This window comes from Gordonia sesuvii (genome assembly GCF_036350415.1).
Taxonomy (GTDB): Bacteria; Actinomycetota; Actinomycetes; order Mycobacteriales; family Mycobacteriaceae; genus Gordonia; species Gordonia sesuvii.
This window is the reverse complement of the sequence record NZ_JAZDUF010000002.1, coordinates 288358-749730: the sequence shown is the minus strand read 5'-3', so window position 1 is coordinate 749730 and position 461373 is coordinate 288358. Positions and strand designations below refer to the sequence as shown.

394 protein-coding genes, 5 tRNA genes and 1 riboswitch (2 of these 400 cut by a window edge) are annotated in these 461373 nt (G+C 67.9%); of the genes, 272 read left to right on the top strand and 127 right to left on the bottom strand.

The features are described from left to right. The 15 genes from ffh to VZC37_RS10100 form a co-directional block, all read left to right on the top strand. Positions 1-1509, top strand: partial view of a signal recognition particle protein gene (gene ffh, locus VZC37_RS10170; RefSeq protein WP_330432336.1) — the 3' portion only. The gene continues 69 nt to the left of window position 1, outside the view; only the last 1509 of its 1578 coding nucleotides appear in the window; its start codon lies off the left edge, out of view; the stop codon is at positions 1507-1509. Positions 1510-1517: 8 nt separating this feature from the next. Continuing rightward, positions 1518-2606, top strand: coding sequence for an amidohydrolase family protein (locus tag VZC37_RS10165; protein ID WP_330432335.1), 1089 nt, complete (start codon positions 1518-1520; stop codon positions 2604-2606). A 433-nt stretch (positions 2607-3039) separates the two neighbouring features. Beyond that, positions 3040-3537 carry a 30S ribosomal protein S16 gene (gene rpsP, locus VZC37_RS10160; protein WP_330432334.1) on the top strand — a complete coding sequence of 166 codons (498 nt, stop codon included), beginning with the start codon at positions 3040-3042 and terminating at the stop codon, positions 3535-3537. Then, complete coding sequence (locus tag VZC37_RS10155; RefSeq protein WP_330432333.1) at positions 3534-3776, top strand: RNA-binding protein; 243 nt, start codon at positions 3534-3536, stop codon at positions 3774-3776. The genes rpsP and VZC37_RS10155 overlap by 4 nt, the downstream gene beginning before the upstream one ends. 16 nt (positions 3777-3792) lie before the next feature. Continuing rightward, entirely contained in the window at positions 3793-4311 is a 519-nt protein-coding gene (rimM, locus tag VZC37_RS10150) for a ribosome maturation factor RimM (RefSeq protein WP_330432332.1), read from the top strand. A 2-nt stretch (positions 4312-4313) separates the two neighbouring features. Then, entirely contained in the window at positions 4314-5018 is a 705-nt protein-coding gene (gene trmD, locus VZC37_RS10145; RefSeq protein WP_330432331.1) for a tRNA (guanosine(37)-N1)-methyltransferase TrmD, read from the top strand. Between the two features lie 88 nt (positions 5019-5106). After that, complete coding sequence (locus VZC37_RS10140; RefSeq protein WP_330432330.1) at positions 5107-5445, top strand: YbaB/EbfC family nucleoid-associated protein; 339 nt, start codon at positions 5107-5109, stop codon at positions 5443-5445. Between the two features lie 20 nt (positions 5446-5465). Further along, positions 5466-5825 carry a hypothetical protein gene (locus VZC37_RS10135; RefSeq protein ID WP_330432329.1) on the top strand — a complete coding sequence of 120 codons (360 nt, stop codon included), beginning with the start codon at positions 5466-5468 and terminating at the stop codon, positions 5823-5825. Continuing rightward, positions 5822-6886 carry a hypothetical protein gene (locus VZC37_RS10130; protein ID WP_330432328.1) on the top strand — a complete coding sequence of 355 codons (1065 nt, stop codon included), beginning with the start codon at positions 5822-5824 and terminating at the stop codon, positions 6884-6886. Before VZC37_RS10135 ends, VZC37_RS10130 begins: the two co-directional genes overlap by 4 nt. Further along, positions 6883-7326, top strand: a complete 444-nt coding sequence (locus tag VZC37_RS10125; RefSeq protein WP_330432327.1) for a hypothetical protein — start codon at positions 6883-6885, stop codon at positions 7324-7326. The genes VZC37_RS10130 and VZC37_RS10125 overlap by 4 nt, the downstream gene beginning before the upstream one ends. A gap of 23 nt (positions 7327-7349) precedes the next feature. Then, positions 7350-8339: a hypothetical protein gene (locus VZC37_RS10120; RefSeq protein ID WP_330432326.1), complete on the top strand. Its 990-nt coding sequence runs from the start codon at positions 7350-7352 to the stop codon at positions 8337-8339. A gap of 80 nt (positions 8340-8419) precedes the next feature. Then, positions 8420-8761 carry a 50S ribosomal protein L19 gene (rplS, locus tag VZC37_RS10115; protein ID WP_330432325.1) on the top strand — a complete coding sequence of 114 codons (342 nt, stop codon included), beginning with the start codon at positions 8420-8422 and terminating at the stop codon, positions 8759-8761. Positions 8762-8779: 18 nt separating this feature from the next. Beyond that, positions 8780-9664: a signal peptidase I gene (gene lepB / locus VZC37_RS10110; RefSeq protein ID WP_330432324.1), complete on the top strand. Its 885-nt coding sequence runs from the start codon at positions 8780-8782 to the stop codon at positions 9662-9664. A 32-nt stretch (positions 9665-9696) separates the two neighbouring features. Further along, positions 9697-10389, top strand: coding sequence for a ribonuclease HII (locus VZC37_RS10105; RefSeq protein ID WP_330432323.1), 693 nt, complete (start codon positions 9697-9699; stop codon positions 10387-10389). Then, positions 10379-10690: a DUF2469 domain-containing protein gene (locus VZC37_RS10100; RefSeq protein ID WP_330432322.1), complete on the top strand. Its 312-nt coding sequence runs from the start codon at positions 10379-10381 to the stop codon at positions 10688-10690. Before VZC37_RS10105 ends, VZC37_RS10100 begins: the two co-directional genes overlap by 11 nt. 48 nt (positions 10691-10738) lie before the next feature. Here the strand turns inward: VZC37_RS10100 and VZC37_RS10095 are convergent, their stop codons facing one another. The 3 genes from VZC37_RS10095 to VZC37_RS24690 form a co-directional block, all read right to left on the bottom strand. Next, positions 10739-11443, bottom strand: a complete 705-nt coding sequence (locus tag VZC37_RS10095) for a DUF3558 family protein (RefSeq protein ID WP_330432321.1) — start codon at positions 11441-11443, stop codon at positions 10739-10741. Positions 11444-11646: 203 nt separating this feature from the next. After that, a complete protein-coding gene (locus VZC37_RS24695) occupies positions 11647-12117 on the bottom strand; it encodes a DUF3558 family protein (RefSeq protein WP_431309371.1) in 471 nt (156 codons plus the stop codon). A 120-nt stretch (positions 12118-12237) separates the two neighbouring features. Continuing rightward, positions 12238-12855 carry a DUF3558 family protein gene (locus tag VZC37_RS24690; protein WP_431309370.1) on the bottom strand — a complete coding sequence of 206 codons (618 nt, stop codon included), beginning with the start codon at positions 12853-12855 and terminating at the stop codon, positions 12238-12240. Positions 12856-13449: 594 nt separating this feature from the next. On the opposite strand from VZC37_RS24690, the gene VZC37_RS10090 reads away from it, so the two are divergent. The 4 genes from VZC37_RS10090 to dprA all read left to right on the top strand — a co-directional run bounded on the left by VZC37_RS10090 (position 13450) and on the right by dprA (position 17917). Further along, positions 13450-14712: a hypothetical protein gene (locus VZC37_RS10090; protein ID WP_330432320.1), complete on the top strand. Its 1263-nt coding sequence runs from the start codon at positions 13450-13452 to the stop codon at positions 14710-14712. 108 nt (positions 14713-14820) lie between these two features. After that, a complete protein-coding gene (locus VZC37_RS10085; protein WP_330432319.1) occupies positions 14821-15255 on the top strand; it encodes a YraN family protein in 435 nt (144 codons plus the stop codon). Positions 15256-15269: 14 nt separating this feature from the next. Next, positions 15270-16784, top strand: coding sequence for a YifB family Mg chelatase-like AAA ATPase (locus tag VZC37_RS10080; RefSeq protein WP_330432515.1), 1515 nt, complete (start codon positions 15270-15272; stop codon positions 16782-16784). After that, complete coding sequence (gene dprA, locus VZC37_RS10075) at positions 16784-17917, top strand: DNA-processing protein DprA (protein WP_330432318.1); 1134 nt, start codon at positions 16784-16786, stop codon at positions 17915-17917. Before VZC37_RS10080 ends, dprA begins: the two co-directional genes overlap by 1 nt. A gap of 28 nt (positions 17918-17945) precedes the next feature. Here the strand turns inward: dprA and VZC37_RS10070 are convergent, their stop codons facing one another. Continuing rightward, complete coding sequence (locus tag VZC37_RS10070; protein WP_330432317.1) at positions 17946-18509, bottom strand: TetR/AcrR family transcriptional regulator; 564 nt, start codon at positions 18507-18509, stop codon at positions 17946-17948. Positions 18510-18653: 144 nt separating this feature from the next. On the opposite strand from VZC37_RS10070, the gene VZC37_RS10065 reads away from it, so the two are divergent. Next, positions 18654-19517 (top strand): siderophore-interacting protein, encoded by an 864-nt coding sequence (locus VZC37_RS10065; RefSeq protein ID WP_330432316.1) that lies wholly within the window; start codon positions 18654-18656, stop codon positions 19515-19517. Between the two features lie 133 nt (positions 19518-19650). Continuing rightward, positions 19651-20565, top strand: a complete 915-nt coding sequence (locus VZC37_RS10060; protein WP_330432315.1) for a tyrosine recombinase XerC — start codon at positions 19651-19653, stop codon at positions 20563-20565. Here VZC37_RS10060 and VZC37_RS10055 read toward each other — a convergent pair. Continuing rightward, positions 20513-21124 (bottom strand): peptidoglycan DD-metalloendopeptidase family protein, encoded by a 612-nt coding sequence (locus tag VZC37_RS10055; RefSeq protein ID WP_330432314.1) that lies wholly within the window; start codon positions 21122-21124, stop codon positions 20513-20515. The genes VZC37_RS10060 and VZC37_RS10055 overlap by 53 nt on opposite strands. Positions 21125-21455: 331 nt before the next feature. On the opposite strand from VZC37_RS10055, the gene rpsB reads away from it, so the two are divergent. The 5 genes from rpsB to VZC37_RS10030 all read left to right on the top strand — a co-directional run bounded on the left by rpsB (position 21456) and on the right by VZC37_RS10030 (position 25612). Beyond that, positions 21456-22274 (top strand): 30S ribosomal protein S2, encoded by an 819-nt coding sequence (gene rpsB, locus VZC37_RS10050; protein WP_330432313.1) that lies wholly within the window; start codon positions 21456-21458, stop codon positions 22272-22274. A gap of 94 nt (positions 22275-22368) precedes the next feature. Beyond that, positions 22369-23193 carry a translation elongation factor Ts gene (gene tsf / locus VZC37_RS10045; protein WP_330432312.1) on the top strand — a complete coding sequence of 275 codons (825 nt, stop codon included), beginning with the start codon at positions 22369-22371 and terminating at the stop codon, positions 23191-23193. Positions 23194-23353: 160 nt separating this feature from the next. Further along, positions 23354-24094: a UMP kinase gene (gene pyrH, locus VZC37_RS10040; RefSeq protein WP_330432311.1), complete on the top strand. Its 741-nt coding sequence runs from the start codon at positions 23354-23356 to the stop codon at positions 24092-24094. A 55-nt stretch (positions 24095-24149) separates the two neighbouring features. Further along, positions 24150-24707, top strand: coding sequence for a ribosome recycling factor (frr, locus tag VZC37_RS10035; protein WP_330432310.1), 558 nt, complete (start codon positions 24150-24152; stop codon positions 24705-24707). Between the two features lie 35 nt (positions 24708-24742). Continuing rightward, positions 24743-25612 carry a phosphatidate cytidylyltransferase gene (locus VZC37_RS10030; RefSeq protein ID WP_330432309.1) on the top strand — a complete coding sequence of 290 codons (870 nt, stop codon included), beginning with the start codon at positions 24743-24745 and terminating at the stop codon, positions 25610-25612. A 6-nt stretch (positions 25613-25618) separates the two neighbouring features. Here VZC37_RS10030 and VZC37_RS10025 read toward each other — a convergent pair whose 3' ends face one another. After that, positions 25619-26014 (bottom strand): LapA family protein, encoded by a 396-nt coding sequence (locus VZC37_RS10025; RefSeq protein WP_330432308.1) that lies wholly within the window; start codon positions 26012-26014, stop codon positions 25619-25621. A 30-nt stretch (positions 26015-26044) separates the two neighbouring features. Here VZC37_RS10025 and rlmN point away from each other — a divergent pair, with 30 nt between their 5' ends. Next, complete coding sequence (gene rlmN / locus VZC37_RS10020) at positions 26045-27151, top strand: dual-specificity RNA methyltransferase RlmN (RefSeq protein WP_330432307.1); 1107 nt, start codon at positions 26045-26047, stop codon at positions 27149-27151. Between the two features lies 1 nt (position 27152). Here the strand turns inward: rlmN and VZC37_RS10015 are convergent, their stop codons facing one another. After that, positions 27153-27416, bottom strand: coding sequence for a DUF2631 domain-containing protein (locus tag VZC37_RS10015; RefSeq protein WP_330432306.1), 264 nt, complete (start codon positions 27414-27416; stop codon positions 27153-27155). Between the two features lie 237 nt (positions 27417-27653). On the opposite strand from VZC37_RS10015, the gene puuE reads away from it, so the two are divergent. The 6 genes from puuE to VZC37_RS09985 all read left to right on the top strand — a co-directional run bounded on the left by puuE (position 27654) and on the right by VZC37_RS09985 (position 35204). After that, positions 27654-28610 (top strand): allantoinase PuuE, encoded by a 957-nt coding sequence (gene puuE, locus VZC37_RS10010; protein WP_330432305.1) that lies wholly within the window; start codon positions 27654-27656, stop codon positions 28608-28610. A gap of 119 nt (positions 28611-28729) precedes the next feature. After that, positions 28730-29905, top strand: coding sequence for a 1-deoxy-D-xylulose-5-phosphate reductoisomerase (dxr, locus tag VZC37_RS10005; RefSeq protein ID WP_330432304.1), 1176 nt, complete (start codon positions 28730-28732; stop codon positions 29903-29905). Next, positions 29902-31128 carry a M50 family metallopeptidase gene (locus VZC37_RS10000; RefSeq protein ID WP_330432303.1) on the top strand — a complete coding sequence of 409 codons (1227 nt, stop codon included), beginning with the start codon at positions 29902-29904 and terminating at the stop codon, positions 31126-31128. The genes dxr and VZC37_RS10000 overlap by 4 nt, the downstream gene beginning before the upstream one ends. A gap of 50 nt (positions 31129-31178) precedes the next feature. Further along, positions 31179-32363 (top strand): flavodoxin-dependent (E)-4-hydroxy-3-methylbut-2-enyl-diphosphate synthase, encoded by a 1185-nt coding sequence (ispG, locus tag VZC37_RS09995; RefSeq protein WP_330432302.1) that lies wholly within the window; start codon positions 31179-31181, stop codon positions 32361-32363. A 78-nt stretch (positions 32364-32441) separates the two neighbouring features. After that, positions 32442-33278 (top strand): GNAT family N-acetyltransferase, encoded by an 837-nt coding sequence (locus tag VZC37_RS09990; RefSeq protein WP_330432301.1) that lies wholly within the window; start codon positions 32442-32444, stop codon positions 33276-33278. Between the two features lie 90 nt (positions 33279-33368). Then, positions 33369-35204, top strand: coding sequence for a penicillin-binding transpeptidase domain-containing protein (locus VZC37_RS09985; protein WP_330432300.1), 1836 nt, complete (start codon positions 33369-33371; stop codon positions 35202-35204). Positions 35205-35439: 235 nt separating this feature from the next. Here VZC37_RS09985 and VZC37_RS09980 read toward each other — a convergent pair whose 3' ends face one another. The 3 genes from VZC37_RS09980 to VZC37_RS09970 are packed head-to-tail and all read right to left on the bottom strand — an operon-like array spanning position 35440 to position 38293. Next, complete coding sequence (locus VZC37_RS09980; RefSeq protein WP_330432299.1) at positions 35440-36228, bottom strand: heme ABC transporter ATP-binding protein; 789 nt, start codon at positions 36226-36228, stop codon at positions 35440-35442. Beyond that, positions 36225-37313, bottom strand: coding sequence for a FecCD family ABC transporter permease (locus tag VZC37_RS09975; RefSeq protein ID WP_330432298.1), 1089 nt, complete (start codon positions 37311-37313; stop codon positions 36225-36227). The genes VZC37_RS09980 and VZC37_RS09975 overlap by 4 nt, the downstream gene beginning before the upstream one ends. Continuing rightward, complete coding sequence (locus VZC37_RS09970) at positions 37310-38293, bottom strand: heme/hemin ABC transporter substrate-binding protein (protein ID WP_330432514.1); 984 nt, start codon at positions 38291-38293, stop codon at positions 37310-37312. Before VZC37_RS09970 ends, VZC37_RS09975 begins: the two co-directional genes overlap by 4 nt. Before the next feature lie 375 nt (positions 38294-38668). On the opposite strand from VZC37_RS09970, the gene map reads away from it, so the two are divergent. From map to VZC37_RS09930, 8 genes are all read left to right on the top strand, one after another. After that, positions 38669-39532 carry a type I methionyl aminopeptidase gene (gene map / locus VZC37_RS09965; RefSeq protein ID WP_330432297.1) on the top strand — a complete coding sequence of 288 codons (864 nt, stop codon included), beginning with the start codon at positions 38669-38671 and terminating at the stop codon, positions 39530-39532. A gap of 25 nt (positions 39533-39557) precedes the next feature. Then, positions 39558-41087, top strand: coding sequence for a cobyric acid synthase (locus VZC37_RS09960; protein ID WP_330432296.1), 1530 nt, complete (start codon positions 39558-39560; stop codon positions 41085-41087). A gap of 58 nt (positions 41088-41145) precedes the next feature. Beyond that, positions 41146-41970: an alpha/beta fold hydrolase gene (locus VZC37_RS09955; protein WP_330432295.1), complete on the top strand. Its 825-nt coding sequence runs from the start codon at positions 41146-41148 to the stop codon at positions 41968-41970. A 132-nt stretch (positions 41971-42102) separates the two neighbouring features. Then, positions 42103-43098, top strand: coding sequence for a DUF6777 domain-containing protein (locus VZC37_RS09950; protein WP_330432294.1), 996 nt, complete (start codon positions 42103-42105; stop codon positions 43096-43098). 35 nt (positions 43099-43133) lie between these two features. After that, a complete protein-coding gene (locus tag VZC37_RS09945) occupies positions 43134-44441 on the top strand; it encodes a trypsin-like peptidase domain-containing protein (RefSeq protein ID WP_330432293.1) in 1308 nt (435 codons plus the stop codon). A gap of 46 nt (positions 44442-44487) precedes the next feature. Further along, positions 44488-45114 carry a response regulator transcription factor gene (locus tag VZC37_RS09940; protein ID WP_330432292.1) on the top strand — a complete coding sequence of 209 codons (627 nt, stop codon included), beginning with the start codon at positions 44488-44490 and terminating at the stop codon, positions 45112-45114. Between the two features lies 1 nt (position 45115). Next, a complete protein-coding gene (locus tag VZC37_RS09935; protein WP_330432291.1) occupies positions 45116-45748 on the top strand; it encodes a Pvc16 family protein in 633 nt (210 codons plus the stop codon). Next, complete coding sequence (locus tag VZC37_RS09930; protein ID WP_330432290.1) at positions 45745-47778, top strand: ATP-binding protein; 2034 nt, start codon at positions 45745-45747, stop codon at positions 47776-47778. Before VZC37_RS09935 ends, VZC37_RS09930 begins: the two co-directional genes overlap by 4 nt. Here VZC37_RS09930 and VZC37_RS09925 read toward each other — a convergent pair. Beyond that, positions 47749-49482, bottom strand: a complete 1734-nt coding sequence (locus VZC37_RS09925) for a hypothetical protein (RefSeq protein ID WP_330432289.1) — start codon at positions 49480-49482, stop codon at positions 47749-47751. The genes VZC37_RS09930 and VZC37_RS09925 overlap by 30 nt on opposite strands. A 448-nt stretch (positions 49483-49930) precedes the next feature. Between VZC37_RS09925 and VZC37_RS09920 the strand changes: the two genes are divergently transcribed. From VZC37_RS09920 to VZC37_RS09865, 12 genes are all read left to right on the top strand, one after another. Beyond that, complete coding sequence (locus VZC37_RS09920; protein WP_330432288.1) at positions 49931-51463, top strand: phage tail sheath family protein; 1533 nt, start codon at positions 49931-49933, stop codon at positions 51461-51463. 25 nt (positions 51464-51488) lie between these two features. Further along, positions 51489-51941 carry a phage tail protein gene (locus VZC37_RS09915; RefSeq protein ID WP_330432287.1) on the top strand — a complete coding sequence of 151 codons (453 nt, stop codon included), beginning with the start codon at positions 51489-51491 and terminating at the stop codon, positions 51939-51941. Further along, positions 51934-52389, top strand: a complete 456-nt coding sequence (locus VZC37_RS09910; RefSeq protein WP_330432286.1) for a hypothetical protein — start codon at positions 51934-51936, stop codon at positions 52387-52389. The genes VZC37_RS09915 and VZC37_RS09910 overlap by 8 nt, the downstream gene beginning before the upstream one ends. Further along, positions 52329-52535 (top strand): DUF6760 family protein, encoded by a 207-nt coding sequence (locus VZC37_RS09905; RefSeq protein WP_330432513.1) that lies wholly within the window; start codon positions 52329-52331, stop codon positions 52533-52535. The genes VZC37_RS09910 and VZC37_RS09905 overlap by 61 nt, the downstream gene beginning before the upstream one ends. Positions 52536-53877: 1342 nt before the next feature. After that, complete coding sequence (locus VZC37_RS09900) at positions 53878-54507, top strand: hypothetical protein (protein WP_330432285.1); 630 nt, start codon at positions 53878-53880, stop codon at positions 54505-54507. 30 nt (positions 54508-54537) lie between these two features. Then, positions 54538-54978, top strand: a complete 441-nt coding sequence (locus tag VZC37_RS09895) for a phage tail protein (RefSeq protein WP_330432284.1) — start codon at positions 54538-54540, stop codon at positions 54976-54978. After that, positions 54975-55757 (top strand): CIS tube protein, encoded by a 783-nt coding sequence (locus tag VZC37_RS09890; RefSeq protein WP_330432283.1) that lies wholly within the window; start codon positions 54975-54977, stop codon positions 55755-55757. The genes VZC37_RS09895 and VZC37_RS09890 overlap by 4 nt, the downstream gene beginning before the upstream one ends. Next, the gene (locus VZC37_RS09885) at positions 55754-57463 is read left to right on the top strand and encodes a VgrG-related protein (protein WP_330432282.1); all 1710 of its coding nucleotides are present in this window, start codon (positions 55754-55756) and stop codon (positions 57461-57463) included. The genes VZC37_RS09890 and VZC37_RS09885 overlap by 4 nt, the downstream gene beginning before the upstream one ends. 9 nt (positions 57464-57472) lie before the next feature. Further along, positions 57473-57751, top strand: a complete 279-nt coding sequence (locus VZC37_RS09880; protein ID WP_330432281.1) for a PAAR domain-containing protein — start codon at positions 57473-57475, stop codon at positions 57749-57751. Positions 57752-57769: 18 nt separating this feature from the next. Next, positions 57770-58234: a GPW/gp25 family protein gene (locus tag VZC37_RS09875; protein ID WP_330432280.1), complete on the top strand. Its 465-nt coding sequence runs from the start codon at positions 57770-57772 to the stop codon at positions 58232-58234. Continuing rightward, positions 58234-60168, top strand: a complete 1935-nt coding sequence (locus VZC37_RS09870) for a putative baseplate assembly protein (protein WP_330432279.1) — start codon at positions 58234-58236, stop codon at positions 60166-60168. The genes VZC37_RS09875 and VZC37_RS09870 overlap by 1 nt, the downstream gene beginning before the upstream one ends. A 22-nt stretch (positions 60169-60190) precedes the next feature. Next, positions 60191-60748, top strand: coding sequence for a phage tail protein (locus tag VZC37_RS09865; RefSeq protein ID WP_330432278.1), 558 nt, complete (start codon positions 60191-60193; stop codon positions 60746-60748). Positions 60749-60757: 9 nt separating this feature from the next. Here the strand turns inward: VZC37_RS09865 and VZC37_RS09860 are convergent, their stop codons facing one another. The 4 genes from VZC37_RS09860 to VZC37_RS09845 are packed head-to-tail and all read right to left on the bottom strand — an operon-like array spanning position 60758 to position 64591. Further along, a complete protein-coding gene (locus VZC37_RS09860; RefSeq protein ID WP_330432277.1) occupies positions 60758-61471 on the bottom strand; it encodes an FAD-binding oxidoreductase in 714 nt (237 codons plus the stop codon). Further along, a complete protein-coding gene (locus VZC37_RS09855) occupies positions 61468-62064 on the bottom strand; it encodes a sulfite oxidase-like oxidoreductase (RefSeq protein ID WP_330432276.1) in 597 nt (198 codons plus the stop codon). Before VZC37_RS09855 ends, VZC37_RS09860 begins: the two co-directional genes overlap by 4 nt. 38 nt (positions 62065-62102) lie before the next feature. Beyond that, positions 62103-63497, bottom strand: coding sequence for a mycothione reductase (gene mtr, locus VZC37_RS09850; RefSeq protein WP_330432275.1), 1395 nt, complete (start codon positions 63495-63497; stop codon positions 62103-62105). Next, complete coding sequence (locus VZC37_RS09845) at positions 63494-64591, bottom strand: alpha/beta hydrolase (RefSeq protein ID WP_330432274.1); 1098 nt, start codon at positions 64589-64591, stop codon at positions 63494-63496. The genes mtr and VZC37_RS09845 overlap by 4 nt, the downstream gene beginning before the upstream one ends. Positions 64592-64787: 196 nt before the next feature. Between VZC37_RS09845 and mqo the strand changes: the two genes are divergently transcribed. From mqo to VZC37_RS09815, 6 genes are all read left to right on the top strand, one after another. Next, positions 64788-66317, top strand: coding sequence for a malate dehydrogenase (quinone) (gene mqo, locus VZC37_RS09840; protein WP_330432273.1), 1530 nt, complete (start codon positions 64788-64790; stop codon positions 66315-66317). Positions 66318-66362: 45 nt separating this feature from the next. Further along, positions 66363-66863, top strand: a complete 501-nt coding sequence (locus VZC37_RS09835; RefSeq protein WP_330432272.1) for a GNAT family N-acetyltransferase — start codon at positions 66363-66365, stop codon at positions 66861-66863. Then, positions 66860-68896 (top strand): VWA domain-containing protein, encoded by a 2037-nt coding sequence (locus VZC37_RS09830; protein WP_330432271.1) that lies wholly within the window; start codon positions 66860-66862, stop codon positions 68894-68896. The genes VZC37_RS09835 and VZC37_RS09830 overlap by 4 nt, the downstream gene beginning before the upstream one ends. Positions 68897-69018: 122 nt before the next feature. Beyond that, complete coding sequence (gene cobO, locus VZC37_RS09825) at positions 69019-69636, top strand: cob(I)yrinic acid a,c-diamide adenosyltransferase (RefSeq protein ID WP_330432270.1); 618 nt, start codon at positions 69019-69021, stop codon at positions 69634-69636. A 16-nt stretch (positions 69637-69652) separates the two neighbouring features. After that, positions 69653-71089 (top strand): cobyrinic acid a,c-diamide synthase CobB, encoded by a 1437-nt coding sequence (locus VZC37_RS09820; RefSeq protein WP_330432269.1) that lies wholly within the window; start codon positions 69653-69655, stop codon positions 71087-71089. Further along, positions 71086-72711 carry a GAF domain-containing sensor histidine kinase gene (locus VZC37_RS09815; protein ID WP_330432268.1) on the top strand — a complete coding sequence of 542 codons (1626 nt, stop codon included), beginning with the start codon at positions 71086-71088 and terminating at the stop codon, positions 72709-72711. The genes VZC37_RS09820 and VZC37_RS09815 overlap by 4 nt, the downstream gene beginning before the upstream one ends. A gap of 12 nt (positions 72712-72723) precedes the next feature. Here the strand turns inward: VZC37_RS09815 and VZC37_RS09810 are convergent, their stop codons facing one another. After that, a complete protein-coding gene (locus VZC37_RS09810; RefSeq protein WP_330432267.1) occupies positions 72724-73410 on the bottom strand; it encodes a response regulator transcription factor in 687 nt (228 codons plus the stop codon). 149 nt (positions 73411-73559) lie between these two features. Here VZC37_RS09810 and VZC37_RS09805 point away from each other — a divergent pair, with 149 nt between their 5' ends. The 4 genes from VZC37_RS09805 (at position 73560) to VZC37_RS09790 (ending at position 77757) form a co-directional block, all read left to right on the top strand. Continuing rightward, positions 73560-74594: an acyl-ACP desaturase gene (locus VZC37_RS09805; protein ID WP_330432266.1), complete on the top strand. Its 1035-nt coding sequence runs from the start codon at positions 73560-73562 to the stop codon at positions 74592-74594. Beyond that, positions 74591-74848 (top strand): hypothetical protein, encoded by a 258-nt coding sequence (locus VZC37_RS09800; RefSeq protein ID WP_330432265.1) that lies wholly within the window; start codon positions 74591-74593, stop codon positions 74846-74848. Before VZC37_RS09805 ends, VZC37_RS09800 begins: the two co-directional genes overlap by 4 nt. Positions 74849-74891: 43 nt before the next feature. After that, positions 74892-76181, top strand: a complete 1290-nt coding sequence (gene cobA, locus VZC37_RS09795; protein WP_330432264.1) for a uroporphyrinogen-III C-methyltransferase — start codon at positions 74892-74894, stop codon at positions 76179-76181. 61 nt (positions 76182-76242) lie between these two features. After that, positions 76243-77757, top strand: coding sequence for a DHA2 family efflux MFS transporter permease subunit (locus VZC37_RS09790; RefSeq protein ID WP_330432263.1), 1515 nt, complete (start codon positions 76243-76245; stop codon positions 77755-77757). 26 nt (positions 77758-77783) lie between these two features. Here the strand turns inward: VZC37_RS09790 and VZC37_RS09785 are convergent, their stop codons facing one another. Continuing rightward, positions 77784-80525, bottom strand: a complete 2742-nt coding sequence (locus tag VZC37_RS09785) for an ATP-binding protein (RefSeq protein WP_330432262.1) — start codon at positions 80523-80525, stop codon at positions 77784-77786. Positions 80526-80645: 120 nt separating this feature from the next. On the opposite strand from VZC37_RS09785, the gene VZC37_RS09780 reads away from it, so the two are divergent. After that, positions 80646-81737 (top strand): class I SAM-dependent methyltransferase, encoded by a 1092-nt coding sequence (locus tag VZC37_RS09780; RefSeq protein ID WP_330432261.1) that lies wholly within the window; start codon positions 80646-80648, stop codon positions 81735-81737. 71 nt (positions 81738-81808) lie between these two features. Then, the gene (locus VZC37_RS09775) at positions 81809-84007 is read left to right on the top strand and encodes an alpha/beta hydrolase (protein WP_330432260.1); all 2199 of its coding nucleotides are present in this window, start codon (positions 81809-81811) and stop codon (positions 84005-84007) included. A 246-nt stretch (positions 84008-84253) separates the two neighbouring features. Here VZC37_RS09775 and yaaA read toward each other — a convergent pair whose 3' ends face one another. Then, the gene (gene yaaA / locus VZC37_RS09770; protein ID WP_330432259.1) at positions 84254-84994 is read right to left on the bottom strand and encodes a peroxide stress protein YaaA; all 741 of its coding nucleotides are present in this window, start codon (positions 84992-84994) and stop codon (positions 84254-84256) included. A 60-nt stretch (positions 84995-85054) separates the two neighbouring features. Here yaaA and VZC37_RS09765 point away from each other — a divergent pair, with 60 nt between their 5' ends. Beyond that, on the top strand, positions 85055-86785 hold the full coding sequence (locus tag VZC37_RS09765) for a proline--tRNA ligase (RefSeq protein ID WP_330432258.1): 1731 nt from the start codon (positions 85055-85057) through the stop codon (positions 86783-86785). A 98-nt stretch (positions 86786-86883) separates the two neighbouring features. Then, positions 86884-87183 carry a CD225/dispanin family protein gene (locus VZC37_RS09760; protein WP_330432257.1) on the top strand — a complete coding sequence of 100 codons (300 nt, stop codon included), beginning with the start codon at positions 86884-86886 and terminating at the stop codon, positions 87181-87183. A gap of 18 nt (positions 87184-87201) precedes the next feature. On the opposite strand, the gene VZC37_RS09755 is transcribed toward VZC37_RS09760, so the two are convergent. Further along, a complete protein-coding gene (locus VZC37_RS09755) occupies positions 87202-87636 on the bottom strand; it encodes a ferritin-like domain-containing protein (protein ID WP_330432256.1) in 435 nt (144 codons plus the stop codon). Next, complete coding sequence (locus tag VZC37_RS09750) at positions 87633-88169, bottom strand: hypothetical protein (RefSeq protein WP_330432255.1); 537 nt, start codon at positions 88167-88169, stop codon at positions 87633-87635. The genes VZC37_RS09755 and VZC37_RS09750 overlap by 4 nt, the downstream gene beginning before the upstream one ends. A gap of 166 nt (positions 88170-88335) precedes the next feature. Between VZC37_RS09750 and rimP the strand changes: the two genes are divergently transcribed. The 11 genes from rimP (at position 88336) to truB (ending at position 99678) form a co-directional block, all read left to right on the top strand. Beyond that, complete coding sequence (gene rimP / locus VZC37_RS09745; RefSeq protein WP_330432254.1) at positions 88336-88881, top strand: ribosome maturation factor RimP; 546 nt, start codon at positions 88336-88338, stop codon at positions 88879-88881. A 97-nt stretch (positions 88882-88978) separates the two neighbouring features. After that, complete coding sequence (gene nusA, locus VZC37_RS09740) at positions 88979-90016, top strand: transcription termination factor NusA (protein WP_330432253.1); 1038 nt, start codon at positions 88979-88981, stop codon at positions 90014-90016. A gap of 121 nt (positions 90017-90137) precedes the next feature. Next, on the top strand, positions 90138-90419 hold the full coding sequence (locus VZC37_RS09735; protein WP_330432252.1) for a YlxR family protein: 282 nt from the start codon (positions 90138-90140) through the stop codon (positions 90417-90419). Between the two features lie 102 nt (positions 90420-90521). Then, on the top strand, positions 90522-93296 hold the full coding sequence (gene infB, locus VZC37_RS09730) for a translation initiation factor IF-2 (protein ID WP_330432251.1): 2775 nt from the start codon (positions 90522-90524) through the stop codon (positions 93294-93296). 91 nt (positions 93297-93387) lie between these two features. Beyond that, positions 93388-93849 (top strand): 30S ribosome-binding factor RbfA, encoded by a 462-nt coding sequence (gene rbfA / locus VZC37_RS09725; RefSeq protein ID WP_330432250.1) that lies wholly within the window; start codon positions 93388-93390, stop codon positions 93847-93849. Next, positions 93846-94802 carry a DHH family phosphoesterase gene (locus tag VZC37_RS09720; RefSeq protein ID WP_330432249.1) on the top strand — a complete coding sequence of 319 codons (957 nt, stop codon included), beginning with the start codon at positions 93846-93848 and terminating at the stop codon, positions 94800-94802. Before rbfA ends, VZC37_RS09720 begins: the two co-directional genes overlap by 4 nt. 23 nt (positions 94803-94825) lie before the next feature. Continuing rightward, positions 94826-96160, top strand: a complete 1335-nt coding sequence (locus tag VZC37_RS09715) for an MATE family efflux transporter (protein WP_330432248.1) — start codon at positions 94826-94828, stop codon at positions 96158-96160. A 44-nt stretch (positions 96161-96204) separates the two neighbouring features. Continuing rightward, positions 96205-96966, top strand: a complete 762-nt coding sequence (locus tag VZC37_RS09710) for an esterase/lipase family protein (protein WP_330432247.1) — start codon at positions 96205-96207, stop codon at positions 96964-96966. Positions 96967-97112: 146 nt separating this feature from the next. Beyond that, positions 97113-98093 (top strand): metallophosphoesterase family protein, encoded by a 981-nt coding sequence (locus tag VZC37_RS09705; RefSeq protein ID WP_330432246.1) that lies wholly within the window; start codon positions 97113-97115, stop codon positions 98091-98093. Beyond that, on the top strand, positions 98090-98746 hold the full coding sequence (locus VZC37_RS09700) for a 4'-phosphopantetheinyl transferase family protein (protein ID WP_330432245.1): 657 nt from the start codon (positions 98090-98092) through the stop codon (positions 98744-98746). Before VZC37_RS09705 ends, VZC37_RS09700 begins: the two co-directional genes overlap by 4 nt. A gap of 2 nt (positions 98747-98748) precedes the next feature. Then, positions 98749-99678 carry a tRNA pseudouridine(55) synthase TruB gene (gene truB, locus VZC37_RS09695; protein WP_330432244.1) on the top strand — a complete coding sequence of 310 codons (930 nt, stop codon included), beginning with the start codon at positions 98749-98751 and terminating at the stop codon, positions 99676-99678. A gap of 30 nt (positions 99679-99708) precedes the next feature. Here truB and VZC37_RS09690 read toward each other — a convergent pair whose 3' ends face one another. Then, positions 99709-100461: a metal-dependent transcriptional regulator gene (locus VZC37_RS09690; protein WP_431309369.1), complete on the bottom strand. Its 753-nt coding sequence runs from the start codon at positions 100459-100461 to the stop codon at positions 99709-99711. Positions 100462-100621: 160 nt separating this feature from the next. Between VZC37_RS09690 and VZC37_RS09685 the strand changes: the two genes are divergently transcribed. From VZC37_RS09685 to VZC37_RS09670, 4 genes are all read left to right on the top strand, one after another. After that, the gene (locus tag VZC37_RS09685; protein ID WP_330432242.1) at positions 100622-101587 is read left to right on the top strand and encodes a bifunctional riboflavin kinase/FAD synthetase; all 966 of its coding nucleotides are present in this window, start codon (positions 100622-100624) and stop codon (positions 101585-101587) included. 167 nt (positions 101588-101754) lie between these two features. Next, on the top strand, positions 101755-102024 hold the full coding sequence (gene rpsO / locus VZC37_RS09680; protein WP_330432241.1) for a 30S ribosomal protein S15: 270 nt from the start codon (positions 101755-101757) through the stop codon (positions 102022-102024). Positions 102025-102418: 394 nt separating this feature from the next. Further along, positions 102419-104716 (top strand): polyribonucleotide nucleotidyltransferase, encoded by a 2298-nt coding sequence (locus VZC37_RS09675; RefSeq protein WP_330432240.1) that lies wholly within the window; start codon positions 102419-102421, stop codon positions 104714-104716. Between the two features lie 106 nt (positions 104717-104822). Beyond that, positions 104823-106319, top strand: coding sequence for a putative nucleotidyltransferase substrate binding domain-containing protein (locus VZC37_RS09670; RefSeq protein ID WP_330432239.1), 1497 nt, complete (start codon positions 104823-104825; stop codon positions 106317-106319). 277 nt (positions 106320-106596) lie between these two features. Here the strand turns inward: VZC37_RS09670 and ald are convergent, their stop codons facing one another. Then, on the bottom strand, positions 106597-107703 hold the full coding sequence (gene ald, locus VZC37_RS09665) for an alanine dehydrogenase (RefSeq protein ID WP_330432238.1): 1107 nt from the start codon (positions 107701-107703) through the stop codon (positions 106597-106599). Between the two features lie 136 nt (positions 107704-107839). Here ald and VZC37_RS09660 point away from each other — a divergent pair, with 136 nt between their 5' ends. The 5 genes from VZC37_RS09660 to VZC37_RS09640 all read left to right on the top strand — a co-directional run bounded on the left by VZC37_RS09660 (position 107840) and on the right by VZC37_RS09640 (position 111868). Beyond that, complete coding sequence (locus VZC37_RS09660; RefSeq protein WP_330432237.1) at positions 107840-108328, top strand: Lrp/AsnC family transcriptional regulator; 489 nt, start codon at positions 107840-107842, stop codon at positions 108326-108328. 85 nt (positions 108329-108413) lie between these two features. After that, on the top strand, positions 108414-109166 hold the full coding sequence (gene dapB / locus VZC37_RS09655; RefSeq protein WP_330432236.1) for a 4-hydroxy-tetrahydrodipicolinate reductase: 753 nt from the start codon (positions 108414-108416) through the stop codon (positions 109164-109166). A gap of 18 nt (positions 109167-109184) precedes the next feature. Further along, a complete protein-coding gene (locus VZC37_RS09650; RefSeq protein WP_330432235.1) occupies positions 109185-109664 on the top strand; it encodes a tetratricopeptide repeat protein in 480 nt (159 codons plus the stop codon). Further along, positions 109661-110116 carry a flavodoxin family protein gene (locus VZC37_RS09645; protein WP_330432234.1) on the top strand — a complete coding sequence of 152 codons (456 nt, stop codon included), beginning with the start codon at positions 109661-109663 and terminating at the stop codon, positions 110114-110116. Before VZC37_RS09650 ends, VZC37_RS09645 begins: the two co-directional genes overlap by 4 nt. A 153-nt stretch (positions 110117-110269) precedes the next feature. Then, positions 110270-111868, top strand: a complete 1599-nt coding sequence (locus VZC37_RS09640) for an NCS1 family nucleobase:cation symporter-1 (protein ID WP_330432233.1) — start codon at positions 110270-110272, stop codon at positions 111866-111868. Positions 111869-111968: 100 nt separating this feature from the next. On the opposite strand, the gene VZC37_RS09635 is transcribed toward VZC37_RS09640, so the two are convergent. Then, the gene (locus tag VZC37_RS09635; RefSeq protein WP_330432232.1) at positions 111969-112382 is read right to left on the bottom strand and encodes a hypothetical protein; all 414 of its coding nucleotides are present in this window, start codon (positions 112380-112382) and stop codon (positions 111969-111971) included. Positions 112383-112662: 280 nt separating this feature from the next. On the opposite strand from VZC37_RS09635, the gene VZC37_RS09630 reads away from it, so the two are divergent. Genes VZC37_RS09630 through VZC37_RS09620 form a run of 3 tightly spaced genes read left to right on the top strand, consistent with a single transcriptional unit; the run spans position 112663 to position 115228 of the window. Continuing rightward, positions 112663-113496 carry a thymidylate synthase gene (locus tag VZC37_RS09630; RefSeq protein ID WP_330432231.1) on the top strand — a complete coding sequence of 278 codons (834 nt, stop codon included), beginning with the start codon at positions 112663-112665 and terminating at the stop codon, positions 113494-113496. Continuing rightward, on the top strand, positions 113496-114005 hold the full coding sequence (locus VZC37_RS09625) for a dihydrofolate reductase (protein ID WP_330432230.1): 510 nt from the start codon (positions 113496-113498) through the stop codon (positions 114003-114005). Before VZC37_RS09630 ends, VZC37_RS09625 begins: the two co-directional genes overlap by 1 nt. Then, positions 114002-115228 carry a winged helix-turn-helix domain-containing protein gene (locus tag VZC37_RS09620; RefSeq protein WP_330432229.1) on the top strand — a complete coding sequence of 409 codons (1227 nt, stop codon included), beginning with the start codon at positions 114002-114004 and terminating at the stop codon, positions 115226-115228. Before VZC37_RS09625 ends, VZC37_RS09620 begins: the two co-directional genes overlap by 4 nt. Before the next feature lie 3 nt (positions 115229-115231). On the opposite strand, the gene VZC37_RS09615 is transcribed toward VZC37_RS09620, so the two are convergent. Further along, a complete protein-coding gene (locus VZC37_RS09615; RefSeq protein WP_330432228.1) occupies positions 115232-116245 on the bottom strand; it encodes an NADP-dependent oxidoreductase in 1014 nt (337 codons plus the stop codon). A 193-nt stretch (positions 116246-116438) separates the two neighbouring features. Between VZC37_RS09615 and VZC37_RS09610 the strand changes: the two genes are divergently transcribed. Continuing rightward, positions 116439-117203, top strand: coding sequence for an HAD-IIB family hydrolase (locus tag VZC37_RS09610; RefSeq protein ID WP_330432227.1), 765 nt, complete (start codon positions 116439-116441; stop codon positions 117201-117203). A gap of 43 nt (positions 117204-117246) precedes the next feature. On the opposite strand, the gene VZC37_RS09605 is transcribed toward VZC37_RS09610, so the two are convergent. Beyond that, positions 117247-118995: an alkaline phosphatase D family protein gene (locus VZC37_RS09605; protein WP_431309386.1), complete on the bottom strand. Its 1749-nt coding sequence runs from the start codon at positions 118993-118995 to the stop codon at positions 117247-117249. Between the two features lie 311 nt (positions 118996-119306). On the opposite strand from VZC37_RS09605, the gene thyX reads away from it, so the two are divergent. The 6 genes from thyX (at position 119307) to VZC37_RS09575 (ending at position 128051) form a co-directional block, all read left to right on the top strand. Continuing rightward, on the top strand, positions 119307-120059 hold the full coding sequence (thyX, locus tag VZC37_RS09600) for an FAD-dependent thymidylate synthase (protein ID WP_330432225.1): 753 nt from the start codon (positions 119307-119309) through the stop codon (positions 120057-120059). Positions 120060-120348: 289 nt separating this feature from the next. Continuing rightward, positions 120349-121320 (top strand): SMP-30/gluconolactonase/LRE family protein, encoded by a 972-nt coding sequence (locus VZC37_RS09595; protein WP_330432224.1) that lies wholly within the window; start codon positions 120349-120351, stop codon positions 121318-121320. A 124-nt stretch (positions 121321-121444) separates the two neighbouring features. After that, a complete protein-coding gene (dapA, locus tag VZC37_RS09590) occupies positions 121445-122353 on the top strand; it encodes a 4-hydroxy-tetrahydrodipicolinate synthase (protein ID WP_330432223.1) in 909 nt (302 codons plus the stop codon). Beyond that, positions 122350-124338, top strand: a complete 1989-nt coding sequence (locus tag VZC37_RS09585) for a ribonuclease J (RefSeq protein WP_330432222.1) — start codon at positions 122350-122352, stop codon at positions 124336-124338. Before dapA ends, VZC37_RS09585 begins: the two co-directional genes overlap by 4 nt. A 67-nt stretch (positions 124339-124405) precedes the next feature. Further along, positions 124406-125038, top strand: a complete 633-nt coding sequence (locus VZC37_RS09580) for a TIGR03085 family metal-binding protein (protein WP_330432221.1) — start codon at positions 124406-124408, stop codon at positions 125036-125038. 91 nt (positions 125039-125129) lie between these two features. Next, positions 125130-128051, top strand: coding sequence for an FtsK/SpoIIIE family DNA translocase (locus VZC37_RS09575; protein WP_330432220.1), 2922 nt, complete (start codon positions 125130-125132; stop codon positions 128049-128051). Positions 128052-128200: 149 nt separating this feature from the next. Here VZC37_RS09575 and VZC37_RS09570 read toward each other — a convergent pair whose 3' ends face one another. Then, the gene (locus VZC37_RS09570; protein WP_330432219.1) at positions 128201-128623 is read right to left on the bottom strand and encodes an MmcQ/YjbR family DNA-binding protein; all 423 of its coding nucleotides are present in this window, start codon (positions 128621-128623) and stop codon (positions 128201-128203) included. A 79-nt stretch (positions 128624-128702) separates the two neighbouring features. Further along, positions 128703-128831, bottom strand: a complete 129-nt coding sequence (locus tag VZC37_RS09565) for a hypothetical protein (protein ID WP_330432218.1) — start codon at positions 128829-128831, stop codon at positions 128703-128705. A 38-nt stretch (positions 128832-128869) separates the two neighbouring features. Between VZC37_RS09565 and VZC37_RS09560 the strand changes: the two genes are divergently transcribed. Further along, complete coding sequence (locus VZC37_RS09560; protein WP_330432217.1) at positions 128870-130009, top strand: TerC family protein; 1140 nt, start codon at positions 128870-128872, stop codon at positions 130007-130009. A gap of 32 nt (positions 130010-130041) precedes the next feature. Here VZC37_RS09560 and VZC37_RS09555 read toward each other — a convergent pair whose 3' ends face one another. Together VZC37_RS09555 and VZC37_RS09550 are read right to left on the bottom strand one after the other, a co-directional pair. Beyond that, complete coding sequence (locus VZC37_RS09555; protein WP_330432216.1) at positions 130042-130326, bottom strand: YciI family protein; 285 nt, start codon at positions 130324-130326, stop codon at positions 130042-130044. Positions 130327-130362: 36 nt separating this feature from the next. After that, positions 130363-130959 carry an amino-acid N-acetyltransferase gene (locus tag VZC37_RS09550; protein WP_330432215.1) on the bottom strand — a complete coding sequence of 199 codons (597 nt, stop codon included), beginning with the start codon at positions 130957-130959 and terminating at the stop codon, positions 130363-130365. Positions 130960-131083: 124 nt separating this feature from the next. Here VZC37_RS09550 and pgsA (VZC37_RS09545) point away from each other — a divergent pair, with 124 nt between their 5' ends. The 7 genes from pgsA (VZC37_RS09545) (at position 131084) to VZC37_RS09515 (ending at position 136476) form a co-directional block, all read left to right on the top strand. Then, on the top strand, positions 131084-131773 hold the full coding sequence (gene pgsA, locus VZC37_RS09545; protein WP_330432214.1) for a CDP-diacylglycerol--glycerol-3-phosphate 3-phosphatidyltransferase: 690 nt from the start codon (positions 131084-131086) through the stop codon (positions 131771-131773). A gap of 169 nt (positions 131774-131942) precedes the next feature. After that, on the top strand, positions 131943-132299 hold the full coding sequence (locus VZC37_RS09540; RefSeq protein ID WP_330432213.1) for a helix-turn-helix domain-containing protein: 357 nt from the start codon (positions 131943-131945) through the stop codon (positions 132297-132299). Between the two features lie 102 nt (positions 132300-132401). Further along, positions 132402-133223 (top strand): PspA/IM30 family protein, encoded by an 822-nt coding sequence (locus VZC37_RS09535; protein WP_330432212.1) that lies wholly within the window; start codon positions 132402-132404, stop codon positions 133221-133223. A gap of 61 nt (positions 133224-133284) precedes the next feature. Beyond that, a complete protein-coding gene (locus VZC37_RS09530; RefSeq protein WP_330432211.1) occupies positions 133285-134457 on the top strand; it encodes a glycosyltransferase in 1173 nt (390 codons plus the stop codon). Between the two features lie 9 nt (positions 134458-134466). Continuing rightward, positions 134467-134661: a DUF3046 domain-containing protein gene (locus tag VZC37_RS09525; protein WP_330432210.1), complete on the top strand. Its 195-nt coding sequence runs from the start codon at positions 134467-134469 to the stop codon at positions 134659-134661. Between the two features lie 244 nt (positions 134662-134905). Beyond that, positions 134906-135949: a recombinase RecA gene (recA, locus tag VZC37_RS09520; RefSeq protein WP_160902538.1), complete on the top strand. Its 1044-nt coding sequence runs from the start codon at positions 134906-134908 to the stop codon at positions 135947-135949. An 8-nt stretch (positions 135950-135957) separates the two neighbouring features. Then, on the top strand, positions 135958-136476 hold the full coding sequence (locus VZC37_RS09515) for a regulatory protein RecX (RefSeq protein ID WP_330432209.1): 519 nt from the start codon (positions 135958-135960) through the stop codon (positions 136474-136476). A 44-nt stretch (positions 136477-136520) separates the two neighbouring features. On the opposite strand, the gene VZC37_RS09510 is transcribed toward VZC37_RS09515, so the two are convergent. Further along, the gene (locus VZC37_RS09510) at positions 136521-137510 is read right to left on the bottom strand and encodes a transporter substrate-binding domain-containing protein (protein ID WP_330432208.1); all 990 of its coding nucleotides are present in this window, start codon (positions 137508-137510) and stop codon (positions 136521-136523) included. A 132-nt stretch (positions 137511-137642) separates the two neighbouring features. Between VZC37_RS09510 and miaB the strand changes: the two genes are divergently transcribed. From miaB to VZC37_RS09495, 3 genes are read left to right on the top strand one after another with little or no spacing between them, the layout of a single operon-like run. After that, positions 137643-139214 carry a tRNA (N6-isopentenyl adenosine(37)-C2)-methylthiotransferase MiaB gene (miaB, locus tag VZC37_RS09505; RefSeq protein WP_431309368.1) on the top strand — a complete coding sequence of 524 codons (1572 nt, stop codon included), beginning with the start codon at positions 137643-137645 and terminating at the stop codon, positions 139212-139214. After that, a complete protein-coding gene (locus tag VZC37_RS09500; protein WP_330432207.1) occupies positions 139214-139837 on the top strand; it encodes an Rv2732c family membrane protein in 624 nt (207 codons plus the stop codon). Before miaB ends, VZC37_RS09500 begins: the two co-directional genes overlap by 1 nt. Further along, positions 139834-140262 carry an acyl-CoA thioesterase gene (locus VZC37_RS09495; protein WP_330432206.1) on the top strand — a complete coding sequence of 143 codons (429 nt, stop codon included), beginning with the start codon at positions 139834-139836 and terminating at the stop codon, positions 140260-140262. Before VZC37_RS09500 ends, VZC37_RS09495 begins: the two co-directional genes overlap by 4 nt. 54 nt (positions 140263-140316) lie before the next feature. Here VZC37_RS09495 and VZC37_RS09490 read toward each other — a convergent pair whose 3' ends face one another. Continuing rightward, positions 140317-141690: a DUF349 domain-containing protein gene (locus tag VZC37_RS09490; RefSeq protein WP_330432205.1), complete on the bottom strand. Its 1374-nt coding sequence runs from the start codon at positions 141688-141690 to the stop codon at positions 140317-140319. A 192-nt stretch (positions 141691-141882) separates the two neighbouring features. Between VZC37_RS09490 and VZC37_RS09485 the strand changes: the two genes are divergently transcribed. The 4 genes from VZC37_RS09485 (at position 141883) to hflX (ending at position 146068) form a co-directional block, all read left to right on the top strand. Continuing rightward, on the top strand, positions 141883-142614 hold the full coding sequence (locus tag VZC37_RS09485) for a class III extradiol ring-cleavage dioxygenase family protein (protein ID WP_330432204.1): 732 nt from the start codon (positions 141883-141885) through the stop codon (positions 142612-142614). Then, the gene (miaA, locus tag VZC37_RS09480; RefSeq protein WP_330432203.1) at positions 142611-143522 is read left to right on the top strand and encodes a tRNA (adenosine(37)-N6)-dimethylallyltransferase MiaA; all 912 of its coding nucleotides are present in this window, start codon (positions 142611-142613) and stop codon (positions 143520-143522) included. Before VZC37_RS09485 ends, miaA begins: the two co-directional genes overlap by 4 nt. A 97-nt stretch (positions 143523-143619) precedes the next feature. Then, complete coding sequence (gene dapF, locus VZC37_RS09475; RefSeq protein WP_330432511.1) at positions 143620-144507, top strand: diaminopimelate epimerase; 888 nt, start codon at positions 143620-143622, stop codon at positions 144505-144507. 76 nt (positions 144508-144583) lie between these two features. Next, on the top strand, positions 144584-146068 hold the full coding sequence (hflX, locus tag VZC37_RS09470; RefSeq protein ID WP_330432202.1) for a GTPase HflX: 1485 nt from the start codon (positions 144584-144586) through the stop codon (positions 146066-146068). 224 nt (positions 146069-146292) lie between these two features. Here hflX and VZC37_RS09465 read toward each other — a convergent pair whose 3' ends face one another. The 4 genes from VZC37_RS09465 to VZC37_RS09450 are packed head-to-tail and all read right to left on the bottom strand — an operon-like array spanning position 146293 to position 150604. Beyond that, positions 146293-146553, bottom strand: a complete 261-nt coding sequence (locus VZC37_RS09465; protein ID WP_330432201.1) for an HPr family phosphocarrier protein — start codon at positions 146551-146553, stop codon at positions 146293-146295. Between the two features lie 52 nt (positions 146554-146605). Next, a complete protein-coding gene (locus VZC37_RS09460) occupies positions 146606-148696 on the bottom strand; it encodes a PTS fructose transporter subunit IIABC (protein ID WP_330432200.1) in 2091 nt (696 codons plus the stop codon). 53 nt (positions 148697-148749) lie between these two features. Further along, positions 148750-149775 (bottom strand): 1-phosphofructokinase family hexose kinase, encoded by a 1026-nt coding sequence (locus VZC37_RS09455; RefSeq protein ID WP_330432199.1) that lies wholly within the window; start codon positions 149773-149775, stop codon positions 148750-148752. A 58-nt stretch (positions 149776-149833) separates the two neighbouring features. After that, a complete protein-coding gene (locus tag VZC37_RS09450; RefSeq protein WP_330432198.1) occupies positions 149834-150604 on the bottom strand; it encodes a DeoR/GlpR family DNA-binding transcription regulator in 771 nt (256 codons plus the stop codon). A gap of 171 nt (positions 150605-150775) precedes the next feature. Here VZC37_RS09450 and ptsP point away from each other — a divergent pair, with 171 nt between their 5' ends. Further along, positions 150776-152446 carry a phosphoenolpyruvate--protein phosphotransferase gene (gene ptsP / locus VZC37_RS09445; protein WP_330432197.1) on the top strand — a complete coding sequence of 557 codons (1671 nt, stop codon included), beginning with the start codon at positions 150776-150778 and terminating at the stop codon, positions 152444-152446. Positions 152447-152461: 15 nt separating this feature from the next. Here ptsP and lexA read toward each other — a convergent pair whose 3' ends face one another. Continuing rightward, positions 152462-153229, bottom strand: a complete 768-nt coding sequence (lexA, locus tag VZC37_RS09440; protein ID WP_330432196.1) for a transcriptional repressor LexA — start codon at positions 153227-153229, stop codon at positions 152462-152464. Between the two features lie 287 nt (positions 153230-153516). Here lexA and VZC37_RS09435 point away from each other — a divergent pair, with 287 nt between their 5' ends. Further along, positions 153517-154158, top strand: coding sequence for a LysM peptidoglycan-binding domain-containing protein (locus VZC37_RS09435; RefSeq protein WP_330432195.1), 642 nt, complete (start codon positions 153517-153519; stop codon positions 154156-154158). 103 nt (positions 154159-154261) lie between these two features. After that, a complete protein-coding gene (gene nrdR / locus VZC37_RS09430; protein WP_330432510.1) occupies positions 154262-154744 on the top strand; it encodes a transcriptional regulator NrdR in 483 nt (160 codons plus the stop codon). Positions 154745-154765: 21 nt separating this feature from the next. Here the strand turns inward: nrdR and hrpA are convergent, their stop codons facing one another. Further along, positions 154766-158674, bottom strand: coding sequence for an ATP-dependent RNA helicase HrpA (hrpA, locus tag VZC37_RS09425; protein WP_330432194.1), 3909 nt, complete (start codon positions 158672-158674; stop codon positions 154766-154768). Between the two features lie 109 nt (positions 158675-158783). Between hrpA and VZC37_RS09420 the strand changes: the two genes are divergently transcribed. After that, the gene (locus tag VZC37_RS09420) at positions 158784-160013 is read left to right on the top strand and encodes an aminotransferase family protein (RefSeq protein WP_330432193.1); all 1230 of its coding nucleotides are present in this window, start codon (positions 158784-158786) and stop codon (positions 160011-160013) included. A 36-nt stretch (positions 160014-160049) separates the two neighbouring features. On the opposite strand, the gene VZC37_RS09415 is transcribed toward VZC37_RS09420, so the two are convergent. Next, complete coding sequence (locus VZC37_RS09415; RefSeq protein WP_330432509.1) at positions 160050-162158, bottom strand: DEAD/DEAH box helicase; 2109 nt, start codon at positions 162156-162158, stop codon at positions 160050-160052. 41 nt (positions 162159-162199) lie between these two features. Next, on the bottom strand, positions 162200-163177 hold the full coding sequence (locus VZC37_RS09410; protein ID WP_330432192.1) for a proteasome assembly chaperone family protein: 978 nt from the start codon (positions 163175-163177) through the stop codon (positions 162200-162202). Between the two features lie 312 nt (positions 163178-163489). Between VZC37_RS09410 and VZC37_RS09405 the strand changes: the two genes are divergently transcribed. Both VZC37_RS09405 and VZC37_RS09400 read left to right on the top strand, forming a co-directional pair. Then, complete coding sequence (locus VZC37_RS09405; RefSeq protein WP_330432191.1) at positions 163490-164167, top strand: hypothetical protein; 678 nt, start codon at positions 163490-163492, stop codon at positions 164165-164167. A gap of 108 nt (positions 164168-164275) precedes the next feature. Next, positions 164276-165379 (top strand): DUF4192 domain-containing protein, encoded by a 1104-nt coding sequence (locus VZC37_RS09400; RefSeq protein ID WP_330432190.1) that lies wholly within the window; start codon positions 164276-164278, stop codon positions 165377-165379. Between the two features lie 17 nt (positions 165380-165396). Here the strand turns inward: VZC37_RS09400 and VZC37_RS09395 are convergent, their stop codons facing one another. Then, complete coding sequence (locus VZC37_RS09395; RefSeq protein ID WP_330432508.1) at positions 165397-166080, bottom strand: iron-dependent transcriptional repressor DtxR; 684 nt, start codon at positions 166078-166080, stop codon at positions 165397-165399. 207 nt (positions 166081-166287) lie between these two features. On the opposite strand from VZC37_RS09395, the gene VZC37_RS09390 reads away from it, so the two are divergent. Beyond that, positions 166288-167553 carry an acetoin utilization protein AcuC gene (locus tag VZC37_RS09390; RefSeq protein ID WP_330432189.1) on the top strand — a complete coding sequence of 422 codons (1266 nt, stop codon included), beginning with the start codon at positions 166288-166290 and terminating at the stop codon, positions 167551-167553. Beyond that, complete coding sequence (locus VZC37_RS09385) at positions 167546-170413, top strand: bifunctional acetate--CoA ligase family protein/GNAT family N-acetyltransferase (RefSeq protein ID WP_431309367.1); 2868 nt, start codon at positions 167546-167548, stop codon at positions 170411-170413. Before VZC37_RS09390 ends, VZC37_RS09385 begins: the two co-directional genes overlap by 8 nt. 45 nt (positions 170414-170458) lie before the next feature. Here VZC37_RS09385 and VZC37_RS09380 read toward each other — a convergent pair whose 3' ends face one another. Continuing rightward, on the bottom strand, positions 170459-171478 hold the full coding sequence (locus VZC37_RS09380) for a sigma-70 family RNA polymerase sigma factor (protein WP_330432188.1): 1020 nt from the start codon (positions 171476-171478) through the stop codon (positions 170459-170461). Positions 171479-171635: 157 nt separating this feature from the next. After that, the gene (locus tag VZC37_RS09375) at positions 171636-172058 is read right to left on the bottom strand and encodes a DUF3099 domain-containing protein (RefSeq protein ID WP_330432187.1); all 423 of its coding nucleotides are present in this window, start codon (positions 172056-172058) and stop codon (positions 171636-171638) included. Between the two features lie 132 nt (positions 172059-172190). Here VZC37_RS09375 and VZC37_RS09370 point away from each other — a divergent pair, with 132 nt between their 5' ends. Then, the gene (locus VZC37_RS09370; RefSeq protein WP_330432186.1) at positions 172191-172460 is read left to right on the top strand and encodes a DUF3039 domain-containing protein; all 270 of its coding nucleotides are present in this window, start codon (positions 172191-172193) and stop codon (positions 172458-172460) included. A 36-nt stretch (positions 172461-172496) separates the two neighbouring features. Here the strand turns inward: VZC37_RS09370 and VZC37_RS09365 are convergent, their stop codons facing one another. Next, positions 172497-173933 carry a YihY/virulence factor BrkB family protein gene (locus VZC37_RS09365; protein WP_431309366.1) on the bottom strand — a complete coding sequence of 479 codons (1437 nt, stop codon included), beginning with the start codon at positions 173931-173933 and terminating at the stop codon, positions 172497-172499. Positions 173934-174216: 283 nt separating this feature from the next. On the opposite strand from VZC37_RS09365, the gene VZC37_RS09360 reads away from it, so the two are divergent. Further along, complete coding sequence (locus VZC37_RS09360; RefSeq protein WP_330432185.1) at positions 174217-175959, top strand: DEAD/DEAH box helicase; 1743 nt, start codon at positions 174217-174219, stop codon at positions 175957-175959. 241 nt (positions 175960-176200) lie between these two features. On the opposite strand, the gene VZC37_RS09355 is transcribed toward VZC37_RS09360, so the two are convergent. Further along, on the bottom strand, positions 176201-176404 hold the full coding sequence (locus tag VZC37_RS09355; protein ID WP_160902505.1) for a DUF7455 domain-containing protein: 204 nt from the start codon (positions 176402-176404) through the stop codon (positions 176201-176203). Between the two features lie 239 nt (positions 176405-176643). Further along, positions 176644-177612 carry a sulfite exporter TauE/SafE family protein gene (locus tag VZC37_RS09350; protein WP_330432184.1) on the bottom strand — a complete coding sequence of 323 codons (969 nt, stop codon included), beginning with the start codon at positions 177610-177612 and terminating at the stop codon, positions 176644-176646. A 294-nt stretch (positions 177613-177906) separates the two neighbouring features. Here VZC37_RS09350 and VZC37_RS09345 point away from each other — a divergent pair, with 294 nt between their 5' ends. Then, positions 177907-178272, top strand: a complete 366-nt coding sequence (locus tag VZC37_RS09345) for a DUF952 domain-containing protein (protein ID WP_330432183.1) — start codon at positions 177907-177909, stop codon at positions 178270-178272. Between the two features lie 193 nt (positions 178273-178465). Here VZC37_RS09345 and VZC37_RS09340 read toward each other — a convergent pair whose 3' ends face one another. Both VZC37_RS09340 and ppgK read right to left on the bottom strand, forming a co-directional pair. Further along, on the bottom strand, positions 178466-179908 hold the full coding sequence (locus VZC37_RS09340; RefSeq protein ID WP_330432182.1) for an RNA polymerase sigma factor: 1443 nt from the start codon (positions 179906-179908) through the stop codon (positions 178466-178468). A gap of 203 nt (positions 179909-180111) precedes the next feature. Next, entirely contained in the window at positions 180112-180891 is a 780-nt protein-coding gene (gene ppgK, locus VZC37_RS09335) for a polyphosphate--glucose phosphotransferase (protein WP_330432181.1), read from the bottom strand. Between the two features lie 168 nt (positions 180892-181059). On the opposite strand from ppgK, the gene VZC37_RS09330 reads away from it, so the two are divergent. Then, entirely contained in the window at positions 181060-181962 is a 903-nt protein-coding gene (locus VZC37_RS09330) for an inositol monophosphatase family protein (RefSeq protein ID WP_330432180.1), read from the top strand. A gap of 57 nt (positions 181963-182019) precedes the next feature. Here VZC37_RS09330 and cei read toward each other — a convergent pair whose 3' ends face one another. Then, positions 182020-182721 carry an envelope integrity protein Cei gene (gene cei / locus VZC37_RS09325; protein WP_330432179.1) on the bottom strand — a complete coding sequence of 234 codons (702 nt, stop codon included), beginning with the start codon at positions 182719-182721 and terminating at the stop codon, positions 182020-182022. Positions 182722-183131: 410 nt separating this feature from the next. Here cei and VZC37_RS09320 point away from each other — a divergent pair, with 410 nt between their 5' ends. Next, positions 183132-183431, top strand: a complete 300-nt coding sequence (locus tag VZC37_RS09320) for a DUF4193 domain-containing protein (RefSeq protein ID WP_330432178.1) — start codon at positions 183132-183134, stop codon at positions 183429-183431. Positions 183432-183569: 138 nt separating this feature from the next. On the opposite strand, the gene VZC37_RS09315 is transcribed toward VZC37_RS09320, so the two are convergent. Then, positions 183570-184157 carry a DUF3093 domain-containing protein gene (locus VZC37_RS09315; RefSeq protein ID WP_330432177.1) on the bottom strand — a complete coding sequence of 196 codons (588 nt, stop codon included), beginning with the start codon at positions 184155-184157 and terminating at the stop codon, positions 183570-183572. 58 nt (positions 184158-184215) lie between these two features. Between VZC37_RS09315 and dut the strand changes: the two genes are divergently transcribed. Both dut and VZC37_RS09305 read left to right on the top strand, forming a co-directional pair. Continuing rightward, positions 184216-184752 carry a dUTP diphosphatase gene (gene dut, locus VZC37_RS09310; protein WP_330432176.1) on the top strand — a complete coding sequence of 179 codons (537 nt, stop codon included), beginning with the start codon at positions 184216-184218 and terminating at the stop codon, positions 184750-184752. 73 nt (positions 184753-184825) lie between these two features. Continuing rightward, a complete protein-coding gene (locus VZC37_RS09305) occupies positions 184826-185584 on the top strand; it encodes a DUF3710 domain-containing protein (RefSeq protein WP_330432175.1) in 759 nt (252 codons plus the stop codon). Between the two features lie 13 nt (positions 185585-185597). Here the strand turns inward: VZC37_RS09305 and VZC37_RS09300 are convergent, their stop codons facing one another. Then, positions 185598-186278 carry an alpha/beta hydrolase gene (locus tag VZC37_RS09300; RefSeq protein WP_330432174.1) on the bottom strand — a complete coding sequence of 227 codons (681 nt, stop codon included), beginning with the start codon at positions 186276-186278 and terminating at the stop codon, positions 185598-185600. 162 nt (positions 186279-186440) lie between these two features. Between VZC37_RS09300 and VZC37_RS09295 the strand changes: the two genes are divergently transcribed. Both VZC37_RS09295 and VZC37_RS09290 read left to right on the top strand, forming a co-directional pair. Beyond that, entirely contained in the window at positions 186441-186818 is a 378-nt protein-coding gene (locus VZC37_RS09295) for an OB-fold nucleic acid binding domain-containing protein (protein ID WP_330432173.1), read from the top strand. Beyond that, complete coding sequence (locus VZC37_RS09290; protein WP_330432172.1) at positions 186815-187564, top strand: DUF3159 domain-containing protein; 750 nt, start codon at positions 186815-186817, stop codon at positions 187562-187564. The genes VZC37_RS09295 and VZC37_RS09290 overlap by 4 nt, the downstream gene beginning before the upstream one ends. A gap of 65 nt (positions 187565-187629) precedes the next feature. Here the strand turns inward: VZC37_RS09290 and VZC37_RS09285 are convergent, their stop codons facing one another. Together VZC37_RS09285 and VZC37_RS09280 are read right to left on the bottom strand one after the other, a co-directional pair. Next, positions 187630-188292, bottom strand: a complete 663-nt coding sequence (locus tag VZC37_RS09285; RefSeq protein ID WP_330432171.1) for a potassium channel family protein — start codon at positions 188290-188292, stop codon at positions 187630-187632. A 19-nt stretch (positions 188293-188311) separates the two neighbouring features. Further along, positions 188312-188977 carry a potassium channel family protein gene (locus VZC37_RS09280; RefSeq protein WP_330432170.1) on the bottom strand — a complete coding sequence of 222 codons (666 nt, stop codon included), beginning with the start codon at positions 188975-188977 and terminating at the stop codon, positions 188312-188314. Positions 188978-189238: 261 nt separating this feature from the next. Here VZC37_RS09280 and VZC37_RS09275 point away from each other — a divergent pair, with 261 nt between their 5' ends. From VZC37_RS09275 to dxs, 3 genes are all read left to right on the top strand, one after another. Beyond that, positions 189239-191251, top strand: a complete 2013-nt coding sequence (locus tag VZC37_RS09275; RefSeq protein WP_330432169.1) for an APC family permease — start codon at positions 189239-189241, stop codon at positions 191249-191251. Beyond that, entirely contained in the window at positions 191248-192585 is a 1338-nt protein-coding gene (locus VZC37_RS09270) for a class I SAM-dependent RNA methyltransferase (protein WP_330432168.1), read from the top strand. The genes VZC37_RS09275 and VZC37_RS09270 overlap by 4 nt, the downstream gene beginning before the upstream one ends. Before the next feature lie 176 nt (positions 192586-192761). Then, positions 192762-194726 carry a 1-deoxy-D-xylulose-5-phosphate synthase gene (dxs, locus tag VZC37_RS09265; protein WP_330432167.1) on the top strand — a complete coding sequence of 655 codons (1965 nt, stop codon included), beginning with the start codon at positions 192762-192764 and terminating at the stop codon, positions 194724-194726. A gap of 23 nt (positions 194727-194749) precedes the next feature. Here the strand turns inward: dxs and VZC37_RS09260 are convergent, their stop codons facing one another. Both VZC37_RS09260 and VZC37_RS09255 read right to left on the bottom strand, forming a co-directional pair. Beyond that, entirely contained in the window at positions 194750-196024 is a 1275-nt protein-coding gene (locus VZC37_RS09260; protein WP_330432166.1) for an HRDC domain-containing protein, read from the bottom strand. Between the two features lie 18 nt (positions 196025-196042). Further along, positions 196043-196663: a DUF3000 domain-containing protein gene (locus VZC37_RS09255; RefSeq protein WP_330432165.1), complete on the bottom strand. Its 621-nt coding sequence runs from the start codon at positions 196661-196663 to the stop codon at positions 196043-196045. Positions 196664-196731: 68 nt separating this feature from the next. Between VZC37_RS09255 and hemE the strand changes: the two genes are divergently transcribed. The 3 genes from hemE to hemQ are packed head-to-tail and all read left to right on the top strand — an operon-like array spanning position 196732 to position 199943. Continuing rightward, positions 196732-197799, top strand: a complete 1068-nt coding sequence (gene hemE, locus VZC37_RS09250) for a uroporphyrinogen decarboxylase (protein WP_330432164.1) — start codon at positions 196732-196734, stop codon at positions 197797-197799. Then, positions 197799-199196: a protoporphyrinogen oxidase gene (hemG, locus tag VZC37_RS09245; RefSeq protein ID WP_330432163.1), complete on the top strand. Its 1398-nt coding sequence runs from the start codon at positions 197799-197801 to the stop codon at positions 199194-199196. The genes hemE and hemG overlap by 1 nt, the downstream gene beginning before the upstream one ends. Positions 199197-199247: 51 nt before the next feature. Beyond that, positions 199248-199943 carry a hydrogen peroxide-dependent heme synthase gene (hemQ, locus tag VZC37_RS09240; protein WP_330432162.1) on the top strand — a complete coding sequence of 232 codons (696 nt, stop codon included), beginning with the start codon at positions 199248-199250 and terminating at the stop codon, positions 199941-199943. Between the two features lie 775 nt (positions 199944-200718). Here the strand turns inward: hemQ and msrB are convergent. From msrB to VZC37_RS09220, 4 genes are all read right to left on the bottom strand, one after another. Next, positions 200719-201162: a peptide-methionine (R)-S-oxide reductase MsrB gene (msrB, locus tag VZC37_RS09235; RefSeq protein ID WP_330432161.1), complete on the bottom strand. Its 444-nt coding sequence runs from the start codon at positions 201160-201162 to the stop codon at positions 200719-200721. Continuing rightward, positions 201159-202445, bottom strand: a complete 1287-nt coding sequence (locus VZC37_RS09230) for a glycosyltransferase family 87 protein (protein ID WP_330432160.1) — start codon at positions 202443-202445, stop codon at positions 201159-201161. Before VZC37_RS09230 ends, msrB begins: the two co-directional genes overlap by 4 nt. A gap of 71 nt (positions 202446-202516) precedes the next feature. Beyond that, the gene (locus tag VZC37_RS09225) at positions 202517-204118 is read right to left on the bottom strand and encodes an alpha/beta hydrolase (protein WP_330432159.1); all 1602 of its coding nucleotides are present in this window, start codon (positions 204116-204118) and stop codon (positions 202517-202519) included. Between the two features lie 71 nt (positions 204119-204189). After that, on the bottom strand, positions 204190-204981 hold the full coding sequence (locus VZC37_RS09220; protein ID WP_330432158.1) for a pyrimidine reductase family protein: 792 nt from the start codon (positions 204979-204981) through the stop codon (positions 204190-204192). Between the two features lie 37 nt (positions 204982-205018). Between VZC37_RS09220 and zapE the strand changes: the two genes are divergently transcribed. Then, a complete protein-coding gene (zapE, locus tag VZC37_RS09215; protein WP_330432157.1) occupies positions 205019-206032 on the top strand; it encodes a cell division protein ZapE in 1014 nt (337 codons plus the stop codon). 4 nt (positions 206033-206036) lie between these two features. On the opposite strand, the gene VZC37_RS09210 is transcribed toward zapE, so the two are convergent. From VZC37_RS09210 to VZC37_RS09200, 3 genes are read right to left on the bottom strand one after another with little or no spacing between them, the layout of a single operon-like run. Continuing rightward, complete coding sequence (locus VZC37_RS09210; protein ID WP_330432156.1) at positions 206037-206597, bottom strand: GNAT family N-acetyltransferase; 561 nt, start codon at positions 206595-206597, stop codon at positions 206037-206039. Between the two features lie 43 nt (positions 206598-206640). Continuing rightward, on the bottom strand, positions 206641-207279 hold the full coding sequence (locus VZC37_RS09205) for a carboxymuconolactone decarboxylase family protein (protein ID WP_330432155.1): 639 nt from the start codon (positions 207277-207279) through the stop codon (positions 206641-206643). 46 nt (positions 207280-207325) lie between these two features. After that, the gene (locus tag VZC37_RS09200) at positions 207326-207892 is read right to left on the bottom strand and encodes a VOC family protein (protein WP_330432154.1); all 567 of its coding nucleotides are present in this window, start codon (positions 207890-207892) and stop codon (positions 207326-207328) included. Positions 207893-207929: 37 nt separating this feature from the next. Between VZC37_RS09200 and VZC37_RS09195 the strand changes: the two genes are divergently transcribed. Further along, entirely contained in the window at positions 207930-208592 is a 663-nt protein-coding gene (locus tag VZC37_RS09195) for a TetR/AcrR family transcriptional regulator (protein WP_330432505.1), read from the top strand. A 5-nt stretch (positions 208593-208597) separates the two neighbouring features. On the opposite strand, the gene VZC37_RS09190 is transcribed toward VZC37_RS09195, so the two are convergent. The 5 genes from VZC37_RS09190 to VZC37_RS09170 all read right to left on the bottom strand — a co-directional run bounded on the left by VZC37_RS09190 (position 208598) and on the right by VZC37_RS09170 (position 210316). Next, positions 208598-209503, bottom strand: coding sequence for a cyclase family protein (locus VZC37_RS09190; protein ID WP_330432504.1), 906 nt, complete (start codon positions 209501-209503; stop codon positions 208598-208600). Positions 209504-209679: 176 nt separating this feature from the next. Further along, complete coding sequence (locus VZC37_RS09185) at positions 209680-209937, bottom strand: hypothetical protein (RefSeq protein ID WP_330432153.1); 258 nt, start codon at positions 209935-209937, stop codon at positions 209680-209682. A 119-nt stretch (positions 209938-210056) separates the two neighbouring features. After that, a tRNA-Val gene (locus tag VZC37_RS09180) sits at positions 210057-210131 on the bottom strand. Between the two features lie 16 nt (positions 210132-210147). Next, positions 210148-210221 (bottom strand) — tRNA-Cys (locus tag VZC37_RS09175). Between the two features lie 22 nt (positions 210222-210243). After that, positions 210244-210316 (bottom strand) — tRNA-Gly (locus tag VZC37_RS09170). 232 nt (positions 210317-210548) lie between these two features. Between VZC37_RS09170 and VZC37_RS09165 the strand changes: the two genes are divergently transcribed. Then, positions 210549-210623: transfer RNA gene (locus tag VZC37_RS09165), tRNA-Val, on the top strand. A 19-nt stretch (positions 210624-210642) separates the two neighbouring features. Here the strand turns inward: VZC37_RS09165 and VZC37_RS09160 are convergent. Then, positions 210643-212184, bottom strand: coding sequence for an adenylate/guanylate cyclase domain-containing protein (locus tag VZC37_RS09160; RefSeq protein WP_330432152.1), 1542 nt, complete (start codon positions 212182-212184; stop codon positions 210643-210645). A gap of 161 nt (positions 212185-212345) precedes the next feature. On the opposite strand from VZC37_RS09160, the gene VZC37_RS09155 reads away from it, so the two are divergent. Next, entirely contained in the window at positions 212346-213770 is a 1425-nt protein-coding gene (locus VZC37_RS09155) for a carboxylesterase/lipase family protein (protein WP_330432151.1), read from the top strand. A gap of 50 nt (positions 213771-213820) precedes the next feature. Here the strand turns inward: VZC37_RS09155 and VZC37_RS09150 are convergent, their stop codons facing one another. Beyond that, positions 213821-215107 carry a glycosyltransferase gene (locus VZC37_RS09150; protein WP_330432150.1) on the bottom strand — a complete coding sequence of 429 codons (1287 nt, stop codon included), beginning with the start codon at positions 215105-215107 and terminating at the stop codon, positions 213821-213823. Further along, entirely contained in the window at positions 215104-215694 is a 591-nt protein-coding gene (locus VZC37_RS09145) for a TetR/AcrR family transcriptional regulator (RefSeq protein ID WP_330432149.1), read from the bottom strand. The genes VZC37_RS09150 and VZC37_RS09145 overlap by 4 nt, the downstream gene beginning before the upstream one ends. 217 nt (positions 215695-215911) lie before the next feature. Between VZC37_RS09145 and VZC37_RS09140 the strand changes: the two genes are divergently transcribed. Next, entirely contained in the window at positions 215912-217255 is a 1344-nt protein-coding gene (locus VZC37_RS09140; protein ID WP_330432148.1) for a glycosyltransferase 87 family protein, read from the top strand. 42 nt (positions 217256-217297) lie between these two features. Next, a complete protein-coding gene (locus tag VZC37_RS09135) occupies positions 217298-217714 on the top strand; it encodes a TIGR02611 family protein (protein ID WP_330432147.1) in 417 nt (138 codons plus the stop codon). A gap of 15 nt (positions 217715-217729) precedes the next feature. On the opposite strand, the gene VZC37_RS09130 is transcribed toward VZC37_RS09135, so the two are convergent. Further along, a complete protein-coding gene (locus VZC37_RS09130) occupies positions 217730-219829 on the bottom strand; it encodes an FUSC family protein (RefSeq protein ID WP_330432146.1) in 2100 nt (699 codons plus the stop codon). 409 nt (positions 219830-220238) lie between these two features. On the opposite strand from VZC37_RS09130, the gene thrS reads away from it, so the two are divergent. The 12 genes from thrS (at position 220239) to VZC37_RS09070 (ending at position 231253) form a co-directional block, all read left to right on the top strand. Then, positions 220239-222317: a threonine--tRNA ligase gene (thrS, locus tag VZC37_RS09125; RefSeq protein WP_330432145.1), complete on the top strand. Its 2079-nt coding sequence runs from the start codon at positions 220239-220241 to the stop codon at positions 222315-222317. Continuing rightward, positions 222310-222876, top strand: coding sequence for an ATP adenylyltransferase (locus tag VZC37_RS09120; RefSeq protein ID WP_330432144.1), 567 nt, complete (start codon positions 222310-222312; stop codon positions 222874-222876). The genes thrS and VZC37_RS09120 overlap by 8 nt, the downstream gene beginning before the upstream one ends. A 34-nt stretch (positions 222877-222910) precedes the next feature. Next, on the top strand, positions 222911-223639 hold the full coding sequence (gene pgsA / locus VZC37_RS09115) for a phosphatidylinositol phosphate synthase (protein ID WP_330432143.1): 729 nt from the start codon (positions 222911-222913) through the stop codon (positions 223637-223639). A 28-nt stretch (positions 223640-223667) separates the two neighbouring features. Continuing rightward, positions 223668-224618: a phosphatidylinositol mannoside acyltransferase gene (locus tag VZC37_RS09110; protein WP_330432142.1), complete on the top strand. Its 951-nt coding sequence runs from the start codon at positions 223668-223670 to the stop codon at positions 224616-224618. Then, entirely contained in the window at positions 224615-225739 is a 1125-nt protein-coding gene (locus VZC37_RS09105; RefSeq protein ID WP_330432141.1) for a glycosyltransferase family 4 protein, read from the top strand. Before VZC37_RS09110 ends, VZC37_RS09105 begins: the two co-directional genes overlap by 4 nt. Before the next feature lie 46 nt (positions 225740-225785). After that, complete coding sequence (locus VZC37_RS09100; RefSeq protein WP_330432140.1) at positions 225786-226322, top strand: LemA family protein; 537 nt, start codon at positions 225786-225788, stop codon at positions 226320-226322. Positions 226323-226403: 81 nt separating this feature from the next. Continuing rightward, a complete protein-coding gene (gene pdxS, locus VZC37_RS09095) occupies positions 226404-227357 on the top strand; it encodes a pyridoxal 5'-phosphate synthase lyase subunit PdxS (RefSeq protein WP_330432139.1) in 954 nt (317 codons plus the stop codon). Between the two features lie 26 nt (positions 227358-227383). Then, positions 227384-228226 (top strand): PP2C family protein-serine/threonine phosphatase, encoded by an 843-nt coding sequence (locus VZC37_RS09090; RefSeq protein ID WP_330432138.1) that lies wholly within the window; start codon positions 227384-227386, stop codon positions 228224-228226. A gap of 82 nt (positions 228227-228308) precedes the next feature. Beyond that, positions 228309-228866 (top strand): helix-turn-helix transcriptional regulator, encoded by a 558-nt coding sequence (locus tag VZC37_RS09085; protein WP_330432137.1) that lies wholly within the window; start codon positions 228309-228311, stop codon positions 228864-228866. 54 nt (positions 228867-228920) lie between these two features. After that, positions 228921-229778 (top strand): acyl-CoA thioesterase, encoded by an 858-nt coding sequence (locus VZC37_RS09080; RefSeq protein WP_330432136.1) that lies wholly within the window; start codon positions 228921-228923, stop codon positions 229776-229778. Next, a complete protein-coding gene (gene pdxT / locus VZC37_RS09075) occupies positions 229775-230404 on the top strand; it encodes a pyridoxal 5'-phosphate synthase glutaminase subunit PdxT (RefSeq protein WP_330432135.1) in 630 nt (209 codons plus the stop codon). The genes VZC37_RS09080 and pdxT overlap by 4 nt, the downstream gene beginning before the upstream one ends. 96 nt (positions 230405-230500) lie before the next feature. Then, on the top strand, positions 230501-231253 hold the full coding sequence (locus VZC37_RS09070; protein WP_330432134.1) for a YebC/PmpR family DNA-binding transcriptional regulator: 753 nt from the start codon (positions 230501-230503) through the stop codon (positions 231251-231253). Between the two features lie 27 nt (positions 231254-231280). On the opposite strand, the gene VZC37_RS09065 is transcribed toward VZC37_RS09070, so the two are convergent. Beyond that, positions 231281-231901, bottom strand: a complete 621-nt coding sequence (locus VZC37_RS09065; protein WP_330432133.1) for a nucleoside/nucleotide kinase family protein — start codon at positions 231899-231901, stop codon at positions 231281-231283. 130 nt (positions 231902-232031) lie between these two features. Between VZC37_RS09065 and ruvC the strand changes: the two genes are divergently transcribed. The 9 genes from ruvC to VZC37_RS09020 all read left to right on the top strand — a co-directional run bounded on the left by ruvC (position 232032) and on the right by VZC37_RS09020 (position 242823). Then, positions 232032-232622, top strand: a complete 591-nt coding sequence (gene ruvC, locus VZC37_RS09060; protein ID WP_330432132.1) for a crossover junction endodeoxyribonuclease RuvC — start codon at positions 232032-232034, stop codon at positions 232620-232622. After that, positions 232619-233221 (top strand): Holliday junction branch migration protein RuvA, encoded by a 603-nt coding sequence (gene ruvA, locus VZC37_RS09055; RefSeq protein ID WP_330432131.1) that lies wholly within the window; start codon positions 232619-232621, stop codon positions 233219-233221. Before ruvC ends, ruvA begins: the two co-directional genes overlap by 4 nt. After that, complete coding sequence (gene ruvB / locus VZC37_RS09050; protein WP_330432130.1) at positions 233218-234309, top strand: Holliday junction branch migration DNA helicase RuvB; 1092 nt, start codon at positions 233218-233220, stop codon at positions 234307-234309. Before ruvA ends, ruvB begins: the two co-directional genes overlap by 4 nt. Positions 234310-234464: 155 nt before the next feature. Then, the gene (yajC, locus tag VZC37_RS09045) at positions 234465-234878 is read left to right on the top strand and encodes a preprotein translocase subunit YajC (RefSeq protein ID WP_330432129.1); all 414 of its coding nucleotides are present in this window, start codon (positions 234465-234467) and stop codon (positions 234876-234878) included. A gap of 169 nt (positions 234879-235047) precedes the next feature. Beyond that, a complete protein-coding gene (gene secD / locus VZC37_RS09040; protein ID WP_330432128.1) occupies positions 235048-236679 on the top strand; it encodes a protein translocase subunit SecD in 1632 nt (543 codons plus the stop codon). After that, positions 236676-237911 (top strand): protein translocase subunit SecF, encoded by a 1236-nt coding sequence (gene secF, locus VZC37_RS09035; protein WP_330432127.1) that lies wholly within the window; start codon positions 236676-236678, stop codon positions 237909-237911. The genes secD and secF overlap by 4 nt, the downstream gene beginning before the upstream one ends. A 64-nt stretch (positions 237912-237975) precedes the next feature. After that, a complete protein-coding gene (locus VZC37_RS09030) occupies positions 237976-239637 on the top strand; it encodes an ABC transporter substrate-binding protein (protein WP_330432503.1) in 1662 nt (553 codons plus the stop codon). Beyond that, entirely contained in the window at positions 239627-240220 is a 594-nt protein-coding gene (locus VZC37_RS09025) for an adenine phosphoribosyltransferase (protein ID WP_330432126.1), read from the top strand. The genes VZC37_RS09030 and VZC37_RS09025 overlap by 11 nt, the downstream gene beginning before the upstream one ends. A gap of 116 nt (positions 240221-240336) precedes the next feature. Then, complete coding sequence (locus VZC37_RS09020) at positions 240337-242823, top strand: RelA/SpoT family protein (protein ID WP_330432125.1); 2487 nt, start codon at positions 240337-240339, stop codon at positions 242821-242823. 147 nt (positions 242824-242970) lie between these two features. Here VZC37_RS09020 and VZC37_RS09015 read toward each other — a convergent pair whose 3' ends face one another. Then, positions 242971-243906: a peptidylprolyl isomerase gene (locus VZC37_RS09015; RefSeq protein ID WP_330432124.1), complete on the bottom strand. Its 936-nt coding sequence runs from the start codon at positions 243904-243906 to the stop codon at positions 242971-242973. Positions 243907-244110: 204 nt separating this feature from the next. On the opposite strand from VZC37_RS09015, the gene VZC37_RS09010 reads away from it, so the two are divergent. From VZC37_RS09010 to VZC37_RS09000, 3 genes are all read left to right on the top strand, one after another. Then, entirely contained in the window at positions 244111-244851 is a 741-nt protein-coding gene (locus tag VZC37_RS09010) for an MBL fold metallo-hydrolase (RefSeq protein WP_330432123.1), read from the top strand. Continuing rightward, positions 244848-246113 (top strand): histidine--tRNA ligase, encoded by a 1266-nt coding sequence (gene hisS, locus VZC37_RS09005; protein ID WP_330432122.1) that lies wholly within the window; start codon positions 244848-244850, stop codon positions 246111-246113. The genes VZC37_RS09010 and hisS overlap by 4 nt, the downstream gene beginning before the upstream one ends. A 1273-nt stretch (positions 246114-247386) precedes the next feature. Further along, a complete protein-coding gene (locus VZC37_RS09000; RefSeq protein WP_330432121.1) occupies positions 247387-249345 on the top strand; it encodes an HNH endonuclease signature motif containing protein in 1959 nt (652 codons plus the stop codon). Positions 249346-249351: 6 nt separating this feature from the next. Here VZC37_RS09000 and VZC37_RS08995 read toward each other — a convergent pair whose 3' ends face one another. After that, a complete protein-coding gene (locus tag VZC37_RS08995) occupies positions 249352-251028 on the bottom strand; it encodes a DUF885 domain-containing protein (protein WP_330432120.1) in 1677 nt (558 codons plus the stop codon). Further along, positions 251025-251891: a KPN_02809 family neutral zinc metallopeptidase gene (gene ypfJ, locus VZC37_RS08990; RefSeq protein WP_330432119.1), complete on the bottom strand. Its 867-nt coding sequence runs from the start codon at positions 251889-251891 to the stop codon at positions 251025-251027. Before ypfJ ends, VZC37_RS08995 begins: the two co-directional genes overlap by 4 nt. A gap of 158 nt (positions 251892-252049) precedes the next feature. On the opposite strand from ypfJ, the gene aspS reads away from it, so the two are divergent. The 14 genes from aspS to aroB all read left to right on the top strand — a co-directional run bounded on the left by aspS (position 252050) and on the right by aroB (position 273290). Continuing rightward, positions 252050-253867: an aspartate--tRNA ligase gene (gene aspS, locus VZC37_RS08985; protein ID WP_330432118.1), complete on the top strand. Its 1818-nt coding sequence runs from the start codon at positions 252050-252052 to the stop codon at positions 253865-253867. Between the two features lie 86 nt (positions 253868-253953). Beyond that, positions 253954-257424, top strand: a complete 3471-nt coding sequence (locus VZC37_RS08980) for a transglutaminase family protein (protein WP_330432117.1) — start codon at positions 253954-253956, stop codon at positions 257422-257424. Further along, a complete protein-coding gene (locus VZC37_RS08975; protein WP_431309365.1) occupies positions 257421-260186 on the top strand; it encodes a circularly permuted type 2 ATP-grasp protein in 2766 nt (921 codons plus the stop codon). The genes VZC37_RS08980 and VZC37_RS08975 overlap by 4 nt, the downstream gene beginning before the upstream one ends. 32 nt (positions 260187-260218) lie before the next feature. Beyond that, the gene (locus VZC37_RS08970) at positions 260219-261139 is read left to right on the top strand and encodes a transglutaminase family protein (protein WP_330432501.1); all 921 of its coding nucleotides are present in this window, start codon (positions 260219-260221) and stop codon (positions 261137-261139) included. A gap of 193 nt (positions 261140-261332) precedes the next feature. After that, positions 261333-262493: a hypothetical protein gene (locus tag VZC37_RS08965; RefSeq protein ID WP_330432116.1), complete on the top strand. Its 1161-nt coding sequence runs from the start codon at positions 261333-261335 to the stop codon at positions 262491-262493. A gap of 7 nt (positions 262494-262500) precedes the next feature. Further along, entirely contained in the window at positions 262501-263997 is a 1497-nt protein-coding gene (locus tag VZC37_RS08960) for a replication-associated recombination protein A (protein WP_330432115.1), read from the top strand. An 89-nt stretch (positions 263998-264086) separates the two neighbouring features. Then, positions 264087-266759 carry an alanine--tRNA ligase gene (gene alaS / locus VZC37_RS08955; protein WP_330432114.1) on the top strand — a complete coding sequence of 891 codons (2673 nt, stop codon included), beginning with the start codon at positions 264087-264089 and terminating at the stop codon, positions 266757-266759. Then, the gene (ruvX, locus tag VZC37_RS08950) at positions 266756-267187 is read left to right on the top strand and encodes a Holliday junction resolvase RuvX (RefSeq protein WP_330432113.1); all 432 of its coding nucleotides are present in this window, start codon (positions 266756-266758) and stop codon (positions 267185-267187) included. The genes alaS and ruvX overlap by 4 nt, the downstream gene beginning before the upstream one ends. 100 nt (positions 267188-267287) lie before the next feature. Next, positions 267288-268997: an endolytic transglycosylase MltG gene (gene mltG / locus VZC37_RS08945; protein ID WP_330432112.1), complete on the top strand. Its 1710-nt coding sequence runs from the start codon at positions 267288-267290 to the stop codon at positions 268995-268997. A 4-nt stretch (positions 268998-269001) separates the two neighbouring features. Then, positions 269002-269829: a shikimate dehydrogenase gene (locus VZC37_RS08940; RefSeq protein ID WP_330432111.1), complete on the top strand. Its 828-nt coding sequence runs from the start codon at positions 269002-269004 to the stop codon at positions 269827-269829. Positions 269830-269934: 105 nt separating this feature from the next. After that, the gene (locus VZC37_RS08935) at positions 269935-270318 is read left to right on the top strand and encodes a prepilin peptidase (protein ID WP_330432110.1); all 384 of its coding nucleotides are present in this window, start codon (positions 269935-269937) and stop codon (positions 270316-270318) included. A gap of 77 nt (positions 270319-270395) precedes the next feature. After that, positions 270396-271604: a chorismate synthase gene (gene aroC / locus VZC37_RS08930; RefSeq protein ID WP_330432109.1), complete on the top strand. Its 1209-nt coding sequence runs from the start codon at positions 270396-270398 to the stop codon at positions 271602-271604. Then, entirely contained in the window at positions 271601-272155 is a 555-nt protein-coding gene (locus tag VZC37_RS08925) for a shikimate kinase (protein WP_330432108.1), read from the top strand. The genes aroC and VZC37_RS08925 overlap by 4 nt, the downstream gene beginning before the upstream one ends. A gap of 28 nt (positions 272156-272183) precedes the next feature. Next, positions 272184-273290 (top strand): 3-dehydroquinate synthase, encoded by a 1107-nt coding sequence (gene aroB / locus VZC37_RS08920; protein ID WP_330432107.1) that lies wholly within the window; start codon positions 272184-272186, stop codon positions 273288-273290. Positions 273291-273505: 215 nt separating this feature from the next. Here aroB and VZC37_RS08915 read toward each other — a convergent pair whose 3' ends face one another. Continuing rightward, positions 273506-273997 carry a B-4DMT family transporter gene (locus VZC37_RS08915; protein WP_330432106.1) on the bottom strand — a complete coding sequence of 164 codons (492 nt, stop codon included), beginning with the start codon at positions 273995-273997 and terminating at the stop codon, positions 273506-273508. 109 nt (positions 273998-274106) lie between these two features. Here VZC37_RS08915 and VZC37_RS08910 point away from each other — a divergent pair, with 109 nt between their 5' ends. From VZC37_RS08910 to pyrF, 10 genes are all read left to right on the top strand, one after another. Beyond that, on the top strand, positions 274107-275243 hold the full coding sequence (locus VZC37_RS08910) for an aminopeptidase P family protein (protein WP_330432105.1): 1137 nt from the start codon (positions 274107-274109) through the stop codon (positions 275241-275243). A 48-nt stretch (positions 275244-275291) separates the two neighbouring features. Then, the gene (gene efp, locus VZC37_RS08905; RefSeq protein WP_330432104.1) at positions 275292-275855 is read left to right on the top strand and encodes an elongation factor P; all 564 of its coding nucleotides are present in this window, start codon (positions 275292-275294) and stop codon (positions 275853-275855) included. An 11-nt stretch (positions 275856-275866) separates the two neighbouring features. Continuing rightward, complete coding sequence (gene nusB / locus VZC37_RS08900) at positions 275867-276334, top strand: transcription antitermination factor NusB (RefSeq protein WP_330432103.1); 468 nt, start codon at positions 275867-275869, stop codon at positions 276332-276334. Positions 276335-276494: 160 nt separating this feature from the next. Further along, positions 276495-277115 carry a bifunctional pyr operon transcriptional regulator/uracil phosphoribosyltransferase PyrR gene (gene pyrR, locus VZC37_RS08895; RefSeq protein WP_330432102.1) on the top strand — a complete coding sequence of 207 codons (621 nt, stop codon included), beginning with the start codon at positions 276495-276497 and terminating at the stop codon, positions 277113-277115. Then, positions 277115-278059, top strand: coding sequence for an aspartate carbamoyltransferase catalytic subunit (locus VZC37_RS08890; protein ID WP_330432101.1), 945 nt, complete (start codon positions 277115-277117; stop codon positions 278057-278059). Before pyrR ends, VZC37_RS08890 begins: the two co-directional genes overlap by 1 nt. A gap of 31 nt (positions 278060-278090) precedes the next feature. Continuing rightward, the gene (locus VZC37_RS08885) at positions 278091-279401 is read left to right on the top strand and encodes a dihydroorotase (protein ID WP_330432100.1); all 1311 of its coding nucleotides are present in this window, start codon (positions 278091-278093) and stop codon (positions 279399-279401) included. A gap of 5 nt (positions 279402-279406) precedes the next feature. Beyond that, on the top strand, positions 279407-279946 hold the full coding sequence (locus tag VZC37_RS08880; RefSeq protein WP_431309385.1) for a PH-like domain-containing protein: 540 nt from the start codon (positions 279407-279409) through the stop codon (positions 279944-279946). Next, positions 279943-281112, top strand: a complete 1170-nt coding sequence (gene carA / locus VZC37_RS08875; RefSeq protein WP_330432098.1) for a glutamine-hydrolyzing carbamoyl-phosphate synthase small subunit — start codon at positions 279943-279945, stop codon at positions 281110-281112. Before VZC37_RS08880 ends, carA begins: the two co-directional genes overlap by 4 nt. Then, positions 281112-284444, top strand: a complete 3333-nt coding sequence (gene carB, locus VZC37_RS08870) for a carbamoyl-phosphate synthase large subunit (protein ID WP_330432097.1) — start codon at positions 281112-281114, stop codon at positions 284442-284444. The genes carA and carB overlap by 1 nt, the downstream gene beginning before the upstream one ends. Next, a complete protein-coding gene (gene pyrF / locus VZC37_RS08865) occupies positions 284444-285277 on the top strand; it encodes an orotidine-5'-phosphate decarboxylase (protein WP_330432096.1) in 834 nt (277 codons plus the stop codon). Before carB ends, pyrF begins: the two co-directional genes overlap by 1 nt. On the opposite strand, the gene VZC37_RS08860 is transcribed toward pyrF, so the two are convergent. The 4 genes from VZC37_RS08860 to VZC37_RS08845 form a co-directional block, all read right to left on the bottom strand. Beyond that, positions 285241-286800 carry an MFS transporter gene (locus tag VZC37_RS08860; protein WP_330432095.1) on the bottom strand — a complete coding sequence of 520 codons (1560 nt, stop codon included), beginning with the start codon at positions 286798-286800 and terminating at the stop codon, positions 285241-285243. The two genes, pyrF and VZC37_RS08860, sit on opposite strands and share 37 nt — an antisense overlap. Before the next feature lie 152 nt (positions 286801-286952). Further along, positions 286953-287465, bottom strand: a complete 513-nt coding sequence (locus VZC37_RS08855) for a hypothetical protein (RefSeq protein WP_330432094.1) — start codon at positions 287463-287465, stop codon at positions 286953-286955. Positions 287466-287508: 43 nt separating this feature from the next. Next, positions 287509-288717: a DUF6973 domain-containing protein gene (locus VZC37_RS08850; protein ID WP_330432093.1), complete on the bottom strand. Its 1209-nt coding sequence runs from the start codon at positions 288715-288717 to the stop codon at positions 287509-287511. Continuing rightward, complete coding sequence (locus VZC37_RS08845; RefSeq protein WP_330432092.1) at positions 288717-289013, bottom strand: hypothetical protein; 297 nt, start codon at positions 289011-289013, stop codon at positions 288717-288719. Before VZC37_RS08845 ends, VZC37_RS08850 begins: the two co-directional genes overlap by 1 nt. Before the next feature lie 593 nt (positions 289014-289606). Between VZC37_RS08845 and mihF the strand changes: the two genes are divergently transcribed. The 8 genes from mihF (at position 289607) to VZC37_RS08805 (ending at position 298119) form a co-directional block, all read left to right on the top strand. Continuing rightward, the gene (gene mihF, locus VZC37_RS08840) at positions 289607-289921 is read left to right on the top strand and encodes an integration host factor, actinobacterial type (protein ID WP_160902413.1); all 315 of its coding nucleotides are present in this window, start codon (positions 289607-289609) and stop codon (positions 289919-289921) included. Positions 289922-289966: 45 nt separating this feature from the next. Further along, positions 289967-290623 (top strand): guanylate kinase, encoded by a 657-nt coding sequence (gmk, locus tag VZC37_RS08835; protein WP_330432091.1) that lies wholly within the window; start codon positions 289967-289969, stop codon positions 290621-290623. Between the two features lie 65 nt (positions 290624-290688). Continuing rightward, positions 290689-290988 carry a DNA-directed RNA polymerase subunit omega gene (gene rpoZ, locus VZC37_RS08830; RefSeq protein WP_330432090.1) on the top strand — a complete coding sequence of 100 codons (300 nt, stop codon included), beginning with the start codon at positions 290689-290691 and terminating at the stop codon, positions 290986-290988. Between the two features lie 18 nt (positions 290989-291006). Next, the gene (coaBC, locus tag VZC37_RS08825; protein WP_330432089.1) at positions 291007-292281 is read left to right on the top strand and encodes a bifunctional phosphopantothenoylcysteine decarboxylase/phosphopantothenate--cysteine ligase CoaBC; all 1275 of its coding nucleotides are present in this window, start codon (positions 291007-291009) and stop codon (positions 292279-292281) included. 222 nt (positions 292282-292503) lie between these two features. Continuing rightward, entirely contained in the window at positions 292504-293715 is a 1212-nt protein-coding gene (gene metK, locus VZC37_RS08820) for a methionine adenosyltransferase (RefSeq protein WP_330432088.1), read from the top strand. A gap of 85 nt (positions 293716-293800) precedes the next feature. Beyond that, a complete protein-coding gene (locus tag VZC37_RS08815) occupies positions 293801-295741 on the top strand; it encodes a primosomal protein N' (protein WP_330432087.1) in 1941 nt (646 codons plus the stop codon). Positions 295742-295778: 37 nt separating this feature from the next. Next, complete coding sequence (gene fmt / locus VZC37_RS08810) at positions 295779-296720, top strand: methionyl-tRNA formyltransferase (RefSeq protein WP_330432086.1); 942 nt, start codon at positions 295779-295781, stop codon at positions 296718-296720. 28 nt (positions 296721-296748) lie between these two features. Further along, positions 296749-298119, top strand: coding sequence for an RsmB/NOP family class I SAM-dependent RNA methyltransferase (locus tag VZC37_RS08805; RefSeq protein WP_330432085.1), 1371 nt, complete (start codon positions 296749-296751; stop codon positions 298117-298119). A gap of 62 nt (positions 298120-298181) precedes the next feature. On the opposite strand, the gene VZC37_RS08800 is transcribed toward VZC37_RS08805, so the two are convergent. Then, positions 298182-299666 (bottom strand): MFS transporter, encoded by a 1485-nt coding sequence (locus tag VZC37_RS08800; RefSeq protein WP_330432084.1) that lies wholly within the window; start codon positions 299664-299666, stop codon positions 298182-298184. A gap of 249 nt (positions 299667-299915) precedes the next feature. On the opposite strand from VZC37_RS08800, the gene VZC37_RS08795 reads away from it, so the two are divergent. The 17 genes from VZC37_RS08795 to VZC37_RS08715 all read left to right on the top strand — a co-directional run bounded on the left by VZC37_RS08795 (position 299916) and on the right by VZC37_RS08715 (position 318331). Then, complete coding sequence (locus tag VZC37_RS08795) at positions 299916-300485, top strand: TetR/AcrR family transcriptional regulator (protein ID WP_330432083.1); 570 nt, start codon at positions 299916-299918, stop codon at positions 300483-300485. 71 nt (positions 300486-300556) lie between these two features. Further along, positions 300557-301255 carry a ribulose-phosphate 3-epimerase gene (gene rpe, locus VZC37_RS08790; RefSeq protein ID WP_330432082.1) on the top strand — a complete coding sequence of 233 codons (699 nt, stop codon included), beginning with the start codon at positions 300557-300559 and terminating at the stop codon, positions 301253-301255. 62 nt (positions 301256-301317) lie between these two features. Further along, the gene (gene ribD / locus VZC37_RS08785; protein WP_330432500.1) at positions 301318-302307 is read left to right on the top strand and encodes a bifunctional diaminohydroxyphosphoribosylaminopyrimidine deaminase/5-amino-6-(5-phosphoribosylamino)uracil reductase RibD; all 990 of its coding nucleotides are present in this window, start codon (positions 301318-301320) and stop codon (positions 302305-302307) included. A 101-nt stretch (positions 302308-302408) separates the two neighbouring features. Then, a riboswitch (FMN riboswitch) is annotated at positions 302409-302563 on the top strand. A 65-nt stretch (positions 302564-302628) separates the two neighbouring features. Further along, positions 302629-303300 (top strand): riboflavin synthase, encoded by a 672-nt coding sequence (locus VZC37_RS08780; RefSeq protein ID WP_330432081.1) that lies wholly within the window; start codon positions 302629-302631, stop codon positions 303298-303300. 35 nt (positions 303301-303335) lie between these two features. After that, a complete protein-coding gene (locus VZC37_RS08775) occupies positions 303336-304634 on the top strand; it encodes a bifunctional 3,4-dihydroxy-2-butanone-4-phosphate synthase/GTP cyclohydrolase II (protein ID WP_330432080.1) in 1299 nt (432 codons plus the stop codon). Continuing rightward, a complete protein-coding gene (gene ribH / locus VZC37_RS08770) occupies positions 304631-305119 on the top strand; it encodes a 6,7-dimethyl-8-ribityllumazine synthase (protein ID WP_330432079.1) in 489 nt (162 codons plus the stop codon). Before VZC37_RS08775 ends, ribH begins: the two co-directional genes overlap by 4 nt. Positions 305120-305166: 47 nt before the next feature. Next, entirely contained in the window at positions 305167-305622 is a 456-nt protein-coding gene (locus tag VZC37_RS08765; RefSeq protein WP_330432498.1) for a PH domain-containing protein, read from the top strand. Positions 305623-305643: 21 nt separating this feature from the next. Further along, positions 305644-307686 carry an excinuclease ABC subunit UvrC gene (uvrC, locus tag VZC37_RS08760; protein WP_330432078.1) on the top strand — a complete coding sequence of 681 codons (2043 nt, stop codon included), beginning with the start codon at positions 305644-305646 and terminating at the stop codon, positions 307684-307686. Between the two features lie 80 nt (positions 307687-307766). Next, positions 307767-308618 (top strand): RNase adapter RapZ, encoded by an 852-nt coding sequence (rapZ, locus tag VZC37_RS08755; protein ID WP_431309384.1) that lies wholly within the window; start codon positions 307767-307769, stop codon positions 308616-308618. Between the two features lie 29 nt (positions 308619-308647). Then, the gene (locus tag VZC37_RS08750; RefSeq protein WP_330432495.1) at positions 308648-309664 is read left to right on the top strand and encodes a gluconeogenesis factor YvcK family protein; all 1017 of its coding nucleotides are present in this window, start codon (positions 308648-308650) and stop codon (positions 309662-309664) included. Positions 309665-309898: 234 nt separating this feature from the next. Continuing rightward, entirely contained in the window at positions 309899-310876 is a 978-nt protein-coding gene (gene whiA, locus VZC37_RS08745) for a DNA-binding protein WhiA (protein ID WP_330432494.1), read from the top strand. A 158-nt stretch (positions 310877-311034) separates the two neighbouring features. Further along, positions 311035-312054 (top strand): type I glyceraldehyde-3-phosphate dehydrogenase, encoded by a 1020-nt coding sequence (gap, locus tag VZC37_RS08740; RefSeq protein ID WP_330432077.1) that lies wholly within the window; start codon positions 311035-311037, stop codon positions 312052-312054. A 31-nt stretch (positions 312055-312085) separates the two neighbouring features. Continuing rightward, complete coding sequence (locus VZC37_RS08735) at positions 312086-313297, top strand: phosphoglycerate kinase (protein ID WP_330432076.1); 1212 nt, start codon at positions 312086-312088, stop codon at positions 313295-313297. Continuing rightward, positions 313297-314085, top strand: coding sequence for a triose-phosphate isomerase (gene tpiA / locus VZC37_RS08730; RefSeq protein WP_330432075.1), 789 nt, complete (start codon positions 313297-313299; stop codon positions 314083-314085). The genes VZC37_RS08735 and tpiA overlap by 1 nt, the downstream gene beginning before the upstream one ends. A gap of 207 nt (positions 314086-314292) precedes the next feature. After that, a complete protein-coding gene (secG, locus tag VZC37_RS08725; RefSeq protein WP_330432074.1) occupies positions 314293-314526 on the top strand; it encodes a preprotein translocase subunit SecG in 234 nt (77 codons plus the stop codon). Positions 314527-314654: 128 nt separating this feature from the next. Further along, on the top strand, positions 314655-317504 hold the full coding sequence (ppc, locus tag VZC37_RS08720; RefSeq protein WP_330432073.1) for a phosphoenolpyruvate carboxylase: 2850 nt from the start codon (positions 314655-314657) through the stop codon (positions 317502-317504). 92 nt (positions 317505-317596) lie between these two features. Continuing rightward, complete coding sequence (locus VZC37_RS08715; RefSeq protein ID WP_330432072.1) at positions 317597-318331, top strand: NAD(P)H-dependent oxidoreductase; 735 nt, start codon at positions 317597-317599, stop codon at positions 318329-318331. A 1-nt stretch (position 318332) separates the two neighbouring features. On the opposite strand, the gene pgl is transcribed toward VZC37_RS08715, so the two are convergent. Genes pgl through tkt form a run of 5 tightly spaced genes read right to left on the bottom strand, consistent with a single transcriptional unit; the run spans position 318333 to position 324797 of the window. Beyond that, positions 318333-319067 (bottom strand): 6-phosphogluconolactonase, encoded by a 735-nt coding sequence (gene pgl / locus VZC37_RS08710; RefSeq protein WP_330432071.1) that lies wholly within the window; start codon positions 319065-319067, stop codon positions 318333-318335. Beyond that, entirely contained in the window at positions 319067-319987 is a 921-nt protein-coding gene (locus VZC37_RS08705) for a glucose-6-phosphate dehydrogenase assembly protein OpcA (RefSeq protein WP_330432070.1), read from the bottom strand. Before VZC37_RS08705 ends, pgl begins: the two co-directional genes overlap by 1 nt. 46 nt (positions 319988-320033) lie before the next feature. Continuing rightward, positions 320034-321572, bottom strand: coding sequence for a glucose-6-phosphate dehydrogenase (gene zwf, locus VZC37_RS08700; RefSeq protein WP_330432069.1), 1539 nt, complete (start codon positions 321570-321572; stop codon positions 320034-320036). 5 nt (positions 321573-321577) lie between these two features. Beyond that, a complete protein-coding gene (gene tal, locus VZC37_RS08695; protein ID WP_330432068.1) occupies positions 321578-322696 on the bottom strand; it encodes a transaldolase in 1119 nt (372 codons plus the stop codon). Between the two features lie 4 nt (positions 322697-322700). Continuing rightward, the gene (gene tkt, locus VZC37_RS08690) at positions 322701-324797 is read right to left on the bottom strand and encodes a transketolase (RefSeq protein ID WP_330432067.1); all 2097 of its coding nucleotides are present in this window, start codon (positions 324795-324797) and stop codon (positions 322701-322703) included. 496 nt (positions 324798-325293) lie between these two features. Between tkt and VZC37_RS08685 the strand changes: the two genes are divergently transcribed. Then, positions 325294-326220, top strand: coding sequence for a heme o synthase (locus tag VZC37_RS08685; protein WP_431309383.1), 927 nt, complete (start codon positions 325294-325296; stop codon positions 326218-326220). A 100-nt stretch (positions 326221-326320) separates the two neighbouring features. On the opposite strand, the gene VZC37_RS08680 is transcribed toward VZC37_RS08685, so the two are convergent. Further along, on the bottom strand, positions 326321-327289 hold the full coding sequence (locus tag VZC37_RS08680) for a quinone oxidoreductase family protein (protein ID WP_330432066.1): 969 nt from the start codon (positions 327287-327289) through the stop codon (positions 326321-326323). Positions 327290-327400: 111 nt separating this feature from the next. Between VZC37_RS08680 and VZC37_RS08675 the strand changes: the two genes are divergently transcribed. Further along, the gene (locus VZC37_RS08675) at positions 327401-327778 is read left to right on the top strand and encodes a hypothetical protein (protein ID WP_330432065.1); all 378 of its coding nucleotides are present in this window, start codon (positions 327401-327403) and stop codon (positions 327776-327778) included. A gap of 24 nt (positions 327779-327802) precedes the next feature. Here VZC37_RS08675 and VZC37_RS08670 read toward each other — a convergent pair whose 3' ends face one another. From VZC37_RS08670 to mptB, 4 genes are all read right to left on the bottom strand, one after another. Next, positions 327803-328843 (bottom strand): COX15/CtaA family protein, encoded by a 1041-nt coding sequence (locus VZC37_RS08670; RefSeq protein WP_330432064.1) that lies wholly within the window; start codon positions 328841-328843, stop codon positions 327803-327805. Beyond that, positions 328840-329634, bottom strand: a complete 795-nt coding sequence (locus tag VZC37_RS08665) for an ABC transporter permease (RefSeq protein WP_330432063.1) — start codon at positions 329632-329634, stop codon at positions 328840-328842. The genes VZC37_RS08670 and VZC37_RS08665 overlap by 4 nt, the downstream gene beginning before the upstream one ends. Then, positions 329631-330569, bottom strand: coding sequence for an ABC transporter ATP-binding protein (locus VZC37_RS08660; RefSeq protein ID WP_330432062.1), 939 nt, complete (start codon positions 330567-330569; stop codon positions 329631-329633). Before VZC37_RS08660 ends, VZC37_RS08665 begins: the two co-directional genes overlap by 4 nt. 144 nt (positions 330570-330713) lie before the next feature. Then, entirely contained in the window at positions 330714-332504 is a 1791-nt protein-coding gene (mptB, locus tag VZC37_RS08655; RefSeq protein WP_330432492.1) for a polyprenol phosphomannose-dependent alpha 1,6 mannosyltransferase MptB, read from the bottom strand. Between the two features lie 186 nt (positions 332505-332690). Here mptB and VZC37_RS08650 point away from each other — a divergent pair, with 186 nt between their 5' ends. The 7 genes from VZC37_RS08650 to VZC37_RS08620 all read left to right on the top strand — a co-directional run bounded on the left by VZC37_RS08650 (position 332691) and on the right by VZC37_RS08620 (position 339220). After that, positions 332691-333506 (top strand): helix-turn-helix transcriptional regulator, encoded by an 816-nt coding sequence (locus VZC37_RS08650; protein WP_330432061.1) that lies wholly within the window; start codon positions 332691-332693, stop codon positions 333504-333506. Continuing rightward, positions 333503-334966: a Fe-S cluster assembly protein SufB gene (sufB, locus tag VZC37_RS08645; protein ID WP_330432060.1), complete on the top strand. Its 1464-nt coding sequence runs from the start codon at positions 333503-333505 to the stop codon at positions 334964-334966. Before VZC37_RS08650 ends, sufB begins: the two co-directional genes overlap by 4 nt. Then, the gene (gene sufD / locus VZC37_RS08640; protein WP_330432059.1) at positions 334966-336168 is read left to right on the top strand and encodes a Fe-S cluster assembly protein SufD; all 1203 of its coding nucleotides are present in this window, start codon (positions 334966-334968) and stop codon (positions 336166-336168) included. Before sufB ends, sufD begins: the two co-directional genes overlap by 1 nt. A gap of 167 nt (positions 336169-336335) precedes the next feature. Further along, a complete protein-coding gene (gene sufC, locus VZC37_RS08635; RefSeq protein ID WP_330432058.1) occupies positions 336336-337109 on the top strand; it encodes a Fe-S cluster assembly ATPase SufC in 774 nt (257 codons plus the stop codon). A gap of 22 nt (positions 337110-337131) precedes the next feature. Then, entirely contained in the window at positions 337132-338412 is a 1281-nt protein-coding gene (locus tag VZC37_RS08630) for a cysteine desulfurase (protein WP_330432057.1), read from the top strand. After that, positions 338412-338867, top strand: coding sequence for a Fe-S cluster assembly sulfur transfer protein SufU (sufU, locus tag VZC37_RS08625; protein ID WP_330432056.1), 456 nt, complete (start codon positions 338412-338414; stop codon positions 338865-338867). The genes VZC37_RS08630 and sufU overlap by 1 nt, the downstream gene beginning before the upstream one ends. Next, positions 338864-339220, top strand: coding sequence for a metal-sulfur cluster assembly factor (locus VZC37_RS08620; protein ID WP_330432055.1), 357 nt, complete (start codon positions 338864-338866; stop codon positions 339218-339220). Before sufU ends, VZC37_RS08620 begins: the two co-directional genes overlap by 4 nt. Before the next feature lie 83 nt (positions 339221-339303). On the opposite strand, the gene VZC37_RS08615 is transcribed toward VZC37_RS08620, so the two are convergent. Further along, the gene (locus VZC37_RS08615; RefSeq protein ID WP_330432054.1) at positions 339304-343113 is read right to left on the bottom strand and encodes a hypothetical protein; all 3810 of its coding nucleotides are present in this window, start codon (positions 343111-343113) and stop codon (positions 339304-339306) included. A gap of 1 nt (position 343114) precedes the next feature. Then, positions 343115-343750 (bottom strand): eCIS core domain-containing protein, encoded by a 636-nt coding sequence (locus VZC37_RS08610; RefSeq protein ID WP_330432053.1) that lies wholly within the window; start codon positions 343748-343750, stop codon positions 343115-343117. A 293-nt stretch (positions 343751-344043) separates the two neighbouring features. On the opposite strand from VZC37_RS08610, the gene VZC37_RS08605 reads away from it, so the two are divergent. The 4 genes from VZC37_RS08605 to VZC37_RS08590 all read left to right on the top strand — a co-directional run bounded on the left by VZC37_RS08605 (position 344044) and on the right by VZC37_RS08590 (position 346808). Next, positions 344044-344403: a DnaJ family domain-containing protein gene (locus VZC37_RS08605; protein WP_330432491.1), complete on the top strand. Its 360-nt coding sequence runs from the start codon at positions 344044-344046 to the stop codon at positions 344401-344403. Between the two features lie 111 nt (positions 344404-344514). After that, positions 344515-345567 (top strand): glycosyltransferase family 2 protein, encoded by a 1053-nt coding sequence (locus tag VZC37_RS08600; protein ID WP_488803382.1) that lies wholly within the window; start codon positions 344515-344517, stop codon positions 345565-345567. 79 nt (positions 345568-345646) lie between these two features. Beyond that, positions 345647-345808: a hypothetical protein gene (locus VZC37_RS08595; protein WP_330432051.1), complete on the top strand. Its 162-nt coding sequence runs from the start codon at positions 345647-345649 to the stop codon at positions 345806-345808. A 115-nt stretch (positions 345809-345923) separates the two neighbouring features. Further along, the gene (locus VZC37_RS08590) at positions 345924-346808 is read left to right on the top strand and encodes a glycosyltransferase family 2 protein (RefSeq protein ID WP_330432050.1); all 885 of its coding nucleotides are present in this window, start codon (positions 345924-345926) and stop codon (positions 346806-346808) included. A gap of 17 nt (positions 346809-346825) precedes the next feature. Here VZC37_RS08590 and VZC37_RS08585 read toward each other — a convergent pair whose 3' ends face one another. The 3 genes from VZC37_RS08585 to VZC37_RS08575 are packed head-to-tail and all read right to left on the bottom strand — an operon-like array spanning position 346826 to position 351485. After that, on the bottom strand, positions 346826-348106 hold the full coding sequence (locus VZC37_RS08585; RefSeq protein WP_330432049.1) for a lipopolysaccharide biosynthesis protein: 1281 nt from the start codon (positions 348104-348106) through the stop codon (positions 346826-346828). Continuing rightward, on the bottom strand, positions 348100-348987 hold the full coding sequence (locus VZC37_RS08580) for a beta-1,6-N-acetylglucosaminyltransferase (RefSeq protein WP_330432048.1): 888 nt from the start codon (positions 348985-348987) through the stop codon (positions 348100-348102). Before VZC37_RS08580 ends, VZC37_RS08585 begins: the two co-directional genes overlap by 7 nt. Next, positions 348984-351485, bottom strand: a complete 2502-nt coding sequence (locus VZC37_RS08575; protein ID WP_330432047.1) for an AMP-binding protein — start codon at positions 351483-351485, stop codon at positions 348984-348986. The genes VZC37_RS08580 and VZC37_RS08575 overlap by 4 nt, the downstream gene beginning before the upstream one ends. 209 nt (positions 351486-351694) lie before the next feature. Between VZC37_RS08575 and VZC37_RS08570 the strand changes: the two genes are divergently transcribed. Both VZC37_RS08570 and VZC37_RS08565 read left to right on the top strand, forming a co-directional pair. After that, the gene (locus tag VZC37_RS08570; protein ID WP_431309364.1) at positions 351695-352564 is read left to right on the top strand and encodes a glycosyltransferase family 2 protein; all 870 of its coding nucleotides are present in this window, start codon (positions 351695-351697) and stop codon (positions 352562-352564) included. Beyond that, positions 352561-353838 carry a lipopolysaccharide biosynthesis protein gene (locus VZC37_RS08565; protein WP_330432045.1) on the top strand — a complete coding sequence of 426 codons (1278 nt, stop codon included), beginning with the start codon at positions 352561-352563 and terminating at the stop codon, positions 353836-353838. Before VZC37_RS08570 ends, VZC37_RS08565 begins: the two co-directional genes overlap by 4 nt. 1 nt (position 353839) lies before the next feature. Here the strand turns inward: VZC37_RS08565 and VZC37_RS08560 are convergent, their stop codons facing one another. The 6 genes from VZC37_RS08560 to VZC37_RS08535 all read right to left on the bottom strand — a co-directional run bounded on the left by VZC37_RS08560 (position 353840) and on the right by VZC37_RS08535 (position 361294). Next, positions 353840-354676: a glycoside hydrolase family 16 protein gene (locus tag VZC37_RS08560; protein WP_330432044.1), complete on the bottom strand. Its 837-nt coding sequence runs from the start codon at positions 354674-354676 to the stop codon at positions 353840-353842. A gap of 77 nt (positions 354677-354753) precedes the next feature. Further along, a complete protein-coding gene (locus VZC37_RS08555) occupies positions 354754-354942 on the bottom strand; it encodes a hypothetical protein (protein ID WP_330432043.1) in 189 nt (62 codons plus the stop codon). Between the two features lies 1 nt (position 354943). After that, positions 354944-357190, bottom strand: a complete 2247-nt coding sequence (locus tag VZC37_RS08550) for a hypothetical protein (protein WP_330432042.1) — start codon at positions 357188-357190, stop codon at positions 354944-354946. Further along, positions 357187-359256, bottom strand: coding sequence for a glycosyltransferase family 2 protein (locus VZC37_RS08545; RefSeq protein WP_330432041.1), 2070 nt, complete (start codon positions 359254-359256; stop codon positions 357187-357189). Before VZC37_RS08545 ends, VZC37_RS08550 begins: the two co-directional genes overlap by 4 nt. A gap of 67 nt (positions 359257-359323) precedes the next feature. Continuing rightward, positions 359324-360463: a lycopene cyclase family protein gene (locus VZC37_RS08540; RefSeq protein WP_330432040.1), complete on the bottom strand. Its 1140-nt coding sequence runs from the start codon at positions 360461-360463 to the stop codon at positions 359324-359326. 30 nt (positions 360464-360493) lie between these two features. Beyond that, the gene (locus tag VZC37_RS08535) at positions 360494-361294 is read right to left on the bottom strand and encodes an SDR family oxidoreductase (RefSeq protein WP_330432039.1); all 801 of its coding nucleotides are present in this window, start codon (positions 361292-361294) and stop codon (positions 360494-360496) included. 83 nt (positions 361295-361377) lie between these two features. On the opposite strand from VZC37_RS08535, the gene VZC37_RS08530 reads away from it, so the two are divergent. Beyond that, a complete protein-coding gene (locus VZC37_RS08530) occupies positions 361378-363006 on the top strand; it encodes an ABC-F family ATP-binding cassette domain-containing protein (protein WP_330432038.1) in 1629 nt (542 codons plus the stop codon). Here VZC37_RS08530 and VZC37_RS08525 read toward each other — a convergent pair whose 3' ends face one another. From VZC37_RS08525 to VZC37_RS08505, 5 genes are all read right to left on the bottom strand, one after another. After that, positions 363007-364554, bottom strand: a complete 1548-nt coding sequence (locus VZC37_RS08525) for an acyl-CoA synthetase (protein WP_330432037.1) — start codon at positions 364552-364554, stop codon at positions 363007-363009. A gap of 113 nt (positions 364555-364667) precedes the next feature. After that, on the bottom strand, positions 364668-366281 hold the full coding sequence (locus VZC37_RS08520) for a GMC oxidoreductase (protein ID WP_330432036.1): 1614 nt from the start codon (positions 366279-366281) through the stop codon (positions 364668-364670). Between the two features lie 100 nt (positions 366282-366381). Then, entirely contained in the window at positions 366382-367995 is a 1614-nt protein-coding gene (locus tag VZC37_RS08515; RefSeq protein ID WP_330432035.1) for a GMC oxidoreductase, read from the bottom strand. Positions 367996-368058: 63 nt separating this feature from the next. Then, complete coding sequence (locus VZC37_RS08510; protein WP_330432034.1) at positions 368059-368625, bottom strand: TetR/AcrR family transcriptional regulator; 567 nt, start codon at positions 368623-368625, stop codon at positions 368059-368061. Between the two features lie 34 nt (positions 368626-368659). Next, complete coding sequence (locus VZC37_RS08505; RefSeq protein WP_330432033.1) at positions 368660-371476, bottom strand: aconitate hydratase; 2817 nt, start codon at positions 371474-371476, stop codon at positions 368660-368662. A gap of 402 nt (positions 371477-371878) precedes the next feature. Here VZC37_RS08505 and VZC37_RS08500 point away from each other — a divergent pair, with 402 nt between their 5' ends. The 8 genes from VZC37_RS08500 (at position 371879) to VZC37_RS08465 (ending at position 380421) form a co-directional block, all read left to right on the top strand. After that, a complete protein-coding gene (locus VZC37_RS08500) occupies positions 371879-372505 on the top strand; it encodes an Rv1476 family membrane protein (protein WP_330432032.1) in 627 nt (208 codons plus the stop codon). Between the two features lie 364 nt (positions 372506-372869). Then, entirely contained in the window at positions 372870-374378 is a 1509-nt protein-coding gene (locus tag VZC37_RS08495; RefSeq protein WP_330432031.1) for an NlpC/P60 family protein, read from the top strand. A 171-nt stretch (positions 374379-374549) separates the two neighbouring features. Next, entirely contained in the window at positions 374550-375746 is a 1197-nt protein-coding gene (locus tag VZC37_RS08490) for an AAA family ATPase (protein ID WP_431309363.1), read from the top strand. Continuing rightward, on the top strand, positions 375733-376671 hold the full coding sequence (locus VZC37_RS08485; RefSeq protein ID WP_330432029.1) for a DUF58 domain-containing protein: 939 nt from the start codon (positions 375733-375735) through the stop codon (positions 376669-376671). The genes VZC37_RS08490 and VZC37_RS08485 overlap by 14 nt, the downstream gene beginning before the upstream one ends. Before the next feature lie 7 nt (positions 376672-376678). Next, entirely contained in the window at positions 376679-377653 is a 975-nt protein-coding gene (locus VZC37_RS08480; RefSeq protein ID WP_330432028.1) for a VWA domain-containing protein, read from the top strand. Positions 377654-377718: 65 nt separating this feature from the next. Then, a complete protein-coding gene (gene fabG1, locus VZC37_RS08475) occupies positions 377719-378450 on the top strand; it encodes a 3-oxoacyl-ACP reductase FabG1 (RefSeq protein WP_330432027.1) in 732 nt (243 codons plus the stop codon). Positions 378451-378499: 49 nt separating this feature from the next. After that, positions 378500-379333, top strand: coding sequence for an NADH-dependent enoyl-ACP reductase InhA (inhA, locus tag VZC37_RS08470; RefSeq protein ID WP_330432026.1), 834 nt, complete (start codon positions 378500-378502; stop codon positions 379331-379333). After that, positions 379333-380421, top strand: coding sequence for a ferrochelatase (locus VZC37_RS08465; protein ID WP_330432025.1), 1089 nt, complete (start codon positions 379333-379335; stop codon positions 380419-380421). The genes inhA and VZC37_RS08465 overlap by 1 nt, the downstream gene beginning before the upstream one ends. A gap of 33 nt (positions 380422-380454) precedes the next feature. On the opposite strand, the gene VZC37_RS08460 is transcribed toward VZC37_RS08465, so the two are convergent. Beyond that, on the bottom strand, positions 380455-381258 hold the full coding sequence (locus tag VZC37_RS08460; protein WP_330432024.1) for a hypothetical protein: 804 nt from the start codon (positions 381256-381258) through the stop codon (positions 380455-380457). A 91-nt stretch (positions 381259-381349) separates the two neighbouring features. On the opposite strand from VZC37_RS08460, the gene VZC37_RS08455 reads away from it, so the two are divergent. Genes VZC37_RS08455 through VZC37_RS08445 form a run of 3 tightly spaced genes read left to right on the top strand, consistent with a single transcriptional unit; the run spans position 381350 to position 383870 of the window. After that, entirely contained in the window at positions 381350-382180 is an 831-nt protein-coding gene (locus VZC37_RS08455; RefSeq protein ID WP_330432023.1) for a DUF3097 domain-containing protein, read from the top strand. Positions 382181-382230: 50 nt separating this feature from the next. Then, complete coding sequence (locus VZC37_RS08450; RefSeq protein ID WP_330432022.1) at positions 382231-382659, top strand: NfeD family protein; 429 nt, start codon at positions 382231-382233, stop codon at positions 382657-382659. A gap of 8 nt (positions 382660-382667) precedes the next feature. Next, complete coding sequence (locus VZC37_RS08445; protein WP_330432490.1) at positions 382668-383870, top strand: SPFH domain-containing protein; 1203 nt, start codon at positions 382668-382670, stop codon at positions 383868-383870. Positions 383871-383986: 116 nt separating this feature from the next. Here the strand turns inward: VZC37_RS08445 and VZC37_RS08440 are convergent, their stop codons facing one another. Continuing rightward, the gene (locus VZC37_RS08440; protein WP_431309362.1) at positions 383987-384715 is read right to left on the bottom strand and encodes a TVP38/TMEM64 family protein; all 729 of its coding nucleotides are present in this window, start codon (positions 384713-384715) and stop codon (positions 383987-383989) included. Positions 384716-384841: 126 nt separating this feature from the next. On the opposite strand from VZC37_RS08440, the gene VZC37_RS08435 reads away from it, so the two are divergent. The 5 genes from VZC37_RS08435 (at position 384842) to VZC37_RS08415 (ending at position 392796) form a co-directional block, all read left to right on the top strand. Next, on the top strand, positions 384842-386758 hold the full coding sequence (locus tag VZC37_RS08435; protein ID WP_330432020.1) for a methylmalonyl-CoA mutase family protein: 1917 nt from the start codon (positions 384842-384844) through the stop codon (positions 386756-386758). After that, positions 386755-389034, top strand: coding sequence for a methylmalonyl-CoA mutase (gene scpA / locus VZC37_RS08430; protein WP_330432019.1), 2280 nt, complete (start codon positions 386755-386757; stop codon positions 389032-389034). The genes VZC37_RS08435 and scpA overlap by 4 nt, the downstream gene beginning before the upstream one ends. After that, the gene (gene meaB, locus VZC37_RS08425) at positions 389031-390074 is read left to right on the top strand and encodes a methylmalonyl Co-A mutase-associated GTPase MeaB (RefSeq protein WP_431309361.1); all 1044 of its coding nucleotides are present in this window, start codon (positions 389031-389033) and stop codon (positions 390072-390074) included. The genes scpA and meaB overlap by 4 nt, the downstream gene beginning before the upstream one ends. A gap of 200 nt (positions 390075-390274) precedes the next feature. Continuing rightward, positions 390275-391639 carry a hypothetical protein gene (locus VZC37_RS08420; protein WP_330432018.1) on the top strand — a complete coding sequence of 455 codons (1365 nt, stop codon included), beginning with the start codon at positions 390275-390277 and terminating at the stop codon, positions 391637-391639. 20 nt (positions 391640-391659) lie between these two features. Further along, positions 391660-392796, top strand: a complete 1137-nt coding sequence (locus tag VZC37_RS08415; RefSeq protein ID WP_330432017.1) for a lipase family protein — start codon at positions 391660-391662, stop codon at positions 392794-392796. A gap of 10 nt (positions 392797-392806) precedes the next feature. Here VZC37_RS08415 and VZC37_RS08410 read toward each other — a convergent pair whose 3' ends face one another. From VZC37_RS08410 to VZC37_RS08395, 4 genes are all read right to left on the bottom strand, one after another. Next, positions 392807-393637 (bottom strand): DUF5995 family protein, encoded by an 831-nt coding sequence (locus tag VZC37_RS08410; RefSeq protein WP_330432016.1) that lies wholly within the window; start codon positions 393635-393637, stop codon positions 392807-392809. 262 nt (positions 393638-393899) lie between these two features. Next, positions 393900-394880, bottom strand: a complete 981-nt coding sequence (locus VZC37_RS08405) for an iron-siderophore ABC transporter substrate-binding protein (RefSeq protein WP_330432015.1) — start codon at positions 394878-394880, stop codon at positions 393900-393902. A 48-nt stretch (positions 394881-394928) separates the two neighbouring features. Then, positions 394929-395648: an SDR family oxidoreductase gene (locus tag VZC37_RS08400; RefSeq protein ID WP_330432014.1), complete on the bottom strand. Its 720-nt coding sequence runs from the start codon at positions 395646-395648 to the stop codon at positions 394929-394931. Then, a complete protein-coding gene (locus VZC37_RS08395) occupies positions 395648-396325 on the bottom strand; it encodes an isochorismatase family protein (RefSeq protein ID WP_330432013.1) in 678 nt (225 codons plus the stop codon). The genes VZC37_RS08400 and VZC37_RS08395 overlap by 1 nt, the downstream gene beginning before the upstream one ends. Before the next feature lie 24 nt (positions 396326-396349). On the opposite strand from VZC37_RS08395, the gene VZC37_RS08390 reads away from it, so the two are divergent. After that, positions 396350-397927, top strand: coding sequence for a (2,3-dihydroxybenzoyl)adenylate synthase (locus VZC37_RS08390; protein ID WP_330432012.1), 1578 nt, complete (start codon positions 396350-396352; stop codon positions 397925-397927). Positions 397928-398008: 81 nt separating this feature from the next. On the opposite strand, the gene entS is transcribed toward VZC37_RS08390, so the two are convergent. Genes entS through VZC37_RS08370 form a run of 4 tightly spaced genes read right to left on the bottom strand, consistent with a single transcriptional unit; the run spans position 398009 to position 423142 of the window. Then, on the bottom strand, positions 398009-399301 hold the full coding sequence (gene entS, locus VZC37_RS08385) for an enterobactin transporter EntS (RefSeq protein ID WP_330432011.1): 1293 nt from the start codon (positions 399299-399301) through the stop codon (positions 398009-398011). Further along, positions 399298-412521: an amino acid adenylation domain-containing protein gene (locus VZC37_RS08380; protein ID WP_330432010.1), complete on the bottom strand. Its 13224-nt coding sequence runs from the start codon at positions 412519-412521 to the stop codon at positions 399298-399300. The genes entS and VZC37_RS08380 overlap by 4 nt, the downstream gene beginning before the upstream one ends. After that, on the bottom strand, positions 412518-420080 hold the full coding sequence (locus VZC37_RS08375; protein WP_330432009.1) for an amino acid adenylation domain-containing protein: 7563 nt from the start codon (positions 420078-420080) through the stop codon (positions 412518-412520). The genes VZC37_RS08380 and VZC37_RS08375 overlap by 4 nt, the downstream gene beginning before the upstream one ends. Positions 420081-420085: 5 nt before the next feature. Beyond that, positions 420086-423142: an amino acid adenylation domain-containing protein gene (locus tag VZC37_RS08370; RefSeq protein ID WP_330432008.1), complete on the bottom strand. Its 3057-nt coding sequence runs from the start codon at positions 423140-423142 to the stop codon at positions 420086-420088. Positions 423143-423401: 259 nt separating this feature from the next. On the opposite strand from VZC37_RS08370, the gene VZC37_RS08365 reads away from it, so the two are divergent. Genes VZC37_RS08365 through VZC37_RS08355 form a run of 3 tightly spaced genes read left to right on the top strand, consistent with a single transcriptional unit; the run spans position 423402 to position 426488 of the window. Further along, the gene (locus tag VZC37_RS08365) at positions 423402-423680 is read left to right on the top strand and encodes a phosphopantetheine-binding protein (RefSeq protein ID WP_330432007.1); all 279 of its coding nucleotides are present in this window, start codon (positions 423402-423404) and stop codon (positions 423678-423680) included. Beyond that, entirely contained in the window at positions 423677-425185 is a 1509-nt protein-coding gene (locus VZC37_RS08360; protein ID WP_330432006.1) for a tryptophan 7-halogenase, read from the top strand. Before VZC37_RS08365 ends, VZC37_RS08360 begins: the two co-directional genes overlap by 4 nt. Positions 425186-425231: 46 nt before the next feature. After that, complete coding sequence (locus VZC37_RS08355; RefSeq protein WP_330432005.1) at positions 425232-426488, top strand: cation:proton antiporter; 1257 nt, start codon at positions 425232-425234, stop codon at positions 426486-426488. Positions 426489-426656: 168 nt separating this feature from the next. Here VZC37_RS08355 and VZC37_RS08350 read toward each other — a convergent pair whose 3' ends face one another. Continuing rightward, positions 426657-427817: an isochorismate synthase gene (locus tag VZC37_RS08350; protein WP_330432004.1), complete on the bottom strand. Its 1161-nt coding sequence runs from the start codon at positions 427815-427817 to the stop codon at positions 426657-426659. A gap of 205 nt (positions 427818-428022) precedes the next feature. On the opposite strand from VZC37_RS08350, the gene VZC37_RS08345 reads away from it, so the two are divergent. Then, the gene (locus VZC37_RS08345; RefSeq protein ID WP_330432487.1) at positions 428023-429339 is read left to right on the top strand and encodes a lysine N(6)-hydroxylase/L-ornithine N(5)-oxygenase family protein; all 1317 of its coding nucleotides are present in this window, start codon (positions 428023-428025) and stop codon (positions 429337-429339) included. Beyond that, positions 429336-430211, top strand: a complete 876-nt coding sequence (locus VZC37_RS08340; protein WP_330432003.1) for a siderophore-interacting protein — start codon at positions 429336-429338, stop codon at positions 430209-430211. The genes VZC37_RS08345 and VZC37_RS08340 overlap by 4 nt, the downstream gene beginning before the upstream one ends. 195 nt (positions 430212-430406) lie before the next feature. On the opposite strand, the gene VZC37_RS08335 is transcribed toward VZC37_RS08340, so the two are convergent. Next, positions 430407-431429: a nucleoside hydrolase gene (locus tag VZC37_RS08335; protein WP_330432001.1), complete on the bottom strand. Its 1023-nt coding sequence runs from the start codon at positions 431427-431429 to the stop codon at positions 430407-430409. 157 nt (positions 431430-431586) lie between these two features. On the opposite strand from VZC37_RS08335, the gene VZC37_RS08330 reads away from it, so the two are divergent. Next, entirely contained in the window at positions 431587-432543 is a 957-nt protein-coding gene (locus tag VZC37_RS08330) for a mechanosensitive ion channel family protein (RefSeq protein WP_330432000.1), read from the top strand. Between the two features lie 113 nt (positions 432544-432656). On the opposite strand, the gene VZC37_RS08325 is transcribed toward VZC37_RS08330, so the two are convergent. Continuing rightward, positions 432657-432742 (bottom strand) — tRNA-Leu (locus VZC37_RS08325). A 68-nt stretch (positions 432743-432810) separates the two neighbouring features. On the opposite strand from VZC37_RS08325, the gene VZC37_RS08320 reads away from it, so the two are divergent. Beyond that, a complete protein-coding gene (locus VZC37_RS08320) occupies positions 432811-434157 on the top strand; it encodes a M20/M25/M40 family metallo-hydrolase (RefSeq protein WP_330431998.1) in 1347 nt (448 codons plus the stop codon). 63 nt (positions 434158-434220) lie between these two features. Continuing rightward, positions 434221-434763, top strand: a complete 543-nt coding sequence (locus VZC37_RS08315) for a YbhB/YbcL family Raf kinase inhibitor-like protein (RefSeq protein WP_330431997.1) — start codon at positions 434221-434223, stop codon at positions 434761-434763. A 45-nt stretch (positions 434764-434808) separates the two neighbouring features. On the opposite strand, the gene VZC37_RS08310 is transcribed toward VZC37_RS08315, so the two are convergent. From VZC37_RS08310 to VZC37_RS08300, 3 genes are read right to left on the bottom strand one after another with little or no spacing between them, the layout of a single operon-like run. Further along, positions 434809-435906, bottom strand: coding sequence for a quinone-dependent dihydroorotate dehydrogenase (locus VZC37_RS08310; protein WP_330431996.1), 1098 nt, complete (start codon positions 435904-435906; stop codon positions 434809-434811). Continuing rightward, positions 435900-436211: a DUF5703 family protein gene (locus VZC37_RS08305; protein ID WP_330431995.1), complete on the bottom strand. Its 312-nt coding sequence runs from the start codon at positions 436209-436211 to the stop codon at positions 435900-435902. Before VZC37_RS08305 ends, VZC37_RS08310 begins: the two co-directional genes overlap by 7 nt. A 2-nt stretch (positions 436212-436213) precedes the next feature. Then, positions 436214-437305, bottom strand: a complete 1092-nt coding sequence (locus VZC37_RS08300; protein WP_330431994.1) for a YncE family protein — start codon at positions 437303-437305, stop codon at positions 436214-436216. A gap of 138 nt (positions 437306-437443) precedes the next feature. On the opposite strand from VZC37_RS08300, the gene VZC37_RS08295 reads away from it, so the two are divergent. The 6 genes from VZC37_RS08295 to VZC37_RS08270 are packed head-to-tail and all read left to right on the top strand — an operon-like array spanning position 437444 to position 442359. Continuing rightward, positions 437444-438286 carry an undecaprenyl-diphosphate phosphatase gene (locus VZC37_RS08295; protein ID WP_330431993.1) on the top strand — a complete coding sequence of 281 codons (843 nt, stop codon included), beginning with the start codon at positions 437444-437446 and terminating at the stop codon, positions 438284-438286. A gap of 45 nt (positions 438287-438331) precedes the next feature. Next, a complete protein-coding gene (locus VZC37_RS08290) occupies positions 438332-439120 on the top strand; it encodes an MSMEG_4193 family putative phosphomutase (RefSeq protein WP_330431992.1) in 789 nt (262 codons plus the stop codon). A 25-nt stretch (positions 439121-439145) separates the two neighbouring features. Then, entirely contained in the window at positions 439146-439829 is a 684-nt protein-coding gene (locus VZC37_RS08285; protein ID WP_330431991.1) for a DUF3090 domain-containing protein, read from the top strand. A 1-nt stretch (position 439830) separates the two neighbouring features. Next, entirely contained in the window at positions 439831-440745 is a 915-nt protein-coding gene (locus VZC37_RS08280; RefSeq protein WP_330431990.1) for an SCO1664 family protein, read from the top strand. A gap of 51 nt (positions 440746-440796) precedes the next feature. Beyond that, a complete protein-coding gene (mshC, locus tag VZC37_RS08275) occupies positions 440797-442038 on the top strand; it encodes a cysteine--1-D-myo-inosityl 2-amino-2-deoxy-alpha-D-glucopyranoside ligase (protein WP_330431989.1) in 1242 nt (413 codons plus the stop codon). A gap of 12 nt (positions 442039-442050) precedes the next feature. After that, a complete protein-coding gene (locus tag VZC37_RS08270; protein ID WP_330431988.1) occupies positions 442051-442359 on the top strand; it encodes a hypothetical protein in 309 nt (102 codons plus the stop codon). Between the two features lie 179 nt (positions 442360-442538). On the opposite strand, the gene VZC37_RS08265 is transcribed toward VZC37_RS08270, so the two are convergent. Then, entirely contained in the window at positions 442539-443435 is an 897-nt protein-coding gene (locus VZC37_RS08265) for a PAC2 family protein (RefSeq protein ID WP_330431987.1), read from the bottom strand. Between the two features lie 51 nt (positions 443436-443486). On the opposite strand from VZC37_RS08265, the gene metH reads away from it, so the two are divergent. From metH to VZC37_RS08245, 4 genes are all read left to right on the top strand, one after another. Then, positions 443487-447098 carry a methionine synthase gene (gene metH, locus VZC37_RS08260; protein WP_330431986.1) on the top strand — a complete coding sequence of 1204 codons (3612 nt, stop codon included), beginning with the start codon at positions 443487-443489 and terminating at the stop codon, positions 447096-447098. Between the two features lie 658 nt (positions 447099-447756). After that, the gene (locus VZC37_RS08255; protein ID WP_330431985.1) at positions 447757-449607 is read left to right on the top strand and encodes an HNH endonuclease signature motif containing protein; all 1851 of its coding nucleotides are present in this window, start codon (positions 447757-447759) and stop codon (positions 449605-449607) included. Between the two features lie 45 nt (positions 449608-449652). Next, the gene (locus VZC37_RS08250; RefSeq protein ID WP_330431984.1) at positions 449653-450123 is read left to right on the top strand and encodes a MarR family winged helix-turn-helix transcriptional regulator; all 471 of its coding nucleotides are present in this window, start codon (positions 449653-449655) and stop codon (positions 450121-450123) included. After that, on the top strand, positions 450120-451577 hold the full coding sequence (locus tag VZC37_RS08245; protein WP_330431983.1) for an MFS transporter: 1458 nt from the start codon (positions 450120-450122) through the stop codon (positions 451575-451577). Before VZC37_RS08250 ends, VZC37_RS08245 begins: the two co-directional genes overlap by 4 nt. A 22-nt stretch (positions 451578-451599) precedes the next feature. On the opposite strand, the gene VZC37_RS08240 is transcribed toward VZC37_RS08245, so the two are convergent. After that, entirely contained in the window at positions 451600-452436 is an 837-nt protein-coding gene (locus tag VZC37_RS08240; RefSeq protein WP_330431982.1) for an alpha/beta fold hydrolase, read from the bottom strand. An 87-nt stretch (positions 452437-452523) separates the two neighbouring features. On the opposite strand from VZC37_RS08240, the gene VZC37_RS08235 reads away from it, so the two are divergent. The 5 genes from VZC37_RS08235 (at position 452524) to hisG (ending at position 455699) form a co-directional block, all read left to right on the top strand. Further along, a complete protein-coding gene (locus tag VZC37_RS08235) occupies positions 452524-453330 on the top strand; it encodes a helix-turn-helix domain-containing protein (protein ID WP_330431981.1) in 807 nt (268 codons plus the stop codon). 23 nt (positions 453331-453353) lie between these two features. Further along, positions 453354-453704 carry a hypothetical protein gene (locus tag VZC37_RS08230; protein WP_330431980.1) on the top strand — a complete coding sequence of 117 codons (351 nt, stop codon included), beginning with the start codon at positions 453354-453356 and terminating at the stop codon, positions 453702-453704. Between the two features lie 103 nt (positions 453705-453807). Continuing rightward, positions 453808-454512: an HAD family hydrolase gene (locus tag VZC37_RS08225; RefSeq protein ID WP_431309382.1), complete on the top strand. Its 705-nt coding sequence runs from the start codon at positions 453808-453810 to the stop codon at positions 454510-454512. Positions 454513-454518: 6 nt separating this feature from the next. Next, positions 454519-454782: a phosphoribosyl-ATP diphosphatase gene (locus tag VZC37_RS08220; protein WP_330431979.1), complete on the top strand. Its 264-nt coding sequence runs from the start codon at positions 454519-454521 to the stop codon at positions 454780-454782. A gap of 71 nt (positions 454783-454853) precedes the next feature. Beyond that, complete coding sequence (gene hisG, locus VZC37_RS08215; protein ID WP_330431978.1) at positions 454854-455699, top strand: ATP phosphoribosyltransferase; 846 nt, start codon at positions 454854-454856, stop codon at positions 455697-455699. A gap of 25 nt (positions 455700-455724) precedes the next feature. On the opposite strand, the gene VZC37_RS08210 is transcribed toward hisG, so the two are convergent. After that, positions 455725-456561, bottom strand: a complete 837-nt coding sequence (locus VZC37_RS08210; protein ID WP_330431977.1) for a thioesterase family protein — start codon at positions 456559-456561, stop codon at positions 455725-455727. Between the two features lie 53 nt (positions 456562-456614). Further along, positions 456615-457526 (bottom strand): RecB family exonuclease, encoded by a 912-nt coding sequence (locus VZC37_RS08205; RefSeq protein WP_431309360.1) that lies wholly within the window; start codon positions 457524-457526, stop codon positions 456615-456617. A gap of 109 nt (positions 457527-457635) precedes the next feature. On the opposite strand from VZC37_RS08205, the gene VZC37_RS08200 reads away from it, so the two are divergent. After that, a complete protein-coding gene (locus VZC37_RS08200) occupies positions 457636-458481 on the top strand; it encodes a tRNA (adenine-N1)-methyltransferase (protein ID WP_330431976.1) in 846 nt (281 codons plus the stop codon). 207 nt (positions 458482-458688) lie between these two features. After that, positions 458689-460521 carry a proteasome ATPase gene (gene arc, locus VZC37_RS08195; protein WP_330431975.1) on the top strand — a complete coding sequence of 611 codons (1833 nt, stop codon included), beginning with the start codon at positions 458689-458691 and terminating at the stop codon, positions 460519-460521. 246 nt (positions 460522-460767) lie between these two features. Here arc and glgP read toward each other — a convergent pair whose 3' ends face one another. After that, positions 460768-461373, bottom strand: the 3' end of a protein-coding gene (gene glgP / locus VZC37_RS08190; protein WP_330431974.1) for an alpha-glucan family phosphorylase. 2055 nt of this gene lie beyond the right edge of the window; the window shows 606 of its 2661 coding nt (coding positions 2056-2661); its start codon lies beyond the right edge, outside the window — the gene reads right to left on this strand; its stop codon occupies positions 460768-460770.

Genomic DNA, 461373 nt, shown 5'->3' with positions numbered 1-461373 from the left:
GATGCCGACATCGACCGCACCTGCCGGGAGATCCGGCTGGCTTTGCTGGAGGCCGATGTCTCTCTGCCGGTGGTGCGTGGCTTCATCGCCAAGGTGAAGGAGCGCGCCAAGGGCGCAGAGGTCTCCGGGGCACTCAACCCTGCCCAGCAGGTCGTCAAGATCGTCAACGAGGAACTCGTCGGCATCCTCGGTGGGGAGACCCGGCGGATCGCCTACGCCAAGAAGCCGCCGACGGTCATCATGCTGGCCGGCCTCCAGGGTGCCGGTAAGACGACCCTGGCCGGAAAGCTCGGCAACTGGTTGAAGAAGCAGGGGCATCAGCCGCTACTCGTCGCCTGCGACCTGCAACGTCCCGGCGCGGTGTCCCAGCTGCAGATCGTCGGTGAGCGCGCCGGGGTGAAGGTGTTCGCGCCCGACCCGGGGACCAGCATCGGCCAGACCGGAGAGCTGGGCACGGTCAGCAAGGGCGATCCCGTCGCGGTCGCCCGCGAGGGCCTCGCGGAGGCAACCGCCCAGCACTACGACGTCGTCGTGATCGACACCGCCGGCCGCCTCGGCATCGACGAGGAACTGATGCGTCAGGCCTCCGACATCCGGCAGGCCACCGAGCCCGACGAGGTGCTGTTCGTCGTCGACGCGATGATCGGTCAGGACGCCGTCACCACCGCCGAGGCGTTCCAGTCCGGCGTCGGATTCACCGGTGTGGTGCTGACCAAGCTCGACGGCGACGCCCGCGGTGGCGCCGCGCTGTCGGTCCGTGAGGTCACCGGCCGCCCGATCATGTTCGCGTCGTCGGGCGAGAAGCTCGACGACTTCGACGTGTTCCATCCCGACCGGATGGCCAGTCGCATCCTCGGCATGGGCGACGTCCTGTCGCTGATCGAGCAGGCCGAGCAGCATTGGGATGCGGAGCAGGCCGAGGCCGCGGCCGCCAAGATCACCCAGGGCGAGCTCACCCTCGAGGACTTCCTGGATCAGATGCTGATGATCCGCAAGATGGGTCCGATCGGCAACATCCTCGGCATGCTGCCCGGCGCCGGTCAGATGAAGGACGCCATCTCCCAGGTCGACGACAAACAACTCGACCGCGTGCAGGCGATCATCCGCGGCATGACCCCCGCGGAGCGGGACAACCCGAAGATCATCAACGCCTCCCGCCGCCTGCGAATCGCCAACGGCTCGGGCGTCACCGTCAGCGAGGTCAACCAGCTCGTCGACCGGTTCTTCGAGGCACGCAAGATGATGGCGCAGATGTCCGGCCGGATGGGCATGGGTGGCGGCGGCCGCAAGAACAACCGCAAGAAGGGCAAGGGACGCAAGGGCAAGGGCGGCAAGAACCGTGGACCCACCCCGCCGAAGGTGCGGGGCGGATTCCCGGGCATGGCCGGGATGCCCGGTATGCCGGGAGGGTTCCCGGACCTGTCGAACATGCCCGCCGGTCTCGACGAACTGCCACCCGGCCTCGAGGGCATCGACGTCTCACAGTTCCAGAACCTGAAGAAGAAGTAGGGAGGCCCGTGCCGGCACCGAGCGAGGAACCACGCCACTACCGGGGCATCGACCCGTTCACCGACGAACAGATCGACCTGTGGGTCGTCGACGGAGTCATCACTCGTGAGCCGGTGGCCGCCGCCCGGACCGCGGTCGACGGTGGCTGGATCATCCCGGGGATGGTCGACGCGCACAATCACGTCGGCATCGCACCGGGCCTCGGCGTGACCATCGAGCAGGCCCGCGGGTACGCGCACCAAGACGTGCGTGCGGGCACCCTGCTCATCCGTGAGGTCGGCTCGCCGCTGGACACCCACCCGCTCGACGGCGACCGCAGCTGTCCGCGTTTCATCCGCTCCGGGAAGCACATCGCGCGGCCCAAACGGTATCTGCGCGACTACGGCGTCGACCTCGAGAATCCCGACGACCTGGCCGCCGAGGTCACCCGGCAGGCCCGCGACGGCGACGGGTGGGTCAAGCTCGTCGGCGACTGGATCGACCGCGAGGTCGGCGACCTCGCCCCGCTGTGGACGCGAGCCCAACTCGACGCGGCGGTCGATGCGGCGCACGCCGAGGGGGCGCGGATCACCGCGCACGTGTTCGGGGCCGACGCCCTGCCGGATCTCATCGCCGCCGGCGTCGATTGCATCGAACACGGCACCGGACTCACCACCGACCTGATGGACGCGATGGTGGAGCGTTCGATCGCGTTGGTGCCCACACTCATCCAGGTGGAGAACTTCCCCGGCATCGCCGACGGGGCCGACCGCTTCCCGACTTACCAGGCCAATATGCGCAAGCTGTACGACAACGCCGCAGCCGTGTTCGCGGCCGCGCGGGAGGCCGGCGTGCCGACGTTCGCGGGCACCGATGCGGGTGGCTTCGTCGAGCACGGGCGGATCGTCGACGAGGTCGAGGCGATGGCCGCCGTCGGATTCGGCGCCCGCGACGCCCTGTACGCCGCCACGGTGGCGCCGCGGGAATGGCTCGGGGCCGGACTGCTCGGCGACGGGGACCGCGCGGACTTCCTGGTACTCGACGACGATCCGCGCGTGGATCTGACCACGCTGCGGCGGCCGCGCGAGATCGTTTGCTCGGGGCTAACGGTCGCGTAGTCGCCGGTTCGGCAAAATCCCAGGTCACCGATACATGTGTGACCGATTCGTGTGAGGTAACCCACGTTTATCTGGCTGTATCGCTAACTTACTGGCTGGTAATGTAACCGCTGCGTAGCAGGGTTCGCGACGTCTGAGCCCACGTCCACGCCATGTCGACGCCGGTCAGGGGAGGGCCGCCGACCGCGCGAGGACGTCGGAGTGTTCATTGGTCGAGTACGCGACATGTGGTTACCTTCAGCGGGGTGGGTAACCACATGTCGGACCCGTCCTCGCGGATTTCCGCTCACGGCGCCTCATCTGGCAGAATGGCATGCCGGTTCGTCGGACCCGGTTACGTACCGACCGACGGTCACACCGGAACAGATCGCAAAACCGGGTCCGCCCTCCTGGCGGGCTGCTGAATTGCGCAGTGACCACTGAAAGAGAAGACATGTCTGTCAAGATCAAGCTCACGCGGCTCGGCAAGATCCGCAACCCCCAGTACCGCATCGTCGTCGCCGACTCTCGGACCCGCCGCAACGGCCGGGCGATCGAGACCATCGGCAAGTACCACCCGAAGGAAGAGCCGAGCCTCATCGAGGTCGACTCCGAGCGCGCACAGTACTGGCTGGGTGTCGGCGCACAGCCGACCGAGCCGGTCGCGGCCATCCTGAAGGTCACCGGCGACTGGCAGAAGTTCAAGGGCCTGCCGGGTGCCGAGGGCACCCTGAAGACCCCCGCCGAGAAGCCGTCCAAGCTGGACCTGTTCAACGCCGCGTTGGCAGCCGCGGACAGCGAGCCCGTCGCCGAGGCCACCACCCCGAAGAAGAAGGCCGCCAAGAAGGCCGACGACGCTTCCGCGGAGACCCGTCCCGCCGAGGCTCCGGCTGACCAGGCCCCGGCCGAACAGGTGCCGGCAGCCGGCGGAGACGCCAAGGCGGACGCGTGAGCGCAGTGGTCGCCGACGCGGTCGAGCATCTCGTCCGCGGCATCGTCGCCAACCCCGACGACGTCCGGGTCGAACTCATCACCGGCCGTCGCGGCCGGCTGGTCGAAGTCCACGTCAATCCGGACGATCTCGGCAAGGTGATCGGCCGCAACGGCCGCACCGCCACCGCGCTGCGGACGCTCGTCGGCGGCATCGGTGGTCGCGGGATGCGTGTGGACATCGTCGACACCGACCGCTGACCGATACGGCTCCGCGATGGATCTCGTGGTGGGCCGTGTGGCCAAATCGCACGGTGTGCGGGGTGAAGTCGTCGTCGATGTGCGCACCGACGATCCCGACGCCCGCTTCGCGCCCGGCACCCGGCTGCGCGCCCGCCTGCCACGCGGTGGCGGCGAGCAGAGTTTCACTGTGACAGCCGCCCGGCACCACGCCGGGCGGCTGTTGCTGTCCTTGGACGAGGTGGCCGACCGGACGTTCGCCGACACGCTGCGTGGGGCGTTGTTCCTCATCGACAGCTCCGACGTCGACTCCGGAGACGATCCCGACGAGTTCTACGAACACGAGCTCGAGGGAGCGCCGGTGACGACCGTCGACGGCGCCGAGGTCGGCGTTCTGACCTCGGTCCTCCACATGCCTGCCGGCGATGTGCTCGCGGTGCGCACACCCGATGATCGAGAGGTGCTCGTGCCCTTCGTCCGTGAGATCGTGCCGACGGTGAGCGCCGACGGGATCGTCATCGACCCGCCGGACGGCCTCATCGACGCCGAGGTGTGACGGTGCGCGTCGACGTCGTCTCGATCTTCCCTGAATACCTCGAACCGCTGCGGGTTGCTTTGCTGGGCAAGGCAATCAGTGCGGGACACATCAGCGTGGACGTCCACGATCTGCGCAATTGGACCCACGACGTGCATCGCAGCGTCGACGACTCGCCCTACGGCGGCGGCCCGGGCATGGTGATGAAACCCGAGGTGTGGGGACCGTGCCTCGACGAGGTCTGTCCCGACGACGCCCTGCTGGTGGTACCCACCCCCGCCGGGGTGCCGTTCACGCAGGCCACGGCGACGAGGTGGAGCACCGAAAATCATCTGGTCTTCGCGTGCGGTCGCTACGAGGGGATCGATCAGCGGGTCTTCGACGACGCCTCCCGGCGGGTGCGGGTCGAGGAGGTCTCGCTCGGCGACTTCGTGCTCATCGGCGGCGAGGTCGCCACGATGGCGATGATCGAGGCAACCGTGCGACTCATCCCCGGTGTACTCGGCAATCCGCAGTCGCACCAAGAGGATTCGTTCTCCGACGGGCTACTCGAGGGACCGAGCTACACGAGGCCGGTCTCGTGGCGTGGACTGGACGTCCCGCCGGTGCTGCTGAGCGGCGACCACGCAAAGGTCGCTGCATGGCGGCATGACCAGGCGCTCGCGCGGACGCGGGAACGGCGTCCCGACCTGTTGCCCGACGATGTCGCCGACTCGATGACCGACTGACGCGGCTTCGGACCGCCGCGGTCGGAGCCGCTGGACGATCCGATACCGGGCGCGGTCGCTAAGATCGACCGCACGGGAGGGGGGTCTGATGTCGGATCGGTGGTCGGTCATGCTCGACGAGCTGGCGCGGCAGCGTGCCGAGTTGAGCAGGGTGGGGGATGCGATCTCCGGTTTGACGGCGCGCGCGACCAGCACCGATCGGCTGGTCTCGGTCACCGTCGACGCCCGTGGGCTGCTGGTGGATCTCACCATCGACCCACGCGCGATGCGTCGCTACCGCGCCGAGCAGTTGTCGGCCCAGGTCACCACGCTGGTAGCGGAGGCCGACCAGCGACTTCACGATCAGCGGAACCAGATCCTGTCGGCAGCCGTCCAACCATCACCGGACTACACCGACCTCCGCGAGGAGCGCCGGACGCGGTCGTGACAGACGGGGGAGCAACAGATATGTCAGCAGGAATGTCGACGGGGCCGACGTGGCATCCGGACGCCGGGGGCGCGGAGCTACGAGCAGACCTGGATGCACTGTCCGAACTCTCCGACCGGGTGGGTTCGGCGCACACACAGATCGACCGGATCGTCGACGACGTCGTCGCGGTGTTGGCTGCCGCCGACTCCGCCGTCGGTGTCGACGACGGCGCACGGGCGTTCCGGGCGGGATTCGCGTCGTTGGCCGACGAGACCGCGCGGTCGGTTGAGGCTGCTGCTGCCGAGATCGCGCGTCATCGCGCGCTGATCGGACGCGGCGTCACCGAGATCGGCGAGGCCGACCACGACGTCGCGCTCACGCTGCAGGATCTGCGATGACCGTCGACCGTCCAGAGCTCCTGCCCGTGCCGCCGGAGATCCGTGCTCTGGCAGAAGAACTCGCGCCGGGCAGGTGGCCGACCGCAGACGTCGTCGCGCTGCGCGACTCGGCCACGCGGTGCCGTGAACTCGCATCGCAGGTCGCCTCGGTCATCGCAGACCTCAATGCGGCCCACCGGCGTGACGCGGACGGGTCCGGAGCGTTCCACGACGGGATCGTCGCCGGTCACGGGCAGCTGGTCGACGGGTCCGACTCGGCGTTGGCGCGCACCGCCGGGCGGCTCACGGCAGCCGCAGCGGCATTGGACTCGTACGCGTCAACGGCCACCGCCGCCCACAACGAGATGGCAGTCATCACGTCGGTCGCCGATCGGGAGCGGTTGCGGGCCGAACTGATGTCCGGTCTGGGTGACGACTCGGCGCGGGTGGTCGCCGCCTCGGCCGGTCGGATGGCGATGACCGCTGCCGGCGACGACTACACGATGCAGGCCGCCGACGACGGACAGCGGCACGCCGACGACCAGCCGGCACCCGCGGCCACCAGTGGCATGATGCCGTTCGCCGCGCTCGGAGGTCTCGCCGCAGGCGCCGGTGCGCTGGCCGCCGGTGCGCACACACCGGCCGCGGCGAGCGTGGACGCGCAAGGCATCAGCACGACGGACACGGATTGGCTGCAACTGCGTGCGGCGCAGCTACAGTCCGCGCTACCGGCGTCGGTGGCCGGCTCGGTGCGGTTGGCGGTCGGACTCGGGCGCGGCCCGGATGGCGGGCGCACCCTGGTCGTCGGCACCGACGAGTGCTATCCGTACGAACGCGACGGCGTCGGCATCGCCGCCGGAGAGACCCTGGTCGGTGATGGGCGGGCGGCGGAACTCGCGATCGTCGACCACATGACCGGCCACGGAGTTCGCCCCCTGGCGATCGCCGCGGCCACGCCTATCGCACCGGACACGGTGGCAGCACTCGGAGACACCGACGCGGCGTTGTTCGCGCCGCGCGACGATGCGACGGATGGTCACTGGTTCTCCGACGAGTCGGGCCCAGGCGGTGATCAGCAGTGAGCCACCGGATCACGCGTCTGCACTCGGGGTTGGCCGACCTCGTCGAACGCGTCCCCGACGAGGACCTCGCCCCCTGCCTGTACTTCCTGGCCATCACGGTGATGTCGGCGGTCGAGGTCGGCGACAACACCGAGGTCACCACCGCCCTCACCGAACTCCGGGAGCGTGGTGGAGTTGCGGCAACCGGGCAGCTGCAGGTGAACAGTCTGTTGTCGCAGTATGAACAGCGCGCATTCGTCGCTCGGCGGCGCGGCGATGTGGTCGCGCGTGAGCGGGCCTTCTTCCAGGCCCGGGCGATCAACTGCGTCAGCCACGTCATCGGCGCAGGTCAAGCGGGCCGCTCCGCGCGGGATCGACTGCGCGATGCGGCCTACGAAGCGGCCGTCGCCTTCCGTGGGCCGGGCCCGGTGGTCAGCGTGATCGACCGCTACGCAGGGTGAGCTGTCCGCACTAATCTGAGCGTGTGCACCAATGGCTCTCCGATCGGGCCGCGGACTGGATCAACCACGACATCATCGAGCGTGGGCGACTTCCGCTGCTGGTGTTCTTCCTGGGGCTGATCATCGGATTCATCGTGATCCGGATCAGTGTCCGACTCATCCGCGCCGATGTCCGCTGGTGGTTCTCCAACGTGACCGCGGGCGACACCCACATCCACCATGTCGTGTTCGGTGTCGTGCTGACGTTGCTGTCGGGCCTGGGGCTCATCGCGTTCTCCGTGAGCGGCGACCAAGCCGTGATGTCGGTGCTGGCCGCGCTGTTCGGGATCGGCGCCGCGCTGATCCTCGACGAGTTCGCGCTGATCTTCTACCTACGCGACGTGTACTGGTCCCACGAGGGGCGGACGTCCGTGGACGCGGTGTTCATCGCCCTTGCGGCCACCGGAATGATCTTGCTCGGTTTTCGTCCGCTCGACCTGTACTTCGACGCGCTCAACGACCTACGGATCGGACGAACCGTGGTCGTCGAGGTGGTCGCTGCGGCGGTGAACCTCGGGTTGGCCGCGATCGTCGTGCTGAAAGGCAAGATCTGGACCGGCGTCATCGGTGTGTTCGCCTGGCCGCTGCTGCTCATCGGGGTGACTCGCCTCGCCCGGCCGACGTCGCCGTGGGCGCGGTGGCGTTACCTGTCGCGTCCGCGGAAGCTGGAGCGGGCGATGGAGCGGGAACGGCGGTTGCGTCGGCCGTTCATCCGGGCGAAGATCTTCATCCAGGATCTGATCGCCGGCCGACCCGATGTTCTGCCGCACGTCCGGTCGGCGACCGAGGACCGTCTGGATCAGATGGTGCATCCGGCACCGCCGCCACCGGCGATTTCGCCGCACAGGGGTCTGTCTGGCACAATAGTCGGGTTGCCTGGCGACGAAGTCTCGGACCGGAGGGGATCTCCGGACGGACCCGGCCCGGGCGCACACCATGACTCGGAGCACGAACCGGTCGAACCTCATACGTGACACCCGATCACTCGGGTGGTCATCCGTGGGGCCGCCAGGTTCCTCTGTTCACGCGAAAACGCCAGATTGGACCCACCACGATGAACACCCTCGACTTCCTCGACAAGCAGTCGCAGCGCGACGACATTCCCGACTTTGCACCCGGTGACACCCTCGACGTTCACGTCAAGGTCATCGAGGGCTCGAAGGAGCGCGTCCAGGTCTTCAAGGGCGTCGTGATCCGTCGCCAGGGCGGCGGCGTGCGCGAGACCTTCACCGTCCGCAAGGTGTCCTTCGGCGTCGGCGTGGAGCGTACCTTCCCGGTGCACAGCCCCAACATCGCCAAGATCGATGTCGTCACCCGCGGTGACGTGCGTCGCGCGAAGCTGTACTACCTGCGCGACCTGCGCGGCAAGGCAGCCAAGATCAAGGAAAAGCGCTGACCCGTCTACCCTGACGACGTGGCCGACTCTCACTCCTCGGGTAACGAATCCGATCCCGGTGCGCAGCGGTCGTCCGCCGAATCGTCCTCGCGTGCCGAGGACTACGGCTGGGACCCCGATAGCGAGCACCCTGACGAGCGCCCTTGGCGCAGCAAGACCGACAAGCCGGAGAAGCGGGGATCGCTGCTCCGCGAAGCGGTCATCATCATCGGCTGCGTTCTGCTGCTGACCTGGCTTCTCCAAACGTTCGTCGGACGTCAGTACGTGATTCCCTCCGAGTCGATGGAACCGACCCTGCACGGGTGCCCGGGCTGTACGAACGACCGGATCGTCATCGACAAGTTCTCGTACCGGTTCGGTGACCCTGCGCCCGGCGACGTGGTGGTGTTCAAGGCGCCGACCGAATCGTGGGACGGTGCGTGGCTCTCACCCCGTTCCGACAATCCGGTCGTGCACCAGATCCAGGACGTCGCGTCGTGGTTCGGCTTCGCCCCGCCGGACGAGAACAATCTGGTCAAGCGGGTGATCGCCACCGGCGGTCAGACCGTCGAGTGTCGAAACGCCGACGGCGTCGGCGTCACCGTGAACGGTAAACCGCTCGACGAGCCCTATGTGGACAAGTCCCTGCAGGCCGCGGACGTCGCCGCCGGCAACGAACTCGCCGCCACTCCCGATGGACAGCCCAACGTCTGCTACGGCCCCGATTTCGGTCCGGTCGAGGTGCCCGAGGGCAACGTGTGGGTGATGGGTGACAACCGGGCGAACTCCGCCGACTCGCGCTTCCACATGGAGGACGAGTTCCAGGGCACGGTTCCGGTCGCCGACATCCGCGGCAAAGTCCGATTCATCATCTATCCCTTCTCGCGGATCGGTGGTGTGTCCTCGGACAACCCGCAGTCATGACATCGGAGAGCTGTGATGTGGGGGATTGACCGATGAGCCGGTGGCCGCCGAGGTTCCCGATCCGTCGGGCCGCCAGCCTGCGGACCTATGAGTTCGCGCTGCACCGCAACGGGCTCGGTCCGGTGGCGGGTGTGGACGAAGCCGGCCGCGGAGCGTGTGCCGGACCGCTTGTCGTGGCGGCGTGCGTCCTAAAACCCACGCAGCTCACGTCTTTGGCCGATCTCGACGACTCGAAGCGACTCACTGAGGCCACCCGCGAGCAGCTCTACAAGGCGGTCACGAAGTACGCGCTGAGTTGGAGCGCGGTGGTGATCCCGGCGGGCGAGATCGACCGCATCGGCATTCACGTCGCGAACATCCAAGGGATGCGGCGCGCGATCGCCGGTCTCGACGTGACACCCGGCTATGTCCTGTCCGATGGTTTCGTCGTCCCGGGGCTGACCGTCCCTTCGCTACCGGTCATCGGCGGTGACGGTGCTGCGGCGTGTATCGCGGCGGCGAGCATCATCGCCAAGGTCACCCGAGATCGGATCATGGTGGCGATGGACGACGAACTGCCGGGCTATGACTTCGCAGTTCACAAGGGGTACAGCACAGCGCATCACATGGCCCGCATCGACCTGCACGGACCGTCGTCGCAACACCGAATGTCCTACCGGAATGTCGCCTCCCGCGTGACCTCCGACTCCGACCCGACCACGATAGGCTTGACGAATGAGTGCTGAGGACCTCGAGAAGTACGAAACCGAGATGGAACTCTCCTTGTATCGGGAGTACAAGGACATCGTCGGTCAGTTCACCTACGTGGTCGAGACCGAACGGCGCTTCTACCTCGCCAACGCCGTGGAACTGGTGCCCCGCAACACCGAGGGTGAGATCTACTTCGAGCTCCGCATGTCCGACGCCTGGGTGTGGGACATGTACCGCCCCGCGCGCTTCGTCAAGCAGGTTCGCGTCATCACCTTCAAGGACGTCAACATCGAAGAACTCGAGAAGCCTGAGTTGAGGTTGCCTGAGGAGCCGTGAGGTTTCCGGGTTCGGTAATGGCGTAAGGGGTTTCGCTCTACTGGCTGGCTATTCGGGGATCTTGTCGATGGTTGCGCGGGTGATCTGGATTGCGTGGTCGCAGATTTCAAAAAGCGGAGGAGCGGCGGAGGTGCTTATCACCACGCTGGTCATCACACCGGATTCCCTGGACTGAACATACGTGAAGCAATTCCCGGAGTCCATCGAAGCGACTCCGACCCTGCGGCCGCTGATGTAGGTATCTTCGCGCCAAGTAAACAGATGGTTCGCTTGCTTGTACTCATCGAGGCTCGAGAAATCTGCCACCACTTGATCGGCGGACCAGAACATTCTTTCTGGGTCTACGAAATGCCACACACATCCACGAAGTGTCTGGCCGGAGACGGTTGCGGCGTCCTCAGCAGTAGCGTGGTCGAGGCCTACGCGCCGGGCCGTCCTATCGTCTACGGTGGTGCACGGCTCGTATGCCGTTCCGTCGTTGGATGAGTTCCAGCGCTTCGGATGCTTAGTGTCGAATGGCAGCGGCTTTCCTAGATCATCGGTTTGTCGGATCGCTGGGCCCTGCGACACGGCTCCTTGCGAGGTGGGCGAGTTATTGGAATCACTCGATTGCAATGGGGAACAGGCGGTCAGCGCAAACAGTGCCATCATCGCCAATGTTGGGCCGCTGGAAAATGCGATCGCTGCTCGTCTGATTACGACTCCTGTGCTCTGTGGCCGCGCGCCAAGCGTGCCGAAATCGCAAATTGTCATGTCCGAAGCCCGACTGATTTCTTCGAGGAAGGAAGGTTACTCAGGGATCTTGTCGATAGTTGCGCGGGTGAAGGCGATTGCGCGCTGGCAAGGTTCGTCATTCGTTGGCGTTCCCGCGCCGATATGAATCAATTGAGTGATGACCCCGGATTCCTGTGATTGGACGTAAGTGAAGCACGTGAACGAATTAATTGATGCCATGCCTACATCGCGCCCTGATAGTTGGGTGTCTTTTCTCCAAGTAAACGTAGGTTGTTGCGCCTATACGACTCCAGACTGCTAAAGTCTGCGACTGCCTGGCTTGCAAACCACCCGGAAGTATCGGAATCTGCGTAGTCCCACTCGCACCCCCGAAGGGTCTGTCCTGAAACTGTTGCCGCGTCCTTTACCGATGAGAAGTCGATTCCGATCTCGTCCGCAGTGTCGGAGTCCATCGCGGTACATGGTTCGTACGATGTCCCATCGTTCGATTCATTCCACCGGGCGGGAAACTGATTCGCAAACGGTAGGGGAGATCCGCTGTCGTCCGTTTGTCGAATCTTGTCGGTTGGTGTACCCGACATTGAAGCGGATGATTCAGATCGTGTGACATCGTTCGAGCCACACGCCGACACTGCGAGTACCAAGGGAAGGGTGGAGGTAAACGCGAACGAGCCGAAGAGAGTCCTTCGCATACCGATTTACTTGCCAGGATTTAGCTGGCATCTATGGGTAGATTTCTGAAAGCAACTCATACGCTTTTGGCTTTTGGTCATTGCCACGGTTTGGCCTCAATTCATTTGTTGCCCTGCGAACTACGCTGGGATATCGGCGATGGTTGCGCGAGTGAGTTCAATTGCGCGGTCACAGATTTCCGGCAGCGGCGGATTTGGTGATGAATTGAACGCCGCCGCGGTTATTACACCTGAACCTTCTGATTGTACGTATGTAAAACAGTCGTTAGAACTCAACGAGCCAATTCCAATCGTGCGTCCAGAAATTTGTATGTCTGAAAGCCAATTGAACGAGGCGTTTCGAAGCCTGTAAGCTTCGAGGCTTTCGTAATCTGCGACGATTTGGTCGGCAGACCAGCCGTCTAGTGCGGGATTCGAGTATTCCCACGTGCACCCTCTAAGAGTCTGGCCGTCAACTGTCGCAGCGTCCGCGACTGTGTGGATATCTAGGCCAACCGATTCAGCGGTGCTGGAATCGACCGCGGTGCACGGTTCGTAGTCGGTGCCATCATTCGAACTGTTCCACCGTTTCTCGAACCCAGTGGTGAACGGGAGTGGCCTGCCGCTTGTATCGGTCTGTCGTGTAGAGCCTTCTTGCGTTGTGATGGTTGTCGCAGATTCGTCGCGCGAGGAATCTGCCTCTCCGCACCCCGTCAGAATCGCAACAGCGACAATCGTAATAAGTACTAGCCGATACATTTGTTTCAGGAATGCCTCGAGGATTGTAGGCCTTTTGCCGATGCCCCATCGACGGTCTCTAAAGCGTCCGCCGCGGCTGTGCAGCTGTTTGCGAGTTCTCGCAGAACTAGTATTTGGTCTTCTAACTGGCCTGACCAGCCTTGGTCACTTACGACTTGCCGCTGAATTGATTGGCGTAATGTGTCTCCTTCCGCGCAGCCCGCGCCAAGATAGTTGCTGACGACAATCCGCCGTGCGGCTCGCAGACAGGTCTCGAGAGTGTCGGCGGCCAGATTCGCTGCTTTCGCCCGCTCTTCCCAGTTTCCCTTCTCGGACCGAATCACGGACCCGGGCGTCAACTGCCCCCAATCCCGCTGATCTGGCGCAGCAGCGATCTCGGGTGGCTCGATGCACAGCGGCACGCTGGAGCCTCTCAGCTTGGGTTCGTCACTCACGGATTCCTCCCCACGTTGCTTCGGACGCACAGACCCCCGTTGTGGTTCCCCGCGTCAACGCCTGTGAGCGGAGTGACGAGATCCGCCCAGATTGTCTTGTAGCATAGCGGGCCAGGTCCGGTGGACAGAGGTCTGCCGGGGGAGCCGGATCGGAGGGGCGATGACGGGCGCGGTCGGGGGCGGCAATACCAATTGGTTCGTCGCGATCCAGCAGATCCTGTCGCGTCTGGAGTCGATGGGGCCGGAATCGGCCGCGGCGGATGCACAAGCTCTTGCGCAGGCGATCTCGGCAGCTCACCAGGCTGCGTCGACCTTGTACCGGTTTGGCGGCGATGGTCTGCAAGGTTCGGCTGCTTCATCCAGTGAGGACGCGGCCCGGCAGATCTCGAGCGACATCGTGTCTGCAGCGGCCAACGCCAAGCCGGGAGTCGACGCGCTGGTGTCCGCCCAAGGCGTGCTCGCCGCCTCCCAGGCACAACGCAACTCGCTGTTGCAGTTGCAGGCCGAACTCACCGACCCATTCGGCGATGCACACGGTGCGATGATGCGGGCCGGCCTTCTCATGACCCAGACCTACAACGGGCCGATGAGCTCTGCCGGCGACGGCCTGGGTTCAGCCGCGATGCCGTCCGGTACCCCCGGTGCCGGAGCAGCGGGCGGCGGGGGAGCGGCCGGTGGCGGGTCCGGTGGCGGCACCGCCGCCAAGGGATCTGCCGGCGCCGCGATGGACCTCGGCGAGTACGGCCCGCAATCGTCGAAAACCCCTGTGACACCGATGGCCGATGGTGCCCCATCCGCTCCTCCGGCAGGGCCCTCGACAGCAGGCTCCGGTGACACACCACTCTCGTTGGGCGAAACCGCCGCAGCGAGTGGAGGTGGCGGCGACGGGCCCGACAGCCTGATGCGCGGGGGACTCGGCAGTCCAGAATCAACGGGTGGTTCGACGACGCCGGCCGGAATGATGCCCGGTACTCTCGCGTCGGGTGCCGGTGGAGGCGCCAGAGCCGTTGGCGGGGCAGGGTCATCGAGTGGTTCCGGTGGGTCGGGCGGTTCCGGGAGTTCGGGCGGGGCCAATCCGGCTGCGCTCTCGCGCCGATTGTCTCCGCCGATGCCGCTGGCGCCGAGTCCGCCGGCCGGCACGTCGGCACCGACGCCGGTGGGCGCCGGCCCGAGTCGTGCGGGCGCAGCGCCCGTCGGCGCTCCGCACGGGGGACGCGGTCGCGGGTCGAACGACACCGAGCACAAGGCGCCCCACTACCTGCACACCACCGAGAACGGCTCCGAGATCGTCGGCGAACTCCCACTGGTCGCGCCACGGGTCATCGGCGACTGGGCGCCACCGCTGCCCGCCGAACCGGAGCCGGACAGCAAGGCCGCCGACGGCGACCAGGGCGACAGTCCGGACAAAGACCTTCGTCTCTGAGGGCTGATCGACCGGCCTGATCATCCACAGGCGCGGAAGGTGTCCACAGATCGCGTTCCATCTGCCGTGCGCGGTCTGAACGTCCGACTTCGCGGCGATGCTGTATCCATGAGCGAGAACGCATCCCGGCCGCCGTCATCCCGGCAGAGTCCGACGCCGCGGCAACGACCTCGTACGGCCGACATCGGTCGCCTGGGCGAGGACCTGGCCGCCGACCATGTCCGGAGTCTGGGTTGGTCTGTCCTGGAAAGAAATTGGCGCAACCGATTCGGTGAGCTGGACTTGATCGCCGCAGACGGGGATGAGCTCGTCGTCGTCGAGGTGAAGACGCGAGCGTCCCGGGTCTTCAACGATCCGTTCGCCGCGGTCACGCCGCTGAAGCTGGCGCGGATGCGGCGACTGATCCGACAGTGGTTGGCCGACAACCGAGATCGATGGTGGTCGCGAATCCGATTCGACGTCATCTCCGTTCAGCTCGACCCCCGCGACCCGACAGCCGTCGACACAGCCATCGTCCGCCACCACCGGAGCGTCTTCGAGTGACCGATCCGTCGATGATGACCGGCCTCGGTCGCACGCACACCGTCGGCCTCAACGCATTCCAGGCCAATGAGATCGAGATCCAGGCCAACGTCGGCCACGGCCTCCCCGGATTCTGCGTCGCCGGCAAAGTGGATGCGTCGCTGCGAGAAGCGCGGGACCGAGTGCGCCCGGCGATCACCAACAGCGGATTCAAGTTCCCTGACCTCAAGGTGACCGTGTCGCTGGCTCCGGCCGACCTCCCCAAGGGCGGATCGTCCTTCGATTTGGGCATGGCGCTGGCGATCCTGGCAGCGACCAGCCAGGTCGACACAACGCGGGCCGCCAAAACCGTGTTCCTCGGGGAACTGGGGCTCGACGGTGGGCTGCGCCCGGTCCGCGGAGTTCTCCCGGCGCTCAAACACGCCCGCGATCGTGGTTACACACACGCGGTTGTGCCGATGCCGAACGTCGCCGAAGCGGTACTCGTCGCCGATCTCGACATCGGCGGCGCCCGCTGCCTCCGCGATGTGGCCGGCTGGCTCAAGGGAGACCACGTCCTCGACACCGTCAGCGATGCCGCGGTGGTTCCGCCACCCGTCGAGGTGCACGACATGGCCGACGTCGTCGGTCAGTCGGAGGCCCGGCACGCGCTCGAGATCGCCGCCGCCGGTGCCCATCACGTCCTGATGACCGGGCCGCCGGGCATCGGCAAGACGATGCTCGCACGTCGCCTGCCCGGCATCCTGCCGCCACTGGGGAGCGAGGAGTCTCTCGAGGTGACCGCCATCCACAGCATCGCGGGCACACTGCGAGCCGGCCACCCGCTGGTCACCGATGCGCCCTTCATCGCACCGCACCACACCACGTCGGTCACGGCGCTGCTGGGCGGCGGTACCGGGCTGGCACGGCCGGGCGCGGTGTCACGGGCGCATCGCGGTGTCCTGTTCCTCGACGAATGTGCCGAGATGGGCCCGAAGGTTCTCGACTCACTGCGCCAGCCACTCGAGGAGGGCGAGGTGCGGGTCTCACGCCGCGACGGTGTCGCGACCTATCCTTCACGGTTCCAGCTGATCATGGCCGCCAACCCCTGTCCGTGCGCGCCTGCCCACGACATCGATTGTGTCTGTTCGTCGATGGCCCGGCGCCGCTACCTCGGCAAGCTCTCCGGACCGTTGATGGATCGGGTGGACATCCGTGTGCGCATGGACCCGCCGGGCAATGCGGCGTTGATGACCGCCGTCGAGGAACCCAGCTCCGCGGTACGCGAACGGGTGGCGCACGCCCGTGGCGCCGCGATCGAGCGATGGGGCGATCATGGATGGCTGACCAACGCCGAGGTTCCTGGATCTGCTCTCCGACAACGCTTTCGACTGTCGCCGGCCGCGCTTCGCCCGGTGGAGTTGTTTCTGCGCGACGGCCGGGTCACCGCGCGTGGTGCGGATCGGGCGATCCGCCTGGCATGGACGTTGTCGGACCTCAAGGGCGCCGAGCAGCCCGGCGAGACCGAGGTCGCCGAGGCGTTGCTCTACCGCGACCGGGGCGGACGCTGATGGCGGCCCGCGACGATGCGGACCGCCGAGCGTGGGCCTACCTCGCTCGTGCCGCGGAGCCACCGAGCGCGGCGGTCCTGGCGCTGTGCGACGACCTCGGGCCCGTCGACGCTGCCGATGCGATTCGGTCGCGGTCGGTGCCGCGTGGCCACGAGGCCGCCCTCGAGGTGACCGGGGCCCGCGCCGATACCGACATGTCGGGCGACGACCTCGAGATCGCCGACCGGATAGGTGCTCGGCTGGTCACCAGAGCTGACGACGAATGGCCCGGCTGGCAGCTGATGGCACTGGACCAGGCCGACACCGCATTTCGTGGTGGTGAGCCGATCGCGCTATGGGTCCGCGGGCCGGGTCGGCTCGACGAGATGGCCGGCGCGGGGATCGCTCTCGTCGGCTCCCGGGCGGCATCCTCCTACGGCGAACAGGTCACATCGTCGCTTGCGGGAGGACTCGCGGCCGAAGGAGTGACGGTGACCTCCGGGGCTGCCTACGGGATCGACGGGGCCGCTCACCGTGCGGCGCTGGCATGTGGTGCACCGACCATGGCGGTGATGGCGTGCGGAATCGATCGCGAGTACCCGGCCGGTCACGCGCGGCTGATCAACGAGATCGCGGCACACGGTCTCGTGGTGTCCGAGTACCCGCCCGGCACCACGGCCGCGAAACATCGCTTCCTCACCCGTAACCGGCTGGTCGCGGCGATGGCGAACGCAGTGATCGTGATCGAGGCCGGCCGCCGATCGGGGGCCGCGAACACCGCGGCATGGGCTCGAAAGCTCGGACGACCGCTGGGGGCGGTGCCGGGACCGGTCACGTCGGCGACGTCGGTCGGATGCCATCAGATGATCGCCGATGGATCGGCGGTGCTCGTGTTCGATGCGCCGTCGGCCCTCGCCCTGTCCGCACCCGACGCGACACTCGGGACCGGTGGTGGTCGCGCACGGTCGACCGATTTGCTGTCCGCCGACGAGAAGCGGGTGCACGATGCGATTCCCGGTCGTGGCGCGGTGACCATCGACGAGATCGCGTTCTCCGCCGGCCTCGACCTCGCGGTCGTACGGTCGGCGCTGGCGCGGATGGACGTGAGCGGCCACGTCCAGAACGTCGACGGCGCTTGGAAGTTGGCCAGATGAGCCCGCCGGTCGGTCGAGCCTTCGCTTACTACCTCCGGGTGAGCATCTCGACGAAGATGCGTTTGTCATCCTCGGTCGGCGCTTCCACCCGCTCTCCGCCTTGCATGTACCCGATCCCGACATAGACGAGTGCGGTGGCGCGGGCGTGCGCCTCGACATCCGAGAAGCCGAGTTCGACGAAGGCGGTGCGGGCGACGTCGAACACGGTGTGGTCGAGGGCCACGACCGACGCTTCGAGGGTCGGGTCGGTCTCGGCCCAGGCACGAACAGCTGCCTCCACGGAACGTCGGCGGGTGTCGCTGACGAGTTGGCCCATCGTCTGGATGCGTTCGATCGGCGGCAGCTTCTCCAGGTCCGCCAACATCTGTCGCGCGGTTTCCTCGACCGCGCGGCAGTGGTCGGACAGCGCTGTCATCAACGCGGAGATATCGGTGAAATGCCAGTAGAAGCTGCCCTTGGTGACCCCGAGCCGCTCACACAGGCGAGAGATCTTGATGGCACCGACGCCGTCACTGATGAGCACCTGCATCGCCGCGTTGAGCCAATCGTCGACGGTGAGGCGGGATCCTCGCCTCGACGACGAATCCGGCATGGCAACCCTCGATCGAACTGGAGAAATGGGACATTCAACGACTTGAACTCCCAGATTAGATCACTTCACCAACCGGGGTGGATGCGGATCGGTTGACTTAGGCTTACCTAAGAAGCGTAGGGTGGGTGGCCGAGAGGAGGCTTCATGGCCAAGAACCTGAACGTCATGACCGTACTTCGTCGTGAGCAACTGACCCCGCACCTGGTGCGCCTGTACCTGGGCGGCGCCGGGTTCGACGACTTCGTCCCGGCGGGGGAGCCCGCCACCTGGGACACCGATATGTACATCAAGCTGGCGTTCGGTCCGGATGGTGCGCCGTTCCGGGGCCGTGATTTCGACCGCAAGTTGATCCGTCTGATGCCGCGCCGCGAACAGCCGGTGCTGCGGACCTACACGGTCCGCACGATCGACCTGGCAGCTCGGGAGATCGCCGTCGACTTCGTCGTGCACGGAGACGAAGGAATCGCCGGTCCGTGGGCTGCGAGCGTCGAACCGGGCACCACCATTCGATTCATCGGGCCGGGCAGCGGTTACCGCCCGCGGTCGGACGCCCCGTGGCACCTGCTGGCCGGCGACGAAGCGGGCCTGCCTGCGCTGGCCGCCGCGCTGGAAGCTCTTCCCGCCGACGCCGTCGCGAAGGTGTTCATCGAGGTGGCCGGGCCCGAGGACGAGATCGCGCTGAAGGCCCCGGTCGGCGCCGACATCGTCTGGATTCACCGTGGAGCCCCTGCCGGCGAGGTCGGCGACGACAACGCGGGCGACAACGCACCGATCATCCGGGCCGTACGCGACGCCGAATGGCTCGACGGCGAGCCGCACGTGTTCATCCACGGCGAGGCGCAGGCGGTCATGCACAACCTTCGCGGCTACGTCCGCAAGGAGCGTGGCGTGAGCGCGGCGAACGCGTCCATCTCGGGGTACTGGCGGCGCGGCCGCACCGAGGAGGGCTTCCGCGAATGGAAGTCGGAACTCCGTGCGGCAGAGGAGGCCGCCACCGCCGGCGCGTAGCCGTCGGATCACGTCCGGCATCACCCGGCACATGGCCGGGCGCCTCGTCGGCCGCGACGCCGACTCGGCCACGATCCGGCAACGTCCCGCGTGGCCGGTTGCGCGGTGTAGGTCGGCGCGCTTGGGTCGGTCCATGACCGACGGTCACGAGGCACACAGCGGGCTCATCGACGAGTTCGCGGCCTTCCTGCGCTACGAAAAGGGCCACAGCGAGCACACCGTGCGCGCCTACATCGGCGACGTGCGAGGTCTCGTCGCGTATGCAGGTGCGCGCGGAATCAGCGTCGATGACGTCGACCTGGCGCTGCTGCGATCATGGCTCGCCGACCACACACGCCGCGGTGCCGCGCGGACGACGATCGCCCGTCAGGTCTCCTCCGCCAAGGCGTTCTGCAGCTGGGCGTCCCGGGAAGGCGTGTTCGACGGCGACCCGTCGACCCGATTGCAGGCCCCGAGATCACACCGGACACTTCCGACGGTCCTGGCGCCCGACCAGGCGGCGGCGACCCTCGCAGCCGTCGATGCGTCGTCGACCACCGACGATCCCATTGCGATCCGTGACGCCGTGACCCTGGAGTTGTTGTACGCCAGCGGAATCCGTGTCGGGGAGCTGTGCGGACTCGACATCGGGGACGTCGACCGTGACCGCCGGGTGCTGCGGGTGATCGGTAAGGGCAACAAACAGCGGTCGGCGCCCTACGGTGAACCCGCCGAGCGCGCCATCGACCGGTGGCTGAGCGATGGCCGACCGGCGCTCGCGGACGCCCGATCCGGCGACGCGCTCCTGCTCGGTGTCAAGGGAGGTCGGCTGAATCAGCGGATGGCCCGCACTGTGGTGCACCGGGCGGTCCAGCAGGCCGGCGCGCCCGACGTCGGACCGCACGGCCTGCGTCACAGCGCCGCAACCCATCTACTGGAGGGCGGCGCCGACCTGCGGGTGGTGCAGGAACTGCTCGGTCATTCGTCGTTGGCGACCACGCAGATCTACACCCACGTCAGTGTGGAACGGCTTCGCGCCGTCCACCGGCAAGCCCATCCGCGAGCGTGAGGTCGTCACCGACGGGCTTGAGGCGCACCCGCACCGCACCCAGCAGACCCATCGGGTTCAAGTAGACCGCCGACCGTGCGCTACCGCGGCGGGCACCCCAATGCAGGCACGCGGCGACCGGGCAGCCGGGATGACCCGCGACGGCGACACCGATGACCTCACCGCGCCGCACCGATTGGCCCTGCCGCACCGATGCGCGGACGGGTTCGTAGGTCGTGATCAGCTCGCCCAGGTGCTGAATCGAGACGACCGGCCGACCGGCCACCACGCCCGCGAAACGCACCCGGCCCGCCCCGGCAGCGCGTACCGCAGCGCCCGGGGACGTCGCCAGGTCGACGCCGCGGTGTCCCGGCTCCCAGCGCTGCCGTGGCGGATCGAACTTGCGCACCACCGCCGGCCCTGAGGCCAGGGGCGCGACGAACCGTCCCGTCTCCGCCCAGGCCAGCGCGGGTATGAGCCACACCAGCAGTGCGACGACCAGCAGTTCCGCGAGTACCGTCAGAGCCGCGCGCAGCGCTCTCGAGTGCAGTCCCCGCAGCCCGGGACCCGGTGGTGTCATGTACTTCAGACGCACGAGGAGCGCCCGCGGCTCCCGGCAATTTCCACGCGGTGGGTCTCGGACCCGGTCGGCCTCGGGTGTCGGCCGCCCGGGGATTTTGGTTTTCCGCAGCTGACCGGCGTAAACTCGCTCACGCACCTCATCGCAGATCGGTGAGGTGACTTCGCGCGCCTGCGTAGCGACCCGTTGTCCTCGATGACGACGACGTCCACAACGCCGGGTGGGCGGTCCCGGAAACGGCTTCGTCGCGACCGGGTCCACCACGGCAGCAGGCGCCAGGGTCGGCATCAACCGGTGCCGACGTCAACTGCACACAAAGGATCAAGACGACATGGCTGTCGTGACCATGAAGCAGCTGCTGGACAGCGGCGCACACTTCGGGCATCAGACCCGCCGTTGGAACCCGAAGATGAAGCGGTTCATCTTCACCGACCGCAACGGCATCTACATCATCGACCTGCAGCAGACGCTGACCTACATCGACAAGGCGTACGAGTTCGTCAAGGAGACCGTCGCCCACGGTGGCACCGTGCTGTTCGTCGGCACCAAGAAGCAGGCGCAGGAGTCGATCGCCGCAGAGGCGACCCGCGTCGGCATGCCGTACGTGAACCAGCGCTGGCTCGGTGGCATGCTCACCAACTTCTCGACCGTCCACAAGCGCCTGCAGCGCCTGAAGGAACTCGAGACCATGGAGCAGACCGGTGGCTTCGAGGGTCGCACCAAGAAGGAAATCCTCATGCTCACGCGTGAGAAGAACAAGCTGGAGCGCACCCTCGGTGGTATCCGAGATATGGCCAAGGTGCCGTCTGCCGTTTGGGTTGTGGACACCAACAAGGAGCACATTGCTGTCGGTGAGGCACGCAAGCTCAACATCCCGGTCATCGCGATCCTCGACACCAACTGCGATCCCGACCTCGTCGACTACCCGATCCCGGGCAACGACGACGCGATCCGCAGCGCCGCACTGCTGACCCGCGTGGTCGCCTCGGCCGTCGCCGAAGGCGTGCAGGCACGCGCCGGCCAGTCGTCCGACGACTCCAAGCCGGAGGCGGGCGGCGGCGAGCCGCTGGCCGAGTGGGAGCAGGAGCTGCTCACCCAGGCCACCGCGTCTGCCGGGGGCGACGCCGGCACCGCCGCACCGGCCCAGTAGCAGCGGGATCGCACGTACCGGTCCCGAGGTCTGTCCGGGTCGTGACCCGGCCCGGACAGACATCCGACACTCTCTCTAAGGAGGCTCGCCAACGATGGCGAACTACACCGCAGCCGATGTGAAACGACTTCGCGAGCTCACCGGCTCGGGAATGCTGGACTGCAAGAACGCGCTGGCCAACAACGACGGCGACTTCGACAAAGCCGTCGAGGAACTGCGCATCAAGGGCGCCAAGGACGTCGGCAAGCGCGCCGAGCGCTCCACCGCCGAGGGCCTCGTGGCCGCCAAGGACGGCGCGCTCGTCGAGATCAACTCCGAGACCGACTTCGTCGCCAAGAACGCCGAGTTCCAGGAACTCGCCGATCAGATCGTGGCGGTCGCGGCCGCGGAGAAGACCACCGACATCGATTCGCTGAAGGCTGCCAAGCTCGGCGAGGGCACCGTCGACGACGCCGTGCAGGCACTGTCGGCCAAGATCGGTGAGAAGCTCGAGCTGCGTCGCGTGGCCTACCACGACGGCCCGGTCGCGGTGTACCTGCACAAGCGTGCGTCGGATCTGCCGCCCGCCGTCGGCGTGCTCGTCTCCTACACCGGTGAAGGTGAGGAGGCCGCTGAGGCCGCCCGCGGCGCCGCGATGCAGGTTGCCGCGCTGAAGGCGAAGTACGCCACTCGCGACGAGGTCCCCGCCGACATCGTCGAGAACGAGCGTCGTATCGCCGAGCAGACCGCCAAGGAAGAGGGCAAGCCCGAACAGGCGCTGCCGAAGATCGTCGAAGGCCGCGTCAACGGCTTCTACAAGGACGTCGTGCTTCTCGACCAGCCGTCGGTGCAGGACTCCAAGAAGACCGTCAAGGCCCTCCTCGAGGAGGCCGGCGTGAGCGTCAACGGCTTCACGCGCTTCGAGGTCGGCCAGGCCTGATCCGGTTCTCCACATCGCAACCCCGCGTCGGCACCATCCGGCGCGGGGTCGCTGTGTGTCTGGGCCATCACGGCAATGACGCCCCGCGCCACCGCATGGCGCCGCACACGTCGTGCCGGGACGTACGATATCGACTGAATCGAACAGTGGAGGAAGTTGGATGAGCGAAACGCCAGCCACTCGGGAAGCCGAGCGTCACGGTTTCACCCGGGTGCTTCTCAAACTCGGCGGTGAGATGTTCGGTGGTGGTGGCGTCGGGCTCGACCCGGACGTCGTCGCGACGGTCGCCGACCAGATCGCCGAAGTCGTCGGATCGGGTGTCCAGGTCGCCGTCGTCATCGGTGGCGGGAACTTCTTCCGCGGCGCCGAACTGCAGCAGCGGGGTCTCGACCGTGCGCGCTCCGACTACATGGGAATGCTCGGCACCGTGATGAATTGCCTGGCGCTGCAAGACTTCCTGGAGAAGCGCGGGGTCAACACCCGAGTCCAGACGGCCATCACCATGGGTCAGGTCGCCGAGCCCTACCTGCCGCTTCGAGCCCAGCGTCACCTGGAGAAGGGGCGCGTGGTGATCTTCGGCGCAGGTATGGGCATGCCGTACTTCTCCACCGACACCACGGCTGCGCAGCGCGCGCTGGAGATCAAGGCCGAGGTCGTGCTGATGGCGAAGAACGTCGACGGTGTGTTCGACGCCGACCCGCGCAAAGTGCCCGACGCCACCTTGTTCACCGAGATCACCCATCGGGAGGTTCTCGACAAGGAACTGAAGGTGGCCGACGCGACCGCGTTCAGTCTCTGTATGGACAACAAAATGCCGATCCTGGTGTTCAATTTGCTCGAGGAGGGCAACATCGCCCGCGCAGTGGCAGGCGAGCGGATCGGCACCCTGGTCGCCACCTGATGGTCGCGATCACACCCACCCAACACGCACAGCACCGAGTAGATATGGGACGACGATGATCGACGATGCGCTCCTGGACGCCGAAGAGAAGATGGAGAAGGCGGTCAGTGTCGCCAAGGACGACATGGGGTCGATCCGTACGGGGCGCGCCAATCCGGCGATGTTCAACAAGGTCGCGATCGACTACTACGGCGCCCTGACCCCGATCACCCAGCTGGCCGGCATCAACACCCCGGAAGCGCGCCTCGTGGTGATCAAGCCGTACGAGGCCTCCACACTGCGTGACATCGAGACCGCCATCCGCAACTCGGATCTCGGCGTCAACCCCACCAACGACGGCAACGTCATCCGGGTGGCCATCCCGCAGCTCACCGAAGACCGTCGCCGCGAACTGGTCAAGCAGGCCAAGAGCAAGGGCGAGGACGCGAAGGTGGCGATCCGCAATGTCCGCCGCAAGGCCGTCGACGAGCTCAAACGTATCCAGAAGGACGGCGAGGCCGGCGAGGACGAGGTCACGCGCGCGGAGAAGGAACTCGACAAGACCACGGCGGGATACGTCGCGCAAGTCGACGACCTGGTGAAACACAAAGAGAACGAATTGCTCGAGGTGTGAGCGCGGACGCCCGACGCGCCTCCGCACCGAAACCGATGGCCACCGAATCCTCCGAGAGTCCGCCTGAAGCACCGGATCCGACAAAGAAGTCGCGAGCGGGGCGCAACCTTCCCGCGGCTCTGGCAGTCGGTTTCTCCCTCGGGATCTCGATCATCCTGATCCTGCTGTTCGTCCCGAAGATCTGGTACGGGCTGGTCGCCGTCGCCTTCGCCGTGGCGACCTGGGAGGTGTTCAAACGCCTCCGGGACGGCGGGTACCAGATTGCGTTCTGGCCGTTGCTCGTCGGCGGGCAGGCGATCATCTGGGCCGGCTGGCCATGGGGGACCACCGGGATACTGACCGCATTCGCCGGGACGGTCCTGGTCCTGATGGTGTGGATGCTGCTGGCCAACGGCATCCACCGGGCTCCGGAGAACTATCTGCACAACCTGGCCACCAGTGTGTTCGTCCTCGCCTGGCTGCCGCTGCTCGCCGCATTCGGTGCGCACCTCGTGGTCCAGGACCAGGGAGCAGCCCGCGTCGCCACACTGATGGTCGTCGTCGTGTGCTCCGACGTCGGCGGCTACGCGTTCGGGGTGCTGTTCGGCAAGCATCCCATGGTGCCCGCGATCAGCCCGAAGAAGAGCTGGGAGGGATTCGTCGGATCGCTCGTGGTCGGGACCAGCGGCGCCGTGGGCTGCGTGGTCTTCCTGCTCGACACCCACTGGTGGATCGGGATGATCCTCGGTCCGGTGCTGGTCGTCTGCGCCACCCTCGGTGACCTCGTCGAATCCCAGGTCAAACGCGACCTCGGCATCAAGGACATGGGCACCCTACTGCCCGGGCACGGCGGCATCATGGATCGGCTCGACTCACTGCTGCCGTCCGCGTTCATCGTGTGGGCGGTGCTGACAGCCCTGCTGTGAGTTCGGCTACTTCTTGGCTTTGCGCATCGCGCGGCTCATCTGCAACATGCGCAGACCGCCGGCGAAAGCGACGATCAACGCACCGGCGATGGCCGCGATCAGCAGGCTGACACCGAGCGGGAGATTCACCTCCCAGAAGATCAGCATGATCCGCTGCGATTCCAGGTTCTGCAGGATGAAGACCAGCAGCAGGATGGTGATCAACGCACCGATGACCAGGCCGTAGAACGTCGCCCGGGTACGGGTGTGCTCGACCTTCTTGACCCGCGTGCGCAGGGCGTCCCGCTCGTCCAGCAGCGCCTGGTGCTCGGGGTCGGTATCCGGCACGGGCGGTGGCGGACTCCCGATCGGGTCGGGGCCGTCGACCGGTGGCTGCTGTTGCTGCGGATCCGGTGTCGTCATGCACCAATCATGACATGCGACAATGTCGATATGGCCTCATTGCCACTCGTGTTCGACGCGCCCAAACGAGGGCGACCACCCACCCACTTCGCCGATCTCGACCCCGCAGCCCGGGTCGAGGCGGTACAGGAACTCGGGTTGCCGAAGTTCCGGGCGAATCAGCTCGCGCGTCAGTACTACGGACGCCTCAACAGCGACGTCGAGGAGATGAGTGATGTCCCCGCGTCATCGCGGGACGCCGTGGCCGGCAAACTGTTCCCGTCACTGTTGACGCCTGTACGCCACATCGGCTGCGACGGCGGGGACACCCGGAAAACCCTGTGGCGACTCCACGACGGCACGCTGCTCGAGAGTGTGCTGATGCGGTACCCGGACCGCAACACGCTGTGTATCTCCAGCCAGGCCGGGTGCGGGATGGCGTGCCCCTTCTGCGCCACCGGTCAGGGCGGCCTGGACCGCAACCTGTCGACCGCCGAGATCGTCGACCAGGTACGCGCCGCCGCCAGGTCGCTGCGCGATGGCGAGTTCGGTCCACCCGGGCGGCTGTCGAACATCGTGTTCATGGGTATGGGGGAGCCGCTGGCCAACTACAAGCGCGTGGTCAGCGCGGTCCGGCAGATCACCTCACCGGTACCCGACGGGCTCGGCATCTCGGCGCGATCGGTGACGGTGTCCACGGTCGGGCTCGCACCATCCATTCGGCGCCTCGCCGACGAGGGCGTGGCCGTCACCCTCGCGGTGTCGTTGCACACGCCCGACGACGAGCTCCGTGACACCTTGGTGCCGGTCAACAACCGATGGTCGGTGGCCGAGGTGCTCGAGGCGGCTCGCTACTACGCCGACACCACCGGCCGTCGGGTATCGATCGAGTATGCCCTGATCCGTGACGTCAACGATCAGCCCTGGCGTGCGGACATGTTGGGAGAGAAACTGCGCCGCGCCCTCGGATCGTTGGTGCACGTGAACCTGATCCCGCTCAACCCGACCCCGGGTTCGGAATGGGACGCCAGTCCCAAGCCGGTCGAGCGGGAGTTCGTGCGCCGCGTGCGAGAGCAGGGCGTCTCATGCACCGTCCGGGATACCCGCGGTCAGGAGATCGCCGCGGCGTGTGGCCAACTCGCGGCCGAAGAGCGCTGAGTCAGCTCTTCCAGCGACCGCGCTTGGCAAAAGCGGGCTTGACCAGGAAGTAGACCAGCACCAGGGCGAAACCGATGAGGTAGAGGTCCTCGACGCGCCCGGTGTGGTTGCCGATCAGCATGCCCAGCAGAGCGAGCACGCAGAACCAGCCGGCGAACATGAAGCCCTTGCGCGCGCTCTGATGCCAGCCGAAGCGGGCCGACGGCGCATCCGCGGGCTCGCGAACCCACCCGGTGTCGATCTGCTCAACCTCGGTGCTTGCCACGCTGGCTCCTCACTGTGCGTGCGGTGTTACCGGTGTCACGGGAAGTCTGACGGCCGGTAGTAGTTCGGGATCAGCATAACGTGGCGCACCCTGCGTGTGGCGTCGACCTCTCGGCGGGATGTCAGCCGGTCCGCGGATTGCTCGTCGAGAAGCGAGCCCATCGAGATCGCAGTAGTGCGCGGGTCGTCCCAACGACGGTGGTGAGCCGGGTGATCGGATCGGTGACAGAATGCCGCCATGTCCGACACCGCGCACCGAACGCTGGCCGACTACCGCAGTGAGCACTACCCCCGCGACATGGTCGGGTACGGCGCGACACCACCCGACCCGCAGTGGCCCGGAGGCGCGAAGATCGCGGTGCAGTTCGTCCTCAACTACGAGGAGGGCTCGGAGAACAATGTGCTCGAGAACGACCGGGGGAGTGAGACCTTTCTCTCGGAGATGATCGGCGCGCAGGCATTCCCCAATCGGCACATGAGCATGGAATCGATCTACGAGTACGGCTCGCGCGCCGGCGTGTGGCGCATCCTGCGCACGTTCTCCCGGCGTGAGTTGCCGCTGACGATATTCGCCGTCGCACAGGCGATGGCGCGCAACCCGGAGGCCGCGGCTGCCTTCGTCGAGCGCGGTGACGAGATCGCCTGCCACGGATACCGTTGGCTCAGTTACCAATTGGTTGATTCCTACGTTGAACGCGAGCACATGCACGCGGCGATCGACCTGCTGACCGAGATCACCGGGCAACGCCCGCAGGGCTGGTACACCGGCCGGGATTCACCGAACACCCGGCGGCTCGTCGTCGAACAAGGCGGATTCCTCTACGACTCCGACAGCTACGCCGACGACCTCCCGTATTGGGTGAAGGTGCCGCGCGGCGACGACCAGGTCGATCACCTCGTGGTGCCGTACACCCTCGACACCAACGACATGCGGTTCGCCTCTCCCGGCGGATTCCCGTCGGGAGAGCAGTTCTTCGCGCACCTGCGCGACGCGTTCGACGTGCTCTACGCCGAAGGGGTGGCCGGCTCACCGAAGATGCTCTCGGTCGGCCTGCACTGCCGACTCGTCGGGCGCCCGGCCCGCCTCGCCGCCCTGGAACGATTCCTCGACCACATCCAGTCCCACGACGACGTGTGGATCGCCCGGCGCATCGACATCGCCGAACACTGGCGTACGGTCCATCCAGCCGGCTGACGACGGTCCGGCGGGCCCGATCGACGAGATCCTGGGGCACGGCCAACGGAGTGTGGGTGTCGGTCGATCGTGAGCTGGGGGATTTGAGGTCTACTCGGCGCAGGCGGGACAATGAGCCGGTGACGACGCGCGTACTCATCCTGGGATCGACGGGGTCGATCGGTGTCCAGGCGCTCGAGGTGATCGCCGAGCATCCCGATCGCTTCACTGCGGTCGGCCTCGGTGCCGGCGGCGGCAACGTCGGGCTGCTGCGTGAGCAGGCCAAGGCATTCGGCATCCCGGCCGGTGCGCTCGCGCTGGCCGACCCGGATGCGGCGCGCAGGCTGTCCGACGACCTCGGGTCGACCGTGCTCGGCGGACCCGACGCGATGTGCGACCTGATCGACACTGTCGAGGCCGATGTGATCCTCAATGCCGTCGTCGGTTCCATCGGACTGCGGCCCAGCCTCGCGGCGTTGCGGTCGGGCGCGCGGTTGGCGTTGGCCAACAAGGAGTCGCTGGTGGCCGGTGGATCCCTGGTCCTCGACGCGGCCGCGCCCGGGCAGATCGTGCCGGTCGACTCCGAACACTCGGCTCTCGCCCAGTGTCTACGCGGCGGCACACCCGACGAGGTCGACCGGCTGGTGCTCACCGCGTCGGGAGGACCGTTCCGCGGCTGGACGCGCGATGCCCTCGACGACGTCACCCCGGAGCAGGCCGGTCGCCACCCCACCTGGTCGATGGGCCCGATGATCACGCTCAACTCGGCGACACTCGTGAACAAGGCGCTCGAGGTGATCGAGGCGCATCTGCTGTTCGGCGTCGACTACGACCGCATCGACGTCACCGTGCATCCGCAGTCGATCGTGCACTCGATGGTGACCTTCGTCGACGGCGCCACCATCGCCAAGGCGTCACCCCCGTCGATGAAGCTGCCGATCGCGCTGGCGCTCGGGTGGCCCGACCGCGTCCCGGGCTCGTCGTCGGCGTGCGACTTCTCGACGGCATCCGCGTGGACATTCGAGCCGGTGGACAACGACGTGTTCCCGGCCATCGAGCTCGCGCGCGCCGCCGGTCGGGCCGGCGGTTCGTCGACCGCGGTCTACAACGCGGCCAACGAGGCGGCCGCTACGGGTTTCTTCGCCGGCGCGATCCGCTTTCCGCGCATCGTCGAGATCATCGGCGAGGTGCTCGGCGAGGCAGATCAGTGGCGGGCCGAGCCAGGTACTGTGGATGACGTCTTGGCCGCCGACCGGTGGGCACGCGAGCGCGCAACGCGGCTGGTGGCGGCAATTTCGGATGGAGTGAGTCAGTGAGTTTCGCGCTGGGCGTGGTGCTGTTCGCCGCGGCGTTGCTGCTGTCGGTGGCCTGGCATGAGTGCGGTCACATGTGGGCGGCGCAGGCGACCGGCATGAAGGTCCGGCGCTACTTCGTCGGCTTCGGTCCGACCGTGTGGTCGACGCGCCGAGGCGAGACCGAGTACGGCCTCAAAGCCCTGCCGCTGGGTGGCTTCTGCGACATCGCCGGCATGACGCCCTACGACGAGATCGCCGACGCCGACCGCCCACGTGCGATGTACCTGCAGAAGCCGTGGAAGCGGCTGGTCGTCCTGTTCGCCGGTCCGGCGCAGAACTTCATCCTCGGATTCGTGCTCGTCATCGTGGTGGGTGCGATCTGGGGGTTGCCCAACATCAGCCAGGACCCGGTACCGGCGACCGTCGCGCAGACCAGTTGTGTGCCGTCATCCACCACATATTCGGACTCCGCCGAGCCGGTGTCGGCCCCATGCTCGGGAACCGGCCCCGCGGGTGCCGCCGGACTGCAGCCCGGCGACACGATCGTCGCCGTCAACGGGCAGTCGGTGTCGGACTTCTCCGAGGTCTCGCCGCTCATCGGGCAGGGGACCGGTCCGGTCGATCTCACCGTGCAACGCGACGGGGAGCAACTGAACTTCACCATCACGCCGGAACCGTCCACCGTCGTCGTCAACAGCGCAGGCGAGACCACCACCGAGCAGACCGCCAAGGTCGGCATCACCTTCGACCCGCCGCCGTCGATCACCCACTACGACGGTCTGGCCGTGATCCCCGGCGCGTTCGCGTTCACCGGTGACCTGTTCGTGGCCACCTGGGACGCCCTGCTGTCGCTGCCGTCGAAGGTGAGCGCCCTGTGGACCGCCGTCACCGGCGGTGAGCGGGCCGCGGACACCCCGGTGAGCGTCTACGGCGCGTCGGTGATGGGCGGACAGGCCGCGGAACGCGGTGCGTGGAGCATCTTCCTGATGCTGCTGATCAGCATCAACTTCTTCCTCGGCTTGTTCAACCTGGTGCCGCTATTACCGTTGGATGGTGGGCACATGGCCATCGTCGGCTACGAGAAGGCTCGCAACACCGTTCGCGGGTGGTTCGGCCGGGCCGCAGGCGGTCCCGTCGACTACCTGAAGCTCATGCCGATCACCTACGCGGTGGTCGTCGTGATGGGCGGGTTCATGGTGCTCACGCTGACCGCCGACATCGTCAATCCGATCAAGATCTTCTGATTGCCAACGAACTTCACACCCACAGCTTCCGATCACACGAGGTGAACGAGATGAACGCCCCAACGTCGCCTGACGCGATCCCGGTCGGGCTCGGTATGCCGGCTCCGCCGGCGCCGGTGCTGGCACCGCGACGCACAACCCGCCAGATCCAGGTCGGCTCGGTCGGGGTGGGCAGCGACCACCCCATCTCGGTGCAGTCGATGACCACCACCAAGACCCACGACATCAACGCCACCCTGCAGCAGATCGCCGAGCTGACCGCGTCGGGCTGCGACATCGTGCGCGTCGCCTGCCCGCGTCCCGAGGATGCCGAGGCGCTGCCGATCATCGCGAAGAAGTCGAAGATCCCGGTGATCGCCGACATCCATTTCCAGCCGAAGTACATCTTCGCCGCGATCGACGCCGGCTGTGCGGCGGTACGCGTCAACCCCGGCAACATCAAGGAGTTCGACGGCCGCGTCAAGGAGGTCGCGCAGGCGGCCGGTGCGGCCGGGATTCCCATTCGCATCGGTGTCAACGCCGGATCGCTGGACAAGCGGATCATGCAGAAGTACGGCAAGGCCACCCCGGAAGCCCTCGTGGAGTCCGCGCTGTGGGAGGCGGGCCTGTTCGAGGAGCACGGCTTCGGCGACATCAAGATCTCGGTCAAGCACAACGACCCGGTCATCATGGTCGAGGCGTATCGGCAGCTGGCCGCCCAGTGCGACTACCCCCTGCACCTGGGTGTGACCGAGGCCGGGCCTTCGTTCCAGGGCACGATCAAGTCGGCGGTCGCGTTCGGCTCGCTGTTGGCCGACGGGATCGGCGACACCATCCGCGTGTCGCTGTCGGCGCCGCCGGCGGAGGAGATCAAGGTCGGCGACGCCATCCTGCAGTCCCTGAACCTGCGCCCACGCAAGCTGGAGATCGTGTCCTGCCCGTCGTGCGGTCGCGCCCAGGTCGACGTCTACAAGCTGGCCGACGCCGTCACCGCAGGACTCGAGGGCATGGAGGTGCCGCTGCGGGTAGCCGTGATGGGATGCGTGGTGAACGGACCGGGTGAGGCCCGCGAGGCCGACCTCGGTGTCGCATCCGGCAACGGCAAGGGACAGATCTTCGTCAAGGGTGAGGTCATCAAGACCGTTCCCGAAGCGGAGATCGTCGAGACCTTGATCGACGAAGCGCTGCGAATTGCAGGAGAATCGGGTGACACTGGTGACAGGGAAGCGGGTCCGCCGGTGGTCACGGTCAGCTGATCGTGTCGCCTGCGGCCACCGTCGACGGTTGAGAGGCCGTGTGACGCATCCCGCCCGAGGACGGCAGAGGGAGCGGTGGTGCTGAAGCTACTGGGTGATCGCCCGCTGGGCGCACGGGATGCGCCGGTGGTCGAGCATGTGCTGTCGTCGGACCCGGTGGCGATGTGCATGGTCGCAGCCCGCTTCGAGTCGCACGGCATCAACCCACGCCTGCTCGGTGGTGAACTGTGGACCACCGACGACCCGACCACCTCGCTGTGTTTCTCCGGCGCCAACCTCATCCCGCTGCTCGGGTCCATCGCCGACATGGACGCGTTCGCCGACCGGGCCGCCGCCGCGCCGCGTGTGTGTTCGTCGATCGTCGGCCGCGCCGAGATGGTGTTGGCGTTCTGGGATCGGGTCGGCGCGTGTTGGGGCCCGGCGCGGGAGGTCCGCGACAGCCAGCCGCTGATGGCGCTCACCGGGGCACCGCTCGTCGCCCCCGACCCCCTCGTACGCCTGGTCACCCTCGACGACCTCGACGCCTACCTGCCCGCGGCAATCGACATGTTCATCGGGGAGGTCGGCGTCGATCCGTGCGCCGGTGACGGCGGTCGCTCCTATCGTCGCCGCCTGGCATCGCTGATCACCGCACAACGGGTGTTCGCGCGGTTCGACGGCGGTGAGGTGGTGTTCAAGGCGGAGATCGGCTCCCTGTCGCGGCGGGTCGGGCAGATCCAGGGCGTCTGGGTGGCGCCGCATCGTCGCGGCGAAGGACTCGGAGCAGCGGGCACCGCTGCCGTCGCGGCAGGAATCATCGGGCTGGGCCGAACACCCAGTCTGTACGTCAACAGCTTCAACCTCCCCGCACGGGAGATCTACCGGAAAGTCGGGTTCAGCGAGATCGCGACATTCGCTACCGTTCTGGTCGACTGAACGGGGTCTCGACACCGTCCGAGCGTGACCAGGAGATCTTGCCGCGTGGCGCCGGGGTTTTCGAGGTCTCCGCCCATATGATCGACATCGATGTTGCGGATGAGTCGACGTGCGGTCAGTGTTGCGTGTGTGACGGTGAGCGCTGCGCTGACCGTGGGTGTGGCCGGATGCGCCACCGTCGACGACGGGCCTCGGCAGGCGGTCGAGCAATTCCTCGCCGCCTATGGGGCCGGTGACATCGCCGGGGCCGCCGCACTCACCGACAACCCGCAGCAGGCCCAGGATGGCCTCGGCGCCGCGTGGGAAGGGCTGTCCGCGGAGGATCTCACCGCGAGTACCGGCAAGGCACGCGTCACCGGGGACACCGCCGACATCGACGTCACGTACCACTGGGACCTGCCCCGCGACCGCGAGTGGAGCTACCCGGCCCGGGTGAAGATGGTGCGGTCGGACGCCGGTTGGGCGGTGCGGTGGACGTCGACCGACATACATCCGGATCTCGGTGCCAATCAACGACTTTCCCTGCAGATCGTGGAGGCGCCGCGCGCGACCGTGAACGAGTCCGACGGCTCGGAGGTTCTGGTCAACGGCACGGTCGTCGGCATCAACTTCGATGCGGCCGAGGCTGCGGCGAACGGTTCGGTCGCCGACTCGGTCACCCGCCTCGTCTCCGCGCTGCGCCCGTTCGTGCCGTCGCTGTCCGCGCAGAAGATCGCCGAAGAGTCCACCGCTGGTGGCGGACAGTATCCGATCACACGTCTGTCCCAGCGCGACTTCGACCGACTGCGTGACCAATTGGCCATCCCCGGTGTCGTGCACAACCAGCAGGCCGAACTGGTCGCGAAGAACCCCGATTTCGCTCCCGCGTTGCTCACCGAGGTCAAGAAGGTCGTCGACACCGAGGTCGACGGGCGCGTCGGCTGGCGGGTGGTGACGGTCAACCCGAACGGTCTCGACGCCGACGTCCTCGCTGATCACGCCCCCGACCCGGCACCCGCGATCTCCCTCAGCCTGTCGCGGCGAGTCCAGAACGCCGCGCAGCGTGCTGTCGACGCCACCAACCGTTTCCAGGTCGCCATGGTCGTGCTGCAGCCATCGACGGGACGCGTCCTCGCCGTCGCCCAGAACAAGGCCGCCGATCGTGACGGCCCGATCGCGACGACCGGACTCTATCCGCCCGGCTCGACGTTCAAGATGGTCACCGCGGCGTCGGCGATCAGCCGGGACCTCGCGCACCCCGGATCGATGGTTCCCTGCCCAGGTGAGATCGAGATCGGGCCGCGCCGCATCCCCAACTACAACGGATTCTCGCTGGGCACCGTCACGATGCAGAAGGCGTTCGCGAGTTCGTGCAACACGACCTTTGCCTTCCTCGCGAGCAAGATGGGGCCGTCGGACCTCGCCCACACCGCCGCGGCGATGGGCGTGGGTCAGCAATACGACATCGCCGGCCTCGACGTGGTGTCCGGGTCGGTGCCGATCGCGCCGGAGCTCGTCGCCCGCACCGAGGACGGATTCGGGCAGGGCAAGGTCCTGGTGAGCCCCTTCGGTCTCGCTACGGTCGCCGCGACAGTGGCCAACAACGGCAAAGCCCCTGTGCCGCAACTGATCCTCGGCAAGCCGACCACGGTGGAGGGTCCGCAGCCGTCGCTGGACCCGGCAGTCGTCGCAGAACTGCGCCCGATGATGCGTGAAGTGGTCACGCAGGGCACGGCCACGGTCATCGACGGTCAGGGCGAGGTTCTGGGCAAGACCGGTGAGGCCGAGTTCGCGGGCGGATCACACGCCTGGTTCGCCGGCTACCGTGGTGACCTGGCCTTCGCGACGCTCGTCGTGCGCGGCGGCGATTCGAACAACGCGGTCGGCGTCACGCGTGACTTCTTCGCCGGCCTGCCTCCGGGGTATGCGGTCCGCGCTCGGTCCTGATCGGTCGTGGTCGGGGGGATCTCGATACGGCTCCTCGCTGCCGCTCGTCGTCCTACTCGATCAACGAAGGGGGCGGCTCCTCGCTGCCGCTCGTCGTCCTACTCGATCAACGGAGGGACGGCACCCGCTCGATCAGTGAGTGACCGCGACATCCTCACAACCGCTGGTCGAGTAGCCGCGAACGAAGTGAGTGGCGTATCGAGACCCCGCGAGACCCGCTGCCCCCGTACCGCTCTCACGTCCGGCGCGGCACGATGATCGGCTGCCCGGACTCGGGGTGATCCCAGATCTCGACCGGATGGTCGTAGGTCGTCGACAGCAGGTCGGCCGTCATCACCTCGCGGGTGGGGCCGTGGGCGAGGAGGTGCCCGTCCTTCATGAGTGCGACCCGGTCGGCGTAGGCGGCCGCCAGCGACAGGTCATGCACGACCAGCAGGATCGCGGCCCCGTCGTCGCGGGCGGCGCGCAGGATGTCGAGCACCGACTCCTGGTGGTGGATGTCGAGTGCGGCGGTCGGCTCGTCGAGCAGCATCACCGGGGTCTGCTGGGCGAGGGCCCGCGCGATCGAGACCCGTGCCTGTTGCCCACCGGAGAGCTGTGCGAACGGGCGGTCGGTGATGTCATGCAGATCGCAGGCCCGGATGGCGTCGTCGATGATCTCCGGCGACCGCACCGCGGCCGGTGTGCGCAACCACGGGAACCGACCCATCTCGACGACCTCGATCACCGAGAACGGGGTGTCGGTCCGATTGTGCTGGGTGACGAACGATCGCAGCCGCGCGAGTTGCCGCGACGATGTCTTCGACACGGCATGCTCGCCGATGCGCACGGTCCCGGCGTCGGGCTCGCGTAGTCCCGCCAGAACGGACAGCAGGGTGGACTTCCCGCAACCGTTGGGGCCGACGAGTGCGAGCAGGCTGCCCGGCTCGACCTGCAGCGAGACGTCGCGGACCACATCTCGCCCACCCAGGTTCACGGTGATGTTCTCGGCGGTGACGCCCAGGCGTTCGGACACGGCGGTCACCAGCCGGCCCCTGCCCGTCGGCTGCGGCGGAGCAGCAGGAAGAACACCGGTCCGCCGATGAGGGAGGTGAACATGCCCAGCGGGAGGTCGGCGTCGCCGAGCATCGTGCGCGCGGCGAGATCGGCGGCGGTGATCACGAGTGCGCCGCCGACGACGCTCGCAGGCAACAGGATCGCGTGGCGCGGGCCGACGATGAGACGGAGGACGTGCGGCACGACCAGTCCGACGAACATGATGATTCCGGAGAACGCGACGGCGGCGCCAGTGAGGATCGACACCAGGACGATCACCTGTCGACGTACGACCTCGACGTTGACGCCCAGCGACGCGGCCTGGATCTCGCCCAATGCGAGCAGATCGAGCTTGTGCGCGAGCACCAGCGACGCCGCGATCGCCGCCACGATCAACGGAGCAGCCACCCACACCTCGTTCCAGGTGGTGCCCGCCAGGGAGCCCAGCTGCCAGAAGACGATCTGCTCACGTGCGGCCGTGGAGGCGACGAATGTCAGATAGGCGATGATGCCGAGCGTGAACGCGTTCACGGCGATCCCGGTGAGGACCAACATGATCGCCGACGTCGAACCGTCGCGCAGCGACAAGACGTACACCGACGCCGCGGTGAACAACGCGAACACGAACGCCGCGCCGGCCAGTGCCCAGTCACTGTCGAAGCTGCCGCCGAGCACGATCATCAGACACGCTCCGACGGCCGCACCCGACGAGACGCCGATGATGCCGGGTTCGGCGAGCGGATTGGCCAGCACGCCCTGCAAAAGGCAGCCGCCGGCGCCGAGAGCGGCACCCACCAGCAACCCCAACACGATTCGCGGGAATCGCACGTTCCACAACGCGGCCTCGCCGTTGGGGTGTGACGGCAGTGGGCCGATCTCGATGTGGAAGTGGTGTGCCAGACTGCCGAGCACCTCGAGCGGTGGCACCCCGACTCGACCCATGCCGGCCGAGATCACCACCAGCGTGGCCGTCGCCAGGAGTAGCGCCGTCAGGACGAGAACGCTGCGGGTACGGTGCTTGGCGCGATGTTCGGCGGCGAGCGTTGCGGACCGCTGGGTCGTGGGTGCGCTCATAAGTAGATCGCCCGCGCCAGGGAGCCGAGTACCTCGCCGACGTCCGGCCCGAACGCGAGGATCTTGGTCTCGTCCATCTGGACGACACGACCGTGCCTGCCCGCATCTGTCTCGGCGATACCCGGAAGTGCGAGCACGCCGTCGAGGCCGCCGACGGTGTCGGCGCCCTGGGTCATCACCAGGATCACGTTGGGGTCGGCCGCGATCATCGCCTCGGCGCTGACGGCGGTGAACGCACCTGTCAGGTCCGCCTCGGCGCCTGCGTCACGGCCACCGAGACTCTCGATGAGGTCGTCGGCCCCCGATCCCGGACCGGCCAGCAAGATCAGGTTGCGGCCGCGGATGTACACGAACGCCATGACCGGTTCCCCGGACGGCGAGGGCACCAACTCCCGTGCGTCGGCGACCTGACGGTCGGTGCGTTCAACGAGTCGCTCGCCCTCCTCGGGCACGCCGAGGGATTCGGCGACCGACCGCATCAACGCGTCGTTCATCTCGAGGTTGCGTGTGCCGGGGAATGCCACGACGGGGATGCCCGAGTCGGCGATCTGGTCGACCGCGGCGTCCGGCACGGTGTTCTCGTTCACGAGCAGCACTGTCGGCGCCAGCGCCAGCACGGCCTCGGCGTTGAGGCTGTGCCCGCGGTTGGTGACCACCGGCAACCCGACCGCGGACGGGAACGCCGTCGATGTGTCGCGGCCGACCACGTTGGGTCCGAGACCGAGTGCGAAGACGATGGTGCCGAGAGTGCCGTTGATGTCGACGGCGATGATCCGGCTCACGTCGGTGACGCTGACCGGGCCGCGGCCCACCGAGTCGACGGTCACCGGCAACGTGGGTGTCGGGTCGTCGGCGACGGGTTCGACGTGACGCTGGGGCAGTTCGGCGGTCTGCGGCCCTTCGCGCAGGTTGGCGGTGGGTGCCACCGACGGCGCGGTCTGCTCGATGGGTTCGACGAAGCAGGCCGAGGCGAGGGCCATGACCGCCACGATCACGGCCGCGACAACGGGTCGGCGTTTCTTGATCGTGGTCACGCGGCGCCCTTCGTGGCTCGTCGCTTGCGCTCCTCGCACCTCAGGGAGCGGGGGTGGCTCGCGCGCTCCTCGCACCTCAGGGAGCGGGGGTGGTTCCCCCACCTGGTCCCTGAGGAGCCCGCGAGGAACGAGCGTGCGTCACGAAGGGCCACCCGACGACTGGTCCCTGAGGAGCCCGCGAGGAACGAGCGTGCGTCACGAAGGGCCACGTTTCCTCCCGTCCCGCTGAGCCGACCCGACTTTAGTCTCACCTTAGTTCGCGGCCACCGGGCCACACCGGCCCGCCTCCGGCGCCGGGCCCGAGTCGATAAGCTGGACGGCATGACTGTTCGCGCTGCCCTGCGGCCCGGCACCCTCTCGCCGACCCGCCCCGTCCCGGATTCGATCGAGCGGCCGGAGTACGCGTGGCGGGACACGGTCAACGAAGGACACGAACCGTGGGTGCAGACGCCGGAGACCATCGAGAAGATGCGGGTCGCCGGCAAGATCGCCGCGAACGCGCTCGCCGAGGCCGGCAAAGCGGTCGCCCCCGGTGTGACCACCGACGAACTCGACCGAATCGCGCACGAGTACATGATCGACCACGGCGCGTACCCGTCGACCCTGGGCTACAAGGGGTTTCCCAAGTCGTGCTGCACGTCGTTGAACGAGGTGATCTGCCACGGCATCCCGGACTCCACGGTCGTCTCCGACGGGGACATCGTCAACATCGACGTCACCGCCTACATCGACGGTGTGCATGGCGACACCAACGCGACCTTCCTGGCCGGTGATGTGTCCGCCGAGGCCACCGACCTCGTCGAACGGACCCGCGTCGCCACCGAGCGCGCCATCAAGGCGGTGAAGCCGGGACGTGAACTCAACGTCATCGGCCGGGTCATCGAGTCGTACGCGAACCGATTCGGCTACAACGTGGTCCGCGACTTCACCGGCCACGGGATCGGTGAGACCTTCCACAACGGGCTGGTGATCCTGCACTACGACGAACCCAACGTCGACACGGTCATCGAGCCCGGCATGGTGTTCACCATCGAACCGATGATCAATCTCGGCGGACTCGGCTACGAGATCTGGGACGACGGCTGGACGGTGGTCACCAACGACCGGAAGTGGACCGCCCAGTTCGAACACACACTCGTGGTGACCGACGACGGCGCGGAGATCCTGACCCTGCCCGACCGGTGACGGCGGTCTCCCCGGTGCACCACGCGTGAACGGCGCGCTCCTGGTCGGCGGCACCAGTTCGGATGCCGGCAAGAGCCTCATCGTGGCCGGCTTGTGCCGCCTGCTCCACCGCCGCGGGGTCCGTGTGGCGCCGTTCAAGGCGCAGAACATGTCGAACAACTCCGCGGTGACCCTCGACGGCGGCGAGATCGGCCGCGCGCAGGCGCTGCAGGCCTACGCGTGCGGGCTGGAGCCGTCCACCCGATTCAACCCGGTGCTACTCAAACCCGGCAGCGATCGCCGCTCCCACATCGTGGTCCGCGGGCAGCCGGTGGGCGAGGCGGGGGCCCGCGACTATCACGAGTGGCGTGGCCGTTTGGCCGGCATCGTCGCCGGCGAGCTGGCATCGCTGCGGGCCGAGTTCGACGTGGTGATCTGCGAGGGCGCCGGGTCGGTGGCCGAGATCAACCTGCGGGCGACGGACCTCGCCAACATGGGCCTCGCCCGGGCGGCTGCCATGCCTGCCCTACTGGTCAGCGACATCGACCGCGGCGGATCGCTGGCGCATCTGTTCGGTTCGACCGCGGTGCTGGACGAAGCAGACCAGCGGTTGATCGCCGGGTACGTCATCAACAAGTTCCGGGGCGACCCGTCGATCCTGGCGCCCGGCCTCGACATGCTGCACCGGCTCACGGGCCGGCCGACACTCGGCGTCGTGCCGTTCAGCGACGAGCTCTGGATCGACGCCGAGGACTCGCTGTCGACGCCGGTCGGCCGCCGCGTCGGGCCGCCCGAGGGCGCCGACACCAGCAGGCCGACGGTGCGGCTGTCGGTGGCCGCGATCCGGCTGCCGCGGGTGTCGAACACCACCGATGTCGAGGCGTTGGGCTGCGAGCCGGGTGTCGACGTCACCTGGGTCGACGACCCGGCGGCCGTCCGCGCCGCTGATCTCGTCGTGCTGCCGGGTACGCGCGCGACGGTGTCCGACCTCGCCTGGCTGCGTGCCCGCGGCATCGATGCGGCATTGATCGAACGTGCCCGTAGCGGGCGGCCCGTCATCGGCGTCTGCGGTGGCTTCCAGATGCTCGGTCGGCGCATCGACGACCCGGTCGAATCCCGGATCGGCCCGGTCGATGCGCTCGGGCTGCTCGACGTCGACATCGTCTTCGACCCGAACAAAGTGCTCCGACAGGTGTCCGGTACCGGCATGGGTCATTCGATCAGCGGCTATGAGATTCACCACGGCCGCATCGGGCGGTCGGGGGAACAGCCATGGATCGAGGATGCCGTCCACGGTCCGGAGGGCGCCGTTCGCGGGGCAGTGCGCGGAACACACTGGCACGGGCTGCTGTCGTCGGATGCCTTTCGTCGAAAACTGCTGCGTGAAATGGCTGTCGAGGCAGGGAAACCGGGTTTTGTCGTGTCCGAGACGACGTCGGTGGACGAGACCCGCAACGCCCAGGTGGACCTGATCGCCGACCTCGTGGGTGAGCACCTCGACGTGCCGGCGATCGAGGCGCTCATCGCGCGGGGTGCCGACCCGCGGGCACCGGTCATCACGCATTCGGTCGGCTGAGAGCACCAGCGGCACAGGGTGCCGACCGGGGGCGAAGATTCTCGCCTATCCTGGGCCCGTGGACACGCAACAGCGCGCCGTTCAGCTCGGCGAGCACACTTTCGACATCCGGATCAGCGGCCCCGAGGACGGAAAATGGGTGTTGCTGCTGCACGGCTTCCCCGTCAACGGGACCTGCTATGACAAGGTCGTTCCCCGTCTCCACGAAAGTGGATTGCGCACAATTGTTTTCGACCAGCGCGGGTACAGCCCCGGCGCCCGCCCGGACGGCGTGGACGCGTACGCGCTCGACCTGCTGGTCGATGACGCGATCGGCGTGCTCGACAGCCTGCACGTGCAGTACGCGATGCTCGTCGGACATGACTGGGGTGGCATCGTCGCCTGGCATCTCGCCGGCAAGCATCCCGATCGGTTCACCGGCCTGGTGGCGGCGAGTACCGGCCACCCCTCGGCGATGCGCGACGCCCTCGACTCCACCGACCAGCGTGAACGTTCGCTGTACATCAAGGACTTCATCGGCGACGACGCGGAACAGAAGTTGCTGGCAGACGACGGCGCGGCGCTGCTCGCCACCGGGATCACCGCGGAGGAACTGGCTCCGCTGACCGAACCGGGGGCGCTCACCGGCCCGCTGAACTGGTACCGGGCCAACTTCACCGGCAAGATCGCCGAGAAGCTGGCCTGCCCGCCGGTGGAGATCCCGACGACGATGGTGTGGGGTGACGGCGACGAGGCGCTCGGCCGTGAGCAGGCTCAGCTGAGTGGACGGTACGCGTACTCGGACTTCCGGTATTGCGAACTGCCCGGCATCGGTCATTGGATTCCCCAGCACGCCAGTGCCGCACTGGCATCGGAGATCGCGCTGCGCTCCACGGTGTTCTGAGCGAGACGACGATCCGTCGACGACTGTCATCCGTTCGACGTACGGGACAGTGGGAATTGGGGTAGTACCGCACGACAACTGACGTAGTCGCCTACGCGTGTCGTATGTCACCACACCGGCCACCCTTGATACATGAACGTGCCGGGAGATCGCACCGTACCCATCCGGGTGACAACGTGGGGAGCCGCGGCGATCACCGCCGTCGCGACGGTCGCCGTCGCGGGCTGTACGAAGGATCTCGAGCCGGAGTCCAGTCAGGTCGTCCTCCAGGCCGCATCGTCGCAGGGCGACTCCCCGTGGACCGAATCGGTCGCCGAACCCGTCGACATGTCGAAAGTGGTCACCCTCGACGCCAAGGTGACGGGTCCGGCCGGGCAGGCGGCGGCAGCCGACGGCACCATGGTGGGTCTGTACGGCGGGACTGCCGACCAGACTGCCTGTGATGCACCGCAACTCACCTCTTTCCTGGCCGCGGATCAGGCCAAGGCGGCCGCATGGCAGAGCGTCCTCGGAGTCTCCGACATCTCGGCATACATCGCGTCGTTGCGTCCCGTCGTCCTCATGCGGGACACGCTCGTCACCGACCACGGCTACCAGGACGGCAGTCCCACCGAGTTCGACGCGCTGCTGCAGAAGGGCACCGCTGTATTCGTCGACACCGCGTGGGTGCCGCGCGTGCGATGCGCCAGCGGAAGCCCGTTGACGCCGTCGGATGTGGAGCTCGCCGAGGCCGACTACACCGGGGATCAGTGGCCGGAGATGCAGGAACGCGAGGTGGTGTCGCCGGCGGCGCCGCACACCGGTTCGTCATCGGCGCACTCGTCGGTGCCCGTGGTACCGCCGGATGTCTCCATTCCGGTACCGAGCGAACCTGTGGATGAGCCACCGGTTGTCGACCCGGATGTGGTCGATCCTCCGGTGCCCGGCAATGAGCAATTGCCCGGTGAAGGTGGGACCGACCCCGGTGAAGGCGTGGTCCCCGAGGAGGTTCCGCAGGAGCCGGTGGAGCCGGGTGTGGAAGGCGAGGGGGCGGGTGACCTCGGTGAGCTGCCCGACCAACAGTTTGCCGACGATCCGGTCGTCTACCCCGACGATCCGGTCGTCTACCCCGACGGCACAGTTCAGTAGCTCCCGGCGAGCCGTCTCGACAGAACGGAACAGTCATGGGTTCAACGCATCGTTCGTCGTCCCGCGTGGGTGCTGCCGCGCTCGCCGCACTCATGGCCGCGGGCGCGGTGGCGTGGACCGCGCCGACCGCGATGGCCGACACGCCGCCCGACGACTCGCCGGCCACCCGCGCAGCCGCCGTCATCCGGCCCTCGATCGTGTACCTCGAGAGCAACGTGCCGGGCGTATCGACCTCCCGCTGTACGGGTTTCGTCGTCAACCCGGACGGATACATCGCCACCGCCGGTCACTGTGTCGACCCTGACCATGTCGCCTATGGCCAGTCGGCACTCGACTCCGGCAACCGTACCCTCGACCGGATCGAGGCGACCGGACTACACGTGTCCGTACTCGGTGCCGGCCAGTCCGGTGAAGACGTGAAACCGGTACCGGCGCGTGTGGTCGACGTGCGGCCGATGAGACAGGGGGACGTCGCGCTGCTCAAGGTTCCGCTGACCAACCTGCCGTCCTCGGAGCTGTCCACCGCGGAACCGGAGGTCGGCACTCCGGTGCAGTCCATCGGATATCCCGCATCGACGGAGTCGGTGACCGACTACAGCCTCGAACCCACCGCGAAGAGTGGGACGGTGAGCGCCCTCAAGACGCTCGGCACCGCGCCCGTGATCGAGGTGAGTGCCGCGATGTCGCCGGGCATGAGTGGCGGTCCGACGATCACCGACGACGGAAAAGTGCTCGGGGTGAACAGCTTCCGTCCATCAGGCGAGCCTGGTGCATTCAACTACGTCTCCGCCGTGAGTGAACTCCGGGAGATGATGAAGAACAACGGCGTCACCTCCGAACTGTCACCGGCGGACGGGGCGTACCGCGAGGGTCTGGGCGCCTACTACGCGGGCGACTACGACGACGCCATCAAGAACTTCGACAATTCGATCGCATTGTCGCCGGGATATCCGAACGCCTTCCCGAAGCGTACCGAGGCCGTTCGTCGGCGCGAGGCGGCCGGCGCGGGCTACGGCTCCAGCAATCTCGTGTCGATGATCCTCATCGCCGCCGGCGTGCTCGTCGGCCTCGCGCTGGTCGGGTGGCTCGCGTACTACCTCTACACCCACCGGGGGAACCGCGCCCGCAACGACGTCCCGTCCGACGTATTGCCCGCGGGTTCCTACCCTGCGCCGCAGGCACACTCGGTCGGGGCGGGCGGAGCGGCGCCGCCCCCGCCTCCCGCGTCCGGCGGCGCCATGACGACGAGTCCGCCTGCGGCCGGCGCCCGATGCGACAACTGCGGGTTCGAGCTGCCCCCGGGACAGGCCTTCTGCGGACGATGCGGCAAACGCCAGGAGTAGCCGCACGGACCCAGACAACGCATGTGAACGTTGGGAGACAGAGATCATGCAACGCAGAACAACCACATATGTGTACTCGAATGATCCCGTCCTACAGGCCGGGGTAGCCAGTCAACTGAATCTGCGACCCGAGGTGGTGGTCGTCAGCGATGCCGCGTTGGACACCGCCGAGGTCGCTGTCGTCGTCGCCGACCAACTCGACGATCTGGTGAAGAAGAATCTGAAGGCACTGCAACGCAACGGCGTTCCCCGGACCATGTTGGTCCTCGGAACCATCGACGAGAGCACCGTGGTCGCGGCCGCCGAGGCCGGAGTCAGCGGCCTGGTCCGCCGCACGGATGCCACCGCCGATGTCCTGATCCGGCAGATCCGGCACGTCGCCGACGGTGGCGGCGTCGTCCCCACCGATCTCGTCGGCAGCCTCCTCGGGCAGGTCGGCCGCTTGCAACGACAGGTGCTGTCGCCGCGCGGACTACATTTCTCCGGTCTCACCGAACGCGAGATCGACGTGCTGCGACTGGTTTCCGAGGGCTACGACACCGCGGCGATCGCGAAGACGTTGTGCTACAGCGAGCGGACGGTGAAGAACGTGCTGCACGATGTGACCACCCGGCTACAGTTGCGCAACCGATCCCACGCCGTGGCCTACGCCTTGCGTGAAGGGCTGATCTGAGGTGATCGACGAGATCGACGCCGCACTCCGATCGATCGTCGTCGACGACGCGCTGGCCGGTGCCGCGGTCGACGTGTCCTTCGACGCGCCGACGAAGGACTGGGCGAGCAAACGGAGCGGTCCGACGATCTGTGCCTACCTCTACGACATCCGCGAAGATGTCCGCAGGCGCGAAACCGGTTTCGTCAACGAGTATCACGACGGCAGGACGACGGCGCGGCACAGTCCACCCCGCTACTTCCGGTTGTCGTATCTGGTCGCCGCCTGGACCCAGCGTCCCGAGGACGAGCACGGCCTGCTGGCATTGCTACTCCGCAGTCTCGTCAATCACCCGGTGATTCCGCCCGAGCGGTTGGGGCCGTCCCTGCGCGACGTGGCGCTACCGGTCACCATGACGGTGGCCTTGCCGCCGTCGGACGACCGCTCGTTCGCCGACGTGTGGAGTGCTCTCGGTGGCGAACTCAAGCCGTCGATCGATGTCGTCGTCTGCGCCCCGCTGCCCATCGCCCGGACGCAACCGGTGGGTCCGCCGGTCCGGACACCGGTGCTGCATTCGGTCGAGCTGGGGAGCGACCGCGACGCCGAGGTGCGTCGGCGAGCACGGATCGTGGAGCACCCGACGGAACCGGCATGAACGACAACCTGTGGTACCTGCGAGCTCGAATCGAGCTGGTGGAAGACCGGATTCGTGAGGTGATCGGCTTCCGGCGAAGTGTCGACCCCACACCAGACGACCCGTTTCGCGGTCTGTACATCGGTGATGCCACCGTCGACGCACTCCTGGAGCCCCAGCGGGACCCGCCTCTTCGGAGCGGCGCACGGGCGACGGTCGAGACGGGAGCGGATGCACGGGAGAGTGCGGGCGCCGAGCTGCGACTGCGCAGGCTCGCACGTACCAGCGGGCTCTCGGAACTGGATGTCGAGTTGTTGCTCATCTGCGCGTTGCCGGAGATCGACGCCCGGTGGGAACGGCTCTACGGCTACCTGAACGATGACGTCTCCCGCCGCCGCGCGTCCCCGGACCTCGCTTTCGCCCTGTCCGGGCGTTCCTCGTGGGAGGGGAGTGCGCGTGCGCGTCTGGCGCCCAGCGCACCGCTGGTGGATCTGGGTCTCGTGGTCGTCGACGACACCGATCGTCCCTTCCTCACCCGAACCCTGCGGGTACCGGATCGTGTCGTCGATCACCTTCTCGGTGAGGACGGACCGGATCCTCTGCTCGTCGACGTCGTGACCGATCCCGGTCGGTTCGACGGGGAGACCGCGGAGCAGGTCGCGCGTGCGTTGCGTTGCCACGCCGACTTCATCTATGTGCGCGACGACGACGGGAGCAACGGGAGTGCCGCGGCGGCCGCCGCAATCGACGCGACCGGTCGACCCGCCTTGACCGTCGATGCGCGGCGGCTCCCGCAGGACGGACTCGGCCCGGTGCTCGTGGCAGTCCGCCGGGAGGCGGTGTTGCGGGAGGCGGTCATCGTGCTGGACGGCGTGCACGAGAGCTCCGACGGTTTGCGCCGGTCTCGCTTGTTCGCCGGGCCGGCACCGCTGGTGGTGGTGGGGCGCGGCCCGTGGGAGCCGGAACTGGCCGACCGGCTGCCGCTGACGGTGCATGCGTCACCGGTCTCGACCCGAGATCGACTGGAGGTGTGGCGCACCCATGTCACGGTCGAGTCGACCGACGTCGAGATGGATGCCCTCGCCGTCTACGCGTTGACACCCGAGCAGATCGGGCGAGCGGTCGACACCGCCCGGCGGGCAGTCGCGGGCGACGTCGGCGGACTGCGGGTCGATCATCTCCTGGACGGTGCCCGCATGCTGAATTCGGCCGGGCTGCAACGACTGGCCCGTCGCGTCACGCCGGAGGTGGACTGGTCGGATCTGGTGCTGCCGGAAGCGACCGTCGACAGGCTGGGAGACCTCGCCGGCCGCGCACGATTCCGCCGACAAGTCCTCGGGGACTGGCGGATGCGTCGGGGTGGTGCCCGCGGCCACGGTGTCGTCGCTCTGTTCGCCGGCGATTCCGGTACGGGCAAGACGATGGCCGCCGAGGTGCTCGCGGGAGCCCTCGGACTCGATCTCTACACCGTCGATCTCGCATCGGTCGTCTCGAAATGGATCGGGGAGACCGAAAAGAACCTCGACCGGATCTTCGCCGAAGCGGAATCGGTCAACGGTGTCCTGCTCTTCGACGAGGCAGACGCGCTGTTCGGCAAGCGGAGCGAGGTGCGCGACGCGCAGGACCGCTACGCGAACGTCGAGACCGCCTACCTCCTGCAGCGACTCGAAGCATTCCGGGGACTCGCCATCCTGACCACGAACCTGCGGGCCAACCTCGACGACGCCTTCACCCGTCGCCTCGATGCGGTCATCGAGTTCCCGCGCCCGGACGAGGACGCACGGCGTGAACTCTGGCGTCACAGCCTGGCGGCACCGGTCCCGTGCGCGCCCTCGCTCGACATCGACCTGTGTGCGCGGACATTCGCGATGTCCGGCGGCAACATCCGCTCCGCCGCGGTGACGGCCGCGTACCGGGCCGCCGCGCAGACCCGCGCGGTCACCACTGACGACCTCGTTCACGGCGTCGAGCAGGAGTACCGGAAGATGGGGCGGCTGATCGGTCCGGAGTTCGCGGAGTTCTCAGCGGCGTCGGATGCACAGTCCGCCTAGGAAACCGAGTACCGCGCCGACCACGACCAAGACCGCGCCGTACATGGGGCCACCGGTCCCGAACTTCTGCGTCAGGTACACCATGTATCCGACGAACCCGAGGGCCATCGCGATTGCCGCGGTCTGGGTCGGCTTCCCGGTTCGGGCGAACACCCCGAGGGCCATCGCCCCGGCGAGGACCAGCACCGCCAGGCGGGCGATCGGCTGGGTCTGGGCCACCTCATCGATCTGCTCCGCACCCGGTTGCGTCTGTGCCACAAGCAGTTTATCGATGAGATAGTCGGGAAGAGTGACCGCCCACGGCGCGAAGGCACCTGCGCCCGCGACCAGTGCGCCCAACAACGTGAGCACGACCCGCACGATCGGCAACCAGTCGGACGTGCGCTGGGCGAAGGTGCCGTCGCAGGTGACGGTGGACCGGCCGTCGGTGGCCGTGAACGACAGCGGACGTTCGGCGGATTCGCCGGGATCCGGTGGATCCGCGGAAACCGTCACATCCGCCCACACCGACCTACGCGGCGGAACGTCCACGGTGGGTGGTCGGATCGTCAGCCGCGCCGCGGCTTCCGGGTCCGAACCGGCCAGATGAGTCCGCAGCCACTGGTCCGACGACGAATTGTCGACGATGAGTTTGCTGCGACCCGTGGCCGAGTTGCGCACACTGATCTTGCTGGGGTGCAGTCGCAGGGTCGCCGTGGTGATCGCCGGCGGCGAAGTGGACAGGGCAAGCGTTCCGGTGGTCTCCACCTCGTCGATCTCGTCGGATGCCAGAACCGTGAACGGATAGGAGACATCCTCGCCGGCCGCGGGCGCGTCGGCCTCGACGGTGAGCGACAGCGTCGCGATCTTCCCTGCGGCGACCCGGATCTGCGAGGTGGGAAACCGGAACGCCACCTTCGATTCGGCGTCGCGGCCACCCACTGTCAATGTCCGGTCGGCGGCTCCGCGGCGGTTGTCGACCACGAGGGTCAGGTCGGCCATCGTGAAATCGCGGACCCGCAGCACGCTGGGTTCGAGGCGAAGCTCGACCGGAACGTACTCCGGTGCTGCCGACCGTTGTTGGGTGACGGCCACCGAGGTCTCGGATTCGTCGTCGCCTGCGGTGGCCGTGACGGTCAGGACGCGCTCCATCCGGGTGCCGAAGTCGATGGTCGGGAGCTCGAAGGTGAGGGTCGCGGACATCGTCTGAGCTGGGGGGATATCGAGATGTTGGGGCTCGATGGCGAAGTCGACGACCCCTTCCGGGTCCGACGCCGTCAGTACCACAGATTGTGGATGGTTCGCGGCCGAGTTGTCCACCGTGAGAAGCACGGTCCCACGTACCTCGTCCGTCAGCCGAACGATCGACGGATGGGCCTCGAGTGTCACCGGACGGCCGAATCGCGGCACGGTCACCTCGATGGTGGCGGTCGTCGTCTTGCGGTCATCGGTGAGGGACCGGATGTCGAGTGCGACCGCCACGGTCTGGGCATCCGGGGACGTCCCCTCGGTGATGCCGAAGGCGATCGGCACCATCGCGTCGGTGTGGGGAAGCAGACGGATCTCCTCGTGGGTCACCGTCAACCAGTCGGGTGCCGCCGGGACATGCACGGCGTAGCCGTCCACGATCGGCGACGGGTTGTACATGTGCAACGACATCGGCACCGCTGCAGCCGGATCGAGCACCACCGACGTCTGCTCCGGTTCCACGGTGGGTGCTATCACCCGACTCGTGTCGGTGGCGCCCGGCGACGGCGCGGTCCCGGTGGAGGGTCGTGCCGACGCACGCCCCGACTGTGCCGCCGGGCCTCGCGCAGGCTTCGGGGCGCTGGACCACCCGAAGTACCCGTCACATTCGGTGCAGAACTGTGTCCCGGGCGGATTCGCGGTTCCGCATGATTCGCAGATGATATCGCTCACTACAGCCTCGTTTCGCCTACAGAGGTGCTGAGTCAACTGTGGCAGCCCATCCATCAGGGACCAATCGCTTTGAGGCCCAGATGTACTGCCCGAACGGGCAGACAACGCGACCTGACCGCACAGGTCTGGGACCGATGCCCGAAGGGGAATCCGAAACTGCCCTCGGCACCGGCCGAAGGCACGTTCTCACAGGGAGTTCGACCGCCGAAGATCGAGGCAATCACCGGTTCACGAGGCGAGTCAGGAGCATCCCATGCCTTCATATCTGTCACCGGGCGTCTACGTCGAAGAAGTCGATTCGGGTTCCCGGCCCATCGAGGGCGTCGGCACCGCGGTCGCGGCATTCGTCGGTCTCGCCGAGAAGGGGCCGTTCGACAGTCCCACCCTGGTCGCCAACTGGACACAGTTCACCGCCACCTTCGGTGGGTTCATGGCGAACACGTCACTGGCACAGGCGGTGTTCGCCTACTTCCAGAATGGTGGTGGGAACTGCTACATCGTGCGGATCGGCCAGGACGGCAGCGGGTCGCCGAACGGATCGCCCCATCGATCGATCGAGCCGGGAGCAGCTCAAGCCGAGATCGGCAACGTGAAAGCCGTTGCGCTCGAGTCGGGATCAGCCGACGGGCACCTGTCGGTGGAGATCGCCGAACCCGACGAGGGCGCACCCGAGGGAAGTGTCAAGCTGGTGGTGAAGCGTGGCGACGAAGTGGTGGAGACACACACCGGCACGGTCGGCGGGCGCGGACAGCACAACCTGAAAACGGTCGTCGCCAACGACTCCAAGCTGATCAAGATCGAGGTCGTCTCCGGGCAGAGTGGCGGAGAACTGGTGCCGGGCCAATCGGCGGCCCTGGTCGCGCCCGCGCCCACCGCGGAGGTGCCGTCCACCTTGTCGTCGGAGGATTACGTCGGCAAGGTCGAAACCCGAACGGGCTTTTCCGGTCTGGAGGCCATCGACGACATCACCATGGTCGCCATCCCGGACCTCATGACCGCGTATGCCCAGAAGGCCGTCGACCTCGACACCGTCAAGCAGGTACAGCTGGCCATGATCGCGCACTGCGAGCTCATGGGCGATCGCATGGCGATCCTGGACACTCCGCCGGGGCTCAACGCCCAACAGATCAAGCAATGGCGAACCGAGACCGCCGGATACGACTCGAAATACGCCGCGATGTACTGGCCCTGGGTCGGCGTCGGCAAAGGCGAGTACCTCCCGCCGTCCGGGTTCATGGCCGGCATCTGGGGACGCAACGACGACACCCGCGGGGTACACAAGGCACCCGCGAACGAGGTGGTCCGCGGTGCCGTCGAGATCGAGACACAGATCACCCGCAACGAACACGACATGCTCAACCCCTACGGGATCAACTGCATCCGTGCGTTTCCCGGCCGCGGCATCCGCGTCTGGGGCGCGCGCACCCTGTCCTCCGATCCGTCCTGGCGATATCTCAACATCCGTCGATTGTTCAACTACCTGGAAGAGTCGATCCTGGACGGGACGAACTGGGTCGTGTTCGAGCCGAACGACCCCGCACTCTGGGCTCGCTTGCGGCGCACCATCAGCGCCTTCCTCACCAATGAATGGCGCCGCGGCGCCCTCTTCGGCCTCACCCCCGACGAGGCGTTCTTCGTCAAGTGCGACGCGGAGACCAACCCTGCCGAGGGAATCGACGCCGGAGAAGTGGTGTGTCAGATCGGTGTCGCGCCGGTGAAACCCGCCGAGTTCGTGATCTTCCGGCTCTCCCAGTACTCCGGCGGCACCAGCCTCGTCGCCGAATGACCATCCGAGAAAGTGAAGTGACACCATGGCACTACCCGAATTCGACAGCACCGTCGGCCATTCGTTCGGCCTCGAGTTCGACGGCATCCAGATCAAATCGATCACCGAGGTCAACGGCCTCAAGATGGAGCAGGACGTCATCGAGTACAAGTCGAACACGGCGGCCGACGGAAAGTATTCGATCAAGAAGCTGCCCGGGCGATGGAAGGCCGGCGAGGTGACGCTGACCCGGCCGCTCACCGACGACAACAGCTTCGACAAATGGATCAAGGACTCTCAACTCGGGAAGATGGGCGACGTCCGCAAGGGCGGGGCGATCGTCGTCTACGACTACGAGGGCAGCGCGGTCAAGAGGTACAAGGTGACCAACGCATGGCCGAAGAGCCTGGAGGTCAACACGATGAAAGCCGGGGACACCAGCGTGCTCACCGAGAAGCTGGTTCTGACCTACGAGCGCCTCGAGGTCGACAGTGCGTAGGACCCACGGTGGCGCAGCCGTTCTCGACGCCGCGGCCGTCGCGGACGGCGATCGGGCCGGTGGTGGAGGCGGGAATCCGACTCTGGCCACGGAGTTCGACTTCGTCCTGCCACGCGGATACGTCGACGCCGCGGGTGGGGTTCACCAGAGCGGAACCATGCGGTTGGCCACCGCGCGTGACGAACTCGTGTCACAACGCGACGACCGGGTCCGCGAGAACCCGGGATACCTCTCCGTCGTGCTCATCAGCCGGGTGGTGACACGACTGGGCACCCTCGACGACGTACATGCAGGGGTGGTGGAGTCGATGTTCGCTTCCGACCTCGCGTTTCTCCAGGATCTGTATCGACGGGTGAACCAGGAAGGGCACACCCGCGCCGGGGTCGTCTGCCCACACTGCACCGGCGAGTTCGCCGTCGACCTCTCCGGTGGGCGCCTGGGGGAATAGCGACGTACGGGATCGAGAACCTGTTTCGGGAGATCTCGTACGTGGCCCTCAATTTCCACTGGGGTCGAGAAGAGCTTCTCGACCTCGAGCACGCCGAACGACAACGCTACGTCGCTCTCATCAACGAATTGAGCACCGACGGTTGACGGCACAGAAACGGAGACGACACCGATGGATTGGCGATCGTGGTTCCGCCGGGACACACCGGCGCCCGAGGTGCAGCGCATGACCGGACGCAGCAGCGTGCAGACCTCGGCGCCTCGCGAACCGGTCATCATGGAGCCGATGCACATCGCGATGTCCGACGACATCGCGACCACCGGTCGCTTCGGGGCCTCGCTCGCCACAAGTGACACACCGACCGTGATGCGGTCCCTGGCGACGACGCTGGATCTCCAGCACGACCAACGGCTCTTGCCGAACGCCGTTGGAGGCGGCCCGGGTGACGCCGTCCAGGTCGCGCGACCGACCCCACCGATCGTGACGGTGGCGAGGTCGACCGAGAGAGCGCCGGACCCACGCCATCTCGGTGTGTTCTCCTCGGCTGCGCCGCATCCCGTCATCGTCGCGCCCGCCGATGGCTCCCCGGCGGAAGTGCCGCGCTCTGGTGAGGTCGCCGAACCAGCGAGCCCGTTTTTGACGGAAGTACTCGACACGACTTCGGTTTCCGAGTCGACCTCAGTGTCCGAGCCGGCACAGGTCAGCCGAATCCTCCCCACCACCGACGATCCCGGAGTCGGCATCACCGGCAGATCACTCACCCCGATGTCCACACCAGTTCAGTTGGCAACGCACGCAGCACAACCGGTTCGGAGTGCGGCCGTGGGGGGGAGCAGTGCCGACAGCGCGCTCTCCGACCGCCCGACCTCCGACGATTCGATCGCCGCACCACTCACCCCCATGCCGTTCACCCCCGTGACCCGTCGAGCGCCGGCCATCGCCGCCGACTCGCTCCGCGCCGCGGATGGCCCCGGGCAGAGCGCCGTGCAGCGACTCCAGACGGTGTCGGTCTCGCGTCATTCCACAATGTCTCCCCGCGAGCCGGCACCTCCACCTCCGGCCGTCGACGGGTCATCGGCGATGCCGGTGACGGCGCCAACGACCTCAACGGCGGCGGTGCAGACGGCGCCGCCAGATCAACCGGCGATCGCCGATTCAGCTGTGACGGCCCTTCGTGACGCTCGCAGGCTCGCTCCTCAGGGGCCGGGTGGGGATCGGGAGTCGAGTGCGATGGCCGCCCTTCGTGAGGCTCGCAGGCTCGCTCCTCAGGGACCGGGTGGGGACCTGGAACAGAGCGCGACGGGGGTGGCGCCTGTGCAGCGGAGCGCGATGACCTCGAAAGCCGAGCTCGATGTTCATACGCCTCGACGCCCAGTCGACGAAGTTCGACGCCCAGTCGACGAGATTCGGCGCCCAGTCGACGGGATCCAGGACCCAGTCGACGGAATTCAGCGCCCAGTCGACGGGAATCGGCGCACAGTCGACGTGGTGGAAGTGGCGCCCGTGCAACGGGTTGCGGTCGGGCGACCGCTGGCCACGTCGCGCTCGCGGACCACCTTGGCGTCGGAGACTTCCGGTGCGCCGGTGTCGTTCGCGACGATGTTCGGGGCGAGTCACGTCGACGCCGTCGCGGAGCCCGCTTCGGCCGGAATCGGCTCTGCGACGGTCCGGCCGCAGAAGCACAGCATGCCGGTGGCCGCTCCGGTGCAGCGACTCCCACTGCCCGTTCAGATTCCGTCGCCGGTCCGCGACGCGCTCGGATCGTCGTCGGTTCCGGATCTGCTGAGCACGCACGTGGGACATGTTCGGGACCGGGTCACCGAAGCACTACCTCGCGAAGCCGTCGACAAGGTGTCCGCCGTGGCGGACTCCATGCCAGGTCTCCGTGATTCGGTGACGGGTGCCGCGGCACAGGCAATCGATTCGGGCAGGAATCACCTCGCAGCAGTCGTCGACGGCGTGAACCCGACTCGCGACGGAGCCGCACCGCACCACGGGTCGATGGACGCCGGTGACCTGGAGGAACTGGCCCGCCGACTCTATGAACCGCTGTCGGCACGCCTACGCACCGAGTTGTGGCTCGACCGTGAGCGCTCCGGAATGCTCACCGACCGATGATCCGCCCGACCGAGACGACGAGGAGTTGACATGACCACCACCGATCCCGCAGTGAGCGTGTGCTTCTCGGTCACCGTGGACTCGGCGCCGCTCGGCGACTTCGTGAGCTGCGAAGGGCTGGGACTCGAGATCGTGCTCGAGCAGCGCGAGGAAGGCGGCAACAACGGCATGGTGTGGCAGTTGCCGAGTCGGGTGAAGTTCAGCAACATCAAACTCACCCGGCCGGTATGCGACGACAGCTACAAGCTGGCCGAGTGGGTGAGTGCAGTCGTCGGCGGCTACACGCCGGGCACCGCGAAGATCGCCGCGAAGAACGCACAGGGTGACACCGTCGCCGAATGGTCGCTCGACGGCGTACTACCGGTTCGCTGGAGCGGGCCGTCGCTGAGCCTGGAGACACCGAAGGTCGCCGTGGAGACCATCGAACTCGTGCACCGCGGCATCCGCGGCTCCAAAGGATCGGGATCATGAGCAGCGCCGTCGCCGTTTCCGCACACACCGCCGGCACCTCCACCGGGTCGGGAGGCGCCGACCAGATCGTGCACGCCGAACTGGAACTGTTCGAGCCGACCAAGGCGCCCGGGGGTGCGAAGCCCGGAGGCAAGCTCGGATCGATTCCGTTCCAGTTCAACCCACGCGAGGTCACCATCACCAAGGCGGCGCGGTGGGAGAGCAAACCGACCAAGGGGGCGGCCAAAGCGGGTGCGGCCGAGTTCATGGGCGCCCAGCCGTGCACGTTGTCGCTGGAGATGTTCCTCGACGCGACGGCCAAGCATGACGACAGCGTGGCCAAGGGTGTCGACCGGTTGATGTCGTGCTGCGTACCGACCAGCGCGACAACCGGTACACCCAAGGCGATCCCGCCGCTGGTCGTGTTCAAGTGGGGAGGACTGACCAGCTTCCCGGGATTCATCACCAAGGTCACCGCGAAGTTCACCCTGTTCGCGGCGGACGGCGCACCGTTGCGCGCCGTGTGCACTGTCGAGATCGAGGAGATGCCCGGCGGCAAGGGCGGGCAGAACCCCACCTCCCGTGCCGCGTCCGCGCGCCGCAGCCATGTGCTGATCGCAGGTGAGTCGCTCGCGACCCTGGCTCATCGGGAGTACGGCGACCCACAGCGGTGGCGGGACATCGCATCGTTCAACGGGATCGACGATCCGCTCCGGGTACCGTCCGGCACGCTGATCCGTCTGCCCGCGGTCGACGACCCAACGGCATCCGGCGCCGGCCGAGGGGCGCCGAACCGATGACCACCACCTCGGGCCTCACCATCACCGTCGGCGGCAGCCCGGTCCCGGACGCGGTGATGCTGCAACTGACGTCGTCGTATGTGGACACCAACACGGGCCTCCCGGACGCGTTCTCGCTGCGCTTCCGGGACAATGCCCGGCAGGTGCTCGCAGACGGTGGGCTGCGGGTCGGGGCTCCCATCCGCATCGCGATCACCACCGATGCGGCGTCGTCGGCGACAGAACTCCTCGTCGGCGAGATCACGGCGATCGAGGCCGAGTTCGAGAAGGCGGGCACCTTCACCACCGTCCGCGGGTACGACCAGTCCCACCGGCTGTTCCGTGGCCGTCACACCGCGGCGTACACCCAGGTGACCGCGTCGGATGCGGCTACGCAATGCGCACGACGGGCAGGTCTGCGGCCGGGGCGCATCGAACCGTCGACCACGGTGTACGAGCACCTGTCGCAGCAGGCGCAGACCGACTGGGAGTTCCTCTCGGCACTCGCGCAGGGGATCGGGTACCGCGTCGGAGTCACCTCTGGGGCATTGGATTTCGCGCCACCTGCACCGGCCGAGGAGGCGCCGGGACGTGACCCGGAGAACCCACTCGTGCTCCGATTCGGCACCGATATCGTGCGCCTGCGATCCGCGATCTCGGCGTCCGAGCAGGTCGGACGGGTCGAGGTCCGCGGCTGGGATGTCGCCACCAAGCAGCCGATCGTCGCTGCGGCGCAACCCGATTCCCCGGGTGCGCGGCTGACCGACATCGACGCCGCCGGCCTCGCCGCGACTTTCGGCGACCGGACCCATGTGGAGTCCGATCGGGGTGTGCGGTCACAGGCCGAGGCCGACGCGTGCGCGCAGGCGAGAGCCACATCCATCGCGGGGAGTCACGCCGAGATCGAGGCGGTCTGCACCGGCAACCCGACTTTGCGCGCGGGAACAGCCATCGCTCTCGTCGATCTCGGTGCTCCCTTCGACGGCAAGTTCGTGCTGTCGTCCGCGCGCCACCGCTATGACCCCCAGGTCGGGTACACCACGGCGATCGCCGTGTCGGCCGCCCACAATCGCAGCATGCTCGGCCTCACGTCGGTGGCGGCCCCGGCCGCATCGTCGACAGGTGTGACGATCGCCCAGGTCACCGACATCAACGACCCGCAACAGCAGGGCCGGGTGCGTCTGTCGTTCCCGCAGTTGTCGTCGGACTACGTGAGCGGCTGGGCTCGCACGGTCATGGCCGGGGCGGGCAAGGATCGTGGCGTTCTCGTGCTCCCGGAAGTGGGTGACGAGGTCCTCGTCGCGTTCGAACGTGGCGACGAGATGCATCCGTATGTGCTCGGCGGGCTGTTCAACGGCATCGACACACCGGACGCGAAAGGCATCGAGCTGGTGGATTCCGGCTCCGGATCGGTCAACCGGCGCTCGTGGGTGTCACGGCGCGGGCACCGCATCGACCTGCACGATCGGGATGGCCGCGACGACGGGGTCGTGGTGGCCACCGCGGACGACGCCCTGCGCATCGAACTCGACGCCGTCGCCCGCGAGATCACCGTCCGCAGCAGCGGCACTCTCGCGCTGCGGGCCGATCAGGGCATCACCATCGACTCCGGCTCGGGCCCACTGGATCTGCGCGGTGGCCGGGTGTCGGTCAACGCGACAACCACGGCCGAGGTCACCGCATCCGGCCCGGTGACCCTCCAGGGCACCCCCATCAAACTCAACTGAGGAGAGACCATGCCCCCAGCCGCGCGCGTCGGCGACCCGACCGCCCATCCGGGTGTCGTCGGACCGCCGGGATGTCCGACGGTCCTCATCGGCGGCGCACCCGCCGCCACCGTCGGTACCCCACACATCTGCTCGTTCCCGCCCCCGGCGGTGCACCCGCCCACCGCGATCGTGCCGCCGGGTTGCCCCACGGTGCTCATCGGAGGACGACCGGCGGCCCGCGTCGGCGACCTGTCGGGGTGCGGTGCCCCCATCGTCTCCGGCGCACCCACCGTCCTCATCGGCTGACGAAGGCAGGTGCCCGACATGGACGATCGACTCCCCGCCGACTTCGTCGGCCGCGGCTGGGCGTTCCCGGTCCGGACCGGCCCCACCGGTACCTTCGCCCTCGCCGCCGGCGGCAGCGACGTCGAGCAGGCGATCGAGATCATTCTCCGGACGACGCCGGGGGAGCGACCCATGCGGCCTGAATTCGGATGTCGTATCAACGATCACGTATTCGCCCCGGCGACGTCGGGGACCGCCGCCTCGATCGCACGCGACGTGCGCACCGCACTCGAGGACTGGGAGCCGCGGATCGACGTCGACGACATCCGTGTCGATTTCGATGCGGCCGACGTGGGGACCTTCTACATCGACGTCTGCTACCGCATCCACGGCCGCAACGATCGCCGGAACCTCGTCTTCCCCTTCTACGTCATCCCCGACGAGCCGGACGGGACCGGGTCCCCCGGTGCGCCGGCCGCACCCAACATGCTGGGAGAACCGTGATGTTGCCTGCCCCCGACCTCGACGACCGCAGGTTCCAGAATCTCGTCGACGACGCGCGTCGTCTTGTCCGCGAACGATTCCCGGAGTGGAGTGATCACAACATCTCCGATCCCGGTATCACCTTGATCGAGGCGGTCGCGACCATGGTCGACCAGCTCATCTATCGACTCAATCGGGTGCCGGACCGCAACTATCTCAAGTTCCTGGACCTGCTGGGATTGGAGTTGCGCCCGGCGTCCACCGCCCGGACGCGGGTGACGTTCTGGCTGTCCGCCCCGCAACCGCAGATCGTCAACGTCCGATCGGGCACCGAGGTGAGTACGGTGCGGACCGACGTGACCGAGCCGGTGGTGTTCTCGACCGACCGTGCCCTCGACATCATCCCGTGCTCGGCGAAGCGGGTCTTCGCCGCTCCCGCAGACGCCGACCCCACCGACCGCAGCCTGTCGTTGCGCGGCGACGGATTCGACTGCTTTTCCGCGACACCGCGCACCGACGACGCGCTGCTCGTCGAGCTGACCGATCCGGTCCCGTCCTGCGCGGTACTGCTGCGGATCACCTGCCGGGTCGCCGGTGTCGGTGTGGATCCCCGCCGGCCCCCGCTGCGATGGGAAGCGTTGACCGAACGCGGTTGGGTGGCCTGCGATCTCGGGAAGGACGAGACGGGCGGATTCAACGAACCCGGCGACGTCGTCGTGCACCTGCCCGACGACCATGCCCGCGCCGTGGTGGCCGGGCAGCGTGGCGCCTGGCTGCGTTGCCGGCTGATCGACGCGATCCCGGGGCAGCAGACCTACACCCTGTCACCGCACATCACTGCGCTGTCGGCGCAAACGGTCGGCGGCACCACGCCGGCCGCACACATGCAGACGGTTCCCGGCGAGGTTCTCGGTATCTCGGATGGATCGGTGGCACAACGGTTCCGGCTTCATCAGCACCCCGTGGTCCGTTCCGACGCGCTGAGCGTGACGGTCAGCGACGGCACCGAATCGTCGACGTGGCGTCCGGTGGACGACTTCGCCGACTGCTCCGCGGACGATCCGGTGTTCCACCTCGACCCGGTCTCGGGGGAAGTGGTCTTCGGTCCGGCCATCCGTGATGCGGACGGATCGGTGCGCGGATACGGCGCGATTCCGCGCAAGGGTGCGGTCGTCGCCATCGGGGACTACCGCATCGGTGGCGGCGCCGACGGCAACGTCGGTGTCGGTCAGCTGCGGGTCCTCAAGAGCAGCGTGCCGTTCATCGCCCGGGTGGAGAACCGGGTGGCCGCCGTCGGCGGCGCCGAGGCCGAGACGATCGACGAACTCAAGCTGCGCGGTCCGGTGGTCTTGCGGTCCCGCGGGCGGGCGGTCACCGCCGAGGACTTCGAGGAACTGACGCGTCAGGCCGCACCAGAGATCGCGCGGGTGCACTGCCTGGCCGACGATGCCGCCCCCGGAGTCATCCGGCTGCTGGTGATCCCGCATGTCGCCGACTCCGCCGACGGCGAGATACGCGTCCACGACCTGACCCCGCAACGTCGAACCCTGGACACCATCGCCGGGTACCTGGACGAGCGCCGTCTCGTCGGCACCCGGCTGTTGATCGAGCCGCCCCAGTACATCGGGGTCACCGTGCTGATCAGTCTGAGCGCAGTCGTCGGGTTCGACCGGGAGACCGTGAAGGCCGACGTCCGGTCGCGGGTGTACCGGCTGCTGCATCCGGTGCGTGGGGGTCGTTCGGGCCGCGGGTGGCCGGTCGCACGATCACTCGGTGTCCCCGACCTGGCGGCGGCGATCGCCGACGTCCCCGGTGTGGACATGAGCGGCGAGGTCGACGTGCAACTCATGCCGGTCAATCCGGCGACCGAGCGGCGCGGTGAGCCGACCGACCGATTGACCCTTCCGCCCAACGGTTTGTTCCTGTCGCACCGCCATCAGGTGCGCGTGATCTGACGGAAGGGGAGTCCGGTGAGGAGTGAGTACAGTGCGCGGTGATCTGCCCGCGGTGGTGAGCCCGCATCCGGTCGGCGCGACCCTACCGTCGATCTACGCCGACGACATCTATGCGCAGGGGCTGTGTGAGTCGTTCGACCGGATGTTGGGCCCGGCCGTCCTCGTGCTCGACTGCTTTCCGGCCTACCTCGATCCGGCGACCGCGCCCGCCGACTCGCTGAACTGGCTGGCAGGCTGGATCGGACTCGTCCTCGAAGGCCACGAATCGCCGGCGAAGAAGCGCGAACTGATCGGCGTCGGAGCCGAATTGCTGCGGTGGCGCGGCACGCGGCGCGGTGTGCACGACGCCGTGGTCGCGGCTTTCGGTGTCGTTCCGCAGATCACCGAACCCGGCGGCGTGACGGTCTCGGCCGAGGCGCCTGACCATGGTCCCGATGCAACCGATGACCGCGACCAGATGCTGGCCGTGACCCTCACCGTCGCCGACCCGGAATCGGTCGACCTGTCCCGCCTCGATGCCGTAGTCGCGCAGGTGAAACCGGTACATCTACCGCATCGGGTGCAGGTTGCGACGGGCTGACCGCTGGGTTCAGCCGAATCGTTCGGTCCGCACCCGGCGAGGGTCGTGGCCGGCGGAAAGCATCGCGGCCGCGCAGAACTCGACGAAGTGGTTGGGTCCGCAGATGTACACGGCGGGTTCGCTATCGGGCGACATCGTGACCGCGGCGAGCTCGGCCGCATCGAGACGACGCGCACCGCGCGCGTCGTCGTCCGGCGCTGATCGGGTGAAGGCGAGATGGACGGGCAATCGACGACGCTCGGCGAGTTGTCGCAGGTCATCGGCGAACAACATCCGGTCCGGTGACCGCAACGAATACACCAGATTGAACGGCACTGTGGGGGCAGCGATCTCGCGGCTCCGGAGCATCGCCATCAACGGCGCCAGGCCGGACCCGCCCGCGATCAACTGCACCGGTGCGGTATCGGTGGGCTCCCAGGTGAACCAGCCGCCGTGCGGGCGGGTGATCTCGAGCGGTTCGCCGACCTCCACTACGTCGACCAGGTACGGCGACACCTCGCCGTCATCGGCACGTTCCACAGTGACCTCGACGACACGTGGTTCCCGGACATCCGACAGGGAGTACGTCCGCGCGGTCGAGTAGCCGTCCTCGGCGGTCAGTCGGATGTCGAGATGCTGGCCCGGGAGGCCCTGAAACGGCTCCGACAGGGCCAAGTGCAGCGAACGAGCGCTGGTGCTGTGCCGGAACTGCGAGATCACGGCGGTGATCTGCCACTCGTTCATGAGTAGCGCTGCTCCGACCACGGGTCGCCGTGCATGTGGTAGCCGTTGCTCTCCCAGAAGCCGGGGGTGTCCGATGACATGAACCGCAGTCGGCACACCCACTTCGCGCTCTTCCAGAAGTACAGGTGCGGCACCAGAAGCCGTGCCGGGCCACCGTGTTCGGCGGGTAGCGGTTCACCGTCATAGGAGTCGGCGATCCAGCCGCGGCCACCGACCAGGTCGGTGAGCGCGAGGTTCGTCGTGTACCCGCCGTGGCAGTGCGCCATCACATACGGTTCGGCCGGCCAGGGCAGCGCGGCGAGGATGGTGTCGAACGACACGCCACGCCAGCGGGTCTCGAACTTCGACCAGCGGGTCACACAGTGGATGTCGGTGACTATCTCCTCGTGCGGCAGTTCCTGGAACTGCGACCAGCTCCACTTGTGGATCCGGTGTTGCGCCGATTGGACGGCCAGCGACCACTTCTCGAGGCCGACAGTGGGCGTCGGTTCGGCCGAGAGCACCGGGAAATCGAACGTGCGGTACTGGCCGGGCGGCAGCCGTCCGGCGTCACGGTCGCGTCTGCCGACGAACCCGCGGTTCACGATCGCCATTGCAGCGATGCTACCGGCGGACGTCCGTGCGCACCGGGTCAGATCTCGAGGCCGAGCAGTGCGTTCTCGAGGACCTCCGGCATCGCGGGGTGAATCCAGTACTGGCCGCGCGCCACCTCCAGCGCGGTCTGGCCGAACGACATCGCCTGGATCGCCGGCTGGATCACGGTCGGCGCCTGCGGACCCAACACGTGAGCGCCAAGCAGTCGGCCGGTGCCGCGTTCGGCGATGACCTTGCAGAACCCGGTGGTGTCCTCCATCGCCCAGCCGTAGGCGACGTCGCCGTACGCCTGCACCTTGACCGTGATGTCGAGTCCCTGGTCACGCGCCTCGTCTTCGGTGAGTCCGACCGATGCGATCTGCGGATGCGTGAACACCGCGGCGGGCACGAACCGATGATCGAAGGTGTCGAGGTCGTCGGAGTCCCAGCCCTTGAGCAGGTTGGCCTGCACGACCCGTTCCTCGTGATTGGCGACATGCTTGAGCTGATAAGGCGAACTGACGTCGCCCAGGGCCCACACCCGTGGCGCGTCGGTGCGACCATGCGGATCGCAGATGACCCGCCCGTCGGCGTCGAGCGCCAGGCCGATCGACCCCAGGTTGAGCCGATCCCCGTTGGGTTTACGGCCGGTCGCGACCAGCAGCACGTCACCGTCGAGATGGCCGCCGTCCTCGAAGTCCACCCGTACCCGGCCGTCGGGCAGATCCGTCGCTCCGACCACATTCGTGTTCAGGTGCACATCCCACTTCTCGCGTGCGACTTCGGTGAACCGCGTCGTGACGTCGGCGTCGAGCTTGCGAAGCAGGGCGCCGCTGCGTGCGACGATCGACACCGAACTGCCGAGGGCGCCGAACACGTGCGCGAACTCGGCTGCGATGTAACCGCTTCCGACGATGATCAGACGTTTCGGCAGCTCCTCGAGGCGCATCACGTCGTTGTTGGTGTAGTACCGGACGGCGGATTCGGCGATGGCCGGTGGGACCGTCGCTCGTGACCCGGCCGCGATGACCACCTCGTCGGCGAGCACCAGCGACTCCGCGGTGACCAGGCGGTAGCGGCCGTCCTCGTCGCGGCCATCGAACTCGACATGCGCGGAGTGCACGGTGATGTTGGGGCAGCGATCGACGCGATATTCCTTGCCGCCCACCGAGATCGGATCGATCCGACCGAACACGCGTTTGACGATGCCGGGCCAGTCGACGGAATACACCCGGCTGTCGACACCGAGTCGGCCGCCGTGTCGGGCGATCTCGGCCACCTCCGCGCCGTACACGAACATCTTGGTCGGGATACAGCCGACATTGAGGCACGTGCCGCCGTAGACACCCTCCTCGAAGATCGCGATCGTCTTGTCGTCGAATCGATGATCGGGAATCGAATTGCCACTGCCGGACCCGATGATCGCCAGATCGACGACCTGCGGCGCGGTCATGCGCGCCCTGCCGTCGTGTCCGAGGTCGTGTCGGAGGGTGAGTCCACCGGGGTCGCGGGTGCACTGAGCGTGTCCTGGAGCCAGACGTCGATCTCGCGGTAGGCGTGCTCGCGTGCGTGCCGCACGGAGAGGAACACGTCGTGACGGGCATCGGCGATCGGCACCACCGACACCCGGTCGCCTAGGCACCCGCTCCACCGGGACATGTGTCTGGCGTCGAGCACCACGTCGGCGTCATCGACCGAACTCGGGCGGGCACGGTCGAACAGGGTCTTGTCGGATCGGAGTACCAGCGAGGGCACGCCGACGTCGATGCCGCGGTGTAGTCGGGCGTGCCCGCGGCGGACCGCGTTGAGGAACCCGAAGGTGACGGGAAAGCCGCCCATCGGTTTCAGGGCGAGGTCATAGGCCCATTCGCCGCCGGTCGTCTCATGGATGCTGCGGCCGTATCCCTCCGAAAGCTCTTGCGGCAACACGGCCTTCGGGCGTACGGCGGCGAGCACGCGCAGGAGTGCCGACACCGGCGGCGTACGGAGGACCGCGCTGCCCTGCAGGTCGAACCAGGGACTGTTCAGCAACAGCCCGGCGACGTGGGCGTGACGCTCCGGCGACGACGACCGCAGCCGGTCGAGCCACAGCGGGGTGATGATCCCGCCGGTGGAGTGGGCGGCGACGATCACCCGTGCCCGCCCGTCGTCGCCGGCCGTCTCGTCGACGACGACGTCGAGCGCGCGGCTCAGCTCCTCGTCGTACTGCCGCAGATCGGTGGTCAGATGCGCGGTGTGCTGCGGCAGCAGCGACCGCCCGCACTTGCGCAGGTCCAGGGCATAGAAGGCGTAGCCGCGGGCATGGAAGTAGTCGGCGAGCGGTTCGTGGAAGAAGTAATCGGTGAAACCGTGGACGTAGAGCACGGCACCGTTCGTCGACGGCTCCGGACCGGCCTTGCGGACCAGGGTCGCGGTGATCGGGTCCTCCCCGTCGGGGTCTGGTCCCAGCGGAAGGGTCAGGACCTCGTATCGGTCCAGGAACTTGTCGGGTTGCCAGGTCGCAGCTGGTCGGCCGCCGGCGTGGGCAGCTGTCGAGGATGCGGTCACGTACTCCACTCTAGAAGAGCGCCGCCGGTGGGCCGGCGGGCCGAGGTGTCGCCCAGCCCACACTTGGGCGGAGGCGATTCCATTGTTTCGCGGCAAATGGGGAACAATGGCCGATGACAGGGATGAACGACATGGATGCCCCGGTGACAGCGTCACCGGTGTCGGAACGTCCACCTCGTGCGAAAGAGAGCTCTTCGTGTCTCACTCGGTGATCAAGACGGATGTCGCACTGGTCGGTGCCGGGATCATGAGCGCCACCCTCGGCGCGCTGATCCGTCGGGTACAGCCGGACTGGTCGATCAGCCTCTTCGAACGACTCGACGCGGCCGCCGCGGAGAGCAGCGACCCGTGGAACAACGCCGGGACCGGGCACTCCGCGCTCTGCGAGCTGAACTACACCCCGAAAACCGCAGACGGCGACGTCAACATCGACAAAGCGCTCAACATCAACGAGCAATTCCAGGTGTCGCGCCAATTCTGGGCCTACGCCGTCGACAACGGCATCCTCGGCGACCCCAGCGAGTTCATCAACCCGATCCCGCACGTCAGCTTCACCCACGGCCAGGCGGGCGTCGACTACCTGCGCAAACGCTATGACCGTCTCGCCGGCCAGGTGCTGTTCGAGGGCATGGAGTTCATCGACGACGAGGCGACATTCAGCGAGCGGTTGCCGCTCATGTCTTCCGGCCGCGACTTCTCCGACCCGGTCGCCCTGAACTGGTTCACCGAGGGCACCGACGTCGACTTCGGCGCGCTCACCCAGCAGCTGATCAACAACATCGGCGAGTCGGGCGCCGACATCTACTTCGGGCACGGCGTCACCAACCTGTCGAAGCAGTCCGACGGCAGCTGGATGGTCAAGGTCCGCAACATGCGGACCAAGGAGAAGTTCACCGTCCACGCCAAGTTCGTCTTCGTCGGCGCCGGTGGCGGCGCCCTGCACCTGCTGCAGAAGTCGGGCATCTCCGAGGCGAAGGGCTTCGGCGGATTCCCGGTCTCCGGTGAGTTCTTCCGGTGCACCAATCCCGACCTCGTCTCCGAGCACCAGGCCAAGGTGTACGGGCAGGCGGCCGTCGGTGCGCCGCCGATGTCGGTGCCGCACCTCGACACCCGCGTGATCAACCACAAGCCCGGGCTGCTGTTCGGCCCGTACGCCGGATGGTCGCCGAAGTTCCTCAAGAGCGGCAAGATCACCGACCTGCCGTTCTCGGTCAAGCCGAACAACCTGCTGCCGATGCTGTCGATCGCGCCGCAGGAGTTCGGTCTGCTCAAGTACCTGATCAGCGAGTTGGCGGCCAGCCGCGCCGACCGCGTGAACACCCTCGGCGAGTTCGTTCCGCGTGCCGACGGCGCCGACTGGGAGATCATCACCGCAGGTCAGCGTGTGCAGGTGATCCGCAAGACCGGCGTCGGTGGATCGTTGGAGTTCGGCACCGCGGTGGTCACCGCCGACGACGGCACCATCGCGGGTCTGCTCGGTGCGTCGCCGGGTGCATCCACGGCCGTCCCGGCGATGCTCAACGTCCTGGAGAAGTGCTTCCCCAAGGAGTACGCAGGGTGGAAGCCGACGCTCACCGAGATGATCCCGTCCTTCGGGCAGAAGCTCTCCGACAATCGTGACCTGTTCCGACAGGTGTGGGACTGGACCAACGCGAGCCTGCAGCTGCGGCGCGATGCCGTGGCCCCACAGGTCGACACCGAACCGGCACAGGCGACCGCGGTCTGACACCGCCGCCCGACGAGTGCGCGCGTCTGTGATAGGCACGACACCATGACATCGGTAGGGCACCTCCACCACAGTCCGGCCGACGAGATGGATGCGGCCACCCTGTACAAGATCCTGCGGCTGCGGGTCGACGTCTTCGTCGTCGAGCAGGCGTGCCCGTACCCGGAGCTCGACGGCCGCGACCTGGATCCCGGAACCCGGCAGTTCTGGATCGCCGACGACGACGTGGTGGTCTCCACGTTGCGGTTGCTCACCGAGCCGTCGTCTGCCGACGGCGAGCCGACATTCCGCATCGGGCGTGTGTGCACCGAGCGCGGCCATCGCGGGCAGGGGCTGACCGCGCGACTCATCACGGCCGCGCTTGCGCAGATCGGCGATCACGGATGCGTGATCGAGGCCCAGGCCTACCTCGTCGACATGTACGCCAAGTTCGGGTTCGTCATCGAGGGGGAGGAGTACCTCGAGGACGGCATCCCGCACGTCACGATGCGCCGCGAGCCGGTGACCTCGCAGGCCCGCGACGTCGTCGCCGGTGGGCCGCAGTGACCGGCCGTCACCACCGGGCGACCGCGGTCGAGGGGCCCGTCCGCTATCCGTTCAGCGCCGTCGTCGGCCAGGAACGGCTCAAGCTGGCGCTGATCCTGTCGGCGATCTCGCCGGGCATCGGGGGTGTGCTCATCCGCGGCGAGAAGGGCACCGCGAAATCGACGATCGTGCGCGGACTCGGGCCGTTGCTCGACGCCGACCACGCGGCGGGAAGGAACGCGGCGGGGGAGAACTCGGAGACGGGGCACCCACGTGGCCGCGTCGTCGAATTGCCGATCGGGGCGACCGAGGACCGGGTCGTCGGCTCGCTCGACCTGACCGCCGTACTGAGCGAGGGCCGCGCACAGTTCACCCCCGGCCTGCTCGCCCGCGCCGACGGGGGAGTCCTCTACATCGACGAGGTCAACCTGCTGGCCGACCATCTCGTCGACGTGCTGCTCGACGCCGCCGCCAGCGGCCGGGTGACCATCGAACGCGATGGTGTCTCGCACACGCAGTCCGCGGATTTCGTCCTGGTCGGCACGATGAACCCAGAAGAGGGGGAGCTGCGTCCGCAGCTGCTCGACCGGTTCGGCCTGGCCGTCGATGTGGCGGCCGGCCGCGACATCGACGAGCGCGTGGAGATCGTGTCGCGCCGGATGGCCTTCGACGCCGACCCGGAGACCTTCGTCGACGAGCACGCGGACGCCGAGGCGGAACTGACGGCCCGGATCGCCGATGCGCGTGCCCTGGTGTCCGCCGTCCGGATCCCGGCCGCGGAGTTGCGGCGGATCGCCGGCATCTGTGCGCATCTGGAGGTCGACGGGCTGCGCGGCGACATCGTCGTGGCGCGGACCGCGGCCGCGCACGCCGCGTGGCGACTGGCCGACGAGGTGACCGCCGACGATGTCCGGGTGGCGGTGGAACTCGCCTTGCCACATCGGCGCCGGCGCAACCCGTTCGACGAATCCGGTCTGACCGATCAGCAGCTCGACGATGCGATGGATGCGGGCCACGACGCCGCCGAATCGGGCCCCCGGGCCCCCGACCCGACCGATCCCGATCCGACCGATCCCGACCCCACCGATCCTGATGGGGGCGGCGCGCCGCCGGAAGACCGTTCCGACTCTTCGCCCGAGCCCTCGACGGCCCCGCCTGCGAACGACCCACAGAGCTCCGAGGCCGACGATGCGAACGCCGACGACCAGGCGCCCGCCGGACCCGTGCCGGGTCCGCGTTTCGGCGAACCCCCGGCGGCCGCGCACACTCCCCGGATGCGGCGGCTCAGCGTCGACGGCGTCGGTGAAGGTGACCCCGGTCGCCGCTCCCGTGCTCGTTCTCGACGTGGACAGACCACGCGCGCAATCGATTTCACACATGGTGAACCGGTGCACCTGTTCGGCACGATCCTGTCGGCCGCCGACCGGGCCGCCGCCGACGGTGGCCTTGCGGCGACCGGCGACGTCCGCCTGCGGTCCGGTGACCTGCGCAGCGCGGAACGTATCGGCCAGGAGGGCAACCTGGTCGTGTTCGTCGTCGATCTGTCCGGCTCGATGACCGCGCGCCGCCGGCTCTCGGCCGTGACCGGGATCTGTGTCGACCTGTTGCGGGACTCCTACACGCGCCGCGACCGGGTCGCGGTCGTCGTCGCCCGTGGGGCGTCCGCCGAGGTGGCGGTACCGCCGACCAAGTCCGTCGACATCGCGGTCCGGCGCCTCGCCGACCTGCGGACCGGTGGTCGCACACCGCTGGCCGAGGGCCTGATCGAGGCCGCCGACGTCATCGACCGCGCCGCGCGTCGCGAACCACAGCGTCGTGCGCTGCTCGTGGTGCTCACCGACGGCCGCGCGACGGCCGGACCGGACGCGGCACCGCGGGCCCGGAAGGTGGCCGCTGCGATCGGCCGGCGCGGCATCGACGCCGTGGTGGTCGACTGCGAGCAGGGCATGATCCGGCTCGGACTGGCCGCCGAGCTCGCTGCGGCCCTCGGTGCGCGATGTCTGCCGATGGACGAATTGTCCGTCGGTATGCTCACCGGCGGCCGGGCCGCCTGAGACCGAGTCCGCTCGGGACCGAGTCCACTTGGGGTCCGAGTCCGCCTGAGACCCGAGCCCGCCTGAGACCCGAGCCCGCCTGAGACACTGTTCGCACCACACCGCGACCGCGAGGAGGCCATGTGCCACGAGGAGTGCCGGATACCGTCCCCGACGACGGCCTGACGACCCGGCAGCGTCGCAATCTGCCGGTGCTGGCGGTGCACACCGGGGACGGAAAGGGCAAGTCCACCGCGGCGTTCGGGATGGCGATGCGAGCCTGGAACGCCGGACTGAGCGTGGCGGTCTTCCAGTTCGTCAAGAGCGCCAAATGGAAGGTCGGGGAGGAGAGCGCCCTGACGACCCTCGGCGACGTGCACACCGAGACCGGCAAGGGAGCCCCGGTCGAATGGCACAAGATGGGTCAGGGCTGGTCGTGGCTGCGCGCCAACGCCGATCACGACGCCGACCACGCGGAAGATGCGCGGGCCGGGTGGGCCGAGATCTCCCGGCGCCTGGCCGCCGAACAGCACGATTTCTACGTCCTCGACGAGTTCACCTACCCGCTCGACTGGGGGTGGGTGGACACTGACGAGGTGGTCGAGACACTCCGGGACCGGCCGGGCCGACAGCACGTGGTCATCACGGGACGCCGTGCGCCGGCGGCGCTGATGGACGCCGCGGATCTGGTCACCGAGATGCGCAAGGTCGCCCATCCGATGGATGCCGGACGCAAGGGCCAGAAGGGCATCGAGTGGTGAGCGGATCGGTGCGCAGATGAATGCGGTGCCTGCCGTCGTCGTGGCCGCGCCTGCGTCGGGCAGCGGCAAGACGACGGTGTCTACCGGGCTGATCGGTGCACTGCGGGCCGCGGGTCACCGTGTTGCCCCGTTCAAAGTCGGCCCCGACTACATCGACCCCGGCTACCACGCGGTCGCCGCCGGGACGGTCGGCCGCAACCTCGACCCGAATCTGGTCGGCGCCGACCTGGTCGGTCCGCTGTTCGCGGCCGGCTCGGCCGGCGCCGACATCGCCGTCGTCGAAGGCGTGATGGGCCTGTTCGACGGACGCATCCTGGCGGACTCGGCCTCCTCCGACGATCCGGCCGGTTTCGGGTCGACCGCCCACGTCGCCCGGCTCATCGGCGCGCCCGTCGTCCTCGTCGTCGACGCGTCCGGGCACAGCCAGTCGCTCGCCGCCACACTGCACGGCTTCATCGGTTTCGACCCGTCGGTTCGCATCGTCGGGGTGATCCTGAACCGGGTGGGGTCCGATCGTCACGAATCGGTGCTGCGGCAGGCGTGCGCGCGGGTCGGCCTACCGGTGGTGGGGGTGCTGCGGCGCAACCCGGCGTTGCAGGTGCCGTCGCGGCACCTCGGGCTCATCCCGGCGGCCGAACGGCGCGACGACGCGGTTCGTGCAGTGGATGCGATGACCGCGACCATCGGTGCGGCACTTGATCTCCCGGCCATCGTCGCAGCCGCTCGCACCCGCGCGGCACAGTCGACGGCCGCGTGGTCACCGCACGAGGCCGTCGCTGACGGCGCGCCCGCGACCGGGGCGCGCAAACCCGTCGTGGCCGTGGCCGGCGGTGCCGCGTTCACCTTCGGGTATGCCGAGCACCGCGAGCTCCTGGTCGCAGCAGGCGCCGATGTGGTCGGCTTCGACCCGCTGCACGACCCGCTGCCACCGGACACCGATGCGGTCGTGATCGGCGGCGGCTTCCCGGAGGAACATGCTGAAGCCCTGTCGGCCAACGAACCCCTGCGGGCCGGACTCGCCGACCACGCCGGCGCCGGCCGGCCGATCGTCGCCGAATGCGCCGGGCTGCTCTACCTCGCCCGCGAACTCGACGGGCACCCCATGGCCGGGGTGATCGATGTCGTCGGTCGCTTCACCGACACCCTCACCCTCGGATACCGCGACGCCGTGGCGGTGACCGACTCGGCAGCGTTCGCAGAGGGGCAGCGGGTCACCGGGCACGAGTTCCATCGATCCACCGTGATCGGCGGCGCCCACCTTCGGCCGGCCTGGGCGTGGCGTGATCACGTCGGGGTCGCCGGGACCCACGGCTATGCGAACGGTGCCGTGCACGCCTCGTATCTGCATGTGCATCCGGCCGGCAATCCGACGGCGGTGGCCCGGTTCGTCGCCGCGGCCCGGAAGGTCGCGTCGGGCAGTTCCCTCGACGTCGCCGCGGAGCGCGCCGGATGAACCGTCGCGGGCTGAGCGAGGCGCTGGATTCCCTGACCCGCCACGGCATCGACGACCCGGCGATGCTGCGCAGTCTGCTGGAGGCGGTGCTCGTCGTCGGCCGCGGACTCGACCTCGACCGCGCGCTGCAACGAATCGTCGAGGTGGCCTCGCAGGTGGCCGACGCCCGCTACGCCGCCCTCGGCGTGCGTGGGCCCGACGGCGGCCTCAGCCAGTTCGTCTACACCGGCATCAGCCCGACGCAACGCGCCCGGATGGACCATCTGCCCGTCGGTCACGGCGTGCTCGGCTTGCTGATCGATGAGCCCCAGGTGCTGCGCATCCCGGCACTCGCCGAGCACCCGTCGTCGGTCGGATTCCCGCCCGGACATCCACCGATGACCACCTTCCTCGGCGCACCCATCATCATCCGCGGATCGGTGTTCGGCAGCATCTACCTGACCGAGAAGCAGTCGGCCGACCAGTTCTCGGAGGTCGACGAGACCTTCGTCGCCATCCTCGCGGTCGCCGCCGGAATCGCCGTCGACAACGCGCGCCTCTTCGAGCGCGCCCGGACCCGCCACCGGTGGATGCAGGTCATCGCCCGTCGCGGCTCCGAGCCGCTCGCCGGGATCGCGTTGTCGGACACACTGTCCCGATTGTGTGACGACGTCGCCGCACTCACCGAGGCTGTCGACGTGTTCCTGCTCACCGGTGATCGCGGCACGCTCACGGTGGACGGTCACACGGGTCCCGCGCCCGCCGCCGGCGACATCGTGGTCGCGCCCGTCGGAACCCGGACGGTGGTTCCGGCCACCGACATCGCGTCCGAGCTGATCCGCCGCAACGCGCAGTGGGTGACCATCCAGCCGTTGCAGCGCGCCGCGGGCACGTTCGGACGACTCGTGATCACGCATACCGAACCACCGACCTGGGACGACGAGGACATAGCCGGTCTGGCAGGTGTCGCGGAGGTGGCCTCCTTGGCTGTCGCCTATGCCGCCCAGCAGCAGACCGCTCGCGATCTCCAAGTACTCGAGGACCGTCATCGGATCGCGCGCGATCTGCACGACCACGTCATCCAGCGGCTGTTCGCCATCGGGATGTCGGTGCAGACGATGCTGGCAGGCGACTCCGGCGACGCGGCCGCCCGCTCCCGGCTCGAACAGGTGGAGGTCGACCTGGACCGCACCATCGCGCAGATCCGTACCTCGATCTTCGACCTGCAGACCGTCCCGGGGCAGCACGACACCACAACTCTGCGACGTCGGGTCCTCGACATCGTCTCGGAGTTGGCCACCCAGGCGCCCATCGCACCCGGCGTCGCGTTCGCGGGCCCGGTGGACACAGTCGTGCCGGAGCGTCTCGCGCCGCACATCGATGCCGTTCTGCGCGAAGGACTCTCGAACGCATTACGACACGCCCACGCCGAACACATCGACGTGTCGGTGACTGCCGACGACGACGTCTTGACGGTGGCGATCAGCGACGACGGTGTCGGGATCGGCGCCGACGTGGTCTACCGCGGACTCGACAACCTCACCCGCCGCGCCGAGGAGTGCGACGGCGTGTTCGAAGTGGCGACCGCACCCGGGAGGGCCGGCGGGACCACCCTCACCTGGACGGTGCCGCTGCGGGGCTGATCCCGCAGGGCGCTAACGGCTCTTGCCGTCACGCAAACGCGTCGCCATGACCGCGACTTGCGTACGGCGTTGCATGTCCAGCTTGGACAGGATGCGCGACACGTAGTTCTTGATCGTCTTCTCCGCCAGGAACATCCGTTCGGCGATCTGTCGGTTCGTCAGGCCCTCGCCGATCAGGTTGAACACCTCACGTTCCTGGTGGGTGAGCTCGGCGAGCGGGTCGTCGGCGGTGTCCTTGCCGTCGCGCAATTTCGCCAGCAGCGCGGCCGTGCTGCGATCATCGAGCAGCGACCCGCCGCGGCCGACGGTCCGGACCGCCTCGATGAGGTTGTGGCCGAGGATCTGCTTCAGGACGAACCCCGACGCGCCGGCGAGGACGGCTGCGAGCAGCGCGTCGTCGTCGGCGTAACTGGTCAGCATCAGACAGCGCACCGCCGGCTCCGCGGCCCGCACGTCGCGGCACAACTCCACCCCGTTCCCGTCGGGCAACCGGACGTCGAGGACGGCCACGTCGGGCACGGCGGCGAGAATGCCCACCTTCGCCTCTCCGACGGAGGCCGCTTCGCCCACGACCTCGAGATCGGTGGCGGTCCCCAGCAGATCGCGCAGCCCGCGGCGCACGAGTTCGTGGTCGTCGACCAGATAAACACGTATCGGCTTCGGCTCGGCGGCCGGTTCTGTGGGGGCCTGCGCAGGCATGGTCTGACGGTACCTCAGCAACAGGTGCGCGGTCGGCTGTCGGCCGGAGACCTGGGACCCATGACATCGGGGACTTTCGGCCCACGTGGGCGACCGACACGCCGGAGCAGAGTTGATCCGTACCGCAGCAGCGCGACACGAGGAGAGCGATGAGCAGTCTGATCGATCGACCGGCGGCAACCGACGAACTGATCACCGAGAGCCGGATGACCGGCTCTGATCTGCTCCGGGAACTGTTGCCCGTCTGCGAGACCGAAGTCGAGCGGCACATGAAGATGACCAAGGACTGGCACCCGCACGACTATGTGCCGTGGGACGACGGGCGCAACTTCGCATCGCTGGGTGGGATCGACTGGGATCCGGCTCAGTCGCAGCTGTCGGAGACGGCCAAGGCCGCGATGATCACGAACCTGCTCACCGAGGACAACCTGCCGTCGTATCACCGGGTGATCGCCGACAACTTCAGTCTCGACGACGCCTGGGGATTCTGGGTGGGTCGGTGGACGGCCGAGGAGATGCGGCATTCGGTCGTCATGCGCGACTACCTGGTGGTGACACGCGGTGTGGATCCGGTGGAGCTGGAGAACATCCGGATGGAGCACATGACGCACGGGTTCAACCCGCTGCCCGCCGACGACGGGCAACGCGACCACAGCTACGACATGCTCTACGCGGTGAGCTATGTCAGCTTCCAGGAACTGGCCACCCGGGTCTCGCACCGCAACACCGGAAAGGCATGCGGCGACCCGATCGCCGACCGGATGCTGCAACGCGTTGCGGCCGACGAGAACCTGCACATGCTCTTCTACCGAAACGTCGTCGCCGGGGCGCTCGATCTGGTTCCCGACCAGACGATGGCGGCCATCTACGCCATCGTGTCCAACTTCCAGATGCCCGGCGCCTCCATGCCCAACTTCCGGCGCAACGCGGTGCTGATCGCCAAGGGCGGCATCTACGATCTGCCGCAACACCTCTCGGAGGTGGTGATGCCGGTGCTGCGCAAGTGGCGGATCTTCGAACGCGACGACTTCGGTCCGCTGGGCGAGCAATACCGCGAACTACTCGCGCAGTTCCTCGACGACATGGACGTCAAGGTCCGCAGATTCGAGGAGTCGCGCGAACGAGCGCTCCACCGTCAGCGCGCCCGCCGCGGGCTTGACCAGACCACGGGGGCCGCGCGGTGACGGCGCTCGACGACGAACCCGCCGTGGCCCCCATCCCCGGATTCGACACCGCGATCGCCATGGCCGAGGCGGCCAGTTGCGGCAACGTCAGCTGGTGGAACAGCATCCGCACACACGCCGGTGACCCTGCGGCCGGCGAGTATGCGGCGTCGGTGCTCCTCGCCGAATTGTTGACATCCTCGGCGCACCGGTCCGGCATCGCGGTCGCCGATGTCTGGGACGTCGCCCGGCGGACCGGCCGGCTACCGCTCTGAGCCTGTTCACCGGTCGGCCGCGGGGTCGGTAGGCTCGTGGGTCATGTCCTCTGGCGTGTCCGACTCCGACCGGCCCGGCCCTGGCCGCCCCGACCGTCCTGCAACCGAAGCGTCCGCGACCGGCGACCACGCACGCGGCCACTATCTGGTCGGTCTCGACCTGTCCGGCCGCCGGGTCGTCGTGGTCGGCGGCGGGTCGGTCGCGCAACGTCGGCTGCCCAACCTGATCGCCGCCGGGGCGGACGTTCACGTGATCGCGATCGATCCGACACCCGCCGTCGAATCCACGGTCGGTATCTCGGTGTCGCACCGGGCCTATCGCGACGGAGATCTCGACGGGGCCTGGTATGTGATGGCCTGCACAGACGATCCGGAGGTGAACGCGCAGGTCGTCGCCGACGCCGAGGCACGACACACCTTCTGTGTCCGCGCCGACGATGCGCAATACGGCACCGCTGTGACACCCGCGTCGGGCCGGCACCGGGACGTGCAGTTCGGCGTCCTCGCCGGCGGCGACCACCGCATGTCGGCGGCGTTGCGCGCGGCCATCGGACGGGCGCTCGCCGAAGGGTCGCTCAGCGTCGCCGACGACGCGCCGCACCCCCCGGGCGTCGCGCTGGTCGGCGGCGGACCCGGCGACCCGGACCTGATCACCGTCCGTGGTCAGAAGCTGCTGCAGCAGGCCGACGTCGTCGTCGCCGACCGGCTCGCGCCACCGCAGCTGCTCGCCGAGCTGGGACCGCAGGTCGAGATCATCGACGCGGCGAAGGTGCCCTACGGACGCGCGATGAAACAGGAGGCCATCAACGACGTCCTGGTCGAGCGCGCCAAGGCGGGCAAGTTCGTCGTCCGCTTCAAGGGGGGCGACCCGTATGTGTACGGACGTGGCTTCGAAGAGGTCCAGGCCTGCGTGGCGGCCGGCGTGCCGGTGACGGTCGTCCCGGGCATCAGCAGTCCCATCGCCGCCCCGGCCTCGGCCGGTATCCCGGTGACCCACCGCGGCGTGACACACGAGGTGGTCATCGCCTCCGGCCACGTCGCGCCCGACCATCCCGATTCACTGATCGACTGGTCGGCCATCGCCCGTCTCAAAGGCACCCTGGTGCTGATGATGGCGGTCGAGCGGGTCGACGCCTTCGCCGACGCGTTGCTGGCCGGCGGCAGGGCACCGGAGACACCGGTGGCGATGATCGAGAACGGCTCGTTGCCGACACAGCGTGTCCTGCGCACCGACCTCGCGCATGCGGCCGCCACCGCCGACGAGCAGGATCTGCGGCCACCGGCGATCGTCGTCATCGGCGACGTCGCCGGGTTCACCGACCTCGCCACCTGACACCGCAACGGGCCAACGGCGATTGGCATATTCGGTGCACCGAGCGGTAGCGTCGAAGCCTATGTCAGCCCCGGAAACGTCGAGCCCCGCGCACGCGGCCGTGTACCGCCGCGTGTTCGGACCGGCGATCCTGGTGCTCAGCGGTATGCAGCTGTTGATGGTGCTCGACGGCACCGTCGCCGCGTTGGCCCTACCGCGGATTCGGGACGCCCTGCAGTTGTCCGAGTCCGGCGCCAACTGGATCATCAGCAGCTACGTGCTCGCATTCGGTGGTCTGATGCTGCTCGGCGGACGACTCGGCGACACCTTCGGCCGCAAGCGCATGTTCGTCATCGGCGTGGTGGCGTTCACCATCACCTCGCTGCTGTGCGGTGTGGCATGGAACGAGCCCAGCCTCATCATCGGACGCGCGCTGCAGGGCGCCTCCGCCGCGATCGCCGCGCCGACCGCGATGGCGTTGGTCGCGACGACGTTCGCCCCCGGTAAGCCACGAAGCCAGGCCTTCGCGATCTACGCCGCGATGACCGGTGTCGGCTCGGTCGCCGGTCTGATCCTCGGCGGTGTCCTCACCCAGGTCTCGTGGCGGCTGGTGTTCCTGATCAACGTGCCGATCGGAGTGCTGGTCACCATCGGTGCGATGGCGGTGCTGCGGGAGTCGCAGGGCGAACGTCTCGCACTCGACATCCAGGGCGCGATCCTGGGCACCCTCGGCTGCACGTTGTTGGTTCTGGCCGTCAACGAAGGGCCGGACGGGTGGGCGCGCCCACTTGTGGTGGGCTCGTTCATCCTCGGTGGCCTCGCACTGATCGCGTTCGTGATGGTCGAACGCAACGCGGCGAACCCGATCCTGCCGTTCAGTCTCTTCGACAACCGCAGCCGCGTCGCCGCGCTGATCGCGATCTTCTTCGCCAGCATGATCATGATGTGTATGGCGGTGTTCATCTCGCTCTACCTGCAGGGCATCCTGAAATACACCCCGATCCAGAGCGGTATGGCCGTCGTCCCGTTCGCGTTCGGTCTGGGGATCGCCGCGGCCATCGCGTCCAAACTCGCGTTGATGATCCAGCCCCGGTGGCTGGTACTCATCGGCGGGACGATCATTCTCGCCGGGTGCCTCTACGCGTCGTCGATCGCCACCGGCTCGCCGGGCTACTTCCCGAGCATCGGATTGCCGGTCGTCGTGATCGGCTTCGGCGTCGGCTTCGCCGTCATCCCGCTCACGCTGTCCGTGGTCGCCGGCGTCGGACCCACCGAGATCGGTCCGCTGACCGCGCTGGCTCAGGTCGCGCAGAATCTCGGCGGGGCCATCGGTCTCGTCGCCGTCGGTGCCGCCGTCACCTCCCGTGCGCTGTCGGAGGGCGGCACCACCGCCCCGGTCGAGACGATGAACGCGACAGAACTGGCCGCCCAGGCCAGCGGTTACGGCCTGGCCTTCGCCTGCTGTGCGGGCCTTGCCGTGCTCTCCGCCGTCGTCGTCTTGTTCATGCGCTTCACCCCGGAAGAGGTGGCGGAGGGGCAGGCAGCTCAGGAAGCCGCCAATGCCAGCCTCGACGTCGACGATCACACCCCGCACTGACGACGCTCGATCTCGGGCCGGCGGGCTCAATTCTTCGTAGGGGACACGATGTCGGAGAGTTCGGCGCGCGAGCGGATCCCGAGCTTCCGGTAGACCTTGCGCAGGTGGTACTCGACGGTCTTGGGACTCAGGAACAGCGCCGCGGCGGCCTCCCGTGTGGTTCGACCGTCGGAGAGGAGCAGCGCCACCTGCAGCTCCTGCGGCGTCAGCGAGGCGACACCACCCTGGGGGCGATGTGCGACACGCTCGCCGGTGAGGTCCAGTTCGGTGGCCGCCCGGTCGGCCCAGGGGCGGGCTCCGAGTTCGGCGAACGCCGACAGAGACGAGCGCAGCTGCACGCGAGCGTCCACGCGACGGCCGGCGCGGCGCAGGCGCTCGCCGTAGGCGAGTGCGGTACGGGCGGTCTCGAACCTGTCCGGGGTGTCGCGGTGCAGGGCGAGTGCTTCGGCGAATGCCTGGTCGAAGTCGTCGGCCACCATCGCAGCAGCGCGGCGTGCGCGAGCAGCCGACCACGGCTGTCCCTTCGCGTCCGCGACCATCGAGAACTTCCGGGCGACGTCGGCAGCCTCCGTCTCCCGGCCGAGTCGGACCAGGGTTTCGACCAGATCCGGGCGAGGTGAGAGGTCGGGGTCACCGACGGCCCGCTCGGTCAGCAGCTCGTCCACCGCCAGCAGCCGACGCAGCGTCTCCTCCGGGTCATCGCCGGCCACGGCCAGGTCGGCGAGTGCGTGCAGAGCCCAGATCCGAGCTGCGTGCACGTCGCGGGCGAGGCCCAGGGACATCGCCTCCTCGGCGTGCGCGCGACACTCGTCGGCCTGCCCCGTCCGCGCCTGGAGCCACGCCAGGCCCGCCAGACTCATGGCCAGCTCCGTGGTCTGGCCGGTGTCCCGTGCCAGGCGGATCGACTCGGTGTAGTCGGCGGCGGCGCGTGGCCACGAGTCCGACGTCGCGCCGTCGCGGGCGACCTGGAACAACAGCGCTGGCAGGACGCCCACCCCGGCCCGGCGTCGCGCCCGGTCTATCCGGTCCCGCAGGTCCCGTCCGGTGTCGCCGTCGCGGAGGAACAGCGGCGCGTAGAGCACCCACGACAAACTGTTCTCGTCCGACTGGTTCTCGATGCTCTGCGCCAACAGGGGCACTGCGTCCCGCAGCTCCGCGACACCTCCGGAGCCCGCCAGGACTTTCGCCACCCCCGCCGCGAGGCCACCCATCGCCCGGGCGCGGGTGGTGGTCGCCGCCGCGACGGCGTCGTCGAGCGGCTGCACCAGGCGGCGCACAACCGTGCCGTCGGCCAGGAAGAAGCTCGCGTGCACGGCCTCCGCCAGCAAGCCGGCGCGGACATCAGGTGAGTCGCTGCGCATCGCCGCCCGCTCCAACAGCCTGATGCCCTCCTGAAGCGATCCGCTGCGCACGGAAATCACCGCCCGTAGTTCCAAGGCCTGAAGTTCCAACGCCTCCAGTTCCAGCGCGTGCAGGACGGTCGGCAATCCCGCGGCATCATCGACCTCGTCCAGCAGCGTGAGTGCCCGCGATCCGAGTCCGGCCGTCCACGCGGCCGATGCAGCGTCCAGCAGCCGACTGCGGATGTCGACGGCATCGGGGCTCAGTCGCGCGGCCCGTTCGTACGCCGCCGACGCCACCGCCCACGCGGCGCGCTCCGCGGCCCTGTCCCCGGCCGTGTGCAGCAGGTCGGCGGCCGTGGCATCCGCGGCCCACAATGCTTCGGCGACATGCCAGGCCCGCCGGTCGACGTCGGCGTCCGGCAATGCGGCGGCCGCCGCGGCGTGGACGGACCTGCGTTGCTGCGGCGCTGCGTCGCGATAGACCGCCGATCGGAGCAGCGGGTGCCGGAAGGTGATTTCGCCGCCGGTCACCTGGGCGAGGCCCGCGTCGGTGACCGATGCGAGGTGTGCCGGGTCCAGGCCGATGGCGGCGCACGTCTGCCCGGTCAGACGCAGGTCGCCGTTGCAGATCACGGCAACCAGGAGCACGGCGCGGGTGGTCTCGTCCAGGGGCCGTAGGCGGCGGACGAACGCGTCCACCAGCGCCGCCGACAGGGGAGCAGGTACTCCTGACGGTCGCGGCGGCAGGGCTTCAGGGTTCTCGGCGAGTTCGGTGACCGCGAGGGGATTTCCGCCGGTGAGCTCGTGCAGGCGCACCACCCACTCGTCGGTCACCGGCCGTGCTGTCACGTCGGCGACCAGCCGCCGGATTCCCCCGAGGTCGAGCCCGGTGAGGCGGAGTTCGTCGACGCCGACGACGAGATGGTCCACCTCGCCCTCGCGACCCGCCGCCACGACGGCGATCGGGTCCGCGCTGAGTCGGCGAGCGGCGAACAGCAGAGCATCCGCCGACGGCGTGTCGATCCATTGCAGGTCATCGAGCAGCACCGCGATCGGGCCGTCTTCGGCGTACCGGCACAACAGGCTCAGCGTGGCCGCGCCGACTGCGAATCGGTCACCGGCAGCGGATTCCTCGAGCGCGAGTGCCGACGAGAGTGCCCGGGCCTGTGGCTCCGCGATGGTGTCGAGGAGATCGAGCGCCGGTCGCAGAACCGCGAGGAGCGCGGCGAACGGCACCTCACGCTCCGGCTCCGTTCCGGTCGCGCGTACCACCCGGAACCCGTCGAGTCGGCTCTGCGTCCAGCGGAGCAACGCGGTCTTCCCGACACCCGGCTCGCCGGTCACGGCCAGCACACCACTGGTCCCGATCCGGGCGTTCGACACCAGCCGGTCGATCACCCGCTGCTCGCGCTCGCGACCGATCACCACCCAGAGTCTAGGCCCCGGTGGCGATGACCAGGGGGGTCACCGGACGCGATGGGTGTCGCTGTCGTCGTACGTTTCGGACGTGATCGACCTGCTGAAAGACAACCCAGGAGAGCGACGATGACCACAACCGATGATGCGACAGGCGCAGCCGTCGACATCGACCCCGACAAAGTGATGCAGTTCGTGTTCCGTGCGGTGGACGAGGTGGGTGCCACCCTGAACACCGCGCTGGTGGTTCTCGGCGACAAACTCGGCTACTACCGGGCCCTCGCCGAGCACGGTCCCAGCACGCCGGCCGGTCTCGCCGAGGCCACCGGAACCGGCGAGCCCTATGCACGGGAGTGGCTCAACGCGCAGGCGGCGGGTGGATACGTGACCTACGACCCCGGCCGCGGGACGTACACCCTGCCTGCCGAGCATGCGGTGGCCCTGACGGACGAGAACAGTCCGGCGTTCCTTCCGGGCTTCTTCCAGATAGCGCTCGGTACCGTCCACGACACGACCAGCGTGATCGAAGCCGCCCGCGCCGGTGCCGGATACGGCTGGCACGAGCACGACACCGACGTCCACATAGGCTGCGAACGATTCTTCCGGCCCAGCTATCACGCCCACCTCATCACCGAGTGGCTGCCCGCCCTCGACGGGGTCGTGGAGCGGCTCACCGCGGGGACCACGGTGGCAGACGTGGGATGTGGCCACGGGGCCTCGACAATCCTTATGGCGCAAGCCTTTCCGGCATCGACGTTCGTCGCTTCCGACTACCACGCGGAGTCGATCGAGATCGCCCGCGCGCGAGCCGAAGCGGCCGGCGTCGGTGACCGGGTGCGATTCGAGGTCGCCCCGGCCGACGGCTTCTCCGGTCAGGACTACGGACTGGTGACGATGTTCGACTGTCTGCACGACATGGGCGACCCCGTCGGCGCGGCGGAGCACGTCCGATCGGCGCTCGCGCCCGACGGCACGTGGATGATCGTCGAACCGCTCGCCGGCGACCACGTCGAGGACAACCTCAACCCGGTCGGCCGCGCCTACTACGGGTTCTCGACACTGCTGTGCACGCCGGCGTCGTTGTCGCAGGATGTCGGACTCGCGCTCGGCACCCAGGCCGGCCCGGCGAAGATCCGGTCGGTGACCACCGCCGCCGGATTCACCCGCTTCGACCGGGCAGCCCAGACGCCGTTCCATCAGGTGTTCGACGTCAGGCCGTGACCGGTCGTGGACGTGACTGCGGGGTGGCGGAGGAGCACACTGAGAACGCGACGTCGTCAAGGAGGCGCAGGATGGCGACTCAAGTGACTCAGCTGCCCCGGCCTGATGATCCGGTAGGGGTGGCCCGGCATCGTCCGCGTCCCGCGGACCGTTCGGACTCTGTGCAACGCAACGGTGTTCGGATTGCATACGACATCTACGACGCCGATCGTCCGACGGTGATCCTCTTGCCCACCTGGTCGATCATCGACTCGCGGGTGTGGAAGCTCCAGGTGCCGTACCTGGCCCGACACTATCGCGTGGTGACGTTCGACGGCCGCGGCTCCGGCCGCTCCGGACGGCCGGAAGGCGCCGCGTGCTACACCGATGCCGAGTTCGCTGCAGACGCGGTCGCGGTGATGGACGCCACCGAGACCGATCAGGCTCTGCTGGTGGGCTTTTCGTGCGGGGTGGCGTGGTCGGTGCATGTGGCGGCCGGGTATCCCGAACGGGTTGCCGGGATCGTGGCGATCGCTCCGTCGTGCGGGCTGTCGGTGCCGAGTCCGGAGCGCGACGTCTTCGCCTACGACGAGCGCCTGGACACCGTGCACGGATGGGCGAAGTACAACGAACATTACTGGCGCAACGGCGGACTCGAGGATTTCATCAGCTTCTTCGCCGACCGGATGTATCACGAGCCGCACTCGACCAAGCAGCGTGAGGACTTCGTCGGCTGGGCGAGCGACATCTCCGCGGACACCCTCGCCGACACCACCGCCGGGAGACTCGGCCTCCACGGGGCCGACGCGCAACCGCTCGAACCGTTGTGCGCGAAGGTGACCTGTCCGGTTCTGGTGGTGCACGGCAGCGAGGACCGGGTGCGCCCGGCGACGATCGGCGAGCGATTGGCGGAGTTGACGGGCGGGTCATTGGTGCTGCTCGACGGTGTCGGGCACGGTGTTCCGGGTCGGGAACCGGTCCGTACCAACAATCTGATCCGAGAGTTCGCCGACCGGATCTTCCCCGCCCCGCAACCGCCGTCGTGCACGACCTGGACCCGGTCGAGGCAACGTCCGCGCAGGGCTCTCTACCTGTCGTCGCCGATCGGTCTGGGCCACGCCCGACGGGACCTGGCGATCGCATCCGAGCTACAGCAGCGTCATCCCGACCTGCAGATCGACTGGCTGGCACAGGATCCGGTGACCCGGGTGCTGGCGGCTGCCGGTGAGCGCATCCATCCGGCGTCGCGCAGACTGGCCAGCGAATCACGTCACATCGAAGACGAGTGCGCCGACCACGATCTCAACGCATTCCAGGCGATCAGACGGATGGACGAGACACTGCTCCACAACTTCATGATCTTCGACGAAGTCGCAGCCGAGACGCCCTACGACGTGGTGATCGGAGACGAGGCGTGGGATGTCGACTACTTCATGCACGAGAACCCCGAGACCAAGCGGTTCCCGTTCGTGTGGTTGACCGACTTCGTCGGGTGGCTGCCGATGCCGTCCGGCGGCGACCACGAGGCCGCACTGACCGCCGACTACAACGCCGAGATGATCGAGCAACGCGCGCGATACCGGCGGTTGCGCGACCACTCGGTCTTCGTGGGCAACCCGGATGACGTGATCGACGAGACGTTCGGTCCGGACCTGCCGCGCATCCGTGAGTGGACGAACACCAACTTCGACTTCTCCGGGTACATCTCGGGTTTCACGCCGCCATCGGAGGAGGAGACCGCCGCGATCCGGGCAGATCTCGGTCTGCGCCCGGACGACCTGCTGTGTCTGGTCACGGTCGGGGGGTCCGGTGTCGGCAGCGCCCTGCTACGCCGTGTGCTCGACGCCGTCCCGCTCGCTTGCCGACGCGAACCGGCGCTGCAGTTCCTGATCGTGTGTGGGCCGCGGATCGACCCGGAATCGTTGGCCGGTCACACCGAGGACGTTTCGCGTCGCGTCCGCATCCGCGGATTCCTGCCCGACCTGCATCGCCATCTCGCCGCGTGTGATCTCGCCGTCGTTCAGGGCGGCTTGACCACCTGTATGGAGCTGACGGCGAGTCGACGCCCCTTCATCTATGTGCCGTTGCGCAACCATTTCGAACAGAACTTCCACGTCCGGCATCGTCTTGAGCGTTATCGGGCCGGGCGATGCCTGCCGTACGAGGACGCCGCCGACCCGGATCGCCTGGCCGAGGCGATCATCGAGACGCTGCATGCCGACGCCGACTACCGGCCGGTCGAGACCGATGGTGCGATGCGGGCGGCGGACCTGATCGCAGAATTACTGTGACGTTCTTCGGTCCTCCGCCGGAAGGTCGAGCGGCCTCCTGCCGGTGGTCGAGTAGCGACCATTTTCCGCTGGTCGAGCAGCCCACCGTTTTCCGCTGGTCGAGTAGCTGTCGAGCCGCTAGGCGAGACAGCGTATCGAGACCTCCATGACCCTCTCGCGGTCTCGATACGCTCCTCGCCCAGGGGCTCGTCACTACTCGACCAGCGGCAAGAGGCCTCGCCCAGGGGAACAATTTCGGGTGAGAGCTCACTCCGTGATGACGACGATCTGATCGGCTCGCGCGATCTCCACACGCTGTCCCGCATCGGACAGCACGGCCGCGAGGGACTCGACGTCACGGACGGTGCGCCGCGTGCGCACCAGCTCGCGCGCCATCAGCCCCTTGTAGTGCTTGTTGAAGTGGCTGACCACTTTCCGCGAACCGTCGGCGGCCTCGGTCATCACGGTCGCGGTCACCGCTGCCCTGACCGGACCGAGCTGCTGGTACACGCCGGACCGCAGATCGACGACGAAGTCGTCGACGGCGTCGAGACTCGCCGACAGCTCGGGTTTCCACACCGACGCCAGGGTCGGCATGCCGGGCAGCTTGGACCCGCCCGACAGCCGATAAGCGGGGATCATGTCGCCGGCGCGGACGACACCGAACAGTGCCGACCCGACCGCGAGACGGTCGGCGGCCTTGGTCTTCTGCGCCCGCGTGAACGAGGTGTGGTCGAGGGCGTCGTAGAGCACCCCGGTGTACCGCTCGATCGCCGGGCGAGTGGGGGAGAGCCACAGGTCGGCGTTGCGGTCCACCTCGGCCAGCTGGGTCCGACCCAGACCGAGCGCCTCACGGCTGGCATCAAGGTCGGACGCCAGGTCCACCAGTCCCTCGGCAATGCGCTTGCGGATCGGGTTCAGCTCGCCGAAAGAGAGGGTGTCCAGGTCGAGCGGCGCGCCGCGTCCACCATCGGACTTGGTCTCGGAAGGAGGCAGGATGACGAGCACCGCAACACCATAACGACCGCCGGGAACACACGTCTAAGCTGGTCACCTGTGATCACTCGCATGTCGACGCTGTTCCTGCGCACGCTCCGCGACGACCCGGCCGACGCCGAGGTGCCCAGCCACAAACTCCTGGTCCGTGCCGGTTACGTCCGCCGCGCCGCCCCCGGTGTGTACACCTGGTTGCCGCTGGGTCTGCGGGTGTTGCGGGCCGTGGAGGACGTCGTCCGCGAGGAGATGGACGCGATCGGCGCACAGGAGATCCTGCTGCCGGCGTTGCTGCCCCGAGACCCCTACGAGTCGACCGGCCGGTGGACCGAATACGGCGACAACCTGTTCCGGCTCAAGGACCGCAAGGGCGCCGACATGCTCCTCGGGCCCACCCACGAGGAACTGTTCGCCCAGCTGGTCAAGGGTGAGTACTCCTCGTACAAGGACCTGCCCGTCGTCCTCTATCAGATCCAGACCAAGTACCGCGACGAGGAACGTCCGCGCGCAGGCATTCTGCGCGGCCGCGAGTTCGTCATGAAGGACGCCTACTCGTTCGACCTCGACGACGACGGCCTCAAGAAGGCCTACAACGCCCATCGCGAGGCGTATCAGAAGATCTTCCGACGCCTCGAGGTCGACTACGTGATCGTGGCAGCCACCTCCGGGGCGATGGGTGGCAGCGCATCCGAGGAGTTCCTGGCCGAGAGTGCGGTCGGGGAGGACACGTTCGTGCGGTGTGTCGAATCCGGGTACGCGGCCAACGTCGAAGCCGTGATCACCCCGGCACCCGAACCGATCCCGTTCGACGGATTGCCCGAAGCAAAGGTCTACGACACACCTGACACGCCTACCATCGACACACTCGTCGCCTGGGCGAACGACGCGCTCGACGGCACCTACGGAGGCCACGACACCCTCAAGAACGTCATGGTGAAGGTGCGCCAGCCCGGCGGTGAGTGGGAGATCACCGGCATCGGCGTACCCGGCGACCGTGAGGTCGACATGAAGCGGCTCGAGGCGTCGCTGGAACCGGCCGAGGTCGAGGTCCTCACCGACGCGGACTTCGCCGCCAATCCGTTCCTGGTCAAGGGCTACATCGGGCCGAAGGGGCTGACTGCCAACGGAGTTCGCTATCTCGTCGATCCGCGGGTGGTCGACGGGACCGCCTGGATCACCGGCGCCGACGAGCCCGGCCGCCACGTCGTGAATCTGGTGGCCGGACGCGACTTCACCGCCGACGGAACGATCGAGGCCGCCGAAGTGCGCGACGGTGATCCGTCGCCCGACGGCAAGGGCCCGCTGGTGTCGGCCAAGGGCATCGAGATCGGTCACATCTTCCAACTCGGCCAGAAGTACACCGACGCCTTCGAGGTCGACGTGCTCGGCGAGAGTGGCAAGCCGGTACGACTCACTATGGGGTCCTATGGGGTGGGCGTGTCTCGGCTGGTCGCGGTGATAGCCGAGCAGTGCCACGACGAGAAGGGCCTGCGCTGGCCGCGTTCGGTCGCCCCGTTCGCGGTGCACCTGGTCATCGCCAACAAGGACGACGCGGCGATCGCCGGTGCCCACCAACTGGCCGAGGACCTCGACGGCGCCGGACTGTCCGTCCTGCTCGACGACCGCAAGGCGTCCCCAGGCGTCAAGTTCAAGGACGCCGAACTCCTCGGTATGCCGGTGGTCGTCGTGGTCGGCCGCGGATATGCCAACGGCACCATCGAGATCCGTGACCGGTTCACCGGCGAGGCCGTCGAGGTGCCGGTCGACGATGCGGTCGCACGCGTCACGGAGGCGGCTCGCGGGTAGGGCGTCACCTCGCCGCTCGGTCGGCCGGGAACATTTCGGTCAGCTCGCTGCATCTGAGTCGAGAGATGCCCGCCCGGGCCGACCGAGCAGGAGAGCCGATGTATCCCACCCAGCGCCAGACCGATACGCAGCGAGCGGCACACGAGACGATCGCCGCCGAGTGCTCGGACTTGACCATGCCCGCCACCAACGCCGCGTGGGCAGGTGTTGCCCTCGTGTTCTTCTGGCCGTTGGGGATCGCCGCGCTGCACCAATCCTCGCAAGTCACCCCGCTGTGGCTGACCGGTGACCACGAAGCGGCCGAGGAAGCCTCCGAGAAGGCCCGCGCCTACGGCTCCTACGCGCTGGGCCTGTTCGTGTGGACGGCACTCGTGGTCGCCACCATTCTGTGGCCCTGAAGCGGTCCGGCGGCCGGACTATCCGGTCGAACCCGGAAATGCCACGGTGACCGGCGAGTCACGAAGCGCGACACGCCAGTTCGCGGCGCGCACCGATGCCGCGGTGAGCCCGTCGAGTGCCATGCGGCGGATCTCGGGGGTGTCGCCCTGTTCGATGAGCGCACGGTAGGCGACAGTGCAGTCCACTTCGGCCGACAGCAGCGCACGGACCGCGGTGACCGAGTCGTCGATCTCGACCGGCAGGGTGTACCCGGCCGCCGCCTCGGGGACCGTCGCGTCGGCGGAATTCAGGGCATCGACCAGCGCATCTCGCTGTACCCGGTGGGCGGCAACGTATTCGGCGACCGTCGGACGGCGCGCGGCGGACACGAAAGCCGTGGACACCCCGTAGGTGAAGATCGCAGCGTTCTCGGTGTCCACGGCGATAGAGAGCGCGTCGGTGGTCGCGGTCATGCGAGCTGTACCTCCACCATGCTGGTCACGGATGCGCTGATCGCGCCGGCGAGGCCCGCCGGGTACCCACTCAAGGAACCGGTTGCCTGCGCTGACGTCCGGGCGGACTGTCGCAGCAGGTCACGCATCCCGGCGACCGTCGACACCGTCGGTGCGGGTGGGGCAGGTGCACCGGACGGGCCGTTGGGCGCGGACGATCCCGCGGCGGCGCCGGTCGACGCGATCCGGCCCGCGGTCTCCTGGTCCAATCGGGTGATCTCCTCGCGCAACGACTGCGCGTGCTCGCCGCGCTGAGCCGCCACCACACCGAGCGCATTGGCGTACTCGGGTGTCAGCGGGGCGAGGGCAGTGGCAGCGGCCTGATCGGCGAGCGCAGCATCTGCCAGAGGCAGCAGGGCGGCCGCGGTGATCTGCTCGGGCGACGGTCCTCGATCACACGCCGCGACGGCGGAGATCGTGATGGCGCCGGCCGTGGCGGCGAGGCCACCGCGCAGGACCGCCCGCCGGGTGAGGGGTGTGGTCACGCGAGACATGATGCCAGCCACCCACGCCGGCCCGGCAATCGGCGAAGTACCGCGCGGCGGCGCCGGGACGGGATGTCGATGGTCTACAGTGGTCCACTGCGTGCGAGCCGGGGCGGGGCGACTCGAGACGCCGAGTCAACCGAGGACGCCGGACAACTGAAGACGAGGAGCATCCGTGCCGATCACTGCCGAGCAGGTCCACCGGCTCGTCGAACCGCTGGTGTCGGCGCGTGGGTTCGACCTCGAGGATGTCGTCGTCTCCGGACCTGCCGATCGTCCTGAGGTGAGCGTCGTCGTCGATCGCGACGGAGGTGGCGACCTCGACGTGCTCGCCGACCTCAGCAGGGACCTCTCCGACGCTCTCGACGCGGCACCCGACACCGCCGACGCCGTCTTCGTCCTCGAGGTCACCTCGCCCGGGGTGGGCAGACCGCTGACGCGGCCTCGTCATTGGCGCCGCGCCACCGGCCGCAAGGTCGCCGTCGATCACACCGACGATGCGGGCGCTGCGGCCCACCACACGGCCCGGATCGGTCCGATCGACGACGAGTCGGTTGTCCTCGTCATCAACGAGCGCGGTCGTCTGCGCACCGAACGGGTAGCGCTGGACTCGGTGATCAAGGCGGTTGTCGAGGTCGATTTCTCCCGGCCCTCGGTTGCCGAACTCGAGATGTGCGGACTCGACGCCGACGAAATAGCGCTGCGGCGCTCCGCACCCTGACCGACATCGCGCATCGCATTCACAAACGCAGCGGATCTGCGCACAATCGAATCGGACAAATGAATAGGAATCGACAAATGAATAGGAGTCCAGCCAGATGAACATCGACATCAACGCGTTGCGGATGATCGAGGCCGACAAGGGTATCTCCATCGAGACGGTCATCACCGCGATCGAGACCGCCCTGCTGACCGCCTACCGGCACACCGAGGGCTTCGCGCCGCACGCGCGGATCGACGTCAACCGCAAGACCGGTGCGGTGCGAGTGATGGCACAGGAACTCGACGCCAACGGCGACGTCGTCCACGAATGGGACGACACCCCGGAAGGTTTCGGTCGCATCGCGGCCACCACCGCGCGCCAGGTCATCCTGCAACGCCTGCGTGACGCAGAGAACGAGAAGAACTTCGGCGACTTCGTCACCCACGAGGGCGAGATCGTCGGCGGCGTCGTCCAGCAGGATGCCCGTGCCAACGCTCGCGGGATGATCGTCGTCCAGATCGGCAGTGACGCCAACAGTGCCGAAGGGGTGATCCCGCCGGCCGAACAGGTGCCCGGCGAGTCCTATCAGCACGGCGACCGCATCAAGTGCTACGTCGTCGGTGTGTCGCGCGGACCGCGCGGACCCCAGATCACCCTGTCGCGCACCCACCCCAATCTGGTCCGCAAGCTGTTCTCGCTGGAGGTGCCCGAGATCGAGGACGGATCGGTGGAGATCGTCGCGGTCGCCCGTGAGGCCGGTCACCGCTCCAAGATCGCCGTCCACACCGGCGTCAGCGGCCTCAACGCGAAGGGCGCCTGCATTGGTCCGATGGGGCAGCGGGTCCGCAACGTGATGAGCGAGCTGGCCGGCGAGAAGATAGACATCATCGACTTCGACACCGATCCCGGCGCGTTCGTCGGGAATGCACTGTCCCCGGCGAAGGTTGTGTCCGTCGAGGTCATCGATCTGGCCGGCAAGGCCGCGCGGGTCGTGGTGCCCGACTATCAGCTGTCGCTGGCAATCGGCAAAGAAGGGCAGAATGCGCGCCTCGCGGCGCGGCTCACCGGCTGGCGCATCGACATCCGCTCGGACGCCGACCCGACCCCGCCGGCGGCACACGGCGGTCGTCACGGCGCCTCGCATGGCGACTGAGCAGCCGGTTGCTCGGGAACGGACTCAGCGCGCTAGACTGATCGATGGTTCAGCGAAGGCTGCCGACAACATCGAACGAAAGGTCCCACACGACGGCTCAGACCGTCGGGGTCCGGTCCGGATGTGTGTCGGTTGTCGTCAACGTTCCGAGGCCACGGATCTGGTCCGGGTCGCCGTCCGCGAGGACGACGGTCCACCCGAACTCGTGGTCGACGGCACGCGAACCATGCCGGGACGAGGTGCCTGGTTGCACCCGCGGCGGGACTGCGTATCCGCGGCGGTGCGACGCAAGGCGTTCGGCTCGGCACTACGGGTCCCCGGTCTGACCGTGGACCCCGACGACCTCGCCGAAGCGATCGGCGGGATCACCGAAGGAAATGGCCGTAACGGCCGGAACAGGTAGCAGAAGACATGAGCACACCGTGAAGTACCCACGATGAGCGCGTATCGGACGTAAACCGAGGTCGTAGCGGGCAGCCCGCTCGACCTCCAAGTGAGGAGAGCAGTGGCAGGCAAGGCCCGCGTTCATGAACTGGCCAAAGAACTCGGCGTGACGAGCAAACAGGTGCTCGAGCGTCTGAAGGAACAGGGCGAGTTCGTCAAATCCGCGTCGTCGACGGTGGAGGCCCCCGTGGCCCGTCGACTCCGCGAATCATTCCCCCAGTCCTCCGGATCCAAGGACGGCGCCAAGTCGGCGCCGAAGCCCGGTGGCGCCCCCAAGCCCGGCGCGAACGGCGGCGTGAAGCCCGGCCCGGCGGCCCGCCCCGGTCCCAAGCCCGGCGCACCCACCCCGGGTCCATCACCGGCAGCGGCCGCCAACGCGGCGCCGACGCCGACACCCGCCCCGACACCGGCCAAGCCGAAGCCTGCGCCGGCCCCCAAGTCGGAGGCCCCGGCCGCGCAGGACACCGGTGCACCCGCACGGCCGGGTCCGCGTCCCGGACCCAAGCCCGGCCCGCGTGCCCCGCGCGTCGGCAACAACCCCTATTCATCTGCACCCGCGCCCGCTCCGCGGCCGCAGGGCCCCCGCCCCGGACCGGGACAGGGTGGCCCTCGCCCCGGCGGCGGTCGTCCCGGTGCCGGCGGACGTCCCGGACAGGGCGGTCCTCGCCCCGGACCCGGCCAGGGCGGACCCCGCCCGAGCCCCGGCAGCATGCCCCCGAGGCCCAGCCCCGGCGCCATGCCGAGCCGTGCCGCACGCCCTGACGCAGGCCGACCCGGCCGCGGCGGGCCCGGCGGTGGCGGCGGCCGCGGCGGTGGCGGCGGAGGCGGCGGCTTCCGCGGCGGACCCGGCGGAGGCGGCGGCGCGCCCGGCGGCTTCCGCGGACGCCCCGGAGGCGGCGGCGGTCGCGGTCGCGGCGGTGCCGCGGGTGCGTTCGGTCGTCCCGGCGGTGCCCCGCGCAGAGGACGCAAGTCGAAGCGGGCAAAACGCGCCGAGTACGAGAACATGCAGGCTCCGGCCGTCGGTGGCGTTCGGCTGCCGCGCGGCAACGGCGAGACCATCCGTCTCGCCCGTGGTGCCTCGCTGTCCGACTTCGCCGACAAGATCGACGCCAACCCGGCATCGCTGGTCCAGGCGTTGTTCAACCTCGGCGAGATGGTCACGGCAACCGAGTCGGTCAACGACGAGACGCTGGAGCTGCTCGGCTCCGAGATGAACTACACCGTCCAGGTCGTCAGCCCGGAGGACGAGGATCGCGAGCTCCTGGAGAGCTTCGACCTGTCCTACGGCGAGGACGAGGGCGGCGAAGAGGATCTCGAGCAGCGGCCGCCGGTGGTCACCGTCATGGGTCACGTCGACCACGGCAAGACCCGACTGCTCGACACCGTGCGCAAGGCCAACGTCCGCGAGGCGGAGGCCGGTGGCATCACCCAGCACATCGGTGCCTACCAGGTGAACACCCACCTCAACGGGGACGATCGTCTGATCACCTTCATCGACACCCCGGGTCACGAGGCGTTCACCGCCATGCGTGCCCGTGGTGCCAAGGCCACCGACATCGCGATCCTCGTGGTCGCGGCCGACGACGGCGTCATGCCGCAGACGGTGGAGGCGGTCAACCACGCGCAGGCGGCCGATGTGCCGATCGTGGTGGCGGTCAACAAGATCGACAAGGAAGGCGCCGACCCGGCGAAGATCCGTGGTCAGCTCACCGAGTACGGCCTGATCCCGGAGGAGTACGGCGGCGAGACGATGTTCGTCGACATCTCCGCCAAGCAGGGCGACAACATCGATGCGTTGCTGGAAGCGGTCCTGCTGACCGCGGACGCCTCGCTGGATCTGCGCGCCAACCCCGACATGGACGCCCAGGGCGTCGCGATCGAGGCACACCTCGACCGTGGTCGCGGACCGGTGGCGACCGTGCTCGTGCAGCGCGGCACGCTCAAGGTCGGCGACTCGATCGTCGCGGGCGACGCCTACGGACGTGTCCGACGCATGGTCGACGAGCACGGCGACGACGTGGCCGAGGCGCTCCCGTCGCGTCCGGTCCAGGTCATCGGCTTCACGTCGGTGCCCGGCGCGGGTGACAACCTGCTCGTCGTCGAAGAGGACCGCACCGCCCGGCAGATCGCCGACCGGCGCAATGCGCGTAAGCGCAACGCGCTCGCCGCGCGCAGCCGCAAGCGGATCAGTCTGGAAGATCTGGATTCGGCGCTCAAGGAGACCAGCCAGCTCAACCTGATCCTCAAGGGCGACAACTCGGGTACCGTCGAGGCGCTCGAAGAGGCTCTGCTGGGTATCGACATGGGCGACGAGGTCTCGCTGCGGGTCATCGACCGCGGTGTCGGTGGTGTCACCGAGACCAACGTCAACCTCGCGGCGGCGTCGGACGCGATCATCATCGGGTTCAACGTGCGCGCGGAGGGCAAGGCCACCGAGCTGGCCAACCGCGAGGGCGTCGACATCCGGTACTACTCGGTGATCTACCAGGCCATCGACGAGATCGAGAGCGCGCTCAAGGGCATGCTCAAGCCGGTCTACGAAGAGGTCGAGCTCGGCCGCGCCGAGATCCGGGCCATCTTCAAGTCGTCGAAGGTCGGCAACATCGCCGGCTGTCTGGTCCAGTCGGGCATCATGCGCCGCAACGCCAAGGCCCGCCTGCTCCGCGACAACGTCGTGGTCGCCGAGAACCTGACGATCTCGTCGCTGCGTCGCGAGAAGGACGACGTGACCGAGGTGCGCGAAGGCTACGAATGTGGTCTCACGCTGACCTACAGCGACATCAAGGTCGACGACGTCATCGAGACCTACGAGTTGCAGGAGAAGGCGCGGGACTGACCTGCCGCACACACGATCTCCCCTTCGGTCTCCGCACCACTACGCGTGCGGAGACCGAAGGGGAGTAGTTTTCCAGTGGAAAGGATCGAAGATGGCTGATTCGGCACGAGCTGCGCGCCTGGCGAAACGGATCTCCTCGATCGTCGCGTCGGCGATCGGCACCGAGATCAAGGATCCACGTCTGGCCTTCGTCACCATCACCGACGCCCGGGTGACCAACGATCTCCACGACGCGACGGTGTTCTACACAGTCATGGGCGAATCCATTGACGCCGAACCCGACTACGAGGCGGCCGCGGCCGGCTTGGCCAAGGCGACCGGCATCCTGCGGTCGAAGGTGGGAGCGGGCACCGGGGTGCGGTTCACCCCGACGCTGACCTTCGTGCTCGACACCGTGCCTGACGCGGCCCGGCACATGGAGGAACTCGTCGCCCGCGCCCGTGCGAACGACGAGCTCGTCGCCCGGCAGGCCGCCGGCGCGTCACCGGCCGGCGAGGCCGATCCCTACCGCCGCGACGACGAAGACGCCGACGACAGCGGTTCGCAGGAGTGACCGCCTCGACCAGCACGGCAGTGGCCCGCGCACTGACCGGCGTCCCCGCCGTGACAATCCTCTGCCATGTCCGCCCGGACGCGGACACCATCGGCAGCGGACTGGCGCTGGGACTCGCGTTGGACCGGCTCGGCACCGAGGTGGAGGTGGCGTTCCCCGCGACGGTGTCGCTGCCGACCGTGCTCGGCGACCTGCCGGGCAGCAAGTTGCTGGTCCCCGCCGCCGAGGTGGTCGGCCATGCCGTGGTGGTGTCGGTCGATGCGGCCAGCCTGGGGCGGTTGAACGAACTCGCGCCGGTGTTGTCCGCGGCGCAGCATTCGGTGGCGATCGACCACCACGCCTCCAACGAGGGCTTCGCGGAACTCGATCTGATCGACGCGGGCGCCGACTGCACCGCCGTCCTCGTGCTCTCGGTGCTCGACGAGATGGGCGTGGAGATCGACGACGAGATCGCGACATGTCTGTACGCGGGGCTCGTCACCGACACCGGCTCGTTCAAGTGGGCGCGCCCCGAGTCGTTCCGCATCGCGGCGCGCCTCATTGAGGCCGGCGTCGACGGACGGGCGTGGAGCCGCGCACTTCTCGACACCCACCCGTTCGCCTGGTTCTCCATGGTCGCCCAGGTGCTCGCCGGGGCCCGCCTGCTGCCGGAGGCGTGCAGCGGTGAGGGCTGCGTGTACGCCGTCGTCGGCCACGAGATCCTCTCCGCGATGAGCTGGGAGGAATCCGAGAGCGTCATCGACATCGTGCGGACCGCGAACGAGGCCGAGGTCGCCGCCGTCCTCAAGGAAACCGCCCCCGGGGAGTGGACGGTGTCGCTGCGATCCAAACACAGCGTCGACCTCGTCCCGATCGCCGCCGCCCACGGCGGTGGCGGCCATCGGCACGCATCGGGCTACAGCGACACGGGAACCGTCGACGACGTCATCGCGCGGTTGGTGGAGTCGCTCTGAGCGAGTCGGACTCGGCGCCACCGGTGGTGAGTGGTCGCCGGATCGCCGTGCTCACGGTGTCGGCGCTTGCGGTGCTCATCGCGCCGCCGCTGTACCTGTTGCTCGACCTCGCCGTCGTCGGACGGCTCGGCGGCAACGAATTGGCCGCCCTCGGCGTCGGCACCCTCGTGTTGTCGGTCATCTCCACCCAGCTCACCTTCCTGTCCTACGGCACCACGGCCCGGACCGCACGCAAATACGGCGCCGGTGATCGTTCCGGTGCGGTCTCCGAAGGCGTTCAGGCGAGTTGGATCGCCATCGCGGTCGGTGTGCTGCTGGTGGCCGTGATGTACCCGCTCGCCCCGACCGTGATGCGGCTGCTGGTCGGGACGTCTTCGCCGGGGGCCGAACAGGTCGTCGACGACGCCGCCGGATGGCTGCGCATCGCGATGTTCGGGGTCCCCCTGATCCTGCTGTCGATGGCGGGGAACGGATGGATGCGCGGCGTCCAGGACACCCGTCGGCCGGTGGTCTACGTCGTCGTCGGATTGTCGGTGGCGGCGGTGCTGGTGATCGGCCTGACCCACGGGGTGGCCGGGTTCCCGAGGTTGGGGCTGCCCGGCAGTGCCTTCGCGAATCTGGTCGGGCAGGGGCTCACCGGTCTGCTGTTTCTGATCCGTGTCGTCCGCGAGGTGCGTCGCTCGTCGTCGCCGCGCATCGCCCCCGATCCCGTGGTGATCCGGGCGCAGTTGGTGATGGCACGCGATCTGGTGCTGCGCAGCCTCTCGTTCCAGGTGTGCTTCCTGTCCGCGGCGGCGGTGGCCGCGCGGTTCGGCGTCGCCGCAGTCGCCGCACATCAGGTGGTGCTGCAGTTGTGGGAGTTCATGTCGCTGTTCCTCGACTCTCTCGCCATCGCCGCGCAGTCACTGGTCGGCGCCGCCCTCGGTGCCAGGGCCGTCGATTCGGCCATGGGGATCGCGCGGCGGGTCACGGTGGTGTCGCTCGCGGCCGCCGGCGTGGCGGCCGGGGTCTTCGCCGCCGGTGGGGCGCTGATCCCGAAGCTCTTCACCTCAGACCCGGAGATCCTCGATGCGATCTCGGTTCCGTGGTGGTACTTCGTCGCGATGCTGCCGATCGCCGGTGTGGTGTTCGCGCTCGACGGGGTGCTGCTCGGAGCGGGCGACGCGCGCTTCCTGCGTACCGCCACGCTCGCTGCGGCGCTCGGTGGCTTCCTGCCGCTGATCTGGTTGTCGCTCGTATTCGACTGGGGACTCGCCGGTATCTGGACAGGACTCGTCGTGTTCATGGTGTTGCGGCTGATCGCGGTAGCGACACGGGTGCGCTCGGGTCACTGGCGGCGGACCGGAGTGGCGATCTGACCCGCGAGTAAGTTCACTGACGAACTTGGGGTACCCTTACCGCCATGCCACTTCGGAAACTGAGAACTCTCATAGCGCTGACCTGCGGCGCACTGGCGACGGCGGGGATCGCGGCGGTGGCCGCCCCGGCTGACGCGGCACCCTCCACCACACGTGCCCTGATCATCCCCGGGCAGTACTTCGGGGAGGTGCCGTACGTCCCCATGGCCGACAACCTCACATCACGCGGGTACCCGTCCAAGGCACTCAACCTGTTCGGGTTCGACGTGAAAGAGGACGCGGCGGTGATCTCCGCCGAGGTCGACCGCATCAAGCGCGAGCACCCGAACGACCGCGTCGCGCTCGTCGGACACAGCATCGGCGGGGTCAGCGCGCGCTACTACCTCAAGGAGATGGGCGGCACCGAGAAGGTCGACACCTACCTCGCCTTCGGCAGTCCGCAGTACGGATCGCCCGGCGCCTGCGGCCAGCAGGCCGGCCCGGAGGTGTGCCCGGGTACCCCGTTCATGAAGCAGCTCAATGCCGGCGACGACACCCCCGGTGACACCGAGTACTACGGCGTGCGCAGCGCCCGTGAATGGGTCGACGGTCACCTCGACGGCGGACAGTGCCGCGTCACGCCGATCCCGGCGAACGAATCGCTGCCGGCACTGGGCCTCGAGCACACCTTCGAGTCGTTCGACCCGAAGATCTGGGATGTGACCGTGGCCGCGTTCCAGGGACGTTGTGCCGGTGAGTTCGTCACCGAACCCGACGGCGTGCTGACCTACGAGAAGTCGGCGCTGCCGGGAGCGCCCGGCCGCTGACCGCTCGACCGCACCAAACCCCATCTCGACGAATCCACCTCGGCCTCGACCGAGGTGGATTCGTCGTCTACGGATCGGGCTGCGCCGCCGGCGTCAGTGCCCGGGCGGGTCGGCGGTGACCGCGCCCACATCGTTAGGGTGGTGACATGGCGACCTTGTGGGCGATCAGCGACCTTCACGTCGCCCATCGGGGCAACGAACACATCGTCGACCAGATACGGCCGCAGAGCAGCGAGGACTGGCTGATCGTCGCCGGGGACGTCGCCGAACGCACCGACGACATCATCGACACGCTGCGCCGCCTGCGGGCACGGTTCCACACGGTCGTCTGGGTGCCGGGCAACCATGAGCTGTACACCACCGCCAAAGATCCGTTGCAGATCTTCGGTGTCGCCCGCTACGACTACCTGGTGCAGGCCTGTCGCGACATCGGTGTGGTCACACCGGAGGACATCTACCCACTGTTCGATCCCGGTGACGGGTCACCGGCCGCACGCGTGGTGCCGATGTTCCTCTTGTACGACTACACATTCCGGCCCGAAGGCACCACGACGACGCTGACCGCGCTCGCGTTGGCGCGTGAACGCAACGTCGTCGCCACCGACGAGTTCCTGTTGTCGCCGGAACCGTATCCGACCCGCGACGCCTGGGGACGGGCCCGCATCGAGGCGACCCGCCGACGGTTGGACGCGCTCGACCCGTCCGAGCCGACCGTGCTGATCAACCACTGGCCGTTGCGGCGCGAACCGACCGATGCCCTGATGTATCCGGAGTTCGCGCTGTGGTGCGGCAGCGAACTCACCGCCGACTGGCACACCCGATACAACGCCGCATGCTGCGTGTACGGCCACCTGCACATCCCCCGCACCACCTGGTATGACGACGTGCGCTTCGAAGAGGTGTCGGTGGGCTACCCGCGCGAATGGAAGCGTCGCGGTCTGCCGGAACCGTTGCTACGACCCATCATTCCCGATCCTGGGCTCACCGAGGCCGACCTCCCGGGCCACGGGGCGCGTTTCGAACTCCCGCCGGATTACGAACGCCGGGCTGCGGAGTTCGCGCGGCGGATCGCCGAGCGCCGTGAGCGGAGGGCGTCCCGCTCGAGAAACCGGGAAGGCGATCGATGATCGAACAACTCGTGCCGAACGGTGTCGCCGCGGCCGAGGCCTTCACCGACCCGCCGGGTATCGAGCCGATGCCGGCCGAACGGTCACTCATCGAGCGGGCAGTGGACAAGCGCCGCCGCGAGTTCACCACGGCCCGGCACTGTGCCCGGCAGGCCATGGGGGAGTTGGGAATCGATCCCGCGCCCATCCTGCGGGGTGAGCGGGGGATGCCGCTGTGGCCGGACCGGGTGGTCGGCAGCCTCACCCACTGCGACGGCTACCGGGCGGCCGTCGTCGCCTATGCGCTGCAGGTGCGGTCGCTGGGTATCGACGCCGAACCGCATGACCGACTGCCCGACGGGGTCCTGGAGCACACCAGCCTCGCCGAAGAACGCGACGTGCTCGCCACCCGCGGCACCGACCTGCACTGGGACCGGCTGCTGTTCTGCGCCAAGGAGGCGACCTACAAGGCGTGGTTCCCGCTCACCCAACGGTGGCTGGGGTTCGAGGACGCACACATCACGTTCGAGCAGGCCTCGGAACGGGGCGGCACGTTCACGTCGCGGATTCTCATCGACGGATCCGTCGTCGACGGTGGAGCGCCACTGGCCGAACTGCGTGGGCGGTGGCTGATCGACCGGGGCCTGATCACGACGACGATCGCGCTGGTCTGACCATGGCCGACGCCTCGATCGAGAACGCCGGATTGGTCATCGTCGACAAAGACGCCGGGATGACCAGCCACGACGTCGTGTCCAGATGCCGAAAGATGTTCGACACCAGGCGGGTCGGGCATGCCGGGACCCTGGACCCGATGGCCACCGGAGTGCTCGTGGTCGGGATCGAACGGGCGACCAAATTGCTCGGTTTGCTGTCGCTGACCACCAAGTCGTACAGCGCGACGATTCGCCTCGGTGCGGCCACCGACACCGACGACCGCGAGGGCGAGATCGTGTCGCGTACCAACGCCCGGCACCTCGACGACGCCCGGATCGCAGCGGAGATCACCGCATTGACCGGGGACATCGACCAGGTTCCCGCGCGGGTCAGTGCGATCAAGGTCGACGGCCGACGGGCGCACGCCCTGGCGCGCACCGGCGCCGAGTTCGATCTCCAGGCGCGGCCGGTGACGGTGAGTCGCTTCGACGTCATCGAGATCCGGCGAATCGACGACGGTGAGGGTGATGGCGTCGAGGGCGGTGGTTTCGTCGATGTCGACGTCGAGGTGGACTGTTCGGCCGGCACCTACATCCGTTCCCTCGCCCGCGACCTCGGTGCCGCCCTCGGCGTCGGCGGGCACCTGACGATGCTGCGGCGCACCGCGGTCGGCCCGTTCACTCTCGACCACGCCCGCACCCTGGACACGTTGCGCGAGCGACCGCAACTGTCGCTGACCATCGACGAGGCGGCGAAGCTGTCGTTCCCGCATCGCGACATCGACGCCGACGAGGCCGAGTCGATCAGCCAGGGTCGATGGTTGACGCCGGTGGGCCGCAAGGAGACCTACGTCGTCATCGATCCGGCCGGGCAGGCGATCGCGCTGGTGCAGGAGAAGGGCAGGCGCGCGAGCTCGGTGATGGTGGTCAGGCCGGCGACACTGCGCTGAGCCGCCCGACCCTTTGGGGGGCTTCGTACGTCAGGGAGCCGGAACGAGGAAGATCGCACGGGCGGCTATGTCGCCGAGGTCGATCTGGTCGCTGCCGTCGACGGAGATCGAGATCGTGCCGGCGAACGGTCGCTTCTCAACCACCGTGACGACACGGTCGAGGGCCACGCCGACCTCGTCGAAGTACCGCAGCATCTCCGGGTCGTCGTCGGAAATCCTTGCCACCGTCCCGGATTCGTCCACATCGAGATCCGAGAGGAGCTTCGCGTCGGGGCTCGGAACCGAACCGTCGAGGGCGGGGATCGGATCGCCGTGCGGATCCCGGCTCGGGAAGCCGAGTTTCGCGTCGAGACGCGACATCAACCGATCCGACACCGCGTGTTCGAGCACCTCGGCCTCGTCGTGCACCTCATCCCAGCCGTAGCCGAGTTCCCGCACCAGGAAGGTCTCGAGCAGTCGGTGGCGGCGCACCATGAGCACCGCGGCGGCCTGGCCTTCGTCGGTGAGGGTGACCGACCCGTAGCGCTCGTGTGCCACCAGGCCTTGATCGGCGAGCTTGCGGATGGCCTCCGAGGCGGTCGAGGCCGAGACCCCCAGCCGCTCGGCGAGCATCTTGGTGGTGACCTTGACGTCGGCCCATTCCTGCAGGGTCCAGATCACCTTCAGGTAGTCCTGCGTCACGCTGGACAGCTCGGTCACCGGACGGTCGGGGGAAGAGGACGAAGCGCCGCCGTTTCCCCCAGCTTCGGGCCCGCCGGATCGGGCCGTACGCGACTGGGGCATTCTTCGAGCTTAGGACGTGCCCGATCGCAGAGCGACACGAGTCGCCGCGTGTTCGGCAGTTGTATGTCTGTTCAACGATGGTCGAAGCGTCTGAAACACGCTGTTCAACACCGGCGGCCGGATGTGGTCTGTTCGGGGGGCGCGCCGTAGGCTGGTGCGCGTGTTGCGTTGGCGAGGTCTCGACGACATCCCCGCGGACTGGGGCAGATGCGTGGTCACGATCGGTGTGTTCGACGGCGCGCATCGCGGGCATGCCCAGCTGATCCATGCCGCGACGACGGCCGCCAAGGAGCGCGGCGTTCCCGCGGTCCTGATGACGTTCGATCCGCACCCGGCCGAGGTGGTCCGTCCCGGCACCCATCCGCCGCAGCTGACGACCCTGACCCGCCGGGCCGAACTCGCCGAGCAACTCGGCATCGACGTGTTCTGCGTGATGCCGTTCACGCCGGAACTCGCCTCGCGCTCACCCAAGGACTTCGCCCACGACATCCTGGTCGAGTCGTTGCACGCCGCCGACGTCGTCGTCGGCGACAACTTCACCTTCGGGAAGAAGGCGGCCGGCGATGTCGCCAAGCTCGCCGACCTCGGCCGCAAGTTCGGGTTCGAGGTCCAGGCCGTCTCGCTGTTCGGCGAGCATGCGGTCACATTCTCCTCCACCTACATCCGATCGTGTGTCGCCGCCGGTGACGTCGAGGCCGCGGCCGAGGCGCTGGGTCGGCCGCACCGAGTGGAGGGTGTGGTGGTTCGTGGTGACGGTCGCGGTCGGGAACTGGGCTATCCGACGGCCAACGTCGCCCCGCCCATGTACGCCGCGATCCCCGCGGACGGCGTGTACGCCGCGTGGTTCTCGGTTCTCGGTGCCGGCCCGGTCGTCGGCCAGGTGGAGCCGGGGGAGCGGTATCAGGCCGCGGTGTCGGTGGGAACCAACCCCACCTTCTCCGGGCGCACCCGCACCGTGGAGGCTTTCGTCCTCGACACGAGTGCCGACCTCTACGGTCAGCACGTCGCGATCGACTTCGTCGGCCGGATCCGGGGAATGGTGAACTACCCCGACGTGGCGGACCTGATCACCGCCATCGCCGGCGACGTCGAGGAGACCCGACGCCTGCTGGCCGCGACCGGATGACGATCTCGACCAAAATGACCACCGCCGATTTGGCCGGTGCCTGTTTCCGCTGGTAAATTCGACCGCTGGTGTTGCTGCGGTCCGCGGTGGCACACCATCCGTTCCGGCGTCCGGGTGGACGTCGACGGCACACGACGAACGCGGGACTGAGAAACAGGAGTATCTCCATGGCACTGACTGCCGCTGAGAAGAAGGACATCCTCACCGAATACGGGCTGCACGAGACCGACACCGGTTCGCCCGAGGCGCAGGTCGCGCTGCTGACCAAGCGCATCACCGATCTGACCGAGCACCTCAAGACGCACAAGCACGATCACCACAGCCGTCGCGGACTGCTGCTGCTGGTCGGCCGCCGTCGCCGTCTGCTCAAGTACGTCGCGAAGGTCGACATCAACCGCTACCGCTCGCTGATCGAGCGCCTCGGTCTGCGTCGCTGATTTCCGAAACTCACCCACGGCCGTCCCCGCTACTGCGGGGGCGGCCGTGTCGTTCTTGCTGGTCGGTCCGCAATGATAGGCTGGCTGGTGTTCGTTGCCGTGAAAGTCCTGCTGGACGTGACAAACGAGCAGATCGGTCCTCGGTAGTGGCCGCCGGAACCCGGCAACGGATTCAGGTTCCGGCCGCTTCGATCGAAGGCCGTCTGCGCACGAACCCGGCGCGCACCCGACGGTGCGCCCGCACAACCGGCATTTCTCTCATGGCTCCGTTCTGGGTCGGCTCCGCGTTCGCGCGGTCGCCGCGCATTGTGGTGCGCTCCGACACGAGTCGATCCGAATCGACAATCCGGCCGCCGAGACGCGGCGGCCGACACGAAGGGACCTTTCCAACCACATGACCGATGTGACCAACCCCGACGTCGACACCGACGCCGACTACGACGACGCGATCACCGAAGCCACCGCCGTCATCGACAACGGCAGCTTCGGCACCCGCACCATCCGTTTCGAGACCGGCCGGCTCGCACTGCAGGCCGCCGGTTCCGTCACCGCCTACCTCGACGACGAGACCATGCTGCTCTCGACGACCGCAGCGTCCAAGCAGCCGAAGGAGCACTTCGACTTCTTCCCGCTGACCGTCGACGTCGAGGAGCGCATGTACGCCGCGGGACGCATCCCCGGCTCCTTCTTCCGTCGCGAGGGACGTCCGTCGACCGACGCCATCCTGACCTGCCGCCTCATCGACCGCCCGCTGCGTCCGTCGTTCGTCGACGGTCTGCGCAACGAGATCCAGGTCGTCGTGACGGTCATGTCGCTCGACCCCAAGGACCTCTACGACGTCGTCGCGATCAACGCGGCATCGGCGTCCACCCAGCTCGCCGGGCTGCCGTTCTCCGGACCCGTCGGCGCTGTGCGCGTGGCGCTCGTCCCGACCGAGGAGAACAAGGCCGGCCAGTGGGTCGCGTTCCCGACCGTCGAGCAGCTCGAAGGCGCCGTCTTCGACATGGTCGTTGCCGGTCGGATCGTCGCTGGTGAAGGAGACAGCGCCGACGTCGCGATCATGATGGTCGAGGCGGAGGCCACCGAGAACGTCATCGACATCATCGCCGGCGGGGCGCAGGCCCCGACCGAGGCGATCGTCGCCGAGGGCCTCGAAGCCGCCAAGCCGTTCATCGCCCGCCTCTGCGAGGCACAGAAGTCGCTCGCCGCGGCCGCTGCCAAGGAGACCGGCGAGTTCCCGCTGTTCCCGCCGTACGCGCAGGACGCCTATGACGCCGTCGCCGGTGCCGCCACCGATCGGCTCTCGCAGATCCTGACGATCGCGGGCAAGCAGGAGCGCGACGACAAGACCGACGAGCTCAAGGCCGACATCCTCGCCCAGCTCGGCGAGCAGTTCGAGGGCCGCGAGAAGGAGATCGGCGCGGCCTACCGGTCGCTGACCAAGAAGCTGGTGCGCCAGCGCATCCTGACCGACCACTTCCGTATCGACGGCCGTGGCATCACCGACATCCGGTCGCTGTCGGCCGAGGTCGCCGTGATCCCGCGCGCCCACGGCAGCTCGCTGTTCGAGCGCGGCGAGACCCAGATCATGGGTGTCACCACCCTCGACATGGTCAAGATGGCGCAGCAGATCGACTCGCTCGGACCCGAGACGTCCAAGCGGTACATGCACCACTACAACTTCCCGCCGTATTCGACCGGTGAGACCGGACGAGTCGGTTCGCCGAAGCGTCGCGAGATCGGCCACGGTGCGCTCGCCGAGCGTGCTCTGGTGCCGGTGATCCCGAGTGTCGAGGAGTTCCCGTACGCGATCCGTCAGGTGTCGGAGGCGTTGGGCTCCAACGGTTCCACCTCGATGGGTTCGGTGTGCGCGTCGACCATGGCACTGCTCAACGCCGGGGTCCCGCTCAAGGCCCCGGTCGCCGGTATCGCGATGGGTCTGGTGTCCGACAACGTCGACGGCGAGACCCGCTACGTCGCGCTCACCGACATCCTCGGTGCCGAGGATGCCTTCGGCGACATGGACTTCAAGGTCGCCGGCACGAAGGACTTCGTGACCGCGCTGCAGCTCGACACCAAGCTCGACGGCATCCCCTCGCAGGTGCTCGCGGGTGCGCTCAGCCAGGCCAAGGACGCCCGGCTGACGATCCTCGATGTCATGGCCGAGGCCATCGACGAGCCGGACGAGATGAGCCCGTACGCGCCGCGTGTCACCTCGATCAAGGTGCCCGTGGACAAGATCGGCGAGGTCATCGGCCCCAAGGGCAAGACCATCAATGGCATCACCGAGGAGACCGGCGCCAACATCTCCATCGAGGACGATGGCACGGTGTTCGTCGGCGCCACCGACGGCCCGTCGGCGCAGGCGGCGATCGACCGCATCAACGCGATCGCCAACCCGCAGCTGCCCAAGGTCGGCGAGCGGTTCCTGGGCACGGTCGTCAAGACCACCGCGTTCGGTGCGTTCGTGTCGCTGCTGCCGGGACGTGATGGGCTGGTGCACATCTCGAAGCTCGGTAAGGGAAAGCGGATCAACAAGGTCGAGGATGTGGTGAACGTCGGCAGCAAGCTGCGCGTCGAGATCGCCGACATCGACGACCGCGGCAAGATCAGCCTCGTGCCGGTCGACGAGGAGGCCGCAGGCGATGCCCCGGCCGACGCCAAGGCCGAGGCAGCCACCGCTGACGCCTGATCGTTGAACGCCAACATGGCCCGCCACCCCGAATCGGGTGGCGGGCCATGCTCGTCAGGGGCCTATCGGTCCGGATGGCGTTCCCGCCCGCTGCCGAAGGAGTGCCGTGACTGATTCCGACCGTGAACCCGCTGGTCGGTCCGAGAAACTCACCGTCGCCCGCCGTCGTGACCGGGCGGGGGTCGGCCGCGGCATCGTCGGCGATCTCCTCGTCACCCGACCGTTGATGGGGACGGCGACGATGACGGTGCGCGAGGCCGCGGCCCAGATGACCGACCGCGGTCAGGAACACATGGTGATCCCGTTGTCCGACAGGGGATACGGAGTGCTCACCGACGCCGACATCCGGTCCGGCGTGGTGGCCGCCGGGCGCGGGCCCGACATGACCGTCGACGAACTGGTCAGGGTTCCGGTGCCCGTGGTGCACCGCGACACCGCAGCGATCGACGCGCTCACCGAACTGCTCGACCACGATCTCACGGCGATGCCGGTGGTGGACGGGGACGGCGCGGTGATCGGGGTGGTGGCCGCGGTCGACTTCATCGCCGCGCCGTCGGGTCCGGGAATGTCGTTGCGGGCGCAGGTGTCCCGCGCGGGTAGCGTCGATGACCTGCAGTCCAGTGCGCGCCGGGTCCCTTACCTCGTCGCCGACATGCTCCGCCGAGAACAGCCGGTGCATGAGATCACCGCGGTGGCCTCTCTGATTCACGACGCCGTGGTCAGGCGTGCACTGGATCTGGTGTTCGACGCTCATCCCGACCTCGACCGCGCCGCAGTGACGTGGTTGTCGCTCGGCAGCAACGCCCGGCGGGAGCCGGTTCTCACCTCCGACATCGATTCCGCCGTCACGCTCGACGACGATCTCACCGAGGGGCAGATCGCCGACTATCGCACTGCTCTCGGCGAGGTCAACGAGGTGCTCTCGGGCGCCGGACTGCCGATTGACGAGAACGGCGCGATCGCCGCCAAGCCGCTGTTCGCCAGGACCCACACCCAGTGGCGCAGCGCCGCGCAGGGTTGGCTGGCGGATCCGCTGGAGAACAAGGGGTTGATCTTCACGTCGCTGCTCCTCGACGCCCGGCCGATCTGGGGCGATCCGAGTCGTAGCGCCGGCGGTGAGGTGTTCGGCGAACTCCGACATCACTCGTCGACGATGGGTTTGCTGCTGGCAGAGGCTCTGTCGTACAAGGCGCGGCTCCGGTCGATGCGCGACGTACTCACTCGACGCGCCGACACCTTCGAGATCAAGGCGCACGGCCTGACGCCGGTGGTGAACATCGCGCGATGGGCGGCTCTCGGCGTCGGCTCCCACGCGCTCGACACCAGGTCGCGCCTACGTGCCGCGGCGGGCAGCCCGATGTTGAGTGAGGCCAAGGCCGCCGACCTCGTCGAGGTGTTCGACGTGCTCCAGCGCGTACGCCTGACGTATCAGGTCGCTCAGTTCGATCGTGGGGAGCCCGTCGGCGATGTCCTGGACATGAAGCGACTCTCGCCCCTTGACCGCAGTCTGGTGGCACAGGCGGTTCGGGAGATCGCCGGGGTGCAGCGGACGATGTCGAACATGAGCCAGTTCCTGCCGGCAGGTGAGACGGTGACCGAGTAGCGACTCCCGTTGTTCGAGTAGCCCGCGAGCCGGCCCCTCCCGTTGGTCGAGTAGCCCGCGAGCCGCTAGGCGAGCGTGCGTATCGAGACCTCTTATGGTGTGCGCGAGGGGTCTCGATACGTCACTCGCCTAGCGGCTCGTGACTACTCGACCAGCGGGAGGGGCGGCTCGTGACTACTCGACCAGCGGGAGGGGCGGCTCGTGTCTACTCGACCAGCGGGAGGGGCGGCTCGCGTCTACTCGACCGGCGGTGGGAGTAGCGGCTTGGCGCCACCGATCAGAACGGCGCAGCCTCGACCGGGATACCGAGTGCCTCGCCGACTTCCGGGGTGAACAGCTTGCCGTCATGCGTGCTCAGGCCGGCCGCCAGAGCCGGGTCGTCGGAACACGCCTTCTCCCAGCCCTTGTCGGCCAGCCGAAGCACATGGGGGAGGGTCGCGCCGGTCAGCGCGAGAGTCGACGTGCGCGCCACGGTGCCGGGCATGTTCGCCACGCAATAGAACACGGCATCGTGCACGGTGAATGTCGGGTCGTCGTGGGTGGTGGGGCGTGAGTCCTCGAAGCAGCCGCCCTGGTCGATCGCGATGTCGACCAAAACCGCACCCGGCTTCATCTGCGCGACAAGATCGTTGGACACCAGGACGGGAGCCTTGGCCCCGGGCACCAGTACCGCGCCGATCACCATGTCGGCGTCGCGCACCGCCTCGGCGAGTGCGAGCGCCGTGCTGTAGCGGGTGTGTACGCGCCCGGCGAACCGGGCGTCGATGGCCCGCAACTTGGCGATGTCGACGTCGAACACGGTGACCTGGGCACCCATGCCCACGGCGATGGTCGCGGCGTTGACCCCGCTGACCCCGCCGCCGATCACGACGACATCGGCCGGCTCCGTGCCGGGCACACCGCCCATGAGCACGCCGCGGCCGCCCTCGGAGCGCATCAGGTGATAGGCGCCGACCTGCGGTGCGAGGCGACCTGCGACCTCACTCATCGGCGCGAGCAGCGGCAACGAGCCGTCGGCGTTGCGCACGGTCTCGTAGGCGATGGAGGTCGTCTTCGACCCGAGCAGCGCCTCGGTGCACGAGCGGCTCGCCGCGAGGTGCAGATAGGTGAACAGGGTCTGGCCCTCCCGCAGCAGCGGGTACTCGGCCTCGATCGGCTCCTTGACCTTGAGCAGCAGGTCGGCCTGCTCCCAGACCTGCTCGCGGGTGGACAAGATCTGCGCGCCGGCCTCCTTGAAGTCGACGTCGTGGATCGACGAGCCCTCACCGGCGCCCGACTGGATCACGACCTCGTGACCGCGATTGTGCAGTTCGGCAACGCCGGCCGGGGTGATGGCGACGCGGTACTCGTTGTTCTTGATCTCGGTGGGGATTCCGACGCGCATGCGGGTCTCCTGACGATTCGGGGCGCGGGGCGGTGTGCACTCAAGCGTGAAGGAACACCGAAATCAGCACAACATCTGTGTGGATAATTCTTTGAACGTAGTATCAGATGAAGATCATTCGGAACGAAGGGATGTCATGGCCATCGACACGAAGATCGTTCGGCCCGCCGACCCACGACTCGACGACACCGACCGGGCGTTGCTGCGCCTGCTGCAGACCGACGCACGGATGCCGAACAGTGAACTGGCGGCGCGAGCGGGGATCGCGGCATCGACGAGCCACGGCCGCGTGCGGCGCTTGACCGAACTCGGTGTGATCCGTGGCTTCTTCGCCGACGTGGATCCGGCGGCGGTGGGTCGGCCGCTGCGTGCCATGGTGGCGGTCAGCCTGCAGTCCGACGCCCGCGGCGAGATCCGGCACTTCGTCGGGGAGATCGAGACGCACGACGAGGTCATCGACGTGTTCTTCCTGGCCGGTACCGACGACTACCTCCTGCACGTGGCCACCGCCGACACCGAGGCGCTTCGTCAGTTCGTCGAGATGCTCAACTCGCGTCGGGAGGTCGCGGGGACCACCACCTCGCTGGTGTTCGAGCATCGTCGGGGTGGTGCGCCGATCTTCTGAGCCGCGCGGGGCACCTACACTGGCATGTCGGTATACGCGCTTGTCGAACACAGGCTCGTCAAACTCCGGCGATGAGAGGGATGACATGGGCAGCGGAATCCGGGTGGGCGTGCTCGGCAGTGCGGGCAAGGTGGGGCAGGCGATCGTCGCAGCCATCGAGACCGCCGACGACCTGACCTTCACCGTCGGGGTGGACAAGGGCGAGTCGCTGCAGGCATTCGTCGACTCCGACACGTCCGTCGTGGTGGATTTCACGCACCCGAGCGCGGTCATGGACAACCTGGAGTTCCTGATCGGCAACGGGATTCATGCGGTCGTGGGCACCACGGGCTTCACCGACGAACGGCTCGATCAGGTCCGGGCGTGGCTGTCGGACCATCCCGCGGTCGGCGTGCTCATCGCGCCGAACTTCGCCATCGGTGCGGTGCTGTCGATGCGGTTCGCCGCACAGGCCGCGAAGTTCTACGAATCGGTGGAGGTCATCGAGCTCCATCACCCGCACAAGGCCGACGCGCCGTCGGGCACCGCGTACCGCACGGCGAAGCTGATCGGTGAGGCGCGCACAGAGGCCGGTCTCGGGCCGGTGCCGGATGCGACCACCGACGAGCTCGACGGCGCCCGTGGGGGCGTCGTCGACGGCGTCCATGTCCATGCGGTGCGGCTCGCCGGCCTGGTCGCACACCAGGAGGTCATCCTCGGCACCGAGGGCGAGACACTCACCATTCGCCACGATTCGCTCGACCGCACGTCGTTCGCGCCGGGCGTGCTACTCGGCGTCCGGGAGATCGGTGAGCGACCCGGGCTGACCGTCGGCCTGGAACAGTTGATGGACCTCTGAACCGGATCTCGACACGACATGGCTGCTGACCCGACCCGCCGCGACGCCCGACCGATCGTCTGGATGATCGGGTTCCTCGTCGTCGCGCTCGTCGTCTACTTCGTGATCCTCGGGCAACGTGGAATCGACCTGATCACATCAGGCACGGTCGCCGGTATCGGCGTCGGGATCGGGGTGATGATTCTGCCCCTCATCGGGGCGTGGCTCATCTTCGCAACCCTGCGGGCGGGTATCGAGCACCAGAAGCTCGCGCGGATCATGGCCGATGAAGGCCGGGAACTCGACGTCTCCGAACTGCCTCGCCGCGCGTCGGGCCGCATCGAGCGCGATGCCGCCGACGACCTGTTCGCCCAGGTGAAGCAGGAGTGGGAGGCCGACCCGACCGACTGGCACAACACCTACCGGATCGCCCGGGCGTACGACTATGCGGGCGACCGCACCCGGGCGCGACAGATGATGAAAAGGGCCGTCGCACAGTACAAAGGGGACGACACATGAGCACTCTGCTGATCATCCATCACACCCCGTCGCCGCATTGCCAGGAGATGTTCGAAGCGGTGGTCTCGGGCGCCACCGACCCCGAGATCGAGAATGTCGACGTCGTCCGCCGTGCCGCGTTGGCGGTCACCGCGACGGACATGCTCGAGGCCGACGGCTATGTTCTGGGCACCCCGGCGAACCTCGGATACATGAGCGGAGCGCTCAAGCACGCCTTCGACACCTGCTACTACCAGATCCTCGACTCCACCCAGGGCCGTCCGTTCGGTCTGTACCTCCATGGCAACCAGGGCACCGAAGGTGCCGAGAAGGGGATCGAGTCGATCACCACTGGCCTGGGGTGGACCAAGGCCGCGGAAACGGTCGTGGTGTCGGGTAAACCCAGCAAAGAGGAGCGCGAGGCGTGCTGGGAGCTCGGCGCGACGGTCGCCGCGCAGCTGATGGACTCCTGAGTCGGGCGCGCTGTTCGCCCGAATATATTTCGTAATATAGGCAATTGTTCGCACGCGTTAACGAACCGGAAACGCGCGACCGGTAGCGGCGAAACACGGTCTTCTTAACGTCATTCGGGTCTACTGCCAGACCCGACTGTCGAGGAGACGTTCATGTCAACCGATTCATCCCAGCTGACGCCCGGTGTCCACACCGGGCCGGCGGGAACGTCAATCATCAAAGAGTCGTACCACCCGAGACTGACCAACGAGGACCTCGCGCCCCTCGTCGAGCAGAAGTGGAACTGGTACAACATCTTCGCCTTCTGGATGGCCGACGTGCACAGCGTCGGCGGGTACGTGACCGCCGGCGCCCTGTTCGCGCTGGGGTTGACCAGCTGGCAGGTCTTCGTCTGCCTGATCGTCGGCATCTGCATCGTGCAGGTGATGTGCAACCTCGTCGCCAAGCCCAGCCAGGTCCACGGCGTCGCCTACCCGGTGGTGGCCCGCGTCGCATTCGGGGTGCTCGGCGCGAACATCGCAGCCATCATCCGGGGCAGCATCGCCATCGCGTGGTACGGCGTGCAGACCTTCCTCGCCGCCGGATCGCTGACCATCGTGATCCTCAAACTCTGGCCCGGCCTCGCCGACTACGCCACCGACGAATACAGCTTCCTCGGACTCTCCTACATCGGCTACGTCAGCTTCTTCACGCTGTGGGTCCTGCAGGCCCTGGTGTTCTGGAAGGGCATGGAAATGGTGCGCTGGCTGTGTGACGTCAGCGGTCCGTTGATCTACACCCTCATGTTCATCCTGTGCATCTACATGATGGCGCGCGCAGACTGGAACATCAGCCTGGACCTCACGCTCACCGACGAGCAGCTGTCGTTCGGTCAGCAGCTTGCGGCGATGGCCGGCGCCATCGCCCTGGTGGTCTCCTACTTCGCCGGACCGATGCTCAACTTCGGCGACTTCTCCCGCTACGCCAAGTCCTTCCAGCAACTCAAACTGGGCAACCTCATCGGTCTGCCGATCAACTTCGTCGTCTTCTCCCTGCTGGTGGTGCTCACCGCGTCGGCGACCCTGCCGGTCTTCGGTGAGTTGATGACCAACCCGATCGACACCGTCGAGGCCATCGACACCTACACGGCGGTGCTGCTGGGTGGGTTCGCCTTCGTGCTCGCCACCATCGGCATCAACATCGTGGCCAACTTCGTCGCTCCTGCGTTCGACTTCTCCAACGTGAACCCGCAGAAGATCAGCTGGCGGATGGGCGGCATGATCGCAGCCGCCGGCTCGATCGTCCTGATGCCGTGGAACTGGTACGACAACGATGAGGCGATCCTGTGGACCCTCGGCATTCTGGGCGCACTGATCGGTCCGCTGTTCGGCATCCTCATCGCCGACTACTACCTCATCCGCAAACAGCACGTCGTGGTCGACGAGCTGTTCTCGATGGAGGAGGGCGGGACCTATTGGTACCGCAAGGGGTTCAACCCGATTGCCGTCCAGGCGGTGATCATCGGCGGCGCGTGCTCGATCAGCTCCGTCGTGTTGCCCGAATTCGTGTCCGCGGTGGACTGGCTCAACCAGTACAGCTGGTTCGTCGGATGTATCGCAGGCTTCCTCGCCTACCTGCTACTGGCCCGCCGTGCCGGTATGCACGTGACGGCCGCCCACGCGACCACGACCTCCGACATCGAGGTGTCGGCCGATGGCACGGTCACGCCGTCGGACGCCACCGAGGCGACCGCCAACCCGGCCGAGTCGTAGGGCTATCGGCGCGACCGACACACACCGCGAGTGTTGTTCGGCCCCCGCGAGTCTCGTGCGACTCGCGGGGGCCGGAACACGTCAGGGCGGTTCGCCGGGATCAGCGCAGCGGTTCGCCCGCCGGTAGCAACGCCTCGCGGCACAGCCCGGTGTTCAGGATGCGGGCGGCGTCGCGGGCCAGTTCGGCATCGTAGAAGCCGATCACGCGCTCGTCGTCGACGTGTGAACGCACCTCATAGTGACGGGCCCCGTGGCTGTCCTCGACGGTGACGACGCGATACGCACGCATATCCAGGGCGTACAGCGCGGGGGCGCGGTGCCCCCGAAGCGCGGCGGTGATGGACTCGTCCGGCAGGCCGGCAAGTCGGGCGAACTGCACCATCTCGGCGATGGATGACGTCAGGTCCTCGAGCTCACCGACAGGCACCCGGGTGTCGTGCGCCACCGATCGGGCCCGACAGGAGGTGCGGGTGATGTGCGAGATCAACGAGGGTGCATGCGCGGTGTGGGTCATGGGGTCTCCAGTGCCTTCGGGGGTGATCGGCCCAGTGATGTGATCGGCCCGTGGGGTGATCGGGCCGTCGTCGGTCGAGCGGGGTCGGCTGGTGGCCGGACGGTACACATGCGCTGGGTACCGAAGACACCACGGTATGCATCGTCGGGTGGTCCGGCACGCATCCCGAGGGCAATTCACACGCGGTGGCCATTGGTGCCGTGCGACACAGGGCCCGTGGCGGACGCGGCGACCCGTGTCGCCGGACCGCCACGACGTGCCGATTACTACACTTGCAGTCGTGAGCACGGCGATCAGCGAGACCACCGCGACGGGGGCGACCCCGACACCCTACGAGGATCTGCTGCGGCTGGTACTCGAGACGGGCACACCGAAGTCCGACCGGACCGGAACGGGAACCCGCAGCCTGTTCGGGCATCAACTCCGATATGACCTTGCCGCCGGGTTTCCGCTGGTCACCACCAAGAAGGTGCACCTGAAGTCGATCGTCTACGAGTTGTTGTGGTTCCTGCGCGGCGATTCCAACGTGCGGTGGCTGCAAGAGCGCGGAGTGTCGATCTGGGACGAGTGGGCCGACGCCGACGGGGACCTCGGGCCGGTCTACGGAGTGCAGTGGCGCAGCTGGCCCACGCCCTCCGGCGAGCACATCGACCAGATCTCGGCGGCCTTGGATCTGCTCAAGACCAATCCGGACTCGCGACGCAACATCGTGTCGGCGTGGAATGTCGGGGAGATCCCGCAGATGGCGTTGCCGCCCTGTCACGCGTTCTTCCAGTTCTATGTCGCCGACGGGAAACTGTCCTGCCAGCTCTACCAGCGCAGCGCCGATCTGTTTCTCGGGGTCCCGTTCAACATCGCCTCGTACGCACTGCTCACGCACATGATGGCCCAGCAGGCAGACCTGGAGGTCGGCGAGTTCGTCTGGACCGGCGGTGACTGCCACATCTACGACAATCACGTCGAGCAGGTCCGGCTGCAGCTCTCCCGTGAGCCCTTCGCGTACCCCACCCTGGAACTCCGTCGGCGGGAGTCGATCTTCGACTACGACTACGACGACATCGCGGTCGTCGGGTACGAGTCCCATCCGGGCATCAAGGCGCCGGTGGCGGTCTGATGGTCACCACCGTCACGTTGCTGTGGGCGCAGGACCGCGTCGGTGCCATCGGCCGCGGCAACACCATCCCGTGGCATGTCCCCGAGGACATGCGCCGTTTCCGGGAGCTCACCGGAACCGATCCGGTGGTCATGGGGCGCAAGACGTGGGAATCGTTGCCCGACCGGTTCCGGCCGCTGCCCGGTCGGCGCAACGTCGTCGTCACACGCTCGACGACCATGCAGCTCGAGGGAGCAGACGTCGTCGACTCGCTCGACGCCGGACTCGGCCTGATCGACGGCCCGGCGACGGTCATCGGTGGCGGGCAGATCTACGAGGCCGCCATGGGCCACGCCACCCACCTGCGGGTCACCGAGATCGACGTGCTGGTCGAGGGGGCCGACACCTTCGCGCCCGAGATCGACCCGTACGTCTGGGACACCGACGAATCAGGGGAGTGGCTGACGTCGTCGACCGGAGTCCGGTACCGCTTCGTCGACTACGTCCGACACGCGCTCGTGCGCAGATGACACGCGCGCTCTCCGGCCGGCAGGCACGGCGGATCGCCCTGGCCGCACAGGGATTCGCCGATCGACCACCCGCCGGTGAGCCCACAGCGGCACATCTTCGACGGGTGGTCGGCCGCACCGGCCTGATCCAGATGGACTCGGTGAACATCGCGGTCCGTGCCCACTACATGCCGATGTTCAGTCGCCTCGGCGCGTACGACCGCGACATCGTCGATCGCGCCGCCTGGCGCCCGCGACGACCCGGCGCGCGGCTGCTGGTCGAATACTGGGCGCATGAGGCGGCTCTGATACCGGTGCAGGACTGGCCTCTGTTCGGCTGGCGCAGAGATGAATTCCGGAACGGCCGATACCGGTACACACGCGACGTCATGGCACGAAACCGGGAACTCGCCCGCGACGTGCACGCGATCATCGCGGAGTCCGGCGCGAGCACCCCGCGTCAGATCGAGGATCATCTCGGCATCGAACGCGCACAGGGAGTACCCGGTGGCTGGTGGCATCGTGGTGAGGTCAAGCATGTGTGCGAGGCGATGTTCGCCGCCGGTGACCTGTCCGCGGTGCGCAACGAGAACTTCGTTCGCCACTACGATCTCGCCGAGCGTGTGGTGGACACCGACCACCTGCACGACCTCGACAAGGCAGACGCGCATTGCGAACTGGCAAGGCGGGCAGCGAGATCGCTGGGTGTCTCGACTCTCGCCGATATCGCCGACTACTACCGCACCAAAACCGCCGACATGCGGCCGGCGATCGCCGATCTCGTCGACTCCGGCGAACTGACCCAGCTGGCTGTGGACGGCTGGCGCGATCCGGCATACCTACACACAGATGCGGTGATCCCGCGCCGCGTCGACCGCAGCGCCATCCTGTCCCCGTTCGACCCGTTGGTGTTCCATCGGCCTCGTGCCGAGCGGCTCTTCGATTTCCACTACCGCATCGAGATCTACGTACCCGAGCACAAACGGGTACACGGCTACTACGTGCTGCCCTATCTGCTCGGCGACGACATCGTCGCGCGCGTCGACCTCAAGGCCGACCGAAAGGCGGGAGCGCTGCTGGCCCTCGCCGCTTTCCTGGAGCCAGGTCGGCCGGAAGACATTGTCGCGCAACGCCTGGCGGTCGACCTCGGCGAGATGGCGCGGTGGCTCGGCCTCGACCGGGTCGAGGTGTCGCGGCGGGGCGACCTGTCCGCGCCGCTGCGCGCCGAGCTCGCAACCAGGTGAGAGTCAGCCGATCCGGACGACCATCTTGCCGGTGTTCTCGCCGCGCATGAGGCCGAGAAATGCGTCCACCGCGTTCTCGATGCCGTCGACCACGGTCTCGTCGTACACCACCTCGCCGTTCGCGAACCACGTCCCCATGTCCGCGTTGAAGGCCTCGGCCCGGTCGAGATGGTTGCCGATCGTGAAACCGGTGAGCGTGAGGCCTCGGGTGATGATGTTGGCCATGTTCGACGGACCAGGTGTGCGGCTCGTCGCGTTGTACTGGGCGATCGCACCACACAGGGCGGCGCGTCCGCCGTCGTTGAAGGAGTCCAGCGCGGCTTCGAGGTGATCGCCGCCCACGTTGTCGAAGTAGACGTCGATACCGTCCGGCGCCGCGTCGCGGAGTTCCTTGCGCACCGGCGCGTCCTTGTAGTCGAAGGCGGCGTCGTAACCGTAGCGTTCGGTCAACAACGTCACCTTCTCCGCAGACCCCGCCGAACCGATCACGCGTCCGGCGCCCTTCAGGCGCGCGATCTGGCCGACCGCGGTCCCGACCGCGCCGGCGGCACCCGAGACGAACACCGTGTCCCCGGGCTGCATTCGCGCGATGTCCAGAAGACCCACGTACGCAGTGAGACCGGTCATACCGAGTACACCGAGGAACACCGACGACGACGCACCGACGGGAGGCTCGGGGAGGGCGCGGAAGCCGCTGGCGTCCTCCTGGGCCACGTCTCGCCAGCCGAACTGATGGCTGACCAACGTACCCACGGGCAGGTCCTCGACCGTGGACTCGACGACGCGTCCGACAGCACCGCCGGTCATCGTCTCGCCCAATCCGAACGGTGGGATGTAGCTGCGGGTGTCGATCATGCGGCCGCGCATGTACGGGTCGACGGACACGAACTCATTGACGACACGGACCTGGCCGGCGTCGAGATCTCCGTACTCGACGGTGACCGTGCGGAAATCGTCGTGGGTGGGCCAGCCGTGCGGACGTTGCGCGAGCTGGATCTGGGTGCTGGTGTGCGACATCGAACGCCTTCCCACGTGGTGAACGGACCATTCCACCCTAGGCCTCGAGGAGAACGGCTCCTCGGTGGAGTTTCGCGGTCGGGCCGCGACGTGATGTCGGTCAACCACGCTGTACGTGTGCGGGCGCGTGATGACATGCTGCAGGTCGACACAATTGGCGTCGCGCAGCGGCGGGCGATCGGGGAGGCGGACGATGACGGTTTCGTACCAGGGCAGGGACTACGCGTTGGTGATGTTCGATCTCGACGACACCCTCGCCCCGTCGAAGAGCCCGCTGCCCGATCCCATGGCCGCCGTTCTCGCGCGCATGCTCGACGACACCTTGGGATGCGTGATCTCCGGCGGGCGCTTCACCCAGTTCGAGAAGCAGGTCATCGGTCGACTGGGCGAGTTCCGCGGGGCCGGGAACCTCCACCTGATGCCCACCTGCGGAACGCAGTATGTGCGCTGGTCGGGAACCGAGTGGGAGACCGTGTACGCCGAGTACCTCACCGACGACGAGAAGAAGCGCACCCTCGACGTTCTCGAGACCGGGGCCAAGGACCTCGGCCTGTGGGAATCGGAGACGTGGGGACCGATCCTGGAGGACCGCGGCAGTCAGATCACCTTCAGCGCGTTGGGGCAGACGGCGCCCGTGGATGCCAAGGCCGCTTGGGATCCCGACGGGGCGAAGAAGGAGTCGTTGCGCGCCTACGCGGCCGACCGTCTGCCCGACCTCGAGGTCCGCAGCGGGGGGTCAACATCGGTCGATGTCACCAAGAAGGGCATCGACAAGGCCTATGGTGCCCGCAAACTCATGGACATCCTCGGCCTCGGCGTCGACGACATCCTGTTCTTCGGTGACCGTCTCGACGAGGGCGGCAACGACCGTCCGGTCCTCGATCTCGGGATCACCTCGATCGCCGTCGAAGGCTGGGAGGACACGTACGCAAAGCTGTCGGCCATCGTCGACGGGTGAGCGGCCCGCCGACTCACTGCCGGAAGCCGCCGGCAAGCGACGGTCAGTCCGCGGTCCCGCCGACCGGCTGCACCTGCTGACTCCCGGATGCGACCCGGAACGACCGCGCGTGGTAGCGGCCGGTCCGGGGATCGGTCTTGTCCCGAACGAAGTACCAGTCCATCTGCGCCGCGGTCGGCGTGACGGTCAGCACGGCGTAGCCGTGCGCGTCGAAGTCATTCCAGCGCACATGCCGGTTCGCGGTCATGATGGCCGCCGGAACCGCATTGCCCACAGTGTGTTCGGGGACACCGAGGATGTCGTCGACGTTGGATGACGTCACCGATGGCACGACGAGTTCGGTGGCGACGGTGCCGGCGCCCGGATAGCGCGCCGCGTCGACGGGGACATCGCAGGCCCAGGAGGAGTGGATGTCGCCGGTGATGAACACGACGTTGTCGACGCCGCCGTCGCGGATGGCGCCGAGTAGCCGGTTGCGGTCGGCGGTGTAGCCGTCCCATTGGTCGGCGTTGTACGGGATGCCTTCCCGGGGCAGGTCGAGCACCTCGGTGAGCGCGGCGGTGTTGCGCGCATCGAGCGGCGGAATCAGGACCGGCGAGATCATCACCGAGTTGCCGACGATTCGCCAACGAGTCGTCGAGGATGCCAGACCGTCTGTGAGCCAACGCATTTGCGTGGCTCCGGTGATGGTTCGCCCGGGGTCGTCGACTCGCCTCGACGTCGAGGAGACCTCCTGGTCGCGGTAGGTGCGCAGATCCAGCATCGACAGTTCCAGCAGGCTGCCGAATCGCAGGCGCCGGTACAGATGCCGGCCGTTGCCGGACGCGGCGGGACGTACCGGCATCCACTCGTAGTAGGCCCGTTCGGAGGCGGCCTTGCGGGCGGCCCACGACCCTTCGCTCGCGTCGTGATTCTCGGCCCCGCCCGACCACGAGTTGTTCGCGGACTCGTGGTCGTCCCAGGTGCAGATCCACGGGACGGTGCGATGCAGTTCGGCCAGATCGGGATCGGTCTTGTACTGCGCGTGCCGAATTCGATAATCCCGCAGGGTGATCGTCTCGTTGGCCGGCTGGGTCTGCCGGATCACGCCGCCCGAACCGCTGTACCCGCCGGTCTCGTACTCGTAGAAGTAGTCGCCGAGATGCACGATCGCGGCCAGGTCCCGGTGGGTGCCGAGGTGCCGGTATGCGCCGAAGTATCCCGCCTCCCAATTGGAGCAGGACACGACGCCGAACCGGACCCGGCTGACGTCGGCACCCGGTGCCGGAGCGGTACGGGTGTGCCCGACCGGCGACACGGAACCCGCCGCCGGGCCGGAGGTCACGCGGAACCGGTAGGCGTAACGGGTGTTCGCCGACAATCCGGTGACGTCGACCTTCACCGTGTGATCCGACTCCGTCGATGCCGTGACGGAACCCGATGCGGTCACCGTCGCGAACGAGGTGTCGGTCGCCACCTCCCAGGTGACGTCCGAAGCGGGTCCGAGTCCGGAGCCGGGACGCGCGGCAGGCGTGGGTGTGACGCGGGTCCACAGGATCACACCGTCGGGCAGGGGATCGCCGGAGGCGACGCCGTGGGCGAAGACCGGGGTGGGCGCCGCCGATGCCCGGCCGGCTGCGGCGAACGGGAGTGCGGCGCCGGCCACGGCGGCACCCGCGAGGAACGTCCGCCGGGAGGTACCTGTGCCGGACGACGACGTGCCGGTCGAATGAGCTGAGATGACGAACCCCCCGCATCGTGGTGAGACCGGCCCGGGCGGGCCGAGACCTGTGGCTGCAGTGTCGCCGAACATCATGCGACACCGAAGGCGGCGACGCGAGCACAGTACATGCTCGCCTCGGGTCGCGTACTGCGGATTTGCCACTGAGTTGCCGAACGTTCACCGACCGTCGAACCGGGGAGCGGTGGCGGCCACGTAGGCGGAGACGGATCGGGTGACCGCCGCGACCGCCATCGCGGACCAGCAGGCTTCGGCGACGAGTTCGTGGACCCGTCGTCGACCCCGTCGCGGGTTGAGCTGCCCGACGTCCGATACTGAGGGACAATCGACGGTCCGACCCGCCGACCCGAGGGTGCGCCGTGCAGACGTGGTGAGGAGAAGACGTGTCCGAGCTGGTACCGCTGAAGGTCCAGATGGTGGCCTCGACCGAGTTCACGCCGCCGCCCGACGTCGACTGGACCACCGATGCCGACGGCGGTGAGGCGCTGGTCGAGTTCTCCGGCCGCGCCTGCTACCAGAGTTGGGACAAACCGAACCCGCGGACTGCCACCAATGCGGGGTATCTGCGCCACATCCTCGAGGTGGGTCACACCTCGCTGCTCGAGCATGCGTCGGTCACCTTCTACATCACCGGAATCTCCCGCTCCTGCACTCATGAGCTGATCCGTCACCGGCACTTCTCGTACTCGCAACTGTCCCAGCGGTTCGTCCCCGAGCATGACGCGAATGTCGTCGCACCGCCTGCCATCCGCGGGGATGCCGAACTCGAGACGCTGTTCACCGAGGCGACCGATGCCAGTCGCAAGGCGTACTCCGAGCTGCTCGATGCCCTCGAAGCCAAGTTCGCGGACGTCCCGAATGCGATCCTGCGCCGCAAGCAGGCCCGGCAGGCCGCGCGGTCGGTGCTGCCGAACGCCACCGAGACCAAGATCGTCGTCACCGGCAACTACCGGGCCTGGCGGCATTTCGTGGGCATGCGGGCAACCGAGCACGCCGACGTGGAGATCCGGCAGCTCGCGGTGGAATGCCTGCGTCAGCTGATGAACGTGGCGCCGACCGTGTTCGGCGACTTCGAGATCGGGACGCTCTCGGACGGCACCGAGGTCGCCACCTCCCCGTTCGTGCTCGAGGGCTGACCCCCGCGGCGAGCGCGCGCGACGGCGGCGATGGTGGCCGTCTCAGCGGGCCGTGGCTGTGCCGCCGGACACATTGCGGCAGCGCATCGTTCACCGTGATGTGGTCTGCGTGTTCGACCCGGTTCTGACGTGGGCCTGATGTCGGGAATCAAATCATGGGACGTCGCGTCGACGCGGCGTTCTGAACGACTCGAATCAGGCTGCATCAGGGGGAGAAATGTCTGTTATGACCGTTGTGGGGGATGGCCGTGCCGGCGCGAGGCGAGGCAGGCGGGCACAACGTCGGGTGATGACGTCGATCGCCGCGGGATGCGTTGCCGCCTTCGCCGCGACCGTCGTGGCCGCGGCGGGCCATGCGTCGCCCGTCGACGCGCAGACGCATCGGGCCACGTGGATGCCACCGTGTGCGCAGGCCGGGCCGCCGAAGGTGCTGACCCAGGACATCGCCACGTTCGAAGGTGGTGACTTCGACGACAAGGGGCGCATGGTCGTCTCGAACTGGCTCGGTTCCAACATGCATCGGATGGACAAGCCGGGCCGCACGCAGGTCATCAATCCGTTCGTGCTGTTCCCGCTGGGCGTGGTGAACAACCGCGACGGCCGGATGGTGGTGGGGAACGGGATCACCACCCTCACGCCGTTCAGCCAGTTCATTCCCAGTGGGCAGCTGATGAGCATGCATCCCGACAACGGCAGTTTCCAGGGCTACGCGCGGCAATTCGTCTCGCAGGGCAACGGATTGACCCGGGGTCCGGACGGCAGCATCTACGCCTCGAACGACCTCGCGGCGTCGCTGGACAAGATCCTGCCGAACGGTCACGTCATCAAGGGTTTCTACCAGGGCAGTGGGACCAACGGCGGAACAGTCAGCAGGGACGGCACGACCTTGTACGTGACCGAGACGTTCACGGTCGACGCGAAGGTCATCGCCATCGACACCACGACCGGGCGGGGTCACGTGTACTGGCGTCCCCCGGCGCACCTCGCCCTGGCTCATCTCGATGACGTCAAACGCGACGGCGCGGGCAATCTGTATGTGGCCGCGTGGGGCGCGGGTCAGGTCTGGCGGATCTCGGCCGACGGACGCTCGGCCTGTGTCCTCATGGCCGGTGAACTGCTGCCCGCCGGGCTCGTCGTCGGTAAAGAGGGAACACGCTTTGCCCCGCACAGCCTGTTCGTGCTGACCCACGGTGGCCGGATTGTCGAGATTCCACACGCGGTGCCGACGCCGCGGGCAGCGACCACGTCCGGCGCAGGTTAGTCGACAGCGCCGCCACCTCGGCTTTCGTCAGGCGTTCGGCTGACTTTCGTCGCCGAGGGGCGGCGCCGCGACACAGTGCGCCCACACGCGAATGCGCCCTGCGGAGAAGGTAGCCTTGAGCACCATGAACGCAGGCCAAGACCAGCCGCAGGAACACCCGTTCGGGACCGTCGCCGTCGCGATGGTGACCCCGTTCACTCCCGAGGGCGCGCTGGATCTGGACAAGGCCGCAGAACTCGCCGACCACTTGGTGTCCAAGGGGTGTGACGGTCTGATCGTGTCCGGCACGACAGGCGAGTCGCCCACGACGACCGTGCCCGAGAAGCTCGAGTTGCTTCGCGTGGTGCTCGACGCCGTCGGTGACCGGGCCCGCATCACCCAGGGCGCCGGCAGCTACGACACCGCGGAGAGTGTCCGATTCTCGATCGAGGCGGAGAAGGTGGGCGCGCACGGGCTTCTCGTCGTCACGCCCTACTACTCGAAGCCGCCGCAGGCGGGGCTGCTCGCGCACTTCCGGACGATCGCCGACGCGACCGATCTGCCGGTCCTGCTCTACGACATCCCGCCCCGATCGGTGGTACCGATCGCCAACGAGACGATGTTGGCGCTCGCGGAACATCCGCGTGTGAAGGGCGTCAAGGACGCGAAGGGTGATCTGCACTCGGCGGCCGGGATCATCGCGTCCACCGACCTCGAATACCTGTCGGGTGAGGACGCGCTGAACCTGCCTTGGCTGTCCGTGGGTGCCACGGGATTCGTCAGCGTGATCGGCCACCTGGTCGCGGATCGGTTGCGGGAGATGCAGATCGCATTCGAGAAGGGTGACATGCGGACCGCGCGAGAACTCAACACGTCGATGCTGCCGCTCGTGAACGCCATGGGCAGGCTCGGCGGTGTGTCGATGGTGAAGGCGTCGCTGCGCATCCTCGGTCTTGACGTCGGGCACCCACGGCTACCGCAGGTGCCCGCGAGTGGTCCGCAGATCGAAGCGCTCATCGCGGACCTGCGTGCGGCGGGTGTCCTGACCCGATGAGCGAACCGACGCGCCGTCGCCGAGCCGCCCGCCGACAGGCCGGACCTCCCGTGCAGCCTGCCGAACAGCCGGGCGATGGAAGCTCGAAGACGCAGTCCCAGGAACGCAGTCAGTCCAAGGACCGCGGCCAGTCCCAGGGTCGCAACCAGACCCAGGGTCGCAACCCGGAGCCCAAACACGCTGCCGCGCGGCAGGATCGACCGCAGCCCGCCGCGTCGCGGTCGGGTGGAGGACGTCACGAGCGCCGAGATCGCCGCGGCGACAACCGCGGTCGTGGACAGCAGCCCGAGTCGGTGCCGGCGGTCGACCGCCTGGGCACACCGCCGCGGGCGCCGCGCAACGGTCTACGCGTCGTCGCGCTCGGCGGCATCGGCGAGATCGGCCGCAACATGACCGTGTTCGAATACGGCGGTCGTCTGCTGATCGTGGACTGTGGTGTGCTGTTCCCCGAGGACGCACAGCCCGGCGTCGATCTCATCCTTCCGGATTTCACCTACATCGAGGACCGGATGGACGACGTCGACGCGATCGTCCTCACCCACGGCCACGAGGACCACATCGGTGCGGTGCCGTTCCTGCTCCGGCTGCGCAGCGACATCCCGGTGGTCGGCTCCAAATTCACCCTCGCCCTCGTCGAGGCGAAGTGTCGTGAACACCGTCTGCGCCCCAAGCTGGTGCAGGTCACCGAAGGTGAGCGGACGACGCACGGCCCGTTCGACTGCGAGTACTTCGCCGTCAACCACTCCATCCCGGACGCGATCGCGGTCGCGATCCGCACCGGCGCCGGGGTGGCGTTGCATACCGGCGACATCAAACTCGATCAGCTGCCGCTGGATGGACGACTGACCGACCTCGCCGGATTCAGCCGACTCGGCGACGAAGGTGTCGACCTGTTCCTGGTCGACTCGACCAACGCCGAAGTGCCGGGCTTCGTGACCCCCGAGCGGGAGATCGGTGGCGTCCTCGACCAGGTGATCGGACGGGCACGGCAGCGGGTGATCGTCGCGTCGTTCGCCAGCCACGTCCACCGCATCCAGCAGATCGTGGACGTCGCACACGCACACAACCGTCGCATCTGCTTCGTCGGGCGCTCGATGGTGCGCAACATGCAGATCGCGCAGGACCTCGGCTATCTGTCGGTGCCCGAGGGCGTCCTGGTGGATCTCGACACGGCCGCAACCCTTCCGGACCATCGACTCGTGTTGATCTCGACCGGCTCGCAGGGTGAACCGCTGTCCGCGCTGTCGCGGATGGCGCGGGGTGAACACCGGCAGATCAACATCCGCGCCGACGACCTCGTGGTGCTGGCGTCGTCGCTGATCCCGGGCAATGAGAACTCGGTGTTCGCGGTGGTCAACGGGCTCGCCAAGCGCGGCGCCACGGTGATCACCCAGCAGAGCGCGAAAGTGCACGTGTCCGGCCACGCCTCGGCCGGCGAATTGCTGTACCTGTACAACGCCGTCCGTCCCTCCAACGCCATGCCGGTCCACGGGGAATGGCGTCACCTACGGGCCAATGCGGCGCTCGCCGTGGCCACGGGGGTCGCCGAGGATCGGGTGGTCCTCGCCGAGGACGGTGTGGTGGTCGACCTCGTCGACGGCCGCGCCCAGATCACCGGCCGCGTACCCGTCGGCCACGTCTACGTCGACGGTCTGTCGGTCGGCGACGTCGGGGAGTCGACCCTGTCGGAACGCCTGGTGCTGGGGGAGGGCGGTTTCATTGCCATCACCGTCGCCATCGACGCGGCCACCGGACGCGCCGTGAGCACACCGGAGGTGTCCGGTCGAGGATTCTCCGACGACCCGGACGCCCTCAAGGCCGCCGCGGACCTGGTCAACCAGGCACTCGACTCGCTCGCTGCCGAGGGCATCACCGACGCGCATCGGATCGCGCAGACGATCCGGCGCGCGGTCGGTCGGTGGGTTGCCGAGACGTATCGGCGACGCCCGATGATCGTGCCGACGGTGCTCGCCGTCGGTTCCTGAGGCGTCCGGCCTGCGCCGCCGAATCGCGCCACCCCGGCTTGGTGTCGACGGACGCTACGGTGGTCGGGTGAGCCTCGCACAAGCCGAAAGAGCAGCCCTCGTCGACACCCTGCGGTCCGTGGGGCCCGACGCCCCCACCCTCTGTGCCGGCTGGTCGGTCAAGGATCTCGTCGCTCACCTGGTGGTACGCGAACGCCGACCCGACACCGCCCCGGGGATCATGATCCCCGCGTTCGCCGGCCACACCGAGAAGGTTCGCGCCGCGACAGCCGACGAACCATGGGATGAGCTACTGGACAAGCTCGCCGGCGGGCCCCCGGTGTACTCGCCACTCAAGCTCGTGGACCGGTGGGCCAACCTCGCGGAGATGTTCGTCCACCACGAGGACGTACTGCGCGGAGCTGCGCGCCCCGACCAGACCTGGACGCCGCGTGAGCTCTCCGACGAACTGCAGCAAGCGCTGGTCACGCCCGCGAAGTCGATGAGCAGGATGACCCTGAAGAACTCTCCGGCCCGCGTCACCCTCCGCACCCGCGACAGTCGCGACCTGGTGACGCTCGGGTCCGGGGACGAGGTGACCGTGATCGGCACTCCCGGTGAACTCGTGCTCTTCGCCTTCGGACGCGCACCCGTCGACGTGGTCTTCAAAGGCGACGACCGGGCGGTTGCCGCCGTTCGCGATGCCAAGCGTGGGCTCTGAGCATCCCGGGACATCACGAATCCGACACGCAACTGCAGTTACCAGTGTTGCCCATGTGACTGGCGTGGCCACGGACGACTAGTCTGTCCGCATGGCTTCGAAAGCAACCGCCGGTGCCCGGAAAAAGGGAACCACCACCAAGGCGCCGGCACGTTCGCGCGCCGGGTCGGCGAAGTCGGGTGCACGGGGGACACGGGCCGGTACCACGCGGAGTTCCGCATCGCGGGCGACGGCGGGAACCGTGCGGACCGGTTCCTCGCGACGCTCGGGGGGCACGCAGACGTCGACGCGCCGCAGGCCACAGCAGGCCGATGCGTCCGCGGACATCCACCGGCGGTCCATCGCGGCCAGCGGTGCATCTGCGGTCGGCCGCGGATTGGGTGCCGGGTGGTCGCTGATGGCGCGCGGAGTCGGCGGCCTGGCCCGCGTCGGCGGGGGGCCGCAGCCGCGTCCGGCGGCGACCGTGGCGGGCGACGTCGCCGAGATGGATGTGGACCCGGTGGACGCGGACAGCGTCGACGACGGATTCGATCTCGACGGCCCGATCGTCGAGGACATGCCCGATCGTGGCGCGCGCGCCCATCGGCGACCGGCGACCGGAACCGCGCGGGACCTGAGCGGACACACGCACCGGCGTGACGGTGCGGCACTGGCGGTCCTTGCTGCGGGTCTGCTCGTCGGCGCCAGCGTGTGGTTCGGGGCGGCGGGACCGGTCGGTGCGTTCATCGAGGCGCTCTGCCGGGCGATTCTGGGTTCCGCCTCGGTGGTGGTGCCCATCGCGCTCGTGGTGCTGTCGATCGTGCTCATGCGCCGCCCGCCGAACCCGCAGCAGCGGGCCCGGTACCTCGGCGCCGGATTACTGATCGTGCTCCCGGTCCTGGGTCTGGTCCACCTCGTCGCGGGAGCGCCGGTGGATCTGCCCGGACGCTCGTCGGCGGGCGGATTCCTGGGATTCGCCGTCGGCACCCCGTTGACCGACGGTGTCACGGCGTGGATCTCGGTGCCGATCCTGGTGCTCTGCATCGCCTTCGGCGCACTGATCCTCAGCGGCAAGACCGTTCGCGAGGTGATCGACGCCGTCGTCGGCTATCTCGGTTTGGGCCGTGACCAGTTCGTCGACGACGTGGCACCGTGGGACGACCTCGACGCAGACGACCTCGAAGGCTCCGACGCAGTTGGTTCCGATGCAGACGACCTCGATGGCGGGGCGACCGAGGTCCTCGAGACCGGGTCGCGCTACTCCTCGGATCCGTACGACAACTATCCACCCGACCTCGATCCGGTGCGACCGGCACGGCGGCGGCGGCGACCCGTCGACCCCGACGTCGACGCGGCCGATTTCGCCGCCGCGACCACGGTGCCCTTCGACGATGAGGTCACCGAGCAGATCGGCCGCGACGAGCAGGCACCGGCGCCCGCCAGGTCCCGCAAGAGTCGCACGAAGCGCGAGGCGGACCAGGCGCCGGCCGCCCCGGCCGAGCCCGAGGTGGGTTCGGCGGGCCTGATCGACCGCGCCACCGACGGTGAGTACCAGCTCCCGCCGTCGAACCTGCTCGTCGACGGCGATCCGCCGAAACAGGGCAGTCGTGCCAACGACGACATGATCGATCGCATCACCGGTGTCATGGAGCAGTTCAAGATCGACGCCGCGGTGACCGGCTACACCCGGGGACCCACGGTCACGCGTTACGAGGTCGAGTTGGGTCCCGGCGTGAAGGTGGAGAAGATCACCGCCCTGCAGCGCAACATCGCCTATGCCGTGGCCACCGACAACGTGCGTCTGCTCGCACCGATCCCGGGCAAGTCGGCGGTCGGCATCGAAGTGCCCAACAGCGACCGTGAGATGGTGCGGCTGGCCGACGTGCTCAAGGCGCCGAAGACTCGTAAGGACACGCATCCGCTCGTCATCGGTCTGGGCAAGGACATCGAAGGCGACTTCGTCAGCGCCAACCTCGCCAAGATGCCGCACCTGCTTGTCGCCGGTTCGACCGGCTCGGGTAAGTCCAGCTTCGTCAACTCGATGCTGGTGTCGCTGCTGTCGCGGGCGACACCGGACGACGTGCGGATGATCCTGATCGACCCCAAGATGGTGGAACTGACTCCGTACGAGGGCATTCCGCATCTCATCACGCCGATCATCACGCAGCCGAAGAAGGCGGCCGCGGCGCTGGCGTGGCTGGTTGAGGAGATGGAGCAGCGCTACCAGGACATGAAGGCGTCGCGGGTGCGCCACATCGACGACTTCAACACGAAGGTCCGGTCGGGGGAGATCACCACCCCGCTGGGCAGCGAGCGGGTGTACACGCCGTACCCGTACATTCTGGCCATCGTCGACGAGCTCGCCGACCTGATGATGACCGCCCCGCGCGATGTCGAGGACGCGATCGTCCGGATCACCCAGAAGGCGCGCGCCGCGGGCATCCACCTGGTGCTGGCCACCCAGCGTCCCTCGGTCGACGTCGTCACGGGTCTGATCAAGACGAACGTGCCGTCGCGGCTCGCGTTCGCCACGTCGTCGCTGACCGACTCGCGCGTCATCCTGGACCAGCCGGGCGCCGAGAAGCTCATCGGCATGGGCGACGGCCTGTTCCTGCCGATGGGTGCCAACAAGCCGATCCGCATGCAGGGTGCGTTCATCACCGACGAGGAGATCGCCGCCGTCGTCGACTACACCCGCGAGCAGAGCGAACCGGAGTACACCGAGGGCGTCACCACCGCCAAGGCCGGCGACAAGAAGGAGATCGACGGCGACATCGGCAACGATCTCGATGACCTGCTGCAGGCCATCGAGTTGGTGGTGTCGAGCCAATTCGGGTCGACGTCGATGCTGCAGCGCAAGCTCCGGGTCGGGTTCGCCAAGGCCGGACGACTGATGGATCTGATGGAGACCCGCGGCGTGGTCGGGCCCAGTGAGGGCTCCAAGGCGCGCGAGGTGCTGGTGAAGCCCGAGGACCTCGCCGGGGTGATCGCATCGATCACGGGTGGCGGCGCGGATGGTGGCGACGCGGAGTAGATCCGTGGGGTCCCCGCGCGAGGGGCTGGCACTTCCTACCGTTCCCTGAGGCGCGAGGAGCGGTAGCGACGAGCCTCGGAGGGGGCCCTTCGTGACGGCCCTTCGCAGGCTCCGGGCCTCCTCAGGGACCAGTGGGTTCAGGGACTGTGCTAACCCAACCCGTGCTCGGCCAGCCACGCCTGCGCTCGCCGGTTCGACGCACGACTGAGCCACGCATCCTGGATCACCTCGGCGAGTTCGTCGCGGGTGAGTTCGCCGACCCGTGAGGTGCGCAGCAGGACCGACAGATGACCGTCGAAGTGCGGTGTGGTGAAGAACGGTGAGTCGGCGTCCTGGACGAGTGCGAGCTTGTCGGCTTCGGAGGCCACCCAGATGACCACGACGTCGTCGTAGCGTTCACCGGTGTCCGGGTCGACGGCATCCGGCCGCGGTGTCCGAAAGAACACGAACGACTTGCTGCCGACCTGGTACACGGGCCGATCGGCGTGATCGCCTGCGTCGGTGACATGGGGCATACCGGTCGCGACCGCATGGATGTCGTCGACGGACGCCGGGCGCGTCGAGCGCGGCATGGTCGCAACCCTACGCGCACGTGTACTACGCTGGGCGACGATCGAAGAGGGGAGTATCCCCAACCCTGCGGCGTCTCCGTCAGTACGGCCGCTGCCCGGTGCGACGCCGATCGTCGTCGCCGGGAGCGACCCGGATTCGTCGGTCGGGAACCTTGTTCGCACGATGGCAGCGCAGCGGCGAGATCCCGGCGGGAGAGACCTCTGGCATCGCAACCGTAGTGCTGCGCGCTGGAGGAGATCGCCCCTATGGATGTATCGGTAACCGTCTGGATCGTCACCTGTGTGGTGATAGCCGGACTCTTCGTGTTCGACTTCTTCGCACACGTCCGGGTGCCCCACGCCCCGTCCCTCAAGGAATCCGGATCGTGGTCCGCGGTCTACATCGGGATCGCGATCCTGTTCGGACTCTTCGTGTGGTGGCAGTGGGGCGGCACCTACGGTGGTGAGTACTTCGCCGGCTACGTCACCGAGAAGGCGCTGTCGGTCGACAACCTGTTCGTCTTCGTCATCATCATGTCGAAGTTCGCCGTGCCCAAGGAGTATCAGCAGAAGGTGCTGCTGCTCGGCATCGTGATGGCGCTGATCATGCGTGCGATCTTCATCGCCGTCGGCGCCGCGGCGATCAATGCCTACGCCTGGATCTTCTATCTGTTCGGCGCCTTCCTGATCTACACCGCGATCAAGCTGGTCAAGGAAAGCGACGACCCGGTCGAGCACGAGGAGCAGCGGGAATCGCGATTGGAGCGTTTCGTCAAGAAGCGCTTGCGCACCACCGAAGATTACGACCGCGACAAGCTGTTCACCCGCGTGAACGGCAAGCGGATGGCCACCCCGATGCTGATGGTCCTGATTGTCATCGGCTTCACCGACCTGCTGTTCGCGTTTGATTCCATTCCGGCCATCTACGGTCTGACCCAGGAGCCCTACCTGGTGTTCACCGCGAACGCGTTCGCCCTGATGGGTCTGCGCCAGTTGTACTTCCTGATCGGCGGCCTGCTGGACCGGCTCGTCTACCTGTCCTACGGACTCTCATTCATCCTCGCGTTCATCGGTGTGAAGCTCATCCTGCACGCCCTGCACGAGAACACCCTGCCGTTCATCAACGGTGGCGAGCACGTCTCGGTGCCCGAGGTGTCCACGCCGGTCTCACTGGGCGTCATCATCCTCACGCTGATCATCACCACCGTGGCGAGCCTGATGAGCTCGAAGAAACCGGCAGCGAAACAACCGGCCACGGCGGAGTCGGCGGAGTCGGACGACCCGCCGTCGGAAGGCCAGTCACCATCCGACACCGGGCCCTCGTCGGATACCCGGTCGCCGTCGGATGCCCGGTCGCCGTCGGATCCCCAGACGTCGTCGGAGACCCGACCGCCGTCGGACACCTGACGCCGGCTTTCCGGTCTCGGGCACGGACGGTGTCAGGAGTCGAACGGCCCGTATACCTGGGTCCATTCGACGACCCGGACACCGTCCACCGCTCGGTGGGCGTTGAACGGGTCGTTTGCCAGGAACGCCTCGGCGCCGTCGAGTGAATCCGCGCGGATGAGGATGAGGGCGCCGGTGCCGTCGGGATAGGGCCCGCAGGTCAGCACATTCCCGGCGCGGAACTCCTCGCCGAGCCATTCCCGGTGCAGCGGCCGGTATTCGTCCCGGACCGCCGCCTTCGCCGGCTCATAGGTGTAGTGGACTGCGAAGATCGCCATGGTCTGCTCCCGTCGGGATCGGTTCGGGGGTGTCAATCAATCGAGCGAGGCCAGCATGCGGGTGTTGCCCAGGGTGTTCGGTTTGACGTAGCTCAGGTCGAGGAACTCGGCGACGCCTGTGTCGTAGGACCGGCACATCTCCTCGAACACCTCGCGGGTGACCGGGGTGCCCTCGATCTCGCGAAATCCGTGGCGGGCGAAGAACGACGTCTCGAAGGTCAGCACGAACACCCGGGACAGTTGCAGATCCCGGGCGACGTCCATCAGTCGCGCGACCAACCGGTGGCCGACGCCCCGGCCCGCGAACGAGGTGTCCACCGCAACCGTTCGGACCTCTCCGAGATCGGCCCACAACACGTGCAGGGCGCCGCAGCCGACGACCACACCGTCGCGGTCGGCCACCCAGAACTCCTGAACCGACTCGTAGATCGTCACGAGGTTCTTCTCGAGCAGAATCCGGCCCGCGTACTGGTCGATGAGCTCCTTGATCCGCGGGACGTCGGAGGTGCGTGCCCGGCGGATCGTCACATCGCCTTGTTCGCCGCGACGAGCCGAGTCCGTGCTTGCCGCACTCGATTCCGGAGGATCAGAGGCCGGCGGGGGCGACGCCGGCTCAGGGGCGACAGGGGGCATGGGACCACACAGTAGTACCGATCGCGACCCGGGCGCACGGAGCGGCAACCCGGGGCAGATACGCTGGAACCGTGCGTGAGCAGTATCGCCGGGTCAGGACGCGGCCACAGCGGATCGGGGCATCATGACCGAACGCATGCGTCGCGCCGTCGAGGAACACGGTCTCTCCGGCGCCGGTCGCGGACCGGACCACATCACCGATCCGGTCGACCCGGTGCCGGTGGTCAACATCGCCAATGCGCTCACGGTGTTTCGAATCCTTCTCGTTCCCGTGTTCGTGGCCGCCCTGTTCATCGGTGGCGGCCACGACACCGCCTGGCGGATCGCGGCTGCGGTCATCTTCGGGATCGCAGCCATCACCGATCGATACGACGGTCGGCTGGCTCGCGAGCGGGGACTGGTCACCGATTTCGGCAAGATGGCCGATCCGATCGCCGACAAGGCACTCATCGGTTCGGCGCTCGTCGGACTCTCGATCCTCGGGGACCTGTCCTGGTGGGTCACCGCCGTGATCCTGATCCGCGAACTCGGCATCACCGCGCTGCGGTTCTGGGTGCTGCGTCACGGCGTGATCCCCGCCAGTCGCGGTGGCAAGTTGAAGACGCTTCTGCAGGCCGTCGCGATCGGCCTGTATCTACTTCCCCTCGCCGGCGCCTGGCACGTGGCCGCAGCGATCATCATGGGGGCTGCGGTGCTGGTCACCGTGGTCACCGGGGGCGAGTACGTCTGGCAGGCACTGGTGTTGCGGCGTCGCGCGGCGCCCGGCCGACCTCGTCGGACGGGCGGCAGCCCCGCGGCATCACCGCGTCACTGACCGGCCCGCCGGATGTTCGCCCTCGGCGCAACACGTCGCCGGTGGGGCCACGCGGCAGCCGCCGGATTCTTCGACTACTGTCGTCGGCACGGACGACGCGTCTGAATCGTCGGGAACTCCCGGCGGCGTCCGGCCGTTGTCCAGACTGCGAGCAGTGAGGAGGACCTCGATGGCAGTGCTACTGCGTGAGGCGCTGGGCGACAGCCTGCGCCGGGTGCGTACCGCGCAGGGCCGCACCCTGCGCGAGGTGTCCACCGATGCCCGTGTCAGCCTCGGATACCTCTCGGAGGTCGAACGGGGTCAGAAGGAGGCGTCGAGCGAACTGCTCGCCGCGATCTGCGATGCGCTCGATGTCGAGATCGCCGAACTCCTGCTCGACGTGGGGCACGCGATGCTCCCGGCCGGCAGCGAACACCTCGTGGGTGCCGCGGATGCCGTGGCCGCCGGCGAGATGGGTGTGCTCGACGCCAAGGTGGTCATCCCGGGCCCCGCAGGTCGCGCCGAGTCGGCGCTCGCCGCGGCCTGAGGTCGGCTGCACAGACGACGCGACCCATCGCCCCGCGTCGCTCACACCGGCTAGATTGGTAACACACCGCCCGAACACCGGACTTTGGAGTTGACTCGAAGCATGGCGAACCCGTTCGTGAAGTTGTGGCGCTACCTGATGGCACTCGGCAACGCGAAGATCGACGAGAACGCGGACCCGAAGGTCCAGATCCAGCAGGCGATCGAGGACGCGCAACGCCAGCATCAAGCCCTGTCGCAGCAGGCCGCGTCGGTCATCGGAAACCAGCGCCAGCTGGAGATGAAGCTGAACCGGCAGCTCGAGGAGATCGAGAAGCTGCAGGCGAACACCCGACAGGCACTGACTCTCGCCGATCAGGCCACATCGGCCGGCGATACGCAGAAGGCCCAGGAGTACACCAACGCCGCCGAGGCGTTCGCCGCGCAGTTGGTGACCGCAGAGCAGAGCGTCGAGGATCTCAAGGTGCTGCACGACCAGTCGCTGCAGGCGGCCGAGCAGGCCAAGCAAGCCGTCGAACGAAACGCGATGATGTTGCAGCAGAAGCTGGCCGAGCGTTCCAAGCTGCTCAGCCAGCTCGAGCAGGCCAAGATGCAGGAGCAGGTCAGCGCGTCGCTCAACCAGATGAGCGAACTGTCGGTCCCCGGCAACACCCCCAATCTCGACCAGGTCCGCGACAAGATCGAACGTCGCTACGCCAACGCCCTCGGTCAGGCCGATCTCGCACGCAACAGCGTGCAGGGCCGCATGCACGAGGTGGAGCAGGCCGGTGTCCAGATGGCCGGCCACGCTCGTCTCGAGCAGATCCGCGCCAGCATGTCCGGCGGTGCACTGCCGTCCTCGGGTGCGGCGGCACAGCCCAACGCCCAGCCCGCGCCGCCGACGAGTCAGCCGGCCACCGAGCAGCCCCCGCAAACCGGGAACTGAGACAGCCGGGCAACTGAGAACACCACCGCAGAAGACCTCCCACCAGCGTGGGAGGTCTTCTTTGCGCATCGCCGTTGTCGCGGGACCCGATGCGGGACATGCGTTTCCGGCATTTGCGCTCGCCGAGCGCCTGAATGCGGCCGGCTTCGAATCGATCGTCTACACCGGCGCCCGGTGGTGCGCGCCCGCGCTGCGGTGCGGAGTCGACGTCGCGGAGTTGCCCGGGCTCGCCGCCGTGGACGGTGACGACGACGCGGACGCCGGCGCCAAGCTCAGTCGACGGGCGGCGCGGATCGCGGTGGCCCTGGCGCCGCAGCTGGCCACGGCCGGTGTCGATCTGGTGATCTCGGACGTGATCACGGTGGGCGGCGCCTGGGCAGCCGAACTCGCCGGCATCGACTGGATCGAACTGTCGCCCCATCCGCTCTACCGGCCGTCACGCGGACGCCCGCCGATCGGCGCCGGCCTCGAACCCGGGGTCGGTGTCCGTGGCCGGCTGCGCGACGCGACTATGCGCGCAGCCACCGGACGCTCGCTACGGGTGGGGGAACGACAGCGGTCGCGGGCACGCGCGGAGATCGGTCTCACCGGTGCGGCCGGGGTACCGATCGCCCGGTTCGTGGCGACACTGCCCGCGCTCGAGGTGTGGCGCCCCGATTGGCCGTCGGACACCCACCTGATCGGACCACTGCTGTGGGAACCCACCGACGCCACCTTCACCCGCCCGTCTGCCGCAGGACCACTCGTGCTGGTCGCGCCGTCCACCGCGGCGACCGGGACCGCGGACCTGGCGTCCACGGCGCTCGCCGCGCTCACCGAGACGTCTCTCGGAATGACTGTGCGGGTGGTGGTCTCGGCGCTGGAGCGACCCGACGGGGTGGCGGAATCGGAGCGGGTGGTGGTCGGCAACGCCCGCCAGGACGAGATCCTGCAGGACACATCGTTGGTCATCTGCGGGGGTGGGCACGGGATGCTGGTGAAGGCATTGTCCGCGGGTGTCCCGGTGGTCACGGTGCCCGGCGGCGGTGATCAGTGGGAGCTGGCCAACCGGGTGACGCGGCAGGGCAGTGGACTGCTGGTGCGGCCGCCGACGGTGGAATCGATGGCGCTCGCGGCGCGTCAGGTGCTCACCGATCCGGGGTTCGCCGTGGCGGCGCGCGACGTGTCGGCGTCGGCAAGCGGGGTGGTGGACCCGGTGCGGATCGTGCGCGAAGTGATGCGGCGTCGTGGGTAGGCTGGCCGCGTGCGTCTGACGGAGTTCACCGAACTGATCACCGCCGAATTCGGGGAGCGGTCTGCGGATTCCATCCTCGTCGACCACGTCCTGATCGAGTTCGGCGGGAGAACCGGTGCGCAGGCGATCGAGGACGGGTTCGATCCGCGGGACGTCTGGGTGGCCATCTGCCGCGACTTCGACGTCCCCCGCGAACGCTGGTGATCCGCAGGCGTGTCACGCTTGCCATCGAACACATGTTCGTTCATTCTGATGTTCGACGGAACCACAACGGGTCCTGATGCGTCCTAGGAACACGTAACCGGAACCCGCGGCCGACACAGACATGAGGCCAGACGGTATGTGAGCGAATTCTGTCGGACCCCCCGGCTAGCGTGCACATCAACTCATCCACAACAGCAGACCCACAATCCACGGCCGCACCGGCCGGAGTTCGGAGGAGAATCTCATGGCACCAGCACCGCAGGATCGGGAGAAGGCGCTCGATCTGGCTCTCGCGCAGATCGACAAGAACTTCGGCAAGGGCTCGGTGATGCGGCTCGGCGAGGAGACCCGTCAGCCCATCGAGGTGATCCCCACCGGCTCCATCTCGCTGGACGTCGCCCTCGGCATCGGTGGTCTGCCGCGTGGCCGGATCATCGAGGTCTACGGCCCGGAGTCCTCGGGTAAGACGACCGTGGCGCTGCATGCGGTCGCCAATGCCCAGGCGCAGGGCGGGATCGCGGCGTTCATCGACGCCGAGCACGCCCTCGACCCGGACTACGCCGCCAAGCTCGGCGTGGACACCGACGCGCTGTTGGTGTCGCAGCCCGACACCGGTGAGCAGGCACTCGAGATCGCCGACATGCTGATCCGCTCCGGTGCTCTGGACATCCTGGTCATCGACTCCGTGGCCGCGCTGGTGCCCCGGGCCGAGATCGAGGGCGAGATGGGCGACAGCCACGTCGGCCTGCAGGCGCGACTGATGAGCCAGGCGCTGCGCAAGATGACCTCCGCGTTGAGCAACTCCAAGACGACGGCGATCTTCATCAACCAGTTGCGCGAGAAGATCGGCGTCATGTTCGGCTCTCCGGAGACCACCACCGGTGGCAAGGCGCTGAAGTTCTATTCGTCTGTCCGGCTTGATGTTCGACGCATCGAGACGCTCAAGGACGGCACCGACGCGGTCGGCAACCGCACTCGGGTGAAGATCGTCAAGAACAAGGTCGCGCCGCCGTTCAAGCAAGCCGAGTTCGACATCCTCTACGGCCATGGCATCAGCAAGGAGGGCTCGCTGATCGACATGGGCGTGGCCGAGGGCTTCATCCGTAAGTCCGGTTCGTGGTTCACCTACGAGGGGGACCAGCTCGGCCAGGGCAAGGAGAACGCCCGCAAGTTCCTGATCGAGAACGACGACATCCGCGACGAGATCGAGAAGAAGATCAAGGAAAAGCTCGGCATCGGGGCAGTGGTCGATGCCGATGACGTCGCGCCGGCGCCGGTGGAGTTCTGATCCAGGAGATGACCGGCACCCCGGACCCCGAGGAGCGGACCGGACCCAGCGCATGGGATGCGGCACTCCGGCTCCTCGGGGTCCGTGCCCGTTCTCGGCAGGAGATGATCGACCGGCTGTCGCGCAAGGGTTTCGACGAAGACACCGTGGACGACGTGATGGGTCGGCTCGACAAGCACCATCTGCTCGACGACGAGGAGTTCGCCGCCGAATGGGTGCGCTCACGGCACGCGCATTCCGCCCGCGGCAGGGTCGCGCTGCGGCAGGAGCTGCGTGCCAAAGGCATCGATCCCGGTGTCGTCGAGACGACGCTGGCCGAGTTGGACCCCGCCGACGAACGCGCCGTCGCAGCCGAACTGGTCGCCAAGAAGCTCACCGCGGTCCAGATCGACCGGCTGCACCACGACCCGAGTACACGTGACGGGGTATTCCGGCGGCTCGCCGGCATGTTGATGCGGCGCGGCTATCCGCAGTCGATGGCCATCGAGGTGGTCACCGAGGCATTGGACGCGGCCACCGCGCGCTGAACAACCGCGCGCTGAACATCAGTGCGGCTTCGCCGCCGTGATGGTCAGCGAGGCTCCGTCTCGCACGGGACGGTCGTTTCCTCGAGGAAGTCGAGATCCCCGGGATCGGGGGTGAAGTCGAACGGCGAACCCGGCTCGGCGGCACGGGCGATCATGCGGTCGACCTGGGCGTCGCCGATCGCGTCACGAAGCGCTCGCTCCCAGGGGGAACGTCCGTCCGCTGTGGGCTCCATCATCGTCACCAGCGCTTCGTTGACCGCGGTCACCGTTTCGGATTGCCCGGCGCCCAGGCCGATCCCGTAGCGCTCGGTGGAGAAGGGCGTACCGGCCCGCTTGAGAGTGCCGTCCACGCAGGCGTCGGTGGGGTAGGTCATGTCGACGAGGGTGAACTCACCGGGATACCGGTTCTCGTAGCCGGCGAGGATCACCTCGTCGGTGGTCAGGGCGTCGACGCGGCCACGTCGCAACGCCTCGACACAGCTCGAGGCGGTGTCGTACTCCTCCAACTGCACCGACGGGAGCTGCGCCGTCACATTCTGTGCCGAGGTGGAGCCGGTGACCGAGCACAGGGTCTTGCCCTCGTCGAGGTCGGTGAGTGTGGTGATCGACTCGTCGTCGGCGCGAACCAGCAACCCCTGGTAGTTGACCAGGTACGGGCCGGCGAAATCGACTTCTTCGGCGCGCTCCGGTGTGATCGAGTACGTCGCGGCGATCATGTCGACCTGGCCGTTGTCGATCAGCGTCTCGCGTTGTGTCGACGGTGTCTCCCGCCACCGGCTTCGCGGCTCGGACACACCCAGCGAATCGGCTATTCGCGCGACGACGAAGGTCGAGACCGCGGGGTCGAAGCCGGTCACCGACTCGTCTGCGTTGCGGATGCCGAGACCGGGCTGATCGAACTTGGTGCCGAGCACCACTGATCCGTCGCGGATCGAGTCGAGGAGGTTGCGGGGATCCGAGCCGAAGCATCCGGACGCAACGACGGCGACGATGACGAGCGTGGTGACGAGCCGGCCGGTCCGCGATGTCGTCATATGCCTTCACCATAGTGCGGGTGGCAGCCAGTGTCCCGGACTCACGTCGTCCGAGATCATCGGACGGAGTGTCGACGAGGTGTCCCACGGCACACCGAAAGGTCGATTTGCGCAGGCCCGTACCCTGGAATTGTGAGTATCGAGTTGTCCGAGCGGCGCGGTGTGCCGGCTTCCGGCGAGCAGACCGATGCGGTCTCGGCCCGGAGTTATCAGGTTCGTACCTACGGATGCCAGATGAACGTTCATGACTCCGAGCGCATCGCCGGGCTCCTCGAAGACGCCGGGTACGTGAAGGCCGACGACGGGGGCGCTGCCGACCTGGTCGTGTTCAACACGTGTGCCATCCGGGAGAACGCCGACAACAAGCTCTACGGCAATCTGTCACATCTGGCACCGGTCAAAACGGACCGACCCGGCATGCAGATCGCGGTCGGCGGATGCCTCGCGCAGAAGGACAAGGACACCGTGCTACGCAAGGCGCCCTGGGTGGACGTCGTCTTCGGAACGCACAACATCGGGTCCCTGCCCGCCCTGCTCGACCGGGCACGCCACAACGACTCGGCTCAGGTCGAGATCCTCGAATCGCTCGAACGCTTTCCGTCCACGCTGCCGGCCAAGCGGGATTCGGCATACTCCGGCTGGGTGTCGGTCTCGGTCGGATGCAACAACACCTGCACGTTCTGCATCGTGCCGTCGCTGCGCGGGAAAGAGGTTGACCGTCGGCCTGGTGACGTCCTCGCCGAAGTGCAGGCGCTCGTCGACCAGGGAGTCCTCGAGGTGACCTTGCTCGGACAGAACGTCAACGCCTACGGCATGTCCTTCGCCGACCCCGATCAGCCGCGTAACCGCGGTGCGTTCGCGGAGTTGTTGCGGGCCTGCGGCGACATCGACGGTCTCGAACGCGTTCGGTTCACGTCACCGCATCCGGCCGAGTTCACCGACGACGTGATCGACGCGATGGCCCAGACCCCGAATGTGTGTCCGCAGTTGCACATGCCGCTGCAGTCGGGTTCCGATCGTGTGCTGAAGTCGATGCGGCGCAGTTATCGGCAGCGCAAGTTCCTGGGCATCCTGGAGAAGGTCCGTGCGGCGATGCCGCATGCGGCCATCACCACCGACATCATCGTCGGATTTCCGGGCGAGACCGAAGAAGACTTCCAACAGACCCTCGACGTGGTCGCCGCGGCGAGGTTCTCCAGTGCCTTCACCTTCCAGTACTCTCCGCGGCCCGGCACGCCCGCCGCGACCATGCCCGATCAGGTGCCGGCCGAGGTGGTGGGCGAGCGATACCAGCGTCTGATCGCCCTGCAGGAGCAGATCTGTCTCACCGAGAACGAGAAACTGCTCGGGACCGAGGTGGAACTGCTGGTCGTGGCCGATGAGGGCCGCAAGTCGGCGCACACCGGCCGGATGACCGGCCGTGCTCGCGACGGTCGGCTGGTCCACTTCGCGGCCGGTCAGGATCGCGAGGCCCAGGTCATCCGTCCCGGTGACGTCGTGACGACCCATGTCACCGGAGCGGCCCCGCACCACTTGATCGCCGATGCCGGCGTCGCGTCTCACCGCCGTACTCGCGCCGGAGACGCCCACGAGGCGAGTCGGTTGCCCACCACGCCGCCGGTCGGGGTGGGCCTCGGAATGCCCACCATCGGTGCGGCGTCGCCCGAACCGGTCACCGTGGGATGTGCAGGAGGATGTGGCTGATGAGTGCTCGAGACGAACGAGACGAGAAGCGAGCAGTCGGTGCAGGGGGCTTTGCCGCCTACGAGACCGAGCTGCGCAAGACAGAACGCAAGGTGGCCGGTGAGATCGATCCCGGTCTGCGTGGCGTGGTGGTCGCCGTCGCAGTGTTGGTCGCGATGTTGTCGATGGTGTTGCCGCACACCGGTTCTGCCAGTGGTATCGAGGTACTGACCTTCGCCCCCGATGCCGACGCCGAGCGGGTGACCATCACCTCGATCGTGTTCGTCTACTTGGTCGCGATCTTCGGGATCGGTGCGTCCGTCCTCGCGCTGCTGACGCGGCGATGGGTTCTCGCCTGGGCCGCGCTGTGTGGCAACGCCGTGGCGTGCGTGGCCGGCATGTTGGCGTGGTGGTCGCGTAACACGCCGGGCGTCGGCGGTGTGGTGCCTCCGTCCGGTGTCGGCATCGGCCTGATCGTGGCCTGGCTGGCGGTGCTGGTGCTGGCCTTCCACTGGGCTCGCGTCGTCTGGGCCCGGAGCACCTATCAACTGGCGCTGGAAGAAGAACGCCGCAAGGAGGCGGCCACCCGTGACGCGCTGGCCCGGTCGCTGCAACACCGGCCCGACGCGAACCCAGAAGGGTGAGCGACGACGCCCACCGCGCCGAGGACTATCCCGCGCACGTCACGGAGAAGATCCGCTACGCCGACACCGACCGTCAGGGTCACGTCAACAACGCGGTGTTCGCGACGTTCCTGGAATCCGGTCGCGTCGCGGTGCTCTACGATCCGCTCGCCCCGCTCGTCGAACCGGGCAGCTCGTTCGTCATCGCCCGGCTGGAACTGGATTTCCGTGCCGAGATGACGTGGCCGGGCGAGGTCATCGTCGGGACCCGTGTCGCGTCGACCGGACGCAGCTCGATCGTGCTCGAGCAGGCGATTTTTCAGGATGAGCGGTGTGTCGCGACGGCGAAGACGGTCATCGTCGGCGTGGACGAGACCACCAGAAGGTCACGGCCGCTGTCAGAATCGGCGATCGAGATCCTCGGCGGACTGACCGCGCCACGCTGACCTGGTCGAACCTGGTCCTGCCCATACCTGGTCCGGAGAACCGCTGCCGTCGTGTCAGCGGTCCGCGATCGCGCTCGCCGCCGCGTCGGCCCATTCCTTCCACTGCGCCGCCTGCTCACGCAGCTTTGCCGCATCCTTGGCCTTGCCCCGTTCCTCCGCCTTGCGCGCCTGATCCTCGAGCTGGGCGGCGCGATCGGCGAACTGGGCGGCGCGCGCCTGCGCCTCGGGGTCGGTGCGTTGCCACTGGGCGTCCTCGGCGTCGCGGACGCGCTTCTCCAGCGCGCGCGCACGGCCTTCGAGCGAGCCCATCTGGTCGCGGGGCACCTTGCCGATCTCGTCCCACTGCTCGCGGAAACTGCGGAGCTCGCGCCGCGCTGCATCGAGATCGGCGGAGGGGTCGATGGCGCGCTCGGCGTGGTCGAGCAGCGACACCTTGGCGGCCGCATTGGCGGCGAACTCGCTGTCCCGTTCCGAGCTGGCCGCATTGCGTGCGGAGAAGAAGACGTCCTGGGCCGCCTTGAAGCGTTGCCACAGCGCGTCGTCGGAGTCGCGCGGCGCGCGACCTGCCGCCTTCCACTCCGTCAGCAGCTCGCGGAATCGCGCCGACGTCGGCCCCCAGTCGGTGGAGCCGGACAGCTCCTCGGCACGGAGGATGAGCTCCTCCTTGCGCGCCTTCGCACCGGCACGTTCACGGTCCAGTTCGGCGAAGTGCGCGCCGCGCCGACGATTGAACGCATCGCGAGCCTTGGCGTAGCGCTTCCACAACGTGTCGTCGGTCTTGCGGTCGACGCCCTTGATGGTCTTCCACTCGTCCAGGATCGCTCGGAGGCGGTCGCCGGCCACCTTCCATTGGGTGGACTCGGCGCCGATCTGTTCGGCCTCGGCGGCCAATTCCTCCTTGCGGGCGATCGCGGTCGCCCGAACCTGTTCGCGTTCGGCCTTGATGGAGTCGGCGACTTCGTCGGCGCTGCCGACGATCGCGGTCAAACGCTGCTCGAGGGCGTTCACGTCGCCGATCACCGCGGCTGTCGGGAGCGTCTCGAGCAGGTGCCGGGCAGCGGCCTGGGCCTTGCGGGGATCACCGGAGCGGGCGGCGAGTCGCTCCTCGAGGATCTCCACCTCGGTGGCGAGGTCGTCGAACTTGCGGGAGAAATGCGCGAGGCCGTCCTCCACGGAACCGGCCTGCCACGAACCGATCTGCCGCTCGGAGCCTCCGACCTTGAGCCAGACGACGCCGTCGGAATCAATCCGGCCGAACTCATGCGGGTCGCCACACGGGACCGGGGTGGGCAGCGGGTGGACCTCGGCCGCGCCGGGCCGGGGTCCCGGACGGGGGCCGGGTTTGGGCATCGGGCGAGGCTTGGGTGGTCCCGGACGCGGCACCGCCGCAGGGTCCGAGGCAGGTGTCGGGTCGGTCGGATTCGTCATGTGCAGGTGCCCTCTCCCGCAGGTTGGTGCCGCGCGTCACGGCTGCCGTCTCGTCGAGGCCCGTTCGCCGGCGTTGGGGCGACCCGGGCTCTCACCATTCAACCAGGTCAGATGCCGATGCGGGGCGCTGCGGCGACATTCGGGCGTGACGGGGTGGGCTGCGCGGGTGTGAGGTCGGCTAGCGTCGTTGGCGTGCTGGCGTCCGTGGTCTTCGTCCCGAGTGCCCCGCTGCTGGTTCCGGCGCTGGCGGGTCCGGACGCGATGGATACCGAACCGGTGCGGGCGGCCACCCTCGCGGTCGGGCGAGAACTCGCCGGCGCAGCCACGACCTGGGTGGCGATCGGAGCGCGTGACCCGGCGTCGACGCAGGTGGGGCGCGCCGGGACGTTCGCCGCCTACGGAGTCGACGTCCCGGTCACGCTGGACGGGGCCGAGTTCCGCGGGACCGGTCCGGGGCTGCCGTTGTCGATGCTGATCGCGGGATGGGTACGCGCCGAGGCCGGGACCGGCGGCGTCGAACCCGTGACCGTCGAACCGGTAACCGTCGCGCCGGACGCGTCGCCGGCGGACTGCGCCGCCGTGGGGTCGCAACTGCGTGAACGCGTCGACGGGGACTCGACGCCTGTCGGGGTCCTCGTCGTCGCCGACGGGTCGACGGCCCTGTCGGCGCGTGCCCCCGGCGGGGGTCTGCGGCCCGAAGCGGTCGAACTACAGCAGCGGATCGACGAAGCGATCGGGTCCGCCGACACCGCAGCACTCGCCGAGCTCACCGTCGACGACTGCGCCGCGGCCGGGGTTGGCGGGCGACCGGCCTGGCAGGTTGCCGCGGAACTGTGTGCGGGTCGCACATTGAACACGCAGGTCACCTACCGTGCTGCACCCTTCGGTGTCGGCTACGTGGTCGCGTCCTGGACTCCGCGGTGAGGCCCGCCGTCGCGCCGATCGCGATCGTCGGGCCGACGGCAGGGGGGAAGTCCGACCTCGCCCTCGACCTCGCCGGACGCCTCGGCGGGGAGATCGTCAATCTCGACGCCATGCAGCAGTATCGCGGCATGGACATCGGCACGGCGAAGCTGCCGGTCGATGAGCGGCGGGGTATCCCGCACCATCAGATCGACGTGCTCGACGTCACCGAGACAGCCACTGTCGCCCGGCATCAGCGCGCGGCGGGAGCCGACGTCGAGCGGTTGCTCGCCGAGGGCAAGGTGCCGGTCCTCGTCGGCGGGTCGATGATGTACATCCAGGGTCTGCTCGACGACTGGCGGTTCCCGGCCACCGACCCCGAGGTTCGGACAAGGTACGAGACGATGCTCGCCGAACTCGGCGTCGCTGCCATGCACCGGCTGCTGGCGGAGGTCGACCCGGACGCGGCCGCTTCGATCCTCGACACCGACGGCCGACGTATCGTGCGCGCACTCGAGGTGGTCGAACTCACCGGCGAGCCGTTCGCCGCGTCCGCACCCACCATCGGTGACCCGCGGTGGCACACCCGCATCATCGCGCTGGACCGCGACACCACAGCCCTCGACGAGCGCATCCGGCAGCGCACGCGGCAGATGTTCGAGCTCGGGCTGGCCGATGAAGTGCGCGGGCTCTGTGAGGTGGGCCTGCGTGAGGGGCGAACGGCGTCGCGCGCCATCGGATACGCGCAGGTGCTCGCGGCATTGGACGGCGAATACGACATGGCCACCGCCGAGGAACTGACCTTCGTCGGCACGCGCCGCTACGTGCGGCGGCAGCGGTCCTGGTTCCGTCGTGACCACCGGATCGTCTGGCTGGACGCCGCGCGGGACGACCTGGTGCCGGAGGCGCTGCGGATGGTCGGTCGGTGAGCCCGCCTCGTAGGCTGGAGGGGTGACGGCGAGAACGGGTGAAAGCGCATGGGGTCAAAGCGCAAGGGGTGAAAGCGCAGCGGGTGACCGCGCAGCACTGCGGTTCGTCAAAGGACATGGCACGCAGAACGACTTCGTCATCGTGACCGATCCCGAGGCGCAGATCGATCTGACCACGCCACTGGTGGCGGCCCTGTGCGACCGGCATCGGGGGATCGGCGGTGACGGTCTGCTCCGGGTGGTGCGGTCGGGGTCGCTGGTGGAACGCGGCGTCCTCGACGAACTGCCGTCCGGAGTGGCGCCCGACGACTGGTTCATGGACTACCGCAACGCCGACGGCTCGGTCGCCGAGATGTGCGGCAACGGTGTGCGGGTGTTCGCCCATCACCTCCGCGCGTCCGGGCTGGTGGCCACCGACGAGTTCACCGTCGGATCGAGGGCAGGTGCACGGCCGGTCGTCGTGCACAGCCACGACTCCGTCCATGCCGACGTCACCGTGCAGATGGGACCGGTACGCACAGACGGCGAGTCAATGGTGCGCATCGGCGACGACGTCTACCGCGGTCTCATGATCGACGTGGGCAACCCGCATCTGGCCTGCGTGGTTCCCGACCTGACCGCGGCCGACCTGGCGCAGGTTGACTTCACCGACGGGGTGATGCTCGAGGACGACGCCTTCCCCAACGGCGCGAACGTGGAACTGGTCACACCCGCGGGCGAGCCCGACGCGGATGGACGCCTACCGGCCGCGATGCGTGTCTTCGAACGAGGTGTCGGCGAGACCCGCAGCTGCGGCACCGGGCTGGTCGCGGCGGGGGCGGCGGTGCTGGCGTCGCGCGGGGAATCCGCAGGCAGGCTTTGTATCACCGTGCCCGGGGGACGGGTCGAGGTGGGCGTTGGTGCCGACGGCGCCTATCTGCGGGGTCCCTCGCGGCTGGTCGCCGACGGCGAACTGCGGCCGGGCTGGGACAGCATCGACGACTGACGGTCGGCTCACCGGCGTCCGTGCAGGAAAACGGGATGCTGAGCGGTGCTGCGCCGTGAGATCATGAATGTCACCCATGACAGAACCAGCATTCACACCCCACACGTCCGTCCACGACGACGACCTGGCCGATCTGCCCGGCGACCCCGCCGACGGCGGCGACATCCTCGACGGACTGGCCCGCCCGACCACCGGCGAACTCCAGCTCGAAGAACGTGCGTCGCTGCAACGCGTCGCCGGGCTCTCGACCGAACTCACCGACATCACCGAGGTCGAGTACCGGCAGTTGCGCCTGGAGCGCGTCGTCCTGGTCGGAGTCTGGACCGAGGGCTCCGCCGCCCAGGCCCGCGCCAGCATGACCGAACTCGCGGCGCTCGCCGAGACCGCGGGCTCCGAGGTCCTCGATGCCTTGATCCAGCGCCGTTCGCGTCCCGACTCGGCCACCTACATCGGTTCCGGCAAGGCCGACGAACTGCGTGCCGCGGTGCTGGAGACCGGCGCGGACACCGTGATCTGCGACGGTGAACTCACTCCGGCGCAGCTGACCGCCCTGGAGAAGATCGTCAAGGTGAAGGTCATCGACCGGACCGCCCTGATCCTCGACATCTTCGCCCAGCACGCGACGTCGCGGGAGGGCAAGGCGCAGGTGTCCCTGGCGCAGATGGAGTACATGCTGCCCCGACTGCGCGGTTGGGGTGAGTCGATGTCGCGACAGGCGGGCGGCCGTGCCGGCAGCAACGGCGGCGTCGGTCTGCGCGGTCCCGGTGAGACGAAGATCGAGACCGATCGTCGGCGCATCCGTGAACGTATGGCCAAGCTGCGACGCGAGATCCGGTCCATGAAGAAGTCCCGAACCGTCATGCGCGCCGCTCGCGAGCGCAACGCCGTGCCCCGGCTGACGGTCGCCGGCTACACCAACGCCGGCAAGTCGAGCCTGGTCAACGCGATGACCGGCTCGGGAGTGTTGGTGCAGGACGCGCTGTTCGCCACGCTGGACCCGACCACCCGCCGGGCGACGCTCGACGACGGCCGGGCCGTGGTCTTCACCGACACGGTCGGATTCGTCCGGCACCTGCCGACGCAGCTGGTCGAGGCGTTCCGGTCCACCCTCGAGGAGGTCGTCGACGCCGATCTCGTGCTGCACGTCGTGGACGGATCGGATCCGTTCCCGACCGAGCAGATCGCGGCGGTGCGCCGGGTGATCAACGAGGTGGTCGCCGAAGAAGGCGCGGCGCCGCCGCCGGAACTGTTGGTGGTCAACAAGATCGATGCCATCGACGCCCACCGCATGACCGAGCTGAGGGCAGCCCTCGGCGACGCCGTGTTCGTCTCGGCGCGTACCGGCGAAGGTCTCACCGAACTGTTCGACCGCATCCGCGAGTTCGTCGGACGCACCGACGTGGAACTGACCATCGACGTGCCCTACACCCGTGGCGACATCGTGTCTCGGCTGCACGAGGAAGGGGAGATCCTGACCAGTGAGCACACCGCGGACGGCACCACGATGCGGGTGCGGGTCCCGGCGGCGTTCGCCGGTGTCCTGGAGCCCCTGCGAACCTGACCCACGCAACCGCTTTCGGTGATCGAGTAGGGCGAGCCGCCCCAACCGCTGATCGAGTAGACCGGAGCGTTTTCCCGCTGATCGAGTAGACCGGAGCGCTAGCGGAGGTCGTATCGAGATCCCGTTCGGCGACAGGGATCTCGATACGGTCTCGCCTAGCGGCTCGCCCTACTCGATCAGCGGTTGGGGGCGGCTGGAGCTGTTCGATCAGCGGTTCGACTCGGCTAGTCCGCGTCGAGATCCTTCGCGACGAGCGCGGCGATGCTGTCGAGCGTGCCCTGGTCGTCCGCGGTCACCACGACGTTGGTGCCCTTCTCCGCCCCGAGGGTCATGATCATCAGCGCCGAACCGGCGTCGACCGGGTCGCCGCCCTCGAGCGCCAGGGTGACCGTGGCGCCCGAATCCGTGACCGCCTCGGCGATGATCGTCGCGGGCCGGGCGTGCAGACCGACGGCGGACCCGACGGTGACGGTGGTGCTGGGCATGGGATGTCTCCTCTTGTTGTCGTCGTGTTGATCCAGTCTGTCCGAAAGCCGCTCAGGCGGGGACGGTTTCGACATCCGCGAAACCTGCCGCGTGCTGCCGGTTCACGCGCCATTGCTTGGCGGTGATCACGGCGAAGGCACCCAGCGCGGTCCCTGCCGCGAGCGCTACGAGGAACAATACCCAGTTGTTCATCGCGAAGAAGACGAAGATGCCGCCGTGTGGCGCGCGTAGTTCGACGCCGAACGCCATCACGAGTCCGCCGGCCAGGGCCCCGCCGGCCATCATCGAGGGGATGACCCGGAACGGGTCGGTCGCCGCGAACGGGATCGCGCCCTCCGAGATGAACGACGCTCCGAGCAGCCAGGCGGCCTTGCCGTTCTCGCGTTCCGGTTCGGTGAACAACTTCGGTCGCAGAACCGTGGCGAGGGCCATCGCCAGCGGCGGGACCATGCCGGCGCACATGACCGCCGCCATGATCTGCAGTTGCGCGACCCCGCCGATCGCCAGGCCCGTCGTCGCGAACAGGTATGCGGCCTTGTTCACCGGTCCGCCGAGGTCGAAGCACATCATCAGGCCGAGGACGACGCCCAGAACGACGGCCGAACCGCCGGACATGCTGTTGAGACCCTCGGTCATCTGTTCGGTGACCCACGCCAGCGGCTTGCCGAGCAGCATGTACAGCAGGACACCGATCACCAGACTGCCGATCAGCGGGATGATGACCACGGGCTGTAGTCCGCGTGCCCACTGTGGCAACGGGATTCGTGATATCCACAAGCACACGACGCCGGCGATGAGGCCGCCGACCAGGCCACCGATGAAGCTGGCGCCGACGGCCACCGACACCAGGCCGGCGACGAAACCGGGTGCGATGCCGGGGCGGTCGGCGATCGCGAACGAGATGTAGCCGGCGAGGACCGGTACCAGCATGCCCATGGCCAGGGAGCCGACCGCGAACAGCACGGCGCCGATGTACTGCCCGAGGCCGCCGGCCGGTAGATCCCACAGACTGTTGTTGAGCGCGATGAAGGCGCCGTCACTCATCCCGCCCTCGGCGTCGAGGGTGCTGTTCGCGATCTCGTATCCACCCAGGAACGGCAGGAATCCCAGCGCGATGAGCAATCCGCCTGCGGCGACGAACGGGATCATGTAGCTGACGCCGGTCATCAGGGCCTGACGGGTCTGTCCGCCGAGGCCGACGCCCCCGCCGCCGGACGTCGATGCGTCGGTTGTTCCGTCGTCGTCACCGCCGCTGACGACGGTTGCCGACGGATTCTCGGATGCGGCAACGGCTTCGGCGATCATCGTGTCGGGTTCGTTGATCGCCCGTTTGACCCCCGATGCGACCACCGGTTTGCCGCGGAATCGGTCCTTGCCCTTCACTCCGACGTCGGTCGCGAAGATCACCGCGTCGGCATCGGCGATGACCTGCGGATCGAACGGGGTGGTCGCGGACGAACCCTGCGTCTCGACATGAAAGTCGACGTCGGCGCGTTCGGCCGCGTACTTGAGCGCGTCGGCGGCCATGTAGGTGTGTGCGATGCCCGTCGGACAGGCCGTGATCGCCACGATCGAACGACGCTTCGCACCCTGATCCGTCGCCGTCGCCGTCGCCGTCGCACCGGCCGAGCTCGCACCGGCTGCGCCCGCCCCGGCTGCGGCCACGGACCCGGCCTGCTCCGACGGCCGGGGATTGATGGCTTCGTCCACGAGTTGCACGACGCGCTCGTCGGTCTCGGCCTCGCGCAGTGACGCGACGAAGTCGGGCCGGACCAGCGAGCGTGCCAGGGAGCTCAGGAGTTTCATGTGCTCGGATGCCCCGCCTTCGGGCGCGGCGATCAGGAACACGAGGTCGGCGGGACCGTCCGGTGCGCCGAAGTCGACCTTGTGCGACAGTCGCGCCATCGCGAGGCCGGCCTCTGTCACCGACTCGGCCCGGGCGTGCGGGATGGCGATGCCGCCGGGTAGCCCGGTGGCCGATTTCGCCTCACGTTCGAGGGCGCCGCGGGCGAGCACCGCCGCATCGGTCGTGCGGCCGGCGTCGGCGAGCGCGTCGGCGAGGTAGCCGATCACAGCTGCCGGGTCCTCGCCGGCATTCACGTCGAGTCGCACCGTCTGAGGTGTGATGATCTGTTCTGACATCGGGGGTTCCTTCTCGGGGTCTTCCTTGGGGATCGGGGCTTGCGGGGTGCGGGTCAGCCGGCGCGGGGCGACCCGGTGAGTTCGGTGACATGCACGTGGGACAGGTCGAGTTGCTCGGGCGCCGGCGGTCGTGTGCCGGGTAGGGCGGTCGCCGCCGAGCCGTACGCGACTGCGGTGCGCAGACGCTCGGGTTCCGCTGCGCCGCGACTCTCGGCGATCAGATATCCGGTCAGCGCGGCATCTCCGGCGCCTACGGTGCTCCGCGGCACGATGGGGGGCGGGGCCGCGAACCACGAACCGGTCGCCGTGACGAGAAGTGCGCCCGACGCGCCGAGCGTCGCGAGGATCGCCGCGCCGGTCCGCTCCACCAGTTGTCCGGCAGCCTCGATCAGGGGGGCGTGGTCGCCCCGGGCGGTTGCCGCCGACAGCTGTGCCGCGTCGGCGCCGACCGCCTCGGCGAGTTCCTCGTCGTTGGGTTTGAGGAGGTCGACCCGACCGGTGACCGCCGCCGCCAGTGGCGCACCCGAGGTATCCACGGCCACAAGGCATCCCGAGTTGGACAGCGCGTCGACGACGGTGCGGTACCAGTTGGCGGGCAATCCGGGCGGCAATGAACCGCACAAGGCGACCCACCGTGCCCCGCGGGCGTTCTCGAGGACGAGTTCGGCGAGTCGTCGGGCCTGGGCGTCGTCCAGCACGAAGCCGGGGGCGTTGATCTTCGTGGTCGTGCCGTCGGGGTCGGCAACTGTGATGTTCGATCGGACCTCACCGTCGATCGGCAGGGCGAGGTAGGGGAGCGCGACGTCGTCGAGCGCGGTGAGCAGCGGGTCACCGGCTCGCGCCGGCAGGATCGCACGGGTCGGGACCCCCGCAGCGGCGGCCACCCGTGCGACATTGACCCCTTTGCCGCCCGGCTCGGCAAGCGCCGTCCGGGCGCGTTGCACAGCGCCGTGCGTGAGTGGGGTCGACAACTCCAGCGTGCGGTCGAGGCTGGGGTTTGCGGTGACCGTGAGGATCGTCGGGGCCGGGTCGGCATGCGAGGGGGCGGGATCGAGCGGGTCGGGCCGGGATGCGGTCATCGGGTGCCTCTCGTCGGGCCGGTTGTGCAACGGCTGTTGGATGGTGGCTGTCGCGTGGTCATGCGATCACCGTCTCGATCCCCTTGTCGGAGAGCTCCGCGGTGGTCGCCGGGTCGATACCCCGGTCGGTGATCAGCACGTCGATGTCCGTGAGGTCGGCGAAGGACGTCAGGTCCTCGTGCCCGAACTTCGAGGAGTCGGCGAGCACGACGACGCGATCGGCGCTGCGACAGATCGCCGCCTTCACGGCTGCTTCGTCGGGATCCGGGGTGGACAGTCCGTGCGCGGTACTGATCCCGTTGGTTCCCACGAACGCGGTCGAGACACGCAGTCGGGCCAGAGTGTCGACGGTGCCGGCGCCCACCATCGCCTGGGTGAGTCCACGCACTCGGCCGCCGAGGATGTGCAGGTTGTCGCCGTTGAGACCGGCAAGTGCAGCGGCGATCGGGATGCTGTGGGTGACCAGGGTCAGCCGGCGGTCCCGCGGAAATGCAAGGGCCGCCTGATAGGTGGTGGTTCCCGCGTCGAAGAAGACCGAACCACCGGCGTCGGGGAGAAACCGGATCGCGGCGCGTCCGATCGCCAGTTTCTGGTCGGTGTGTGACCTCTGCCGTTCGTCGATGCCCTGCTCGACGGTGACCGGTGTGGCGCCAGGCCGGACGGCGCCGCCGTGGACTCTCTGCACATGTCCGGCGCGCTCCAGGGCGGCGAGATCACGCCGGACGGTCTCACTGGTGACGTCGAACAGCGCAGCCAACTCGGCGACCGAGGCGCGGCCGTCCACGCGGACGCGATCGGCGATGGCCTGCTGTCGTTCCTCGGCGTACACGTGAACCTCACCTGTTGGTTTTCCTGCGTTTGTGGTGTTGATGTATCTGTGTTTACGCCTGTTTATGTTGACAAGTCAAGCGTTTCTTGTAACTTGAATCACAACGGTGACTCTGGGCGGCTGAGACGCATAATTGATGGGTCACGCCCGTCGACCACAGTGAGGATTTCGGTGGAGCACACACACGTACTGAGCGGAACGCCTGTAGTCGCAGGACATGCCTATGCGCCGACCGTGTGGCCCGGTGAACGACCCGTGTACGACCCGGCCACGGCGGCACCGGTCCCCGACGAAGAACGCGAAGTGGAAACCAAACGGTTCACCGACGCCGCGGCGACCGTGGCCGCACGCCTGCGGGAGCGGGCATCTCATGCATCCGGCGCTGCGGCCGAAGTCCTGTCGGCGACTGCCGGTCTGGCCGAGGACCGTGGCTGGGTGGGTGCGGCATCAGGCCTGATCGCCAAGGGGAGCACGGCACCGGCGGCCGCGGTACTGGCCACCGAGCAGTTCGCGGCGATGTTCACCAAGCTCGGAGGTCTGATGGCCGAGCGGGTCACCGATCTCAACGACGTCCGCGACCGGGTCGTCGCCGAACTGCTGGGCGTCCCCGAGCCCGGCGTCCCCGAACCCGACGAGCCGTCGGTCCTGCTCGCCGACGACCTCGCGCCGGCCGACACCGCGGGACTGGACCCGGCAAAGATCACCGCGCTCGTCACCCGGCTGGGCGGGCCCACCAGTCACACGGCGATCATCGCCCGCCAGCTCGGCATCCCTTGTGTGGTGGCGGTGTCGGGCCTGGCCGATGTCCCTGCCGGAACCCCCGTGCTCGTGGACGGGACGGCCGGGACCCTCGAGGTCGAGCCGGATGCCGCCGAGGCGACCGCGCAGGTCGAGGAGAGTCGGCGGATGGCGGCACTCGTCGCGAGTTGGTCCGGGCCCGGGCAGACCGCGGACGGACGGCATGTCAGCGTGCTCGCCAATGTCGCCGACGGAACGTCGGCGCGCACGGCGATGAAGTATCCGGTCGAGGGCGTCGGTCTGTTCCGGACAGAGCTGGCCTTCCTGGATCGCTCGGATGCGCCGTCGGTGGAGGAGCAGACCGGTCTCTACCGTGAGGTTCTCGAGGCGTTTCCCGGGCAGAAGGTCGTCATCCGCACGCTCGACGCCGGCTCCGACAAACCGCTGAAGTTCGTCACGCAACTCGATGAGGCCAACCCGGCGCTCGGCGTCCGCGGTAATCGGATCGCCGGTGAGCATCCGGACATCCGGACGGCCCAGCTGGATGCGATCGCCGCGGCCGCGCAGGGCCGCGAGCCCATTCCGTGGGTCATGGCGCCGATGATCGCCTCCGCCGCGGAGGCCGCCGAGTTCGCCGCGCCCGTCCGGGAGCGCGGCCTGGTCGCCGGGGTGATGGTGGAGGTGCCCGCTGCGGCGATCCTCGCCGAAGCCATTCTCGCGGAAGTGGATTTCGTCTCGATCGGGACCAACGACCTCACGCAGTACACGATGGCGGCGGATCGCATGTCGGCGGAACTCGCGGCGCTGACCGACCCGTGGCAGCCGGCGGTTCTCGCGCTCATCGCGCGGGTGGCCCGAGCGGGCCAGGAGGTCGACAAGCCGGTCGGTGTGTGCGGCGAGGCGGCCGCCGATCCGCTACTCGCTTGTGTCCTCGTCGGACTCGGTGTGACGTCGCTGTCGTCGGCGCCCGCAGCGGCGGCGGCAGTCGGCGCACGATTGGCGCAGACCACCACGGACCAGTGCCGGGCCGCCGCCGACGCGGCGCTGGCCACATCGGACCCGGCGGCCGCGCGGGCGGCAGCGACCGCGGCCCTGGAGAGCTGACCGCCCGGAGCGACCTCAGACGCGGCGCATCACGGTGACGACCTTGCCGAGGATCGCGGCATCGTCGCCGGGGATGGGTTCGAAGAGTTCGTTGTGCGGCATGAGCCAGACGTGACCGTCCTTGCGCTTGAACGTCTTCACCGTCGCCTCGCCGTCGATCATCGCGGCGACGATGTCGCCGTTGTCGGCAACGCTCTGCTGTCGGACGACCACCCAGTCCCCGTCGCAGATCGCCGCGTCGATCATCGACTCGCCGACGACGCGTAGCAGGAACAGCGATCCCTCACCGACCAGTTCGCGGGGGAGGGGGAACACGTCTTCGACGGCCTCTTCGGCGAGGATGGGTCCGCCGGCCGCGATCCGTCCCAGCACCGGGACGAACGTCGGAGTGGGCAGATCATCGTTCTCGGCCGCAGCAGACGAGCCGCCCGGCGGGACGTGCTGGTCGCCGTCCTGGATGTTGACCGCGCGGGGGCGATTGGCATCGCGCTTGAGCAGACCCTTGCGTTCGAGGGTGCGCAGCTGGTGTGCGACCGACGACGTCGACGTGAGACCGACGGCGTCCCCGATCTCGCGGATGCTCGGCGGATAGCCGCGCTCGCGGACCGACGCCCGGATGTACTCCAGGACCCCACGCTGACGCGGGGTGAGGCTCGCTTCCGCGGCCGCGGGGTCGGCAACCGGGTCGGAATCCGACGTTCCGGTTGCCGTGTCGGGTCGATCGATCCCGCGGGCGGCGCCGCGCCGTCCTCCGGATCTGTTTCCACCGGCCCTGTCAGTCATCTGCGTAGTCCTTTCTGTCGAGTGCCCGGCGGTGCCGGGCACTGCGGTTCCGGACGCTTCGGGGCGAACTCCTCGATGCCACCGTTCGATGCCCCCGTTCGATGCCACTGTTCGATTGCACTGTTCGATCCCGCTGATCGAGACCCGGTTGCCGTTCTGTGTCCCGCTGTTTTCTGTGTGCTGCTGTCTTGTTCCTGTCGCCGACAGTAATCGAACATTCGACCTTGTTCAAACATGTGTTCGACGTGTGTCGAGACTTTGTCGGAGTGGCGTGTTAGGTTTCGAACATGCGTTCCATCGAACACGTGATCGATCACGATGTCGATCCCGGTGAGCCGGTGGGGCCCGATCCGTATCCGCACTCGATCAGGAGGACACGTTCGATGAGCACCGCGACGATCAGCACCCCGACCATCAGCACGACAGAACTGATTCAGTCCGCCCGGCCGTCCGGTCGGCAGTCCGTCGGGAACCCGCACCGTGCGGGCCGGGTCGGGGCGCCGGTGACCCGACCACCGCGTGGCGGTGCTCACGCGCCGGTTCGTCCGGCCGATCGGCGACCCGTCGGTCAGTCGGCGCGTCCAGGGGCGTATGTCTCCGGTACCCGTTGTGACGCACCGGTGGTCGACCGGAACGTCATCGCGCGCCGACGTGCCACCGCCGCCTCCGTCCTCGTCGGTGCCGCGCTCGCGCTGGTGGTGTGGGTCGTTGCGATCGTCGGGTCCGACTACGCGGCCTCGGTCGAGCCGGCCCCGGTGGGTACCGAGGTCGTGCATGTCCGGCAAGGCGATTCGCTGAGTTCGATCGCGGACCGGGTCGCCCCGGGTGTGCCGCGGGATGCGGTCATCGCGCAGATCGTCGAGCGCAACGATCTGCCGGGTTCGGGCCTGCGTGTGGGTCAGGCGTTGATCGCCCCCGCGTACCGCTGAGACCCGGACGGTATCCTCGATGGCACAGGGTCCGGCCGGGAACCGGCACGGCGCGGCGGGTGTCCGGTGCGCCGGTGTGTCCCGAGATGTGCGTGAGGACGACATGCGCTGCCCGTTTTGCAGGTACGAAGACACCAAGGTCATCGACTCGCGTGTCGCCGACGAGGGGCAGGCGATCCGACGGCGCCGGTCGTGCGCGAGCTGTGGTCGCCGATTCTCGACGGTCGAGAGCGCGGTGCTGTCGGTGGTGAAGCGCAACGGCGTCACCGAGCCGTTCAGTCGCGAGAAGGTGATGCGCGGTGTCCGACGTGCCTGTCAGGGCCGAGACGTCGCCGAGGATGCGCTCGCACAGCTAGCGCAGCAGGTCGAGGACGCGGTCCGGGCATCGGGATCTGCCGAGATCCCCAGCAACGAGGTGGGGCTCGCCATCCTCGGACCACTGCGGGACCTCGACGAGGTCGCCTATCTCCGTTTCGCGTCGGTGTACCGGTCGTTCGACTCGCTCGAGGATTTCCAGCGTGAGATCGATGATCTACAAGGCGATCTCACGCACCAGAAGACGTCGCGGGCCTCGGTGACCGAATAGTCACGAGACCGCCGGCGCGGCTCATCTGAACGCGTCCAGTGCCCGGATGGCGCGTTTCTCCGAGATCGGCCGTGCGGTGCCGAGGCGCTGTGCGAACAGTCCGACCCGCAACTCCTCGACCAGCCAGTGGGCGTGCTCGTCGAGCGCGGCCCGACGTCCGGGCGGAATCTGTGCGCCGCGCTGGTTCCAGTGCGCGACGACGCGGTCTACGGCGGCCAGGCCGTCCCGGTCGCGTGCAGCGGCGGCGGGGAGCTCGGTGAGACGTTCGATCGCCGCGTCCAGATACCGGGGAACATGAACCAGGTGATCACGGGAGGTGGCCGCGACGAAGCCGTCGAAGACGAGGTTCTCGAGCTGGTCGGCAACGTCATCGGCGGCAACGGATCCGCTCAGTCGATCGATCTGTGCCCGCAGGGGTGCCACGCGCCGGAGCGCATCGGTGGCGAGCACGAAGTAGTCAGGCGCCGCGTCGCTCACCGCAGGTCGCAATTCGTCGCGGAGACGATCGAAGTCGTCGGCGGACCGGATGCGTTCGAGACGATCGGTGGCGGCGACGTCGCGGATCGCGCGTCGGGTGCAGTCGGCGACCAGGTCGTCCGGACGCCGATACGGGCTCTGGCTCAGCGCGAGTCGGCCGGGCGCGTCGAGCGTTGCGGTGATCTTGCGCGACAAGCCGGGAAGTGCGTTGTCCAGGAGTACCCCCACCGCCTCGGCGTGCCGTCGGTTGCGCTCGGCGGCGGTGGCGACGTCGGTGCGGATCACCCCGATCGGGTGGCCGTCGCCGTTGCGTGCAACCTCCAGTCCGGTGTGGCGCGTGACCGTCTGCCCTGCCACCGTGGCGGTGTCCGTAGGGGCGATCTCGCCGATGCCGTCGGCCGTCCACTCCGTGAATATCCGCACGGGTGCCGGTTTCTGGTCGTCGGCGAACTGCTTCTTCAACGCGGCGAGCGACTTTCCGCTCGCCAGGACGGCGCCGTTCGTATCGGCCACCGCGAAGTTCATGGTGAGGTGCGGCGGGATCCGTTCGGGCGCGAAATCGCGTGGGGCCACCGTCATCGTCGTGATGGCAGAGAGCTCCCGGGCCAGTCCCGTGATCAGAGGCTCCGATCGGGGTGTGAGCCGGGACAGGGCGAGGTCGGCGAATCGCTGCGCGGGTGCCATCGACTTCCGCAGCGCCTTGGGCAACGACTTCACCAGCTCCGTCGCCAGTTCGCTACGCAGTCCCGGCACCGACCAGTCGAACCCGGAGGTCCGCACATGGTCGAGCAGCGGCTGTGGGATCACCACGGTGACTCCGTCGTCAGGCGCGCCCGGCTCGAACCGGTAGCGCAGCTCGAGACGGGTGTCACCCTGCTGCCATGCCCCGGGGAAGTCGGTGTCGGCGACCGCCACGTCGGCCGCGACGTCCTCCGGGTGCAGGTCGAGAAGTTCCGGGTTCTCGCGGCGGGCCTTCTTCCACCACGTGTCGAAGTGCCGCGCGGAGACCACCTCGTCGCCGACGCGGGCGTCGTAGAAGTCGAACAGTTGCTGTTCGCTGATCACGACATCACGGCGACGGGCTCGGTGTTCCACATCTGCCGCCGCCTCGAGGAGTTCCCGATTGCGGTGGAAGAAGGCGTGGTCCGTGCGCCAGTCACCTTCGACGAGGGCATGACGCAGGAACATCTCCCGCGACATCGCGGGATCGATCGCGCCGAATTGCACTCGTCGCCTCGCGACCAGCGTGACCCCGTAGAGCGTCACCCGTTCGTAGGCCATCGCCGATCCGCGTTTGGCCGACCAATGCGGTTCGCTATGGCTACGCCGGACCAGGTCGCCGGCCAGTTTTTCCGCCCAGAGCGGGTCGACACCGGCGACCGTGTGGGCGAACAACCGTGAGGTCTCGACGATCTCGGCCGCCATGATGAACGGCGGAGGTTTCCGGGCGAGCGCCGAGCCGGGAAAGATCGCCAGGCTGGTGTTGCGGGCACCGAGGAAATCTCGCGAATCACCCTGCCGGGCAGCGATGTTGCCGAGCAGCCCAGCGAGGATGGCGCGGTGGATCGCGTCGGCGTCGCGCTCTGTGGCGGTTGTCGTCCAGTCCAGGTCGCCGACGATGCGGGACAGCTGCCGGTGTAGCTCCTGCCATTCGCGGATGCGCAGGAAATGCAGGAACTCGCGTTCGCACGTGCGGCGGAACTGGTTGCCGGACAACTCCTTACGCCGATCACCGAGATAATCCCACAGCTCGAGGTAGGTCAGGAATTCCGAACCCGGGACGGCGAACCGCCGGTGCGCGGCGTCGGCGGCTTCACGATGTTCCGACGGGCGTTCGCGCACATCGGGGATGGACAATGCGGCAGCGATCACCAGGACGTGGTCGAGACAGCCGCCGTCATGGGCGGCGATGAGCATGCGGGCGAGTCTCGGGTCCACCGGGATACGCGCCATCTGACGGCCGATGGGTGTGAGAACCGGTTCGTGGTCGTCGCGTCGGGTCTCCCGGATCGCGCCGAGTTCGGCGAGGACGGCCATGCCGTCCCGGATCGCGCGGGCATCCGGCGGCTGCACGAACGGGAACTGCGACACGTCGCCGAGTTTCAGCGCCGCCATCTGCAGGATGACCGCAGCGAGGTTGGTACGCAGGATCTCCGGGTCGGTGAACGCCGTCCTGGTGTCGAAGTCGTCCTCGGCATAGAGGCGGATGCAGACACCCGGGGCGACACGGCCACACCGGCCGGCGCGCTGTCGGGCGCTCGCCTGCGAGATGGGTTCGACCGGAAGCCGGTTCACCTTGGAACGCGTGGAGTATCGCGAGATGCGCGCCGTTCCGGTGTCGATCACGTACCGGATGCCGGGGACGGTCAGCGACGTCTCGGCGACGTTGGTGGCCAACACGATCCGACGTCCGAAGGAGGGTGAGAACACCCGTTGCTGATCGGCGATCGACAAGCGGGCGAACAGCGGCACGATCTCGGCACCTGCCGAGGCCCGGTGGCGCAGCGCATCTGCGGTTTCCCGGATGTCGCGCTCGGTCGGGAGGAACACCAGGATGTCGCCGCTGCGATGTGACGACCACAGTTCACCGATGGCGGTGTCGATCGCCTGCGCCTGGTCGAGATCGCGGTGGTCATTGTCGGGGTCGCGGGCATCGCCGAACGGGCGATAGCGGACCTCCACGGGATAGGTGCGGCCGGAGACCTCGAGGATGGGGACCTCGGCACCGCCGACGGCATCGGCGAAATGGCGGGCGAAGCGATCTGGCTCGATGGTCGCGGAGGTGATGATCACCTTGAGATCGGGCCGACGTGGGAGCAGGCGTTTGAGATAGCCGAGGATGAAATCGATGTTGAGGCTGCGTTCGTGCGCCTCGTCGATGATGAGGGTGTCGTAGTGGCGCAGCAGGGGATCGGTGCCGATCTCCCGCAGCAGGATGCCGTCGGTCATGACCTTGACCAAGGTGTCGGCGCCGGCACGGTCGGTGAACCGCACCGAGAAGCCGATCGCGTCGCCCACCTCGGTGCCGGTCTCGTCGGCGATACGGCGCGCCACCGAACTCGCCGCGATCCGTCGCGGTTGGGTGTGGCCGATCGCGCCACGCACGCCGCGCCCGATCTGCATGCAGATCTTGGGCAGCTGCGTCGTCTTTCCCGAGCCCGTCTCGCCGGCGATGACCACCACCTGATGCTCGGCGATCGCCGCGGCGATCTCGTCCCGCGCGTCCGACACCGGGAGCTCGGGCGGGAATTCCAGGACGGGGACAGTGGCCCGGCGTCGTTCGATCCGCGAGCCGGCCGCGGCCACGTCCACGCAGAGCCGATCCCACGCCGCGGGAGCGGGCCGGCGCCCCAGTTTGTCGAGGCGACGACGAAGCCTGTGCGCATCGACGATCGTGAGGTCGTCGAGCGTCTCGAGCAGGGCGCGACGGTCGGCGGCGGTCGGGGCGGACATGATCTGTCCAGGATATGCGGTGGTGTTCAGTGGCCCCGACCACATCCTTCCGCGCCGCGAGTGGCGACCTGGTTCTCGGGACGTCGGTGGCGCCCGGCATCATTGGCGCATGGCAGGTTCACTCTGGCACGGTTTCGCCGACATGGGATCGGTCACCGCGAACGGACCGTTCGTGGTGACCCGCGGCAAGGGCACCCGAATCTGGGACTCCACGGGTCGCGAATACCTCGACGCGACCGCGGGCCTGTGGTTCACCAACATCGGGCACGGCCGAACCGAGGTGGCGCAGGCCGTTGCCGATCAACTCGGACGGATTGCGCACTACTCGGGTTTCGGCGACCTCACCGCCGATGTCACCGCCGAGCTCGCGGATCGGCTCGCGACGATCGCGCCGGTCACCGACAGCAAGATCTTCTTCACCTCCGGAGGCAGCGACTCCGTCGACACGGCGGCGAAACTGGCCCGGCGCTACTGGCACGAGGTCGGCAAGCCGGACAAGAACATCATCGTCGGACGCACCAAGGCCTATCACGGGATGCATGTCGCCGGGACGGCCCTGGCAGGCATCCCGGGCAACCGCGAGGGCTACGGGGAGCTGATGCCCGATGCCGAGTCCGTGGAGTGGGACAACGCCAAGAGCCTGCTCGGACTGATCGAGCGACTGGGAGCCGATCGCATCGCCGCGTTCTTCTGCGAACCGATCATCGGCGCCGGTGGCATCTACCTCCCGCCGGAGGGCTACCTCGCCGAGGTGCGTCAGATCTGCCGTGACCACGATGTCCTGTTCGTGGCCGACGAGGTGGTCACCGGTTTCGGCCGCATCGGCGGCGACAGCTGGTTCGCGTCCGCCCGCTTCGATCTGCAGCCGGACATGATGACCACCGCGAAGGGTCTGACCTCCGGGTATGTCCCGATGGGCGCAGTGTTCATCGCCCCGCGCATCGCCGAGCCGTTCTACGCCGGTGGCGTCTGGTGGCGACACGGGTACACCTACGGCGGGCACGCCGGCGCTGCTGCTGCCGCGATGGCAAACCTCGACATCATCGAGCGTGAGGGCCTGTTGGGCGAGGCCGCACGGCTGGAATCCGACCTCGCCACGGCGTTGGGACCTCTGGCGGAGCTGGAATCGGTGGCCGAGGTCCGGACCGGCCTGGGTGCGGTGACCGCGGTGCAGCTCGCGGACCCGGCTCAGGCACCCGCGATGATCGGCCGGATGCGAGAGCACGGCGTGAGCGGGCGCGCCGCCGGTCAGGGAGCGTTGCAGATATCGCCGGCGTTCGTCATGACCACCGACGAGGTCGGTGAGCTGGCCGCGAGGATGCGGGCCGCACTGAGCTGATCGCCCGCGCACGGTTCGGGCGCCGTGACCGCAGGGTCACACGTCGGCGTGGGTGAGTTGTTCCCATTCGTCGACCAGGCTGGAGTCCACCGCGCGGACCATGGCGCCGACGTGCTCGGTGATCTCGGCGACCTCCGGGGTCAGCACTGTGTTCGGAAGTCCTTGGCGCAGTACGCGGTAGCAATCCGACAGATACCGCAACAGCACGCCCTCGCTGCGGGCGAGTCCGTAGACGGAGATGAGTTCGGTGAACGTCATCGACCGCTCCAGCATCTCCCGTAGCACCGATTTGGGCGAGGGCGGGTACGAACTCACCCAGGGGTGGCCGCGGCGGTAGACGGAGAACGCGAACTCGATCTCGTCGAGCAGTGGTCGCGGCCAGCTGATCTCCTCGAGCCGGGCCATTCGCTCCTCGTACTCCACCCCGTCGGCCTTCATCTCGGCCAATGCAGCGTCGCGGGCCGATTTGCGTTGCGCGAACAACAACGGCCGCGGATCCTCGAGTGTCGATTCGAGGACGGAGACGACGTCGAGGGCATAGGACGACGATTCCGGATCGAGGATCTCGAAGGCCGCGAGCGCGAACGACGACAGCGGGTTGGTCAGCGCGAAATTCTCCGGCATGTCCACCGACAGCGTGACGTTCTTGCCGTCGGCGTCCGGGGCGTCGAGCTGCACCACGATGCCCGAGTCCCGGAGACCGCGGAACAGTTCGATGGTGTGCCGGATGTGCCGGAGCTGGCGGTTGCGTGGTTCGTGGTTGTCCTCCAGCAGGTGTCGCACGGCGGCGAAACAGTCGCCCGGGCGCGCCAACACCTCCATCAGGATGGCCGTGGTCATGCGGAAGTGGGAGCGCAACGGTTCGTCCGGCGCGTCGACCAATTGCGTGAACGTCTTCTCACCCCACGACACGAAACCTTCCGGGGGCTTCTTGCGCACCAGCTTGCGCAGCTTCTTCGGGTCGTCGCCGGCCTTGGCGACCGCCCGCGCGTTCTCGACGTCGTGCTCGGGAGCCTGCACGACGACGTACCCCACCGTGTCGAATCCGGCTCGCCCGGCTCGTCCGGCGATCTGATGGAACTCGCGGGCACGCAGCCGGCGGACCCGGGTGCCGTCGTACTTGCTCAACCCGGCGAACAGGACGGTCCGGATCGGTACGTTGATGCCGACCCCGAGTGTGTCGGTGCCGGCGATGACCTTCAGCAGACCCTGCTGCGCGAGCCGCTCCACGAGCCGGCGGTACCGCGGCAGCATTCCCGCGTGGTGGACGCCGATACCGGCGCGCAGCAGCTTCGACAGGGTGGCGCCGAAACCGGTGTGGAAGCGGAAATCTCCGATGGCGTCGGCGATCGCGGCGCGTTCGGCCTTGTCGGCGATCTTGACCGACGTCAGGGCCTGCGCCCGCTCGACCGCGGCGGCCTGGGTGAAGTGCACCACGTAGATCGGTGCCCGACCGGCCGCGATGAGTTCTTCGATGGTCTCGTGGATCGGGGTGATCGCGTAGCTGTGGTCGAGGGGGACGGGGCGTTCGGTGCCGGTGACGGCAGCGGTGTCGCGCCCGTTTCGTCGTGTCAGGTCGTCGACGAAGAACGATGTGTCGCCCAGGGTGGCCGACATCAGCAGGAACTGGGTGTGGGGCAACTCGATGAGCGGCACCTGCCACGCCCACCCGCGGTCGGATTCGCCGTAGTAGTGGAACTCGTCGGCCACGAGGGTCCCGATGTCGCTGCGACTGCCGTCGCGCAGCGCCAGATTGGCCACGATCTCGGCGGTCGCGCAGATGATGGGGGCGTCGGCGTTGACCGCGGCGTCGCCGGTCAGCAGGCCGACCTCCTCGGCGCCGAAGGTGGCGCACAGGTCGAAGAACTTCTCGCTGACCAGGGCCTTGATCGGGGCCGTGTAGTAGGCGCGCTCACCGCGGCAGCGCGCGAAGTAGATGGCACCTGCGGCCACCAATGATTTGCCCGAGCCGGTGGGGGTCGCCAGGATCACGTTGTTGCCCGCGATCAGTTCGAGCAGCGACTCCTCCTGATGCGGGTACAGCTCGATACCGCGGTCGTTCCACCAGCGGGTGAACACGTCGAAGGCGGTGTCCTCGTCCGCGACCGGAACGAGGTGACCGGGACTGGTCGGCCCCGGATTCAGATGTGTTGCACCCGTTCCGGTGTCATCCAGATCCGGCCCGCTCAGGTCGGTGATGGCGAACCGCCCGGTCCGTCACCGTCGCCGGAGTCGTCGTCGCGGGTCTGCTCGGCCAGGAACCGTTCGAGTTCGGCGCCGAGTTCGTCACCGGTCGGCAGATCGGCCTCGGCCGCCAGCAGGGACGACCGCTCGGCCTGCGCCTGGGTGAAGGTGTCGTACTGGGACTCGAGGGCGGCGACCACCTGTTCGATCTCGGTGTTGCCCTCGACCTCCTTGTCGACCTGCTCGCGGACCTTCGAGGCGGCGTTGTCGAGAGCCGCGACGGGGATCTGCAGGCCGGTGATCTCGCCGACTGCACTGAGGAGCCGGGCCGACGCCGCGGGGTAGTCGGTCTGCGAGAGGTAGTGCGGCACATGTACCGACAGGCCGGCGGCGTGGTAGTCGCGCTGGCTCATCCGCAGTTCGAGCAGCATCGACGCACTGGCCGGCAGCTTCATCGCCGAACCCCACCGGGGCAGGTCGCCGAGACGTTCGATGTCATTGCCGTGCGCGGTGATCGACGCGGGACGCGTGTGCGGCACCGCCATCGGGATCGCGTTCAACCCGATGACGTCGGTGACGCCGAAATGCTCGACGAGCCGACGCACTGCCTCCACGAACTGCTCCCAGCGCAGATCCGGTTCGGCACCGGCCAGCAGCAGGAAAGGCCGGCCGGCGGTGTCGCGGACCGCGTGCATGGTCAGTGAGGGCATCTCCATGTCGGTGAAGGTGTTCCCGTCGAAGCTGACGGTGGGCCGCCGCGACCGGTAGTCGACCAGCTCGTCGGTGGAGAATGTGGCGACGAGTTCGGAGTCCAGCGCGTCACGCAGGTGGCGGGCCGCGAGGGCCACCGCATGCCCGGCGTCGGCGAATCCCTCCAGGGCGTGGACGAGTACCGGTCCCGCGCCCTCCTCGTTCGAGACCTGGGGCGCGGGAAACTCCAGCGAGTACAGCGCGCTGTGCTCGGCGGACCGCTCGTCCATGGTCGTGCCTCCTCGTGTCGGGTCTGTCGATTCTCTCGCATCGGTGGTGTGCGGGGCCAATCAGGCGCCTCATCCAGCTGCCGGGGCGAGGTCTGATCGTTCCAACAACCTCGCCCCGAGGTCGATTCCCGAGCCGCCGATCACGAACCGGTGATCACCGAGCCGTCGATCACCGGAGCCGGACGGCGTCCGGGGTGTCGTGACCCGGGCGCGTCGCGATCGGTGGCACAGTAGACCGTTGTGATCGGATCCGTGCGCCGTGAGGTCGGGGTGTCGTGGGGTGGCAGGCGTCCGAAACTGCCGAGGCCCCCGATGTCGACGAGGACAAGCCGACCGACGCGCTGGGGGCCGGTCCTGATCGTCGCGCTGTCGTTGCTGGTGGGAGGCTGTTCCGTGGACGGTGAGGCGACCGCCGGTGGCGGAGCGGACCTGTCGCCGCTCGCGGTCGCGCCCGCGGACTTTCCGGCGGGAACGGCGACCCGCCTACCCGCGCCGGCCGTCCCCGCAGCGCTTGCCGACCTGACCGGTCGTCCGCTGCACGGCAGCGTGGATCCGGCCGACTGCACTCCACATCAGGTACCCGCCGACGGCGCGGCGATCCTCGTCGGTCCGGACCCGGCGACCTCGACTGCGACATTCACCGCGGCCGTCGTGCACGTCGACGACGAACTCGCGCAGGTCACCGAGCTGGCGGAGCGATGTGCGCGCACCACCACGGGTGCCGCCCCGACCGCGACGTCCACCGTCCTCACCGAGGTGATGCCCGCACCGGAGCGTGGATCGGTCGACACCTCGGCCCTGCGCCGCAGGATGACCACCGGTGGCGGTGAGGCGCCGCTGATCACCGCCACCACCACGTTGCTGGCCCAGCAGGACGGAATCCGGGTGATCGTCGAGTACCGCCAACAGGGTGCGGGTCCGATGACCGCGGAGACCGGCGCAGCGCTCGACGAGCTGTTCGACAAGGCGGTCACCGCCGCGTTCGGCTGACCTGCATCAGCCGGGTGCCTCACACGCAGGCTGTGGATCGCCGACCGGAGTTGTCCACACCCGCGCTCGTGGGATGGCGCGCGTCGTCGGGGAACCGAGGATGGGCGCATGTCACCTTCCTCACGCTCCCGTCCACTGCATCCGTCGGCGCTGTTGACGGCGCTGCCGGGCATGATCGGCTTCATTCCCGAACGGTCCCTGATCCTGCTGGCCTTCGGCGACGACCCCGGGACGATCAATACGTCGATGCGCCACGATCTGGTTCTCGACGAGGACGGCGAGCTCGTCGACGCCCTGGTCTCGGTACTCGACGGGCTCGCCGATGTGTGCTCGCGCAACGAGGTGCGGTCCGTCGTCGCCGTCGTGGTGGACGATCGTCATCCGATCTCCGACGACCGGTATCGGCGCGTGTGCGAGGTCGCCGATGAGCGCTTCGCCGCTGTCGGCGGCATCTGCGCCGGATTCGTCGTCGGCGCGTTCGTCGAAAACGCACGCTGGCAACGGGTATGGGTCACCGCGGGCGCCACGTCGTCCACCTCGCCGGTCGCGCCGTCGGGTTCGGTGAGCGGCCGGATAGGGGACCCGCACACCAGTCCTACCGCCGTCCGGCGGACGGTGCGGACCGGGCGCCGGGTGCTCGCCCACCGCGAGGAGATGGAGGAGATGCTGCGGCCGCTGCCGCACTGTGTGGGTCCACACGACGGCGGCGGGACCTCCGCGCGCCTGCGTGTCGTGGACGACCCCGACGACGGGGTCCTGCTGCGCGAGATCCTCGACCAGGTGCTCGCGCGCGCCGTCCCGTCGTCGGTACCGGACCTCGACTGCGCCACCGTCACCCGCCTGGGCGAGGCGTTGCTACGGCTGCAGGTCAGAGATGCGGCGATAGCGTTCGCGGACACCGACCTGCGCCACGCGGCGGAATCGCTGTGGCGCGAGCTCGCCCGGCGCCTGACCGGACGGAGTCGGGCGAGTGCGGCGACGATGCTCGCCTACCAGCACTACGTCGACGGCGAAGGGGGATACGCCGGGGTCGCACTCGACTGCGCGCTGAACGCCGACCCGGAATGGTCGCTGGCAGTCCTGCTCGACAAGGCGCTGCGCGGCGGGTTACCTCCCGATGCGATGCGCGAGATGATCCCCATGTGCCGTGACGTCGCCACGACGCTCGGTGTGGTGATGCCCGACCCGAGTGTGGAGCGCGAGGTGGGTTGAGATCCCGCGCCGCGGGTTCAGACCTTCTCCACGAACACCGAGTGCGCCATCTCCTCGGCGAGTTCCAGGCCTTCGTGGCCCGGCGAGTTCACCACTGCTCGTCCGGGGCTGATGGTCACCGTCACGCGGGCATTCGGCACCACCCCTGCCTCGCGCAGCTCGCTGATCAGAGCAGTATCGGACTGGGCGTGCTCGGACAGGCGTCGGACGATCACGACCACCGGCGCCCCCTGCGGCAGGTCGGACAGGCGGGTGGCGCCGTCGGTGGCCGGGGCATGGACCACCCCGAGCTGATCGAGACCGGGGATCGGGTTGCCGTAGGGCGACGTGGTCGGGTTGTCCAGGACGGTGAGCAGGCGTCGTTCGACGTTCTCGCTCATCACGTGCTCCCAGCGGCAGGCCTCCTCGTGGACCTGATCCCACGGCATGCCGATGACGTCGACCAGCAGGCGCTCGGCGAGGCGATGCTTGCGCATCACCGCGATGGCCAGTTCCCGGCCCTTGTCGGTCAATTCCAGGTGCCGGTCTCCGGCGACGTGCAGCAGGCCGTCGCGCTCCATCCGGGCCACCGTCTGTGACACGGTGGGGCCGCTCTGCTCCAGCCTCTCGGCGATACGCGCGCGGAGGGGGACGATGCCTTCCTCTTCGAGGTCATAGATCGTCCGCAAGTACATCTCGGTGGTGTCGACCAGATCGTTCACGGTACGCAGTCCCTTCGTCTCCACCAAGGGTACCTTGACGTCCCGACGTCGCCCGCCCCCAGCGTGTCGCGAATCCGCAGCCCAGGACGTCCCCGGAGAGGCGAACGGTGGCGTGTCGGCGAACCCGGCGGTGCCGTCAGGCGAGACAACCATGTCCCACGTCGGGATCATCAACCAATTCCCGGCGCGGGACACTAGCCTGGGAGCGTGACTCCGACCACGAGCGACGAAGCGGCGGCGGTCATCTGGAGTGAGGACTTCCTGAGCTACAAGTGGGCCCACACGCACCCGATGAATCCCGTCCGACTGGCCCTGACCATGACACTCGCACAGAGTCTCGGCATCCTTGACGGGGTGGACAGTCGGGCGCCGCTCGACATCGACGACTCGGCGCTGACCGTGGTGCACTCGACCGAATACATCGACGCCGTGCGGGCGGTCGGATCGGGTACCGCGTCGTTGTCCGGCCCGCTGCTCGAGCGCCTCTTCGGCCTCGGCGACGCCGACAACCCGGTGTTCGACGGCATGCACGAGGCGGCGCGTCTACTCGTCGGCGGAACCCTGGCGGCGGCGCAGGCGGTGGGTTCGGGTTCGGTGCGGCGGGCCGTGAACATCAGCGGCGGAATGCATCACGCCATGAAGGCCAGGGCGGCGGGCTTCTGCATCTACAACGACTGTGCGGTGGCGATCCGCTGGCTGCTCGACAACGGATTCGACCGGATCGCCTATGTCGACATCGATGCCCACCACGGCGACGGCGTGCAGGTCGAATTCGCTGCGGACCCACGCGTGCTGACGGTGTCGCTGCACCAGCATCCGGCGACGTTGTGGCCGGGTACAGGATGGCCGACCGAGGTGGGTGACGGTGACGCCGCCGGCACCGCGGTGAACGTCGCGCTCATGCCGGATGTGGCCGACCGCCTGTGGCTGCGGGCCTTTCACGCGGTGGTCCCGTCGGTTCTCGACCAGTTCCGGCCGCAGATCCTGATCAGCCAGTGCGGCGTGGACAGTCATCGGGCGGACCCGCTGACCGACCTGTCGCTCACCGTCGACGGGCAGCGCGCCGCGATGCAGGCGATGCGCGACCTGGCCGAGAAGTACTGCGAGGGACGTTGGATCGCGGTGGGCGGCGGCGGTTACGGCGTGGTCGACGTGGTGCCGCGGAGTTGGACGCATCTGTTGGCCGTCGTGCTGGACCGAGACGTGGCGGTGGACACCGAGATCAACGAATCATGGTGTGCCACAGCCGGGCAGATCGCCCAGACCGTGCACTCCGATTACTCGCGGCCGCCGGTCGGGGTGATGGGTGACGGTGGTGACGTCGACTTCGTCGCCTGGGATGGTGACACCGGCCAGGACCCACCCGACGGAGTGAGTGGCTCCGCGCAACGTCAGACCGACCGCGCAATTCTGGCGACCCGGCGAGCGGTGTACCCGCTGCACGGCCTCGACCCGGAGGATCCTCGTGACTGATCAGGACCAGACCGAGAAGCTTCCGGATGCCGTTGCGACGTCGACGGATCCGGGTGCGATGGCAGAGCAGCCGCGACCGCGCGATCCCTGGGACTATCCGCGGCACTGGATCGCCGACGTACTCGCCTCCGACGGCGGTGTGGTGCACCTGCGGCCGATCGTGCCCGACGATGCCGACCGCGTGGTGCGTTTCCACTCCAACCTGTCCGAGCGGACGCGCTACATGCGGTACTTCGGACCCACCCCCACCCTTCCGCCGCGTGAACTGGCACGGATGACCACCGTCGACTACCAGAAACGGGTGGCACTCGTCGCCGTGCTGGGCGGCGACATCATCGCGATCGGTCTCTACGAGGGACTGGGGTTCGACGGCAAACCGGAATCGGCGGAGGTGGCGTTCGTCGTCGCCGATGATCATCAGGGCAGGGGGCTGGGACCCATCCTGCTGGAGCACCTCGCCGGGGCTGCGGCCGAGAACGGTTTCACCCGATTCGAGGCCGAGGTGCTCAGCGAGAACCCGAACATGGTCGCGGTGTTCCGGGACGCGGGATATCAGCTGTCCCGGAGCTTCGACGGCAGCACGGTGCACGTCGAATTCCTGATCGACCCGACCGAGGCGCTGATGTCGGTGCGCAACGGGCGGGAGCGCGCCTCCGAGGCGCGGAGCGTGGCCAACCTCCTGCGGCCGTCGTCGGTCGCCGTGATCGGGGCCTCGACCGACCCGAAGAAGGTCGGAAACGCATTGCTGGCCAACATCATCGCCGGTGGATTCACCGGTCCGGTGTTCCCGGTGAACGGCCCGGCCCCGACCGAGGACGCCGCCGAGGATCCGGGGAGTGGGCACGGTGGCGCGGGTCTCGGACGGCCGTCACCGGCGCAGCGTCGGGGACACCCACGCCCGCCGTCGGTGCGCGGTATCCGGGCCTACCGCACGGTCCGTGATGTCCCGGACCCGGTCGACCTGGCAGTGGTGGCGGTGCCGGCCGCGATCGTCGACGACGTGCTCGACGACTGCCTGGTCAAGGGTGTACGCACCCTCGTCGTCGTCTCGTCCGGGTTCGGCGACAGCGGTGAGGCGGGCCTGGAGAGCGAGCGGCGGCTGCTCGAGCAGATCCGCGAGCACGGCATGCGCCTCGTGGGTCCGAATGCGCTCGGGGTGGCCAACAACAGTGGGTCGATCGCCCTGAACGCCACGCTGGCACCGCGCATCCCGGCTGCCGGGCGTGTCGGCTTCTTCTGCCAGTCCGGCGCGCTCGGCATCGCGATCCTCGACACCGCCGCGCGCCGTCAGATCGGGTTGTCGACGTTCGTGTCGGCCGGCAACCGCGCGGACGTGTCCGGCAACGACCTGCTGCAGTATTGGGACACCGACACCGACACCGACGTCGTCCTGCTCTACCTGGAGAGCTTCGGCAACCCGCGCAAATTCTCCCGGATCGCACGTCGGGTCTCCCGGTCGAAACCGATCGTCGCGGTCAAGGCCGGCAAGGGGGCGATGACCGCGGCCCGCGCCGAACGGTCGTCGGCGGCCAACCTCGACGACCAGATCGCCCAGATGGTGCTGGATCAGGCCGGTGTCATCCAGGTCCACACCATCTCCGAACTCTTCGACTGCGCAACGATCTTCGCCTACCAACCGATCCCGCGCGGACCGCGCACCCGCATCATCGGTAACTCGTCGGTACTCGGCAGCCTGGCCGCCGACACGGCCCGCGGCGGCGGCCTCGAGGTCACCGACACGATCGACCTGGGCGCCGGTGCCACCGAGGACGAGTTCGAGTCCGCGGTGACCGCGGCGATGCGCGATCCCGAGGTGGATGCGGTGCTCGTGGTGTTCGTGCCGCCCGTGGCGGTGGACGCCGACTGGCATGCCCGTGCGCTGATGGCGGCCGCCAACACACCCGATGCCGACGGACCCAAACCGATCGCAACCACCTTCCTGGCCGTCGAGGGCATACCGCCCGGTTTGATGAAGCCCGGGCCGAACGGGTTGCCGCAACGCGGCTCCATCCCGTCGTACGGGAGTCCCGAGCGGGCGGCCAACGCGCTGGCGCGTTCGTGGCAGTACGCCCGCTGGACGCAGCGCCCCGAGTCGGAGATCCATCGGCCGGAGGGCACCGACCCGGAGGCGGCGCGAACGTTCGTCCGGGAGGCCATGGCCGGTGCGCCCGACGATCCGTCCGGACTTGGCCGCACGCTCGGACCCCGGGAGTCGGCCACGCTGCTGGGTTGGTACGGGATCGGTGTGGTGCCGTTCGAGGAGGTCGGCACCATGCACGAGGCGGCAGCCGCGGCCGACCGCCTCGGGTTCCCGGTGGCGGTGAAGGCGACGTCCGAGACGTGGCGCGGCCGGCTCGACCGTGAGGGCGCCCGTCTCGACCTCCCGGACGCGACCGCGGTGATCACGGCGTTCTCCGAGCTGAGCGGCTTGACCGGGGACCGTGTTCTCCATGTGCAGAAGATGGCGCCGAAGGGGATCGGGACCACGGTCCGGGTTCGCGACGACCAGTCGTTCGGCTCGCTGATCTCGTTCGGCCTGTCCGGACGCACCTTCGAACTGCTCGGCGACCACGGGTATCGGGCGATTCCGCTGTCGCCGCTGGACGCCACCGAACTGCTCGACGAGCCGAGGTCGGCGCCGCTGCTCACGGGCTACGCCGGGGAGCCGCCCGTCGACCGCGCCGCCCTCACCGATCTGTTGACGCGGATCTCCACGCTGGTCGACGACATCCCCGAGGTCCGCGAGGTGCACTGTGATCCGATCCTGGCATCGCCGGACGGTGCAGCGGTACTGAGTGCGGTGATACGCGTCGGTCCGGTGCCCACACGTGCGGACACCGGACCGAGACGATTGAGTTAGTCAGCGTTTGAGTTGGTCACCGATGCACGGCACCAGAATCGGAGATCAGCTGGCGTAGGCGCGGAGGCGCTCCGCGCGTTCCCCCTGCCGCAGCTTGCCCATGACCTCGCGTTCGATCTGCCGGACACGTTCGCGCGACAGCCCGAACATCCGGCCGATCTGGTCGAGGGTCCGCGGCTGGCCGTCGTCGAGGCCATAGCGCATCCGGATCACCTGCTGCTCACGCTCGTCGAGCGTGGACAGCACCGAGCGGATGTCCGAGTGGAGCAGACCGGCGATGACGGCGTTCTCCGCCGACGTTGCCTCGGCGTCCTCGATGAAGTCGCCGAGCGGTGCCTCCTCGTCACTGCCGACCGGCATGTCGAGGCTCACCGGATCACGACTGTGATCGAGGAGATCGGCGATCTTCTCGGCCGGGATGCCCGACTCGTTGGCGAGTTCGTCGTCGGTGGCCTCACGGCCGAGCTGCTGGTGTAGCTCCCGCTTGATCCGGGCCAGCTTGTTGACCTGCTCCACGAGGTGGACGGGCAGGCGGATCGTGCGGCTCTGGTCGGCCATGCCGCGGGTGATCGCCTGACGGATCCACCAGGTGGCGTAGGTCGAGAACTTGAAGCCCTTGGCGTAGTCGAACTTCTCCATCGCACGGATCAGGCCGAGGTTGCCCTCCTGGATGAGGTCCAGCAGGGGCATCCCGCGACCGGTGTAGCGCTTCGCGAGGGAGACGACGAGGCGGAGGTTGGCCTCGAGCAGATGTGCACGCGCGTACTCGCCCTCGCGGACGATGACGGCGAGGTCACGCTTCTTGGTGGCCGACAGCCGCTTCTTGGTGGCCAGCAGGTGCTTGGCATAGAGGCCCGCCTCGATCTGCTTGGCCAGTTCGACCTCCTGCTCCGCGTTGAGCAGGGCGGTGCGGCCGATGCCGTTGAGATAGACGCGGACAAGGTCGGCGGCCGGGGATTGGGCGTCGAGATCCTGCTCCGTCATCGCGGGGCGAACGGTGCTTGTGGCGGGATCGTCTGCGACTCCGATAGTCGTGGTCGGGCGTGCAACTGTCGAGCTTGACATTCGGCCTCCTGACTTGAGTGCGTACACCGGGTTCAACGCGAACAGATGGGCGAAAGTTCCCGGGAGGGTCCGGTGCCCACTTCGCCCAGATATGGGCTGATCAGCCGGTTTGCCGGCAGATGCAGTCGTCTACATGAGAAGTTGCTGAGAGTGTGGCTCAGCGGGAACGACGGTCGCGGTCGGTGCGCTCGTCGCCGGACGGGTCCGTCGTGGCATCCACGATGCGCCCGTCGATCGCTCGCCGCGTCCCGTCCAGCGGCGGGGGCCCGACGACCGAATGGTCGGTTCCGTACCGGTACTGGGGTACCTCGCCGCGCTTGCGGGGAGGCCGGTCGTTGGCGATCAGGACCGCCACCCAGGGGATCGGGATGGATGCCGCGACGATGGCCAGGGCCAGCAGCCCGTTGCCCGTTGCGCTGTAGACGAAGCCGGCGATCACCAACGCGGGAACGCGGAAGGCCATCAACGTCAGATACTTGCGCACACGCACCCGATGCTGGTCGTCGAGCGACTGTTGCGCACCGGTGATCAGAAAGGCCTGGGGGTCGTTGGCGTGCCCCCTCGATCCTTCTCTGCTCATGCTTCCACCATCCCACTTCGCCGCCCGGGATGCACTCATGGCCCCCGTGATCCGAACCCGACTGTCGAGGTCTCACACAGGTCATTCGGAGCCGTATCCCTTCCGGCGTTGTCGTGGCGCACAATGGTCTCCATGGGAACAGAGACAATCGAGCGGCCGGACCTCGACGAGCGGACCGACGTCGACGAACGGCCGGACGCCGACACCACCGATCACGGCGACGACGACCGCCCCAAGTTCTTCCACTACGTGAAGAAGGACAGGATCGCGGAGAGCGCGGTCATGGGCAATCACGTCGTGGCGTTGTGCGGGGAGACATTCCCCGTGACGCGATCGGCCAAACCCGGCTCACCGGTCTGCCCGAAGTGCAAGAAGATCTACAGCCGGATGCGCAAGGACTGAGCATTCCCCTGGGCCGAGGCCGGGCCTCGGTCGGGGTCATTCGGATGGCGGCGGTCTCCGGGGAGGCGCGTCCGGCCGATGGCGTCGGATCGGCCCCGACGCGAGGCGGTCGGGCAGGGTCCGCAGCTGGCCGGTCATCTCGGCTGTCTGCGTCGACACCCAGTCGCGCATCTGCGCCGACACCGGCGGTTTGGCGGGCCAGAATTCCTGCACCGCGGCGTTGAATTCGGCACCGACGACGATCGCGAATCCCAGCGAGAACGCGAACAAGAGGAACGCCACCGGGGTGGCCAGCGCACCGTAGCTGTAGCCGGCGCGGGTCAGTTCGGTCAGGTAGATGCGCAGCACGTAGCTGGCAACCCAGAAGAAGATCCCGGCGACCACGGCGCCGCCGACCAGGCGATGCCACGGCAGCGGGTTCGGCAGCGCGAGGTGATACAGGGTGGTCAGCACCACGAGCAGCAGTACCGCGACGAACGGGAAGTAGCCGAAGTCGATCAGGTGCGTGATCACGGGATCCCACGAGTCGGGCACGATCTCGTGCAGATAGTTGGGTCCGAGCGCCACCAGCGGCAGCACGAACACCGCGGCGACCAGGAATCCCATGTAGAGGAATAGAGCGAAGAAGCGCTGCCACACCGGGTTCCGTACCTCGTGCTGACCGTGCGCACGCACGATCGAGGCGACGAAACACGACACCGCCGACGAACCCGCCCACAGCGAGATGAGGAAGCCGGCCGAGATGACCACCACCCGGCCGCGACCCAGCACATTGTCGACCGTCGGCATGATGATCTCGTCGACGACGTTCTCGGAGAACGTCCGGTCGGCGAAGACGACGATCCGGTCGTAGATGACGTCCACGGTGTCCGGTCCGAACCAACCGGCGATGTAGCCGACGCTGCCGAGCAATCCGAGAAGCAGCGGCGGCAGTGACAACGCCTGCCAGAACGCGGCCTGCGCCGCCATCCCGATGATTCCGTCGTCCCACGACTTGACGATGGTTCGCCACACCAGTCGGTGCAGATTGCGCAGCACCGGACGTCGGCTCTCCGGACGGGGCTCCTCGGCCGGGTCGTCGACGCCCCGGTCCGCCGCCGATGCGCCCGGCGGCGACGCGCCCGGCGGCGATGTCGGCGGTGGCGGGTCATCGTCCGGTGACCGCGGCGAGACGTCACGCTCCCTGCTCGGCGGATGGGTCGCTGAGGCAGGATTGGCCGGGAGTGGCGGGGGCGTCGAACCCGGAGAACTCGCAGGAATCGGGCGTATCTGCGGACGACTCGGTGGGCGGGGTGGCAGCGGCGTCGTCGGGGACGAGTCGTCGAGGGGCGCAGTAGGGGTGGGCGCAGTAGGGGTGGGCGCAGTTGGGGTGGGCGCGGGCCGTCGTCGTTCGGTACGGCGAGAGACCGGTGCGGGGCCGACGTCGTTCCCGGTCGGGGATTCGCTCGGATGCGCGGAACCGCCCGACGACACATGGTCCTCGGTGAGGGGCGCTGGGTTCCGATTTCGGCGACTGATGGCTCTAGCATCCCTGATCGCAGGTCCGAACGGGGCGACCGGTCCCTGCCGGGTGCGCCGTCGCGGTCCGCGGGCCGGGCGCGGCAGAGCGCGCGTCGGGGGAGAGCCCGGGAGCCGGGCCCGGGTATCATGGCCGGGTCCCCTCGGACGGCTCGATGCGCGAGGGGATCTTTCATGCCCCCGAGTGGCGTCCGAGCGAACAGCCAGCATCAGACCAGATGTCAGGAGCAGTGCACGAGTGACTTCAGCAGCCGACGGCGTGGCAGCCGAAGAGGCAGTCATCCCTCCGGGCCCCCCGCTTCGCGCGTGGCAGCGGCGGGCCCTGACCAAGTACCTGACCCGCCGCCCGGTGGACTTCATGGCAGTCGCGACACCGGGCGCGGGAAAGACCACATTCGGCCTCCGGGTGGCACGTGAACTGCTCGACGACCGCACGGTCGATCAGATCACGATCGTCGCCCCGACCGAACATCTCAAACACCAGTGGGCCGAGGCGGCGGCACGCGTCGGTATCGCGGTCGACTCGAGATTCAGCAACTCGGTGGGGCAGACGAGTTCCGACTATCACGGCGTGGTCCTCACCTATGCGCAGGTCGCCGCACACCCGACCCGCCATCGGGTCCGCACCGAGAATCGCCGAACCCTGGTGATCCTCGACGAGATCCACCACGGCGGCGATGCCAAGTCGTGGGGTGAGGCGATCCGGGAGGCGTTCTCGGATGCCACCCGCAGGCTCGCGCTCACCGGTACGCCGTTCCGCTCCGACGATTCACCCATCCCGTTCGTCACCTACGAACCGGAGGCGGGCGGCGTCCTGCGCTCGAAGGCCGATCACACCTACGGATACGCCGACGCGCTCGCGGACGGCGTCGTGCGACCGGTGATGTTCCTCGCCTACAGCGGCCAGGCCAGCTGGCGCAGCAGTGCTGGTGAGGAGTTCACCGCCCGGCTCGGCGAACCGCTGTCGGCCGAGCACACCGCCCGCGCCTGGCGGACCGCCCTGGATCCGCACGGCGACTGGATTCCCGCGGTGTTGGAGGCGGCCGTGACCCGGCTGCGTCAGCTCCGCGCCGGGGGTATGCCCGACGCCGGCGGACTGGTGATCGCCACCGATCAGACCGTCGCCCGCGACTACGCCGAACTGCTCACGGCCATCACCGGTACACGCCCGACGTTGGTGCTGTCCGATGACCCGAAGTCGTCGTCGAGGATCGCGGAGTTCGCCGCGTCACGCGACGAATGGATGGTCGCGGTGCGCATGGTCTCCGAAGGTGTCGACGTGCCACGTCTCGCCGTCGGTGTGTATGCCACCAGCGCGTCGACACCGTTGTACTTCGCGCAGGCGATCGGCCGGTTCGTGCGCTCACGGCGACCGGGGGAGACCGCGAGCGTCTTCCTGCCGTCGGTGCCCGTCCTGCTCGACCTGGCCAGCAAGATGGAGGCCGAGCGCGACCACGTACTGGGCAAACCACATCGAGAGAGCGACGGTCTCGATGACGCGGCGCTGATCGACGCCAACAAGCAGAAGGACGAGCCGGGCGAGGACGAGAAGGCATTCGAGTCGTTGCACGCGGACGCCGAATTGGATCAGCTGATCTTCGACGGCGCCTCCTACGGCACGGCGACATTCTCCGGCAGCACCGAGGAAGAGGACTATCTCGGGCTACCGGGGCTGCTCGATGCCGACCAGGTGCGTGAGCTGCTGCGCAAACGGCAGGCGGATCAGGTTGCGCAGCGTTCGGCGGCGGGCCCGGCGCAGGTCATCGAGACCTCCGCTCCGCCGGCACGGCCGGCGGGGGAGAACCTGCACGCGTTGCGCAAGGAACTGAACACCTTGGTCGCGATGCATCATCATCGGACCGGCAAGCCGCACGGCATGGTCCACAACGAGTTGCGCGAGCGCCTCGGCGGACCACCCACGGCGATGGCCACCGCCGATCAGCTACGGGAACGGATCACCGCGCTGCGTGAATGGCGCTGAGCTCGGCGCGGACGTCGTCCGGGCCGACGCCTCGTCGACTGGGTGCCACTTCTCGTTGACTGGGCTCTGTTTTCTGTCGACTGGGCGCTGATTCACGTTCACTGGGCGCGCGTCTCGATGACGCGCTGCCCAGTCGACGCCAACTGGTGCCCAGTCGACGGAAAACAGCGCCCAGTCGACCGTGGATACGACGCGACCCGGCCGGAAAACCCGGCCGGGTCGCATAGGTCGTGTGGACGATTCAGACCAGTTCTTCCGACGATTCCACGACCGCGGACAACTCCACGAGCTTGGCCTCGTGCTCGTTGAAGTGGTGGCGGCAGAAGAGAAGCTCTCCACCTGCGGGCAGCACGGCCCGCACCTTGGCGGCGGCGCCACAGCGATCACAGCGATCGGCGGCGGTCAGCGGCATGGAGATCGGGGCTGTGGTGGCGGTGTCTGACATGATTCCTCCGTCCCGGTCCGGCGTTGGCGTCGTTGCCGATCGCCTTTCCCTTCGTGAGCCGACACATCGGTCTGATGCGTCACCCTCACCCTTTCAGACGTTTGGGGCTTTCGTATTGTTCCGCGGGTCGCCCGGGTGTGTCGTCACTCACCGTTAACACGTGCCACTCGAACGGCAACACACACTCAATGCGGGTTTACGTGCCCGGTTTCGGTTCGCACGTCGGTCAGGTGCTGTGGTCAGGGTGTCGGTGTCGCGGCGGGCACGGTGGGCTGGGTGTCGTCCTGCTCAGCCCTGGCCTGTTCCTCGCGCACCCTGCTGACGGCGTCCGACGACTCGTTCTCCCGGTCGCGTAGGTACTCACGCAGCGAGTACGCGAACGCTGCCACCCACACGACGACGATGGCGATGTAGATCGAGGTCTGTGCCGGCGACGGCAGATCGACGAGGTCACTGCGCATGAGGCTGCGGGCGTTCGTCAGCACGATCAGGCCGCCGACGGAGGCACCGAGCAGTCGCGGCGGGACATGCCGCACAAGCCACGCCGCGATGGGCGCCGCGATGATGCCGCCGACGAGGATCGCACCGACCCAGGCGAAATTGATGCCCTGAGAGCCCAGGCTCACCAGGAAGCCGAGGCTCGCAGCCACCGCGATGATGAACTCGCTGGTGTCGATGGAGCCGATCACCTTGCGGGGCTCCAGCCTGCCGCTGGCGAGGATCGCCGGGGTGCCCACCGGTCCCCAGCCGCCGCCACCGGTGGCATCCACGAAACCGGCGACCAGACCGAGCGGGGACAGGAATCGCTTGCGCAGCGGCTTCCCGAGGTTCTCGCGCGAGATGCCGAGGAAGGTGAACCGGGCCAGGATGTACAGGCCGAGCAGCAGCAGGATGATCGCCATCAGGGGCGCGGCCGCCTCGGTCGACAGGTTCGACAGCACCGTCGCGCCGAGGAAGGCGCCGATCGCACCCGGGATGGCGATGCGACGTACGACCTTCCAGTCGACGTTGCCGAAGCGCCAGTGCGAGACCCCCGACACGAGCGTGGTGCCGATCTCGGCGAGGTGGACGGTCGCCGACGCGGCGGCCGGATTGGACCCGATGGCCAACAGCAGAGTGGTCGTCGTGACGCCATAGGCCATTCCGAGACTGCCGTCGACGAGCTGTGCGGCGAGACCGACGAAGCCGATCAGAACGATGGTGCGCATGCGGAGGGGGAACTTTCGGTTCAGGTGACGGGGAGGCGGGACACGCGCATGGCCGGGGACATCCCCTGTCGGTCGCGCGGTCGGTACGCGTCGCGGCGGTCGATCAGGCGAGTCGGCCGCGACGCCGCAGACACAGCATCGACGCCACCCGCAGGAGGTCGATGGGTCGTCGGGTCACCAGCATGCCGAGAATCGTAAGGCGAGGGACGCCGAGGACCCCCATCCGACGCGGTCGCCGAATCTGTTAGAGCGCAACCCTTGACAAGTCGTTCCGGCCATGGTTATGCAGCTCGGGTGGTCTCGAATGAAGCCGAGCGCTTGTTGTTGCACCTGTGTGGCCGAGCGGAGTGGGCGGCGTCACTCCGCGCCGGGAGCCATGAACCGCCGTCGCTGACCGAGGTCGGATTCATCCATCTGTCCGCCCCGCATCAGGTGCATCTACCGGCGAACGCCCTGTTCGCCGGTAGCGACGATGTGCTGCTGCTCGTGATCGACGCGGACAGGTTGCTATCGCCGGTGGCGTGGGAGCCGGGCGATCCGCCCGATCCGGGCGGCATGCGTTTCCCGCACTTGTACGGGCCGCTGCCGGTCGATGCGGTGGTGGATGTGATCGAGTACCGACCGGGTGTGGACGGGTCGTTCGGAACGCCGGATCTGTGAGTGCCCTTCGTGACGTTCCTCCGCAAGCTCCGGAAATCCTCAGGGACCGGGGGTGACGTTCCTCCTCACTGGCCGGGCGGGTGAGGTTCCTCAGCATCAAGAACTCCTCAGGGGCCGGGTCGGCAACCGACCCGGCCCCTGAGGAGGGAGCGAGGAACGAGCGACCGTCACGAAGGGCCGCTGCAGACTTGCGTCAGTCGAGGTAGTCGCGCAGCACCTGCGAACGCGACGGGTGGCGCAGCTTGGACATCGTCTTCGACTCGATCTGCCGGATGCGCTCACGGGTGACGCCGTAGACCTGACCGATCTCATCGAGCGTCCGCGGCTGCCCGTCGGTCAGCCCGAACCGCAACCGGACGACGCCGGCCTCGCGCTCGGACAGGGTCTCGAGCACCGACTGCAGCTGATCCTGCAACAGGGTGAAACTGACCGCGTCGACGGCGACCACGGCCTCGGAGTCCTCGATGAAGTCACCGAGCTGGCTGTCACCCTCGTCGCCGATCGTCTGATCGAGCGAGATCGGCTCACGCGCGTACTGCTGGATCTCCAGCACCTTCTCCGGCGTGATGTCCATCTCCTTGGCCAGCTCTTCCGGAGTGGGCTCGCGGCCCAGATCCTGCAGGAGCTCACGCTGGATGCGGCCGAGCTTGTTGATGACCTCCACCATGTGCACCGGGATGCGGATGGTGCGGGCCTGGTCGGCCATGGCACGGGTGATCGCCTGACGAATCCACCAGGTGGCGTACGTGGAGAACTTGTAGCCCTTGGTGTAGTCGAACTTCTCCACCGCGCGGATCAGACCGAGGTTGCCCTCCTGGATCAGATCCAGGAACGCCATGCCGCGGCCCGTGTAGCGCTTGGCAAGTGAGACCACCAGACGCAGGTTCGCCTCGAGCAGATGGTTCTTGGCACGGTTGCCGTCGCGGGAGATCCAGTTCAGGTCGCGCTTGGAGGCGGTGCTGAGCTTCTCGCCGGAGTCGACGATGCGCCGCAGACGTTCCGTCGCGAACAGCCCGGCCTCGATGCGCTTGGCGAGCTCGACCTCTTCCTCGGCGTTGAGGAGGGCCACCTTGCCGATCTGCTTGAGGTAGGCGCGGACCGAGTCGGCGGAGGCGGTGAGCTCGGCGTCCTTGCGGGCCTGACGGAGGGCCTCGGATTCCTCTTCGTCCCAGACGAAGTCACCGGAGGTCTTCTCCTTGGCTTCTTCCTTGGGCTTGGTCTCGACTGCCTTCGCGCCCTGGGCGGGAGTGGCCTCGGACGTCTCCTCCGAGTCGTCGTCGGACTCGTCCTCGTCGTCACTGCTGTCGTCGGAGGCGTCGTCATCGACCTCGATGTCGTCGTCGATCTCCACGTCGTCATCGAGTTCGGAGTCGGGGCCGTCGATGTCATCGATCGAGCCACCGTCTTCGAGATCGTCGGTCGAATCGGCGCTCTCGTCGTCGGCCGGTTTCTCGGCCTTCTTTCCGGCGCGTTTGCTCGGGGCCTTCTTCGCCGCCGCTTTCTTGGCGGGCGCCTTGCGTGCGGTGGCCTTCTTCGCGGCCTTCTTGGCGGTCCGTTTGGCCGGCGCGGGCTCCGTGGCGGTAGTCGCGTCTGTCGATTCTTCGACGTCGGCCTGTCGGGTCTTGGTGGCTGCCACGTACAACCTTTCGGAACTGACTCGTGAATCCCGCGCGGCGCCACACGCCGACGCGGATCAGGGGCTTGATTTCTCGGTGCGCGATGACCGGTGTGCACCATTGTAACGACATCGACACGCCCCGTGTGGCAAAGCCCTGGTCAGGACGATATCGATGGCTCGCTTGATCACCTACCCGGAACGTTGCACACCGGGATGGACGATCAAGGGCGCAGACCGGTGGTCACGGCCATCGCCGCGCCGACGATACCCGCCGTGTTCTGCAGCGTGGCGGGGACGACCGGAGTCGAGTTGGTCAGATACGGCACCCACTTGTGCGCCTTGCGGCTGATACCGCCGCCGATGACGAAGATCTTGGGCCAGAACAGCACCTCGTAGGCGATGAGGACCTCCGAGACCTTCTCCGCCCACTTCTCGTACGTCCAGCCCTTGTCCTCCTTGACCTTCGACGACGCGCGGTGCTCGGCCTCCTTGCCGTCGACGATCATGTGACCCAGCTCGGTGTTCGGTACCAGGGTGCCGTTGATCAGGATGGCCGAACCGATACCGGTGCCGAGGGTCAGCAGCATGACAACCCCGGCGATGTCGGCGGCCGCGCCATAGCGGTCCTCGGCGACCCCGGCAGCGTCCGCATCGTTGAGCACCGAGAGGTCCCGCCCGCCCAGGTGCGCGCCGAACAGGTCGTACACGTCGGTGCCGATCCAGCCCTTGTCGATGTTGGCCGCGGTCCGCATGATGCCGTCGGTGACGACGCCCGGCAGGGTGATCCCGATCGGACCCGTCCAGTCGAAGTGGTCGACGACCTCGGCCACCCCGCCCGCGACGGCCTCGGGTGTCGACGGCTGCGGCGTCAGCACTTTGAACCGCTCGCCGACCAACTCGCCGCTGTCGAGGTCGACGATGCCGCCCTTGATCCCGGAACCACCGACGTCGACCCCGAATCCGAGGTTGGTTGCGGTGGTCGCTGTCTCGGCGTCGGTCATGTGGGGTGTCCTCTCTGGTCCAACCCTCGTCAATGATGTGCGACCCAGGCTATCCAGCGTCGCGGTGTGTTGCTGGAGTCGACACCAACTCGTCACCCGTGGCGGCGCCGACGTTCACACGACAATCCCGCCGCGGCGCGGATGGCGACGGTGTGCTGACATAGTGGCGTGACAGATGAGCCGGGCCTCGACGAACTCGAACGTGTCGCGATCGACGTGGCGTGCGGCGCTGCAGCCCATGTCCGTGCCCGGCGTCCCGAGCTGTTCGGTCCGCGGCCCGGGCATGATCCGGACGCGGTCGGTGCGCCCGCGCTCGCGGCCTCCGGAGCGGCGCCGGCCGTCACCACCAAATCCACACCCACCGACCCGGTCACGCTGGCCGACACCGAGACCGAACACCTGATCCGCTCCGAGCTGCGTGCGCGCCGTCCCGACGACGAGGTGCTCGGCGAGGAAGCGGGCGGCTCGGTCGACGTCCCGTCGGGTGTGCGGTGGGTGGTCGATCCGATCGACGGCACGGTCAATTTCATGTACGGCATCCCGGCCTACGCCGTCTCGGTGGCGGCACAGGTCGACGGGCGGTCGGTGGCCGGTGCCGTCATCGACGTCGCGCGCGGCATCACCTACTCGGCCGCCGCCGGCCGCGGGGCCCACCTCGATGCTGGTGACGGGCGGGTCCCGTTGAAGTGCAACCCGATCGACCAGGTGGATCTCGCACTGGTCGCGACCGGGTTCTCCTACGACTCCGGGCGCCGTGCCGAGCAGGGGTCGATCGTGGCGGAGCTGTTGCCCCGGATCCGTGACGTCCGGCGGGTCGGGGCCGCCGCGCTCGACCTGTGCATGGTCGCCAGCGGCGCGGTGGACGCGCATTTCGAGCATGGTCTGAGCCCGTGGGACTGGGCGGCCGGCGGGCTCATCGCTGCCGAGGCCGGCGCGGTGGTGCACACCCCGCCGCCGGATTCGCGATCCTCCGACGGCCATGTGACCGTCGCCTGCGCGCCCGGCATCGCGGATCGATTCGTGCGGCTCCTCGATGACCTCGGCGCGCGTCGTTCCATCCCGTCCGACTGACTACTCGGGCGTCGCACCAGAGCGTCCGGCGTGACGCGGGACACCAGCTAGGGCCGCTCAGCAGGACGACGAGTGCACGGCCTCCACGAGGCTGGGATCTGCGCCCGTCTCGGGGTTGCGCGGGTCCGCGGTCCGCAACGCCTCCAGCGCCGCCTGGGCGTCCTGGGACTGTTCACGCGCTTCGTAGTACTCACCGAGCGCGACATCGACCGAGGTGCCCTGTCGGCCGTCGTCGACGAGCTGCGCGCACGGCAGCGCAAGCCAGACGGCTGCGGCACTCGACTGCCCGGCCGGGCCGAATCGGATCTGGGCGTAGCACGCCAGATCGCGGTTCGCGTAGACGGTGTCGTCGGCGTAGGGGGTGTCGACGGCGGGGGTGAAACCCTGTGCGGTGAGGTCGTCGGACACCGACCGGGCCGCGCCCCGCAGGGACGACGCATTGAGCACCCGGACCTGGAAGGTGGACAGGGCGGCGGGGGCCACCTGGAGCATCTCGTCGCGGTCGACAGCCGCGAGCTCCGGCGGTGGTGGCGGCGGTGTCGCCGGTGCCGGTGCCGAGGGATCCGCAGATGCCGGTGTCGGCTGGTTGCAGGCGGTCGGTACCGGGGCGGGCCCGGACTCGCTCAACGCGACGGCCCAGGTCGCCAACCCGGCCACCAGCAGCACGACCGCTGCGATGATCGCCGGCCGTGCACGCCGCCGCCGGAAAGGACGCCCCTTGGCGTCGACCGACGAGCCCCCGGTTATCTGCGCCACCACCGCGAATCGGCTCCTTCTCGCCTCGAACCTGCGGCACCACTCTAAAGGGTCGTCGTCCGAGCGGAGCGCAGGCAGGCCGACCGGTCCCGCCGGTTGGTGGCGTAGCCAGCCTTTTGGAGGGGCGCGACACACCCGGGAATGATCCGGACGACGGAGTCGTTGACCCAGCCGCACGGGTGCACTAGGCTCTGGGCGCCCGCCCTCCGAAGCAGTCGGGAGGCATGCGAGCCGAATGTGATGAAGATCACGCCGGTCCGCAGGGTCCTGGGTAACGAATTGCACCGGTCATGACGTTGAAGTGACGCCCGACGGCAAGACAATCCCGGCGGGATCGCGCACTTACGCTTGTCCGGCCACAAGCCGCGGCAACCGAGAGCGCCCCTCACACTCTCACATAGGTAAGGCACACAATGGCTACTGATTATGACGCGCCACGACGCACGGATACCGAGGATCTCAACGAGGACTCGCTCGAGGAGCTGAAGGCCCGCCGCAGCGAAGCACAGTCGTCGGCCGTCGACGTCGACGAGGGTGACACCGCGGAATCGTTCGAACTGCCCGGCGCTGATCTGTCCGGTGAGGAGCTGTCGGTGCGGGTCATCCCCAAACAGGCCGATGAGTTCACCTGCACCAGCTGCTTTCTCGTCTACCACCGCAGCCGGCTGGCGCGGGAGAACGGCAACTCCAAGATCTGCGTCGACTGCGCCTGACGGTTCGGTCCACCTGCGCACAGCCCTGATGCGCATCGACAAAGACGGGGGCGGGTCGACGATGTCGAACCCGCCCCGCCGTCTATCCGGCGCCGTTCATCCAGGAACGTTGATCTGGAGACACCCGACCGGACCCGGCTAATGCTCCGCGATCCCGGCGTCGGCGGCCGCATCGGGCAGTTCGAGTGCGGCGAGCACACCCGCGGGATCACGCGTCGAGACCAGCCAGTACGGCGTCGGGTCGTCGGGGTCGTCGAGTACCAGCAAGACCATCGTCTTCACCCAAGTGCGGTGCACGAGGAACGCGGCCGGATCGAGCTGGCGGCCCAACGCGGCGCTCTTCGCGCTCGCCGGCACCGTCGCGCCCCGGGCGATGACCGCCCGGGGGAGCCGCGCCCGCCCGGCGTGCAGCTCACCGTCGCCGGTGACCCGGACCTGGGCTCGTCCGAGCGACCACAGGATCGCCGCGCACAGCACGCCGACCACGATGTAGCCGACGACACTCCACGCCGAGTCGCGCGCGGACAGTTGGATCTCATATCCGACGACGCCGGTCACCACCGCAGCGGCCAGCCACCACCACCAGGGCACCCTCAGTCGTTCGCTGAATCGGTCTGACGCCGAGTTTTGTTCTGGCGCCGCACTGTTCGCGTCGCCGTTCGAACCGGCGCCGTCGTCGTCGGAAGGACGACCGGCCGGATTCTCAGGTGATGCAGGGGGAGTCACGCGACCAGCGTAGTCTGCCCTCGTGGCGCCGAATTCTCCCACTACGTCATCCACGACCGTGGCATCCACGACTGCGACACCGTCGAGCGGAGACGGGACCGGGGTCGGGGCGATCGCGGTCCGCCGTCTCGACCCGGACATCGCACTGCCGACCCGGGCGCATCCCGGCGACGCCGGCCTCGACCTCTGTTCCACGATCGATCTGGAGCTGCCGCCCGGACGCCGCCAGCTCGTCGGCACGGGCATCGCCATCGCGCTACCGCACGGCACCGTGGGGCTCATCCACCCACGGTCCGGGCTCGCCGCCCGGGCCGGCCTGTCCATCGTCAACAGCCCCGGGACGATCGACGCGGGATACCGAGGCGAGATCAAGGTGTGCCTGATCAACCTCGACCCGGACGAGCCCATCACCATCGCGCGCGGGGACCGGATCGCACAGCTGCTCGTGCAACGTGTGGAGCTGCCGGACGTCGTCGAGGTCGACGAGCTCGACGACACCAGCCGCGGTGCGGGTGGCCACGGGTCCAGCGGCGGGCACGTGATGCTCGCCGAGGCCGCGCCCGACGTCGATCGCGAGTCCGGCGCCGGAAGCTGATCGGCACCACCAGCCAACCGCGCAGCGAACGGGACAATCCGTCGCCGCACACATGTCAAGGAGCAGACACGAGATGGCCACCGAACCGTTGCGGATCGGAACCGCGCAGGGCCCATACGACATCGACGCGCTGGAGACCCCTGCCGAGGAGCTCGGCAACTCCCATCTCGACCTCGGATCGGTCCTGGTTCCGGTGGTAGAGGGCGGTCAGGTCACCGTCGAGATGTCTGCCGACCACCAACCACAGGCCGTCTATCTGGTCACCCCGCACGGCCGGATCAACGTGACCGCGTTCGCCGCGCCGAAGTCGCCGGGGCAGTGGCGGGAGGTGGTCCGGGAACTCGCCGAGTCGTTGCGGGACGAAGGTGCGACCGTCTCGATCGAGGACGGCCACTGGGGCCGTGAGGTCGTTGCCGTGGTGCCCGGAGGTGAGCACCGCTTCCTCGGGGTCGACGGTCCGCGATGGATGGTGCGGTGCGTCGCGAGCGGACCCGACGACCGAGCCGACGAACTCGCCCGGCTGGCACGGGCAGTGCTCGCCGAGTCGGTGGTCCGTCGAGGGAGCGACCCCTTCCCGCCGCGCGATCCGCTGCCGGTCGTCCTGCCGCCCGTGCTGGCCGAGCAGGTCGCGGCGGCGCAGCAGCAGATGCAGGACGGTCAGGGTACGGCTCAGGGCAATCCGGGAGCCGGTGCTGCGGGAGCCGCCGGGGCGCCCGGGACGGCCGGACCCGAATCGGCGCCGCCGACCGTGGCCGCCGACGACGAGCAGGAACCGACCCCGCGGTCGTCGGGTTCGGCGATGCAGCGTTTCCGCCGAGACCAGCGCGGCTGAATCGGCGGTCCGCTCAACGGATCGTCAGCCAGGCTCGCGCGCAACCGAATCCGAGCGTCGACGGGTCGTGTCCCCACTCATCGAGACTGACGTCCGTCAGTGCGGCACGGGGCGCTGCGGCCGACCAGGCCTGCCCGACCTCATACGGGTGCACGGGATCGTCGGTGGCCGCGGTGATTGCCAGTGGGGCCGCCAGACGCGAGATGTCGGTCACCTCGGGAGCCCGGAACAACGCGGCCTCGCCCAGTTGGTCGACGAGAGCGGGATGTAGCGAGCGCCACGACCGGCCGAGCTCGGCCGCCAGCCACGGCGGGCTGGACGCCTCCATCGAGGCGAGTGTCGCCTCCAACCCATCGGTCCGGAGTGCCGCCGCGGTGGTCGATGCGCTCCATGCGGCGGGCGAGTTCACCGGGTCGCCGCTCCACGCCGGCAGCGCAGCCCACACGCCGGCGCAGTCATTGTCGAGGGCCCACGCAACCGCCACGGCGGCCCCGATGGACACGCCGCCGACCAGGATCGGTCCCGACCGTTGCGCGATCTCGTCGAGGCATCGACGATGGCCCGCCACCAGCGACGCCTGCGGATCGAGGGCGATCAATGTCACACCGAGTGCAGCGGCCGCCGGGCCGAATGCCCGACGCACGTAATCGGCGTCGGAGCCGGTCCCGGGCATCGCGACGAGGGTCGTCGGCATCGGCCTGTCCGTCGTGTACCGCCCGGGCATGTAATGATCATGCCCGACGTTGTATGGGAAGCAGCGGCAGGATTACGCTGGCGACTGCAAGCAGGGACGGCGAACCCGCCCGATGTCTCACCGAGCGTCTCGACCAGAGACGAGTCACCCAGGAGGGTGCACATGCCTACCACCGGCTATCTGAAGCGGTTGACCCGCCGGTTGACCGAGGATCTCGGCGAGGCGGATGCTGTGGAGATCGCCGAGGAATCGGCGGCAACCGGGGCCCAGCGGGCCGCGGAGTGTTGTCGCGGCGACGAGGTCACCATGCACGGCGAGCTGAGGTCGGTGGAGACCTGCTCGCGCACCGCCAAGGTCGGGGTCAAGGCCGAGTTCTTCGACGGCTCGGACACCGTGCTTCTCAAATGGCTCGGCCGCAACCGCATCCCGGGCATCGAACCGGGCCGCAAGGTGACCGTGCGCGGCCGCCTCGCCGAGCACGAGGGCACCAAGATCATCTACAACCCGTATTACGAACTCCAGGGCCCCGACGACGAATGACGTCGCCGGACGAGCCCGCCGGGAGCGACACCGCGCGAGGCGACCGTGACCCGGCGACGACACCGTCGGCTCCGGCGGAATCGACCACTGAACGCGCGACCACCCCGTCGCTGCTCGAGCAGATGGGCGGTCCCACCGGGCTCATCTATTCGACCATCCCGATCGTGGTGTTCGTCCCGGTCAACTCCGTGTGGGGTCTCACTGCGGCGATCGTCGCCGCGCTCGTCGCAGCTGTCGCGATCTTCGTCGTACGGCTGGTGCGCCGGGAGCCGCTGAACCCCGCCATCTCCGGGCTGATCGGCGTCGCGATCTGTGTCTTCATCGCCCACCGGGTGGGTGATGCGAAGGGCTACTTCCTGTTCGGCATCTGGACCACGCTCGTGTACGCGATCGTGTTCGTGGCCTCGATCGTCGTGCGGTGGCCTCTGGTCGGTGTCATCTGGAACCTGATCAGTGGTGATGGCACCCGGTGGCGCAAGCATCGCCGGACGCTCCATGCCTACGATCTGGCCACCGCCTTCTGGGCGCTGGTCTTCGCCGCGCGCTATCTCACCCAGTCCGAGTTGTACGACCACGGCAGCACCGGCTGGCTCGCCGTCGCCCGGATCGGCATGGGGTGGCCGCTGACCGCGCTCGCCGTCCTGGCAACCGTGCTGCTCGTCCGGCGAGCAAGCAAGGAAGAGGACCGACTGGCCGTCGATGGCGACGACATGGCGTCGAGCGAGCCGCACGCCGACCGCCGCTGACGCCCTGATCCCGCTCACGCCTGATCCCGACGGCGCCACGGGAGCGCCGGCGATCGACCCGGGTGTCAGTGGGCGATCTGCATGGCCTCCCGCAGCGCGGGTTCGGCCTCTGCGGGCGCGATGAAGATGAGTTCGTCGCCACCCTCGATCGGGTCGTCGCTCTGCGGGACGATGACCCGCCCGCCACGCAGGATCGTGACCAGTGCGGCGTCACGGGGGAGTGTCAGACGCCGTACGGGTTTGCCCGCCAGTGGGGTGTTGGGCGGCAACGTGAGCTCGACGAGGTTCGCCTGGCCCTGCCGAAACGTCATCAGGCGCACCAGATCCCCGACGGAGACCGCCTCCTCGACCAGCGACGCCAGGATGCGCGGCGTCGACACCGCGACGTCGACGCCCCAGTCCTCGCCGAACAGCCACTCGTTGCGCGGATCGTTGACCCGCGCGACGACCCGGTTGACGGCGAACTCCGTCTTGGCGAGCAGACTGACCACCAGGTTCGCCTTGTCGTCGCCGGTCGCCGCGACCATCACATCGAACGTCTGCAACTCTGCGCGCTCGAGGTTGCTCAGTTCGCAGGCGTCGGCCTGCACCCAGACGGCGTGCTCCACCGCGTCGGGGTCGATGTGCGCGACGTTGCGCTCGAACAGGGTCACCTCGTGGTGATTGACGATCAATTCGCGTGCGATCGAGCGGCCAACGGCCCCGGCGCCGGCGATGGCAACCTTCATCGTGTTCTCCCTGCCTGGCTCACTCGGATGTGTTGCGGGGTGATCGGGCGGTGGCACGCGCTTCGTCGAGCCGGTCCACCGGGACCGCCGCATAGATGAGGTCGTCCTGCTGCACAACCGTTTTCAGATCCGGGAGGATCGGCTTGCCGAGCCGGTTCAAGAAGGCGACTCGGCCACCCGTCTCCTCCTGGAACTTGCTCACCTTCACGCCGATCCACGATTCGTCGACCTCGAGTTCGGCGATCACCAACGTGCCGGACGGATCGCGCCATTCGATGGTCGTCGATGTCTCGCCGAGGGCGGAGACGAAGCGCTCGGTCGTCCAGGGGACGGTGGCGACGGTGGGGATGCCGAGGCGTTCGTAGACCTCGGCGCGCTTGGCGTCGTAGATGCGGGCGACGACGCGATCCACCCCGAACGTCTCGCGGGCGACCCGCGCGGCGATGATGTTCGAGTTGTCGCCGGAGGAGACCGCGGCGAACGCGTCCGCGCGTTCGATCCCCGCGCGGGTCAGCACATCCCGATCGAAACCGACCCCCACGACCGTGGTGCCGCGGAACTGGGGATTGAGCCGGATGAACGACGATTCGTCCCGGTCGATCACCGCGACGTCGTGTCCTCGCTTCTGCATCGCCATGGCCAACGACGACCCGACCCGGCCGCACCCCATGATGACTACCTGCACCTGCACCCTTCCGCCTGTTTGCCGATACCGCCGCGATCGCGTCCGGCACACGTGCCGGGCGGAGACCGGTGGCGGCCGCTGCGGAGGCATCGGACGCATCGAACCTACCCCGGACGCGGTCCCGCCGGGCGCTGACCGTACACACCGCCGGGAGCCGTCGTCGAGGCCGCTGCCGGACCGACGTACGAGGTCGATGCGTGTGACCGGGACTTGCCGTCGGCCCTTGTGGTCAATGTCTACTACACGCTCTAGTGTTGCCTGGTGTCCACCGTGTCCAAGGTGTCCGTAGCGACCAAACGGATTCTGCTCGGCCGCCCGTTCCGCAGTGACCGACTGGGCCACACGTTGTTGCCCAAGCGCATCGCCCTGCCGGTCTTCGCGTCCGACGCGATGTCGTCGGTGGCCTATGCGCCGCAGGAGATCTTCCTGGTCCTGTCGATCGCCGGCCTGAGTGGGCTGGTGTTCACGCCGTGGGTGGCGGTGGCGGTCTGCGTCGTCATGATCGTGGTGGTCGCCAGCTATCGGCAGAACGTGCACGCCTACCCGTCCGGGGGCGGCGACTACGAGGTGGCGACGGTGAACCTCGGGCCCAACGCCGGGCTCACCGTCGGCAGCGCCCTGCTCGTCGACTACGTGCTGACCGTCGCCGTGTCGATCGCGTCCGCGGCGGAGAACGTCGGCTCGGCGATTCCGTTCGTCTCCGATCACAAGGTGTTGTTCAGCGTCGCGGTGATCCTGCTGCTGGCGGCGGTCAATCTCCGCGGCATCAAGGAGTCCGGCACCGTCCTCGCCATCCCCACCTACGCGTTCATCTTCGGCGTGGTGACCATGCTGATCTGGGGATTCGTCGAGATCTTCGTGCTCGGCGAGGACGTCCAATCCGAGACCGCGGACTTCGAGATCCGCGCCGAGGAGAGCCACCTGGCCGGCATCGCGTTCGTGTTCCTGGTGGCGCGTGCCTTCTCGTCGGGATGTGCGGCGCTGACCGGTGTGGAGGCGATCAGCAACGGGGTCCCGGCCTTCCAGAAGCCGAAGTCGCGCAACGCCGCGACCACGCTGCTGCTGCTGGGGGCGTTCTCGATCACGATGCTGATGGGCATCGTGCTGCTGGCGCAACAGATCGGCGCGAAGTACGTGGAGGACCCGGCGCAGGATCTCGTCGGCGCGCCCGACGGCTATCAACAGAAATCGATGATCGCCCAGCTCGCGCATGCGGTGTTCGACTCGTTCACTCCCGGGTTCTATTTCGTCGCCACGGTGACGGCGCTGATCCTGATCCTCGCGGCCAACACCGCGTTCAACGGTTTCCCGGTGCTCGGGTCGGTGCTCGCGCAGGACCGCTACCTCCCACGCCAGCTGCACACCCGCGGCGACCGGCTGGCGTTCAGCAACGGCATCGTGTTCCTCGCGCTCGCCGCCGCCGCCTTCGTCGTCGCCTTCGGCGCCCAGGTCACCTCGCTGATCCAGCTCTACATCGTCGGCGTGTTCGTGTCGTTCACGTTGAGCCAGACGGGCATGGTCCGGCACTGGACACGGCACCTGCGCACCGAGACCGATCCCAGCGCTCGTCGGCGGATGCAGCAGTCGCGGGTGATCAACAGTGTCGGCCTGGTGATGACCGCGACGGTGCTCGTGGTGGTTCTGCTCACGAAGTTCAGCGAGGGTGCGTGGATCGCGATCATCGCGATGGTCGCCTTGTTCATCCTGATGAAGTTGATCCACCTGCACTACTCGACGGTGCAGCGCGAACTCGAACGGGCCGACGAGGAATCGGTGCTGCCGAGCCGCACCCATTCGATCGTGCTGGTCTCCACCCTGCATCTGGCCACCCGACGAGCCGTGCTGTACGCCCGCGCGACCCGGCCCGACGTCCTCGAGGCGATCACCGTCAATGTCGACGACCGCGACACCCGCAAGCTGGTGTCGCAGTGGGAGGCCAGCGACATCTCGGTGCCGCTGAAGGTCATCGCCTCGCCGTATCGAGAGATCACCCGCCCGGTCATCGACTATGTGCGCCGGGTGCGACGCGAATCGCCACGCGACGTCATCACCGTGTTCATCCCCGAATACGTGGTGGGGCACTGGTGGGAGCAGATCTTGCACAATCAATCCGCGCTGCGGCTCAAGACACGTCTGCTGTTCGAACCGGGCGTGATGGTCACATCCGTGCCCTGGCAGCTCAATTCCTCGGACCGCCTCAAGAATCGAGACCTCCAGTACACGGCGCCCGGTGACACGCGACGTGCACTCGGTAGTGATCCGGACGAGCGGTGAGCACGCACGCGTCATCCGGCGACCACGAGGAGGTGGTCCTCCGCCCCGATCGTCCCGCCAACGGTGGAGAGGCCGTGGGGCGTCTCGACGGACGTGTCGTCTTCGTGCGGGGTGCCGTCCCGGGTGAGCTGGTGCGGGCGCGGATCGTCGACGACCGCCAGCAGCGTTTCGCGCGGGCGGACGCGGTCGAGATCATCGAACCGTCGCGACACCGGGTCGATTCGCCGTGCGACGCTGCGCGGCACGGTGCGGGGTGCTGCGACCTGGGCTTCATCGACCCCGCGCACACCCGGGAGCTCAAGGCGGAGATCCTGCGCGACGCGCTGACCCGGATCGGTGGATTCGGCGAAGACGAGCTCGACGACCTCGGCGTCGAACCGGGCGTAGTGGCCGGCCTCGGCGACGACGGCACGCATTGGCGGGTGCGCACGCGGCTCGGCATCGACGCCGACGGCCGCGCGGGCATGCACGCCGCGCACGGGCCGGGCATCGTCGCCGGTCACCGGTGTGTGGCACCGGAAGCCGGAATGCTGGACGGGCTCGATGACCTCGCCCTGACCCCCGGCGGGGACCTCGTGGTCATGTCCGACATGGACGGTCGACGTCACGTCACCGAGCTGGCCCCGCCGAAACCCGTTCGTGCCGGGTCGCGTCGGGCCGCCCGCGGCCGGGCGCAGGCAGCGCGACGACGTCGCGAGCAGCCACGGGCCGAGCGTGTCCTCGAGGGAGATGCGACGGCCGCACACCGCGTCGGTGAGCGGACCTGGCGCATCCCGGTCGCCGGGTTCTGGCAGGCGCATCGCGCCGCGCCGACCGGGTATGCGCGAGCCGTGGTGGAGATGATCGCCGCGTCGTCGGGCAGCCCGGCCGGCGGCGTCGCGTGGGACCTCTACGGCGGCGCGGGCGTGTTCGCCGCCGCCCTTCTCGATGCCGCCACCGATCCGGGTGGCGGGGGCGGGCGACCGGGAGTCGTCCACGTCGTCGAGTCCGACACCTCGGCGCTGGACGCGGCGGCCGACACGTTTGCCGCCGACCCGGTCGAGCTCCATCGCGGAGAGGTTGCGGCCGTGGCCGCCCGGCTGCCGTCGCCCGACGTCGTGGTGCTCGACCCGCCGCGTACCGGCGCCGGTGCCACGGTCATCGACGTCGTGGCCGACGCCGACCCGGGCGTGATCGTCCACGTGGGCTGCGACATCGGCCGCTTCGCGCGCGACCTGTCGATGTTCGTCGACCGTGGCTACCGGGTACGTGAGATCCGGGCGTTCGACGCGTTCCCGCTCACCCACCACGTCGAGGCGATCGCCTGCCTCGTGCCGGCTCGCCGGGGAATGTGACGACGCGGCGTGTGATCAACTCGACGCGGGGCCGCCGTGGTCGTCGGGGTGGTCGGCTTCCGTCGGTCCGTAGACTGTCGGGAAACACCGATCGCGGCCGGGGGCCCGATGCGGGTCGCGCGCCATCAGCCCGGCGTGCTGCCGATCCGGATTCGACGACAGTGATGGAGGACTTGATGGGCGTGCTCGAGAGGATCGGTTCGCCGGCCGACCTGGCCGCGCTGTCGTCCGATGACATGGACGCGCTGGCCACCGAGATCCGCGAATTCCTCATCGACAAGGTGTCGGCGACGGGTGGCCACCTCGGACCCAACCTCGGTGTGGTCGAGCTGACCCTCGCGCTGCATCGGGTGTTCGAGTCGCCGCGGGACCCGGTGATCTTCGACACCGGTCACCAGAGCTATGTACACAAGATCGTCACCGGTCGGCGCGACGGCTTCGACGACCTGCGTAAGCAGGGTGGTCTCACCGGCTACCAGGAGCGTGCGGAGAGCGAGCACGACTGGGTCGAGTCGTCGCATGCCTCGGCGGCGCTGTCGTATGCCGACGGGCTCGCCAAGTCCTTCGAGCTGACCGGGCAGGACGACCGTACGGTCGTCGCCGTGGTGGGCGACGGTGCCCTCACCGGCGGTATGTGCTGGGAGGCGCTGAACAACATCGCGGCAGGCGACCGACAGGTCGTCATCGTCGTCAACGACAACGGCCGTTCGTACGCGCCGACCATCGGCGGTCTGGCCCGCCACCTGTCGCTGCTGCGGCTGCAGCCGGGCTACGAGCGGTTCCTGGACGAGAGTCGCCGCGCCGTCAAGCAACTCCCGGTGGTCGGGCAGCCCGCCTACGCGGTGCTGCACGGCATGAAGAGCGGGCTCAAGGACCTCATCGCCCCGCAGGCGATGTTCACCGACCTCGGTCTGAAGTACGTGGGTCCGGTGGACGGCCACGACATCGGCACGTTGGAGTCGGAACTGCGGCGCGCCAAGGCGTTCGGGGGGCCGGTGATCGTGCACACCGTCACCCGCAAGGGCATGGGGTATGCGCCGGCGGAGAACCACGAGGCCGACCAGATGCACTCCACGGGTGTCATCGACCCGCGCACGGGCCGGGCCACCAGCGTCGCACCGCAGGACTGGACGTCGGTGTTCTCGTCGGCGATCGTCGAGGCGGGTTCGCGTCGCGACGACATCGTCGCGATCACCGCGGCGATGCCCGGGCCGACCGGGTTGTCTCCGTTCGGGGAGAAGTACCCGGATCGCATGTTCGACGTCGGCATCGCCGAACAGCACGCGGTGACGTCGGCGGCGGGTCTCGCGCTCGGCGGCCTGCACCCGGTGGTCGCGATCTACTCGACATTCCTCAACCGTGCGTTCGATCAGTTGCTGATGGACGTGGCGCTGCTGAAGCTGCCGGTGACCCTCGTGCTGGACCGCTCCGGGATCACCGGGCCAGACGGCCCCAGCCACCACGGCATGTGGGATCTGTCCCTGATGTCGCTGGTGCCCGGCCTCCGCGTCGCCGCACCCCGAGACGCTGTCCGGCTGCGGGAGGAGTTCGACGAGGCGCTCGGTGTCAGCGACGGTCCCACCGCCGTCAGGTTCTCCAAAGGTGCAGTGCCCGAAGATATCCGGGCAGTCGAGCGGCTCGACGACGGTGTCGACGTACTGCACCGCGCCGCGCCTGGCGTCGGTGCGGCGGCGGGTGACGTGCTGATCGTCGGTGTCGGTGCCTTCTGCGGGCTCGCGGTGGACACCGCGGAACGCCTGGGGCGTCAGGGCATCGACGCGACCGTGGTGGACCCGCGGTGGGTGCTACCCGTGCCCGAATCGATCGCGGCGCTGGCGGCCCGGCATCGACTGGTGGTCACGTTGGAGGACAGCGGGGTGCGCGGCGGCGTCGGATCCGCGGTCAGCGCGGCCCTTTCCGAGGCCGGGGTGACCGTGCCGGTGCAGCACCGCGGTATCCCGCAAGAGTTCGTCGCCCATGCCTCCCGGGGCCAGATTCTGGCCGGATTCGGGCTCACCGCACAGGATCTCGCCCGCAGTATCACCGCCACGGTGGCGGAGATGCACTCGGCGACCGATCCCGACGACACCGCAGACCTCTCCAGTCCGGACCTGTCGAGCGCACCCGACGGCGACAGCTGACCGGCTCGGCCCCGCGTACCGGCTCAGCCGGTCTCGACTTCGTTGAGCGTGGCGGCGAGGGCGTCGACGGTCAGGTCGCGCTGCCACGGTCGCGCCCCCTCGGCGGCCAGCCGGGCATCGACCGCCTCGGGTGAGGCTGGCAGATCGACTCCCTCCCAGCACAATTGACGGACGACGTCGGGGGCGAGCAGATTCTCCACCGGCAGTGCATTGGCCTCGGCGATCTCTTTGATCACCGGGCGCGCACGTGCCGCCCGCGCGGCCGCCTCCGGGTTGCGTTGATCCCACCGGTTGATCGGCGGCAGCCCGATCGTCGGCGACTTGCGTGGGGGCAGTTCGGCATCGGGCAGGTCGCGGGCCCGCTCGAGCGCCCCCAACCAGATCCGGGCCTGACGCCGTTGCCGCGGGCCGCCGAACACCGGCAGCCGCGTCAGCTCGGCATGCGTGGCCGGATTCGCCGTGGCCGCCGTGACGATCGCCGAATCCGGCAGCACCCGGCCCGGCGCGACGTCACGGCGCTGCGCGACCTCCTCACGGGCGGTCCAGAGTTCGCGGACCGCCGCGAGGGTGCGGGTGTTCTTGATCGTGTGGATGTTCGACGTCTTGCGCCATCGGTCCGGCCGCGGTGGTGCCGGCGGACGGTCCAGCACGAATTGGAACTCCTCGCGGGCCCACCGGTCCTTCCCGGCCTCGACGAGCGCCGCGTCCATCGCGTCGCGGAGTTCGATGAGCACTTCAACGTCGAGAGCCGCGTAGTTGAGCCAGTCCGCGGGCAGCGGACGGCGCGACCAGTCGGCAGCGCCATGGCCCTTGACCAGGCCGAGGCCGAGGAACTGCGCGACCATCGCGGCGAGATTCACCCGGCTCAGGCCGAGGAGCCTGCCCGCCAGCTCGGTGTCGTAGAGCTCGCGGCAGACGAAGCCCACCTCGCGCAGACAGGGCAGGTCCTGGTCGGCCGCATGGAGCACCCACTCGGGTCCGTCGAGGGCGGCGATGACCGGCGCGAGACCGGCCGGGTCCTCGATGGGGTCGAGCAGGAAGGTGCCGGCGCCGGCGCGCCGAATCTGGATGAGGTAGGCGCGTTGCGAGTAGCGGTATCCCGACGCGCGTTCGGTGTCGACCGCGATCGGCCCGTCGGCGGCGGCGATCGCTTCGGCGGCGGCGGCGAACTCCGTGGCGGTGACGAGCACCGGTGGTACGCCCTCCGCCGGTGCCAGTAGCGGTGTGGTCGGCTCTTCCTCAGGCTCCTGGTCCGGTTGCGGTCCGGTGGACCGGTCGTCGCCGTCACCGTCACTCATCCGACACCCGCCGCCGGTTCAGGCCGAACCCAGATCGGTGACGCCCACCGGGGGCAGGCCGGCCGCCGACGACAACACCTCGCAGAACGCCTCGAGGTGACCGGCCAGGTCGAGTCCGTCGGCGGTCCACGACGCCCGCAGTTCGAGTTGGTGGGCGCGCGGAGGTCCGGCGATGTCGCCGTAGCGCACGGAGGTCGTCGAGGTGACGGTGCCGCCGAGGGCCTTCACCATCACTCCACTCGTCGGGGACGAACCCGAGGTCTCGCCCGCCGGGACGCCGAGCGCGTCCGCGAGCCAACTCCAGGCCACCTCGGGCAGCAGCGGGTCCATCGCCAGCGCCGCCTCCACCTCGGCCTGCACATACGCGACCAGGCGCATCGTGCCGTTCCAGGCGTCCTGGCCGGCGGGGTCGTACAGCAGGATCAGTCGGCCGAAGGAACTGCCGGCGGAGTCGACCGGAACATCATCCGCGTCGTCGCCGCTGCGGACCTCGGCGCCGACGGCGTAGCTGTAGGGGGCCAGACGCTGCGGCGGACGGATGGGCCCGACCTCGATCTCCGGCCGGATCCGCGCGGCATGCAATGACGACACCGCGGCGCGGAAGTCAGCAGGCTCTGTCGGAGCTCCAGGAGAGGACACGGTTCGACGGTAGGTCCGGCCACCCCACCGTGGTCGGAGGCGCGCCGAGACGTGGCAGAGTAGGGGTGATGTCCGAGATGATGCGATCCCGCGCGCGCCGTGCGCACCCGTTCCCGCTCGTCGCCGCGGCCACCGGCGGCCGCCCCGAGAGGCGCCCGGTGTGGTTCATGCGACAGGCCGGCCGGTCGTTGCCCGAGTACCGAGCCATTCGCGCCGACCACGGCATGCTCGAGTCGTGCTTCGACCCGGAGCTGGTCTGTGAGATCACGATGCAGCCGGTCCGACGCCACGACGTCGACGCCGCCATCCTGTTCTCCGACATCGTGGTTCCGCTGAAGGCGGCAGGTATCGATCTCGACATCGTGGCCGGTACCGGGCCGGTCATCGCCGATCCCGTGCGGACGGCCGGCGACGTCGCGAATCTGCCTCGCCTCGATGACCATTCGGTGGGTGCGATCGCCCACGCGATCGGTCTGCTGCTGGATGAACTGCCGGACCAGACCGCCCTGATCGGATTCGCGGGTGCGCCGTTCACCCTGGCGTCCTATCTGATCGAGGGCGGCCCGAGCCGACACTATGAGCGCACAAAAGCGCTGATGTACGGCGACCCCGACACGTGGCACGCGCTGATGGGGCGTCTCGCCGACATCACCATCACCTTCCTGCGTGTCCAGCTCGAGGCCGGGGTGGATGCGGTGCAGCTGTTCGACTCCTGGGCGGGCATGCTGTCGCTCGCCGACTATCAGACATTCGTCGCCCCGCACAGCGCCCGCGTGTTCGCCGAGATCGCCGACCACGACGTCCCGCGCATCCACTTCGGTGTCGGCACGGGCGAACTGCTCGGCGCGATGGCCGATGCGGGCGCCGACGTGATCGGTGTCGACTGGCGCGTCCCGCTCCACGAGGCGGTCCGCCGAGTCGGCCCGGGCAAGGCGGTCCAGGGCAATCTCGATCCGACCCTGCTGTTCGCCGGCCCCGAGGTGGTCGAGCGTGAGGTCCGGCGCGTCGTCGCCGATGGCGACCGTGCGGTGCGCGCCGGTGCGACCGGCCACATCATGAACCTCGGTCACGGCGTCCTGCCGGGCACCGACCCCGACGTGCTCACCCGAGCGGTCGAGCTGATCCACAGCCTCTGATGCCGGCTCGGCGCATCGCGGTCGTCGGCGGTGGTATCTCCGGTCTGACGGCCGCATATCGACTGCGCCGCGCGCTGGGCGATGACGCCGACATCGATGTGTACGAGGCCGGACCCCGGTTGGGCGGCGTCCTGCACACCGTCGACGTCGGGGGGCGGACGGTCGACGTGGGCGCCGAGGCGTTCATCGTGCGTCGGCCGGAGGCACTCGACCTGATCCGGGAACTCGGACTGGCCGACCGGGTCGTCTCGCCGACCCCGCGGCGTCCGGCGGTGTGGTCGAACGGTCGCCTGCATCCGCTGCCGACACCCGCGTTGATGGGCATCCCGGTCACCCAGGAAGCCGTGTCCGACCTGGTGGAGCCTGCGGACCTGCAGCGAATGGCGCAGGAGCCGACGCGGCCACTGTCGTGGCGGGCCGGCGACGACCCGTCGGTCGGCGAGCTGGTGGCCGACCGGTTCGGACCATCGGTGGTGGCGCGCAGCGTCGACCCGATGCTGGGCGGGGTCTACTCGAGTCTGGCCGCCGACATCGGTGTGCGCGAAGCCCTTCCGGCGTTGTCGGCGGCGCTCGATCAGGGTGCGGCCAGCCTGACGGCCGCGGTGGCGGATCTCACGGCCAAGGCCACCGGCGCCGGTCCGGTGTTCGGCACGCTGGTCGGTGGTTATGCCGTGCTGGTCGACGCGCTGACCGAGGCGGCCGGTGTCCAACCGCGGCTGTGTCGCCACATTCGCGAGCTGGCCCCGGACAACGGTGGCTGGAGTCTGGAGGTCGAACGCGACCGCCACGTCGCCTACGACGGTGTGGTGCTCGCCCTGCCGGCCTGGCAGGCCGGTCACCTTCTGCATCGGGCAGCGCCTGCGATGGCGGCGCCGCTACGGGCCGTACCGCGCGCATCGTCCCTGATGGTGTCGATCGCGCTGGAACCCGGCACGGAGTTGCCGGACCATTCCGGGGTCCTCGTGGCGACGGGGGACACGTTGCGGGCCAAGGCCTTCACCTTCAGCTCCAGGAAGTGGGCCCATCTCGCCGACGACGACGGGCCGGTGTCGGTGCGCGCGTCCTTCGGCCGCTATCGGGCGCCGATCCCCGATGACTGCATCGAGGAGGGCGTCGACGACCGGATCCGCGCCGAGGCGCTGGAAGATCTGGACGCAGTGTGCGCCGCAGCCGGGGTCGGGGCGCCGTCGGGGAGAGTGCGCGCCACCTACGTCCAGCGGTGGACCAACGGTCTACCTGTCTATGCCCCCGGTCACCTGGCGTCGATGGCCGCCGTCGAGGCGGCCCGACCTGCCGGCCTGGTGCTCGCCGGGTCCGCCTACGCCGGCGTCGGGGTCCCCGCCTGCATCGGGCAGGCCGGGCGGGCGGTGTCGGCACTGCTCGGTGATCTGGTCTGACCGACCTGACCTGACTGATCGTTCGCACGGTCGCGGTGGCACCATGAACCCATGAGCCGTTTGGACTACGCAGAACTCAACGCCACCATCCGCTACCTGATGTTCTCGGTGTTCGCGGTCCGCCCCGGCGAACTCGGCACCGACCGTGACCAGGCCAAGGCCGACGCCACGGACTTCTTCAAGTCGCTCGAGGACTCCGGTGTGGTGGTCCGCGGCGTCTACGACGTCTCCGGTCTGCGCGCGGACGCGGACTACATGATCTGGTGGCACGCCGAAGAACTCGAACAGCTGCAGGCCGCCTACGCGAGGTTCCGTCGGGAGACGATCCTCGGCCGCGCAAGCGACGCCGTGTGGAGCAACGTGGCGCTGCATCGTCCGGCGGAGTTCAACAAGAGCCACATCCCGGCGTTCCTGGCGGGGGAGGAACCGGGCAACTACATCTGCGTGTACCCGTTCGTGCGGTCCTACGAGTGGTACCTGCTGCCCGACGAGGAACGCCGCAAGATGCTCGCCGACCACGGCAAGGCCGCGCGCGCCTACAAGGACGTCCGTGCGAACACGGTGTCGTCGTTCGCGCTCGGCGACTACGAGTGGCTGCTCGCGTTCGAGGCCCCCGAACTGCACCGCATCGTCGACCTGATGCGTGACCTGCGCGCCACCGAGGCGCGGCTGCACGTGCGCGAGGAGACCCCGTTCTTCACCGGCCCGCGGGTGGAACCGACCGCGCTGATCGATTCGCTGCCCTGACGGACGCCAGCGCCGGTTGAGAAGCGCGCGTTCCTCGCTGGTTGAGTGGCCGCGTGCGTACCCCTCGCTGGTTGAGTGGCCGGGCGCGTACCCCTCGCTGGTTGAGTAGCGGCGTGCGAGCTTGCGAGCCCGGCGCGTATCGAAACCTGGTGTCCGGGATCTCGATACGCCTGCTCGCTGTCGCTCGCCGGCTACTCGATCAGCGGTTGGGGGCGTGCGTGTCCCTTGCTGGTTGAGTAGCGGCGTGCGAGCTTGCGAGCCCGGCGCGTATCGAAACCGGGTGTCCGGGATCTCGATACGCCTGCTCGCTGTCGCTCGCCGGCTACTCGATCAGCGGTTGGGGGGCTGCCTCGCTGGTTGAGTAGCGGCGTGTCCCTTGTTGGGTTGTGTGGCCGCGTGCGTACCCCTCGCTGGTTGAGTAGCCGGCGTGCGAGCTTGCGAGCCCGGCGCGTATCGAAACCTGGTGTGTGTGATCTCGATACGCCGACTCGCTGTCGCTCGCCGGCTACTCGATCAGCGGTTGGGGCCGTCCCGCGACTCGATCAGCGGTTGAGGGGTGTCGAGGGTGTCTGCCTCGCTGGTTGAGTAGCGGCGTGCGAGCTTGCGAGTCCGGCGCGTATCGAAACCTGGTGTCCGGGATCTCGATACGCCTGCTCGCTGTCGCTCGCTGTCGCTCGCTGGCTACTCGATCAGCGGTTGGCGCCGTCCCGGCTACTCGATCGGCGGTTGAGGTGCCCGCCTACTGGTTCAGCAGTTGGGGCGCTCCGCTACTCGATCAGCGGTCGGGCGTCGTCGGCTCCAGCTTCAGGCTGATCGAGTTGATGCAGTACCGCAGATCGGTGGGGGTGTCGTAGCCCTCACCCTCGAAGACGTGCCCGAGGTGACTGCCGCAGTTGGCGCACAGCACCTCCACTCGCCGCATCCCCAGCGAGGTGTCGGCGCGTTCGATGATCGCGTCACCGGCGAGCGGGGAGAAGAAGGACGGCCACCCGCAGTGCGATTCGAACTTCTGCTCACTGCGGAACAGTTCGGCGTCGCATGCACGGCAGCGGTAGACACCGATGGTCGTGGTGTCGGTGTACTCGCCGGTGAAGGGCGCCTCGGTGCCGGCCTGCCGCAGCACCCGGTATTCCGCCGGTGTCAGCCGTTCACGCCATTGGTCGTCGCTGATCGGCCGGGCGTCGGTGGACTCGGATTCGGCGGGAGTGTTCGGACTCATTTCTCCACGGTAGCCACTGCATCGACACCGTCGCCACCGTCGCGCGACCGGTCGGTCAGCGCCGGATCGGCGGCCCCACCGCCGGCGTCGCCGGAGAGCGACGTGACACCGTCGCGGCGCATGTCCAGGTAGCGGAACAGCAGCGAGCAGAACACCGCGATCATCAGCAGCGACCAGCCCCAGGTCACCTTGTTGTACTCGAGCATCCGGCCGAACGCGATCCACTCCTCGGAGTAGTACGCGTCGAAGGTCATGCAGCCGTACACACCCAGCCAGGCCGGCCAGTTGCGCATCGTCGAGCCGGGGAGGAACACCGTCATCAACAGCGGGAACAACAGCATCGAGTAGTAGCCCTGGCCGAGCGCACCCACGAGGAACTGGGTGGCCAGCAGGATGCCGCTCGACGTGGCGAGCCACAGCAGTTCGTCGGTCCGCCGGTAGTAGCGGTACAGGAACCAGAGTCCAAAGATCGCCATCGCCACGAATGCGATCCGCAGTAGCAGCACCAGCCAGTCGGCGACGCCGAAGTAGGCGCCGTTGCCCGCGATCGAACTGTTGTAGTAGTCGCGCGCCTCGCCGAGATACGGCACGGTCCGGGTCACGAACGATCCGGGATCGGCGATCAGCGGCCACGCGACGATGTTGAGGATCAGTGGGATACCGATCGCGGTGATCAGCACCCGCCACTGCCGATTGAGCAGCGGCAGCAGAAGCAGCGGGATCAGCACCGGCTTGACCGCGACGACCAGGCCGATCGGAACCCCGGCCCACAGGTCTCGTCGGCGCATCATCAACACCATGAAGGCGAGCATCCCGAGCAGCACGAACGAGTTGAAGTTGGTGAAGATCAGGGTGTGCGAGACGGTCTCGGTGCTGAAGAAGAAGAACAGGATCACCGGGACCACCCACGAACGCGCGGAGAACCCGAACAGCTTGGCCAGCAGGAAAGCCGACGCGACCAAAGCGACAACGCTGAGCACGATGAAGATCCAGCGCGACCGTTCCGGATCGATCACGGCCATCGGGGCCATGAGCAGAGTCCCGGACGGGGGGTACAGGTAGTGCGGATCGACGGTGTCGAGATTCTCGGCATAGACCGGCTGACCGTTGAGGAACTGCAACGCGGCCTGGTACACGGGCCGGAAGTCGTCGGTCCGGTCGCCGTTGACAGCAAGGATGACCGACCGCTGGAAGATCATCATGATGGAGATCGGCCACAGCACCATCGGGATGATCCGCTCAAAGTTCATCTGCGGATGGAGGTACCTGTCGAGAATCGCCACTCGCGAACCGTACTACGTGCCGGGTGCCGGATCCGCATGCCGTGCGACGTTTCCGCAGGCTTTGTCGACGCTCAGCTGGGGCAGCCGCGGTCGGTCGGTTCGCCGAGCGGCTCGTCGCCCAGATACTGGGCGACGATCTCCGCGGCGCAGGCACTGCGCGCGAGGACCGAATAGCCGAGCCCGTCCCAGGTCACCCTCGTCGGTGTTGTGCCTGCCCTGATGAACAGACCACCGAGTGCCTCGGCGCCGCCGCCCCCGTTGATCGGGTCATTGGCGCCGTCGAGCATCAGCGGGTCCACCGGGAGCGCGCTGGGCGGATTCACCGGCGTCGACGACGCCCAGGCGTTGCATCGCATGAGCGACAGGGCGCTGTCCGCGCCGGTCAACGGGTTCTGTCGGGACCATGAGTCGATCAGGCCGGGGATCTCGTTCTGGCCGACCGGTCCGCTGACGTCGTTGCAGTGCGACACCAGCTGGCCGTCGGTGGTGCGCAGCGTCGCGGCGCGGTCGGCGAGCCGGGTGAGTGCCCCGACGTCGCCGCGGTCGGCCGCGGCGATGGCTGCCGCCAGGTCGGTCACCGATTCCGGCCGGTCGGCGGCCAGTGCCAGCGACGTGGTGATTGCGGACAGGGCCTCGGTGTCCGAGAGTCCGCCGAGATCACCGGCGCGCCCCTTGGCAAGGACGCCGGCGATCCGGGCGGTGCCGTCGGCGCCGAGCGGGCACGACCCGGTGGCGTTGCAGCGCTGGGCAAAAGTCCGCAGCGCCGCCTGGACGCCGGTGGCGCGCGCCGCGGCACGGTCGCGGGCGTTGGCACCGAAAGGAGTGGGGGTGTCGAGGATGATCCGCCCGGCGCGACCGGAGAAGTTCCCGGCATAGGCGAGGACCACATCGGCCCCTTCGCCCACGCCGACGAGTGCGAGTTGGTCGACGCCCCAGGCGATGCGCAGCGCCTCGATGTCGGCGGCCGCGAACGCCTCGCCGAAATCCAGCTGGTGCGGGTCGAGCGTCTCGGTGCAGCCGTCGGACGCCGACGACGCGGCACGTGCCAGCCGATCGACCCGCTGCTCCTGCGACGCCGGCCCCTCGGCCAGCCCGTTGCTGAGCATCGCGGCGCGCTCGAACCGCGTCATGCAGTCGATCTCGCTGCTCGCCGCGCTGCCACGTCGGTCGACCGCCACGACCGGATGCCGGGCCAGCACGGACCGGCCCGGACTGGTCGCCAGCATCATCAGCGTCCGCGAGGACGGCACGTCGGACCCGGATGTGAGCACCAGCGGCGGCGCGTCGGCGGGCGTGGCCTCGACGCTCGCGCGGGTGAGCGCGACGGTGAGGGTGTCGCCGGTCGGGCGGTACGGGTTGACCGGGACACTCAGCTCCGCACACTCGACGGAGACACCGCCGGAAGGATCGATGTCCCATCGTCCGGCGGACTCCCGCCCGCAGTCGGTCCAGTCGAGTTCGTTGCGGGGCGCCTGGATCGGTGGCGGTCCGGCCGGCGCCGACGACGACGTCGGCGCCTCGGCGGCACCGTCGCCGCCGGTGACCACGTCGGGTCCGGGGTCGGGGCCGACCGCGCACGAGCTGACGCCGACGATGGTCACGGTCGCCGCGGCCACCGACAGCACCGCGGCGCGCCACCGACCGCTGGCCTTCCGCCGGGGTGCTCGTCGCATGACCGCGAGCCTAGTCAACGGTTCCGGTGCCGCGACCGAGCCGGTGCGGCGCACAGTTCGATCCAGTGGCGTCACGCGTCGTCGGCGCTCGCCCGGACCCAGCGGGTGAACACGAACCCGTCGTCGTCGGTGATGAACGACTCGGGCCGCATCCGGCGGAGGTCGGCCGGCCCGTCGTGCCCGATGATCCGCCCCGCGTCGCCGCCGACCAGAGTGGGGCTGGTGGTGACGCACAACTCGTCGAGCACATCGGCGGCGACCAGCGCCCCCAGCAGGGACGGTCCGCCCTCGCTCAATACGCGAATCCACCCACGTTCGGCGCACACGTCCATCACCGTGTGCACGTCGACGGTGTCCGCGCCGCAGTCGATGAGGGTGGCGCCCGCGTCGGCCAGCGCCGACCGGCGATCGGCGGGTGCCGACTCGCAGGTCAGGACGATCGTGTCCGCATTCGCCAGCGGGGGATAGTCGTCGGGTATCGACAGCGATCGCGACAGCAGGGCGAGCGCGGGGGCCGGTGACTGTTCGCGGGCCTCGCGGTCGGTGGCGAACGCGTCGTCGGGCGAGGGCTGGCGATACCCCTCGGTGACCGCGGTGCTCGCACCGACCAGCACGACGTCGGCCAGCGCCCGCAGCACCCGGAACACCATCTTGTCGCCGGGTCCGCCGAGGCCGCCGGACCTGCCGTCGACGGTGACCGCGCCGTCGATCGAGCTGACCATGTTCGCCCGGACACAGGGCCGCGGAAGGCAGGGCGGCGACGACGGTCGCGGTGGGTAGGCGTACTGCTCGGCGAGCCACCGCAGCGTCGCGGCCTCGTCGTCGGCGGGTGTGAGCTGGGTCGCTTTCTGTAGACCGAACATGCGTCCATCATGGCCGAGGTCGATACGCTGCCTATCTATGACGGCACGACTATGCGACCGCAACCCGACGGTCGCACCCGAGGCGCTCATCGGCGAGATGGTGCCACCGTCGACGTTCGACTCGGTCAGCTTCGACTCCTACATCCCCGACCCGGCCGAGCCCTCCCAGGCCGAGGCGGTGGCCAAGGCCCGTGATTTCGTCGCGCGGGCGGGCAAGGTCCGCGGCGGCAAGCGTGGATTGTTCTCCCGCAAGTCCACGGGGCAGGGGATCGGGCTCTACCTCGACGGCGGATTCGGTGTCGGCAAGACCCACCTGTTGGCCTCGATCTACCACTCGCTTCCGGAGCCGAAGGCGTTCGCCACGTTCGTCGAGGTCACCCATGTGGTCGGTGCGCTCGGATTCGTCAACGCCGTCGAACGCCTGTCGGAACACACCGTGCTGTGCATCGACGAGTTCGAACTCGACGACCCCGGTGACACCATGCTGGTGTCGCGGCTGCTCACCGAGCTCACCGCCAAGGGGGTGTCGATCGCTGCGACGTCGAACACGCTGCCCGGCCAACTCGGCGAGGGACGGTTCGCCGCGCAGGACTTCCTGCGGGAGATCCGCAAACTGTCGTCGGTCTTCGAGACCATCCGCGTCGACGGCCCGGACTACCGTCACCGTGATCTGCCGCCGGCGCCGGAACCGCGCACCGACGCCGAACTGAAGGAGCTGGCCGACGCCACACAGGGCGCAACGCTCGACGGTTTCGACGAACTGTGCGAGCACCTGAGTACCCTGCATCCGTCGAAGTACAAGGATCTCGTCGACGGGGTGTCGCTGGTGTGCATCCGTGATGTGCATCCGGCGCAGGATCAGTCGGTGGCGCTGCGCATCGTGGTGCTGGCCGACCGTCTGTACGACGCAAACATCCCGGTCACCGTGTCCGGCAACAAGCTCGACGAGATCTTCACCGAGGAGATGCTCGCCGGCGGGTATCGCAAGAAGTATCTGCGCGCGACGTCACGCCTGCTGGCGTTGTCGCGGTTCGCGGAATCCGCGGTCTGATCGGTCAGTCCAACGGCTGCACATAGATGTAGTCGTGCTCGATGCTGCCGTTGAGGTCGAAGGTCTTGACTCCGGCCCGGCGGAAACCCATCTTCGCGTAGAACCGTTGGGCGCGTTCGTTTTCCTGATTCACACCGAGCCAGGCCAGCACGCTGCCGCGCTCGCGGGCGAGTCGGAGCGCGGCATCCATCAGTGCGTGCGACGGGGGTGATGTGCGGCCGAGTGCGTGATGATCGGCGGCGACGTACATCTTGGAGACCTCGGTGACCGGCCGTCGGGTCACCACGGCTGCCACATCCGGGTGTGTGGGCGCCGTGTGCACGACGAGGCAGTATCCGATCACGTCGCCGCCGATGCCGTCGCGTGCCACGAGCACATCTCGATCGGCCGCGACGATGTGGCCGGCGAAGCTGTCCGCATCAAGGTTCGACGTGACGAACGCGGCGATGTCCTCGGCGGTCGAATGCGGTGGGCAGGCCAATGGGAACGTGGCCGCCGCCAGCGCCGCCACGTCCGGCGCGTGCACGGCGTCGGTGACGATCTCGATCAGCGCGGGCTCTGGCACGCCCGCAGCCTACGCCGCCGGCGCGGGCAGGCACCGGCCGGTGTCACTCGCCTGCGAGGTCCGCGGAAAGATCGGCGACCTGCACGTCGTCGGGGATCTCGACCTCCGCGATGCGCTCGGGTACGTCGTCGAATTCGAGGCGCAGAGCCTTGCACATGGTTGCGTGCATGTCGTACATCGCGGTGATGTACGTGAGCTGGACGATCTCCGCCGGCGGCAGGTGTTCACGCAGTACCTCGAACACCCCGTCGGGTACGCGCCCACCGTCGAGTACGAGGCCGTCGGTGTAGGCGAGTACGGCGCGTTCGAGTGGGGTGAACAGGTCGCTGACCTGCCAGGCGGGGATGGCTGCGATCTTCTCCTCGGGCATGCCCAGCGACCGCATCTGTTTGCAGTGCTGGGAGAAGACGAACTGACTGCCGCGCGCGAAACCCGCACGGCCCTGACCCAGTTCGCGTAGCAGTGGGTCGATTGTGGCGCCCCGATAGAGGGCGAACCCGCGCACGGCATGCCCGAAGACGTCTGGGTCGTTGGCGAACACGGTCCACCAGTCGCCGGGCGTCGCGTGGATCGTGCCGTGGTCGACCGCCGGGTCCTTGTCCGGGCCGAAGAGCCGGTCGTAGAAGAAGAGGATCTTCTTGTCGGTGACGTCGGCTCGGTGGACTTCGGGAAGGCGTGGCATCTGTTCCTCTCGGATGTTCGATCGTGCCGGTCAGGGCGTGTGCGGGTCAGGGGGCCGTGTGGGCGTGGCGGTCGGCTGCTGTCTTGGGCTCGTGGGCCACGTCGGCGGCGGTGAATTCCCGGGTCCAGCAGGCGAACTCGAGCAGTACGCCGTCGGGGTCCTGGAAGTAGAACGACCGGACGAACGTGCCGGGGTGCACGTGTCGGGACACTCCAGCGGGACTGTCGTCGTGATTGAGGACGGGGCTGACCGCGACTCCGGCCGCTTCGAGCCGGGTGCGGTAGTCGTCGAATTGCTCGGGGGGCACGGCGAACGCGACGTGGTTCATGGAACCCACGGCGCTGGCGAGTTCGCCCTCGTCCGGGCGGCCTTTCGGCGCAGCGATCCCGGGTGCGGCGTCGGGGGAGTCGGCAAGCCAGAAGAACGCGACGGTGTTGCCGCCGCCGCAGTCGAAGAAGAAGTGCTGACCGAGCCCGCCGGGTAGGTCGAGGGTCTTGACCAGCGGCATGCCCAGGACCCCGGAGTAGAAGTCGATCGTGCGCCGCATGTCGGCGCACACCAGGGCCAGATGGTTGATTCCGCGTAGTTCGAACGTGGTGTTCTGGGGGGACATCGGAACTCCTTGTCGAGGTGGGTATGACTTGACGGTCATGTCAGCCTGGTGGATGGTTCTGGAGGTGGCGAAGTCGTCGGTCAGCAGCTCATCGGTGCCCGCTCCTGTCGAGTCGTTGTCTCGACGTGGCCGGGCGACCCGCGACGCCGTGCTCGACGCCGCGCAACGGGTGTTCGAGCGGGTCGGATTCCTCGATGCCCGGGTCGAACTGATTGCGCAGGAGGCGTCGGTCTCGTACGGGACGTTCTATCGGTACTTCGTGTCCAAGGAGGACGTCTTTCGTGAACTGAGCACTCGGCTGTTCGCCGAGGTGCACTTGCAGGAGCCGTCGGCGCCCGACCTCTCGGCCACGCAGCGACTTGTCGCGGCCAACCGTTCCTACTACGAGGCGTATCGGCGTAACGCGCGCATGATGGCGATCGTCGAGCAGGTCGCGACGTTCAACGAGGAGTTCCGCGAATTGCGTCACCGGCACCGCGCCCAATGGATCGATCGAACCGCTGCGGCCATCGCCCGGTGGCAGGCCGATGGCCGCGCGAGCGTCGCGCTCGACCCGGTGATGGCGGCGCGGGCGATGGCGGCGATGGTCGATCACACGCTCTACCTCTGGCTGGTGCAGGGCGAGGACGCCGACGAGGAGCTGTTGCTGACGACCCTGGACCAGATGTGCGTCGGCGCACTGGGTCTCGACGCCGGCTGAATCCATCAGCGGATCGCCAACGGGTTGATCGGGGAGCCGACACCCCGGGTGAACTTCAGCGGCGGGCCGGCGAAGAAGAAGTCGTAGTGGCCATCGGCGGCGCAGGCCTCGGCGAGTTCCTCGAAGTCGAGCATCTCGGCCAGCGTCATCCCCATGTCGCGGATCAACACCATGTGCACTTCGAACAGCGCGCCGGGGTTCTCGCCCGGGATCGCCTCGATTGCCCAGTTGTCGGAGCCGACGACCGCGACGTCACGGTCGCGGAGCCACTGTGCGCTGCTCAGCGCCAGGCCGGGCTCGCCGGACATGAATCCGTGGGGGTCCCGCTCGGTGAGAAACTTGGCGCGCCAGCCGGTTCGGAACAGCAGGATGTCGCCGGGCCCGACGTCGACGCCCTGCGCCGCTGCCACCGCGTCGAGCTCGTCCGCGCCGATCGTCGACCCGGCCTCCAGCCAGTCGACCCCGCGGTGACGGGCGATGTCGAGCAGCACCCCGCGGCCGGCGATGCCTTTGCCCTGGGTGTGGATGCCGCACTTGCCCGCGCCCTTGATGGTGACCTCGTCGCCGGGATGGCCGTTGTAGAGCTTCTCGTCGTAGTGCACGTGAGCGAGGGAGTCGTACTGCGAGCCGGCCTGCAGCGGCATGAAGACAAAATCGTCGGCCCACTTGAAGCCGCCGGGCAGGACTTGTTCCTGTCCGTTCTCCGACATCAGACGGATGGGGTTCATACGGACGCCGCCGGGCTGCGGACCGTCGGCGTCGAGGGGGATGCCGAGGTCGAAGATCTCTCCGGTGCGGATCAGGCCGGCTGCCGCGGCCACTCGTTCGGGCGTGATCAGGTTGGTGGTCCCGCGCTCGTCGTCGGCGCCCCAACGACCCCAGTTGCGTACTCGGGCACCGAGTTCGCGCATGTCGGTGGTTGATTCCGATGTCGTCACGTGACCTCCTTGTCGCTGACATGCCCGATCGCGAGGCAGTCACCAAAGGTGCACCCGCATCAAACCCGAGCAGAACATGACATATATGTCATGTTCCGATCGTGATTGTGACGTGGAGCACTGAGTGAAGTCAACAGGCGGTATGGCGGCTACTCCCGTACCTGCGCGATCGACAACAGCACAGTGACCGCGCCGTCGCCGTCCTGCTCCGGTTCGTGATCGGTCAGGGTGAACTGCGTCAGGCGGGCGAGGTTCACGAAGTATGCGGTGGGCTCGGGGTCGCCGACGGTCACCGCAATGGGTTCCTGCTTGCGAACCACATCCCGGAGGAACTCGGTGACCTCTGGAACGGATTCGGTGAAGAGAAGCTGGATATCGAGCTCGGGGGAGGTGAGAAGTGTCGACATCTGCTGATCGAAACAAGAGTTGGCTTCGCGTATGTCACTTTCCGTCGAAGCGTTCAGAGTCACCACGTCGTGACAACAAGAAAGGCACCCTCGAAAGGGTGCCTGACCTGCAATAACAATGGTGCGCGATACTGGGATTGAACCAGTGACCTCTTCCGTGTCAGGGAAGCGCTCTCCCACTGAGCTAATCGCGCGGGTATGCAATTGGTGTGGAGGTGGCGACGGGAATCGAACCCGTGTACACGGCTTTGCAGGCCGTTGCCTCACCACTCGGCCACACCACCAGATGCGAGAGGACTCGCGCCGAGCGGATGACGGGATTCGAACCCGCGACCCTCACCTTGGCAAGGTGATGCGCTACCAGCTGCGCTACATCCGCATGGTCGGGAGCGATCTTGTGGATCTTTTGTGCTCTCGACGCGAAGCAGAACACTATCGGACGTACTCGCGACACACCAAATCGCCTGGTCAGAGCGCTGCAAACGTGAGGATGTCCAGCCAGGGACGGTGTGGGTAGCCAGAGACACGTCCCGAACACGCGGATTTGGGGTAGACGCAGAACTCCGTGTAACCTTCCTCCTCGTGCACCGGCGCGCCTCGCGCCGAAACACGGTCCCGTGGCTCAGTGGAAGAGCGTCCCGTTCACACCGGGAAGGTCGCTGGTTCGATCCCAGCCGGGACCACCATTCATCTCTGCGGCCGATCTCACCGTTGTCCGTTCGTCGGTCCGAGGCGGGCCAGTCCACGAAGAATCCACGGCGTGTGCCGTGCCATCAGGCCGACCGCCCGATCTGCGCCCCGCATCGCCACCCGAGGACCAGGTGTCGGCGTGGCGATCAGTTGCGCCTCCGCCGATCCGGCCAGCACCCCATGCCGCTCGACCGCCAATAGTTGCCACATCCCGGAGACACCCCGCAGTTCGACGATTCCGCGGTCGGCGAAGCCGGTTCCCGAACCCACGACCAGGTCGCGGACGGTGCGGGACACCAGGATGTCGCCCGGCCGGGCCTGCCCGAGGATGCGTGCGGCGATGTGCACGGCGATTCCGCCGATGTCGTCGCCGATCAGTTCACACTCACCGGCATGTATCCCGGCCCGGATCTCGACACCGATCATCTCGGTCTCGGTCCGTACCGCTTCGGCGCAGCGAATGGCCTGCGTCGGACCATCGAACGTCGAGAGGTGTCCGTCGCCGGTGTTTTTCACCACGGTGCCACCGAAACGCTCCGTCTCCTCGGCGGTGATCGAGCCGAAGCGATGCAGCACCGCTCGCCATCGCTCGTCGCCCGCCTTCTCGGCGTGCCGCGTCGACGCGACGATGTCGGTGAACAGCACCGTGCGCAGCGCGCGATGCGACTGCGGTGGCGCAGCATGGCTTCCGGTGAGGAACTCCTCGATCGCGGTCAGGATTCGGTCGGGCTCGGTGGCCCACGGTGCGTGGTCGATCCCGTCGACCTCGAGCCAGCGGGCGTCGGGGATGTGATGGGCGAGATAGCGGCCGCACTGCACGGGCATCGTGTCGTCACGGGCATGGATCACCAGGGTCGGTGTGGAGAGCGTGGGCAGGATCGCCCGGACGTCGATCGCGAGGTTGGATTGCATCGTCGCCCGCGCCATGCCGGGACTGGCGCACATCCGCTCGACCAGTGCGAGCTGGCGCATCGACTGGGTCGACGGGAACAGACACTTGCTCGCCGCGCCCGTTCCCCAGGCGTTCCTGGCGGCTCGCGCGAATTCCTGGAGTCCGGCGATCTTCTCGATCGGCGGTGTGAAAGCCTCACCGAGTTCGCTCCGCTGACGTGCTTGCAGCTGTGTCGGATCGCCTTCCAGAGCTTTCCAATCCGCCCCGGCGAGAAATGCGAACGACCCGAACAGGATCAGTGCTCGCACACGCTCAGGTCGTCGCGCGGCAAACAGAATCGACTGCGCACCACCTTCGCTCATACCGAACAGCGCGGCGTCGGTGAATCCGGCGGCGTCCATCACCGCCTCGATCTCGGCGGCGCGGTCATCGATCGTGCGGACGCGGGGGAGTGGATCCGACAAGCCGACGCCGGCCTTGTCGAAGAGTAGGACCTGGCAGAAGGAACCCAGGTGATCGAAGAAGGACTTGAACTCCGGGACCGTCCAGAACAACTCGAGGTGAGTGACCATCGGGCCGACGAAGACGAGTTCGATTGGCCCGTCGCCGAATACTCGGTACGCCAGGCTGAGATCGCCGCACTGTGCATACGACGTTTCCTGCACGTTGTCGACGATACGGCTCGTGCCCTGAGTCCGCGCCGCTTCCGCGCGGGTCAGCGCTTCGTGGGATCGGAACGACCGTGGACGGTCGACAGCAGGCAGCAGCTCACCCGGGCGCGCCGGATCGGCTCGCCGTCGCGGAGCGTCTTGTACGGTCGGACACTGTGACCCGTGCCTCCGTGAATGCTCCCGTCGTCAGCACCACCGCCGGTCGGGTAGTGGGCTGCACCGTCGACGGGATCTCGTCATTCCTCGGGATTCCCTATGCCGCACCGCTCGTTGGGCCGGCAGCGTTTGCAGCACCGACCAGCCCGCCGGGATGGGATGGTGTGCGGGCAGCCACCGAGTACGGCCCGACGGCGCCCCAGGTTCCGTACCCGGCCCCCATCGCCGCCCTCCTCGAGAACGTGATCGTGCCTGGCGACGACTATCTGAACCTCAACGTCTGGACACCCGACCCCGGTGGTGCGGGATTGCCGGTGATGGTGTGGATTCACGGCGGTGCCTTCACCCGTGGCTCCAATCGGATAACGATCTACGCCGGTGACACATTCGCCCGCGACGGCGTCGTCTGCGTCGGTATCAACTACCGGCTGGGGACCGCGGGCTTCGCCTCGATCGACGGCGCGCCGGAGAATCGCGGTCTTCGCGACCAGCTCGCAGCGCTGGAATGGGTACGCGAGAACATTGCGGCATTCGGCGGAGATCCGGACAACGTGACCGTCTTCGGGGAGTCGGCGGGCGCGATGAGCGTGGCGTCATTGCTCGCCTCACCACGAGGTGAAGGTCTGTTCCACCGGGCGATCATGCAGAGCGGCAACGGTTCGGCGGCGGCCGATGTGTCCGATGCGCGCAAGGTGACCGAACGAGTCGCCGCGTTACTGGGCGTTGAAGCGACGGTCGACGCCCTGGGCCGCGTCGACGCCGCGGCACTACTCAGGGCGCAGACGCAGATGGCGCTGGAGCTGATGACCAATCCCGACCCCGCACTGTGGGGAACATCGGTGATCAATGTGGGCATGGGGATCATGTCCCAGTTCCCCGTGATCGACGGCGAGATCCTGACCAGCGTTCCGCACGTCGCGATCGCCGACGGCGCGGGCGCGGACATCCCCCTGATCGCCGGGTGGAACGCGGACGAATACCGCTTCTTCATGGCGGCCACCGGCGGTGCCGCTGCGGTCAGTGAGGACGGCGCGGCAGCGGTGTTGGGGCGGGCACCGGGCGGCCTGGACTTTCTGCGCGGCAGATTGGACGCTGGTGCGACCCCGGGAGACGCACTCGCCGAGGCACTCACCGCGCGAGCCTTCTCCGCGCCGACAACGAGCATCGCGCTTTCCCGTCCGCCCGGATCGACGTTCCTCTACGAGTTCGGCTATCGCAGCCCGCAGGCCGACATCGAGGCCGGACACGCCGTCGAGATCCCGTTTGTGTTCGATCACCTCGACGCAGCGCACGCGTTGGTCGGTCCGCAACCCGACCAGCGCATTGCCGATGACATGCATCGGGCGTGGGTGGATTTCGCCACCACGGGCGAATCCGGATGGCCGGCGTATGCCGACGGCGCGCGCGCTCACCGTTTCGACTGACAGCCCCGACCACCGGGCGGAGGTCAGCGCACGCCGTAGGAGACGCCGGATCAGATGATCGGCCGTGCGGCGGACCCGTCTGGCAGTTCGAGTTCTTCCAGCTCGGCGATCACCGCATCCGTACGCGAATCGCGGACAATGATCGATCCCAGCCTCTCGGCGGACTCGGCGTAGGCGGGATCGGCCAGCAACCGCCGTGTCGCAGTGGCGATCTTGCGCCGACTCGCCTTGCGCGACAGAGTGATCCCAGCTCCGCGGGCGCTCACCCGAATCGCATTGTCGGGTTGGTCGCGGCCATGGGGGAGTGCGAGGATCGGTGTCCCCGCCGCGAGAGCGCGGACGACCGTGCCGTGGCCGGCGTGGGTGATGACCGCGCTCGCGTGCGGGAGAATTGCCGAATGGGGTGCCGCCGCGACCACGGTGACGTTGTCGGGTGCCGTCAGGGCGGACGGATCGATGGCCGGACCGGTGGTGACGAAGCCGCGCACCGGCAACTCCGCCAGAGCGTCGATCACGCGTTGCAGGCAGGCCGTCTGATCTTGGAACGTCGACGACAGCGCGACGAGGACCAGCGGTTCGTCACCCGCGGGCGGCGTCCATGTCGTGGTCGCCCAGTCCGGGTCGTCGAGCACCGCGCCGACATAGCGGACGTGGTCCGGCATCTGTGCGGGAAAGTCGAACTCCCGCGACGTGAGCACCAGGTGCCTGCGTGCGAGATGGACCTGGTCGAAGAACTCGGCGACCGGCGGCAGGCCGTAAACCTCGCGGAGTGCGTTCAGCCTCGGCACTCCCTTGTTCCACTGCCGCAACGTCACACGGCCGATGATCCGGTCCCGGAGTCGGGTCAGCGGGCCGCGGGCGGGCATCAAGCCGAGACACGCAGGCGGCATTCCGTCGACGGGCAGCAGGTAGGCGTTGGGGAACGGGACATCGAACCGCACTCCCCGCGCCTGCGCGGCAACCATCGCGCCGATCGCGAAGAACGAACACACGACGAGGTCGGGTCGGACGGTGTCGATCGCTGCGGCCGTGTCCCGCGCGTAGCCCGGGGCGGGACCGATGAACTGGTGGTCGAGCAGCATCCGGAACAGTTCGAACGGATTGCGGCACTCCCAGTCCCGGTAGTACGCGTCCTCCGGTAGCCGTGACGCACGGTTCGGGGCCGCCGTCCACGGCAGGTGCTCTGCGCCGGTGGCTGCCACATCCGGGATCATCGACGCTTCGGCGAGCACGGTGACGTGATGCCCGCGCTCGACGAGTCGGCGCACCATACCGAGTTCCGGCGGAACAGTGCCGCCCCCGTCGACGAGCGCGAACAGATATGTGCGAGTGGTCATGTTGAGTTTCCTGTCAGGATGCCGGCCACCAGGCCGGCCATGGTCTTCTCGGTGTCTGCGCGGTTGCGCCCCAGGTCGCGTCGGAGCAGTTTCCAGACATAGACGTCGGTGGCCGCGTGCAGCGCGTCCAGAAACTGTTCGCGCCGTTTCGGGTTCGTCGGGATGCTGTCGGCGAAAACCGTTGCCAGCCAGGTGCGGTGGCCGGCGCGCGCGACATCCAGTTGAGCGTTGAGGTCGGGGAACCGATCCGCGGCCATCGCCCAGCGGACGTTCGCATCGCCGATCTGTTCGTAGTTCCCGACGAGCGCGGTGATGGCGCCCTCCAGGTCACCGGGGCGCGCCGCGCGCGCGTCAAACGTCTCCGCGGCCAGCACCTCGGTCACGCCGACCACGACGCCCGCCTTGGACTCGAAATGATTGAGCACCGTTTGATGCGATACGCCCGAGGCCTTGGCGATCGCCGCGAGTGTCACGTCCTCGAAGGCTTTCTCGAGGAACAGTTTCGTCGCCGCGGCGAGAATTCGGTCGCGGGTGGCGACGGTGCTGTCGGCACGGTCGGACTGGGTGTAGGCACGAGTCGTTTTCATTTGACCATCACTCAAGCACTGATTTGAGTGCCGGTCAAGCGAAATTTCCGCGGTGCATCTGCACGAATGACCGACCACCCGATGAGGCGGCGAATGTCGCACTCCCACGGCGATTCTCCGCGCCACCGAGGTCCGGCGCCGGTATGTTCGCCTTGCGTGCGCAGCCGCCGCCCCGGATCGGGAGCGGTCGGTTGCGCCCCCGATCACCTGGGGACTGGTGGCGCTGGCCGCCGTGTGTGCCATTGGGGTCGTCATGTGGCACGTCGCCGCCGTGCCACTCGGAAACCCGTTCTACGGGTTGTTCGCCAACCTCACCGATCTGAAGGTGTATCGCGCAGGCGCGCAGACGATTCTGGACGGTGAACCGCTGTACGTCGGGCCGGTCCTGTGGCACCTCGAGTTCACCTATCCGCCGTTCGCCGCGTTGATGCTCACCCCGGTGGCACTCGTCGCGGAGGGCGTTGCAGCCCTCGGCTGGTGGGTCACCACCTTCGGCATGCTCGCCTGCGTCATCGTGCTCGGCTTCCGCAGTCTGGGCTATCGATGCGACGGCCGACTGTATGCGTTCGCCGTGCTGCTCGCGGTGAGCGCCACCGCGCTCGAACCGGTGCGCACCACCATCTGGCTGGGGCAGATCAACATCGTGCTGATGACCTTGATCATCGTCGACCTCGCCCTGCTGGATCTGGTGCGGCCGGGCTCCCGGCTCAAGGGCGTCGGGGTCGGCGTGGCCGCCGGGCTCAAGCTGATACCCGCGTTCTTCCTCGTCTACCTGGCCGCGATCCGGCAGTGGCGCGCCGTTGTGACGGGTCTCTGCGTGTTCGCCGCGACCGTCGTCGTGGGGTTCCTGGTGGTGCCCCGCGACTCGTGGACGTACTGGACCCAGGCGGTGGCCGGGACGGCGCGGGTTGGCATGGTCGACTCACCCGCCAACCAGTCCGTCAACGGGTTCGTGTCACAACTGCTGGCCTACTTCGACATCCGACGGTTCGCCCACCCGCTCGACGGCATCCGGGTATACGAGGCGCCGTGGTGGTTGTGGATGCCCTTCGCCGCGATCGCCGCAGTGCTCGGTGTGTGGGCGGCCTGCGTCGCTCATCGACGCGGCCGGGAGTTGCTCGCCGTGTGCATCATCGGGATGACGGCGGCGACCGTGTCGCCGTTCAGTTGGGGCCATCACTGGGTGTGGTTCGTCCCGCTGTTCGTGGTGGCGTTCGACGTCGCCTATCGCGGTTCGCGCGACCGCGGGTGGGTGGTCTGGTGGCGGTGGCTCGGGCCGATCGGCATCGTCACCGTCTCGTTCACCTGGTGGTATCACTGGTGGGACAGCGGGCCGCGGCTGAGCTCCGATCACGCGATCGCCCTGGGCCTCTTCATGATGCCGCGATGGCCCGATCCGCAGTGGTTCGACCGACTCGCGGTGGTCTTCTACGCGGGCTGTTACCCCCTGGTGTTGCTCGTCACAATCATCGTGACGTTGGTAACCGGCGTGCACCGGAGTCGCGTTCATCGCGTGTCCGCGCTCGATCGGCCCACCGAGGTGGTCACCCCGGTCGGCTAGGCTGGTCGGGCACAAACGGTCACAGGGGTGGGAACGAGGACGATGTCGGGCTGGAAGCAGTTGCGGCTGTGGTGGCGCAAGAAGCGATACCTCATTCGTCGTAACCCCCGGCTCTATCTCACCTATCGAGTCGCCGTCGGCGTGGTCGGCACGATCGTGCTGCTCGTGGGCATCGTCACGATCCCGTATCCGGGACCAGGTTGGTTGACCGTTTTCGTCGGGCTGGGCATCCTCGCGTCTGAGTTCACGTGGGCTCACCGACTCCTCAAGTTCGCGCGCGGCAAGTACGACCTGTGGATCGACTGGATCGGGCGACAACACTGGTCGGTGCAGGCCATCGTCTGGCTGGGCACGGCCGCCGTCGTCGTCGTGACGTTGTGGCTGCTCGGCGCCCTCGGCCTCGTCGCCGGCTGGGTGGGCATCGACGCCGCCTGGCTGGACAGCCCGATCCTGTCCTGACCCACGAAGTCATTCTTACGGGCCGGGGGAGTGTGGCGCGGCAGGTGTCGGATGGCGCCACATCTGTTCGAGATCGTTGAGATAGGCGGCGGCCCACAGCAGGTCGCTGGGAACGGTGGGTGTGGTGCGGGCGTCCAGGACATCGGCCGCCACCGACGCCGAAATTCGCCCGCCGGGGTCACCGTCCAGCCGGGCTCCGACCGACGTGGCGTGCTGTTCGAGCGCGTCACGGACCGCGGTGTCCGACGTCGATGATCCGCGCAGTGGGATCTGGGCGATCCGTTCGGCCGCCAGCATGGTCCGCAGCATTCGCGACGACGAGGCCATGACCGCGTCGATGTCGTCGGGAGTGCCCCCTCGGTCGGTGAGGTACCTGCGGACATCGTCCTCGAAGGTCCGGATGGTCCGCGAAGCATCCACCTCCAGGCCCGCCTCGACCGGACGATGACGTGTCACCCTCCGGACGGCGGCGGCCAGCAGATCTGCGACCGACCCGGCGGCCTCGGCGCGTTGACGACGCAACGCGATCATGGGATTGCGCGGCCACAGGGCCAGCGAGACGACGGCGGCGACGGCTGCCCCGATCGCCACGTCCTCGACCCTGATCACGCCCACCTCGAATCCGGTCGGTGCGATCACGTTGAACAAGAGCACGACGACGAGCGTGAACGCGGCCTGCCCGGCCAGGAACGAGATCACCTCGGGTGCGTAGGTGGCGAGGAACACGGCCGGCGGGAGCGCGATCCACAGGGCAACCGGTCCGGTACCGACCGCGATGAGCAGCGCAGCACCCAACCCGAAGCCCAACAACGTACCGACCAACGCCCGCAGCACCGACGAACCGGTCGTCAGCGCCGAGCTGCGCAACACCGACATCGTGCCGAGCACAATCCAGAATCCGTGCTGAACGGGAAAGAGCTCGGTCACGCCGACCGCGATCGCCAGGCCGAGCCCGCCGCGCAGGCTGTCCCGCAGGGACACCGATCCCCACCGCAGGTAGCCCCGCAGGTAGTTGGGTGAGCTGAGCGACGTGGGGGCCGGTCGTCCGTCGGCGAACACGGACGGGATGCGGCGTCCCAGGATGCGGTCGAGTACCGGGCGCGCGTCGGCAGCGCCGGACCACGCGATGATCCGGCCGGCGGCGATGACCGCCGAATCCACGGCGTGCGACTCGAGGACAGCGGATGCGCCGTGCTGATCAACGGTCTCGGCGAAGTCGTTGAACCACCGATCGCGTTCGACGTCGAGTTCAGCGACGAGCGTCTCGAGCTCGCTCTGCGAACGGTCACGATCGGTTGCGGTCCGGGCGTTCAGGGTCGCCGCGGCGGCTCGCAGCAGCGCCGCGCGGGTCGTCGGCGACGGTCCGCGCGCCGACGTGCGCGCAGAGGTGAGCCGATCGGTGAGCCACTGCAGCTCGCTCACCACCCGGACGAGTGCACGGCTGCCTGCGGACAGGCCGACCGGACGGCAGGCGCCGGAGAGAAAGCTCTTCTCGAGATCGGCGGCGGCTGCGCGAACCGCAACCGCGTCACCCGTGCCCTCGACGAACTCGGCGAGAAGCAGGCAACTGCGGGCCGCGCGTTCGCGGAGCCGGTCGTGGTGAACCGGTGCCAGCACGAACAACGCGGCGGGCACACAGCAGGCGACGGCGAGCCCCCATCCCAACAGTCGGTCGGCCACCGCACCCATGGGTGCGGGTACGGCCACCGGCAGCACGAAGGTGAGCAGGACCGACCGCCCCGCCGCCGCGAACGCCGCGCTGACGACGCCGCTGAACAGGACCACACTGCCGACGACGAACATCGCGAGCACCGCCGCCCACGCGATCCCGGAAAGCGCGGTGCCCAGGGTGATGAGCACCGCGCCGACCACCCCGAGCCCGAGGTGGCTCGTCGCGCGGGTTCGTCGGTCGCCCGGAAAGTCCACGAAGACGAGGAGCGCGAACGATCCGAACACCGCGAACACGGGGGTCTGCGTGCCGCCGACGACGTAGAAGGCGATGGCGAAGGTCGCGGGAATGAATGCGCACGAGCGCACGGCACGACGGAGGGCGTCGTGTTCAGGATCATGGGCGTGCAGGTGGGCCCGCAGGGCCCCGACGACGTCACCCGCCACCGGATTCCTGTCGGATCACCGCCGCATCCATGGGGCATCGATCGCTTCGATTCAATGTCCCGGCCTCCCTGTCGACGTGTTCGTGGAAGCTGACGGGTTCGTGGAAGCTGTCGTCCCCCGGCCCGACTGCCTGCGGCGGTTCGAACCCCGCAATCGTACTGCGCGCGCCGGATATCGGGATGGCCCGAAATGGCCGGAGACCTGCGACGCCGCGAACGGTGGGCGGAGTGCCGAAGGGGGTGACAGGCTGGGTGGACATCGACGCCACACGGTCGGCCGGGCCGATACCCTGATCCGGTGTGCGCCGGTGCGGATGCGTATCCGCCACCCGGATACGATCGTGCTGCCACAACAGCCTTGATCCGGTGTGCCTGCAGGCAACCCGAACGACCACCAGAGGAGCGGTTTCGTGCCCGACGATGTGATGGTGACCAGCCCTGCCACGATCCGTGTGCCAGCTGGGACTACCGCGGGCACTGCGCTGCGCGACCATGATCTGCCCAACAAGGGCCCCGAGGCGGTGGTCGTGGTCCGCGACGCGGCGGGACAACTCCGCGATCTGTCGTGGGTGCCCGAACTCGACACCGACGTCGAACCGGTGGCGGCCAACACCGAGGCCGGACGCAGCGTCATCCGGCATTCGTGTGCCCACGTGCTCGCCCAGGCGGTTCAGGAACTGTTCCCGGAGGCCAAGCTCGGCATCGGTCCGCCGATCAAGGACGGCTTCTACTACGACTTCGACGTCGCCGACCCGTTCACTCCCGAGGACCTCGCCGCCCTCGAGAAGAAGATGAAACAGATCATCAAATCGGGGCAGCGGTTCTCCCGGCGCGTCTACGCGTCGAAGGACCAGGCGCGGATGGAGTTGGAGTCCGAGCCGTACAAGCTCGAACTGATCGACGACAAGGGCGCCGCGGCCGACAGCGAGGTGATGGAGGTCGGTGGAGCGGAGCTCACCGCGTACGACAATCTCAATCCCCGCACCGGAGAACTGATCTGGTGCGACCTGTGCCGCGGGCCGCATGTGCCGACGACCAAGTACATCGCCGCGTTCAAGCTGACCCGCAGCTCGGCCGCCTACTGGCGCGGCGACCAGGACAACGCAGACCTGCAGCGGGTGTACGGCACCGCGTGGGAGTCGTCGGAAGCCCAAGACGCCTATCTCGAGTTGCTCGCCGAGGCCGAACGCCGCGATCACCGTAAGCTCGGCGCCGAGCTCGATCTGTTCAGCTTCCCCGAGGAACTCGGTTCCGGTCTGCCCGTGTTCCACCCCAAGGGCGGCATCATCCGCAAGGAGCTCGAGGACTACTCGCGGCATCGACACACGGAGGCCGGGTACGAGTTCGTCAACACCCCGCACATCACCAAGTCGCATCTGTACGAGCTGTCCGGTCACCTCGAGTGGTACGCCGACGGCATGTTCCCGCCGATGCAGCTCGATGCCGAGTACGACGAGGACGGCACGGTCCGCAAGCCGGCTCAGGACTACTACCTGAAGCCGATGAACTGCCCGATGCACAACCTCATCTTCCGTTCGCGCGGCCGGTCCTACCGCGAACTGCCGCTGCGGCTGTTCGAGTTCGGGTCCGTGTACCGCTACGAGAAGTCGGGCGTGGTGCACGGCCTCACCCGGGTACGCGGGATGACGCAAGACGACGCCCACATCTACTGCACCCGCGAGCAGATGCGCGACGAACTGCGGTCGCTGTTGACCTTCGTGCTCGACCTGCTCAAGGACTACGGCCTCGACGACTACTACCTCGAGTTGTCGACGAAGGACCCGAAGAAGTTCGTCGGCGACGACGAGTCCTGGGAGATCGCCACGAACACCCTCGCGGAGGTGGCCCGGGAATCGGGACTGGATCTCGTGCCGGACCCCGGGGGCGCCGCGTTCTACGGCCCGAAGATCTCTGTGCAGGTGAAGGATGCGCTCGGGCGCAACTGGCAGATGTCGACGATCCAGCTCGACTTCAATCAGCCTGAACGATTCGAACTCGAATACACCGGCGCCGACGGTGCCAAGCATCGCCCCGTGATGATCCACCGTGCACTGTTCGGCTCGATCGAACGGTTCTTCGGGGTGCTCACCGAGCACTATGCCGGGGCGTTTCCCGCCTGGCTGGCGCCGGTGCAGGTGGTCGGCATCCCGGTGGCCGAGGCATTCGGCGATCATCTGCAGGGTGTGATCGCCGAACTGCGCCGGCGCGGGATTCGTGCCGAGGTCGACTTCTCCGACGACCGCATGCAGAAGAAGATCCGCACCCACACCAAGGCGAAGGTGCCGTTCATGCTGCTCGCCGGCGAGCGCGACGTGAGCGCGAACGCCGTCAGTTTCCGATTCCGGGACGGCACCCAGGTGAACGGTGTCCCCGTCGACACCGTGGTCGACGTCATCGGCGGCTGGGTCGAGTCGCGACGCAACGATTCCCCGACGGCCGATGTCATCGATCCCGGTGTCGTCGCCGGATCGGACTCGACGGATGGCTGAACCCGACCAGAACCGTGCGCACGGGGAGATCCGTGACTGCGGAACCGGCGACCCGGATCGCCTGCAGCGGTTGTGGAGTCCGCATCGCATGACCTACATCACCGCCGACCCGCCACCGTCGGAGAAGGCGACCGGGCATCCGTTCCTGGACATCCCGACGATGTCGGACGAAGAGGGCCTGATCGTCGCGCGCGGTGATTCCGTGTACGCGGTGCTCAATCTGTACCCGTACAACCCCGGTCACACGATGATCGTGCCGTACCGGCAGGTCGCCGACCTCGAAGCGCTCACCGCGGTGGAATCCGCGGAGTTGATGGCATTCACGCAGCGCATGATCCGGACCATCAAGGCCGTGTCCAACCCGAATGCGTTCAACGTGGGCCTGAACCTCGGGTACGCGGCGGGCGGCTCCCTGGCCGAACACCTGCACCAGCACATCGTGCCGCGCTGGATCGGCGACGCGAACTTCATCACGGTTGTCGGCGAGACGAAAGTCATGCCACAGTTGCTGCGCGACACCCGTTCGTTGCTCGCCGCGGCGTGGCACGAACAGTCGTGATGCCGGTCGGTCGGGGGAGGAAAGGAGCGGTCAGATGCTGAGCATCCGGGGCCGTGCCTCGGTGTCGAAGGTGACCTTGCCGCTGGGCCGTGCATTGCTGCGCACCGGACTGACCCCGGACCTCATGACGCTCATCGGCACGACCGCCACCATCGTTGCCGCACTGACGCTGTTCCCGATGGGTCACCTGTTCGTCGGGACGCTGGTGATCTGGCTGTTCGTGATGTTCGACATGCTCGACGGCGCGATGGCTCGGGCGCGTGGCGGTGGCACCCGGTTCGGGGCCGTCCTCGACGCGACCTGCGACCGGGTCGCCGACGGCGCGATCTTCGCCGGGCTGGCCTGGTGGTGCGCGATCACCGAACCACACAGCCTGCTGCTGGTGGCCACCCTCATCTGCCTGGTGACCTCGCAGGTCATCTCCTACGCCAAGGCGCGCGCAGAGGCCAGCGGACTCAACGGCGACGGCGGCTGGATCGAGCGACCCGACCGCCTGATCATCGTGTTGGTCGGTGCCGGCCTCACCGGTCTCAGTCTCGACTGGGCGATCCACGTGGCGATGTGGGCGTTGGCCGTTCTGTCGGTGATCACGGTTGGACAGCGGATGTGGTCGATTCACGAGTCGCCAAGTGCCCGTGAGCTGATCCCGCTCGGGTCCAACGAATCCGAGGACGCCGAGGACTCCGACGAGGGTGAGCACACGGTGGAGGGCCGCGACGAGGAACCCCCGACCGGCACGCAGCGCCCCGCCGGGGCACACTGACACCCATGCTGACGGCGAAAAGGACCCGATGAGCTCGCTGACGTCGCGACTGTCGGATCTGGGATACGCGGCCGGGTGGGCGGCTGTTCGCCACGCCCCCGAGGGGTGGGCGCGCGCCGCCTTCGACCGCGCCGGCGGATTCGTCGGACGACGCAACGGCGGTCCGGATCAGTTGCGGCGCAACCTCGCCCGTGTCGTAGGAACCTCGCCGGGGGAGGTGCCCGACGAGCTGGTCGCAGCAGCAGTCCGGTCGTATGCGCGCTACTGGTGCGAGGCATTCCGGCTACCCACCCAGGACATGGCCGAGACCGCCGCCACCGTCACCGTTCCTCCCGCCGACCGTGCCAACCTCGATGCGGCGATCGCGCGTGGCAGAGGAGTCGTGCTGGCGCTGCCGCACACCGGCAACTGGGACATGGCCGGTGTCTGGTTGGTGCAGCATTACGGCAGGTTGACCACGGTGGCCGAACGCCTCGAACCGGAATCGTTGTTCGAACGGTTCGTCGCCTACCGCGAGTCGCTCGGTTTCGAGATCTTCCCGCTGAGCGGCGGCGAGCAACCTCCGTTCGGTCAACTGGCGCAACGGCTGCGTGACAACGGCATCGTCTGTCTTCTGGGCGAACGCGACCTGGCACGTCACGGCGTCCCGGTGACCTTCTTCGGTGAGAAGACGCGCATGCCCGCCGGTTCCGCGCGACTCGCCATCGAAACCGGTGCCGCGCTGCTGCCGGTGCATCACTGGTTCACCGAGGCGCCGACGTCGCTGATCTCGTGCGGGGCGCCGATCGACGTCTCCGGCGGCGTCGAGTCGGCTACCCAGGCACTGGCCGATGCCTTCGCCGCCAACATCGCGGCCCATCCCCAGGACTGGCACATGCTGCAGCCGTTGTGGGAGGCGGACTGGTCGCAGGCCCGCCGGGCGCGCATCGGCACCGACGGGGCCGGGGGCCCCGCGCCGACCGGGGAGGTCGGCCGATGAAGATCGGGATGATCTGCCCGTATTCGTTCGACGTGCCCGGCGGGGTGCAGGCCCACGTGGTCGAGCTCGCGCAGGTGTTCATCGAACGCGGCCACGAGGTCAGCGTGCTGGCCCCTTCGGCGCCGCAGACCCCGCTGCCGGATTATGTGGTCTCGGCCGGTCCGGCCCTGGCGATCCCGTACAACGGGTCGGTCTCGCGGGTGAACTTCAGTCCCACCGGCTATCTGCGGCTGCGAGATTGGGTCGCTCGGAGTCGTTTCGACGTGTTGCACGTGCATGAGCCGAATGCGCCGAGTCTGTCGATGTTGTCGCTGATGGTCGCCTCGGGGCCGATCGTCACGACCTTCCACACCTCGACGACCCGGTCGATGTGGCTGTCGGTGTTCCAGGGCATCCTGCGGCCGTATCACGAGCGGATCGCCGGCAAGATCGCGGTCTCGGAGCTGGCGCGGCGCTGGCAGATGGAATCCCTCGGCTCCGATGCGGTGGAGATCCCGAACGGAATCGACGCGGCCGGTTTCGCCGGAGCCGAACCGCTGGAGGGCTATCCGTGGCCCGGACGCACGATCCTGTTCCTGGGCCGCTACGACGAACCCCGCAAGGGCATCGACATCCTGATACGCGCCTTGCCGGCGATCGTGGTCCGGTTCCCGGATGTCCGCGTACTCGTCGTCGGCGGCGGCAACGAGCGCGCGTTGCGCCGACGTGCCGGCGCCCTCGCCGACCATCTGGTCTTCCTCGGTCAGGTCGACGACGAGACGAAGGCGCGGGCGCTGCGTTCGGCCGACGTGTACTGCGCGCCCAACCTGGGTGGCGAGAGCTTCGGGATCGTCCTGGTGGAGGCGATGGCCGCCGGGGCGGCGGTGGTGGCCAGCGACCTCAACGCGTTCCGGCGGGTCCTCGACGACGGCCGGTCCGGACGCCTGGTGGCCACCGGGTCGTCCGACGACCTCGGCGAGGCGCTGATCGACCTGCTGTCCGACGACGACGCCCGGGCCGAGCTGGTGGCGGCGGGTCGTCGACGCGCCGACCGGTACGACTGGTCGCGGGTGGCCGATCAGATCCTGCGCGTGTACGAGACCGTGACGGTGGGTGCGAGCCCGGTCGTGGTGGCCGAGTAGTGCCGACGCAGACACAGACGCGGACGCAGAGGCGGAGGGGGAGGCGATGACGATCTCGGGGTTGACGGTGGCGATCATCGCGCTGATCGTGTTGCTCGTCGTCCTCGCGGCCGGCTGGGCGTATCAGACCGCGAATCGACTCGACCGTCTCAACGTCCGCGTCGATCTGGCACGACAGGCACTCGACGCCGCGCTGGCGCGCCGAGCAGTGGTGGCCAGGGCGATCGCCGCGGGCATGAGCGTGAGCTACGACGACACGGCGCGGGAGGCGGGGCAACGCCTCACCGTGGCGGCCGACCAGGCCGAACGGGCCACACCCGACACCCGCGAGCAGGCCGAGAACACCGTGTCGACACTGCTCGCCCAGCTCGACACCCAGTCCCGGCCGCAGGGTCTCGTCGTCGAACTCGCGGACGCCGAGACCCGCATCATGATGGCTCGCCGCTTCTACAACGACGCCGTCCGCGACACCCGCAGCCTCGCCGAGCGGCGGCTGGTGGCGTGGCTCCATCTCGGCGGCACCGCCGAGCTGCCGCAGTTCTTCGAGATCGTCGAACGGGTCACCCCGGGGAGTGGTTCCTGACCTCGCCTAGACTTGGGGGACAGCCCGCGTCACGCGGACCCCGGCATGTTCTGCCGGGTTGACGACATCAGGAGACATCAAGTGAGTCAGTTCCAGTCAGGGAGCACTCCCGGACCGGATGCCCCGAACACCCTCAACGGCACCGGGCCGACCGTCGGGCAGGGCACTGCGCGCGTCAAGCGCGGCATGGCCGAGATGCTCAAGGGCGGCGTGATCATGGACGTGGTCACCCCCGAGCAGGCCAAGATCGCCGAGGACGCCGGTGCGGTCGCCGTGATGGCGCTCGAACGCGTCCCGGCCGACATCCGCGCCCAGGGTGGTGTCTCGCGGATGAGCGACCCGGACATGATCGACGGGATCATCTCGGCGGTGTCCATCCCCGTGATGGCCAAGGCCCGCATCGGGCACTTCGTCGAGGCGCAGGTCCTGCAGAGCCTCGGGGTCGACTACGTCGACGAGTCGGAGGTGCTGACCCCCGCCGACTACGCCAACCACATCGACAAGTGGGCGTTCACCGTGCCGTTCGTGTGCGGTGCCACCAACCTCGGTGAGGCGTTGCGCCGGATCACCGAGGGCGCGGCCATGATCCGATCCAAGGGCGAGGCCGGAACCGGTGACGTGTCCAACGCGACGACCCACATGCGCAAGATCCGCTACGAGATCCGGCGTCTGACGTCGCTGCCGGCCGATGAACTGTTCGTGGCGGCCAAGGAACTCCAGGCACCCTACGAGCTGGTCGCCGAGGTCGCGCAGGCCGGCAAGCTGCCGGTCACCCTGTTCACCGCGGGCGGGATCGCCACCCCGGCCGACGCCGCGATGATGATGCAGCTCGGCGCCGAGGGTGTGTTCGTCGGGTCGGGGATCTTCAAGTCCGGCAACCCCGCACAGCGGGCGGCGGCGATCGTGCAGGCCACCACCTTCCACGACGACCCCGACGTGCTGGCCAAGGTGTCACGTGGGCTCGGTGAGGCGATGGTCGGCATCAACGTCGACGACATCCCGCAGCCACACCGCCTCGCCGAACGGGGCTGGTAGCCGATCTGCCGTAGGATCTGCTGATCATGGACTCGGCGACCATCGTGCGGGACGCATCCCGTTGCGGCACCGACATCCTTGCCGGCCTACGGCTCGATTGGGCCGTCGTGTGCAACGTCGGACGTGTCCGGGAAGCCAATGAGGACGCTGCGCTGGTGGCTCCCGGCAAGTACCTGATCGCCGACGGCATGGGTGGCCACGACAGCGGCGAGGTCGCCAGCGAGACCGCGCTGCTGACCCTGGCGGATGTCGCGAGTCTGCAGGATCAGACCGAGACCCAGCTGGCGCTGATCGAGTCGTTGACGCAGGCCCAGGACCGGATCGGCGAGATCGCCACGGAGTCCCCGCGACGTGCCGGGACCACCGCGACCGGTGCGGTACTCGTCACGCACGAGGGTGTGCCGCACTGGTTGGTGCTCAACATCGGTGACTCCCGCACGTATCGCCTGCAGGGCGGGGTCCTCGCGCAACTCACCGTGGACCACTCGCAGGTCCAGGAGTTCGTGGACGCGGGATTCCTGACGCCGGAGGAGGCCCGGGTGGACCCCCGGCGCAACGTCATCACCCGCGCCCTCGGGGCCGGCATGGTGGAGCCCGAGGCCGACTTCTTCTCCATGCCGGCCCTGCCCGGCGACGTCCTGCTGGTGTGCTCGGACGGCCTCACCGGCGAACTCCCGGACGAGGAGATCGCCGACATCCTCGCAGGCGCCGACAACGCCGAACAGGCCGCCGACGCCCTGGTCGACGGGGCGCTGGCGCTCGGCGCCCATGACAACGTCACGGTGGTGGTCGTCGCGGTGGGGGACGAGGCCATCGACAACGCAACAGATCGCGAAAACGGAACAGATCGCGAAAACGGAACAGATTGACGGGAACCTGACGCCGAGTCGTCGCGTCCAACTCATGACAGCAGGCCGGACCGATCGCCTGCCTCGACGAGTGAGGACAACCATGACCGTCATCTCCCACCAGATCCCAGGGCATCACTCTGCTGTTCGATCCGGCGTCCACCGCGCCGGCCGCGTCGTCGACCGGGTCGGGGCTGCGCGGGAGGTCCGCCGTCAGGACGAGGCCGCACGGCGTCGGCAGGAGGCACTGGCCCGCCTTGCCCAACGTCGGATGCCGCTGCCGGGCGCGCCGTGGGGTGCGTTTGGTGCCGAGCACCCGGTCGCCGGGCGCGACGGTACGGCCGCCGGTGCCGGCATGACCCTGGTCACGTCGACACTCGACGACGACTCCGGCACGACACCATGCACCTGCCGTGTGGATGCACCCGAGTTCGATCGACCGGCACTGACCACCCGCGAGGTCGAAGTGCTGCGGACCTGGCTCAAAGTGGACACCAAACCCGCTGTGGCGCAAGAGCTCTACATCTCGCTGGGGACCGTGAACACCCATCTGACACGGATTCGCGCCAAGTACGCCGACATCGGTCGTCCGGCGCCCACCAAGGCCGCGCTCGTCGCCCGTGCGGTGCAGGACGGCCTGGTCGCGCTCGACGAACTCTGACGGCGCCCGACTGCATCCGAGTGTGGTCGCACGCCGGCGCGATACTGTTCTCCCGTGGCAACCATCGAGGAGATCCTTCAGGTCGAGGCGATCGAGACCGACATCTACCGCGGTCCCGCATTTCCGAGTCTCTTCCAGCGGACCTTCGGCGGTCAGGTGGCCGGACAGGCACTCATGTCGGCCACACGCACCGTCTCCGACGAGTACGCGGTCCATTCACTACACGGCTACTTCCTCCGCCCGGGGAACCCGGACAAACCTGCGGTGTTCCTCGTCGACCGCATCCGCGACGGACGTTCGTTCGCCACCCGCCGGGTCACCGGCGTGCAGGACGGCGAGGCGATCTTCATGATGTCGGCGTCGTTCCACGTCACCGGTGATGTCGGGATCGAACACCAGGATCGGATGCCGCCGGTCCCACCGCCGGACGAACTGGCGGACCGGGTCGATGAACTGCCGGAGGAGGCGCGGGCGATCTTCCGCGAGTGGCATCAGTTCGACCTGCGGATGGTTCCGCACGACAAGCTCGCGAAATCGAGCTACTTCGCCGCCCAGCAGCGTGTGTGGTTTCGCCACCGCGGCCGTCTGCCCGACGATCAGGTGTTCCACGTCGGCACCCTCGCCTACATGAGCGACATGACCCTCCTCGGATCGTCGCGGGTGCCCCACCCCGACACCGAGATCAAGCAGGCGGCCTCCCTCGACCACGCGATGTGGTTCATGCGGCCGTTCCGCGCCGACGAATGGCTGCTCTACGACCAGACATCGCCGTCCGCGGCCGCCGGGCGTGCACTCACTCAGGGCCGCATCTTCGACCTGCAAGGCCGCATGGTCGCGGCCGTCACCCAGGAGGGCCTGAGTCGCGTCAGTCGCGACGCGTCCGCCGGACCGACCGCGCGGCCGGATCGGTGAGTGCCGTCCGCAGCCCGCGCATCGGTGTCCTCGCACTGCAGGGTGATGTCCGCGAGCATCTGGCCGCGCTGACCGACGCCGGTGCCGAGGCGGCCACCGTCCGCCGTCCGGCGGAACTCGACGCGGCGGACGCGCTGGTGATCCCCGGCGGGGAGTCCACCACGATGAGTCACCTGCTCGGCGTCCTCGACCTGTTCGATCCGCTGCGCGAACGACTGGCCGGTGGCATGCCCGCGTACGGATCGTGTGCGGGCATGATCATGCTGGCCACCACGATTCTCGACACCCGTCCCGACGCGCGGCATCTTGACGCGCTCGACATCACCGTGCGGCGCAACGCCTTCGGCCGTCAGGTCGAGAGTTTCGAGACGGACCTCGAGTTCGCCGGTGTCACCGACCGGGCCGGCGACCCACTGATGCGGGCCGTGTTCATCCGGGCGCCCTGGGTGGAATCGATCAGTCCCGACGTCGAGGTTCTCGCCCGCGTCCCGCAGGGACCCGCAAAGGATCGCATCGTCGCGGTGCGGCAGGGCAACGTGCTCGCCACGTCGTTCCACCCGGAGGTGACCGGCGACCGGCGGGTGCACCGCTACTTCGTCGACATGGTGCGCGCATCGGGAGTGTGAGGCGTCCCATCGCGCACCGGTAAGATCGAGGAGTTGGGCGGATCGTCACCGGGCGGTCACGTCGGTAGTTGACGTCTAGACGGATGCGGGAGTGTCATGAGCGGCCATTCCAAATGGGCCACCACCAAGCACAAGAAGGCGGTCATCGACGCCAAGCGCGGCAAGATGTTCGCCAAGCTCATCAAGAACATCGAGGTGGCCGCGCGTACCGGCGGCGGCGACCCCGCCGGCAACCCGACGCTCTACGACGCGATCCAGAAGGCCAAGAAGTCGTCGGTGCCCAACGACAACATCGAACGCGCCCGCAAGCGCGGCGGCGGTGAGGAAGCGGGCGGCGCCGACTGGCAGACCATCATGTACGAGGGCTACGGCCCCAACGGTGTCGCGATCCTGATCGAATGCCTCACCGACAACCGCAACCGGGCCGCCGGCGAGGTCCGCACCGCGATGACCCGCAACGGCGGCAACATGGCCGACCCGGGTTCGGTGGCGTACCTGTTCACCCGCAAGGGCGTGGTCACGCTGGAGAAGAACGGGCAGTCCGAGGACGACGTCCTGATGGCGGTGCTCGACGCCGGTGCCGAGGAGGTCAACGACCTCGGTGAGTCGTTCGAGGTCGTCAGCGAACCCACCGATCTCGTCGCCGTGCGGACCGCGCTGGTCGACGCGGGTATCGACTACGACTCCGCGGAGGCCGACTTCCGCGCATCGGTGGAGGTACCGGTGGATGCGGACGGTGCGCGCAAGGTATTCAAGCTCATCGACGCCCTCGAGGACTCCGACGACGTGCAGAACGTCTACAGCAACGTCGACGTCAGCGACGAGGTCCTCGCCGAACTCGACGCCTGACGACCACATCGTCGCCGGCCTGACCGGTCACTTCTCCAGGACTGCCCGGACCGCCGGCCGGTCGGGATGGTCGTACCGGACCTCGACATCCGCGATCGGTGCGGTGCGGTCGTGATCCAGCAGCGCCGGGATCGTCCAGGCCTCCTCGTTGGGGGTGCGCCGATGTAATGCGCCGGCGGTCAGCCGCAGCGCCACCGTCGCATCGGCGGGTAGGCCGCTGCCGAGCAGCATCGGCCCGGCCACCAGCAGCACCTGATCGGGCGCCGCCTCGCGCGGTCGATCGCGGAACGACCGGTCCCGGTCCGGATCCCAGAGTCGCGGTAGCCACTGACCACGATCGCGCAGCGCGTCGATCACCTCGCGGCGTACGGCGTCGAGGTCGAACCAGATCGTTCGGTAGCTCTCGGCGTCGGTGTGCCCGAACTCGAAACGCAATGACGCCGGCCGCAGGTAGTCGACCAAGGACACCACCGCGGCAGGCCGCCCCAGCGTGGTCAGACGATCCGCGATCCGGCCGGCCAGATCGGCCGGTGCGGCGGCGTCGGGACCGTCGACGAGCAGCACCACCCGCCGCCGGGGACGACGTGTCGCGAGTTCGGCGCCGAGCTCGACGAGACCGTCCGGGGTGATAGGGGAGAAGGTCGGCATGGCGTGTTCATTGTCGCGCGCTCTCGCCGGACCACCCGGCCCGGCGGGGTGTGTTGCTCGGCCGCGGCGTCGGGCCGGACCGATAGAATCTCGAACAACTGTTCGGCTGTCGCTGTCCCGAGGAGGGTGCGTGCGTGTGATGGGAGTCGACCCCGGTCTGACCAGATGCGGGATCGCGCTGGTCGAGTCCGGTCGGGGGCGGACCGTGACGGCACTCGACGTCGACGTGGTCCGCACACCGGCCGACCAGGAACTGGCCGATCGTCTGATGGCCATCTACACGGCGGCCTGCCATTGGCTCGATGTGCACCAACCCGACGTCGTCGCGATCGAACGTGTCTTCGCCCAGCACCAGGTCTCCACCGCGATGGGCACCGCGCAGGCCGGCGGCGTCATCGCGCTGGCGGCCGGACAACGCGACGTCCCGGTGCGATTCCACACCCCGTCGGAGGTCAAGGCCGCGGTGACCGGCAGTGGTCGCGCGGACAAGGCACAGGTCACCGCCATGGTGACCCGCATTCTCGGCATGCAGACCAAGCCCAGACCCGCCGATGCGGCCGATGCCCTGGCGCTGGCCATCTGCCACTGCTGGCGAGGCCCGATGACGGAGAAGATGGCCGAGGCACAGCGTCGCGCCGACGAGCTGGCGCGTCGCCACCGTGCGCGGGTCGCCGCTGCGGGAGCCGGCCGTCCGGCACCCGGCAAGGGGGGAGCAGCATGATCGCGTCAGTGCGCGGGCCCGTCGTCGACGTCGCGCTCGATCATGTGGTCATCGACTGTGCGGGCGTCGGCTATCGGGTGCTGGTGACGCCGGCGACCGTCGGGTCGCTGCGTCGCGGCGAGGAGGCCACCCTGCTGACGTCGATGATCGTGCGGGAGGACTCGATGACGCTGTACGGGTTCACCGAACCCGATGCGCGGTCCCTGTTCACACTGCTGCAGACCGTCACCGGCGTCGGCCCGCGGCTCGCGATGGCAACGCTCGCCGTGCTCGAACCGGATGCGCTGCGCCGTGCGCTGGCCGACTCCGACGTCAAGGCCCTGACCGCCGTGCCCGGCGTGGGCAAGCGGGTCGCCGAGCGACTCGTGGTGGAACTGCGCGACAAGGTCGATGCCCCGACGACCGCACGGCCGGATGGTGCGGTGGTGGCGCCCGTCCCCGGGACCATCCGCGATCAGGTCGCCGAGGCGCTGGTCGGGCTCGGCTTCACCACCGGTCCCGCGGACAAGGCGGTCACCGCGATCCTGACCGACGAACCCGACGCCGACGCATCCACCGTGCTGCGGAAGTCGTTGGCACTCTTGGGGAAGACCGCATGACCGAGACACCGATGCCCGACCCCGCCGACCGCGACGTCAGCGCCGCGGAACTGCACTCCGACGGTGACTTCGACGCCGGGCTCCGTCCTCGTTCACTCGCCGACTTCATCGGCCAGCCGCGGGTGCGTGAGCAGCTCGAGCTCGTCCTGCAGGGAGCGAAGGGGCGTGGCGGCACCCCCGACCACATCCTGATGTCGGGGCCGCCGGGATTGGGCAAGACCTCGCTGGCGATGATCATCGCCGCGGAGATGGGCGCTGCGATCCGGGTCACCTCCGGGCCCGCCCTGGAGCGTGCCGGCGACCTCGCGGCGATGCTGTCCAACCTGGTGGACGGCGACGTCCTGTTCATCGACGAGATTCACCGCATCGCCCGACCCGCCGAAGAGATGCTGTATCTGGCCATGGAGGACTTCCGGGTCGACGTCGTCGTCGGCAAGGGGCCCGGCGCCACCTCCATCCCGCTCGACGTCGCACCGTTCACCCTGGTCGGTGCGACCACGCGGTCCGGCTCCCTGACCGGCCCGCTGCGCGACCGGTTCGGCTTCACCGCACACATGGAGTTCTACGAGACCGACGAACTGGTCCGGGTGCTGCGGCGATCGGCGGGCATCCTGGGCATCGCACTGCGCGACGACGCGGCCACCGAGGTGGCACGCCGCTCGCGCGGAACCCCGCGCATCGCCAACCGCCTCCTGCGCCGCGTCCGCGACTACGCGGAGGTGCGCAGCGACGGGGTCATCACCACCGACATCGCGCGGGCGGCGCTCGCCGTCTACGACGTCGACGAACTCGGGTTCGACCGGCTCGACCGCGCGGTCCTCGGCGCGCTGGTGCGCGGTTTCGGCGGCGGCCCGGTCGGGGTGTCCACCCTGGCCGTCGCGGTCGGGGAGGAGCCGACCACGGTGGAGGAGGTATGCGAGCCGTTCCTCGTACGGGCGGGAATGATGGCGCGCACCCCCCGCGGGCGGGTGGCGACCGCCGCCGCCTGGCATCACCTGGGCCTGACGCCACCGGCGGGCGCCATGAACGCCAGTTTCGGCGTCCGCAGCCGCGATGCGATCACCGAAAGTCTGTTCGACGATCTCTGACCGGAGAATTCGGCTCGCGGGACCGGCATGGCACACTGGTTAGAGCCGCCGGATGAGTTGGTGTGTCCGAGCGTGCCTGCGATCGGCCCCCACCTGCGCCGAGCCGGATGAGACACCGAAATCACCACGACCGACCGACAAGGATTGTTTCCGTCATGGACGCCCTCTTCTTCCCCCTCCTGCTGGCCCTGCTGGCCGGTTTCATGTTCCTCAGCATCCGCAAGCAGAAGAAGCGCATGAACGAGATGCAGGAGATGCAGAACTCGGTGAGCACCGGTGTGCGGGTCCAGCTCACCGCGGGCCTGTACGCGACGGTCGTGGACGACTCGTCGCCGGACTACGTCGACCTGGAGATCGCCACCGGCGTCATCACCCGGTTCAGCCGCCAGGCCGTCGTGCGCGTTGTGCCCACCGACGAAGCCGCCGAAACCTACCCGGGCGCGCTCACCGCGCGCCCCGAGGGTCTCGATGACGAACCGCAGGACACCGCCACTGATCCGTCGACCGGTTCGCGTGCCGACGACAGCTACTCCGCCGACCGTCCCGAGGGTTCGACCGAGGACCGGTGACCCGGCAGCGGATCGCCCATCACCGGCGATCCGCCTCACCGATCCGGCGGTGACCACCGCCGACGCAGTGCTTACCGCGCAGTCAGTAGAGTGAGCCACCGACCGGCTCGTGCGCGCGTGCCGACCTGTCGTGTCCGCACGCGCATTCGCCTAGGAGACCAGAACAGCAGTGACCACACCTCGCCGGGCGTCGGCGAAGCGGTCGGGACCTCCACGTGAGATTCCGCCGTGGAGACCCCTGACCGCTTTCCTCGCGTTGTTGGCCGTCGTCTACGGACTGGTCTTCTTCACCGGCGGCGGCTCACCGACACCCAAGCTCGGTATCGACCTGCAGGGCGGCACCCGGGTGACGCTGACCGCGCGCACCGTCGACGGCCAGCCGCCGACGAACGAGCAGCTCGATCAGGCCAAGCAGATCATCGAGCAGCGCGTGAACGGGCTCGGTGTCTCGGGGTCCGAGGTCGTCGTCAACGGCGACAACCTGGTCATCACCGTCCCCGGCGACGACGGCGCCCAGGCGCGCACGCTCGGCCAGACCGCACGGCTGTTCGTCCGGCCGGTGGAGAACGTCGTACCCGCGACGCCACAACCGGAGGAACCGGACGCCGAGGATTCGGGTGAGCCGGGTTCGACCGGACAGGACAGCGCCGAGGACGACGCGACGCAGGCCGCGATGATCGAGGAGCAGCGCCGGTTGCGGCAGGCGCCCCAGGGTGCCGACCTCGCCCCGCTCAACGAGCAGATGGCGAGGATGAACTGCTCGCCCGACCACTACGACCCGCTGCAGGGCAACGACCTTCCCGACCAATACCTCGTGGCGTGTTCGGAAGACGGTAGCCAGGTCTATCTGCTCGGACCCGAAATCATCGACGGCCGCGACATCGCGGACGCCTCGGCCGGAACCACCCAGCAGGCCGGCTCCTGGATCGTCCAGGTCGAGTTCAAGGACGAGGCCCGCGACTTCTGGCCGACCTACACCGCCCAGAACATCGGCAAACAGACCGCGTTCACCCTCGACACCAGGGTCGTGTCGGCGCCACAGATCCAGAGCGCGATCACCACACCGCAGACCGAGATCAGCGGTGATTTCACCCAGCAGGACGCCAAGGACCTGGCCAACGTCCTCAAATACGGGTCGCTGCCGCTGTCGTTCGAGGCGTCCGACGCCGAGACCGTGTCGGCCACGCTGGGTCTGTCGTCGCTCAAGGCCGGCTTGATCGCCGGTGCGGTCGGCATGATCGCGGTGCTGCTCTACGCCTTGCTCTACTACCGGATGCTGGGCATCCTCACGATGCTGTCGCTGATCCTGTCGGGCGCGATGGTGTACGGGATCATCGTCCTGCTGGGCCGGTGGATCGGCTTCACCCTCGACCTCGCGGGCATCGCCGGCCTCATCATCGGTATCGGTATGACCGCCGACTCGTTCGTCGTCTACTTCGAGCGAATAAAGGACGAGATGCGTGAGGGCCGAAGTTTCCGGTCCGCTGTGCCACGCGGTTGGGCCAGCGCCCGCCGCACCATCTGGTCGGGCAACGCCGTCAGCTTCATCGCCGCGGCGGTGATCTACGTGCTGGCGATCGGCGAGGTGCGCGGATTCGCGTTCACCCTGGGTCTGACGACCATCCTCGACGTCGTGGTCGTGTTCCTGGTCACCCACCCGCTGGTGGTGCTGGCCAGCCGCTCCGAGTTCCTGTCCCGTCCTAAGGTCAACGGCCTCGGGGCGGTCAGCGAGGTCGCCCGACAACGCCGTGAGGCCGAACGATCCGCACGCGTCCCGGAAACGGAAGGATCGTCGCGATGACCACACAACGCCCCAATTCCGGCCGCGACGGTGGTGGACGCAGCACGGTGGTGTCCGAGACCGACGCGACCGAGACCACACCGGCCGAGCCCGCCGGCCCGTCGGACGCCAACTACGTCGCTGAGAAGGAACGCTCGTTCCTGTCGCGGCTGTACACCGGCACCGGTGCGTTCGGGATCATCCCGCATCGCCGCACCTGGTACATCGTCACGGCGGTGATCCTGGCAATCTGTATCGCCTCCATCGGCATCCGTGGGTTCACCCTGGGCATCGACTTCGAGGGCGGCACCCAGGTGTCCGTCCCGGCATCGTCCGAGGTCACCGCAGATGCCGTCGAGACCGTGTTCGCCGAGACGCTCGGCGAGGAGCCGGAGTCCGTGCAGACTGCGGGCACCGGCGAGGCGGAGACCGTGCAGGTCCGCACCGAGACGCTGGACGCCGCGCAGACCGAGCAGATCACGCGGGCGCTCGCGGATCGGTTCGGCCCCGAGTTGACGACCGCCGACGTCAGTTCGTCGGACGTGAGTTCGACGTGGGGCGGCGAGATCACCGAGAAGATGTTGATCGCGCTCGCGGTCTTCCTGGTGATCGTGTTCGTCTACATCACGGTGCGGTTCGACCGGGAGATGTCGGTGGCCGCGCTCGTCTCGCTGTTCTTCGACATCATCGTGACCGCAGGCGTCTATTCGCTCGTCGGCTGGGAGGTCACCCCCGCGACGGTCATCGGTCTGCTCACCATTCTGGGCTTCTCGATCTACGACACCGTGGTCGTGTTCGACAAGGTGTCGGAGAACACCAGGTCGGTGCTGCAGACCAGCCGCCGCACGTACGCCGAGCAGGCGAACCTGGCGGTGAACCAGACGCTCATGCGATCGATCAACACCACCGTCATCTCGGTGCTGCCGATCATCGCGCTGATGGTGATCGCCGTCTGGATGCTCGGCGTCGGCACCCTCAAGGATCTGGGACTCATCCAGCTCGTCGGTGTCGTCGTCGGCGCGTACTCGTCGATCTTCCTGGCGTCACCGCTGCTGGCCACCTTGAAGGAACGCAGGCCGGAGATCGCGCGCCACACCAAGCAGGTGCTCGACCGCCGTGCCCGGGTGGAGGCCGGCGAGGATCTCTCCGACCTTCCGCGGCCGACCCGCGGTCGCCCGTCCGGCCGGCGGCGTCGCGCCGGAGCCGACGACGCGCCCCGCACCCCGACGGGGAAACCTCGCAGGGCGCGTTAGTCTACGGGTCGTGACTGTGCGGAGCGGGTCGGGCGCCCGCCGACGAAGCGGCCTGCCCGTGACGATGTCGACGTTGGTGGCCGTGATCCTGGTGGCCACCGGCCTGCTCACCGCCTGTGGGGAGGAGGGCCCACCCACGGTCGACTACGTCGTGGACGCCCGGATCGACACGTACAACGCGAACACCGTCGACGGCAACGCCGGCGGAGCCCTGATGGCCACCACGCGCATGCTGCCCGGTTTCAGCTATCTGGGCGCCCAGGGGCAGGTCACCCCCGATCGCGACATCGGCACCGTGACACCGGTTCCCGGCTCCGGTCTCACCCTGCGCTACGAATTCACCCGCGCCGCACGCTTCTCCGACGAGACCGCGCTCGACTGTGACGACCTGGTGCTCGCCTGGGCGGCCATGAGCGGGCGTTTTCCCGGTTTCCGCCCGGCGACGACCGCGGGCTACCGCGACATCGAGGCGGTCGACTGCGCGCCGGGGGAGAAGACGGCAACCGTCCGATTCGCACAAGGCCGCGACTACCGGGACTGGCTCTCGTTGTTCGGCGCAGGCACGTTGCTGCCCGCACATGTCGTCGCGCGTCTGGCGGGGGTCGGCGATGTCGTCGAACCGATCCGGTCCGACGACGACGCCGCACTGGAGGAGATCGCGGACGCCTGGAACACCGGATTCGACCTCACGCCCGGCCCCGTGGACCAACCTCGGTTCCCGGCTTCGGGACCGTTCCGGATCAACCGGTACTCGCAGTCCGGTGGCCTGGAGCTCGTCGCCAATGAGGCCTGGTGGGGCGATGCGCCGGCGGCGTCGCGCGTGGTCGTGTGGGGACGGGGCACCGACGCGACGCGCCGCTTGCCGGAGGGGAACTTCGACGTCGCCGACGTCGGGTCGGGCGTGATCGGCGAGGACATCGTCCCGGCCGGAACAGAGGTCGCTCAACAGCCGCTGCCGCAACCGAATCGCGCACTCGCGGTGGAGGAACTGGTGCTGGCACAGCGCGGAGTGTTCGCCGACCTGCGAGCCCGGCAGGCATTCGCCTCGTGCGTGCCCCGCGACGGCCTGGCCCGCCAGTTCGGGCAGGGCGCCCAGAGTTGGAACCTGCGGGTACTGGCTCCGGCCGACAACCTGGCGGGTCAGCTCAACGGTGCGTTCGGCCGGGCATATGCGCGTCCCAACATCGCCCGTGCGCGGACGCTGAGCAACGACTCCGCCGGCAGCGAGGCGATGACCGTCCGGATCGGGTACCTCGCGCCGATGGAACGTCGTCGTCAGATCGTGGCGGCGATCGCCGAGTCGTGCGCGCAGAGTGGCATCGAGGTGGTGGACGCCGGGTCCGCCGAGATCACCCCTGCAGCGCTCGGGCGCGACGTCGATGTGCTGATCGTTGCGAACGGCGCGTCCTTCGCCGCTGCCGGGGCAGCCAACCCGTCCCGGGATGCCTTCTCGTTGCGTGGCGGAGACCCGTTGGCCATCAACGGATACCGCAACCCGCGCGTCAGTGGTGCCGTCGACCGACTGGTGGCGTCGGATCTCGCCGCCGACCGCCTGGACCTGGTCCGGGACATCGAGAACACCGCGTGGGCGACACTGCCCTCGATCCCGTTGTTCGCCGCGCCGCGGATGCAGGTGTGGGGCACCGGGGTCGATAATGTGGTGGCCGGACTGGGCCGCAACGGGACCGGATGGAACATGGATCGGTGGACGGCACATGGTGACTGACGCAGAACATCTGCCCGGCGGGGACGAGACCACCGAACGGGCGCTGGCCCGTGCACGACAGGCGATTGCCGAGCACGCACGACTCGTCGCGGACTTCCCCAAGCCGGGTATCGCCTTCAAGGACCTGACGCCGGTCCTGGCCGACCCGGTCGGGCTGTCGTCGGTCGTGACCGCGTTGACGCACGGCTGCACCGAGGTCGACCTGGTGGCCGGTATCGATGCGCGAGGCTTCCTGCTCGGCGGTGCGGTGGCGCGCGAACTGAACGTCGGTGTCCTGGCGGTGCGCAAGGGTGGCAAGCTCCCACCGCCGGTGCACAGCGTCACCTATGACCTGGAGTACGGCACCGCGAGCCTCGAGATTCCGGCCAGTGACATCGACATCGCCGGACAGCGGGTCCTGCTGGTCGACGACGTGTTGGCGACCGGCGGCACCGCTGTGGCCGCGGCGGATCTGTTGGCTCGGGCAGGTGCGCACGTCGTGGGGGTCGCGGTGATCATGGAACTCGACGGACTCCCCGGGCGCGCGACCATCACCGAAGGCCTCGGGGCGCACGTGCCGGTGCATGCCGTGACCACCGGTTGACGGGAAGGTCTCTCCGGCGAGCAGCGAAGCGATCCGCGGTCCGCTTTCGCCGGGCGGACTAGACTCGCCTCATCCGGCGTTTCAGATCCGGTGACGCGGCCGGCGGAGAGGAGGTCATGATGCACGACGAGGTCGACACCGACACCCGGAAGGGACAGGTGGCGTCGTCGGGGCAGCAGGAACGACCTCCCCGTGATACCCCCGGGCAAGACGCGCCGGGCCGACCCGCGCGCGACGGCGCCGAAGGGACCGGCCCGAAGGTCGGCGAACGAACACCACCGACGACCGGCGCGAACGGTGCCGAGCGTGCCGCCGCGAAGACGGAGACCCTGGCCGCGCCCTCGACGTCGGCGTCGCGTCGTGTCCGCGCCCGCCTCGCGCGGCGGATGACCGCGACCCGTAGTCCGGTACGGCCGGTGCTCGAGCCGCTGGCCACCCTGCACCGCGAGATCTATCCGAAGGCCGACGTCGCGCTGTTGCAGCACGCCTACGACATCGCCGACGAACGACATACCGGGCAGACACGGAAATCCGGCGACCCGTACATCACCCACCCGCTCGCGGTCGCGACGATCCTCGCCGACCTCGGGATGGACACCACCACGCTGGTGGCGGCACTGCTGCACGACACGGTCGAGGACACCGGTTACACCCTCGAGGCCCTGGAGAAGGACTTCGGTGCCGAGGTCGCCCACCTCGTGGACGGCGTCACGAAGTTGGACAAGGTGGCGCTGGGCAGCGCGGCCGAGGCCGAGACGATCCGGAAGATGATCATCGCGATGGCCCGGGACCCCCGTGTCCTGGTCATCAAGGTCGCCGACCGACTGCACAACATGCGGACGATGCGGTTCCTGCCGCCGGAGAAGCAGGCCCGCAAGGCCCGCGAGACCTTGGAAGTCATTGCGCCGCTGGCCCATCGGCTGGGAATGGCGACCGTCAAGTGGGAGCTGGAGGATCTGTCGTTCGCGATCCTGCACCCCAAGCGATATGAGGAGATCGTGCGGCTCGTCGCCGACAGGGCACCCTCACGCGACACCTACCTCGCCCGGGTGCGGGCCGACATCAACAACGCTCTCGGCGGCGCGCGGATCTCCGCGAGCGTCGAGGGACGGCCGAAACATTACTGGTCGATCTATCAGAAGATGATCGTCAAGGGCCGCGATTTCGACGACATCCACGATCTGGTCGGCATCCGGATTCTGTGCGACGAGGTGCGTGACTGCTACGCCGCCGTCGGCGTGGTGCATTCGTTGTGGCAGCCGATGGCGGGCCGGTTCAAGGACTACATCGCGCAGCCCCGATTCGGGGTCTACCAGTCGCTGCACACCACGGTCATCGGCCCGGAGGGCAAGCCACTCGAGGTGCAGATCCGTACCCACGAGATGCACCGCACCGCGGAGTTCGGCATCGCCGCGCACTGGCGGTACAAGGAGAGTCGCGGAAAAGGTAAGGGACCGCGAAAGTCCGACGCCGCCGAGATCGACGACATGGCATGGATGCGTCAACTGCTCGACTGGCAGCGGGAGGCCGCGGACCCGGGAGAGTTCCTGGAGTCGTTGCGCTACGACCTGGCCGTGCAAGAGATCTTCGTCTTCACGCCGAAGGGCGACGTGATCACGCTGCCGGCCGGGTCCACACCGGTCGACTTCGCCTACGCCGTGCACACCGAGGTCGGACACCGATGTATCGGTGCCCGTGTCAACGGCCGCCTCGTGGCACTCGAGCGCACCCTCGAGAACGGTGAGGTGGTCGAGGTCTTCACATCGAAGGCGCCGAATGCCGGGCCGTCGAAGGACTGGCAGAACTTCGTCGTGTCGCCGCGTGCGAAGGCCAAGATCCGGCAGTGGTTCGCCAAGGAGCGGCGCGAGGAAGCACTCGAGACCGGCAAAGAGGCCATCGCCAAGGAAGTTCGCCGTGGTGGACTTCCGTTGCAGCGCTTGATGAGCGCCGAGTCGATGGCGACGATCGCCAAGGAGTTGCGGTATCAGGACGTGACCGCGCTGTACACGGCGGTGGGGGAGAACCACGTCTCCGCGCGGCACGTGGTGAACCGGTTGGTCGCCTCGTTGGGCGGGCTCGACGACGCGGTCGACGAGATCGCCGAACGGTCGACGCCGTCGACGTTGCCGACGCGCACTCGTCAGGGCGGTGACGCCGGGGTCGTCGTCGAAGGCCTCGACAACGTGATGGCGAAGCTCGCCAAATGCTGCACGCCGGTGCCCGGCGACGAGATCATGGGGTTCGTCACCCGCGGCGGCGGGATCAGCGTGCATCGCACGGACTGCACGAACGCGTCGTCGCTGAAGGAGCAGTCCGAACGGATCATCGAGGTCTCCTGGGCACCCTCGCCGTCGTCGGTGTTCCTGGTGGCCATCCAGGTCGAGGCGCTCGACCGGCACCGGCTGCTGTCCGACGTCACCAAGGTGCTCGCCGACGAACGCGTAAACATCCTGTCGGCGTCGGTCACCACCAGTCGCGACCGAGTCGCCATCAGCAAGTTCACCTTCGAGATGGGCGACCCGAAACATCTCGGGCACGTGCTGAACGTGGTCCGCAACGTCGAGGGTGTCTACGACGTCTACCGGGTGACGTCCGCCGCCTGAGCGTCGCGAGGAACGAGCATGCGTCCCCCCCCGGTCCCTGAGGAGCGTTGCGAGGCGTCTCCCTGGTCCCTGAGGAGCGTTGCGAGGGACGAGCGACGCGTCACGAAGGGCCATCCGCCGCAGCTCAGCCCTCCGTGCCGGCGTATCTCAGTCCTGCGTGCCCGAGTCGACCGTCGCGGCGGTGATGTCCACCGGTTGCGCCGGTCGGCCGTCCTCCGCGTTGCCGTTCGGTCCGGGGGTCAGACCGTTCTCCGAGATCTTGTCGAGCACGGCGAGTCCGTCGGGATCGACGTTGCCGACCACCGTGTAGTTCGGGGCGAGCTGGCTGTCCTGGATGACCAGGAAGAACTGGCTGGAACCGGTGTTGCTCTGCGCCATCTGCGGGTTGTTGCTGTTGGCGATGGCCACCGTTCCGCGCGGATACGTCACCGGTGCGGTGCCGGACATCGGGTCGGCCTCGCCGGCGGGTGCCAGGTCGGTCGGCAGTTCGTCAGGGCTCGACCAGCCGGGACCACCCGCTCCCGTTCCGGTCGGATCGCCACACTGCAACACCTTCAGCGACTCGCTGTTGGTGAGGCGGTGGCACGGGGTGTTGTCGTAGAAGTCGTTCTCGGCCAACGAGATCACCGCGGCGGTGTTGCACGGGGCGCCCTGTCGGTCCAGCGTGACCGGGATGGCCCCCTGGTTGGTGTCGAGGACCAGGTTGGCGGTGCCCTCCTTGAGTTGCCGGTCGTCCGGCTTGGGGGAAGTGCGCTGCTTCGACTCTCCGGCGCGCATCTCGTCGAGATAGGTCTGTGCCTGTGCCCGCTGGTCGGCCGGGACCTCCGGCGGAACCTCGGCGGGCAGTTCGTCGAAACGGTTGGGCTGGTCCTCGTAGGAGCACGCTGTCCAACGAGCGGCCTCGCGGTCATCGAGGATCTTCTTCACGATCAGAGTCGTCGCGGTGGCGACGATCGCGACGACCACCACGGTGGACACCGAGGCGATGATGATCTTGCGGCGCCGCTTCTCCTGGCGTTCCCGCTCGAGGCGTTCCTCGAGCTTGCGCTTGGCTGCCTCGCGACGTTCCTCGTTGCTGGACACGCGGTTGGATCCTCCTGAACTCGTGTGCCGTGGCTCCCCCCGGGGGATGGCAGGCGGTACGTGCGGCCTCGGGCACGTCAATCGGCGCTGATGCTACATCGACAGGCCAGTGTGCCAGCCGAACCTGAGAGTTCAATGGTCGGGGCAGGCGATGTCGGGGCGGGCGCGAGTCGCGGTGCCGAGGTGCTTTGTCACAATGGATGCATGTTGATCACCGGATTCCCGGCCGGGATGTTCCAGACCAACTGCTACCTCCTCGCCACCGAGGCAGGTTCGGAAGCGGTCATCATCGACCCTGGGCAGGACGCTGCGGCGCGGGTCCGCGAGTTGTTGGCCGAGCATGACCTGACCCCGGTCGCGGTTCTGCTGACCCACGGGCATCTCGATCACACGTGGAATGCCACCGAACTGTGCGACGAGTTCTCCATCCCGGCCTACATCCATCCCGACGACAGGCCGATGCTCGCCGATCCCGGAATGGGACTGGGGCGGGCACTGGGCGGCCTGATCGGCGCGATGGAGTTCCGGGAGCCGGAAAAGGTGGTCGAGTTCAGCGACGGCGAGGATGTCGAACTGGCCGGGATCCGGATCTCGGTCGACCTGGCACCCGGCCACACGCAGGGATCGGTGCTTCTCGGCGTCGACGTACCGGTCGAGACGGAGCCGGGAGAGACGTCCGGATCGGTCGACGTCGTGCCGGTGTGCTTCTCCGGAGATGTCCTGTTTGCCGGGTCGATCGGCCGGACCGATCTACCAGGTGGCAATCACCAACAGTTGCTGGATTCCATCGCCGACAAACTGTTGCCGCTGCCCGATCACACCCAGGTGTTGCCGGGACATGGCCCGCAGACCTCGATCGGCGCCGAGCGTGCGAGCAACCCCTTCCTCGTCGACCTTCCGGGTCGCGAGGACTCCACCCCGAAGAAGGGACGTTTCGGACTGTGAGCGCCGAGTTTGCCGCGCCGCGGGGTGTGCCGGACTACTTCCCGCCTGCCTCCGCCGACTTCCGACGGGTGCGCGACACGTTGACCGATGCGGCGCGACGGGCCGGTTACGGCCACATCGAGCTGCCGATCTTCGAGGACACCGCGCTGTTCGCGCGTGGTGTGGGCGAGTCGACCGACGTCGTCAGCAAGGAGATGTACACCTTCGCCGATCGCGGTGACCGCTCGGTGACGCTGCGGCCGGAGGGCACCGCGGGTGTGATGCGAGCGGTGATCCAGCACGGTCTCGACCGGGGTCAACTCCCGGTGAAGCTGTGTTACGCGGGACCCTTCTTCCGGTACGAGAAGCCCCAGACCGGCCGCTACCGCCAGCTGCAGCAGGTCGGCGTGGAGGCCATCGGGGTCGACGACCCCGCGCTCGACGCCGAGGTCATCGCGGTTGCCGACGAGGGCTACCGGCGCCTCGGTCTGTCGGGTTTCCGACTGGAACTCACGTCGCTCGGCGATACCGCGAGTCGCGGGCCCTATCGGGAAGCTTTGCAACAGTTCCTCTTCGGGCTCGACCTCGACGAAGCAACTCGACGTCGGGCGGAGATCAATCCGCTGCGGGTGCTCGACGACAAGCGCCCCGAGGTGAAGGCCGCCACCGCGGATGCGCCGCTGCTCATCGACTACCTGTCCGACGACGCGCGTGCACATTTCGATCTGGTGCTGACCCATCTCAAACGGCTCGGCGTGCCCTACGAACTGAACCCACGGCTGGTGCGCGGACTGGACTACTACACGAAAACCACCTTCGAGTTCGTGCACGACGGGCTCGGCGCACAGTCCGGCATCGGCGGCGGGGGCCGCTACGACGGGCTGATGCAACAGATCGGCGGCAAGCAGGATCTTTCCGGGATCGGTTTCGGCCTCGGGGTCGACCGCACCATGCTGGCGATGGAAGCGGAGGGCGTTGCGCACGCGGACATCGCGCGGTGTCAGGTGTTCGGAGTTCCGCTGGGGTCCGACGCCAAGGCCGAATTGGTCGGTGTCGCAGGACAACTGCGCGCGGCCGGAATCGGAGTCGACCTCGCCTACGGCGACCGCGGCCTGAAGGGCGCGATGAAGGCGGCCGATCGTTCCGGAGCCCGCCTCGCACTTGTGTTGGGGGACAGGGAACTCGCGGAACGCCGGGTAGAGGTCAAGGACCTCACCAACGGCGAGCAGCACCAAGTGTCGCTCGACGCGATCGTCGACGAGGTTCGGAAGCTGCTCGGCTGAGTAGTCCAGTCGCACCTCCTTCGTTGGTCGACTAGTCCGAGCACCCCGACCCGTTGGTCGAGTGGTCCGAGCCGCCCCTCCGGTGGTCGAGTAGTCCGAACCGCCCCCGCCCGTTGGGCGAGTAGTCCGAGCGCCCCCACCCGTTGGTCGAGTAGTCCGAGCCGCTAGGCGAGGACGTATCGAGACCTCCGGAACCAGCGAAACCTACTGCACCACCGAACTTGTCACACCCCGCCGGTATCCTGAACTCAATCAGAAATCGCAGTAGAGCCGTTGTCCACAGGCTCCGGATCAGCAACCAAAGTTGTCGTACCTACCCGATATTCTGATATCAGTTGCTCCCGCGCAGCACTTCCCACTCGTGAAAGGCCTGGCGTGTTCACCTACACCGATCCCGCCGCTCCGCCCACCCGTTGGCCGAGTAGCCCGAGCAGCCCCCACCCGTTGGTCGAGTAGTCCGAGCCGCTAGGCGAGGACGTATCGAGACCGATTGAGCCTTGCGAGATCGAGACCCAAGAACCGCGAAACCTACTGCACCACCGAACTTGTCACACCCAACCGATACCCTGAACTCAATCAGAAACCGCAGCAGAGCCGTTGTCCACAGGCTCCGGATCAGCAACCGGAATTGTCAGACCCACCCGATATTCTGACATCAATCACGTTCCCGCACAGCACCTCCCACTCACGAAAGGCCTGGCGTGTTCACCTACACCGACCCCGCCGCTCCGCCCACCCGTTGGTCGAGTAGTCCGAGCGCCCCCACCCGTCGGTCGAGTAGTCCGAGCCGCTAGGCGAGGACGTATCGAGACCTCCGGAACGAGCGAATCATCCTGCACCACCGAACTTGTCGTACGCACCCGATATACTGAACGCAATCGAGAAGCGCAGACTCAACGATCCACAGGCCGCCGCTGACCCACCAAAGTTGTCAGACCCACCCGATACTCTGATATCAGTTTCACTCCCGCACAGCACCTCCCACTCACGAAAGGCCTGGAGTGTTCACCTACACCGACCCCGCCGCAACTTTCACCCGTTGGTCGAGTAGTCCGAGCCGCTAGGCGAGGACGTATCGAGACCGAAGGAACCATCGAAACCTACTGCACCACAGTTCTTGTCACACCCGACCCATATCCTGAACGCAATCGAAAAGCGCAGACTCAACGTCATCCACAGGCAGCCGCCGACCCGCCAAGATTGTCAGACCCACCCGATACTCTGACATCAGTCCCATTCCCGCACAGCACCTCCCACCCACGAAAGGCCTGGCGTGTTCACCTACACCGATCCCGCAGCCGACGACACACTGTTGTCGTCGGTCGGCGCTGAGGGATTGGGGGCGTTCGCGCGCGACGCATTGCGGTTGAGCCGACAAGCCGAAGCCCGCGCACTACTGATGGCCTACCACATCGGCGAAAGCGCCTACAACGAACGACTGTTCGGAGCCGATGGTCGCCACCGCATGATCTTCGGCCAAACCGCCCGCAACACCGCGGTCGGGGAAATCTCCCTGGCATTACGGATCAACAAAACCAAAGCCGGCGAATGGTACTCACTCGGCGCCTCCCTACAGGAGTACCCGAAGATTCGGATGGCCTATCTGGCCGGCGAGTTCAGCACCCACCGCATGTCAGTGATGGTGCACGCCGCCGACATCGCGCCCAAAGGCGATCTGCGCGACCAACTCCCCAACCCCGACACCGACACCACCGACGCCGACGATGCGGCTGACGAGCCGGCCGATCCGACTCTCGACGACCTCCTCGACGACGAGGCCGACGACACCGATCCGGATGCCGAGGTGCAACCGGAACCGCAACCCGACCAGGATGGGCCGGTCAGTTTCGAAGACCTCGCGTTGGAGTTGGGGAATCGGGCGTCCACCGACACCGGCCTGCGTGATGATCTCGCCGACGCGGTCATCAGCCTCGACCCCGACGGTGCTGCCGAATCCCGGGATGCGATCGCTGAAGCCTTCGAGAACATCACCTTCAGCAACGAAGCCGGCGGGCACATGAACCTCGATGCCTGCATGCCTGCCGAGCACGGCGTGCATCTGCGTGACCGCATCACCAAGCTGGTTGCCGCACGCGTGTGTAAGAGCGATCCGCGCACCCTCGGCCGCCAGCGCATCCTCGCGTTCGGCGAGATCGTCGGTATCCCTGGCGCCACCCTGACGTGTGAATGCGGCGAGGACACCTGCACCGCAGGAAAGACCCACACCAAGCGCGGCAAGCGGACGGCGCCCAGCACCGGCGGCAACGCTTCGAACCAGCCTCACCCAGAGACAGCCGAAACCACCGACACCACCGACCGTGAGACCGACCAGAGCGACGGTGACGACGAGAATGGTAGGTCGCCGAGCAGCGCGTCCATCACCGCGCCCACCGACACCGATCCGGCCGACACCGATCCGGCCGACACTGATCCGGCCGACGCCGAGCCGGCCGCATCCGCCGAGACCCATGACACCGCCGACACCGCGGACGGCTCCGACAACCACGAGGTCACCGAAACGGGCAGCGAGCCCGCGGCCGACATCGCCAACGTCGACGGCACCGACGATGAGGACACCACCGAGACCGACGCCGACACAACCGAGACCGACGCCGGCACCGCTGACGACACCGGCACCGCCGACGACAGCACCGAACAGGCCGCCCTCGACCCAGCGCCCGCCGACCTCCCGACCCCACCGGCCTGGACGCTTCTGTACGACCCGACCGGCGTCGAACCCACCCGACTGCAGGGCTACGGCGCCATAGATCCCGCCCACGCCGAGAGACTCGCCCCTAAGGCGAAGATCATCACCGTTCCCACCCTCGCGACCCCGAAACCGGCGAGCCGACTGATCGTCGTCGGCGAACGAGCGTTGGCGCCACCCATCGACCCCAGCGGACACGGCGGCTTCGACATCCCACCACCCGGAGCCCTGATCTATCGACCACCCGATCGGATGCGTGCCGAGATCACCTACCTGGATCGGCGCTGCCGCTACCCGTACTGCAGTCGCCCGTCGCACGAGTGCGAGCTTGATCATCTGGTGAAGTTCAACCATGCCGACCCGCTGGCCGGCGGCTGGAGCGTGCCCTTCAACTTCGCACCGCTGTGCCGGCCCGACCACCACCGCAAACACGACGGCGGCTGGGTGCCGACCATGCACACCGACCGCACCATCACCTGGCGCAACCTGCGCACCGGCGAAACCATCATCACCTACCCGCGCTGACGGTCGTCACTGCGCGGTGAGTTCGTCGGCGAGCACGTCGAGCGACACCCCACCGAGGGCGAGCGCGCGAGTGTGGAAGTCCTTGAGGGTCCAGTCCCGGTGGGTGGCGAGGGCCGCGGTGCGGGTTTCTTCCCAGACCCGTTGTCCGAGAGCGTATGACGGTGCCTGCCCCGGCCACCCCAGATAGCGGTTGAGTTCGAATCGGAGCACCGCCCGGTCCATCGCCACCGAACTCGTCAGGAACTGCCATGCCTTCTCGGCGTCCCACGTGCCGCCGCCAAGTGCCGCCGGGGACCGAAGTCCGCAGTGCACCCCGATGTCGACGGCGACGCGGGCGGCCCGCAGACGCTGCGAGTCGAGCATGCCCATCCGGTCGCCCGGATCGTCGAGCCACCCCAGGTCGGCCATGAGCCGCTCGGCATACAGAGCCCAACCTTCGCCGTGCCCGGACGTGAACGACGCGAGCTTGCGCCACGCGTTCAGATCGTCGCTCACGATCGCCGCCCCGATCTGCAGATGGTGACCGGGCACCCCCTCGTGGAAGACGGTGGTGGTCTCCTGCCACGTGTGGAACACGTCCTGCTCGGGCGGCACCGACCACCACATCCGCCCCGGCCGCGACAGATCGGCGCTCGGCTGGGTGTAGTAGATGATCCCCGTCGAAGACGGCGCCAATCGGCACTCCAGCCGCGTCAAGCGCGACGGGATGTCGAAATGTGTGCCCGCCAGACCCTCCACCGCCCGGTCGGACAGCTCCTGCATCCACGCGACGAACTCGTGCCGATCGTGAATGGCATAGCGCGGCAACGTGTCCAGATGCGCCATCGCCTCCGGTACCGTCGCGCCGGGAAGTAGCTCGTCGGCAAGCGTGGCCTGCTCGGCGACAATCGCGGCCAGCCGATCCAGGGCCCAGGCATAGGCCTCGTCCGGATCGACGTCGGCTCCGAGATACGCAGGCAGATGACGCAGGTAGCGCTCTCGGCCGATCCCGTCCCTCGTCACCGCCACGGGCGCCACCTCGGCCCGCAGGACGGCGGCGAGCGCACCGAACGCCACGCGCACATCGCCCAGCGCCACCTCGAGCGGCCCAGAGAGCGCCGGATCGTTGGCAATCGGCTCGGTGTTGGTCGCGATCGCCTCGGCGGCCCCGCCCGCCTGCGCCGCGACCAACTCGACCTGGCGTCGCGCGATCGGCGGACCGTGCGCCACCCGATGTCGCAGTCCGTCGATGATCGTGTCGACACACTCGGGCAGCGCTCGCAGCCGTTCCACGAACACCGCGCGTTCCGGCGCGCTGTCGGTCGGCATGAGATCGAAGATGTCGCGCACGGCCTGCAGCGGTGACGCGATCACATTGCAGTCGCCGACCCGCTCACCGGACTCCGCGAGGGCGATCTCACGATGCAGCGACGCCGACATGGTGGCGACCGTGACGCGATCGACGTCGTCGACGATGTGTGCCTCAGCGAGCGCATGCACGGTGGCGCGCGCCTCGGCCGTGCGCGCGGCGGAGGCGGCGGGGGAGAAGTCGGTCAGCAGATGGTCATGGCCCGGCACCCCGACCTCGGTCGCGAACAGCGGGTCCAGCGCCGCTTGATCCGCGAGGTATCGCTCCGCGATCCGGTCGACCACAGTCGGCGACCGCGGCGCCGAGGCCGCCACACCGCTCGGGTCGCCGCTCATAGGTCGTTGGTCGCGAACGTGTCGCATCGATTGGGGTTGCCGGAGTCATACCCGATGGTGAACCACCGTGAGCGCTGCTCGGCCGAGCCGTGAGTCCAGCCCTCCGGGTTGGAGTTCGCGCCCTGGATCGTGTCGTCCCCGATCGCCTTCGCGGTCTGGATCACCGTGTCGATCTGGTTCTGGGTCAACGGTTCGAGCATGGCGTCCGGGCCCTTGTCCGCGTGAAACGCCCATACACCGGCGAGGCAGTCGGCCTGCAACTCCACGCGCACCGACCCCGACCGCGGCCCCTGCGAACCCATCCGGTTGCCCCGCTGCAGGGCGCCCGTGAGGTTCTGGATGTGGTGGCCGTACTCATGCGCGACCACATACTCCTGCGCGAGGGGTCCGTCGCTGCCGCCCATCTGCTCCAGTTGCGCGAAGAACGAGGGATCGAAGTAGGCGGTCTGGTCGGCCGGGCAATAGAACGGCCCGGTCGCCGACGACGCCGGTCCGCATCCGGTGGTGACCGCCCCGGTGAAGATCTTCGTGCTCGGGGGCGTGTACCCGGGCATGAGGTCCGACCACACGTCGTCGAGGCTGTTGGTGGTCGCGACGATACGACAGATGGTGTCGACGTTGGCCTTCTCGATGGTGCACGACTGGATGTGCTCGTTGATCTGGGCCACGTCCTGGCTGTTGGAGGTGCCGCCGCCGTAGGACGTCCCACCCGTGAGCGATCCCGGATCGATGCCGAAGAACAACGCGACGATGGTAATGATCAGCCCGGCGCCACCCCCGACGGCGATCCGTCCCACACCGCCGCCACCTCCGCCACCGGAGACCGAGCCGGTGTCGAGGGGTCCGTCGCCCTGAAAAACCATCCTCGCTCCTTGTCCCGGCTCCACATCCGAAGGCCCGGCGGCGCGCCGGAGTCGGCACGGTCGAGCATATTCGCCCGGCCGCCCGGGTGGGGTTCGGTCCAGGTCACGTCAGTAGGATGAGCCGAGATTCGCTTCGATCCCCCTGGAAGGACCCCTGAGTGCTCCGCACGCATCTCGCCGGCTCGCTGCGCCGCGCCGACGCCTCGCAGACCGTCACCGTCGCCGGCTGGGTGGCGCGTCGTCGCGACCACGGGGGCGTCGTCTTCATCGACCTCCGCGACAGCTCTGGTCTCGTCCAGGTCGTGTTCCGCGACGAAGCCGTGGCCGAGGCGGCACACCGGCTGCGCGCCGAGTTCTGCGTCACCGTCACCGGCGTCGTCGAGGTTCGCCCCGAGGGCAGCGAGAACCCCAACCTTCCGTCGGGCGAGATCGAGATCAACGCCGTCGGCCTCGACGTGCTCAACGCGTCGGCCCCGTTGCCCTTCCAGCTCGACGAGAACCCGGGCGAGGAAGCGCGCCTGCGGCACCGCTACCTCGATCTGCGGCGTGAGCGCCCCGCGCACGCCCTCCGCCTGCGGTCCAAGGTGAACGCCGCCGCGCGCAGCGTGCTGGCCGAACACGATTTCGTCGAGGTGGAGACCCCCACCATGACGCGCTCGACACCGGAGGGGGCACGCGACTTCCTCGTGCCCGCACGTCTGCAGCCGGGCACCTTCTACGCGCTGCCGCAGAGCCCGCAGCTGTTCAAGCAGCTGCTGATGGTCGCCGGGATGGAGCGGTACTACCAGATCGCCCGCTGCTACCGCGACGAGGACTTCCGCGCCGACCGCCAGCCCGAATTCACCCAGCTCGACGTCGAGATGAGCTTCGTCGACCAGGACGACGTCATCGCCCTGTCCGAGGAGATCCTCGTCGCCCTGTGGAAGCTCATCGGCGTCGACATCACCACGCCCATCCCGCGGATCACCTACGCGGACGCGATGCGTCGGTTCGGCTCCGACAAGCCGGATCTCCGGTTCGACATCGAGCTCGTCGAATGCGCAGAGTTCTTCGCCGACACCCCGTTCCGGGTGTTCCAGGCACCCTACGTCGGTGCGGTGGTCATGCCCGGCGGCGCGTCTCAGCCGCGCCGCCAACTCGACGCCTGGCAGGAATGGGCCAAGCAGCGCGGCGCGAAGGGGCTGGCCTACATCCTGGTCGGCGAGGACGGGGAACTCGGCGGGCCCGTGGCCAAGAACCTCTCCGATGCCGAGCGGGCCGGGATCGCCGCACACGTCGGTGCCGAACCAGGCGACTGCATCTTCTTCGCCGCCGGCCCGGCCAAGGCCCAACGTGCCCTTCTCGGCGCCGCACGCGGCGAGATCGCGTCGAAACTCGGTTTGATCAAGGCCGATGACTGGGCGTTCACCTGGGTCGTCGATGCCCCGCTGTTCGAACCGGCGGACGAGGCGACCGCGTCCGGCGACGTCGCCGTCGGGTCCGGCGCATGGACCGCCGTGCACCACGCCTTCACCGCCCCGAAACCGGAGTCGCTCGAGCAGCTCGAGTCCGACCCGGGTGCCGCTCTCGCATACGCCTACGACATCGTCTGCAACGGCAACGAGATCGGTGGCGGTTCGATCCGTATCCATCGCCGCGACGTTCAGGAGCGGGTCTTCGAGATCATGGGGATCGGGCACGACGAGGCGCAGGAGAAGTTCGGGTTCCTGCTCGACGCCTTCGCCTTCGGCGCGCCCCCGCACGGTGGCATCGCGTTCGGCTGGGACCGCATCACGGCACTGCTGGCCGGGGAGAACTCGATCCGTGAGGTCATCGCCTTCCCCAAGTCGGGCGGTGGCGTCGACCCGCTGACCGACGCGCCGGCACCGATCACGGCTGCCCAGCGCAAGGAATCCGGTATCGACGCCAAGCCGGTACCCCGCAAGCAGCAGGGGGATGCGGGCGCGCCGGCCGAACCGGCGCAGGGCGGTGCCTGACCACACACGAGGCACCGGCCGGGCGGGCGGGTGACGCCGCCCGCATACTCGGCATCGGGTCGCTAATTGTGATGTGATTTCTGACCATGACGATCAAGGTGGCCCTCGAGCATCGCACGAGTTACGCATTCGATCGATCGGCCAAGATCTTCCCGCACGTGGTGCGGTTGCGACCCGCGCCCCACTCACGCACGCCGATCGAGGCGTACTCGCTGAAAGTGGAACCCGCAGAACACTTCTTGAACTGGCAACAGGACGCGTTCAGCAACTACATGGCGCGGCTGGTGTTCCCTGAGCCCTCGACGACGCTGTCGATCACGGTGAGTCTCATCGCAGACCTCACCGCGATCAACCCGTTCGATTTCTTCATCGAGGACTGGGCCGAAAACTACGGCTTCGAGTATCCCGACGAACTGCGCAACGATCTGGAGATCTTCCTTCGGCCGGTGGGGGTGACCGAGGGCGAATTCACCGGCGCCCCGGTGCATCCGTCGGTCGCGGCGTTCGCCGCCAGGCACAAGCCGACCGGCAAGATCCGCATCATCGATTTCCTGGTCGCCCTCAACCAGGCCGTGCAGCAGGCCGTCGGCTACACGGTGCGCCTGGAGGCGGGTGTCCAGACCCCGGAGTACACCCTCGCCAGCGGTATCGGCTCCTGCCGTGACTCCGCGTGGTTGCTCGTCGCGGTGCTCCGCGAACTCGGCCTCGCGGCCCGTTTCGTGTCGGGATATCTGGTGCAGCTGACGTCCGACATCAAATCGATCGACGGCCCGTCCGGACCGGATGCCGACTTCACCGACCTGCACGCCTGGACCGAGGTCTACCTCCCCGGCGCCGGCTGGGTCGGCATGGACCCGACCTCCGGGCTGTTCGCCGGCGAAGGTCACATCCCGCTTGCCGCCACCCCGAATCCCGGTGGCGCCGCGCCCATCACCGGGGCGACCGGACCGTGCCACGCCACACTCGACTTCTCCAACACGGTCACCCGCTTCCACGAGGACCCGCGCGTCACCCTCCCGTACACGCCATCGCAGTGGGAGCGCGTGCAGGAACTCGGCCTCGCCCTCGACGAGAAGATGACCGCCAACGACGTCCGGCTGACGATGGGTGGCGAACCCACATTCGTCTCCATCGACAACCAGACCGACCCCGAGTGGACGACCGCGGCCGACGGCCCCCACAAGCGTGCCCTCGCGTCCGAACTCGCGGGTCGACTCAAGACGGAATACGCGCCCGCCGGCCTCGTCCAGCGCAGCCAGGGCAAGTGGTATCCGGGCGAACCTCTGCCACGCTGGCAGATCGCGCTGTTGTGGCGGACCGACGGCCGGCCGATCTGGCGTCGCCCCGAACTCCTCGCCGACCCGTGGGCGAGCCGCGCCGAGGCGCAGGCGAGCATCGACGTGGAGACCAGCGGACCGGCACCGGGCACGCGAGGGTCGTCGGAGACGGCGCAGAAACTTCTCACCGCCTTCGCCGGGCGGCTCGGGCTGCCGCTGTCCCAGGTCATGCCGGCGTTCGAGGATCCGCTGCTGCGGATGCGCGACCTCGCGGCGTTGCCGCCCGGCGATCCGGGCGCCGACCCGACCCTGCGCACGTTCGTCTCCGCCCAACTCTCCGAGGCCGCCGTCGAGGCCGCCGATGCGGACGAGGACCTCGAGCCGCCGGCGGATTCGACCCCGGCCCGCCGCGCGTTGCTGGCCAAGCTCGACGAGGCGGTCACCGGGCCGACCGCCTACGTGTTGCCGCTGAGCCGTTCGGAGGACGAGACGGCTTGGCAGAGCGCACGCTGGACCACTCGCCGCGGCCGCCTGGTGCTCAGCCCCGGCACGTCGCCGGCGGGCCTGCGGTTGCCCCTCAACTCGCTGTCGTGGGGGCCGGCACCGACACTGTTCGAGTCGGATCCGTCGGCGCGTCCGGAGCCGCTGCCCGAGGATCCGGCGCAGGCCCTCGGCTGGTCGGTCAAGGAGATGGACCCGGCCGCGTTCGTGCCCCGCAGCGCCGTCGTCGCGGAGATGCGCGGGGGTGTGCTGTACGTCTTCCTGCCGCCGACCGGGACGTTGGAGGAGTTCCTGGCGATCGTCGAGATGGTCGAGGACGCCGCCGCGGCCATCGACACACCAGTCGTCGTCGAGGGCTACGGGCCACCGGCAGACGGCCGTCTCACCTCCCTCACCGTGACACCCGACCCCGGCGTCATCGAGGTGAACATCCAGCCGACCAACGGATTCGGCGAGCAGTCCGAGCTCCTGGAATCGCTCTACGACCATGCTCGGCGCGTGCGGCTGGGGACCGAGACGTTCGACCTCGACGGCAGTCACGGCGGCACCGGTGGCGGCAACCACATCACACTCGGCGGGCCGACCCCGGCCGATTCGCCGATGCTGCGCCGACCGGATCTGCTGGTGTCGATGCTGACCTTCTGGCAGCGTCACCCGGCGCTGTCGTACCTGTTCTCCGGTCGGTTCGTCGGCACCACCTCGCAGGCACCGCGCGTCGACGAGGGCCGGGAATCGTCGCTGTACGAACTCGAGATCGCCTTCGCCGAGATCGATCGGCTCGCGGTCAAGGCCGGCGGGGCCGAAGGCGTCGATGCCCCGCCGAACCCCTGGGTGACCGACCGGGCACTGCGCCACCTGTTGACCGACATCACCGGCAACACCCATCGCGCGGAGTTCTGCATCGACAAGCTCTACAGCCCGGACTCGCCGCGCGGCCGACTCGGCCTGCTGGAACTGCGTGCCTTCGAGATGCCGCCCCATCACCAGATGGCGATGGTGCAGTCCCTGCTCGTGCGGTCGCTGGTTTCGTGGTTCTGGGAGCAGCCCTACCGCGGACGGCTGATCCGCCACGGCGCCGACCTGCACGGCAAGTACCTCCTGCCGCACTACGTGATCGCCGACATCGCCGCGGTCGCCGAAGAACTGCGCGCCGCGGGCTACCCGTTCGACACCGCGTGGCTCGACCCGTTCACCGAGTTCCGCTTCCCGCGGCTGGGCACCGTCCAGATCCGCGACCACGAGGTGGAACTGCGAGGCGCCATCGAACCGTGGAACACCCTGGGCGAGGAATCGACCGGAACGGGTACCGCCCGCTATGTCGACTCGTCGATCGAGCGTGTCCAGGTCCGCGTGCTCGGCGGCGAGGACGACCGGTTCCTGCTCACCTGCAACGGCTATCCGATCCCGCTGCGTCCCACCGGCCGCACCGGCGAGCAGGTCGGCGGAATCCGGTTCCGCGCATGGCAACCGCCGAGTGCGCTGCACCCCACCATCACCGTCGACACCCCGCTGACCTTCGACCTCGTCGACACGGTGTCGGAACGGTCGGTCGGCGGCGCGACCTACCACATCGTCCACCCCGGTGGACGGGCCTACGACCGCCCGCCGGTCAACGCGGTCGAGGCCGAGTCACGCCGCAACGGACGGTTCGAGGCGGCCGGACACACCAGCGGGTCGGTCGACGTCGGACTGCTGCGTGAACGACAGGCACGGATCGCCACCGACACCGGGGTACCGGCCATCCTCGATCTGCGTCGGGCACGTACAGTTCTCCGGTGACTGTTTCGTCCGGCAACACCGCCGGCACCGGGTTGCCGACGGTGTTCGACCGGTATCGCCCCGACGGTTCCGCCCTGTTCGACGTGGAGCGGCTCGCCACCACGGATGGAATGGGCACCGCGGCGCCCACCCCCTACGACGAGATGGTCGACGGCTCGGGCCGCGTCCGTACCGCCTGGACGGATCTGGTGGCGGGCTACGGATTGCGTGGTGACCCGCGACTGCGGGCCGCGGCGACGCGTCTGGCGACCGCGATCCGCGACGAAGGCGTCATCTACAACGAAGTCGTCGGGTCGACGACGGTGGCCCGCGACTGGCAGGTCGACCCGGTGCCGCTGCTCGTCGACGGTGTCGAGTGGTCGGACCTGGAGAAGGCGATCATCCAGCGCTCGACCCTGCTCGACCTACTCTTGCGCGATCTGTATCGGGACCAGAAGACGATCCGCAGCGGTCTGATCCCGCCCGAGATGGTGTTCGGCCATCCCGCCTACATCCGCAAGGCCGTGCGACTCGAGGTGCCCGGGCCCCACGCGCTGTTCCTGCACGCGATCGACCTCGGCCGCGCACCGGACGGTCGGTTCGAGGTCTTCGCCGACCGCACACAGGCGCCGTCGGGCATCGGTTTCGCGATGATCGACCGGCGACTCCTCTCGCGAACCTTCCCGCAGCTCTTCCAGACGTGCGCGCCGCGGCCCGTGACCACCTTCGTGGGCACCTTGCGCCTCGCCCTGTTCGACTACGCGCCGCCGGGTGTCGACGACCCCACGGTGGCGGTGCTCAGCCCGGGCAGCATGTCCGAAACCGCCTTCGACCAGGCCCATCTGGCCTCGATCCTGGGGTTCCCGCTCGTCGAGGGCAACGACCTCACCGTCCGCGACGGTGTCGTCTACATGCGGTCGCTGGGCAAGCACAAGCGGGTCGACGTGCTCCTGCGGCGCATCGACGCCGAGTACGCCGACCCGCTGGACCTGCGGACCGATTCCCGCCTCGGTGTCGCCGGCCTCGTGGAGGCGATCTCGCGTGGGACGGTCACCGTCGTGAACACCCTCGGCGCCGGCGTCGTCGAGAGCCCGGCGATGCACACCGTCCTGGAGAAGCTCGCTCCGGTGCTCATCGACGAAGAACTCGCCCTGCCGTCGGTGCCCACCTACTGGGCCGGCGACGATCTGCAGCGCGGCAAGATCCTCGCCGATATGGACAGCCTGGTCCTCAGCAACGTGCGTTCCGGCGAAGAGGTCGTGGTCCCGCTCGTCGACGCCGCCACCCGCGCCGAGCTCGCCGCCCGCGTGGAGGCACAGACCTGGCAGTGGGTGGGCCGGGAGCTGCGCCCGTACTCGGTGGCACCAACCATGACCCCCGGTCGAACGGACGGACCCGGGACCGCCGCACTCCGCGCCGCGCCGGTGGGCATCCGCGCGTTCAGCGTCGCGCAGGGCCCGACCTACGCGGTGATGCCAGGCGGCCTCGGCGCAGTCCTGGCCGACGGCCCGGCCGGTTCCGCGGTGCGCACCGTCGCCGCCAAGGACATCTGGGTGACCAGCGCCGACATCGGCGGACACGTCTCCCGACGATCCACGACGACGGCGGGTGCCGTCGATGAGGCGGTGGCGCGTGGTGCGACACGACCGGCCCGCACGCTCGAGTACTTTGACGTCGCCGCCGCGGCCAGCCCCCGTGTACTCGCCGACCTGTTCTGGTTCGGCCGGTACGGAGAACGAACCGAGGCCACCACCCGGCTGGCCAAGGTGGCACGTGAGCGATACCAGGAGGTGCAGTACCGGCCCTGGATGAGCGGTACGGCCGCGGTTCCACTCGTGCTGCACGCCACCGGACTCGTCACCGGCACCGCCACCTATCTGCGCACCGACGAGCTGATCGCGGGCGGTGACAGCTCACCGAGCCCGGAACGGGTCGCCGACGCCATCGCCAAGCTCACCGACCTCACGGCAGCCCGGCTCATCCCCGGCACCATCGCGCATTCCGTCGAACGCCTCATCGCGTCCGCACGTGCAGTGCGTGACCAGATGTCGACGAGCACGTGGATGGTGCTGGCGCCCGTGGAGCGGGCCCTGGAGCAACTGATCGCGCAGGTCCGCACGGCGCGTGACATGGAAGACGCAGGCGATGACTCCACGGACTCGGCACTCGACCTCGGGTCCGAACTCGGCCACGCCCACGACGAGGTGCTGCACGGGGTGTTGGCGCTGGCCGGTCTGCAGGCCGAATCGATGGTGCACGACGCCGGGTGGCGCTATATGGACATCGGCCGGCGCATCGAGCGGGCGGTGACCCTCGTCGACCTCACCCGCGCACTGTTCGCCGACCACCGTGACCGAGAGATCGAGCAGGCGCTGTTGGAGTCCTATCTCGTGGCCAACGAATCGTCGGTGATCTACCGGCGACGCAACCGCGGCCTCTACCAACTCGACGCCGTCGCGGAGTTGCTGTTCTTCGACGAGTCCAACCCGCGTTCGCTGACCTTCCAGTTCAGTCGCATGCAAGAAGACCTCGCAGTCTTGCCGGACGCCCTGCGGTCGGCGGCAGCAGAGCGCATCGTCGAGGAACTCGTCGCCGAACTGCGGCGCTCGGACCCCGACGACCTCGCCACCGTCGACACCGCCGGGCACCGCAGCGACCTCGACGACCTGATGACGGCGCTGGGCACCGGTGTCCGCGATCTGTCCGACGTGCTCAATCGCACCCGCTTCGCGCCGCCTCGCCAGGCCCAGCCGATCTGGGGTGGGGGAGGTGACTCGCCGTGACCGATCCCGGCCGCACCCGGCGCTACCGCGTGATGCATCGCACCTGCTACACCTACGACGACGTCGTGTCGTCGTCTTATGGGCGGTGTTATCTGACACCCCGGGACCTGCCCGGCCAGCGGGTGATCTCCGCAGACGTGCGGATCGAACCCGAACCCGACGACTGGTCCACCGGGGTCGACGTGTACGGCAACAGCGACTCCTACTTCCACGTCCGCAGCAGCCACGACGAACTCACCGTCACTGCGAACTCGGTCGTGGAGGTCGACCCGCCCGACGCCGGCGTGCTGCTGTCACCCGCGGCCCTCGGGCCCTGGGAACTGGCCCGACCCTCCGTCACCGGTCTGGCAGGCGCTGCGGCCACCGAGTTCGCCCTCGACCTGTACCCGCCCGAGATCACCGATGCGGTGCGCGACTACGCCGCCGGAGTGTTCACGCCGGGGCGACCGACGATCGAGGCGGTCACCGACCTCACCGGCCGGATCTTTCGCGACTTCACCTACAAATCGGGTTCGACCGCCATCAGCACGCGGGTGGACACGGTGCTGGAACGCCGTATGGGGGTGTGTCAGGACTTCGCGCGGGTGGCGATCGCCTGTCTCCGGTCCGTCGGACTCGCCGCCCGCTACGAATCGGGCTATCTCGCCACCGACCCGCCGCCCGGCCGGGAACGGATCTTCGGTGCCGACGCGAGTCATGCCTGGGCAGCCGTCTGGCTGCCCGGCGACGACTGGGTGGCCTTCGACCCCACCAACGACAAACTCGTCGACGAACGCCACGTCACTGTGGCCTGGGGGCGTGACTACGACGACGTCCCGCCGCTCCGCGGCGTGATCTACACCGAGTCGAAGAAGAGCCGGATCGACGTGTCGGTCGACGTCAGTCCGATCGACGAGGCAGCGGGCCGTGATTCGGGGGCCGAATCAGAGGTCGAGGCGCAGGCCACGGACTGATCGCGCGCAGGTCACGGACCCGCGGCGAAGGTGGTCCGAATGGATGACGGGGCGTGACGACACGCCGGACTCGCGCGATCCTTGTTGTGCGAGACAGGATCTGGCTGATCGCCGACGCGGCGCGCGGGAACTCGGTTACAGACGGAAGAAGACGGTGACGCCTGATCCCGGATTGGGTAGGTTGGTTGGTGACATGACGGTAATAACTGAGAGTCGCATCGCCGGTGTGGTGCGCGCGGCCGAGGCGGTTCTCTCGCATCGGGCCGGTTCCTCCGTCACCCTCGCCGATCCCGAGGATCTCGGCGGCAGCGGCCGCACGGTCGTCGTACGGGCACGGGTGCTGGCCAACCCCTTGTCGATGGACCGCACCTTGGTGATCAAGGCGCTGCCCGCCGACGAGGACCCGCGCGCCTTCCATCGCGAACTCGCCTCCTACAAATACGCCACCGCCCTGCCCAACGAGTCGCGGCCGGGCCCACAGCTGATCGCCTCCGACCCGGAGATCCGCGTCCTGGTCCTCACCGACCTCGGGCACGGACGGTCGATGAACTCGCTGCTGTCGGGCACCGACGCGATCGAGGCATCCCATGCGGTCAGCGCGTGGGGACAGGCCCTCGGCCGGATGCACGCCGCCACCGTGGGCGGCGAATTCGACTTCCGGGCCATCCTGCGCCGCGACGCCGGCACCGCCGACGGCGACATCCTCGGTGAGTCCGCCGTCCGCGCGGTGGCCGACGCATCCGCCCAACTGGAGCGGTTGGGCGTCGACCTGCCCTCCGACGTGCACGATCGCCTCGCCGCGGCATGCCTGCTGTTTCCCGAGGGCGACCACCGGGCGTTCAGCCCGTCCGACGTCGGACCCGAGAACATCATGCTCAACGACGCTGGTGTCCAGTTCATGGACTACGAGTGGGGCGGTTTCCGTGACGCCACACTCGACATCGCGTACGCCCTGGTGACGTGCGGCGCGCAACTGTCGACGGTCAACAGCGGACATCGCACCGACCTCGAGATAGCGATGGTCGACGCATGGCGGTCGGAAGTACATGGGATCTGGCCCGCTCTGGGACACAACGGCGAGAGCTCTCGCAAGATCCTGACCGCGCGGCTGCTGTGGACGTGGCTGTCCACGATCTGGATGCTGCCCGCCCACGACGGCGTCGCGTCCGTCGAGGTGCCGCAGGTCAGTCCGGCCGGCTACACCCATGACTGGGCGCTGCACACCAACGACCCGCGGGTCGTCGTCGCGCGGTGGACCGATCTGTCCGCCGCGGCGGTCCGCAGCGGCGATCAGGTGGTCGCGGAATTCGCGGCGCGGGTCGGTGCGGCGTTGCAGCGATCCTGGCTCACCTGACAGCGCGATGGATGGGCTCTTCGACCCACCCGCCGGCGCGTCCCCTCCCGGGGTGGCTGTGAACGGCTTGTCACTGACCTCAGTGGCGCCCGCGACCGCACCGCTCGCCGTCCGGATGCGGCCGCAGACGCTCGACGAGATCGTCGGCCAGCAGCATCTGCTGGGCGCCGGTTCTCCGCTGCGCCGCCTCATCAGTGGCTCCGGAGCCGCGTCAGTGCTGCTGTATGGCCCCCCGGGGACCGGGAAGACGACGATGGCCGCGTTGATCTCGCGCGCCACCGGAGGCCGCTTCGAGGCGTTGTCGGCGCTGTCGGCGGGCGTCAAGGAAGTGCGTGCCGTGATCGACGTCGCGCGTCGACGGCTGGTCGACGGCCAGCAGACGGTGCTGTTCATCGACGAGGTCCACCGCTTCTCGAAGACACAGCAGGACGCGCTGCTCGACGCCGTCGAGAACCGCATCGTGCTGCTCGTCGCCGCGACCACCGAGAACCCGTCGTTCTCCGTGGTCGCGCCGCTGCTGTCGCGTTCGCTGGTCCTGCAACTCCGGTCACTCACCGAGCAGGACATCCGGGAGGTGCTGCGGCGGGCCATCGCCGATCCGCGTGGTCTCGACGGCCGGGTCGGGATCACCGACCCGGCGCTCGATCACCTGGTCGCGGTCGCCGGTGGGGATGCGCGCCGCGCACTGACTGCGCTGGAGGCCAGCGCCGACGCCGCGCTGCGCGACGACGTCGGGGAGTCGACCGACGTGGAGGCGACCGACGTGGAGGCGACCGACGGCGAGTCGACACACGGCGAGGCGACCGACGGCGAGGTGACCGACGACCCGGGTGACCCGGCGGGTCCGCCACTGCTCGACGTCGCCGACGTCGAGGCCGCGATCGACCGCGCCGCCGTACGCTACGACCGCGACGGCGACCAGCACTACGACGTCACCAGCGCATTCATCAAGTCGATCCGCGGCTCCGATGTCGACGCCGCCCTGCATTACCTGGCCCGCATGATCGTCGCGGGGGAGGACCCCCGGTTCATCGCTCGCCGCCTGATGATCCACGCCAGTGAGGACATCGGCATGGCCGACCCGACCGCGCTGCAGACGGCCGTCGCCGCGGCGCAGGTCGTCGCACTGGTCGGGATGCCCGAGGCGAAGCTCGCGCTCACCCAGGCAACGATCCACCTGGCGACCGCGCCGAAATCGGCGGGCGTCGTCGCCGCGATCGGTGCCGCCATCGCGGACGTCGAGGCCGGCCGGTCCGGTGCGGTACCGGCACATCTGCGTGACAGCCACTACGCCGGCGCGAAAGGCCTGGGCAGCGGCATCGGTTACCGGTATCCCCACGACAACGCAGATGGCGTGCTGGCGCAGCAGTATGCGCCGGATGACCTGGTGGGCGTCGACTACTACCACCCGACCGACCACGGCCACGAGCGGGAGATCGGGTCGCGGCTGGGCAAACTCCGATCCATCGTGCGGGGTGTCACCGGCCGGGCGCGTCGACGGTAGGCTGGTGTGTCGACCAGCCCGGACGCGGCGATCGTCCGGGCAGCGGCACGTCGACCGCGTGACCGACCACCACTTCAAGGACGAACTCAGTGCAGACGCATGACATCAGGCAGCGCTTCCTGGATCACTTCATCAAGGCGGGCCACACCGAGGTCCCGAGTGCCTCGCTGATCCTCGACGATCCGAACCTGCTGTTCGTCAATGCGGGCATGGTCCCGTTCAAGCCGTACTTCCTCGGTGAGCAGACCCCGCCGTTCGACCGTGCGACCAGCGTCCAGAAGTGTGTGCGCACCCTCGACATCGACGAGGTCGGCATCACCACCCGCCACAACACGTTCTTCCAGATGGCGGGCAACTTCTCCTTCGGCGACTACTTCAAGCGCGAGGCCATCGGCTTCGCCTGGTCGTTGCTCACCAACAGCGTCGCCGACGGGGGCTACGGGATCGACCCGGAGAAGCTGTGGCCGACGGTGTACCTCGACGACGACGAGGCCGAGGCCATCTGGCGTGACGAGATCGGCGTGCCCGCCGAACGCATCCAGCGACGCGGGCTCAAGGACAATTACTGGTCGATGGGCGTGCCCGGCCCGTGTGGACCCTGCTCGGAGATCTTCTACGACCGGGGTCCCGCCTACGGCGTCGAGGGCGGCCCCGAGGCGGACGAGGACCGCTACATCGAGATCTGGAATCTCGTGTTCATGCAGAATATCCGTGGCCCAGGCGGCGGCAAGGAGGACTACGAGATCCTCGGCCCGCTGCCGAAGAAGAACATCGACACCGGCCTGGGTATCGAGCGCGTCGCATGCATCCTGCAGGGCGTCGACAACGTCTACGAGACCGATCTGATGAAGCCGATCATCGACCTCGCGTCCCGGCTGACAGGCCGCGCATACGGCGCCGGCAATCACGACGACGACGTGAAGTTCCGGGTCATCGCGGATCACGCCCGCACCTCGGCACTGCTCATCGGTGACGGTGTGCTGCCCGGCAACGACGGCCGTGGATACGTGCTCCGGCGGCTGTTGCGGCGGGTGGTCCGCTCGGTGCGGTTGCTCGGCGCCGATCAGCCCACGATGGACGACTTCATCTCCCTCGTCATCGACACCATGGCGCCGTCGTACCCGAACCTCGCCGAACAGCGCGAGCACATCGTCGACGTCGCGGTCGCCGAGGAAGCCTCGTTCAGCAACACCCTCGCCGCGGGTTCGAAGTTGTTCGCCGACGCCGCCGCGGCCACCAAGGCCTCGAAGGCGTCCACGATCAGCGGTGGCGACGCTTTCACACTGCACGACACCTACGGGTTCCCGATCGATCTGACGCTCGAGATGGCCGCCGAGGCAGGTCTGTCCGTCGACCAGGAGGGCTTCACCGCCCTGATGGCCGAGCAGAAGCAGCGTGCCAAGGCTGACGCGACCGCGCGCAAGTCCGGGCACGCGGACCTGTCGGTGTATCGCGAGTTCCTCGACCGCGGCCCGACCATGTTCACCGGCTTCGACGAACTCGTGTCGGAGGCGAAGGTGCTCGGGCTGGTGGCCGACGGCGCCCGCGTCCGGACCGCCACACCCGGCCAGGAACTCGTGGTGGTCCTCGACCGCACGCCTCTCTACGCCGAATCCGGTGGACAGATGGCCGATGTCGGCACCATCACCACGGGAGATGGTGTGCGCCTTCGGGTCACCGACGTGCAGAAGGCCGGCAAGTCGGTGTGGCTGCACAAGGTCACGGTCGACGAAGGTGAGGTCGCCGAGGGCGACGAGGTCATCGCGGCGGTCGACCAGTCGTGGAGACACGGTGCCACCCAAGGACATTCGGGTACCCATATGGTCCATGCCGCGCTCCGCGAGGTGCTCGGCCCCACGGCCACGCAGGCGGGCTCGCTGAACCGCCCCGGCTATCTCCGGTTCGACTTCCACTCCGGAAAAGGCTTGTCGGAGAGTCAGCGTCGAGAGATCGAGGAGATCAGCAACGCGGCCGTGGAGGCCAACTACCCGGTGCACACCTTCGAAACCGGGCTCACCGAGGCGAAGTCGATGGGGGCGCTGGCCCTGTTCGGCGAGAACTACGGGGACGTCGTGCGGGTCGTCGAGATCGGTGGCCCGTTCTCGATGGAACTGTGCGGCGGAACGCATGTCGGGTCGTCGGCGCAGATCGGTCCGGTGACGGTGATCGGCGAATCCTCGGTGGGTTCGGGGATTCGTCGCGTCGAGGCCTACGTCGGCATGGATTCATTCCGCCACCTGTCGAAGGAACGCGCTCTGATGGCGGGACTCGCGTCGTCGCTGAAGGTTCCGTCCGACGAGGTCCCCGGTCGCGTCGAACAACTCGTGAGCCGGCTCAGAGATGCCGAACGTGAGGTCGAACGCCTGCGCGCCGACGCGGCCCGTTCGGCAGCGGGTGGCCTGATCGAATCGGCGACCACCGCAGGCGGCACGCTCATCGTGGGTGGCCTGGTTCCCGGCGGTCTCGACGGAAACGGCCTGCGTGGTCTGGCCACCGACCTGCGGGGCAAGGTCGCCGATCGCCCGGCCGTCATCGCGCTGTTCTCGCCGAGCAATGACGCGACGAAGGTGCCGTTCGTGGTGGCCACCACCGACGCCGCCCGTGGGCTCGGGATCAAGGCCGGCGATCTGGTGAAGGACGTGGCGCCCCTCGTCGGTGGACGTGGCGGGGGCAAGCCCGACCTGGCCCAGGGTGCGGGATCGGACCCGGGTGGCGTCGAGCCGGCGATGACCCGCATCCGCGAGCTCGTCCGCGACCGATGACCTGGACGCGTGGGCGCCGACTCGGTGTCGACGTCGGCTCGGTGCGCGTCGGAGTCGCCGTGTGCGACCCCGACGGGATCCTGGCGACGCCGGTCGAGACGGTGCGTCGAACGCCGCGTGCCGACGACGACATCCGACGCATCGCCGCGCTCGTCGACGAATACGAGGCGGTGGGTGTGATCGTCGGCCTGCCCAAGACCCTGCGCAACGAGAGCGGTACCGCGGCCGAACTCGCCCGCGAGTTCGGCGACCGGCTGGCCGAGCGGATCGACCCGGTCGGGGTGGAGTATCACGACGAACGCCTCACCACGGTCACCGCGACCCAGGCGCTGCGCGACAGCGGAATCTCGGCCAAGTCCTCGCGCGCCGTGATTGATCAGGCCGCCGCGGTCGCTATCCTGCAGGGGTGGCTGGATTCGCGACGATGACTTCCGCATGCGTCCAGCCAGACCGCACAACGCGATTCGCGATCGCGAACAGTCCATATCGCGTGGGCGAATCGTGCGGGAATCTGAGAGGAACCGTTCGGTGACCGACGAACGCCATCGACCCCGACGGCACGACCTGTCCGATCAGCCGACCGAGCAGCTCGATCTCGAGCGCTTGCGCTACTTCACGCAGCCCGCGGACGGCAAACCGACGACCCGTCACCGGCGGCGCCGGGAGGCATCGACCGACCCGACCATCACCGGGCCGCAACCGCGGGTCGAGGCGCGCCCCCCGGGGACCGACACATGGGGGGCGCCGACGCCGCCACCACCGCGCCGCCGGCCTCCCGAACGGGTGATGCCCGCGTACGTGCCGCCGCCCGCCGAGCAGTTCCACGATCGCGACCGGCCCGGGCCACGTGCCGGCGACTATGACGACCCGCGACGGCGAGCCGTGCCGCATCGCGTCCGGCCGGGCGCGGAGGCCGCCGCGACCGACGTGATCGAGGACGAACGGACCGCCGCCGGCTACGACACCGACGACGACGCCGAGGGATATCTCGCCCTCGAGGACACACCCACCGACAGCCGCCCACCCCGAGACCGTCGGAACCGTCGGCGCGGTGGTGGTGGGCGTAGGCCGCGACCGACCGGGCGCAAGATCATGCGTCGGCGCATCGTCCTGGGCGTCGCGCTGGCCTGCATGCTCGTGCTGGTCGTCGGGGTCGCGGTGGTCGGGCTGCGTGCGGTGGGAGTGTTCGGTCCATCCGTGGACACCACCGACTACACCAATGCGGCGGGCACCGCGGATGTCGTCGTCGACATCCCGCAGGATTCCACGTTGATGGACTTCGGTGTGATCCTGGAGAGCAACGATGTGGTCGGCAGTGTGCAGGCCTTCGTGGACGCCGCGGACGGCCAGCCGATCTCGGGCGGTTTCTACAAACTGCGTACCCAGATCCCGGCAGCCACCGCGGTCGAGATGATGACCGACGGCAACGCGAACAGGGTCGGGCGCATGGTCGTACCCGAGGGCCTCCAACTCGACAACAAGGAAGGTGTGGACGGCAAGATCACGCCGGGCATCTTCCAGATGATCGAGAACGCCACGTCGGTGACAGTGAACGGTCAGCAGATCGGGACCGACGTCGCCGAACTCGAGGCCGCGGCGGCCGACTCGACACCCGAACAGCTCGGCGTGCCCGAGTGGGCGCGGTCCGCGGTGGAGAACCTCGACGGTGATCACCGTCGTATCGAGGGACTCATCGCACCCGGGACGTGGGAGTCGATCGATCCCGACCACTCGCCCACACAGATCCTCCACGACCTGATCGTGGCGAGCGCCGCCCGGTTCGAGGAATGGGGTCTGCTCGCCGAGAACGAGTCGGGCCTGACCCCGTACGAGACCCTCGTGACGGCATCGGTCGTCGAGCGGGAGGTCGCCAATCCGGGCGACTACGCCAAGGTCGCGCGGGTGATCCTGAACCGGCTGGACGAGGGGCAGCGGCTGGAGATGGACTCCACCACCAACTACACCGCCGACGTCACCAACATCGACGTCTACGGCGAGGCGTATCGGGCAGACAACGAATGGAACACCTACCGGATCGAAGGCTTGCCGGCCACGCCGATCGGCGCCGTCGGCGAGCGGGCGCTGACCGCTGTCGAGAACCCGACACCCGGAGACTGGCTCTACTTCGTGACCATCGACCGCGACGGCACCACGCTCTTCGCCGAGACGTTCGAGGAACACACGCGAAACCGTGAAAGGGCTTGTGAGAACGAGCTTTTGAGCACCGGGTGTAGCTGAGCACATGGCAGGATCGCAACGCCGGGCAGCGGTGCTCGGGTCCCCGGTGAGCCATTCGCGTTCGCCACGGATCCATCTGGCCGCCTATCGCGCACTCGGACTCGAGGACTGGACCTACGACCGGATCGACTGCACCGCAGAGCAATTGCCGTCGCTGGTGTCGCAGCTCGGCCCCGAGTTCGTCGGGCTGTCGGTGACGATGCCCGCCAAACTGGCCGCCCTGGCCTTCGCCGACGAGCGCACCGCCCGAGCCGAACTCGTCGGGTCGGCCAACACTCTGGTGCGCACCGAGCGGGGCTGGCGCGCCGACTGCACCGACATCGACGGGATGAGCGGCGCATTGCGTGAGGTCGGCGTCGACGCGGCGACGAATCCCGCAGCCGTGGTCGTCGGTGCAGGCGGCACCGCGCTACCCACCGTGGCCGCTCTCGCCGATGCCGGGTTCACCCGACTGACGGTGGTCGCCCGCGATGCCGACAAGGCCACCGGCGTCATCGATGTGGCCGCGGCCCTGGGCATGTCGGCGGAGGTCGTCGCCTTCGCGGTCGACCCCGAACTCGACAGACGCGTTCGAGCAGCCGGTGTCGTCGTCTCGACGGTTCCCGCCCCGGCCGCGGCGGTCCTCGTGGACTCGCTCGCCGCCGCAGCGCGCCTGGTGGACGTCATCTACGACCCGTGGCCCACACCGTTGGCGTCCGCGGTGAGCGCCGCAGGCGGACAGGTCGTCGGGGGACTGGTCATGCTGCTGAATCAGGCCTTCAGTCAGGTCGAGCAGTTCACCGGTCGGCCGGCGCCCCGCGACGTCATGGCCGCAGCGCTCGACAGCGGTTAGCCGATCGCCCACAGCACGTCGAGTCCGGATTCCACAGCCGGCGGTCTGTCCACAGCCTGCGCCAGGCCCCGCCGTTGAGGCGCCCCGGTCCGGCACGCTCGATCGGTGGCGTCGTTCATCATCTGCGTCTGGCTGTCCATCATCGCCGTCCATGACCGAAGGACAGGCCGGATCGCCAATGGCGCGGTCTGGCCGGGCGTCCTCGCTCCGGTGGCGATGGCCACGCATGATCCGGCGGTCCTGGCATCGGCAGGTGTCGCGGCCCTGCCGTACCTGTTCGCCGCCGTGGCCGGGCTCGGCGGAGGCGGAGACATCAAGCTGGCGTTCGCGCTCGGTGGCCTGCTCGCCGACCCCACGCTCGCGCTGCTGGTCGTCCTGACGGCCGCGATCCTCGGCGCGGCCGGTCATGCGTTCACCTGCAGCCGTGGTCCGCGGCCACACGCTCCCGCCCTCGTCGCCGCCGGCATCTGCGGACTGGCCGTGACCTGAGACGCGAAGATCGCCGTGACCGCTGAGCCCGGTGCTCGGCGACGGGTGGGACGCGGACATCGTCCGCCTGACCCGTCATGGAACAATCGAACACTGTGTTGCGCTGGATAACCGCCGGAGAGTCTCATGGCCCGGCCCTGGTCGCCCTCGTCGAGGGGATGGTGGCCGGAGTGGAGATCACCTCGTCCGACATCGCCGAACAGCTCGCCCGACGGCGGCTCGGCTACGGCCGCGGCGCCCGGATGAAGTTCGAGGCGGACAAGATCACCATCGTCGGCGGACTGCGCCACGGCCGCACCATGGGTGGTCCGGTGGCCGTGGAGATCGCGAACACCGAGTGGCCCAAGTGGGAAACGGTGATGGCCGCCGACCCGGTCGACCCCGCCGAACTCGAGGGCAGCGCCCGCAACGCCCCACTGACCCGTCCGCGGCCCGGGCACGCCGACTACTCCGGGATGCTCAAATACGGCTTCGACGACGCGCGGCCCGTGCTCGAACGAGCCAGCGCCCGGGAGACCGCCGCTCGCGTCGCCGCCGGCACCGTGGCGCGCAACTTCCTGCGCCAGGTGCTCGGCATCGAGGTGCTCTCCCACGTCATCTCGATCGGCGCGAGCGAGCCCTACGACGGTCCGAGCCCGCGCTTCACCGACCTCGCCGCAATCGACGAGAGCCCGGTGCGGGCGTTCGACGCCGAGTCCGAGAAGCAGATGATCGCCGAGATCGAGGCCGCCAAGAAGGACGGCGACACCCTCGGCGGCGTCGTCGAGGTCGTCGCGACCGGGGTCCCGGTGGGACTCGGCTCGCACGTCAGCGGTGAGACCCGTCTCGATGCCCGCCTGGCCGGGGCGCTGATGGGGATTCAGGCCATCAAGGGCGTCGAGGTCGGCGACGGATTCACCACCGCGCGACGCCGCGGCAGTCAGGCACACGACGAGATGGTGCCCGGTCCCGACGGGGTGCTGCGCTCCACCAACCGGGCCGGCGGCCTCGAAGGCGGCATGACCAACGGCGAGGATCTGCGGGTGCGGGTCGCGATGAAGCCCATCTCGACCGTGCCCCGTGCGCTGTCGACGATCGACATGTCGACGGGCGACGAGGCCGTCGCGATCCACCAGCGTTCCGACGTCTGTGCCGTACCCGCCGCCGGTGTCGTTGCCGAGGCGATGGTCGCGCTCGTGGTCGCGCAGGCGGCATTGGAGAAGTTCGGCGGCGACTCGGTCGCCGAGACCACCGAGAACCTCGCCGGCTACCGCACACGCATCGACACCCGTCCGCCTCGCTCATGACTCACGATGCCAACAAACGCGGCCCATCGGCCGTTCTGATCGGGTTCATGGGGGCCGGGAAGTCAACCGTCGGCCGGGTGCTCGCGGATCGGCTCGGCGTGGACTTCGTCGACACCGACTCCGTGATCGTGCAGACAACGGGCCGCAGCATTCCCGACATCTTCACCACCGAAGGACCGCAGCGGTTCCGCGAGATCGAACGCGACGTCGTGCTGGACGTGCTGGGGTCCCATCGCGGTGTGGTCGCACTCGGCGGTGGCGCGGTGATGACGCCGGCGGTCGAGGCCGCGCTGGCCGGGCAGCGTGTCGTCTACCTCCGCATCGATGCCGACGCGGGGTTCGCCCGTGTCGCCGACAGCGACCGGCCGCTGATCGCCGGCGAAGACCCGGCCGGACGCTACCGCGAACTCCTCGCGCAGCGGGACGAAACATACACTCGTGCAGGCGCATTCGTCGTCGACGCGGCTGCCGGTGATCCCGGCGAGGTCGCCGACGCCATTCTCGCCGACCTCGCCCGCGCCCTCGTGGGAGAAAGGGTCGCATCCACATGACCAGCCAGAAGACGAAGGGGAACCGAGGATGACGGAGCCGACCGCGATCACCGTCAACGCGGGATCCCCCTACGATGTCATCATCGGTCGTGGCCTGCTCGATGACGTCGCCATCGCCGCGACCGGCGCCGACCGCGTCGCCATCCTGTACCAGCCGACGCTGGCGCAGACCGCCGAACAGATCCGGGCGTTCCTCGCCGACAAGGGATTCGACGCCCATCGCGTGGAGATCCCGGACGCCGAGGCGGGCAAGGACCTCTCGGTGGCCGCGTTCTGCTGGGATGTGTTCGGCCGCATCGGACTCAAGCGCAACGACAAGGTGATCAGTCTGGGCGGGGGAGCGGCCACCGACCTCGCCGGGTTCGTCGCCGCGACGTGGATGCGCGGCATCGGTGTCATCCACATCCCGACCACGCTGCTGGCGATGGTCGACGCCGCGGTCGGCGGAAAGACCGGGATCAACACCGACGCCGGTAAGAATCTGGTCGGGTCCTTCCACGAACCCGACGCCGTGCTCATCGACACCGCCACGCTGGAAACCGTGCCCCACAACGAGGTCGTCGCCGGACTCGCCGAGGTGATCAAGACCGGGTTCATCGCCGACCCGGTCATCCTCGATCTCATCGAGGCGGATCCGGCAGCTGCCGTCGACACCAGCGGCACCGTTCTCCCGGAACTGATCCGTCGATCGGTGCAGGTGAAGGCTGATGTGGTGTCCGCCGACCTCAAGGAGTCGTCGCTGCGGGAGATCCTCAACTACGGACACACACTCGGGCACGCGATCGAGCGACGCGAGCGCTACCGCTGGCGTCACGGTGCCGCCGTGTCCGTCGGGTTGGTGTTCGCCGCCGAGCTGGCGCGCCTGGCCGGTCGTCTCGATGACGACACCGCCGACCGGCATCGCTCCGTCCTCGAGCTCGTCGGCCTACCGACGAGCTACGACGCGGACGCGTTGGCCGATCTGCTGGAGGCGATGTCCGGGGACAAGAAGAACCGTTCCGGTGTGCTCAGGTTCGTCGTACTCGACGGCCTCGCGAAGCCGGGACGCCTCGAGGGTCCCGATCCCGGCCTGATCGCTGCCGCGTACTCCGCGATCGCCGGTGAGACACCGTCGTCGGGTGGCGTGCTGCTCTGACCCCCGTCACCCTCTGTTCCCTGAGGAACGAGGCGCTAGCCGAGTGTCACGAAGGGCGGCCCTTCGTGACGCTTCTCCGCTAGCGCTCCGAAGCTCCTCGGGGAGCAGGGGGCGGCACGCTCACTTCGTTCGCGGGCTCCTCAGGGAGTAGGGGAACGCACGCTCACTTCGTTCGCGGGCTCCTCAGGGTCCGGGGTGGCCGCACGCGGACGCGATCAGCTCGCGACGTGCTCGGCCTCGCGGTCCGGATGCACCGACCAGTCGTCGTCGGCGTCGTTCTTGCGTTGATCGCGCCGGGTGATCCACCGGCCGACCGCGGCACCCATGAACGCGGGCACGAACACCAGGAGCGCGGTGAAGGAGCCGCCGGCGATGAGTTCGATGAACAGGCTCGCCTCGCCGATGCCCGCGAAAACAAAGCGACCCAGAATCCAGCTGATCAGTCCGGCGAGAACGCCGGCGAGCAAACCGGCTTGCAGCCAGCGGACCGTCAGGTCCGCGTAGTCGTCGGGATCGGGGTTGGCGCGCGCATCGGCGACCCCGTCGATGCCGCCCCAGATCAGGGCGATCAGCACGACCGCGCCGATCGCGAGCGTCTTCCACACCGTGGTGTTCAACGGCGCTTCGACGACCGCCACACCGAGCAGAACGCGGGCGATGACATGGACTGCGGTCATCACCAGACCGCGCGGCAACCACGAAGACATAGCGGACAGCGTACGCAACGGTGAACGTGTTCGAAAACACATCCCGGTGAGCGACGGTCCGCGTAACCGGCGCGACGGGCGTCCGACCCCGGCGCGGTAGCGTGGGAGGATGCCTGTCAACGCCATGACCAGCGACTACCGTGCCCGCCGCGACCGCTTGCGATCCGAGGTCGCCGAGTTGGCCTCGCCACCGGACGTCGTCGTCGTCAGCGACCTCGTGAACGTGCGCTATCTGTCCGGCTTCACCGGCTCGAACGGTGCGGTCCTCATCGGCGCCGAGTCGTCGGCCGACCGGATCTGCACCGACGGCCGCTACCGCACACAGGTCGGCGAGCAGGCCGGCGACCTCGAGGCGCTGATCGCCCGCGACTGCCTGACGGAACTCGCGCTGCATGCCCGGGACGCCGGCGCGGTGACGATCGGCTTCGAGGCGGACGCGGTCACGGTGTCGTCGCATCGGTCGCTCGCAGCCCGTCTGGCCGACGGCGTCGATGCGGCCCCGACACTCGAACCCCTGGTCGGGGCTGTGCAGCGACTGCGGATGGTGAAGGACGCCGGTGAGATCGAACTGCTGCGGCAGGCGTGCGCGATCGGCGACAAGGCGCTCGGCGCCATCATCGAACGCGGCATCATCCGGCCAGGTGCCACCGAGCGCGAGGTGGCCCGGTCCCTGGAATGGGAGATGTATGCCCTCGGCGCCGACGACATCGCCTTCGAGACGATCGTCGCGGCGGGCGCCAACTCCGCGGTCCCTCATCACCGTCCCACCGGGGCAACCCTCGCCGACGGCGACTTCGTGAAGATCGACTTCGGTGCGGTCGTCGGCGGTTACCACTCCGACATGACGCGCACCTATGTCCTGGGTCGCGCCGCGGACTGGCAGCGCGAGATCTACGATCTGGTCGCCACGGCGCAGGCCGCAGGTAGGGCCGCCCTGCGGCCCGGTGCCGAGCTGCGCGGTGTCGACGCGGCTGCGCGGTCGGTCATCGCCGATGCCGGCCACGGCGAGCACTACGTGCATGGCCTCGGTCACGGGGTGGGGCTGCAGATCCACGAAGCACCGGGAATCGGCGCGCTGGCGACGGGTACACTGCCATGCGGCGCAGCGGTGACCGTGGAGCCCGGCGTCTACCTCCCCGGACGAGGTGGCGTCAGGATCGAGGACACTCTCGTCGTCGCCGGCCCGGAGGCCGGGGACGCACCGGAACTGCTGACCGCCACCGACAAGACGTTCACCGTCATCTGACGGTCCGCTTCGGCACACCCAACGACGACTGCAAGGGAAGAACACCACATGGCGACCACCGCCGACTTCAAGAACGGCCTCGTGCTGCGCATGGACGACCAGCTCTGGCAGATCCAGGAGTTCCAGCACGTCAAGCCCGGCAAGGGCCCGGCGTTCGTCCGTACCAAGATCAAGAACGTGATGTCGGGCAAGATCGTCGACAAGACGTTCAACGCCGGCGTCAAGGTCGAGACCGCGACCGTGGACCGCCGGGACATGACCTACCTGTACAACGACGGCACCGACTTCGTGTTCATGGATGCCCAGGACTTCGAGCAGATCTCGATCTCGCCGGCGACGATGGGCGATTCGGCGCGGTTCCTGCTCGAGAACATGACCGTTCAGGTCTCCGTGCACGAGGGCAATCCGCTGTTCGTCGAACTGCCGGTCACCGTCGAGCTGCTCGTCGAGCAGACCGACCCGGGCCTGCAGGGCGACCGGTCCACCGGCGGCACCAAGCCCGCGACGATGGAGACCGGAGCGGAGATCCAGGTGCCGCTGTTCATCAACACCGGCGACAAGCTGAAGGTCGACTCGCGCGACGGCAGCTACCTCGGTCGCGTCAACGCCTGATCGCTCGACCCGTGAAGCAACCCGGTACCCGACACAAAGCCCGCCGCCGCGCGGTGGATCTGCTGTTCGAGGCGGAGGCCAAGAACGTCAGCGCGACACAGCTGGTCGCGGAGCGACGCGAGTACGTGCGCGACGACGAGAGCGTCGGCACCATCCACGACTACACGGCAACGGTGATCGAGGGCCTCGCCGCCGACCTCCCGCAGGTCGACGCCGTGGTCTCGTCGCATCTGCGCGGGTGGACGCTGGAGCGGCTGCCCGCCGTGGACCGCGCGATCCTGCGGCTGGCCACGTGGGAACTGTTCCACTCCGTGGACGTGGACCCCATCGTGATCGTCGACGAGGCGGTGGAACTGGCCAAGGAGCTCTCCACCGACGACTCGCCCGCCTTCGTCAACGGGGTGCTCGCCCGTATCGCCGATCTCGCGCCGCAGGTGCGGGCGGCCGCCGCGGCGGACGAGCCGCGTCGCGGGGACTGACCCCGGCCGGCGCGGCGACATCGACTCGTCGGCGAACACAGGTTGACGAAGCCCACATCGCGTTGCCTCGGTTTCGCGAGGTGGGCCCGTGTAGAGTCATCCGGGACAGACATCCTTTAACGATCCGTCCCGCGAGGCGGAGAAGGAGGTCGGCTTGGTCATGTCAACAGATGGTGCCCCGCCAACCGAAGGTTCCCGGCCCGGCGGCCGGGTTCTGCTCGACGATTCCGACGTTTCCCGCACCATTGCCCGCGTCGCCCACGAGGTGATCGAGAAGACCGCACTCGACTCGCCCGACGGCCCGCGCGTGGTCATCATCGGGATTCCCACTCGCGGAACATATCTCGCGTCGCGCCTGGCGGCGCGGATCAACGAGTTCGCCGGCACCGACGTCCCGGTCGGGTTCCTCGACATCACGCTCTACCGCGACGACCTGCGCGCGAAACCACATCGGCCACTCGAACGGACCGTGGTACCCGCGGGCGGTGTGGACAACGCCGTCGTCATCCTCGTCGACGACGTCCTCTACTCCGGGCGTACGGTCCGCGCCGCGCTCGACGCGCTGCGCGATCTCGGTCGCCCCGCGGCCGTCCAGCTCGCCGTTCTGGTCGACCGTGGCCATCGCGAGTTGCCGTTGCGCGCCGACTATGTGGGCAAGAACATCCCCACCTCCCGCGACGAGAACGTGTCGGTGCATCTCGAGGAGCACGACGGCATCGACGAGGTGGTCCTGAGCGCTGCGGTCACCCGCGCCGAGCCACAGCCGGGAGGCGAGGACTGATGCGTCACCTCCTGTCGACGCAGGATCTGTCCGTCGACGAGGCAACCGAACTCCTCGACGAGGCCGAGCGGTTCGAGCAGGCGCTCACCGGCCGCGAGGTCCGCAAGCTGCCGACCCTGCGCGGTCGCACGGTGATGACCGTCTTCTACGAGAACTCCACCCGTACCCGGGTGTCGTTCGAGGTCGCCGGCAAGTGGATGAGCGCCGACGTCATCAACGTGAGCGCGTCGAGCAGTTCGGCCGGCAAAGGTGAGTCGCTGCGCGACACGGTCAAGACCCTGCACGCCGCGGGCGCCGACGCATTGATCGTCCGGCATCCGGCTTCCGGTGCGGCACACCAGATCGCGTCCTGGACCGAGGTCGACGGCGACGGTCCCGCCGTGATCAACGCGGGCGACGGGACACACGAGCATCCGACACAGGCGCTGCTGGACGCACTGACCCTGCGGCAGCGACTCGGCTCCCTGGAAGGTCGCCGGATCGGCATCGTCGGCGACGTGCTGCACTCGCGGGTGGCGCGCTCGAATGCGCACCTGCTGGCCACCCTCGGGGCCGAGGTCGTCCTGATCGCCCCGCAGACCTTGTTGCCGGTCGGTGTCGCGGAGTGGCCGGTGACGGTGTCGCACAGCCTCGACGCCGAATTGCCCACCCTCGACGCCGTCATGCTGCTGCGGGTGCAGGCCGAGCGGATGAACGGCGGATTCTTCCCGAGCGCACGCGAGTACTCCGTGCGGTACGGACTCAACGACCGACGACTCGCCCTGCTCGACGACAACGCGGTGATCCTGCATCCGGGACCGATGCTGCGCGGCATGGAGATCGGATACTCGGTGGCCGACTCGCCGCGCGCGACCGTCCTGGAGCAGGTACGCAACGGCGTCCACGTACGGATGGCGGTGCTGTTCCGGCTGCTTGTCGGCACGGACAGCCCGGGAACTCAGTGATGAGGAGATCGCAGCCAGTGGAGACGGCGACATGAGCACCCCCACAACCGGATCGGTCCTGATCGCCGACGTCCGACCGTACGGCGACGGTGACCCCGTCGACGTGCTCGTCGTCGACGGCCGGATCGCGGAGATCGGTACGGATCTGACCGCTCCCGACGGGGCCGATCGCATCGACGGCGGTGGCGCCGTGTTGCTGCCCGGGTTCGTCGACCTGCACACGCACCTGCGAGAGCCGGGACGCGAGGACACCGAGACGATCCGCAGCGGATCGATGGCCGCCGCGCTCGGTGGATACACCGCGGTGTTCGCGATGGCCAACACCGATCCGGTCGCCGACAACTCCACGATCACCGACAACGTGTGGCGAACCGGACGCGACATCGGCCTCGTCGACGTGCACCCGGTGGGTGCGGTCACCGTCGGCCTCGCGGGCAAACAGCTCGCCGAGATGGGCATGATGAACGCCGGTGTCGCCGGCGTGCGGATGTTCAGCGACGACGGCAAATGCGTCGACGACCCACTGCTGATGCGTCGCGCGTTGGAGTACGCGAAAAGCCTCGATGTACTCATCGCGCAGCACGCCGAGGAACCCCGACTCACGGTCGGCGCCATCGCACACGAAGGACCCAATGCCGCCCGGCTGGGGCTGACCGGATGGCCGCGTGCCGCCGAGGAATCCATCGTCATCCGCGATGCGCTGCTGGCCCGCGATGCCGGCACCCGGGTGCACATCTGTCATGCGTCGACCGAGGGCACGGTCGAGTTGCTCCGGTGGGCACGCGGCCAGGGCATCGCGATCAGCGCCGAGGTCACCCCGCATCACCTGCTGCTCGACGACTCGCGGCTGGCGACGTACGACCCGGTGAACAAGGTAAACCCGCCGCTGCGGGAGACGCGCGACAAAGAGGCTTTGCGCCGCGCACTCGCCGATGGCGTGATCGACTGTGTTGCAACCGATCATGCGCCGCACGCGGCCCAGGAGAAGGCCTGTGAGTTCGCGCAGGCCCGACCGGGCATGCTCGGCCTGGAAACTGCGCTGCCGATCGTCGTCGACACCATGGTCAATCCGGGCCTGCTCGACTGGCGCGGGGTCGCGCGGGTGATGAGTGAGCGTCCCGCGCAGATCGTGGGCCTGCCGGATCAGGGCCGGCCCATCGAGGTCGGCGAGCCCGGCACACTGACTCTCGTCGACCCGAACCGGTCGTGGATCGTTCGTGGAGACGACCTCGCGAGCCTGTCGCGCAACACGCCGTACGAGGAGATGACGATGCCGGCGACAGTCACCGCGACCGTTCTGCGTGGCGTGATCACCGCGCGTGACGGCGAGGTGACCCGGTGAGCGGCATGGAGATCGGTGTCGTCGTCGTGGTGGTCGTCGTCTGGTTGGGATTGGTGGCGCTCGTCCTGCGTGGCTGGCGGAACCGGGGCCGACGGCAGGCCGAGACCATCGGGACACCACCTCCGCCGCCCGACGACCTGCCGACACCCACCCGTGGACCGGACACCGGCCTCTACGTCGGCAGCACCATGGCGCCGAGCTGGCAGGACCGGATCGCCGTCGGCGATCTGGGGGACCGGGCCGCGGCGTCGATCGCGGCCTACCCGGAGGGGATCCTGATCGAACGGCAAGGGGCGTCCGAGATCTGGATTCCACGCTCGTCGATCACCGCCGTCCGTACCGAGCGCGGACTCGCCGGAAAGGTGATGACCGCCGACGGTGTCCTCGTGATCCGCTGGGTGCTGCCCACCGGTACCGAGATCGACTCCGGACTCCGCGCCGACGACAAGACCGTCTATCCGGGATGGGTCGACGAGTTCGCCGAGGCCGAGCGCGCCTCGGCGGAGCCGGCCCCCGACGACGCCGAACAGAGGAAAGATCAATGAGCACAGCAGTTCTGGTGCTGGAGAACGGACAGGTGTTCCGTGGATTGCCGTACGGAGCGGTCGGCGAGACGCTCGGCGAGGCGGTCTTCTGCACGGCGATGACCGGGTACCAGGAGACCCTCACCGACCCGAGCTATCACCGGCAGATCGTGGTGGCCACCGCTCCGCAGATCGGCAACACCGGGTGGAACACCGAGGACGGCGAGAGCACCGGCAGCGCCGGCAGCGATTCGGCCACTGGTGATTCGGGGAAGATCTGGGTCGCCGGCTACGCCATCCGCAATCCCACCCGCCGTGTGTCGAACTGGCGGGCGACCACCTCGCTCGAGGAGGAGTTGCAGCGCCAGGAGGTCGTCGGGATCGCGGGCATCGACACCCGCACCGTGGTTCGCATCCTGCGCGACCACGGGTCGATGCGTGCCGGGATCTTCTCCGGTGCCGCGCTCGCCGCCGACGACGAACTCGTGGCGCGCGTGCGCAACCAACCGCCGATGAAGGGCGCCGACCTCGCCGGCGAGGTCACCACGGATGCGTCCTACACCGTCGAACCCGACGGCGACACGCGGTTCACGGTCGCCGCGATCGACCTCGGCATCAAGACCAACACCCCCCGGATGTTCGCGCAGCGCGGCGTCCGCGTGCACGTCCTCCCGTCGACCGTCGGACTCGACGCCATCACCGACCTGCGGCCGGACGGCGTGTTCCTGTCCAACGGGCCCGGCGACCCGGCGACCGCCGACGACGCCGTCGAACTCACCAGAGCCGTGCTCGGCGCAGGCCTGCCGCTGTTCGGTATCTGCTTCGGCAATCAGATCCTCGGCCGCGCCCTCGGCCGCAACACCTACAAGATGAAGTTCGGCCACCGCGGGATCAACATCCCGGTGATCGACCACGCGACCGGCACGGTGTCGATCACCGCGCAGAATCACGGGTTCGCCCTCGACGGCGAGGCCGGCGAGGAGTTCGACACCGACTTCGGTCGTGCGCGGGTCAGCCACACCTGCGCCAACGACGGAACCGTCGAAGGTGTGGAACTGCTTTCGGGACAAGCCTTCTCGGTTCAGTACCACCCGGAGGCGGCGGCCGGCCCGCACGACGCCGCCTACCTGTTCGACAAGTTCGTCACCCAACTCGAGGGTGACCGTGCACGAGGAACGAGCGCCTGATGCCACGCCGCGAAGACATCTCCCACGTACTCGTCATCGGCTCCGGGCCGATCGTCATCGGCCAGGCATGCGAGTTCGACTACTCCGGCACCCAGGCGTGCCGCGTGCTCAAGGCCGAAGGCCTGCGCGTGAGCCTGGTCAACTCCAACCCGGCGACCATCATGACCGACCCGGAGTTCGCCGACGCCACCTACATCGAGCCGATCACCGCCGAATACGTCGAGAAGGTGATCGAGGCAGAACGCGACGCAGGCCACCCGATCGATGCCGTTCTCGCCACACTCGGCGGGCAGACCGCGCTGAACACCGCTGTGGCCCTGCACGACCGGGGTTCGTTGGAGAAGTACGGGATCGAGCTGATCGGCGCCGACTTCGACGCCATCCAGCGCGGCGAGGATCGCCAGATGTTCAAGGACATCGTCGCCAAGGTCGGCGGGGAGAGCGCACGGTCGCGCGTCTGCCACACCATGGACGAGGTCTACGACACCGTGGACGATCTCGGTTACCCGGTGGTGGTGCGTCCGTCGTTCACCATGGGCGGACTCGGCTCCGGCATGGCCTACGACCGCAACGATCTCGAGCGGATCGCCGGTGGCGGCCTCGCGGCCTCACCCACCGCGAACGTGCTCATCGAGGAATCGATCCTGGGCTGGAAGGAATACGAACTCGAGCTGATGCGCGACAACCGCGACAACGTCGTGGTGGTCTGTTCCATCGAGAACGTCGACCCGGTGGGTGTGCACACCGGCGATTCGGTGACCGTCGCGCCCGCGATGACGCTGACCGACCGCGAATACCAGATCATGCGCGACCTCTCGATCGCCATCCTGCGCGAAGTCGGTGTCGACACCGGCGGGTGCAACATCCAGTTCGCGCAGGATCCGAGCAACGGACGGCTCGTCGTCATCGAGATGAACCCACGCGTGTCGCGTTCGTCGGCGCTGGCGTCGAAGGCCACCGGCTTCCCGATCGCGAAGATCGCCGCGAAGCTCGCCATCGGCTACAGCCTCGACGAGATCGTCAACGACATCACCAAGGAGACCCCGGCCTGCTTCGAGCCGACGCTCGACTACGTCGTCGTCAAGGCACCCCGGTTCGCGTTCGAGAAGTTCCCCGGCGCCGACGACACCCTGACCACGACGATGAAGTCGGTGGGCGAGGCGATGTCGCTGGGACGCAGCTTCGCCGAGTCATTGGGCAAGGTGATGCGCTCCCTGGAGACCAAGGCCGCCGGCTTCTGGACCGAACCCAACCGGCCCGATCCCGCCACCCTCGACCTCGAGGAGCTGCTGCAGTCGTTGCGGACCCCGAAGGACGGTCGCATCTACGGGTTGATGCTCGCGTTCGAGGCCGGCGCGACCGTCGAGCAACTCTACGAGGCGACCGCGATCGACCCATGGTTCCTCGCCGAGATCGGCGGGGTAGCGGCACTCGGCGCCGAGATCCGAGACGCGGACAGCCTGGACGAGGGACTGCTCCGGCAGGCGAAGAGCACCGGGTTCTCCGACCGTCAGATCGCTGCTCTGCGTGCGGACTTCGCCGATGAGGCGGCGGTCCGGTCATTCCGGCTCGGTCTCGGGGTGCATCCGGTCTACAAGACCGTCGACACCTGCGCGGCGGAGTTCGAGGCCAAGACGCCGTATCACTACTCCACCTACGAACTCGACCCGTCGGCCACCAGTGAGGTTGCCCCACAACCGGATCGGCCGAAGGTACTCATCCTCGGATCGGGCCCGAACCGCATCGGTCAGGGCATCGAGTTCGACTACTCGTGTGTCCACGCCGCGCTGACGCTTTCGGAAGCGGGCTACGAGACCGTGATGGTCAACTGCAATCCCGAGACGGTGTCCACCGACTACGACACCGCCGACCGGCTGTACTTCGAGCCGCTGACCTTCGAGGATGTGCTCGAGGTCTATCGCGCCGAGTCGATCTCGGGCAACGTCGCCGGCGTCATCGTGCAACTCGGCGGCCAGACGCCGCTCGGCCTCGCCCACCGGCTCGCCGCTGCCGGCGTACCGATCGTCGGGACCAGCCCGGAGGCCATCGACCTCGCCGAGGACCGCGGGGAGTTCGGCAAGGTCCTGACCGCTGCCGGGCTGCCGGCGCCCGCGTTCGGAACGGCGACCAGCTTCGACGAGGCGCGTGCGACCGCGGCCCGCATCGGCTACCCGGTTCTGGTGCGTCCCTCCTACGTTCTGGGTGGGCGCGGCATGGAGATCGTCTACGACGAGAAATCGTTGGAGGACTACATCTCCCGCGCCACCGAGCTCACCGAGGACCATCCGGTGCTGGTGGATCGGTTCCTGGAGGACGCGGTGGAGATCGACGTCGACGCCCTGTGCGACGGCGACGAGGTCTACATCGGCGGCGTGATGGAGCACATCGAGGAGGCCGGTATCCACTCCGGTGACTCGGCCTGCGCGCTGCCACCGGTCACCCTCGGGCGGTCCGATCTCGCGATGGTGCGTGCGTCGACCGAGGCGCTGGCCAAGGGGATCGGGGTGCGTGGGCTGCTCAACGTGCAGTACGCCCTCAAGGACGACATCCTTTATGTTCTCGAGGCGAATCCGCGTGCGAGCCGGACGGTGCCGTTCGTCTCCAAGGCCACCGCGGTGCCGTTGGCCAAGGCCTGTGCCCGCGTCATGATGGGGGAGACCATCGCCGAGTTGCGCGGCCAGCGCGTGCTGCCGGCCGACGGCGACGGCGGCGAGGCCCCGGCCGAGGCGCCGATCTCGGTGAAGGAAGCGGTGCTGCCGTTCAACCGGTTCCGACGCCACGACGGCACCGGGGTGGACTCGCTGCTCAGTCCGGAGATGAAGTCGACGGGCGAGGTGATGGGCATCGACGCCGACTTCGGGAAGGCGTTCGCGAAGTCGCAGACGGCCGCGTACGGATCGTTGCCGACCAGCGGGGCCATCTTCGTATCGGTGGCCAACAAGGACAAGCGGGCCCTGATCTTCCCGGTCAAGCACCTCGCCGACCTCGGATTCGAGATCCTGGCGACCGAGGGCACCGCCGACGTGTTGCGGCGCAACGGGATCAACTGCCGAACCGTACGCAAGCACTTCGAGTCGGCCGAGGGGCACACGACGATCGTCGACATCATCCGCGGTGGCGAGGTGTCGATGGTCATCAACACCCCGTACGGCAACTCCGGACCGCGCGTCGACGGCTACGAGATCCGCAGTGCCGCGGTGTCGGTGAACATCCCGTGCATCACGACCGTGCAGGGTGCCAGCGCCGCTGTGCAGGGCATCGAGGCCGCGATCAACGGTCAGATGGGTGTCGAGTCGCTGCAGCGCCGGCACGCGGTGCTGGTGAACCGCTGATGACGCCCGAACCGCACGGATTCGCCGCCCGGTACCGCGTTGCGGTCTCCGCGCGCGGTCGGCTGTGCGGCGGGATCGATCCGCACGCCGAGTTGCTCGAACAGTGGGGGCTCGAGGTCACGGCGGACGGACTCGCTCGGTTCGCCGACATCTGTGTGGAGGCGTTGGCTCCCGTCGCCGCGGTCATCAAACCGCAGGTGGCGTTCTTCGAGATGTTCGGCGCGGCCGGGGTCGCGGTCCTCGAACGGGTCATCCGGGACTGTCGGGCCGCCGGTGCGGTCGTGTTGGCCGACGCCAAACGTGGCGACATCGGATCGACGATGGCCGCGTACGCGACGGAATGGCTCGACGACGCCTCTCCGCTGTGCGCGGACGCCGTCACCGTCTCGCCCTACCTGGGGTTCGGATCCCTTAGGCCGGCCTTCGAGACAGCCCGCGCCGCCGACCGCGGGGTGTTCGTATTGGCACGCACGTCCAACCCGGACGGTGCGGGGATCCAACTCGCGGATGCGCGCGGACGGACTGTGGGACAGACGATCGTCGACGACGCCGCGGACGCGAACGCCGACGGGACCGCGACGATCGGCCTCGTGGTCGGCGCGACCCGCAAGCACGGTCTCGACCTCGGTGGGCTGAACGGTCCGATTCTGGCGCCGGGGCTCGGAGCGCAGGGCGCGACCGCAGAAGACCTGCCGGAGGTGTTCGCCGGTGCCGACCAGTCGTGGGTCCTCCCGGCCAGCAGTCGTGCGGTGCTCGGTGCCGGCCCGCAGGTCGGCGCCGTGCGTGACGCATTCGTTCACACCCGCGATGCCGTGGAGGCCGCGCTGTCCTGAGGGTCGGCTGTCGACATGGACTCGATGCTGACGCCGGTGGTCTCGACGCCATACCGGATGGTGACGACGACGCCGAGCAAGGCCGTCCCGACGAGGATGAACAGCAGGGTGCTCGTCCCGATCGCGTCCTGGACGATGGGGAAGAAGAAGGCCGCGGCCACCGCACCGACCTTGGCGATCGATGCCGCGAATCCCGCTCCCTTGCCGCGGATCTCGGTGGGGAAGACCTCACCCGAGATCAGATACGTCATCGAGTTCGGCCCCAGATTGTTCATGAAGTAGAACAGGATGAAGCCGGCGAACAGCAGCGGGATGTTGTAGTCCGGTGGCGACAGGGACGCGATCGCGACCAGGAACAGGCCGAGCGCGCAGCCGATGAACCCGGTGATCTGCAGGCGAATCCGGCCGAACCGTTCCACCAGGAAGATCGCAGCGACGATGCCGAGCACGAACACGATGTCCATCAGGGCGGAGCCCTCGGCGCCCAGCATGTCGTTGTGGATCACGTCGTGCAGGTCGTTGACCTCCGACTGCTGGCCGAGGATGGTGGCGAGCAGTACCGGCGTGAAGATGCCGACGCCGTAGGTGCTCAGATCCTGCAGCACCCACGGCACCGAGGCGAAGATCGTGACGCGGCGGTACTTGGCGCGGAACAAGTCGAGATAGCTGCCCGACGCGGCTGTGGTGACTTCGTCGTCTGCACCGCGCCGGAGCGTGACGTGGGTCGGGTAGGGAGGTTCGCGGGTGAGGAGCCGTTCGGTCTCGGTCTCCGCCTCGTGGGTACGTCCGCGGGCCATCAGCCAGTGGGCGCTGTCGGGGACGAAGAACCGTCCGATCAGCACGAGGACCGCGGGGATGATCACCGCGCCGTACATCCATCGCCACGCGTCGACTTCCGGGTTCTCGTAGAGGATGAAGAATCCGAGGAACGTGCCGGCGAATGCGCCCAGCGACTGGAACCCGAACGCCGACAACACGAGCCGACCCCGTCGAACGGTCGGTGCGCTCTCGGAGATCACCATGTGCGCGGTCGGATAGTCGCAGCCGAGGGCGATGCCCGCGCCGAACAGGCAGATGACGAGGAACACCAGGTTCGGCGCGAAGGTCGTACCGGCGACGAACACCGCGAAGACGGCCATCTCGACGATGAACATCCGCTTGCGGCCGTACCGGTCGGCGAGACTGCCGAGCACGGTCGCGCCGACGAGGATGCCGGCCAACGAGGCCGAGGTCACGAAGCCCTGTTGGGTGGTGTTGAGATCGAAGTCGATCGTCAGCAGGGGCAGTGCAACCCCTGTCATAAAGATCATGATGCCTTCGAAGAACTTGCCGGCAGCCGCCAGCCACCAGATCCGCCACTGCATGCCTGTCATCGGCACGTACGGGGTATCGGTCCCATCCGACCAGAGCGGTCGCTCGTCGATGTACTGCTGGACGGTGCGTGCGCTGTTCGTTGAGTCGCCGGGAGTTCGGTCCGGGTCGGTCGGGTCCTGGGTGGAGTACTGAGGATCTGCGGTCGACACGGTTCTCCCTACGACGGGTTACCACCGCCGGAGCGGTGATCGGCGGGACAGCAAGCGCGCTGTCATTGTCCGCCGACCCCGTGGCACGCGCAGCGAATCCCACCGACGATTCACCGGGCCGAGATCTCCTCGCGATCAAGTTCGCGTTGCCGTCAACCCTCGATAGGGGCGGCGACGACGAGCCGTGGGTTCACACCCGGCCTCGAGGTCAGTGCAGTGTCCGGGTTGATGCCGCCGGGTGTGTCGAGGAGCGAGATCGGGTCGCGATCGCCCGCGGCATCCCAACGCACGGCCTGCACCGGCTTTCGGGCCTTGAGGAAGATGTATGACCCCGTGGCGCCGACGTCAGGGGCCCCGTGGGGGACCTGCCAGCAGATTGTTCCCGTCCCGGCCAGCTCGTTGATCTCCGGATCGCTCATTCCGTCGAACTGCTTGATCATCTGGTCGTAGGACTGGGCCCAACCGGCCTGTGCGGTCAACTCGGCCAGCGTCGTAGTCAGACCCGGTGTCGCACCCGCCGCTGCGCTCACGTGTAGAAAGCGGTTGCTCGAACCCAAGGGTTCACCTGCGGCGCGTGGGTCGAACTCAGAGCTACATGTCTCCTCGTCGTCGCCAGCGAACGGCGACACCGCACACCCGTTGACGACCGTGGCGAGCACGGTCATCAGTGCAACAGTTCCCGCCAGTCGGCGGATGCGGCGTGACACTTCAGTTGGCGGGCAGGGGAACTCCGACGGTTCCGGGTTGCCCTGTCTCCCCGACCTTGACATTCTTGCTCCAATCTATGGCCCCGTCGCCGCCGATCACGATGGTTCTTCCGTCGGACACCTCGGCTGCGATCAGATCGGCCAGTTCTTCGGCACTGGCGTCGGGGTTCGCCTCGGCGACGCTGCGGCCGAGTTCGTTGTTGTACAGATCCATCGCTTCGCGATTGGCCGGGTTACCGCCGAGTCCTTCGTGGGCGGTCGTGTACTGCTCGGTCCACTCGGCGCCGAATTCCTTGGTCAACAACGCATTCCAGTAGGCATGCCGGAAGGCGTCGCCGTGACCGTCGCTGAGGGATTCGCGCGGGAACCGATCCTTGGCCGCCTGGTCGGCCGCCGACATCGCGTTATACCAGCGGTATGCCGCGTTGGCCTGGTCGATCGGACTGGCGCCCTGGCGAGCGAGGAGCAATGAGACGGAAGCGACCTCCTCGGGAGTCATCAGGCGGGGGTCGAAGTCGGGATGCACGGCGCGGATGGCGGCGAGCAGCGTCCCGTCCGGCCACAGCGTCGCCTGGCCGTCCGACTTCTCGGTCTGATAGTTGCGCAGAATCTCCTGCAGCCGAGGGTCGCCCGGGGTCGGCACCGCGCCTTCCTTCACTCCCTGTGCCAGGCTCTCGAACGTTCCGCGCACAGTCTCGGCACCCGCCTGATCGATGGTCTGCACCTGTGCCAGCGCAGTGCGCAGCGCGAGGGTGAAGCCCAACTCGTCGGCCTCCTTGTCGACGAGTTTGAAAGGCGTCCTCCAGCCCCACTCGTCGGCCCATTCGGCGTTGGACTTCAGCGAGTACACGCCGCCGTCCGGGTGGTAGGCGAGTTGATACTCCGAGGCCTTGATCTCGCCGACCTTCGCGTTCAGGACGTCGATGTATCCCTGGATCTCGTCGAGCTTCGACGCGGAGCGTTCCGCGACCGTGTCCATCACCGCGGTCGAGCGGACGAGGTCGCTCTTATGCATCAGCGACAGATTACGAGCCGCGTCGCCGCCCACGGCGTCCCAGTAGTCGGTGGAGCCGTCGAAGTCGCGCGCGGTGGCCTGGGCCGACCGGCCCACGGCTGCACTCGAGGCCTCGATCTTGGTGATCACCGACCGCGCCGAAGTGAAGTCCCAGGCGCGGACAGTGTCGACGGTGTAGCGGTCACTGTCCGACATCAGCCCGGAGCCGTTCCGGGCTGCACCAGGCGGTGCGCGCCGGCGGCGTCGGTGCGGACGTACTCGCGCGCACCCTTGTCGGCGAGGTCTGCGAAATGGTTCAGTCGCTGCGCGTGGTAGCTCAGGACGGTGTCGATGGTCTTCGCGGAGTCCCGGAGAACTCGCGCGATCTCGGACTCTCCGGCTCCCTGATCCGCGATGACCCCGCCGGCGACCGGCGACTGCGCGCCGATGTCCTCGGCATGTCCCCGGGTGCGTCCCGCCAATGCATGTACACGCGGTGGATCTACGTACATCTTCCCCCCGAATCCTCATCACATCCGACACGTCCACGAGATTGGACGCACGAAACACCCAACTGGTTCCCGCAGATTTCGCGAGGTTAGCGGATCAGGCGAATCCCGCCGCTGCGCACACATCGACTCGCGTGGGTCGACCCGGTCCAGACAGATCGGACGGCGACACGCGCGAGAGCAAACCGGATCCGAAAAATGCCCGGACGCCACTCGTGTCACACACGTATCACCGCAGGCAGCAGCGCGAATCGGGCGCGACTGACGCCGCTGGATGGCGGTGCGTGCCCGGCGGGTGGCTGACCTGGAGTTTTGTCGCAAAATGCGTAGTCAGCGGCCTGCCGCACCCCCTTGTCACGGCGGTGCGCTACGTTCGGGAGGCGAGGCCGCTACAACATCTGAATCCGCTGGATTCGCTGGGGTGGCACTCGCAAATGCCTGCTCACGTGGGTACGGTCGCTTTCGCCGCACCATTCGGCGGCGGTGGCCGGCCGGCTGACAGCGACCACCACGGTCGCGCAGGCGACCAACCGCCATCAGAAGCACCCCGCGACTGATGACAGTCCAATCGAAGACTAGGAAAGACGGAGGAACCCGTGGCCCTTCCGCAGTTGACAGACGAGCAGCGCGCTGCCGCGTTGGAGAAGGCAGCTGCCGCTCGGCGGGCCCGCGCCGAGCTCAAGGAGCGCTTGAAGCGCGGCGGCACCAACCTCGAGCAGGTGCTCAAGGATGCCGAGAACGACGAGATCCTGGGCAAGATGAAGGTCTCCGCCCTGCTCGAGGCTCTGCCCAAGGTGGGCAAGGTCAAGGCGCAGGAGATCATGACCGAGCTCGAGATCGCCCCGACCCGCCGCCTGCGTGGCCTCGGCGATCGGCAGCGGAAGGCGCTGCTCGAGAAGTTCAGCTCCTGACGAGCACACGAGCGACACGCGCGTGATGACGGCACAGGTTCGGCGGTGACCCGCCCGACACCCGAGCCGCCGCGATCCACGCCTCCGAGGGGCCGACTGGTGGTTCTGGTCGGCCCCTCGGCCGTGGGTAAGTCGACGGTGGTCGCGAAGGTGCGGGAGTTGCTCCCGGAGATGTTCTTCAGCGTCTCGGCGACTACTCGTGATCCGCGGCCCGGTGAGGTCGACGGCCGCGATTACCACTTCGTCGAGAGCGCCGAGTTCGACCGGATGATCGCCGACGACGAGATGCTGGAATGGGCCGAGATCCACGGTGGCCTGCAACGTTCCGGGACACCCAAGAGCCCGGTGTTGGAGGCCATGGGGCGCGGACTTCCGGTCTTGGTCGAGGTCGACCTGGTAGGCGCACGCAACGTCGTGCGCCGACTCCCGGAGGCGACGAGCGTCTTCCTGGCACCACCCACCTGGGACGACCTGGTCACGCGTCTGAGCGGCCGCGGCACCGAATCGGCCGATGCGGTCGCTCGTCGATTGGAGACGGCGCGCACCGAGATGGCCGCCCAGGACGAGTTCGATCACGTGCTGGTCAACCGCGAAGTCGACCAGGTGGCCTCCGAGTTGGTATCCTTGCTGGTCGGGTCCGATGGGTCGACCGCAGACCAGTCCGCGCCGACGCCCACCCGACAGCCGACCTCAGACGTTTGAGACCGCCGGCGCCTGCCGACGAGGGCAGGACGTCGCCACCAGAGCACAGCGATGCAGGAGTTTGCGTGAGCACCCCGACGAATTTCGACCTGACCGAAGTTGCCGACGCACCGGCCTACGAGACCCCGCTGGGGATCACCAACCCGCCGATCGACGAGCTGCTCGAGCGCGCCTCCTCGAAGTACGCGCTGGTCATCTATGCGGCGAAGCGTGCCCGGCAGATCAACGACTACTACAACCAGCTCGGCGACGGAATCCTCGAGTACGTCGGCCCGCTGGTGGAGCCGGGTCTGCAGGAGAAGCCGCTGTCGATCGCGATGCGGGAGATCCACTCCGACCTCCTCGAGCACACCGAAGGCGAATAAGAGCCGCGGGCCCGGGGGATGGTCACACCGCGCGCAGCCGCACCCGGCGCCCGGCGCCGGGTTCTGATCGGTGTCGGCGGCGGCATCGCCGCCTACAAGGTCTGCTCGGTCATCCGACACTTCACCGAGACCGGTCACGATGTCCGGGTCGTGCCCACCGAGGCTGCCCTCAAGTTCGTCGGTGCCGCGACCTTCGAGGCGCTGTCGGGTAATCCGGTCAGCACCGACGTGTTCGACGACGTCGACCAGGTCGCACACGTCCGCCTCGGCCAAGGCGCAGACCTGGTGGTCATCGCCCCGGCCACCGCGGACCTGATGGCGCGTGCCGCATCCGGCCGCGCCGACGACCTACTGACCGCATCCCTGCTCACGGTCCGATGTCCGGTCGTCTTCGTTCCGGCCATGCACACCGAGATGTGGGAGCACCCCGTGACGCAGGCCAACGTGGCGACGCTGCGCGCACACGGCGCCACGGTGATGACGCCGGCGTCGGGTCGGCTGACCGGGACCGACAGCGGTGCGGGCCGGCTGCCGGACCCGCAGGAGATCGCGATGATCGGCGAACTGCTGCTCGAACGTCCCGATGCGCTGCCGTACGACCTCGCCGGAGTCCGGGTGGTGATCAGCGCCGGCGGCACCCGTGAGCCGCTCGATCCGGTTCGCTACCTCGGCAATCACAGTTCGGGCAAGCAGGGATTCGCGTTGGCGCGCGCAGCCGCGCAACGCGGCGCCACGGTGACCGTCGTCGCCGGATCGACCGCCGACCCGGGCGACCCCGCCGGAGTGGACATCGTCCGGGTGTCGAACGCCCAGCACCTCGCCGACGAGATGACGAAACGTGCGGCCGAGGCCGACGTCGTCATCATGGCCGCAGCGGTCGCCGACTTCCGCCCGATCGCGTTCGCAGAATCCAAGATCAAGAAGACCGACTCCGGTCCCGCGCCGATCGAACTCACCACCAACCCCGACATCCTCCGGGGACTGGTGACCGGACGAGAGGCGGGCCGAATCCCGGCCGATACCGTCATCGTCGGATTCGCCGCCGAGACCGGCGACGAGACCGGGGGAGTCCTCGATCACGGGCGCGCGAAACTCCGCCGAAAGGGATGCGATCTCCTGGTGGTCAACGCCGTGGGGGAGGGCAAGGCCTTCGGCACCGAAGACAACACCGGCTGGTTGTTGTCGTCGACCGGGACCGAGACGGCGCTCCCGCTCGGTTCGAAGACCCTCATGTCGAGCCGGATTCTGGACGAGGTCCGCGAGCTGCTGGCCGACGGCGACAACCCGGTCTGACGGCACAACGGCCTGAGGACGCCACCGTCGGTGGCCCTGTGTAGTTTGGAACGCGTTCGCACCGAGCGCAGCCGGGAACGCCCACCTCAGGGTGGCGGTCGGCGAATGGTAGAGACAGTGTTGAGCGGTAGAGACAAAGCTGAGCAGTAGAGACAATGGACGACACACGTCGTCGCCCACGCCGCCCGGGACCGGGCCGCGCGAAGACCCTGAGAGGATCAGATGACCACCTCTGCGTCACGCCTGTTCACCAGTGAATCCGTCACCGAGGGGCATCCCGACAAGATCTGTGACGCGATCAGCGACTCGATCCTCGATGCGATGCTGGCCGACGATCCGAAGGCCCGCGTCGCCGTCGAGACCTTGGTCACCACCGGTCAGGTGCACGTCGCCGGAGAAGTCACGACGACCGCGTACGTCGACATCCCCGGCATCGTGCGCAAGAAGATCCTCGACATCGGCTACGACTCGTCGACCAAGGGCTTCGACGGCGCGTCGTGCGGTGTGAACGTCGCCATCGGCGCACAGTCACCGGACATCGCCGGCGGCGTGTTCAACTCGCACGAGAGCCGCAGCGGCATCTCCGAGGACGAGATCGACAGCCAGGGTGCCGGCGACCAGGGTCTGATGTTCGGTTACGCCACCGACGAGACACCCGAGTACATGCCGGTGCCGATCGCGCTGGCGCATCGCCTGTCGCGTCGACTCACCGAGGTCCGCAAGACCGGTGTGCTGCCGTACCTGCGGCCGGATGGCAAGACCCAGGTGACCATCGAGTACGACGGTGACAAGCCGGTGCGGCTCGACACCGTGGTGATCTCCACCCAGCACGCCGCGGACATCGACCTCGACAACATGCTGACGCCGGACATCCGCAGCAAGGTCGTCGACTCGGTCCTCGCGGAGATCGGGCTGGCGAGCCTGGACACCTCCGAGGTCCGTCTGCTGGTCAACCCGACCGGTAAGTTCGTCCTCGGCGGTCCGATGGGTGACGCGGGCCTGACCGGTCGCAAGATCATCGTCGACACCTACGGCGGAATGGCCCGGCACGGTGGCGGCGCGTTCTCCGGAAAGGATCCGTCGAAGGTCGATCGCAGCGCGGCATACGCCATGCGTTGGGTGGCCAAGAACGCAGTGGCCGCCGGACTCGCCGGTCGGATCGAGGTGCAGGTCGCCTACGCCATCGGTAAGGCCGCCCCGGTGGGGTTGTTCGTGGAGACCTTCGGCACCGAACGTGTCGACCCCGTGGTGATCGAAAAAGTGATCTCCGAGGTCTTCGACCTGCGGCCGCTCGCCATCATCCGGGACCTGGACCTGTTGCGTCCGATCTATGGCCCGACCGCGGCCTACGGGCACTTCGGCCGGACCGACGTGGACCTGCCGTGGGAGCGCACCGACCGCGCGGAGAAACTGCGCGCCGCTGCCGGTCTCTGATCGACCCGACCTGCAGATCGCTGTGTCCGCACGGGCCGGCTCTCGTGTGCCCGCGCCTCGCAAACCCGTCGGCAAGGTGTTGCCGATGCTCGGGCTCGCCCATCTCGACCGTCCGTTCGATTACCTGATCGACGACCAGCAGGATGAGCTGGCGCAGCCCGGCGTGCGGGTGCGGGTGCGGTTCTCGGGTCGCCTGGTCGACGGTTTCCTGCTCGACCGGATCGAACAGAGTGACCACCCGGGCCGCCTCGGCTGGCTCGAACGTGTGGTGTCGCCCGAATCCGTTCTCGATCCGGATCTCGCGTCGGTGTGCCGCGCGGTGGCCGACCGCTACGCCGGCACGATGTCCGACGTCGTCCGGCTGGCGATACCGCCCCGACACGCACGTACGGAGAAAGAACACACCGAGGCCCCGGAAACCGCTGCGCCGACCGAACCCGACCTGACCGGGTGGTCTGTCTACCCGGCCGCCGCGTCGTTCGTGGAGTCGATGCGAGAGGGGCATCCGCGGGCCGTCTGGCAGGCAACCTCCGGTGAGGACTGGCCGACCCGATTGGCCGAGCTCGCGGCGGCCGCGGCCGCGGCCGGTCGCGGTTCCATCCTGGTGGTGCCGGACCAGCGCGATCTCGACCGGCTGGAGAGTGCCTGTGCGCCGGTGTTCGGCGATCGCTGCGTGACGCTGGCGGCCGGGCTCGGCCCGACGGCGCGGTATCGGCGTTGGCTCGCGGTGCGGCGCGGTGCCGCCGACGTCGTTCTCGGGACGCGCAGCGCGGTGTTCGCGCCGGTGCACGACCTGGGTCTCGTGGTGATCTGGGACGACGGTGATGACAGCCTCAACGAGCCACGCGCGCCGTATCCCCATCCGCGTGAGGTCGCGGTCCTGCGATCCCATCGACAGCGTTGCGCGCTGGTGATCGGCGGGTTCGCGCGTACGACCGAAGCCCACGCGCTGGTCGCGTCAGGGTGGGCGCACGATCTCGTCGCCGACCGTCCGACGGTGCGTGCGCGTACGGCTCGCGTGGTGGCGCTCAGCGCCGAGGACCGACGGGTGGCGGGCGACCCGTTGGCCCGGTCGGCCCGTATCCCCGGTGTCGCGTTCGACGCTGCACGCAAGGCGATCGCCGCCGACCTTCCGGTGCTGTTCAGCGTGCCCCGGCGGGGCTACATCCCGTCATTGGCGTGCGCCCGGTGCCGCGCGCATGCCCGGTGCCGTGCCTGCCACGGACCGCTGCAGCTGGATTCCGCCGATGCCGTCTCGTGTCGATGGTGTGGGCGGCCCGAGCCGAACTTCCGGTGCGCCGAGTGTGGCGGCGGCGAGGTGAGGGCGCTGACCACCGGTGCCCGCCGCACCGCGGAGGAACTGGGTCGGGCATTCGCGGAGGTACCGATCACCACCTCCGGCGGCGCCACCATCTCCGCCGACGTGGACGGCGGCGCACGCATCGTCGTCGCGACGCCGGGCGCGGAGCCGCGGGCCGAGGGCGGCTACGGTGCGGCCGTCCTGCTCGACACCTGGGCGCAGCTGGACCGGGCCGACCTCCGGGCGGCAGAGGATGCGGTGCGCCGGTGGATGGCGGTGGGATCGCTGGTGCGGGCGCACGAGGACGGGGGCACACTCGTCATCGTCGCCGACGCGGCCCTTACCCCGGTGCAGGCGATGATCCGTTGGGACCCGGTCGGTTTCGCCGATCAGGAGCTCGCCCAACGCGTGGAGCTCGGATTCCCGCCCGCGGTGACGATGGCTTCCGTCGACGGGACGGCGCGGACGGTGTCGGCGTTCGTCGAGTCCGTGGAGTTGCCCGACGGCGGGCAGATGCTCGGGCCGGTCCCGCTCCCGCCGGGAGTCCGCCCGCCCGCCGGCAGCGGCGAGGCCCTGGACGGAGACGTCGAGCGGGTGCTGCTGAGGGTGCCGCGACGCGACGGGAGGCTGCTGGCCGAGTCGCTGGTGGCGGCTCAGGTCCGCCGAAACGCACAGCACGAGACCGGGCCGATCCGCGTCCAGGTCGATCCCCCTACGATCGGATGAGCGTCGACATGTCGGTCGTCCGGCACGAAAGGATCAGATGAGGGTCGTATTCGCCGGAACCCCGGAGGTGGCCGTGCCGTCGCTGCGCCTGCTGCTCGACTCCCCACGCCACGACGTCGTCGGCGTGATCTCGCGCCCTGATGCCGCGTCCGGGCGCGGTCGCAGCCTGGTGCGGTCGCCGATAGCCCAACTCGCCGATGAGCACGGCATCGAGGTGATGACGCCTCGCCGGCTCACCGACGCCGGTGTTCTCGACCAACTCCGGTCCTGGCGCCCCGACTGTGGCGCGGTGGTCGCCTACGGCGGGCTGGTGCCGCCCGGCCTGCTCACCCTGCCGACGCACGGCTGGGTGAATCTGCACTTCTCGGTGTTGCCCGCCTGGCGCGGCGCGGCGCCGGTACAGCACGCGATCGCCGCCGGCGATGAGGTCACCGGCGCGAGTACCTTCCGGCTGGAGGAGGGGCTCGACACCGGCCCCGTCTACGGCGTGATCACCGAGACGATCACGGCAACCGACACCAGCGGCGACCTGCTGGACAGACTGGCCCGCAGCGGTGCGGAACTGCTCGTGTCCACGCTCGACGGAATCGACGACGGGTCGCTCACCCCGGTGGCGCAGGCCGGCGCGGGGGTGACGCACGCACCGAAGGTGGATGTCGACGACGCTCGTATCCGGTGGGATCTGCCCGCTCACATCGTCGAGCGTCGGATCCGCGCGCACACACCCGCGCCCGGTGCGTGGACCACCCTCGACGGTGCGCGGATCAAGATCGGTCCGGTCGGCAAGGCGGAACCACTCGCGTCCGATGTCGCCGCACCGAGCCCCGGGTCGCTGCGCGTGACCAAGCGCACCGTGGATGTCGCGACCACGACCGAACCGGTGCGCCTGTCCTGGGTACAGCCACCCGGCAAGAAGGCCATGCCCGCGGCGGACTGGGCGCGCGGCGCCCGGCTCACCGACGACACCGTGCTCGGATGAGCATGCACGCCGAGACGAAGGTGAGCGCATGACGAGGTCACCCAAGACCCGCGACAAGGCGGTCGATCCGGTCCGGGCCGCGGCCAGGGACACCCTGCGCGCGATCCGGACACGCGACGCCTACGCCAACCTGGTGCTCCCGAAGATGCTGCGCGACAGGGCCATCACCGGCCGAGACGCCGCGCTCGCCACCGAGCTGACCTACGGGTCCGCCCGCGCGCAGGGGCTGCTCGACGCCGTCATCGCCGCTGCTGCCCGGCGGCCCGTCGACGAGATCGACGGGGACGTGTTGGATGTCCTTCGACTCGGCACCTACCAACTGCTCCGCACCCGGATCGGCGCCCACGCGGCGGTCTCCACGTCGGTCGACCTGATCCGATCCGAAATGGGAATGGGGCCGGCCGGATTCGTCAACGCCGTGTTGCGCAAGGTCTCCCAGCGCGACGAGGAGTTGTGGATCGACGAGCTGGCCCCCTCCATCGCCGACGACGTCATCGGAAACCTGGCGTTCCGATACGCCCATCCGCGGTGGATCGCCGAGGTCTTCGACGAGGCGCTGGGTGGGTCGGCGGGTCGACTGCAGGCGGCGCTGGCCGCCGACGACGATCGTCCTCCGGTGCATCTGGTGGCGCGGCCGGGCCTGATCACCGCCGAGGAGCTCGCCCTGGTCAGTGGTGGCGAGGTCGGACGGTACTCGCCGTACTGCGTCTACCTGCCGGGCGGCGATCCGGGCGATCTGGACGCGGTGCGCGAAGGGTATGCCGGTGTGCAGGACGAGGGCAGCCAACTGGTGGGACGAGCTGTCACGGTCGTCGACGTCGCCGACGATGCCGGGCGATGGCTGGACATGTGCGCCGGACCCGGCGGCAAGGCCGCACTCGTGGCGGCGATCGCCGACATCGACGGAGCACACCTCGACGCCGTCGAGGTCTCCGAACACCGGGCCGAGCTGATCCGCAAGGTGGTCCGCGATCTGCCGGTCAAAGTGCACGTCGTCGACGCGCGGGCCAGCAGACTCGAGGCGGGTTTCGATCGAATTCTGCTCGATGCGCCTTGCAGCGGGCTCGGGTCGTTGCGCCGTCGTCCCGAGGCGCGCTGGCGTCGCCGGCCGGAGGACGTACCCGGGTTGGTCACATTGCAGCGTGAGCTGCTCACCGAGGCGTTCCGGCTGCTCCGGCCCGGCGGCGTCGTCGTGTACTCGACGTGTTCGCCGCACCCTGCGGAGACCGTCGAGGTCGTTGCCGACGTGCTCGCACAGCATCCGGACGCCGAACAACTCGATGCGCGCCCGCTCGTCCCCGTCCCTGATGCGGGCCCCGGGCCGCACGTCCAGCTCTGGCCGCATGTCCACGGCACAGATGCGATGTTCTTGGCGGCCATACGCCGGTCGTCACTCTGACGATCGGAACGGGAACGGCCCCGATCGCGTCACACGCGACCGGAGCCGTGATGCCAGAAGGTCTATGCCTCTACCTTCTCCCGCGCAGTGTGTGCCGTCCGCGTGGTTGCGTCGCCGGTCGAGTCCTCGCCGCCGCGCTTCGGGATCAGGACGGCGACCATCAACGCGACCAGCGCCATCGCACCGCCGATCATCATCGCCACTTCGAAGCCGTTCTCCGATGGCATCGCACTGCCGGCGAACACGATGGTCATCTGGCCGAGGACCGCACCGATGGCCGCTGCTCCGAACGATGTCCCCAATGAACGCATCAGGGTGTTGAAACCGTTGGCCGCCGCAGTCTCGGCGACCGGCACCGAACTCATGATGAGGGCGGGCATGGCGCCGTACGCGAGACCGACACCGGAGTTGATCACCATGAGCGACACCATCAGACCCCACGCCGAGCCGAGCAGCAGCAGCGAGCACGCATAGCCGGCGGTGATCACCGCAGCGCCGCACATCAGGGTGAATTTGGGACCGCGGGCGTCGGTGAGTTTGCCGCCGAAGGGCGAGACGATCATCATCATCAGACCGCCCGGCAGCATCCACAGACCGGTGGCGAGCATCGACTGCCCGAGGCCGTAGCCGGTCTCGGTGGGCAGCTGCATGATCTGCGGGATGACCAGCATGCTCGCGTACATCGCGACACCCACGAAGATCGAGGCGACGTTGGTGGTGAGCACGCGGGGGCGCGCGGTCGTACGCAGGTCGACCAGCGGCTCCCGTGTGCGCAGTTCCCAGGCGGCCCACGCGACCAGGGCGACGATCGCGACCGCGCCGAGCCCCAGCGTTGCACCCGAGGTCCAACCCCAGTCGGCGCCCTTGGACACCGACAGCAGCAGGCAGACGAGACCGACGCTGAGCCCGATCGCGCCGAGCAGGTCGAATCGGCCGCCCGGGGCAGCAGGCGCCACATCCGGGATCAGCGACCAGACCAGGATCGCGATCGTCACCGCCAGCACCGCGGAACCCCAGAAGAGCACCCGCCAACTCGCGAACTCGGCGACCGCGGCCGCCACCGGCAGCCCGATCCCGCCGCCGATACCCATCGACGCGCTGACCAGAGCAATCGACGAGCTGAGCTTCTCGCGCGGCACCACATCCCGGAGCAGCGCGATCCCCAACGGCACCATCCCCATCCCGAGACCCTGGAGTCCTCGCCCGATGATCATCGGAAGCAGTGACGACGACAGCGCACAGATGACCGACCCGGCGGCCAGGGGGACGGTGAGGGCGAGCAGCACCCGGCGTTTGCCGATCTGGTCGCCCAGACGGCCTGTGATCGGGATGGCCACGCCGGCGACGAGCAGCGTCGCCGTGATCACCCAGGTCGAGTTGGAGACCGAGGTGTTCAGGATTTCGGGGAGTTCCGGAAGCAGCGGCGTGACCAGTGTCTGCATCACGGCGGCGACCGTGCCGGCGAAGGCCAGGGTCGCGACGACGGCGCCTGGACGGGACGTCGTTTGGGCCGGCGGACCGGGTGGAGCGGAGGCAGGAGAGTGCATGATGCCCTTCCATCGAAGACTGTGCGGTGGGTATGTCGAAGCCGCCGACCGCACCTCGGAGTGACGGTGAGCCGAGCTAAGTCAACAGCTGATTACATAGACCGTACGACCCGGCGCGGCATCAAGTCAACGCGTGACGACTTATGTGACGAAGGCCGCTTCGGAGCGCCGAGGGTGACGATAGGCTGGCGCGTCAGAGGCGCCGTCGAATCGTGCGGCCGACCTGGACCGAGCTCGAGGAGGCGACCGATGGCCCAGCCGGCCCCGCGGCGCAGGGATGCGGCAGCGACCCGTGAGGCATTGCTGCAGGCAGCTCGCCATCTGCTTGCCGAACGAGGTGCCACGCAGACCACCACCCGCGACATCGCGGCCGAGGTCGGCGTCAACCAGGCGCTGATCAACCGCTACTTCGGGTCCAAGGAGAGTCTGTTCGTCGAAGCGGTCCGCGGCGGCGGCGCGTCCGTGTCGGAACTCATCGCGACCAGCCCGATCGAGCACCTGCCGGAAGGGATCCTGCGCGAGGTTCTCGACGCCAGTGCGTCGGGCCGGGGCAGTAGCGCCCTGCTGGCGGGGGTGGTCAACAACGACACGATCACCGAGATCATCCGCGAGATGGTGGAGGACACCTTCACCCGCGGGCTCGGTGATCGGCTGGGCGGCGACGACGCCGGCCTGCGCGCCGAGCTGCTCAACGCCCTCGTGGTCGGGATCGCGGTGATGCGAGAGAAGATCGGGAGTCAGGCGCTGCGTGCCGCCGACTTCGACGACCTCGCGAAGTATGTGCGCCGCATGGCCGTTCCGCTCCTCGCCGACGACTGATACACGACGGATCGGCCGGGCGGCGACGACGATCACCGAATCCCTCCGCGCGCGCCCTACAATCAGTGCTCATGTGCGCCACCGGTACCCCGATGATCGCCCCATCCATCCTCTCCGCCGACTTCGCCAACCTCGCCGCCGAGGCGCGCGCAGTGGCCGGGCCCGGTCCGGGCCGTGCCGACTGGCTGCACGTCGACGTGATGGATGCGCACTTCGTGCCGAATCTGACCCTGGGCCTGCCGGTGGTGGAGAGCCTGCTCAAGGCCACCGACATCCCGATCGACTGCCACCTGATGATCGAACAGCCCGGCCGATGGGCGCCGCCGTACGCGGAAGCCGGCGCCCACAACGTGACCTTCCACGCCGAGGCCACCGACGACCCGGTCGCGGTGGCGCGGGACATCCGGGCCGCGGGCGCCAAGGCCGGGTTGAGCATCAAGCCGGGCACACCCCTCGAGCCCTATCTCGACATCGTCCGGGATTTCGACACCCTGCTGATCATGAGTGTCGAGCCGGGCTTCGGCGGGCAGAAGTTCATCCCCGAGGTGCTGGCGAAAGCGCGCGCCATCCGGAAGGTGATCGACGCCGAGGACCTCACCCTGCTCGTCGAGATCGACGGCGGGATCAACGCCGACACCATCGAGCAGGCCGCAGCAGCGGGCATCGACTGTTTCGTGGCGGGTTCGGCGGTCTACGGTGCCCAGGACCCGGGTGAGGCCGTGCATGCGCTTCGCGAGCAGGCCGCTGCTGCACGGGGTCCGGTGGACTGATCGTCGTGTCCGACGCAGCCGCCGCGGACGTCGGCGCGGGTGGAGTCGACGTCGCCCGCGCAATGCACCTGGCCATCGACGAGTCCCGTCGCGCACAGGGCATCAGTTCGCCCAATCCGCCCGTGGGAGCGGTCATCATCGCGCAGGACGGGACTGTACTCGGACGAGGATTCACCCAGCCGCCGGGCGGTCCGCACGCCGAGGTGATGGCGTTGGCCGCGGCGGGCGCCGCCGCCCGCGGCGCCATCGCCGTGGTAACCCTGGAGCCGTGTGACCACACCGGCCGCACCGGCCCGTGCACCGCTGCCTTGCGAGACGCGGGGGTCGTCGCGGTGTACTACGCGATCGACGACCCGAATCCCCGCGCCGCCGGTGGCGCCGGCACGCTTCGTGACGCCGGTCTGCGGGTGGTCGGCGGTGTCGAAGCGGCTGCCGTAGCGGCTGGGCCGTTGCGTCCCTGGCTGTTCCGGCAGCGAACCGGACGTCCGATGGTCACCGCCAAGATCGCCTCGGGCGTCGACGGTCGGGTCGCGGCGCCCGACGGGACCAGTCAATGGATCACCGGGGAGCAGGCGCGTCGGCGCGCGCACCGTCAGCGGGCGAGGCTGGATGCGATCGTGATCGGCACGGGCACCGTCTGGCGTGACGACCCCGCGCTCACCGCGCGGGACGAGGACGGCGGGCTGCTGCCGCACCAGCCCTCGAGAGTGGTGATGGGATTTCGTGATCTGCCCGCCGGGGCGCAGATCGCCGACGACGCGGCACCGACGCGACACTTCCGGACTCATGAACCAGCCGAAGTGCTCGCCGGGCTCGAGGACGCCCTCTGGGTGCTGGTCGAGGGCGGACCGTTGGTCATCGGGGCATTCGTGGCGGCCGGGCTCGTCGACGAGATCGAGGTCTATCTCGCACCCCTGGTGCTCGGTGCGGGGGCCGCGTCGGTCGAGGTCCCGGGAGTCGAGTCGCTCACCGATGCGCACAGGTTCTCGCTGGTGTCGGTCGAGACGCTCGGCGACGACGTCCTGATCCGCCTCACCGCCGACGCCGGATGATCGCGACACCGGGGGTTTCTGTGCGGGGTCGTGAGGTGACGGCGAGCTCATCGGTCGACGGGCGGATGCCGTGTCGAGTTCGGACGTGCTAATTTCGATGACAGAGTTCTCGGGGCGGGGTGGAATTCCCCACCGGCGGTGATGGTGACCCACAGACGTGGGCGTCGAGCCCGCGAGCGCCTGCCACCTGGCAGGGACAGCAGATCCGGTGTGAATCCGGAGCCGACGGTCAGAGTCCGGATGTGAGAGAACGGACGCCGGCTCCCGGCCGTCCTCATGCTCACATGCACGCGCTCCGAGCGAGAACACGAGGAGCGCACAGTGTTTACCGGCATCGTCGAGGAACTCGGCACCATCGTCCGTCGAGACGATCTGTCCGATGCCGCCCGCCTACGAGTTCGCGGCCCCCTGGTGACCGGTGACGCCCGGTTCGGCGACTCCATCGCGGTCAACGGTGTGTGCCTGACCGTCGTCGAACACGATGCGGGCGAGTTCACCGTCGACGTCATGGCCGAGACGCTGCGGCGCAGCTCATTGGCCGATCTCGGTGCGGGCAGTCGGGTCAATCTGGAACGGGCCATGGCCGCGGACGGGCGCTTCGGCGGCCACATCGTGCAGGGCCACGTCGACGGCGTCGGCCGGATCGTCGCCGTCACCCCCTCCGAACACTGGACCGTCGTGCGGATCGCCGTGCCCGCCGACCTCAGCCGGTACATCGTGGAGAAGGGCTCGATCACCGTCGACGGGGTGTCGTTGACGGTCGCCGCGTTGGGCGCCGACTCCGGTGACGCGTGGTTCGAGATCTCACTCATCCCCACCACGCTCAGCGAGACGAACCTGGGCGGCGCGACGGTGGGCGATCCCGTCAATCTCGAGGTCGACGTGATCGCGAAGTACGTCGAACGCCTTCATCCCGCTCTGCAGGAATCGGGGTCCCCGAACCTGCCGGGCGTGAGCGACCGTGGTGTTCGGGGCGGGACAGGAGCGGAGTAGACATGGTGAGCAGTGCAACGGTAGGCGGTGACGACATGACGGGTCCGGCAGATCCGGAGGTGCGCGAGCTCGTGCGATTCGATTCGGTGGAGAGGGCGATCGCCGACATCGCGGCCGGTAAGGCCGTCGTCGTGGTCGACGACGAGGACCGCGAGAACGAGGGCGACCTGATCTTCGCCGCGGAGAAGGCGACACCCGAGCTCGTCGCGTTCATGGTGCGCTACACCTCCGGATACCTCTGCGTGCCACTGGCCGGGGAGGACTGCGATCGGCTCGGTTTGCCGCCGATGTACTCCATGAACCAGGACAAGCACGGCACGGCGTACACCGTGACCGTGGATGCACGCCTGGGCATCGGCACCGGCATCAGCGCCGCCGATCGTGCCACCACGATGCGGTTGCTGGCCGATCCGAAGAGCAGCGCCGTCGACTTCACGCGGCCCGGCCACGTGGTGCCGCTGCGCGCCAAAGAGGGCGGCGTGCTGCGCCGCCCCGGCCACACCGAGGCCGCCGTCGATCTGTCACGCCTGGCCGGTCTCGCGCCCGCCGGCGTGATCTGCGAGATCGTCAGCCAGAAGGACGAGGGCTCGATGGCGCAGACCGACGAGCTGCGCGTGTTCGCCGATGACCACGACCTCGCGCTCATCTCGATCGCCGACCTGATCGCGTGGCGTCGCCGGCACGAGAAGCACGTGGTCCGAGTCGCCGAGGCGCGGATCCCCACCCGCCACGGTGACTTCCGTGCCGTCGGGTACTCGAGCATCTACGACGACGTGGAGCACGTGGCACTGGTGAAGGGTGACATCGCCGGCGCCGACCGGGGCGGACACGACGTACTGGTCCGGGTGCACTCCGAATGCCTCACCGGCGACGTCTTCGGCTCGCTGCGCTGCGACTGCGGTCCGCAGCTCGACGCGGCGATGGAGATGGTCGCGAGCGAGGGCCGCGGGGTCGTGCTCTACATGCGGGGTCATGAGGGTCGCGGCATCGGCCTGCTGCACAAACTGCAGGCCTATCAGCTGCAGGATTCCGGCGCCGACACCGTCGACGCCAACCTGCGCCTGGGCCTTCCCGCGGACTCTCGTGACTACGGACTGGGCGCCCAGATCCTGGTAGACCTGGGCGTCAGCTCGATGCGCCTGCTCACCAACAACCCGGCCAAACGGGTCGGTCTCGACGGCTACGGCCTGCAGATCGTGGACCGGGTGCCGATGCCGGTGCGGGCCAACTCGGAGAACCTGCACTACCTGCGCACCAAACGGGACCGGATGGGCCACGACCTCGTCGGCCTGGAGGAATGGGTGGAACGCAACGGGGAGGCAGACCCGGCGTGAGTGGGCACGGCGAACCGACACTCGACCTGGCGGACGCGAGCGGGCTGCGCCTGGCGATCGTCTCCTCCCAGTGGCACGAGACCATCTGCACCGCGCTGCTCGACGGTGCACTGCGGGTGGCGGCCGAACATCGTGTCGCCGACCCCACCGTGGTGCGTGTCGCCGGCGCGATCGAACTGCCGGTCATCGTGCAGGCCCTGGCCCGCACCCACGATGCCGTGGTCGCACTCGGCGTCGTCATCAAGGGGGAGACACCGCATTTCGAGTACGTCTGCGACGCGGTGACCGCCGGGCTGACCCGAGTGTCACTGGACGAATCCACCCCCGTCGGCAACGGGGTGCTGACCACACTGACCGAAGAGCAGGCGTTGGCACGCGCGGGACTGCCCGAATCCAAAGAGGACAAAGGCGCGCAGGCCACGTCGGCCGCGCTGGACTCCGCGTTGACCCTGCGGGCGCTGGCCCGCGGCGAAGAACTCCGTTGAGCACCTCCACGACCGTGCAGTGGGACCTCGACTACCGCCCCCGACGGATGCCCCGCATCGCGATCGTCGTCGCAGCGGTTGTGATTGCGATCCACATCACGTTTGCGGCGTTGCTGACCATCTCCGACACCGGAGTCCAGATCGGCGGGTCGGACCAACTCGGTCTCGCCTTGATCGGTGTCGTCGAGGCCGCGCTCATCCTGTTGTTCACCCGGCCGCGCCTGCGCGTCGGCCGTGCCGGTGTCGGCGTGCGCAATCTCACCGGGGAGCGCCTGTTCGAGTGGGACCGGGTGCGGGGCATGACCTACCCGGACAAAGGTTTCTCGGCGCGGCTGTTGCTGCCCGACGACGAACACGTGCCCGTTCTGGCCGTGCAGGCCTGGGACTCAGACCGTGCCGTGGCGGCGATGAATGCGTTTCGGGAACTGGAACAGCGCTACCACCCGCACATCGGTCCCGACGACAACGCCGCGGGCGGCACCGGTCAGGACGGACGGTCGTAGTCAGGCACTAGCCTGGACTGCGTGGCAGACCCGACAACGTATCGTCCCGCCCCGGGCACGATCCCGACCGAGCCAGGCGTCTACAAGTTCCGCGACGCCCACGGTCGCGTCATCTACGTCGGCAAGGCCAAGAATCTCCGGTCACGCCTGACCTCGTACTTCGCAGATCTGGCCGGGTTGCATCCACGCACCCGGCAGATGGTCACCACCGCCGCCGCGGTCGAGTGGACGGTCGTCGGGACCGAGGTCGAGGCGCTCCAGCTCGAGTACAACTGGATCAAGGAATTCGACCCGCGGTTCAACGTCCGCTACCGCGACGACAAGAGTTACCCGGTCCTCGCCGTGACGCTCAACGAGGAGTACCCGCGACTGTTCGTCTACCGCGGACCGCGACGACGCGGGGTGCGGTACTTCGGCCCCTATTCCCATGCCTGGGCGATACGGGAGACGGTCGATCTGCTGACCCGGGTGTTCCCGGCACGTACCTGTTCGACCGGCGTCTTCAAACGTCACCGGCAGATCGACCGGCCGTGCCTGCTGGGCTACATCGACAAGTGTGCGGCGCCGTGCGTCGGTCGCGTCACCGCCGAGCAGCATCGGGAGATCGTCGACGACTTCTGCGATTTCCTGGCCGGCCGGACCGATCAGATGATTCGTCGGCTTGAGCGCGAGATGGCTTCTGCTGCGGAGGAACTCGACTTCGAGCGGGCGGCGCGTCTGCGTGATGACGTGGGCGCCATGCGCCGGGCGATGGAGAAGCAGGCGGTGGTCCTCGGCGACGGAACCGACGCCGACGTCGTCGGCATGGTCGGCGACGAACTCGAGGTGTCCGTCCAGGTGTTCCACGTCCGTGGCGGCCGTGTCCGCGGACAGCGGGGCTGGGTGGTCGAGCGCTCCGACGACGACTCGGTCGGCGAACAGGTGAGTCAGTTCGTCACCCAGTTCTACGGTGCGCAAGTGGATCTCGACGCGTCGGTGGAGATCGGCGACGACCGGGCCCGAGGTGATTCGGTCCCGCGTGAGCTCCTCGTCCCCGATCTGCCGGACGACCATGCGGAGTTGCAGCAGTGGTTGTCGGATCTGCGCGGTTCTCGGGTGGCCATCCGGGTGCCACAGCGCGGGGACAAGAAGGCACTGTTCGACACGGTGACCCGCAATGCCTCGGAAGCGTTGGCGCAGCACAAGCTGCGCCGCGCCGGGGATCTCACCACCCGCTCGGCTGCGCTCACCGAACTGCAGGAGGGGCTCGGCCTCGATCAGGCGCCGCTGCGGATCGAGTGCATCGACATCTCGCACGTGCAGGGCACCGACGTGGTCGCGTCACTGGTCGTGTTCGAAGACGGACTGCCGCGCAAGTCCGACTACCGGCACTATTCCATCCGTCAGGCCGCCGGCGATGGACGGTCCGACGATGTCGCCTCGATCGCGGAGGTCACCCGACGTCGGTTCCTGCGGCATCGGCAGGACCAGGAGATCACCACCGAGTCCGCGATCGACCCGGACACCGGTCGCACGCGTAAATTCGCTTACCCGCCAAACCTTTTCGTCGTCGACGGTGGTGCGCCCCAGGTGCATGCGGCAGCATCGGTTCTCGACGAGCTGGGCGTCACCGATGTTTCGGTCGTCGGCCTGGCCAAACGACTGGAAGAGGTGTGGATTCCGGGCGATGATGAACCGGTGATCCTGCCCCGGACCAGCGAGGCGTTGTTCCTCCTGCAGCGCGTACGCGACGAGGCCCATCGGTTCGCCATCACCTTCCACCGCAGCAAGCGCAGCAAACGGATGACCGAGTCGGTGCTCGACGGGGTCCCCGGTCTCGGCCGCACCCGGCGGACCGCACTCGTCACACACTTCGGATCGGTGGCCCGCCTGCGGGAGGCGACGCTCGACGACATCTCGGGTGTGCCCGGGATCGGCATGGCCACCGCGCGGGCGGTCGCCGCGGCGCTCGCCGACGACGCATCTCCCGAGCGCAGCGACGCCGCGCCCACAGAACCCGAGCGCACCGACGCGCAACAGATACCCGTTCCGACGCAGGCCCCGAGTGGAGGAGAGGACCGGTGACCGACCAACCCGATACGGAGGGCACGACCACCGACATCGCCGGGTCGCCACCGGACTACACCGTCCTGTTCGTCGCCGGCATGTCCGGTGCCGGTCGTTCCACCGCGGCCAACGTCCTCGAGGACGACGGCTGGTATGTCGCCGACAACGTGCCGCCGTCGCTCATCGCGACGATGGTGCGGACGGTGCGGGAGAGTGATCCCGCCGTCGCACGGCTCGCGATGGTACTGCGCGCGTCCGACGACGGAATCGGTGGGCAACTCGACGATCTGCGGAAGTCGTTGGAGGCGGCCGGTGCCCGCACCAAACTGCTCTTCCTCGACGCCAGCGATCACGTCCTCGTCCGCCGGTTCGAACAGGTTCGCCGGCGCCACCCGTTGCAAGGTCGCGAGACGCTGGTCGACGGCATCGCCCGCGAACGGGTGATCCTGGCGCCGATCAAGAACTCGGCCGACCTCGTCGTGGAGACCTCGGCGTTGACCGCCGCGAAACTCCGTGAGGTCGTCGAGGGGGTGTACCCGCACGACACCGACAACCGCCTCAGCGTCGCGGTCCAGTCGTTCGGCTTCAAGTACGGTCTGCCGATCGACTCCGATTACGTCGCCGACGCGCGGTTTCTGCCCAATCCCTACTGGATACCCGAGTTGCGGGCGCACAATGGTCGCGACGACGACGTCCGCGACTATGTACTCGGGCAGGATGGTGCGGCCCGGTTCGTGGACCTCCAACTCGGCATGGCGGAGGTGGTTGCACCGGGCTACCTCCGAGAAGGCAAGCGGTACATGACGATCAGCATCGGCTGCACCGGCGGCAAGCATCGCAGCGTGGCGATCTCGGAGGAGATCGGCCGACGACTGGGGGAGATGCTCGACGAACGTGGCGCGCCGCGCTTCGATGTCCGGGTGATCCATCGAGACCTGGGGCGCGAGTGACGGGCACCGACGGCACCGCAGACCGGCAGATGCGGATCACGGCGCTCGGTGGCGGGCACGGCCTCTACGCCACGCTCACCGCGATGCGGTACCTGAGTCGGGACGTCACCGCGGTGGTGACCGTGGCCGACGACGGCGGCTCCTCGGGTCGGCTGCGCGCCGAACTCGGCGTCATCCCGCCGGGAGATCTCCGGATGGCGCTCTCCGCGTTGATGTCCGCACCGGCCGCCCTGGAGGAGCGATCGGACGGGCCGACCCCCCTCGGTCGGTCCGCGCACGAGCTGTGGACCACGACGTTTCAGCACCGGTTCGGTGGTCGCGGCGCTCTCGCCGGCCACCCCATCGGCAACCTGCTGCTGGCCGGGCTGACGGAGGTCACCGGCAACCCGGTTGCGGCACTCGACGAACTCGTCGCCGTCTTCGACATCGACGGACGCGTCCTCCCGATGTCGGCGGTGCCGCTCGACATCGAGGCTGACGTGTCCGGGCTGGAGAGCGACCCGCGGATCAGCCGGTGTATCCGCGGCCAGGTGGCGGTCGCGACCACCCCCGGAAAAGTGCGTCGGGTCCGCTTGCTGCCGACCGACCCGCCGGCCTGTCCGGAAGCCCTCGAGTCGATCAGGTCGGCCGACCTGGTCGTGTTGGGACCCGGTTCCTGGTTCTCCAGTGTGATCCCACACGTGCTCGTACCCGAGCAGCTCACCGCGCTGCGCGACACCTCGGCCCGCAAGATGCTGTTCGTCAACCTCGCCCCTGAACCCGGTGAGACGACAGGATTCTCGGTCGAGCGACATCTGCACGTGCTGCACGCACACGCCGATGTCCTCCGCGTGGATGACGTCGTGGTGGATGCCGCGTCTGTTCCCGCGGGGCGTGAGCGGGATCACCTGATCCGGGCGGCTGAGTTGTTCGGCGCACGTCTGCATGTCGGTGACCTCGCGGTTCCCGGCCGGCAGGTGCACGACCCCGAGAAAGTCGCCACCCTGGTGAACCAACTGTGCGAAGGTGAATTGAGTCGATACGCTGTCCGGGCGCAAGAATCGTGAGTGAGTCGTGTGCATCCGACCGCGCCCACCTGATCGCCGGGAGCCACCGCTGACGCGGTGACACCGGCCCGGGCGGCGCAGTTGCCGACGCCACGACTCCCATCGCGGGGGTGACGCCTCCGTGCCGGGGGATTCGCGAGCGGTGAGGCGAGCCAGTGGCGGTACCGGCTTCCCGGCCGTAGGACTGTGCGACCCGACAGGAGGACCGTGACAGGAGGGCAGGGACCGGTGGCGATGACCGCGGCGGTGAAGGATGAGCTATCCCGTCTGACCGTGACCCAGGTGAGTTGCCGCAAGGCCGAGGTGTCGGCGCTGCTGCGTTTCGCCGGTGGACTGCACATCGTGGCCGGCCGCGTGGTCGTCGAGGCCGAGGTCGACCTGGGCAATGTGGCCCGGCGGCTACGACGCGAGATCTTCGACCTCTACGGCTACAACTCCGACGTCCACGTCCTGCGCAGCGGGGGCATCCGGAAGGGTGCGCGCTACATCGTGCGCGTCACCAAGGACGGCGAGGGTCTGGCCCGGCAGACGGGTTTGCTCGACCTGCGCGGACGCCCGGTGCGCGGATTGCCCGCGCAGGTCGTCGGCGGGAGTGTCGCCGATGCGGAAGCCGCCTGGCGCGGTGCGTTTCTCGCCCACGGTTCGCTGACCGAACCGGGCCGTTCGTCGGCGCTCGAGGTCAGTTGTCCCGGGCCGGAGGCCGCCCTGGCCCTCGTCGGGGCCGCCCGTCGTCTCGGGGTGTCCGCCAAGGCGCGTGAGGTGCGTGGAGCGGACCGGGTGGTGATCCGTGACGGTGAGGCGATCGGTGCCCTGCTGACCCGCATGGGCGCCAACGACACGCGGTTGGTCTGGGAAGAGCGCAGGATGCGGCGCGAGGTCCGGGCGACGGCCAACCGTCTGGCCAATTTCGACGATGCCAACCTGCGTCGGTCGGCGCGCGCCGCGGTGGCCGCGGCCGCACGTGTCGAGCGCGCCCTGGACATCCTCGGTGACGACGTGCCCGATCACCTCATCGCCGCCGGCCAGTTACGGATCACCCACCGGCAGGCCTCCCTCGAGGAACTGGGACAGCTCGCCGACCCGCCGATGACGAAGGATGCGGTCGCCGGACGAATCCGGCGCCTGCTCTCGATGGCGGACAAGAAGGCGCGCACCGAGGGCATCCCGGACACCGAGTCGGCTGTCACCTCGGACTTGCTCGACGAGGCGTGAGGCCGACCCGGAACAACAGGTGAACGAATCGGACCCTTCGCATGCTGCGTCTGGCCCGTCCTACTAGGCTGAAGTGGGTCGCGCATCACCTTCACTGACGTGATCGTCCTGCGTACCGGCCGCAAGCCTCGACGATGAATACCGTAAGGAGCACCACAGTGACTGTTCGGGTAGGCGTTAACGGATTCGGCCGGATCGGCCGCAACTTCTTTCGCGCGGTGGAAGCGCAGAAGGCATTGGGCACCACCGACATCGAGATCGTCGCGGTCAACGACCTGACCGACAACGCGACGCTCGCCCATCTGCTCAAGTTCGACTCGATCCTGGGCCGGCTCTCCGATGATGTCTCGCTCGAGGGCGAGGACACGATCGTCGTCGGCGACAAGAAGATCAAGGCGATGGCCATCAAGGAAGGCCCGTCGGCGCTCCCGTGGGGCGATCTCGGCGTCGATGTCGTGGTTGAGTCCACCGGCATCTTCACCGACGGCACCAAGGCCAAGGGTCACCTCGACGCCGGTGCCAAGAAGGTCATCATCTCGGCGCCCGCCAAGAACGAGGACATCACCATCGTGATGGGCGTCAACGACGACAAGTACGACGGCAGCCAGAACATCATCTCCAACGCGTCGTGCACCACGAACTGCCTCGGCCCGTTCGCCAAGGTGCTCAACGACGAGTTCGGCATCGTCTCCGGTCTGATGACCACCGTGCACGCCTACACCCAGGATCAGAACCTGCAGGACGGCCCGCACAAGGATCTGCGTCGTGCCCGCGCCGCCGCGCTCAACGTGGTCCCGACCTCGACCGGTGCGGCGAAGGCCATCGGCCTCGTGTTGCCGGAACTGCTCGGCAAGCTCGACGGCTACGCCCTGCGTGTCCCGATCCCGACCGGCTCGGTCACCGACCTCACCGCGATCCTGGAGAAGGCGCCGTCGGCCGACGATGTCAACGCCGCCATGAAGGCTGCCGCCGAGGGGCCGCTCAAGGGCATCCTGAAGTACTACGATGCGCCGATCGTGTCCAGCGACATCGTCACCGATCCGCATTCATCGCTCTTCGACGCCGGCCTCACCAAGGTCATCGGCAACCAGGTCAAGGCCGTCTCCTGGTACGACAACGAGTGGGGCTACTCCAACCGCCTCGTCGACCTGACCGGTCTCGTCAGCAAGTCGCTGTAATCGCCCTCGAGCCACTAGGAGCAACGCCACCATGGGCGTACCCACACTGAAAGACCTTCTGGAAGAAGGCGTTTCGGGTCGGGGAGTGCTGGTCCGGTCGGATTTCAACGTTCCGCTCGACGGAACCACGATCACCGACCCGGGCCGCATCCTGGCCTCCCTGCCGACCTTGTCGGCGCTGGTCGATGCCGGTGCGAAGGTCATCATCACCGCGCATCTCGGTCGTCCGAAGGGCGAACCGGATCCGAAGTTCTCGCTGGCCCCGGTGGCCGAACGACTCGGCGCCGAACTCGGCCGCAACGTCCAGCTCGCCGGTGACGTTGTCGGTTCGGATGCGCTGGCGCGCGCCGAAGGACTGACCGACGGTGATGTCCTCCTGCTGGAGAACGTGCGCTTCGATCCGCGCGAGACCTCCAAGGACGAGACCGAACGGGAAGCACTGGCCAAGGCGCTGGTCGAGCTGGTCGGCGACGACGGCGCCTTCGTGTCCGACGGCTTCGGTGTGGTGCATCGCAAGCAGGCATCGGTGTACGACGTCGCGAAACTCTTGCCGCACTACGCCGGCAAGCTCGTGGCCGCCGAGGTGGATGTGCTGTCGAAGCTGACGCATGAGGTCGCCCGGCCGTACGCCGTCGTGCTCGGCGGGTCGAAGGTGTCGGACAAGCTCGGCGTCATCGAAGCGCTCGCACCGAAGGTCGACACCCTCGTCATCGGCGGCGGCATGGCGTTCACCTTCCTTGCAGCGCAAGGGCATTCCGTCGGAACCTCGCTGTTGCAGGAGGATCAGATCGACGTCTGCAAGGGGTTGCTCGAGCAGTTCGGTGACGTCATCCGGTTGCCGGTCGACGTCGTCGTCGCCGACAAGTTCGCGGCCGATGCCGATGCGAAGACGGTGCCGGTCGAGGAGATCCCGGACGGCTGGATGGGGCTCGACATCGGGCCCGAATCGGTCAAGCGGTTCGCCGCGGTCCTGTCCGGCGCGGAGACCGTGTTCTGGAACGGGCCGTCCGGTGTCTTCGAGTTCGAGAAGTTCTCGTCGGGCACCCGGGGCGTGGCCGAGGCGATCGCGGCGACCACCAAGGGTGGATCGTTCACGGTCGTCGGTGGTGGCGACTCCGCGGCAGCAGTCCGGACGCTCGGACTGCCGGATTCGGACTTCTCGCACATATCGACCGGCGGCGGGGCGTCGCTGGAATACCTGGAGGGCAAGGAACTCCCCGGATTGAAGGTGTTGGAGAGCTGATGGCGAGTCGCAAGCCGCTCATCGCGGGCAACTGGAAGATGAACCTGAATCATCTGGAGGCGATCGCGCTCGTCCAGAAGATCGCGTTCGCGCTGCCCGCGAAGTACTTCGACAAGGTCGACGTCACGGTGATCCCGCCGTTCACCGACATCCGTAGCGTGCAGACGGTCGTGGACGGCGACAAACTGCTGCTCACCTATGGGGCGCAGGACCTGTCCGCGCAGGATTCGGGTGCATACACCGGTGAGATCAGCGGTGCGTTCCTCGCGAAGCTCGGCTGCACCTATGTGGTCGTCGGCCATTCCGAGCGACGGACCATGCACGCCGAGACCGACGACGTGGTGCTCGCGAAGACGAAAGCCGCGCTCAAGCACGGTCTGACGCCGATCGTGTGCATCGGCGAAGGGCTCGACATCCGAGAGGCCGGCGAGCACGTCGACTACAACGTCACCCAGTTGAAGGGCTCGTTGGCAGGGCTCTCGGCCGAGGAGATCGGCAAGGTCGTGATCGCCTACGAGCCGGTATGGGCGATCGGTACCGGTCGGGTGGCCAGCGCCGAGGACGCGCAGGAGGTGTGCGGCGCGATCCGCAAGACACTCGGTGAGATCGCCGACGCCGCGACCGCGGATGCGGTCCGGGTGCTCTACGGCGGTTCGGTGAACGCCAAGAACGTGGGCGAGATCGTCGGCCAGACCGACGTCGACGGCGCACTCGTCGGCGGGGCGTCCCTCAAGTCGGACGAGTTCGCGAGCCTGTCGGCCATCGCTGCCGGCGGCCCGCTTCCGTAACTGCTGCTCCCAGCTGAGCGTCACGAACCCCCCTTCGTGACGGCCCTCCGCAAGCTCCGGGCCTCCTCAGGGGTCGGGATGGCCGGCCCCGTTCCCTAAGCCCCGTCGAAGGGCGCGTAGACTGTGGCAGGTTGTGCCCGGACGGCTCCACGCCGTCGGCGCAGCCTGCCACACTTGTCTGCACCGACCGAACAGGACTGACTACACGTGAAGCTCGCACTCGACATCGGATTGGTCATCACCAGTTTGCTGATGGTGGTGCTGGTGCTGCTGCATCGCGGCAAGGGCGGCGGTCTGTCGTCGCTGTTCGGCGGCGGTGTCCAGTCGTCGCTGTCGGGATCCAGCGTGGTCGAGCGCAATCTCGATCGCCTCACCGTCTTCGTCGGCATCATCTGGTTCATCTTCATCATCGGCATCGGCGTCGACATCAAACTCTCCTGACGCCCGACCGACCGGTCTGCTTCGTCTGCGGCGACCCGCGTCTGCCTCTCGGCAGGTGAGGGTCGCCGTTTCACGTTCAGGCCCGCCCCGAGATGCCGGGGGTTGCGAATACCGGAATACTTGAGCGCATGAGCGAATCGAACTCGTCTGAGCAGCATCGGTCCGCCGGAGCGCCCGCGTGGCGCCCCACGATGACGATCGCCGATCACATCATCATCGATGACGAGGGCCGGGCGCTGACCGAACCGTTGCGCGAGGACATCCGGTTGCTGGGGGGCCTACTCGGCGACATGATCCGTGAGCACTCCGGCACCGAGGTCTTCGACCTCGTCGAGAACGCACGCATCGCGGCCTTTCGGATTCGACGCGCCGAGATCGACCGCGAGACGTTGGCAGACATGTTCGTCGACCTCGACCTCTCGATCGCCATGCCGGTGATCCGCGCATTCTGCAACTTCGCCCTGCTCGCCAACCTCGCCGAGGACATCCATCGGGAGCGGCGCCGTGCCTTGCACGTCCGCGCCGGCGATCCGCCGCAGGACAGCACGCTGGAGGCGACGTACGCCAAGCTCGCGCAGGCCGGTCTCACCGACGCTGACGTGGGTCGTGCGCTGGCCGATGCCACCGTCGTGCCCGTCATCACCGCCCATCCCACCGAGACGCGTCGCCGCACCGTTTTCGAAGCGCAGAATCGGATCACCGAGCTGATGCGCTTCCGCAGCCGGACCGAGCTGACACCCGCCGAGGACGCCGAGGTCATGGAAGGTCTGCGCAGGCAGATCCTGACCCTCTGGCAAACCGCCCTGATCAGGCTGGAACGGCTCAACATCCAGGACGAGATCCGTTCCGGTCTGCGCTATTACGACGCCTCGTTCTTCGAGGTGGTGCCGAAGATCAACACCGGGGTTCGTGCTGCACTGCGCTCCGCCTACCCCGACGCGGGACTGAAGGACGATCCCATGCTGCGGATGGGGTCGTGGATCGGCGGGGACCGCGACGGCAATCCGTTCGTCACCGGCGAGATCGTCGAGATGGCGACAACGCTCGCAGCCCGGACGGCGATCGGCAACCACCTGTCGGAGCTGAGGTTGCTCGCCGAGGAGCTGAGCATGTCGACCCGCCTGATGTCGCCGGACGACGCCGTCTATGACCTGGCGGCCGTGGACCGGGACGACCCCGCGGCCGACGAACCGTTCCGCGTCGCGCTGCGGAAGATCCGGTCCCGCCTCGTCGCGACCGCCGCCGAGATGTTCGGCGAAGAGGTCATGAAGACCTCCGATCTGTTCATGATCGACGGCGCGGAACCGTACGCCGGCGCCGGTGACCTGCTGGCCGACCTCGACGTTGTCGATGCCGGCCTGAGGTCCACGCATGACGACATCATCGCCGACGATCGGCTGCTGAGACTCCGGGAAGCCGTCCGCACGTTCGGGTTCAATCTGTCCGGGCTGGACATGCGGCAGAACTCGGAGATGCACGAGGAGGTCGTCGGTGAACTGCTGGCGTGGGCCGGCGTGCACCCCGACTACGCGTCACTCGGTGAGGCCGAGCGGGTGGAAATTTTGGTCAGCGAGCTGACCGCGCGGCGGCCACTGACCCGGCCGGATGCCGATCTGAGCGAGCTCGCGACGAAGGAGCTCGGCATCGTCCGTGCGGCCGCCGCGGCGGTACGGACGTTCGGCCCCGAGGCGGTGCCCAATTACGTCATCAGCATGTGCACATCGGTGAGCGACATGCTCGAACCGATGATCCTGCTGAAGGAGGCGGGACTGATCGACATCGACGCATCGGGCAAGTTGGTGTGCTCGGTCCGGATCGTGCCGCTGTTCGAGACCATCGAGGATCTGCAGCAGGGTGCGGCCACGCTGCTGGCGGCGCTCGACATCCCGCTGTATCGCGACCTGGTCGATGGTCAGGCCGGGATGCAAGAGGTGATGCTCGGCTACTCCGACTCGAACAAGGACGGCGGCTACATGGCGGCCAACTGGGCGCTGTACCGCGGTGAGCTGGACCTGGTCGAGGCGGCCAAGAAGGCCGGAATCCGGTTGCGGTTGTTCCACGGCCGCGGCGGTACCGTCGGCCGTGGCGGGGGACCGAGTTACGACGCGATCCTCGCTCAGCCGCCCGGCGCGGTGCAGGGTTCGTTGCGGCTCACCGAACAGGGTGAGATCATCGCGGCCAAGTTCGCCGAACCCGTTCTGGCCCAACGCAATCTGGAGACCCTGCTGGCCGCGACAATCGAATCGTCGCTCCTGGACGTGGAAGGACTCGGGGACGAGTCCGAGGACGCGTACCGCAACATGGACGAGATCGCCGGTCTGGCGCGGTCGGCCTACAGCAAACTCGTGCACGAGACACCGGGGTTCGTCGAGTACTTCACCACGTCGACGCCGTTGTCGGAGATCGGCGCCCTCAACATCGGTAGCCGTCCGGCGTCACGCAAGCAGACCGAGAAGATCTCTGATCTGCGTGCGATCCCGTGGGTGTTGTCGTGGACGCAGTCCCGGGTCATGTTGCCCGGCTGGTACGGCACCGGTTCGGCCTTCGAGGAGTGGGTCGCCGGCGACGAGCAGCGCCTCGAGACGTTGCGGCGCTACTACGAGAAGTGGCCGTTCTTCCGGACGGTGATGTCGAACATGGCGCAGGTGCTGGCCAAGTCGGACATGGGGCTGGCGCACCGGTATGCGCAGTTGGTCCCGGACGAGGAACTTCGCGACACCGTGTTCGGCATGATCGTCGACGAACACGAGCGGACCATCGACATGTACTCCAAGATCACCGGCACCGAGGATCTGCTGTCGGACAACGCGGCGCTCAAACGTTCGGTCTACAACCGGTTCCCGTACCTGGAGCCCCTCAACCTGTTGCAGATCGAGTTGCTGCGGAGGTTCCGTGCCGGGGACGACGAACCCCGCATCCGGCGCGGCATCCAGCTGACGATGAACGGACTCGCCACCGCGCTGCGCAACTCGGGTTAGGTCGCCTCGTTCCGTCGACAGGGCGCCATGTGTCGTCGACTGGGCACCGTTTCCCGTCGACTGGGTAGTGGTCTCGCTCGCTCGCGCCCGGAATGCGCACGACCGGTGGCGGCGTTGCACGCACCATGAAGGCTTTGTGGGTGGTCGCACATCCGGATCCGAGTTCGCTGAACCGGCATCTGCATCGATTCGGTGCGCAGGTACTTCGCGACGAGGGTTGGCAGGTTCTCGAGTCCGACCTGTATGCGATGCAGTGGGATCCGGTGCTGCGCGAGGAAGGCGGGGACGACGTCGAGGCCGAGCAGCAGAAACTGTGCGATGCCGACCTGGTCGTGCTGCAGTTCCCGCTCTGGTGGTACGGGATGCCCGCGATCATGAAGGGCTGGGTCGACCGCGTCTTCGACCGCGGTTTCGCCTACGACGTGATCGATCCCGCCACGGGTCGCGCCCGCAAGTACGGCGACGGGGGACTCGTCGGACGCCGCGCATTGACCATCGTCACCGCCGGTGACCGGCCGGGCAGCCTGGGTCCGCGGGGTATCAGCGGCGACATCGAGGACGTGCTGTGGACGACGCTGCACGGGACGCTCTGGTACACGGGCATGGAAGCCTTGCGGCCGCACCTCGTCACCCGTGCGCGCGACGTCGACGAATCAACCATCGTGAAGATCGAGCGCGACCTCGCCGATCGGCTTCGCGGCGTCGCGGACGAGCCGCCGATTCCGTTCCTTCCGCTCGACGAACGGTTCTACGACCACTCGATCGCGTTGTGCCCAGACGTCGCACCCGACGTGTCCGGCAACGCTGCCCACCGATTCGTCGGCTGATTCAAGCGAGGCGTGACGCCGCTCCGCGGTCCAGGAACCACACGGTCTCGTCGGTGCCGTGTGCGCCGGCGCAGGGCCAATCGGCGGCGTGGGCGCCGGTGTGGGCGGCGGCGACCGCCTCGGCTTTGTCTTCGCCGGCGACCAGGAACCACACCGCCTTGCTCCGGTTGACCACGGGGAGCGTCAACGTGATCCGCCGCGGCGGTGGTTTCGGCGAATCCTCCACGGCCACAACCGTTTTCTCGGACTCCGCGGTCGCCGCGGTGTGTGGGAAGAGCGAGTTGATGTGCCCCTCGCCACCCATACCGAGCAGGTGGAGGTCGAAGTGTGGCACCTGTCCGGCGCCGATATGCGCGAGGGCTTCGGCATACGCCGCGGCGGCTGCGTCGATGTCGTCGCCGAAATCGCCGTCGGACGGTGCCATCGGATGGACTCGGGCCGGATCGACCGGGACCTTGTCGAGCAGCGCCTCACGTGCCTGCCCGTAGTTGCGCTCCGGGTCGTCGGCCGGCACGAACCGGTCGTCGCCCCAGAACAATTCGACCCGCGACCAGTCGATGTCACCGCTGTCGGAGGCGAGGTGCCGCAGGATCGCGATCCCGTTGCTGCCCCCGGTCAGCACGATGCTCGCCACACCGTGGTCGGCCTGCGCATGCGTCACCAGGTCGACGAACCGGCTGGCCGCAGTCTCGACAAGCGCGTCCTTGTCGTCGAACACGAGCGTCTCGGGTGTCATCAGGCGACCGCCTGCCCTTCGAAGTCGACTTCCACCACGCCTTGCAGCGCCTGTGCGAACACGTCGTCGGTGTCGAGTCGGCGCAACTCCTCGGCCAGCAACAGCGGCAGTTCGCGGCGGCTCATCGCGACGCGTCCGTCCGGCTTCCCGGGCATGCTCAGCACCGCGTTGTTGTTCATGTCCAGCGACAGCACGGTCGGTCCGTCCTCGCGCATCAACCGCACCTCGAAGCTGCCGACCGAGCGGCGTGTGGGCACCGACAACGCCGACTTCAGCCATCCGGCGAGCAGGTCGATGCCGGGGGAGTCGTTGGGGCCGGTCACCAGGACCTCGGTGATGGGGGTGTGCGGCGGCCGGTCGACCGCGGATGCCAGCAACGCACGCCAGTGGGTGATCTGCGTCCATGCGAGGTCGGAATCGCCGGGCGCGTACGTCGCCAACCGCCGCGCCAGCACCGTCTTCGGATTGGCGCACCGGTTCGCGTCGAGGATGCGCCGGCGCCCCAGCGATCCCATCGGGTCTGCCGCCGGGTCCGCGGGTGACTCACCCGGCCACCAGGTGACGACGGGCGTGTCGGGCAGCAGGAACGGGATCACGACCGATCGGGGATGGTCGGCGAGATCGCCCTGCAGCGACAACAACACGACCTCCGACGCCCCGGCATCGCCGCCGACGCGGATCTGCGCATCCAGCCGCGACGGAGCCGACCGATCGCCACGGCTGACCACGATCACCCGGCTCGGGTGCTCACTGCTCGCGCCGATCGCCGCCTCGATCGCGCCCTCCGTCGGTTCGCCCTGCTCGGCACACACGACCAGCGTGAGTACCCGACCGAGGCTGATCGCTCCGCCGGATTCACGGACCTCGACGATCTTCTTGGCGACGGTGTTGGTGGAGGTGTCGGGCAACTCGACGATCATCGTCTGACATCCTGTCGTGTCTGGTCTGCCTGTCGTGCCTGAAGTCTCATGGACGTCGCCAATCGCGGCCGGTACGCGACATCATCTCATCGGCGGACGCCGGACCCCAGGTCCCCGACTCGTAGCTGTCGGGCTGGCCGGACTCCGCCCAGTGCTCGATCACCGGATCCAGGATCTTCCACGAGAGTTCGACCTCTTCGTTGACCGGGAACAGCGACGGCTCACCGAGCAGCACGTCGAGGATCAGGCGTTCGTACGCCTCGGGCGACGCCTCCGTGAAGGCGGTGCCGTAGCTGAAGTCCATGTTGACGTCGCGGACCTCCATGCTGGATGCGGGCACCTTCGATCCGAATCTGAGCGTGATGCCCTCGTCCGGCTGCACCCGGATGACCAGCGCGTTCTGCGAGAGTTCCTCCGTCATCGTCTGATCGAACGGCAAATGGGGTGCGCGTTTGAACACCAATGCGATCTCCGTGACGCGCCGCCCGAGTCGTTTGCCGGTGCGCAGATAGAACGGCACCCCGGCCCAGCGACGCGAGTCGACCTCCAGTGCGATCGCGGCGAACGTCTCCGTGGTGGAGTCCTTGGCGAAACCCTCCTCGTCGAGGAGTCCCGGCACCTGCTGGCTGCCCTGCCAACCCGGCCCGTACTGCCCGCGGGCGGTGTTCTGGTCCAACGGCTCGATGTTGCGTGTGGCCGCGAGCACCTTGATCTTCTCGTCCTGTAACTGCTTGGGCTCGAACGAGATCGGCTCTTCCATCGCCACCAGCGCCATCAATTGCAGAAGGTGATTCTGGATGACGTCGCGCGCCGCGCCGATCCCGTCGTAATAACCGGCGCGGCCACCGAGCCCGATGTCCTCGGCCATCGTGATCTGCACGTGGTCGACGTAGTGCGAGCTCCACAGCGGATCGAACAGTTGGTTGGCGAACCGTAACGCGAGGATGTTCTGGACCGTCTCCTTGCCGAGGTAGTGATCGATGCGGAACACCGACGACTCGGGGAAGACGCTGTTGACGATCGCGTTGAGTTCCTTGGCGGATTCCAGGTCGTGCCCGAACGGCTTCTCGATGACCACGCGCCGCCACTGGTCACCTTCCTCGGTGGCGAGGCCGCTGCGCTGCAGCTGTTCGCAGACGGTGGGGAAGGCCTTGGGCGGGATCGACAGGTAGAAGGCGTGATTGCCGTCGGTGCCGCGTTCCTTGTCCAGTCGGTCGAGGGTCTCCTTGAGCCGGTCGAAGGCGGCGTCGTCGTCGAAGGAGCCCTGCACGAACCGGAAGCCCTCGGCCAGACGTTCCCACACCTCCTCACGGAACCCGGTGCGGGCGTGGTCGCGTACCGCGTCGTGGACGACCTTGGCGAAGTCGTCGTCGTCCCAGTCGCGCCGCGCGAAGCCGACGAGCGCGAACGACGGGGGGAGTAGACCACGGTTGGCGAGGTCATAGACCGCCGGCATCAACTTCTTGCGCGCGAGGTCACCCGTCACGCCGAAGATGATCAGGCTGCACGGACCCGCGATCCGTGGCAGCCGCTTGTCCCGGGGGTCGCGGAGCGGGTTGTTCCAGTCGGTACCGCCGCGGGGCACTCGGGTCAGCCTTTCGCGGCCGAGAGCTGTTCGGCGGTGGCGTCGAGCAGCTCGTTCCAGGCGTCCTCGAACTTCTGCACGCCTTCGTCCTCGAGCACCTTGAAGACGTCGACGAAGTCGATGCCGAGTGCCGCGATCTTGTCGAAGACCTCCTGCGACTCGGGGGCGAGGCCGACGATCGACCCCGTGTTGACCCACCCGTGGTCAGCGAAGGCGTCCATGGTCTTGCCCGGCATGGTGTTCACCGTGTTCGGCGCGACGAGCTCGCTGACATAGAGAGTGTCGGGGTAATCCGGGTTCTTCACACCGGTCGACGCCCACAGCGGCCGTTGCGGACGGGCACCCTGCGCGAGGAGATCGGGGAAGCGGGACTCGACCTCGAAAATCTCCTGATACGCCTGGTAGGCCAGCCGCGCATTGGCCAACGCCGCCTTGCCCTTCAGCTCGGTGGCATCCGGGGTGCCGATGGCGTCGAGGCGCTTGTCGACCTCGGTGTCGACGCGAGACACGAAGAACGAGGCGACCGAGTGGATGGTCGACAGATCGTGCCCGGCCTCGGCTGCGGCGTCGAGGCCGTCGAGGTAGGCGTCCATCACCTCCTTGTAGCGCTCCACCGAGAAGATCAGGGTGACGTTAACGCTGATGCCCTCGGCGAGGGTGCGGGTGATCGCCGGGAGTCCTGCCTTGGTGGCGGGAATCTTGATCAGCAGGTTGGGTCGGTCGACGATCTTCCACAGTTCGACGGCCTGCGCGACGGTGCCGTCGGTGTCGTGGGCGAGGCGGGGATCGACCTCGATGGACACGCGGCCGTCCACGCCGTCGGAGGCCTCGAAGGCCGGGGCGAGGACGTCGCAGGCGTTGCGTACGTCGTCCGTGGTGACCGTTCGGATGGTCGCGTCGACATCCGCTCCGCGTGCGGCGAGCTCGTTGACCTGGTCGTCGTAGCTCGTGCCCTTGGACAGCGCGGCCTGGAAGATCGACGGGTTGGTGGTGACACCGACCACCGACTTCTCGGCCATCAGGCCGGCGAGATCGCCGGAGCCGATGAGGTCGCGGGACAGGTCGTCCAGCCAGACCGAGACCCCGGCGGCGGAGAGTTCGGCGAGCTTCGGATTCTGCGTCATTCTGCTATCCCTTCACATTGGCGATCGAACGCTGCGCGGCGGCGACGGCGGCGTCGGGTGTGATGCCGAACTCGGTGTACAGCGTCTGGTAGTCGGCGGATTCCCCGTAGTGCTCGAGCGAAACGCTCTCACCGAAGCCGCCCACGATCTTGTGCCACGGCATCGCGATGCCCGCCTCGATCGAGACGCGGGCCTTCACGGTGGGTGGCAGGACCTGGTCGCGGTAGTTCTGGTCCTGGCTCTCGAACCATTCGACGCACGGCATCGAGACGACGCGAGCGCCGATGCCCTGGGCTTCGAGCTTCTGGCCGGCGGCCACGGCGATCTCCACCTCGGAACCCGTGGCGACCAGGATGACGTCGGGCACCGGGGTCGAGGCCTCCACCAGGACGTAACCGCCCTTCTCGACTCCGGCCGCCGACGTGTTGTCGAGCACCGGGATCTTCTGGCGGGTCAGGCACAGGCCGACCGGACCGCTGCTGCTCGACCGCTCCAGCACGGTCTTCCACGCGAACGCGGTCTCGTTGGCATCGGCCGGACGGACCACGCTCAGGTTCGGGATCGCCCGCAGGGCTGCGAGGTGCTCGATCGGCTGATGGGTCGGGCCGTCCTCACCGAGGCCGATCGAGTCGTGCGTCCAGACATAGATCGGGTCGATGTCCATGAGCGAGGCCAGCCGCACCGCGGGGCGCATGTAGTCGCTGAACTGCAGGAAGGTGCCGCCGTAGGCCCGGGTGGGGCCATGCAGCACGATGCCGGAGAGAATCGCGCCCATGGCGTGCTCGCGGATGCCGAAATGCAGCGTGCGGCCGTACGGCTCGGCGTCCCAGTCGGCGTTGGAGATCGACGTGGGGCCGAAGGACTTCGCGCCCTTCATCGTCGTGTTGTTGCTGCCCGCCAGGTCGGCCGAGCCGCCCCACAGCTCGGGCAGTACGGGTGCGACCGCGCTCAGGACGTCGCCCGAGGCGGATCGCGTCGCGACCGACTTGCCGGGCTCCCAGCTCGGCAGCACGTCGGCCCAGCCGGACGGCAGCTTGTCCTGGCTGACGCGGTCGAAGAGTTCCTTGCGTTCCGGTTCGCGCGCGACCCAGTCGTTGAACTGGGACTCCCAGGCCTGGTGTGCTTCGCGTCCACGGTCGACCAGCTTGCGGGTGTGTCCGATCACCTCGTCGGTGACCTCGAAGGTCTTGTCCGGGTCGAAGCCCAGGATCTTCTTGGTCGCGGCGACCTCGTCGTCACCGAGCGCGGAGCCGTGCACCCCGCCCGTGTTCATCTTGGTGGGCGCGGGATAGCCGATGATGGTCCGCAGCACGATGATCGACGGGCGATCGGTGACCGACTTGGCTTCGGCGACAGCGGCTTCGATCGCGGCGACATCCTCGCCGCCTTCCACCACCTGAACGTGCCAGCCGTAGGCCTCATAACGCTTGGCGGTGTCCTCCGACAGCGCGATGCTCGTCCCGTGCTCGATGGAGATCTTGTTGTCGTCGTAGAACAGGATCAGGTTGCCCAACTGCTGGGTACCGGCCAGCGACGATGCCTCCGAGGTGATCCCCTCCTCGATGTCGCCGTCGGATGCGACCACATAGATGTAGTGGTCGAAGGGGCTGTCGCCCCAGGCCGGCTCGGGGTCGAACAGGCCTCGTTCGCGGCGCGCGGCCATCGCCATGCCGACCGCGGAGGCCAGACCCTGGCCGAGCGGACCGGTGGTGATCTCGACGCCGCGGGTGTGGCGGAACTCGGGGTGCCCGGGCGTCTTGGACTTGAAGGTGCGCAGAGCCTCGAGGTCTGCGAGCTCCAGTCCGAATCCACCGAGATACAGCTGGATGTAGAGGGTCAGGCTGGAGTGGCCGCACGAGAGGACGAACCGGTCGCGTCCGACCCAGGCGGTGTCGGCCGGATCGTGCCGCATCACTCGCTGGAACAGGGTGTAGGCGAGCGGGGCAAGGCTCATGGCGGTGCCGGGATGGCCGCTCCCGCATTTCTGGACGGCGTCGGCGGCGAGCACGCGGACGGTGTCGACGGCGCGGGTGTCCACCTCGGACCAGTCGTCGGGGTAGGCCGGCTGGGTCAACGCAGTGATGTCATCTGTCAGCGCCACGATTGTGCTGTCTCCTGTGCCTAGTCGGTGCGAGCGCCCGGTCGGTCAGTGCGATCGCGGGTCGTCTGTTCGTGCAATCCACAGTATGTACGAGTCCACAGTGTGCTCGAGAGTGTGATGCTTGCGGCTCCGGTGCCAGGGTCGCTGCGGACCATCGGTCCCGGTGCAGCCGCGCGCTGTCGATCACCGATGGGGGATACGGCAGCCACGGCCTCCAGAGTAGTCGCGTGCGATGCGCCGTCGCGCGTCGAGTGACACCGAACAGGGGTCAGGACTCGATTCTTCGATCCAGGAACCCACCGTCTACCATGCTCTGTAGTAGCCCTATGTCGCGTTCTGCGTTGTCGTGTTCTGCGCCGTCGTGTTCGACGCCGTCGTCTTCGATCTGCCGTTCCGACAGAGCCGGGGCAGACGAGGAGAGGCCGTGAGAAGTGGGGAACGTGTGAGCGGAGATCTGTCCGCCGCATCCCGCGGTACCCATGGCTCGACCGAGACGATGACGACGACCAGCGGAGACTCGTTACTGTCGCGGTCGAAGGCCACGGTGCTCGCATACGTCGCGCTGACCAAGCCCCGCGTGATCGAACTGCTCTTGGTCGCGACGATCCCGGTCATGCTGCAGGCCGACCGCGGGCGCGTCGACATCGCTCTCATCGCGGCGACCCTGCTCGGTGGCTGGCTGGGCGCCGGCAGCGCGAATACCCTCAACATGGTCGCCGACGCCGACATCGACCAGAAGATGAAGCGCACCGCGCGCCGACCGCTGGCACGTCACGCCGTCTCGACCCGGAGCGCGCTGATCTTCGGCATCCTGCTGTGGATCGGTTCGTTCGCGGTCCTCTGGACGGCGGCCAACCTGCTCAGCGCGTTGCTGGTCACCGCGACGATCGCGTTCTACGTCGGCGTCTACACGATGATCCTGAAACGCCGCACCTGGCAGAACGTGGTGTGGGGCGGTGCTGCCGGCTGCATGCCGACTCTGGTCGGGTGGGCCGCGGTGACCGGGACCATCGGCTGGCAGCCGATTGTGCTGTTCCTCGTCATCTTCTTCTGGACACCGCCGCACACCTGGGCGCTGGCCATGCGCTACAAGGAGGACTACCGGGCGGCCGGCGTCCCCATGCTGCCGGTGATCGCGACCGAGGAACGCGTCACGCGGCAGATGGTCTACTACACGTGGGCGACCGTCATCAGTTCGCTCGTCCTGATCGCCGGCACCAGCTGGATCTACGCGGCGGTCGCGGTGGCATCGGGCGGCTGGTTCGCCAGCCGTGTGCAGAAGCTCTACAAGGAGACCCGCGCGGGCGCAGAGGTCGCGCCGCTGAAGATCTTCCTGCAGTCCAACGAGTACCTGGCGATCCTGTTCTGCGGCCTGGCCATCGATGCCGTGGTCAATCTGCCGCTGGTCACCAGTTACTTCTGATCCACCTCGGTCCTGTTCTGTGACCCATGCGTACGTGGGGGCCTTCGTGACGCACGCTCCTTCGTCGCGGGCTCCTCAGGCAGCGGTTCGGCAGCGGGAATCAGGACGGGTCGAGCACGGTGGCGCCCGTGGTCGCGCGGGATTCCAGGGCGATGTGAGCCTCGGCTGCGTCGGCGAGACGGAAATGTTGGCCGACCCGCACATCGATGGCCCCGTCCGTGATCGCACCGAGGAACTCCGCGGCCCGCCACCGCAGTTCGTCCGGCTCGGCGATGAAGTGGCCGAGGGTGGGCCGTGTCACCGACAACGACCCGGCCGGGTTGAGCCGCTGCAGATCGAACGGCGGAACGGGACCCGACGACGCACCGAACAGCACGATCGTGCCGCGGACCGCGGTCGACGCGAGTGACTGCTCGAAGGTGTCGGCACCGACACCGTCGTAGACCACCGCGACACCGCGCCCATCGGTGAGGGAGCGCACCTCTTCGGCCAGCGTGTCGCTGTACCGCAGGACATGGTCGGCACCCGCGGACTCCGACAACTCGGCCTTCTCGTCATTGGACACGGTGGTGATCACCCGTAGCCCGCGACGCTTCGCGAGCTGGGTCAGGATCAGCCCGACACCGCCGGCGCCCGCATGGATGAGCACGGTATCCCCGGCTGCCGGGTGAGCACTGCCGTCGAGGAGGTAGTGCGCGGTGAGTCCTCGCAGCATGGCCGACCCCGCGACGTCGTCGGCGACACCGTCGGGAACCGGGATCGCGCGCGCGGCCGGGACCGCGACCAGCTCCGCGTAACTTCCCGGAGCGTCCACCCAGCACACCCGCTGTCCGACCTGCACGTTGTCGACCTCGGCCCCGACCGTGACCACCTCGCCGGCGCCCTCGGCGCCCGGAATGTAGGGCGGCACCGAGGGGTAGAGGCCGCGGCGCAGGTACGTGTCGATGAAGTTCACCCCGATCGCCGACGTCCGGACGATGACCTCACCGGGGGCAGGAATCGGGTCGTCGACGGTGCCGTAGTCGAGGACGTCGGGTCCGCCGTGCCGAACCACCTGGATTGCGCGCATGGCACTGTTCTACCGCATGCGGCGGCGGGTAAAACGGTCCCCGTCGACCGGGGCCGCGGCGGTGGGAGCGGTTCGAACCGGCTCGTCGCGCCACCGGTATGCTCGTGCACCATGAGCGAGCAGACCGCACCCGAATCCGTCGATACTCCCGCGCCGGCAGTAGAGGTGCCCAGTGGTGTGGTTGCCGCCATCACGAGCTTCATTGACCGGGAAGGCGGTTCCGCGAAGGCAGTGCTGCAGCCGATCGGCGATGCGGGCGTGCGCATCACGCTCGTCGGAGAGAGCGGCGGCATCCTCGGTGATCAAGTGGTCGCCGACAACGCGGTGGCCGAGGCGGTCGTCGAGGCGGTGGAGGGTCTGCAGACCGCGGAGTGGGATCGTGACCTCACGTCGGCAGCGAACGTCTCGCCGGCGCATTACCGGAAGATGGCCGGCTGGGTCGCCAAGCAGAAGCGTTTCCCGAAGCCCCGCAACCGTTCGATCCTGTAGGTCTCTGGCCGGTCGGCGGGCGGATCACCGACCTCGCGGCGCGCGTTCGGTCCGTAGCGAGCCCGCGGTCGCCGACACCTCTGCGTCGTCGTCTCCGTCGGCCGAGTGTGCGCGGTTGCCGAACTCGACAACCATCCAGGTCACCGCGATGATCATCGCCGCGCTGATCGTCATGTGCGCGATCACCAATGCAATCGGCAGGCCGGTGTTGTACTGGACGACGCCGATGAGGCCCTGGACGGCGATGATGCCCAGGATGATGTGGGCGGTCCGCTTCTCCGGCATCCGCAGCAGATGGGTGACCACGGCGATCGCGATGGCCAGGCCGATCAGCAGGAACACGCCGTCGGTGTGCAGTTGCGTGGCATTGTCGGGGGCCAGTCCGTTCCGCGGAGCGTCGGCGTCCCCGGCATGCGGACCCGAACCGGTCACGATGGTGCCGAGATAGACCACAGCCCACGTCACCGCGTACTGCAGCCACGCAAGGCGCCGGCCGAGCCTCGAGGCCGAGTCCGCAGGCGGCGCCGCCCGGGGATGGGGACGGAGCCGATAGACGAGCACCGTCGCAGCCGACACCAGGATCATCGACAGCACGAAGTGCAGCGAGACCACCCAGGGATTGAGCTGGGTGAGCACGGTGATCCCGCCGATCACGCCCTGGAAGGGGATGCCGAGGGCGATGAGCGCGGTGAGCCAGCGATCGCGTCGCGTCGCCGAGGCATATCGCACCACGGCGACGAATGTCGCGATGGCGACGACGATGAGGACGAACGTGAGCAGCCGGTTGCCGAACTCGATCGCCCCGTGCAGGCCCAGCTCGCCGTGCGGCACGAACGAGTCGTCGGTGCAGCGCGGCCAGGTGGGACAGCCGAGGCCGGACCCGGTGAGCCGCACGGCGCCGCCGGTGGCGACGATGCCGACGTTGGCGACCAGCAGCGCGATACTCCAGAGCCAGACGAAGCGGGCGGACGGCGTCCCGAATCCGGGCACGCGGGAGAACCGGCCCGACCGGTCGGCCGGACTGTCTGCGTCCTGCGGTGTCGACCGCGTCTTGGACGTTGTCATTCGAACTTGAACCACCTCACTGCGAGCACGGCGGCGACGGCCGCCCATGCCAGCAACACACCTATGCCGAAAAGATCGACCGACCCTTCGGTCGCCCGGCCCAACGCCTCGGTCAGGGCCCCCGACGGCAGGCAACGGGCGATCCACAGCACCGCATCGGGGACTCGTTCGGCCATGACCACGAGACTGCCGACACCCACGAGGGCGAACCACAGCAGATTGCCCAGTGCCAGGACCACCTCGGCCTTGAGCGTGCCACCGAGCAACAGCCCGAGCGCGGAGAAGGTGACCGTACCGATCGCGATGACGAGCGCCCCGAGAACGATGCCCAGCGCGGACGGCCGCCACCCGAACGCGAGGCCGATGCCGCCGAGGGTCACCGCCTGCAGGGCGACGACGAGAACGACGGCGATCGATTTGCCCGCGATGATCCCCCAACGGGGGATCGGAGTCGCACCCAATCGTTTGAGCGCCCCGTATCGGCGGTCGAAACCCAGCGCGATCGCTTGCCCGGTGAACGCGGTCGACATCACCGCGACCGTCATGATCGCCGGGACGAAAGTGGTGGCCCGTTCGGCGTTGGACGCGCCGAGGTCGGTGTCGATCGGGAGGAGACACAGGCCGACGAGCAGGGTGATCGGGATGAACATGGTGAGCAGGAGCTGCTCACCGTTGCGCAGCAACAGCGTCAGTTCCATCCGGGACTGCGCGAGCAGGATCGCCGGCAGGGACGCCGCGCGCGGGCGGGGGGCGAACGTGCCGGGTGCGAACCGGTTGACGGGTGCGGTCATGAGCGCAGTGCCCGCCCGGTGAGATCCAGGAAGACGTCGGAGAGGCTGCGTGTCTCCACCCGCAGGTCGGTGGCGAGCACGTCGATCTTCGCGCACCAGGCCGTCACCGTTGCCAGCACCTGCGGTGTGACGGGCCCACGGACCAGGTAGCTGCCGGGTGCGGTTTCCGTGCAGAGATAGTCCTCGGGAAGCGCGAGCAGCAGCAACGACATGTCGAGTCCGCGGGGAGCGGAGAAGCGGAGCTCGTTCTCGGCGCCGCGGCTGGTGAGGTCGGCCGGCGTGCCTGACGCCACCACGCGGCCGTTGTCGATGATCACGACGTCGTCGGCCAGCTCCTCGGCCTCGTCCATCAGGTGGGTGGTCAGCAACACCGACACCCCATCGCTGCGCAGACGGTCGATCAGCTCCCACACGAGGATCCGCGCATGGGCGTCCAGGCCCGCGGTCGGCTCGTCGAGGAACACCAGTTCCGGCCTGCCGACGATGGCACACGCCAACGAGAGCCGCTGCTGCTGGCCGCCGGACAGGCGGCGGAACGGGGTGCGCGCGGACTCGGCCAGGCCGAGGACATCGAGCAACCACCGCGGGTCGATCGGGTCGGCGCTGTAGGCCGCGCACAGCCGGAGCATTTCTTCGGCGCGCGCACCTGGGTATGCACCGCCGCCCTGCAGCATCACGCCGATGCGGCGGCGGAGGGCATCGTTGTCGGCGATCGGGTCCAGACCGAGCACTCGGACCGACCCGGCGTCCGGGGTGAGGAACCCCTCGCAGATCTCGACGGTGGTGGTCTTACCGGCGCCGTTGGGACCGAGCAGGGCCAAGATCGATCCGGCGGCGAGTTCGAGGTCGAGGCCGTCCACTGCCGTGCGTCCGCCATAGCGTTTGACCAGGCCGGATACCTCTAATGCCCGCGAGGTGACGACGCTGTCGGTCACGGCGCGTCCGTCGGTCGGTCGATGATCATCTCGTCGATCATCGCCGTGGTACCGCTCCCGCGTCGTCGTGCCGTGCACACTGGCCAGACTATGCGGCGGGGGCCGCGCGCCAAAAATTGCGGCGGGGCCGGCCGGGCGGTGCGCTCAGCCTGCGTGCGCATCGTCGCGGCTGGGTTGCCGTCCTCGTTTCGCTCGCCACCAGCGTTGGATGGGCAGATCCTCGAAGAAGAGCGCGGTCATCACCGCGACCATGATCACACCGGCCAGAAGGCCTTGCGCGAGAACCACTCCGCTGGTGTTCGAGCTGGTCGGCATCACCACGATGGCGATGATGGCCGATACCGCGATGGTCGTGATGCGGAACCACGGGCGGGTCGCCCACGCAGCGAGCGGGATGACTGCCCACAGCAGGTACCAGGCCTGGACGAACGGAAAGAACACCACGACTGTGGCCATTGACACACCGAGTGCGCCGAGTGGGTGCAGTCGGCCGGCGAGGCAGGCCAGCATCCAGCGGATGATGAATGCGGCGGCGATCAACTGACCGAGCGGTCGACCGACCTCCAGGATGGCCTGGGTCTGATCGCCGAGTCCGAGGGTGACGCCGATCCGGCCGGTCGTCACCGAGAGCAGCGTGGGCATCGACATCCAGGATCGGACGACGTCGCCGGTGGACAGCGTGCTGGTCCAACCGAAGCCGAGGCCGGTACCCACGCAGATCCCGACCATGACCACACCGAGCACACCGGCCAGGGAAGCGGCAGAGGCCGCCAACGCGGCGACTGATCGGCGCGACCGATCCCACCATTGGCGAATCGGCGCATGCCGGAGGGCCGGCAGGGTGGCGCCCCACCGTTGGGCGAGCGCAATCCCCACGAAGCCCAGCGCCAGCATCGACGTCACCTTCACCATCGCCGACGCGGAGATCACCGCAGCACCGGCGATCAGAATCCAGCCGGATGACGACGGCCACAACGATCCGGGTCTGCGTAATCGATGTTCGCCGTAGATGGCCCGGAAACTGAGTTCCAGGCCGACGAGCATCATGCCCAGCATCAGGGCCTCGTTGTGGATGCCGCCGACGAGGTGCAGGATCACCAGCGGGTTCATCGCGCCGAGCCACAGCGCCGCCACCGAGGACACCCCGCATCGGCGCGCCAGTCGCGGCAGCGCCCACACGATCAATGCGATGCCCACCAGGGCGAGCAGGCGGTGCAGGAAGATCGCCGCGGTGATGTTCTCCCCGGTGATCGCGGTGATGCCCTTGCCCAGCCACAGGAACAGCGGGCCGTAGGGGGCCGGGGTGTCGCGCCACAGATTCGGTACCGAGCGGGTCAGTACATGGTCCACGCCGAGCCCCCGGACGGGACTGATCACATACGGGTCCATCCCCCGGAAGGCGATCGCACTCTGCGCCAGATACGAATAGATGTCCTTGGACAGCAGCGGCGGGGCGACGATGATCGGCGCGATCCACAACATCAGGGTGCGGTCGGCCTGCCTTCGGGTCATCCGCCGCTCGGGACTGCGTCCGTGCAGGACCTCGACGCCGAAGCGTCCGACGGCGAATCGCCCGATCAACAGCCACGCGACGACGAGCATGATCGTGCCGCCGATCGACAACGTGAGCGCGGTGCTCCACATCCGCGAGGGCAGCGAGAGCACCCGCATTCCCGCGACCGGGTTCTGCAGCACGGGGATCGCGCCGGTTCCGAGCGAGCCGATCAGCAGGAGCACCGAGCCGGTGGCGCCGAACAGCTTGATACGGAAGAGCCGCCGGTTCTCGGCGTCGTTGAGCGGGCCGACCTCACGCTCGTCGTCGTGCAGACGAGCAACGGCCCGGCCGTAGTCGCCGCGGCGTTCGGTGTCGTCGACCTCGACGTCGTCATTGTCGCGTTGCGGGCCGGCCCGGCGCAGGCCGAGGTACTCCGCCATATCTCGCAGGCGGGAGTTCAGCGAGCGGGCCCGACCACCCGTCACTGTGGTGTCTGGCACGCCACGACTCTAATCGGCCGGGAACTGCCCGTGGAGCCGCCATGCGCGCGCGTCGGTCCGGCCACACTAAGGGGACCCTTGCTGGCATGCCGGAATCAATTACGTCACACTTGTGTTGTGAAAACCATGAGGAGCGATACAGCGCTGCCATCAGGCGCGCATGCCGGCCCCTCGGATGGGGGAGTAGCCGCTGCCGGTCACCATGACGGGCAGACCCGTGCCGCCGTGGTTTCGCTACTGGTAGAGGATGGTCCGCTCACCGCGACCGAGATCGCCGACCGGCTCGGGATCAGCGCGGCAGGTGTGCGACGGCACCTCGACGCGCTGGCCGAGATCGGCGACGTCGAGACCTCGTCGTCGGGGTTCGGACGTCGCGGTCAGCGGGGTCGGGGCCGCCCGGCCAAGTGGTTCCAGCTCACCGCCACCGGGCGCGGCAAGATGCGACACGCCTACGATGATCTCGCCGGCGCCGCGATGCGCAAGCTTCGTGCGGTCGGTGGCGAGGCCGCGGTCGAGGAGTTCGCCCGCGACCGCGTCGAGGAGATCGTCGCCGACGTCACACCCGCACAGGATCCGGCTTCGGTCGCCGACACGGTCAATGAGATCGCCGACGCGCTGACCAGTGCAGGCTTCTCGGCCAACACCCGTGAGGTGGGCACCGGGATGCAGATCTGTCAGCATCACTGCCCGGTCGCCCACGTCGCCGCGGAGTTCCCGGAACTCTGTGAGGCCGAGACAGCGGTGTTCACCGAGCTACTCGGGACGCATGTGCAGCGGCTGGCGACCATCGCCAACGGCGACTGCGCCTGCACCACCCACGTGCCGCTCCACCCGCCGCCGAGCGGGACACAGAGTCCGTCGGGACTCACCCTGACGATCACCGGCGATGCACAGCCCGCATCCGCCGCCACGAAGAAGACGAGTCGAAAGGCCTCGCGATGACAGTGACCGACCCGACCGCAACCGATACCGGAACACCGACGAAGCCTGCTCCGCTGACCCAAGAGGAGACCATCGCGTCGCTCGGCAACTACGGCTACGGCTGGGCCGATTCGGACGTCGCCGGCGCCAGCGCGCAGCGCGGTCTGTCCGATGCCGTGGTCGCCGACATCTCCGGCAAGAAGAACGAGCCGGAGTGGATGCTCGAGCAGCGGCTCAAGGCCCTGCGCATCTTCGATCGCAAGCCGATGCCGCACTGGGGTGCCGAGCTCGACGGGATCGACTTCGACAACATCAAGTACTTCGTCCGCTCCACCGAGAAGCAGGCCGCGAGCTGGGACGACCTGCCCGAGGACATCAAGAACACCTACGACAAGCTGGGCATCCCGGAGGCGGAAAAGCAGCGTCTCGTCGCCGGTGTCGCCGCTCAGTACGAGTCCGAGGTGGTCTACCACCAGATCCGTGAGGACCTCGAGGCCCAGGGCGTCATCTTCATGGACACCGACACCGGGCTCAAGGAGCATCCGGAGATCTTCCAGGAGTACTTCGGCTCGGTCATCCCGGCCGGCGACAACAAGTTCTCCGCGCTCAACACCGCGGTGTGGTCGGGCGGCTCGTTCATCTACGTCCCGCCGGGCGTCCACGTCGACATCCCGCTGCAGGCCTACTTCCGGATCAACACCGAGAACATGGGTCAGTTCGAGCGGACCCTGATCATCGTCGACGAAGGCGCCTACGTGCACTACGTCGAGGGCTGCACCGCGCCGATCTACAAGACCGACTCGCTGCACTCGGCAGTCGTCGAGATCATCGTCAAGAAGGGCGGACGCTGCCGCTACACGACCATCCAGAACTGGTCGAACAACGTCTACAACCTGGTCACCAAGCGCGCCAAGGCCGAGGCCGGCGCCACCATGGAGTGGATCGACGGCAACATCGGTTCCAAGGTCACCATGAAGTACCCCGCCGTCTGGCTGACCGGTGAGCACGCCAAGGGTGAGGTGCTCTCGGTGGCGTTCGCCGGCGAGGGGCAGCACCAGGACACCGGTTCCAAGATGGTGCACCTGGCGCCGAACACGTCGAGCAACATCGTCTCCAAGTCCGTTGCCCGCGGCGGTGGGCGAGCCTCGTACCGCGGCCTTATCAAGGTCAACAACGGTGCCCACGGCAGTCGGTCCACGGTGAAATGCGATGCGCTGCTGGTCGACACGATCTCGCGCAGCGACACCTATCCGTACGTCGACATCCGTGAGGACGACGTGACCATGGGGCACGAGGCAACCGTGTCCAAGGTGAGTGACGATCAGCTCTTCTACCTGATGAGCCGCGGTCTCACCGAGGACGAGGCGATGGCGATGGTGGTGCGCGGATTCGTCGAGCCGATCGCCAAGGAACTCCCGATGGAGTACGCCCTCGAACTCAACCGCCTCATCGAACTGCAGATGGAAGGAGCCGTCGGCTGATGGCCGATCCGACTATTCCGACGACCGGCAACGCTGCCGGAACGCCCGGGTCGACGGCTATGGCCGTCAACAAGGGTGAGATGTTCACCTCGTTCGACGTCAACGCGTTCGAGGTGCCCAGCCCGCGCGAGGAGGTGTGGCGGTTCACCCCGTTCCGCCGTCTGCGCGGCCTGCACGACGGCAAGGCCGTCCGCACCGCCGAGGCCGACGTCACGGTCGCCGGTGCCGGCGACGGCGTCACGGTCGAGACCGTGGGTCGTGACGACGCACGGCTCGGCGACGGCGGCGTCCCGTTCGACCGCATCGCAGCTCAGGCGTACACCTCGTTCACCCAGGCGACCGTGGTGACCGTCGGCAAGGAGGTCGATCACACCGACCCGATCACGCTGACCGTGACCGGGCCCGGTGTCGACGAGGTGGCCTTCGGTCACACCCAGATCCGGCTCGAACCGTTCGCCCGTGCAGTCGTGGTCCTCGACCAGAAGGGCAGCGGCACCTACGCCGAGAATGTCGAGTTCGTCGTCGGCGACCAGGCATCGCTCACCGTGGTCAACGTGCACGACTGGGAAGACGACGCCGTGCACGTCGCCGCTCATCATGTGCGGGCCGGTCGCGACGCGACCATCCGGCACTTCGCGATCAGCCTCGGCGGCAACCTCGTTCGACTGTCCCCGGTCGTGCACTACGACGGTCCGGGCGGCGACGTCGAGTTGTGGGGCCTGTACTTCGCCGACGCCGGCCAGCACCTCGAACAGCGCCTGCTCGTCGACCACAGCCAGCCGCACTGCCGCTCGAATGTGGTCTACAAGGGTGCGCTGCAAGGTGATACGACCGGCGACCGGACGCGCGAAGCGCACACCGTGTGGATCGGTGACGTACTGATCCGCCCGGCGGCCGAGGGAACCGACACCTTCGAGCTCAATCGCAACCTGGTGCTGACCGACAACGCCCGCGCCGACTCGGTGCCGAACCTCGAGATCGAGACCGGCGAGATCGTCGGCGCCGGACATGCCAGCGCCACCGGCCGTTTCGACGATGAGCATCTGTTCTACCTGCAGGCCCGAGGCATCCCGGAGGACCAGGCGCGGCGCCTGGTGATCCGCGGATTCTTCGGCGAGGTCATCGCCAAGATCGGCGTGCCGGACCTGCGCGAACGACTGGAGGCCGCCATCGAGGAAGAACTCGAACTCGCCGGCGCCTGACGATCGACCAACCTCTCGCTGATCGAGTAGTCGCCAGCCGAGGCACCACCCGCTGATCGAGTAGTCCGAGGCGCCAGCCGAGACCCACCCGTTGATCGAGTAGTCCGAGGCGCTAGCCGAGGACGTATCGAGATCGAGATCACCAGCCCTAGAAAGAAACACACCACATGACCACACTGGAAATCCGCGACCTCCACGTCGACGTCGCGCAGACCGACACCGACGCCGAGCCCATCCACATCCTCAAGGGTGTCGACCTCACGGTGTCTTCCGACGAGACCCACGCCATCATGGGCCCCAACGGCTCCGGGAAGTCGACGCTGTCCTATGCGATCGCCGGTCACCCCAAGTACGAGGTGACGCAGGGCTCGATCACACTCGACGGCGAAGACGTCCTCGAGATGAGCGTCGACGAGCGCGCTCGCGCCGGGCTGTTCCTCGCAATGCAGTACCCGGTCGAGGTACCGGGCGTCTCCATGTCGAACTTCCTGCGCACTGCCGCCACCGCCGTGCGGGGTGAGGCGCCGAAGCTTCGCCACTGGGTCAAGGAGACCAAGGAGGCCATGACCGCGCTCGACATCGATCCGTCGTTCTCCGAGCGCAGCGTCAACGAGGGCTTCTCCGGTGGTGAGAAGAAGCGCCACGAGATTCTGCAGCTCGATCTGCTGAAGCCCAGGATCGCGATCCTCGACGAGACCGACTCCGGCCTCGACGTCGACGCCCTGCGGGTCGTGAGTGACGGCGTGAACCGATACAAGGAAGAAGAGCACGGCGGCGTCCTGCTCATCACCCACTACACGCGAATCCTGCGCTACATCAAGCCCGACTACGTGCATGTGTTCGTCAACGGGCGGGTCGTCGAGTCCGGCGGACCCGAGCTCGCCGACGAACTCGAAGAGAACGGTTACGTCCGGTTCACCTCGGCGGCCGCCGCAGGCTGATATCGGTCAAGGAGGTGTTGTCGTGACGCTCTCAACCGGTGTGGTGTCGCAACCTGTCGACGTCGACCGTCTGCGTGCCGATTTCCCGATACTGTCGCGCACCGTGCGGGACGGAAAGCCGCTGGTCTACCTGGACTCGGGTGCGACATCGCAACGCCCCGTTCAGGTTCTCGACGCCGAACGTGAGTTCCTCACGACCCACAACGCGGCGGTCCACCGTGGGGCGCATCAGCTCGCGGAGGAGGCCACGGACGCCTACGAGGCGGCCCGCGCCACCATCGCGGGCTTCGTCGGCGCCACCCCGGACACCATCGTGTTCACCAAGAACGCGACCGAGGCGATCAATCTCGTCGCCTACACACTCGGCGACGACCGCTCGGCCGCGGTGCTCGGTGGACACACACTGGGTCCCGGGGACACCGTGGTGATCACCGAGCTCGAACACCACGCCAACCTCGTTCCCTGGCAAGAGTTGTGCCGTCGTACCGGTGCCACCTTGAAGTGGTACGGGGTGACCGATGACGGCCGGATCGATCTGGATTCGCTGGAACTCGACGAGACCGTCAAGATCGTCTCGTTCACTCACCAGTCCAATGTGACCGGTGCGGTTGCCGACGTCGACGAACTCGTGCGCCGCGCACGCGCCGTCGGAGCGCGTGTGGTGCTCGATGCGTGCCAGTCGGTGCCGCATGCACCGGTGGACTTCTCCGCGTTGGACGTGGACTTCGCGGCCTTCTCCGGCCACAAGATGTTCGGCCCGTCGGGTGTCGGTGTGCTCTACGGCAAGCCGGAGCTCCTCGAGTCGCTGCCGCCCTTCGTCACCGGCGGATCGATGATCGAGATGGTGACCATGGAGTCGTCGACCTATGCGCCGGCACCACAACGCTTCGAGGCCGGGGTGCCGATGACCTCGCAGGTCGTCGGGCTCGGTGCGGCCGTGGACTATCTCAACGCGATCGGCATGGATGCCATTGCGGCACATGAACATCGTCTCACCGAGTATGCGTTGCAACGCCTCGGGGAGATCGAGGGTCTGCGCATCGTCGGACCGACGGAAGCCGAGCATCGCGGGGGAGCCGTCGCCTTTCTGACCGAGGGTGTGCACGCGCACGATCTCGGACAGATCCTCGACGACGAGGGCGTGGCGATCCGCGTCGGCCACCACTGTGCGTGGCCACTGCACCGCCGGTTCGGCGTGGCGGCGAGCGCGCGCGCCTCGTTTGCGGCCTACAACACGCTCGCCGAGATCGATGTGCTCGCCGACGCCATCGTGAAGGCGCAGAGCTTCTTCGGGGTGCGCTGATGCGGATGGAGCAGATGTACCAGGAAGTGATCCTGGATCATTACAAGCACCCGCACGGCCGTGGACTGCGGGAGCCGTTCGGCGCCGAGGTACATCACGTCAACCCGACCTGCGGTGACGAGGTCACGTTGCGGGTCTCGGTTTCGGCGGATGGGACCACCGTCGACGACATCTCTTACGACGGTCAGGGTTGTTCGATCTCTCAGGCCGCCACCTCGGTGCTGTACGACCAACTCGTCGGCGAGCCGGTCGATCACGCCCTGGCGATGGTGGAGTCGTTCAACACGATGATGACCTCACGCGGGGCGGATGAGGGTGACGAGGACATGATCGGCGACGGCATCGCCTTCGCCGGAGTCAGCAAGTACCCGGCACGGGTGAAATGTGCTCTGCTGGGATGGATGGCCTTCAAGGACGCGTTGTCTCAGACGGTCGACGCAAAGGAGTCAGCATGAGCGAGGAAACGACCACCCCGGAGGCGCCGAACACGTCGCTGCCTCAACTCGAAGATGTCGAAGAGGCGATGCGCGACGTCGTCGACCCCGAACTCGGCATCAACGTCGTCGACCTCGGCCTGGTCTACGGCATCGAGGTCACCGACGACGCGGTCGCCAAGATCGACATGACGCTCACCTCGGCGGCATGTCCGCTGACCGACGTCATCGAGGACCAGTCCCGTGGCGCCCTGGTCAACAGCGGATTGTGCACCGACCTGGAGATCAACTGGGTCTGGATGCCGCCGTGGGGACCGGACAAGATCACGGACGACGGTCGCGAGCAGCTGCGGGCGTTGGGGTTCACGGTCTAGCAGCCAAACGCGCATCACACTCCCAGACGCTCAGGTAGCAAACTGAGCGTCTGGGAGTTTTGTGCGCGTTCTGTGGTAGTGGCTCAGGCCCCGGTTCCCAGGCTGAGGGGCGGGAGTACTCCGGGTGCGGAGTTGAGCCGCGCGAGCTTCTCCTCGACGTCGTACGCGCCGACCCCGTTTGCGCCAGCGTTGAGATTGAGCCATTCATTGACTGCATAGACGCGGTTGCCGACTTGCACCTCGGGCTGGCCCAGATCTCTTAGTCTGCGTTCGATCAACGGCCAGATGTGGAGTGGCTGCACCTGGATTCCGTTTGCCATCAACCGGCGCAGCCCCGCGTCGGTGGTCAGCTCGATCGCGCCCGTGGTCGATTGCCAGACCGACGCTGCGTTGATCCTGACTGTGACGCGACCGGCGGCGATTGCGGGCTCGAATGCTCTCTTCATCCGATCCACGCAGCCGTCGCATGGCAGCCGATTCATGTCGATGACGATCGGTACGCGCGCGTCCGGGGCGAATCTCCCAGCCCTGCGATCGCGTTCAATGCATTCGAGTAGCCTGGGCGCGTTTCTTTCGATGTGGATCTCGGCATGGCCGCCGCGATTGGTGTAGCCGAGTCCCGGACCAAATCTCACGTTCCCTCCGTATGTGATGAAAGCCGAGGTCGTACCGGTGAACATGCGCATCCGCAGTGCGATCTGCAGCACCTCTACGGGGTTCTGCGAGAGATTGATCCGCTCGGCCGCGCTCGCCGCGGCGAATACAGCGGGCGGCCGTGACTTTTCGCCGGGGTCGAGACGAAGCCCTTTGAGGCCAAGCGGATGTAACTTCGCCCAGACGTCCGCGAGTGCCGAGCGCGCGTCGGTGGCGTTCGTGAAGGTGCGGTCGCTCAACATGTCCCGCGCCCGCGATTTCACGGCGGCGGGTGACAAGAATCCGGGTGCCTGAGGTTCGTTCTCGCCGTCGCCGGACACCTTCCCCTTCACCCACTCCTTCCCAGCCGACACCTTCCCCTTGGCCCACTCCTTCCCGGCCTCGAACTTCCCCTTCACCTTGCCGCCGATTCCCTTGAGTCCGGCGATGATCGGTCGGGCCAGCTTGAGGCCGCCGGCGATCACGGCGTCGAGCGCCTTGGTGACGGGTTTGCGGAGGCGGTCGATGATGCTACGAATCTTCTGGCCGATACCTCCGAGGCCGATCACGCTCGCGAGGAATCCGATCAGGACAGGCACCATCTGCCCCAGGGCATCCTCGATCTTCGCGACGACCCCGCTGACGTTGCCGCGGACGATGTCCGCCGCTGAGTCGATCACGGTGTTCACGAACGCCAGGATCCGCTCGGCGTTGTTCACCAAGAACATCACGATGTCGTAGATCAGCTTGCAGGCCTTGATGAATGCGGCCGCCGGATTCAGCAGCCCGATCAGCCAGGTGATCCCCGCGGTGATCACGCGGGTGACGACGAAATCCTTGACGTGCTCGAGGATCATCTCCTTGATGTCACCGAGCTTGTCCACCAACAGCTGCCACAGACCGGCGACGCCGGCGGTGGCAATGGTGCGGAAGACGTCGACGCCCTTCTCGACGGCCCCCGTGGCGGGCTCGCCGATCTGCTTGACCAGACGGGTGCGGATGTTGCGCCACGTCAGTCCGAAGATCGACGCCAGAAGCTTGACTATCCCCTTGAGGTCGAAAGAATCTGGCAACTCGACGCCGCCCTCGGCGAGAGCACCGAACAGCCAGTTCATGAGTCCCTTGCGCAGATGATCGAGGATGTTCTCCTTGAATCGCAGAATGCCGCCCTTCACCCCGTCGATCAGATTGCCCAGGAACCGGACCGGGTGTTTGATGATGTCCCCGACGACGTGGGCGACCCGCGCCAGTGTGTTCATCAGCATCGACGCCAGCTTGCGAATGGTGTTGATCACCGCTTTGATGGCGCCGATGGCCTTGTCCACCAGCCCTTTGTTCTCCGCCTGCAGTTCCTCGATGCGTTCGTCGAGACCACTGCGCGCTTCGACGTACTTCGTGGCCAACGTGTCGACCACAGCATCCTTCTTCGCGTTCACGTCGTCTTCGAGTCGTTCGAACCTGTCGTTGATCTCGGCGGTCGCGGCGGCTCCCACTTTCCGCAGGTTCGACGGCAGACTCTTGACGTAGGAGGCGATCTGCGCCTTGCCGGCGGCGATCCGCTTTTTGGCGGCCCCCAGGTCGTTGCCCACGATGTCGGCGACCCCGGAGATGACGACATCCATCTGCTTGAGGTACAGCTCGCGGCCGGCTTCGTAGAATCGATTGACCTTGTCCGGCATCCCGACGAGTTTGTCCTTGGCCCAACGTAATCCGCCGAGCCATCCGCTGTACCGGTCCTTCTTGTACGCCGACATCTTTGCCGCGACGAATGTCTCGAAGCGTCGTCGCGCCGTCGCCTCGCCCTCGTCGAACGCCTTCTCGACCTTGGGATCGATACCGTCGAGCAGCTTCTTGACGTCATTCTCGGTCGCGGTGAAGATCGCCTGGACGCGTGCCGTCACAGCGGCGCGCTCGGTCTCGTCCTTCGACTTCGTCGTGGCCTTGGCCGCGACGAGACCGGCGAGACTCGCGGCTTTCGTTCCCTGCATCCCCATGATTCCGGCCTTGGTCTGGCTTGCGGCATCCGCTTTCGACGCCGAGAGGACATCGGCCTCGTGCGCACGAAATGTCGCCGGCGCGGTGTCGGCGTGCGCAGCGGCCCGGTGCTTGTCGACCAGCGCCTGCTGGAAGTCGGGCTCGTTGGATTCGGCGAGTTGGCGCTCGTCGACCGCCGCGTCGGACAGTTCCTGATCTGTCTGACGTTTGCCCGCTTCGAGATTGAGCTGCTCGGGCGGGGTGGGTTTCGGTGCGGCACCGCCGGCCGGGATCGGCGGGGGTGAGCTCTGACGCTCCGGCGTCATCGGGGTGACCGGCTTGGGGACGGCGACCGACGAGTCGGGCGGTGCCGACGTCGCTGTGGTGATGTCCTTCACCTGCCCTTGCTTGCCCTGCGACACCAGGCCTTTGATGTCGTTCTTCGCCTCACCCGCCTTGCCGGACTGCGCGAACTTGTCGGCCTCGCTCAACGTTTTCGGCGATTTCGCTTCGATCGCGTCCTTCACCGCTGCGATGAATGACTTCTTGTCGAACGCTCCTGCCTGCTGGGCGTCCATCGAATCCACCTTGGCCGCCTTGGCTTGTCCGGCGACGTCGTCGGCCGGCGCGACGGCGGCGTCCTGGGCCTCCTGCGCTTTGGCGGCTGCAGGCGGGTGGGAGCGCTTCGCCGCGGAGACCCCGCCGACACGGGTGGTGACAGCGCGAAAGGCCGAGTCGCGTTGTGGTGCGGCGGGTGTCGGTGGCACCGGGGGCCGGGCGAGTTGGTCGGGAGCGAGAGCAGTGGGCCCACGGGGTGTCGGGACGTCCGGAATCGCACCGGCACTCGGCTCGTTCGTCGCACGAGACTTCTTCGCGGGCCGCGTGGCAGCAACGGTGCCGAGTGAACTCTTCGGTGGGACCGGTTTCGCCGGTGGCACCGACTTCTTCGGCGCGACCGCCGAGGGGCCGAACCCGGTCGTCGTGACCGCGAGTGCGGACGACGGTGGTTTCGGTCCCTCCAGCTCGACCGGAACGCCGACGGCCTGCGCGGCCTTCAGTCCTTGCTCGACGGTGTCGAGAGTGGGTTCGTCCGTGTGCATCTCGCGCAGGGCGGCGTGGATCGCTTGGCTCCCCGGGGCTCGGAATCGTCCCAGTAGCAAGGCATCGACGGCGTTGTTGCCGGCGGCGCGTTGGAGCGCGACGAGACCATCGGGACGCGCGCGGACACCAGGCGACGACGAGTCCCGCGCCGTAGCGGCCGCCGTCCGCTTGTCCTGCTCCTGCATCTCAACTGTCCGGGGCCTCGGACCGGTCACCACCCGGCCGGGCGGCGACCCGCTGCACACCGTGCGGAACCGATGCCATGATGCGATCGGCATTGGCCACCGCCTCGCGTTCAAACCTGTCCGACGGATCGCTGATCCGGATCCCGCCGCCCGCGTCGGTCCCGTCGACAGGACCACTGCGCTGCTGGACGACATGTGTCAGTTCGTGCGCGATCATGTGCTGACCCGCGGGGCTGGCGGGATCGTAGCTGCCCCGCTGGAACACGATGTTGGACCCGACGGTGTACGCCTGCGCGTTGACCGCGGTGGCGGAGTCATGCGCGGGCGCGTCGTCGTGAATCCGGACATCCCCGAAGTCGTGGCCGAATCGGCTCTCCATGTCGGCTCGCAGATCACCCGGGAGCGGAGCGCCCGCCGCCGCGACGACATCATGGACGGGTGAGCGACGGCCGGCGACCTGGGCAGCTGTCGCCGCGTTGCCCGCCAGACGCTGCAATTCGACCAGATCAGCGGGTCCGACGGCGTCCCACCTACCCGACATGGCCGCATTCACCTCTCCCGGCTGCGAACGCTCCGGCCGAGGGGCCTGGACATGAGCAGTGGAACCGCCCGTGTGGTCGGTGGCATGGCCGCGCATGTTCTGACCTCCCTCGGTTGACGTCACGATGGGTGCCACTCACGATCCACGTCGACGCCGAGCCGCGGAAGGTCCGGACGGGTGCCTGTTCGGGCGGTGTCGGCTGCCCAAAGGGACACTCCACGTCGATCCGGTCCCTGCCGTTGTCGCCCGTGCCGGCCGAGCTGGAGGTGTAGAACCGAACCATGGATCCCGCAGATGATGATCGGCAGGGGGAGACCCCGCCGGACCAACGCCGGTTTCGGCGCATTCGGCGGTGGCAGCCCCCACGCTACGAATCGCGTGTGGAGAAGATGATCCGGGAGGCCACCGAGCGCGGCGAGTTCGACAACCTGCCGGGAATGGGCGAACCCCTCGACCTCAGTGATGTCGACGATCCGGACTGGTGGGTCAAACGCAAGATCCGGGATGAGAACCTGGATTCGTCTGCGCTGCTGCCGATGCCGCTGCAGCTACGCAAGGAAGCGCAGGGATTTCCCGAATCGCTGCGAGGGATCGCCGACGAGGATTCGGTGCGGGACATCCTCACAGACTTCAATCATCGTGTCCGCGAGGCACATCTGAGTTCAGGGGCCGGAATGCCCAGCCTCGTCACGGCCCATACCGTCGACGTGGACGTGATGATCCAGAAGTGGCGGATGCTCCGTTCCTGATCGGCCCTGACTGACCGGTTCCGTGGGTGAACGCGCACCTTGCTCCCAAACGCCCAGGCTGTTACCTGAGCGCCTGGGAGAAGGCTGCGCGTTCATGCACAACCGGGCCGCGTGTGTCACGCATGTGAAGTTAGGCTATCCTCAACATCCGTCGTGGTTCGCCGGACGAGTGAGGGTTCTATGCCGACAGTAGGGGTCGTCATCCCCGTCTATCGGTGTGCTCCCTTCGTTCGTGTATGCCTCGAATCCGTTGTCGCACAGACACACCCGGTGGATCAGATCGTGCTGGTCGACGACTGCGGCGGCGACGAATCGGTTGCCGTGGCGACTGCGGTGCTGACCGAACACGGGCGTGAGTTCACGCTGGTCACCCAACCCCGCAACGGAGGTCTCGGCCGCGCCCGCAACTCGGGACTGGCGGCTCTGACCACAGATCTCGTGTGGTTCCTCGACAGCGACGACTGGGTGGACGCGGAGTTCGTGGAAGTACTGCACGATGCGCTCGAGGCTGCCGGAGCGGAGTTCGCGGTGACACGAACCCGACGGGTCGACCCGGAAGGTCGTCTGTTGCAAGTCGACGAGGCGCCCATCCCGGGGCCGATAGTCACTGGGGTCGAGTACGCCCGCGAACTCGTCACGGGCCGTGCCAAGGGGTACGCGTGCACCAAGCTCTTCCGGCGGAATGCGTTGGGGGACCGACCCTGGGCCGAGGATCAGGCGTATGAGGACATCGCGACCAGCCTCCGGGTCGCGCTGTCGTCCGACAAGGTCGCCATGGTCAACGCTCCGCTGTATCACTACCTCTATCGGGAAGGTTCCATCTCCACCGCGCTGTCGCCGGCGACATTCGACCTCTTCACGGTCGAGGCGGAGATCTGCGAGTTGATCGAGGACGTCGGGCTCACCGCGCAGTGGTCACTCGACTACACCGGATTCCGGTACCGAGAGGTGCTGACATCGATCGCCTACCTCGCGATGCGTGAGCAGCACGCCACGGGCCGCCGGTCGCCGCTGGCCCGTGAGGCGATCACCCGGGTACGGCGGACGATCGATCTGCGCGACATCCCTGTCCTGTTCCGCGGGCGGCATTACCGCGAGGTGGTGTTCTGCGTTGGCGTGAAATACGCGCCCGCACTGTATTCCGAGATCCTCCGCTGGCGATGAGCAGGGCGGATGAGGGATTCGCCGACTGTTGTTAGGCTGGTCGGGCACGGAACAACGCGAGTTTCGAAAGAGGTGCGCGATGACCGTCAACGATCCGCTCCCGTCGGCTGACGATGCCGACCTCATCGAGCAGTCGATCGAGGTCGACAGCGGTGACGAGGAGTACCCCGCGACTCCGCACGACTTCATCGAGGACGAGTCGGAGGCATTCGCGCCGGTCAGTCCGGACCAGCGTCACTAGCGTGCCTTCGCCGCGCAGGGCCGTTCCGTAGGGCCAACCCGTAGCGATCCAGCAGACCGACTTAGTCTATCCTAAGTTCTGTTGCTGACCGTCGTGAACGAGGTGGACCTGCGTTATGTCGTCGAGACGAAGTCCGCTGGTCACGGTACTGATGCCGGTGTACAACGCGGCCGGCTACGTCGCCGATGCCGTGCGTTCGATCCTCGCCGAGCCGGTGGAGAATCTCGAGTTGCTGGTGGTCGACGACGGGTCGACAGACGATTCCGCAGCGGAACTGGCAGCCCTCGAGGACGACCGTATCCGGGTGGTGAGCCAGCCGAACTCGGGCCTGGTCGCCGCTCTGAACGCCGGCCTGGACGCGGCACGAGGGACCTATTTGGCACGCATGGACGCCGATGACCTGTCGGTGCCGGGCCGGATCGCGGCACAGCTGCGCTGGCTCCAGGAACGGCCGAGTGCCGTGGCATGCGGCACCGACTACGAGACGTTCGGCGCTGTCACCGGCCGGGTCCGGTTGCCCCGCACGGACCGCGGCTGTCGGGAGCGGTTACTGCTTGGCAGCTGTCACTGCGGAGCTTCGGTTGTGTTGCGCCGCACAGTGGTCGAGACCGCGGGGCTGCGATTCGACCCCGACTTCCCGCACGCGGAGGACTACGAGTTCTTCACCCGCCTCGCGGCGTACGGGGAACTGGGCAACGTGCCGATGGTGGGTTATCGCTACCGCATGCACGACGATCAGGTCAGTTCACGGCATGTCGATGTGCAGCGTTCGGTCCACCTCCGGGTCGCGGCACGGTATGCCGCGCGTACCGGGATGCCGCCGCTCTCCGACGATGTGGTGCGGAAGATCATGTGGCCCGAGACCGATGGTGTGGCCCGGGCGACACTGGTCACCGGTGGCGCAGCCGTGCGAGCGTTTCGGCGACGCCCGGGTGTGGAGACCGCTCGGTTCACCGGTCGGCGGGTCGTCGAGGCCGCGCTGTCGGCGGCGAAGAGCTGATCATCTGGCGCGGCCGATCAGCCGACGACCACCTGTGCGGTCGGTTCGGGAGCCTCGCTCATCATCTCCCGGACGCCGTTGACCAGCGGCCGGATCACGATGATCAGCGCGACCCCCGACGAGAGCAGCGACGCCACACCGACGCCGGCGAGCCCGAGCGGACCGATGAGCGCCACGGTGCCGCCGACCGTGAGGGTCACCATGACGATCTGTGTGATCAGCATCAGCCGCATCCGCCGCTGCAGCTGGGCGATCAGGAAGTACGTGACCACGATCGTCTCGATGACCGCGGTACCGGCCATGATCACCATCAGCCAACCCGCAGCCTCGAAATACTCTCGGCCCGCGATCAACAGGACGACAGGCCCGCCGACGGCAATTCCGGCGACGGTGACCGAGGTGACCCCGATCAGCATCCGACGGAGATGGCGCAGCAGTGCCGGCCGCTGAGCGTTCGGCTGCGACGCCTCCACGACGAAGGCCGAACCGACGGCACTGCGCAGCAGTCCGGCCGCCGTGCACATCGTCCACGCCAAGTTGAAGTAGGCGTTCTCCGTCGTACCGAGTTCGTTGACGACGAGGAGCGGCAGGACCAGCGGAATCGTCGAGCTCACCAGCATCATGGTGAAGAACGCACCCTGGAAGGCGAGCATCTCGCGAGGAGCGGGTAGTTCGCTGCTGCTCTCCCCACGATGCCCGGCCGCGCGGCGGAGCGCGTGGAACACGAAGACGACGGTGATCAATCCCGCCAGGATCGTCCAGGATCCCGTGATCGACAACGCCGAGCCGGTGGCGCCCAACAGGAACAAGGGGATGATCTTCACGACCGACAGGGTGACGTTCTTGACGGCCACCGCCGGTGCCTGCCGGAGGCCGGTGAGGATCGGATCGGTCAACGCGTAAATGGCGAAGACGATGACGACCAACGGAAACGTGATCCGCTCCGTCGACGACAACAAGATGCGCTCACCGAACCCGAACAGGACGAACCCCGACCCGAGAAGCGCGGCTGCGGCGGCGACGACCAGATATCCACCGATGACGTATCCGGAGGTCCGTCCGCCGGCGATCGGCAGGAAACGCTGAAACGCGCCACCCAGCGACAGGCACGACAGCGACGCCAGCGCCGTCGCGGTGCTGATCACCGCCGAAGCCTGCCCGACCTCGGCGGCCGGGAAACAGCGGCCCGCCACCACCCAGTAGACGAGACCCAGCAAACCGGTGGCCAGCGACGAGATCATCAACGCACCCGCGTTGACCACCAACCGGTTCCCGGCGAAGCGTGTCCGGCTCAACACGCGGGTTCCGCCCGCCAGGTCCAGTCAGGACCGGCCTTACGCGCGAACATCGCAGGCCCCGCAAGCGCCTGCGTCAGCGAATCCGCCGTCAGTTCGGGAGGACGAATCCCCTCCGGATCAGACCAGTCGATGAAGTGCTGGCCGTGTACCGTCCGATCCGGCTCCCTGGAGAGGCCGGCGTAGTTCTGCTCCACCTTCGCGCCGAAGGCCGTACTCATCAACGCCGAGTGAAGGACGAACTCGTCCGGGCACAGCGAGAAGCGATGCTGGCGAAGCCATCTCGGGTTCTCGGCAATCACTGCTCGGGCCGCATCGAGCGCGCCATCGGTGAGCGACCACCACTGCGACCCCTGGTAGAGCGGGACAGCAGTGTTCAGCCGCCGGGGTATCCGGCCCGAGAGTCGTAGCCGATCAAGCTGTGGGTGATCGGGAAAATGCAGCCGCAACACCTTCGCAGCCATCGGATCGGAAGCGTCGCCGATCCGCCGGTCGATTCGGATCAGTTCGCGGTCGTCCGCCCAGGTCGCGATCAGCTCAGACATCGGACGGAGGAGGACATCGGTACCCGAGAACAGCGAATGACGGTGGTATCGGCGATCATTCGCCCTCGCCAGATCGATGAGTGCGAACGAGGCGTCGAGTTGACTGAAGCCTCCCCAGTGAACCCGGACCCGCCGCGACGCCGGCACGAAGTGCGCAGCAGACCCCGAACGGAGCGCCCGTTCGAATGGCTGCTGGTCGACGCCGGCGTCGATGTGCACGAACACGTCGATCTGCTCGTGCTGGAGCGAGTGCACGAGATCGGCGAAAAGCCACGGTTTGTCGTGGGCCAGGATGTACACCGCGAATCGCGGTGTGTCCGTCGAGTTCGGCCGGCTCATGCGATGAGTCCGCTGGGTAGTGCGCCGACATCGGCAATCGCCGAGCGCACCAGGTCGGCGGTGCGGTCGACGTGCGGAGCACGCAACATGCCGTTGTGATCGCCACCGACCCGATGCACGGCGGCACAGTGCGGCGCGACGTCGCGCCACCACTCGCTGGGATCGGGGTTGTCCTCGGCGAGGATCGCGGTCAGATGACCGTCGAATCGACGAAGTCGATGCATCATCGCCGAACGCCGCCCGAGCTCGTGGAACAGGGCCCATTGCTCTTCAGCCGGGCGTGGTCGCCACCCGGCGGTCAGCAGAGCCGCGCGCGTGGACCACACCGAAGCGCGAGGAGTCGGCTCCGTGGCAGAGACTTCAGAGTGCGCGCGTGCGACACCGCTCAGGGAACCGTAGGCCGGGTCGCTCGGAGTCGAGAACCGCACCGACGACCTCCGGCTCAGCGGCCCGCTCAGAATCGTGTCGAGGCACACCACGTGCTCGACCCGCCGCCCGGAGTCGGTGAGAGTCCGCGCGGCCTCCATCGCGATCACGCCACCGATCGAGTGGCCGACGAGCACATACGGCCCGGTGGGGTCGATGGCCGTGATGTGGCGGACACAACGCCGAGCAGCGGCCTTCAGTGTCCAGTCGGGCACGCCGCGGGTCTCCAGGGCGTGGGCTTGTAGCCCGACGACCCGGTGGGCGGGGAGGCGCCGCGCGAGCGGCGCCAGCGCAAGTGCGGCTTCGCCGGCGCCGGCGAATGCGAACACGATCGGGGCATCCGGTGCCGCACCGGACGGTTGGGACAGTTCCACCACGACATCGACGCGCTCGGGTGGCGTGACCGCGTCGATCTGCTCGGCCAGCGACCGGAGGTCGCCGCCTGTGAACACCGCCGATGGCGACAGCCGGACGCCGAACGTGTCGTCGATGCGGCGGACGAGGTCGACCGCGGTCAGCGAGTCCCCGCCGAGTGCGAGGAAGTCGTCGGTGACGCCGATGTCGTCGAGCGACAACAGATCCTCGCAGATCGGCACCAGCAACCGCTCGGTCCGACTCGCCGGAGCGACACGCGTCGGGCGTTGGGCCGGTTCGGGGAGGGCCGCGCGGTCGACCTTGCCGTTTCGGGTGCGGGGGAGTGCGGGCACCACCACGAGATGTGTCGGCTGCATCCACGCCGGCAACGTCGCGGCCAGCGACCTGCGGATGTCGGCGACCGACGGGGGTCGATCGTCGGTGGCGGCGGCGAGATAGGCGACGATTTCACCGGCACCCCGATCCGGGTGCACGATCACCGCGGCGTCGGCGATCCCGGCCACAGCCCTCGCGGCGGTGATGATCTCGGCAGTGTCGACCCGGTATCCCCGCACCTTCACGGTGTCGTCGGAACGGCCGACGAGATGCAGTTCTCCGTCTCGGAGCACACCTCGGTCGCCGAGGACATGTCGACGTTGCACGTCGCCGACCCCTCCGAACGCCTGCATCCGGCCGTCGATCCAGTAGCCCAGCGCGATGTGTCCAGAGGTGACCTCGACGCGTCCGATCTCGCCATCGGGCAGGGCGACCCCGCTGTCGTCGACGATCCGCACCGTCTTATGGCGTGCCGGGCGACCTGCGATGACCGGACCGGACGGCACCACACGTTCGGGGGCGAACACGTTGAACGCGAGGTTCCCGGTCTCCGACGAACCGGACCGGTTGATGTAGGTCGCGGATGGGGCGAACGACCGCAGCGCCGCGATATCGGCCGGGTCGACGGCCTCGCCGCAGGTCGCGATCGTCGAGATCGAGCGCAGGGCGGGTCCGGCCTCGGGCTGCGCGCAGATGGCCCGCAACAGGGCCGGCGTGAGATGCAGCGAGTCCGGCGCGGACCGGGCCACCCGGTGGAGTGTGTCGGTGACCCCGTCGTGTCGGGGATCGATGAGGTACAGCGTGGCGCCGTTGAAAAGTGTGCTGAGGGTGATGTCGAGGCCGCCGCCGTAGCCGACCGGAAGCGCCTGAGCGGCACGGTGTCCCGGCCGCAGACCCAGCTCGTGACCGAGCTCGTCAATTTGATTGAGCCAGAGATCCACCGGATGGAGCACCGCCTTGGGCCGTCCGGTCGTGCCCGACGTGAAAGCGATCATCAGGCAGCCGGGCGCTGTGGGTGAACCGTCCGACCCGTCATCGACAGCAGGAATGCTCGTGTCGAGATCGGGGAACGGAAATGCCGACACCGCCTCGACCATCGTCATCATCCGATCGCGAGGCAACGCGGCATCGATGGGCACCGCGGGGTGGCCGGACACCAGGACGGCGAGTAGCGCCGACACGGACGTGGTCGAGCCGTCCAGTACCACGGCCACCGGGCGGCCCGCAGGGATGTCGGTGAGTTGATCACCCAGCGACTCGACCTGCCGGCCGAACTCGGTGTAAGACAACGTCGCCGACCCGGAGTCCACGGCCACGCGCTCACCGTTTGCGGCGATGACGGTGGACCAGCGGTCGCGCAGGACATGCGTCGGCGGAATCATCGTGCTCTCCTGCGTCTGCGCCACTCGACGAGCGGTTGGTTAGGTTAGCCTAGTGTTACATAGGGGCGACCGGAGGGCGGCTCCCGGGCGCTGATGAGGGCCAACCGTCGCCACCCTGCTGTGGACGGAAAGTTTGGTAAGGGTTACCTTATTCATGCGGCCGTCGACGACGGTCGGTGGCGACTTCTACAGGCGATGATGGGGCAGCGATGCACGATACGCACGGTGATGCATCGGGAGCATTTCCCGCGACCGGGACGACGAACAATCCAACGGTCACGGGTCCGACGAAACCACGGCCGACGGTGTCGGTCGTCATCCCGGCGATGAACGAGGCGAAGAACCTCCCGTATGTCGCCTTCCGGATGCCCGACGAGGCCGTGGACCAGATCGTCTTCGTGGATGGCAACTCCGCCGACGATACGGTGGCCGTGGCACGTCGACTGTGGCCGGACGCCACCTTCGTCACCCAGACACGGTCCGGCAAAGGCAACGCGATCGCCTGCGGAGTCGAGCACTGCACCGGCGACATCATCGTGATGATCGACGCCGACGGCTCCACCGATCCGGCCGAGATCCCGTTGTTCGTGCAGGCGCTCGTGGACGGCGCAGACCTGGCGAAGGGAAGCCGATTCGTGGGTGCCGGCGGTAGCACCGACATCACCGCGCTCCGCCGCGCGGGCAACAAGGTGCTCAACGGCATCGTCAACGCGGTCTTCCGCACCGAGTTCAGCGATCTCTGCTACGGCTACAACGCGTTCTGGGCACGGCACGCCGAATGCATGGAACTCCCACCCACCAGATACCGGCGCGCGCAATGGGGTGACGGATTCGAGATCGAGACCGTCATCAACGTCCGGGTGGCGACGGCGGGACTCGCGATCACCGAAGTCGGCAGCTTCGAGGGTCCGCGGCTCCACGGCCGGAGCAACCTCAACGCCTACAGCGACGGAATGCGGGTGTTGCGCACCATCAATCAGGAATGGCAACACTGGAGGGCCCACTCGTCGGCAGAGCGCCATGGGGTTCGGGCCGGCAGCGGTGTGACGGTCGAGCCGGCCGACGAACTCGCCGGGTGAGGACGTCCGCCGCTCCGGGTATCGAGCGCAACTCACTGGCCCTTGCGGTCTCCGGTGTGGTCACCGCCGGTGTGGGGCTCGTGTACTGGATCGTCATGGGCCGGCTCTACCCGGCGACGGAAGTGGGCGCTGCGGCGGCAGTGATCACCACCGCAACGATGTTGTCGGCGTTCGGCAATCTCGGCCTGGGCGCCTACTTCGAGAGATTTCTCCCGGTCGCCGGTGCGCAGAGCTTTAGCCTGCCCACGCGGGGCCTCGTCGTCGGCGCGACGGTCGGAGCCGTTCTCTCGCTGGGCTTCCTGGTGGTCGGGCCGACCGACGAGATGTTCGCCACGTCCGCTCAGATGGCGCTGTTCCCGTTGGTGGTCGTCGTCCTGTCGGGCTTCGCCCTGCTCGACCACGTATCGATCGCGATGCAGCGCGCCGACTGGGCGGCGCGCAAGAACATCGCGCACGCCGTTGTGAAGCTGCTCGTGGCTGCCGGGGTCGCGTCGGTCGCCGGCCGACTCGGAATCATCCTGAGCTGGGTGCTCACCGCGATTGTCCTGGCCGTCGCCCTCTGGGTGGTCATTCGGCGCGCACTGCTGGTCGCAGCGCAGACACCCCCTGCCGAGGGCGTGATCATGCCACCGTGGTCGGATCAGCGACGGTTCATCGCCGGGAACTTCGGCATTTACGTCGCCACCGCGCTCACCCCGTTGATTCTGCCGCCCGTGGTGATCGGGCTGGTCGGCGCCGAGGAGAACGCGTACTTCGCCATCGTCTGGTCGTTGGTGAGTGCTGTGATCGTGCTGATGACCATGCTGATGGGGCCCTACGTGGCCGCGGCGTCGGCCCAACCGTCGGACGTCGTGTCGTTGACACGTCGGTTCGTCGCGATCCTCGCGTCGGTCGCCGGGGTCTCGTCGATCGGGCTTCTCACGGTGGGGCCGTTCCTGCTGCAGCTCGCGGGGCCCGGGTACGCATCCGCAGGTACACCCCTGATGCGACTGGCGGCACTCGCGCTGCCACTCGCCGTGGCCGGACTCGCTCTCACGGCGATCTGCCGGGTCCGCCGGAAACTGTGGCCGGCTCTGCTCGTCCAAGTCCTCAACGCCTCGGTCATGCTCACGTTGTGCACGGTGTGGATCTCGCGCCACGGACTGCAGGGGGCAGGGTGGGGCCTCATCGTCGCCGAGGGAGTGACCACGGCGGTGGTGGCCATCCCGTTGATCCGAGTTCTCAGCGGCCGGGATCGCCGGTGGGCGGATCAGGATCAGGTGCAGCAGAGCTGATTCAGTCGCTGATCTGGATCGCTCCCGGTGTCGGGAGGAAGTACTCGCCGGCGTTCGCGGCGAAGTCCGCACTCGGTCGGTAGACGGCCACCCAGTCGATCTCGACCGCGGCGCTCTGTGGCCGCGGTTCGTCGTCGGCGCACGGTGACATCCCCCAGTCCTCGCGGCGTTCACAGGCTCCGGCCTCGACCTGCATGCCCAGCCACATCGGCGTGCTCGGCACCATCGTCGACGACCGAGCCTCCGCCCAGACCTCCCCATCGAGCAGGTAACGGATGAGCCCGGGAAGCCACTCGACCCCGACGGTGTGCCACTGGTCGAAGCGGCCGTCTGTGTCGGCGTTCGCCTTTCGGTTCTCCCCGTCCTGCTTCCAGTGCACGAACGCCGACATCTCGGTTCGCTCCGGCGACACCGATTCCGCGAAATCGATCTCGGGCGGCCACTGTTCGTTCTTCGGCCAGAGCAGCAGGTGGTACGACAGGTCCGCGCTGCGGTCGGCGCGCATCCGCACCTCCCAACGACCGTAGGTCTGTGTCACCGGGTAATTGGACACCCCGCCGGTTACCCACCCGGAGGACGTGCGCTCCGCACCGAGGCGCAGCGTCCCGTCGACCACCGAGACCATCGACCCATCCCATTCGCCGACCGGATTGCCGCCAGGGCTGCCCGAGTAGGTTCCCCAGTCGTCACCGAGCGCACACCTGTCGAACTCGTCGACGAACGTCTGCTGCCAGGCCGGGCCGGCCGAGGAGGGAGCGCCGACACCGCTGACCGAGCCCGGGGCCACGCAGGTCGACGTGGGCTCGGATTCGCCAGGGCGGTCGTCCGCCGATGACATCGTGCTGCATGCTCCGGACGCCGCGGCGACCACTGCCACCAGGGCTGCACGCAGGAGCCGCTGAGGTCGCAGTGGTGTCACAGTGCCTCGGCCAAACGCATGAGGGTGAAGTAGGCGGTGATCACGGTGCAGACCGCCACCGCGATCGTCAGCCGGTGTGCGGTGGCGCTGCGGCCGATCGTTCCCGCTGAGCCGACCTCGAACTCGCGCAACAGATCTGCGCACAGCAGGAGCAGACCTGCGGTGACGAAGAAGAAGGTCGGCATGTCAGTTCCATTCGCGTTCGTAGTTGGCGCCGAGGACGTCGGAATAGTCGATCGACGGTGCGGTGGTGCGTCGCAGAACCGTCACCGACGGTGTGCTGACATCCGTCACGTAGTCACCGGAGGCGATGATCGCATCGATCTCGTCGTGCACTTCGGGCAGCGACACCCCGTACTGCAACGCCATCATCTGCAGGCCCTGACGAGGGATGTAGATGTAGTCGGGCATCCGCTCTGTCGAACACACGGACAGGTCGTCGAGGCACGAGTAGCTGTCGACAGAGAAGAATTCGGGACCGTTCGGACCCAGGATGCGTCGGACGCCCACGCTCTGCGGTGCGTAACCGAAACTCATGACCCGCGTCTCGGGGGGCGCCTGATCGACGAGCACATCGGTCACGACCACCTCGTCGCGCGTCGACGCCTCGAAGGCGGTGTTGAGGCCGCGGTTGGTGGTCTCCACCAATCCGACCAGCGTGACTGCGACGACGGCCACCGCCACCACGGCCGGTCGGTACCAGGAGCGCACCCGCGGGGCGATCAGCGCGAGCGCGAGGGCGGCGAACGGCGCCACGGTCGGAGAGGCGAGGAGGAATGCGCGGATGATCATCTCGCCGCCGTAGCTCTGCAGGAACACCAGGACGAACGGTGCCGCGCACACCAGGCCGCCGACGGCCCACGCGCGTTTGTGGCGCCACACGCACCACCCGAAGAACGCCAGCAGGACAAAACCGCCGGAAGCGGCCATCCGCAGGTATTGCATGCGTTGATAGACAGGGTCGCCGCTGAGACGGTCGCCGACGCCGGCGTTCACCGACTGCCCGACCTGGCCGATCTCGCTGACGACCGCCGGCAGGTGGCCCCACCAGTAATCCGTTGCGCCGTAGGTGAACCACGCGGCGAAGATGAGACCCGCTGCCAGCCACAGGGTTCGGTAGCGAGTCGCGCCCGCGGCGGCGAACGCGGCCAGAGCCAGAATGGTCAGCATGGGGGTCATCTGGTGTGACACCGTGTTGGCGGTGATGATCAGCAGCAGCACGGCGCCGATGGCCAAGGTCCGGCCGGGGCCGAAGCCGGGCACGAGCCCCGGCGTGCGGGCGAGCGACTGGCGGACACGTGCGATGCGGGTGGTGCCGTCGAGGGGCGGGAGCGGAGCTCTGCGCAACTGCCAGAACAGTGTCGCGATGATCGCGGTGTAACCGATCATCGCCATCGCCTGTGGTGCGAAATAGTCCTGCTGGTACCAGTTCGTGCCGTGATAGAGGAACACCGCGAGCCATGCGATCCGGGCCCGCCCGGTGATCGCGATGGCGACGGCGTAGAGCCCGAACGACAAGATCACCCCGGACACCAACGGTGCCCACACCATCAGGTCCGTGATGTCGGGCAGGCCGGTGAGGGTCTGTACGTGCGCGCTCAGCGAGAAGAAGCCCGCCCAACTGAAGCGCGCATCGATCTGCGGGGGGAGATGGTGCGATTCGGCGAGCACCGCGACGAATCCTCGGTGCACGAAGGACGTCGGGATCGAGGTGTGCCCGGTCGCCATTCCGACGAGCATCGTGTTGTAGGTGATGATGGCGGTGGTCGTAGCGCTGAGCACGACGGTGTCCAGTCGCCGTGCGCGCAGCGCCGACACCACGACACCGGCGATCAGGATGATTCCGATCACGTACCACGGACCGACTTCGGTGATGACTCCGAATCGGCCGGCGTCGAGCACGTCGATCTGTCGTGCACTGGCGACGAACAGCACCACGGCGACGGCCAGGACGAGTAGTTCGATGCCGCGGCGGCCGGTCCAGGAGCCGCGGCCCAATCCGGTACGACCCGTGACCGTGCGGTCGGCGACCGTGCGACGTGCGAGCGCGCAGGCGAGCAGGCTGATGGCGAGTAGAACTGTCTGGGTGCGCAGCGGGCTCCACCACTCGGCGACGATGCTCACCTGTGTCGCAAGGGCATTGACCGACACCGACACCGAGACGGCGAGGACGGTGCTCAGTGCCCGCCCCGGGATGCGGAGCGCCACGACGACCGGGATTCCCGGCAGGAACAGCACCGCTGCCACGACCACGACGACCCTGATCGCGGTGGGCGGGAGGCCGTCGGGTGCCGCCGATTGCAGGAGGGTGAGGACGAGTGACGCGCAGGCGAGAACGACACTGAATGCCAATCCGAAGCGCGGCGACCAGCCGTAGGCGATCGGCGACTCCTTGACCGGTGCGTCGGCGCGATCGGAAACCGTGAGGCTCACGGCTTTCCGCTCGGTGTGCTGCACCGGCGTCGGCTGCGCAACCGCGCGTGGGTTCGCAGATAGAGCAGCGGGCCCGCGAGATAGCCCAACTGCTCGATCACGCGCAGATGCCGCGGCCAGGCGTCCGGGAAGATGTCGTTGCGGGACGATTTGGGGGAGAACACCAACCACAAACCCAGCGGCATGCACTTGAGGACGCCCAGCGCATGGCGCGATCCCAGCACCTTCGTCAACGACGCCGCCATGCCAGTGCCATATCCGTAGCACTGGGCACGGAGCGCGGCCATGGTGTCCCGGTGATGATGGCGCACGATCATCTCGGGGCGGTAGCAGATCGTCCATCCCTCGAGGATCGCGGCTCGGAAGCTGTCGAGATCTTCGCCGCCCCTCGAAGGCGTACCGGTTCCGAGTCGTTCGTCGAAGCCGCCGATGGACGTCAGCGCCTCGCGGGTGAAGGCCATGTTGTTGCCGGACCCGAATTGTCCCGCGACGTAGGGGAAGAACACCCCGGTCGGACCCTCGTCGCCGAGGGCCTGATGCGCCGCAGTGGGATTCATCGACCACACGGTGGGATCGGGGCCCTTGTCGAACATGCCGGTCGCCTCGAACCAGTTCTGGATCTCATTGGTCGACTCGGCGGTGAACACCCGGCCGCTGACCACGCCGAGGGTGCCCGTGGTGTCGGCGGCGAAGGTCTGCACCATCCGGGTCACCCAGTCGACGTGCGGGATGGCGTCGTCGTCGGTGAACGCGATCACCCGACCGTTCGCGGCCGCGATACCCGCGTTGCGGGCGGCGGAGACGCCAGGGTGTGGCTGATCGACCACGCGGAGTCGGGCGTCGGTGATGCCGGCGACCAGCGTGCGCGCATCTCCCCGCTCCGGACGATTGTCCACGACGATGACTTCGAGGTTCGGGTGATCCTGGGCCAGGACGGCGTGCACCGTGGACGGCAGGAAGTCGCGGCCCACTGTCGGGATGACGACGGACACGAGATCGTCGACGGACACCGGATCATTCGGGGGAGTGGCCGGCTCGGGCGTGATCGATGCGCGGCCGGTCACCGTGCCGACCGCTGTGCCGAACACGGTCATCGCGAACCCGACGAGCAGCATGATCAGCCGGGATGCCGCCGCCAGGTCTCCGCGGACCAGTTGCCCGAGATAGCGGGCGACTCCGGACGTCAGTGTGGTCGCCACGAACGTCACCTCGGCCGACAGTGCGCTGGAGGGACCGGCCAACTTGCTGAGCACCGCTTTCGACTGCCCCTCGTGGCGGCATCGAGAGAGGAAATAGCGGAGGTCGGCCCGGTTTTCCGGGACGCGATGGTCGACGCCGAACGCGCTTCGTCGCAGGATGTGTCCGTCGGGAAACGTCCGACGCAGCTCGATGCCCATCAGCGTCTCCTCGCAGCCCGCGGGCACGGAGCCGACTCTGCCGAGTTCGCTGTCGAAGCCGCCGATCTTGGTGAGTTCGGCTCGGCGTGCCGCCATGGCGGCGCCGATCGGGTTGCGGATCTCGGCGCCGTCGGCGGCGATCCCGCGATAGTCGCAGCCGACGACCCAACCGAACTCGTCGGGGAACCAGCCGGGCGTGGCGCCGGCCCAGTCCGCGTACACGCCGCCGCCGATCGAGAGGGTCGTCTCGTCGGCGAAGGCGGCCCGGACCTCCGACAGTGCGTCAGGCCTGGCGACGGCGTCGTCGTCGAGAAACACCACGACATCCTCGGTCGCGAGTGCCAAACCCGCGTTGCGTGCGCCCGACAAACCGTTCGCGAACGTGTTGTCGGCGATCACGATCTGATCGGCGCGCAACGCGGCAGGGGTGGCATCGCCGTCGAATCGCCTCTGCAGGCGCCGACGGAGGTCCTCGTTGTGGTCGACGACGACGATCAGCCGGTCGTCGGCACCGAGCTGATGGGCGACCGCATCCATCCCGCGCGCCGCGATGTCCCAGCGTTCGGCCGTGTAGCAGCAGATCACGACGCAGAGACTGACCGGATCAGCGCACGAGCTGGGAGTCTGCGGCGTGACGGGACCGGGGGCGCCGGCGGCGGGAGGGGGCACCGATCGTCTCCTCTGAAGATAAGGACAGGCCCCGTGTGAGGCAAGGCTAACCTAGTGTAGGTGACGCTCAGCTGGCATCCCAACCGGGGATGCTCGCGCTCGGCGATGCCGCGCTCGCACGCGCAACGGTTGCTCGCAACGAGTTGTCGAGACGACCGAATACCCGGGACATGGCGCCGAGTGTTCCCGCCAGATCGTCGCGCTCGCTCAGGTAGCTGCGCTGTCGGGCGACCGGCATCGCGAAGAATGCCTCGAAGAACCGTGTGGTCTGGATCGGATCGAGGCGCAGCAGCACACCGAGCCCGCGTAGCCGAAGGTCATAGACGGCTCGCGCGGGTGGCGACCAGAGCCGGCGGGCGGGGTCAGCGCCGTCGAGCACCGCGCCGACCAGGTCATCGGCGGTCCGCAGCGCAGCGGCGACGCTGTAGCCGGTCGTCGGATGGACGAATCCGCCTGCGGCGCCGAACGGGAACGGTCGGCCGCGCCACGGCCTCCGATCGGCCGCGATCAGCGGAAAGGTCACGCGTTCGGTGCGACGCGCGCCGTCGGCGAGGGAGCCGAGGCGGCCGTACAGTCGGCGTTCCAGTTCGTCGAGAGGCAGCGCCGGATGCCCGGCCAGGCACGTCTCCTCGAGGAGGAACTCGCCCTGGCCGAGCGGGACGGCGTAGAGAAAGCTCGGGAGTTCGTCGCGGTTCGCGACCTGACCGGCGCGCCAATCCATGATCACGGCGGCTGCGCCGTCCAGGTATCGCTCGGCGGTGGCCGCGTCGACGACGATCCCGAATGCGGTCTGCCGTGGCGCGTCCTTGATCGCGGTACCGCGGCAATCGATCACCACGTCTCCGGCGATGGATGTCCCGTCCGCCAGCCGGACCCGGTCGCCGTCGACTGCGGCGACGCGTCCCTGGAGAACGCGCGCGTCGTCGAGGGTCAGGCCGCGTTGCAACGCCGCCGTGTCACAAACGGTGTAGCCCCGGTCGACCTCGACGTCGGTCGTGCCGATCACGCGTACCGAGTCGACCTGAGCGGCAATCGCGGTCGGATCCAGCCACGCCGGGAGTTCGTCACTCCAGCAGGCGTAGGTCGCACGCCATTCCCGGTCGGGGTGTGCCTCGACAACCGTCACGTCGAGGCCGGCGACCATCATGCGATGGGCGACGCCGCGACCCGCCGGCCCCGCCCCCAGTACCGTGACGCGACGGGTCACATGCGGCCAGAGGTCATGCGCCGCACGCGGTCACGCACCGCCGGTGGCCATCATGCCGCCGTCCACCCGAATGGTCTCACCGGTGATCCAGGCCGATTCGTCACCCGCGAGGAAGGCCACCGCTCGGGCGACGTCCTCGGGTTCACCGATGCGGTCCATCGGGTAACCCGCGGCGACGCGGGCCTCGTTGTCACCCGCGATCAGTCCGGACGCGAATTGCGTCCGCACGACCGATGGGGCGATCGCGTTCACCCGGATACGTGGTCCGAGCTCCCATGCGAGCTCTTCGGTGAGCCGGATCAGCGCCGCCTTCGACGCCCCGTACGCGCCGATCGCACCGGTGGACCGGAGTCCCGCCACCGAGGAGATGTTGACGATCGAGCCGCCCGTGTCGCGCATCCCGGCCCGATAGGCCTCCTGGATGAACCCGAGGGTGCCGGCGACGTTGACATCGAAGATCTTGCGGACCGCATTCAGGTCGGCATCCATCAACGGACCCATGATGGGGTTGATGCCGGTGTTGTTCACCAGGATGTCGACGCCGCCGAGTGCGACGGCCTCGGCGACGGCTGCCGCGCGGTGAGATTCGTCACCGGCATTGCCCGGTGCCGCCACGATGGTGGCGCCGTCGACCGCCGCCCGGATCTCGTCGGCGGCGGACGCCAGGGGCTCCGGTTTGCGGGCGGTGATGACGACCGATGCGCCGCGTCGGGCCAGTTCGGTGGCGATGGCCAGGCCGATTCCACGGCTGGCGCCGGTCACCACGGCGGTCTTGCCGGTCAGGTCGGCGGACGGGGAGATCAGTGTCGAGGTGCGTTCCGGTTCACTCACGCCCTCACCGTATCCGCCGGGTCACCGGTTGGGGCCGGGTCAGCCGGGAAACCTCTGGCGTCACCCGGGTAGACTGATTCGCCGTGATCACCGCGACCGACCTGGAAGTTCGAGCGGGCGCGCGGACCCTGCTGGCGGCGCCCGGAGACGCGCTGCGTATCCAGCCGGGGGACCGGATTGGACTCGTCGGCCGCAACGGCGCCGGCAAGACCACCACCCTCAGGATTCTGGCGGGCGAGACCGACCCCTACGCGGGGGAGATCATCCGCAGCGGAGAGCTCGGCTACCTTCCGCAGGACCCGAAGGAAGGCGACCTCGACGTCCTCGCCAAGGACCGCGTCCTGTCGGCACGCGGCCTCGACTCGATTCTCCGGCAGATGGAGAAACAGCAGGCGCTGATGGCCGAGGCGGCCGACGATCGGGTCCGCGACAAAGCGGTCCGCAAGTACGGCCAACTCGAAGAACGGTTCTCCTCCCTCGGCGGCTACATGGCCGAGTCCGAGGCGGCCCGCATCTGCCACAGCCTCGGCCTGCCCGACCGCGTGTTGGGTCAGCCGCTGCGCACGCTGTCCGGCGGGCAGCGACGTCGCATCGAGCTGGCGCGCATCCTCTTCGCGGCGTCCGACGGTTCCGGGAAGTCGGACACCACACTTCTGCTCGACGAGCCGACCAACCACCTCGACGCTGACTCCATCACCTGGCTTCGTGGTTTCCTGCAGAACCACGAGGGCGGTCTGGTGGTGATCAGCCACGACGTCGACCTCCTGGCCGACGTGGTGAACCGGGTCTGGTTCCTCGACGCGGTCCGCGGCGAGGCCGATGTCTACAACATGGGCTGGAAGCGTTATCTCGATGCGCGGGCCACCGACGAGCAGCGTCGGAAGCGTGAACGAGCCAACGCCGAGAAGAAGGCCGGCGCATTGCGCGCGCAGGCGGCGAAGCTCGGGGCCAAGGCGACGAAGGCGACCGCGGCGCAGAACATGCTCAAACGCGCCGACCGGATGATCGACGCGCTCGACGAGGAGCGGGTGGCCGATCGCACGGCGCGCATCCGATTCCCGGAGCCCGCGACGTGTGGCAAGACCCCGCTGATGGCCAGTGGTCTCACGAAAACGTATGGGTCACTGGAGATCTTCACCGGCGTCGATCTGGCGATCGACAAGGGCAGCCGAGTGGTGGTTCTCGGTCTCAACGGCGCGGGCAAGACGACCTTGCTCAAGTTGCTCGCCGGGGTCGAGAATCCCGACCGCGGCGGGTTGGAGCCCGGTTACGGCCTCAAGGTCGGCTACTTCGCGCAGGAGCACGACACGCTCGACGACATGGCGACGGTGTGGGAGAACATCCGTCATGCCGCGCCGGACGCGGGGGAGCAGGATCTACGAGGACTGCTGGGCGCGTTCATGTTCAGCGGTGCGCAGCTCGACCAGCCGGCCGGCACGCTCTCGGGTGGCGAGAAGACCCGGCTCACCCTGGCCGGGCTGGTGTCGTCGGCGGCCAACGTGTTGCTCCTCGACGAGCCCACCAACAACCTCGACCCGATATCGCGTGAACAGGTCCTCGACGCGCTGCGCAGCTACACCGGTGCCGTGGTGCTGGTGACCCACGATCCCGGTGCAGCTGCCGCACTGGATCCGCAGCGCGTGATCCTGCTGCCCGACGGCACCGAGGACCACTGGTCCGACGAGTATCAGGAACTCATCGAACTCGCCTGATCAGACCTTCTGCGGCCAGTACTGCTTGCGCAGTTCGCCTTTCACCAGCTTGCCGGTCGGAGTGCGCGGCAGATCGCCGACGAAGTCCACCGAACGTGGCGCCTTGTACGCGGCGATCGACTCCTTGGTGAAGGCGAGCAGTTCGTCGGTCAGCTGCGACGACGCCGCGTACTCGGGTGCGAGCTGTACACAGGCCTTGGCGACCTCGCCGAGGTCGTCATCCGGGACACCGATGACCGCCACGTCGAACACGGCCGGATGGTTGATCAACACGTTCTCCGCTTCCTGCGGGTAGATGTTGACACCGCCGGAGATGATCATGAATGCCTTGCGGTCAGTCAGGTAGAGATAGCCCTCGTCGTCGACATAACCGACATCGCCTGTGGTGGACCAGTTCTCGTGCTCGGGATGCTGTGCTTTCCGGGTCTTCTCGGGGTCGTTGTGGTACTGGAAGGGCACTTCCTCACGTTCGAAGTACACGAGCCCCACTTCGCCGGTGGGCAGTTCGGCGCCGTCCTCGTCGCAGACGCGAACTATCCCCAGCAGCGGCTTCCCGACCGAACCGGGGTGATCCAGCGCTTCCTGCGGACCGATGAACGTGGCGCCGGCAGCCTCCGTGGACGCGTAGTACTCGTGGATCACCGGGCCCCACCATTCGATCATCGCGCGCTTGACCTCCACCGGGCACGGGGCGGCGGCGTGTACGGCGAGTTTCATGCTGCTGACGTCGTATTTTCCGCGGATCTCCTCGGGCAGCTTGAGCATCCGGATGAACATCGTCGGCACCCACTGGCTGTGGGTGGCCCGATACTGTTCGATCGCCCCCAGGGCGGTCTCCGGCTCGAAGCGATCGAGGAAGACCACCGTGCCGCCGACGGAATTGGTCGTCCCGCAATAGCGAAGCGGTGCAGCATGATACAACGGCGCAGGGGACAGGTACACGGTCTCGGTATCGAACCCGTACATCGGGGCGAAGATCGCGGTGTAGGTGTCCGGGATCTCGTCGACCTGGCCCTGCGGCAGGGGCGTCTGGATCCCCTTGGGGCGACCGGTGGTGCCCGAGGAATAGAGCATGTCGGTACCGCGCGGCTGGTCGGTGCGTGGCGCGTCGGAAGCCGACGCCAACACCTCGTCGTAGTCATCGAACCCGTCGAGCCGGCCGCCCCAAGCGATCCGATGTCCCGCCTGCGTCAGTGCCGCGATCGACGTCGTCTCCGCGACGGCATCGGCGACGTCCGCGCTCGCGAACACGACCTGTGCGTTGCAGTCGTCGAGGATGTAGTTGGTCTCGACGGCGGTCAGGTGATGATTGATCGCCGTCACGTAGAGCCCGCTGCGCAGCGCGGCCCAGTAGACCTCGAACATGTGCAGGTCGTTGGGCGAGATCATCGCGATGGTGTCGCCCGGACGGAGCCCGAGTGTCTCGAGGTGGTTGGCGATCCGGGTCGAGTTCTCGTCCAACTCGCGGTAGGTCAGCTGCTCACCGGTCGCGGCGCGGATGACGGCGGGCTTGTCCGGGGTGGACTTGGCGAAGACTCCAGGGAACAACGTTCGTACTCCTCTGACAGATAGACGGCACTTCGAACCGTATTACCGATCGATCGATCGGTGTCCTGGCTCACAGTACCGCACGACGACCGCGCCGGGTCGCGGAACCGGTGTCAGTGGGACGCGACGAATCTGTCCATCGTGCGCTCGGCCAGCGCGGTGATGGTCAACGACGGGTTCACGAGGCCGACGGCACCGGGGACGAACGATCCGTCCACGACGTAGAGGTTGTCGTATCCGCGTACCGCGCCGTCCATCTCCGCCGCCCGGCCCATGACCACCCCGCCGAGACCGTGGTAGGTGCTGGCCGACCCGAAGCCGGCTGCCCGCGAGTAGATCGGGATGCCTCCGGGACGTCCATGCCGGGTCTCCGCTCGCTGACGGAAACTCTCGGCGAATGCGATCCCGCGCCTGTCGAGGTCGCTTCCCTCGGGGAACGGGTAGTTGATCTCGGCGGTGCGCGACGCGTGATCGAAGTCGATGGTGCCGCGTTCGTCGCTGTGAACCTGGATCAGATTGGTGGTCGCGGCCTTGCCGAGTGGCGACGGCAACGGTGTGGAGTGGTAGACGATGGAGGCCGGTCCGCCGGGGAGGTCGTCCTCGTAGAGCCGACCGAATCCCGGACCGCCCTGGATGTCTCCGTAGTCGTCGCTGAGAGCTGTTCGGGCGGTGAGGAAATCGCCGTTGGCCCCGAATCCGTCACCGATCCGCGCCGAGAGTTTCGGCAGGGTGCCCTTGGCGCGCGCCTCGACCAGCAGTCGGGTCGTGTGGAACGAACCGGCACCGAGGAAGAGGTGGTCGGCCTCGGCGGTGACCACGCGGACCGTGCGGTACTCGTAGTCGATCACGCGGGCCTTGACGACGAACCCCGGGCGACGCACCCGTGGTCGGATCTCGAAGACCTCGTGCATCGGTTTGATCGTGACGTTCCCGGTTCGCTCGGCCGCCGGAAGGTAGTTGCGGTCGGTCGAGTTCTTGGCGCCGCTGTTGACGCCGTAGCCCAGTTCGCCGGTGATGATGGAGGGTTTCACCCTGCCGTCGAGCTCCGCTCGGACGATGTCCCAGTCGATCGCATAGTTGAAGCTCACCGGCTCCTTGCCGTAGCGGCGCACGGTTTCTCGCCAGGACCGGGTCCCGATGTAGCGAGGGTGCGCCATGATGTCGGCCGGGAGCTCGGACGCATTGAGCATCTTCGTCGCTCGCGGATAGTAGGTGGAGGCAAGCTCGTCGTATCCGGCCCGGCCCGGGAACACGTGCTCGAAGTCCTTCTTGCGGGGCACGGGCGTGAAGGCGCCGAAGGCGAGGGATCCGCCACCCACACCGGTTCCGTACACGGCGTCGATGCCGTTCCCCTTGATCCGGTCGAGGATGCCGGGGTAGTGGTCCACCGGAATGCCGATGGTGGAGTTGATTCCCACGCTGTCGCTGAACCATGCTGCGCGGCCGTCGGTTTGCGTGAACGTCGCGAATGTGTCACCGTCCGGTCGGATGGGCCATCGGCGGCCACGCTCGAACACGGTCGTCGTGAAGCCGGCCTGCCCGAGGCGTAATGCCGCCACCGATCCGCCGAATCCGGTCCCGATCACGATGGCGGTCTTGCCGCCCGGCGCCGCGTGAGCGGGACGAACGTTGACGGCTCCGACCGTTCCGAGCGCCCCGAGGCCGACCGCCGATCGGATCAGGGTTCGTCGGGACAAGGGCGAGGTGCGCAGGATGTCGGAGTTCACGCGCAGGACGTTAGCCGCCCTAAATTAGGTTAGGCAACCCTACTGGCGTTCGAGTGATCTGTATCACCTTTGCTCTTCGGGTGAGCCGCCATATCGAGCATCAACGGGTGGCGAGGAACCGGTCCATGGTGCGCTCTGCCATGGCCAGAATGGTCAGCGACGGATTGACGAGCCCGACCGCGCCCGGGGCGAATGAGCCGTCGACGACGTAGAGATTGTCGTAGCCGCGTACCGCGCCGTCGGGGGTCGCGGCCTGGCCGACCACAACGCCTCCAAGGGCGTGATACGTGCTGCCCGAACCGAATCCGAATGCTCGGCCGTAGATTGGTACGCCGAACTGCGGATAGCCGTGGCGCGCCTCGGTCATGTGATGGAAATGGCCGGCGAAGGCCGCGGCACGCCGGTCGAGGACGCTCGTGCCCTCGGGGAACGGATAGGTCATCCGTGTTCCGCCCGTCGAGTGGTCGTAGTCGATGGTCCCGCGCTCGTCGGTGTGTACCTGGATGAGGTGCGTCGTAGCCGTGCCGCCGAAAGGGGACGGCAGCGGACTGGCTTGATAGACGATCGCTGCCGGCCCGCCGGGCAGTCGATCCTCACGGATCCGCCCGTAGCCGGGTCCGCCCTGAATCGGTCCGTACGCATCGCGAAGAGGGGTTCGCAGGATGACGAAATCCCCGTTCACCCCGTACCCGTCCCCGATACGAGGGGAGAGGCGCGGGAGGTGTCCCTGCGCGCGGGCGCGGACCAGCAGCGAGGTCGTGTGGAAGGAGCCCGCGGCCATGAACAGGTAGTCGGCCTCCGTGGTGACGATCCGCAGCGTCCGTCGTTGGTCGTCGATGACCCGGGCTCGCACGAGGAAGCCGGGTCGCCGACTGCGGGTGCGGATCTCGAAGACCTCGTGCATCGGCCGGATGGACACGTTGCCGGTGGCCTCGGCGGCCGGCAGGTAGTTGTGGTCGAGCGATGTCTTGGCGCCGCTGTTCACGCCGTAGGACAGGTCGCCGATGCTGATCCCCGGCGGGGCGGCACCGGCGAGTTCGCGGCGGACGATATCCCAGTCCACTGCGTAGTCGATGAACGTCGGCTCCACCCCGTAGCGGTCGACGGTGGTGATCCACGATCGGGCGCCGACGTAGTTCGGATGGGCGAGGATGTCCGGCGGCAGCGGCGCCGCACGGATCATCCGTCGCGCCCGCGGGTAGTGGGTCGCCGCCAGTTCGTCGTAATCCGTCCCGCCCGGGAAGACCATGTCGAAGTCGGCCTTGTCCGGCTGCGCGGAGAATGCGCCGAACACCAGTGATCCGCCACCGACCCCGGCACCGTACACGGCCTCGAGTCCGTTGCCCTGGACCTTCTCCAGCACGCCCGGATAGGGCTCCACCGGCACCTGGACGATGCCGGATATCCCGGCGGTGCGGCTGAACCAGGCGGCTCTCTTGTCCGGGCTCGTGAAGGTGGCGAAAGTGTTGCCGTCCGGGCGGATCGGCCAGCGCCGGCCGCGTTCGAAGACGGTGGTCCGGATTCCGGCCTGACCGAGCCGGAGGGCTGCGACGGCGCCGCCGAATCCGCTGCCGACGACGATGGCCGAGGGTGCGGGGGCGGCCTTGCCGGGTGCGGAGACCGCGGCGATGGCGCCGAGCGCGCCCGCACCCGCAGCGCCCTGCAGCAGGGCTCTGCGGGTGATGTCTGTGCGTCCCGACGTCGCACGGGTCACCCGCTCATCGTACGAGCGCACGACCCCTTCCGATAGGGGAGCGAAGAGACTGGTGCGCGCGGATCAGCGCTCGACGCGGACCGACTCCTCCACCAGGTCCAGGACCGCGTGCAGATCGTCGGTTGGTTGTCCCGACGCGAGCCGGGTGATCAGTCCGTCGAGGACGAGGTCGAGGTACTTCACCAGGACTTCTGTGTCGACGTCGTCACGAAGGCGGCCCGCTTGTCGTCCACGTTCGAGTCGCCGGAGGGTGGCCGCCTCGACGTCGGCCGAGTGCGCCAACCACGCCGTCCGAAACGAGGTGTCGGTGCGCAGCTTCCGGGCGATCTCCAGGCGCGTCCCGAGCCAGTCGAAATCCTGTGGGCGCGCGAGCATGTCACGCATGACCTGCACGAGGCCCTGTTCGGCGGCGACGTCGGCCATCCGCTCGGCGTCTTCGTGGGCAAGCGCCAGGAACAGCGCTTCCTTGTCGCGGAAGTGGTGGAAGATCGCGCCCCTCGACAGGCCCGTCGACTCCTCGATCCGCTTGACGGTCGCGCCGTCGTAGCCGTACTCGGCGAAGCAATGCCGCGCGCCGTCGAGAATCTCCCGACGACGCGCGGCCAGCCGGTCATCACTGACCTTGGGCACTGAGCGTGCTCCCTGTCTCGTCGAAGCTGGGGTGTCAGCTCTTGATCATGTTGCGCAGCACGAACTGCAGGATGCCTCCGTTGCGGTAGTAGTCGGCCTCGCCGGGCGTGTCGATGCGAACCACGGCATCGAACTCGACCTTCGCGCCGTCCTCCTTGGTCGCGGTGACATGCACGGTCTTCGGCGTCTTGCCGTTGTTGAGCTCCTCGATACCGCTGATGTCGAAGGTCTCGGTGCCGTCGAGGCCCAGCGACTTATGCGATTCACCCTCGGGGAACTGCAGCGGGATGACGCCCATACCGATCAGGTTCGAGCGGTGGATGCGCTCGAAGCTCTCGGTGATGACCGCCTTGACGCCCAGCAGGCGGGTGCCCTTGGCCGCCCAGTCACGCGACGACCCGGTGCCGTACTCCTTGCCACCGAGCACCACCAGCGGGGTGCCCTGCTCGGCGTAGTTCTGCGCGGCGTCGTAGATGAACGACTGCGGGCCGCCCTCCTGGGTGAAGTCGCGGGTGTAACCACCGGTGACGTCCACCAGCTGGTTGGCCAGCCGGATGTTGCCGAACGTCGACCGGATCATCACCTCGTGGTTGCCGCGGCGGGCACCCAGCGAGTTGTAGTCCTTGCGGGCCACGCCGTGCGAATCGAGATACTGCGCGGCGGGCGTACCCGGCTTGATGGTCGACGCGGGGGAGATGTGGTCGGTGGTCACCGAGTCACCCAGCTTGGCGAGCACCCGTGCGCCCTTGATGTCGGCGACCGGCGCCGGCTCGGACTGCATGCCCTCGAAGTACGGGGGCTTACGGACGTAGGTGGACTCGTCGTCCCACTCGAAGACCTTGCCGTCCGGGGTGGGCAGGTTGCGCCAGCGCTCGTCACCCTTGAAGACGTCGGCGTAGTCGGCGGCGTACTGCTCGGCCGAGATCGACGACCCGATCGTCTCCTGGATCTCCTCGTTCGACGGCCAGATGTCCTTCAGGAACACCTCGTTGCCGTCGGCATCGGTACCGAGCGGATCGGTCTCGAAGTCGAAGTCCATCGTGCCGGCCAGCGCGTAGGCGATGACCAGCGGCGGCGACGCCAGGTAGTTCATCTTGACGTCCGGGTTGATGCGACCCTCGAAGTTGCGGTTACCCGAGAGCACCGCGGTGGCGGTGAGGTCGTTGTCGTTGATCGCCTTGCTGATCTCCTCCGGCAGCGGACCGGAGTTGCCGATGCACGTGGTGCAGCCGTAACCGACGAGGAAGAAGCCCAGCTTCTCCAGGTACGGCCACAGTCCGGCCTTGTCGTAGTAGCCGGTCACGACCTGCGAACCCGGGGCCATGGAGGTCTTGACCCACGGCTTGGAGGTGAGGCCCTTCTCCACGGCCTTCTTCGCCAGCAGGCCGGCGCCGAGCATCACCGACGGGTTCGAGGTGTTGGTGCAACTGGTGATGGACGCGATGGTGACGATGCCGTGATCCAGAACCATGTCGCCGCGCTCGGTCGAGGACACCTTGACCGGCTTCGACGGCCGACCCTCGGCGCCCTTCGACGCATTGTGGGCGGGTTCGTCGTCGTCGGCGAACGACAGCTTGGCCGCGTCGGGGCTCACCGACGGTGCGTCCGAGGCGGGGAAGCTCTCCTCGTTGGCCTCGTCGACACCGTTGTGGGCAGGGGTGTTGCCCTCTTCGACGTAGTTGTGGATGTCCTTGCGGAACGCGTTCTTGGCATCCCAGAGCTCGATGCGGTCCTGCGGACGCTTCGGGCCGGCGATGGACGGGACGACCGTCGACAGGTCGAGCTCCATGTACTCGGAGTACTGCGCCTCGGCCGCGTCCTTCTCCAGCCACATGCCCTGTTCCTTGGCGTAGGCCTCGACGAGGTCCAGGGTCTCCTGCGAGCGACCGGTCAGCTTGAGGTAGTTGACGGTCTCGGAGTCGATCGGGAACATCGCGCAGGTGGAGCCGAACTCGGGGCTCATGTTGCCGATGGTGGCGCGGTTGGCCAGCGGCACCTCGGCGACGCCGTTTCCGTAGAACTCGACGAACTTGCCGACCACACCGTGCTTGCGCAGCATGTCGGTGATGGTGAGGACCACGTCGGTGGCGGTGACGCCGGGCTTGGTGGCACCGGTCAGCTTGAAGCCGACGACACGCGGAATGAGCATCGAGACGGGCTGGCCGAGCATTGCGGCCTCGGCCTCGATGCCGCCGACGCCCCAGCCGAGCACGCCGAGACCGTTCTCCATGGTGGTGTGCGAGTCGGTGCCGATGCAGGTGTCCGGGTAGGCCACGCCGTCACGCACCATGACCGAGCGCGCGAGGTGCTCGATGTTGACCTGGTGCACGATGCCGGTGCCCGGGGGCACGACGCGGAAGTCGTCGAAGGCGCCCTGGCCCCAGCGGAGGAACTTGTAGCGCTCTTCGTTGCGCTGGTACTCGATCTCGACGTTGCGCTCGAAGGCCTGCGCGTTGCCGAATGCCTCGATGATCACCGAGTGGTCGATGACCATCTCGGCAGGGGCGAGCGGGTTCACCTTGTCCGGGTCGCCGCCGAGTTCCTTGACGGCGTCGCGCATGGTCGCGAGGTCCACGATGCACGGCACGCCGGTGAAGTCCTGCATGATCACACGTGCAGGCGTGAACTGGATCTCGATGCTCGGATCGGCGCTCGGGTCCCAGTTCGCGATCGCCTCGATGTGCTGTTTGGTGATGTTCGCGCTGTCCTCGGTGCGGAGCAGGTTCTCGGCGAGGACCTTCAACGCATAAGGGAGTTTCTCGGTGCCCTTGACGGCACCCAGTCGGTAGATCTCGTACGAATTGTCGCCCACCTCAAGGGTTCCGCGGGCGCCAAAGGAATCGATACTCACGTCTTGTCCACTCTCCTCAACGTGCCGACGGGCTGCGCCGGCCTGCTTCTCCGACGGGCTGCGTCGGTGGTTACAGCAACGTGTGATCTCGCTGCGATCGCTGTCACCGCCCGGTGTGATCGACCAGCGGGGACGCTGTTCGTCGACCGGTGACGACACCCACGATATTAACAGTACGCACGTACTGTTAACAAACCGCCTGACGCATCGTGTTCGTTCGGGCTGCGACACGGACCCGCGATTCTCCGGACTCGTCCATTCTGTCGTACGGTGCTGCAGGAGGTTTGCCGAGCTGCTGGTGTCAGTGTGAATTTAATGCTCGCGAAACCTCGCCGGCGACCGCGTGACACGCTTCGCGGCCCGTTGCCGGGAGTCGGTGCGGAATGATGTGAGGATGGCCAGATGAGCCCCGGTGCGACGACACAGCAGGTGCTGGCCCTTCCCTCGATGGGGCTGCCGGTGCCGTCGCTCATCCCCGAGGACATCGACATGCCGGCGATTCTCGCCGATGTCCGCGACGACGGCGTCGCCGCGCCCGCCGACCAGGTCGAGGGCCTTCGTGCGGTGGTCGCCGACGCCGAGGCGGACGGCCACGACGTCAGCTTCGTGGTGATCGAACGGCCGATCAAGTTCGAGTTCTACCGCGACGTCGCGACCGAGGTGCAGTCGGAGGTGGGCGGCACCGTGATCGTGCTCGGACCCCAATCCGTGGGCAGTTCCTCGCCGTATTTCAGTCGGGTCCAGCAGGAAGAGGCCACCGACAACCTCACGCTCACCAATCCGCCGCTGGCCGCCCGGCAGATGTGGGATCAGATGAACGAGCCGTCGCTGAACTGGACCGTCATCAGCCTGGCATTGATCGTCGTGGTCGTCGTCGGTGCGGCTCTCGCCCGGCTGCGATCGAGCCGCCGTTCGCGCTCGGGCGACGGCGCGGACGCGCCGGACGCCGGGTCGTCGGCGTCGTCATCTGCCGCCGGGTCGTCTGCGGCCGGTTCGGGGACCACCGACCTCTCGCGCGACCTCCCGTAGGCTCTTCGCCGCATCGTCGGCGGCGGTCTCCGGAGGCAGATACACGGAGCGCGGCGTCCCGCTGGATGTGGCGCGCCCGAGATTCGCCTTCGTTGCGAATTCGAGACCTTGATCTCGCTGTTGCCTTTCGTCCAGTTCACGGCATTTTGCCTGGTAATCACGCCAATGTAATTCGTGACTACTGATTTCCGATGTGTTCGATGTGACGTACGGTTCTGTTGTCGCGTGTGGTGTCCAAGTGATGGAGGGCACCACAAGTGATGCATGGTGCAGTCGCGAATTGGGGTCTCGGGGGTTCGGACGGCACCGACACCGTCACGGTGCGGACGTGACGGGGCACGCCGCGAACGACGAGGGAGAACTGGTGAGGCGAGCTACGGTCGGAGCGGGTCGCGGAAATCTGCGATCCCGGCTCTGTGCGCTCTTGGTCATCGGCGTCCTGGGGGCGGTGGGCGCGGGCCAGGCCCAGGCGGCCCCGAAGAACGGACAGCCCTCGCGCGTGTCGGGTCTGATCAATCAGATCGCGCAGGCGAACCAGAACATCGCCGATCTCGACAGTGCGGTCGCGGTCCGTCAGGAGAACGTCAACCGGGCCCTCGTCGACTACCAGAACTCGGTGGCCGCGGAGCAACTCGCCACCGTCGCGGCCAAGTCGGCCAAGCGCTCGCTGTCCGATGCCCGTCGCAAGGTCGCCCAGGCGCAGGACGAGTTCGACACCTTCGCCCGCGACGTCTACCGGCAGGGCAGCGCACGCAGCTCGATGGCGGAGTACGTGTCCTCCGACGACCCCGGCTCCGTGCTCGACCGCATGACGGTCATCGACCGACTCGGCAGACAACAGCGCGACACCATCGAGCGCCTCACCGTCGCCCGCAATCAGCAGGCCAATCGTGTCGCCGCCGTCCAGGCAACGCAGCGACAGGCGGCCTTCGCCACCCAGAGCGCCGCGACCCGCAAGGACGACGCGCTGTCCGCAGTCGCGCAGGCACGCTCCGCGGTCGCGTCGGAGCAGGAGCGCCGTTCCTCCCTGATCCAGAAGCGCGACAAGGTGCAGGCCTCGCTGGACAAGCTCCGTGGCGTCGTCCCCAAGCGCCAGGCGGAGGGGCCGTCGGCGGGCGAACTGCTCGCCAACCTGTTCCCGGACTCCTCGGGGATACCTGCTGCACCACCCGGGACCGCGCCGGGCACGGGTGGGGACAACCAGGCACTCGCAGTGGCGGCACAGGCGGCGGCGAAGCTCGCGCTCGACGTCGGACAGCAGGTCCTCGCGGGTCTCGTCGGTCAACAGCAGCTGCCCCATTCGGAACTGCTCGACGAACTCGGCGTCGGGGGCACCGACATGACCGGCAGCGGTCCCGATTCGCTGAGTTCGGCGATCGGCAGTGGCAGCCTCGGGTCACTGTTCGGCAGTTCCGGCGGTGGTGGTGGCATGGTCCGCCCCGGCCTGCGGGGTCCGCAGGCCGTGGAGATCGTGGTGAATCGGTCGCTGTCGCAGCTCAACGTGCCCTACGCCTGGGGTGGCGGGGACGCGAACGGCCCGACCCGCGGCATCCGTGACGGCGGCGTGGCCGACAGCCACGGCGACTACAACAAGATCGGGTACGACTGCTCGGGGCTGATGATCTACGCGTTCGCGGGTGTCGGCATCGAACTGCCGCACTACACCGGCTACCAGTACACGTCGGGACCACAGTTCCCGCTGTCGCAGATGCGTCGTGGAGACATGATCTTCTACGGTCCCAACGCCAGTCAGCATGTCGCGCTGTACCTCGGCGACAACAAGATGATCGAGGCCCCGCAATCGGGAGACGTGGTCAAGGTGTCGCCCTTGCGGACCGCGGGCGCGATGCCCAACGTCGTCCGTCTGCTCTGACCGGCTCGGGGATGGCGCCGCCGCGCCGCAACCGCAACGGCGGTCGGCCACGCCCAGACCCTTCTTGGCCGCTTTTCAGAGAACGCGACTACGCTGGCAGCGACAGGCCGCCCAGACACCGCTGACGCACGACCGACCTGCGCAGCACGTCGACGGAACAGGAGCACCCGCTTGACCTCTTCGCATCCCCCGGCCGAATCCGCGGGCGGAGCCGGCCCAGACGGATCGGTCATGTTGTCCGACAGTGACGTCAAACTGCTCGAGCGGGCGATCTACGAGGTCAAACGGGTCATCGTCGGGCAGGATCAGCTCGTCGAACGCATCCTCGTCGGTCTGCTCGCCCGTGGGCACATCCTGCTCGAGGGTGTCCCGGGTGTGGCGAAGACGCTGGCGGTCGAGACCTTCGCGACGGTCGTCGGGGGTTCGTTCTCCCGTGTCCAGTTCACCCCGGACCTCGTCCCGACCGACCTCATCGGCACGCGCATCTACCGCCAGGGCAAAGAGGAGTTCGACACCGAACTCGGTCCGGTGGTCGCGAACTTCCTGCTCGCGGACGAGATCAACCGCGCCCCGGCGAAGGTGCAGTCCGCGCTGCTCGAGGTGATGGCCGAGCGCCACGTCTCGATCGGTGGCACCACCTACCCCATGCCGGAACCGTTCCTGGTCATGGCCACCCAGAACCCGATCGAGAACGAGGGCGTCTACCCGCTGCCGGAGGCGCAGCGCGACCGATTCCTGTTCAAGGTGCTCGTCGACTACCCGTCGGTAGAGGAGGAGCGCGAGATCGTCTACCGGATGGGCAACGTACCGCCGTCGGCGACGCCGGTGCTCGACCCGGAGACGATGATCCGACTGCAACGCACCGCGGCCAATGTCTTCGTCCACCACGCGTTGGTCGACTATGTCGTCCGCGTCATCAACGCGACCCGCCGTCCCGCCGAACTCGGCATGTCCGACGTCGCCGCATGGCTGTCCTATGGGGCGTCGCCTCGCGCGACCCTCGGCATCGTCGCGGCCGCGCGGGCGCTGGCTCTCGTCCGTGGACGCGACTACGTGATCCCACAGGACGTCGTCGAGATCATCCCGGACGTTCTTCGTCATCGTCTCGTCCTGAGCTACGACGCGCTCGCCGACGAGGTCGACGCCGATCAGGTGATCACCCGCGTGCTGCAGACCGTGGGCCTGCCGCAGGTCGGCGCGCAGCCGGTCGCGGCGGGCGGACACCCCGGTCAGCCGCAGCCTAATGTGCAGGCGCCGCAACAGTATCCGGGTCAGAACGGTGCCCCGGTGAACCAGGCCCCGGGGAACCAGGCGACGGTGAACCAGGCGACGGCGAACCAGACGACACCTCGGTATGCCGGCCAATAAAGATCTGCCGTCGCTGGGCGCAGGGCTGCTCTCCGAGCCACAGCTCACGGCGGCGTTGAAGACGCTGGAGCTGACCGTGCGTCGCAAGCTCGACGGCGTCCTGCAGGGTGAGCACCTCGGACTGATCCCCGGACCCGGGTCCGAGCCGGGGGAGGCGCGTGCCTATCAGCCCGGCGACGACATCCGACGGATGGAGTGGTCGGTGACCGCGCGCACCACACAGCCCCACGTCCGGCAGATGATCGCTGACCGCGAACTGGAGACCTGGCTCGTCGTGGACGCATCGGCGAGCCTCGACTTCGGCACCGTCAATTGCACGAAGCGTGACCTGGCGGTGGCGGCCGCGGCCGCGCTCGTTCATCTCACCTCGGGCGGGGGAAACCGGCACGGCGCCATCGTGTGCACCGGCGACCGACTGGTTCGTGTGCCGGCTCGGAGCGGACGCGCCCACGCCCAGAATCTGCTCAAGGCGATCGCCACCACCGCGCGGGCATCGACCGGCGTCCGGGGCGATCTGCACGCCGGCATCGAGGCGCTGCGCCGACCTCAGCGCAGGCGCGGATTGGCCGTGGTGATCAGTGACTTCCTCGGCCCGATCGACTGGGAGCGGTCGTTGCGCGCGATCGGTGCCCACCATGAACTGCTCGCCGTGGAGGTACTCGATCCGCGTGACCTCACGCTGCCCGATGTCGGCGAGGTGAGTCTGGCCGACGCGGAATCCGGTGAGGTACGCGACATCACCATCACCCCCGCAGTTCGGCGCGACTTCGCCGCCGCGGCACGCGACCATCAGGCGAAGGTGCATCGGACCATCCGCAGCTGCGGGGGACCGGTGCTGGGTCTGCGAACCGATCGCGACTGGATCACCGACACCGTCAAGTTCGTCGCACAGCGGCGGCGCGGCCTGGCCGCCGGGGTCGGGTGAGGCGCGAGTGTCGTTCCTCGCGAGCCCATGGTGGCTCCTGCTGCTCCTGGTCGTGGCCGGCCTGGCCGCCGCCTACATCTACGTCCAGCGCCTGCGACGCAAGCGCGCGCTCAGGTTCGCCAATCTCGACCTGCTCAACCGTGTCGCGCCCGAACAGCGCAACCGCTTGCGGCACGTCCCCATCGCGTTGTTGTTGGTGTCGCTGATCCTGCTGGTCGTGGCCGTCGCGGCGCCCCAGGCCGACCGGCGGGTGCCCCGCAACAAGGCGACGGTGATCCTGGTGATGGACGTCTCACGGTCCATGAACGCCACCGACGTCGCGCCGTCGCGGATCCGGGCGGCGCAGGACGCCGCGCGCACGTTCGCCGACGAACTCACCGACGGCATCAACCTCGGGTTGATCTCGTACGCCGGGACCGCGTCCACACTGGTGTCGCCGACCCCGGACCACAACGCGACGAAGGCGGCCGTCGACAAGCTGCGACTCGACGACAAGACCGCCACCGGTGAGGGGATCTTCGCGGCGATCCAGCAGATCCAGACCCTCAACGCGGTGCTGGGCGGCGACGCGGCGGCACCGCCGGCCCGGATCGTCCTGCTCTCCGACGGCAAGGAGACGGTGCCCGACGACCCCGACGACCCGCGCGGGGCGTTCACCGCGGCCCGAAAGGCGAGCGAGGAGAAGATCCCGATCTCGACGATCTCGTTCGGCACGATGAGCGGGACCGTCGACCTCGAGGGCGACCAGGTGCCCGTCCCGGTCGACGACGAATCGCTGCGCAAGATCGCCAATCTGTCCAGCGGACAGTTCTTCACCGCCGCGAGCCTCGACGAGCTCAACCGCGTCTACGAGACGCTGCAGCAACAGATCGGGTACGAAACGCGTCGCGGCGACAACTCCCGTCCATGGCTGATCGCCGGTACCTTGTTGGCGCTGCTGTCGGCCTTCGCCGCGCTGGCCATCAACCGGCGCCTGCCCTGACCGGGCAGCGGCCGCGGGCAGCCCACCAGAGCACCGGATTCCGACGAACGGATAAGTTGACCACCATGGCAGACAGCAACGAAGCTCAGCAGGTCTCCCGCTCGGTCCTCGTGACCGGTGGCAACCGCGGGATCGGCCTCGCGGTCGCTCGCCGCCTCGCGGCCGACGGACACAAGGTCGCGGTGACCCACCGCGGCTCCGGCGCTCCCGACGGGTTGTTCGGGGTGCAGTGCGACGTCACCGACAACGCCTCGGTGGAACGTGCGTTCGACGAGGTGGCCGAGCACCAGGGTCCGGTCGAGGTCCTGGTCGCCAACGCCGGCATCACCGACAACATGCTCCTCATGCGGCTCTCGGAGGAGTCGTTCGAGAAGGTCGTCGACGCCAACCTCACGGGTGCGTTCCGCTGCGCGAAGCGGGCCACCAAGGGCATGCAACGCGCCAAGTGGGGCCGGATGATCTTTCTCGGCTCGGTCGTCGCGACGTCGGGCATCCCCGGTCAGGCCAACTACGCCGCATCCAAGGCCGGCCTGATCGGCCTGGCCCGCTCGATCGCCCGCGAGGTCGGATCGCGCAACATCACCGCCAATGTCGTCGCCCCGGGCTTCATCGACACCGACATGACCGCCGCCATGGAGGACCGCTACATCGAGATGGCCAAGCAGGCCATCCCGCTGGGACGGACCGGAAAGCCCGAGGACGTCGCGGCCGCCATCAGCTTCCTCGCCTCCGACGAGGGCGGCTACATCACCGGTGCGGTGCTGCCCGTCGACGGCGGCATGGGCATGGGCAACTGACGCCACACGCCGACTCGCCGATCAGACCACCAGACACCAGGAGCGAACCGTGACAGGAATTCTCGACGGCAAGACCGTCCTCATCACCGGCATCATCACCGACGCGTCGATCGCGTTCCACGCAGCGGCGATGGCCCAGGAGCAGGGCGCGAAGGTGATCATCACCGGGATCCCCGAGCGTCTCCGCCTCATCGACCGCATCGCCAAGCGACTTCCGCAGGAGGTGCCGCCGGCGATCGGACTCGACATCACCAGTGAAGACGACCTCGACGCGCTGGCCGGCAAGGTCTCCGAACTCGCCCCCGAGGGCATCGACGGCGTCATGCATTCCATCGCCTTCGCGCCGCGCACCCTGATGGGTCCTGACGCCAAGCCGTTCCTGGACGGACCCGGCCCCGACGCCGCCAAGGCGTTCGAGATCTCCGCCTGGAGCTACGCGTCCCTGGCACGCGCCGTCCTGCCCGTCATGAACGAGGGCGGGTCGATCGTCGGAATGGACTTCGATCCGCGCACAGCGCTGCCGTACTACAACTGGATGGGCGTTGCGAAGGCGGCGCTCGAATCGGTCAACCGGTACGTCGCCCGCGAAGTCGGCACCGCCAAGAGGATCCGTTCCAATCTCGTTGCGGCAGGGCCGATCAAGACCCTTGCGGCGAAGGCGATCGCCGGAACCGCCACCGACGACGCCAAGCAGTTGAGCATGCTCAACACCTACTGGGACGGGGCGTCGCCGATCGGATGGGACGTCGATGACCCGACTGTGGTCGCGAAGTCGGTGTGCGCGTTGCTCTCCGACTGGTTGCCGGCCACCACAGGGTCCATCGTCTACGTGGACGGCGGCGCCAGCCACAACACCTGGTTCCCCGAGAACTTCGCCGGATAGTGGCCGACACCACGGCTGGATTCGACGCCGTCCTGTTCCTCAGCTTCGGGGGACCGGACGGACCCGAGGACGTGATGCCGTTCCTGGAGAACGTCACTCGGGGCCGCGGGGTGCCCCGTGAACGCCTCGAAGCCGTGGCCGAACACTATTTCCATTTCGGCGGCATCTCGCCGATCAATCGACTCAATCTCGACATGATCGACGCGTTACGCTCCGAACTGGAGGCGCGAGACCGCCGATTGCCGGTCTACTTCGGCAACCGCAACTGGCATCCGATGGTGGAGGACACCGTCGCGGAGATGTTCCGTGACGGCCATCGCCGCATCCTGGTCTTCCCGACGTCGGCGTGGGCGGGCTATTCGGGTTGCCGCCAGTACCACGAGGACATCGCACGAGCGCTCGACGCGTTGGCGCACCGCGAGCCCGCCACTGCCACAGACGATCCGATCCTGTTGCGGAAGATCCCGCAGTACTGGGACGCCGACGCGATGATCGACGCCGGGGCCGACGCGATCACCCGTGCTGCCGGCGCAATGCCGGCCGGCGACGTCCCGCCGCGGCTGGTGTTCACCGCCCACTCGGTTCCGTTGTCGGCCGACCGCGCCGCAGGACCGGCATCCGACGGCGGCGGTCTGTACTCCCGTCAGGTGTACGCCGCCGCCACTGCGGTCGCCGATCGAGTCGGCCACACCGACTTCGACCAGGTGTGGCAGTCGCGATCCGGACCGCCGCAGGTGCCGTGGCTGGAGCCCGACATCTGCGATCATCTGGAAGCGCTTGCCGCCCAAGGCGTCCGCCAGGTGATCGCCTACCCGATCGGGTTCATATCCGATCACCTCGAAGTGGTGTGGGACCTCGACAACGAGGCCGCCGACGTCGCCGCACGACTCGGGATCGACTACGTCCGGGCCGACACGGTGGGTACCGACCCGCGCTTCATCCGACTCATCGCCGACCTCATCGAGCGGTATGCCGAAGGTGGCGGCGATCTGCGCGCGATGGGATGCGGTGACAACGGCGCCCCCTGCCGACCGGACTGCTGCGTGCCGGTGGCGCGGCCGTCCCGCGTGAGCGGCGCGGCTTCGTAGTCCTCGCCCCGGCGGCGGCGCGCATCGGCTCGTTCAGAGGCCGGTCGGTAGGTGTTCGCAAATCACGCGATTGACGGCGGCTGCGCGTGCGTTGCGGGCGAGAGTGGCCAGTCGACGCAGTCCGACGTCACCGGTTTCGACGTGGCCGGCGGTGACACCGAAGGTCGGTACGTGCGCTCCGGCCATCGTGACGATCGCTTCCACCCTTGCCGCGGAGTCGATCACGCGCGTCGCACGTGCATCGTCGTGCGGTGGGAGATCGACCTGGTGGCGGGCGGTGAGGGTGGCCAACGTCGCACGCAGGGCGGCCGGCCGCACCCGCAGATCTGAGCCGCCGAGCCCGCCGATGATGTCGGCCGTCTCCCGAATCGCTTCGCGGAGATCGTATTCCAGCTGCGCCAGAGATTCGGCCGTGGTCATGTCGACGGGGTGTTCGTAGCGGTATACACCCCAATGGCAGACATCGCCCACCAGCGTTGGGACCAGACCCAACGTGATGTCGTCGACGTCGTCGTCGATCAGCAGGATCTCACCGGCGTCGAGCGCCGCGGCGGTGGCCGGACCGGGCGGGAGCCCCTGCGGGTCTCCAGCGGTGGGCAGGCGCACCCCCAGCCGTCGACCGCGACGGACCAGGGCGAGCAGACCGAGCCGAGAGTGCTCCGTGAGATCCGGCGGCAGTCCGTCGCCGTCGACCACGTGACGGTCGGCGAAGTCGCCGAGGGTGTCGGTGACATCGTCGGGACCGCAGCGACCGGCCGACCACGCCGCGGCCCACGCGCCGAGGGCGCAGCCGGGCCACGCGGGTGGTCCCGGGGCGATGAGGTCGGTGCTGGTCATGGCTTCTCCACGATAGGCGAGTCGGGCAATCGCCGATCATCCGGCGTGGCGGTCACGGCTGCGCAGGCGATGCGTCCTACGGTGACTTCTCGTGAGCGCTGACCGGTATGGACGTGACGTGCTGGCGAACCCTCGCCGAGCCAAGCCCCGAGCCCCCGAAGTCGCTGCCGACCGAGACCTGGTGGTGGAGGACGCCGCCACCGGGTTCTGCGGCGCGATCGTCGGCATCGAGAAAAGCTACTCCGGAGACCTCGTCCGCCTGGAGGACCGGCACGGCGCCACGCGCGTGTTCCTGATGCATCCGGCGGCGTTCCTGATCGACGGTCGACCGGTGACCCTCGTCCGGCCCCGATCGCGCGGCCCGCAGACGCCGGCCACGACCGCATCCGGTTCGCGGACTGTTCGACCGGCACGCGCGCGCACCGCTCGGGCGAGTCGCATCTTCGTCGAAGGTGTACACGATGCGACGTTGCTGGAGCGTGTCTGGGGTGACGACCTCCGCGTCGAAGGTGTCGTCGTGGAGAGTCTCGACGGATTGGACAACCTCGCCGATGTCCTCGGGGTGTTCGGTCCCGCCGGGCATCGACGGGCAGGTGTGTTGGTCGATCACCTGGTCGCGGGTTCGAAGGAGATGCGGCTGACCGGCGACGTGGGGGAACACGTGCTGGTCTGCGGCCATCCGTTCATCGACGTCTGGGAGGCGGTCAAACCCGCCTCGGTCGGCATCCGGGCGTGGCCGAAGGTTCCCCGCGGTGTCGACTGGAAGACCGGCGTGTGTCGCGAGTTGCGCTGGGGCACACCGCAAGACGGATGGCGTCGAGTGCTCTCGTCGGTCCGGAGTTACGCCGACCTCGAGGTCGACCTGTTGCGCTCGGTGGAGGAACTCATCGATTTCGTCACCGCAGCCGACGGGGACCGCTGACCCGGATTCGGACGAAACGTGCAAACCGTGACGTCTGGCACACTGGAGTCATGACCGCTCTGTTGTGGCTTGCCGCCGCGATCGTCCTGGTCATCGCCGAGATGTTCGGCGGCGACCTGGTACTGCTGATGCTGGGCGGGGGAGCGCTGGCCGCGGCCGGTGTGGATTTCGCTCTCGAGCCCCCGCTCTGGGTGGATGCAGTCGTGTTCGCGGTCGTCTCGGTGCTGTTGCTGGTCGTCGTCCGACCGGTGGCCCGGCGCCACATGCTCAACCGTCCGCAGTTGCTCACCAATACCGAAGCACTCGAGGGAAAGCATGCCGTCGTGACCGAACGTGTGGATTCGCACGACGGCCGGGTCAAGATCGGTGGCGACGTCTGGTCGGCCCGGACCCTCGATCCGGGTGAGGTGATCGAAGCCGGCGCCGAGGTCACCGTCGTGCAGATCGACGGCGCCACCGCAGTCGTCTGGAAGGGGTGACGGAGAACATGGAGTATGCCGGGTTGGTGGTACTGGCCCTGCTCGTCCTGCTCGTGGTCGTCGTACTGGTCAAGTCCATTGCGTTGATCCCGCAGGCCGAGGCAGCAGTCATCGAACGCCTCGGTCGATACACGCGGACGGTCTCGGGACAGCTGACCTTGCTGCTTCCGTTCATCGATCGGATCCGCGCCCGCGTCGACATCCGTGAGCGGGTCGTGTCATTCCCGCCGCAGCCGGTCATCACCGAGGACAACCTGACGCTGTCGATCGACACGGTGGTCTACTTCCAGGTGACGAACCCGAAGTCGGCCGTCTACGAGATCGACGACTACATCGCCGGTGTGGAACAGCTGACGATCACGACGCTCCGTAACGTCGTCGGCGGGATGACCCTCGAGGAGACGCTGACCTCCCGCGACTCGATCAACGGGCAACTCCGTGGTGTGCTCGACGAGGCCACCGGTCGTTGGGGTCTGCGCGTCGCGCGCGTGGAGCTCAAGAGCATCATGCCGCCTCCGTCGATCCAGGAATCGATGGAGAAGCAGATGAAGGCCGACCGGGAGAAGCGCGCGACGATTCTCTCGGCAGAGGGTCAGCGCGAGTCTGCCATCAAGACCGCCGAGGGCAACAAGCAGAGCCAGATCCTCGCTGCCGAGGGTGCAAAGCAGGCGGCGATCCTGGCCGCCGAGGCGGATCGGCAGTCGACGATCCTGCGGGCCCAGGGCGATCGGGCCGCGTCCTACCTCAAGGCGCAGGGTGAGGCGAAGGCGATCGAGAAGACCTTCGCCGCCGTGAAGGCCGCCAAGCCCACTCCCGAACTGCTCGCCTACCAGTACCTGCAGCAGATCCCCGAGATGGCCAAGGGGGAGAGCAGCAAGGTTTGGGTGGTGCCATCCGATTTCGGTTCCGCACTTCAGGGATTCGCGAAGTCCTTCGGCGCCCAGGGCGACGACGGTGTGTTCCGCTACGAACCGACCCACGACGAACCGTCGGCGGTCGACGAGGCCGAGACCGAGGACTGGTTCTCGCTGGAGTCGGATCCCAAGGTCGCCCAGGCGGTGGCGGAGGCGGAGAAGGTGGCTCGTCGTCCGGTCGATCCGGAGATCGCGACACGTTCGTCACGGCAGCTCTCCTACGGAAATCGGCAGGCGCGAGATGCAGCCCCGACCCCCGCGACGTCGGAGGCGGCGGACTCGGACGGCCCTTCGTGACGTTCCTCCGCTAGCGCTCCGGAACTCCTCAGGGACCAGGGGATGTCCGATCCCTGAGGAACGAGGCGCCGCGCGAGTGTTGTCCGATCCCTGAGGAACGAGGCGCTAGCCGAGTGTCACGAAGGGTCGGACACAGGCAGCCGAGCGTCGAGGATCAAGCCGGTCAGCCCCACGGCGAAGAAGCACGCACTGAGCAACAGCAACAGCGGGTTGCGTTGTCCGGCCATGGCATCGCCGAGGAGCACCACGGCGATGGTGCCGGGCGCCATGCCCACGACGGTGGCGACGAGGTAGGGCAGCGCCCGCACCGAGGACAGCGCCGAACAGTAGTTCGCGACCGAGAACGGGCACGCCGCGATGAGGCGCAGCGAGCCGACAGCCAGCCATCCGCGCCTGCTGAGCCGATACTCGACCGACCGGACGACCGGTTTCGTCAGATACGGCCGCACCCGTTCCCGCCCGACGGCCCGGACGAGCCAGAACGACACCATCGCCGACACTGTCGACGCGGCCATGGCACCGACGATCCCGACCGCGGGACCGAACAGGATCCCGGACATCACGGTGAACGGGGAGCGGGGGATCGGCGCAATCGTTATCAGTGCGTAGGCGCCGAAGAACACCCACACAAAGACGGGACCAAGGTCTTCGCCCCACGATCGGACCGCGCCGATCGACGGGATCGGAATGAAGTACGAGCTCAGCAATACGACCGCGACGACCGCGGTGAGGGTCAGGGCCGGCCGCACCACCCGGTGGTCGATGCGCCGGCGGGTGGGCCGGCCGACCTCTGGGTCACCCCCGGTCGACGACGCGTTCGCGGTGGTGAGGGGGTCGGAGGGCACCGGGACACTCTACCCGCGCGCGACTGCGTGCTCCTTGTCACAACAGACCTCCCATGTGGGCCGAGCGAGCGTTCGGCTAAAGTCGGGTACGCGCTCGACCCGAGCATGACGGAGGTATCACGACCCATGTCGCAGACCACTGCGTCGACGTCCGATCGGCCTGACGGGCCGCTCGCCGAGGCCTATCAGTCCTGGTCAGATGCCGCAGCAGCGGTGGTGGCCAAGTCCCGGCGGACAACCGTCGAGGAGTTGGGCGCGACGGCCGAGGAACTGCTGTCCACCGACACGATCGATGGACTTCGCATCCGCCCGCTGTACACCCGCAAGGACGAGACGGCCGAAGCCGGCCTCCCGGGAAGTTTCCCGTTCGTTCGCGGTGCGGATCCGGATCGTGACGTCGTGATGGGCTGGCGCGTCACCGAGCGATTCGGCGACGACACGGCCGGTGCCGCCGAGGTCAACGAGAGCATTCTGGAAGCGCTGGCCAACGGGACCAGCGGATTGTGGTTGCGCATCGGTGATGCGCTCGGCGCCGATGACCTCGCCACCGTGCTCGACGGCGTTTACCTCGATCTGATCCCGGTCACACTCGACGCGGGTATCGAGGGGATCGCGGCGGCGCGCGCGTTGCTCGCCCTGCGGGAGAAGGCAGGCGCCGCCCCACAGGCCGCCGAGCCCACTCCTGCCACCGTCACCTCGTTCGGGTTCAGTCCGTTGACAGCGGCGTTCTCCGGTCGGCCCACCGTCGACGTCGCGGAAGCGACTGCGCTCGCCGCCGAAGCGCCCTCTACGGTGCGATCGTTCCGGGTGGACGGCACCGATTTCGCCACCGCCGGCGCCGACAACGGACTCGAGCTCGCACTGGTCGTCGCGGCGGCCGTCACCCACTTGCGAGACCTCACCGCGGTCGGGGTGTCCGCCGCGGACGCGTTGCGGCAGATCACCTTCGCGGTCTCCGCGGGTGACGACCAGTTCGCGACCATCGCCAAGTTCCGTGCGCTACGCAAGCTCTGGGCCCGGGTGGCCGAGGTCGTCGGCGCCCCGGACGCGGGTGCGGCCCTGACCCACGGAGTCACCGACCTGTCGATGCAGAGTCAGCGTGATCCGTGGGTCAACATGCTGCGCACCACCATCGCGGCGTTCGGCGCGGGTGTCGGTGGGGCCGACCAGGTGACGGTTCTCGGCTTCGACGCGGCGATCCCGGCCGATCGGCGCACGTCGAGCGCCAGCTTCTCGCGACGTATCGCGCGCAACACTCAGCTGCTCCTGCTCGAGGAATCCAACATCGGTCGGGTCCTGGATCCGGCCGGGGGATCGTGGTTCGTCGAGACGCTCACCGAAGAGATGGCGGCCAACGCGTGGTCCGTCTTCGGCGAGATCGAAACTGCCGGAGGCTATCGCGCAGTACTGGACTCGGGGTGGATCGCAGATCAGGTGAGCGCGACGCTCGCGCGTCGCGACGACTCCGTCGCTCATCGCCGGATCGCGGTCACCGGGCTCAACGAGTTCCCGAATCTCGACGAGAAGCCGCTGGGTACCGACGTGGCCGACATCGACGACGTCCCCGGGGGTTCACCACGGCTGGCCCGGGTGGGTCGCGCCTTCGAAGAGTTGCGGGATCGCTCGGACGCCGTCCTCACCGAGACCGGCCGACGTCCTTCGGTGCTGCTGTTGCCGCTCGGCCCGGTCGCCGAGCACAACGGACGTACCACATTCGTCGCCAACCTCCTTGCCTCAGGTGGTATCTCGGCGATCAATCCCGGTCCGCTGACCCCCGATGCGATCGCCGACGCGGTGCGCGATGGTGACACGTCGATCGCGGTTCTGTGTGCGAGCAAGCAGCGCTACGCCGACGACGGGGCGGCCGCGCTCGCCGCCGCACGCGCGACCGACCTGTCCACGGTGCTGATGGCGGGTCCGGACAAGGAATGGCCCGACGAACAGAAACCGGACGGATCCCTGCGGATCGGCATCGACGCCGTCACCACCCTGCGTGAACTCCTCGACCAGCTCACCCACGAATCGGCGGGAGCGTCCTCATGACCCAGACCGAACCGACCAGCACGGCACAGGATTTCGGCGCCGTCCCCAGCTTCGCCGGGGTCGACCTGGATTCCGCAACCGCCACCACAAGCGGGTCTGCGGAGCCGGCCATCGAACGGCTCGCGCGCGCACAGGGCCAGTCACCCGACGAGATCACCTGGAACACACCGGAGCAGATCGACGTAAGGCCGATCTACACCCGGGCGGACCGGGATGCGGTGACCACCGACGACGAGCATCCCTACCCGCTCGACTCGACTCCCGGTGAGGCGCCGTTCATCCGCGGCCCTTATCCGACGATGTACGTCAATCAGCCGTGGACGATTCGTCAGTATGCGGGTTTCTCGACGGCCGCCGAGTCCAACGCCTTCTACCGTCGTAACCTCGCCGCGGGACAGAAGGGTCTGTCGGTCGCGTTCGACCTCGCCACGCACCGCGGCTACGACTCGGACCATCCCCGTGTGGCCGGCGACGTCGGCATGGCAGGCGTCGCGATCGACTCGATCCTCGACATGCGTCAGCTCTTCGACGGCATCGACCTCGGCTCGGTGTCGGTGTCGATGACCATGAACGGTGCAGTGCTGCCGATCCTGGCGCTGTATGTCGTCGCCGCAGAAGAGCAAGGCGTGCCGCCGGAGAAGCTGGCCGGGACCATCCAGAACGACATTCTCAAAGAGTTCATGGTCCGCAACACCTACATCTATCCGCCGAAGCCGTCGATGCGGATCATCTCGAACATCTTCGAGTACACCAGCCAGAAGATGCCGAAGTTCAACTCCATCTCGATCTCCGGGTACCACATCCAGGAGGCCGGGGCCACAGCGGATCTCGAACTCGCGTACACACTGGCCGACGGCGTCGAGTACATCCGCGCCGGCCTCGAGGCCGGCCTCGATATCGACAAGTTCGCACCCCGGCTCTCGTTCTTCTGGGGTATCGGGATGAACTTCTTCATGGAGGTCGCCAAGCTTCGTGCGGCGCGCCTGCTGTGGAGCGAACTGGTCGCCGACTTCGCGCCGAAGAACCCGAAATCGCTGTCGCTGCGTACACATTCGCAGACATCTGGCTGGTCCCTCACCGCCCAGGACGTGTTCAACAACGTGGCACGCACCTGCGTGGAGGCCATGGCCGCGACCCAGGGGCACACCCAGTCGCTGCACACCAACGCGCTCGACGAGGCGATCGCCCTGCCCACCGACTTCTCGGCGCGGATCGCCCGCAACACGCAGTTGCTCCTGCAGCAGGAGTCCGGGACCACCCGGTCGATCGATCCATGGGCCGGTTCCAACTACGTCGAGTGGTTGACGCACCAGTTGGCGCAGAAGGCACGCGCGCACATCCGTGAGGTCGAGGAGACCGGCGGCATGACGCAGGCCATCAACGAGGGGCTGCCCAAGCTCCGGATCGAGGAGGCGGCTGCTCGTACGCAGGCGCGGATCGACTCGGGCCGTCAGCCGCTGGTCGGCGTGAACAAGTACCAGGTCGCCGACGACGAGGAGATCGAGGTCCTCAAGGTCGAGAACTCCAAGGTGCGCGCCGAGCAGTTGGAGAAGCTCGAGCGCCTGCGCGCCGAGCGCGACGAGAACGCTGTGCAGGCGGCATTGGCGGACCTGACCCGCGCCGCGGCGTCCGACGAAGGCGGCCTCGAGAACAACCTGATGGCTCTGGCCATCGAGGCGGCTCGCCACCAGGCGACGGTCGGGGAGATCTCCGAGGCGATGGAAAAGGTCTATGGTCGCCATCAAGCGGAGATCAAGACCATCAGCGGGGTGTACCGACATGAGGCGGGCGAGGTGAAGAACGTCGACGCGGCGACCGAGATCGTCCGGCAGTTCGGCGAGGCCGAAGGCCGCCGCCCCCGTGTGCTCGTCGCGAAGATGGGGCAGGACGGCCACGATCGCGGGCAGAAGGTGATCGCGACCGCGTTCGCCGACCTCGGCTTCGACGTCGATGTGGGCCCGTTGTTCGCAACCCCCGACGAGGTCGCAGCGCAGGCGGCGGACAACGACGTGCATGTCGTGGGTGTGTCCTCGTTGGCCGCCGGTCACCTGACCCTCGTGCCGGCGCTCAAGCAGGCGCTCGCCGAGGTGGGACGGCCCGACATCATGATCGTGGTCGGTGGCGTGATCCCGCCGGGCGACTTCGACGAGCTGTATCAGGCCGGGGCGTCCGCGATCTTCCCGCCGGGAACCGTGATCGCCGATTCTGCAGTGGAACTCGTCACCAAGCTCGCCGACGGTCTCGGGCATGAACTGGCCGGGGTCGCCCCAGAGTGAGTCGTCCCAGCGTGACCTCCGAGGAGAACGACGACAGCGCGGTCGCGGCGGCGCGCAGACGAATCGATGTCGACGCGCTCGAACGTGGGGTGCTCGATGATCGCCGGGCCGATCTGGCTCGTGCGATCACGCTCGTCGAGTCGAGTCGCGCCGATCATCGCGCGGCGGCGCAGGAGTTGCTGCTCCGGCTGACACCACACTCGGGGCGATCGTTTCGGGTCGGCATCACCGGTGTACCGGGCGTCGGGAAGTCGACGACCATCGAGGCGCTCGGCATGTACCTGATCGAGCAGGGACACAAGGTCGCCGTCCTCGCCGTCGACCCGTCGTCGACGCGGACCGGCGGCTCGATCCTCGGCGACAAGACCCGCATGGGCCGGCTGTCGATGGACAAGAACGCCTACATTCGCCCGTCGCCGACCTCGGGCACACTCGGTGGCGTCGCCAAGGCGACCAGAGAGACGATCGTGCTGGTCGAGGCCGCAGGATTCGATGTCGTTCTCGTCGAGACCGTAGGCGTCGGCCAGTCCGAGGTGACCGTGGCCAACATGGTCGACACGTTCACCTTCCTGACCTTGGCGCGGACCGGGGATTCGTTGCAGGGCATCAAGAAGGGTGTGCTCGAGCTCGCCGATGTAGTCGTGGTGAACAAGGCCGACGGCAAACACCTCAACGAGGCCAAGGGCGCAGCCCGTGAGCTCAAGAACGCGCTCAAGCTGATCTATCCGCACGACGCGCTCTGGGTGCCCCCGGTACAGACCATGAGCGCGTTGGAGAACTCCGGCGTGTCCGAGTACTGGGACGCGGTGCTCCGACACAAGCAGACCCTCAGCGACGCAGGACAGTTCGACGCCAGGCGCGCCCAGCAGCAGATCGACTGGACGTGGGCGATGGTCAACGACATCGTGCTGTCTCGCTTGGCGCACAGTCCCGAGGTCAGGCAGATCCGTTCCGGAGTGGAACGCGACGTCCGTACGGGCGATCTCACCCCCGCACTGGCCGCCCAACGCATCGTGGACGCCTTCGACGCTCGCTCATAGCGCAGATTCCGCGACACGTTCGTTGTGGAAATGGTCACCGGCGTTGGCCCCACTGAGACCGGCCTGTTACTTTGCTTAGGATCACCTAACTCGGGTGGTTCTCGCCGCTGTGCCGATCACGAGCACCGGTCGGCGGGTATGGGGAAGTACCTGGGGTCGAGAGGGTGGGGCGCTTGCTACGCCGAGTGACGATCATCGTGATGGCTGCGGTCATCACAGTCGGATTCGCCGAAGGTCACGGTGCGCTTGTCGCGCCGGCGGGCGCGGTACCGGCGACGCCGTCAGCACCCGCACAACCGAACGCCTCAGCCGAGGCGAAGAAGGAATGCGTCGGCTCCGACTTCGCCACATTCGGCAAGATCTACGACGCGATCTTCGACTCGATCGTCCCGTACCTGCCCCCGCAGGTGCGCAAAGACCGCGCCGCCATCAAGGCGCAGGCTCATCGGGACATGGACCGGCTCCGCATCTCCAACATGATGGTGTCCAACCATCCGAATCAGCTCGGCGCCGAGCGCGGGGACCCGATCATGAAGTATCGCGACCCCATCTCGCTGTACGTCGTCTCGCAGCTGCTGAATGTGCGCGAGGGCAAGCAGTTCCAGGCCATCACGGTCGAGAACCTGACCCTGGCGCAGGCCGTCGAGACGGTGTGGTTGCTCATCCACACCACCGTCATCATCCCGCTCACGGTCGTCCTGAGCGCTGTCCCGAACATCGCACCGATCTGGGGACCGATCAACGTCCGGTTCCTCGTCACGCTGCCCTTTTACATCGGCATGTACGGAGCGCGGTACCTATACCAGTTCATCTCGAGTGCGTTGGTGAACTCCTGCCTCGTCTCGATGACACAGGAGGAGCAGAACCAGGCGGGCAAGCCGGTCAAGGATCTGCGGTTCGCGGGATCGGTGCCGAAGTTCATCGACGAGATCGCCGGTCAGGTGGATCTCGCGGATCAGCGCGGCTGCGAACCGATCGGCAACCAGCCGATGTCCCGCATCGTCGACCGGACCACGAAGTACCTCGTCGACACCAACAAGGACCCGGCGACGAAGGCCGCGATCACCGGCATCTCCCGCGACGTCGAGAACCGGATGCGCAACACGTGGGTGCCGGCCAATCTGATTCCCGCAGATCCGGCCGACTTCAACCAGATCGAGGGGCTGATCTCGCTGCTCGGCGGCTACGTGTCGCCGGACATCCCGCTCACCATCGGCGAGAACCAGTTCAGCATCGGCACATCCGGCGCTCCGCTCGACATCGTCATCGGGCTGATCCACAACTTCAATCACGGCCAGAATCTAGGTGAGCAGGTCCGGCTCTGGGACCTGCCCGTCACCAAGTCGATGACGGCTGCGTACTACACGATGTACTTCAGCATTTATGTCGCCCAGACGATCTACGCCAATGCACTGCCGATCGCACTCCCCGGTGTCGCGCAGTACGTGCCGCGCCCGTTCGGACTCTTCTACGCGCCGTTGAACTTCGGATTCAACGCCTACCACAACGTGTTGAGATCAATGTGTTTCGCCGAGGACAAGAAACTGGAGGCAATGGTCGCATGATCCGGAGGATGACTCGAAGGATGGCTCTCGTGGGTGCCTCGGTGCTCGCCGGGGTGGGACTCGTCGTGGTGCCCGGAGCTTCCGCAGCACCACAGCCCGAGGCCGGAACGGTCCTGCGCACCACCGACATCACCGACCGACCCGATTCGAAGGTCGCCGGCGCCGGCCGGGTCATCGCGATGACCTACTTGTCGGAGAACCCGGACGGGGACCTCATCCCGGTCCGCGGGACGGTGCTCATCCCATCGAAGGCTCCGCGGCCCGGCGGTTGGCGACTGATGGGTTACGCGCACGGCACCGCCGGTCTCGGCGATCAATGCACGGTCACCGATCGGATGGGCCACGAGGGTCGCTACGACGACTGGCTCGGACCGTGGCTGAAAGACGGATATGTCATCACCGCAACCGAATACGCCGGTATCGGTGGCCCGGGTGTGCATGCCTACCTCGACGGTGAGGTGGCGGGAAAGAATGTCCTGGACTCGGTCCGCGCCGCGCGGACCGTCGTCGCGCAGCAGGGTGGAACCGCCTCACCGGCCTACATCACCAGCGGGGCCTCGCAGGGTGGCCATGCTTCCCTGTGGTCGGCGAGCCTGGCCGACGACTACGCCCCGGAGCTCCGCAACGTCGGAGGCGTGGTGAACTCACCTCCGGTCAACATCGCCGACTATTTCCAGTTGCTGCGTCCCGGTGTGCCTCCGGTGGCGGTGCCGGACTACGTGACGTACTTCTCGTACGTGATGGCCGGCCTCAAGGTGGCACGCCCCGAACTCGACGTCGACTCGTACCTGACGCCGTTGGGGCGCAAGGTGGTCGAGGACGCGAAGACATTCTGCTACCCCAACCAGGGTCGTGCCACGCGGGGAATGAACGTCGGCCAGCTGATCGCCCGCCCATTCGACCAGGGCCCGCTGATCCCGGCTCTGCGCGAGGCAACCGGCGTGCCGACATCGGGCTTCGGCGCACCGATGTTGGTCCAGCAGGGAACGCTCGACCCGGTGTCGTTCGCTCCGCTGACCACCCAGTTCGTCAACGAGATGCGCACCGACGGTGCCGACGTCGACTTCCGGGAGGCCCAAGCCGGGCATGGGTTGGGTGCGTGGGCCGAAACGGAGGCGCTGCAGTGGTCCAACGCCCAGCAATGGCCCGGACGCTGAAGCTCTGAATTCAGAGTTCGGTCTGAATCGGCGCGGGAGTGGCCGCGATCTCGTTCAGCACACGGATGTTGTGCGCGACGTCGCGGCTCTCCCGGGCCGCGATCTGGGTGACCGCACGATCGAGCACACCGATGAGCCCCGGCGGATCGAACACCAGGGCCGACTGATGTGACACACGACGGTCCCGGGTCCAGATCACAGGCGGCCGTGCGAAACCCGGAGTCGGCGCGAGAACGGTGGCGAACCGCCATGCGCTGTCCCGCAATGCTCGGATTGCCTCATTGATCACGAAGATCTGGTGATCGCGCAGCACCGCATAGATGTCGGCCAGTGCCGGTGAGATCTCGTTGACATCGGCGAGAACGCCGGCCACCTGACTCGCGAGGACGGCGTTGATGGTGTCGAAATCACGGCGGAGATCACGTAGCCGCCGTGCACTTCCGGTAACGTCGACGGTTGCGATACCGAGGTCTAGGACGATGTGGGTGTGCACCCCGGACAACATGTGCTGCACCAGAATCGGCTTCGGCTGCGCGGCGTGTTCGAAGGTCGTACGCCACGATCGGGTCGGTGCCGGGAACCGGTCGGGGTGAAACCACCCGTTGACGGCGTCGAGATAGCGGGCAGCGAAGACGACGTCGAGTCGCTCCATCCGGGCGGCGTCCTCGAAGGCGCCTTCGTCGATGGCGACGCCCACAGCCACGGTGATGCGCTTGTAGAGCGCGGCGAAGTAGCCCATCCGGCTCGACTCGGAGCCGGCCCAGTCGACGATCACGTCGATCGCTGCGACGACCTCGTCGATCGTGTGGACCGCGGGAAGCGGTGGCGGTGGCCGGGTCATGTGACGATTGTCGGCCGCGCCGGGATCTATCGGTAGAGCGGAGAGGGGAATTCGGTTGATGAACGGACGGTGCGGGGGGTCTCGATACGCCGGCTCGCAGGCTCGCGCGGCCACTCGACCAGCGAAAGGTCGCCTCGCGCGGCTTTAACCGTTGGTCGAGTAGCGGCGACGAAGGAGACGCGTATCGAGACCCGCTCCAACCCGTTGGTCGAGTAGCCGCGACGAAGGAGCGGCGTATCGAGACCCCGTTACACGCGTCGTGTCACATCCGGTCGGCCACCGGATTCAGCAGCCCGATCACGTAATCCACCGACGGGGCGCTCGGCACGCCGAACGCCGGGGCGTTGTCGTTGGTCAGGTACACGACGGTGTCATTCTGCACGGCCGTGAGATTGTCCCAGCCCGGAACGTTCTGGTACACGGAGTCGTCGCCGAGCGTCCACGCCACCAGCAGATCCGAGTTGAGCAGGTCGATACGCTCGGTCGAGATCGGCGAACGCGTCGCGGTTCCGTTGTGCTGCTCTGCGAGAGCAGGATTCAGCGTGAAGCCGAGCTGCTCGAGGAGGCCGGCGGCCGAGTCCTTTGTGGAGTTGATCGCACCGATCTGCCCGGTTGGCTGGAACTGGGCGAAGGTGAAGGTCTTGCCCATCGCGTCGGGGTGATCGGACTTGAACTGCTCGATCCTCTCGTTGGTGTCGGTCACGAGTGCCTCGGCTTCGTCTTCGACCCCGAAGATCTGCCCGGTGGTGGTCGCGATGTCCTCCCAGGTGTCGACGGTCGCGCCTTCCTGCATCACCGGGATGGTCGGCGCGAGACCGCTCAGCTGTTCGTAACGACGCTCGTCACCCAGGTAGCCTGCGAGGATCAGATCCGGTTCGTACGCGGCGATCTCCGAGATATCCAGTGAGGACAGGGAACCCACGACCTTCACCTCCGACTCATGCTCGGGGGTCCACTCGAACTCATTGTTCGGGCCGGCGTATCCCTGTTCCTTGAACTCGGCCGTGATCGGGATGTCCAGGGCGGCCAGGGTGTCGGTCCAGTTGGTGAGCAGGGTGACGACGCGCTCCGGACGGTTGTCGATGGTGGTGCTGCCGTACTCGTGCTCGATGGTCACGGGCGTGTAGGGGGCGCTGCTGTCCGACGATTCCTCGGACGGCGCCGAGCAACCCGCAACCAGTGCGATGAGCGCAGCGGTTGCCGCGACCAGCGGGGCGCGGAGTGCGAAACGCTTGTTCTTCAAGACGATTACCTAACTTCGGGGACTTCTGACCAACGTGTGTTTCGCCATTCACATGTCCAACGTTGCACCTCCGTCGACACGCAAATCGTGCATCGTCACGTGCCGAGCAGCATCGGAGGCCAAGTAGACCACCGCCGCCGCGATGTCATCGGGGTCGGCGATGCGTTGAAGGGGGATTCCGAGACGAAATCGACCAGGATTGCCGGCGATCACGGTGTCCCGGTCAGCGTCCGACGACCACATGCCGCGGAGCATCGATGTGTCGGTGGAGCCCGGGGACACGATGTTCACCCGGACACCACTGGACGCGACGGCCAGCGCGACGCTACGCGTGTACGAGGTCGCAGCTGCCTTGGACGCGGCATACGCCGCCATGTCGGCGCGTGGAGTCGCGCCCGCGTTGCTCGAGATCACCACGGCGGCACCGGCGCGTCGGGTCGACATCGCGGTCATCGCGACATCCAGCACGTTGCGAACGCCGGTCGCGTTTACCGCCATGCACACGGCCCAATCGTCGCTGAGCACTCCTGCCGCGTGCACCAACAGGTCAACCGGGCCAGCCTGCTGTTCGGTTTCCTGCCAAGCACTCTCGACGCCGGAGCGATCGGTGACGTCGACCCGCCGTCCTGCGCCCGCGTCGAGATCCCAGGCGTGGACCGTCGCGCCGGCCGCGGCGAGCGCGTCGACCACAGCGCGGCCGATGCCCCCGGACGCACCCGTGACGACTGCGGTACGTCCGTCGATGCCGGCGATGGGCGCGGTGCTCATCAGTGCGAGCCGGTGCGGATCGTCGAAGTGTCCACGGTCAACTGGTCGGTGACGGACAGTGCATTCAGGACATGTGCGGTGGTGCAGACGAGACCCGCACGCTTGCCGATGTATTCAGCGGCCATCTGGTGCTCGTCGCGGGTGAAGTCGCCCATCGCATCGACGACGAAGAACGGTGCCACATCGCTCATGAACGCCTCGGTGGCGCTGATCATGCAGCCCATATGGGCATAGACGCCGACGACGATGAGTTGATCGCGTCCATGGTGTCCGAGCAGTTGCCGGAGATCGGTGCGCTGGAATCCGGAGTACCGCCACTTGGTGACGGTGATGTCGTCCTCGCGTGGACTGAGTTCGTCGACGATCTCCTCGTCGCGACCCGACTCGAGTCCGCCACCCCAGAAATCGGCGAGAATCCCGCGGCGGGACGGGTGCTGGTCGCCTGGCTGAGCCGTGTAGACGACGGGCACCCCGGCGCGGCAGCATGCCTCACGGATACGGACCATGTTCGGTAAGGCGGTGACCATCGGTTCCCGGTCGCGCTGGTAGGCGTCGATGAAGTATCGCTGCATGTCGTGGATCAGCAGCGCGGTGCGCCTCGGTTCCAGCGCCCAGTCGACGCGGGCGGGAAACGGGCCGCGGGGGATGGGGTAGGGGTCGATAGACGGGATAGCCACAGCATTAGGGTAGCCTCACCTTCTGTGAAGGTCTCACCGTGGCCCCCCGAGTACGCCGACCGCTATCGTGCGCTGGGCCTATGGACCGGCGAGACGTTCGATGACATCCTCCGCCGCCGTGCGGCCGACTCGGCCGTCGGATCGCGGGTCGCCGTGGTCGACATCCACCGGAAACTCACCTATGCGGAGCTCGACGAACGAGTCGACCGATTGGCAGCCGGACTGCACGGCCTGGGTCTGCAACCGGATGATCGAGTGCTGCTGCAGATCCCGAACCGCGTCGCCTACGTCGAGACGGTGTTCGCTCTCTTCCGTGCCCGTTTGGTGCCGGTGTTCGGTCTGCCGGCTCATCGCGAGGCCGAGCTCGTCGGTATCGCTCGCTCCGCCGGGGCGGTGGCGATCGTATCGCCTGCGACCCATGACGGTTTCGATCATCGCGCGCTGGCCGAGACGGTCGCTGCGCAGGTGGAGTCGGTACGGACCCTGATCGATGTCGACGACCTCGAATCTCTCTTCGCCGAACCGATCGACCATGGCAGCGCAGACTCCTCAGATCTGGCTTTCCTGCAGTTGTCCGGCGGGAGCACTGGGATCCCGAAACTCATCCCGCGCACCCACGACGACTACCTCTACAGTGTGCGGCGCAGCAACGAGGTGTGTGCCGTGACGGACCAAACGGTCTACCTGGCGACACTCCCGGTGGCGCACAACTTCCCGATGAGCTCGCCGGGCATCCTCGGCGCGATGTACGCCGGCGGCACCGTGGTCCTGACCGAATCGCCCACACCTTCGGTCGCGTGGCAGCTCGTCGAGCGCGAACGCGTGACGATGACGGGTCTGGTGCCACCCCTGGCGCGGTTGTGGACCGAGACCGCCGAACGCGGAGCGGAGTTCGACATCTCGTCGCTGGAGACGGTGCAGGTGGGGGGCGCCCGCTGCCCGGACGAGCTTGCCGCGCGGATCGGCCCGGCGCTCGGAGTCCGACTGCAGCAGGTGTTCGGCATGGCCGAAGGGCTGGTCTGCTACACGCGGCTCGACGACCCGCTCGACGAGGTGTGCACCACCCAGGGCGCACCGATGTCCGATCAGGACCAACTCCGCCTCGTCGACGAGAACGGCGACCCGGTCACCTCGGGGCCCGGCTTCCTCGAAACCCAAGGCCCCTACACGATTCGCGGGTATTGGCAGGGTGCGGGCGCCGACTCGTTCGCCCCGGACGGCTGGTACCGGACGGGCGACGTCGTCGAGTTCAGCGACCGCGGCAACCTGGTGGTCCGCGGTCGCGGCGGGGACCGGGTCAACCGCGGCGGTGAGAAGGTCTCCGCCGAGCAACTCGAAGAGCAACTCCTCACCCATCCCGGGGTGCGTGACGCGATCGTCGTCGCGGTCGCGGATGCGTATCTCGGTGAACGGACCTGTGCCTACGTGATCCCTGCGGATCCGGAGGATCCGCCCAACCTGGCGGGTATTCGTAGGTTCGTGCGTGCCGGCGGGCTCGCCGAGTGGAAACTTCCCGACACCGTCAAGGTGATCGAGGAGTTCCCCGAGACCGGTGTGGGCAAGGTGAGCCGGAAGAAGTTGCGCGCCCTGCTGGCCGGATAGCGCACCCCGCCTACACCTCGCGCACGCATCGATCCCGCGCGCTCGAAAATTCACGCGCGCGAGATCGATGGCCGCGCGATGTCAGCGGGGCGATTCCGCGTGGGTCGGCTCCCGGATGACCCCGGTGAGCGATCGCAGGGTCACCGCCGCGATCACCGAGAGCACGAGCAACCCGATGCCGTAGTAGACGATCGCATCCGAGGCCACCCAGATCGTGCCGAAGGCGCCGGCCACGAGCGCGCCAACACTCACTCCGCCGACCTCCTGGGCCATCCAGACACCGTTGACGCGGCCGAGCAACGGCCCGGGGGTGTGGTGCTGGATCAGCGAGTAGCGCAATACTTCCTGGATCGCCTCCAGCACGCCGACCACCAGCAGTAGCGCGATCGCCAGCCACGCCAACGGAGCCAGACCGAACAGGATCTGTACGGCGAAGGTGGCTGTCAGCGCCGACACCAGCAGCACTCCCGGGCGCTTGACGGTCGCCAGCCATCCGCTGGTGAGTGCGGCGACGATGGCTCCGGCAGCAACCGCGGCGTAGAGCAGTCCGGTCGCCCGGGCGTCGCCGCCGAACCGTTCGGCGACCAGACCGGGCAGCAGTGCGACGACACCGGCGCCCAGCATGGCGAGCACACCGACGATCATCACTCCCAGGACGACCCGTTGATCGGCGATGAACCCCAGCAACGACGTCGGTCGCTGCGGCGCCTCGTCCGGCGGTGGCGCAGGTGCGGGCTCTTCGCCCGCGATCGGTGCCGTCGGCGGCATCGACGGCAGACCCAGCAGGATGAGAACGGTCGTCGTCGCGAGGCAGGCGGCGACCACATACGCCCATTCGACTCCCGCCGCGGCGATGACGAAACCGGCGATGCCGGGGGACACGGCCGAGCCGATCCGGACGGTCAAGGCACTGAGCGCCCCGACCGCGACCAGTTGGTCGCGCGGTATCAGGGTCGGGACCGCAGCCATCAACGCCGATGTCGACAGCGCACCGATCAGGCCGTCGATGCCGGCCAGACCGTACAGCACACCGACCGACGGTGTGCCGGAGATGAATCCGAAACCGTTGATCGCCAAACCGGCGAACGACAGCGCGGCACCGCTGCGTCCGACCAGGATCAGCCGCTTGCGGTCGAACCGGTCGGCCAGCGAACCGCCGACGATCATCCCGACGAACGTGGTGATGCCGGTGACAGCGGTGGCCGCGCCGACGTGAGCCGACGAGCCGGTGAGCTCGAACATCTGGATCGGTACGGACACCAGCAGCAGACCGATACCGACCAGCGAGATCAGCCGGGCGACGAAGATCCGCCGGAACGGCTTGCTCTCGCGCAGGGGCGAGATGTCGACGAACAGCGAACGAGTGGCGGTCACGGTCCGACCACCTCGTCGGCGACGGCGTGCAGGGTCGCCACCCACGCTCGGGCGAGGTCTTCGATCAACGTGGGGTCTGCCATCCCCGGCTGATACGTCCAGGTGGCCTGCATGCGTGTTCCTTCCGGGCCGTCGAGGGTCGTCACGTCGATGATGAGGCCGTAGCCGGCGGGCATCGCGTCGTCGGGGCCGATCTCGGCCGATTCGGGTGCCATACCCCAGTCGCCGAACTCGAAAGAGCGGTAGCGGCCGAGGTAGTTGAATTCGATGGCAGCGCCAGGCAGTTCGTGTCCGTCGAGGTATCGGAGCAGTCCGTAGCCGATGCCCCCGTCCGGAAGATCGGCCCGCTGCGAGACAAGTAGTCGGATCTGCTCACCTGCGGTACCGGCACCCCCGACCTGAACCGGATGGACCGCGGTGAACCACCCGACGGTCCCGTTGAGATCGGCTCCCGGCACCAGGTGTTCCTCCCTGCCATGCCCTTCGAGATCCACGAGCGTCGGTGCGCCGACCGCGTCACCGAACGCGCCGAGCAGCACATCGTCCACGCCGGCGCCGAGCGCTGCGGGGACGTCGCCGAGCAAGCGTGCGGCCAGCGCCGGATCGATGTCGACCCGATGCCGTCGTGCCGAGCCCTGCCGATCGATGGTCGGATCGAGCGGACGGGTGAACACGCGCGATGGGCCGTCGACGTCGACGACGTCGTGCCACACCTGCAGTTCGCCGGATCGATCGAGGTCGACGAGTTCGCCGGCCCAGGCGGCGAAGGCCGTGGGTGCCGGGGGCAGCGCGGGTTCGTCGACGCCCTCACCCAGCTGGGTGTAGATGGCGAGCAACTCCGGCACCAGACTGCGCCACGACACGCCGTCGACCACCAGGTGGTGGATGGCCAGAAGCAGGCGACCGGGCTCGTCGCCGAGGTCGACCCACACCGCCGAGAGCATCACGCCGGCCCGCGGATCGAGTCGTGCCCGCGCCCGGCGGGCGACCGCTTCGATGTCGCGGTCGGTCTCGCGCACGAGCAGCGGGCCGGACACGCGGTCGGGCACCTCGAATCGCCACGGTGTCTCGGCGACCAGACGCGCGCGCAGCATGTGATGACGTGCGACGAGAACCGCCAGCGACTTTTGCAGCAGGGTGTGGTCGAGGTCGGCCGGAACCCGCAGCAACGCGGACTGGTGGAAACCACGGATCAGCTCGGCCGGGTCCGTCCTGTGCGACCGGACCCGCTCGTCGGTGACCAACGACTCGAGCCACCGCACTATGGGTGTCGCGGGGACCTCGCCAGAGGTGATGTCGGGCAACGCTTGTGGCGCTGTGGCCGACGGTGCACCGATGGCCGTGGCGAGTTCGGCGGCGGTGCGGTGGGTCATCACGTCGCGAGGTGAGACGGTGAACCCCTCCGAGCGCAGCCGCGCCACGAGCTGCATGGCCACGATGCTGTCGCCGCCGAGCTCGCCGAAGTCCTCGTCGAGGCCCACCCGATCCCGCGGCACATCGACCACGTCCGCGATCGCCGCGCAGATGCTTTGCTGCACCGGCGTTTCCGGGGTGCGGATGACGGTGTCGAGTTCGGGTTCGGGGAGCGCCCTGCGATCGATCTTGCCGTTGGGCAGTTCGGGGAATCCCGACAGCGCCACGATGGCCGACGGCACCATGTAGTCGGGCAGCACGCCGCGGAGACGAGCGCGGAGCTCAGATGGCTGCACCTCCGCGTCGTTCCCGGTGACCACGTAGCCGATCAGTCGACCGGACCGGGCGACCGCGAGTGCCGCGTCCACCCCGTCCATCGCTGTCAGTGCTGCCTCGACCTCGCCGGGTTCGACCCGGAAGCCGCGGATCTTGACCTGATCATCGCCACGCCCGCGATACTCGAGTCGGCCGTCGGCGTTGCGCCGGACGGTGTCACCGGTGCGGTACATGCGTGAGCCGTCGCGGGCGAACGGATCGGCGACGAACCGCTCGGCGGTGAGTTCGCCGCGACCCAGGTAGCCGCGGGCCAGGCCGGCACCGGCGAGATAGAGCTCCCCGTCGACCCCGTCCGGCAGTGGCAGCAGGTACGCATCGAGGACGTAGGCGGTGGTCCCGTCGACGGGCTCACCCACGATCGGGTGAGCGGCGTCGGCGGCTCGTGCGACCAGGGCGTCGACGGTCGCCTCGGTCGGCCCGTACAGGTTGTACGCATCCGAACCGGACAGCTCGCGGAGTTGCTGCCACTGCGCCGGAGGCACCGCCTCGCCACCGAAACCGATTGCGGCCATGGATGCCTCGGCGCCATCCAACTGTCGTAGATGGGACGGGGTGAGTTCGAGGAAGTCCCACGACTCGGCGGTGAGCTGGGCGGCCAGGGCCTGTGCATCGCGCTGGGTGTCGTCGTCGACGATGCTGATCTCGTGCCCGTCCAGCAACCAGAGCTGTGGCTGCCAGGACGCATCAAAGGCCAGCGACCATGCGTGACCCACCCGCAGGCGATCGCGCCCGGTACGGGCCCGGGTCGGCGCATGCAGTATCCGACGGTGGCTCGCGAACAGGTTCGTCAAACCACGATGGGGGACCACGACACCCTTGGGGGTACCCGTGGAGCCGGACGTGAAGATCACATAGGCGGGATGATCGGGCAGCAATCTCCGCGCACGGTGGAACTCGCCGCCGGGCACGGGGCCGTCGGCCGGTGCCAACAACGGATCGTCGAGACCGTCGACGATCCGGGCCGGCCGGGCGATCGACAGCATGGCCTCGACACGATCGTGGGGCGTACCGGGTTCGATCGGCAGGTACGCAGCTCCGGCGTAGAGCACCGCGAAGATCGTCTCCAATGCCCGGACGCCGCGTGGGAGGGACACCGCGACAACATCTTCGGGTCCGATGCCGGCGTCGACCAGGCGTCCGGCGATGGTTCGGACCCGATCGTCGAGTTCCCCGAAGGTACGGGTGCCGTCGGCGCCGCGCAGTGCGGGCGCCGTCCGATCTCGACCGACGACGTGGTCGAGGAGATCCGGGAACGTCGACGGGGCGGCCGCGGGGCAATGGTCTTCGCGGAGTTCGGTGGGGACCCGGATGTCGAGGCCGCGCAACGGTGCGTCCGGCTCGGACGCGACGAACTCGAGGATCCTCAACAACCGTCGAGACATCGCCTCGACCGTGGCGCGGTCGAAGAGGTCGGTGCTGTATTCGATGACTCCGCCGACCCGGGGTTCGTCACCGGAGGTGTCCTCGGTGAAGTCGAAAGACAGGTCGAACTTGGCGGTCGTGGGCGGCGGCGGGGTGGTGCCGTCCCCGGTGGCCGGGAGCCGGCCGTCGACGTAGACGATCATCGTCTGGAAGAGCGGGTTGAGTGCGGCCGATCGGGCCGCCCCGACAGCCTCCACGACCTGTTCGAACGGGATATCCCGGTGATCGAGCGCGGCGAGGTCGGCGGCGCGGATCCGGTTCAGCAACTCGGTGGCCGACGGATTGCCGGACACGTCGGTCCGCAGGACGACGGTGTTCAGGAAGAAGCCGACCAGCCGGTCGAGCCGGGTGTCGTTGCGGATGGTGACGGGTGTGCCGAGCGGGATGTCGGAGCCGCCCGCGAGCCGGGAGAGGAGCACGGCGACGGCCGCCTGCACGATCATGAACATCGAGGTGCCGGTGGTGTCGGCGAGCCGACGAAGGGACCGGACCAGATCGCCTGGGAGCGCGAGGAACACGCCGTCGCCGCGCCCGGACGGCCGGGGTGGCCGTGGCCGGTCGTAGGGGAGGGTCAATTCCTCCGGCGAACCGGCGAGCGCGTCGCGCCAGAAGTCGAGCTGGGTGTCGCGCTGCTCCCCGGAAACGACCTCCCGTTGCCAGGCGGCGAAGTCCGCGTACTGCAACGGCAGTTCGTCCCACGCGGGTGCGTGACCGCTCCGGCGTGCCACGTAGGCGGTGTCCAGGTCTGCCCGCAACGGCGCGGCGGACCATTCGTCGGTGGCGATGTGATGGATTGTCACGACCGCGATGTCGTCGGTTGCGCTCACCCGGATCGGGATCTCGCGGTCGAGGTCGAAGGGATGCGCACCGGTGGCGAACAGTTCCGCCGCGTCGGCTGCGTGGGTGACCACCACGTCCGGCGTCTCGACGATCTCCGGCCGCTGATCAGGGTAGCGGGTGCGCAATACCTCGTGCCGCCGCACGACATCCGCGACGGCCGCCCGAAGGGCTGGGTGATCGATGGGCTCGCGGCCATCCGGGCCGCCCGGACGCCACAGCATCGGGACGTTGTAGGTGGACGTGGGTCCCGACACCGCGTGCAGGGTGAGCATCTGCTCCTGGCCGAAGGACAACACGGGGGTCGGGTCGGTTCGGCGTCCTAGCTCGATGGCCGTGGTGAGCACCCCGGCGGAGGAGGACAGCTGCGCCGCGAGACCGGCCACTGTCGGATGGTCGAACACTGTCTTCAGTCCGACCTCGTAGCCCAGGGTGGCGCGGACGAGATTGGTCACCTTGATCGCGAGCAGGGAGTGTCCACCCAGCGCGAAGAAGTTCGCGTGCACGTCCCGGACCGTCGATCCGAGAGCGGCGCCGAATATCTCGGCCAGGTCCGCTTCCAGGTCGCTGCGTGGTTCGGTGCCCGCCGCCGTCGCGGCCGTGGGCATCGGGAGGGCCAGCCGGTCCAGCTTGCCGGTGTGATTGAGGGGCAGCTCGTCGAGAACGACGATCGGGGCCGGAATCATGTAGCCCGGCATCGTCGCCGCGAGTTGCGCGGTCACCCCGGCCACGATGTCGGCATCGTCGGCGACGTGTTCGCGCTCGGCGACGACCCAACCGAGCAGACGGTCACCGTCGACGGCGACGGCGGCCGCGGCGATGTGCGGCAGCGCACGCAGCGCGGATTCGATCTCACCGAGCTCGATACGGTTCCCGCGCACCTTGACCTGGGTGTCCGAACGACCGACGTACTCGAGCACGCCATCTCGTCGACGGACCAGGTCTCCGGTCCGATAGGCCCGCGCCCCGGGCACATCGCCGGTGGGGTCCGCGATGAAACTCGTTGCGGTCAGCGAATGTCGGGCGTGGTAGCCCCGGGCGAGAGCGGTGCCGCGGACGTAGAGTTCGCCGACGGTTCCGTCCGGTACTCGTTGGAGGGTGTGGTCGAGCACGATCAGGTCGGTACCCGCGATCGGCACGCCGATGGGGACGGTGCGTGTCGACGCATGCGGCTCGGCGACGAAGTCGGTCACGACCACGGTCGTCTCGGTGGGTCCGTACGCGTTGATCAGCTCCAGCCCCGGTGCGTGAGAATGGACGCGGGCGGCGAGTTCGGTGGACAACGCCTCACCGCCGGCGATGATGTGGCGCAGCGTCGGCACGCTCGGTACCAGGTCGACGAAGATGTCGAGCAAGGACGGCACGAACACGGCGGTGGTGACGCCGTATTCGGCGATGATCTGTGCCTGCCGGGCGGGATCGCGTTGCGCGCCCGGTTCGGCGATGACAGCGCTTGCGCCGGTCACGAACGGCATCAACAGTTCCCACACGGCGCCGTCGAACCCGACGGGTGTCTTGACCAGCACCCGGTGATCCGGGCCGAAAGTGCCTCCCGGCATCGATTCCCATCGCCACCGCAGCACGTTGACCAGATTGTGGTGTGTCACGACGACGCCCTTGGGCCGACCCGTCGAACCGGACGTATAGATGACGTACGCCGGGTTGTCCGGTCGTGGTGCCGCGATCGGTGACGTCGGTGCCTCGTCTGCGGCCATCGCCACCACACCGTCGGAGGTCAGTGACAGGGTGGGGAGCTCAGTGGGCACCAGTGCTGCGGCGGCGGGGGTGTCGTCGACGATGACTACGGCCGGAGAGCCGTCGGCGATCATGAACGCCACCCGGTCGGCGGGCAGGTCGGTGTCGATCGGTAGATAGGCGGCACCCGCGCGCAGCACCCCGTGCAGTGCGGCCAGCTGGGTGACACCGCGCTCGGCGATCACCGCGACGACACTCTCGGGGCCGACTCCGTGGCCGACGATTGCCGCGGCGACCCGCTCGGCCACCCGATCGAGCTCACGATAGGTGAGTTGGCCGCCGACGGTGTCACACAACGCTATTCGATCGGCATGGTCGTGCGCAGCGGACCGGAGCAGGTCGATCACGGTGCCGCCGCCGGACATCTCGGCGGGGCCGCTCTCGGCGGCGCGGATCGCCGCGGTCTCCGCCGACGGCAGGACTCCGATGGCGTCGATCCGGACACGTGGATCACCGGCCACCGCGTCGAGCACGGCACCCAGACGTGCGAGCAGTCGGTCGGCCGTGGCGGCATCGAACATGTCGGTCGCGTATTCGAGCCCGATGGTCAGTTCGCCCGTGGCGATGACGTCGACGAACGTGAATGCGAGGTCGAACTTGGCGGCGACCGCGGTGAGCGGTTCGAAGGTGGCCGGCGCGCCGAGGAACTCACCGGGCACCGCGTCGAGCGGAAGGTATCCGACCGTCACCTGGAACAGCGGGTTACGCCCGGTGACGCGTGGCGGGGAGATCCGTTCGACGATCTGCTGGAACGGCACGTCGGCGTTGTCGAAGGCGGCGAGGTCGAGGACTCGGACGCGTTCCAGGAGTTCGTCGAAGCGCGGATGTCCGGTCAGGTCGGTTCGGAGCACCTGGGTGCCGACGAAGAATCCGACGAGATCGTCGAGGGCGGGATCGTTGCGCCCGGACACCGGTGTGCCCAGCGGGATGTCTGCGCCGGCACCGTCTCGGTACAGCAGCGTGGCGACCGCCGCCTGCAGCAGCATGAACATGCTTGCTCCGGCAGTGCGCGACACCTCCGCCAGCCGGGCGCGTGTCCCGGCATCGACGGTGCTGGTGGCGGTGGCGGCGGGACCGACGCTTCCGGGTCGGCGGGGCCGGTCGCGGGGGAGATCGAGTTCCTCGGGCAGGTCGGCGAGTGTCTGCGCCCAGTAGTCCAGCTGGGTGTCGCCGGACTCCGCGATCCGTCGGTGTTGCCACAGGGCGTAGTCGGCGTACTGCACCGGCAGGGGGGTGAACTCCGGGGACATCCCGGCCACCCGAGCGGCGTAGGCGACGGTGAGGTCGGTCAGCAACGGTCGGTCCGACCACTCGTCGGTCGCGATGTGATGCATCGCGATGGTCAGCACGCCGGCCCCGTGCCGATCGGCTGTCGCGAGCCGATCGAGCCGGACCCGGATCGGCGGCGCGCACCGCAGATCGAATGGCCGGGTGAGGAAGTCGCGGGCACGCGCGGTCACCGTGGCCTGCACGTCGGTTTCGAGTTCGCCGCCCTGGATGTCGCCGCCGTCGATGGCGGTGGCGTGGATGTCCCCGACCTCGACGACGTCGGGGATCTCGTCGACCGCGAGAACCCGTTGCAGCGGCTCACCGTCGCTGTCGTCGATGACCGTCCGAAGACTCTCGTGGCGCTCGAGGACGTCGCGGACGGCGGCCCGTAGGGCGGTGTCGTCCACCCTCGCGCCCAGGCGCACCACATGCCCGTAGTGGTACGAGACATCGGTCGGATCGAGTGCGTACAACACCCACAAGCGTTCTTGGGCAGGGGACAACGGGATTCGGTCCGGCCGCGGACCAGCGTCGATATCGGAGGTCGAACCGGTCATCCGGGCGCGCAGCGCCAACTCGGCGGGTGTGCGGGCCTCGAAGAGGTCGCGGATCGCGAGTTCGGCGCCCAACTCGGCGCGTAGTGTCGCCGCCAATTTCATCGCCGCCATCGAGTGGCCGCCGAGCTCGAAGAAGTCGTCGTCGATCCCGACCGGGCATTCGGGCGCGGCCGGTTCCTCGTGCTGTGCCGGTTCCCCATGGTGTGCGGATGCCTCGCTGGTGAGGCCCAGCACATCGGCGAAGATCTCGCAGAGCCGGAGCTCCAGGTCGGTCCGCGGTGGACGCCGCACGCCGGTCCGCTGCGGCTGCGGCAGGGCGCGCACGTCGAGCTTGCCGTTGACCGTCATCGGGAACTCGTCGACCACCGCGAACAGGGTCGGCACCATGTAGTCGGGCAGGTCGGCAGCGAGGCCGCGTCGGACGTCGGCAAAGTCGAGTCCCGCCGTGACATCGGCGGGGATGATGTAGGCGACAAGACGTTTGACATCGGGCGCCGCGGGATCGGCGGTGGCGACGACAGCCGATGCGGCGACGTCGGGCAGTGCCGTGAGCGCCGCGTCGATCTCGCCGAGTTCCACCCGGTGGCCGCGCACCTTGACCTGATCATCGGTGCGGCCCAGGAAGTCGAGGTTGCCGTCGGGCCGAACCTTCATCAGGTCGCCGGTCCGGTACAGGCGGCCGCCTCTACTGAAGGGGTCGGCCACGAATCGCTCGGCGGTCTGATCGGGACGCCCCAGATAGCCGCGGGCCAGGCCGGCGCCGCTGATGTAGAGCTCTCCGGCAACACCGCGGGGCACCGGCCGGAGCCACGGGTCCAGCAGATGCGCCGTGGTGTTCCAGATAGGTGTGCCGACAGATGACGTCGGGGACTCGTCGGTGCCCACACCCAGCGTGTTGATGGTGTACTCGGTCGGGCCGTACAGGTTGTAACCGAACGTATGCGGATGCTCGCGCAGCCGCGTCCACACCGGCTCCGGAACCGCTTCGCCGCCCAGCAGAACGAGCGGTGGTACGTGGTCGCCGTCGAGCAGGCCGTCGCTGAACAATTGCGCGGCATAGGTGGGCGTGACGTTGATGACGTCGATCCGGTGCGTGTTGCAGTAGGTCACCAGCGCCGCCGAATCGCGACGCAGGTCTTCGTCGCAAACGTGTACCTCGTGTCCCTCGACCAGCCACAACAGTTCTTCCCAGGACATGTCGAATGCGAACGACACGGTATGCGCGATCCGGAGGCGGCGATCGATCCCGGCCGCGGCGGCGACCGCGATCGCCGGCTCGAACACCTTCTCGCGGTGATTGAGTTGCATGTTCGTCAGGCCGCGGTACGGCGTGATGACACCTTTGGGTCGGCCGGTCGATCCGGATGTGTAGATGACATAGGCCGGGGAATCCGGATCGACTGCCGGAGAAACCCATTCGGACGTCACGGTCTCGGGCAACCGCTCGACGTCGAGGACCTGCACGCCGGGCACCCGCATGGTTGCGGAGGCGAATCGGTCCGCGACGTCGCCGCGGGTGAGGATGATCGCGGGCCCTGCGTCGGCGATGATTCCCAGCAGTCGCTCGTCGGGGTGGTCGAGTTCGAGCGGGAGATAGGCGCCACCCGCACGCAGGATCGCGAAGAGTGCGACTACGGTCTCGATGCTCCGCGGGATCGCCAGCGCGACCACGGTTTCGGCCCCGACGCCGTGGTCGTGGAGCACATGCGCCACCCGATCAACCTCGGATTCGAGCTCGGCGTAGGTGAGTCGCCGGGCGCCGAACACGAGGGCGTCGACCTCCGGGATGGTCGCGGCACGTTCGGCCAGGAGGCCGGACACGGTTGTCGTGGGCAGGTCGTGAACGGGACCCGGCAGCGGTGCGTCACCGGGAAGCGCGGCGTCGAGGGCGGCCACCGGCTCATCGAGGTGCGACCCCAGGTCGGCCAGGAGGGATCGGAAGCGGGTGACGAAATCGTCGGCGACCGAGGCATCGACGAGATCCGTGCGGTACTCCAGGCGAAACCGGATCGACCGGCCCGGGGTGACGACGAGAGCGAGCGGGTAATGCGTGTGGTCGAGGCTTCCCTCGCCGATCACGTCGTGCAGTTCGGACTGGATGCGCTCCTCGTCCTCGGTGCGAAAGTTCTGCAGCACATAGAGAACGTCGAACAGCGCCTGGTGTCCGGTTTCCTGTTGCAGCCGGGCCAGCCCGATGTGGTCGTAGGACATCAGCGCCACCCGGTCGGTCTGGATCTGCGTCAGCAGGTCGCCGACGGTCTGCGCCGGATCGAGCCGGGTACGGACCGGGACGGTGTTGAGGAACAGGCCGATGACGGTGTCGATTCCGGCCACCTCGGTGGGACGGCCCGCGACGGTCGATCCGTAGGCGACGTCGGTGCGTCCGAGCATCCGGGACAGGGTGAGGGTCAGAGCGGCGGACAGGACGGCGTTGAGGGTCACGCCGGCGGTACGGCCGTCCGCACGGAGACGATCGGATGCGTCGACGCCGAGGTCCACCTCGATGCGTTGCGGCGGCCGGGGTGTCGCGGCGACCGCGCGCGGCGCGACGAGAGACGGCTCGTCGTAACCGCTGAGATGTTCGCGCCATGCGGTGAGTGCTTCCGCGTCGTCGGTCCGGGCGATCCAGCGCAGGTAGTCGCCCAGCGACGCCTCGCGCGGCGGGACCGGGGTGCCGTTCAGGTGGGCCAACAGCCGGGAGACGAAGAGCCCGCCGGACCACCCGTCCCACAACAGGAATCGGCGATTCACCACCAGGCGGTCTCGTCCGTCCGGCAGTCGGATCAGCGTCGTGCGCCACAATGGCGCACGGTCGATGTCGAAACCGGACGCCCGGTCGGCGGCGAGCACGGCGTCGACTTCGCCGTCGAGGCGCTCGGCCGTCACGTGGGCCAGGTCGACGACCGTCAGATCGGGCTCCACCTCGGCCATCACGATCTGTACCGGGGTGCCGTCGTACTCGACGAATGCGGCCCGCAATTCGGGGTTCGTTGCCAGCAGGGTTCGGGCGGCAGTCCGGACCGCGTCGGCGTCGAGGTGATGGCCGAAGTCCAGCCAGAACTGTGCGGTGTAGATGTCGGCGTCGGTGTCGACACGGGCCTGGTAGTACAGGCCTTCCTGCAGCGGGGTGAGCGGCCAGACATCCTCGATCTGTCCGTGACGATCGGTCAGACGCGCGATCGCATCGTCGTCGAGGTCGACGAGGCGGGTGTCGGTGGCACAGGACACGGCATCGACGATCGAGTCGACGACCCTCTGGGCGTCGGCGATCCGGTGCGGGTCGACGCTCACCTCCACGGCCCATCCGGTCTCGCCCGCATCCCGCTGCTCGTCGACGATCGCGACGGTGAGCGCATGAGCGGTGGGCAACCCGTAGTCGCCCAGCAGAACCGACGGCGCGACGGCGCTGCCCGCGGCGAGCGCCGCGGTCACGGCGCCGCCGACCTGCGGCGAACCGAAGCGCAGGATGTCAAGTGCCGGGCCGGGGACCGCGACCGGACTCGGGTTCGCGAGCGTGAGGCGTGCCGGGCTCAACGCCTGCCATGGGCCGGCCGTCCGGTCGGCTCCGGCCGGGCGCAGGTCGACCACGTGGTCGACGAGGAGCTCGGCGGGCATCCGCGGTCCGAAGACCTGCGCGAGGGCGGGTAGAACGACGGGTCCCAGTGCGGCGCCACCGACCAGACTCGGTCGGCTCGTCGAGAGCGTGTGGCGTCGCCGTAGACGAATCGTCCCCGATGCCGCGTCGGTCGCCGGACCTTGTTGGGATTCCGAGTGCGACGGTGCCGGCAGTTCTCCACCCGGGACGAGGATGTCCAGCCAGGTGGGCAGCGCGGAGGGGTCGGCGGCGGCCGCCGTCAGGCCGCTCGCCACCCGATGCATCGACACCGGGACCGGGTCGATCTCGACGTCGCGGCCCGCCCGGTGATCGTCGATCGCGGTACGCAGATCGACTGCGAGCAGACGGGCCGATACCGGATCGACGACCGCGGCATCGACCGCGATCCGCAGCTCCCCGGAGGCCGGTACGTAAATCGCTTGCGGCGCCGTGAACACGTCAGGCAGACGGTCGGCAACCGTGAGCTCGATGGTGTGGTCCTCGGCTGGGTCGGTGTGCAGGGTCCAGACCATCGGTATCGGCCGCTGCAGGGAGGTGCGTAGGGCGCCATGGCGTGCGACGAGCGCCGAGACGATGCCGGCAATCGCTTCCGGCGGTGTGCCCGGATCGACGTGTGCGCGGAACAGCCGCGGGGACAACGACTCCGGATCGATCCCGGTGTCGCGGAGCCGCAGCACCGCGGGTGGCGGTGCGAGCGAGCCGTTCTCGACATCGTCGACGGTGGCGGGCCTACCGGCGGCCAGCTGCCCCAGACGTGCACGGGGATCCTCGGCGAGGGCCGCCAGGAACGAACGGAAATCGTCGGCGATCGTGTGCACTTGGTCGCCTGCGGATTCGACGGCCCGTAGCACGACCTCCGCCGGCCGGTCCTTGCGGCGCATCTGGATCTGGATCTCGACATCGGACACCGGTCCGGAGGCCAGCGCGTGCGCGGTGAACTCGTGGCCGCCGATCATCTGCCGTGTGGTGTTCGACATGACGTTCACGCCGAGTCCGAACATGCGGTAGCGATCGCCTGGACGTTCGGACGCAGTGGTCAGCGCCCGACCGAGATCCTCACCGCGGAAGCGGCTGTGCGCGAGCAGTCCGTAGAGGGCCTGGTCGATTCGGCGCGACAGATCGGCCACGGTGTCGCGGGGGCCGGCGGTCACCCGCAGCGGCAGGACGCTGGTGACCATCGACGGAGCCGTGCGGACTGCCCGGTCCAGACGGCCGGTGACCGGCAGAGCGAAGACGAGATCCTCGTGGCCGGTGCGGATCTGGGCGAAGCCGGCGACCGCCGCAATCAGGAGCACGGTGGGACGCACGCCCGTCTGCGATGCCAGTGTTCGCAACGGCGCCATCTGTTCGACGGGGAGTTCGAAGCGGGCATGGATGTGGCCCTTGCCCGGCGGCAGTTCCTCGTCGAGCAGCCGCACCGGAGTAGGCCGATCCGACATCCGTTCCAACCAATACGATCTGTCGACCCCGAAGGCCGGGCCGGTCCGGTAGGACGAGTCGGCCGTCAGGATCGTCGACAGATCCCACGCGCGGTCGACGGGGACTCCGTCGTAGTTCTCCTGTACCGCCTTGAGGAAGTGGATGAGTCCGACACCGTCGGAGACCAGGTGATGCACCTTGAGGTAGATCACGTGGGTGTCGACCGCGGTGTGCAGCACGGTCATCTCGGTCAGCGGACCCTCGTGGACGTCCATCGGTCGGGACATGTCCTCGGCCATCCACGCGGTCGCGGCACCGTCTATGCGCACGTCGACGACCGGAAGCTGCCAGCGGTCCGCCGGTAGCAGGCGTTGCCGAAGATCACCGGCGTCGTCGACGAACACCGCTCGCAACGCCTCCGCGGACTCGAGCGTCGCCACCAGCGCGTCGCGCAGGCGATCGAAGTCGAGGTGGCCGTCGACCTCCGCATACAGCCCGGTGTTGTACAGGGCCGGGTCCCCGGCCACCTGCATCGCAAGGTAGATGTCTCGTTGGCCGGCGAGAGCAGGCACCGTCTGAAGCGAGGTGGATGTCACGGGTGCACTCCGATCGCCGGTGAAGTGGTGGATTCGGCAGCCGTGGCGAGTGTTTCGAGGACCGCCTGCCACTCGGCCGAGAGCGCGAGAACGAGGTCGGGGGACATCTGGTCGGGCAGGTACATGAATGTGGCGGCGAGGACCGGTCCGGTGACCTCGTCTCGACACACGACGTCGACTTCCAGCGGGTAGCCGCAGCCGAGATCGGCGTCCGGCCTCGCGTCGAGCGACACCGATTCGGCCGACGGTTGCCATGCCACACCGCCACCGACCGGGAACCGGCCCAGGTAGTTGAACAGCACGCTCGGCCTCGCCAGCGTCGCCAGGGCCGCCGACGTCTGACCGCTGAGGTGGCGGAGCATGCCGAAACCAGCACCTGCCGAAGGTATCTCGTTCCACAATCGGTCGGCGTCGGCGATCGCGGTGGTGATGTCGTCGGCCGTCGGCAGGCGCAGCGGTGCGACAGTGGTGAACCATCCGACGGTATGTGCCAGGTCGACATCGACGAATCCGGCGAGATCGGTGTCGCGGCCGTGCCGTTCGGTGTCGACGATCAGGTCACCGGTGCCGAGGACGCGGGTGGCGGCCACGCGCAGGGCTCCCAACAGGATCGCGGTGACGCCGGCTCCCAGATCCGCGGGGATCTGCGAGAGCAGCGAGGCGGTGGCCGACGACCCGAGGGTCACCACATGCCGCTTCTGGTCGCCGACCCGGCCTCCCGACGGAGCCGTACCCGGCATCAGGTCGCCACCCGGCGCGAGAACCGCCGCCCAGTGTGCGGCTTCGCCGAGCAGCGCTGGGTCGGCGGCGCGGGCGGCCACCAGTTCGGCGAAGTCGCGCATCGAGGTGCCGCCGGTCAGCGGTGTCGGTGTGCCGCCGGCGAGGATGTCGCTATGGAAAGCGGCGAGGTCGTCGAGGATGATCCGGCGGGAGACGCCGTCGACCGCGAGATGGTGGATCACCAGGATGAGTCGTCCGTTGCCACCCGGCGGTGGTTGCAGGAAGGTGGCTGACACCATGCGGCCGTCGGTCGGGGCCAGACGCGCTGCCGCGTGATCGGATTCCGTCGCGACGATGCGGTGAAGGTCGTCGTCGCCGCCGATCCCCACGACGGTCAGCAGATCCTCGACCTGGACCGATCCGGGCGGATGTGCGCGCAGGCTCCACACGACGCCGGCGACGATATCGAGCGACATCCGCAACGCCTCATGACAGTCGAGAAGTGCCTGTAGCGCGGCGGTGATCGAGTCTCTGTCCGCATCGGCCGGTGTGTCGACGACGAGCGCCTGATTGAATCGGTCGACGGTGCCGCCGAACTCGCGGAGGCGTTGGACGATCGGCAACAGCGGAATCGTGGCCGCGGTGACGGGCGCGTCTCCCGGGGTCGTGCCGCCCTCGCGGGTCGGAGTGGCGTCGATCCATTCCGCGACCGTCGCGAGGCCCGCGATCGTGCGGTGGGTGAACACGTCTCTCGGTGTCAGGTGCAGTCCACGACGACGTGCCCGATTGACCATCGTCGTGGAGATGATGCTGTCGCCGCCGAGCGCGAAGAAGTCGTCGTCGACGCCGAGATCAGGTGCGCCGGCATCGTCGCGGCCGATGCCGAGGCTGTCGGCGAAGATGTCGGCGAGCGCGTGCTCGATGTCATTCGTGGGTCGCCGACCGCCGGGGGCGCGATGGACCTCGGGTTCGGGCAGCGCGGCGACGTCGGTCTTACCGTTGACGGTCACCGGGATGCTGTCGACGGGCACGATGGCAGCGGGCACCATGTGCTCGGGCAGCACTGCGGAGAGCGCGGCCCGCAGCGACTCCGGCTCGCTTACGCTGCCGACCACATAGGCCAGGATCCGCTCGGCGCCGTCCGGTCCGGGACGGGTGATCACCGCGACGTCGTCGACGCCGTCGAGTGCTGCTGCCGCGGAACGAATCTCGCCGAGCTCGATCCGGAATCCGCGGATCTTTACCTGGGTGTCCGAGCGGCCGACGTAGCAGAGGCGTCCGTCGCGGTCGTGGCGGAACAGATCGCCGGTCCGGTACATCGTCGCGCCTGAGTGCACCGGATCGGCGACGAACCGCGCCGCCGTGAGCCCTGGGCGACGCAGGTAGCCACGCGTGACCTGCGGTCCGGCGAGGTACAGTTCACCGGCGACCCCGGGCGGTACCGGCCGCAGGTACTGGTCGAGCAGCCGGCCGCCGAAGCCCGGCAACAACCGGCCGACATCGCTACCCGTGGCACGGGAGATGACTCCGGTGTCGATCGCGAGATGGCTGGCATGCACGGTGATCTCGGTGATGCCGTACATGTTGACCGGTCGGACGTGCGGGTGACGTCCCATGAACCCGCCCAGCCTCGGGAGGTCGAGGGCCTCCCCACCGAAGATGACGTAACGCAGCGTCGACAGGTCGATTGTGGCGGTCCCCGGGTCATCGTCGGCGGTGTCCAGGGCGAAGAAGGCCGTCGGTGTCTGGTTCAGCACGCTCACGCGCTCCGCGGCGATCAGCGCCCCCAGCTCGTGCGGTGATCGAGTGGTGGCGCGATCCGGGACGACGATACTCCCACCGGTCGACAGGGCACCCCAGAGTTCCCACACCGAGAAGTCGAAAGCGTAGGAGTGGAACAACATCCAGACGTCGTCCGGGCCGACGTCGAACAGACCTGCGGTTGCGTCGAGCAGCGCGACGACATTCCCGTGTGAGACCGTGACGCCCTTGGGCCGCCCGGTGGAGCCGGACGTGAAGATGACGTACGCCGGCCATTCCGGTGTCGGCGACGGGAGGTCCGCGAGTGCGGCGATGGCTCCCACCTCGAGGGCCCCGTCCATGATGTTGTCGCGCCCGCGGTCGAGGTAGGCGGAGTCCACGGTGAGGCTCGGAGTGGCGTCGGCGATGATCGTCGCGACACGTTCCGCCGGGTAGTCGGGGTCGATCGGTACGTATGCCGCACCCGCCCGCAGGATCGCCAGTATCGCCACCACGAGGTCCGGGCCGCGGTCGAGGAGCAGGGCGACGAGATCGCCGGGCGCCACGCCATCGTCGACGAGTCGTCGCGCGAGCTGCGCACTGCGCTGGTCGATCTCGCGGTAGGTGAGGCGGCGGTCGCCGGCGACCACCGCGGTCCGGTCGGGTGTGCGGGCGGCGGTGTCGGCAAACACCTCGACGAGGGTGCGCGCAGTGCCAGGGCGAGCAGGTGGGAGGCCGCGGAGTGCATCCGGGGTGGGCTCGGGGTCCAGGCGCAGCTGCGCGAGCCGCGTGCCCGGGGCGGTGGCGAGCAGTTCGAGCGCCCCGATGAGCCGATCGGTGACCGCGTGGACAGTGACCCGATCGAAGAGTTCGGTCGCATACTCGACGCGCAGCCGGATACCGGCGTCGTCGGAAAGTTCGACGAACTCGAAGGTCAGGTCGAACTTGGCGGTGTCGGTGCGTGGGAAGACCGGTGCGGCCTCCAGCCCGTCGAAGTGCGGCGCGACGATCGGGTCGCGATACTGCACCATCGTCTGGAACACGGGATGCCGTGCCAGCGAGCGCTCGGGGGCCAGCGCGGTGACGACGGCGTCGAAGGGCACGTCCTGGTGGGCGTAGGCCGCGAGATCGGTGTCGCGAACCCGCCGGATCACCTCTTCGAGATCGGGGTCGCCGCTCAGATGGGTGCGGAGTGCGACGGTGTTGACGAACATCCCGATGAGGTCGTCGGCAGCCGTGGTGGTGCGTCCGGCGATCGGGGAGCCGACGACGATGTCGTCACCGGCGCCCGACGCCGACAACGCCACGGCGACCGCGGTGTGCACGACCATGAACATCGATGCCCGGTGGGCGTGCGCCCGGTCGCGCAGCACCGCGAGCCGGTCGGCGTCGAGTTCCACGACGATCTCGTCGCCGACATGGTCACGGTCGATGCCGCGCGGGCGGTCGAACGGCAGGGGGAGTTCGTCCGGGGCGCCTGCGAGAGTCGAGCGCCAGTATGCGAGTTGGCGATGGGCGAGGGACTCGGCATCGTTCGCGTCGCCGAGTCGACCCAGCTGCCAGACGGTGTGGTCGGCGAACTGGATGGGCGGCGCGGCGATGTCCGCGCCGTTGTGGCCGTCGGCGAGTTCGTCGAACAGTCGGCGTGCCGACCACTCGTCGGCGGCGATATGATGCACGGTGAGCAGCAGCACCGCGGTGGTCGCGGAGGTCCGTAGCAGATCTGCTCGGATGGGCGACTCGGCGGCGAGATCGAATGGGCGCGCGATGAGTTGCGACATCGTCGACGTCACGCCCTCGGTGGCGATCTGGTGCTCGACGATGACGAGATCGTCGGCGATGGCCGGCGGGTCGATCACCTGGGTGCCGTCGACGATCCTGGTGCGGAGGATCTCGTGTCGGCGGATGATGCCCCGCAGCGATGCAGTCAGGCGATCACGGTCGATGGCGGTGTCGTCGGTGACGCGGAGTTCGACGGCGAACGGCACCGTGTAGGCCGCGTCGCCGATGCCGCTCTGGAACCACAGCCCGCGCTGTGCCGGCGACAACGGTAGGGGATCCGGACGCGTCGTGAGGGGCGTCGGTTCGTCGCGCGTCGTCTGCGGATCGACTTCCGGTGCCCCGACGTCTCGTGCACCGACGTCGCTTGCGGTGTCGAGCAGCCCCACGATCTGCGCGAGGACCGGATGGTCGAAGACGTCGGCGACAGTGAGTGCGACGCCGGTCGCCACGCGCAGGCGGGTCAGCACTCGGGTCGCCGACAATGAGTGCCCGCCGAGATCGAAGAAGTCGTCGTCCATGCCGGGGTTCTCGATGCCCAGGACCTCTGCGACGGCGTCGCTGACCTGCTGTTCGAGAACGGTTTCCGGCATGCGCGAGGCGGTGGGTGCGCCGATGTGCGGCTTCGGCAACGCACGGCGATCCAGCTTGCCGCCCGGTGTCTGCGGCAAGGAATCGAGCCTCGTCCACGTCGAGGGCACCATGTAGCCCGGCATCGCCTGCGCGAGGTGTGCGGACACGCTTGCGGCGGAGGCGGTTCCGGTGAAATAGGCGTCGAGACGGGTGTCACCGTCGGCGTCACTGCCGGCGATGACTGCGCCCTGGGTGACCCCGTCCGCGGTGAGCAACGCGGCCTCGACCTCACCGAGTTCGACGCGGTTGCCGCGGATTTTGACCTGCCCGTCGGTACGGCCGAGAAGTCGCAGGCAACCGTCCACGTCCACCAGTGCACGGTCGCCGGTGCGGTACATGCGCGTGGCATGACCGCCGGGGTCGGCGACGAACCGGGTTGCAGTCCACTCGGGTCGGCCGTGGTAGCCACGGGCGGATTGCACGCCGGCAACGTACAGCTCGCCGGCGACGCCGGCGGGGACCGGCCGTAGATGGCGATCGAGTACGCGGAGCTCACAACCGGGTACGGCGGTGCCGGCGTGCACGTCGCCCGTGATGACGCCGGTGGCGACGTCCCCGGCGACCTCCGAGGAACCGTAGGAGTTGACCAACTCGTCGGCGTCGGCACGCAGCCGCTCGGCCGCGATCGGTGCGAGCGGCTCACCGGAGACGATCCACCGGCGCAGGGTGAGCGGGCCGGCTGTCGACTCGGCGGATTCCGCGATCGCGCGGGCCAACGACGGAACGGCGGTCACCTGGTCGGCTCCGGCCTCGAGGGCGAGTTCGGCGAGGGCCGTCGCATCGCGGGTGGTGATGTCGTCGGCGACCACGACCGTCGATCCCGCCGCGAGCGCACCGAGGATCTCCGTCGTGCCGTCGATGAACGCGATCGAGCTTTTGGCGAGCACGGTGGTGCCGGCCCATTTCCCGGCGGCCCAGGCGATCCGGTTGGCGAGTGCGCCGGCCGTCCCGAGCACGCCCTTGGGCACACCGGTGGAACCAGAGGTGTAGACGAGGTACGCGGCCGCGTCCGGCGCCACGTCGACCGGCGGGAGGATCTCGGCATGTTCTGCGATGGTCGACAGGCGCGACAGTTCCGCGCTGTCGATGACGAGGTCCGGTGTCGCATCGTCGAGCATGAATCGAATCCGGTCAGGCGGGTACGCGGGATCGATCGGCAGGTACGCCGCACCGACCCGCGCGACGGCGAGCAGCGCGACCACCATGTCGACGTCGCGGTTCAGCCGAATCGCCACCACCGACTCCACACCGATCCCGCGCGAGGCCAGCGCGGAGGCCAATCGACCTGCCGCCGAATCGAGTTCGCGACAACCCAGGCGGCGCTGACCCGAGACCACGGCGATGCGGCGGGCGGACCGTGCCGCGGCGTCCGCGATCTGCGCGGCCACCGACCGAAACGCCGGCGCAGCCGGGGAGGGAGCGGTAGCAGGTTCGATGAGACGGCCGGCCCGGTCCAGTCGACCCACGGCGGACGCGGGCCCGTCGACGAAGGCGTCGAGGTAGCCCACAACCTCAGACAGCAGTTCGGGAGCGGCACCGCGGTGCTCGAGTAGCAGTCGGATCTGCGGCTCGTCTTCGACGAGAAGCGTCGCCGGGTAGGTGTTCTCGTCCTCGATGTGGGGACGCACTGAGCCGCGGGGAAAGCTCTCGAACACCACAACGGAGTTGAACAACTCGCCCATCCCCATCTCGGACTGGATGTCGCCCAGTGCCGTGTGGTGGTGGTCGAGCATGGCGAGTTGCTCGCGTTGAATCCGCGAAAGCAGTTGGGAGACGGACTCGGCCGGGTCGAAACGGATGCGAACGGGGATCGTGTTGACGAGCATCCCGACCATCTCATCGACGCCGTCAACGGTCGGCGGCCGTCCGGACACCACTGCGCCGAACACCACGTCGTCGCTGTCGTTGTGTTCGGCCAGCACCAACGACCAGGCGACCTGGATCAGCGTGTTCAACGTCGCCCCGGATTCCCGGGCCAGGCGCCGTAGCTCGGCCGAACGCTCCTCGGAGTAGCGATGATCCACCACCTGCGATGGCAGCCCGGCAGACACGTCGACGACCGGAACCGGCGTGGGACCGGACAACCCGTCGAGTGCATGCCGCCATCCGGCGATGTCGTCGACCCGCTCGGAGTGCCACTGCAGGAAGGTGCTGATCGGGCGTGGCGGCGGGAGCGTTTCACCCCGATAGGCCCGCACGATCTCGTCGAGGACTCGGTGGATCGACCATCCGTCGACTGCCACGTGATGGGCGATCATCAGCAGCGGACAGTCGTCGCCGGTGGACGATCCCGCGAGCAGGACGAAACGAATCGGCGGCGGCGAGGTCAGGTCGACACCCATCTCGCGTTCACGTGACCGCACCGTATCCAGATCCATTGGCTCATCGAGAACCGTCAGCGGGACGTCGACGGTGGAATGGACCCGCGCGACGGGTTGCCCGGTCCGTCGCCGTGTGTAGGAGGTCCGCAGCGCCGCGTGTCGGTTCATCACGGTGGCGATGGCGTCGGTGAGCCGCGGCACGTCCGGGGCACCGACGTAGGCGGTGAGATCGAGGTCGGCGAGGATCAGGTAGGGGTCGGTGGCGGCCGACGGGCGGGGGGCGGTGGAGTGATAGACGATCGCTTCCTGCATCGGGGTGAGTGGCAGGATGTCGTCGATCGCTGGCCGGGCAGAAGGTCTGTTCACTGCGGTCACAACAGGTTTCCGTCCATCAGTTCATCGAGTTCGTCGGCATCGACACCGGCGGTGGTGTGTTCGCCGACACTCCCCGCTTGTCGAACGGCGATACCGACGGCCTCGGTTGCCGGCTCGACGTGGCGCGCCACCGTGGCGAGCGCGGCCACCGTGGGTCGGTCGAAGACGTCCAGCGCCGTGATGCCGAGACCTGCGTGAGCGGCCGCGGCGACCACACGAACCGCGCGGATGCTGTCGCCCCCGAGTAGGAAGAAGTCCGATTCCGCGCCGACGCGCGGGACATCGAGCACGGACGCGAAGATGTCGGCCAAGGTGTGCTCAATAGGAGTCTCGGGAGCTCGGGTGGCGTCGGCGGCGGCCGCGAAATCCGGTGCGGGCAGAGCGCGTCGATCGATCTTGCCGTTCGGGGTGAGCGGGAACTCGTCGACCGTGAGGATGGCGGCCGGCAGCATGTAGTCGGGCAGTCGCGCACTCAAATGTGTGCGTAGCTCATCGGTGTCCGCGGCGCCTTCTCGCGGGATGACGTAGGCGACGAGCCGACCTCCCGTCGTCGCGGCGGCGACCGCGCGTTCGACCGACTGGTGCGTGGTGAGCGCACTCTCGATGTCGCCGAGTTCGATGCGGAACCCGCGCACCTTCACCTGATGGTCGATGCGTCCGAGGCATTCCAGAGATCCGTCAGAGAGGGTGCGGACCAGGTCGCCGGTCCGATACATGCGTGCGCCGGGAGCGCCGAACGGGTCGGCGACGAAGCGTTCCGCGGTCAGCGCGACTCGCGCACGGTAACCCCGCGCCAGTCCGTCGCCGGCGAGGTACAGCTCACCCACCCGCCCGTCCCGAACGGGATGCAGGGTGGTGTCGAGGACCCGCACCCCGGTGTTGTCGATCGGCGTACCGATCGTCACCGGACCGCTCTGGTCGACGGCAGCGGTGGTCGACCAGATCGTGGTCTCGGTGGGACCGTACATGTTTCGCGTGCTGCGGGTCGCGCGAGACAGCGCGGCACCGACCTCGGGCGGCAGTTGCTCACCACCGACGAGTACGGCCACGGACGCGAGTACATCGGCATGCCCGGCGTCGAGAAACGCAGCCCACAGCGACGGGGTGGCCTGGACGTGGTCGATGCCATGCGTTCGGATGAGATCGGCGAGGCGGGCGGGGTCGTGCACGTCGCCGGCCGTCGCGATCACCACGGTCATGCCCGCGGCGAGTGGGACGATGACCTCGAGGATCGAGATGTCGAAAGAGATCGTCGTGACGGCCAGGAGCGACTGGCCCGGGCGGAATCCGAGGCGGGCGATCATGGCGTCGGCGAAGTTGGTCAGGGCTCGGTGCTCGACCACGACGCCTTTCGGGTTTCCGGTGGAACCCGACGTGTAGATGACGTAGGCCGGGGCGTCCGGGCGTGGTTCGCGCGTCGTGTGTCCCGTGCCGGAGCGCAGCCGCCGCACCAGTGGTCCTGTGGCGCCGGGCTCGATGATCGCGGTCGGGCGTGCATCGGCGAGGGTTGCCGCGATGCGCTCGGCCGGGAACCCGGGGTCGAGGGGGAGGAAGGCGGCACCACGACGCAGGACGGCGAGCAGGGCCACCACGAGGTCGGTTCCACGGGGTAGGCGGATCGCCACGATGTCCTCGACACCGCACCCGTCGAGCTCGTCGGCGAGCGCATCGGCACGACGGTGGAGCTCGGCGTAGTCGAGCCGTTCGCCCTCCGCGATGATCGCCGTGGTCGCGTCACGTCGGTCCGTCAGACGTGCCACCACGGAGCGAGCATCGGCGGGCACGCGCGTGCGGGCGTCGGCGGCACGGATGGCCTCGGCTCGTTGCACCGCCGACGGCAGGTCGACGGCGATACCGCCGATGGGCTTGTCGGAGTGGGTCAGAGCAGTCGACACAAAAGCTCGGAGATCGCCGGCCAGCTCGTCGAGTCCGGTCTGCGAATACAGCTCGGCGTCGCCGTCGAGCATCAATTCGAGGTCTCCGTCGGGGAGGCCGAGTGCGGTGATCGAGAGATCCACCACCGGGCCGCGCGCCAGTGAGGTGACCTGCGCCGAGATATCACCGAACGCGACCGTGGATCCGAACGGTTTGATGTTGAGCGTGGGGCCGACGACCCCGTCCACTCCGCGTCGACGTAGCTCACGGACGATGTCCTCGCCGCGGTGGCGCGCATGCGGGGCGATCGATCGCATCCGTGCGGCGGCCCGTGCGGCGATGTCATCGAGGCGGTCGCCGGCATTGACCGCCACTCGAAGTGGGAGCACGTTCACCGTGGTGCACGGAACGTTGGCGGTGGGGGAGCCGAGTCGGTTCATCATCGGGAAGCCGAGGACGACGTCGCGGGTGTCGGCGTACCTGCCGCAGAAGGCGGCCACGGCGGCAACCAGTCGCGCGGGGTTGGCGGTGCTGCCGCCGGCGCGTTCGACCGTCACACGCACGGTGTGGACGCCCTGGGCGATCCGGTGGCCTCGGGGCCGGTCGGACAGTGTCAACGGCCCACCCACCCCGGCAGTCTCGTCGATCCAGAACTCCCGGTCGCCGTCGCGGGAGGCATCGTGATCCGCGGACACCTCGGTGATCGAGCGCAGTCGGCGCTGGTCTGCGGGGTCGGCGTACAACGCGCCGATGCGCCGGCCGAGCAAGCCGAGTCCATAGGCGTCGAGCACGATATGGTGGGCGATGACGAGCAGACTCGTGCGGTCGCCTGCGGTCAGAACGGTGACGCGAGCGCACGGACCCGTGGCGGGGTCGATCGCCTCGCCGACCTCCTGCGCAGCGTGGCGGTCGACCATGGCCGGGTCACCACCGAGGTCGAGGCGTGTGACCGGAATCGGCGCACCGATCTCGACGGTCACATCGCCATCGGGTCGTGGCCGGAACACCGACCGCAACCCGTCGGCCTCGGCAACCGCCGTACGCGCTGCGATGAGCAGCCGATCGGGATCGGCGTGCGCCCCGAAGTCGAGCAACTGGCCGACGGTGAACACCGGCGAGGGCGGGAGAACCGAAAGCGCAGACCACAATCCGCGCTGCGCGGCGGATGCGTGCATCATCGTCGTGGACCTGCCGGTCGGCGAGTTCTCCCGCGCAGGGATTCACAAGTGGCGATGCGCACGATAGCTTAGCCTACCCAACCTTTCGAGGCCGCCGGGCGCGGCCTACTCGCGACACGAACGGCGGACTCGGTGCCGCCCGCCGATCTGACCAAGGTTAGGCTAAACAACATTACTGCGTCACACCGCCTGGCGGTGCGGCGCAGCAGCAAGCTGTCGAGGCCATCACCACACGGATGGCGGAAGTGAGGAGCACCCCATGGCGACGACCAGTTCGACCCTCACCAGGGAGCGGATCATCGAGGACATCGCAGAGATCCTGCAGGTACCCGCGACCGAGATCGGTGATGAGACCAACGTCCTCGATGTCGGCCTGGACTCGGTGCGGCTGATGTCGTTGATCGAGCGATGGCGCGCTGCCGGTGCCGTCAAAGCCGACCTCGTCGCCCTCGCCTCGGACCCGGTGGTCGGTGCCTGGGTGCGCGAACTGACCCCCGACGCCGGATCGGCCACCACCAACGGCGAGGCCACCCGATGAGCGCGCCGGCGGTCGAGAACGTCGATGTCGTCGTCGTCGGGGGCGGGCCGGGCGGATCCACGGTGGCCACCCTGCTGGCCAAGAGCGGGCACCGCGTGATCCAGCTCGAGAAGGAGACATTCCCTCGGTACCAGATCGGGGAGTCGTTGCTGCCGTCGACGATTCACGGTGTCTGCCGACTGCTCGGTGTCGAGGAGAAGATCAAGGACGCCGGCTTCATGCCCAAACGCGGCGGCAGTTTCCGCTGGGGCAAGAATCCGGTGCCGTGGAACTTCCTGTTCGCCATCTCCCCAGAGTTCGCCGGTGAGGGTTCCTACGCCTACCAGGTCGAGCGCATGAAGTTCGATCAGATCCTGCTCGAGCATTCGGCCTCGTCCGGCGTGGACGTCCGGCAGAACTGCCGGGTCAACGGCACCGAGCAGGACGAACGCGGGCGCGTTGTCGGTGTGCGCTACGTCGACGCGGATCGGGTGGAACACCACGTCCGTGCCGGCTACGTGGTGGACGCCTCGGGCAACACCACCCGGTTGTCGAAACATGCCGGGGGCGAACGCATCTACTCCGACTTCTTCCAGAATGTCGCAATCTTCGGCTACTTCGAGGGCGGCAAGCGGCTACCCGCACCGGATTCCGGCAACATCCTGTGTGCGGCGTTCGACGAGGGCTGGATCTGGTACATCCCACTCACCGACGAACTGACGAGTGTGGGCGCGGTGATCTCGAAGTCAAAGGCCGATCGGCTCGATGCGCAAGAATCGACCCTGCGTGGCTACATCGACCGCTGCGCCATCGTCAAGGACATGCTCTCCGACGCCACGCGGGTCACCGAGGGCACCTACGGCCAGATCCGCCTCCGCAAGGACTACTCGTACGCCAACACCCGATTCTGGGGCAACGGGATGGTTCTCGTCGGCGACGCCGCGTGCTTCATCGATCCCGTGTTCTCCACCGGTGTTCATCTCGCGACCTACTCGGGTGTCCTCGCGGCTCGGTCGATCAACAGCGTGTTGTCGGGGGCGATGAGCGAAGAGCGTGCCTTCGGAGAGTTCGAGGGCCGATACCGGCGTGAGTATGCAGTGTTCTACGAGTTCCTGTCGGCGTTCTATGACATGGAACAGTCCGAGGATTCGTACTTCTGGAAGGCCCGACGCGTCACCAACCTCGACCGGACCGATCTCGCAGCGTTCGTATCGCTTGTGGCGGGCGGCTATTCGGGTGAGGACGTCTTGACCGATCCGGATCAGATCGTCGAGAAATTCACCGCGTCGACCAGGGCCCTCACCGATGCGACCGAGAAGACCGGCGGTATGGACACCGGTTCGGGCCAACGGATGGGTCACATGTTCAGCGCGCCGGTGGTGCGTGACGTCATGGAGGAGATGAACGCGCTGCAGGCACGCAGCGCGGTGGGATCCAACGGCGTGGAGCCCCCGCTGCTCGAGGGCGGGCTGGTGCCCTCCGCGGACGGGCTGGCGTGGGCAGAACCCGTCGCCGTGACCGCATGACACCGATCCTCCACGGCCGTCCGGCCGTGGAGCAGTTCATCGCTCGATGATGTTCGCCCAGCTCGCGGTGATTCTCGCGGCCGCTCTGGTCGCGGGGATGATCGCGCGGCGAGTGGGGTTGCCGGCGATGGTCGGTGAGCTCACCGTCGGGGTGTTGCTCGGGCCGTCGGTACTGGGCTGGATGTTGCCCGGCGTGTTCGCTGACCTTTTTCCCGATGACGGTGAGCCATCCGAGCTGGTGAACGGCATCGGTCAGTTGGGCGTCCTCCTGCTGGTGGGGCTGGCCGCCACCGAACTCGACACCGCGGTGCTGCGCCGCCGCATCACAGTGGTGTCGTCGGTGTCGTTGTGGTCCTTCGCGATTCCGCTCGGCGGCGGGATCGCGTTGGGGTTCGCGGTGCCCTCGACCTTTCACGGCACCGGGTCGTCGGCCACCGAGTTCGCGTTGCTGCTCGGTGCCACGATGTCACTCAGCGCGATCCCGGTGATCGCGAAGATCCTCACCGACCTGGGGCTGATGCGGCAGCAGATGGGACAGATCACGCTGGCCGCGGGCACCATCAACGACATCGGTGCGTGGTTGCTGCTCGCCGCGGTGTCGGCGATGACCACCGTCGGCCTACGTGGGTGGCAGCTGCCCGTCACCGTTCTGGGGCTCGCCGCCGTGATCACCGGCGCCCTCGTGCTGCGGCCGTGGGTGCACCGCGCGCTCGACCGCCTCGAATCGTCGGCACACGACGGGCACGTCACCGCCGTGGTGGTGGTCATAATCGCCGCCGGGGCGGCCCTGACCGAGGCGCTTCACCTCGAAGCCGTCCTCGGCGCCTTCTTCGCCGGGATCCTGGTGGGTCGGCGCGACGCGACGACCTCGGCACCCCTGCGGACGGTCACCGCGGCCGTCCTCGCGCCGGTGTTCCTGGCGACCGCGGGGCTTCATCTGGACCTGCGGGTGCTGGGCGAGCCGGAGGTGGTGGCGTTGACGTCGGCTGTTCTGGTGGTCGCGGTGGTCACCAAGGTGCTCGGTGGGTACGTGGGTGCGCGGCTTGCCCGGATCGGTCGCTGGGAGGCGCTGGCGTACGGCTCCGGTCTCAACGCCCGGGGCGTGGTCGGGATCATCGTGGCGACAGTGGGTCTCGAGCTGGGCGTCTTCACCGACGCCGTCTACATGGTCGTCGTGCTCGTCGCCGTCGTGACCTCGATCATGGCCGGTCCGATGGTGGTGGCGGCCGTTCGCCGTGCGGGCGCCGAGTCCGCTGACACCCCGGTCGAATCGATCACGGCCGAACGGACGGTCGTGGACTGACCGGGTGAAGGGGTAGAGGCTCGGCTGCCCTTCGTGACGCTCGCAAGCTCGCTCCTCAGGGACCAGGTGGGTGACGCTCGCAAGCTCGCGCGTCAAGGAGTGCCTTCTGATCCCTGAGGAGGTCCGGAGCGGAGGGCTGTCACGAAGAGTCCCGTACGCTTCACCCCCTCACGCCGACTGCACCCCGGTAGGGGCTCGGTCGATCGTGGCGTAGTCGTCGATTCCGAACGCAGCCAAAATGGTTCGGAATTTTGCGGTGGTTTCGTGAAGTTCGTCATCGGGTCGGGATTGCGCCACCACGCCGCCGCCGGCCCATGCGGTTGCGGTGCGACCGTCGTCGGCGAGTTCGGCGCAGCGGATGGAGACCATCCATTCGCCGTTGCCGGCAGCGTCACTCCAGCCGACGGCCCCTGCATAGAAGCCGCGGCTTCCCTCGGTCGCCAGGATCAGATCGCGTGCGGCCCCCGTCGGGGTACCGCACACGGCGGCGGTCGGATGGACTGCGACCGCCAGTTCCAGCGCGGTGATCCCGGGATCGGCGACCGTCCCGCGGATCGGCGTGCCCAGGTGCCACATCGTCGGGGTACTGACCATGGAGGGCTCGTCCGCGACCTCGACGGTGCCGCACAACGGTTCGAGTGCCGTTCGTAGACCCTCGACGACGATGCGGTGTTCGTGGCGGTCCTTCGTCGACCCGGCGAGGCCTCGTGCGCGCGCCGAATCGGTCGTGGGGTCGGGGCTGCGGGGCGCCGACCCGGCGAGTGGGTGACACGTCACGGTGCTGCCCTGTTTGCGGAGGAGAACCTCGGGGCTCGCACCGACGAGATGATGTCCCGCGAACCGGGCACCGGCCGCGGACAGGTCCGTGACGAAGAGGTTTCCGGTCCCGTCGCCTTGTCCCAGACGGGCAGCGAGTTGCCAAGGGGTGAGCGCTGATTCGGTGCACAGACGCAGGGCGCGGGCGAGGACGACCTTGTCCAGCGGATTCGTCGGGTCGGCCAGGGCCGCGATGGCGTGGGCCACTCGTCGGTGATGCTCGTCCGATGCTGGAATCTCTGACGTGATGCCGGCTGCAGGAACCTCGGCGCCGGATGCGCCCCGCCATGGCCCGTCGTGGTGGCGCAGCGATCGCGGTGCCATGAGCGCGGCCGGTTCCCGAAGGTCGAACGGGAGTGCACCGACTACGGCGTGTGCAGTTCGGGACCGCAGAGCCTCCACGGCGGCTGACGGATCCGTGAACTGGCCTGTCGTGCCCTCGGCGACGAGATGGTGGTCGGGTCGGGAGTGCAGAAAGGTGGTCGCGTTGGTCGGCACCGGTGTCGTCGGCATGCGTCTGCGCTTCCCTTCGTATTCGGGCCCGGTCGGATGGTGTCGCCGCACGTCGCGGCGGATTCGAGGGTGACCGATCCGAGGCTCAGAGCTTAGGATAGACTTACCTACTATCTGTCGGACGAGCGAGTCCGCCGCCACCGTGGGGCCACGCCGTCTGGAGAACGATGCAGAGGAGCAGCGCTTGTCCAAGGAACGTGCCCCGATGGTCGACGTCGCCGGGATCGGCTTCGGACCGTCGAATCTCGCCCTCGCCATCGCGATCGAGGAACACAATCTGACCGTCCCCCCGCACGCACGGGTGACCGCCCAGTTCTTCGAGAAGAAGCACGAATTCGGCTGGCATTCGGGAATGCTGCTGCCGGGCACCACGATGCAGGTGTCCTTTCTCAAAGATCTTGCGACGCAGAGAAACGTCCGCAGCGCATACACCTTCCTCAACTATCTGGCGGAACGCGGTAGGCTGGTCCACTTCATCAACCGGCAGGACTTCTTCCCGCTGCGCGCGGAGTTCCACGACTACCTCTCGTGGGCAGCCGACCGCGTCGAGATCCCGGTCGCCTACGGCGCGGAGGTCACCGATGTGCGCTGGTGCGGCGACTATTTCGAGGTCTCGTCGCCAGGGCACGGCATGGTCCGCGCACGCCACATCGTGCTCGGCGGTGGATTGCGAGCGAAACTTCCCGCGGGTGTCACGGCCGGGCCACGCGTCTTCCACAACCATCAGATGCTCGCCCGTTTCGCGGATGTCCCGGATCACCGCAACAAGCGGTATGTGGTTGTCGGCGCCGGGCAGAGCGCCGCGGAGGTCGCGGCCTACCTGCACGACGAGACCGATGCGGACGTGCACGCGGTGTTCGCCAAATACGGGTACACACCGGCCGACGACAGCCCGTACGCCAACCGGATCTTCGACCCCGACGCCGTCGACGAGTACTTCTCCGCCGACGAGTCGTGGCGCGAACGCCTGATGCAGTATCACCGCAGTACCAACTACTCCGCGGTCGACCCCGCCCTCATCGAGGACCTGTACCGGCGTGAGTACACCGAGCGGGTCGACGGGGGCCGACGCCTGTTCGTTCACGGGGCGACGGAATTGGTCGAGTTGACCGAAACCGACGACACCGCGCGGGTGCACATCGTGAATCGTCTCACCGGCGCCGAGCACACCCTGGACTGCGATGCGGTGATCTTCGCGACCGGCTTCGAGCCGACACCCCTTGCCGACATGCTGGGCGACCTGGCGCGGGCATGTGTTGCAGATCGGCACGGTCGTCCCGTTCTGGACCGTCTCTACCGTGTGCGCACCTCGGGCGAGGTGACCGGTCAGATCTTCGTGCAGGGCAACTCGGAGCACACTCATGGCCTGACCTCCACCTTGCTGTCGAACGTCGCGATCCGGTCCGGAGAGATCGTGCGGACGCTTGTCGACGGTCGCGAACTCGTCGGTGCGGCGGTGGGATCGGGTGATGACTTCGCCGGCGAACCCGCCGTCGGCGCGACGCGGGAGGGACTTCGATGACACGTTCTCGGACACATGGCGCAACGAGCGGTGAGCTCGACCTGACGCCGGACGCCACCGATGTGCGACTGACCATGTATGACCTCGTGCCGCGGACGGTCGAGGTCGTCCGCGCGGTCGATCTCAGTAGTGAGATGCGTCGCGTCACGTTCGCCATCACCTCGCCGGACAACTTCCACTTCGTCCACATGGCACCCGATGACCACATCAAGCTGTTCTTTGCCGACGAGAACGGCGAGATCGTGATGCCGGGGATCGGGCCGGAGGGGATGCGTCCGCCCGAGGACGGCCGCCGGCCGATCTACCGGGACTACACGGTCCGGGCGTTCGATCGTGAAACAGGCCTTCTGGACATCGATTTCGTGCTCCACACGCATGGGATCGCGGGCTCCTGGGCGACGCGTGCGGTCGCGGGGGACCGGCTGGGCATGCTGGGCCCACGTGGTTCGCACATCTATCCGACCGGGTACGACTGGTATCTGCTCGGCGCCGACGACACCGCGCTGCCGGCACTGGCCCGATGGCTGGAGGAGCTGCCGGCCGACAAGGGCGTCGTCGCGTTTGTGGAGGTGTCCGACGCCGCGGCCGAGATCGATCTCCCGCAGCGCGCCGGGGCCGAGATCCGTGTGCTGCATCGCGGTGCCGCTCCCGCAGGCAACAGTCCGCTGCTCCACGAGGCGATTCGCGACACCGCACTGCGCGACGGTTCCTTCTATTGCTGGGTCGCCGGTGAGGCCAACTCGCTGAAGCCGGTTCGCCGCTACCTGCGCCGCGAACTCGGATTGCCCAAGGAACGGGTGAAGGTCGACGGCTACTGGCGTGCCGGCACGGTCAACCTCGATCACCACGCCGCCGACGGGGAAGACGACTGACGCCTGGCGACCCCTCCGTTGGTTGAGTAGCCCGAGCCGCTAGGCGAGGGCGTATCGAAACCTCTTGCGCCGCACATCAAGTGGTCTCGATACGGTCTCGCCTAGCGGCTCGACCTACTCGACCGGCGACGGGGTTGGCGACCGGCGGTGGGGTTGGTGGCTCGCCGTACTCGGCCAGCGATGAGGCGGCTCGCCCTACTCGACCCGTCCTCGCGCGAACGCGCCGATGGTCTCGATCAGGTCGTCGAACACGGCCTCGACATCGGTGGCCGTCGCTATACGGGCGTTGGGTTCGCCGGTCATCGCTCGCTCATCGGCCACGGTCATCCCGCGGGTGAGCCGTCCGTCCAGTTCCACGTCGACTCGTGCCGGAACCGTCTCGACGATCTCGGGCGCCAGGGCGACCATCGCCGCGAACGGGTCGTGCAGGTGCGCGATGTAGCCCTCGTCGTGCGCATGATGGAACTCGAAATAGAAGCGCAGTGCGTCGACGAGGTGTCGGATCACGACGTTGTCGGCGACCGACCGAAGTCCGGTTTCGTCCGCAGGATCAGGGCATTCGACCGGCTCGCTACCGGCAGCGGCCGCCAGCCGCACGACATGGTCCGGGGTCATCGCCACCGACTCGGTGAGATCGAGTGGGCAGATGATCGGCGGACGGACACCGGCCGTGGAGAAGGCGTCGAACACCTCCGCGCCGGCTTCCGGGTCGACGGCGATGTTCCACTCGGACGTCGGCGTCGTGTTGCCGTGGACGTGGAACGCCCCACCCATGACGACCAGTCGTGCCAAGCGGCCGGGGACGGCGGGATCCCGGCGGATGGCCGTGGCCAACGATGTCAGTGGTCCGGTGACGAGGCCGATCAACTCACCCGGATACGCCAGGGAGGCGTCGATCCACGCATCTGCTGCGTCGGTTCCGCTCGGGCTCATCGTCGCAGTCGGCAGATCGGCATAACCGACTCCCAGCGGCCCGTGGGTGTCCTCGGCGGTCATCAGTTCGGCGACGAGGGGCGCCGCTGATCCGACGTGCACCGGGATGTCGGCTCGCCCGCACAGCTGCAGCCAGGAGAGGTTGTTGGCGGTGGCGACGTCGACCGGCACGTTGCCCGCGGTGGAGGCGATACCGACGATGTCGACATCACGGCGCGCGAGCAGATAGAGCAGTGCCACCGAATCGTCGATACCGGTGTCGCAGTCGAGGAGGATGCGGATCACCACGCCATTGTCGCGCTCAGGTCGCACCGCCCGGCATGGGCCCTCCGTGCTCTGTTGACGTGAGATTCGCAACACCCCGCTTGGTCACGGCGAGATCACGGCACCGGCGTCGCCACGCGAACTGGACATGCAATGAGTCATCCGTACGGTCGGTGCCATGACGCCTCAACTCATCGCTTTCGAATGGACGGAGACAAACCGCGAGTGGCTGATCGAGAACCCCATCCGGATCGCGACGTACGTGGCGGTCGCACTGATCGTCCGGTACATATTGCACCGTCTCATCGACCGGACGACCAAACGGTCCAAGCCGGCTGCCGCCGACATCGGCGTGGAGACCCGCAAACCCGCCCTGCTGCGCCACCTGCGTGACCGGACGCCGGCCGGGGGTGTCGCGGCGGCGGAGCGTCGCGCCCAGCGCGCGAAGACGATCGGTTCGGTCCTGAAGTCGACCGTGTCGATCATCCTGCTCGTCTGGGTGGTGCTGTCGATTCTCAGCGTGCTCGGAGTCAACATCGCGCCGTTCATCGCCTCCGCAGGCGTTGTGGGTCTGGCGATCGGGTTCGGCGCGCAGAACCTTGTGCGGGACTTCGTCTCCGGCGTCTTCATGCTCCTGGAGGACCAGTACGGCGTCGGTGACATCGTCGATCTCGGTGAGGCGATCGGTGAGGTGGAGACGGTCGGTCTGCGGATCACGACGTTGCGCGACATCGACGGGACGCTTTGGTACGTCCGCAACGGCGAGATCCTGCGCGTCGGCAACATGAGCCAGGAGTACGCCGTCGCGCGGATCGAGGTTCCGGTATCGCTGTCGGCCGACATCGACCGCGCCCAGCAGGTCGCGTTGGAGGCGGCGACCGCCACGGTCGCGGAGAAGGATCTCGCCGACGACGTCCTCGGGCCGCCGGAGATGCTCGGTGTGCAGGAGGTGTCGCCGGACATGGTGACGCTGCGGATGACGCTCAAGACGAAGGCGAACTCGCAGTGGGCGCTGCAGCGCCGGATCCGCCGCGACATCCTGCGTGCCTACGAGGAACACGGCATCGAGTTGCCCTACCCGAAGGGTCGGCTCGCCGGGTTGCTCGGTAACGGGAACGGCTCCGGGCAGGTCTGACCTGGTTCGGTTCCGGATCGCGAGCGAGTTGCCGCGATCCGGGACCGAGCGCACGGAGCGGCGGGATGCGCCACAAAAAATCCCCGAGCCGTATCGGCTCGGGGATCACACGGTGTCCGAGGGGGGACTTGAACCCCCACGCCCGTTAATAGGGCACTAGCACCTCAAGCTAGCGCGTCTGCCATTCCGCCACTCGGACCTGCGTTTGTAGCGGGCACAACCTTAACCGAGGTTGCCCACCTATCCCAAATCCCGTAGGAGTGAGGTGTGACTTCCCAGCGTGCGGGTACCGCAGCGGTCGACGAAGTGGTCGACATCGTCAGCCGTCTCATCCGATTCGACACCACCAACACCGGTGAGCCGGAGACCACGAAGGGCGAGGAGGAATGCGCCAAGTGGGTGGCGCAGCAACTCGAGGAGGTCGGCTACACGACGCAGTACGTCGAGTCCGGGCGGCCGGGCCGCGGCAACGTGTTCGCACGCCTGGCCGGGCCGCCGGATTCCGATCGCGGCGCATTGTTGATCCACGGCCACCTCGATGTGGTCCCCGCCGAACCCGCCGACTGGAGTGTGCACCCGTTCTCCGGGTCGGTATCCGATGGCTATATCTGGGGCCGCGGCGCAGTCGACATGAAGGACATGGTCGGGATGGCCCTGGCGCTCGCGCGGCAGTTCAAACGGGACGGAACGGTGCCGCCGCGCGAACTCGTATTCCTGTTCACCGCCGACGAGGAGGCCGGCGGCCAATGGGGCGCGCACTGGCTGGTGGACAATCGCCCGGATCTGTTCGAGGGGATCACCGAGGCGGTCGGCGAGGTCGGCGGGTTCTCCCTGACGGTGGACCGCCCTGACGGCGAACAGCGCAGGCTGTATCTTGTGGAGACAGCCGAGAAGGGTCTGTCGTGGATGCGGCTGACGGCCCATGCGAAGGCCGGTCACGGTTCGTTTCTCCACGACGACAACGCGGTCACCGACGTCGCCGAGGCCGTGGCCCGGATCGGTCGTCACACGTTCCCGCTCGTGATGACCGAATCGGTGAGCGAGTTCCTCGCGGCCGTGGGGGAGGAGACCGGGCTCGACCTCCGGCCGGACGCCCCCGATCTCGACACCACGCTGTTCAAGATCGGCAACATCGCCCGCATCATCGGTGCGACGCTGCGTGACACCGCGAACCCCACGATGCTGAAGGCGGGCTACAAGGCCAACGTCATCCCGCAGAAGGCCGAGGCCGTCGTGGACTGTCGGGTGCTGCCGGGGCGCCAGGAAGCCTTCGAGAAGGAGATCGACGAGCTGCTCGGGCCGAACGTCACCCGGGAGTGGATCACCCACCTCGACTCCTACGAGACGACCTTCGATGGTCACCTCGTCGATGCGATGAACGATGCAATCCTCGCCCACGACCCCCAGGGCAAGACGGTGCCCTACATGCTCTCCGGTGGAACCGATGCGAAAGCCTTCGCCAAACTGGGGATCCGATGCTTCGGATTCGCGCCGCTCCAATTGCCGCCGGAACTCGATTTCGCGGCGCTCTTCCACGGCGTCGACGAGCGGGTGCCGGTGGATGCGGTGGTCTTCGGAACCAAGGTTTTCGAGCACTTCCTGATGCACAGTTGATCGTGAGCACCAGGTGACGAGTTGCCCCATTGAGTAGTTCACGTTCCGCGAGAAAGGTGATTCATGTCGTTCAATCCGTATGAGACGCTGCCGAAGTTGCCGAGCTTCACCCTGACGTCGGAGAGTGTGACCGACGGTGGGCCGCTGCGCAATCAGCAGGTCAGCGGAGTGATGGGTGCCGGCGGCGAGGACCTCTCGCCACAACTGAGCTGGTCCGGGTTTCCCTCGGAAACAAAGAGTTTCGCGGTCACCGTCTACGATCCGGACGCCCCGACGGCCTCCGGCTTCTGGCACTGGGCGGTGGCCGACATCCCGGTTTCGGTGACGTCGCTTGCCGAAGGCGCAGGCGACGAGTCCGGCAGCGGTTTGCCGGACGGCGCGGTGGCGCTGACAGGCGACGCATCGATGAAGCGGTTCGTCGGTGCCGCACCGCCTCCCGGGCACGGACCACACCGCTATTACGTCGTGGTCCACGCGGTCGACGTCGAATCGCTGGGACTGCCCGACGGCGCGACCCCGGCCTACCTCGGGTTCAATCTGTTCTCCCACGCGATCGCGCGGGCCATACTCGTCGGCACCTATGAGCAGCCGTCGGAGGACGTCTGAGCCAGTGTCCCGGGGTCGGTCGGCAGCGGTGCCGGCCGACCCCCGTCATGTACCGGTGCCGACCGCGTCGGCCAGCGACGCATACCCTCCGGCGCGGAGGCGATCGGCGATACCCTCGTGGATCTCCTTGGCCCACAACGGACCTTTGTAGATGAACGCGGTATAGCCCTGCAGCAGGTCGGCACCGGCCCGGATTCGTTCCCACGCCTGATCGGCGTTCTCGATCCCACCGGAGCTCACCAGTGCCACCTGCCCGCCGACGCGGCCGTACAGGCGCCGCAACACGGCGAGGGAGCGGTCGGCCAGCGGCGGTCCGGACAGTCCACCCGCTCCGAGCGCGGCGACCTCGTCGGATGGGGTGTGCAGGCCGTCGCGACCGATGGTGGTGTTGGTGGCGACGATGCCCGCCAGCCCCAGTTCCACCGCGAGGTCGGCGACAGCGTCGATGTCCTCGTCGGCGAGGTCGGGTGCGATCTTGACGAGCACCGGGACGGTGACCTCGTCGAGCACGGCCTGCAGGATCGGTCGGAGCGCGTCCACCGCCTGCAGGTCGCGCAGTCCCGGTGTGTTGGGCGAACTGACGTTGACGACGACGAAGTCGGCCAACGGGCCCAAGCTGCGTGCGCTGAAACGGTAATCGTCGACGGCGTCGTCCACGGCGACCGCCTTGGTCTTGCCGATGTTGGCGCCGATCGGGATCCGCACGGGCCCCGGTCTCGCGGCGGCGAGGTTGCTCGCGGCCTGGGAGGCGCCGGGGTTGTTGAACCCCATCCGATTGACGAGGGCGTGATCGGCGGGCAGCCGGAACAGACGCGGGGCCGGGTTGCCCGGCTGGGGTTGACCGGTGATGGTGCCGATCTCGGCATAGCCGAAACCCAGTTGGCCCCAGGCGTTCACCGCTGATGCGGATTTGTCGAACCCGGCGGCCAGGCCGAGTGGGGCCGGGAAGTCGACGCCGAACAGTCGTTGATGGAGCAGCGGGTCGTGCGCGGTGAGGAGCTTCGCAGCCAGGTGACGCAGACCCGGGGTACGGCCGGTGAATCCGATCAGGCCATGTGCGAGGCCGTGCACCCGTTCCGGCGACAGCAGGAACATCGCCCGCAGCAGCAGCGGATACAGCGCCCGGTTGACTCTTGTCAGCATGCCGTCGCGTCGGTGTCGGGATATCCGGCTCGGTCGAAGGAGGCCCGGGTGGGTCGGTCGGCGGCCTGTGCCTCTCGTGACCGCGGTGGCTTCCGACGGCGGAGCAACACCTTTCGGGTTCCGTCCGAGTAGCGGCGGACCCGTTTGAGCTCCCACCCGCCGAACTCCGCCTCGATGGACAGCCGCATGGAGGCGGTCACCCGGGTGACGTCCGGCGGCAGCGTGAGCAGCACGCACTCGTGCTCGTCGGTGGTCACCTCCCACCCGCGGGGATGCCGCGACCCGACTTTCGCCTCACGCGACATGGTCACCCACCCACGCCGATGACCTGGAGCCCGCCGCGCTCGGACAGCACGTACAGCGTGCCGGACGCGTCGTCGACCGCGATGCTGTCCGGCTGTGCCACCGTCGGCACCCGTCGCTTCTCCACGGGCTCGCCACCGGACAGGTCATAGGCCACCACCTCGTTGTTCGCCGTCGTCGACACCCACATCAGGTTGCGTTCGTCGTCGTAGTCTACGGCGTACGGGCCGCCGGGTACCGGATAGCGGAACCGCATGACCAGCGGAGATCCGAAGAACCCGACGATCTCGTCGTCACGGGTGTTCGCGACGAGTACCCGGCCGAAGCGATCGACCGCGGCATTGGTGGCGCCGTTGCCGGCGCGCAATGCCGGACCCAGGTCGCCGTCGGACACGGTGACGGGGGTGACCGATGACTGTGCGCGGTCGAGAACCACCACCTGCTCCTCCGGCAGGTCCGCGTCCGGCGGCGACACCGTGATGTCGTCGACACGGACGAACCCGTCGATCACCTGCCCGGGCACGAGCTCGTCGTCGGAGCCGGCGAGTTCGTCGTCGACGACGAGAACCCGACCGTCCGCGGTTCCCACCAGAAGGTCGCCGGATGCCGTGCGGGCCAGAGCGGTCGGGTCGTCGACATCCAACGCGGCTGTCTCGACCGTGCCGTCGCGCCCGATCCGGGCGACGGATCCTGGCCCCACCCCGACGAACTCGCCGTCGTCGGCGGAGACGATCTGGGTCAGCTCCGGGGTCTCCGATACCTGCGGTTCCGCGCCGGGATCGGCTGTGGTGTACCGCAGCACGCTGGTGCCGGCTGCGTCGAGCACCGCGACGGTGCCATCGCCGACGACCATCGCCCGGCTCTCGGGAGCGGTCGGGACCACGAGGCCCGCGGGCTGCGCGGCCGGTCCGGGCAGTGCGGCGGGCGCGGTCGCCGGTGTGACAGTGGGCACATCGGGTGTGGTGGAGTCGTCCGCCGTCCCGCACGCCGAGAGCACGGCGGTCACGGCGACCACACCTGCGATCGCGACAACGGCACGAGGTCGATGCACCTGCGGCGATGATCCGATGGGGCGCTGCGGTCTCGGCACGTGCATGCCACCATCTTGCGACACCCTCACCGACCCAGACGACGGGGGTGGCGGTCGGGGAGAGCCGGAATTGTCCGCGACACCGGCGGCGGCCGTGTTCTCGTCGCGCGGTGCGGGCCGCCGGTTCCCGTAGCATCTGCGGCCGTGAGCGACACCATGACGTGGACCCAGTCGATCGTCCTCGGCGCCCTGCAGGGTGTGACCGAGTTCCTGCCGATCTCGTCGTCCGGTCATCTGCGCATCGCGTCGGAGTTGATGTTCGGCGAGGACGCGGGTGCGTCGTTCACCGCGGTCAGCCAGCTCGGCACCGAGGCAGCCGTGCTCGTGTACTTCGCGCGCGACATCGCCCGGATCGTCATGGCGTGGTTTCGTGGCCTGCGCAATCGGGACGAGCGCGGACTCGACTACCGCATCGGGTGGTATGTGATCTTCGCGACGATCCCGATCGGACTCCTGGGTTTCCTGTTCAAGGACGAGATCCGCACCGTGGGTCGCAACCTCTGGCTGGTGGCGATCATGCTGATCGTGTTCGCCGGGGTGTTCTGGCTGGCCGAGCGGTACGCGCGCCAACAGCGGTCCATGCAGGAACTGACGCTGCGGGACGGTGTGCTGATGGGTTTGGCGCAGTGTCTGGCGTTGATCCCCGGTGTGTCGCGCTCCGGAGCGACCGCCAGCGCAGGCCTCTTCCTGGGCCTCGAGCGTGAGGCTGCGTTCCGCTTCTCGTTCCTGCTGGCGATCCCCGCGGTCACCGCTTCCGGCCTGTTCAGCCTGCCCGACGCCTTCGACCCGAGCGGCGAGGGCATGCAGGCAACCGGGCCTCAGCTGATGGTCGCGACGCTGGTCGCGTTCGTGATCGGCTACGCCTCCATCGCCTGGCTGCTCCGGTTCGTCAGTGATCACTCGATGAACTGGTTCGGCGCCTACCGAGTGATTTTGGGCCTCACGGTGATCGGACTGCTGTCGGCGGGTGTGATCAGCGCGACGTGACGCGGCGGCACCGTGCCCGTCGATCACGGCGCCTATGGTTGAGACATGACCGTGATATTGGTGCGACACGGGCGTTCGACGGCCAACACCTCGGGTGTTCTCGCCGGCAGAACCCCCGGCGTCTCGCTCGACGAGAAGGGCCGGGAACAGGCCGACGCCCTCGTCGACCGTCTCGGCGGATGCATCTCCCACATCGCCGCGGTCGCGCGATCGCCGTTGCAGCGATGCGCCCAGACGGTGGCGCCGCTGCTGGCGACCTTGGGTTCGGACCCGCAGCGCGAGGTCCCGGAGTTGGTCGTCGACGATCTGGCCGAGGTCGACTACGGATCCTGGACGAATCGGCCGCTGAAGGAACTGGTCACCGAGCCGCTGTGGAAGACCGTGCAGCAACAGCCATCGGCAGCGGTGTTCCCGGACGGGGAGGGACTGGCCGGAGTCCAGGCGCGGGCGGTGGCCGCGGTGCGTGAGCTCGATCGGCGTTACGGTGGTGACGACGGCAGTGGTGTGTGGATCGCATGCTCACACGGCGACGTCATCAAGGCGGTGATCGCCGACGCCATGGGGATGCACCTGGACTCGTTTCAGCGCATCGTCGTCGAACCCGCCTCGCTCAGCGTCATCCGATACAGCGCGACCCGCCCGTATGTGCACACCGTCAACTCGACCGCGGTTTTGTCGGTGCCGCCGCCGCCACGACCCGGAGACGGGGCCGCCGGCGCGGACAGGTCCGCGGCCGCAACCGACGGCGACGATGCCGTCGTCGGCGGGTCGGCCGGGCTCGACGGCCGCGATCGAGGCGCCAACGCTGCCGCGACCCCGCTGGCGCGCGGATAATGGACGAGACGTTCAAGGAGGTGTGATGTCTCGCGCGATTCACGTGTTCCGGAGTCCGGACCGGTTCGTCGCCGGCACGATCGGTCAGCCGGGGGACCGGACGTTCTACCTCCAGGCCGTACACGAGACCCGGATCATCAGTGTGCTGCTGGAGAAGCAACAGGTCGCGATCCTCGCCGACCGGATCGGTGCGCTGCTCGACGAGATCCACCGCCGTTTCGGCACGCCGATACCGCCCGAGGTGGAGCGGGTCGGTGACCTCAGTCCGCTGGTGATGCCGGTGGACGCCGAGTTCCGGGTCGGCACGATGGGACTGGGGTGGGACGCCGAGTCCGAGGCCGTGGTGGTGGAACTGCTGGCCGTCACCGAAGGCGAGTTCGACGAGAGCGTCGTCCTCGACGACACCGACGAGGGCCCGGATGCGGTTCGGGTGTTCCTGAGCACCGAAGCGGCGCGCGAGTTCGCAGCCCGATCCTCGCGGGTCATCTCCGCGGGCCGGCAGCCGTGCCCGCTCTGCCACGAGCCGCTCGATCCCGACGGCCACCTGTGCGTGCGGACCAACGGTTACAAGAGGGACGCCGAGCTGTCCAAGTCGTTGGACTTCGTCGACCCCGAGGTGTTCCGGAACCTGTCGATGCAGGACGAAACCGACTACCTCGAGTCCGACCCCGACGACGACACCGACCCCGGGTCGGCCCCGCAGGAGTGATGTGACCGTCGGCGAACCGTCCATCCCGGAGACCGGCGCGGGGCGCGACCCCGCGACCGCACCCTCGGGCGAGGTCTCCGAACCCGGCGTCGATCCGCTCCGCGACGGCGAACTGGTCGTCCTGGGACGTATCCCGTCGGCGAGCAACGCCACTCTCGTCTGCGATGCCGTGCTCGACGGCGCCGAAGTCCGATGCGTGTACAAGCCGGAACGCGGCGAGGTCCCCCTGTGGGACTTCCCGGACGGCACCCTGGCCGGCCGTGAGGTGGCCTCGTATCTGATCTCCGAGGCGCTGGGGTGGTCGGTGATCCCGACGACGGTGCACCGCGACGGCCCGCTCGGGCGGGGCATGGTGCAACGCTGGGTGTCGACCGTCGAGAACGACGAACCCTCGGCACGTCACGACGCCGCCACCGAGTTGCCCACCCCCAAGGTCGACCTCGTGGATCTGTGCCCGGCCGACACCGTGCCGGTCGGCTACCGCGCGATCCTGAAGGCCCTCGACGCATTCGGCGAGCCGGTCGTGCTGGTGCACGCCGACGATCCACGGTTGCAGCGCATGGCCGTGCTGGATGTCGTGTTGAACAACGCGGACCGCAAGGGCGGTCACGTACTCGAAGCCCTCGACGGCGGGGTCTACGGGGTCGATCACGGGATCTGTCTGCACCGTGACGACAAGCTGCGGACCGTGCTCTGGGGATGGGCGGGTGAGGCGATTCCCGGCCACCTGGTCGCCGACCTCGCCGAACTCGTCGATCACCTCACGACGGCCGACCATCCGCTCACCGACGAGCTCGCCGAGCACATCACCGACTCCGAGATCGTCGCGCTGACCGAGCGGGCGGCCGAACTGGCCGAGCGGACGACGATGCCGCTCCCGCCCGGTCACCGCCCGATTCCGTGGCCGCCGTTCTGAGCGGCGCGGGTTCGGTGTCGGGCCGATCCGGGCGGCCAATACAGTGGATGCATGCAGTCTTGGCCTGACCCCGCCCTCCCGACCATTCCGGGTTCCGGGCCGGCACTTCGCCTCTACGACACCTCCGACGCGCAGGTCCGTCCCGTCAGTCCCGGCCCGACCGCCACGATGTACGTCTGCGGGATCACGCCCTACGACGCGACGCACCTCGGCCATGCGGCCACCTACGTGACGTTCGATCTGGTGAACCGGGTGCTCCGTGACCTCGGCCATGACGTGTACTACGTGCAGAACGTGACCGATGTCGACGACCCGCTGTTCGAGCGTGCGGATCGCGACGGTATCGATTGGCGTGAGCTCGGGGCACGGGAGACGCAGTTGTTCCGCGACGACATGACGGCGCTGCGCGTTCTGCCGCCCCGCGACTACATCGGTGCCGTCGAATCGATCGCCGAGGTCATCGAGGTCGTCGGGAAGCTGCTGGCATCAGGTGCGGCGTACGTGGTCGACGACGCCGAGTACCCGGACGTCTACTTCCGCATCGATGCGACCGAACAGTTCGGCTACGAATCGGGATACGACCGCGCCACCATGGATCGGTTCTTCGCCGAGCGCGGCGGTGACCCGGATCGACCGGGCAAGCGGGACCCTCTCGACGCGCTGCTGTGGCGGGCCGCCCGGCCCGGCGAGCCGTCATGGGAGTCGCCGCACGGCGCGGGGCGGCCGGGGTGGCACATCGAGTGCTCGGCGATCGCGCTGAACCGGTTGGGTGTCGAGTTCGACATCCAGGGCGGCGGCAACGATCTGATCTTCCCGCATCACGAGTTCTCGGCCGCCCACGGCGAGGCCTTGACCGACTCCCGACGGTTCGCCCGGCACTACGTCCACACCGGGATGGTGGGGCTCGACGGTGAGAAGATGTCGAAGAGCCGCGGCAATCTCGTTTTCGTGTCGCGACTCCGCAACGACGGAGTCGATCCCGCCGCCGTCCGGTTGGCACTGCTGTCGGAGCACTATCGAGCCGATCGCATGTGGTCGGATGCGGTGCTCGACGAGGGCCGCGAGCGTCTGCGTCGGTGGCGTTCGGCGGTCACCGCGACCGCGGGCCCGGACTCGGCCCCCACCATCGCCCGACTGCGCCAGCATCTCGCCGACGACCTCGACACCCCGAAAGCGCTTGCTGCAGTCGACGCTTGGTGTAGCGACGTGGAGTTGGGAATCGGTCACTCGGCGCAGGCGCCGAGCGACCTCGCTCGGGCGGTGGACGCGCTGCTGGGTGTCGAGCTCACCTAGTAAGGTTCTCCCGTGGCACGCACGCAGGAGATCGCACCCGAGACGACCGACGGCGTATGGACGGTGGTGACCCGAACTTCGACCTACCTGCTGGACTTCAGCGAGATGACCCTGCTCCGGGCTCCCGGCGTCGGGGGCACCGACAACGAGGAGTGGGCGGTGAGCAGGTTGCGGCGCGATTCCGAGGACATCCCGTTGCTGGGTGTGAAGTCGTGCCGTGTCGGTGAATCAGCCCAGTTCTGGGTCCGTGCCGCAGACGACCCCGATGTCCGGACGTGGCGCATCACCACACCGGTGGTCTCGATCGAACGCATCGGCTGAGCGGGTCGACCAGCTCTTCTCCGCTGGGCGCGCACGCTTTATCGGCTGGTTGAGCAGCCCTTTTCCGCTGGTTGAGCAGCTTTCTCCGCTAGCCGAGCGGCTCCTTTCCGCTGGTCGAGTAGCTGCGAGGCGCTAGCCGAGCAGCGTATCGAGACCCCGCTCCGACACCCCCGAATCAGTCACCCGAACGATCCCTGCCCGCGCCCCTGGCCGCCCGGCCCGCGGCGCTTCAGGTACCGCTCGAACTCCGCGGCCAGCGCGTCGCCGTCGATCTTGGCCATCACATCGTCGGCGTCGATCTCGGCATCCCCACGCTCTTCGAGTCCGCGGACGTACTCGGCGATCTCCTCATCGTCCTCGGTCATCTCGGTGACCGCCTGTTCCCATTCTTCGGCCTGCTCCGGCAGGGTGGCGAGCGGTACCTCGATGTCGAGGACCTCCTCCACTCTGTTGAGTAGCGCGACGGTCGCCTTCGGGTTCGGTGGGGTCGACACGTAGTGGGGGACCGCCGCCCAGAACGACACCGCCGGCAGCCCCGCCTGGACGAACAGGTCCTGCAGTACACCGGTGATGCCCGTCGGACCCTCGTACCGGCTCTCGGCGAGGTTGAACCGGGCCGCCGATTCGCTGCTGTACGCGGCGCCGGTCACCGGGACCGGACGCGTGTGCGGAGTGTCCGCGAGCAGCGCACCGAGCATCACCGTCGTCTCCACCTCGAGGTCCTTCGCGAGGTCCACGATCTCCGCACAGAACCCGCGCCAACGCATGTTCGGCTCGATACCGCGAACGAGTACGATGTCACGGTCCGCACCGTGGGGAGTGCAGTACGAGATGGACGTGGTCGGCCAGTCGATCCGCCGGGTGACACCGTCGATCTGCTTGACGATCGGGCGGTTGACCTGGAAGTCGTAGTAGTCGTCGGAGTCGATGTCCGTCAGAGCGACGGCATCCCAGGTCAGTGCCAGGTGTTCGATGGCGCTGCTGGCCGCGTCCCCGGCGTCGTTCCAACCCTCGAACGCGGCCAACAAAATGGGCCTGCGCAGGCGGGGAAGGTTCGACCTCTGCTCAGCGTTCACTGAACCAGCCTACGACCGAACCCCGAGAGAGAGCGAACTACGCTGTCAACCATGTCGACGCCCATCACCGATCCGGACGATCGGGAGCCCGCACCGCGCCCGGCCGACTACGACACGACATTTCTCACCGCCATGTCGCGTCGTGTGCTGATCGGCGACGGGGCGATGGGCACGATGCTGCAGGCGGCCGATCTGACCCTCGACGACTTCAACAATCTCGAGGGCTGCAACGAGATCCTCAATGACACGCGCCCCGACGTGCTCGCCGACATCCACCGCGCGTACTTCGAGGCGGGCGCCGATGCGGTCGAGACCAACACGTTCGGCTGCAACCTGTCGAACCTGGGTGACTACGACATCGCCGACCGTATCCGCGAGCTCGCGTACAAGGGCACCGGGATCGCGCGCGGCGTGGCCGACGAGATGGGCCCGTCCAGCGACGGCACGGCACGCTTCGTCCTGGGATCCATCGGCCCGGGAACCAAGCTGCCCAGCTTGGGACACACGACGTTCGAGGTCATCCGGGACGCCTACTTCGAGTGCGTTGCCGGGATGCTCGACGGCGGCGCGGACGCGATCCTGGTGGAGACCTCCCAGGACCTGCTGCAGGTGAAGGCCGCCATCGTCGCCGCGCGGCGCGCGATGGCCCACCTCGGTCGCCACATCCCGATCATCAGCCACGTGACCGTCGAGACGACCGGCACGATGCTGCTCGGCTCCGAGATCGGTGCGGCGCTCGCGGCGATCGAGCCGCTCGGCGTGGACCTGATCGGCCTCAACTGCGCCACGGGTCCCGCCGAGATGAGCGAACACCTGCGTTACCTCTCGAAGCATGCCCGGATTCCGGTATCGGTGATGCCGAACGCGGGTCTGCCCGTACTGGGGCCGAACGGTGCCGAATACCCGCTCCGGCCCGACGAGCTGGCCGTCGCGTTGGGTGACTTCGTCACAGACTTCGGTCTCGACTTCGTCGGCGGATGCTGTGGCACCACACCGGAACACATTCGGCAGGTCGCCGAGCGGGTCGCGGAGGTCACGCCGGCGCAGCGGCGACCCGACCACATCTCGGAGACGTCGTCGCTCTACACGGCGGTGCCGTTCGATCAGGACGCCAGCTTCCTGGTGATCGGGGAGCGCACGAACACCAACGGGTCCAAGGCATTCCGTGAGGCGATGATCGCCGAGGACTACCAGAAGTGCCTCGACATCGCGAAAGACCAGACGCGCGACGGCGCCCACATGCTCGACCTCAACGTCGACTATGTCGGCCGTGACGGTGCTGTCGACATGACCGCGCTGGCAAGCCGGTTCGCCACCTCGTCGACACTGCCGATCATGCTCGACTCCACCGAGCCAGACGTCATTCGTGCCGGCCTCGAAGCGCTCGGGGGACGTTGCGCGGTCAACTCGGTGAATTACGAGGACGGTGACGGCCCGGACTCCCGGTTCACCCGCATCATGGAACTGGTCGTCGAGCACGGCGCCGCCGTGGTGGCACTGACCATCGATGAGGAAGGGCAGGCGCGCACCGCCGACTGGAAGGTGCGTATCGCCGAGAGGCTGATCGCCGACATCACCGGCACATGGGGCCTCGCCGAGGAAGACATCATCATCGACGCCCTCACCTTCCCGATCTCCACGGGACAGGAAGAGGTTCGTCGCGACGGCATCGAGACCATCGAGGCGATCCGTCGACTGCACGAGGCGCATCCGGATGTCCACTTCACACTGGGCATCTCGAACATCTCGTTCGGTCTCAACCCGGCGGCGCGGCAGGTCCTGAACTCGGTGTTCCTGCACGAGTGTGTACAGGTCGGCCTCGACACCGCGATCGTGCACGCCTCGAAGATCCTTCCGATGGCGCGAATTCCCGAGGAGCAGCGCGAGGTTGCGCTGGACCTGGTCTACGACCGGCGTGCCGAGGGCTACGACCCGCTGCAGAAGCTCATGGAGTTGTTCGAGGGAGTCTCGGCGGCATCCGCGCGGGAATCGCGCGCCGCAGAGTTGGCTCGACTTCCACTGTTCGAACGGCTCGAGCGTCGCATCGTCGACGGCGAGCGCAACGGGCTCGAAGACGACCTCGACGAGGCGATGACGCAGCGGCCCCCGTTGCAGATCATCAACGAAACCTTGCTGGCCGGTATGAAGACCGTCGGCGAGCTGTTCGGGTCGGGCCAGATGCAGCTTCCGTTCGTGTTGCAGTCCGCCGAGGTGATGAAAACCGCTGTCGCACATCTCGAACCGCACATGGAGTCGACCGGCGAGGACGGCAAGGGCCGCATCGTGCTGGCCACCGTCAAGGGCGACGTGCACGACATCGGCAAGAACCTCGTCGACATCATCCTGTCCAACAACGGCTACGAGGTGGTCAACCTCGGAATCAAGCAGCCGATCAACACCATCCTCGAGGCGGCAGCGGACAAGCGGGCCGACGTGATCGGTATGTCCGGGCTGCTGGTGAAGTCGACCGTGGTGATGAAAGAGAACCTCGAGGAGATCAACGGGCGCGGCGTCGCCGACAGCTATCCGGTCCTCCTCGGTGGTGCTGCTCTCACCCGCACATATGTCGAGAACGATCTGGCGGACATCTACGAGGGCGATGTGCATTATGCGCGTGACGCTTTCGAAGGCCTGCGCTTGATGGACGAGATCATGGCGACCAAGCGGGGCGAGGGCCCCGACCCGGACAGCCCAGAGGCACTCGCGGCCAGGAAGAAGGCCGACGAGCGCAAGGCGCGCCACGAGCGGTCGAAGCGGATCGCCGAGAAGCGCAAGGCGCAGGAGACTCCCGTCGAGGTCCCGGCCCGGTCAGATGTGGCCGCCGACAACGAGATCCCCGAGCCGCCGTTCTGGGGCACGAAGATCATCAAGGGCGTACCGGTCGCCGACTACCTGCAGTTGCTCGACGAACGCGCGTTGTTCCTGGGGCAGTGGGGTCTTCGCGGTGTCCGCGGGGGAGAGGGGCCCTCCTATGAGGAGCTCGTCGAGACCGAGGGGCGGCCACGTCTGCGCTACTGGATCGATCGGTTGTCGACCGAGAACATCCTGCAGCACGCGGCGGTCGTGTACGGATACTTCCCGGCGGTGAGCGATGGCGACACTGTCCACGTGCTGAGCGAAGCCCGGCCCGATGCCGATGTGCGCCACAGCTTCACGTTCCCGCGCCAGCAGCGTCCGCGGTTCCTGTGCGTGGCCGACTTCATCCGGTCACGCGAGGAGTGCGAGAAGGCGGGCCTGGTCGATGTGTTGCCGTTCCAGCTGGTGACCATGGGTCAGCCCATCGCCGACTTCGCGAACAAACTCTTCGCGGAGGACGCCTACCGCGACTATCTCGAGGTCCACGGCATCGGTGTGCAACTGACCGAAGCTCTCGCCGAGTACTGGCATCAGCGTGTCCGTGCAGAACTGACCGTTGGCGGAAAGTCTTTCGCCGGTGACGATCCCGATGACGCCCAGGGGTTCTTCGACCTCGAGTACCGGGGCGCCCGATTCTCGTTCGGCTATGGTGCCTGCCCGGACCTGGAGGACCGGTCGAAGATGATCGATCTCCTGGAGCCGGAGCGCATCGGCGTCGAGCTGTCCGAGGAGCTGCAGCTGCATCCCGAGCAGTCCACCGACGCCTTCGTGCTGCATCACCCTGAGGCCAAGTACTTCAACACCTGAGCCGGATACCGTCCTCAGGTCTGGAGCACCGAGGGTGGCCGTTCACCGACCGCTCCGGGTAGGCCGGACGTCGAGCGGCACCTTCATCCGGTGGTCGGGTAGTTCGAGCTGCCCTCCTTCGTTGGTCGAGTAGCCTGAGCCGTCCCCCACCCGTTGGTCGAGTGGTCCGAGCCGCTAGGCGAGGACGTATCGAGACCTCCGGAACCAGCAAACCTACTGCACCACTGAACTTGTCACACCCGACCGGTATTCTGAACCAACCAGAAACCGCAGCAGAACCACTATCCACAGGCTCCGGATCAGTAACAGAAATTGTCAGACCAACCCGATATTCTGACATCAGTCCCATTCCCGCACAGTATCTCCCACTCACGAAGGGTCTGGCGTGTTCACCTACACCGATCCCGCTGAACCGCCCTTCTCGTTGGTCGAGTAGTCCGAGCCGCTAGGCGAGGACGTAATCGAGACCTCCGGAACCAGCAAACCTACTGCACCACAGAGATTGTCACACCCAACCGATATCCTGAGCGCAATCGAAAAGGGCAGACTCTACGTTATCCACAGGCCGCCGCCGACCCGCCAAACTTGTCAGACCCACCCGATACTCTGACATCAGTTTCGTTCCCGCCCATCAGTTCCCACTCGTGAAAGGCCTGGCGTGTTCACCTACACCGACCCCGCAGCCGACGACAACCTGTTGTCGTCGGTGGGTGCTGAGGGGTTGGGGGCGTTCGCGCGGGATGCGTTGCGGTTGAGTCGGCAAGCCGAAGCACGCGCCTTGCTGATGGCCTACCACATCGGCGAAAGCGCGTACAACGAGCGACTGTTCGGTGCCGATGGCCGCCACCGCATGATCTTCGGCCAAACCGCCCGCAACACCGCGGTCGGCGAGGTCTCCCTGGCATTACGGATCAACAAAACCAAAGCCGGCGAATGGTACTCGCTCGGCGCGTCGCTGCAGGAGTATCCGAAGATTCGGATGGCCTATCTGGCCGGTGAGTTCAGCACCCACCGCATGTCGGTGATGGTGCACGCCGCCGACATCGCCCCCAAAGGCGACCTGCGCGACCAACTCCCCGACACCGACACCGACGCCGACGATGCGGCTGACGAGCCGACCGACCCGACCCTCGACGACCTCCTCGACGAGGCCGACGACACCGATCCGGATGCCGAGGTGCAGCCAGAACCGCAACCCGAAGCTGATGGGCCGGTCAGTTTCGAGGACCTCGCGTTGGAGTTGGGGAATCGGGCGTCCACCGACGCCGGCCTGCGTGATGATCTGGCCGATGCGGTGATCAGCCTGGATCCGGACGGTGCGGCCGAGTCGCGGGATGCGATTGCCGAAGCGTTCGAGAACATCACCTTCAGCAACGAGGCCGGCGGGCACATGAACCTCGATGCGTGCATGCCTGCCGAGCACGGCGTGCATCTGCGTGACCGCATCACCAAGCTCGTCGCGGCACGAGTGTGTAAAAGCGACCCGCGCACCCTCGGCCGACAGCGCATCCTCGCTTTCGGCGAGATCGTCGGCATCCCCGGCGCCAGCCTGGCGTGTGAATGCGGCGAGGACACCTGCACCGCAGGACAAACCCGCACCAAGCGCGGTAAACGGACAGCGGCCCCCAGCACTGACGCGGACACGGACGCGAACAGTTCGTCGGCGAACAATGGCGACCAGGGTGACGACCGCCCCTCGGCCACGGCCGCAAACACCACCGACACGTCCGACCACGAGGCCGATCCGAGCAACGACAACGACAACGACGAGGACGAGGGCGAGGACCACGGCCAGTCGAGCAGCTCGTTCATCAATGCGCCCGCCGACGCCGCTGATGCCACCGACAACCACGACGTATCCGAGACCAACAGCGAGCCCGCCGCCGACACCACCACTGTCGACAGCACTGCCGATGTCGACCCGACCGAGGCCGGCAACAACGCAACTGACGACACCGGCCACACCAAACCGCTGCCCGCCTGGACCCTCCTGCATGACCCCGCCGGCATCGAACCCACCCGGCTGCAGGGCTACGGGGCCATCGATCCAGCGCACGCGGCCGACCTGGCGCAACAGGCGAAGATCATCACCGTCCCCACCCTGTCCACCCCGAAGCCGGCCAGCCGACTGACCGTCGTCGGCGACCGCGCCTTGGCGCCACCCATCGACCCCACCGGACACGGCGGATTCGACATCCCACCACCCGGCGCGCTCATCTACCGACCACCCGACCGGCTACGTGCCGAGATCACCTACCTCGATCGGCGCTGCCGCTACCCGTACTGCAGCAGGCCCTCTCACGAGTGCGAACTCGACCACCTGGTGAAGTTCAACCATGCCGACCCGCTGGCCGGCGGCTGGAGCGTGCCGTTCAACTTCGCACCGCTCTGCCGGCCCGATCACCACCGCAAGCATGATGGCGGTTGGGTGCCGACCATGCACACCGACCGAACCATTACCTGGCGCAACCTGCGCACTGGCGAGACCATCATCACCTACCCACGCTGACAGCAGGGTATTGGCCGAAACAACTTGTAGTTCTACAATCATTGTATGTCTACAACCGAGTCGTCGGCTGAGCGGGACACATCAGACCTGACCGCGTCGCCGTCGGGGACCGAACTGTGGTTCGCGATGAACAGCCTGGTGCGCGACCACGCAGTCGAATCCCGTGCTCGCATCGACGCTCGGATCGATATGCCGTTCAGCCGGTTTCGGGCGTTGCGTCGCGTCGCCACCCGCAGTCTCACCCAGACGGATCTCGCGCGCCGACTGGGAATCGACGCACCGGCGACCAGCGTCATCGTCAACGATCTGGTCGAGCGGGGCCTGGTGACCCGCGAGCCGCATCCCGACGATCGGCGCTTCAGGGTCGTCGCGATCACGGCCCACGGACGCACGGTCGTTGATTCCGTGGTCACCGACCCGACCGTGGCGCCCGACATGTTCGCCGTGCTCGACGATGCCCAACGCCGCGACCTCGGCCGCTTGCTGGATCTGCTGCGCGAATCGGCCGACGCATGAGGAGTTCTCGCGCCGCCCAGCCCGCATCCGACATCACCACACTCGGACCCCGGCGCCGGATGGCGATCCTCGCAACCTGCTGCCTGAGTCTGTTCATCGTCGGGATCGACACATCCGGCGTCAACGTCGCGATTCCGTCGATCGGGTCGGACCTCGGCGCGACACCGTCGCAACTGCAGTGGGTGGTCGACGCATTCACGTTGGTACTCGCCAGCCTGCTGATGCTCGGCGGTTCGCTGGGTGATCGCCTCGGGCGCCGACGGGTATTCCAGGTGGGCCTCACTGTGTTCGGCATCGGTTCCGTCCTCTGCTCCCTGGCCGTGTCGCCGGAGATGCTGATCGGCGCACGGATGGTGCAGGCCATCGGTGGAGCGATGATGAACCCGGTGGCGATGTCGATCATCACCAACGTCTTCACCGAGCCCAAGGCACGGGCACGCGCAATCGGCTTGTGGGGAACTGCGATCGGCGTCAGCATGGCACTGGGTCCGCTCGTCGGTGGGGCACTCGTCGACGGCATCGGGTGGGAGGCGATCTTCTGGCTCAACGTCCCGGTCTGCCTCGCGGCCATCACCCTCACCGCACTCCTTGTCCCGGAATCGCGAGCGGCACATGCCCGTCGGCCCGACCCGGTCGGCCAGCTCCTGATCCTGACCTTTCTCGCGACCCTCACCTACGGCATCATCGAAGGCCGCACTCTGGGCTGGTCGTCGGTGCCTGTCGCAGGAGCGTTCGCAATCGCCGCCCTGGCACTGATGGGGTTGATCCTCGTCGAATCACGCCGCCGCGAACCGCTTCTCGACCTTCGGTTCTTTCGTAGTGCGCCTTTCAGCAGCTCGGTCGTCGGGGCGATCCTCGCCTTCAGCGCCATGGGCGGATTTCTCTTCCTCAACACCCTCTACCTGCAACAGGCGCGAGGCCTGACCCCGCTGCAGGCGGGTCTGATGACCCTGCCGATGGCGGTCGCGAACGCGGTCTTCTCGCCGTTGTCGGGGCGACTGGTCGGCGACCGCGGCGCACGCTTTCCGATGGTGGGTGCGGGAGTCATGGTGCTGCTCAGCGGGTTGATGCTCACCCAGGTCGGGCACGCCACCAGCATGTGGTATCTCGGAGTCGCCTACCTGTTCCTCGGCATCGGAATGGGGTTGGTCAACGCACCGATCACCAATGCAGCGGTCTCCGGGATGCCACGGTCGCAGGCGGGAGTCGCCTCGGCCATCGCCTCCACCAGTCGGCAGGTCGGCATCTCCCTCGGCGTCGCGTTGTTCGGGGCCATCGCCTTCGCGGGGATCGGCGGATCCGTGGCAGCGGACCTGCCTGACGCATCGCATCCGGCGTGGCTCCTGATGGCCGCCTGCGGCGTGGGCCTCGTCGTCGTGGGGATCGTGTCGACGAGCAGGTGGGGTCTGTCCACCGCGGAACGGACCCGCGAGCGGATTCAGCACGAGCAGTGAGTCAGGCGAGGTGATCTCGCCGTCACATCGAGGATGCGGCGGTGCCGAACTCTTCGCCTGAGCCGGAACCGCTCGCCACGGCCGGACCGGACCCTGATTCTGCACACTGTCCGGCCCACCACTGGACGACTCGGTCCGCAACCGCGGCAGGCGTCTTCACCCACCGGACATGATCCAGCGACCCTCCCTCCGGGACGTCGTCGGCGGTGTAGTTCCAGATAGTGCGGCGCCGGGGGAGGAACCTACTCTCGTAGAGTTCGGCCGCCGGCGCGGTCACCAGCCGATCGCCCGCCAGACGCACCGCCAGCAGCGGCACGTCAGCGCCGGCGTGTGTCGCGAAGGGGGCACGTCCCCGACGAACCATCCGCGCCCACTCCCGCATCAGTGTGCGCGGTCCCGGCCCGCCGAAACCTGCTGCAGGCCAATGTCCCACGACCGCGGTGACGGGACCCACCAAGAGCGCGACCGCCAGCACCGGCAGCGCGTCGCGCGAATAGAGCCGAAACCACGGCACCGAGCCCGCAACCGACACGACACCATCGGGTCTCGACTCCGCCGGCCCGTCGGTGAGCATCGCCGCCAACTGCGCACCGAGGCTGTGCCCGACAACGAGCACCGGCGTGGACGGTTCGACGAGGCGGATCTCCGCGATGGCGGCTGCGAGGTCGCCCGCCTCATCTGTGTAGCCCCAATCGAGGGCGCGTGACGCCGGCGACGCGTCGGGTTCCATGCCGCGTCGCGGCACGACGTCGGCACGCCATCCGTGACGGGCGAACTCTTCCACCAATCGACGGTAGTGACGGCCGGGGACGGCCATCGCCGGCGAGACGATCACGGACGGACTTTCCATGGTTCTCATGCAACTCATCGTGTCCGGTGGCGATCCGCAACTCCACTACCTGCGAGGTAATCGATTTCGTCCCGATTGCTGCCTACGATCACGGACATGACGGGAGTGGGCACGATGTTGCGAGACTGGCGATCGCATCGATCGATCAGTCAGCTGGATCTGGCCTACGACGTCGGGGTCTCACCCAAGCATCTCAGCTTCGTCGAAACCGGCAAGTCCACGCCCAGTCCGTCCCTGCTCGAGGCCCTCTCGGAAAGACTCGACATCCCACTACGGGAGCGAAATGCCCTACTGCTCGCCGCCGGACATGCGCCGCGCTACTCCGAGGAACCCCTCGACTCGTCGACGATGACCCACGTTCGCGCATCCGTGCAACGAGTTCTGGACGCGCACAACCCGTATCCGGGACTTGCCCTCGACCGCACGTGGAATGTGGTGTTGGCCAACGACGCCGCTCTCGCGCTCGCAGCGTTCCTGCCGCCACATCTCACGGGGCCGCCGTTCAACCTGTTCCGCGCATCCTTGCACCCCGACGGATTCGCTTCGATCACCGTCGACTTCGACACCTGGGCCACCTATCTGCTCATCACACTTCGTCGTCTGGTTCGGGTGACCGGTGATCCACGACTGGCCGAACTCGAACGGGAGGTTGCCCGGTACCCGACGGTTGTCGGTCTCGACAGTCGGACCGGCCAGAGGAATCAGGGGAGCGGGCCGGACCTGCTCGTGCCGTTCTCCGTTCGGGCCGGCGACTCCGTACTGTCGTTCTTCACCACACTCACCACATTCGGCTCGCCCCGGGACATCACCCTCGACGAGCTGACCATCGAGTTGTTCTATCCCGCCGACGAGATCACCGAGCGCACCATCTCCGGCGCGCCGGGCACGACCGTTTCGCCCTGACAGGCCAGGGGTACCCGAGGCCCATGACCGAGGGCCCATCCGAACCAGAACGCGGCCTGGACCGCCGCGTGCGGCAACGCGACGTCGAGAAGCGCTGGGATGACCCCGGTGCGTTCCGTCGGGCGGCGTTCTACGTCGTCGGGGTGCTTGCGGTCGCCGCCGTGATGGTCGCGCTGTATCTGTCGGTGGGCCGGGAGAGCGTCGTCTGGGCGAGCGGCCCACCCGCCGTGTTCCTGCTCGGCGGCGTCGGGGCATTGGTGATCGGCTACCGCGTCTACCGACGAGGTGGCACCTGGCCGATCTGGCAGGGAGCCGCGTGGTTCCTGCTGGCTCTGCTGCTCGCCGCACTCAGCTTCCCGCTCACCGCTGTGTGACAGCCGGGGCGCCGGGTTCGAGGCCTTCGAGTGCGATGATGCAGGGGTGAGCGACCCATCCACCCACGGCAAACCCTCCACCCGTCCCGCGTCCGAACCAGCGCTGACCGGTCCGGCCGCCGTGCTCTGGGACATGGACGGCACCCTGCTCGACTCCGAGCCCCTGTGGGACATCGCGATGGAAGACCTCGCCCTGCGGCACGGCATCGTGATGTCCCCCGCACTCCGGGAGTCCACCCTGGGGAACTCGCTGCCCGACGCGATGAGCAAGGTCTATGCGGCGGCCGGGATCGGCCCAGAGTCGCAGGACCGGCCCGGCGACGAGCGGTGGCTTCTCGACCACGTGGCAGGCCTGTTCGGTGCGGGTCTGCCCTGGCGGCCCGGGGCGCAGGATGCCCTCGAACTGGTCCGCAGCTCCGCGCTGCCGATGGTGTTGGTCACCAACACCGTGCGTGAACTCACTGACATCGCACTCGAAACCCTCGGACCGCACAGGTTCACCGCGACCGTCTGCGGCGATGAGGTCGCCGCGGGCAAACCCGAACCCGACCTGTACCTACGTGCCGCGGCACTTCTGGGCCTCCGTCCCGACCAGTGCCTGGCGGTCGAGGATTCGCCGGCCGGCACCGCTGCGGCGACGGCGGCGGGATGCCCGACCCTGGTGGTGCCGTCCGCGGCTGCGGTGCCGGGCGGCAGCCTGCGCAGCTTCCGGGAATCACTCGTCGACCTCACGGCGGACGACCTCGTCGACGCGTGGACGGGACAGCACCCCGCTCATCGTCCGACGGGTCGTGACATGCAAGGATGAAGGACCGTGAAGACATTCGAGGAGCTGTTCGCCGAGCTGAGCGACAAGGCGCAGAGCAGACCGGCCGGTAGCGGTACGGTTGCCGCCCTCGACTCCGGGGTCCACACGCTCGGGAAGAAGATCATCGAAGAGGCCGGCGAGGTCTGGTTGGCCGCCGAACACGAGTCCGACGAATCACTCGGCGAGGAGATCTCGCAGCTCCTGTACTGGCTGCAGGTGATGATGATCAAACGGGGACTGTCGCTGGAGGACGTCTACCGACATCTGTGACCGGTCGACCACGCGTCACCGGACCGGACATCAACTCACCGACCCGACCACGAACTCCAGAAGGAACAGACATGCTGCGTGTGGCCGTGCCCAACAAAGGGGCACTCTCCGAATCCGCGGCCGCCGTCCTCGCCGAGGCCGGCTACCGAAAACGTACCGACGCCAAAGATCTCACCGTCCTGGACAACAGCAACGACGTCGAGTTCTTCTTCCTGCGGCCCAAGGACATCGCGATCTACGTGGGCGCGGGAACACTCGACCTGGGCATCACCGGCCGCGATCTGGCGCGCGACTCGGGTGCGTCGGTCGACGAACAGCTCTCCATGGGATTCGGCTCGTCGACGTTCCGCTACGCCGCGCCTGCCGACCAGACCTGGTCGGTGGAAGCGTTGGCCGGCAAGGTGATCGCCACGTCGTACCCGAACCTGGTCCGCGACGATCTCGCCGCCCACGGAATCGAGGCGACCATCATCCGTCTCGACGGCGCGGTCGAGATCTCCATCCAGCTCGGCGTCGCCGACGCGATCGCCGACGTCGTCGGGTCGGGGCGAACCCTGCGCGCCCACGGTCTCACCGCCTTCGGTGACTCCCTGTGCGACTCGGAGGGCGTGCTCATCTCGCAGGCCGGGGTGGAACAGACCAAGGCCGCCCGGCAGTTCATCGCCCGGGTACAGGGCGTCGTCTTCGGGCAGCAGTACGTGATGATCGACTACGACTGCCCGCGCACACTTCTCGCGGAGGCGTCGAAGCTCACACCCGGGTTGGAGTCGCCGACGGTCGCACCGATGGCCGACCCCGACTGGGTCGCCGTGCGGGCGATGGTGCCGCGCAAAGAGCACCAGAACCTCATGGACGAACTGTCCGAACTCGGCGCGAAAGCCATCCTCGCCACCGACATCCGCTCCTGCCGCTTCTGACCCGTCTCGCGCCGTCCGGGCACGGTCAGCGCTCGACGAGCAGCACCGTCTGCGCCGAGCGCCCGATGAATCCGCTCGTGTCGAACAGGTCGCCGAAGGTGGCCCCGAACCCGTCGGGGCCCTGCACCATGTCGGCGTCGATGCCGACCCACGGGCCGGTGGGGATGCGCGTCAGGTGCACTGTCGTGTCGGTGTTCATCCACGTCCACTCGTCGGTGCGCAGGCGGGTGCCGAGACCGTTTGCGATGTCGATGACACTGAAGATGGACTCCAGATCGGAGATCGGTTCGTCACCGACGAGTCCGATCGCCGGCCGCACCCACACGGCCGGGGTGTCCCCGACGCGGCCGGCAAGCGATGCGCACTCGATGGATCCGATGAAACCGACTGTGCCCCAATCAACGCCGAGGTTCTGGTCACCGGTCACACCGCGCACGGGCGACAGTTCAGCCGGGGTGGGGGACAGCGGCTCCGGTTCCTCCACGATCGTCGTGGTGTCCGCGGTGCGTAGCCGCCATCCGTGGGTACGCGCGACCGGCCGGAAGGACCCGTCGGCCTGCTGGACCTCCAACTCGGCGGTGACCAAGCTGATCTGTCGCCCCGGCCGGACGACCTCCGCCCGGATCCGGTTCACACCCAGCCCGATCGGACCGAGGATCTCGGTCGTCACCCGGGTGAATCGCTGGGCCGGCCCGGGATCGCAGTGCAGCAACGCGCGCATCATCAGGCCCGACGGCGGACCACCGTGCTGCATCGTCGCCGCCCAGACACTCTGGGTGGCTTCTGTCGGCTGAAAGTACTCGTACCCGGCGTCAGCTTCGGAGCTCGGGCGATCGATGGGCACGTAGTAGCAGGACTCCATGACCGCACCTTATGCCTACCGTCATAGTCGGCCGGTGTCGGCCCACCATCGGCTCAGCCGGCGAAGCCCGCAGGCGGTCCGGGGTACGGCGGGATCTCACCACCGAACTCCGGGCACCGCGCCTTGTGCTCGCACATCCCGCACATCCGTGACCGCCGCGGCCGGAAGTCGCCGGTCGCGACCGCCGCCCGGATCGCGGTCCACATGGCCTTGAGTGTGCGGCCGAACCGTTCGAGCTCGTCGCGATCGGGGGTGTAGGTCAGCTGCTGACCGTCGGCCAGATACATCAATTGCAGGCGCGCCGGGACGACGCCACGGATACGCAGGATCGCCAGCGCATAGAACTTCATCTGGAACAGCGCCTTCGCCTCGTAGGCTTCGCCCGGCGACCGTCCGGTCTTGTAGTCGACGACCCGGATCTCGCCCGTCGGTGCGACATCGATGCGGTCGATGAACCCGCGCATCAGCACATCGTCGACGTCGATCTCCACGTGCTCTTCGCAGGCGTCGGCGTCGAACGCTGTCGGATTCTCCATCGTGTAGTACGTCGCGATGAGCTTCTGGGCGTCGGCGACGAAACGGTCGGTACCGGCATCGCCGATGACAGCGGTCAGCATCGGGTCGGCCTCGCACAGCGCGGCCCACGCACCTTCCACGAGCAGATCGGCCGACTCCTGAGTGCGCAGTTCGGCAGGCATGTCGAACAGGTGCTCCAACGCGGCATGCACCACGGTTCCCCGCGTCTGCGCGGGAGTGGGTGTCTCCGGGAACCGGTCGATGGCCCGGTATCGGTAGAGCAGCGGACATTGTTTGAAGTCGGCCGCCCGGGACGGAGACAAGGCCAGCGGCCGCCCGACGAGGCCTCGAGCCGCGACATCCGGCCCCGGGGCGCCATCGGGTTGTCCGGGCGTCGCCGCTGACCCGGAGTCGGTCGCCGGTGACCCAGAGTCGATCGTCGTACTCACATTTGGCAGGGTAGGTCGCGACAGTGACAGGTTCGCGCATCGACACCCTGCGGCTTCGCTTGCGGGCGCGCGTTGACAGTGCGCGACCAGCCGGAAGGATTCCAGCCCGATGCCGACGACCGGCCCCTTCGCCGTGGGTGACCGCGTGCAGCTCACCGACGCCAAGGGACGAAAGTTCACCGTGCACCTCGAGGCCGGGAAGCAGTTCCACACCCATCGGGGGGCGATCGCCCACGACGATCTCATCGGTGCACCGGAAGGCAGCATCGTCTCCGCGACCAGCGGCACGCAGTACCTTGCGCTGCGCCCGCTGCTGGTGGACTACGTTTTGTCGATGCCGCGAGGCGCTCAGGTCATTTATCCGAAGGACGCCGCTCAGATCGTCACCGAGGGTGACATCTTCCCAGGCGCGAAGGTCTTGGAGGCCGGCGCCGGTTCCGGGGCGCTGACCTGTTCGCTGCTGCGAGCGGTGGGGGCCGACCCCGGCAGCGTGACCTCCTATGAGGTGCGCGCCGACCACGCCGAGCACGCGGTTCGCAACGTCGAAACCTTCTTCGGCGGACGGCCGGACAACTGGGAACTGATGGTCGACGACCTCGCGAACCTGGACACGACACGCCTTGCCGGCGACCTGTTCGACCGCGTGATCCTGGACATGCTCGCGCCGTGGGAGCCGCTCGATGTGGTGCGCGCGGCGATCAAACCGGGCGGTGTGCTGGTGATTTATGTGGCGACAGTCACACAGCTGTCCCGCGTGATGGAGGCGCTGCGTGACCAGGAGTGCTGGACCGAGCCCCGCGCGTGGGAATCCCTGGTACGCGAATGGAGCGCGGTGGGCCTCGCTGTGCGCCCCGAGCACAAAATGCAGGGCCACACGGCGTTTCTGATCACGACGAGGAGACTCGCTGACGGCGTCACCACCCTGCGCCCGCAGCGTCGACCCACCCGCGGATGACGGTGATCCCGCCCGGTCATCGATAAAAAGCGTTGCTGGCTGAAACGTCGCGAATACGTTGCGAAGACGTAGATTTAACACGTCGTCAACACCGAGTGTTGCGCGGTGCAGGGCGATTTCCCGTCCGCACCGGTAGCGTGGTGTCACGGCGCAAACACTCCATGAAGACGACATGAGACAAGTGTTTGCCGGGGAGAGGAGTCAGCAATGACCGAATCTGACCGCCAGGGCGCCGGGGGCGCCGACCGCCTCGGGTCCTCGGGTGCACGCGACCACGGGCTCGATCGAGACGACGCCGGCCAGATGCCCGAAGAGAACTTCGTCCCCGCGTATGCGTCACCGCTCGCCCGGCCCGAATCGTCGCGGGGCGACACACGACCCGGCGTCGGCCGTCCGGGCGACGCCGACCTGCAGGAACGCGTCGACAATCTGACCGCACGCAACGCGAAGCTGCTGGACACGCTGAAAGAGGCGCGGCAGCAACTCGTGGCACTGCGCGAGGAAGTCGACCGCCTCGGACAGCCGCCCAGCGGATACGGCGTCCTCCTCGAGATCTACCCCGACAGCACCGTCGACGTGTTCACCTCCGGCCGCAAGATGCGCCTGACGTGCTCACCGAACATCGACGTCGACCTGCTGCACAAGGGCCAGACGCTGCGGCTCAATGAGGCACTCACGATCGTCGAGGCCTGCGAGTTCGACTCGGTCGGCGAGATCAGCACCCTGCGGGAGGTGCTCGGCGACGGTCGACGCGCACTGGTCGTCGGCCATGCCGACGAGGAGCGTGTCGTCTGGTTGGCCGAACCGCTGCTGGGTGAGGTCGACGGAGAAGACGGCAAGCGCCGCAAACTGCGTCCGGGCGATTCCCTCCTGATCGACACCAAGGCGGGATTCGCTTTCGAGAGGGTGCCCAAGGCCGAGGTCGAGGACCTGGTTCTCGAAGAGGTGCCCGACGTCGGGTACGAGGACATCGGTGGTCTGGGTCGCCAGATCGAACAGATCCGCGACGCCGTCGAACTGCCGTTCCTGCACAAGGACCTGTTCCGCGACTACGCGCTGCGTCCCCCCAAGGGCGTGCTGCTCTACGGTCCGCCCGGATGCGGTAAGACCCTCATCGCGAAGGCGGTCGCCAACTCGCTGGCCAAGAAGATCGCCCAGGTCCGCGGCGACGACGCGAAGGAAGCGAAGTCCTACTTCCTGAACATCAAGGGACCCGAGCTGCTCAACAAGTTCGTCGGCGAGACCGAGCGGCACATCCGGCTGATCTTCCAGCGTGCGCGGGAGAAGGCATCGGAGGGCACGCCGGTGATCGTGTTCTTCGACGAGATGGACTCGATCTTCCGCACCCGCGGGTCGGGAGTGTCGTCCGATGTCGAGACGACCGTCGTCCCGCAGCTGCTGAGCGAGATCGACGGTGTGGAGGGACTCGAGAATGTCATCGTGATCGGCGCCTCCAACCGTGAGGACATGATCGATCCGGCGATCCTGCGGCCGGGCCGCCTGGACGTGAAGATCAAGATCGAACGTCCCGATGCCGAGTCGGCCATGGACATCTTCTCCAAGTACCTCACCGAAACGCTGCCCGTGCACGCCGACGACCTCGGCGAGTTCGGCGGCGACCGGACGGCATGCGTCAACGCGATGATCGAGAAGGTCGTCGAGCGGATGTACGCCGAGAGCGACGACAACCGATTCCTCGAGGTCACCTACGCCAACGGCGACAAAGAGATCATGTACTTCAAGGACTTCAACTCGGGTGCGATGATCCAGAACGTCGTCGACCGGTCGAAGAAGTACGCGATCAAGTCGCAACTCGACACCGGCCAGCCGGGTCTGCGGGTGCAGCACCTGTTCGACTCCATCCTCGACGAGTTCGCCGAGAACGAGGATCTGCCGAACACCACCAACCCCGACGACTGGGCACGGATCTCGGGGAAGAAGGGTGAGCGGATCGTCTACATCCGCACGCTGGTCACGGGCAAGAGTGCCGGTGCGAGCCGCGCGATCGACACCGAGACCAACACGGGTCAGTACCTGTAGGGGCTAGGGGGCGGCCCTTCGTGACGTCCCTCCGCAAGCTCCGGGACTCCTCAGGGATCAGGTTGTCCTGCTCCCTGAGGAGCGAGCTTGCGAGCGCGCCGCCCTGAGGAGCGAGCTTGCGAGCGTCTCGAAGGGTCACGAAGGGCCCTTCGTGACGTCCCTCCGCAGGCTCCGGGTCTCCTCAGGGATCAGGTGGTCGGCTTGCGGGCGTCCGCAAGCTCCGGACTCCTCAGGGAGCAGGTGGCCTCAGGAGCCGGAACCGCGTCCCGGCCCGGCGTCCTCGGCAGTACCCACCGGGTAGCGGACCAGTCCCAGCTCCGCATCGTCGGACAGCTGGGAGTGGCGCGGCAGCACCCGAGCGGTGTAGCCGTGCCGGCCGGATCGGGCGGGCACGACCGTCGAGCGGAACAGTGTCCGGCCGGACGGGTCGGTCTCGTCGGTCGGGGTCATCTCGGCGACCACCGGGTCGGTGATCTCCCCGTCGGCGGTGACCCGACCCAGCAGCGCCTGCACGCATACCCGATCCGGGGTCAGCTCCCCGAGCGCGACGTGCGCGGTGAGAGTGAGGCTCACCCGCTGCGGGCTGTCGGAGCCCGATGATTCACCCGCGGGTGGATGGCTCCCGAGCGCATTGTTCGAGCCGGCCTCGTCGATCCCGGCGATCTGCACGGCCGGCCACGACCGTTCCAGCACATGCCGGTAGTCGGCGAGGTCGCGAGCCGGGGCGAAATCGTCCGCACAGATCGACGCGAACTGATCGGCGGCCGGTACGTACAACGCGGTGGTGTAGTCGCGCACCATCCGGCTCGCCTGTACCCGGGGACCGAGCCGAGTCAGTGTGTGCCGCACCAT

Coding starts and splice junctions, on each gene's coding strand:
- VZC37_RS09660 (WP_330432237.1), top strand. CDS start 107,840: ATGGCCATCGACACGAAGATCGTTCGGCCCGCCGACCCACGACTCGAC.
- hflX (WP_330432202.1), top strand. CDS start 144,584: ATGACAGAACCAGCATTCACACCCCACACGTCCGTCCACGACGACGAC.
- rimM (WP_330432332.1), top strand. CDS start 3,793: ATGGATCTCGTGGTGGGCCGTGTGGCCAAATCGCACGGTGTGCGGGGT.
- VZC37_RS09500 (WP_330432207.1), top strand. CDS start 139,214: ATGAGTGCTCGAGACGAACGAGACGAGAAGCGAGCAGTCGGTGCAGGG.
- VZC37_RS09765 (WP_330432258.1), top strand. CDS start 85,055: ATGTCGACGCTGTTCCTGCGCACGCTCCGCGACGACCCGGCCGACGCC.
- pgsA (WP_330432143.1), top strand. CDS start 222,911: ATGCTGAGCATCCGGGGCCGTGCCTCGGTGTCGAAGGTGACCTTGCCG.
- VZC37_RS08575 (WP_330432047.1), bottom strand. CDS start 351,485: ATGATTCCGCCGACGCATGTCCTGCGCGACCGCTGGTCCACCGTCATC.
- pyrF (WP_330432096.1), top strand. CDS start 284,444: ATGACGCCCGAACCGCACGGATTCGCCGCCCGGTACCGCGTTGCGGTC.
- VZC37_RS09620 (WP_330432229.1), top strand. CDS start 114,002: ATGACACGCGCGCTCTCCGGCCGGCAGGCACGGCGGATCGCCCTGGCC.
- VZC37_RS09295 (WP_330432173.1), top strand. CDS start 186,441: ATGCCTACCACCGGCTATCTGAAGCGGTTGACCCGCCGGTTGACCGAG.
- rpe (WP_330432082.1), top strand. CDS start 300,557: ATGTGCGCCACCGGTACCCCGATGATCGCCCCATCCATCCTCTCCGCC.
- VZC37_RS09585 (WP_330432222.1), top strand. CDS start 122,350: ATGAGCGAACCGACGCGCCGTCGCCGAGCCGCCCGCCGACAGGCCGGA.
- frr (WP_330432310.1), top strand. CDS start 24,150: ATGATCGACGATGCGCTCCTGGACGCCGAAGAGAAGATGGAGAAGGCG.
- VZC37_RS09920 (WP_330432288.1), top strand. CDS start 49,931: ATGCCTTCATATCTGTCACCGGGCGTCTACGTCGAAGAAGTCGATTCG.
- VZC37_RS08850 (WP_330432093.1), bottom strand. CDS start 288,717: ATGTCGGACAGTGACCGCTACACCGTCGACACTGTCCGCGCCTGGGAC.
- sufU (WP_330432056.1), top strand. CDS start 338,412: ATGCGGATGGAGCAGATGTACCAGGAAGTGATCCTGGATCATTACAAG.
- tsf (WP_330432312.1), top strand. CDS start 22,369: ATGGCGAACTACACCGCAGCCGATGTGAAACGACTTCGCGAGCTCACC.
- metH (WP_330431986.1), top strand. CDS start 443,487: ATGTCGACGCCCATCACCGATCCGGACGATCGGGAGCCCGCACCGCGC.
- VZC37_RS08340 (WP_330432003.1), top strand. CDS start 429,336: ATGACACGTTCTCGGACACATGGCGCAACGAGCGGTGAGCTCGACCTG.
- ribD (WP_330432500.1), top strand. CDS start 301,318: ATGCACCTGGCCATCGACGAGTCCCGTCGCGCACAGGGCATCAGTTCG.
- mtr (WP_330432275.1), bottom strand. CDS start 63,497: ATGACCGCGCCGCAGGTCGTCGATCTGGCGATCATCGGGTCCGGCAGT.
- mshC (WP_330431989.1), top strand. CDS start 440,797: ATGCAGTCTTGGCCTGACCCCGCCCTCCCGACCATTCCGGGTTCCGGG.
- VZC37_RS09190 (WP_330432504.1), bottom strand. CDS start 209,503: ATGCGCGAACTCGGTGCCCGAGTACGCAACTGGGGTCGTTGGGGCGCC.
- VZC37_RS10095 (WP_330432321.1), bottom strand. CDS start 11,443: ATGACAATTTGCGATTTCGGCACGCTTGGCGCGCGGCCACAGAGCACA.
- hemQ (WP_330432162.1), top strand. CDS start 199,248: ATGAGCCGTTTGGACTACGCAGAACTCAACGCCACCATCCGCTACCTG.
- VZC37_RS08360 (WP_330432006.1), top strand. CDS start 423,677: ATGAGCGCGCCGGCGGTCGAGAACGTCGATGTCGTCGTCGTCGGGGGC.
- VZC37_RS10070 (WP_330432317.1), bottom strand. CDS start 18,509: ATGCCGGATTCGTCGTCGAGGCGAGGATCCCGCCTCACCGTCGACGAT.
- VZC37_RS08595 (WP_330432051.1), top strand. CDS start 345,647: ATGACCGTCAACGATCCGCTCCCGTCGGCTGACGATGCCGACCTCATC.
- VZC37_RS10030 (WP_330432309.1), top strand. CDS start 24,743: ATGGCCACCGAATCCTCCGAGAGTCCGCCTGAAGCACCGGATCCGACA.
- VZC37_RS08435 (WP_330432020.1), top strand. CDS start 384,842: ATGTCGCAGACCACTGCGTCGACGTCCGATCGGCCTGACGGGCCGCTC.
- hemG (WP_330432163.1), top strand. CDS start 197,799: ATGCCGGCTCGGCGCATCGCGGTCGTCGGCGGTGGTATCTCCGGTCTG.
- VZC37_RS09400 (WP_330432190.1), top strand. CDS start 164,276: ATGTCACCTTCCTCACGCTCCCGTCCACTGCATCCGTCGGCGCTGTTG.
- VZC37_RS09975 (WP_330432298.1), bottom strand. CDS start 37,313: ATGAGCGCACCCACGACCCAGCGGTCCGCAACGCTCGCCGCCGAACAT.
- VZC37_RS09640 (WP_330432233.1), top strand. CDS start 110,270: ATGTCAACCGATTCATCCCAGCTGACGCCCGGTGTCCACACCGGGCCG.
- VZC37_RS09145 (WP_330432149.1), bottom strand. CDS start 215,694: ATGAAAACGACTCGTGCCTACACCCAGTCCGACCGTGCCGACAGCACC.
- VZC37_RS09775 (WP_330432260.1), top strand. CDS start 81,809: ATGGCGACTCAAGTGACTCAGCTGCCCCGGCCTGATGATCCGGTAGGG.
- VZC37_RS08580 (WP_330432048.1), bottom strand. CDS start 348,987: ATGAGCCGGCCGAACTCGACGGACACACCGCGATTCGCGGTGTACATC.
- hrpA (WP_330432194.1), bottom strand. CDS start 158,674: ATGTCCGCCCCGACCGCCGCCGACCGTCGCGCCCTGCTCGAGACGCTC.
- VZC37_RS08420 (WP_330432018.1), top strand. CDS start 390,275: ATGGCTGCGGTCATCACAGTCGGATTCGCCGAAGGTCACGGTGCGCTT.
- VZC37_RS09065 (WP_330432133.1), bottom strand. CDS start 231,901: ATGCCGACCTTCTCCCCTATCACCCCGGACGGTCTCGTCGAGCTCGGC.
- hisG (WP_330431978.1), top strand. CDS start 454,854: ATGCTGCGTGTGGCCGTGCCCAACAAAGGGGCACTCTCCGAATCCGCG.
- rplS (WP_330432325.1), top strand. CDS start 8,420: ATGAACACCCTCGACTTCCTCGACAAGCAGTCGCAGCGCGACGACATT.
- VZC37_RS10080 (WP_330432515.1), top strand. CDS start 15,270: ATGACCGGCCTCGGTCGCACGCACACCGTCGGCCTCAACGCATTCCAG.
- VZC37_RS08610 (WP_330432053.1), bottom strand. CDS start 343,750: ATGCGCGGCCATGCCACCGACCACACGGGCGGTTCCACTGCTCATGTC.
- VZC37_RS08650 (WP_330432061.1), top strand. CDS start 332,691: ATGAGGAGCGATACAGCGCTGCCATCAGGCGCGCATGCCGGCCCCTCG.
- VZC37_RS09940 (WP_330432292.1), top strand. CDS start 44,488: ATGCAACGCAGAACAACCACATATGTGTACTCGAATGATCCCGTCCTA.
- VZC37_RS08620 (WP_330432055.1), top strand. CDS start 338,864: ATGAGCGAGGAAACGACCACCCCGGAGGCGCCGAACACGTCGCTGCCT.
- VZC37_RS09260 (WP_330432166.1), bottom strand. CDS start 196,024: ATGAGTGACGGTGACGGCGACGACCGGTCCACCGGACCGCAACCGGAC.
- VZC37_RS08450 (WP_330432022.1), top strand. CDS start 382,231: ATGACCGCTCTGTTGTGGCTTGCCGCCGCGATCGTCCTGGTCATCGCC.
- VZC37_RS08300 (WP_330431994.1), bottom strand. CDS start 437,305: ATGCACGTGCCGAGACCGCAGCGCCCCATCGGATCATCGCCGCAGGTG.
- VZC37_RS09790 (WP_330432263.1), top strand. CDS start 76,243: ATGTCAGCCCCGGAAACGTCGAGCCCCGCGCACGCGGCCGTGTACCGC.
- VZC37_RS08995 (WP_330432120.1), bottom strand. CDS start 251,028: ATGAGCGGCGACCCGAGCGGTGTGGCGGCCTCGGCGCCGCGGTCGCCG.
- VZC37_RS08330 (WP_330432000.1), top strand. CDS start 431,587: ATGACGCCTCAACTCATCGCTTTCGAATGGACGGAGACAAACCGCGAG.
- VZC37_RS08765 (WP_330432498.1), top strand. CDS start 305,167: ATGCCCCGCATCGCGATCGTCGTCGCAGCGGTTGTGATTGCGATCCAC.
- ispG (WP_330432302.1), top strand. CDS start 31,179: ATGAACGCCCCAACGTCGCCTGACGCGATCCCGGTCGGGCTCGGTATG.
- VZC37_RS09560 (WP_330432217.1), top strand. CDS start 128,870: ATGGATGTATCGGTAACCGTCTGGATCGTCACCTGTGTGGTGATAGCC.
- rlmN (WP_330432307.1), top strand. CDS start 26,045: ATGGCCTCATTGCCACTCGTGTTCGACGCGCCCAAACGAGGGCGACCA.
- VZC37_RS08715 (WP_330432072.1), top strand. CDS start 317,597: ATGCGCACGACCGGTGGCGGCGTTGCACGCACCATGAAGGCTTTGTGG.
- VZC37_RS10065 (WP_330432316.1), top strand. CDS start 18,654: ATGGCCAAGAACCTGAACGTCATGACCGTACTTCGTCGTGAGCAACTG.
- VZC37_RS09185 (WP_330432153.1), bottom strand. CDS start 209,937: ATGTCGACACTTCTCACCTCCCCCGAGCTCGATATCCAGCTTCTCTTC.
- VZC37_RS09435 (WP_330432195.1), top strand. CDS start 153,517: ATGCGTTCCATCGAACACGTGATCGATCACGATGTCGATCCCGGTGAG.
- VZC37_RS09025 (WP_330432126.1), top strand. CDS start 239,627: ATGGTGACTGACGCAGAACATCTGCCCGGCGGGGACGAGACCACCGAA.
- mptB (WP_330432492.1), bottom strand. CDS start 332,504: ATGGCGGAGTACCTCGGCCTGCGCCGGGCCGGCCCGCAACGCGACAAT.
- VZC37_RS08590 (WP_330432050.1), top strand. CDS start 345,924: ATGTCGTCGAGACGAAGTCCGCTGGTCACGGTACTGATGCCGGTGTAC.
- VZC37_RS09930 (WP_330432290.1), top strand. CDS start 45,745: ATGAACGACAACCTGTGGTACCTGCGAGCTCGAATCGAGCTGGTGGAA.
- VZC37_RS09490 (WP_330432205.1), bottom strand. CDS start 141,690: ATGACGAATCCGACCGACCCGACACCTGCCTCGGACCCTGCGGCGGTG.
- VZC37_RS09815 (WP_330432268.1), top strand. CDS start 71,086: ATGAACCGTCGCGGGCTGAGCGAGGCGCTGGATTCCCTGACCCGCCAC.
- VZC37_RS08845 (WP_330432092.1), bottom strand. CDS start 289,013: ATGTACGTAGATCCACCGCGTGTACATGCATTGGCGGGACGCACCCGG.
- VZC37_RS09755 (WP_330432256.1), bottom strand. CDS start 87,636: ATGACCGCGACCACCGACGCGCTCTCTATCGCCGTGGACACCGAGAAC.
- VZC37_RS08705 (WP_330432070.1), bottom strand. CDS start 319,987: ATGATCGTCGAGTTGCCCGACACCTCCACCAACACCGTCGCCAAGAAG.
- dprA (WP_330432318.1), top strand. CDS start 16,784: ATGGCGGCCCGCGACGATGCGGACCGCCGAGCGTGGGCCTACCTCGCT.
- VZC37_RS09120 (WP_330432144.1), top strand. CDS start 222,310: ATGGCTGAACCCGACCAGAACCGTGCGCACGGGGAGATCCGTGACTGC.
- VZC37_RS09460 (WP_330432200.1), bottom strand. CDS start 148,696: ATGTCAGAACAGATCATCACACCTCAGACGGTGCGACTCGACGTGAAT.
- VZC37_RS09110 (WP_330432142.1), top strand. CDS start 223,668: ATGAGCTCGCTGACGTCGCGACTGTCGGATCTGGGATACGCGGCCGGG.
- VZC37_RS09615 (WP_330432228.1), bottom strand. CDS start 116,245: ATGTCGCACACCAGCACCCAGATCCAGCTCGCGCAACGTCCGCACGGC.
- VZC37_RS09510 (WP_330432208.1), bottom strand. CDS start 137,510: ATGACGACATCGCGGACCGGCCGGCTCGTCACCACGCTCGTCATCGTC.
- arc (WP_330431975.1), top strand. CDS start 458,689: ATGACCGAATCTGACCGCCAGGGCGCCGGGGGCGCCGACCGCCTCGGG.
- VZC37_RS09225 (WP_330432159.1), bottom strand. CDS start 204,118: ATGCGACGAGCACCCCGGCGGAAGGCCAGCGGTCGGTGGCGCGCCGCG.
- VZC37_RS08910 (WP_330432105.1), top strand. CDS start 274,107: ATGCCTGTCAACGCCATGACCAGCGACTACCGTGCCCGCCGCGACCGC.
- VZC37_RS09985 (WP_330432300.1), top strand. CDS start 33,369: ATGTTGCGGATGAGTCGACGTGCGGTCAGTGTTGCGTGTGTGACGGTG.
- VZC37_RS09950 (WP_330432294.1), top strand. CDS start 42,103: ATGAACGTGCCGGGAGATCGCACCGTACCCATCCGGGTGACAACGTGG.
- tpiA (WP_330432075.1), top strand. CDS start 313,297: ATGGCGAGTCGCAAGCCGCTCATCGCGGGCAACTGGAAGATGAACCTG.
- VZC37_RS08775 (WP_330432080.1), top strand. CDS start 303,336: ATGACGGGTCCGGCAGATCCGGAGGTGCGCGAGCTCGTGCGATTCGAT.
- VZC37_RS09970 (WP_330432514.1), bottom strand. CDS start 38,293: ATGGCCCTCGCCTCGGCCTGCTTCGTCGAACCCATCGAGCAGACCGCG.
- VZC37_RS09220 (WP_330432158.1), bottom strand. CDS start 204,981: ATGTTCGGTCTACAGAAAGCGACCCAGCTCACACCCGCCGACGACGAG.
- sufD (WP_330432059.1), top strand. CDS start 334,966: ATGGCCGATCCGACTATTCCGACGACCGGCAACGCTGCCGGAACGCCC.
- VZC37_RS09300 (WP_330432174.1), bottom strand. CDS start 186,278: ATGCCGACGACCCTCGTCGCGATGCCCGGGACCGGCTCCGACGCCGAT.
- VZC37_RS09200 (WP_330432154.1), bottom strand. CDS start 207,892: ATGTCCCCCCAGAACACCACGTTCGAACTACGCGGAATCAACCATCTG.
- VZC37_RS24695 (WP_431309371.1), bottom strand. CDS start 12,117: ATGCGAAGGACTCTCTTCGGCTCGTTCGCGTTTACCTCCACCCTTCCC.
- VZC37_RS10105 (WP_330432323.1), top strand. CDS start 9,697: ATGAGCCGGTGGCCGCCGAGGTTCCCGATCCGTCGGGCCGCCAGCCTG.
- VZC37_RS09105 (WP_330432141.1), top strand. CDS start 224,615: ATGAAGATCGGGATGATCTGCCCGTATTCGTTCGACGTGCCCGGCGGG.
- VZC37_RS08460 (WP_330432024.1), bottom strand. CDS start 381,258: ATGACCAGCACCGACCTCATCGCCCCGGGACCACCCGCGTGGCCCGGC.
- VZC37_RS08925 (WP_330432108.1), top strand. CDS start 271,601: ATGACTCACGATGCCAACAAACGCGGCCCATCGGCCGTTCTGATCGGG.
- VZC37_RS08675 (WP_330432065.1), top strand. CDS start 327,401: ATGAGCGAGCAGACCGCACCCGAATCCGTCGATACTCCCGCGCCGGCA.
- lexA (WP_330432196.1), bottom strand. CDS start 153,229: ATGACTGACAGGGCCGGTGGAAACAGATCCGGAGGACGGCGCGGCGCC.
- VZC37_RS09320 (WP_330432178.1), top strand. CDS start 183,132: ATGGCTACTGATTATGACGCGCCACGACGCACGGATACCGAGGATCTC.
- VZC37_RS09455 (WP_330432199.1), bottom strand. CDS start 149,775: ATGACCGCATCCCGGCCCGACCCGCTCGATCCCGCCCCCTCGCATGCC.
- pgl (WP_330432071.1), bottom strand. CDS start 319,067: ATGACACCCGAGACGCTCGTGTTCGACGACAAGGACGCGCTTGTCGAG.
- VZC37_RS08680 (WP_330432066.1), bottom strand. CDS start 327,289: ATGCGCGCAATCCAGGTGGTTCGGCACGGCGGACCCGACGTCCTCGAC.
- VZC37_RS08815 (WP_330432087.1), top strand. CDS start 293,801: ATGCTCGGGCTCGCCCATCTCGACCGTCCGTTCGATTACCTGATCGAC.
- VZC37_RS09290 (WP_330432172.1), top strand. CDS start 186,815: ATGACGTCGCCGGACGAGCCCGCCGGGAGCGACACCGCGCGAGGCGAC.
- secF (WP_330432127.1), top strand. CDS start 236,676: ATGACCACACAACGCCCCAATTCCGGCCGCGACGGTGGTGGACGCAGC.
- VZC37_RS09780 (WP_330432261.1), top strand. CDS start 80,646: ATGACCACAACCGATGATGCGACAGGCGCAGCCGTCGACATCGACCCC.
- rpsB (WP_330432313.1), top strand. CDS start 21,456: ATGGCTGTCGTGACCATGAAGCAGCTGCTGGACAGCGGCGCACACTTC.
- VZC37_RS09070 (WP_330432134.1), top strand. CDS start 230,501: ATGAGCGGCCATTCCAAATGGGCCACCACCAAGCACAAGAAGGCGGTC.
- VZC37_RS08290 (WP_330431992.1), top strand. CDS start 438,332: ATGACCGTGATATTGGTGCGACACGGGCGTTCGACGGCCAACACCTCG.
- VZC37_RS09195 (WP_330432505.1), top strand. CDS start 207,930: ATGTCAGCCTGGTGGATGGTTCTGGAGGTGGCGAAGTCGTCGGTCAGC.
- VZC37_RS09880 (WP_330432281.1), top strand. CDS start 57,473: ATGCCCCCAGCCGCGCGCGTCGGCGACCCGACCGCCCATCCGGGTGTC.
- pyrH (WP_330432311.1), top strand. CDS start 23,354: ATGAGCGAAACGCCAGCCACTCGGGAAGCCGAGCGTCACGGTTTCACC.
- VZC37_RS08250 (WP_330431984.1), top strand. CDS start 449,653: ATGTCTACAACCGAGTCGTCGGCTGAGCGGGACACATCAGACCTGACC.
- rpsP (WP_330432334.1), top strand. CDS start 3,040: ATGTCTGTCAAGATCAAGCTCACGCGGCTCGGCAAGATCCGCAACCCC.
- pyrR (WP_330432102.1), top strand. CDS start 276,495: ATGTCAACAGATGGTGCCCCGCCAACCGAAGGTTCCCGGCCCGGCGGC.
- VZC37_RS08665 (WP_330432063.1), bottom strand. CDS start 329,634: ATGACCGCACCCGTCAACCGGTTCGCACCCGGCACGTTCGCCCCCCGC.
- ppc (WP_330432073.1), top strand. CDS start 314,655: ATGAGCGAATCGAACTCGTCTGAGCAGCATCGGTCCGCCGGAGCGCCC.
- VZC37_RS09885 (WP_330432282.1), top strand. CDS start 55,754: ATGACCACCACCTCGGGCCTCACCATCACCGTCGGCGGCAGCCCGGTC.
- VZC37_RS09550 (WP_330432215.1), bottom strand. CDS start 130,959: ATGCCCCCTGTCGCCCCTGAGCCGGCGTCGCCCCCGCCGGCCTCTGAT.
- VZC37_RS09410 (WP_330432192.1), bottom strand. CDS start 163,177: ATGGACGAGCGGTCCGCCGAGCACAGCGCGCTGTACTCGCTGGAGTTT.
- VZC37_RS10060 (WP_330432315.1), top strand. CDS start 19,651: ATGACCGACGGTCACGAGGCACACAGCGGGCTCATCGACGAGTTCGCG.
- VZC37_RS08315 (WP_330431997.1), top strand. CDS start 434,221: ATGTCGTTCAATCCGTATGAGACGCTGCCGAAGTTGCCGAGCTTCACC.
- VZC37_RS08285 (WP_330431991.1), top strand. CDS start 439,146: ATGTCTCGCGCGATTCACGTGTTCCGGAGTCCGGACCGGTTCGTCGCC.
- VZC37_RS08400 (WP_330432014.1), bottom strand. CDS start 395,648: ATGAGCACCGCGCCCATCGCCGGCATCGACGGACGTACCGCAGTCGTC.
- VZC37_RS09090 (WP_330432138.1), top strand. CDS start 227,384: ATGGACTCGGCGACCATCGTGCGGGACGCATCCCGTTGCGGCACCGAC.
- VZC37_RS08445 (WP_330432490.1), top strand. CDS start 382,668: ATGGAGTATGCCGGGTTGGTGGTACTGGCCCTGCTCGTCCTGCTCGTG.
- VZC37_RS09305 (WP_330432175.1), top strand. CDS start 184,826: ATGGCCACCGAACCGTTGCGGATCGGAACCGCGCAGGGCCCATACGAC.
- VZC37_RS08940 (WP_330432111.1), top strand. CDS start 269,002: ATGGCAGGATCGCAACGCCGGGCAGCGGTGCTCGGGTCCCCGGTGAGC.
- VZC37_RS09355 (WP_160902505.1), bottom strand. CDS start 176,404: ATGTCAGACACCGCCACCACAGCCCCGATCTCCATGCCGCTGACCGCC.
- VZC37_RS10135 (WP_330432329.1), top strand. CDS start 5,466: ATGTCAGCAGGAATGTCGACGGGGCCGACGTGGCATCCGGACGCCGGG.
- fmt (WP_330432086.1), top strand. CDS start 295,779: ATGAGGGTCGTATTCGCCGGAACCCCGGAGGTGGCCGTGCCGTCGCTG.
- VZC37_RS10090 (WP_330432320.1), top strand. CDS start 13,450: ATGACGGGCGCGGTCGGGGGCGGCAATACCAATTGGTTCGTCGCGATC.
- VZC37_RS08915 (WP_330432106.1), bottom strand. CDS start 273,997: ATGTCTTCGTGGTTGCCGCGCGGTCTGGTGATGACCGCAGTCCATGTC.
- nusA (WP_330432253.1), top strand. CDS start 88,979: ATGAACATCGACATCAACGCGTTGCGGATGATCGAGGCCGACAAGGGT.
- msrB (WP_330432161.1), bottom strand. CDS start 201,162: ATGAGTCCGAACACTCCCGCCGAATCCGAGTCCACCGACGCCCGGCCG.
- VZC37_RS08485 (WP_330432029.1), top strand. CDS start 375,733: ATGCCGGCCAATAAAGATCTGCCGTCGCTGGGCGCAGGGCTGCTCTCC.
- VZC37_RS09690 (WP_431309369.1), bottom strand. CDS start 100,461: ATGCCCCAGTCGCGTACGGCCCGATCCGGCGGGCCCGAAGCTGGGGGA.
- metK (WP_330432088.1), top strand. CDS start 292,504: ATGACCACCTCTGCGTCACGCCTGTTCACCAGTGAATCCGTCACCGAG.
- VZC37_RS09805 (WP_330432266.1), top strand. CDS start 73,560: ATGAGCAGTCTGATCGATCGACCGGCGGCAACCGACGAACTGATCACC.
- VZC37_RS08210 (WP_330431977.1), bottom strand. CDS start 456,561: ATGGAGTCCTGCTACTACGTGCCCATCGATCGCCCGAGCTCCGAAGCT.
- VZC37_RS09810 (WP_330432267.1), bottom strand. CDS start 73,410: ATGCCTGCGCAGGCCCCCACAGAACCGGCCGCCGAGCCGAAGCCGATA.
- aroB (WP_330432107.1), top strand. CDS start 272,184: ATGACGGAGCCGACCGCGATCACCGTCAACGCGGGATCCCCCTACGAT.
- VZC37_RS09030 (WP_330432503.1), top strand. CDS start 237,976: ATGTCGACGTTGGTGGCCGTGATCCTGGTGGCCACCGGCCTGCTCACC.
- VZC37_RS09860 (WP_330432277.1), bottom strand. CDS start 61,471: ATGAACGAGTGGCAGATCACCGCCGTGATCTCGCAGTTCCGGCACAGC.
- VZC37_RS09370 (WP_330432186.1), top strand. CDS start 172,191: ATGGGAACAGAGACAATCGAGCGGCCGGACCTCGACGAGCGGACCGAC.
- sufB (WP_330432060.1), top strand. CDS start 333,503: ATGACAGTGACCGACCCGACCGCAACCGATACCGGAACACCGACGAAG.
- truB (WP_330432244.1), top strand. CDS start 98,749: ATGGCCGACGCCTCGATCGAGAACGCCGGATTGGTCATCGTCGACAAA.
- VZC37_RS08240 (WP_330431982.1), bottom strand. CDS start 452,436: ATGAGAACCATGGAAAGTCCGTCCGTGATCGTCTCGCCGGCGATGGCC.
- VZC37_RS10140 (WP_330432330.1), top strand. CDS start 5,107: ATGTCGGATCGGTGGTCGGTCATGCTCGACGAGCTGGCGCGGCAGCGT.
- VZC37_RS08805 (WP_330432085.1), top strand. CDS start 296,749: ATGACGAGGTCACCCAAGACCCGCGACAAGGCGGTCGATCCGGTCCGG.
- VZC37_RS09150 (WP_330432150.1), bottom strand. CDS start 215,107: ATGACCACTCGCACATATCTGTTCGCGCTCGTCGACGGGGGCGGCACT.
- ruvB (WP_330432130.1), top strand. CDS start 233,218: ATGACCGAGACACCGATGCCCGACCCCGCCGACCGCGACGTCAGCGCC.
- VZC37_RS09875 (WP_330432280.1), top strand. CDS start 57,770: ATGGACGATCGACTCCCCGCCGACTTCGTCGGCCGCGGCTGGGCGTTC.
- VZC37_RS09605 (WP_431309386.1), bottom strand. CDS start 118,995: ATGTTCGGCGACACTGCAGCCACAGGTCTCGGCCCGCCCGGGCCGGTC.
- VZC37_RS09380 (WP_330432188.1), bottom strand. CDS start 171,478: ATGTCAAGCTCGACAGTTGCACGCCCGACCACGACTATCGGAGTCGCA.
- VZC37_RS09535 (WP_330432212.1), top strand. CDS start 132,402: ATGGCGAACCCGTTCGTGAAGTTGTGGCGCTACCTGATGGCACTCGGC.
- VZC37_RS08365 (WP_330432007.1), top strand. CDS start 423,402: ATGGCGACGACCAGTTCGACCCTCACCAGGGAGCGGATCATCGAGGAC.
- hemE (WP_330432164.1), top strand. CDS start 196,732: ATGTCCGAGATGATGCGATCCCGCGCGCGCCGTGCGCACCCGTTCCCG.
- VZC37_RS08560 (WP_330432044.1), bottom strand. CDS start 354,676: ATGTCATCGGCGGACGACCGCCCTGGCGAATCCGAGCCCACGTCGACC.
- coaBC (WP_330432089.1), top strand. CDS start 291,007: ATGGTCACACCGCGCGCAGCCGCACCCGGCGCCCGGCGCCGGGTTCTG.
- VZC37_RS09645 (WP_330432234.1), top strand. CDS start 109,661: ATGAGCACTCTGCTGATCATCCATCACACCCCGTCGCCGCATTGCCAG.
- VZC37_RS08345 (WP_330432487.1), top strand. CDS start 428,023: ATGGTCGACGTCGCCGGGATCGGCTTCGGACCGTCGAATCTCGCCCTC.
- aroC (WP_330432109.1), top strand. CDS start 270,396: ATGGAACAATCGAACACTGTGTTGCGCTGGATAACCGCCGGAGAGTCT.
- VZC37_RS09710 (WP_330432247.1), top strand. CDS start 96,205: ATGCCACTTCGGAAACTGAGAACTCTCATAGCGCTGACCTGCGGCGCA.
- VZC37_RS08960 (WP_330432115.1), top strand. CDS start 262,501: ATGGATGGGCTCTTCGACCCACCCGCCGGCGCGTCCCCTCCCGGGGTG.
- VZC37_RS08885 (WP_330432100.1), top strand. CDS start 278,091: ATGAGCACCCCCACAACCGGATCGGTCCTGATCGCCGACGTCCGACCG.
- dapA (WP_330432223.1), top strand. CDS start 121,445: ATGAACGCAGGCCAAGACCAGCCGCAGGAACACCCGTTCGGGACCGTC.
- VZC37_RS09570 (WP_330432219.1), bottom strand. CDS start 128,623: ATGCCGCGCTCGACGCGCCCGGCGTCCGTCGACGACATCCATGCGGTC.
- VZC37_RS09735 (WP_330432252.1), top strand. CDS start 90,138: ATGTGTGTCGGTTGTCGTCAACGTTCCGAGGCCACGGATCTGGTCCGG.
- VZC37_RS08965 (WP_330432116.1), top strand. CDS start 261,333: ATGACGGTAATAACTGAGAGTCGCATCGCCGGTGTGGTGCGCGCGGCC.
- VZC37_RS10100 (WP_330432322.1), top strand. CDS start 10,379: ATGAGTGCTGAGGACCTCGAGAAGTACGAAACCGAGATGGAACTCTCC.
- VZC37_RS08355 (WP_330432005.1), top strand. CDS start 425,232: ATGATGTTCGCCCAGCTCGCGGTGATTCTCGCGGCCGCTCTGGTCGCG.
- VZC37_RS09890 (WP_330432283.1), top strand. CDS start 54,975: ATGAGCAGCGCCGTCGCCGTTTCCGCACACACCGCCGGCACCTCCACC.
- VZC37_RS08305 (WP_330431995.1), bottom strand. CDS start 436,211: ATGTCGCGTGAGGCGAAAGTCGGGTCGCGGCATCCCCGCGGGTGGGAG.
- VZC37_RS08410 (WP_330432016.1), bottom strand. CDS start 393,637: ATGACCCGGCCACCGCCACCGCTTCCCGCGGTCCACACGATCGACGAG.
- puuE (WP_330432305.1), top strand. CDS start 27,654: ATGTCCGACACCGCGCACCGAACGCTGGCCGACTACCGCAGTGAGCAC.
- VZC37_RS24690 (WP_431309370.1), bottom strand. CDS start 12,855: ATGTATCGGCTAGTACTTATTACGATTGTCGCTGTTGCGATTCTGACG.
- VZC37_RS08235 (WP_330431981.1), top strand. CDS start 452,524: ATGACGGGAGTGGGCACGATGTTGCGAGACTGGCGATCGCATCGATCG.
- pgsA (WP_330432214.1), top strand. CDS start 131,084: ATGACCGAACGCATGCGTCGCGCCGTCGAGGAACACGGTCTCTCCGGC.
- VZC37_RS09010 (WP_330432123.1), top strand. CDS start 244,111: ATGTTGATCACCGGATTCCCGGCCGGGATGTTCCAGACCAACTGCTAC.
- dapB (WP_330432236.1), top strand. CDS start 108,414: ATGGGCAGCGGAATCCGGGTGGGCGTGCTCGGCAGTGCGGGCAAGGTG.
- carA (WP_330432098.1), top strand. CDS start 279,943: ATGAGCACAGCAGTTCTGGTGCTGGAGAACGGACAGGTGTTCCGTGGA.
- ruvA (WP_330432131.1), top strand. CDS start 232,619: ATGATCGCGTCAGTGCGCGGGCCCGTCGTCGACGTCGCGCTCGATCAT.
- VZC37_RS09135 (WP_330432147.1), top strand. CDS start 217,298: ATGTCGGGCTGGAAGCAGTTGCGGCTGTGGTGGCGCAAGAAGCGATAC.
- ald (WP_330432238.1), bottom strand. CDS start 107,703: ATGCGCGTCGGAATCCCCACCGAGATCAAGAACAACGAGTACCGCGTC.
- VZC37_RS09855 (WP_330432276.1), bottom strand. CDS start 62,064: ATGGCGATCGTGAACCGCGGGTTCGTCGGCAGACGCGACCGTGACGCC.
- dxs (WP_330432167.1), top strand. CDS start 192,762: ATGGGCGTGCTCGAGAGGATCGGTTCGCCGGCCGACCTGGCCGCGCTG.
- rpsO (WP_330432241.1), top strand. CDS start 101,755: ATGGCACTGACTGCCGCTGAGAAGAAGGACATCCTCACCGAATACGGG.
- VZC37_RS09575 (WP_330432220.1), top strand. CDS start 125,130: ATGGCTTCGAAAGCAACCGCCGGTGCCCGGAAAAAGGGAACCACCACC.
- VZC37_RS08570 (WP_431309364.1), top strand. CDS start 351,695: ATGCACGATACGCACGGTGATGCATCGGGAGCATTTCCCGCGACCGGG.
- VZC37_RS09760 (WP_330432257.1), top strand. CDS start 86,884: ATGTATCCCACCCAGCGCCAGACCGATACGCAGCGAGCGGCACACGAG.
- recA (WP_160902538.1), top strand. CDS start 134,906: ATGGCACCAGCACCGCAGGATCGGGAGAAGGCGCTCGATCTGGCTCTC.
- VZC37_RS08200 (WP_330431976.1), top strand. CDS start 457,636: ATGCCGACGACCGGCCCCTTCGCCGTGGGTGACCGCGTGCAGCTCACC.
- rapZ (WP_431309384.1), top strand. CDS start 307,767: ATGTCCGGTGCCGGTCGTTCCACCGCGGCCAACGTCCTCGAGGACGAC.
- VZC37_RS08855 (WP_330432094.1), bottom strand. CDS start 287,465: ATGACCGTGCTCGCCACGGTCGTCAACGGGTGTGCGGTGTCGCCGTTC.
- VZC37_RS09700 (WP_330432245.1), top strand. CDS start 98,090: ATGATCGAACAACTCGTGCCGAACGGTGTCGCCGCGGCCGAGGCCTTC.
- VZC37_RS08310 (WP_330431996.1), bottom strand. CDS start 435,906: ATGCTGACAAGAGTCAACCGGGCGCTGTATCCGCTGCTGCTGCGGGCG.
- VZC37_RS09820 (WP_330432269.1), top strand. CDS start 69,653: ATGAATGCGGTGCCTGCCGTCGTCGTGGCCGCGCCTGCGTCGGGCAGC.
- VZC37_RS08800 (WP_330432084.1), bottom strand. CDS start 299,666: ATGCACTCTCCTGCCTCCGCTCCACCCGGTCCGCCGGCCCAAACGACG.
- VZC37_RS08555 (WP_330432043.1), bottom strand. CDS start 354,942: ATGCCGACCTTCTTCTTCGTCACCGCAGGTCTGCTCCTGCTGTGCGCA.
- VZC37_RS09205 (WP_330432155.1), bottom strand. CDS start 207,279: ATGCCACGCCTTCCCGAAGTCCACCGAGCCGACGTCACCGACAAGAAG.
- ypfJ (WP_330432119.1), bottom strand. CDS start 251,891: ATGGTTTTTCAGGGCGACGGACCCCTCGACACCGGCTCGGTCTCCGGT.
- VZC37_RS09515 (WP_330432209.1), top strand. CDS start 135,958: ATGACCGGCACCCCGGACCCCGAGGAGCGGACCGGACCCAGCGCATGG.
- VZC37_RS08605 (WP_330432491.1), top strand. CDS start 344,044: ATGATCCGGGAGGCCACCGAGCGCGGCGAGTTCGACAACCTGCCGGGA.
- VZC37_RS08970 (WP_330432501.1), top strand. CDS start 260,219: ATGCATCGCACCTGCTACACCTACGACGACGTCGTGTCGTCGTCTTAT.
- VZC37_RS09420 (WP_330432193.1), top strand. CDS start 158,784: ATGGCAGGTTCACTCTGGCACGGTTTCGCCGACATGGGATCGGTCACC.
- VZC37_RS09750 (WP_330432255.1), bottom strand. CDS start 88,169: ATGTCTCGCGTGACCACACCCCTCACCCGGCGGGCGGTCCTGCGCGGT.
- VZC37_RS08735 (WP_330432076.1), top strand. CDS start 312,086: ATGGGCGTACCCACACTGAAAGACCTTCTGGAAGAAGGCGTTTCGGGT.
- VZC37_RS09895 (WP_330432284.1), top strand. CDS start 54,538: ATGACCACCACCGATCCCGCAGTGAGCGTGTGCTTCTCGGTCACCGTG.
- yajC (WP_330432129.1), top strand. CDS start 234,465: ATGGACGCCCTCTTCTTCCCCCTCCTGCTGGCCCTGCTGGCCGGTTTC.
- VZC37_RS08230 (WP_330431980.1), top strand. CDS start 453,354: ATGACCGAGGGCCCATCCGAACCAGAACGCGGCCTGGACCGCCGCGTG.
- VZC37_RS09405 (WP_330432191.1), top strand. CDS start 163,490: ATGTCGACGAGGACAAGCCGACCGACGCGCTGGGGGCCGGTCCTGATC.
- VZC37_RS08615 (WP_330432054.1), bottom strand. CDS start 343,113: ATGCAGGAGCAGGACAAGCGGACGGCGGCCGCTACGGCGCGGGACTCG.
- VZC37_RS09350 (WP_330432184.1), bottom strand. CDS start 177,612: ATGCGCACCATCGTTCTGATCGGCTTCGTCGGTCTCGCCGCACAGCTC.
- rbfA (WP_330432250.1), top strand. CDS start 93,388: ATGGCTGATTCGGCACGAGCTGCGCGCCTGGCGAAACGGATCTCCTCG.
- VZC37_RS09945 (WP_330432293.1), top strand. CDS start 43,134: ATGGGTTCAACGCATCGTTCGTCGTCCCGCGTGGGTGCTGCCGCGCTC.
- VZC37_RS09870 (WP_330432279.1), top strand. CDS start 58,234: ATGTTGCCTGCCCCCGACCTCGACGACCGCAGGTTCCAGAATCTCGTC.
- VZC37_RS09625 (WP_330432230.1), top strand. CDS start 113,496: ATGGTCACCACCGTCACGTTGCTGTGGGCGCAGGACCGCGTCGGTGCC.
- zapE (WP_330432157.1), top strand. CDS start 205,019: ATGACGGCACGACTATGCGACCGCAACCCGACGGTCGCACCCGAGGCG.
- VZC37_RS08670 (WP_330432064.1), bottom strand. CDS start 328,843: ATGACAACGTCCAAGACGCGGTCGACACCGCAGGACGCAGACAGTCCG.
- VZC37_RS08980 (WP_330432117.1), top strand. CDS start 253,954: ATGACGATCAAGGTGGCCCTCGAGCATCGCACGAGTTACGCATTCGAT.
- VZC37_RS09835 (WP_330432272.1), top strand. CDS start 66,363: ATGACATCGGTAGGGCACCTCCACCACAGTCCGGCCGACGAGATGGAT.
- VZC37_RS09555 (WP_330432216.1), bottom strand. CDS start 130,326: ATGGCGATCTTCGCAGTCCACTACACCTATGAGCCGGCGAAGGCGGCG.
- VZC37_RS09610 (WP_330432227.1), top strand. CDS start 116,439: ATGACGGTTTCGTACCAGGGCAGGGACTACGCGTTGGTGATGTTCGAT.
- VZC37_RS09595 (WP_330432224.1), top strand. CDS start 120,349: ATGACGTCGATCGCCGCGGGATGCGTTGCCGCCTTCGCCGCGACCGTC.
- VZC37_RS10085 (WP_330432319.1), top strand. CDS start 14,821: ATGAGCGAGAACGCATCCCGGCCGCCGTCATCCCGGCAGAGTCCGACG.
- VZC37_RS10055 (WP_330432314.1), bottom strand. CDS start 21,124: ATGACACCACCGGGTCCCGGGCTGCGGGGACTGCACTCGAGAGCGCTG.
- VZC37_RS09085 (WP_330432137.1), top strand. CDS start 228,309: ATGACCGTCATCTCCCACCAGATCCCAGGGCATCACTCTGCTGTTCGA.
- VZC37_RS09675 (WP_330432240.1), top strand. CDS start 102,419: ATGACCGATGTGACCAACCCCGACGTCGACACCGACGCCGACTACGAC.
- efp (WP_330432104.1), top strand. CDS start 275,292: ATGGCGACCACCGCCGACTTCAAGAACGGCCTCGTGCTGCGCATGGAC.
- VZC37_RS08415 (WP_330432017.1), top strand. CDS start 391,660: ATGGCTCTCGTGGGTGCCTCGGTGCTCGCCGGGGTGGGACTCGTCGTG.
- VZC37_RS09705 (WP_330432246.1), top strand. CDS start 97,113: ATGGCGACCTTGTGGGCGATCAGCGACCTTCACGTCGCCCATCGGGGC.
- fabG1 (WP_330432027.1), top strand. CDS start 377,719: ATGGCAGACAGCAACGAAGCTCAGCAGGTCTCCCGCTCGGTCCTCGTG.
- VZC37_RS08500 (WP_330432032.1), top strand. CDS start 371,879: ATGAGCCCCGGTGCGACGACACAGCAGGTGCTGGCCCTTCCCTCGATG.
- VZC37_RS08880 (WP_431309385.1), top strand. CDS start 279,407: ATGGAGATCGGTGTCGTCGTCGTGGTGGTCGTCGTCTGGTTGGGATTG.
- sufC (WP_330432058.1), top strand. CDS start 336,336: ATGACCACACTGGAAATCCGCGACCTCCACGTCGACGTCGCGCAGACC.
- carB (WP_330432097.1), top strand. CDS start 281,112: ATGCCACGCCGCGAAGACATCTCCCACGTACTCGTCATCGGCTCCGGG.
- VZC37_RS09635 (WP_330432232.1), bottom strand. CDS start 112,382: ATGACCCACACCGCGCATGCACCCTCGTTGATCTCGCACATCACCCGC.
- VZC37_RS09465 (WP_330432201.1), bottom strand. CDS start 146,553: ATGCCCAGCACCACCGTCACCGTCGGGTCCGCCGTCGGTCTGCACGCC.
- nrdR (WP_330432510.1), top strand. CDS start 154,262: ATGCGCTGCCCGTTTTGCAGGTACGAAGACACCAAGGTCATCGACTCG.
- VZC37_RS09915 (WP_330432287.1), top strand. CDS start 51,489: ATGGCACTACCCGAATTCGACAGCACCGTCGGCCATTCGTTCGGCCTC.
- tal (WP_330432068.1), bottom strand. CDS start 322,696: ATGACGCAGAATCCGAAGCTCGCCGAACTCTCCGCCGCCGGGGTCTCG.
- VZC37_RS10025 (WP_330432308.1), bottom strand. CDS start 26,014: ATGACGACACCGGATCCGCAGCAACAGCAGCCACCGGTCGACGGCCCC.
- VZC37_RS08795 (WP_330432083.1), top strand. CDS start 299,916: ATGGCCCAGCCGGCCCCGCGGCGCAGGGATGCGGCAGCGACCCGTGAG.
- VZC37_RS09540 (WP_330432213.1), top strand. CDS start 131,943: ATGGCAGTGCTACTGCGTGAGGCGCTGGGCGACAGCCTGCGCCGGGTG.
- VZC37_RS09565 (WP_330432218.1), bottom strand. CDS start 128,831: ATGCCAGAGGTCTCTCCCGCCGGGATCTCGCCGCTGCGCTGCCATCGT.
- scpA (WP_330432019.1), top strand. CDS start 386,755: ATGACCCAGACCGAACCGACCAGCACGGCACAGGATTTCGGCGCCGTC.
- VZC37_RS08350 (WP_330432004.1), bottom strand. CDS start 427,817: ATGCCGACGACACCGGTGCCGACCAACGCGACCACCTTTCTGCACTCC.
- whiA (WP_330432494.1), top strand. CDS start 309,899: ATGACCGCGGCGGTGAAGGATGAGCTATCCCGTCTGACCGTGACCCAG.
- VZC37_RS08750 (WP_330432495.1), top strand. CDS start 308,648: ATGCGGATCACGGCGCTCGGTGGCGGGCACGGCCTCTACGCCACGCTC.
- VZC37_RS09100 (WP_330432140.1), top strand. CDS start 225,786: ATGACGATCTCGGGGTTGACGGTGGCGATCATCGCGCTGATCGTGTTG.
- VZC37_RS08245 (WP_330431983.1), top strand. CDS start 450,120: ATGAGGAGTTCTCGCGCCGCCCAGCCCGCATCCGACATCACCACACTC.
- VZC37_RS08685 (WP_431309383.1), top strand. CDS start 325,294: ATGACGACGACCAGCGGAGACTCGTTACTGTCGCGGTCGAAGGCCACG.
- map (WP_330432297.1), top strand. CDS start 38,669: ATGACTGTTCGCGCTGCCCTGCGGCCCGGCACCCTCTCGCCGACCCGC.
- ppgK (WP_330432181.1), bottom strand. CDS start 180,891: ATGACCGACGCCGAGACAGCGACCACCGCAACCAACCTCGGATTCGGG.
- ruvX (WP_330432113.1), top strand. CDS start 266,756: ATGACCTGGACGCGTGGGCGCCGACTCGGTGTCGACGTCGGCTCGGTG.
- VZC37_RS09650 (WP_330432235.1), top strand. CDS start 109,185: ATGGCTGCTGACCCGACCCGCCGCGACGCCCGACCGATCGTCTGGATG.
- VZC37_RS09285 (WP_330432171.1), bottom strand. CDS start 188,292: ATGAAGGTTGCCATCGCCGGCGCCGGGGCCGTTGGCCGCTCGATCGCA.
- VZC37_RS08890 (WP_330432101.1), top strand. CDS start 277,115: ATGCGTCACCTCCTGTCGACGCAGGATCTGTCCGTCGACGAGGCAACC.
- VZC37_RS08370 (WP_330432008.1), bottom strand. CDS start 423,142: ATGATGCACGCATCCGCCGCGCAGCGCGGATTGTGGTCTGCGCTTTCG.
- cobA (WP_330432264.1), top strand. CDS start 74,892: ATGTCCTCTGGCGTGTCCGACTCCGACCGGCCCGGCCCTGGCCGCCCC.
- VZC37_RS10130 (WP_330432328.1), top strand. CDS start 5,822: ATGACCGTCGACCGTCCAGAGCTCCTGCCCGTGCCGCCGGAGATCCGT.
- VZC37_RS09020 (WP_330432125.1), top strand. CDS start 240,337: ATGATGCACGACGAGGTCGACACCGACACCCGGAAGGGACAGGTGGCG.
- VZC37_RS09375 (WP_330432187.1), bottom strand. CDS start 172,058: ATGAGCAGAGAAGGATCGAGGGGGCACGCCAACGACCCCCAGGCCTTT.